432 protein-coding genes, 3 tRNA genes, 2 pseudogenes and 1 riboswitch (2 of these 438 cut by a window edge) are annotated in these 461,373 nt (G+C 50.3%); of the genes and pseudogenes, 198 read left to right on the forward strand and 239 right to left on the reverse strand.

The features are described 5' to 3' along the window. From IEX02_RS03870 to IEX02_RS03885, 4 genes are all read right to left on the reverse strand, one after another. A protein-coding gene (locus IEX02_RS03870; RefSeq protein ID WP_188690534.1) for a VOC family protein crosses the window boundary here: on the reverse strand, nt 1-104 show its beginning. It extends 349 nt beyond the left edge of the window; the window shows 104 of its 453 coding nt (coding positions 1-104); the start codon lies at nt 102-104; its stop codon lies off the left edge, out of view. A 17-nt stretch (nt 105-121) separates the two neighbouring features. After that, entirely contained in the window at nt 122-934 is an 813-nt protein-coding gene (locus IEX02_RS03875; RefSeq protein WP_188690537.1) for an aspartate dehydrogenase, read from the reverse strand. A 128-nt stretch (nt 935-1,062) separates the two neighbouring features. Then, nucleotides 1,063-2,355, reverse strand: a complete 1,293-nt coding sequence (locus IEX02_RS03880; RefSeq protein WP_188690540.1) for an MFS transporter — start codon at nt 2,353-2,355, stop codon at nt 1,063-1,065. A 150-nt stretch (nt 2,356-2,505) separates the two neighbouring features. Beyond that, the gene (locus IEX02_RS03885; RefSeq protein ID WP_188690545.1) at nt 2,506-4,809 is read right to left on the reverse strand and encodes a TonB-dependent receptor; all 2,304 of its coding nucleotides are present in this window, start codon (nt 4,807-4,809) and stop codon (nt 2,506-2,508) included. A gap of 446 nt (nt 4,810-5,255) precedes the next feature. Here IEX02_RS03885 and kynU point away from each other — a divergent pair, with 446 nt between their 5' ends. From kynU to IEX02_RS03915, 6 genes are all read left to right on the forward strand, one after another. Further along, the gene (gene kynU / locus IEX02_RS03890; protein WP_188690549.1) at nt 5,256-6,494 is read left to right on the forward strand and encodes a kynureninase; all 1,239 of its coding nucleotides are present in this window, start codon (nt 5,256-5,258) and stop codon (nt 6,492-6,494) included. A 65-nt stretch (nt 6,495-6,559) separates the two neighbouring features. Beyond that, the gene (locus IEX02_RS03895; RefSeq protein WP_188690552.1) at nt 6,560-7,945 is read left to right on the forward strand and encodes a sodium-dependent transporter; all 1,386 of its coding nucleotides are present in this window, start codon (nt 6,560-6,562) and stop codon (nt 7,943-7,945) included. Between the two features lie 13 nt (nt 7,946-7,958). Then, complete coding sequence (locus IEX02_RS03900) at nt 7,959-8,843, forward strand: acetaldehyde dehydrogenase (acetylating) (protein WP_188690555.1); 885 nt, start codon at nt 7,959-7,961, stop codon at nt 8,841-8,843. 10 nt (nt 8,844-8,853) lie between these two features. Continuing rightward, the gene (dmpG, locus tag IEX02_RS03905; protein WP_188690558.1) at nt 8,854-9,882 is read left to right on the forward strand and encodes a 4-hydroxy-2-oxovalerate aldolase; all 1,029 of its coding nucleotides are present in this window, start codon (nt 8,854-8,856) and stop codon (nt 9,880-9,882) included. 100 nt (nt 9,883-9,982) lie between these two features. After that, entirely contained in the window at nt 9,983-11,383 is a 1,401-nt protein-coding gene (locus IEX02_RS03910; RefSeq protein WP_188690560.1) for a winged helix-turn-helix domain-containing protein, read from the forward strand. A 112-nt stretch (nt 11,384-11,495) separates the two neighbouring features. Further along, on the forward strand, nt 11,496-12,725 hold the full coding sequence (locus tag IEX02_RS03915) for an outer membrane protein assembly factor BamB family protein (RefSeq protein ID WP_188690565.1): 1,230 nt from the start codon (nt 11,496-11,498) through the stop codon (nt 12,723-12,725). 76 nt (nt 12,726-12,801) lie between these two features. Here the strand turns inward: IEX02_RS03915 and IEX02_RS03920 are convergent, their stop codons facing one another. Then, nucleotides 12,802-12,951: a hypothetical protein gene (locus IEX02_RS03920; protein ID WP_188690567.1), complete on the reverse strand. Its 150-nt coding sequence runs from the start codon at nt 12,949-12,951 to the stop codon at nt 12,802-12,804. A 477-nt stretch (nt 12,952-13,428) separates the two neighbouring features. On the opposite strand from IEX02_RS03920, the gene IEX02_RS03925 reads away from it, so the two are divergent. After that, entirely contained in the window at nt 13,429-14,193 is a 765-nt protein-coding gene (locus IEX02_RS03925; RefSeq protein ID WP_188690570.1) for a substrate-binding periplasmic protein, read from the forward strand. 34 nt (nt 14,194-14,227) lie between these two features. Here the strand turns inward: IEX02_RS03925 and IEX02_RS03930 are convergent, their stop codons facing one another. After that, a complete protein-coding gene (locus IEX02_RS03930) occupies nt 14,228-15,052 on the reverse strand; it encodes a LysR family transcriptional regulator (protein WP_188690578.1) in 825 nt (274 codons plus the stop codon). Nucleotides 15,053-15,181: 129 nt separating this feature from the next. Between IEX02_RS03930 and IEX02_RS03935 the strand changes: the two genes are divergently transcribed. The 4 genes from IEX02_RS03935 to IEX02_RS03950 all read left to right on the forward strand — a co-directional run bounded on the left by IEX02_RS03935 (nt 15,182) and on the right by IEX02_RS03950 (nt 21,326). After that, nucleotides 15,182-16,366 (forward strand): acyl-CoA dehydrogenase, encoded by a 1,185-nt coding sequence (locus IEX02_RS03935; protein WP_188690581.1) that lies wholly within the window; start codon nt 15,182-15,184, stop codon nt 16,364-16,366. A 9-nt stretch (nt 16,367-16,375) separates the two neighbouring features. Then, nucleotides 16,376-18,601, forward strand: coding sequence for a dehydrogenase E1 component subunit alpha/beta (locus IEX02_RS03940; RefSeq protein WP_188690584.1), 2,226 nt, complete (start codon nt 16,376-16,378; stop codon nt 18,599-18,601). After that, nucleotides 18,601-19,641 carry an ACP S-malonyltransferase gene (locus IEX02_RS03945; RefSeq protein WP_188690588.1) on the forward strand — a complete coding sequence of 347 codons (1,041 nt, stop codon included), beginning with the start codon at nt 18,601-18,603 and terminating at the stop codon, nt 19,639-19,641. The genes IEX02_RS03940 and IEX02_RS03945 overlap by 1 nt, the downstream gene beginning before the upstream one ends. 143 nt (nt 19,642-19,784) lie before the next feature. After that, entirely contained in the window at nt 19,785-21,326 is a 1,542-nt protein-coding gene (locus IEX02_RS03950) for an amidase (protein ID WP_229702037.1), read from the forward strand. A gap of 73 nt (nt 21,327-21,399) precedes the next feature. On the opposite strand, the gene IEX02_RS03955 is transcribed toward IEX02_RS03950, so the two are convergent. The 12 genes from IEX02_RS03955 to IEX02_RS04010 all read right to left on the reverse strand — a co-directional run bounded on the left by IEX02_RS03955 (nt 21,400) and on the right by IEX02_RS04010 (nt 36,044). Further along, entirely contained in the window at nt 21,400-22,431 is a 1,032-nt protein-coding gene (locus tag IEX02_RS03955; protein ID WP_188690591.1) for a WD40/YVTN/BNR-like repeat-containing protein, read from the reverse strand. A gap of 16 nt (nt 22,432-22,447) precedes the next feature. Continuing rightward, complete coding sequence (locus IEX02_RS03960; RefSeq protein WP_188690594.1) at nt 22,448-23,503, reverse strand: peptidase M42; 1,056 nt, start codon at nt 23,501-23,503, stop codon at nt 22,448-22,450. 144 nt (nt 23,504-23,647) lie between these two features. After that, nucleotides 23,648-25,996, reverse strand: a complete 2,349-nt coding sequence (locus tag IEX02_RS03965) for a zinc-dependent metalloprotease (RefSeq protein WP_229702039.1) — start codon at nt 25,994-25,996, stop codon at nt 23,648-23,650. 168 nt (nt 25,997-26,164) lie between these two features. Further along, nucleotides 26,165-27,091, reverse strand: coding sequence for a chemotaxis protein (locus IEX02_RS03970; protein ID WP_188690596.1), 927 nt, complete (start codon nt 27,089-27,091; stop codon nt 26,165-26,167). Nucleotides 27,092-27,194: 103 nt separating this feature from the next. Further along, nucleotides 27,195-27,995, reverse strand: a complete 801-nt coding sequence (locus IEX02_RS03975; protein WP_188690599.1) for a DUF1338 domain-containing protein — start codon at nt 27,993-27,995, stop codon at nt 27,195-27,197. A gap of 236 nt (nt 27,996-28,231) precedes the next feature. Further along, a complete protein-coding gene (astD, locus tag IEX02_RS03980) occupies nt 28,232-29,701 on the reverse strand; it encodes a succinylglutamate-semialdehyde dehydrogenase (RefSeq protein ID WP_188690602.1) in 1,470 nt (489 codons plus the stop codon). A 2-nt stretch (nt 29,702-29,703) separates the two neighbouring features. Beyond that, entirely contained in the window at nt 29,704-30,732 is a 1,029-nt protein-coding gene (gene astA, locus IEX02_RS03985) for an arginine N-succinyltransferase (protein ID WP_188690604.1), read from the reverse strand. A gap of 148 nt (nt 30,733-30,880) precedes the next feature. Continuing rightward, nucleotides 30,881-32,086 carry an aspartate aminotransferase family protein gene (locus IEX02_RS03990; protein ID WP_188690606.1) on the reverse strand — a complete coding sequence of 402 codons (1,206 nt, stop codon included), beginning with the start codon at nt 32,084-32,086 and terminating at the stop codon, nt 30,881-30,883. 308 nt (nt 32,087-32,394) lie between these two features. Beyond that, nucleotides 32,395-33,555, reverse strand: a complete 1,161-nt coding sequence (locus IEX02_RS03995; RefSeq protein ID WP_188690608.1) for an HDOD domain-containing protein — start codon at nt 33,553-33,555, stop codon at nt 32,395-32,397. A gap of 81 nt (nt 33,556-33,636) precedes the next feature. Then, a complete protein-coding gene (locus IEX02_RS04000; RefSeq protein WP_188690611.1) occupies nt 33,637-34,545 on the reverse strand; it encodes a GGDEF domain-containing protein in 909 nt (302 codons plus the stop codon). 51 nt (nt 34,546-34,596) lie between these two features. Then, nucleotides 34,597-35,193, reverse strand: coding sequence for an anthranilate synthase component II (locus IEX02_RS04005; RefSeq protein WP_188690613.1), 597 nt, complete (start codon nt 35,191-35,193; stop codon nt 34,597-34,599). A gap of 167 nt (nt 35,194-35,360) precedes the next feature. Next, nucleotides 35,361-36,044, reverse strand: a complete 684-nt coding sequence (locus IEX02_RS04010; protein ID WP_188690615.1) for a hypothetical protein — start codon at nt 36,042-36,044, stop codon at nt 35,361-35,363. A 380-nt stretch (nt 36,045-36,424) separates the two neighbouring features. Here IEX02_RS04010 and IEX02_RS04015 point away from each other — a divergent pair, with 380 nt between their 5' ends. Further along, nucleotides 36,425-37,960: an alkaline phosphatase D family protein gene (locus tag IEX02_RS04015; protein ID WP_229702041.1), complete on the forward strand. Its 1,536-nt coding sequence runs from the start codon at nt 36,425-36,427 to the stop codon at nt 37,958-37,960. A gap of 25 nt (nt 37,961-37,985) precedes the next feature. Here IEX02_RS04015 and trpS read toward each other — a convergent pair whose 3' ends face one another. Both trpS and rpe read right to left on the reverse strand, forming a co-directional pair. Continuing rightward, nucleotides 37,986-38,996 (reverse strand): tryptophan--tRNA ligase, encoded by a 1,011-nt coding sequence (gene trpS / locus IEX02_RS04020; RefSeq protein ID WP_188690618.1) that lies wholly within the window; start codon nt 38,994-38,996, stop codon nt 37,986-37,988. A 42-nt stretch (nt 38,997-39,038) separates the two neighbouring features. Further along, nucleotides 39,039-39,716 carry a ribulose-phosphate 3-epimerase gene (gene rpe, locus IEX02_RS04025; protein ID WP_188690621.1) on the reverse strand — a complete coding sequence of 226 codons (678 nt, stop codon included), beginning with the start codon at nt 39,714-39,716 and terminating at the stop codon, nt 39,039-39,041. A 287-nt stretch (nt 39,717-40,003) separates the two neighbouring features. Between rpe and IEX02_RS04030 the strand changes: the two genes are divergently transcribed. The 3 genes from IEX02_RS04030 (at nt 40,004) to IEX02_RS04040 (ending at nt 41,362) form a co-directional block, all read left to right on the forward strand. Beyond that, the gene (locus tag IEX02_RS04030) at nt 40,004-40,684 is read left to right on the forward strand and encodes a TorF family putative porin (RefSeq protein ID WP_188690624.1); all 681 of its coding nucleotides are present in this window, start codon (nt 40,004-40,006) and stop codon (nt 40,682-40,684) included. Between the two features lie 172 nt (nt 40,685-40,856). Then, nucleotides 40,857-41,171, forward strand: coding sequence for a hypothetical protein (locus IEX02_RS04035; protein WP_188690627.1), 315 nt, complete (start codon nt 40,857-40,859; stop codon nt 41,169-41,171). After that, entirely contained in the window at nt 41,171-41,362 is a 192-nt protein-coding gene (locus IEX02_RS04040) for a DUF2970 domain-containing protein (RefSeq protein ID WP_188690629.1), read from the forward strand. Before IEX02_RS04035 ends, IEX02_RS04040 begins: the two co-directional genes overlap by 1 nt. Here the strand turns inward: IEX02_RS04040 and IEX02_RS04045 are convergent. From IEX02_RS04045 to pilM, 9 genes are all read right to left on the reverse strand, one after another. Further along, nucleotides 41,279-42,169, reverse strand: a complete 891-nt coding sequence (locus tag IEX02_RS04045; protein WP_188690633.1) for a Dam family site-specific DNA-(adenine-N6)-methyltransferase — start codon at nt 42,167-42,169, stop codon at nt 41,279-41,281. The genes IEX02_RS04040 and IEX02_RS04045 overlap by 84 nt on opposite strands. 65 nt (nt 42,170-42,234) lie before the next feature. Next, nucleotides 42,235-43,626: an SPOR domain-containing protein gene (locus tag IEX02_RS04050; protein WP_188690637.1), complete on the reverse strand. Its 1,392-nt coding sequence runs from the start codon at nt 43,624-43,626 to the stop codon at nt 42,235-42,237. A 20-nt stretch (nt 43,627-43,646) separates the two neighbouring features. Further along, nucleotides 43,647-44,714 (reverse strand): 3-dehydroquinate synthase, encoded by a 1,068-nt coding sequence (gene aroB / locus IEX02_RS04055; RefSeq protein WP_188690639.1) that lies wholly within the window; start codon nt 44,712-44,714, stop codon nt 43,647-43,649. A gap of 26 nt (nt 44,715-44,740) precedes the next feature. Further along, the gene (aroK, locus tag IEX02_RS04060) at nt 44,741-45,256 is read right to left on the reverse strand and encodes a shikimate kinase AroK (protein ID WP_188690642.1); all 516 of its coding nucleotides are present in this window, start codon (nt 45,254-45,256) and stop codon (nt 44,741-44,743) included. Nucleotides 45,257-45,473: 217 nt separating this feature from the next. Further along, a complete protein-coding gene (locus tag IEX02_RS04065; protein ID WP_188690645.1) occupies nt 45,474-47,234 on the reverse strand; it encodes a type IV pilus secretin PilQ in 1,761 nt (586 codons plus the stop codon). After that, nucleotides 47,227-47,766: a pilus assembly protein PilP gene (locus IEX02_RS04070; protein ID WP_188690648.1), complete on the reverse strand. Its 540-nt coding sequence runs from the start codon at nt 47,764-47,766 to the stop codon at nt 47,227-47,229. The genes IEX02_RS04065 and IEX02_RS04070 overlap by 8 nt, the downstream gene beginning before the upstream one ends. Beyond that, nucleotides 47,763-48,371, reverse strand: coding sequence for a type IV pilus inner membrane component PilO (locus IEX02_RS04075; RefSeq protein ID WP_188690651.1), 609 nt, complete (start codon nt 48,369-48,371; stop codon nt 47,763-47,765). Before IEX02_RS04075 ends, IEX02_RS04070 begins: the two co-directional genes overlap by 4 nt. Next, complete coding sequence (locus IEX02_RS04080) at nt 48,371-48,958, reverse strand: PilN domain-containing protein (protein WP_188690654.1); 588 nt, start codon at nt 48,956-48,958, stop codon at nt 48,371-48,373. The genes IEX02_RS04075 and IEX02_RS04080 overlap by 1 nt, the downstream gene beginning before the upstream one ends. Next, nucleotides 48,946-49,989, reverse strand: coding sequence for a type IV pilus assembly protein PilM (gene pilM / locus IEX02_RS04085; protein WP_188691788.1), 1,044 nt, complete (start codon nt 49,987-49,989; stop codon nt 48,946-48,948). Before pilM ends, IEX02_RS04080 begins: the two co-directional genes overlap by 13 nt. A 159-nt stretch (nt 49,990-50,148) precedes the next feature. Here pilM and IEX02_RS04090 point away from each other — a divergent pair, with 159 nt between their 5' ends. Continuing rightward, nucleotides 50,149-52,701 (forward strand): penicillin-binding protein 1A, encoded by a 2,553-nt coding sequence (locus IEX02_RS04090; protein WP_188690659.1) that lies wholly within the window; start codon nt 50,149-50,151, stop codon nt 52,699-52,701. Nucleotides 52,702-52,746: 45 nt separating this feature from the next. Here IEX02_RS04090 and argA read toward each other — a convergent pair whose 3' ends face one another. Genes argA through argC form a run of 6 tightly spaced genes read right to left on the reverse strand, consistent with a single transcriptional unit; the run spans nt 52,747 to nt 59,416 of the window. Beyond that, nucleotides 52,747-54,057, reverse strand: coding sequence for an amino-acid N-acetyltransferase (gene argA / locus IEX02_RS04095; RefSeq protein WP_188690662.1), 1,311 nt, complete (start codon nt 54,055-54,057; stop codon nt 52,747-52,749). A gap of 13 nt (nt 54,058-54,070) precedes the next feature. After that, complete coding sequence (gene argH / locus IEX02_RS04100; protein WP_188690665.1) at nt 54,071-55,456, reverse strand: argininosuccinate lyase; 1,386 nt, start codon at nt 55,454-55,456, stop codon at nt 54,071-54,073. Further along, on the reverse strand, nt 55,456-56,673 hold the full coding sequence (locus IEX02_RS04105) for an argininosuccinate synthase (protein WP_188690668.1): 1,218 nt from the start codon (nt 56,671-56,673) through the stop codon (nt 55,456-55,458). Before IEX02_RS04105 ends, argH begins: the two co-directional genes overlap by 1 nt. A gap of 10 nt (nt 56,674-56,683) precedes the next feature. After that, nucleotides 56,684-57,592, reverse strand: a complete 909-nt coding sequence (locus tag IEX02_RS04110; protein ID WP_188690671.1) for an ornithine carbamoyltransferase — start codon at nt 57,590-57,592, stop codon at nt 56,684-56,686. A gap of 31 nt (nt 57,593-57,623) precedes the next feature. Beyond that, nucleotides 57,624-58,394: an acetylglutamate kinase gene (argB, locus tag IEX02_RS04115; protein WP_188690674.1), complete on the reverse strand. Its 771-nt coding sequence runs from the start codon at nt 58,392-58,394 to the stop codon at nt 57,624-57,626. Continuing rightward, nucleotides 58,391-59,416 (reverse strand): N-acetyl-gamma-glutamyl-phosphate reductase, encoded by a 1,026-nt coding sequence (gene argC / locus IEX02_RS04120; RefSeq protein WP_188690677.1) that lies wholly within the window; start codon nt 59,414-59,416, stop codon nt 58,391-58,393. The genes argB and argC overlap by 4 nt, the downstream gene beginning before the upstream one ends. Before the next feature lie 228 nt (nt 59,417-59,644). On the opposite strand from argC, the gene argE reads away from it, so the two are divergent. From argE to IEX02_RS04135, 3 genes are read left to right on the forward strand one after another with little or no spacing between them, the layout of a single operon-like run. Beyond that, the gene (argE, locus tag IEX02_RS04125; protein WP_188690680.1) at nt 59,645-60,793 is read left to right on the forward strand and encodes an acetylornithine deacetylase; all 1,149 of its coding nucleotides are present in this window, start codon (nt 59,645-59,647) and stop codon (nt 60,791-60,793) included. A gap of 11 nt (nt 60,794-60,804) precedes the next feature. Next, nucleotides 60,805-61,485, forward strand: a complete 681-nt coding sequence (gene hxpB, locus IEX02_RS04130; protein WP_188690683.1) for a hexitol phosphatase HxpB — start codon at nt 60,805-60,807, stop codon at nt 61,483-61,485. A gap of 19 nt (nt 61,486-61,504) precedes the next feature. Further along, complete coding sequence (locus IEX02_RS04135) at nt 61,505-61,918, forward strand: methylglyoxal synthase (RefSeq protein ID WP_188690686.1); 414 nt, start codon at nt 61,505-61,507, stop codon at nt 61,916-61,918. Nucleotides 61,919-61,984: 66 nt separating this feature from the next. Here IEX02_RS04135 and IEX02_RS04140 read toward each other — a convergent pair whose 3' ends face one another. Continuing rightward, nucleotides 61,985-62,755, reverse strand: coding sequence for a Spy/CpxP family protein refolding chaperone (locus tag IEX02_RS04140; RefSeq protein ID WP_188690689.1), 771 nt, complete (start codon nt 62,753-62,755; stop codon nt 61,985-61,987). Between the two features lie 157 nt (nt 62,756-62,912). Here IEX02_RS04140 and IEX02_RS04145 point away from each other — a divergent pair, with 157 nt between their 5' ends. From IEX02_RS04145 to IEX02_RS04155, 3 genes are read left to right on the forward strand one after another with little or no spacing between them, the layout of a single operon-like run. Continuing rightward, a complete protein-coding gene (locus IEX02_RS04145) occupies nt 62,913-63,605 on the forward strand; it encodes a response regulator (RefSeq protein WP_188690692.1) in 693 nt (230 codons plus the stop codon). Then, on the forward strand, nt 63,602-64,999 hold the full coding sequence (locus IEX02_RS04150) for an ATP-binding protein (protein WP_188690694.1): 1,398 nt from the start codon (nt 63,602-63,604) through the stop codon (nt 64,997-64,999). The genes IEX02_RS04145 and IEX02_RS04150 overlap by 4 nt, the downstream gene beginning before the upstream one ends. After that, nucleotides 64,983-66,032, forward strand: coding sequence for an alpha/beta fold hydrolase (locus tag IEX02_RS04155; RefSeq protein ID WP_229702043.1), 1,050 nt, complete (start codon nt 64,983-64,985; stop codon nt 66,030-66,032). Before IEX02_RS04150 ends, IEX02_RS04155 begins: the two co-directional genes overlap by 17 nt. Here IEX02_RS04155 and IEX02_RS04160 read toward each other — a convergent pair. After that, nucleotides 65,992-66,921: a cation diffusion facilitator family transporter gene (locus tag IEX02_RS04160; protein ID WP_229702045.1), complete on the reverse strand. Its 930-nt coding sequence runs from the start codon at nt 66,919-66,921 to the stop codon at nt 65,992-65,994. The genes IEX02_RS04155 and IEX02_RS04160 overlap by 41 nt on opposite strands. A 113-nt stretch (nt 66,922-67,034) precedes the next feature. On the opposite strand from IEX02_RS04160, the gene trmL reads away from it, so the two are divergent. Continuing rightward, nucleotides 67,035-67,499, forward strand: a complete 465-nt coding sequence (gene trmL / locus IEX02_RS04165) for a tRNA (uridine(34)/cytosine(34)/5-carboxymethylaminomethyluridine(34)-2'-O)-methyltransferase TrmL (RefSeq protein ID WP_188691796.1) — start codon at nt 67,035-67,037, stop codon at nt 67,497-67,499. Between the two features lie 48 nt (nt 67,500-67,547). Here trmL and gpsA read toward each other — a convergent pair whose 3' ends face one another. The 4 genes from gpsA to IEX02_RS04185 are packed head-to-tail and all read right to left on the reverse strand — an operon-like array spanning nt 67,548 to nt 69,805. Then, complete coding sequence (gene gpsA / locus IEX02_RS04170) at nt 67,548-68,555, reverse strand: NAD(P)H-dependent glycerol-3-phosphate dehydrogenase (protein WP_188690696.1); 1,008 nt, start codon at nt 68,553-68,555, stop codon at nt 67,548-67,550. After that, entirely contained in the window at nt 68,555-69,061 is a 507-nt protein-coding gene (secB, locus tag IEX02_RS04175; RefSeq protein WP_188690698.1) for a protein-export chaperone SecB, read from the reverse strand. Before secB ends, gpsA begins: the two co-directional genes overlap by 1 nt. 24 nt (nt 69,062-69,085) lie before the next feature. Further along, complete coding sequence (gene grxC / locus IEX02_RS04180; protein ID WP_188690700.1) at nt 69,086-69,343, reverse strand: glutaredoxin 3; 258 nt, start codon at nt 69,341-69,343, stop codon at nt 69,086-69,088. Between the two features lie 36 nt (nt 69,344-69,379). After that, nucleotides 69,380-69,805 carry a rhodanese-like domain-containing protein gene (locus tag IEX02_RS04185; protein ID WP_188690702.1) on the reverse strand — a complete coding sequence of 142 codons (426 nt, stop codon included), beginning with the start codon at nt 69,803-69,805 and terminating at the stop codon, nt 69,380-69,382. Nucleotides 69,806-70,058: 253 nt separating this feature from the next. Between IEX02_RS04185 and gpmM the strand changes: the two genes are divergently transcribed. The 5 genes from gpmM (at nt 70,059) to IEX02_RS04210 (ending at nt 75,131) form a co-directional block, all read left to right on the forward strand. After that, nucleotides 70,059-71,594: a 2,3-bisphosphoglycerate-independent phosphoglycerate mutase gene (gene gpmM / locus IEX02_RS04190; RefSeq protein WP_188690704.1), complete on the forward strand. Its 1,536-nt coding sequence runs from the start codon at nt 70,059-70,061 to the stop codon at nt 71,592-71,594. After that, on the forward strand, nt 71,594-72,733 hold the full coding sequence (locus tag IEX02_RS04195; protein WP_229702047.1) for a murein hydrolase activator EnvC family protein: 1,140 nt from the start codon (nt 71,594-71,596) through the stop codon (nt 72,731-72,733). Before gpmM ends, IEX02_RS04195 begins: the two co-directional genes overlap by 1 nt. Nucleotides 72,734-73,095: 362 nt before the next feature. Beyond that, entirely contained in the window at nt 73,096-73,854 is a 759-nt protein-coding gene (locus tag IEX02_RS04200; RefSeq protein ID WP_229702048.1) for a divergent polysaccharide deacetylase family protein, read from the forward strand. Nucleotides 73,855-73,858: 4 nt separating this feature from the next. Continuing rightward, on the forward strand, nt 73,859-74,647 hold the full coding sequence (locus IEX02_RS04205) for an SDR family oxidoreductase (RefSeq protein ID WP_188690706.1): 789 nt from the start codon (nt 73,859-73,861) through the stop codon (nt 74,645-74,647). Between the two features lie 94 nt (nt 74,648-74,741). Next, the gene (locus IEX02_RS04210) at nt 74,742-75,131 is read left to right on the forward strand and encodes a MerC domain-containing protein (RefSeq protein WP_188691804.1); all 390 of its coding nucleotides are present in this window, start codon (nt 74,742-74,744) and stop codon (nt 75,129-75,131) included. Between the two features lie 7 nt (nt 75,132-75,138). Here the strand turns inward: IEX02_RS04210 and IEX02_RS04215 are convergent, their stop codons facing one another. From IEX02_RS04215 to asd, 3 genes are read right to left on the reverse strand one after another with little or no spacing between them, the layout of a single operon-like run. After that, on the reverse strand, nt 75,139-75,837 hold the full coding sequence (locus IEX02_RS04215) for a glycerophosphodiester phosphodiesterase (protein ID WP_188690708.1): 699 nt from the start codon (nt 75,835-75,837) through the stop codon (nt 75,139-75,141). Nucleotides 75,838-75,845: 8 nt separating this feature from the next. Then, nucleotides 75,846-76,724: a DMT family transporter gene (locus tag IEX02_RS04220; RefSeq protein WP_188690711.1), complete on the reverse strand. Its 879-nt coding sequence runs from the start codon at nt 76,722-76,724 to the stop codon at nt 75,846-75,848. Nucleotide 76,725: 1 nt separating this feature from the next. Then, a complete protein-coding gene (gene asd / locus IEX02_RS04225; protein WP_188690712.1) occupies nt 76,726-77,583 on the reverse strand; it encodes an archaetidylserine decarboxylase in 858 nt (285 codons plus the stop codon). 229 nt (nt 77,584-77,812) lie between these two features. Here asd and IEX02_RS04230 point away from each other — a divergent pair, with 229 nt between their 5' ends. Beyond that, nucleotides 77,813-79,639, forward strand: coding sequence for a bifunctional metallophosphatase/5'-nucleotidase (locus IEX02_RS04230; RefSeq protein ID WP_188690715.1), 1,827 nt, complete (start codon nt 77,813-77,815; stop codon nt 79,637-79,639). Between the two features lie 30 nt (nt 79,640-79,669). On the opposite strand, the gene rsgA is transcribed toward IEX02_RS04230, so the two are convergent. Further along, nucleotides 79,670-80,704 carry a small ribosomal subunit biogenesis GTPase RsgA gene (gene rsgA / locus IEX02_RS04235; RefSeq protein ID WP_188690718.1) on the reverse strand — a complete coding sequence of 345 codons (1,035 nt, stop codon included), beginning with the start codon at nt 80,702-80,704 and terminating at the stop codon, nt 79,670-79,672. Between the two features lie 94 nt (nt 80,705-80,798). Between rsgA and orn the strand changes: the two genes are divergently transcribed. The 8 genes from orn (at nt 80,799) to ilvN (ending at nt 86,714) form a co-directional block, all read left to right on the forward strand. Next, on the forward strand, nt 80,799-81,344 hold the full coding sequence (gene orn, locus IEX02_RS04240) for an oligoribonuclease (RefSeq protein WP_188690720.1): 546 nt from the start codon (nt 80,799-80,801) through the stop codon (nt 81,342-81,344). 133 nt (nt 81,345-81,477) lie between these two features. Then, nucleotides 81,478-81,553 (forward strand) — tRNA-Gly (locus IEX02_RS04245). Between the two features lie 36 nt (nt 81,554-81,589). Continuing rightward, nucleotides 81,590-81,665 (forward strand) — tRNA-Gly (locus IEX02_RS04250). A 117-nt stretch (nt 81,666-81,782) separates the two neighbouring features. Beyond that, nucleotides 81,783-82,277 (forward strand): DUF4442 domain-containing protein, encoded by a 495-nt coding sequence (locus IEX02_RS04255; RefSeq protein WP_188690723.1) that lies wholly within the window; start codon nt 81,783-81,785, stop codon nt 82,275-82,277. Nucleotides 82,278-82,398: 121 nt separating this feature from the next. Next, a complete protein-coding gene (gene nhaD, locus IEX02_RS04260) occupies nt 82,399-83,652 on the forward strand; it encodes a sodium:proton antiporter NhaD (RefSeq protein WP_188690726.1) in 1,254 nt (417 codons plus the stop codon). A gap of 160 nt (nt 83,653-83,812) precedes the next feature. Continuing rightward, nucleotides 83,813-84,181 carry a MaoP family protein gene (locus IEX02_RS04265; protein WP_188690730.1) on the forward strand — a complete coding sequence of 123 codons (369 nt, stop codon included), beginning with the start codon at nt 83,813-83,815 and terminating at the stop codon, nt 84,179-84,181. Between the two features lie 317 nt (nt 84,182-84,498). After that, nucleotides 84,499-86,217 carry an acetolactate synthase 3 large subunit gene (locus tag IEX02_RS04270; RefSeq protein WP_188690733.1) on the forward strand — a complete coding sequence of 573 codons (1,719 nt, stop codon included), beginning with the start codon at nt 84,499-84,501 and terminating at the stop codon, nt 86,215-86,217. Then, nucleotides 86,217-86,714, forward strand: a complete 498-nt coding sequence (gene ilvN, locus IEX02_RS04275; RefSeq protein ID WP_188690747.1) for an acetolactate synthase small subunit — start codon at nt 86,217-86,219, stop codon at nt 86,712-86,714. The genes IEX02_RS04270 and ilvN overlap by 1 nt, the downstream gene beginning before the upstream one ends. 52 nt (nt 86,715-86,766) lie before the next feature. On the opposite strand, the gene IEX02_RS04280 is transcribed toward ilvN, so the two are convergent. Further along, nucleotides 86,767-88,941 (reverse strand): methyl-accepting chemotaxis protein, encoded by a 2,175-nt coding sequence (locus tag IEX02_RS04280; RefSeq protein WP_188690751.1) that lies wholly within the window; start codon nt 88,939-88,941, stop codon nt 86,767-86,769. 308 nt (nt 88,942-89,249) lie between these two features. Between IEX02_RS04280 and IEX02_RS04285 the strand changes: the two genes are divergently transcribed. Next, on the forward strand, nt 89,250-90,560 hold the full coding sequence (locus IEX02_RS04285) for a DUF2252 family protein (RefSeq protein ID WP_229702049.1): 1,311 nt from the start codon (nt 89,250-89,252) through the stop codon (nt 90,558-90,560). Continuing rightward, nucleotides 90,557-92,419, forward strand: a complete 1,863-nt coding sequence (locus IEX02_RS04290; RefSeq protein WP_188690755.1) for an alkaline phosphatase D family protein — start codon at nt 90,557-90,559, stop codon at nt 92,417-92,419. The genes IEX02_RS04285 and IEX02_RS04290 overlap by 4 nt, the downstream gene beginning before the upstream one ends. A gap of 83 nt (nt 92,420-92,502) precedes the next feature. Here IEX02_RS04290 and IEX02_RS04295 read toward each other — a convergent pair whose 3' ends face one another. The 6 genes from IEX02_RS04295 to IEX02_RS04320 form a co-directional block, all read right to left on the reverse strand. Beyond that, complete coding sequence (locus tag IEX02_RS04295) at nt 92,503-93,987, reverse strand: serine hydrolase domain-containing protein (RefSeq protein WP_188690757.1); 1,485 nt, start codon at nt 93,985-93,987, stop codon at nt 92,503-92,505. Nucleotides 93,988-94,052: 65 nt separating this feature from the next. Then, nucleotides 94,053-94,352, reverse strand: coding sequence for a hypothetical protein (locus IEX02_RS04300; RefSeq protein ID WP_188690760.1), 300 nt, complete (start codon nt 94,350-94,352; stop codon nt 94,053-94,055). Then, nucleotides 94,349-94,891 (reverse strand): RNA polymerase sigma factor, encoded by a 543-nt coding sequence (locus IEX02_RS04305; RefSeq protein ID WP_188690763.1) that lies wholly within the window; start codon nt 94,889-94,891, stop codon nt 94,349-94,351. Before IEX02_RS04305 ends, IEX02_RS04300 begins: the two co-directional genes overlap by 4 nt. Beyond that, nucleotides 94,891-95,229 (reverse strand): DUF6249 domain-containing protein, encoded by a 339-nt coding sequence (locus IEX02_RS04310; protein WP_188690765.1) that lies wholly within the window; start codon nt 95,227-95,229, stop codon nt 94,891-94,893. The genes IEX02_RS04305 and IEX02_RS04310 overlap by 1 nt, the downstream gene beginning before the upstream one ends. A gap of 477 nt (nt 95,230-95,706) precedes the next feature. Next, a complete protein-coding gene (locus IEX02_RS04315; protein ID WP_188690768.1) occupies nt 95,707-96,735 on the reverse strand; it encodes a methionine synthase in 1,029 nt (342 codons plus the stop codon). A 26-nt stretch (nt 96,736-96,761) separates the two neighbouring features. Beyond that, nucleotides 96,762-97,739, reverse strand: coding sequence for a DUF1852 domain-containing protein (locus IEX02_RS04320; protein ID WP_188691807.1), 978 nt, complete (start codon nt 97,737-97,739; stop codon nt 96,762-96,764). A 213-nt stretch (nt 97,740-97,952) separates the two neighbouring features. Here IEX02_RS04320 and IEX02_RS04325 point away from each other — a divergent pair, with 213 nt between their 5' ends. Further along, complete coding sequence (locus IEX02_RS04325; protein ID WP_188691810.1) at nt 97,953-98,837, forward strand: LysR family transcriptional regulator; 885 nt, start codon at nt 97,953-97,955, stop codon at nt 98,835-98,837. A 34-nt stretch (nt 98,838-98,871) separates the two neighbouring features. Here IEX02_RS04325 and IEX02_RS04330 read toward each other — a convergent pair whose 3' ends face one another. The 3 genes from IEX02_RS04330 to IEX02_RS04340 form a co-directional block, all read right to left on the reverse strand. Continuing rightward, nucleotides 98,872-99,381 (reverse strand): GNAT family N-acetyltransferase, encoded by a 510-nt coding sequence (locus IEX02_RS04330; RefSeq protein ID WP_188690771.1) that lies wholly within the window; start codon nt 99,379-99,381, stop codon nt 98,872-98,874. A 36-nt stretch (nt 99,382-99,417) separates the two neighbouring features. After that, nucleotides 99,418-100,128 (reverse strand): SIMPL domain-containing protein, encoded by a 711-nt coding sequence (locus tag IEX02_RS04335; RefSeq protein WP_188690773.1) that lies wholly within the window; start codon nt 100,126-100,128, stop codon nt 99,418-99,420. Between the two features lie 98 nt (nt 100,129-100,226). Beyond that, nucleotides 100,227-100,910 carry an MOSC domain-containing protein gene (locus tag IEX02_RS04340; RefSeq protein ID WP_229702050.1) on the reverse strand — a complete coding sequence of 228 codons (684 nt, stop codon included), beginning with the start codon at nt 100,908-100,910 and terminating at the stop codon, nt 100,227-100,229. Nucleotides 100,911-101,196: 286 nt separating this feature from the next. Between IEX02_RS04340 and IEX02_RS04345 the strand changes: the two genes are divergently transcribed. From IEX02_RS04345 to IEX02_RS04355, 3 genes are read left to right on the forward strand one after another with little or no spacing between them, the layout of a single operon-like run. Beyond that, the gene (locus IEX02_RS04345; protein WP_188690775.1) at nt 101,197-101,874 is read left to right on the forward strand and encodes a CsgG/HfaB family protein; all 678 of its coding nucleotides are present in this window, start codon (nt 101,197-101,199) and stop codon (nt 101,872-101,874) included. A 4-nt stretch (nt 101,875-101,878) separates the two neighbouring features. Then, nucleotides 101,879-102,229 (forward strand): DUF4810 domain-containing protein, encoded by a 351-nt coding sequence (locus IEX02_RS04350; RefSeq protein WP_188690778.1) that lies wholly within the window; start codon nt 101,879-101,881, stop codon nt 102,227-102,229. Continuing rightward, nucleotides 102,226-102,900: a DUF799 domain-containing protein gene (locus IEX02_RS04355; protein ID WP_188690780.1), complete on the forward strand. Its 675-nt coding sequence runs from the start codon at nt 102,226-102,228 to the stop codon at nt 102,898-102,900. The genes IEX02_RS04350 and IEX02_RS04355 overlap by 4 nt, the downstream gene beginning before the upstream one ends. 61 nt (nt 102,901-102,961) lie before the next feature. Here the strand turns inward: IEX02_RS04355 and gorA are convergent, their stop codons facing one another. Next, nucleotides 102,962-104,311, reverse strand: coding sequence for a glutathione-disulfide reductase (gene gorA, locus IEX02_RS04360; protein ID WP_188690782.1), 1,350 nt, complete (start codon nt 104,309-104,311; stop codon nt 102,962-102,964). A 220-nt stretch (nt 104,312-104,531) separates the two neighbouring features. Between gorA and IEX02_RS04365 the strand changes: the two genes are divergently transcribed. The 4 genes from IEX02_RS04365 (at nt 104,532) to IEX02_RS04380 (ending at nt 108,484) form a co-directional block, all read left to right on the forward strand. Continuing rightward, the gene (locus IEX02_RS04365) at nt 104,532-104,990 is read left to right on the forward strand and encodes an Hsp20/alpha crystallin family protein (protein ID WP_188690784.1); all 459 of its coding nucleotides are present in this window, start codon (nt 104,532-104,534) and stop codon (nt 104,988-104,990) included. 112 nt (nt 104,991-105,102) lie between these two features. Then, on the forward strand, nt 105,103-107,127 hold the full coding sequence (gene prlC / locus IEX02_RS04370; protein ID WP_188690787.1) for an oligopeptidase A: 2,025 nt from the start codon (nt 105,103-105,105) through the stop codon (nt 107,125-107,127). A 99-nt stretch (nt 107,128-107,226) separates the two neighbouring features. Beyond that, nucleotides 107,227-107,925 carry a DNA-3-methyladenine glycosylase I gene (locus IEX02_RS04375; RefSeq protein WP_188690790.1) on the forward strand — a complete coding sequence of 233 codons (699 nt, stop codon included), beginning with the start codon at nt 107,227-107,229 and terminating at the stop codon, nt 107,923-107,925. A 55-nt stretch (nt 107,926-107,980) separates the two neighbouring features. Continuing rightward, nucleotides 107,981-108,484, forward strand: coding sequence for a hypothetical protein (locus IEX02_RS04380; protein WP_188690793.1), 504 nt, complete (start codon nt 107,981-107,983; stop codon nt 108,482-108,484). A gap of 141 nt (nt 108,485-108,625) precedes the next feature. Here IEX02_RS04380 and IEX02_RS04385 read toward each other — a convergent pair whose 3' ends face one another. From IEX02_RS04385 to IEX02_RS04495, 23 genes are read right to left on the reverse strand one after another with little or no spacing between them, the layout of a single operon-like run. Then, nucleotides 108,626-109,585, reverse strand: a complete 960-nt coding sequence (locus IEX02_RS04385) for a HEAT repeat domain-containing protein (RefSeq protein ID WP_188690796.1) — start codon at nt 109,583-109,585, stop codon at nt 108,626-108,628. 34 nt (nt 109,586-109,619) lie between these two features. Continuing rightward, entirely contained in the window at nt 109,620-110,051 is a 432-nt protein-coding gene (locus IEX02_RS04390; protein ID WP_188690800.1) for an excinuclease ABC subunit A, read from the reverse strand. A 2-nt stretch (nt 110,052-110,053) separates the two neighbouring features. Further along, entirely contained in the window at nt 110,054-110,824 is a 771-nt protein-coding gene (locus IEX02_RS04395) for a MipA/OmpV family protein (protein ID WP_188690803.1), read from the reverse strand. A 26-nt stretch (nt 110,825-110,850) separates the two neighbouring features. Then, on the reverse strand, nt 110,851-112,077 hold the full coding sequence (locus tag IEX02_RS04400) for a beta-ketoacyl-ACP synthase (RefSeq protein ID WP_188690806.1): 1,227 nt from the start codon (nt 112,075-112,077) through the stop codon (nt 110,851-110,853). Then, entirely contained in the window at nt 112,077-112,802 is a 726-nt protein-coding gene (locus IEX02_RS04405) for a 3-ketoacyl-ACP reductase FabG2 (RefSeq protein ID WP_188690809.1), read from the reverse strand. The genes IEX02_RS04400 and IEX02_RS04405 overlap by 1 nt, the downstream gene beginning before the upstream one ends. Next, nucleotides 112,795-113,259, reverse strand: a complete 465-nt coding sequence (locus tag IEX02_RS04410; RefSeq protein ID WP_188690813.1) for a hotdog family protein — start codon at nt 113,257-113,259, stop codon at nt 112,795-112,797. The genes IEX02_RS04405 and IEX02_RS04410 overlap by 8 nt, the downstream gene beginning before the upstream one ends. Nucleotides 113,260-113,263: 4 nt before the next feature. Then, the gene (locus IEX02_RS04415) at nt 113,264-114,421 is read right to left on the reverse strand and encodes a beta-ketoacyl-ACP synthase (protein WP_188690816.1); all 1,158 of its coding nucleotides are present in this window, start codon (nt 114,419-114,421) and stop codon (nt 113,264-113,266) included. Further along, nucleotides 114,414-114,965, reverse strand: a complete 552-nt coding sequence (locus tag IEX02_RS04420; protein WP_188690819.1) for a DUF3261 domain-containing protein — start codon at nt 114,963-114,965, stop codon at nt 114,414-114,416. The genes IEX02_RS04415 and IEX02_RS04420 overlap by 8 nt, the downstream gene beginning before the upstream one ends. Then, nucleotides 114,953-116,179: an NAD(P)/FAD-dependent oxidoreductase gene (locus tag IEX02_RS04425; protein ID WP_188690823.1), complete on the reverse strand. Its 1,227-nt coding sequence runs from the start codon at nt 116,177-116,179 to the stop codon at nt 114,953-114,955. Before IEX02_RS04425 ends, IEX02_RS04420 begins: the two co-directional genes overlap by 13 nt. Then, nucleotides 116,166-118,409, reverse strand: a complete 2,244-nt coding sequence (locus tag IEX02_RS04430) for an MMPL family transporter (RefSeq protein WP_188690827.1) — start codon at nt 118,407-118,409, stop codon at nt 116,166-116,168. Before IEX02_RS04430 ends, IEX02_RS04425 begins: the two co-directional genes overlap by 14 nt. After that, nucleotides 118,406-118,948, reverse strand: coding sequence for a LolA family protein (locus IEX02_RS04435; RefSeq protein ID WP_188690829.1), 543 nt, complete (start codon nt 118,946-118,948; stop codon nt 118,406-118,408). Before IEX02_RS04435 ends, IEX02_RS04430 begins: the two co-directional genes overlap by 4 nt. Beyond that, nucleotides 118,945-119,358 carry an acyl-CoA thioesterase gene (locus IEX02_RS04440; RefSeq protein ID WP_188690832.1) on the reverse strand — a complete coding sequence of 138 codons (414 nt, stop codon included), beginning with the start codon at nt 119,356-119,358 and terminating at the stop codon, nt 118,945-118,947. The genes IEX02_RS04435 and IEX02_RS04440 overlap by 4 nt, the downstream gene beginning before the upstream one ends. Next, nucleotides 119,351-120,895, reverse strand: a complete 1,545-nt coding sequence (locus IEX02_RS04445; RefSeq protein ID WP_188690835.1) for an HAL/PAL/TAL family ammonia-lyase — start codon at nt 120,893-120,895, stop codon at nt 119,351-119,353. The genes IEX02_RS04440 and IEX02_RS04445 overlap by 8 nt, the downstream gene beginning before the upstream one ends. Further along, entirely contained in the window at nt 120,892-121,848 is a 957-nt protein-coding gene (locus IEX02_RS04450; RefSeq protein WP_188690838.1) for a lysophospholipid acyltransferase family protein, read from the reverse strand. Before IEX02_RS04450 ends, IEX02_RS04445 begins: the two co-directional genes overlap by 4 nt. After that, nucleotides 121,845-122,576, reverse strand: coding sequence for a glycosyltransferase family 2 protein (locus IEX02_RS04455; protein WP_188690840.1), 732 nt, complete (start codon nt 122,574-122,576; stop codon nt 121,845-121,847). Before IEX02_RS04455 ends, IEX02_RS04450 begins: the two co-directional genes overlap by 4 nt. After that, nucleotides 122,573-122,926, reverse strand: a complete 354-nt coding sequence (locus tag IEX02_RS04460) for an ApeI family dehydratase (RefSeq protein WP_188690844.1) — start codon at nt 122,924-122,926, stop codon at nt 122,573-122,575. Before IEX02_RS04460 ends, IEX02_RS04455 begins: the two co-directional genes overlap by 4 nt. Continuing rightward, nucleotides 122,923-124,227 carry an AMP-binding protein gene (locus tag IEX02_RS04465; protein ID WP_188690847.1) on the reverse strand — a complete coding sequence of 435 codons (1,305 nt, stop codon included), beginning with the start codon at nt 124,225-124,227 and terminating at the stop codon, nt 122,923-122,925. Before IEX02_RS04465 ends, IEX02_RS04460 begins: the two co-directional genes overlap by 4 nt. Next, nucleotides 124,217-124,765 carry a COG4648 family protein gene (locus IEX02_RS04470; protein WP_229702051.1) on the reverse strand — a complete coding sequence of 183 codons (549 nt, stop codon included), beginning with the start codon at nt 124,763-124,765 and terminating at the stop codon, nt 124,217-124,219. Before IEX02_RS04470 ends, IEX02_RS04465 begins: the two co-directional genes overlap by 11 nt. 5 nt (nt 124,766-124,770) lie before the next feature. Then, entirely contained in the window at nt 124,771-125,019 is a 249-nt protein-coding gene (locus IEX02_RS04475; RefSeq protein ID WP_188691818.1) for an acyl carrier protein, read from the reverse strand. A gap of 15 nt (nt 125,020-125,034) precedes the next feature. Continuing rightward, nucleotides 125,035-125,292 carry a phosphopantetheine-binding protein gene (locus IEX02_RS04480; RefSeq protein WP_188690849.1) on the reverse strand — a complete coding sequence of 86 codons (258 nt, stop codon included), beginning with the start codon at nt 125,290-125,292 and terminating at the stop codon, nt 125,035-125,037. Then, nucleotides 125,264-126,049 carry a lysophospholipid acyltransferase family protein gene (locus tag IEX02_RS04485; protein ID WP_188690852.1) on the reverse strand — a complete coding sequence of 262 codons (786 nt, stop codon included), beginning with the start codon at nt 126,047-126,049 and terminating at the stop codon, nt 125,264-125,266. The genes IEX02_RS04480 and IEX02_RS04485 overlap by 29 nt, the downstream gene beginning before the upstream one ends. Beyond that, the gene (locus tag IEX02_RS04490; RefSeq protein WP_188690856.1) at nt 126,042-126,752 is read right to left on the reverse strand and encodes a beta-ketoacyl synthase chain length factor; all 711 of its coding nucleotides are present in this window, start codon (nt 126,750-126,752) and stop codon (nt 126,042-126,044) included. The genes IEX02_RS04485 and IEX02_RS04490 overlap by 8 nt, the downstream gene beginning before the upstream one ends. Nucleotides 126,753-126,756: 4 nt before the next feature. Next, nucleotides 126,757-127,140, reverse strand: a complete 384-nt coding sequence (locus tag IEX02_RS04495) for a hypothetical protein (protein ID WP_188690859.1) — start codon at nt 127,138-127,140, stop codon at nt 126,757-126,759. Nucleotides 127,141-128,127: 987 nt separating this feature from the next. On the opposite strand from IEX02_RS04495, the gene ubiE reads away from it, so the two are divergent. The 3 genes from ubiE to ubiB are packed head-to-tail and all read left to right on the forward strand — an operon-like array spanning nt 128,128 to nt 131,128. Next, on the forward strand, nt 128,128-128,886 hold the full coding sequence (ubiE, locus tag IEX02_RS04505) for a bifunctional demethylmenaquinone methyltransferase/2-methoxy-6-polyprenyl-1,4-benzoquinol methylase UbiE (RefSeq protein ID WP_188690865.1): 759 nt from the start codon (nt 128,128-128,130) through the stop codon (nt 128,884-128,886). Next, a complete protein-coding gene (locus IEX02_RS04510) occupies nt 128,886-129,503 on the forward strand; it encodes a ubiquinone biosynthesis accessory factor UbiJ (protein WP_188690868.1) in 618 nt (205 codons plus the stop codon). Before ubiE ends, IEX02_RS04510 begins: the two co-directional genes overlap by 1 nt. After that, a complete protein-coding gene (gene ubiB, locus IEX02_RS04515; protein WP_188690871.1) occupies nt 129,503-131,128 on the forward strand; it encodes a ubiquinone biosynthesis regulatory protein kinase UbiB in 1,626 nt (541 codons plus the stop codon). The genes IEX02_RS04510 and ubiB overlap by 1 nt, the downstream gene beginning before the upstream one ends. Before the next feature lie 48 nt (nt 131,129-131,176). On the opposite strand, the gene IEX02_RS04520 is transcribed toward ubiB, so the two are convergent. Beyond that, nucleotides 131,177-132,091, reverse strand: a complete 915-nt coding sequence (locus IEX02_RS04520; RefSeq protein ID WP_229702052.1) for a hypothetical protein — start codon at nt 132,089-132,091, stop codon at nt 131,177-131,179. Between the two features lie 143 nt (nt 132,092-132,234). On the opposite strand from IEX02_RS04520, the gene tatA reads away from it, so the two are divergent. From tatA to hemB, 7 genes are read left to right on the forward strand one after another with little or no spacing between them, the layout of a single operon-like run. Next, nucleotides 132,235-132,483 (forward strand): Sec-independent protein translocase subunit TatA, encoded by a 249-nt coding sequence (gene tatA, locus IEX02_RS04525; protein ID WP_188690874.1) that lies wholly within the window; start codon nt 132,235-132,237, stop codon nt 132,481-132,483. 2 nt (nt 132,484-132,485) lie between these two features. Then, nucleotides 132,486-132,785 (forward strand): Sec-independent protein translocase protein TatB, encoded by a 300-nt coding sequence (gene tatB, locus IEX02_RS04530; RefSeq protein WP_188690876.1) that lies wholly within the window; start codon nt 132,486-132,488, stop codon nt 132,783-132,785. After that, on the forward strand, nt 132,786-133,529 hold the full coding sequence (gene tatC, locus IEX02_RS04535; protein WP_188690879.1) for a twin-arginine translocase subunit TatC: 744 nt from the start codon (nt 132,786-132,788) through the stop codon (nt 133,527-133,529). Beyond that, a complete protein-coding gene (locus IEX02_RS04540) occupies nt 133,526-134,062 on the forward strand; it encodes a hypothetical protein (RefSeq protein WP_188690881.1) in 537 nt (178 codons plus the stop codon). The genes tatC and IEX02_RS04540 overlap by 4 nt, the downstream gene beginning before the upstream one ends. A gap of 2 nt (nt 134,063-134,064) precedes the next feature. Beyond that, nucleotides 134,065-134,859, forward strand: a complete 795-nt coding sequence (locus tag IEX02_RS04545; RefSeq protein ID WP_188690884.1) for a TatD family hydrolase — start codon at nt 134,065-134,067, stop codon at nt 134,857-134,859. Next, complete coding sequence (locus IEX02_RS04550; protein ID WP_188690887.1) at nt 134,846-136,726, forward strand: sensor domain-containing diguanylate cyclase; 1,881 nt, start codon at nt 134,846-134,848, stop codon at nt 136,724-136,726. The genes IEX02_RS04545 and IEX02_RS04550 overlap by 14 nt, the downstream gene beginning before the upstream one ends. Beyond that, nucleotides 136,719-137,711, forward strand: a complete 993-nt coding sequence (gene hemB / locus IEX02_RS04555) for a porphobilinogen synthase (protein WP_188690890.1) — start codon at nt 136,719-136,721, stop codon at nt 137,709-137,711. Before IEX02_RS04550 ends, hemB begins: the two co-directional genes overlap by 8 nt. Before the next feature lie 36 nt (nt 137,712-137,747). Here hemB and IEX02_RS04560 read toward each other — a convergent pair whose 3' ends face one another. The 3 genes from IEX02_RS04560 to IEX02_RS04570 all read right to left on the reverse strand — a co-directional run bounded on the left by IEX02_RS04560 (nt 137,748) and on the right by IEX02_RS04570 (nt 140,103). Continuing rightward, nucleotides 137,748-138,290: a hypothetical protein gene (locus tag IEX02_RS04560; RefSeq protein WP_188690893.1), complete on the reverse strand. Its 543-nt coding sequence runs from the start codon at nt 138,288-138,290 to the stop codon at nt 137,748-137,750. Nucleotides 138,291-138,392: 102 nt separating this feature from the next. Next, a complete protein-coding gene (locus IEX02_RS04565; protein WP_188690896.1) occupies nt 138,393-139,259 on the reverse strand; it encodes a TolB-like translocation protein in 867 nt (288 codons plus the stop codon). 1 nt (nt 139,260) lies between these two features. Next, the gene (locus IEX02_RS04570; RefSeq protein ID WP_188690899.1) at nt 139,261-140,103 is read right to left on the reverse strand and encodes an alpha/beta hydrolase; all 843 of its coding nucleotides are present in this window, start codon (nt 140,101-140,103) and stop codon (nt 139,261-139,263) included. 182 nt (nt 140,104-140,285) lie between these two features. Here IEX02_RS04570 and IEX02_RS04575 point away from each other — a divergent pair, with 182 nt between their 5' ends. Next, nucleotides 140,286-142,454: a winged helix-turn-helix domain-containing protein gene (locus IEX02_RS04575; protein WP_188690901.1), complete on the forward strand. Its 2,169-nt coding sequence runs from the start codon at nt 140,286-140,288 to the stop codon at nt 142,452-142,454. 72 nt (nt 142,455-142,526) lie between these two features. Here the strand turns inward: IEX02_RS04575 and IEX02_RS04580 are convergent, their stop codons facing one another. Together IEX02_RS04580 and rpmE are read right to left on the reverse strand one after the other, a co-directional pair. After that, a complete protein-coding gene (locus IEX02_RS04580) occupies nt 142,527-143,771 on the reverse strand; it encodes a malic enzyme-like NAD(P)-binding protein (protein WP_188690904.1) in 1,245 nt (414 codons plus the stop codon). A gap of 265 nt (nt 143,772-144,036) precedes the next feature. Beyond that, nucleotides 144,037-144,249, reverse strand: a complete 213-nt coding sequence (gene rpmE / locus IEX02_RS04585; RefSeq protein ID WP_188690907.1) for a 50S ribosomal protein L31 — start codon at nt 144,247-144,249, stop codon at nt 144,037-144,039. A gap of 186 nt (nt 144,250-144,435) precedes the next feature. On the opposite strand from rpmE, the gene priA reads away from it, so the two are divergent. The 3 genes from priA to IEX02_RS04600 all read left to right on the forward strand — a co-directional run bounded on the left by priA (nt 144,436) and on the right by IEX02_RS04600 (nt 148,269). Then, nucleotides 144,436-146,622: a primosomal protein N' gene (gene priA, locus IEX02_RS04590; protein ID WP_188690910.1), complete on the forward strand. Its 2,187-nt coding sequence runs from the start codon at nt 144,436-144,438 to the stop codon at nt 146,620-146,622. A gap of 116 nt (nt 146,623-146,738) precedes the next feature. Beyond that, nucleotides 146,739-147,272 (forward strand): SPOR domain-containing protein, encoded by a 534-nt coding sequence (locus IEX02_RS04595; protein WP_188690913.1) that lies wholly within the window; start codon nt 146,739-146,741, stop codon nt 147,270-147,272. Nucleotides 147,273-147,294: 22 nt separating this feature from the next. Further along, nucleotides 147,295-148,269, forward strand: coding sequence for a quinone oxidoreductase family protein (locus tag IEX02_RS04600; RefSeq protein WP_188690917.1), 975 nt, complete (start codon nt 147,295-147,297; stop codon nt 148,267-148,269). Nucleotides 148,270-148,289: 20 nt separating this feature from the next. On the opposite strand, the gene IEX02_RS04605 is transcribed toward IEX02_RS04600, so the two are convergent. From IEX02_RS04605 to chrA, 6 genes are all read right to left on the reverse strand, one after another. After that, nucleotides 148,290-149,918 (reverse strand): methyl-accepting chemotaxis protein, encoded by a 1,629-nt coding sequence (locus IEX02_RS04605; RefSeq protein WP_188690919.1) that lies wholly within the window; start codon nt 149,916-149,918, stop codon nt 148,290-148,292. A 122-nt stretch (nt 149,919-150,040) separates the two neighbouring features. Further along, on the reverse strand, nt 150,041-150,922 hold the full coding sequence (locus tag IEX02_RS04610) for a glycerophosphodiester phosphodiesterase family protein (RefSeq protein ID WP_188690923.1): 882 nt from the start codon (nt 150,920-150,922) through the stop codon (nt 150,041-150,043). 72 nt (nt 150,923-150,994) lie between these two features. Then, the gene (locus IEX02_RS04615; protein WP_229702053.1) at nt 150,995-151,741 is read right to left on the reverse strand and encodes a sulfite exporter TauE/SafE family protein; all 747 of its coding nucleotides are present in this window, start codon (nt 151,739-151,741) and stop codon (nt 150,995-150,997) included. A 2-nt stretch (nt 151,742-151,743) separates the two neighbouring features. Then, on the reverse strand, nt 151,744-152,442 hold the full coding sequence (locus IEX02_RS04620) for a pirin family protein (protein ID WP_188690925.1): 699 nt from the start codon (nt 152,440-152,442) through the stop codon (nt 151,744-151,746). Between the two features lie 89 nt (nt 152,443-152,531). Then, entirely contained in the window at nt 152,532-153,446 is a 915-nt protein-coding gene (locus tag IEX02_RS04625; protein ID WP_188690928.1) for a LysR family transcriptional regulator, read from the reverse strand. Between the two features lie 112 nt (nt 153,447-153,558). Further along, entirely contained in the window at nt 153,559-154,776 is a 1,218-nt protein-coding gene (gene chrA / locus IEX02_RS04630; RefSeq protein ID WP_229702054.1) for a chromate efflux transporter, read from the reverse strand. A 134-nt stretch (nt 154,777-154,910) separates the two neighbouring features. On the opposite strand from chrA, the gene IEX02_RS04635 reads away from it, so the two are divergent. Further along, complete coding sequence (locus tag IEX02_RS04635; protein WP_188690931.1) at nt 154,911-155,936, forward strand: zinc-binding dehydrogenase; 1,026 nt, start codon at nt 154,911-154,913, stop codon at nt 155,934-155,936. A gap of 32 nt (nt 155,937-155,968) precedes the next feature. Here IEX02_RS04635 and IEX02_RS04640 read toward each other — a convergent pair whose 3' ends face one another. From IEX02_RS04640 to IEX02_RS04705, 14 genes are all read right to left on the reverse strand, one after another. Next, nucleotides 155,969-156,361 (reverse strand): hypothetical protein, encoded by a 393-nt coding sequence (locus IEX02_RS04640; RefSeq protein ID WP_188690934.1) that lies wholly within the window; start codon nt 156,359-156,361, stop codon nt 155,969-155,971. 156 nt (nt 156,362-156,517) lie between these two features. Further along, nucleotides 156,518-157,348, reverse strand: coding sequence for a sulfurtransferase (locus tag IEX02_RS04645; RefSeq protein WP_188690937.1), 831 nt, complete (start codon nt 157,346-157,348; stop codon nt 156,518-156,520). A 13-nt stretch (nt 157,349-157,361) separates the two neighbouring features. After that, a complete protein-coding gene (locus IEX02_RS04650) occupies nt 157,362-158,102 on the reverse strand; it encodes an MliC family protein (protein ID WP_188690940.1) in 741 nt (246 codons plus the stop codon). A gap of 34 nt (nt 158,103-158,136) precedes the next feature. Next, nucleotides 158,137-158,535, reverse strand: coding sequence for a fosfomycin resistance glutathione transferase (gene fos / locus IEX02_RS04655; protein ID WP_188690943.1), 399 nt, complete (start codon nt 158,533-158,535; stop codon nt 158,137-158,139). A 62-nt stretch (nt 158,536-158,597) separates the two neighbouring features. Continuing rightward, on the reverse strand, nt 158,598-159,176 hold the full coding sequence (locus IEX02_RS04660) for an NAD(P)H-dependent oxidoreductase (protein WP_188690946.1): 579 nt from the start codon (nt 159,174-159,176) through the stop codon (nt 158,598-158,600). Nucleotides 159,177-159,221: 45 nt separating this feature from the next. Next, nucleotides 159,222-159,578 (reverse strand): MerR family transcriptional regulator, encoded by a 357-nt coding sequence (locus tag IEX02_RS04665; protein WP_188690949.1) that lies wholly within the window; start codon nt 159,576-159,578, stop codon nt 159,222-159,224. Between the two features lie 197 nt (nt 159,579-159,775). Continuing rightward, entirely contained in the window at nt 159,776-160,516 is a 741-nt protein-coding gene (locus IEX02_RS04670; protein WP_188690952.1) for a class I SAM-dependent methyltransferase, read from the reverse strand. Nucleotides 160,517-160,587: 71 nt separating this feature from the next. Further along, on the reverse strand, nt 160,588-161,004 hold the full coding sequence (locus tag IEX02_RS04675; protein ID WP_188690954.1) for a VOC family protein: 417 nt from the start codon (nt 161,002-161,004) through the stop codon (nt 160,588-160,590). A 6-nt stretch (nt 161,005-161,010) separates the two neighbouring features. Then, on the reverse strand, nt 161,011-162,906 hold the full coding sequence (locus IEX02_RS04680) for a propionyl-CoA synthetase (RefSeq protein ID WP_188690957.1): 1,896 nt from the start codon (nt 162,904-162,906) through the stop codon (nt 161,011-161,013). A 194-nt stretch (nt 162,907-163,100) separates the two neighbouring features. Next, nucleotides 163,101-163,550 carry an SRPBCC family protein gene (locus tag IEX02_RS04685; protein ID WP_188690960.1) on the reverse strand — a complete coding sequence of 150 codons (450 nt, stop codon included), beginning with the start codon at nt 163,548-163,550 and terminating at the stop codon, nt 163,101-163,103. A 61-nt stretch (nt 163,551-163,611) separates the two neighbouring features. Continuing rightward, on the reverse strand, nt 163,612-164,115 hold the full coding sequence (locus tag IEX02_RS04690) for a GNAT family N-acetyltransferase (RefSeq protein ID WP_188690963.1): 504 nt from the start codon (nt 164,113-164,115) through the stop codon (nt 163,612-163,614). Then, a complete protein-coding gene (locus IEX02_RS04695) occupies nt 164,112-164,717 on the reverse strand; it encodes a DUF998 domain-containing protein (protein WP_188690966.1) in 606 nt (201 codons plus the stop codon). Before IEX02_RS04695 ends, IEX02_RS04690 begins: the two co-directional genes overlap by 4 nt. 28 nt (nt 164,718-164,745) lie before the next feature. Further along, nucleotides 164,746-165,852 (reverse strand): serine hydrolase domain-containing protein, encoded by a 1,107-nt coding sequence (locus IEX02_RS04700; RefSeq protein WP_188690968.1) that lies wholly within the window; start codon nt 165,850-165,852, stop codon nt 164,746-164,748. A gap of 169 nt (nt 165,853-166,021) precedes the next feature. Continuing rightward, nucleotides 166,022-166,495: a thioesterase family protein gene (locus IEX02_RS04705; protein ID WP_188690970.1), complete on the reverse strand. Its 474-nt coding sequence runs from the start codon at nt 166,493-166,495 to the stop codon at nt 166,022-166,024. Nucleotides 166,496-166,625: 130 nt separating this feature from the next. On the opposite strand from IEX02_RS04705, the gene recQ reads away from it, so the two are divergent. After that, nucleotides 166,626-168,440 carry a DNA helicase RecQ gene (recQ, locus tag IEX02_RS04710; RefSeq protein ID WP_188690973.1) on the forward strand — a complete coding sequence of 605 codons (1,815 nt, stop codon included), beginning with the start codon at nt 166,626-166,628 and terminating at the stop codon, nt 168,438-168,440. Here recQ and IEX02_RS04715 read toward each other — a convergent pair. Next, the gene (locus IEX02_RS04715) at nt 168,418-168,759 is read right to left on the reverse strand and encodes a hypothetical protein (RefSeq protein WP_188690976.1); all 342 of its coding nucleotides are present in this window, start codon (nt 168,757-168,759) and stop codon (nt 168,418-168,420) included. The two genes, recQ and IEX02_RS04715, sit on opposite strands and share 23 nt — an antisense overlap. Beyond that, a complete protein-coding gene (locus tag IEX02_RS04720) occupies nt 168,759-169,064 on the reverse strand; it encodes a c-type cytochrome (protein WP_188690979.1) in 306 nt (101 codons plus the stop codon). The genes IEX02_RS04715 and IEX02_RS04720 overlap by 1 nt, the downstream gene beginning before the upstream one ends. 69 nt (nt 169,065-169,133) lie before the next feature. Between IEX02_RS04720 and IEX02_RS04725 the strand changes: the two genes are divergently transcribed. The 6 genes from IEX02_RS04725 (at nt 169,134) to IEX02_RS04750 (ending at nt 175,960) form a co-directional block, all read left to right on the forward strand. Beyond that, nucleotides 169,134-170,573 carry a protein adenylyltransferase SelO gene (locus IEX02_RS04725; protein WP_188690982.1) on the forward strand — a complete coding sequence of 480 codons (1,440 nt, stop codon included), beginning with the start codon at nt 169,134-169,136 and terminating at the stop codon, nt 170,571-170,573. Continuing rightward, nucleotides 170,561-170,887 (forward strand): DUF3630 family protein, encoded by a 327-nt coding sequence (locus IEX02_RS04730; protein WP_188690985.1) that lies wholly within the window; start codon nt 170,561-170,563, stop codon nt 170,885-170,887. Before IEX02_RS04725 ends, IEX02_RS04730 begins: the two co-directional genes overlap by 13 nt. Before the next feature lie 106 nt (nt 170,888-170,993). After that, complete coding sequence (locus IEX02_RS04735; protein ID WP_229702110.1) at nt 170,994-173,840, forward strand: EAL domain-containing protein; 2,847 nt, start codon at nt 170,994-170,996, stop codon at nt 173,838-173,840. Next, entirely contained in the window at nt 173,779-174,240 is a 462-nt protein-coding gene (locus IEX02_RS04740; RefSeq protein WP_188690989.1) for a hypothetical protein, read from the forward strand. Before IEX02_RS04735 ends, IEX02_RS04740 begins: the two co-directional genes overlap by 62 nt. Nucleotides 174,241-174,492: 252 nt before the next feature. Continuing rightward, nucleotides 174,493-175,110 (forward strand): GTP cyclohydrolase II, encoded by a 618-nt coding sequence (gene ribA / locus IEX02_RS04745; protein WP_188690992.1) that lies wholly within the window; start codon nt 174,493-174,495, stop codon nt 175,108-175,110. Between the two features lie 322 nt (nt 175,111-175,432). After that, nucleotides 175,433-175,960: a GAF domain-containing protein gene (locus IEX02_RS04750; RefSeq protein ID WP_188690995.1), complete on the forward strand. Its 528-nt coding sequence runs from the start codon at nt 175,433-175,435 to the stop codon at nt 175,958-175,960. Here the strand turns inward: IEX02_RS04750 and IEX02_RS04755 are convergent. Further along, entirely contained in the window at nt 175,957-176,829 is an 873-nt protein-coding gene (locus IEX02_RS04755) for an ATP-grasp domain-containing protein (protein WP_188690998.1), read from the reverse strand. The two genes, IEX02_RS04750 and IEX02_RS04755, sit on opposite strands and share 4 nt — an antisense overlap. 202 nt (nt 176,830-177,031) lie before the next feature. Here IEX02_RS04755 and IEX02_RS04760 point away from each other — a divergent pair, with 202 nt between their 5' ends. From IEX02_RS04760 to IEX02_RS04770, 3 genes are all read left to right on the forward strand, one after another. Then, nucleotides 177,032-178,543 carry a thymidine phosphorylase family protein gene (locus IEX02_RS04760; protein ID WP_188691001.1) on the forward strand — a complete coding sequence of 504 codons (1,512 nt, stop codon included), beginning with the start codon at nt 177,032-177,034 and terminating at the stop codon, nt 178,541-178,543. Then, nucleotides 178,540-179,448 carry a ribose-phosphate diphosphokinase gene (locus tag IEX02_RS04765; protein WP_188691004.1) on the forward strand — a complete coding sequence of 303 codons (909 nt, stop codon included), beginning with the start codon at nt 178,540-178,542 and terminating at the stop codon, nt 179,446-179,448. The genes IEX02_RS04760 and IEX02_RS04765 overlap by 4 nt, the downstream gene beginning before the upstream one ends. A gap of 75 nt (nt 179,449-179,523) precedes the next feature. Next, entirely contained in the window at nt 179,524-180,288 is a 765-nt protein-coding gene (locus IEX02_RS04770) for a substrate-binding periplasmic protein (protein ID WP_188691005.1), read from the forward strand. A gap of 3 nt (nt 180,289-180,291) precedes the next feature. Here IEX02_RS04770 and IEX02_RS04775 read toward each other — a convergent pair whose 3' ends face one another. The 3 genes from IEX02_RS04775 to IEX02_RS04785 all read right to left on the reverse strand — a co-directional run bounded on the left by IEX02_RS04775 (nt 180,292) and on the right by IEX02_RS04785 (nt 181,508). After that, a complete protein-coding gene (locus IEX02_RS04775) occupies nt 180,292-180,579 on the reverse strand; it encodes a Rho-binding antiterminator (protein WP_188691008.1) in 288 nt (95 codons plus the stop codon). Between the two features lie 374 nt (nt 180,580-180,953). Beyond that, nucleotides 180,954-181,220 (reverse strand): DUF2024 family protein, encoded by a 267-nt coding sequence (locus tag IEX02_RS04780; RefSeq protein ID WP_188691011.1) that lies wholly within the window; start codon nt 181,218-181,220, stop codon nt 180,954-180,956. Between the two features lie 51 nt (nt 181,221-181,271). After that, nucleotides 181,272-181,508: a thioredoxin family protein gene (locus IEX02_RS04785; RefSeq protein ID WP_188691014.1), complete on the reverse strand. Its 237-nt coding sequence runs from the start codon at nt 181,506-181,508 to the stop codon at nt 181,272-181,274. Between the two features lie 150 nt (nt 181,509-181,658). On the opposite strand from IEX02_RS04785, the gene IEX02_RS04790 reads away from it, so the two are divergent. The 6 genes and pseudogenes from IEX02_RS04790 to IEX02_RS04815 all read left to right on the forward strand — a co-directional run bounded on the left by IEX02_RS04790 (nt 181,659) and on the right by IEX02_RS04815 (nt 185,714). Further along, nucleotides 181,659-181,955 carry a winged helix-turn-helix transcriptional regulator gene (locus tag IEX02_RS04790; RefSeq protein ID WP_229702111.1) on the forward strand — a complete coding sequence of 99 codons (297 nt, stop codon included), beginning with the start codon at nt 181,659-181,661 and terminating at the stop codon, nt 181,953-181,955. Nucleotides 181,956-182,075: 120 nt separating this feature from the next. Next, a complete protein-coding gene (locus tag IEX02_RS04795; RefSeq protein ID WP_188691017.1) occupies nt 182,076-182,492 on the forward strand; it encodes a VOC family protein in 417 nt (138 codons plus the stop codon). An 11-nt stretch (nt 182,493-182,503) separates the two neighbouring features. Next, nucleotides 182,504-182,872: a VOC family protein gene (locus IEX02_RS04800; protein WP_188691018.1), complete on the forward strand. Its 369-nt coding sequence runs from the start codon at nt 182,504-182,506 to the stop codon at nt 182,870-182,872. A 574-nt stretch (nt 182,873-183,446) separates the two neighbouring features. Beyond that, the gene (locus IEX02_RS04805; RefSeq protein ID WP_188691021.1) at nt 183,447-184,046 is read left to right on the forward strand and encodes a hypothetical protein; all 600 of its coding nucleotides are present in this window, start codon (nt 183,447-183,449) and stop codon (nt 184,044-184,046) included. A 2-nt stretch (nt 184,047-184,048) separates the two neighbouring features. Next, entirely contained in the window at nt 184,049-184,402 is a 354-nt protein-coding gene (locus tag IEX02_RS04810; protein ID WP_188691023.1) for a hypothetical protein, read from the forward strand. 201 nt (nt 184,403-184,603) lie between these two features. Further along, nucleotides 184,604-185,714: pseudogene (locus tag IEX02_RS04815) on the forward strand (IS3 family transposase). On the opposite strand, the gene IEX02_RS04820 reads toward IEX02_RS04815, so the two are convergent. Next, nucleotides 185,704-187,305 (reverse strand): DUF8808 domain-containing protein, encoded by a 1,602-nt coding sequence (locus IEX02_RS04820; protein WP_229702055.1) that lies wholly within the window; start codon nt 187,303-187,305, stop codon nt 185,704-185,706. The pseudogene IEX02_RS04815 and the gene IEX02_RS04820 overlap by 11 nt on opposite strands. Nucleotides 187,306-187,309: 4 nt before the next feature. Beyond that, nucleotides 187,310-187,891, reverse strand: a complete 582-nt coding sequence (locus IEX02_RS04825; protein WP_188691026.1) for a class I SAM-dependent methyltransferase — start codon at nt 187,889-187,891, stop codon at nt 187,310-187,312. Nucleotides 187,892-188,003: 112 nt separating this feature from the next. Here IEX02_RS04825 and IEX02_RS04830 point away from each other — a divergent pair, with 112 nt between their 5' ends. From IEX02_RS04830 to IEX02_RS04865, 9 genes are all read left to right on the forward strand, one after another. Continuing rightward, nucleotides 188,004-188,771, forward strand: coding sequence for an NERD domain-containing protein (locus tag IEX02_RS04830; protein WP_229702056.1), 768 nt, complete (start codon nt 188,004-188,006; stop codon nt 188,769-188,771). A 114-nt stretch (nt 188,772-188,885) separates the two neighbouring features. Then, a complete protein-coding gene (locus IEX02_RS04835) occupies nt 188,886-189,452 on the forward strand; it encodes an ion channel (RefSeq protein WP_188691030.1) in 567 nt (188 codons plus the stop codon). 82 nt (nt 189,453-189,534) lie between these two features. Further along, on the forward strand, nt 189,535-190,413 hold the full coding sequence (locus tag IEX02_RS04840; protein WP_188691033.1) for a nuclease-related domain-containing protein: 879 nt from the start codon (nt 189,535-189,537) through the stop codon (nt 190,411-190,413). A gap of 148 nt (nt 190,414-190,561) precedes the next feature. Continuing rightward, nucleotides 190,562-191,533, forward strand: a complete 972-nt coding sequence (locus IEX02_RS04845; RefSeq protein WP_188691035.1) for a BAR domain-containing protein — start codon at nt 190,562-190,564, stop codon at nt 191,531-191,533. Next, nucleotides 191,530-191,907, forward strand: coding sequence for a hypothetical protein (locus IEX02_RS04850; RefSeq protein WP_188691038.1), 378 nt, complete (start codon nt 191,530-191,532; stop codon nt 191,905-191,907). Before IEX02_RS04845 ends, IEX02_RS04850 begins: the two co-directional genes overlap by 4 nt. 143 nt (nt 191,908-192,050) lie before the next feature. Further along, entirely contained in the window at nt 192,051-192,308 is a 258-nt protein-coding gene (locus tag IEX02_RS04855) for a type II toxin-antitoxin system Phd/YefM family antitoxin (RefSeq protein WP_022990189.1), read from the forward strand. After that, on the forward strand, nt 192,296-192,598 hold the full coding sequence (locus IEX02_RS04860; protein WP_188691041.1) for a type II toxin-antitoxin system RelE/ParE family toxin: 303 nt from the start codon (nt 192,296-192,298) through the stop codon (nt 192,596-192,598). Before IEX02_RS04855 ends, IEX02_RS04860 begins: the two co-directional genes overlap by 13 nt. A gap of 253 nt (nt 192,599-192,851) precedes the next feature. Continuing rightward, nucleotides 192,852-193,043: a hypothetical protein gene (locus IEX02_RS20330; protein ID WP_229702057.1), complete on the forward strand. Its 192-nt coding sequence runs from the start codon at nt 192,852-192,854 to the stop codon at nt 193,041-193,043. An 8-nt stretch (nt 193,044-193,051) separates the two neighbouring features. Beyond that, entirely contained in the window at nt 193,052-193,546 is a 495-nt protein-coding gene (locus IEX02_RS04865; RefSeq protein WP_229702058.1) for a tellurite resistance TerB family protein, read from the forward strand. Between the two features lie 58 nt (nt 193,547-193,604). Here the strand turns inward: IEX02_RS04865 and IEX02_RS04870 are convergent, their stop codons facing one another. Then, nucleotides 193,605-194,474, reverse strand: coding sequence for a TetR/AcrR family transcriptional regulator (locus IEX02_RS04870; RefSeq protein ID WP_188691044.1), 870 nt, complete (start codon nt 194,472-194,474; stop codon nt 193,605-193,607). Between the two features lie 111 nt (nt 194,475-194,585). On the opposite strand from IEX02_RS04870, the gene IEX02_RS04875 reads away from it, so the two are divergent. The 3 genes from IEX02_RS04875 (at nt 194,586) to IEX02_RS04885 (ending at nt 198,426) form a co-directional block, all read left to right on the forward strand. Continuing rightward, nucleotides 194,586-196,256 carry an ABC transporter ATP-binding protein gene (locus IEX02_RS04875; protein WP_188691045.1) on the forward strand — a complete coding sequence of 557 codons (1,671 nt, stop codon included), beginning with the start codon at nt 194,586-194,588 and terminating at the stop codon, nt 196,254-196,256. Nucleotides 196,257-196,340: 84 nt separating this feature from the next. After that, nucleotides 196,341-197,081 (forward strand): HNH endonuclease family protein, encoded by a 741-nt coding sequence (locus IEX02_RS04880; protein WP_188691048.1) that lies wholly within the window; start codon nt 196,341-196,343, stop codon nt 197,079-197,081. Nucleotides 197,082-197,190: 109 nt separating this feature from the next. Continuing rightward, a complete protein-coding gene (locus IEX02_RS04885) occupies nt 197,191-198,426 on the forward strand; it encodes a TIGR03862 family flavoprotein (protein WP_229702059.1) in 1,236 nt (411 codons plus the stop codon). Here the strand turns inward: IEX02_RS04885 and IEX02_RS04890 are convergent. The 9 genes from IEX02_RS04890 to IEX02_RS04930 form a co-directional block, all read right to left on the reverse strand. Next, nucleotides 198,423-199,010, reverse strand: coding sequence for a PqiC family protein (locus IEX02_RS04890; protein WP_188691050.1), 588 nt, complete (start codon nt 199,008-199,010; stop codon nt 198,423-198,425). The genes IEX02_RS04885 and IEX02_RS04890 overlap by 4 nt on opposite strands. Nucleotide 199,011: 1 nt before the next feature. Then, nucleotides 199,012-200,649 carry an intermembrane transport protein PqiB gene (pqiB, locus tag IEX02_RS04895; protein WP_188691053.1) on the reverse strand — a complete coding sequence of 546 codons (1,638 nt, stop codon included), beginning with the start codon at nt 200,647-200,649 and terminating at the stop codon, nt 199,012-199,014. After that, nucleotides 200,642-201,949 carry a paraquat-inducible protein A gene (locus IEX02_RS04900; RefSeq protein ID WP_188691055.1) on the reverse strand — a complete coding sequence of 436 codons (1,308 nt, stop codon included), beginning with the start codon at nt 201,947-201,949 and terminating at the stop codon, nt 200,642-200,644. The genes pqiB and IEX02_RS04900 overlap by 8 nt, the downstream gene beginning before the upstream one ends. 131 nt (nt 201,950-202,080) lie before the next feature. Then, nucleotides 202,081-203,553, reverse strand: a complete 1,473-nt coding sequence (locus IEX02_RS04905; protein ID WP_188691057.1) for an efflux transporter outer membrane subunit — start codon at nt 203,551-203,553, stop codon at nt 202,081-202,083. After that, the gene (locus IEX02_RS04910; RefSeq protein ID WP_188691060.1) at nt 203,546-206,632 is read right to left on the reverse strand and encodes an efflux RND transporter permease subunit; all 3,087 of its coding nucleotides are present in this window, start codon (nt 206,630-206,632) and stop codon (nt 203,546-203,548) included. Before IEX02_RS04910 ends, IEX02_RS04905 begins: the two co-directional genes overlap by 8 nt. After that, nucleotides 206,629-207,726 carry an efflux RND transporter periplasmic adaptor subunit gene (locus IEX02_RS04915; RefSeq protein ID WP_188691062.1) on the reverse strand — a complete coding sequence of 366 codons (1,098 nt, stop codon included), beginning with the start codon at nt 207,724-207,726 and terminating at the stop codon, nt 206,629-206,631. Before IEX02_RS04915 ends, IEX02_RS04910 begins: the two co-directional genes overlap by 4 nt. 104 nt (nt 207,727-207,830) lie before the next feature. Next, on the reverse strand, nt 207,831-208,712 hold the full coding sequence (locus IEX02_RS04920) for a LysR family transcriptional regulator (protein WP_188691064.1): 882 nt from the start codon (nt 208,710-208,712) through the stop codon (nt 207,831-207,833). A 25-nt stretch (nt 208,713-208,737) separates the two neighbouring features. Next, a complete protein-coding gene (locus IEX02_RS04925; protein WP_188691067.1) occupies nt 208,738-209,919 on the reverse strand; it encodes a BaiN/RdsA family NAD(P)/FAD-dependent oxidoreductase in 1,182 nt (393 codons plus the stop codon). A gap of 182 nt (nt 209,920-210,101) precedes the next feature. Continuing rightward, the gene (locus tag IEX02_RS04930) at nt 210,102-210,575 is read right to left on the reverse strand and encodes a peroxiredoxin (protein WP_188691070.1); all 474 of its coding nucleotides are present in this window, start codon (nt 210,573-210,575) and stop codon (nt 210,102-210,104) included. Between the two features lie 233 nt (nt 210,576-210,808). Here IEX02_RS04930 and IEX02_RS04935 point away from each other — a divergent pair, with 233 nt between their 5' ends. After that, entirely contained in the window at nt 210,809-211,723 is a 915-nt protein-coding gene (locus IEX02_RS04935) for a DMT family transporter (protein ID WP_188691073.1), read from the forward strand. A 17-nt stretch (nt 211,724-211,740) separates the two neighbouring features. On the opposite strand, the gene IEX02_RS04940 is transcribed toward IEX02_RS04935, so the two are convergent. From IEX02_RS04940 to gmk, 8 genes are all read right to left on the reverse strand, one after another. Next, on the reverse strand, nt 211,741-212,496 hold the full coding sequence (locus IEX02_RS04940; protein WP_188691078.1) for a class I SAM-dependent methyltransferase: 756 nt from the start codon (nt 212,494-212,496) through the stop codon (nt 211,741-211,743). Beyond that, nucleotides 212,496-214,574 carry an ATP-dependent DNA helicase RecG gene (gene recG / locus IEX02_RS04945; protein ID WP_188691080.1) on the reverse strand — a complete coding sequence of 693 codons (2,079 nt, stop codon included), beginning with the start codon at nt 214,572-214,574 and terminating at the stop codon, nt 212,496-212,498. The genes IEX02_RS04940 and recG overlap by 1 nt, the downstream gene beginning before the upstream one ends. 3 nt (nt 214,575-214,577) lie before the next feature. Continuing rightward, nucleotides 214,578-215,210: a peroxiredoxin-like family protein gene (locus tag IEX02_RS04950; protein ID WP_188691083.1), complete on the reverse strand. Its 633-nt coding sequence runs from the start codon at nt 215,208-215,210 to the stop codon at nt 214,578-214,580. Nucleotides 215,211-215,294: 84 nt separating this feature from the next. Continuing rightward, nucleotides 215,295-216,050 (reverse strand): tRNA (guanosine(18)-2'-O)-methyltransferase TrmH, encoded by a 756-nt coding sequence (gene trmH / locus IEX02_RS04955; RefSeq protein WP_188691085.1) that lies wholly within the window; start codon nt 216,048-216,050, stop codon nt 215,295-215,297. 9 nt (nt 216,051-216,059) lie between these two features. Further along, the gene (gene ridA / locus IEX02_RS04960; RefSeq protein ID WP_188691088.1) at nt 216,060-216,446 is read right to left on the reverse strand and encodes a deaminase RidA; all 387 of its coding nucleotides are present in this window, start codon (nt 216,444-216,446) and stop codon (nt 216,060-216,062) included. A 10-nt stretch (nt 216,447-216,456) separates the two neighbouring features. Then, entirely contained in the window at nt 216,457-218,580 is a 2,124-nt protein-coding gene (gene spoT, locus IEX02_RS04965) for a bifunctional GTP diphosphokinase/guanosine-3',5'-bis pyrophosphate 3'-pyrophosphohydrolase (RefSeq protein ID WP_188691091.1), read from the reverse strand. 124 nt (nt 218,581-218,704) lie between these two features. Continuing rightward, nucleotides 218,705-218,980, reverse strand: coding sequence for a DNA-directed RNA polymerase subunit omega (gene rpoZ / locus IEX02_RS04970; protein ID WP_188691093.1), 276 nt, complete (start codon nt 218,978-218,980; stop codon nt 218,705-218,707). A gap of 97 nt (nt 218,981-219,077) precedes the next feature. After that, nucleotides 219,078-219,710, reverse strand: coding sequence for a guanylate kinase (gene gmk / locus IEX02_RS04975; RefSeq protein ID WP_188691836.1), 633 nt, complete (start codon nt 219,708-219,710; stop codon nt 219,078-219,080). A gap of 104 nt (nt 219,711-219,814) precedes the next feature. On the opposite strand from gmk, the gene IEX02_RS04980 reads away from it, so the two are divergent. The 5 genes from IEX02_RS04980 to IEX02_RS05000 all read left to right on the forward strand — a co-directional run bounded on the left by IEX02_RS04980 (nt 219,815) and on the right by IEX02_RS05000 (nt 225,011). Beyond that, nucleotides 219,815-220,486, forward strand: a complete 672-nt coding sequence (locus IEX02_RS04980; protein ID WP_188691095.1) for an alpha/beta hydrolase — start codon at nt 219,815-219,817, stop codon at nt 220,484-220,486. Nucleotides 220,487-220,548: 62 nt separating this feature from the next. Further along, nucleotides 220,549-220,944 (forward strand): DUF2914 domain-containing protein, encoded by a 396-nt coding sequence (locus tag IEX02_RS04985; protein WP_188691097.1) that lies wholly within the window; start codon nt 220,549-220,551, stop codon nt 220,942-220,944. Between the two features lie 115 nt (nt 220,945-221,059). Beyond that, entirely contained in the window at nt 221,060-221,992 is a 933-nt protein-coding gene (hemC, locus tag IEX02_RS04990; RefSeq protein ID WP_188691101.1) for a hydroxymethylbilane synthase, read from the forward strand. After that, complete coding sequence (locus IEX02_RS04995) at nt 221,989-223,848, forward strand: uroporphyrinogen-III C-methyltransferase (protein ID WP_188691103.1); 1,860 nt, start codon at nt 221,989-221,991, stop codon at nt 223,846-223,848. The genes hemC and IEX02_RS04995 overlap by 4 nt, the downstream gene beginning before the upstream one ends. Next, nucleotides 223,845-225,011, forward strand: coding sequence for a heme biosynthesis HemY N-terminal domain-containing protein (locus IEX02_RS05000; RefSeq protein WP_188691106.1), 1,167 nt, complete (start codon nt 223,845-223,847; stop codon nt 225,009-225,011). The genes IEX02_RS04995 and IEX02_RS05000 overlap by 4 nt, the downstream gene beginning before the upstream one ends. Before the next feature lie 80 nt (nt 225,012-225,091). Here the strand turns inward: IEX02_RS05000 and IEX02_RS05005 are convergent, their stop codons facing one another. After that, nucleotides 225,092-226,000, reverse strand: a complete 909-nt coding sequence (locus IEX02_RS05005) for a LysR family transcriptional regulator (RefSeq protein ID WP_188691109.1) — start codon at nt 225,998-226,000, stop codon at nt 225,092-225,094. 69 nt (nt 226,001-226,069) lie between these two features. On the opposite strand from IEX02_RS05005, the gene IEX02_RS05010 reads away from it, so the two are divergent. Then, nucleotides 226,070-227,290: a multidrug effflux MFS transporter gene (locus IEX02_RS05010; protein WP_188691111.1), complete on the forward strand. Its 1,221-nt coding sequence runs from the start codon at nt 226,070-226,072 to the stop codon at nt 227,288-227,290. 88 nt (nt 227,291-227,378) lie between these two features. Continuing rightward, nucleotides 227,379-228,242 (forward strand): discoidin domain-containing protein, encoded by an 864-nt coding sequence (locus IEX02_RS05015; protein ID WP_188691115.1) that lies wholly within the window; start codon nt 227,379-227,381, stop codon nt 228,240-228,242. Between the two features lie 280 nt (nt 228,243-228,522). Here the strand turns inward: IEX02_RS05015 and IEX02_RS05020 are convergent, their stop codons facing one another. The 5 genes from IEX02_RS05020 to IEX02_RS05040 all read right to left on the reverse strand — a co-directional run bounded on the left by IEX02_RS05020 (nt 228,523) and on the right by IEX02_RS05040 (nt 236,351). Then, nucleotides 228,523-230,493, reverse strand: a complete 1,971-nt coding sequence (locus IEX02_RS05020) for a GGDEF domain-containing protein (RefSeq protein WP_188691118.1) — start codon at nt 230,491-230,493, stop codon at nt 228,523-228,525. A gap of 944 nt (nt 230,494-231,437) precedes the next feature. Further along, nucleotides 231,438-231,656: a hypothetical protein gene (locus tag IEX02_RS05025; protein WP_188691120.1), complete on the reverse strand. Its 219-nt coding sequence runs from the start codon at nt 231,654-231,656 to the stop codon at nt 231,438-231,440. Nucleotides 231,657-231,676: 20 nt separating this feature from the next. Next, on the reverse strand, nt 231,677-233,329 hold the full coding sequence (gene ltrA / locus IEX02_RS05030) for a group II intron reverse transcriptase/maturase (RefSeq protein ID WP_188691123.1): 1,653 nt from the start codon (nt 233,327-233,329) through the stop codon (nt 231,677-231,679). A gap of 1,052 nt (nt 233,330-234,381) precedes the next feature. Then, nucleotides 234,382-236,019, reverse strand: coding sequence for a chaperonin GroEL (groL, locus tag IEX02_RS05035; protein WP_188691126.1), 1,638 nt, complete (start codon nt 236,017-236,019; stop codon nt 234,382-234,384). Between the two features lie 38 nt (nt 236,020-236,057). Next, nucleotides 236,058-236,351, reverse strand: a complete 294-nt coding sequence (locus IEX02_RS05040; RefSeq protein WP_188691129.1) for a co-chaperone GroES — start codon at nt 236,349-236,351, stop codon at nt 236,058-236,060. 218 nt (nt 236,352-236,569) lie between these two features. Here IEX02_RS05040 and IEX02_RS05045 point away from each other — a divergent pair, with 218 nt between their 5' ends. Then, nucleotides 236,570-237,109, forward strand: coding sequence for a GNAT family N-acetyltransferase (locus IEX02_RS05045; protein ID WP_188691131.1), 540 nt, complete (start codon nt 236,570-236,572; stop codon nt 237,107-237,109). A 30-nt stretch (nt 237,110-237,139) separates the two neighbouring features. Here the strand turns inward: IEX02_RS05045 and ggt are convergent, their stop codons facing one another. Both ggt and IEX02_RS05055 read right to left on the reverse strand, forming a co-directional pair. Next, nucleotides 237,140-238,786, reverse strand: coding sequence for a gamma-glutamyltransferase (ggt, locus tag IEX02_RS05050; protein ID WP_229702060.1), 1,647 nt, complete (start codon nt 238,784-238,786; stop codon nt 237,140-237,142). Between the two features lie 94 nt (nt 238,787-238,880). Continuing rightward, nucleotides 238,881-239,336, reverse strand: coding sequence for an FxsA family protein (locus IEX02_RS05055; RefSeq protein ID WP_373284961.1), 456 nt, complete (start codon nt 239,334-239,336; stop codon nt 238,881-238,883). Between the two features lie 239 nt (nt 239,337-239,575). Here IEX02_RS05055 and cutA point away from each other — a divergent pair, with 239 nt between their 5' ends. From cutA to IEX02_RS05070, 3 genes are all read left to right on the forward strand, one after another. Further along, nucleotides 239,576-239,893 carry a divalent-cation tolerance protein CutA gene (cutA, locus tag IEX02_RS05060; RefSeq protein WP_188691137.1) on the forward strand — a complete coding sequence of 106 codons (318 nt, stop codon included), beginning with the start codon at nt 239,576-239,578 and terminating at the stop codon, nt 239,891-239,893. Next, complete coding sequence (locus IEX02_RS05065; RefSeq protein WP_188691140.1) at nt 239,890-241,656, forward strand: protein-disulfide reductase DsbD; 1,767 nt, start codon at nt 239,890-239,892, stop codon at nt 241,654-241,656. Before cutA ends, IEX02_RS05065 begins: the two co-directional genes overlap by 4 nt. A gap of 235 nt (nt 241,657-241,891) precedes the next feature. Then, nucleotides 241,892-243,322, forward strand: a complete 1,431-nt coding sequence (locus IEX02_RS05070) for a lytic polysaccharide monooxygenase (RefSeq protein WP_188691142.1) — start codon at nt 241,892-241,894, stop codon at nt 243,320-243,322. 51 nt (nt 243,323-243,373) lie between these two features. Here IEX02_RS05070 and IEX02_RS05075 read toward each other — a convergent pair whose 3' ends face one another. Then, on the reverse strand, nt 243,374-247,825 hold the full coding sequence (locus IEX02_RS05075; RefSeq protein ID WP_188691143.1) for an EAL domain-containing protein: 4,452 nt from the start codon (nt 247,823-247,825) through the stop codon (nt 243,374-243,376). A 408-nt stretch (nt 247,826-248,233) separates the two neighbouring features. Between IEX02_RS05075 and aroQ the strand changes: the two genes are divergently transcribed. The 4 genes from aroQ to IEX02_RS05095 all read left to right on the forward strand — a co-directional run bounded on the left by aroQ (nt 248,234) and on the right by IEX02_RS05095 (nt 251,832). Further along, nucleotides 248,234-248,677, forward strand: a complete 444-nt coding sequence (gene aroQ / locus IEX02_RS05080; protein WP_188691144.1) for a type II 3-dehydroquinate dehydratase — start codon at nt 248,234-248,236, stop codon at nt 248,675-248,677. Nucleotides 248,678-248,705: 28 nt separating this feature from the next. Further along, the gene (gene accB / locus IEX02_RS05085) at nt 248,706-249,161 is read left to right on the forward strand and encodes an acetyl-CoA carboxylase biotin carboxyl carrier protein (RefSeq protein WP_188691146.1); all 456 of its coding nucleotides are present in this window, start codon (nt 248,706-248,708) and stop codon (nt 249,159-249,161) included. A 14-nt stretch (nt 249,162-249,175) separates the two neighbouring features. Beyond that, complete coding sequence (gene accC, locus IEX02_RS05090) at nt 249,176-250,525, forward strand: acetyl-CoA carboxylase biotin carboxylase subunit (RefSeq protein WP_188691148.1); 1,350 nt, start codon at nt 249,176-249,178, stop codon at nt 250,523-250,525. Nucleotides 250,526-250,629: 104 nt separating this feature from the next. Next, the gene (locus tag IEX02_RS05095; RefSeq protein ID WP_188691150.1) at nt 250,630-251,832 is read left to right on the forward strand and encodes a methyltransferase; all 1,203 of its coding nucleotides are present in this window, start codon (nt 250,630-250,632) and stop codon (nt 251,830-251,832) included. Here IEX02_RS05095 and IEX02_RS05100 read toward each other — a convergent pair. Continuing rightward, complete coding sequence (locus IEX02_RS05100; RefSeq protein WP_188691151.1) at nt 251,807-252,562, reverse strand: substrate-binding periplasmic protein; 756 nt, start codon at nt 252,560-252,562, stop codon at nt 251,807-251,809. The genes IEX02_RS05095 and IEX02_RS05100 overlap by 26 nt on opposite strands. Before the next feature lie 135 nt (nt 252,563-252,697). Here IEX02_RS05100 and prmA point away from each other — a divergent pair, with 135 nt between their 5' ends. The 5 genes from prmA to purD all read left to right on the forward strand — a co-directional run bounded on the left by prmA (nt 252,698) and on the right by purD (nt 258,196). Further along, nucleotides 252,698-253,573, forward strand: coding sequence for a 50S ribosomal protein L11 methyltransferase (gene prmA, locus IEX02_RS05105; protein WP_188691153.1), 876 nt, complete (start codon nt 252,698-252,700; stop codon nt 253,571-253,573). A 226-nt stretch (nt 253,574-253,799) separates the two neighbouring features. Continuing rightward, nucleotides 253,800-254,804 (forward strand): tRNA dihydrouridine synthase DusB, encoded by a 1,005-nt coding sequence (gene dusB, locus IEX02_RS05110; protein ID WP_188691841.1) that lies wholly within the window; start codon nt 253,800-253,802, stop codon nt 254,802-254,804. A 21-nt stretch (nt 254,805-254,825) separates the two neighbouring features. Next, on the forward strand, nt 254,826-255,119 hold the full coding sequence (gene fis / locus IEX02_RS05115) for a DNA-binding transcriptional regulator Fis (RefSeq protein ID WP_102794436.1): 294 nt from the start codon (nt 254,826-254,828) through the stop codon (nt 255,117-255,119). A gap of 122 nt (nt 255,120-255,241) precedes the next feature. Then, a complete protein-coding gene (gene purH / locus IEX02_RS05120; RefSeq protein WP_188691155.1) occupies nt 255,242-256,831 on the forward strand; it encodes a bifunctional phosphoribosylaminoimidazolecarboxamide formyltransferase/IMP cyclohydrolase in 1,590 nt (529 codons plus the stop codon). 75 nt (nt 256,832-256,906) lie between these two features. Continuing rightward, nucleotides 256,907-258,196, forward strand: a complete 1,290-nt coding sequence (gene purD, locus IEX02_RS05125) for a phosphoribosylamine--glycine ligase (protein WP_188691156.1) — start codon at nt 256,907-256,909, stop codon at nt 258,194-258,196. Nucleotides 258,197-258,220: 24 nt separating this feature from the next. Here purD and IEX02_RS05130 read toward each other — a convergent pair whose 3' ends face one another. From IEX02_RS05130 to IEX02_RS05150, 5 genes are all read right to left on the reverse strand, one after another. Continuing rightward, on the reverse strand, nt 258,221-259,465 hold the full coding sequence (locus tag IEX02_RS05130; RefSeq protein WP_188691157.1) for an ATP-binding protein: 1,245 nt from the start codon (nt 259,463-259,465) through the stop codon (nt 258,221-258,223). 38 nt (nt 259,466-259,503) lie between these two features. Next, on the reverse strand, nt 259,504-260,199 hold the full coding sequence (locus IEX02_RS05135) for a response regulator (RefSeq protein ID WP_188691158.1): 696 nt from the start codon (nt 260,197-260,199) through the stop codon (nt 259,504-259,506). Next, nucleotides 260,199-260,573 carry a DUF3019 domain-containing protein gene (locus IEX02_RS05140; protein WP_188691159.1) on the reverse strand — a complete coding sequence of 125 codons (375 nt, stop codon included), beginning with the start codon at nt 260,571-260,573 and terminating at the stop codon, nt 260,199-260,201. The genes IEX02_RS05135 and IEX02_RS05140 overlap by 1 nt, the downstream gene beginning before the upstream one ends. Nucleotides 260,574-260,585: 12 nt before the next feature. After that, on the reverse strand, nt 260,586-261,428 hold the full coding sequence (locus IEX02_RS05145; protein ID WP_188691161.1) for a MipA/OmpV family protein: 843 nt from the start codon (nt 261,426-261,428) through the stop codon (nt 260,586-260,588). 317 nt (nt 261,429-261,745) lie between these two features. Then, entirely contained in the window at nt 261,746-261,967 is a 222-nt protein-coding gene (locus IEX02_RS05150; protein ID WP_188691162.1) for a hypothetical protein, read from the reverse strand. A 255-nt stretch (nt 261,968-262,222) separates the two neighbouring features. Here IEX02_RS05150 and IEX02_RS05155 point away from each other — a divergent pair, with 255 nt between their 5' ends. Beyond that, nucleotides 262,223-262,753: a DUF3016 domain-containing protein gene (locus IEX02_RS05155; RefSeq protein ID WP_188691165.1), complete on the forward strand. Its 531-nt coding sequence runs from the start codon at nt 262,223-262,225 to the stop codon at nt 262,751-262,753. A 44-nt stretch (nt 262,754-262,797) separates the two neighbouring features. Here IEX02_RS05155 and IEX02_RS05160 read toward each other — a convergent pair whose 3' ends face one another. Further along, nucleotides 262,798-263,133 carry a hypothetical protein gene (locus IEX02_RS05160; protein ID WP_188691168.1) on the reverse strand — a complete coding sequence of 112 codons (336 nt, stop codon included), beginning with the start codon at nt 263,131-263,133 and terminating at the stop codon, nt 262,798-262,800. Between the two features lie 111 nt (nt 263,134-263,244). After that, entirely contained in the window at nt 263,245-263,559 is a 315-nt protein-coding gene (locus tag IEX02_RS05165) for a hypothetical protein (protein WP_188691172.1), read from the reverse strand. A 112-nt stretch (nt 263,560-263,671) separates the two neighbouring features. On the opposite strand from IEX02_RS05165, the gene IEX02_RS05170 reads away from it, so the two are divergent. Further along, nucleotides 263,672-263,863: a hypothetical protein gene (locus IEX02_RS05170; RefSeq protein WP_188691174.1), complete on the forward strand. Its 192-nt coding sequence runs from the start codon at nt 263,672-263,674 to the stop codon at nt 263,861-263,863. A gap of 33 nt (nt 263,864-263,896) precedes the next feature. Here IEX02_RS05170 and epmB read toward each other — a convergent pair whose 3' ends face one another. After that, nucleotides 263,897-264,922 (reverse strand): EF-P beta-lysylation protein EpmB, encoded by a 1,026-nt coding sequence (gene epmB, locus IEX02_RS05175; protein WP_188691176.1) that lies wholly within the window; start codon nt 264,920-264,922, stop codon nt 263,897-263,899. Between the two features lie 30 nt (nt 264,923-264,952). Between epmB and efp the strand changes: the two genes are divergently transcribed. From efp to rep, 3 genes are all read left to right on the forward strand, one after another. Continuing rightward, nucleotides 264,953-265,522, forward strand: a complete 570-nt coding sequence (gene efp, locus IEX02_RS05180) for an elongation factor P (protein ID WP_188691179.1) — start codon at nt 264,953-264,955, stop codon at nt 265,520-265,522. Nucleotides 265,523-265,587: 65 nt separating this feature from the next. Continuing rightward, nucleotides 265,588-266,568 carry an elongation factor P--(R)-beta-lysine ligase gene (gene epmA / locus IEX02_RS05185; protein WP_188691182.1) on the forward strand — a complete coding sequence of 327 codons (981 nt, stop codon included), beginning with the start codon at nt 265,588-265,590 and terminating at the stop codon, nt 266,566-266,568. Between the two features lie 2 nt (nt 266,569-266,570). Then, nucleotides 266,571-268,583, forward strand: coding sequence for a DNA helicase Rep (gene rep / locus IEX02_RS05190; protein WP_188691185.1), 2,013 nt, complete (start codon nt 266,571-266,573; stop codon nt 268,581-268,583). Here rep and IEX02_RS05195 read toward each other — a convergent pair. Both IEX02_RS05195 and IEX02_RS05200 read right to left on the reverse strand, forming a co-directional pair. After that, nucleotides 268,573-271,191 carry a bifunctional diguanylate cyclase/phosphodiesterase gene (locus tag IEX02_RS05195; RefSeq protein ID WP_188691188.1) on the reverse strand — a complete coding sequence of 873 codons (2,619 nt, stop codon included), beginning with the start codon at nt 271,189-271,191 and terminating at the stop codon, nt 268,573-268,575. The genes rep and IEX02_RS05195 overlap by 11 nt on opposite strands. A 137-nt stretch (nt 271,192-271,328) precedes the next feature. Beyond that, nucleotides 271,329-271,727, reverse strand: coding sequence for a c-type cytochrome (locus IEX02_RS05200; protein ID WP_229702061.1), 399 nt, complete (start codon nt 271,725-271,727; stop codon nt 271,329-271,331). A 242-nt stretch (nt 271,728-271,969) separates the two neighbouring features. Here IEX02_RS05200 and IEX02_RS05205 point away from each other — a divergent pair. The 3 genes from IEX02_RS05205 (at nt 271,970) to IEX02_RS05215 (ending at nt 272,797) form a co-directional block, all read left to right on the forward strand. After that, nucleotides 271,970-272,044: transfer RNA gene (locus IEX02_RS05205), tRNA-Arg, on the forward strand. A gap of 356 nt (nt 272,045-272,400) precedes the next feature. Further along, nucleotides 272,401-272,577, forward strand: coding sequence for a DUF1328 domain-containing protein (locus IEX02_RS05210; protein WP_188691192.1), 177 nt, complete (start codon nt 272,401-272,403; stop codon nt 272,575-272,577). Between the two features lie 25 nt (nt 272,578-272,602). Further along, nucleotides 272,603-272,797, forward strand: coding sequence for a hypothetical protein (locus IEX02_RS05215; protein WP_188691194.1), 195 nt, complete (start codon nt 272,603-272,605; stop codon nt 272,795-272,797). A 95-nt stretch (nt 272,798-272,892) separates the two neighbouring features. On the opposite strand, the gene IEX02_RS05220 is transcribed toward IEX02_RS05215, so the two are convergent. The 5 genes from IEX02_RS05220 to IEX02_RS05240 form a co-directional block, all read right to left on the reverse strand. Beyond that, on the reverse strand, nt 272,893-277,938 hold the full coding sequence (locus IEX02_RS05220; protein ID WP_188691196.1) for a two-partner secretion domain-containing protein: 5,046 nt from the start codon (nt 277,936-277,938) through the stop codon (nt 272,893-272,895). A gap of 45 nt (nt 277,939-277,983) precedes the next feature. Continuing rightward, entirely contained in the window at nt 277,984-279,657 is a 1,674-nt protein-coding gene (locus IEX02_RS05225) for a ShlB/FhaC/HecB family hemolysin secretion/activation protein (protein WP_188691198.1), read from the reverse strand. Nucleotides 279,658-279,774: 117 nt separating this feature from the next. Next, nucleotides 279,775-280,746 (reverse strand): helix-turn-helix transcriptional regulator, encoded by a 972-nt coding sequence (locus IEX02_RS05230; RefSeq protein ID WP_188691199.1) that lies wholly within the window; start codon nt 280,744-280,746, stop codon nt 279,775-279,777. Between the two features lie 154 nt (nt 280,747-280,900). Further along, nucleotides 280,901-281,521 carry a class GN sortase gene (locus tag IEX02_RS05235; RefSeq protein ID WP_188691201.1) on the reverse strand — a complete coding sequence of 207 codons (621 nt, stop codon included), beginning with the start codon at nt 281,519-281,521 and terminating at the stop codon, nt 280,901-280,903. Continuing rightward, a complete protein-coding gene (locus tag IEX02_RS05240; RefSeq protein WP_188691203.1) occupies nt 281,509-283,467 on the reverse strand; it encodes a marine proteobacterial sortase target protein in 1,959 nt (652 codons plus the stop codon). Before IEX02_RS05240 ends, IEX02_RS05235 begins: the two co-directional genes overlap by 13 nt. Nucleotides 283,468-283,693: 226 nt before the next feature. On the opposite strand from IEX02_RS05240, the gene rarD reads away from it, so the two are divergent. Next, nucleotides 283,694-284,611 carry an EamA family transporter RarD gene (gene rarD / locus IEX02_RS05245; protein ID WP_188691206.1) on the forward strand — a complete coding sequence of 306 codons (918 nt, stop codon included), beginning with the start codon at nt 283,694-283,696 and terminating at the stop codon, nt 284,609-284,611. Nucleotides 284,612-284,672: 61 nt separating this feature from the next. On the opposite strand, the gene uvrD is transcribed toward rarD, so the two are convergent. After that, nucleotides 284,673-286,844: a DNA helicase II gene (gene uvrD, locus IEX02_RS05250; RefSeq protein WP_188691208.1), complete on the reverse strand. Its 2,172-nt coding sequence runs from the start codon at nt 286,842-286,844 to the stop codon at nt 284,673-284,675. A gap of 297 nt (nt 286,845-287,141) precedes the next feature. Here uvrD and IEX02_RS05255 point away from each other — a divergent pair, with 297 nt between their 5' ends. After that, nucleotides 287,142-287,744, forward strand: a complete 603-nt coding sequence (locus tag IEX02_RS05255; RefSeq protein WP_188691209.1) for a YkgJ family cysteine cluster protein — start codon at nt 287,142-287,144, stop codon at nt 287,742-287,744. Here the strand turns inward: IEX02_RS05255 and IEX02_RS05260 are convergent. The 6 genes from IEX02_RS05260 to lptM are packed head-to-tail and all read right to left on the reverse strand — an operon-like array spanning nt 287,741 to nt 292,308. Continuing rightward, nucleotides 287,741-288,457 (reverse strand): HAD-IA family hydrolase, encoded by a 717-nt coding sequence (locus IEX02_RS05260; protein ID WP_188691211.1) that lies wholly within the window; start codon nt 288,455-288,457, stop codon nt 287,741-287,743. The genes IEX02_RS05255 and IEX02_RS05260 overlap by 4 nt on opposite strands. Further along, complete coding sequence (gene xerC / locus IEX02_RS05265) at nt 288,454-289,347, reverse strand: tyrosine recombinase XerC (RefSeq protein WP_188691213.1); 894 nt, start codon at nt 289,345-289,347, stop codon at nt 288,454-288,456. Before xerC ends, IEX02_RS05260 begins: the two co-directional genes overlap by 4 nt. A 3-nt stretch (nt 289,348-289,350) precedes the next feature. After that, a complete protein-coding gene (locus tag IEX02_RS05270) occupies nt 289,351-290,040 on the reverse strand; it encodes a DUF484 family protein (RefSeq protein ID WP_188691215.1) in 690 nt (229 codons plus the stop codon). Then, the gene (dapF, locus tag IEX02_RS05275; protein WP_188691217.1) at nt 290,037-290,867 is read right to left on the reverse strand and encodes a diaminopimelate epimerase; all 831 of its coding nucleotides are present in this window, start codon (nt 290,865-290,867) and stop codon (nt 290,037-290,039) included. Before dapF ends, IEX02_RS05270 begins: the two co-directional genes overlap by 4 nt. A gap of 31 nt (nt 290,868-290,898) precedes the next feature. Continuing rightward, nucleotides 290,899-292,149 (reverse strand): diaminopimelate decarboxylase, encoded by a 1,251-nt coding sequence (lysA, locus tag IEX02_RS05280; RefSeq protein ID WP_188691218.1) that lies wholly within the window; start codon nt 292,147-292,149, stop codon nt 290,899-290,901. Continuing rightward, complete coding sequence (gene lptM / locus IEX02_RS05285) at nt 292,150-292,308, reverse strand: LPS translocon maturation chaperone LptM (protein ID WP_188691220.1); 159 nt, start codon at nt 292,306-292,308, stop codon at nt 292,150-292,152. Nucleotides 292,309-292,646: 338 nt separating this feature from the next. Here lptM and speA point away from each other — a divergent pair, with 338 nt between their 5' ends. Continuing rightward, on the forward strand, nt 292,647-294,566 hold the full coding sequence (speA, locus tag IEX02_RS05290; protein ID WP_188691222.1) for a biosynthetic arginine decarboxylase: 1,920 nt from the start codon (nt 292,647-292,649) through the stop codon (nt 294,564-294,566). A 7-nt stretch (nt 294,567-294,573) separates the two neighbouring features. On the opposite strand, the gene IEX02_RS05295 is transcribed toward speA, so the two are convergent. Continuing rightward, complete coding sequence (locus IEX02_RS05295) at nt 294,574-295,710, reverse strand: serine hydrolase domain-containing protein (protein WP_188691225.1); 1,137 nt, start codon at nt 295,708-295,710, stop codon at nt 294,574-294,576. 162 nt (nt 295,711-295,872) lie between these two features. On the opposite strand from IEX02_RS05295, the gene IEX02_RS05300 reads away from it, so the two are divergent. From IEX02_RS05300 to glmS, 5 genes are all read left to right on the forward strand, one after another. Beyond that, a complete protein-coding gene (locus tag IEX02_RS05300) occupies nt 295,873-297,219 on the forward strand; it encodes a DNA-3-methyladenine glycosylase 2 family protein (RefSeq protein WP_188691228.1) in 1,347 nt (448 codons plus the stop codon). After that, nucleotides 297,216-297,692, forward strand: coding sequence for a methylated-DNA--[protein]-cysteine S-methyltransferase (locus tag IEX02_RS05305; RefSeq protein WP_188691231.1), 477 nt, complete (start codon nt 297,216-297,218; stop codon nt 297,690-297,692). The genes IEX02_RS05300 and IEX02_RS05305 overlap by 4 nt, the downstream gene beginning before the upstream one ends. A gap of 130 nt (nt 297,693-297,822) precedes the next feature. Beyond that, on the forward strand, nt 297,823-299,181 hold the full coding sequence (glmU, locus tag IEX02_RS05310) for a bifunctional UDP-N-acetylglucosamine diphosphorylase/glucosamine-1-phosphate N-acetyltransferase GlmU (RefSeq protein ID WP_188691234.1): 1,359 nt from the start codon (nt 297,823-297,825) through the stop codon (nt 299,179-299,181). 195 nt (nt 299,182-299,376) lie between these two features. Continuing rightward, nucleotides 299,377-300,141: a DeoR/GlpR family DNA-binding transcription regulator gene (locus IEX02_RS05315; protein WP_188691236.1), complete on the forward strand. Its 765-nt coding sequence runs from the start codon at nt 299,377-299,379 to the stop codon at nt 300,139-300,141. 12 nt (nt 300,142-300,153) lie between these two features. Then, a complete protein-coding gene (gene glmS, locus IEX02_RS05320; protein ID WP_188691238.1) occupies nt 300,154-301,986 on the forward strand; it encodes a glutamine--fructose-6-phosphate transaminase (isomerizing) in 1,833 nt (610 codons plus the stop codon). Nucleotides 301,987-302,087: 101 nt separating this feature from the next. Here glmS and fabF read toward each other — a convergent pair whose 3' ends face one another. After that, on the reverse strand, nt 302,088-303,356 hold the full coding sequence (gene fabF, locus IEX02_RS05325; RefSeq protein ID WP_188691240.1) for a beta-ketoacyl-ACP synthase II: 1,269 nt from the start codon (nt 303,354-303,356) through the stop codon (nt 302,088-302,090). 90 nt (nt 303,357-303,446) lie between these two features. Between fabF and IEX02_RS05330 the strand changes: the two genes are divergently transcribed. Further along, nucleotides 303,447-304,082 (forward strand): TetR/AcrR family transcriptional regulator, encoded by a 636-nt coding sequence (locus IEX02_RS05330; RefSeq protein ID WP_188691242.1) that lies wholly within the window; start codon nt 303,447-303,449, stop codon nt 304,080-304,082. 27 nt (nt 304,083-304,109) lie between these two features. Here the strand turns inward: IEX02_RS05330 and IEX02_RS05335 are convergent, their stop codons facing one another. Beyond that, nucleotides 304,110-304,865, reverse strand: a complete 756-nt coding sequence (locus IEX02_RS05335) for a TrmH family RNA methyltransferase (protein ID WP_188691244.1) — start codon at nt 304,863-304,865, stop codon at nt 304,110-304,112. A 332-nt stretch (nt 304,866-305,197) separates the two neighbouring features. Between IEX02_RS05335 and rlmE the strand changes: the two genes are divergently transcribed. Then, nucleotides 305,198-305,818, forward strand: coding sequence for a 23S rRNA (uridine(2552)-2'-O)-methyltransferase RlmE (gene rlmE, locus IEX02_RS05340; protein ID WP_188691247.1), 621 nt, complete (start codon nt 305,198-305,200; stop codon nt 305,816-305,818). 59 nt (nt 305,819-305,877) lie between these two features. On the opposite strand, the gene ylqF is transcribed toward rlmE, so the two are convergent. After that, a complete protein-coding gene (ylqF, locus tag IEX02_RS05345) occupies nt 305,878-306,876 on the reverse strand; it encodes a ribosome biogenesis GTPase YlqF (protein WP_188691249.1) in 999 nt (332 codons plus the stop codon). Between the two features lie 186 nt (nt 306,877-307,062). On the opposite strand from ylqF, the gene leuA reads away from it, so the two are divergent. Next, complete coding sequence (gene leuA / locus IEX02_RS05350) at nt 307,063-308,724, forward strand: 2-isopropylmalate synthase (RefSeq protein WP_188691252.1); 1,662 nt, start codon at nt 307,063-307,065, stop codon at nt 308,722-308,724. Between the two features lie 5 nt (nt 308,725-308,729). On the opposite strand, the gene IEX02_RS05355 is transcribed toward leuA, so the two are convergent. The 3 genes and pseudogenes from IEX02_RS05355 to IEX02_RS05365 all read right to left on the reverse strand — a co-directional run bounded on the left by IEX02_RS05355 (nt 308,730) and on the right by IEX02_RS05365 (nt 311,604). After that, on the reverse strand, nt 308,730-309,485 hold the full coding sequence (locus IEX02_RS05355) for an AraC family transcriptional regulator (protein WP_188691253.1): 756 nt from the start codon (nt 309,483-309,485) through the stop codon (nt 308,730-308,732). Between the two features lie 62 nt (nt 309,486-309,547). Next, on the reverse strand, nt 309,548-310,666 hold the full coding sequence (locus IEX02_RS05360) for a M14 family metallopeptidase (protein WP_188691255.1): 1,119 nt from the start codon (nt 310,664-310,666) through the stop codon (nt 309,548-309,550). A gap of 110 nt (nt 310,667-310,776) precedes the next feature. Continuing rightward, a pseudogene (locus IEX02_RS05365) lies at nt 310,777-311,604 on the reverse strand (arylamine N-acetyltransferase family protein). 338 nt (nt 311,605-311,942) lie between these two features. Between IEX02_RS05365 and IEX02_RS05375 the strand changes: the two are divergent. Both IEX02_RS05375 and IEX02_RS05380 read left to right on the forward strand, forming a co-directional pair. Continuing rightward, nucleotides 311,943-313,097 (forward strand): efflux RND transporter periplasmic adaptor subunit, encoded by a 1,155-nt coding sequence (locus IEX02_RS05375; RefSeq protein WP_188691260.1) that lies wholly within the window; start codon nt 311,943-311,945, stop codon nt 313,095-313,097. A gap of 3 nt (nt 313,098-313,100) precedes the next feature. Beyond that, complete coding sequence (locus IEX02_RS05380) at nt 313,101-316,196, forward strand: efflux RND transporter permease subunit (RefSeq protein ID WP_188691263.1); 3,096 nt, start codon at nt 313,101-313,103, stop codon at nt 316,194-316,196. Nucleotides 316,197-316,220: 24 nt separating this feature from the next. Here IEX02_RS05380 and IEX02_RS05385 read toward each other — a convergent pair whose 3' ends face one another. Genes IEX02_RS05385 through IEX02_RS05400 form a run of 4 tightly spaced genes read right to left on the reverse strand, consistent with a single transcriptional unit; the run spans nt 316,221 to nt 321,550 of the window. Further along, a complete protein-coding gene (locus IEX02_RS05385) occupies nt 316,221-316,889 on the reverse strand; it encodes a TetR family transcriptional regulator (RefSeq protein WP_229702062.1) in 669 nt (222 codons plus the stop codon). Nucleotides 316,890-316,935: 46 nt separating this feature from the next. After that, nucleotides 316,936-317,142 carry a tautomerase family protein gene (locus IEX02_RS05390; protein WP_188691265.1) on the reverse strand — a complete coding sequence of 69 codons (207 nt, stop codon included), beginning with the start codon at nt 317,140-317,142 and terminating at the stop codon, nt 316,936-316,938. 22 nt (nt 317,143-317,164) lie between these two features. Further along, the gene (locus IEX02_RS05395; protein WP_188691268.1) at nt 317,165-320,338 is read right to left on the reverse strand and encodes an efflux RND transporter permease subunit; all 3,174 of its coding nucleotides are present in this window, start codon (nt 320,336-320,338) and stop codon (nt 317,165-317,167) included. Nucleotides 320,339-320,350: 12 nt separating this feature from the next. Continuing rightward, entirely contained in the window at nt 320,351-321,550 is a 1,200-nt protein-coding gene (locus IEX02_RS05400) for an efflux RND transporter periplasmic adaptor subunit (protein ID WP_188691270.1), read from the reverse strand. Between the two features lie 82 nt (nt 321,551-321,632). On the opposite strand from IEX02_RS05400, the gene IEX02_RS05405 reads away from it, so the two are divergent. After that, nucleotides 321,633-322,322 carry a TetR/AcrR family transcriptional regulator gene (locus IEX02_RS05405; RefSeq protein ID WP_229702063.1) on the forward strand — a complete coding sequence of 230 codons (690 nt, stop codon included), beginning with the start codon at nt 321,633-321,635 and terminating at the stop codon, nt 322,320-322,322. Here IEX02_RS05405 and IEX02_RS05410 read toward each other — a convergent pair. Further along, entirely contained in the window at nt 322,319-322,672 is a 354-nt protein-coding gene (locus IEX02_RS05410) for a hypothetical protein (RefSeq protein ID WP_188691273.1), read from the reverse strand. The two genes, IEX02_RS05405 and IEX02_RS05410, sit on opposite strands and share 4 nt — an antisense overlap. 431 nt (nt 322,673-323,103) lie before the next feature. On the opposite strand from IEX02_RS05410, the gene ccoG reads away from it, so the two are divergent. The 4 genes from ccoG to IEX02_RS05430 all read left to right on the forward strand — a co-directional run bounded on the left by ccoG (nt 323,104) and on the right by IEX02_RS05430 (nt 328,511). Next, a complete protein-coding gene (gene ccoG / locus IEX02_RS05415) occupies nt 323,104-324,525 on the forward strand; it encodes a cytochrome c oxidase accessory protein CcoG (protein WP_188691275.1) in 1,422 nt (473 codons plus the stop codon). 7 nt (nt 324,526-324,532) lie between these two features. Beyond that, nucleotides 324,533-325,504 carry a serine/threonine protein kinase gene (locus IEX02_RS05420; RefSeq protein WP_188691278.1) on the forward strand — a complete coding sequence of 324 codons (972 nt, stop codon included), beginning with the start codon at nt 324,533-324,535 and terminating at the stop codon, nt 325,502-325,504. Between the two features lie 67 nt (nt 325,505-325,571). Continuing rightward, a riboswitch (cobalamin riboswitch) is annotated at nt 325,572-325,762 on the forward strand. Nucleotides 325,763-325,817: 55 nt separating this feature from the next. Further along, nucleotides 325,818-327,737, forward strand: a complete 1,920-nt coding sequence (locus IEX02_RS05425) for a TonB-dependent receptor plug domain-containing protein (protein ID WP_188691281.1) — start codon at nt 325,818-325,820, stop codon at nt 327,735-327,737. A gap of 150 nt (nt 327,738-327,887) precedes the next feature. Further along, nucleotides 327,888-328,511, forward strand: coding sequence for a thiol:disulfide interchange protein DsbA/DsbL (locus IEX02_RS05430; protein WP_188691284.1), 624 nt, complete (start codon nt 327,888-327,890; stop codon nt 328,509-328,511). A 57-nt stretch (nt 328,512-328,568) separates the two neighbouring features. Here IEX02_RS05430 and fre read toward each other — a convergent pair whose 3' ends face one another. Both fre and ubiD read right to left on the reverse strand, forming a co-directional pair. Further along, nucleotides 328,569-329,267: an NAD(P)H-flavin reductase gene (gene fre / locus IEX02_RS05435; protein ID WP_188691286.1), complete on the reverse strand. Its 699-nt coding sequence runs from the start codon at nt 329,265-329,267 to the stop codon at nt 328,569-328,571. 6 nt (nt 329,268-329,273) lie between these two features. Then, a complete protein-coding gene (gene ubiD, locus IEX02_RS05440; protein ID WP_188691289.1) occupies nt 329,274-330,755 on the reverse strand; it encodes a 4-hydroxy-3-polyprenylbenzoate decarboxylase in 1,482 nt (493 codons plus the stop codon). 392 nt (nt 330,756-331,147) lie between these two features. Here ubiD and IEX02_RS05445 point away from each other — a divergent pair, with 392 nt between their 5' ends. The 3 genes from IEX02_RS05445 to ubiK all read left to right on the forward strand — a co-directional run bounded on the left by IEX02_RS05445 (nt 331,148) and on the right by ubiK (nt 332,095). Then, entirely contained in the window at nt 331,148-331,396 is a 249-nt protein-coding gene (locus IEX02_RS05445) for a TIGR02647 family protein (RefSeq protein WP_188691292.1), read from the forward strand. Between the two features lie 3 nt (nt 331,397-331,399). Continuing rightward, complete coding sequence (locus IEX02_RS05450; RefSeq protein WP_188691294.1) at nt 331,400-331,771, forward strand: DUF2750 domain-containing protein; 372 nt, start codon at nt 331,400-331,402, stop codon at nt 331,769-331,771. A gap of 69 nt (nt 331,772-331,840) precedes the next feature. Then, a complete protein-coding gene (gene ubiK, locus IEX02_RS05455) occupies nt 331,841-332,095 on the forward strand; it encodes a ubiquinone biosynthesis accessory factor UbiK (protein WP_188691297.1) in 255 nt (84 codons plus the stop codon). Between the two features lie 64 nt (nt 332,096-332,159). On the opposite strand, the gene IEX02_RS05460 is transcribed toward ubiK, so the two are convergent. Next, nucleotides 332,160-333,161 carry a GlxA family transcriptional regulator gene (locus tag IEX02_RS05460; protein WP_188691300.1) on the reverse strand — a complete coding sequence of 334 codons (1,002 nt, stop codon included), beginning with the start codon at nt 333,159-333,161 and terminating at the stop codon, nt 332,160-332,162. Nucleotides 333,162-333,311: 150 nt separating this feature from the next. Between IEX02_RS05460 and IEX02_RS05465 the strand changes: the two genes are divergently transcribed. Beyond that, entirely contained in the window at nt 333,312-333,485 is a 174-nt protein-coding gene (locus IEX02_RS05465) for a hypothetical protein (protein ID WP_188691302.1), read from the forward strand. 32 nt (nt 333,486-333,517) lie between these two features. Here IEX02_RS05465 and ilvA read toward each other — a convergent pair whose 3' ends face one another. The 4 genes from ilvA to ilvG all read right to left on the reverse strand — a co-directional run bounded on the left by ilvA (nt 333,518) and on the right by ilvG (nt 338,954). Next, the gene (gene ilvA / locus IEX02_RS05470; protein ID WP_188691305.1) at nt 333,518-335,065 is read right to left on the reverse strand and encodes a threonine ammonia-lyase, biosynthetic; all 1,548 of its coding nucleotides are present in this window, start codon (nt 335,063-335,065) and stop codon (nt 333,518-333,520) included. Beyond that, a complete protein-coding gene (ilvD, locus tag IEX02_RS05475; RefSeq protein WP_188691308.1) occupies nt 335,062-336,915 on the reverse strand; it encodes a dihydroxy-acid dehydratase in 1,854 nt (617 codons plus the stop codon). Before ilvD ends, ilvA begins: the two co-directional genes overlap by 4 nt. Before the next feature lie 105 nt (nt 336,916-337,020). Then, on the reverse strand, nt 337,021-337,305 hold the full coding sequence (gene ilvM / locus IEX02_RS05480) for an acetolactate synthase 2 small subunit (RefSeq protein WP_188691312.1): 285 nt from the start codon (nt 337,303-337,305) through the stop codon (nt 337,021-337,023). Next, on the reverse strand, nt 337,302-338,954 hold the full coding sequence (gene ilvG, locus IEX02_RS05485; RefSeq protein WP_188691315.1) for an acetolactate synthase 2 catalytic subunit: 1,653 nt from the start codon (nt 338,952-338,954) through the stop codon (nt 337,302-337,304). The genes ilvM and ilvG overlap by 4 nt, the downstream gene beginning before the upstream one ends. 355 nt (nt 338,955-339,309) lie before the next feature. On the opposite strand from ilvG, the gene IEX02_RS05490 reads away from it, so the two are divergent. The 3 genes from IEX02_RS05490 to IEX02_RS05500 all read left to right on the forward strand — a co-directional run bounded on the left by IEX02_RS05490 (nt 339,310) and on the right by IEX02_RS05500 (nt 343,606). Beyond that, nucleotides 339,310-339,924, forward strand: a complete 615-nt coding sequence (locus tag IEX02_RS05490) for a trimeric intracellular cation channel family protein (protein WP_188691318.1) — start codon at nt 339,310-339,312, stop codon at nt 339,922-339,924. Nucleotides 339,925-339,999: 75 nt separating this feature from the next. Further along, the gene (locus IEX02_RS05495; RefSeq protein ID WP_188691320.1) at nt 340,000-341,514 is read left to right on the forward strand and encodes a YifB family Mg chelatase-like AAA ATPase; all 1,515 of its coding nucleotides are present in this window, start codon (nt 340,000-340,002) and stop codon (nt 341,512-341,514) included. A 205-nt stretch (nt 341,515-341,719) separates the two neighbouring features. Next, on the forward strand, nt 341,720-343,606 hold the full coding sequence (locus IEX02_RS05500) for an SUMF1/EgtB/PvdO family nonheme iron enzyme (RefSeq protein WP_188691333.1): 1,887 nt from the start codon (nt 341,720-341,722) through the stop codon (nt 343,604-343,606). A 126-nt stretch (nt 343,607-343,732) separates the two neighbouring features. Here the strand turns inward: IEX02_RS05500 and IEX02_RS05505 are convergent, their stop codons facing one another. Continuing rightward, a complete protein-coding gene (locus IEX02_RS05505; RefSeq protein WP_229702112.1) occupies nt 343,733-344,584 on the reverse strand; it encodes an EamA family transporter in 852 nt (283 codons plus the stop codon). A gap of 83 nt (nt 344,585-344,667) precedes the next feature. Continuing rightward, entirely contained in the window at nt 344,668-345,525 is an 858-nt protein-coding gene (gene ilvY / locus IEX02_RS05510; RefSeq protein WP_188691340.1) for an HTH-type transcriptional activator IlvY, read from the reverse strand. A gap of 148 nt (nt 345,526-345,673) precedes the next feature. Here ilvY and ilvC point away from each other — a divergent pair, with 148 nt between their 5' ends. Both ilvC and IEX02_RS05520 read left to right on the forward strand, forming a co-directional pair. Then, a complete protein-coding gene (ilvC, locus tag IEX02_RS05515) occupies nt 345,674-347,158 on the forward strand; it encodes a ketol-acid reductoisomerase (RefSeq protein ID WP_188691343.1) in 1,485 nt (494 codons plus the stop codon). A gap of 218 nt (nt 347,159-347,376) precedes the next feature. Next, nucleotides 347,377-351,282, forward strand: coding sequence for a chitinase N-terminal domain-containing protein (locus IEX02_RS05520; RefSeq protein ID WP_188691344.1), 3,906 nt, complete (start codon nt 347,377-347,379; stop codon nt 351,280-351,282). A 64-nt stretch (nt 351,283-351,346) separates the two neighbouring features. Here the strand turns inward: IEX02_RS05520 and IEX02_RS05525 are convergent, their stop codons facing one another. The 4 genes from IEX02_RS05525 to IEX02_RS05540 form a co-directional block, all read right to left on the reverse strand. After that, on the reverse strand, nt 351,347-351,796 hold the full coding sequence (locus IEX02_RS05525; RefSeq protein WP_188691346.1) for a hypothetical protein: 450 nt from the start codon (nt 351,794-351,796) through the stop codon (nt 351,347-351,349). Nucleotides 351,797-352,036: 240 nt separating this feature from the next. Continuing rightward, the gene (locus IEX02_RS05530) at nt 352,037-352,840 is read right to left on the reverse strand and encodes an MOSC domain-containing protein (RefSeq protein WP_188691349.1); all 804 of its coding nucleotides are present in this window, start codon (nt 352,838-352,840) and stop codon (nt 352,037-352,039) included. 45 nt (nt 352,841-352,885) lie between these two features. Next, nucleotides 352,886-353,461 (reverse strand): hypothetical protein, encoded by a 576-nt coding sequence (locus IEX02_RS05535; RefSeq protein WP_188691350.1) that lies wholly within the window; start codon nt 353,459-353,461, stop codon nt 352,886-352,888. Beyond that, entirely contained in the window at nt 353,454-353,957 is a 504-nt protein-coding gene (locus IEX02_RS05540; protein ID WP_188691352.1) for an RNA polymerase sigma factor, read from the reverse strand. The genes IEX02_RS05535 and IEX02_RS05540 overlap by 8 nt, the downstream gene beginning before the upstream one ends. A 127-nt stretch (nt 353,958-354,084) precedes the next feature. On the opposite strand from IEX02_RS05540, the gene IEX02_RS05545 reads away from it, so the two are divergent. Further along, on the forward strand, nt 354,085-354,366 hold the full coding sequence (locus IEX02_RS05545) for a hypothetical protein (RefSeq protein ID WP_188691354.1): 282 nt from the start codon (nt 354,085-354,087) through the stop codon (nt 354,364-354,366). Between the two features lie 28 nt (nt 354,367-354,394). Here IEX02_RS05545 and IEX02_RS05550 read toward each other — a convergent pair whose 3' ends face one another. From IEX02_RS05550 to IEX02_RS05560, 3 genes are all read right to left on the reverse strand, one after another. After that, nucleotides 354,395-355,645: a glutamate-5-semialdehyde dehydrogenase gene (locus IEX02_RS05550; protein WP_188691356.1), complete on the reverse strand. Its 1,251-nt coding sequence runs from the start codon at nt 355,643-355,645 to the stop codon at nt 354,395-354,397. 67 nt (nt 355,646-355,712) lie between these two features. Next, a complete protein-coding gene (proB, locus tag IEX02_RS05555; protein ID WP_188691358.1) occupies nt 355,713-356,810 on the reverse strand; it encodes a glutamate 5-kinase in 1,098 nt (365 codons plus the stop codon). Nucleotides 356,811-356,938: 128 nt separating this feature from the next. Continuing rightward, nucleotides 356,939-358,153, reverse strand: a complete 1,215-nt coding sequence (locus IEX02_RS05560) for a sterol desaturase family protein (RefSeq protein ID WP_188691360.1) — start codon at nt 358,151-358,153, stop codon at nt 356,939-356,941. A gap of 310 nt (nt 358,154-358,463) precedes the next feature. Here IEX02_RS05560 and IEX02_RS05565 point away from each other — a divergent pair, with 310 nt between their 5' ends. Together IEX02_RS05565 and IEX02_RS05570 are read left to right on the forward strand one after the other, a co-directional pair. After that, nucleotides 358,464-359,309: a DUF3014 domain-containing protein gene (locus IEX02_RS05565; RefSeq protein ID WP_188691362.1), complete on the forward strand. Its 846-nt coding sequence runs from the start codon at nt 358,464-358,466 to the stop codon at nt 359,307-359,309. Between the two features lie 6 nt (nt 359,310-359,315). Beyond that, complete coding sequence (locus tag IEX02_RS05570) at nt 359,316-359,852, forward strand: DUF1285 domain-containing protein (protein ID WP_188691365.1); 537 nt, start codon at nt 359,316-359,318, stop codon at nt 359,850-359,852. A gap of 23 nt (nt 359,853-359,875) precedes the next feature. Here IEX02_RS05570 and IEX02_RS05575 read toward each other — a convergent pair whose 3' ends face one another. Continuing rightward, entirely contained in the window at nt 359,876-361,423 is a 1,548-nt protein-coding gene (locus IEX02_RS05575; RefSeq protein WP_188691368.1) for a methyl-accepting chemotaxis protein, read from the reverse strand. 320 nt (nt 361,424-361,743) lie between these two features. Between IEX02_RS05575 and IEX02_RS05580 the strand changes: the two genes are divergently transcribed. From IEX02_RS05580 to IEX02_RS05595, 4 genes are all read left to right on the forward strand, one after another. Further along, nucleotides 361,744-363,024 (forward strand): metal-dependent hydrolase family protein, encoded by a 1,281-nt coding sequence (locus tag IEX02_RS05580; RefSeq protein ID WP_188691371.1) that lies wholly within the window; start codon nt 361,744-361,746, stop codon nt 363,022-363,024. 161 nt (nt 363,025-363,185) lie between these two features. Next, entirely contained in the window at nt 363,186-364,124 is a 939-nt protein-coding gene (locus tag IEX02_RS05585; RefSeq protein WP_188691374.1) for a hypothetical protein, read from the forward strand. Nucleotides 364,125-364,243: 119 nt separating this feature from the next. Next, entirely contained in the window at nt 364,244-364,711 is a 468-nt protein-coding gene (locus IEX02_RS05590; RefSeq protein ID WP_188691849.1) for a Dps family protein, read from the forward strand. 102 nt (nt 364,712-364,813) lie between these two features. Then, a complete protein-coding gene (locus IEX02_RS05595) occupies nt 364,814-365,278 on the forward strand; it encodes a hypothetical protein (RefSeq protein ID WP_188691377.1) in 465 nt (154 codons plus the stop codon). 266 nt (nt 365,279-365,544) lie between these two features. On the opposite strand, the gene tusA is transcribed toward IEX02_RS05595, so the two are convergent. The 3 genes from tusA to rph are packed head-to-tail and all read right to left on the reverse strand — an operon-like array spanning nt 365,545 to nt 367,152. Next, on the reverse strand, nt 365,545-365,796 hold the full coding sequence (gene tusA / locus IEX02_RS05600; RefSeq protein ID WP_188691380.1) for a sulfurtransferase TusA: 252 nt from the start codon (nt 365,794-365,796) through the stop codon (nt 365,545-365,547). Beyond that, nucleotides 365,786-366,427 carry an orotate phosphoribosyltransferase gene (gene pyrE, locus IEX02_RS05605; RefSeq protein WP_188691383.1) on the reverse strand — a complete coding sequence of 214 codons (642 nt, stop codon included), beginning with the start codon at nt 366,425-366,427 and terminating at the stop codon, nt 365,786-365,788. The genes tusA and pyrE overlap by 11 nt, the downstream gene beginning before the upstream one ends. 11 nt (nt 366,428-366,438) lie before the next feature. Next, a complete protein-coding gene (gene rph / locus IEX02_RS05610) occupies nt 366,439-367,152 on the reverse strand; it encodes a ribonuclease PH (protein WP_188691851.1) in 714 nt (237 codons plus the stop codon). Nucleotides 367,153-367,348: 196 nt separating this feature from the next. Between rph and IEX02_RS05615 the strand changes: the two genes are divergently transcribed. From IEX02_RS05615 to IEX02_RS05625, 3 genes are all read left to right on the forward strand, one after another. Then, a complete protein-coding gene (locus IEX02_RS05615; RefSeq protein ID WP_188691385.1) occupies nt 367,349-368,212 on the forward strand; it encodes a YicC/YloC family endoribonuclease in 864 nt (287 codons plus the stop codon). 213 nt (nt 368,213-368,425) lie between these two features. Beyond that, on the forward strand, nt 368,426-368,707 hold the full coding sequence (locus tag IEX02_RS05620; RefSeq protein ID WP_188691388.1) for a helix-turn-helix domain-containing protein: 282 nt from the start codon (nt 368,426-368,428) through the stop codon (nt 368,705-368,707). 172 nt (nt 368,708-368,879) lie between these two features. Continuing rightward, nucleotides 368,880-369,560, forward strand: a complete 681-nt coding sequence (locus IEX02_RS05625; RefSeq protein WP_188691390.1) for a choice-of-anchor H family protein — start codon at nt 368,880-368,882, stop codon at nt 369,558-369,560. Nucleotides 369,561-369,576: 16 nt separating this feature from the next. Here the strand turns inward: IEX02_RS05625 and IEX02_RS05630 are convergent, their stop codons facing one another. Both IEX02_RS05630 and IEX02_RS05635 read right to left on the reverse strand, forming a co-directional pair. Further along, a complete protein-coding gene (locus IEX02_RS05630) occupies nt 369,577-370,020 on the reverse strand; it encodes a nuclear transport factor 2 family protein (RefSeq protein WP_229702066.1) in 444 nt (147 codons plus the stop codon). Between the two features lie 10 nt (nt 370,021-370,030). Then, nucleotides 370,031-370,378: an MGMT family protein gene (locus tag IEX02_RS05635; RefSeq protein ID WP_188691393.1), complete on the reverse strand. Its 348-nt coding sequence runs from the start codon at nt 370,376-370,378 to the stop codon at nt 370,031-370,033. Nucleotides 370,379-370,608: 230 nt separating this feature from the next. Between IEX02_RS05635 and tagH the strand changes: the two genes are divergently transcribed. From tagH to tagF, 6 genes are all read left to right on the forward strand, one after another. Continuing rightward, on the forward strand, nt 370,609-371,838 hold the full coding sequence (gene tagH / locus IEX02_RS05640; RefSeq protein ID WP_188691397.1) for a type VI secretion system-associated FHA domain protein TagH: 1,230 nt from the start codon (nt 370,609-370,611) through the stop codon (nt 371,836-371,838). 100 nt (nt 371,839-371,938) lie between these two features. Then, on the forward strand, nt 371,939-372,442 hold the full coding sequence (gene tssJ / locus IEX02_RS05645) for a type VI secretion system lipoprotein TssJ (RefSeq protein ID WP_188691400.1): 504 nt from the start codon (nt 371,939-371,941) through the stop codon (nt 372,440-372,442). A 28-nt stretch (nt 372,443-372,470) separates the two neighbouring features. Then, the gene (tssK, locus tag IEX02_RS05650; protein ID WP_188691416.1) at nt 372,471-373,793 is read left to right on the forward strand and encodes a type VI secretion system baseplate subunit TssK; all 1,323 of its coding nucleotides are present in this window, start codon (nt 372,471-372,473) and stop codon (nt 373,791-373,793) included. Nucleotides 373,794-373,795: 2 nt separating this feature from the next. Continuing rightward, on the forward strand, nt 373,796-375,157 hold the full coding sequence (gene tssL, locus IEX02_RS05655) for a type VI secretion system protein TssL, long form (RefSeq protein WP_188691418.1): 1,362 nt from the start codon (nt 373,796-373,798) through the stop codon (nt 375,155-375,157). 24 nt (nt 375,158-375,181) lie between these two features. Continuing rightward, the gene (gene tssM, locus IEX02_RS05660) at nt 375,182-378,739 is read left to right on the forward strand and encodes a type VI secretion system membrane subunit TssM (RefSeq protein ID WP_188691421.1); all 3,558 of its coding nucleotides are present in this window, start codon (nt 375,182-375,184) and stop codon (nt 378,737-378,739) included. 9 nt (nt 378,740-378,748) lie between these two features. Next, nucleotides 378,749-379,441, forward strand: coding sequence for a type VI secretion system-associated protein TagF (gene tagF, locus IEX02_RS05665; protein ID WP_188691423.1), 693 nt, complete (start codon nt 378,749-378,751; stop codon nt 379,439-379,441). Here the strand turns inward: tagF and IEX02_RS05670 are convergent. Next, nucleotides 379,438-379,722 carry a hypothetical protein gene (locus tag IEX02_RS05670; protein WP_188691426.1) on the reverse strand — a complete coding sequence of 95 codons (285 nt, stop codon included), beginning with the start codon at nt 379,720-379,722 and terminating at the stop codon, nt 379,438-379,440. The genes tagF and IEX02_RS05670 overlap by 4 nt on opposite strands. Before the next feature lie 348 nt (nt 379,723-380,070). On the opposite strand from IEX02_RS05670, the gene tssA reads away from it, so the two are divergent. The 19 genes from tssA (at nt 380,071) to IEX02_RS05765 (ending at nt 401,458) form a co-directional block, all read left to right on the forward strand. Continuing rightward, nucleotides 380,071-381,108: a type VI secretion system protein TssA gene (gene tssA, locus IEX02_RS05675; RefSeq protein WP_188691428.1), complete on the forward strand. Its 1,038-nt coding sequence runs from the start codon at nt 380,071-380,073 to the stop codon at nt 381,106-381,108. A gap of 35 nt (nt 381,109-381,143) precedes the next feature. Next, nucleotides 381,144-381,647 carry a type VI secretion system contractile sheath small subunit gene (gene tssB, locus IEX02_RS05680; RefSeq protein ID WP_188691441.1) on the forward strand — a complete coding sequence of 168 codons (504 nt, stop codon included), beginning with the start codon at nt 381,144-381,146 and terminating at the stop codon, nt 381,645-381,647. A 32-nt stretch (nt 381,648-381,679) separates the two neighbouring features. Beyond that, complete coding sequence (gene tssC, locus IEX02_RS05685) at nt 381,680-383,173, forward strand: type VI secretion system contractile sheath large subunit (protein ID WP_188691444.1); 1,494 nt, start codon at nt 381,680-381,682, stop codon at nt 383,171-383,173. A gap of 85 nt (nt 383,174-383,258) precedes the next feature. Beyond that, nucleotides 383,259-383,729, forward strand: a complete 471-nt coding sequence (locus tag IEX02_RS05690; protein ID WP_308422479.1) for an Hcp family type VI secretion system effector — start codon at nt 383,259-383,261, stop codon at nt 383,727-383,729. 70 nt (nt 383,730-383,799) lie between these two features. Beyond that, nucleotides 383,800-384,591 (forward strand): type VI secretion system accessory protein TagJ, encoded by a 792-nt coding sequence (locus tag IEX02_RS05695; protein ID WP_188691450.1) that lies wholly within the window; start codon nt 383,800-383,802, stop codon nt 384,589-384,591. Between the two features lie 23 nt (nt 384,592-384,614). Further along, nucleotides 384,615-385,145 carry a type VI secretion system baseplate subunit TssE gene (tssE, locus tag IEX02_RS05700; protein WP_188691453.1) on the forward strand — a complete coding sequence of 177 codons (531 nt, stop codon included), beginning with the start codon at nt 384,615-384,617 and terminating at the stop codon, nt 385,143-385,145. Nucleotide 385,146: 1 nt separating this feature from the next. Beyond that, a complete protein-coding gene (gene tssF / locus IEX02_RS05705; protein WP_188691456.1) occupies nt 385,147-387,024 on the forward strand; it encodes a type VI secretion system baseplate subunit TssF in 1,878 nt (625 codons plus the stop codon). After that, on the forward strand, nt 386,988-388,007 hold the full coding sequence (tssG, locus tag IEX02_RS05710; RefSeq protein ID WP_188691459.1) for a type VI secretion system baseplate subunit TssG: 1,020 nt from the start codon (nt 386,988-386,990) through the stop codon (nt 388,005-388,007). The genes tssF and tssG overlap by 37 nt, the downstream gene beginning before the upstream one ends. A gap of 21 nt (nt 388,008-388,028) precedes the next feature. Then, a complete protein-coding gene (gene tssH, locus IEX02_RS05715; protein WP_188691462.1) occupies nt 388,029-390,704 on the forward strand; it encodes a type VI secretion system ATPase TssH in 2,676 nt (891 codons plus the stop codon). Nucleotides 390,705-390,709: 5 nt separating this feature from the next. Beyond that, the gene (locus IEX02_RS05720; RefSeq protein WP_188691465.1) at nt 390,710-391,237 is read left to right on the forward strand and encodes a DUF6795 domain-containing protein; all 528 of its coding nucleotides are present in this window, start codon (nt 390,710-390,712) and stop codon (nt 391,235-391,237) included. Nucleotides 391,238-391,299: 62 nt separating this feature from the next. Continuing rightward, complete coding sequence (locus IEX02_RS05725) at nt 391,300-391,704, forward strand: DUF6795 domain-containing protein (RefSeq protein WP_188691469.1); 405 nt, start codon at nt 391,300-391,302, stop codon at nt 391,702-391,704. A gap of 181 nt (nt 391,705-391,885) precedes the next feature. Next, nucleotides 391,886-393,103 (forward strand): lipase family protein, encoded by a 1,218-nt coding sequence (locus tag IEX02_RS05730; RefSeq protein ID WP_188691470.1) that lies wholly within the window; start codon nt 391,886-391,888, stop codon nt 393,101-393,103. A 96-nt stretch (nt 393,104-393,199) separates the two neighbouring features. Continuing rightward, on the forward strand, nt 393,200-395,344 hold the full coding sequence (locus IEX02_RS05735) for a type VI secretion system Vgr family protein (protein WP_229702073.1): 2,145 nt from the start codon (nt 393,200-393,202) through the stop codon (nt 395,342-395,344). Between the two features lie 55 nt (nt 395,345-395,399). Further along, the gene (locus IEX02_RS05740) at nt 395,400-395,861 is read left to right on the forward strand and encodes a DUF6484 domain-containing protein (RefSeq protein WP_188691473.1); all 462 of its coding nucleotides are present in this window, start codon (nt 395,400-395,402) and stop codon (nt 395,859-395,861) included. An 11-nt stretch (nt 395,862-395,872) separates the two neighbouring features. Continuing rightward, entirely contained in the window at nt 395,873-396,973 is a 1,101-nt protein-coding gene (locus tag IEX02_RS05745) for a DUF2169 family type VI secretion system accessory protein (protein ID WP_188691476.1), read from the forward strand. Then, a complete protein-coding gene (locus IEX02_RS05750; protein WP_188691479.1) occupies nt 396,966-397,994 on the forward strand; it encodes a hypothetical protein in 1,029 nt (342 codons plus the stop codon). The genes IEX02_RS05745 and IEX02_RS05750 overlap by 8 nt, the downstream gene beginning before the upstream one ends. Next, a complete protein-coding gene (locus tag IEX02_RS05755; RefSeq protein ID WP_188691482.1) occupies nt 397,994-399,280 on the forward strand; it encodes a PAAR-like domain-containing protein in 1,287 nt (428 codons plus the stop codon). Before IEX02_RS05750 ends, IEX02_RS05755 begins: the two co-directional genes overlap by 1 nt. Nucleotides 399,281-399,293: 13 nt before the next feature. Further along, entirely contained in the window at nt 399,294-400,199 is a 906-nt protein-coding gene (locus IEX02_RS05760; protein ID WP_188691485.1) for a beta propeller repeat protein, read from the forward strand. A gap of 5 nt (nt 400,200-400,204) precedes the next feature. Continuing rightward, nucleotides 400,205-401,458 (forward strand): TIGR02270 family protein, encoded by a 1,254-nt coding sequence (locus IEX02_RS05765; protein WP_188691488.1) that lies wholly within the window; start codon nt 400,205-400,207, stop codon nt 401,456-401,458. 290 nt (nt 401,459-401,748) lie between these two features. On the opposite strand, the gene IEX02_RS05770 is transcribed toward IEX02_RS05765, so the two are convergent. Continuing rightward, a complete protein-coding gene (locus IEX02_RS05770) occupies nt 401,749-402,549 on the reverse strand; it encodes a PP2C family protein-serine/threonine phosphatase (RefSeq protein ID WP_188691491.1) in 801 nt (266 codons plus the stop codon). 210 nt (nt 402,550-402,759) lie between these two features. Between IEX02_RS05770 and IEX02_RS05775 the strand changes: the two genes are divergently transcribed. From IEX02_RS05775 to IEX02_RS05785, 3 genes are read left to right on the forward strand one after another with little or no spacing between them, the layout of a single operon-like run. Continuing rightward, complete coding sequence (locus tag IEX02_RS05775) at nt 402,760-404,706, forward strand: protein kinase domain-containing protein (protein WP_188691493.1); 1,947 nt, start codon at nt 402,760-402,762, stop codon at nt 404,704-404,706. After that, a complete protein-coding gene (locus IEX02_RS05780; RefSeq protein ID WP_188691496.1) occupies nt 404,696-405,679 on the forward strand; it encodes a polysaccharide deacetylase family protein in 984 nt (327 codons plus the stop codon). The genes IEX02_RS05775 and IEX02_RS05780 overlap by 11 nt, the downstream gene beginning before the upstream one ends. Before the next feature lie 6 nt (nt 405,680-405,685). After that, nucleotides 405,686-406,513 carry a tetratricopeptide repeat protein gene (locus IEX02_RS05785; RefSeq protein ID WP_188691499.1) on the forward strand — a complete coding sequence of 276 codons (828 nt, stop codon included), beginning with the start codon at nt 405,686-405,688 and terminating at the stop codon, nt 406,511-406,513. Between the two features lie 16 nt (nt 406,514-406,529). Here IEX02_RS05785 and IEX02_RS05790 read toward each other — a convergent pair whose 3' ends face one another. Continuing rightward, on the reverse strand, nt 406,530-407,690 hold the full coding sequence (locus tag IEX02_RS05790; RefSeq protein ID WP_188691502.1) for a LysM peptidoglycan-binding domain-containing protein: 1,161 nt from the start codon (nt 407,688-407,690) through the stop codon (nt 406,530-406,532). A gap of 175 nt (nt 407,691-407,865) precedes the next feature. Here IEX02_RS05790 and IEX02_RS05795 point away from each other — a divergent pair, with 175 nt between their 5' ends. Continuing rightward, on the forward strand, nt 407,866-408,444 hold the full coding sequence (locus IEX02_RS05795) for a tRNA-uridine aminocarboxypropyltransferase (protein ID WP_188691504.1): 579 nt from the start codon (nt 407,866-407,868) through the stop codon (nt 408,442-408,444). Here the strand turns inward: IEX02_RS05795 and IEX02_RS05800 are convergent. From IEX02_RS05800 to IEX02_RS05900, 21 genes are all read right to left on the reverse strand, one after another. After that, complete coding sequence (locus IEX02_RS05800) at nt 408,424-409,683, reverse strand: sensor histidine kinase (protein ID WP_188691506.1); 1,260 nt, start codon at nt 409,681-409,683, stop codon at nt 408,424-408,426. The genes IEX02_RS05795 and IEX02_RS05800 overlap by 21 nt on opposite strands. Beyond that, nucleotides 409,673-411,037 carry a sigma-54-dependent transcriptional regulator gene (locus tag IEX02_RS05805; RefSeq protein ID WP_188691509.1) on the reverse strand — a complete coding sequence of 455 codons (1,365 nt, stop codon included), beginning with the start codon at nt 411,035-411,037 and terminating at the stop codon, nt 409,673-409,675. Before IEX02_RS05805 ends, IEX02_RS05800 begins: the two co-directional genes overlap by 11 nt. Nucleotides 411,038-411,196: 159 nt before the next feature. Beyond that, nucleotides 411,197-413,662: an ABC transporter permease gene (locus tag IEX02_RS05810; protein ID WP_188691511.1), complete on the reverse strand. Its 2,466-nt coding sequence runs from the start codon at nt 413,660-413,662 to the stop codon at nt 411,197-411,199. Continuing rightward, on the reverse strand, nt 413,659-414,369 hold the full coding sequence (locus IEX02_RS05815) for an ABC transporter ATP-binding protein (protein ID WP_188691514.1): 711 nt from the start codon (nt 414,367-414,369) through the stop codon (nt 413,659-413,661). Before IEX02_RS05815 ends, IEX02_RS05810 begins: the two co-directional genes overlap by 4 nt. Before the next feature lie 4 nt (nt 414,370-414,373). Continuing rightward, complete coding sequence (locus tag IEX02_RS05820) at nt 414,374-415,618, reverse strand: efflux RND transporter periplasmic adaptor subunit (protein WP_188691516.1); 1,245 nt, start codon at nt 415,616-415,618, stop codon at nt 414,374-414,376. A gap of 228 nt (nt 415,619-415,846) precedes the next feature. After that, entirely contained in the window at nt 415,847-416,263 is a 417-nt protein-coding gene (locus IEX02_RS05825; protein WP_188691519.1) for a F0F1 ATP synthase subunit epsilon, read from the reverse strand. Between the two features lie 53 nt (nt 416,264-416,316). Next, on the reverse strand, nt 416,317-417,702 hold the full coding sequence (gene atpD, locus IEX02_RS05830) for a F0F1 ATP synthase subunit beta (protein ID WP_188691521.1): 1,386 nt from the start codon (nt 417,700-417,702) through the stop codon (nt 416,317-416,319). A 30-nt stretch (nt 417,703-417,732) separates the two neighbouring features. Continuing rightward, on the reverse strand, nt 417,733-418,593 hold the full coding sequence (gene atpG / locus IEX02_RS05835; protein WP_188691524.1) for a F0F1 ATP synthase subunit gamma: 861 nt from the start codon (nt 418,591-418,593) through the stop codon (nt 417,733-417,735). 50 nt (nt 418,594-418,643) lie between these two features. Next, nucleotides 418,644-420,185, reverse strand: a complete 1,542-nt coding sequence (atpA, locus tag IEX02_RS05840) for a F0F1 ATP synthase subunit alpha (protein ID WP_188691526.1) — start codon at nt 420,183-420,185, stop codon at nt 418,644-418,646. 12 nt (nt 420,186-420,197) lie between these two features. Continuing rightward, a complete protein-coding gene (gene atpH, locus IEX02_RS05845; protein ID WP_188691531.1) occupies nt 420,198-420,731 on the reverse strand; it encodes a F0F1 ATP synthase subunit delta in 534 nt (177 codons plus the stop codon). A gap of 9 nt (nt 420,732-420,740) precedes the next feature. Beyond that, complete coding sequence (gene atpF / locus IEX02_RS05850) at nt 420,741-421,211, reverse strand: F0F1 ATP synthase subunit B (RefSeq protein ID WP_188691534.1); 471 nt, start codon at nt 421,209-421,211, stop codon at nt 420,741-420,743. A gap of 53 nt (nt 421,212-421,264) precedes the next feature. Further along, nucleotides 421,265-421,498, reverse strand: coding sequence for a F0F1 ATP synthase subunit C (gene atpE, locus IEX02_RS05855; protein WP_188691538.1), 234 nt, complete (start codon nt 421,496-421,498; stop codon nt 421,265-421,267). Between the two features lie 42 nt (nt 421,499-421,540). Beyond that, a complete protein-coding gene (gene atpB / locus IEX02_RS05860) occupies nt 421,541-422,401 on the reverse strand; it encodes a F0F1 ATP synthase subunit A (protein WP_188691541.1) in 861 nt (286 codons plus the stop codon). A 16-nt stretch (nt 422,402-422,417) separates the two neighbouring features. Continuing rightward, complete coding sequence (locus tag IEX02_RS05865; protein WP_188691544.1) at nt 422,418-422,798, reverse strand: ATP synthase subunit I; 381 nt, start codon at nt 422,796-422,798, stop codon at nt 422,418-422,420. Nucleotides 422,799-422,926: 128 nt separating this feature from the next. Next, nucleotides 422,927-423,814 carry a ParB/RepB/Spo0J family partition protein gene (locus IEX02_RS05870; RefSeq protein WP_188691546.1) on the reverse strand — a complete coding sequence of 296 codons (888 nt, stop codon included), beginning with the start codon at nt 423,812-423,814 and terminating at the stop codon, nt 422,927-422,929. A gap of 48 nt (nt 423,815-423,862) precedes the next feature. Next, the gene (locus tag IEX02_RS05875) at nt 423,863-424,654 is read right to left on the reverse strand and encodes a ParA family protein (RefSeq protein ID WP_188691549.1); all 792 of its coding nucleotides are present in this window, start codon (nt 424,652-424,654) and stop codon (nt 423,863-423,865) included. A gap of 21 nt (nt 424,655-424,675) precedes the next feature. Further along, entirely contained in the window at nt 424,676-425,311 is a 636-nt protein-coding gene (gene rsmG / locus IEX02_RS05880; RefSeq protein ID WP_188691856.1) for a 16S rRNA (guanine(527)-N(7))-methyltransferase RsmG, read from the reverse strand. Between the two features lie 2 nt (nt 425,312-425,313). Continuing rightward, nucleotides 425,314-427,215 carry a tRNA uridine-5-carboxymethylaminomethyl(34) synthesis enzyme MnmG gene (gene mnmG, locus IEX02_RS05885; protein WP_188691550.1) on the reverse strand — a complete coding sequence of 634 codons (1,902 nt, stop codon included), beginning with the start codon at nt 427,213-427,215 and terminating at the stop codon, nt 425,314-425,316. A 543-nt stretch (nt 427,216-427,758) separates the two neighbouring features. Beyond that, nucleotides 427,759-428,580: an ATP-binding protein gene (locus IEX02_RS05890; protein ID WP_188691553.1), complete on the reverse strand. Its 822-nt coding sequence runs from the start codon at nt 428,578-428,580 to the stop codon at nt 427,759-427,761. Then, nucleotides 428,561-429,205 carry a DnaT-like ssDNA-binding domain-containing protein gene (locus IEX02_RS05895; protein WP_188691556.1) on the reverse strand — a complete coding sequence of 215 codons (645 nt, stop codon included), beginning with the start codon at nt 429,203-429,205 and terminating at the stop codon, nt 428,561-428,563. Before IEX02_RS05895 ends, IEX02_RS05890 begins: the two co-directional genes overlap by 20 nt. A 3-nt stretch (nt 429,206-429,208) precedes the next feature. Further along, nucleotides 429,209-429,667 (reverse strand): flavodoxin domain-containing protein, encoded by a 459-nt coding sequence (locus IEX02_RS05900; protein ID WP_188691559.1) that lies wholly within the window; start codon nt 429,665-429,667, stop codon nt 429,209-429,211. 162 nt (nt 429,668-429,829) lie between these two features. Here IEX02_RS05900 and IEX02_RS05905 point away from each other — a divergent pair, with 162 nt between their 5' ends. Together IEX02_RS05905 and IEX02_RS05910 are read left to right on the forward strand one after the other, a co-directional pair. After that, nucleotides 429,830-431,140, forward strand: coding sequence for a PP2C family protein-serine/threonine phosphatase (locus tag IEX02_RS05905; RefSeq protein ID WP_188691562.1), 1,311 nt, complete (start codon nt 429,830-429,832; stop codon nt 431,138-431,140). 68 nt (nt 431,141-431,208) lie between these two features. Continuing rightward, nucleotides 431,209-431,652, forward strand: coding sequence for an STAS domain-containing protein (locus IEX02_RS05910; RefSeq protein WP_188691564.1), 444 nt, complete (start codon nt 431,209-431,211; stop codon nt 431,650-431,652). A gap of 39 nt (nt 431,653-431,691) precedes the next feature. Here the strand turns inward: IEX02_RS05910 and IEX02_RS05915 are convergent, their stop codons facing one another. The 8 genes from IEX02_RS05915 to rpmH form a co-directional block, all read right to left on the reverse strand. Next, complete coding sequence (locus IEX02_RS05915; protein ID WP_188691567.1) at nt 431,692-432,264, reverse strand: TetR/AcrR family transcriptional regulator; 573 nt, start codon at nt 432,262-432,264, stop codon at nt 431,692-431,694. 13 nt (nt 432,265-432,277) lie between these two features. Beyond that, nucleotides 432,278-432,823: a carboxymuconolactone decarboxylase family protein gene (locus IEX02_RS05920; RefSeq protein WP_188691568.1), complete on the reverse strand. Its 546-nt coding sequence runs from the start codon at nt 432,821-432,823 to the stop codon at nt 432,278-432,280. A gap of 212 nt (nt 432,824-433,035) precedes the next feature. After that, on the reverse strand, nt 433,036-434,400 hold the full coding sequence (mnmE, locus tag IEX02_RS05925; RefSeq protein ID WP_188691570.1) for a tRNA uridine-5-carboxymethylaminomethyl(34) synthesis GTPase MnmE: 1,365 nt from the start codon (nt 434,398-434,400) through the stop codon (nt 433,036-433,038). Nucleotides 434,401-434,404: 4 nt separating this feature from the next. Beyond that, nucleotides 434,405-434,887: a YajQ family cyclic di-GMP-binding protein gene (locus tag IEX02_RS05930; RefSeq protein ID WP_188691572.1), complete on the reverse strand. Its 483-nt coding sequence runs from the start codon at nt 434,885-434,887 to the stop codon at nt 434,405-434,407. An 84-nt stretch (nt 434,888-434,971) separates the two neighbouring features. Further along, on the reverse strand, nt 434,972-436,603 hold the full coding sequence (yidC, locus tag IEX02_RS05935; protein ID WP_188691573.1) for a membrane protein insertase YidC: 1,632 nt from the start codon (nt 436,601-436,603) through the stop codon (nt 434,972-434,974). A 17-nt stretch (nt 436,604-436,620) separates the two neighbouring features. Beyond that, a complete protein-coding gene (gene yidD / locus IEX02_RS05940; RefSeq protein WP_188691575.1) occupies nt 436,621-436,860 on the reverse strand; it encodes a membrane protein insertion efficiency factor YidD in 240 nt (79 codons plus the stop codon). Then, nucleotides 436,815-437,183: a ribonuclease P protein component gene (gene rnpA / locus IEX02_RS05945; RefSeq protein WP_188691577.1), complete on the reverse strand. Its 369-nt coding sequence runs from the start codon at nt 437,181-437,183 to the stop codon at nt 436,815-436,817. Before rnpA ends, yidD begins: the two co-directional genes overlap by 46 nt. Nucleotides 437,184-437,197: 14 nt before the next feature. Next, a complete protein-coding gene (rpmH, locus tag IEX02_RS05950; protein WP_082633349.1) occupies nt 437,198-437,332 on the reverse strand; it encodes a 50S ribosomal protein L34 in 135 nt (44 codons plus the stop codon). Nucleotides 437,333-437,856: 524 nt separating this feature from the next. Between rpmH and dnaA the strand changes: the two genes are divergently transcribed. From dnaA to gyrB, 4 genes are read left to right on the forward strand one after another with little or no spacing between them, the layout of a single operon-like run. Further along, nucleotides 437,857-439,242, forward strand: coding sequence for a chromosomal replication initiator protein DnaA (gene dnaA, locus IEX02_RS05955; protein ID WP_188691578.1), 1,386 nt, complete (start codon nt 437,857-437,859; stop codon nt 439,240-439,242). Between the two features lie 19 nt (nt 439,243-439,261). Beyond that, complete coding sequence (dnaN, locus tag IEX02_RS05960) at nt 439,262-440,365, forward strand: DNA polymerase III subunit beta (protein ID WP_188691580.1); 1,104 nt, start codon at nt 439,262-439,264, stop codon at nt 440,363-440,365. A gap of 40 nt (nt 440,366-440,405) precedes the next feature. Then, nucleotides 440,406-441,491, forward strand: a complete 1,086-nt coding sequence (gene recF / locus IEX02_RS05965; protein ID WP_188691582.1) for a DNA replication/repair protein RecF — start codon at nt 440,406-440,408, stop codon at nt 441,489-441,491. Nucleotides 441,492-441,498: 7 nt separating this feature from the next. After that, nucleotides 441,499-443,916 carry a DNA topoisomerase (ATP-hydrolyzing) subunit B gene (gene gyrB / locus IEX02_RS05970; protein ID WP_188691585.1) on the forward strand — a complete coding sequence of 806 codons (2,418 nt, stop codon included), beginning with the start codon at nt 441,499-441,501 and terminating at the stop codon, nt 443,914-443,916. 56 nt (nt 443,917-443,972) lie between these two features. Here gyrB and IEX02_RS05975 read toward each other — a convergent pair whose 3' ends face one another. From IEX02_RS05975 to IEX02_RS06005, 7 genes are all read right to left on the reverse strand, one after another. Next, a complete protein-coding gene (locus tag IEX02_RS05975) occupies nt 443,973-444,413 on the reverse strand; it encodes an early set domain-containing protein (protein ID WP_188691588.1) in 441 nt (146 codons plus the stop codon). A 153-nt stretch (nt 444,414-444,566) separates the two neighbouring features. Further along, nucleotides 444,567-446,633: a glycine--tRNA ligase subunit beta gene (gene glyS / locus IEX02_RS05980; RefSeq protein ID WP_188691591.1), complete on the reverse strand. Its 2,067-nt coding sequence runs from the start codon at nt 446,631-446,633 to the stop codon at nt 444,567-444,569. Continuing rightward, entirely contained in the window at nt 446,633-447,544 is a 912-nt protein-coding gene (gene glyQ / locus IEX02_RS05985; RefSeq protein ID WP_188691592.1) for a glycine--tRNA ligase subunit alpha, read from the reverse strand. The genes glyS and glyQ overlap by 1 nt, the downstream gene beginning before the upstream one ends. 155 nt (nt 447,545-447,699) lie before the next feature. Continuing rightward, complete coding sequence (locus IEX02_RS05990; protein WP_188691595.1) at nt 447,700-448,143, reverse strand: DUF2489 domain-containing protein; 444 nt, start codon at nt 448,141-448,143, stop codon at nt 447,700-447,702. Next, a complete protein-coding gene (yihI, locus tag IEX02_RS05995) occupies nt 448,140-448,598 on the reverse strand; it encodes a Der GTPase-activating protein YihI (protein ID WP_188691598.1) in 459 nt (152 codons plus the stop codon). Before yihI ends, IEX02_RS05990 begins: the two co-directional genes overlap by 4 nt. Nucleotides 448,599-448,628: 30 nt before the next feature. Continuing rightward, complete coding sequence (locus tag IEX02_RS06000; protein WP_188691601.1) at nt 448,629-449,261, reverse strand: class I SAM-dependent methyltransferase; 633 nt, start codon at nt 449,259-449,261, stop codon at nt 448,629-448,631. Between the two features lie 440 nt (nt 449,262-449,701). Continuing rightward, entirely contained in the window at nt 449,702-450,319 is a 618-nt protein-coding gene (locus IEX02_RS06005; protein WP_188691604.1) for a c-type cytochrome, read from the reverse strand. 219 nt (nt 450,320-450,538) lie between these two features. On the opposite strand from IEX02_RS06005, the gene yihA reads away from it, so the two are divergent. Next, complete coding sequence (yihA, locus tag IEX02_RS06010) at nt 450,539-451,171, forward strand: ribosome biogenesis GTP-binding protein YihA/YsxC (protein WP_188691607.1); 633 nt, start codon at nt 450,539-450,541, stop codon at nt 451,169-451,171. A gap of 440 nt (nt 451,172-451,611) precedes the next feature. Here yihA and polA read toward each other — a convergent pair whose 3' ends face one another. Next, on the reverse strand, nt 451,612-454,356 hold the full coding sequence (gene polA / locus IEX02_RS06015) for a DNA polymerase I (RefSeq protein WP_188691609.1): 2,745 nt from the start codon (nt 454,354-454,356) through the stop codon (nt 451,612-451,614). 46 nt (nt 454,357-454,402) lie between these two features. Here polA and IEX02_RS06020 point away from each other — a divergent pair, with 46 nt between their 5' ends. The 3 genes from IEX02_RS06020 to IEX02_RS06030 all read left to right on the forward strand — a co-directional run bounded on the left by IEX02_RS06020 (nt 454,403) and on the right by IEX02_RS06030 (nt 456,046). Continuing rightward, nucleotides 454,403-454,564 (forward strand): hypothetical protein, encoded by a 162-nt coding sequence (locus IEX02_RS06020; protein WP_188691611.1) that lies wholly within the window; start codon nt 454,403-454,405, stop codon nt 454,562-454,564. A 191-nt stretch (nt 454,565-454,755) separates the two neighbouring features. Continuing rightward, nucleotides 454,756-455,409 carry an isoprenoid biosynthesis glyoxalase ElbB gene (elbB, locus tag IEX02_RS06025; RefSeq protein WP_188691612.1) on the forward strand — a complete coding sequence of 218 codons (654 nt, stop codon included), beginning with the start codon at nt 454,756-454,758 and terminating at the stop codon, nt 455,407-455,409. Between the two features lie 10 nt (nt 455,410-455,419). Further along, on the forward strand, nt 455,420-456,046 hold the full coding sequence (locus IEX02_RS06030) for a helix-turn-helix transcriptional regulator (RefSeq protein WP_229702077.1): 627 nt from the start codon (nt 455,420-455,422) through the stop codon (nt 456,044-456,046). Nucleotides 456,047-456,112: 66 nt separating this feature from the next. Here the strand turns inward: IEX02_RS06030 and IEX02_RS06035 are convergent, their stop codons facing one another. Next, nucleotides 456,113-457,489, reverse strand: coding sequence for a M16 family metallopeptidase (locus tag IEX02_RS06035; protein WP_229702078.1), 1,377 nt, complete (start codon nt 457,487-457,489; stop codon nt 456,113-456,115). Beyond that, nucleotides 457,473-458,807, reverse strand: coding sequence for a M16 family metallopeptidase (locus tag IEX02_RS06040; RefSeq protein ID WP_188691616.1), 1,335 nt, complete (start codon nt 458,805-458,807; stop codon nt 457,473-457,475). Before IEX02_RS06040 ends, IEX02_RS06035 begins: the two co-directional genes overlap by 17 nt. A 178-nt stretch (nt 458,808-458,985) precedes the next feature. Here IEX02_RS06040 and IEX02_RS06045 point away from each other — a divergent pair, with 178 nt between their 5' ends. The 3 genes from IEX02_RS06045 to IEX02_RS06055 all read left to right on the forward strand — a co-directional run. Continuing rightward, complete coding sequence (locus tag IEX02_RS06045) at nt 458,986-459,402, forward strand: hypothetical protein (RefSeq protein ID WP_188691618.1); 417 nt, start codon at nt 458,986-458,988, stop codon at nt 459,400-459,402. Nucleotides 459,403-459,409: 7 nt separating this feature from the next. Further along, entirely contained in the window at nt 459,410-460,861 is a 1,452-nt protein-coding gene (locus IEX02_RS06050) for a TrkH family potassium uptake protein (RefSeq protein ID WP_188691620.1), read from the forward strand. 156 nt (nt 460,862-461,017) lie between these two features. Next, nucleotides 461,018-461,373, forward strand: partial view of an EAL and HDOD domain-containing protein gene (locus IEX02_RS06055; RefSeq protein WP_188691621.1) — the 5' end (the start) only. The gene runs 892 nt beyond the window's last position; the window shows 356 of its 1,248 coding nt (coding positions 1-356); its start codon is at nt 461,018-461,020; its stop codon lies beyond the right edge, outside the window.

Consider the following 461,373-nt stretch of genomic DNA (forward strand, 5'->3'; position numbering starts at 1 on the left):
ACGCTCCAGCCTAAAACATTTTCAAAGAACTCCCGGCTTTTATCCGGATCATTGGACGCCATAGCCAGATGTTTAAGTTGAATAGGTTTTTCAGGTTTAGACATACATATTTCCTCTCAGATTAACTTCCGACCCGCAGAGCCGCGGTCAGCGATTCCAGCGCCGCCAGCACGCTAAGTGCGGTAATGCGACCCGTGCCGGGATTTTCCACTGTAGGTACGTTTTCAATGGTCATTTCAAAGCTGGCGCTGTCCGCATCAACTTTGATGGTATGGGTATTGCGGGTTTTGCCAGGGTCGGCCCAAATTTCCAATTGGGTTTGCTCGGCACCAAGCCCGGCCAATCCAAGGGACGCCGCCACGTTAACATTGGAAGGAAACTTCTCTGCACCTTCCCGGGCGCTGCCTTTAAATACCCGCAGAGGTTCTTCCAGGCCCAGCAATTGAATGTTGTTTTCCACAATAAACTTGGCTTTGGTCAGCGATGTGGGTGGCTTACGGGTCACCATAGTTACTGAATGAATAGTGCCTTTGGCCGCAGCACGCACCGCGTCAAGGCCAAGCAATGCGCCAGTCGCCAGCAGGATCTGAGCGCCATGACGCTGAGCCAATTCCACTACCTCGGGATGCTGTAATATAGCCGCGCCGCTGACCGTGACCAGGGTGCGCCCCTGGCACAAGGCGGGCTCAGCAATGTCCATAAAAGCGGCGGTAGGTGCACATTCCACTATCACATCCGCCAAATCGGCCAATGCTTTGGCACTCACTACTGGTACTGGCTGCGACAACCCGGCCATAGCCGCTTTGGCCTTATCCGGATTGCCAGAGGCAATAGCCACCAATTCAAGACCTGGCATGCCCTTATCCAGCGCCAGACCGACAACCTTGCCGATAGTGCCAAAACCGGCAATACCTACTTTTAATGTTTTTCTCATACTGGTTTCTACCACCCAATCAACACAGGTAAAGAATACATATTAAATATCATGTATACAATTACATTTTTTGGAACACATAAAACATTAATATGATAACGGCGGCTTAAATGCCGCCGTTTTCGCACCTATTTGGCCGGGCGTGAGGGTAATTGCGGATAGCGCCCCATCATCAGGATCAGCACACAACTGAGCAGCATCACCACCGACATGGCCCACAACACTTCGGTGTAGCGGCCCAGTGCGTCGTACGCCAGCCCCATAATTAAAGGTCCGACGCTGGCGCCAATTTTAAAACCGGAGTAGCCGTAGCCATAAATAGCGCCAAACGAGCGATGGCCAAAGTAACGGCTGGTAAAGTAAGCCATCACATCAAACTCAGCGCCTATGGCGATACCAATCAGTGCCGTGCAAAGTGCCGCCGACTGACCACTGGCTCCCATGGCAAAAGCGGCCAGGCCAATTACCGGTCCAAGCATAAAAAACACCACCACATAGGGAGCAAAGAACTTGTCCATCAGATAACCCGCCAACAAGCGACCACCAACAATGGAAATCCCCAGATAGGCAAAGGTCCCCACCGCTTCCTGTAAGTTCATCCCCCGGTCCATCATCATAGGTACCAGATGCACTAAAACGGTGGAGGTTGTCAGGCCGGTAATCACAAAAGATGCGACCATCAACCAGAAGGTGCGCTGCCCTAATGCTTCCTTGGCGGTAAAGCCAATCAGAGGTTTAGCGGCGCTTGAAGTGACAGCCTCAGTTTGCTGCTCAGCCACACCGTCTACCGCCAGGCCCATCTCGGCCGGCGTTTCCCGCACCAGAAATTTAGCAATTGGCAGCACCAACAACACAATGACCACACCAATGGCGATGTAGGCTTCACGCCAGCTGTAATGACTCATAAAGTAAGAGGCAATCAAGGGCACCAAGGTCGTACCCAGCCCCACACCGGACAAACCTATGCCCAGTGCCAAACCGCGCTTCTTATTAAACCAACTCACCAGCAAACGCGAATAGGTTAAAGGAGCGGTACCGGCACCCAGGATAGGGATCAGCACGCACATGGCATACAAATGCCAGATTGAAGGTGTCAGCAAGGACATGGCCGCGATGGTAAAGCCAAACAATAAGGTAGAAGGCACCAAAATGCGCTTCACCCCATATTTATCCACCAGGGTGCCCACATAGGGAAAAAACAGAATAGCGGTAATGCCAATCACGGTAGAGCCGAAAGAGATCTGGCCGCGACTCCAGCCAAAATCAGCTTCAAAGGCTTTGATAAAGGTGCCAAAGGACATGGCGATTACGCTGTAGCCAAAGGCCAGACCTATTATAGCGGCTAGCACTATCCACCAGCCGTAGTAGAGATTTTGCTTGGTACTCACGCCACTTTCGGCGCTTATGGTTTTTTCATTCATCTTGTTGCCTCCAGGTTAACAATTTGTGAATGCAAACCAAATTAATTGTATACATGATGATATGTCAAGAATACTTTAAAAGGTTTGGATGATCCGTCAGGTAAAAAGAAGCCGGGCCTAGCCCGGCTTAAACACGAGAATGCACAGTGCTTAGAATTGGTATGTGGCAGAAATACCGAAGGTGCGAGGCGCCTTGTAGGAGCTAAATACAGTGTTGTCCCAGGCCGCATAAACGGTAGTAGAGGCTATGTTCTGCTCGTCGGTAAGATTTTTAGCCCACAGCTGTACTCGCCAACTGTCATCCAAAGACGCCAGTTGCAAGCTGGCATTCACTGTGTATTCGGAGTCCACTTTAGTTAGCGGGTCATTTGAGTTATCAAAGAAATACTCATCCTGATATTGATAATCCAGGCGGGCCGCCCACAGTCCCAGATCTGACTCCCACTCGTAGGCAGCAGCCAGATTGAGAGTATGTTCCGGGGTACGGCGCATACGATTGCCGTTCAGATCATTGCCATCCACTTCAAAAGTGTCGGTAAACTCCGAGTCGATGTAACCATAAGCACCATTTAAGGTCAGGTTGTCGGTCAGCAGCGCGGTAAATTCCAGCTCGAGCCCTTGCGCTTCACCTGTACCGTTACGTACTTCCAGATCGGCTGGCGTATTGGGCCCTGTCTCTACCCACACTTGGCTTTGCAGATCGGTGTATTTGGTAAAGAACAACGCCCCGTTAAAGCGCAGACGGTCATTGAAAGCTTGAGACTTAAAGCCTAGTTCATGGTTTAAGGCAAACTCAGGAGCAAAAGAAGCCAAGGCTTCCTCAGCGCTTTCCGGTCCTTCACCATTAAAGCCCCCCGCCTTATAACCACGAGCCAGGGAGTAATAGAAGAACAGATCCTGGCTAGCCTTGTAGTCCACCACCAGACTAGGAGTCCAGGCGTCCCACGAGCCTTGAGTGCTGACATCATAACCTTCGACCCTGTTACCGTCTAAGTCACCGTGCATATTGTCCCAGTTATCAAAGCGACGACCACTGGCGACCGAGCGGAAGTCTTTTTCGTCTTCACTCCAACGTAAACCGGCAGTCACTCGCCAGGCGTCGGTGAGGTTATAGCTGGCCTGACCAAATACCGCGTAGCTGTCGGTGACGGCATAGGTACTGTTGTAAATCTTGCCGGTGGTTGTGCCCCAGGGCGTATGGAACCAATAGTTCACCATTTCGTGGCGGTCGATATCCTCGCGCATATAGTAAGCGCCCATCTGCCAGTCCAACTTGCCATGTACCCCAGCCAGGCGGAATTCCTGCGAGAACTGCGAGGACTGCTCTTCCTTGTGCTGGTACCACATATCGTCTACTTGCATGGCCGCCAGGGCATCATCATCGGCAACATTGTTGTTAGCCGGGTCACCCCAGGGGTCGAAGAACAGGCTGTCATCCACCATGCCGGCTGCGGCATTTTCATAAAAGCCGAAATCGTTATCTCGATATGCCGTAATAGAGGTAAATGTCATGCCATCCAGGTCATAGCGGATATTGGCACTCAATCCTTTGACTTCGGTATCTTCAAAGCCATCAAACTCGTTGTCTGCTTCTCGGGGATCAGCACTGACAAAGGCCGCATTGCGCCCTTCACTGTAACTGATATGTCGCACGGTAGGCACTGAGTCAGACTTGGAATAATCGGCACTTAGCAGGATTTCCAGATCATCGCTGGGATTGATCAGCAATTGACCACGTACGCTGTAGCGTTCCAGCGTATCCGCATCATTGCCGGTGTGGGTATTCTTGCCAAAGCCGTCACGATCTACCGCACTAAACGCCAGCTTGGCACCAACATTGTCAGACAATCCGCCAGTGACATAGCCACGGGCCTGTAGTAAGCCGTAGTTACCAGCGGTCAGCTCAACTTTACCCTCGGGATAGGCCATTGACGGCTTTTTGGTAATAAAGTTGATTGCCCCGCCCACCACGTTTTTGCCGTATAAGGTACCTTGGGGACCACGTAATACTTCCACACTGGCCAGGTCATATAGATCCATGGCGGCAGCCACACCGCGGGAGATATACACGCCGTCCACATAGATACCTATGGCAGCACCTGCACCGGCACTTTCAATATCACTGCCAATACCACGCATAAACAGCTCAGGCTCGGCAGCGTTATATACGTTCATCTGAAAACCCGGCACCCGCTCGGCGATACCGTTTAAGGCTTCAATACGGGAGTTGGCCAGTTGATCGCCGCTGAAGGCAGAGATGGCGATGGGGGTTTCCTGCAGGCTTTCCACCTTATGCCTGGCGGTAACCTGGATTACTTCAACACTTTTATTGCTCTGTCCTTGGGGAAGCGCGTCTTGGTCTTGTTCCTGCGCCAATGCCGATCCTGACATGGCCAATGCAATACCGACGGCCAGGGCACGACGGCGGGTTTGGGGTATTGAGGTTGACTTCATTGTTGCTAGCTCCTTCCCAATCAAGGATGTGATTATTCTTCGGGGACAATTCCCCTGAGCACTGAATTCACCCTAAGGGAGGGCCAGCTATAATAGAAATAGTTTGTTTTGACGTCGCTATAACACATTTAACATATCTGCAACAACATTGAGATTAAGTGCCTGCGCCTATCAGTACGCCACTTAGTCAAACGCTATCAGGTCACACAGAAAAACCTGACCGACCTGCAATTGTCTTAACGAGCACAGCAATCCTGGCCATACTGGGTTGGCACTATCCCCTGGCGCTATATCCCTCCTCCTTGTTCCAACCGCATTAGATATATAAATTACATTATAACCAGGCGATTTATTATTATTTTTAACAAAAGATACATCTACCTAACATGACATCATCCATTGAAGGCAGCACTGCTGGCTGTCTTGCAGAACAAGCAGGTAATTCAATGACCTATACAAAAGCGTTTTTTGAACAATTAGATAAACAAGATCCACTGGCCTCCTTTCAAGCCAAGTTTGCCCTGAATGCCGGTGAAATTTACCTGGACGGCAACTCCCTGGGGGCACGTCCCAAGGCGGCTTTGGCCCGCGCCCAACAGGTGGTGGAACAGGAATGGGGACAGGATTTAATCCGCAGTTGGAACAAACATCAGTGGTTTGAATTGCCCTATCGCATCGGCAATAAAATCGCCAGCCTGATTGGTGCACAGGACGGTGAAGTTGTCTGTACCGACGCCACCGGACTAAACTTATATAAGGCGGTATCCACTGCCCTGCAGCTTAATCCGTCGCGCAAAGTTGTGCTTATGGAAGGCAGTAACTTCCCCACCAACAACTATATGGTGCAGGGGCTGCTAAGCCAATTAGGTGACGACTACCAGGTTCGCTTTGTGGAAGAGGCGCAGTTACTGGAACAGATCGATGAGCAGGTTGCCGTGGTGTGCCTGACTCAGGTGCATTACAAAACCGGGCGGGTATTGGATATGCAGGCCATTACCGAGTACGCCCAGCAAAAAGGCTGCCTGGTGGTCTGGGATCTCTGCCACAGTGCAGGAGCGCTACCGGTTGACTTAAACGGCGCCAATGCTGACCTCGCGGTAGGCTGCACCTATAAATATCTGAATGGCGGCCCCGGTAGCCCGGCCTTTATTTTTGTCGCCAAACGCCATCACAACCGCGCCCAGCAACCACTAAGCGGCTGGTGGGGCCACAGCGCTCCCTTTGATTTTAAGCGTGACTATCAACCTGGTTTTGGTATCAGCCAAATGCTATCCGGTACACAGGCCATTCTCAGCCTGACAGTGGCAGAAGTGGGAATAGATCTGATGTGTGCAGCAGATATGCAGGCGCTGCGCAAGAAGTCCCAGGCGTTAACCCGCTACTTTATCGAGTTGCTCGATCAGGAATGCGGCCAATACGGTTTTGAACTGGTCAGCCCCCGAGACGATGAAAAACGTGGCAGCCAAGTGGCGCTTAGCCATGCACAGGGTTACCCCATTATGCAGGCCTTAATCGATGCGGGAGTGATAGGCGACTTCCGCGCACCGGATATCCTGCGATTCGGCTTCGCCCCCTTGTACAACAGCTATGTGGATATCTGGGAAGCGGTGCAACGCTTTAAGAGCATTATGGATAACGAGCACTGGCGTGAAGCGCAGTTTAATCAGCGCCATGCCGTTACCTAACAAGCCATAATTCGGCCCGCAACACCGTGGGCCACTCTACTTTTTCGTCAGTTTCAGGAGTTGTTATGAGCCAACGCCAGGCCCCTATGTGGTCATCTCATTTTGCTTTTTTGATGGCCTCCATCGGTACTGCGGTGGGCCTGGCCAATATCTGGCGTTTTCCTTACACCACGGGTACCAACGGCGGCGGCGCCTTTGTGCTGATTTATATTCTGGCCGCCCTGGTGATTGCCATGCCGGTGCTCATTGCCGAGCTTATGGTGGGGCGCCGGGGTAGAAGCAGCCCACCAGAGGCCATTGCTGCGGTCGCCAAAGAGTCTGGTGCCAGCCCCTGGTGGCGACATATGGGAAATCTTGGCGTATTAGGAGCCATGTTAGTGCTGTCGTTTTACGCCATTGTCGGAGGCTGGACACTCGCCTACGTACTTAAACTGGCCAGCGGCAGTATGCAAGGGATGGATCCTGGGGCGATTGCTGTGGTGTTTGACCAGTTACAATCCTCCCCCGGCTTAATGCTGTTCTGGCATTTGCTGTTTCTGGCGTTAGTGATCGGCATTTCCTCACTGGGCCTGGCAGGGGGCGTAGAGCGGGTAGTCAAATTGGTGATGCCCATGCTGTTTATTATGCTGTTGCTACTGGTGGGCTACGCCGCCTGGATTGGTGACTTTGCCCAGGCGCTGCGATTCTTATTTACCCCGGATTTTTCCAAAGTCACCGCCAATGTCGTGTTAGAGGCCGTCGGCCAGGCGTTTTTCTCCATCAGTGTCGGGCTTACCAACCTCATGGTGTACGGTGCTTATATGCAGCGTCAAACATCAATTCCACGTTCCTCAGTGGTGATAGTAGGCGCTGACACACTAGTCGCTTTACTGGCGGGTTTGGCCATTTTCCCGATTATTTTTGCCTTCGGTTTAAATCCCAGTGAGGGGCCGGGCCTGGTGTTTGTCTCCCTGCCCGTGGCCTTTGCACAAATGCCTGCCGGAGCCTTGTTAGGGGCATTGTTCTTCGTACTGCTGTTTTTCGCAGCCCTGACGTCAGCCATTTGCATGTTGGAAGTGCCGACCTCCTGGCTGATGAATAAAACCAGTTGGTCAAGACGCCAAGCCTGCTTGGTCGCTGGCAGTGTGGCCTGGGGACTGGGCGTCTTATCTGCGCTTTCCTTCAACCTGCTGGGGGATGTGCATCCACTAGGCTTTATCCCGCTGTTTGCAGATAAAACCTTCTTCACCCTGTTTGACTACTTCACGTCCAATATTGCCATGCCTTTGGGCGGCATCTTTGTGGTGTTGTTCGTCAGCTGGGCGCTGAAATCCCGCTTCACCGCCGATGAGCTGGGTTTTACCCAGCAGAGCCTGTGGTTCCGTTTATGGCTCTGGACCTCCAGGCTCATTGCGCCGGGCGCCTTATTGTTAGTGTTTATCAGCAAACTCAGCCCTACTTTCCATCTATAACCAAGAGGCCATTATGAGTCAGAAAATTAAAGCCGCCATTATTGGGCCGGGCAATATAGGTACTGATCTGCTCTATAAAGCACTGCGCAGCGAACAAATCGAGCCGGTGTTAATGATTGGTGTTGACCCAAACTCTGAAGGGCTTAAACGTGCCGCCGCACTGGGCTTGCAGATCTGCGCTGAAGGCGTACAGGGTGCGCTGGCGCAAGTCAGGCAATTGGGGGTTCAAATCGCCTTTGATGCCACGTCCGCTTATGCTCACAAAGGAAACTGTGAATTACTGACCCCTTTGGGCGTGACTATGGTGGACCTCACCCCAGCGGCTATTGGCCCATTTTGTGTTCCCCCCGTGAACCTCAATGCATTAAATCCAGCCCAATTGGATAACGTCAATATGGTCACTTGTGGCGGCCAGGCCACCATTCCCATGGTCTCCGCGGTCAGCCAGGTTCAGAAGGTCAGCTACGCTGAAATCATCGCCACGGTATCCAGCCGCTCGGTAGGCCCAGGTACCCGCCAAAACATCGACGAATTCACCCGCACCACCGCCAGTGCTGTGGAGTCCGTGGGCGGCGCAGATAAGGGCAAGGCCATTATTATTATCAATCCGGCCGAGCCACCACTGATTATGCGCGATACCGTGCATTGTCTATGCGCCGACACACCTGACCAACAAGCAATAACCCAATCCGTGCTGGCTATGCTGGAAAAAGTGCAGGCCTATGTGCCGGGATACCGGCTGAAAAACGGCCCGGTGTTTGACGGTAATAAAGTATCTATTTATCTGGAAGTGGAAGGTCGTGGAGATTTCCTGCCGCACTATGCTGGCAACCTCGACATTATGACAGCAGCAGCGCTGCACACCGCTGAGCTTATCGCCAAATACAAGCAGGCCTGAGGAGAACCGCATGAACCTGAAAGACAAATCCGTGATCCTGCATGACATGAGCTTGCGTGATGGTATGCATGCCAAGCGTCATCAAATATCCCTAGAACAAATGGTGAATATCGCCACGGGACTCGACGCCGCCGGTATGCCGCTCATTGAAGTCACCCATGGTGATGGGTTAGGCGGCGCGTCACTAAACTACGGCTTTCCGGCCCACAGTGACGAAGAATACCTTTCGGCGGTAATCCCTAAGATGCAACAGGCCAAGGTTTCAGCACTGCTATTGCCCGGTATTGGCACCGTTGACCACCTGCGTATGGCTAAGGACTTAGGCGTATCCAGCATTCGCGTAGCCACTCATTGCACCGAAGCAGATGTCTCTGAGCAGCACATTGGCCTGTCCGCCAAGCTTGGCTTGGATACCGTTGGCTTTTTAATGATGGCGCATATGGTCAGCGCCGAAAAGCTGCTGGAACAAGCCAAACTGATGGAAGCCTACGGCGCAAACTGCATTTACTGCACTGACTCGGCAGGTTATATGTTGCCCGATGAAGTCAGCCAGAAAATTGGCCTGCTCAGGGCTGAGCTTGGCAGCCACATAGAGATCGGTTTTCATGGTCACCATAACCTTGCCATGGGGGTTGCCAACTCACTGGCCGCCATTGAAGCCGGGGCTAAGCGTATTGATGGTTCAGTGGCAGGCTTAGGTGCAGGGGCTGGTAATACGCCTCTTGAAGTATTAGTGGCGGTGCTGGAACGCATGGGAGCAACACACGGTATCGATTTGTACAAAATCATGGACGTGGCCGAAGACCTGGTGGTGCCTATGATGGATCAGCCCATCCGGGTTGACCGTGACGCCCTGACCCTAGGTTATGCGGGTGTATATTCGTCATTTCTGCTGTTTGCCAAGCGAGCCGAAGCCCGCCATGGTGTGAGTGCCAGAGATATTCTGGTGGAACTGGGCAAACGCGGCACGGTCGGCGGGCAAGAGGATATGATAGAAGACCTGGCACTGGATATGGCCAGCCAAAGAAAGCTAAGCTGAGCTAAAATCTTGTATATTTTTTGTGATTTCTGCGGCCGGGTCTTTACCCCCGGCCGCTTTGTTTATCTAATGTGAGGTAAATTAATCCTACTTAAGCTTTATGCAGGACTTCAGACTGGGCGAATGGCAGGTGAGCCCCACGCAAAACAGCCTGACCCGGGAAGGAAAAACCAAGCAGCTTGAACATACCCCAATGCAGTTGCTGTTGTTCCTGACTCAACACCCTGGCGACACCCTCAGCAAAGACCTGTTGCTCGAACATATCTGGGCCGGAAAGGTCGTTACCGAAGAAGTACTGACAGTGGCGATTAGCCATGTCCGTAAAGCACTGGGCGATAGCGCTCGCACCCCTCGCTATATAAAGACAGTGCCGGGCAAAGGTTACTGCCTGATATGCACGCCCGAAGCGCTAAAAGACGCAACCTTTGTTTCTGCGAAGCCACTTTGGCACGTCCTCGCCCCTATAGTGTTAATCTTGGCTTTGTTCTGGTGGTTCTGGCCGACTTCCCTATCACAAACTGCAGCAAAGCAGACGCCGGCTTCAGCTGGGCAAGAGCTTTATAACCAGGGGCGTTTTCTGCTCTTTTCACAGCAAGAAAACCATTTACAGCGCGCCAACGCGCTATTTGAACAAGCTTTGCAACAGGATCCCCAACTGGCCAGCGCTCTGTGGGGCAAAGCTATGGTACTGATCATCCAGGCCGAGGAACTCCCCCGACAGCAGGGCGCTCCCCTACGTGACCAAGCCATTGCATTACTGGAACAGGCAGAGCTGTTTTCCCCCGACCATGCACCAGTGCAATTACAGTTGGGCTGGCATTACTTTACCCATCAATGGAATTTCCAATTGGCCAGACAAAAGTTTGAGCGTGCTATTGAACTAGCGCCGCACGAACCAATACATAACTTCCTTTATGCTCAGTACTTGATAGCCATGGGCGACAATGAAGCCGCCCTGAAGGCCACGCGTCGCTACATTGACCTTGCGCCGCAATATTATTCAGTGCCTGTTGTAGCTTGGATTTACAACACCGCCCGACGACCACAAGACGCCTTGGTGGAGCTGGAAAAAATTGCGGCGCTGACGACACCAGACCTCAACTTTCACCACTCAGCCATTAAAACCCTGGAAAACCTCGGTCATGATCAGCGGGCTTTCAATCATCTGCTTCAATCAATGCAACTGGCTGGCTTCAGTGACACACAGCTTACCAGCGTACAACAGCAGTTTAGGCAGGGAGAGCTGGCGGCGGTGTATTTGTGGTTAATAGAACAGGGCATCGGAGACAATCTCGGCCATTACAGCGCGCCTTTGGGCTACGCCCGCTATGCTATCAAAGCCAATGACACTGAACAGGCCATCCACTGGTTACAGAAAGCCGTGGCACAACGGCAGTTAGAAGTCCTGTGGCTGGCCGTAGATCCATACTATGACCCTTTAAGACTACACCCACAATTTCATCAAATTTTGCAGCAACTAAAACTCGACAAGATAAAATAATGAATTGATTTATAAGGAATTTAACCTTTATTTATATTTATTTACCGAGGTTTCAGGATTCTCATTCTCGCGGCTGGCAGTATGCCGCTCTTTGCGATAACCGGATCTCCTGATGAAATCACTTTACTGCCTGATTGCCATGGCATGGCTCAGCGCCTTTCCAGCCCAGGCCAAGCTGCTGTGGCAAATTCAAACCGATGATGGGGTATTCGCCTCCCCTGTTGTTCATAACGGTGTACTGTATCTGGCCAATGGCAACAAGCTAAGCGCCCTGAACCTCCAGGGCACATTACTCTGGCAACATCCCCTCTCGGCCCCCGCACGCAGCACGCCAGCTATTGCACACGACATGTTGCTATTGCAAACCGAACAAGGTCTGCTGGCCTTCTCCCTGACCGGTCAGCTCACCTGGCAGCACCTAAGCAAAGATGGGCCCAGGCTGGTAAATGGCGCGAACTGGGGATGGGGGAAGGGCGATTATGCAGAACCATGGAGCTGGTACCGCTCTTCGGTCACCCTTGACAAGGGAGTTGCCTATTATGGCAGCCAAACCGGCACTTATGCGGTACGTATCACAGATGGGCAGCAGCTTTGGTATCAAGATACCGGCATGACACACACCCAACCCGCAGTATCACAAGAGATAGTGGTCGTGGGTAGCTGGAACAACCATCTGTATGGTCTGAATGCACAAAATGGTGACATCCTCTGGCAATTTGAAAGTCCCTTACCTCAGGGTGAGCTGGGCGGATGGGACGGTTGGCAGGGCTTTAACCTAAATCCCGTCATCAGCGGCGACTATGTGTATGTTGGCAGCCGCAGCACTTGGTTCTTCAAGTTAGGTCTAAAGGATGGCCGTGAAGCCTGGAGTACCAAACATGCCAGCAGTTGGATTGGTTCAACAGCCTTAGTTCACAATGGTCAGGTTTACTATGGACTCTCTGACGGCCTGGCCCTGATAGGTCAACATACTCAGTCGGGCAACATTGAGCATTTCGTCCGCTCACCGCATTTGATCTTTGCTGCCCCTGTGGCAATAGGTGAACAGCTGTATTTTGCCACCTTATCCGGTGAGCTGTTTAGCTATCTGCCCGCTAGCGGTAAGCACCAGAGACTTTACCAAACCCAAAGCAGTCAGATGCATTATCAGAAACATGTTAAACCGCTAGGCGGTCCCAATTATCAGCCTTTGGATCCCAAGCTACCCATATACCAAGCCAGCCTTAAACAGGTCACAGAATTACTAGAGGATATGGACAGTATTGTCAGTCTCGGCACCGCTGATGGTGTGCTTTATCTTGGTCTGACAAATGGCCGGCTGTTGGCCTGGCGGCCTGAATGATCGGGTCGCCGGCAACGCGGTGTGTAGACTTAGGCTGTCTACACACCGGCACAATAGGGACGACTTAACGAATACATTACTTGAAGTTAACCATCTGTGCATAGCTCATGGTTCTGGCCATTTGTCCTAACCAATGCCATAAACGCGCTCTGCGAGAAGCCAGGGCTTTCTCACAAACCTGATTAGTCTCATGATTTACTGTAACTTTATCTGCAACAACTAACATAACCCGCACCCTCTTTGTGTTTCAACCCACCGATATTATTGAACAATTATCGAACGATGACGAACGACAAAATTTCAACGTTCGGATAAGTTTATCTAATGGATTTGCGATTATAAAAAAGCCGCTATTCTAAAGCGTCGGGCTGATACTTACCTTATCTCCACCGTCACGCGGCTATGACGGGAAAGGTGCTAACAGCCCCATTGAGGAGATAGCAAAGGACCATAGTGGTCGCTTAAAAGATATATTCATTCATACCTATGCAACAAAAATCACACAACTTTATCATATGCAGCGCTGTGGATTCCGCTATCCTGCATGAAAGCAAAACATGCGCTCTAGCCCTTTAAAAATCAGGCTTAAAGCAAATGTTGAGATAAAATAATAACTGACGGTTAAACGATAGGGGTCTGCAGGTTATGCATAGCGATAACATGGCATCAACTACACCGCTTTACTTATCTGCGGTGTAATCTGATGAAACGCGTGTTCATAGTCCTAGGCCTGCTTTCATCATCTGTTCACAGCGAGACATATTGTCATCACCCCATCCGCATCGTTTTTAGTGGTGACTGGTACCCCTATTTCTACCAAGACAAACAGGGTGATTACACCGGGCAGGATCTGGAATTGCTGCGTGAAAGCCTGGAAAACATGGGCTGCGAACTAAACATAGTGCAACTGCCAGAGCGTCGAATTACTGCCGACTTGCTAAGCGGACGTGTAGACGTCGCCATTGCGGCCTCGCTTACCGAAGCCCGGCAGCGGCAGTTTCTGCTTTCTGTTCCCTATCGCCAGCAAAGCACTGTATTAGTGTTTCGCACAGCAAACAAGAAAACCGCCGCCTTAGATACGGTCAGCGAATTGGTCCGGCAAAACAAATTAATTGCCCTCAACCGGGGCGGTTGGTTTGGTGCAGAAGTCGCTAGCATTCTGAAGTCAAAATGGGCCAGGCACTTGATACATGTGGAGACCTTTGCCTCACGACTTGAACTGTTGCGACGAGGGCGGGTAGATGCCTTTATTGATGATCGGGAAACCGTGCTGGCGAATATAAACAAGCTACATCTCAGCGATCTTTGCATCATTCCCAGGCCTGTTGACGTCGCCGAGCAGCATTATATGTTCAGTAAAATGAGACTGGACGATGACTTTCTCTCGGAATTTAACCGTCAGCTTTCCCGGTTACTGGACAACCAGGTGGATATTCCTGTTCCCGAGGCTAACGACCATCCACATTGAGTGTTTTCCCCATCACAGGAAGATGCATCAATGGTTAAGCATCTGGCCTCAAGAGTTGCCTTAGTACCTGCACCACCTCACTCTCACGGCGCCATGCCAGACCAATTTCCCGCTTCAACTGCAACTCAGGCAAAGGCTTAAACAACACATCATGTTGCTGTAACTCAGCATGCACCGGGATCAGGGCACACCCCACCCCAGCACTGACTAACCCGACCGCATATTCGATGGTTTGGATGCGGGCACGGATATCCAGGCTGACGGCAGATTCTCTCAGCAAGGCTTTGAGGCTATTCCAGGCATCGCAAGGGGTACGCTGAATAAAAGCAGCATCGGCCAAATCCGCAATGCAAACCCGCTCCAGCAAAGACAACGGATGGCCAACCGGCACAGCCAGTTGATATTCTTCTTGCCAAACCGGCAGAAACTGCTCACCGGGCAGCAGCAAGTCGCGCGTTATCAGACGGGCATCGCAGGCTTCTTCCGGCGGCACCAGGGTAAGCTCCAGACTGTCTCTTGCCGAGGTAAACTGCTTCAGCAAGGCGCTCATACGCGCGACCCCCAGGCCTTTAATCAAACCTAAACGAAAGGGTTCTTTAACCTGGCGACCACTAAACATGGCCTGAATGGCATCCGCCTGCCCTAACAACTGCTTGGCCAGTGGATACAACTGTTCAGCCGCATCGGTGGCGCGCACACCGCGGGCGTGACGAACAAATAGCGGCCGCCCCAGCTCATCTTCCAATTGCTTCAACGCCGCAGAAAGTGAAGGCTGGGCAATAAAGCGACTGCGTGAGGCGGCGCTAAAGCTCCCTTGTTCATAGACGGCGACAAAATGCCCCAACACCCGCAAGTCCATGTTTTCCCTCAGTAAAGCCCAAACTTAGATATAGTTACAGACTATAGCTATTAAAGATATTTGATACTATTTCTTTATCTAAATTAAGCCTATTATCGATCCGTTAACAACCAATTAGCAGGTGTATACATGTCTCGTCCCGCATTCAACTGGCAAGATCCTCTCGCCCTGGATTCCTTATTAAACGAAGAAGAACGCATGGTGCGCGACAGTGCCCATCAATACTGTCAGGAGCAGCTGCTGCCCCGGGTACTGGAAGCCAACCGCCAGGAAATCTTCCATCGCGAAATTATGAATGAACTGGGTGAGTTGGGCTTGCTGGGTGCCACCCTGCCCGAAGAATACGGCTGTGCGGGGGTGAACTATGTGACCTATGGCTTGATTGCCCGTGAAGTGGAGCGTGTCGACAGCGGTTATCGCAGCGCCATGAGCGTACAGTCTTCTTTGGTTATGCACCCTATCTATACTTATGGCACCGAAGCACAACGGCAAAAATACCTGCCTAAACTGGCCACTGGCGAATGGGTGGGCTGTTTTGGTCTGACCGAGCCGAACGCCGGTTCCGATCCTGGCTCTATGGCCAGCCGCGCAACGAAAGTGGATGGCGGTTATCGCCTGACCGGCACCAAAATGTGGATCACCAACTCCCCCATCGCCGATGTGTTCGTGGTGTGGGCCAAACTGGACGGTGAAATTAAGGGCTTTGTGCTGGAAAAAGGCATGGAAGGCCTGAGTGCGCCGAAGATTGAAGGCAAATTCTCCCTGCGCGCGTCCATCACCGGTGAAATCGTCATGGACAATGTGTTTGTGCCAGAAGACAACCTGTTACCTAATGTCAGTGGCTTAAAAGGCCCATTCGGTTGTTTAAACAAAGCGCGCTATGGCATTGCCTGGGGCGCGCTGGGCGCTGCCGAATTCTGCTGGCACGCCGCGCGACAGTACACGCTGGACCGTCAGCAATTTGGTCGCCCCCTGGCCGCCACCCAGTTAGTCCAGAAAAAACTGGCCGACATGCAAACCGAAATCAGTGTCGGCTTACTCGCCTGTTTGCAAGCAGGCCGGTTAATGGATCAAAACCTGCTGGCACCGGAAGCTATCTCGCTAATTAAGCGCAACTCCTGCGGCAAGGCATTAGATATCGCCCGCATTGCGCGGGATATGCACGGCGGCAACGGCATAGCCGATGAATTCCATGTTATCCGCCATGTGATGAACCTCGAAGCGGTGAATACCTATGAAGGCACCCACGACGTTCACGCCTTGATTCTGGGTCGCGCACAAACCGGGCTTCAGGCGTTTTCCTATACGCAGTAGGAGGTTGCTATGCTGGATCGCAACGCCATAGTCAGGCATAACCTGCTTAGATGGCTGGAAGAAGATAATCTGCCCCAACCGGTATTGGATGTATCTCTGGCCGAAGCGGGCCTGACCGATACCCAACTGGTGGATTTATTTGAAACGCAGGTCATGAGCCGCCATCTGGATTTACAATCCAGACAGATGCAAAAGCAAGGCAAGAGTTTCTACACCATCGGCAGTGCCGGACATGAAGGAAACGCGGCTATCGCCGCCGCCTTGCGTGTTGATGATATGGCATTTCTGCATTACCGCAGCGGCGCTTTTGCTATCCAGCGTAGCAAACAAAAACCCGGCTCTACGCCGCTTTACGATATGCTGCTGTCCTTTGCTGCCAGCAGCGAAGACCCCATTTCCGGTGGCAGGCATAAAGTGATTGGCAGCCATGAGCTGTTTATCCCGCCGCAAACCAGCACTATTGCATCACACTTACCCAAAGCCATGGGTACGGCCTACAGTGTTGCCCTGAACAAAAAATTAGGTACCGACGCCAAACTGCCGGATGACGCCGTGGTGGTATGTAGCTTCGGCGATGCCTCGGCCAACCATTCCACCGCACAAGGCGCCATTAATGCCGCCTGCTGGGCGGCATTTCAGTCCATTCCCATGCCGCTTATTTTTATCTGTGAAGACAATGGCATTGGTATCTCCACGGCCACGCCCCAAGGTTGGATCCACGCCAACTTTGCCAATCGTGCCGGACTGGAATACCGCTATTGCGACGGGCTGAATCTGCTGGATACCTATCGCACCGCCAAACAGGCGGCCGATTGGGTGCGTAAGCGCCGAAAGCCCTTGTTTTTGCATGTTCGCACCGTGCGCCTATTAGGCCATGCCGGCTCTGATTCAGAGTTTGCCTATCGCAGTCAGGCCGCCATCGAAGCCTCCGAACGCCAGGATCCTATCGCTCACAGTGCCAGTTTATTGCTAAGCAACAAGGTGATGACCGCCGAGCAAATTGCTACGTTGTACCTGCAAATGGAAAGCCGTGTTGTCCGTATCAGTGAGATGGCGGCTGCACGGCCGAAGCTGACCAATGCGACACAAATTAAGGCCTCTATTGTGCCGCCCAAGCTTGCACTGACCGAAGTGGTTGGTATCGATGAATCGCAGCGTGACAGCCTGTTTGCCCATGAAAAACACAATCTGGCTAAACCCCAACACTTAGCCAAGCTGATTAACTGGGCATTATTGGATTTAATGGCACAGCACAAAGAGATTGTGATGTGTGGTGAAGACATTGGTCGTAAAGGCGGCGTATATAATGTCACCGCCAAACTGTGTGACAAGTTTGGTCCATCACGGGTCATCAATACCTTGCTGGACGAACAGTCCATTCTGGGTATGGGCATAGGTATGGCGCACAACGGTCTGTTACCTATCCCGGAAATCCAGTTTCTGGCTTATGTACATAACGCCGAGGACCAAATTCGGGGCGAAGCCGCTACCTTGCCGTTTTTCTCTAATGGTCAGTATGCCAACCCTATGGTGATTCGCATTGCCGGACTGGCCTACCAAAAAGGTTTTGGCGGCCATTTTCACAATGACAACTCCTTTGCGGTATTTCGCGATATTCCCGGCTTGATTCTGGCTTGTCCTTCCAATGGTGCCGATGCCGTGGAAATGCTGCGCGAGTGTGTGCGCCTCGCTCGCGAGGAGCAGCGCCTGGTGGTGTTTCTGGAACCCATCGCCCTGTATATGAAAAAGGACCTGCACGAGGAGGGGGACAACCTGTGGTCATTCCCTTACGTGCCGCCCGCACAGGCCAAACCTATTGCCCTTGGCGAACCCGCCGTGCATGGCAATGGCAAAGATCTGTGTATTATCAGTTACGGTAACGGTTATTACCTTAGTCGTCAGGCCGAGAAGCAACTGGCTGAGCAAGGCATCCAAACCACACTTATTGATTTGCGTTGGTTAGCCCCCCTGAATCAAGACGCCATTTTGCAGCAGGTTGCCGGCCACCAGCAGGTACTGATAGTGGATGAATGCCGGCAAACCGCGTCCATCAGTGAAGCCCTGGTAACCATGCTGAGCGAAAATGCCAAGACATTAAGCAATATTCAGCGAGTCTGTGCCGAAGACTGCTTTATCCCTTTAGGTAGCGCCAGCTATGAAGTCCTGCCAAAAACTCAGGACATTGTTAATACCGCCCTTAGCATGCTTAACAAAACCATAAGAGAGGCAAGCTGATGACCAAACAAACTGCCGTGGTCATTTGCCCCGGCCGCGGCACCTACAACAAAGAAGAACTTGGCTATCTTGGTCGATATCACAGTGACAAACAGGCCATGCTGGAGGTGATTGACCAATACCGCCGTAGCCAGGGACAGCCAAGCATCACCGAACTGGACGCCATGTCTGCCTATAAGCTGCCCGTGCATACGGCTGGCGAAAATGCCTCAGCCCTGATTTACGCCTGTGCCCGTGGCGACTTTGCCGCCATAGACAGGGATAAATATGACATTGTGGCCGTTACCGGAAATTCCATGGGCTGGTATATCGCTCTGGCTATGGCCGAAGCACTTGATGAACAAGGTGCCATTGAACTGATCAACACTATGGGTTCGATGATGAGTGGCGGTGTGATTGGCGGCCAGATGATCTACCCCATCAGCGACGACAACTGGCATGAAGACAGCACGCAAAAAGTGCAAATCATGCAATGGATGGAAGAAGCTAATCAGCTGCCAGGCTGCGAAGTTTATCCTTCTATCTGGCTTGGCGGCTATCTGGTGCTTGGTGGCAACGAGGCTGGCCTTAAAGCCATGGAGCAGCGTTTACCCAGGTTGCAGGACCGTTACCCTATGCGCCTGTATAACCACGCGGCCTTTCATACGCCCTTGCTGGCGTCCGTTTCACAAAAGGCCTTCGAACAATTACCGGCCCATTTATTTAAACGGCCACAGTTACCTTTGATTGATGGTGAGGGGCGCATCTGGCAGCCCCATAGCACCGACACCGCGGCTTTGCATAGATACACGCTTGATACCCAGGTGGTGGCGCCTTATGACTACAGCAAAGCCATCGAAGTGGCGATTAAAGAGTTTGCCCCGGATAAGCTGATTATTCTCGGCCCTGGCGCCACCCTGGGAGGCGCAACAGCGCAAGTACTGATTAAACACCTGTGGCACAAGCTGCAAAACAAACAGGATTTTATCCAACAACAGCAACAGGAACCGCTGCTCCTGGCTATGGGCCTTGAGGGGCAGCGCCAAGGGGTAACGGGCTAACCAGAAGCCGGGCATTGACGTTGCCTGTCTTATAAAGCCATTCCGCCCGGTAGCAAGAATATCTCTGGCGGCGTAGTGTTAAATCGGGTTTACTCTATAGAACACGCTCTAAATCTAATAATTCAAACACTTAAGGAGCTACCGTGCGCTTTGTCAGCCTAATTACCGCGCTGGCGCTAACACTTAGTGCCTGCACCACCATGCCGCCTTCCTCGCATGATTTGTTTGAAGCCACCACCTCACAACTACAACAACAAATGACCGAAGGCCGACTGAGCTCCGAGCAATTGGTGCAATACTATCTGGCCCGTATCCAGCGCTTTGATGATCAGGGACCTGAGCTGAATGCCGTAATTAGTCTTGATCCCAGCGCTATTGCTCAGGCTAAAGCGCTGGATAAAGAACGCCAGGCAGGCAAACTGCGTGGCCCATTGCACGGCATTCCAGTGCTGCTGAAGGACAATATCGACAGTCTGGGCGTGGCCAATACCGGCGGTTCAGTACTCTTCAAGGATAACCTGCCCGTAGACGATGCGTTTTTGGTAAAAAAGCTACGCGATGCTGGCGTGATTATTCTGGGTAAAGCCAACCTTAGCGAATGGGCCAACTTTCGCTCCACCCGCTCTAGCTCAGGTTGGAGTGCCATGGGTGGACAAACCCGTAATCCTTACGACACCAGCGCCTCCACTTGTGGTTCCAGCTCAGGCTCAGGCGCGGCGGTTGCCGCTAATCTCACCACACTGGCGGTAGGCACGGAAACCGATGGTTCATTGGTGTGTCCCGGCGCTATAAATGGCATAGTCAGTATCAAACCTACGCTGGGCCTGGTTAGCCGCGATGGCATTATTCCTATAGCCCACAGCCAGGATACCGCCGGCCCCATGACGCGCACGTTACGAGATGCCGTGTTACTGCTGCAGGCCATGTCAGGGCAAGACCCAGGTGATGCAGCCAGTTACACGGATACCCGCGATTTTACTCAACACCTGACCAAGGACGGCTTACGCGGCAAACGCATCGGCGTAGTGCGCAGCCTGATGGGTTATCACCCTCTGCTGGATGGCGTTTTTGAGCAGCAGCTCGACCTATTACGTGCACAAGGTGCCACATTGGTTGATACCGAACTGGATGAGCAATGGGGAGATGACGAATTCACCATCTTGCTGCATGAGTTTAAACCGGATATGGCTGCCTATCTGGCCAGCACATCCTTACCTTACCGAAGCCTGAATGACCTGCTGGAAGCCAACCTTGCACACCAGGAACAAGAACTGGCGATATTCGGTCAAGAAATTTTTGCCATGGCGGTGGCCCGTAGTGACGAGCAACAAGCCGAATACCTTGAAGCACTGGCACGGGCTAAACAGCAGGCCGGTGCAGAGGGTATTGATGCGCTACTGGCTAAGGATAAGCTGGACTTGCTGATCGCCCCTACTGTCGGCCCCGCCTGGAAAACCGACCACATCAATGGCGACCACTATCTGGGAGCAGCCAGCTCCGCGGCAGCTGTGGCCGGCTATCCGCATATCACCATTCCCATGGGCTTTGTTGAAGTACCCGGCAGCCCGGCGCTGCCTGTGGGGATGAGCTTTTTCGGTACAGCAAAGTCAGAGCCCGTGCTGATCGAAGCGGCGTTTGGTTATGAACAAGCCAGCCAGAAACGACGTCCGCCAAAGCTACACTAAGGGTGAACAGGGCGTCTTGGGCGCCCTGTGTTATCAGCATTGATAAATACCATGCTGAAGCTGCGAAACACAATCAGGGGCGAGGCGCGAACTTGCTGATATCCAAGGTACCCACCCGACCATCATGGCCTGCGCCTAAAAAGCTTTGCTCATTCGCCGCCAGGGTATAAAAACCCTGTTCGGAAAATGCCTGCCAGCTCGCGCCATGATCATAGGAGATATCCGTGCCTGTCTTGCCGGTTGCCAAGCAAATCGCGTTAATGCAGGCCATCGCCGTGCGCAACCCTCGCTCACCGGCCTGAATAACCTTCGCCCCCTGCGCGGTGAGTTTTGCCAGGTTGGGATACTTACCCGGTCTATCCTGAAAGTCACCGCCCAGGACAAAAACCTCGTTCTTGCCATTCAGACCAATAGCGTAAGCGCCACCCGTTTGCCCTTGTCTATGTATCGGTAGCGCGATACGTTGCCAGCGCTCACCTGCATCATCAGAATGATAGGCCGATGCCGAAAAGCCACCGGTGGCGATCCAGACATTATTTTTATCCTGAATTTTCAGGGTATTACCGCTGGCCGCAAAAGCCGCTTCCTTGTCTAACATGACGGGTAACTGCTGCTTGGGAATACGCCGCCAGGTTTTGCCCCCATCCGAGGTTTTCATGACCACATAGAAACCATCTACCGGATCGCCCAATAGCAAGCCGTGCTCCTGATCCCAAAAATCGATGGAATTAAAAAAGCCCTCCGCCTGCTCATTCTGCAACCACAATTGCCAGTCTAATCCACCGTCTGTGCTACGGTACAAGCGTGAACTCTGACCTGGCCCCACCGTCATCGCCAGTACGCTGCCATCAGCAAATTGCTGCAAATCGCGAATATCCCCTTCGGCTTCAGAGGAAATAGCCACCGCTTGCCAGGTATCACCCGCATCCAGGCTTTTATAAACCTGTCCTTGGGTACCTGCTACCCATAACTGGCCAAAGTCCGCACTGCTGGCCCGAAGCGAAGGCGCTTCGGGTAGGCTTTGTACCTTCCAATCCAAGGCCGATACCTTTGCCGAGCAAAGCAGCGTCAAAACGGATAAGGCTAAAGTGGATAGTTTCAACATGGTTATTCCCTTATGCTTAATGTACTTCGGCGATGCGCTTTAACACGGTAAGAAACGCCTGACAGGATGCAATAGACGCGGTTTCTTCCATGGTGTGGTAGCCGGTAGTGGGAATTTGCAAAGTAGAGCCCGTGACTACCCCGTTAGAAGCGGCAATAATCCGTCCCATTTCGGTACTGCCGTAAGACTGAGGCGTCAGCCCTTGTGCCAGCAACTGGGCATTTTTCTGATCAATATATTCATCCTTGTAGCTGCAGGTATGACCATAAACTTCACAAATAGCCTGTAGCTGCTCGGTCAGCAACGCATCAAACTCGGCGTTGGCGTCTTTATGGCGCAATACCAGTTGCTGCTTGTCTGCTTCTTCACGATCCGGATAGGGGCTGGTATCCACCACAATAAGACGGTTGGTGCTACTGCCAAAGCGCCTGAACCACTCCAGCAAATAGCGCCAACTTTTACCGGCTTCTTCCTGAGCGGTGAAAAATGCCGTGCCTTGAAAGCCAAGACTAAACAAATGCACTAAAAAAGCAGCGGTCAACACGTTATCCAACTGGCCGCTGATGGTGTCCTCTTTGACGCTTAACCTATCAGCAAAGGCCACCGGCGTCCCGGCCACCAGATGCTCCATACCTTCGAGGGTAAAAATCAGGTTGTTGCGCCGCTCACACACATAGCTTTTAGCAATCCGGCCCTTACCCCGATAGGCACCGGACCAGGGTTCGTAGGCCATTACCGGCGTGGTGTCGAAACGGTCGACGATTTTATTGATCAGTTGCTCGGATACCGAATTACCCAACAAGTCTGAACGATTGCCCGCCACAAAAGCGGCATACTGAAATTCATTGGGGCCGGTGCAGATTAAACCATGTCTATCAATATGGGCGGAGAACATGGCCGAGAATGGCTTACTACCCTGCGCTACCAGCACACCTTCGTACCAGGTGACCTGCGCGCCCCGCTCTTCCAATTCTCGTTGTAATACTCTAAAAAAACTGTGCTCCGCCCCCACTACGCTGGGCTCACGGATCAGGGTTTTCAGTAAATCAAACACTTCATTTAATTCGGACATGGCAACTGTAGCATCAGAGCAAAATATGCTCTTAGCATACTGACAAATGCAAGAAGTCGCAGCAGATTCATGATATCCAGCAGCCAATAAAAGGCTGCCTTGTGGGAAATGATTTTAGGGGCCGGATTATGGCCCCAGGATTGCTTAGATAGGAGAGCCTGGTGGTAAGGCCAGCGGTGTAAACACCGGAGACCACGCTCCGCTATCCTCAAACTGTTCCCATTGCTGGGAAAGCAGGTTAAGACTCGAATCTTTGTCGTGCTTGTCCAGCCAGTCACCTAAACTCTGCATCTGCTGATATAAGATGGCCCTGGCCTCTGGAGACAATTCGGCGCTATTGAGGCTGTTCATCAACTGATAAAAGGTCACATGCCTGACCCTTTGCTGCAACAGCAACTCAGTGCCCTTATAGTTGCGATTCTTAACGGCCTTAGCCAGTAACCTATCCAGTGTTGTCTCGAGCTGCCCCTGACCGGCAAGACGATTGAGTCTTAAGGGATGCAAGAGCATCGACAGGGTATGATTAGCTGAGGCTTCGGCTGCACTGAGCGGATCAAACGCCAAACCAGTGCGGCCCTTAAAGCTTTCGCGCCCATCACTGTCGCCATAAGCTTTAGGTGGTATCAAAGCCAACAGGTCATCCGGCAAGGCCAAAAACTCCGGCGTCAAGGTTGTCAGCAACGACGCCAAGGCTTGCTGTTGTTTGTCGGCAGATACCCACTTAATGCCTTTAGGCTCGGCGTATTCGCCTTTTAGTTCATACTCATAAAATGCGCCGCCCAGCAGTTTGCTCACCGCTTCTACCTGATAACGGTGGAGTAAATAAATAGGTACCAGCGCTTCTTGCAAGCTCGATAAGGGTTGGCCCTTAGCAATATTGCTCAGACCAAAATTTGTCAGGGCAAAGCGGCGAACTTCAGCCAAACGGGTGAGTTCAGCAACAGGATCACCACCGTTATCCCATAAATGCCCGATGGCACTGACACCACCGGCGGGACGGGTATCGGCATCGGCCATATACTCCAGTCCATCCTTTTTGGCCTTAGTCACCAGCGCCGTTAGTTGTGCGTTGTTGTAGTCCCCATAGCCGTATTGGATAGCATAGTGGTCCCATTCACCTAAGCCTTCCCGATAGGCATTTTTCAGGCTGATCTGATTGTTCTGTAACTCAACCAAAGGATGGGGGTAATCCATCACCGAAGCCCGTCCATTGGCACTGGCGGCAAAGTTATGAATCAGGCCGATAGTATGCCCTACTTCATGGGCTGATAACTGACGGATACGCGCCAGGGCCATGGCTTTTTGTTTTTCAACATCGGCTTGCTCACCGCTGTATGGGCCGGTCAAGCCTGATGCAATCAAAAAGTCCTGACGAACACGTAGCGAGCCCAAAGTAACATGGCCTTTTAGAATCTCACCGGTTCTGGGGTCAGTGACACCCGCACCATAAGACCAACCGCGCGTAGCTCTGTGTACCCATTGGATGACGTTATATCGCACATCCATAGGATCGGCGTCGGCGGGCAGGTCTTTTACCTGAAACGCATCTTTGTAGCCAAGTTGCTCAAACGCCGTATTCCACCACATGGCGCCGTCATACAACGCGGTGCGAACCGGTTCCGGTACGCCTGGGTCAAGGTAATAAACAATAGGCGCCACGGCTTCACTCACGGCCGCATCAGGATTCTTCTTTTGCAGACGATGACGGGGTAACAAACGCTTCACCATGGGTTGATCGATAGCGGCGGCATAATCCATATATTCCACTTTCCAGTAACCGGAATAGGGATGGAAGTCACGTTGCTGGTAGCCCGCTTCCGGCAAAGCAATGAGTGAATGATGCAAATGCACGCTAATAGCATCGGGTTCAGGGGTAACCTGGCGCACAAACTCACCAGCCTTGCTGCCCGCGTATGTCACCAGCGCTTCCAACTCAGTATTAAGCGGAAACGCCTTAGAACGCTTGAGATAAACGCCACTGCGTTTGGCATCGGGTTTATAGGTGCCTTGTTTTTGTGCAGCAAGCCGCGGAGCAATCTGATGGATGTCACTGAGTAAGAAGGCCGTGTAGTCGACCAACCACTTGCCGGATTCACTGGCAACCACTGGCAGTCCCGCCAACACCGACGTGGCAAAGGCTTCGTCAATACTGGCTCGCTCAGCAACATTATGGCTGTCTGCCCGGTAGTAAGTATTTAACTGTTTAAGCAGCAGTTTATTACCGAACGGCTCAAATTGTACCAAGCGGGTCTCGCCCAACTGGCCTCTGTCCAAGCCAATATCATTTGATCCGATACCGCGCGGCAGTGAACTTTGAAAAATAAACGGCTGCTCTATCTTGTCCACCAGCAGGAACACTTTGTCCTCACTGGCCTGATAGTAGAAGTCAAAGTATCCCTGCCGTAGCTCCATCCCTTTAGTAAAGTCTTTAATACCGGCCGCATTAGCCAGCGGACTGAGTAACAGACACAGCCACCATCCCCATTTTGCCATCTTGCCCTCTGTATATTTTTATTTTCCAGGCACTTACCTTATCTCAGCCGAGATCAGGGTGAAACCATCAGATGGCCCAAATACTGACATTGACCGTTCAATAACCTGCCAAACAGCCCCAGACACAAAAAAGCCCACCTGGGTGGGCTGTTTTGTGTCGCAAATAGCTCAGGGTTCGGCCATCCACTTTCGCACAGCCGAGGCCAGTTCATCCGGGTGAAACTTAGCAATAAACTGATCAGCGCCCACTTTCTGCACCATGGCTTCGTTAAATACCCCGCTTAGGGAGGAATGCAGAACAATATGCACTTTTCGCAAATCAGGATGGTTTTTAACCGAAGTGGTAAGGGTATAGCCGTCCATTTCTGGCATTTCTATATCTGAGATCAGCAAAGGCACCTTTGAGGTGATATCTCCCCCCATTTCCTTGGCTTTTTCTTCCAGCCAATTCAGCGCCTGACGGCCATCGTTAACTAACTCTACATTCACACCAATAGAAGAAAGGGCACGCTTAACCTGATTGCGCGCCACAGATGAGTCATCGGCCACCAGCACGGTTAAAGCACTGAGATCAATATCTGTTACCTGCTTCTTCACATCTTCACTGACTTCTTCGTCTATGGGCGAAATCTCGGCAAACACCTTCTCGACATCGATCACCTGAACCAGCTTGTTGTCTACCTTAGTGACAGCCGTCAGATAATGGTTGGCACCGGCTCCTTTGGGAGGAGGCATTATCTGTTCCCAGTTGATATTAACAATACGGTCTACGCCCCCCACCAGGAAGCCTTGGGTAGTGCGGTTGTACTCGGTGACCAGCACAAAAGCGGTTTTCAAATTCTCTATGCGTTTACCACCCGTGGCCTCACTGAGATCAATTACGGTAATAGGCACACCGCGTAAATGCGCTATTCCCCGTACACAGGGACTGGCACCAGGCATCTCAGTGAGCTCAGGACACTGCAGCACTTCTCTGACTTTAAACACATTGATGCCAAAGGGCTGCTCGCCGATCAGCCTGAAAATCAACAATTCCAGTCTGTTCTGACCAACAATGTTGGTTCTTTGGTCCACCGACGCAATTAACTTGCTCATACACGCTCCGATTTGCCGCTTAAGCTAAACAATAGCAGGTACAAAGATAATACCAATAAAAAGCCCGCGTCAAAGCGGGCTTATTTATACGACCGAATGGGACTTACATACCCACGTTGGTGCTTTCGAAGATTTTGTCTGCAGACGCCGCCACAAAACCTGTGTACAACTTACCATCCGGCAAAGGGAAACGCTGAGCAAATTCATAGAAACAGCTTGGAATCACCAGGCTCTTGTCACTAAAGCGCACTTCCATCTTATCTGCCATGGTAGAAGACTGAGCCAGGTGAACCTCCGGTCCGCCTTTGATCTCGCCACCAGAGGTATTCAGTTCAAAACCTGCTTCTTTAAGCTTTTCATTCACGTCTGACAACATAGTGTAATGCTTCAGGTGGTTCAGGCTGACGGTAAAGTGGTTGGCACGGAAGCCCCAGGCTGATACCCAGGCAGCATATTCAGACTCATTCAGCAGAGTTTGATACTCTTCGCTGCTCACCTGCCAGTGGGTGCCGGAATACAAAAAGTTTTCCTTATTCACTGCATCAGCAGGAATGGCATCCACCATCTTTTGGATAATGGCCTGTACAGGGGCTGAAAATTCTTCGACCAACAATTCACTGATAAAAACCTTAGGTTTAGTGTCATCGGCATGCTCAAAGTGTTTGGCTTTGAGTTTCTTTTGCTCAAAGTTGTACTGCCCTTTCTCTTCATAGCCCAGAGCCAGGAAGTGCGCTGCCAATTTTTCCAGATTGACCTTGTCGATGTTAAAGGTACGAAAAGCGACGTGATCATTGATAAGTTCGTCACCGTCACCCAGCAATTGGTGAACTTTCAGGGCAGATGGAGTCATGGCAACATAGTCTTGCCACAGGTTAGCAAATAGGGTCTCAACGTTATTGTGCATGATGCTTCTTACTCAGTCCTAGTGGATTGAAAAATCGTAAATTCAATGCTTTGGCCAAATGGCCGGGCAGTGTTTCGCGGCGGCGTATTATACGGCAAACGCGAACAAAAAACAGGCAGAAACTAAGATTACTTGGCCAGTTTAGACGAACGGGCTCTACCCTGACTTGACTCAGATCAGGCGCAAGGCCCATAAAACAGTAAAGGCACCATATGGTGCCTTTACTATTGAGCGAGTTAGAAGGTCAAACCTGGATTCAGGGTTCCTGGCATTACCGACTGCTCCAGCTCAACGGAGGCAACCGGATAAGCGCAGTAATCCGCAGCATAGTAAGCACTGGCCCTGTGGTTACCACTTTCGCCAATACCACCAAATGGAGCAGCACTGCTTGCGCCGGTAATAGGGCGGTTCCAGTTAACAATCCCGGCACGAATGCGACGGAAGAAGTGCTGATACAACTCGGCATCATCAGACAGCAAACCGGCAGACAAACCAAATACCGTATTATTCGCCTGCTCAATGGCCTGATCAAAATCGCTGTAGCGAATTACTTTCAGCAAGGGGCCGAAGTGTTCTTCGTCCGGCAGTTGATCAATGATGGCGGTGACATCCAAAATACCCGGCGTGACAAAGCCAGACTCAGGGTCCAGGTGCTGCATTTCGACTAAGGACGTTGCCCCTAAGTTCAACAACTGTTGCTGCGCTGCCACCATTTGAGCCGCTGCCCGGGCAGAAATCATTGCGCCCATAAAGGGTTGAGGCTGGGCATCATAATCACCCACCTTAATCTGACGGGTCACATCTAACAGTCTGGCAAGAATGGCATCCCCCTTCGGCCCTTGTTCGATAAACAAGCGACGCGAGCAGGTGCAACGCTGGCCAGATGTCACAAAGGCCGACTGCACAATATCATGTACCGTGGCATCAATATCTGACACATCCTTAACCAGCAAGGGGTTATTACCGCCCATTTCCAGAGCCAGTATCTTGCCGGGATGCCCCCCAAACTGTTCATGCAGCAATTTGCCGGTGCGCGAGCTGCCGGTAAAGAACAGACCATCAATACCAGGATGGCTGGCTAATGCTTTGCCGGTTTCCACTTCCCCTTGCACCAGGTTAATCACGCCAGCAGGTAAACCGGCTTTCTCCCATAGTTCCAAGGTTTTCTGCGCGACCATTGGCGTCAGTTCGCTGGGTTTAAAGATCACCGTATTGCCAGCTAATAAGGCAGGCACAATATGACCATTAGGTAAGTGACCAGGGAAATTGTAAGGACCAAACACCGCAACCACACCATGGGGTTTATGGCGGATAAAAGCCCGCCCTTGCGGCATGGGATTTTCCACCGTTCCGGTACGCTCCTGATAAGCGCGCTCCGAAATTGCCACCTTACCTATCATGGCGGCTACCTCAGTAGCGGTTTCCCACAAGGGCTTGCCGGTTTCACGGGCAATCACCAGCGCCAGCTCGTCTTTATGTTCACCGAGCAATTCTGCAAAGCGTTTCACAAACGCCAAACGTTCGTCAAAACTAAACTCGGCCCAAGGCAAAAAGGCCTGACGGGCGGCCTTAACGGCCTGTTCAACCTGTTCAGCAGTCGCCGAACTGGCTTGCCAGATCACCTGCTTCTTCGCAGGGTCAACCGAAGTCATGGAATGGCCCTGGCCTTCCAGCCATTGGCCTGCAATAAATTGTGCTTTACTCATTCTTACCCCTTAAGCAACAAGGGCGCAAAACGCACCTGATCGCCTTCTTCAATTTGCAAGGCCGTCATAGCGGCCTGGGACAATATGGCCCGCTGTTCGTCTTTGCTAACCTGCAAAGGTACCAACACGGCGCGGAAGCCTTCTAGCTTGGTATTGATCACCATATGCAACTTAGCGCCATCCGGGTCGCCTGTGGCGGCAGCCAGCTTACGACTGATACGAGCGGTACGAATATGTTCTAAATCTGCTTCAACAGTAGGACCGGCGTCAAAGATATCGACATATCCACGATTGCGAAACCCCTCAGACTGCAACAATTGCAATGCAGGACGCGTCTTTTCATGTACTTTGCCAATAACCGCCTGTGCTTCCTTACTGAGTAGATTGACATAAATGGGATACTTGGGCATCAACTCGGCGATAAACACCTTTTGACCTATACCCGTCAGGTAATCCGCGGTGGGAAAATCCATTGAGAAAAAGTGTTCTTCCAGCCATTGCCAGAATGGAGAATTACCGTTCTCGTCTGAAACACCGCGCATTTCTGCGATGACAGTCTCAGCAAAGCGTTGCGCATGCTCCTTTAGAAATAAAAAACGGAACTTTGACAAGAACCGACCATTATTTCCTCTGCGCGCTTGTTCGCGCAAAAATAAGGTACAAATTTCGGTTACGCCGGTGTAGTCATTACATAAGGTGAGAATATCCACCAGATTGTAAATATCCAGCTCCCGGGAAGCATGTGCCACCTTACTCAGGTGGTAATGATAGAACGCGTCATCGCGTCCAACGGACGCCTGAATGCCACTGGTTCCAACTACTTGTCCGGTTTCACTGTCTTCCATCACGAACAGATAGCCTTGATCCCCCGGCAGGTCGATCTCTTTAACAAAGGATGACGCCGAACTGGCAATTTTATTGCGCAATAAGGTCTCATTAACCGGTAAGGAGGTAAAACCTATACCGGATTCCACGGCAATATCATGCAGTGACGCATAGTCACTGGCTTGGATTGGGCGAATCACCATCATAGTCGCTTACTCCGCTGTTTCTGAGGCGGTCTGTTAAAAAAGTGTTTGGAAGCCGGAAAACCGGCAAATAGAAACCGGCGCCAGACAGCGCGCCGGTCGGTCAATCTTGTTCATCAGGCGGGAAAGTCGCTCCCGCCTGATATGACCATTATCCCTGCACGACTTTCGCCACTGCGCGCTCAAAGCGTGCCAGGCCTTCCTGAATATCAGCATCAGGAATGATCAGAGAAGGGGCGAAACGTACTACATTGGCACCAGCCACCAGGCACATTAAGTGCTCGGCAACCGCTGCGACCAGGAAATCACGAGAGCGGCCCTGATACTTTTCGTTCAGCGCAGCCCCTAGCAACAGGCCCTTACCACGGATTTCACTGAATACGTCATACTTGGCGTTGATAGCATTCAGTCCATCACGGAATAACTGTTCTTTACGCTTCACACCGTCAAGCACTTCAGGGGTATTAACGATATCCAGTACAGCTTCTGCTACTGCACAAGCAAGTGGATTACCACCGTATGTGCTACCGTGAGTACCGACTTTCAGGCTGGCAGCAATGTCTTTGGTGGTCAGCATGGCACCAATAGGGAAACCACCGCCCAGCGCTTTGGCCGTGGTCAGAATATCCGGGGTCACACCCAGCCCCATATAGGCATAAAGTTCACCAGTACGGCCGACACCAGATTGCACTTCATCAAAAATCAGCAACGCATTGTGCTGGTTACATAACTCACGCACGCCTTGGATGAACTCTGGTGTGGGGCTGATAATACCGCCTTCACCTTGCAAGGGTTCAATCATCACGGCACAAGTCTTATCAGACATCAGAGCCTTCAAGCTATCCAGATCGTTGTAAGTGGCGTGATCAACAGCGGCAGGCTTAGGGCCGAAACCATCTGAGTAGGCAGGTTGCCCACCCACAGTCACTGTGAAGAAAGTACGACCATGGAAACCTTGTTTAAAGGCGATGATTTGCGTTTTATCTTCGCCATGATGCTCCAGAGCCCAACGACGTGCCAGTTTCAATGCGGCTTCATTGGCCTCTGCGCCCGAGTTAGCAAAATAAACACGCTCAGCAAAAGTGACGTCTGTTAGCTTCTTAGCCAGACGCAGAGCAGGCTCATTGGTGAATACATTGCTCAGATGCCAAAGCTTTTCACCTTGCTCTTTGAGGGCCGTTACCATGGCTGGATGACAGTGTCCCAGGGAATTAACCGCGATACCGCCTGCGAAATCCACATATTCGACACCTTCCTGGTCCCATACTCGGGAGCCTTCTCCACGCACAGGGATCATGGCCGCCGGGTTATAGTTAGGCGCCATAACGTCGTCGAATAATGCTCTGGTCACTTTCATTCTTTAATACCTCTTACTTTGCTGGTTAGAAGGGCAATGGCGAATAAATCTGCCGCCATTATTGCAGAACTGATTGTCGGTGTCTTCCCGTCAACCGGCCCGAAACACAATCACAATAAGGCTTCGGCCTAAGTTTGCAGGAATTCTGAATAACTATTTTTGGTAACCTGATGTGGAAGTCTACGCCGTTAGTTACCAATAGAGAACCAAGCCAACCATTCTAGCCTTGAAAGGTGGCCTGCATGAATATGTAAAAAAAAATTTTCCATATTTTGCCAACAGGCCAACAAGAACGGGGGGAATCAAGCTTAGTTTTCGTCGAATGTCAGATTAAGGTGACGTAAATCAGCGAGTTTGAGTGCAGACAGAGCACCAGGGGGCATCATTAACCCACGCAGAAAAGCCTTTGCTTCCTCAATATTTATCAGGCGAGCGCTTTTCAGCATACGATACTGGTTGTAACTGCGCCCCTGAACCAGTACCTGAGCCAGCGCAGACATCTCTTTTAATGGCTTGTCTTGTGCCACTTCCTGCATGGCAGACGCCATGCTCAGGCGTTGGAAGGCCATTTTATCCAGCAATAGGTAGCTGATATTCAGGGCCGATTTCGCCATCAAGTCCTGCAACGCAACACCCGATGGAACCACATCAGACAAGGCTGCGTGCTCTTCTTTCATCTTGGCTTCATGAGCCTCTCGCAAGGCATCCCGACGCACTTCTTCGAATAAGCGGAAATACAGCCGTGTCACCGCTATCTTGCCGACTTCATGAAACATCCCCAGGGTGAATGCAGCCTGTACATCCACACCGCTCAGCTCCGCAACTTTTTTACAGGACTGTGCGCTGCCCATAGCATGCTCCCACAGTCTTAACTTAATGTTCGGATAAGGGTCGGTGATTTGCGGTAACCAGCGCCGAAAAACCAGCGAGGGGATGACCAGCTTGAGGTTTTCCAGGCCCAGAAAACTCAGGGCCATACGCAGGCTTTCCACCGGAATAACTTTGCCTTGCTTGTCGGTACGCCTGTATTTGGGCATGTTGACCATTTTAATCAAATCTTGGACCAACCAGGGAATGGTAGCCACAAGGGGTTCGATTCGCCCAATAGATGCCGCCTTAACTGACATCAGGTCCAATACTTCGGCTAAATGAGGGGGAACCCCAATCAGTTTGCTATAAAGGAATTCAGTATCCTGCAACTGCTCAGCCAAACGATGACGCACTTCGTCATTCAACTGGCCCTGCAATTTATCGAGAAAATTTTGGTAATAGCGCTCGTTGAGTTTTTTATCCCGTTGGGCTTGTTTCTCCACCCTCAGTAATTGACGCCCATCCCGGTCTTGGTCAAGAAAATCCGGTAACTCAACATCCTTGTCTTCGGGCAAATCCTGCTTGGCTGTATCCAGGCCAATCAGCAGGCTGCGAAATCTGTTAGCTATCTGTTGAGAGACGTCTTGCTGGTCTGACATTAGGGTATTTTAAGATCCACGTATCTGGTGTTAAGAAAAAAACGCATCATATCGGAAAAGGGCGAAGGGGTTGAGTTAAATCTAGAGCAGCACAATACGTGCCTTACCCTGTTCTTTCGCCATGTACATTGCTTTATCGGCACGGGATCTGAGCCGGTCCACATCATCTTCAGGCAACACCGAAGTGAGCCCCATGCTGGCCGTCAAAGTCGGTAAATCATCAGGAGTAGCCGCCTTAATACAATGCATAATTCGCTGTGCAATCTGCTGTGCCGTGGCAAGTGACACCCCCACCAACAGCATCTCAAACTCTTCACCGCCACTGCGGCAAATCACATCCTCGCGCCGCGCATTTTGCCTAAGTACCTCACCGAGTATTTTCAGCACCCGGTCTCCGCTAGCATGGCCATGGTTGTCATTGATTGCCTTGAAGTCATCCAGATCCATGACCAGCAAACAACAAGCTTCCTGACGACGTGATAATAAATACCGCTGCAACGCCCCTTCAAAATAACGTCGGTTATGCACCCGGGTGAGTTTATCCAGAGTAGACAACCTATAGGTTAAAATGACCCACAAGGTCATTCCCACGGCCAGCACTATGGCGCCAAACAGAAAAAGTACATCTTCGGTTAAATCGAGCCAGTCTCCTGAAAACAACAACACTTGCTCAAGCCCATCCAGATAACGAGCCTGTTGCAACAGTAGCAGTCCAAACAGCACTGTTACTTTGATATGACGCTTAAGGTGTATCAGGCTGACCAGCAGGTACATAAAAGCGACCGCAACTACGGAAGCAAAGGCAAGCCCTGCGCCCAACCACTCAGCCCCGGCTTGCCATTGCCCCTGATTGAGCGCCCAACCGGTTAAAAAGGCAGACACCAGCACGTTGAGTAATAGCAAGAACCCCGTACCAATGAAGTAGGCACCACCAGCCCCACGGGACGGCAATACCCACAACCTCATATTGGAACCGGACTGTTGCTGCATGGACTAAGTTGCTTTCACCTTGGGAAGAAATCTAATACCACTAATAATGGCTCAGTTTTCATTTTTTTTGCCATAAGCCTGCAAAAAATTCTTCAAAATACAATGACCTGCTTCAGTCAGCACCGATTCGGGATGAAATTGCACGCCGCATACAGCTAGTGTTTGATGTTCAATCGCCATCGCGGTGCGTTGCCCATCCGACTCTTCCACCCAGGCCGTAACCTTAAATTCAGCGGGAATACTTGCCCAGTCAAGCACCAGGGAATGGTATCGGGTCGCAATAAACGGGCTGTCAATATTGTGAAAGAGCGACGAATTGGTATGCGCTACGCAGGAAGTTTTACCATGCATAACCTGTTGGGCTCTTACTACCTGTGCACCAAACACCTGCCCGATAGCCTGATGTCCCAGGCAAACCCCTAAAATAGGAAGCTTTCCAGCAAAATGCCGAATAGCCTGCAAACTGATCCCCGCTTCATGAGGTGTGCAAGGCCCAGGCGATATCACCAGATAATCCGCTGCCAGTCGCTCTATACCTGCGATATCAATCTGATCATTACGCACAACCACGACCTGTTGACCTAGCTCACGGAAGTAACGCGCCAGGTTATGAGTAAAAGAGTCGTAATTGTCGATCAGTAACAGCATATGGCCCGTTAGCAGGAATAAAACCGGGCACGGATAATAGCGAAACTCTATGGAGAACAGAACCCATTGCGAGTAGCTTGACTTATTCCTTGCTGGAAAAATGGAAAGTGAATGAAACAGCCCCACAGTCAGCTTTTCCACTCAGGCTTTGATGCAAAAAAGGGGGCCTAAAGTTCAATAGATTGAACCTTGTCAGAAATGGACAAAACAACCCTCATCTCATGTCGTCCATACAACACAACCGGCTGAAGAATGACTGTGGTCACTCTTTTATCGGTATTAATGGTATCGAGAATCCACGCGCTTGCATCAGTGTCTTTATCGTAATTAATCTCACCCATACAAACATCACCGCCACAATGAAATACATTTACCCCTCCACCTTCGGCGGAGGCACTGTTGGCTAGCTTTTTCTCCATATCTAATTGAAAGCTAATATCAGCTTCATTTTCAGCAGGTAGCTGCTGAGCCAAGGAAACAAAGTCGGGGTGGGCAAAAATCTGCTTTAACTGCTGAGGAGGAAAAACACCATGTTTACTTGTCTCATACAAAAAGGTGTCTAATAACGCTGTGTCATCATTAGTGGCAGTGCTCTGATCTTCAGTTTCACTATATTTTTTCATTTCTGAAGTAGGCGCATCATCTTCATCTATTTGGCTTCCAGAATAATGCGCAGGCTCTGAAAAACCCAAGTCCGTTACATCGCGACTCCCTGCATTTTGGGATTCTGCTTGCACTTCGCCCTGCATATGCAGATTAGTGACAACGCTTTTATCCGCATCGTCTTTTAGAACTAAAACTCCCCCAACAAAGCCAATGAGGAGTATTAGTAAGGTAATTTTTATCTTCATCAGGCACGTCCTTAAAATTTCAACAATGAGGTTGAGGAGAGCCACAATGCGATATTGACGGGGGAACCTTGGGCTTGCGAAGACATCAGCTCGCCACCTAAATAATGTTTCATATACTTTTCCTTAAGAGAACCAGGGTAACGCTTCCTTTAAACAATTATCCAAACTAATGACTCAGAGGAGCCAAAGTCAAGGGGGATACCATCAAGGTATAAACAAAGCGTTAGCCTCACAGTGACAAACTGAGTGCTAGAGATTTCAATACGCCCCTTGTCAGATAAAGCTTGGATGCTTATTCCAAACCCAACACAAACTGTTTCACCCATTTGCCATACTCCGGGGGTAGAATAGCCGTCACTAAAATGACTAAGGTGATGGTTTTGCAACGCAGAGATTTTCTTAAAATTGGTCTGGCGACAGCCGGAATCATAAGCAGTCCAGTGGTCTTTTCCCTGTCAGCTGACCCGCAGCGGCCCAGGCTGCTTACCGGAATCAGCGCCGGCGATGTGAGTTATGACGGCGCCGTTATTTGGGGGCGCACTGACAGACCCGCCTTGATGCAAGTGGAGGTAAGCGCCGATGAGACCTTTGCCACAGCAACCAAGTTTATTGGCGGTACGGCGCTGGCGCCTAATGATTTCAACGCAAAAACTCTGCTAAACGGTCTGTTGCCGGGACGCACCTGGTACTATAGGGTCAGCTTTGACAGCCTTGAAAAGCCAGGCGCCGTCAGTGATATCTGGCAGGGACAGTTTAAAACCGCCCCCATGGACAAGCGCGATGTAAGATTCTGCTGGTCAGGTGATACTGCCGGGCAGGGTTTTGGTATCGACACCCATCGCGGTGGTATGCAAACCTACGCCGCAATTCTCCGTCAGCAACCGGATTTCTTTGTCCATTGCGGTGATTTGATCTACGCCGATAATCCCATCGACGCAACTAAAAGTCTCGCCGATGGCAGTCAGTGGGTCAACCTGCAAACCGAGGGGGTCAGCAAAGTGGCGGAAACCCTGCAGGAGTTCCGCGAGCGCTACTACTATAACTACCTGGATGAGCATGTTTCAGCCTTTCACCGGCAGGTAGCCACTTTCCAGCAGTGGGATGACCATGAGGTACGCAACAACTGGTACCCCGGTGAAATCCTTGATGACAAACGCTATCAGCAGAAAAGCATTTCCCTGCTGTCAGAATACGCCCGTCGTGCCATGATGGAGTGCAATCCCATCCGTTTAAACGGCCAGGATGAGCGACAGATTTACCGCAAAATCAGCTACGGCCCACACCTTGATTTGTTTATGCTGGATATGCGCAGCTACCGGGCAGCCAACAGCCTTAACCGCCAAACAGAGGAAGGTCCGCAAACGGCATTTCTGGGCGAAAAGCAGTTGCATTGGCTGAAGCAAAACCTGTCTGCATCCAAGGCCACCTGGAAAATCATCGCCGCTGATATGCCCATTGGCTTAAAGGTGACAGACTGGGGCACAGACATCGCCGAAAACATGGCAAATATAGACGGGCCACCTTTGGGCAGAGAGTTAGAAATGGCTGGATTGCTCACCCATATCCGCCAGGGTGAGATTCAGAATGTGCATTTTATTACCGCCGACGTACACTACTGCGCGTCTCATTACTATGACCCAAGCAAGGCCCAATTTAAGGACTTTATTCCCTTCTGGGAGTTTGTCAGCGGCCCGTTGCATGCGGGCACTTTTGGTCCCAATCCGTTCGACAATACCTTTGGCCCGCAACTGGTGTTTAAAGGCATTCCCGAGGACCTTCAGCCTGGGGCCGAACCCTCACAGGGCTATCAGTTCTTTGGACAGATGCATATTAACGGCGAGGACGGCAAACTGACGGTGAGCCATTTCAACCGTGATGGCAAGCTACTGTGGGAAACCAGTTTGTCGCCGGCCTGATGGCCGCCGACAAACAGAGTGCACCTTATCGGCTGGGACGCGGGATAAAACCAACCTTCTCATATACTGCCGCCAGGGTCTTGGCCGCTCTGGCGCTGGCTTTTTCGGCCCCTTCCAACATAATACGATCAAGCTCAGCCTGATCATCGCGCAACTGATGGAAACGCTGCTGAATAGGTTCCAGCAGCGCAACCACGGCATCTGCAACATCGGTCTTCAGATGCCCATACATTTTACCTTCATACTCAGGCACCAATTCCTCAATGGACTTACCCGATGCGCCGCTTAACAAGGTCAGCAGGTTGGAAACACCGGCTTTTTCCTTAGGGTCGAAGTAAATGCGCGCCTGCTCATCAGAGTCAGTCACCGCCTTCTTAATCTTTTTGGCGACCTTCTTGGGATCTTCCAGCAAACCAACAAAGTTATTGGGATTATCGTCTGACTTGGACATCTTCTTGGCCGGATCCTGCAAACTCATAATGCGGGCACCAAACTCTGGGATGTAAGGCTCAGGCACCACAAAGGTATCGCCGTGCTGATTATTAAAGCGAATCGCCACATCCCTGGCCAATTCAAGATGCTGCTTCTGATCGTCTCCCACTGGCACCTGGTCAGCCTGATAAATCAAAATATCAGCTGCCATCAGGGTCGGGTAGGTAAACAGACCGGCATTGATATTAGTCACATTTTTAGCTGACTTGTCCTTGAACTGGGTCATGCGATTTAGTTCACCCATCTGGGTATAGCAGTTCAGTACCCAAGCTAGTTGGGCATGCTCAGGCACCTGAGACTGAATAAACAAGGTGCTCTGGTTAGGGTCAATACCGCAGGCCAGATATAACGCAAGTCCATCCAGAGTAGCATTACGTAATGCCAAGGGATCCTGACGTACCGTAATGGCATGCAGGTTCACCAGCATATATAAGCAGTCATAATCCTGCTGCATGCCTACCCACTGCTTAAGCGCACCCATATAGTTGCCAATGGTCAGTTGTCCGGACGGCTGGCAGCCGCTAAGTACTATGGGTTTACTCATAACAGAATTTCCTGGTGTGTTGGGAGGCTGTAAGACACAGCGTTACTTAATATTGGCTTTCGCCAGTTCCTGACGCATAGCGTCAATGACGCTGGCATAATCAGGCTGATTAAAAATGGCAGAGCCTGCCACAAACATATCTGCGCCCGCTTCAGCGATGGCGCGAATATTATCGACTTTTACGCCGCCGTCAATTTCGAGGCGGATTTCTCTGCCCGATGCCTTTATCCGTTCTTTAACTAAACGCAATTTATCCAGCGTCGCTGGAATAAAGGCTTGTCCGCCAAAGCCGGGGTTTACCGACATCAGTAGCACATAATCAAGCTTATCCAGCATATGATCCAAATAATGCAGTGGCGTAGCCGGATTCAATACCAGGCCGGCTTTACAGCCAGCCTGATGTATAAGTTGCACGCTACGATCCACATGCAAGGAGGCTTCCGGGTGAAAGCTAATCATACTGGCACCGGCATCGGCAAACATGCTGATCAGGTCATCCACCGGCTGCACCATCAGGTGCACATCTATATCGGCCTGCACCCCATAATTACGCAGTGCGCTGCAAATCATAGGTCCGAAGGTCAGATTAGGTACATAGTGATTATCCATCACGTCAAAGTGCACCACATCTGCACCGGCAGCGAGCACCTTATCCACTTCTTCCCCTAACCGGGCAAGATCCGCTGATAAAATAGAAGGGGCGATTAAATAGGGCTGCATGATGAGTCCGGGATAGGTTTGCTGAGGCGACTAAGATACAAAAAAAGTGACCGGCTTGCACCATCAGCGTCCTGTCGCACCTTAGTGGTGCAAAAAAGCAGCAACCTTGCTTACGACTTTCCTAAGGCCCCTCTCCTTCAGACATAAAGTAACAGAAAATAATCAAATAAATACAAAGCGTTAGCCAATTATTCGGCAATTAGCCAGAAGTTTACACAGGGCGGCATCATGTTTGCTCAGTTCTTCACCAGTACGAAAGTATTGAGATAAAAACTCGGAGAACACAGATGAAACTACCTAAGACTCTATCGCTGACCTTGTCTTTACTGGGCCTGTCCCTCGTTAGTCACACCAGCCTGGCAGACGTAAGCGCCAATATTGGCGTCACCAGCAACTATTTATGGCGGGGTGTTACCCAAAGTGCTGATGGTCCGTCTGTTTCAGGAGGGCTCGATTACAGTCACGAAAGCGGCTTCTATGCTGGCACCTGGCTAGGCTCCATTGACTGGGGCAACGGTAATGGCGTAGAGACAGACTGGTATGCAGGCTATAGCGGTGAGGCAGGTGATTTCGGCTACGACCTAGGCTATATCTACTATGCCTATCCGGAGGAGGAGTACGATGATTCTGACTTCGGTGAGGTTTATCTGAACGGCTCCTACGGCGATTTAGGCTTTGGCGTGGCTTACACTCTGAATAGTGATGCTGATGACGATGCACCTTTTGGTAAAGGTGACCTCTATTATCATGTTAGCTATAGCTTTGCTTTACCTCAGGATTACTCGCTCGGCCTGACCTATGGTTACTACAGTTTTGACATTGATGAATCCATGTATGGGGACTGGGATTACGGCCATGTGCAGTTAGATTTAAGTAAAGGTGACTTTACCTTCAGCGTTTCAAAGGCGGATGAAGAGTCCGGCGACGACGATACCAAGTTTATTGTGAGTTGGGGAACCAGCTTCTAAACCTGGCGTCAAAGGTCAGGTATTCCACTGGCCTGGGCATGTGGTTGCGAGCAAGGTGCTTGCTCGCAACTGTTCAAAAATGCGACAAATATACCGTTTTGTGCGGTCGGGCTGGTTGTTCAAACTTTCAACTGACGTATAATGTCAGGACGCCGATAGATTTGGATTTATCATGACCAGTAAAATCAGGACGATGTATTCAGCCGCAGCGGGGTTAGCATTGACTTTGCTGGTAGTGGCAATAGTGCCCGCCGCAGAGCAAGGCCAGCAGTTTGGTTACTGTAACTGTGATGCTGGTGTTGAACTGGATAACAGCCTGCCATTAAGCCACCCCGTAAATCGCTGTGCATCAGGACAAAAAAGCGCTGTTAGTTGGTTGTCGTGGTTAAAAGGCGGTAGCCAGTCCGTACAGTTCCACTTTCTCGATTTGCTGGAATTGCTATCCAGGCAAGTTGAACCCTCAAGCGAACAGCGCGCTGCCAGTTAATGAGTAGCCCCAGCTGGACACAGATTCTAAAGAGTGTGCTTGCCAGCGCCTTTGGCGTGCAAAGTGCCAAAAATCGCCAACAGGATTTTGAAAACAGCGCCTCGGTTCTACCCTATCTGGTTGTCGGTGTTTTCTTTGTCGCGCTGTTTGTTTTCGGCTTGGTTTTTCTGGTTAACTGGTTGGTGAAATAACGCCAGCAACTCATCCACCTTAGTACGCTTGTGGCCCTTCTGGCTGATATAGCGGCCAACCTTCAACTCAGATAAGTTAGCACCCTGATAAATATCGCGGGTCAGTTCCGTATCATGATTGCTGATCAGCACCGGAATATTGGCATTCTGCATAATATGTCGCGCTTTTTCGGCCAAACTACGCTGCTCATCCAAAGAGAAACCGTTAGTTGCATAGCTAGTGAAATTGGCGGTACGACTGATAGGTGCATAAGGTGGATCGCAGTAAATAACGTCCCCTTCACCCGCCATAGAAAACACATCGCTAAATGGTAAACAGGTGAAGGTTGCATACTGCGCCTTGTCGGCAAAGAAATACAACTCAGCTTCGGGAAAATACGGCTGTTTATAGCGCCCAAAGGGTACATTGAATTTGCCGGACAAGTTATAACGGCACAAGCCGTTGTAGCCGTGGCGATTCAAGTACAAAAACAGTAGCGACCTATGATAGGGATCCCGGCTTTGGTTAAACTCGTCACGCAAACGATAGTAAACATCAGACTGGTTATAGGCTGGCGTAAAGTAACGACGAGCATCACGAATATACTGCCCAGGACGGCTTTGCAGTTCCCGATAGAGATTAATCAAATCAGGGTTGATGTCATTCAGCAGATAATCAGAATACTGGGTATTGAGAAACACCGAACCCGCCCCGACGAAAGGCTCAATCAGTCGCTGCCCGGTGGGCAAACGACTGCGAATCTCATTAACCAAAGCGTATTTGCCGCCTGCCCACTTCAAAAAGGCGCGACACTTCTTATTATCCATTCGAGCCGAACGCTGCTATACAAAGGCAGGATTGTAACTGAAAGCGCCGTTTAATTGGATTAAATTTATTGCGCCTTTAGCAAGTCAATCTCGTTATGCACCTGCCTGACGGTCTTGGCAAAGGGGTTTTCTGACTGCACAGCAACGGGCAACGAATGAATATAAGTGCGTGCTTGCTCCAAGCTTTCAAATGACTGGTTACTCAGCACAACATGCCACGGGCCACCATAACGTCGCGTTTCATATCGCCAGGTCTGGCCTTCCATCTGGTTAGCCTGAATAAAACGCTGCAACAAGCTTGGATCGCTGGCGGCAGACAACTGCAAGACAAATGCTGTCGGCGGCAATGCCAATACTTCAGCTGCATTCCACAGTGAAGTCTCACTTAAGGCCGGCACCTGAGGCGCTTCAGGAAGGCTTTCGGTAGTGATCTCACTAGCCACGCTTGCAACAGTTTCGATATTTGCCTCTGATTCGCGTTCCCGGAGTTGCAGCTCTTGCGCCGGGGGCTGGATTTTCTCAGCCTGGCTCTGCCAGTCTGCCACTAATTCATCAGCGCTGTCGGCATCGGCTTGAGGCTGCTCTAGGCTGACTTGCACCGGAGACTCGCTGAGCAGGTCTGCTGGGGGCGGCAGCATTTGTTGTGCTTGAGGCTCGGGTAGCTCAACGCTTGGCGACACTGCGTCAGGTTCGACCTTTGCTGCCTCAACAGGCACTGTAGCTGGCACGTCAACCTGCGACTGAATATTTTTCGTCCAAAACGCATTGAGCTCTGCTTGATAAAACCAGCCTAGCACGCCACTGAAACTGCCTAAAAACACAAAGACAATAACCAGACGCAACATCATGCTGTACCGTTTCGGTAGGTCCTTTTGCTCAACCTGCTCTTGCCTGGCAGCCAACCTGGCATTAAAGGCCTGACGCTTCTGGGCAATCATGCGCTCTAACTCTGTGCCCGACAGCGCATCTTGTTCGGTAAAGTTATAATTTACCTGGATAGGTCTTGCCGGTCCGGGCAGTAAGGGAGTAATGCGCTCAACCCAAGGCAAACTGCCAAATAAAATCACACACAAAGGCTGCTCGTGCATCTTCTGCACCAGTTGCCAAAGCTCTCTCAGCAGCTCATCGGGTAACGCATCAGCAGCACTAATGCAGATCAGCATAGGCTGGGGATCGTTATCGAGTAATTTATCTAGGGTTTGGGATAAGGGACGACGAGGGTCAAGACTGATATTGCCGATGAGTTGATTAACCAAGGTTTGGCGATAAGAGGCGGCTTCTTTGCCAGTGCTGGCTTTGATATAGGCCAGATTCAGCTCGTCGCCCTGGCTGGCGAGAAACTCGCCAACAAAGACTTGCTGGTGTCCTTCCCCTTCACCAGCCACGAGGATAAGACCAGAAGCAAAGCTGGTCAGATGCGACAGTCGTCTATGTAAATCAACAAAGGCTTTTTGCACAAGGCGGTTCCCAACAAGGGCTACGCCAACACCTGTTGAAGCAGCCCGTCCTCAATATCATCTGTTACCACGGCACTACCGATACTGGTTGGGATCACGAAGCGAATTCGATTCGCCTGGACCTTTTTGTCATGGCGCATATGGCGCATGAAGGCCTCATAACCCATATCATCCGGGGCGCTTACCGGCAAATCAAACGCTACCAACAGTTCCCGAATGCGACAAAGATCTGACGCTGACAACCAGTTTTTGTGCTGTGCAACTTCAGAAGCAAGAACAATGCCTGCTGCCACCGCTTCACCGTGTAACCAGTTCCCATAACCCTGCTCCGCTTCAATGGCGTGACCAAAGGTGTGGCCAAGATTGAGCAATGCACGAAGACCGCTTTCGCGTTCATCTTTGGCAACAATCTCCGCTTTAATCTCGCAGCAGCGACTGATCACTTGCTGGAGTAGAGCTTGCTGCTTAGCTTTCAGACCTTCTTGATTGTCTTCTAACCAGCTAAAGAACGCAGCGTCGTAAATAACGCCATACTTGATGACCTCAGCCATGCCCGCAGCAAACTCACGCTTAGGTAAGCTGCATAGGGTCATCGTATCGATGATCACAGCTTGCGGCTGATAAAAGGCGCCGATCATATTCTTACCCAAGGGGTGATTCACGGCCGTTTTACCGCCCACCGAAGAGTCAACCTGGGATAGTAAGGTTGTGGGTACCTGAATAAAAGGAATGCCACGCTGGTAGCACGCGGCCACAAAGCCGGTTAAATCACCAATAACACCACCACCAAAAGCAATCAGGGTGGTATCACGGGCAGCCTGAATTTCCAGCAGTCTGCTGATCACAGACTCGAAACTTTGCAAAGACTTATACTGCTCACCATCAGGCAAGACTATGGTTTCAACTTGCAAGCCTTCGAGCAGTTCACGCATCAGGGCGCCATGCAATACGTCAACAACCTGATTGGTAATCACCACAACTTTTGCAGTGTTCAGGTGCTGGCGAAGTACATTAGGTTGACGCAACAGGTTGGCGTCGATGTAGATGGGGTAGCTACGCTCACCCAGTTCAACATTCAATTGGTTCATGAGCGTAGCCTCGCAAAATGTAGAAATTAGAGCCCGATCTTCTCGATAATTTGCGTTGCGACCGAGCGTGCACTCTGGTCGTCAGTCTGCACAACATAATCGGCCACTTCCTCATACAGCGGATTACGTTCCTCAGCCAGATTGCGCAGTACAACCTCAGGATCGTTATTTTGCAGCAGTGGGCGACGCTTATCACGCTGAGTACGCGCGACCTGCTTGTCGATAGTGGTTTGCAGGTAAACGACTATACCTCTGGCCGCCAGTCTGTTGCGGACATTCTTACTGATTACCGAACCACCGCCTGTTGCCAGTACAATGCCCTGCTTTTCAGTCAGATCATTAATGACGTCTTCTTCACGTTGACGGAAACCTTCTTCGCCTTCAATATCAAACACCCAGGCAATATCAGCACCGGTACGGCGTTCAATTTCCTGATCAGAATCGAAGAATTCCAAGTGAAGTTCATCTGCAAGATGCTTACCAATGGTGCTTTTGCCGGCACCCATAGGTCCAACTAGAAAGATATTACGTTTTTCAGCCATCTCTGTTTATGTCACACAACTAAAATTGAAAATGGATAAACTCAACCCCCGGTCGAATTTCAGGAGCGGGATTATCTCAGTTAAGCCGCTAGTTATGCAAGTTTTGATGGCCTTTTAATCCATTTCCCCTAAGCCGATGGCTTAAGCCTGCAAAATATCGGAAAACACGGTGGGTTAAAAAGAAGGGAAACGGGAAGGCACGCCTTCCCGTCAAAACTTAAAGCTCCTGGGTCATAATGCGCGGCGTTACAAAGATAAGTAGTTCGCGTTTTTCATTAAAATCCCGAGAGTTCTTAAACAAGTTACCCACCAGTGGCAAGTCTCCCAACAAGGGAACCTGACTGACTGCTTTAATCAGGTTTTGTTGAAAAATACCGCCCAATACCACAGTTTCGCCATTTTCAACCAACACCTGGGTTGAAATTTCCTGGGTATCAATGGCCACAGCCGGGCCGGTAGAGGTCTGCACTGTATCACCGCGGGTGTCCTGGGTGACCACCAGATCCAGAATAATACGATTATCCGGCGTGATATGTGGCGTCACTTTAAGACTCAACACGGCCTTTTTAAATTCAACAGAGGTTGCCCCGCTTGACGTTGCCTGCACATAAGGAATCTCGGTACCTTGCTCTATATAGGCCTCATGCTGATTGGCCACGGTAATACGAGGACTGGCGATAATTTCACCTTTATTTTCCTGCTCTAGGGCAGACAATTCCAAATCCAGAATAGTGCCATCGGCCAGCTTGGCGATGTGGAAACCAATACGTCCCGCGGATGTACCTGCAACAGGCAGGTTCACGTTCAAACGGTTAGCCAAGTCAGGAATAGTACCTCCGGCGATAGCTTCCGCTCCTTCGAGAGACCCGGACACGCCATCTGTATCTTGTTGATCACTAAAGCCCCAACGCACACCAAGTTGTTCATCCACATTGTCACGCACTGTCACCATGCGGGATTCAATCAATACCTGCTTAATCGGAATATCCAGTTGTTTCACCATGGCTTTGGCTTCTTCAACATATTCCTGACTATCACGAATTAACAAGGAATTAGTACGATTGTCCACGTTAACTGTGCCACGGGCGCTGAGAATACCGCCTTCGCCAGACTTGAGAATGGTCGCCATCTCAGCAGCTTTGGCATAATTAATCTGGATGGTTTCAGACTTTAATGGCGCCAAATCAGCAACCTGCTGTTGTGACTGCAAGCGCTGGGTCTCACGGGAAGCCAACTCTTCTGCCGGGGCTACCAGCAGAATATTCCCTTCCATACGCTTATCCAGGCCTTTAATTTTTAAGATCATCCCCAGCGCCTGATCCCAGGGCACATTGGCTAAGTTAATAGTCACGTTGCCTGTCACCGTATCTGTGGTGACCAGGTTAAAACCATTGATCTGAGCAATAACCTGCAACACCTGGCGAACCGGCACATCCTGAAAATCCAGCGATATGGGCGCACCGCTGTAATTAGGATCGACTTGCTTTTGCGCCACGGCAGCTTGCACAGGTTTATCCACCTCAACCACCAGTACGTTGCCATTTTTTTGATGGCGGAACTGCAAGTCGCCTTGCATGGCAAACACTACGCGGCTGCCTTTTTGCTGTTGGAAGGTTTCCAGCCACTCTACCGGCGTACCAAATTCGCTGACATCCAGTTTGTAAAGTAAGTCATCAGCCAGCTGTGTATCCGGCAACATCAGTTCCAGGCCGTCTTTACTTTTAGCCAGAGCAGCATTGAATTGGTCATTATCAAACTGCATCTGAATACGCGCACCGCCATTTTGATTGCGCGTAAAGTCCAGGGTTGTCATGGTATGGGGCAGGGTAACATTTGCCTGCGGATCAACCAGCTCGACATCTTGTGCCTGTGCGAGTTGAGATTTGACGCCCATCAGGCTAGCCAGAACAACCAACATATAAGGCAGCAGCCGATTACGTTTATTGAGTTTTTTGTTGAATATAAACCGCTCAGACATTCTTCTGTTCTCCTGCCGCTTGTGACACTGTTAGCGTGGCCTGTTTTTCCTGCCAGCATCCGGTGCCATCGGGCAGCATTTCTATAATGGATACCTTTCCGTCCCTGATGGAAGTAATACGCCCAAAAAACAGTCCGAGATGATCCCCGGCTTTTGCCTTATGTAACGTACCGTCGTTGGCCTGAATCAACGCCCAGGTCTGTTGCTGCCGGGTAAAGAATCCCTTGATCGACAGCGCATCTGTACCATATTGCTCCAGAGGTTGTTTGGCCCGGCTAAAATCCGGTTGCAAACAATTTGCTTTGGCCGTTTGTATCGTTTCCGCCGTAATACCAGACAAACGTTGGAAGGGGCTACGCTTATCAGCGACCTGATACTCAAAAGCCGGCGTTTTACTAAAGGTAGGATAAGGCTCGATGCTAATTTGAGTGCTCTGTTTAACTTGTACCACAAAGTCCTGCAAATCCTGCATATCGGATTGGCACCCCATCAGGGTCCCCGCCGCTATCAAGCCTAAAACATAACGCTTCATTTACCGCCCTCCCGAACATTAGTACTGGAGGTTCTGTATGTCTTCGCTTGTAAGCTGAGCTTGAGGCCGTCGCCTTCCTGATTCAAATCAAAATCATGCACGGTGACAATACGCGGTAAACCGGCAACATCGGCCAGAAACTGACCAAATTCATGATAACTGCCACTGACCTCCATCTGAATGGGAAGCTCGGTATAAAATTCCTTGGGAATTTCTTTCTGCCAGTTCAGCAGCTTGAAGTTCAGTCCAGCTGACGTCCCCACGAAAGTAATATCATCCAGCAACCCCGGAGTTTCATTGCTGGTTGGCAGAGACTTAAGCATTGAAGAGAAGTCCTGCTGAATTTTGGCCAACTGCTCTTCATAGGCCTGCAAATTAACAGCAATCCGATATTTGGCTTCAAAGGTTTGCTTCAATTCCGCTTCTTTTTGTTCGGCACTGGCCAACACCGGCAACTTGTCATTTACCAGCAGGTAGTAGCCCAGCACACTAACCAACACAGCCAAGACCAGCGCCACCAACGCTTTGACCTCAAATGGCCATATGGCCACCTGTTCAAAGTCCAGGTCGTTCATTTCCTTCAGTTTATTGAAATCAAATTTCATTATTTTTTCCCCTCGCTGGTACCGGCCGTCAGTATTTCCGGCGCGACACTGGGGCTGATATTGAAGGTCAGCTTGAACTCACTCACTGCATCCGATTTGCTGGTATCAGCTACAATCGAGGATAAATCGCCATTGGTAAAGACCTTGGACATTTCGAGGCGACGCATAAATTCCGACAGTCTGTTGTTGGACTCGCTAATCCCCATCACTTCCATACGATTGCCTTTACGACTCAGGGTACGAAATGCCACGCCCGGGGGAACGATTCTGGCCAGCTCATCCAGCACATGGGGAGCGGCGTTACGGTTAGCCTGCAATTGTTCGATCAGCGCCATACGCTGTTCAACCTGCTTTTTCTGCTCTTTGATGTCCTTAATTTTGGCAATTTGTGCATCTAACTGAGCAATCTGCTGGTTAAGAAAGTTGTTTCGCCCCTGTTGCGCTGCAATCATATTGTCAACGACAACACCAATACCCCAGAAGATAGCCAGGGCCAGCATGGCGACCAGGGCCAACATCACAAGGTAGTCTTTTTTGTGCTTCTGACGCTGAACTTCTCGCCAAGGCAGTAAATTTATATATGCCACGGTGTAAAGCTCCTGTGTGCCAAACCAACGGCAATCGCCAATTGTGGAGCCATGCGTTGTAACCCCTCTTCTGATTTATTGTTCTTAATTTGCATCGTACTGAACGGGTTGAAAACTGACACTTGCATTGACAGCTCTTGCTCCAATTCTGTGGCAATGCCAGGTAGATTTGCACCACCACCACAGATCAGCAATGTTTGAGGCGGTTTACGGCTGGTTGAAGACACATACATCTGCAAGGCGCGGCTAATCTGCTGTTGTAAGTTCGCCAGATACATTGCCCCATTTTGCTGGCGCCAGCCATCCGGCAGCGTATTGTCCATCAGTTGCTTTTCCGCTTCGACAAGATCCATGCCGTACACCAGGGCAAGGTCGCGCACCAGGCTATCCATACCAAACGCATGTTCCTTGCTATAGATAACCGTGTCATTTTCCACCACGGTCAGCAATAATTGACTGGCCCCGATATTGACGCAGCACAGTGGTACATCAGGCAGTTGCTCCGGGCCATAATTGAGTAGTGCGGTGCCAAGGGCATAACCTTCGACATCCATCACCTTGGGCTCAAATTCCAGCTCCCTTAGTAAAGTGACGCGGCTATCAATCATATCCTTATGGGCTGCACTCAATAACACATCCACTTTTCCCAAATGAACCTTGCTCTCTCCAAGCTCTTCGAAGTCCACATACACTTCGTCCAGGGGATAGGGGATCAGGCTGTCCGCTTCAATTTCAATTTGCGCTTCCAGTTCATGGTCCGCCTGGTCGGGGTCCATATACACCACTTTGGTAATTACAGAAGCACCGGACACGGCAGACGCGACGTTCTTACATTTGGTTTTCAGCGCCATTTTCACTTTTCGAATCGCATTGCTAACCGCATCAAAATCTTTTATCTCCCGGTCAACAAAGGCATTACCTACGATGGACTCACATGCGTGAGCGATGACTTGCACCTGTCCACCGGAACTGTTCAGCAACACACCCTTAACTGAGCGTGTGCCAATATCTAATCCCAACATGGCAGGCATTTTTTTGCTGAACAGATTCTCAAGCACGAAGGCTTCCTATTTTGTTAAACTATCTGAAAACCATTATTCACTAATTTTAATTAGTTAATGGTTCTAATAACGGTACATAGGTATAAAATATAAGCCATTTCTTTAGAAATGCTCTGATAACATAAATTTGTGAAGTATCTCAAACTCTTTATTCTGATTATTATTTGCTCGGCTGTACTGGGAACTATCTCTGTGATTTCCCTGTACTTTTACATTAAACCTGAGCTACCCAGTGTTGCCATCCTAAAGGATGTGCGGCTGCAAACGCCAATGAAAATTTATTCCCAGGACGGGTTGCTAATTTCCCAATACGGAGTGAAGCGACGCATACCTTTGGAATTAAATAACATACCTGATGGTCTGAAACAGGCCATACTTGCCACCGAAGATTCACGCTTTTATGAACACCCAGGGATCGATCCCATCGGGGTAATGCGTGCTTTTGTCAATTTGGTGGTCACAGGAGAAAAGGGTCAAGGTGCTAGTACTATCACCATGCAGTTGGCCAGAAACTTCTTTTTGAGCCCTGACAAGGCCTGGATGCGGAAAATAAAAGAAGCTTTCATTTCCTGGCATATAGAACAAGTGCTAACAAAGGATGAAATCCTGACGCTCTATTTAAATAAGATTGAGCTGGGACATCGTGCCTTTGGTGTTGGCGCCGCCGCGCAGGTTTACTTTGGCAAGGACATTGGCGATCTGAGCCTAGCTCAGCTAGCAACTATTGCAGGGTTATTTAAAGCCCCTTCCACCCTCAATCCTATCAGCAATCCACAGCGCTCACTGGAACGTCGGCGGGTTGTACTGGCCAGAATGCTGGACGAAGGATATATCAACAGGCAAGAGTTTGAGCAAGCGGCCAGCGAAGATATTCAAGCCAAAAAGCATGGCGCAGAGATTGAGTTGGATGCACCTTATCTGGCCGACATGATTTACGCAGAAATGGTAACCCGCTACGGTAAAGAGGAAGCTGAAACCGGCGGCTATCAAGTCTATGCCACCGTCACATCCAAGCTGCAGCGTTTGGCGCAGCAAGCCACTATCCGTAATCTGCACGATTATGATGAGCGCCATGGATTCAGGGGCCCGCTTCAGCAGTTATGGCAATTAGATGAAAACGGTGAGACAGAAGCTTGGAATGAATCGCAAATGCGTGAATTTCTTGCCGAACAACCCAGTTTCAAACCTCTGTTGCCCGCCATTGTCACTAGGGTAGAAGAACAGCAGATTCAGGTATTCACCCAGCAGGGTCAGTACCTGGATATTAACTGGGATGGTTTGGCCTGGGCGCGTCCTTACGTGTCAGACACCAGGCAGGGCGATGAACCCAAAGTAGCAGCCGATATTGTTACCGAAGGTGCGTTGGTGTGGGTTCGATTCAATGATGAAACCGACTTCTGGCAGTTATCGCAGTTTCCAGATGCCAGCGCAGCGTTTATTGCGTTGAACCCTGCCGATGGCGCAGTGCAAGCCATAGTCGGGGGCTACAGTTTCTATCAGAGTCAGTTTAACAGGGCGACACAGGCAAAACGCCAGGTCGGCTCCAATATCAAACCCTTTGTTTACTCGGCCGCCCTGGAGCATGGTTTTACCCTGGGCAGCATTATGAACGATGCTCCCATCAACCAGTGGGACAGAAAATCCGGTGTTGTCTGGCGTCCCAAAAACTCACCGGAAGTGTATGACGGCCCCATCCGTATGCGACTGGCGCTAGGTAGGTCTAAAAACGTGGTATCTGTGCGTTTGCTCCGTGGGGTGGGAATCGACAATATCATCCAGCATCTGGCCCGCTTTGGTTTCAATCCAGACGACATACCTCGTGACGAATCACTGGCCCTGGGTAGTTCATCGTTAACCCCCATGGAACTTGCAACAGGTTTTGCTGTTATCGCTAATGGCGGATATGCCGTAACGCCTTATATTATCGAGCGCATCGACAATGAGTTTGGTGAAACCTTGTGGCATGCCGACCCAGCAATTGCTCCGCCACTGAACGGCGAAGCACAAGAGCTGATGGCACAAGAATCGACAGAAGGGCTGACAGAGGATGCCAATGCAACGCAGCACTACGCACCATCGGTTATCTCCAAAGAGAACGCGTTTTTGACCCGTGAAATGATGACCACTGCTATCACTGGTGGTGGTAACTGGTCGAAGAAAACGTATTGGCAAGGCACGGGCTGGCGCGCAAATAATATGATGGATCGTGATGATTTGGCAGGTAAAACCGGTACCACCAACGATTCCAAAGATACTTGGTTCAGTGGTATAGGCGGCAACTTGGTGGCTACTGCCTGGGTGGGCTTTGATGATATGAGCCGCTCATTGGGACGCACCAGTCGCAACCAGTACCTAATCAACAAAAATCCGCAGAAGTTTAACTGGATGGGCAATGCCATGGTAGGTCCTGAGGACGGTGCCAGGGTAGCTCAGCCAGCCTGGATCCGTTTTATGCGCGAGGCCCTAGATGGCGTGCCCGAAAGTTATCCTCCCGTCCCTGAAGGGATAGTGACTGTGCGTATAGACCGCACTACAGGTAAACTCACTCAACGCACCGACCATACCGCCAGATTTGAGTACTTTATGAAAGGGACCGAGCCAACTCAGTATGTGGACGACGAAGAGTTTATCGACCCCTTCGAGCAAGATACGCCGGCACAAGAAACCGAAGATATCTTCTAGCCAATCACAAAAGAAAACGGGCGCTTAGCGCCCGTTTTTTGTCTGTTAGATAGACAGCATTAACACCTTAGAATTTCGCTGATAGTTGTAGAGGCGCTTTTTACCCTCTGGCAACTCTTCTACCCCTGAAGGCAGAAAACCCTGCTCACGGAACCAGTGCCCCGTTACTGTCGTCAGCACAAAAATACGACTCAGGCCCTGATCTTTGGCCTTTTCGATAATCGCATTCATCATTCGCTCACCGCGGTTCGAACCACGATAATCCTGATGAGTGACAACGCAAGCCAGCTCTCCCACCCCTTCACTGGCATAAGGGTACAAAGCTGCACAGGCGATAATCATGCCGTCCCGTTCAATAATGGTAAAACGGTCAATCTCGCTTTCCAGTAATTCACGGGAGCGCTTTACCAACACGCCTTTCTCTTCCAGCGGATTAATTAACTTGAGAATACCACCCACATCATCAATGGTGGCCTGACGAAGCTGCTCGTAATAATAATGAGATACTAAGGTACCCACCCCATCACGGGTGAACAATTCCTGCAGCAAAGCACCGTCCCGTTGATAGCTCACACAATGGCAACGACTTACGCCAGCATCCAGGCTTGCTGCCACCGCAGACAGAACATTGGCCGTACGCGCATCATGCTGACCATCCATCTGTTTTTGCAGAAGATTACGATCCAGGTTTCGAATCAAGGTGCCTTTTTCATCCATCAGGCCATCTTGCTCGGTAAACACGATAAGCTTGTCGGCCTTCATATGAATAGCGGCTTGCGTGGCGACATCTTCATGGGACAGGTTAAACACTTCACCGGTTGGCGAATAGCCCATCGGGCCAAGCAATACAATGGAGCCATCATTCAGATGGTCATTGATTCCAGATACATCGATACGACGCACCAGGCCGGTAAGTTCGTAATCAACCCCTTCTCGCACACCCATGGGCATAGCGACAACCAGGTTGCCCGAACATACCCGGATTTGCGAACCATGCATGGGAGAGTTAGCCAACCCCATGGTCAGCAAGGCCTCTACCTGAGAGCGCACCGAGCCTGCCGCATCTTTTACCGACTCTATAGTAACTTTGTCGGTAATACGCACATCATTATGAAAGCGCATAGGGCGGTTACGTAGCGCTTCCCGCTGGTCTATCTGCGGCCTGGCGCCATGCACCAATACTAAACGAACACCCAGGCTGTTAAGCAAGGCGATATCATTAATAATATTGGCAAAGTTAGCATCTTCTACCGCTTCACCACCAAACATCAGCACAAAAGTCTTACCCCGGTGCGAATTGATGTAAGGTGCCGATTGGCGGAACAGCTTCACATTATCGGATTCAGATAGCACCACGCCAGGCTCTCCTTTAACACTGTTCGTCAGCAATAGCCGCAAGCTCGCGCTTAAGCGCCATGAACACAGGATCCTTACCGGTTCCACCCAGAATATTACGCTTATCCACCAGGTACTCCAGTTGCAGTACCGGGTAAACATCTTCGCCGATCAAGGCAGAATGCTTCTGCATGTCTTCCAGGCTCAACTCTTCAATGGCTTTACCCTGGGCTAATGCCGCTAATACCACTTGGCCCGAAATATCATGGGCGGTACGGAAAGGAACCCCCTTACCCACCAGATAATCCGCCAGCTCGGTGGCATTGGCATAACCTTCACGCGCAGCTTGTGCGCAGCGGTCGCTGTTCAGCTCCACACTGTCTATAACTTCGCAGGCGATCATCAGACAGATGTGCCACTGGTTTACCGCATCAAAGGCACCTTCTTTGTCTTCCTGCATATCTTTATTGTAGGCCAGCGGCAAACCTTTCATGGTCACCAACAAGCCTTGCAGGCTGCCAAATACCCGACCGCACTTGCCACGAATCAGCTCCAGTGCATCAGGATTTTTCTTCTGAGGCATCAAGGAAGAACCGGAGGTGACATTGTCGCCCAGGCGTAAAAAGCCTGCTTCGCCGGAATTGAAGAAAATCATGTCCTCGGCCATACGCGACAAATGCATCATGCTGGTACTGGCGCAGAACAACAGTTCCAATACATAGTCACGATCAGACACCGCATCCAAACTATTCAGGCAAGGGCTATCAAAACCTAGCTGCTGTGCAATTTCCTGGCGGTCAATAGCATAAACGGTTCCAGCCAACGCACCACTGCCCAAAGGACACTGGTTCATTCTGACCAGCAGATCGCCCATGCGGCTGATATCCCGCTTAAACATTTCCACATAGGCCAAACACCAATGGGGATAGCGCACCGGCTGAGCGCGTTGCAAATGCGTATAACCAGGCAGAATCACATGCTGATGGCGTTCGGCAGATTTCACCAATGCGGCTTTAAGCTGGCGCAAGTCCTGCTGTAGCTGCTGACAATGCTCACGCACCCACAAACGAAAATCTGTGGCCACCTGGTCATTGCGGCTGCGACCGGTATGCAGCTTACGGCCAATATCACCCAGCTGTTCGGTGAGTGCGGCTTCTACGAAGCTGTGGATGTCTTCTTCATTGCTACCTGCAAAGTCCAATTCACCGGCTTCGGCCTTGGCTAGCAGGCCATTTAGGGCCTGCTCCAATTGCTGTTGCTCAGACTCTGTCAGTACCCCAGCCTTGGCAATAGCACGAGACCAAATAATAGAGCCACGAATATCCTGACTGGCAAGGTGCTGGTCAAACGGCAAGGAGTCGTTCACCTGTCTGAACATATCGCTGCTTCCGCCCTGGAAGCGTCCGCCCCACAAGGCCATCAGGCTTGTCCCTTATCTTTCAGTGCCTTAATGCGACTGGCCAGGCTGTACAGACGGATAAAGCCTTCGGCGTGGCTTTGGTCATACACATCATCCGCACCAAAAGTGGCGAAATCTTCGGAATACAGCGAGTTAGGTGAGCGACGCTGCACCACAGTGGCCTGCCCTTTGTAGAGCTTAACCACCACATCACCGGTAATCTGGTTAGCGAACGCTTGAGCACCCGCCAAAATAGAATCTTTCAGTGGCGTGAACCAACGACCGTCATATACCAGGTGCGAAAATTCCAGGCCCAGTTGCTCACGGAATTTCAAGGAGTCTTTATTCAGAACCAAATGCTCCAGGGCTTTGTAAGCCGCCATCAGGATAGTTCCTCCCGGCGTTTCATAGCAGCCGCGGGACTTCATACCAACCAGACGGTTTTCAACGATATCCAAACGACCCACACCATGAGCGGCACCCAGTTGGTTCAACCTTACCAACGCCTGATAAGGGCTGAGCTTTTCGTTATTAACCGATACCAGACGGCCTTGCTCGAAACCAAGCTGTACACGTTCAGCCTGATTAGGGGCATCTTCTGGATCTACCGTCATGGTCCACACTTGTTTGGTGGGTTCACACCAGGGGTTTTCCAGCTCACCGCCTTCATGGCTGATATGCCAGGCATTGGCATCACGGCTGTAAATTTTGGTCGCAGACGCCGTGGTCGGCACGTTGCGCTCTGCCAGGTAGGCCAACAGGTCTTCACGGGAATGCATATCCCACTCACGCCATGGGGCAATCACCTTAAGTTGCGGCGCTAAAGCTGCAAAGGCACCTTCAAAACGCACTTGGTCATTACCTTTACCGGTACAACCGTGACACAGTGCATCGGCACCGACTTTCAGCGCCACTTCCACCTGCGCCTTGGCAATAATAGGGCGGGCCATGGACGTACCCAGTAAATACTGGCCTTCGTATACCGCACCCGTCATCACTGTGGGGTAGATGTATTCGCCGACAAAACCTTCTTTCAGGTCAACAATATGGCATTCACTGGCACCGCTGCGGATGGCTTTTTCTTCCAGGCCTTGCAGTTCTTCATCACCCTGACCTACGTCGGCCGCGAAAGCGACCACTTCGCAGTCATAGTTTTCTTTCAGCCATGGAATGATGGCGGAGGTGTCCAAACCACCAGAATAGGCCAATACCACTTTGTTCACTTGAGACTTTGACATTCTGTTTTCCTTAGCCAAGCAGGCTGATTAAAATCGCATTCTGGGCGTGCATTCTGTTTTCCGCTTGTTGAAGCAGAAGCGAACACTCACCATCAATTAAGTCACTGGTTATTTCCAGATCCCGATGGGCGGGCTGGCAGTGCATAGCATAGCTAGCACCGCAACTGTCCATCAGGGTTTTGTTCAGTTGATAAGGTTGGAACTTATCTTTAATTTCCGCCAGCGGCGTTGTGTCACCCATAGATAACCAAGTGTCGGTATACAGGAACTGGCAGCCATCGGCCGCACTCAGGTCATGACTGGCACTGATCTTACCGCCACTGATTTGGGCCAGAGCGGCCGCTTGCTCGAGAATCTCTTGCTTCACTTCATGACCAACCGGGGTAATCACCCGCACATCGGCCCCAAGGATAGCCCCGACCAACAAAAGTGAATTGCTCACGTTATTGCCGTCGCCAATATAAGCCAGACGGCAGCTTTCCACCTCGCCCAGTACTTCCTTGATGGTAAGAAAATCAGCCAGCGCCTGACAAGGGTGATACAAGTCACAAAGTGCATTGATCACTGGCACTTTAGAGGCTTCAGCCATCTGTACCAGGGTATGATGACTATAAACCCGGGCTACGATAGCATCGGCCCAGCACGCCAGGTTGCCGCCCATATCGCGGGCATCTTCCCGGCCTGCCAATTTTCCGGCCTGGCTGTCCAGATACACCATGTGGCCACCCAACTTATTGATACCTATGTCAAAACTGACCCTGGTACGTAGTGAAGGCTTCTCAAACAGAGCAGCGACGGCTTTGCCGTCCAGCGCCTTACGATAGGCAGATGGATTTTGCTTAGTCTGTTGAGCCAGCTCCAGCAGGCTCAGTAGTTCTGCTTTGCTCCAATCAGCAAAAGTCAGCAGATCCTTTTTCATAGGTTGTTCCCCAGTTTCCCCTAAATGGGTTTCAGTCAGGATAAATACGCGTTCCGGCGGACTGATTGCCCGCCAGACGCAACAAAGATTCGGGTTGTTTCCAACTAGCGATAGTGACGGGTACGCCAATATCGCGTGCAGCACTCAGTGCCGCTTCAACTTTCACTGTCATACCATCACGGATAACACCAGCCTCAATAAGTTGCTGGATTTGTCCGGCGTTAAGTTCACTTAATAGCTGTTTGTCTGCATCCAGTACACCCGCCACATCAGATAGCAGGATCAATTCACCCTGTAATAGTTGGGCCATCACAGTCGCTGCCTGATCGGCATTGATATTGAGTAGCTGCCCGGACAAATCTGCCCCAATAGAGCTGACCACAGGCAGAAAATCCTGGCTAAGCAATAGCTTCAGCAGGGTGGCGTTAGCGGGTTCAACACTGCCTACCGCACCGTATTTGGCGTCCATTGGGGTACACTTCACCATACCGCCGTCGGTTAAGGCCAGTCCCACCGGATTCAAACCACTGGCAATGGCTTGCGCCACCAACTGTTTATTAGCCGTACCAGCCAAAGCGCCAACTATGTAAGGCATTTGCTCGGCACTGGTAACCCGTAAACCATCAATCTTGACGGTTTTGAGATTCAGAGCCACCATCCATTCTTCCACTATAGGACCGCCGCCATGCACCAGCAGTACCGGCCGGCTCTTTTGCAATTCTGCCAGCACATCCAACAGGGCCTTGGCTGCTTGTGCATCACCAATAAAGGCGCCGCCTACCTTGACGATTAAAGGCTTCATAGGGCTTTCTCCGCCAAACCTGATTCGGGAGCGAAACCAAAACGGATATTGGCGCATTGCAGAGCTTGTGCAGCCGCGCCTTTTAGCAGGTTATCAATAGCACTGGTAACCACCAGATGTCCTGAATTCTCGTCCAGCTTCCAGTGTAAATCGCAATAGCAGGTGCCTGCTACTTCGTCGATTTTCGGCCAACTGCTGCGAAGCCGTACCATAGGATTGCTCTGATAGGCTGAGGCATATGCATCACTGACCTGAGACGCCGTTACACCGGCTTTCACCTTGACGGTTACCGTAGCCAGGATGCCACGCTTGAAATTGCCCAAATGCGGCGTGAAGATCACCTGACGGCCCAGCTCGGCGGAAATTTCCGGCTGATGTCTGTGCCCAAGCACACCATAGGCTTGCAGACTCACTTCACAGAAACTGCTATTCAATGCGGCTTTGCGTCCGGCTCCGCTTACCCCGGATACAGCATTAATTACCGGCCACTGTTGTTCATCTAACAGTCCACAAACTTGCAGGGGTTTCAGCGCGGTCAGAGACGCCGTGGGGTAACACCCAGGCACAGCCACCAATTTAGCCTGACGAATCTTCTCCCCATGCCAGTCAGCCAAGCCATATACGGCGTCTTGCAATAGCGCGGGTTGTTCATGGGCAAAGCCATAAAAGCGCGCGAAGATGTCTTTGTCTTTGAGACGAAAAGCGCCGGACAAATCCATCACCACCGCCTTACCAGCGGTAAGTGTCGCCGCCCACTCATGACTTGCCTCATGCGGTGTAGCCAGGAATATCAGATCATATTCCGTCGCCAATTGAGTCAGTCTATCTTGCGACAATGGCTGCAAGGGCATATCAAGTAAACCGGTAAAGCGGCCATAAAGGTCGCTAAGCAGTTTACCGGCGTCCTGGCTGCCTTGTGAGACAAACAAAGCCGCGAGCTCAAATCCCGGATGTTTAGCAAGCAAGGCTGCCAGCTCTGCTCCGGTATATCCACTGGCACCAACAATACAGGTTTTCATCATGATAAGAATTTTCGAAGTGTTTAGGACAACAAGTGTAGCAAAATAAGGTTACAAGCCCGCGAAAGCGGGATAAGGACTAATATCGTCGCCTGGCGAGAAGTAACAAAGATGGCTGCAAATTTCGCTGCATTAAGGGATCTGGATGCACTAAAGTATGAATTGTGAGATACTTTGCCACCAAACACATATTTATTCAACAATTGTGCATATTTATTTTGTGAATTTATTATGAAAATGCCGCATTTCCTGGACGCCTACAAACAAATCATTGCGCACCCGACCATCAGCGCATTCGATGAAAAAATAGACCAGACCAACCTACCATTACTGCAAATGTTAGGCAGTTGGCTGGAAGATCTTGGCTTTCACATAAGTATTCAACCCGTGCCAAACGCCCGGCATAAGTTCAATTTACTGGCCCGTATCGGCAGTGGCGACGGTGGATTGTTGCTGGCCGGCCACTCAGACACCGTCCCCTTTGATGAGGGAAGATGGCAGTTTGATCCCTTCAATCTGACGGAAAAAGATAACAAGTTGTACGGCCTCGGCACCTGCGATATGAAAGGCTTCTTTGCCTTTATTTTGGAGGCGCTACGGGATATTCCGCTAAATAAGTTGAATAAGCCGCTATATATTCTGGCCACTGCCGATGAAGAAACCTCTATGGCCGGTGCCCGTTTTTTTGCCGAACAACAGTTAATCAAGCCTGATATGGCCATCATAGGTGAACCAACCGGGCTAAAACCCATCTGTAAGCACAAGGGCCATATGGCGCATACCCTGGATATCACAGGTAAAGCCGGCCATTCCAGCGATCCGGACAAGGGCGTCAATGCCATTGAGATCATGTACCAGGCGGTAGGTGAACTGATGAAGCTCAGAGATCAGTTAGCCGCGCAGTATGTGGATCCGGCTTTCAGTGTAGCCAAGACCACCATGAATCTGGGCCATATCCACGGCGGCGATGGTGAGAATCGTATCTGTGGTCATTGCCGGCTGAACTTTGACTTACGCGCTGTGCCTGGTCTGAGCGATGCTGAGGCTATTTCACGCATTGACCAGGCGCTGGCACCTGTATACGCCGCTTACCCTGACCGCGTAAGCCGCGCATTGATGTATGACACTGTGCCGTCTTTTGCCAGCCGGAATGAAACACAACTGCTGGATCTGGCCGAACAATTCACCGGTTTTAACGCCACAAGTGCTAACTACTGCACCGAAGCGCCTTTTATCAGTCAATTGGGGTGCGACACGCTAGTGTTAGGACCGGGCAGCATCGACCAGGCGCACCAGCCGGATGAATTTATTTCCCTGGATTACGTCAATCCAACCATTAATTTACTGCGCCATTTAATCGGCCAGGTCTGTTTGAAATAGTGGAGAGAAGATTGCAATTACAAGCAGTGATTTTTGATATGGATGGCTTGCTGATAGATTCAGAGCCATTATGGCGTCAGGCCGAGCAGGAAGTATTTGCCACAGTCGGTATTCGTCTGACCGAGTCTATGTGTTTTCAGACCACCGGCTTAAGTACCGAAGAAGTCGTGCAATATTGGTATAACGTCTTTAGTCTTGAGCGTCAGGATGCTCAAGAGGTTGCTCGCAGACTGGAAGATAGAGTCATAGAGTTGGTCCAGCGTAAGGGGCAAGCCTTACCCGGCGTGTATGATTTACTCAAACATTGCCAGAACCTGGGTTTGACTCTCGCGGTGGCATCGGGCTCTGTTAGCCGCTTGATAGAAGCGGTGCTGGATAAACTGCAACTGCGCGACTACATAGGTTTATACCACTCGGCAGAACATGAAGTGGCAGGCAAACCTAACCCAGCCGTGTATCTGACCACCTTGGATAAGTTGGCATTAGATGCCGCCCAGTGCGTCGCGTTTGAAGATTCGGCCCGTGGCGCCCAAGCCGCCAAAGCCGCCGGACTCTTTACTATTGCCGTACCGGAAGCTGGCCATAAAGACCCGGGTCAGTTTGCCATGGCCGATATTCTGCTCGACTCCCTGGAACAGGCGCTAGATTTACCGCAATTCCAATGGCCTAATAGCCATAAACTGGCTGGCTAACCCCTAACAGGACCTATTCATGCAAAAAACCTTGGCTCTGGTAGCCCATGATCACAAGAAAGCCGACCTGATAGGCTGGGCCAAACAACATAAAGCCGTGCTGGCCAGGCACAAACTGGTGGCCACCGGCACTACAGGTGGGCTGCTTTCTGATGCCTTGGGTTTACCTGTACATAAATTTAAAAGTGGCCCACTGGGCGGTGACCAGCAAATTGGCGCTTTGATTGCCGAAGGGACGCTGGATGCCCTGTTTTTCTTCTGGGACCCGCTTAATCCAGCCCCCCACGACCCGGATGTGAAAGCCCTGCTCAGGCTGTGCAGTGTATGGAATCTGCCGGTAGCCTGTAATGAAGCCACCGCGGATCTGATGATTACATCGCCCTTATTTGAAGACACCCAGCACGCACGCAAATTGCCCGACTACGGTAAGTAGTTAAGCTGGCTATCACAATAAAAAGGTCCATCAGACTAAATAGTCGGATGGACCTTCTTTATCCCACTACTGTCTTAACCGGCCTGGATGAGATCTGTCCTTACGTGCCTTATGGCGCTGTTTAAACTGCTCCAGCTTGGCTTGCTGCTCAGCCGTTAGCAGGTGATAAAAACCATGACGTTGTTTGAGTCCCTCCAGTGCAGCGGCCTGAAACTGTGACTGATATTGCTCATACAGGCTCGTCCACGCTTGCTCGGTTAAACCCCCTTGTTCAATCAGCGCCAACTGCTGCTCAGCAAAGCGCTCTCTAATATCCTGGTTTTTCTCACGACTCATCTTTGCTTGCGCCTGTAATTCGGACAAGGCTTGTTGCTGGGCTTCGTTTAAATCCAGTTTTCGCAACCAGCGGCCGTTAAATGGTGTACGCTCAGGTCGGTCAAACCCTTCTTCCTGCATCTCGGCCCATACTTCACGCTGCGACTCTGTCAGTAGATTCCACACCGCTTGATCCATCTGTGCACGGGCCCACATGGCGGCGCGGCGAGCGGTCATTTCTTCACTTAGTAGAGCTAATGCGGCTTGTTGATCCCAGTCTGCGGCTTCAATCACCGCCTGCTTCTGCTCACGCAGTAATTGGCCGTCTTGGCGAAATACCTGTCTGTCTTCCCGTCCTTGTTTGAACAAGGTGCGAATATCCTGGCGCTGCTGTGCGCTTAATTGCAGCTCATCAAACATCTTAAACATGGGGCCTCGAGGTGGCTCCTTGGCTTGTACCGCCGCGCTTAGGGACAAACCGATAGTCAGTGGTAATAGCAATTTCTTGGCGAAGGATCTCATAACAAACTCCTTGGTTGATTCGAGAACCAGTCTAGCCAGTGCAATGCAAAGTAACGCAAAGCCAGTGTAAAGCTTGTGTAAAGGTAGCGAAGGGCAACTTTGACAATTTGAACGTCAGGGGTAGCATCCAGTTTATAGCCATGAATAATGGATTCCCATGAACAAGTCCTTGTTACTGATTGACGACGACACCGAGCTGGCAGCCCTGCTGTGCGACTATCTTTCGCCACAGGGATATCAGCTGACATTGGCACATGATGGACGACAAGGGTTGGCGTTGGCCACCGGCGGTCAGCATTTTGACCTGATATTATTGGATGTGATGTTGCCTGAGCTGGATGGCTTTGAAGTACTTAAGCAGCTTCGCCAAACTCACCTCACACCAGTGCTGATGCTCACTGCCAAGGGAGATGACTTTGATCGTATCTTTGGTCTGGAGTTAGGGGCCGACGACTATCTACCTAAGCCATTTAACCCAAGGGAGCTGTCGGCACGTATCAAGGCGATTGTCCGGCGCATGGAGTTGTTGTCAGTCAACTGTCAGCAACAACAACTTCAGATCGACAAATTGCGTTTAGATCCCACAACTCAAAAAGCCTTTCTGGACGATGTCGAATTAGAGTTAACTGGTACCGAGTTTGGCATGCTGCATTTATTAATGGTCAATACTGCAAAGCTCGTCACCAAACAGGACTTAAGTGAAAAAGTACTAGGCCGTAAACTTAGTGCCTTCGATCGCAGTATTGATATGCATGTCAGTAACTTACGTCGAAAACTTGCCAGCATTGCTGATGAGGAACGTATCCGGACTATACGCGGGGCTGGCTATATGTTGGTAGAGATTCGATGAAGTCCAGATGGTGGCTGAAACTCAACCCCCTGAATAGCCTGTTCGGGCGTATTTTCTTATGGTTCTGGTTCACTGCCCTGATCATGATTATCGCCACCGGCTGGACATCCAGACAGTTAGCCGAACAACCCCGCTATTCCCCAGCCCAGGCTGAACAGGTGAAAAAGCTCCGCCATATTGGCACCAAACTGCAGGAGTTGGCAGAAAAGCGCAATATAGATGAAAACGGCTTGGCAAGATTGCTGCGAGGCGTGGGCATACGTAGCCGGGTGGGCCTGCTGTTGTTAAACCAACAAAATGACCACTTTATCCGCGGTTTTCCTGGCAATGAGCGTTTCAACATCCAGCCGTTTTTATCCTTAAAAGAACAAACCGGTATGATTCAGGTAGAAAGCTTGTTCTGGCAGTTTACCGGCCCATTGCCCATCACCCTGGGCAACCAACAGTACCTGCTATTCAGCGGTCGGCATCGCCCACCCGGTATGCTGGGGCAAATAAAAGAGCATCCTTACTTACTGGCCACTTTGGTATTGGGCTTAAGTGGTAGTTTGTGCATGCTGCTGGCCTGGTCATTCATTCGTCCCATAGGTCAGTTAAAACAAGCCACTCAGGCTATGGCCGCCGGCAACCTGCATAGTCGGGCCGATCAGGTAGCACACCGTCATGATGAGGTTGGCCAGTTAGGTCGCGAATTTAACCATATGGCCGAAAAGCTTCAGGCACTGGTAGATAGCCAGAAACGCATACTGGCTGATATTTCTCATGAGCTGCGTTCTCCCCTGGCCAGATTACAGGTCGCCATTGGCATTGCCCAACAGCGTGAGCAACAGGTAATTCCCGAATTAGCCCGCATTGAACATGAAGCCAATCGTATTGATACCATGCTGGAGCATGTGCTGACCCTGGCCAAGCTGGATGCCGGACAACAAAAATTAGCCATACAACGAGTCAGTCTGGAGGAATTACTCACGCCACTTTGTCAGGACATTCAATTTGAAGCCCAAGCCAAGCAACGGCAATTTGAGTGTAATTATCCCAAACAAACACTTCTTGATATCGATGCAAGGCTGATTAGCAGCGCACTGGAGAACGTGCTAAGAAATGCGCTGCGCTATAGTGTTGCCCGGGTAAGCCTGGACTGTATTCAGCAGGGTGAGCAATTACACATTCGCATCACAGATGACGGCCCCGGCCTGCCAGACAACGAGTTAGAAACGGTGTTCAAACCTTTTTATCGGGTATCCAGTGCCAGAAACCGGGAGTCTGGCGGTACCGGCTTAGGTTTGGCCATTGCCGCTGGCGCGCTTGCCTCTCATGGTGGCAGAATATGGGCAGAGAATCTGCCACAAGGTGGACTGCAAATCACCATGGAGCTTCATGTCCTTGAACCATAAACTGCTGCCTTTATGGATAAGCTTTCTGCTATCTTTAGGCTTTTGCTCTTCCCTGTCAGCTATGGATTATTACTTCTCCGACGAAAACCAGCTCGAGTCACATTACCCTACCCAAATCCAGGGGTTCTGGCATAACCAAGTCATAACTGGTGAGTTCAGTGGGGTGGCAGAGGTACCTATTGGATATGCCTATGTTCAACATCCACAAGCCATAGGCAGCATAGTGATCAGTAGCGGGCGGATTGAAGGCTATCTGAAATACAAGGAAGTACTGTTCGATTTATACCACAACCGCTACTCGGTATTTATTCTAGACCACCGCGGTCAGGGCTTATCCGGCCGCATGAGTGACAATCCTCATCAGGGCTATGTCCAAGATTATCAGCAATATGTTGATGATCTTAAAACATTTTACTCACAGATTGTGGTGCCCAACAGCCAGCATCAGCCACTGCTGTTAGGTCATTCCATGGGCGGCGCTATTGGCACCTTGTATCTCGCCACCTACCCTGATGATTTTGCCAAGGCAGCCTTCACTTCTCCCATGTATGGAATTAAAACGCCGTTACCCCTTTGGCTGGCCAAGGCACTGATTAACACCGGCCAGACCCTGAATCATTGGTTTGCGTCCGGACCTTGGTATTTCATTGGTCAGGGCGACTACCTGGCAGTGCCTTTCGCGCTGAATATGCTGACTAACAGCAAAAGCCGCTATCAGTTTTTTCGCCAGGAATATGAGCAGGAACCAAAACTACAGCTGGGGGGCGTCACCTTTGATTGGCTGGATGCCTCGATAACCGCCATGAACCGTATTGCCGAACAAGCCAACCAGATAGAAAGCCAGATATTGGTGCTACAAGCGGGTAACGATATGGTGGTGGAGAATCAGGCCCAGGATCATGTTTGTGCCCGACTCCCCCATTGCCAATTACAGGTCATTGCCAAGGCTAAACACGAGCTGCTAATGGAAGCTGACGACTACCGCCAGCCTGCTATGCGGACAATTCTGGACTTTTTTCAGTCACCGAAATAGGGTCCTGATGGATTAACACCTCAGCTTCGGGGATCGCATGCTTAACCTTAGCCTCCACCCAGTCACTGATATCATGGGCGTCCAGCAGACGCATATGATCGTCTAATTCCAAATGGAACTGAATAAATATGGTACGCCCCGCCTGACGAGTACGAATATCGTGGATACCGTGAACTTTAGGATGTGATAAGGCCAGATCTCTTATCTGATCGCTGAAACTCTCGGGTAACTCTTTGTCCATCAAGGCATTCGCCGATTCCTGCACTATGCTCTTTGCCCCCCACATCAGATAAAACGCAATGCCGATGGCAAACCAGGCATCCATGGATAAATAGCCCTGGGTCGTCAGCCACAATGACAGCAGCACTGCCAGATTCATCAATAAGTCTGATTTGTAGTGCAGGGAATCCGCCCGAATAGCCACCGATCTGGTACGTTTAATAGCCTGATGCTGCACCCATACCAGCACAATGGTCATCACCACGGTAAATATAGTGGCATATACAGCGAGCATTGGATGCTGTAAGGGAGCAGGGTTCTTCAGACGTTCAACACTGTGAAATACCAGCAGCAACGCTGAACCAAAGATAAATGCAGCCTGGGCCAGACCGGCCAAAGACTCGGCCTTGCCATGGCCGAAACGATGATCGTCATCGGCTGGCATCAGGGCGTAGCGAATCACAAAGAAATTAATTACCGAGGCGGCCACATCAAAAAATGAATCCGTCAGTGACGCTAACATCACCGCAGAGTCGGTTTGATACCATGCCCAGATCTTGACCAGAATCATGGAGAATGCCGCAAACAATGCAAAAGAACTGGCAAATTTCACCCAGAAACTATAGCTGTCCTTGGTTTCACTCTTAACTACCACACTGATCCTATTCACTTTTTACCACGCCAATGGCAGCAGTATACCCTTTCACCAATAGCGATGCACAGGCCAGGCAGCAGACCGGAGAAAATGCTATGCTAAGCCTCTTTTGGTCTTTGTCCCCAACTATGCTGGATATTCTGCTTTACCAACCCGAAATTCCGCCCAATACAGGCAATATCATACGTTTATGCGCCAATACGGGCTTCCGTCTGCATCTGATAGGTCCACTGGGCTTTGCCTGGGATGACAAGCGCCTGCGTCGCGCCGGTCTGGACTACCATGAATTTGCTGCGGTAGGCCAATATGACAGCCTGCAAGCCTGTCTGGAGACCGTCAAGCCTGGCCGACTTTTTGCCTGCACGACCAAAGGCAAGGCCAACTACAGCGAAGCCGGTTTTGTTAAAGGTGATGCGCTGTTGTTTGGGCCGGAGAGCCGTGGCTTACCCATGGATGTCATAGAAGCACTACCGCCAGCCCAGCGATTGCGTATTCCCATGCTGGCACAAAGCCGCAGCATGAACTTATCCAATGCAGTCGCAGTCATGGTGTTTGAAGCCTGGCGGCAGTTAGGATTTGAGGGGGCGGTGTAACCCCCTCGAGTAAAAACGCAGTCCGTTTGAGACTAGGGTTTTAGAAGCTCACTCAAACTTCTTTTCCCTACCTAACAACGCCAGTGCGGCCTCTTTAGGCGGTTTGCCCTCATACAATACCTGGTAGATCTGCTCGGTGATGGGCATCTCGACTCCCTGGCGCTGCGCCAGTAAATACACCTCACGGGTATTGCGATAGCCTTCCACCACCTGCCCAATACTATCCATGGCTTCCTGCACAGACATGCCCTTACCCAGCGCCAAACCAAAACGGCGGTTACGGGACTGGTTATCGGTGCAGGTCAGCACCAAATCGCCCAGTCCGGCCATGCCCATAAAGGTACTGACTTCTGCGCCTAATGCCGCTCCCAAACGGGTAAGTTCTGCCAACCCGCGGGTAATCAGAGCGGTGCGGGCATTAGCCCCGAAGCCGATACCGTCAGCCAGGCCCGCACCAATGGCAATCACGTTCTTTACCGCGCCGCCTAGTTGCACACCGATAAAGTCGGTGTTTTTGTAGACCCGCAATGACTTGCCGCAATGCAACATATCGGCGATATCATCAACAAACTGGTCATCTGTGGACGAAAGTGAAATAGCCGTAGGTAAACCGGCTGCCATCTCTTTGGCAAAGGTTGGCCCGGACAGCACGGCAAGCGAAATGTCCTCGCCCAGAATACGGCGCGCCACATCCTGTAGTAAGCAACCTGTATCAGGCTCCAAGCCCTTAGTGGCCCAGACGATACGATGTGCGTCCGTCAGTATGGGCTTGATTTGCTTGAGCAATTCGGCAAAACCATGGCTTGGCACCACCACCAGAATATTGAGGCTGGCCGCTACGGCCTTAGCTAAATCAGCTTCTACATGCAGCTGTTCAGGAAACGGCGCGTCCGGCAAGTAGCGACTATTGACCCTGTCCTGTGCCATGTGCGCCATTTGTTCGCCATCCCGTCCCCAAATCCAGGTCGGAAAACCATTTCTGGCAAAACAAAAAGCAAGGGCGGTGCCGTACGACCCCGCCCCCAGGACTGTCATGCTTTTCGCGTTAGCAGTCATTAGGCCTCTTGGCTTTGTGCTGCTTGCTGAGCCTGAGCTTCTTCGACACGCTTTTGCATATAAGCGGCGAAAATAGCGTCAAAGTTAACCGGTGCCAGGTTCAACTGAGGGAAAGTGCCACGGTTCACCAAGTTAGAGATACACTCACGGGCGTAAGGGAACAGGGTATTGGGGCAGAATGAGCCCAGAATATGCGCTTTCTGCTGGTCTGACATATCAGCGATAGTGAAAATACCTGCTTGCTGAACTTCAACCAAAAATGCAGTTTGCTCACCGGCATTGGCGGTGACGGTAACAGACAACACCACTTCATAGCTGTTGTCATCCAATTTGGTGCTGCGAGTATCCAGATCCATCTTCACTTCAGGTTTCCACTCTTGCTGGAACACTGCAGGTGAATTAGGTGATTCAAAAGAGATATCTTTGGTGTAGATACGCTGGATGGCAAATTGTGGTTGTGCCGCTTGCGCCTGATCCAAACCGTTTGCTTTTACTTCTTCTGTCATCTTCTTTCCTAAAAGTGTTTAGGCCTAAGCGGCCAGTAATTCGTCGAGCCGTCCCTGGGCATCCAGAAACAGCATGTCGTCACAACCACCGATATGGCGGTTATCGATGAAAATCTGCGGCACGGTATAACCGCCATTGGCCCGCTCTATCATAACATCGCGCAATTCGGGCTGCTGATCGATGGGATATTCCTGAAACGCTACCCCTTTACTGCTGAGCACCTGCTTGGCACGCACGCAATAAGGGCAATAAGCTTTGGTATAAATTTCCACTTTAGCCATGGCCAACCTCACAACAGCCGCGTTAAAACATCAGGGTTACTTAGCAACAGGCAAATTCGCACTTTGCCAAGCATTCATACCGCCTTTAAGCACAGACACCTGGCTAAAACCCGCCTTGAGCATTTGTGCTGCCGTGCGTTTCGCCGTCATGCCCATTGCACAGACAACAATAATGGGTTTGTCCTTACTGTTTTCAAGGGTGGAAAAGTCACCTTTGCTGACTTTTTCTGCCGGAACCTGCTTGGCACCCAGAATATGGCCTTTCTTGAATTCGTTCTGACTGCGAATGTCTATCACCACCGCATCTTGTTTGTTCATCAACATAGTCACTTCGTGAGTACCCAGCTCTTTTACCGGGGAAAGCTTGCTGCTGACCATGCTGTATACCAGCAACACCATCAGTGCAATCCAGGCACTGGACAGGAGATAATGGTTACCGATGAATTCGATAAACTGCTGCATAAAAGGTTCGCCTATAACAAAGGTGCGTAAAAAAATGACTGCAAAGTATATAGAAAATGACCGCAGAAAACAGTCCCTGCCGCTCCATAATCACCTAGACAGCGCTCTTCAAAAATATAAAAGAACGTTAGCTTATAACCTTATCAATTACATCAATTGGCAATAGCTATTGGCGTTGACGGTAAGCGTCCCTTACCATCTGGGCGGCAAACTGGTATAACATGCCGCCATATTCTCAAGTAGGAGTTCGATGATGAGTCAGAAAAAACATCCACTGGTGTTAATCATTCTTGATGGCTGGGGCTATCGTGAAGACAAGCAGGATAATGCTATTGCCCACGCCAACACACCTGTACTGGACAAGCTGACTCAAACCTACGCTAACACCTTAATTTCCGGCTCGGGTCTGGATGTGGGCTTGCCTGATGGTCAAATGGGTAACTCAGAGGTGGGTCACGTCAATCTGGGTGCAGGTCGTATTGTTTATCAGGACTTTACCCGCATCACCAAGGCGATCAAAGACGGTGAATTTGCCGCTAACCCCGTGCTGACAGACAACCTCGACAAGGCCATAAAAAACGGTAAAGCCGTACATATTATGGGACTCATGTCACCCGGCGGTGTACACAGCCATGACGAGCATATTCTGGCCATGATTGAGCTGGCAGCCAAACGTGGTGCCAAACACATCTATTTGCACGCCTTTTTGGATGGTCGCGATACACCGCCTCGCAGTGCCAAAGGGTCGCTGGAAAAAGCCGACAACTTGTTTACTCAATTAGGTGTAGGAAAAACAGCCAGCCTGGTTGGGCGCTATTTTGCGATGGATCGCGACAATCGCTGGGACAGAGTCCAGGCCGCCTATGACTTGCTGACTCAGGGTAAAGCCGAGTACCAAGCTCAGTCAGCTCTCGAAGGACTGGCCGCAGCGTACGAGCGTGATGAAAACGACGAATTCGTCAAACCCACAGTGATTGGCGAAACCGCCCCCATTCAGGACGGTGACGCTCTGTTCTTTATGAATTTCCGCGCCGACCGCGCCCGCCAGATAAGCCGCGCTTTTGTTGACGACGGATTCGATGGTTTCACGCGCGCCAAACGCCCAGCGTTAAGTGGTTTTGTGATGTTAACCCAGTATGCGGCAGACATTCACACCGATTGTGCTTATCCACCCGAAGCGTTACACAATGTGATGGGCGAGTGGCTGGCCAATCACGGCAAAACCCAACTGCGTATTTCAGAAACAGAAAAATACGCTCACGTGACCTTCTTCTACAGTGGCGGCCGTGAAGATTTATTTGAAGGGGAAGAACGAATTTTGGTGCCATCGCCCGATGTGGCCACTTACGATCTGCAACCCGAAATGAACTCAACCCTGCTCACCGACAAGTTGGTTGGGGCCATAGAGTCGGGCAAGTTTGATGTCATCATCTGTAACTATCCCAATGGCGACATGGTTGGCCATACTGGGGTATTTGAAGCCGCTGTTAAAGCCTGTGAAGCCGTCGATACCTGCATCGGCAGAGTGGTTGATGCGCTGCAAAAAGTCGGTGGTGAATGCCTGATTACCGCCGACCACGGGAACGCTGAGCAAATGGTTGACCATGATTCCGGTCAGGCCCATACCGCCCATACCAGCGATCCTGTGCCCTTTATCTACGTCGGTCGCGACGCTTCGGTTCGCAGTGGCGGTACCCTAAGTGATGTGGCGCCTACCATGCTGCATCTGATGGGCATGCCACAACCAGCCGAAATGACCGGCAAACCTATTGTCACCCTCAAGGATTAATGAGTAAGTTTCTGCTCATGAAGTTTACCAGGTCACTGCTGTGGCCTGGTTTGTTTTGCCTGCTCACCTGGCCCGCTCTTGGTCAGGACAATACTGATCTGCAACTCAAAGCCTTGCAGGAACAAATCAAACAGCGTCAGCAACAGCTGGATTTGCGCCTGGCCGACGCCAAAGAATTGGAAGCCGGTCTGCAAAAGGCAGAAAAGGATATTGCCGCTTTAGTCAAAGATGTTAAACGCACCCGTACCCGACTTGATAGCAATAAAGCCGAGCAGAACAAGCTGCAAAAAGAAGCCCAGCAACTGCAGACGAAAATCCGCCAACAAAAACAAGCGCTGAGTGCTCAGTTACGCAGCGCCTATATGACCGGACAGCACGACTTTACCAAGATGCTGCTCAATCAGGAAGATGCCGCCAAGCTTGAGCGTATGCTCAGTTACTACGGTTATTTGAACAAGGCCCGCCTGGCACAGATTCGTGACTTCACAGCAATGGTAAAAAGGCTGGATGTCGTGCGTTTGGAACTGGTCGATAAACAAACCGAGTTGGTCAAACTGGAAAAGGTTCAGGAGGCCCAGCGCCAATTGATGGCGTCTGAGCAAAACAAACGTGAGCGCACCTTGTCTGAGCTGGCCAAACGTATTGACACAGAAGCCGCACAGATTGAGCAGTTGCAGATTAACGAACAAAATCTTATCCAAGCTATTCAACGGGCCGCCGAACTTGCCGCAAGACAAAACCAGGCTTTGGCGGGTTTGGATAAGATGAAAGGTAAACTACTTCGCCCGGCCGAGGGACGCTTGCGCAACCTGTTTGGAAAACGTCGTCAGGGGCAAGTGCATTGGAAAGGGGTACTGTTCCAGGGTAATACCGGCGATTCAGTACGGGCGGTGCATCACGGCAAGATTTTGTTTGCGGACTGGTTGCGTGGCTTTGGACTGGTCACAGTAATAGACCATGGTGACGGCTATATGAGTCTATATGGATACAACCAAGCCTTGCTAAAAGGGGTAGGGGAATCCGTAGAGGCCGGGGAGGAAGTGGCACTGCTCGGCCAGACCGGCGGTCAAAGTAGCCCGGCTTTGTATTTTGAGCTTCGTCACAAAGGTCAGGCCATTAACCCGGTCAGCTGGTTCTAGAGCGTGTTGACCTTTTGAGTATGATTTTGCAGCAGTTTGTGGGCCCTTTATACAAGGCAGAGTGAACGTGATGTAGTTACTCTACATGAGTGAGTGATAACGCCGTAGAAAGGGCCCACAAGCGCTGCCCGAAGGGTTCAACCCAGCCCCTCCTGCTCGGTGTTGACGGGCTTTGACTTAGGCCCACTGGGCCTGCAACCCGGCGTCGTGACCAGAAGGGAGTGGATTTGAACAACATCTATACTCAAAAGGTCAACACGCTCTAATATTATAAAACGACATACCCAAGGCGGTTGCTATCCATCGGCAAAAGCTGGCATGCTAATCCAAATAAGCCAGAATCATAATAAGAAGCCGGCCGCTTGATCAGAATTATCAGTTTCCTTGTGCTGCTACTTAATGCTGCGCCCCTGTATGCGGGGCGTATCGTGCTGATTATTGACGATATGGGTTATCGCAAACAGGACAAGCAGGCCTTTACCTTACCTACAGAAGTCACTTTCGCGATTCTGCCCCATACCCCATACTCCAAGACGTACGCCAAAATGGCAGACTCACAGCAGCGTGATGTTATCCTGCATATGCCTATGGAAGCCCTGGCCGGTAATAAACTGGGGCCGGGTGCGCTCACCGCAGATATGCCAGACGATTCCATCCAGTTGCAATTAGCATCAGCATTGGACTCGGTACCCAACGCCATAGGTTTGAATAATCATATGGGCAGCAAACTAACCCAGCTCAGCCAACCGATGAATGCCACTATGGATTTCTTGCGCCATCGCCAACTGTTTTTTGTCGACAGCCGCACCACCAAATTCAGTAAAGCAGAGCAAATCGCCAGGCATCATGGGGTGATAAGCGCCCATCGGCATGTATTTCTCGATCATCTTCAGGATCCTAAGCATATCCAGGCACAATTTAACCGTTTGCTGCGCATTGCCAAAAAATCAGATTATGCGGTAGGTATAGGCCACCCTCATCAGGAAACCCTGGCGTTCTTAGCTGCCCAGCTTCCTCAGTTAGAAGCCCAGGGTATTGAACTGCTGCCCATTCGGGCCTTAATGCAAGAAAAACATTTAGTCCAAATCGAGCAAAACGACACAGCCCCTTTAACGGAGTAAAGTGATGCAGATTCAAGGTAAAGTAGTGTGGTTAACCGGCGCCTCCATGGGCATTGGCGAAGCGCTGGCCAAGACGCTGGATGCCGCTGGCGCCAAGCTGATTCTCAGTGCCAGGTCAGAAGATAAACTGCAGGCATTACTCAATTCGCTGAAGTATCCACAGCAACATAGGATAGTGCCTTTGGATTTGGCGGACGGCGAGAACATCAGCACAGTCGTTGCCAATACGCCCCTACCGGAAGGCTTGGACATCCTGATTAATAATGGCGGCATTTCGCAACGGGGGCTAGCAACCGACACCCCAGTGCCGGTGCAGCGCCAGGTCATGGAAGTTAACTATTTCGGCACCATCACGCTTACTCAAGCCTTGCTCCCGGCACTGCTGGCAAGCAAAGGCATGATCGTCAATATTGCCAGTGTGGCGGGCAAAGTCGGCGGCCAAAGCATGTCCGGCTATGCGGCGTCAAAGCACGCTCTGATTGGCTATATGGACTGTTTGCGCGCGGAAGAGGCCTCCAAGGGGCTGAAAGTCCTGAATGTTTGCCCCGGCTTTGTACAAACCAATATCTCTGTCCATGCCCTCACTGCCGAGGGAAAGCAGTATGGCAGGGTTGCCAAATCCATAGCCGAAGGGATCAGCCCGCAAGCCTGTGCAAGTGAGATCCTCCGCGCTATGCAGAAAAACAAGTTCGAAGTGGTCATAGGTAAAGGACTCAGCGCCTGGGCGCCAACCATAAAACGTTGGTTCCCGGTTTTCTTTACCCGCTTGAGCGCCAGAAAAAACATTCGCTGAACCAGCAACTTAGTCTGTTACCAAGGATTTCTCCTTGCCATATTTTTTGGATGTTATACTATAACGCCGTTGAAATACGGTGAATTATTGGACTATGGCGAACAAGCGCAACAACTTGTTGGATAAAATGGGGATATGGGCATCAAGCCTGTGTGCTCTGCATTGCCTATTACTGCCCGTACTTATTACATTATTACCTTTTATTGGGGCCAGCATCTTTGCTGGTGTTTGGTTCGAACGCATTATCCTGAGCGTTTCTCTTATCATTGGCTTCTGGGCATTATTGTCCGGCTTTTATCGCTACCACCGTCAGATTTATCCCATATACAGTCTGGCATTAGGTGGACTGATATACTGGAACAAGGATATTTTTGGCCATGATTATGAACCCTTCACCATTGCGGTGGGGGCTATGCTGATTATTGCTGCCCATATGGTGAACCTGAAGCTGTGCCAGAGCTGCCGTCAGTGTGACGACCACTAAGCAGGCGTTAGTCGGCTTGCTGTAACCACGCCAGTGCCCGGTCGGGCAGATTAGTAAAAATACCGTCCACCCCCCAGCTTTTGAGCCGTTGCATATCTTGCACTTCGTCTACTGTGTACACATAAACTTTTAAACCCCGCGCCTTGGCATCCTGCACGAACTCCAGGTTGGTAAACGCCACATCCGTATGTACAGACAGGGCATCCAATTCTTCGGCAAACGCAGCATAATGCAGCGGACAACTGGCCGTTAAAGCGCCGCGCGCCAGTTCAGGGCGTAAGCGGGCAAGTTGCGCCAGCAGTTGATGATCAAAGGAAGACAGCAGTAGCTGTTTATATTCAATACCAAGGGTGTCGCAAGCACTGTCGAGCTGCTTGAGAAAAAGCGCTACATCAGTGATACCTTTGAGTTCAATATTCAGTACACAGCGATTCCCCACCAGCGCCATCACCTCAAACAAGGTCGGTACCTGCTGGCCTTCCCCTGCATCCAACTGACGAATTTGCGCTTGTGTCATCTGGTCGAGACGGCCATGGCCATTGGTGGTGCGCTGCACCCAGGCATCGTGAATCACCCAGCATTGCCCGGCGGCCTGAATAACATCGAATTCAATCCCATGGGCGCCCATCTGCAATGCATACTGCATGGCTTTGAGAGTATTCTCCGGTGCGGCTTTACTGGCACCGCGATGGGCGAAAATCAACATATCAGATATCAGCTTTGTCCTTTGCTGGGATGCAGTTTATTGGCATTAATGGTTTCATAAATAGCTGCACTAATGACCATAATTCCCCCCACCAAAGTTTGCCAGCTGGGTTGCTCATTCAGTACCAAAATAGCTAACACCACCCCATACAAAGGCTGCATACAGGCCACCAGTGAAAAGGTTTTAGCGCGCAGATGAATCAAGGTATAGGCCACCAACGCATGGGGCGCGGCAGTGCAGATAGTGCCGAGGATCAGCAACATCAGATAAGTATGTTGGGATGCCTGGTAAAGCTCAGCCGATCCAAACCAACACAGACAAAGGACAATCACCAAAGTCTGGTAGGTCATAGCCTGAGCGCCGCCGTAGTGGGAAAAATACTTGCGATGCAAAAGATTACGTAAGGCATATAACAGGGCGGAAAACACCCCTACCGCGATCCCCAGGGTCACCTGGTTACCTAAAGAAGCCTCGGGCACAATCAGCCAGATCCCAGCCAGTACCACCACCGCACTGAGCACGTCCTGCCAAACCAACTTTATGCCCTCAAAGAAAGGCTCCAGCAACACAGTAATAACCGGAAAGGTAAACAGGGCGATCATCCCCACGGATACAGAGGAATACTGCATGGCGGCAAAGTAGGTCACCCAGTGCACGGCCATCAGCCCACCAAGCAACAAAGCGATGCCGATGTCCTGAGGTTTCTGGAAACGTAAACTTGCCCCGCTGACCCTGACCAGCAGCGCCAGCACAATAAAGGCAATGGCCGCTCTGCCTAAGGTGATGTCCAGCGCAGAGAGCGGAATAATGCGGGAAAACAGTGCGGTGGCACCCAGCAGTATCACCGCCAGGTGCAAAGACCACAGGCTTTTTTTAACCGGGTCCACGTCAGGATTTCAGCGTGGCGAATGGCTGACCTAAACGTGTCACGTCACCAGGCTGCATATTTTCAAGCTCCACCATACCCGGCTCGAAAACCGCCACTATGGTTGAGCCCAGTTTAAACAAGCCCATTTCTTCACCTTTTTTCAGAGCCACGGCATTGTTGCCCTGAGCAGGATATTGCCAGCGCTGCACTTGCTTACCTGTTGGCGGCGTAACCGTACCGGCCCACTTGGTTTCAATGCTCGCGACGATCGTTGCCCCAACCAGCACTAACGCCATTTTGCCATGTGGCGTATCAAAAAAGCTCACTACCCGCTCATTACGGGCAAATAAGCCGGGCACATGGGCCGTGGTCAGGGGGTTAACAGAGAATAACTCACCAGGCACATACACCATATCGGTCAGTTGTCCGTCCATTGGCATATGAATGCGGTGGTAGTCTCGGGGCGACAAATAAATAGTCGCAAACTTGCCGCCTTCAAAGGGTTTAGCCAGCTCGGCATCACCACCAAGTAATGTGGTCAGACTGTAATCATGGCCTTTGGCCTGAAAAATCCGATCGGCTTCAATATCTCCCAGTTGGCTGACAGTACCATCCACTGCATGGGCCAGCTTTTGCGGATCCTCGACGATTTCCCGTACCCCTTCTTTTAATGGACGGGTAAAGAATTCATTAAAGCTCTTATATTTTTCGGGGTTAGGTTGCTGTGCTTCCTCCATATCCACCTTAAACTGCTTGATAAACAGCTTAATAAGCCAGGTGGTGAGAAAGCCCGCCTGCGCGGCGGCCAACTTGCCCACCAGACGGGACAAGGCATGCTTGGGAAGCAGATACTGAAGGCTGACCTTGATTGGCTGCACGTTTTTCTTTCCTGATGAAAATAACCGCGAGGATTGTACCCCAACCACACCGACCAGTCGAAATACCAAAACGCTCTCAGTCAGAATTTCCAGGTTGGATCACTGTTCGGCACGTGAAATATTAAATACCAAAAACCTTAACTTAAGCTAAATAATTTATTCATGGATTCGCCATAGACTGCCAGGCGCTCAATAAACACGACACAGGCAACTACGGAGAATCTGCTAAATGAAACGAGTCCTTTGGTCCCTTCCTATTTTGGCCGGCATGATAGCTGGCTGCAATGATGATAATGACAACCTAGCGCCACTCCCCCAACCACCCAGCCATAAGGCTATTAACCTAAGCATACTGCACACTAATGATCACCATTCATACTTTGAAAGCCAGACCATGGATCTGGCATTGGACTATGACTCGCAGTTGGAAGGGAGCGAAAAGGTGCGGGTGCAACTAGGAGGCTTTTCTCGTATTGCCAGTGCCATTGAAGAATATCGCGATCCCAACACCCTGGTTCTGAACAGCGGTGAGTTAAACGGCACCTTGTATTTCAGCCTGTTTAAAGGCGAGGTTGATATACAGGTGTTCAACTACCTGGGCTTGGATGCCTATCAGTTGGGTAACCATGAATTCGATGAGGGAGACGCCCATCTGGCCGATTTAATCGATATGGCTAACTTCCCCATCATCGCGGGCAATGTACACCCCACAGCGCAAAGCCCGCTCTATGGCAAACCTATTCTGCCGCGAGTGATCAAAGAAATTGACGGTGAAAAAGTGGCCATTATTGGCGTACTGAAGGTAGAGAAGACCCGAGAGTCCTCTATGGTCAGCGAGTATGTCAGCTTCACCGACGAAGTGGACTCGGTTAAAGCACAAGTTAAAGAATTACAGGCCGAGGACATCAACAAGATTATTGTACTGAGCCATCTGGGTTATGAATTTGATCAACAACTGGCCAGCCAGGTCAATGGTATTGATCTGATCATCGGCGGTGATACTCATGATGTCCTCGACTCTAGCGGGGAACTGGCCGAAATGGGTATCGACGTGGATGGCGAATACCCTACCTTAGTCAACAATCCAGACGGCAAGCCAGTGTATATCGCACAGGCCTGGGAATATGCCAAGGGGCTGGGACGACTGAATGTGGAATTTGATGCCCAGGGCAATGTAAAGCACATTCAAGGCAACTTGGAACTCTTGGTGGCTGACCAGTTTCAGATTCAAAACGCAGATAAGCAATGGGTAGCCGCCGGGCAAACTCAGCAGCAAGCCATTAATCAGCGCATCGCTTCTTTAACCAGTATCCGTACCATAGCCCCTGACCCCGCCGTAGACGCTATTTTAGCCCCTTACAAGCAGGAGCTGGAGAGCTTTAAACAATCACAACTGGGTAATGTAACCGAAACCATGTCATTCACCCGCATACCCACCGCTTTTGCCGCCGGTGAACAACCTTCGGGCAGCTATGCTGCGCAGGTGGTTGCCGACGCCTTCCTGTACTATCTGCCCAAGGCAGATGTGGCCATTCAAAACGCCGGTGGGGTAAGGGCTGAACTGCATCAGGGCAAATTTACTGTTGCCGATGCTTATCAGATTCTGCCGTTTTCTAATACTGTGGTTACTGTGGATTTAACCGGCGCTGAAATTCTGCAAGTACTGAACGAAGCGCTTGAGTATGCCCAGGGAATCAGTGCCTCAACCGGCGCCTTTCCCTATTCTTCACATCTGCGCTATGACGTAGTGCTGAATGCCCCCGCTCAGCAGGGCATTAAGAATCTGGAAATCAAAGACAGAACAACCGGCCATTGGCATCCCATCGATCTGCAAGCCTTATATTCAGTAGCGACCAACTCATTTACCGCGCTGGGTAAGGATGGCTATCTGACCTTTGGTCAAGTACGGGAAGCGCGCCCCGAAGCCTTTGAGCAATCAGACGTGGTATATGCCGTCCCCTTGCTTGAATACTTCAGGGAAGTGTTACCCAATCAAACACTGCCCCCATTGAACTGGCAGGAATACAGCCTTAAGTCAGTCAGCATTGCGCCATAACGTAAAAGGGCTACCTTAGGGTAGCCCTTTTCAGCGTGGCGGTTTACTGTATGAGGGACGCTGATCTGCCATGCCAGCTAAAATCTTATGGTAACTGTCAAAGCGCTCACGGCTAATCTTTCCCTGTTGCACCGCCTCTTGAAGTAAGCAGCCAGGGTCATCGCCATGCTTACAATCACGAAACTTACAACCACCCAGAAAGTCGCGAAACTCACGAAAGCCCCAAATCAACTTGTCTTCGGGCAAATGCCACAGGGAAAACTCCCGCACCCCAGGCGAGTCAATCAAATTGCCGCCACCAGGGAAACGCAGCAATTTTGCCGCCGTGGTGGTATGTTGACCCAGTCCGGAATTATCAGACACATCACCAATCGCTTCTTCGGCTTCCGGCAACAGTTTGTTGACCAGACTGGACTTACCCACTCCCGACTGACCGACAAACACACTGGTTTTATCCTGCAACAACGCCGCCAGCTCATCGATACCTTCACCGCTTTTGCAACTGGCAAAACACAAACGGTAGCCAATATCAGCATACAATTTCAGTTGCTGCTCTACTTCAAGGCGCTGTGCATCATCCAACATATCGACTTTGTTGAGCAAGATGACAGGTTCGATCTGTACATCTTCGGCCGCCACCAGATAGCGGTCGATAATATTCAGTGACAAGCTTGGCAATACCGCACTGACCACAATGATCTGATCAATATTGGCCGCCACAGGTTTAATACCGTCGTAATAATCCGGCCTGGTAAGTACTGACTTACGTTCTTCCAGCGCCTCTACCACGCCGCTGACATTCAGGCTTTGATCTTTGCCCGGTCTGAACAACACTCTGTCACCACAGACTACGCCTTCTACATTACGGCGTATATGGCAGCGGTGTACTGTGCCACCTTCATCTTCCACATCAGCATGCTGACCAAAACGGCCAACCACCAAACCGGGTGTAGAGGGCAATAAGGTATCGTCACCAGGCCCCACTTCCTTACCGCTTAATCGCTTTTTAAGGTTGCTGGACACCTGGCGTTTCTGACGCTGTGTTAATTTGTTTCTCTTTGCCACTTGGGATGCGAATGCTTTACTATGACGGCCTATAACAGGACGCCAAGTGTACCTTGCAACCCGGTAAATACCAAAAAATTAAGGCAGACGAAACATGACGCAAAATGCTGATAACCTGGTGTGGATTGATATGGAAATGACAGGCTTAGATCCAGACCGGGAAAAGGTATTGGAAATCGCCACTATCGTCACCGACAGCCAGTTAAATGTGCTGGCCGAAGGGCCGGTCATCGCTATTCACCAGCCTGACGACGTACTGGATGGTATGGACGACTGGTGTACCCGCACCCACGGTAACAGTGGACTGACGCAGCGTTGTCGCGATAGCCAAGTGAGCGAACAACAAGCGGTAGCAATGACACTAGCGTTTTTAGCCGACTGGGTTCCCCAGGGTAAATCCCCCCTGTGTGGTAACAGCATTGGTCAGGACAGACGTTTTATGGTGCGTCATATGCCAGAGCTGGAAGCCTACTTCCATTATCGAAATGTGGATGTCAGCACCATCAAGGAATTGGTGCGCCGCTGGAAGCCTGAGCTGTTGAGCCAGTTTACCAAACAAGGTACACATCTGGCCCTAGATGATATTCGCGAGTCCATTGCCGAGTTGCAATTTTATCGCCAGCACGTTTTCAATATCTAAGGCACACCACAAAGCTGTTTATAAAACCACCGGTCAGGCGGGATTTTCAAAATAGTACTTGCGTCTGACCGGCATTTTTGTAAAATGCGCCTCCGCTTGAGGTCGTAAAGTTCGCCTCAGGCATATCAGGATTGCGGGAATAGCTCAGTTGGTAGAGCACAACCTTGCCAAGGTTGGGGTCGCGAGTTCGAGTCTCGTTTCCCGCTCCAAATTCTGATATCAACCGATACGTCGGTATCTTCCAAGCGGGAATAGCTCAGTTGGTAGAGCACAACCTTGCCAAGGTTGGGGTCGCGAGTTCGAGTCTCGTTTCCCGCTCCAAATTTTCTCCTGAATATCCATTATCCTTTTCGCTAGCCGTCCACCTCACGGCATAAAGTCATTGTTTCGGCCATCTAAATCTGGCAACGTAAAAACTGGTCTAACCAGGAGTGTTTTATGTCTGCCCCTAACCCACTGCGTCGTCTGATTGACAAAGCCAATGGTTATCCTCAGTGGCTGAGTAAACGCATTCTTACCTGGGCGTTTTGTCATAAGGTGAAACTGGCCGGTACTGCAGGATTGGAGATCCTAGAAACCGACGGGCGCACAGTAACTATGCGCCAGCGTAATTTGAAAAAAGCCCAGAATCATATTGGCAGTGTGCATGCCGCCGCCATGGCACTGCTGGCAGAATCGGCTACCGGCTTTATCTTTGGCGTTAACCTGCCCGGCGATAAACTGCCACTGATCAAATCCATGCAAATTCGCTATCTGACCCGGGCTCAGGGCGATATGCAAGCCGTGGCCCGTATTAGCGAAGAACAGATTCAAGCCATGCAAAACCAGGAGCGTGGTGACACTGTGATAGCCGTAACAGTCACAGACAGTACCGGCGCACAGACCATAGAATGCGAAATGCGTTGGGCCTGGGTAACGAAAAAGCCCCGCTAAACGGCTTGCCAGGCCAACAGCCAACAAGCCCTTTGCAATCTATTAACCAAATGGCTTATAGGCATTACTGGTCTGATGGTTTAGAATTCGCCGCCATCGCAAAGACACAAGGCAATTTCACATGAGCGGTGTGGAGATTTTGTTAATCGGGCTGGCAATCCTGGCCTTACTCGGCGTGGTCTTCGAAGAAGTTACCCACATCAGCAAAGCAAAAATCACCCTGTTTACCGGTACCCTGTCCTGGGTCATCCTTTATCTGACAGCCATGACCGACAGCGCCACCGAGTTGGTCAATCATCACCTAGAAGAAAATATCGCTGAAATTGCCAGTTTATGGCTGTTTTTGGTGGCAGCCATGACCTTTGTGGCCTATCTGAACAAAAAGCGCATGATTGAGAGCCTGATCAACAGGATGTTGCCAAGTAAACTCAGTGAGCGCAAATTACTCTTCATGACCGGCCTGTTTGCTTTCTTCTTTTCCTCTTTGGCCGATAACATCACCGCCACTCTGGTTTCTGTCGCCATGATACTGCCACTGGGATTACCCAAGGAAAAGGTCATTAAGTTTGCGGTGCTAGCAGTATTTGCGGTGAACTCCGGCGGCGTGGCGCTGATTACCGGTGATGTCACCACACTGATGATATTCCTGGACGGTAAAACCGAGATTCAGAATCTGCTGTGGCTGAGCTTACCGGCCTTGTGCTCAGTGATCTTGCTGGCGACCATGCTGAGTTTTGGTATGCAGGGACAAATTACCCTGACCCGCAAGCGTATTCCGGTTAACCGAGTGGATATGCTTATCGCGGCAATTTTCCTGGCCACCATTTTACTGACGATTCTGGGCAATATCGCCTTTCAGATTCCACCTGTGCTCAGCTTCCTATGCGGTTTGTCGGTGATGTTCCTGGTGGCGCATTTCCTGCGTAAGGATAACGACGAAGATCCCATTCTCGACTATATCCGCCGCATCGAGTTCGATACCTTGTTGTTCTTCCTCGGCATCCTGTTACTGGTGGGTATGCTTAAGCAGATTCATGTACTGGACGTGCTGATTAGAATCTACGACATCATGCCATTAGCCGCCGCCAACTATACACTTGGCGTCATGTCTTCCTTTATTGACAACGTGCCGTTAACCGCCGCGCTGCTAAAGGCTGACATTCATATGGCTCCCGGCGCCTGGCTAAGCTTGACCTATGCCGTGGGCGTAGGTGGTTCACTGCTAGTGATAGGTTCTGCGGCTGGTATTGTGGCCATGAGTAAAGTCCCCGGTCTGACCTTCGGACGCTTTGCCAAGTTTAGTCTGCCACTTATCATTGCCTATACCTTTGGCTACCTGTTGGTACATTATCTCGGCCAATTTCTGTTCGCTTAATAAAAAAAATCGCGAGACTGACAATTTTTTGTTGACAGCCTCGCATTTTGAAACTATCTAGTCCTTGGCAAAGGCCCATGTCCTATGGGCTACGCTGCCAATACCAATTCTATTGGTATCATTCCTGATGTTGATGACTTTTTAGTTGGGGATGCCCATCATGGCCAAACAAACGAAAGAACAGCTGTTAAAACGCCAATTTCTTGATCCGAAGAACTATCCGTATGGATTTTCTCGTTCCGGGGATTTTTCCATATCTGAGAGTCAGGCGCTAAGTCGCTATGGCTGTCTGATAGCCGCACTGGTTGATGGTTTTTTGGAACCTGAAAACGACGAGGATGAGGGCTTTCTGGCATCAGCCAGAGGAGAGCGTGAACCTCTGACGGTGGCTGAGCGCGCTTGGTGCAAGTACCAAAAGCGTATCAATCGCCCCAGGATGGGCAGCATCTATGGTTCCAAGTCTCGTGGTATGTCAGAGAGTGACGACATGGGCGAAGAATCAGACGTTGAAATCGAACTGGACGATTAATGGCGTTACGGATGTGTTAACCAAAGGTTAACACATCCTATTTCCCAGCAATTACCTCGCCTCAAATGAAATTTTCATCCTATTTTTTCCATATAACGGGATAGATATCTCGCTTTTCCTGTATTTACTGTTTCAACTCTTCTCCTCCTTGAGTATAGTTTTCACTCCCTCCTCTAATCGCTTGTCTGTTTGAAGGCTATTTCACTTCTGAAAGCTGATGTAGAGAGAGCAAGTTGGGGGAATCTAATAATCAATAAACCATATGCAACCCGGAACCCAAACCCCGTGGAAATGCCAGTAGCAATGGGAGAAAAGCAGTGGAGATGATGTCAGGCGCCGCCATGGTGGTCAGAGCGCTGAAAGATGTAGGCGTAAAGCACGTATTCGGTTACCCGGGTGGTGCGGTACTGGACATCTACGACGCCCTTTATGCGCAAGAAGATGTTCAACACGTATTAGTTCGGCATGAACAGGCAGCGGCCCATATGGCTGATGGTTATGCCAGAGCCACAGGCCAGACTGGCACGGTGCTGGTCACCTCAGGGCCAGGGGCAACCAATACCCTGACAGGTATTGCTACCGCTTATATGGATAGCATTCCTATGGTAATCCTCTCCGGTCAGGTGCCATCTGTGCACATCGGTGAAGACGCCTTTCAGGAAACCGACATGGTCGGATGCTCACGTCCTATCGTCAAACACAGCTTCCTGGTCAAGCGCGCAATCGACATTCCTGATGCCATTGCCAAGGCCTATTACATTGCCAATACTGGTCGTCCCGGTCCGGTGGTCGTGGATTTACCTAAAGATATTGTCAATATCCAGGAATCTCATCCTTACCAGTTCCCTGATAAAGTGCAAATGCGCTCTTATAACCCCACCATTAAGGGGCATATGGGGCAAATTAAGAAGGCACTGAAAGCACTGCTGGAAGCCAAACGCCCGGTTTTATATGTGGGTGGTGGTGCCATTGCCTGTGACGCCAGTAGCCTGGTGACTGAACTGGCAGAAAAGCTTCACTTACCTGTTACCAATACCCTGATGGGCCTGGGCGCCTTCCCTGGCGACCATGAGCAATGTATTGGCATGTTAGGTATGCACGGTACCCTGGAAGCCAACAAGACCATGCACAATGCCGATTGTATTCTGGCTCTGGGTGCACGTTTTGATGACAGGGTGACCAATAACGTCGATAAATTCTGTCCTCATGCCACTATTATTCATGTGGATATTGACCCAGCGTCGATTTCCAAAACCATCAATGCCCATATTCCGGTAGTGGGCTCGGTGAAAAGCGTCCTCACACAATTTTTCGAGCAGATGCATGAGATCAACGACACCGAGCGCAAAGAGCAGCTGGCCGATTGGTGGGAACAAATTGCGTCCTGGCGCACACGTAAGTGTCTGTCTTACGCAGGCAGTAATGAGCTAATTAAGCCTCAGCAAGTTATCGAGTCTTTATACCGGCACACCCAGGGCGACGCTTATGTCAGCTCTGACGTTGGCCAGCACCAGATGTTTGCCGCCTTGTATTATCCCTTTGCCAAACCCCGTCGCTGGATTAACTCCGGCGGCCTGGGCACTATGGGCTTTGGCCTGCCTGCCGCTATGGGCGTGCAGTTTGCTCACCCCGATGCGGTGGTCTGCTGCGTCACAGGTGACGGCAGTATTCAGATGAATATTCAGGAACTGTCTACCTGTATGCAATACGGCTTACCGGTAAAGGTTATCTCCCTGAACAACCGCGCGCTGGGCATGGTGCGTCAGTGGCAGGATATGATCTACAAAGGTCGCCATTCTCATTCTTATATGGACTCACTGCCTGACTTCGTCAAACTGGCGGAATCCTATGGCCATGTGGGTATCAAAGTCGAAAAGCCTGAAGAGCTGGAAGACGCCATGGCGCGCTGCTTTGCACTGAAAGACAAGCTGGTCTTTATGGATATCGCCGTTGATCAGAACGAGCACGTTTATCCCATGCAAATCAAATATGGTGCCATGGACGACATGAGACTGAGCAAGACGGAGCGCACCTGATGAGACGAATTATATCTGTATTAATGGAAAACGAACCTGGCGCACTGTCTCGTATTATCGGCCTGTTTTCCCAGCGGGGGTACAACGTAGATTCACTTTGCGTTGCCCCGATTGAAGATTCCAGCTTATCCAGGCTGACCATCACCACAGCCGGTGATGACAAAGTGATTGAGCAGATCACCAAGCAGGTCAATAAGCTGATTGACGTACTGAAGATCTCGGATTTAACCGACGGCCAGCACGTTGAGCGTGAGTTGATGCTGATTAAAGTGGGAACACGCAGCGACAGCGTGCGTGATGAGGTAAAACGCACTGTAGATATCTTCAGGGGCCAGGTAGTGGATATTACGCCACGCAATTACACCATTGAGGTAACAGGCACCAGCGACAAACTGGACGCCTTTATCCACACCATGAGTCAAACAGCTGAAATTGTTGAACTCTCTCGTACCGGTGTATGCGGCTTGTCGCGCGGTGAGAAATCCATGCGCCAATAAGGCGAACCACCAATAAAAAACCCCGCCAGCGAGCGGGGTTTTGTTTTTACTATCACTCGGTTTTAAGCCGATCTAATTGCTGCAGTAACTGCTGCACATTATCGGCAATATCACCGGCACTTTGCATGGATGAACCGGCCAGGTCAGCCACCTGACGGGTCGCATCGCCAATAGACACCATATTCTTGTTGATCTCTTCGCTTACGGCGCTCTGCTCTTCAGCGGCCGTAGCCATTTGCATAATACGATCGGAAATATGGGTAACCTCCGTCACAATATTGCTTAGGTCAGCAAAGGCCTCTTTCGATTTGTCTGCCGCCGAGGTAGCGCGAGTACTGTTTTCATCGATCACACCCACAGTAGTTTTAACTTCCTGTTGTAAACCGGCGATCACGTCGCTGATTTCTTTTACTGATTCAGCCGTTTTAGATGCCAGAGCGCGCACTTCATCGGCCACAACACTAAAGCCACGTCCATGGTCGCCGGCACGTGCGGCTTCGATGGCGGCATTCAGAGCCAGTAAGTTGGTTTGATCGGCGATAGCGCCAATGACATCCAGAATTTTACGAATATCGTTACTGCGCGATGCCACGGCAGATACTGCCTGGGCAGCCTGACCCATATCATCTGCCAACTTAGTCACTTCATCCACCGCAAAGGACAAGGTCTTCTCTGTGGTGTTAGCCGAGCCTCTGGCAGACTGAGCACTGTCGGCGGCATCATTGGCATGTTTGGCCACATCACTGGCGGTTGCCGACATTTCAGTAATGGCCGTGACCACGCTATCAATCTCTTGATGCTGACGATTTATCTGCGTGCTGGTGTCTTTGGCATAACCACTGGTTTGTTCAGCACTGCCCGCGACTTCGCGACTGGACGATTTCACCGATTGTAATAAACCTCGGATTTTCTCCTGGAACTGGTTAAAACCATCTGCCAGTTCAATCAGCTCTTTGTGTGTACTGACATGCAAGCTGTTGGTCAGGTCGCCTCCTTGTCCGGCCAGCTCGCTCATACGCTGGGCCACTAAACGCAATGGGCTGACAATAGTGCGGGTAAATATCCATACAATCACCAGTGCTGAACCCACCAATATGATGGCAATCAGCAATAACTGTCCCAGCAGGGCCGATACTTCATCCTGAATGGCGCCAGAGACTTTCCCAACCGCCGCCATGGCTGACTGATAGTCAACACCAATAATCAACTGCCACTGGGTTTGCGCCGTTTCAATATTGACCGGGCTGGCAACATACAAATAATTATCCAGTTTGAGCATTTCCCCAGAGGTCGCCAGCGCCACCAACTGCTTGGCTTGTTCAGCACTCACGACTTCCGAAAAGGGTCTGGCTAACTTATCGGCGTTGTTGCTGGCGGCCACCAGAAAACCATCCTGGCTGACCAGAAATACTTTAGCCTTACCGGCAAACAGCGAGGCTGCCAGAGAAGTCGCCCGTTGTTGAATAATAGGCAGGTTCATATCAGCCCCCACGACCCCTCTGAAGCGGCCCTGCGCAATCACAGGCACGGTCAGGCTGGTCATCAATTCTTCGTAGCCAGGCCGGATTTCATAGTTATAGGGGTTGGTGAGGCAAGGGCGCATTTTTTCCTTATTGCACAGATACCACTCGGCAGCGCGAAAGCCGAACTCGTCCAGCGTGGTATCGTGCTTTTCTGCAGCATCAATAATGGGCTCCTGATCGATACTCCCATCAGGCTCACGCACAAAATACACTTCCAATGTCCCCGTACCTGGAACGGAGTGACTCGCTCCGGCGCTATAGTCAGCATCGTTGTCATAAAAACCGCCGACTTCAAACTGTGCATACATGGACGAAGAGCCGCTGACACCCAAAGTGTACTTAACCAGATTTTCCACCTGACCACGACTAAAGGGCTGCTGGTCAGCGTTCTCAATGGTTTGGCTAATTTGTGTAGCAACCGCTTTGGGGTACTGGTAGATTTGTTCAATGCTGGCTGCCACCTGGCTGGCATGCATACCTGCCTGGGCGCGCAGCTCATCCGCCACACTGCTTTCCAATTCAGAAGACACTTGGGTCACAATAACGTCTTCGGTATCCGATAATGACCAGTGGCTATATAACAAGAAGGCCAGGGTCACCACCACCAGCAAGAAGCCGACGGTAAGCAGTAACTTAATCGCCAGTGACGCTTGTTTTAATGAAGAAGGGTGGAAGTTTGAAGGCTGGTTAGCGTTTTTATTCATAACGGGCCGCAACTTAGTTTTGCTCGAACCTAAGTGTGGCAGAGTTTCGCAACTGCGCAACCGCCGCCACACCGCGTGATTTCCATGGGTTTCCCCGTCCATTCACGAATGATGCAGTACATCAACCGGAATCGCTTTGCATCCCTGAGTAAGGTTATCGTCTGAATAAACAAAGATCGCAACAAAATTTCCATCAAGGGCGTGAAAACCTTCAGAAAAAGTGAATGCAAGAGGATGAGAGGCAAGCGGCGAATGTTGTATGCTTTTTAGTACCCACTTACGCCACTGGCTCAGGCCGGAGGACTATTGTGCAACGTATAGCGCTAATCAACACTGAGCTACAACGGGTAGATGGCAAGCTGGGCTTAGCCAAACACCGGAAAATGGCCGCAAATCCTTATATTTTTATGCGCGGTGCTGCCCAGCTCTTTTATGCCGATATCGCCAACGAGGTGCTGCGTCTCCCTGCCGCGCTATTGCAGCTACCGTTAACCACCGTCATGGGTGATTGCCACTTGGGAAACTTCGGTTTCCTCACCGAAGAAGGGTCACATGGTGATCAGGTGATTTTTTCTCCCAATGATTTTGACGATGCTTGTATCGGCCATGCGGTGTGGGATCTTTCCAGATTCAGCACCAGTTTGTTGTTATGTGCAGACTATTGTCAGGGGATATCTCAGGGCCGTTACGAGGGAGAGCCCCAAAACCTGGGTAAGCCAGCGATCAGCCAGGAGCTTGCTCAGCAAGCCATAGCCCTGTTTCTTGCCCAATACCTGCAGGTCTGCCGTGCCAGCATTGATGCGCCGGAGTCTCGTATGAAGGTACTCAATTTGTTTAGCAAACCTCATATACTGGCGAAAAAGCAGCGCAAAGCCGTAGCCCGAGCGGCTGGTGGTGAGCAATTCCTGAGCAAAAGCGCCCTGGCCAAGGTGGTGGATCTTACTCAGCATTCGCCCAGATTCCGCTATCTGCCGAAAAAATTCAGACCATTAACGGCCGAACAGGAAAAGGATTTACGTTGTACCTTCGCACCTTATATGGACGACAGTATTCTGGATGTGACCCGACGTTTGGATGCCGGCACCGGCTCGGCCAATATGCAGCGCTATTACTTGTTAGTTGGTCCCGAAGGAGAACTCGCGGCCAGTGACCTGCCCCTTTGTCATATAGTGGAAATCAAGAAACAGCGGGCCGCCGCCCCTTTACATTGGTTTGCCGACCTCAGCCCCGTGAACCGACTCAATGCTGCGCATCTGACTGCATCCTGTCAGCGACGCATGCAGCGCCGCCCGGATTTACTCTTAGATGAGGTGCTCTGGCAGGGTGAACACTATCTGGTTCGCTCCCGGCATCACGCCAGAGTGGGGGTCGCACCTGAGGATATTGGCCTGGGCAACAAAGCTATTAATGGCGGCTTTCTGGATTATGCCCGCGCTTGTGGACAGGCATTGGCACTGGCTCACTGCCGCGGTGATCGGCGCTCTGTGCGCTTTGAATCTGCCATGGTCACGCAGTTACCCCTGCATATGGAAGCACTGCAAAAAAGTGTAAGCAGTTATGCAAAGCTTCAGTTGAACGATTGCAACCTGTTGAAATCCTTGTTAGAAACCAAGGTGTGAACGAATCCTTACCCTTAATTCTGGCCGGTCCCATACTGCGGCATTGTGAACCGACCCAACTAACGTTGTGGCTGGCAACCAGTCGCGCCTGCACCTTTGACTTGCAACTTAGCGACAGCACCGGTGCGCCGTTTGCTGCCAAACCGACTCGGTATGAGCAAATCCAGGTCGGTGAACATTGTTACATCCAACTGTTGCATTTCAGTCTGGATACCGCCCTTCCCACTGACAGCTACCTGCACTACGATCTGTTGGATGACAACGGGCAGGGCCTAGGTAGCCAGATACCCGGGCTTTGTTATGCAGGTGACCAACAACCGGGCTTTATGCTCAAATCCCGGGTCGATAATCTGCTACATGGCTCCTGCCGCAAGCCCCATCACCCCAGCAGTGATGGCTTGCTGGAAGTGGATAAACTGCTGGCCGATAAACGCCGCGATACCGAACAGCGTCCGGCACTAATGCTGTTTTCCGGTGATCAGGTTTATGTAGATGATGTGGCGGGCCCAACGCTGTGGGCCATTCATCAGGTAATAGATAAGCTGGGGCTGTATACCGAAGAGTTTGCCGGTGCCACCGTCAGCACCAGCGAGGAACTCTATAACAGCCCTGACTGCTACTACCTTCGTGAACTACTGCTACCCAAAAACAAGGCCAATGAAAAACTGGTAGAACGCTTCTTCGGCGGGGCCAAAAAACCGATATTCACCTCAGCCGGAGCCCACAATCACCTTATCTGCCTGGCAGAGGTGATTGCCATGTATTTGTTGGTTTGGTCCGACACTTGCTGGCAGTGGGTGGATTTGGACGCAGGCCGCGCGCGTATTCCCGACAAGTTTAAACCTCGTTACGATAAAGAAAGCGAGGCAGTAAAAGAGTTTGTCCAAGGGCTGAGTGACGTTCGTCGCTGCCTGGCGCATATCCCCACTTATATGATCTTTGATGATCATGACATTACCGACGACTGGAATCTGACCCGTGGCTGGGAAGAATCGGCTTATGGCCACCCGTTCTCACGTCGGATTATCGGCAATGCCCTGATTGGCTACCTGCTTTGTCAAGGCTGGGGCAACAAACCCTTGTGCTTTGACCCTCTACTTGACGCTTTACATGCCAGTGTAAAGGCCGGTGAACTGGAGCAGCAGGACAGTCTTATCAACACCTTGCTGGACTGGCAGGATTGGCATTACAGTCTGACTACCGCACCTAAGATTATCGTACTGGATACCCGCACCCATAGATGGCGTTCGGAAAGCAGCCCCGCCAAACCATCTGGCCTGATGGACTGGGAGTCACTGTCAGATTTGCAGCAGGAACTCATCGGTGAACCGGCAGTAATACTGGTGTCACCGGCACCTATTTTCGGCGTAAAGCTGATTGAAGCAGTACAGCGTATTTTTACCTTTTTTGGTAAGGCTTTAATGGTGGATGCGGAAAACTGGATGGCCCATCCCGGTGCTGCCAATGTGATTTTGAATATTTTTCGCCATCATAAAACCCCACCGCATTTTGTCATCCTGTCCGGCGATGTGCATTACAGCTTTGTGTATGACATTACCCTGCGTTTTCGCAAACACAGCCCAAAGATATTGCAGGTTACCGCCAGCGGCATTAAGAATTGCTTCCCGGCAGGTTTGCTGCGCTGGTTTGACCGTATCAACCTATGGCTGTATGGCAGTCGCTCACCGCTCAACTTTTTAACCAAGCGCCGCCGAATGCTGATTAAACGCCGCCAGCCACAAGGCCAGCGTGGTGTACTCTACAACAGCAGTGGTATCGGCCAGGTGATCTTGCCAGATGAATATGAACATATTCAGGCACGGGTGATCAGTAAAGATAAGACGGTAGAGTTTACATAAGCCCTTAATAAGCCGTCTTGTCAGCTATCCATGTAGGCCATATCAGACCAAGGTGCCAGCACAATGGATTAGAGTCTGAAACATCAGGGTGACCTTACATATTCGATGCTGCCGTTTTTTATCATCCTCTTGCCGTGCTCGATAGCCAAACGGATATCTCGACGCAAAGGCCCCAGTGCAGCGGTAAACTGATTCTCTTCCCTTTGATATAAGGGCCCCTCTAACGCTCCCCAGCGTAGCCAGACAACCTGTTGTTTCTCGAATATCTCCATTGCTGGCCAGCCGTCGTTTGCCTGGTACTGCCCCACCCAAGTCGCCCATTCAGCGCTTACTCTGACTTGCCGAGAATAAGCAAGCAGTTTGGCATTCTCTTGTTCTACACTTTGATGAAGACGCCCTTTCTCAACATCAAAGCGCTGCTGAGCTGCCCCAGGACTTACCGTAAGATTGTAAATATAGTTAGCAGCCACATGGGGCAGTAAGAAACCACGCTCTTCATTATACACACTCACCACTGCAAGCTTTTCTATCGGCAGAAAGGAGACATGTAAACTAATCCCAGCATAGCTACCAAAGCGCGTTAATATGGGCTTGTCATGATAGTCGGCAATGTCCCAGGCTAAACTGTAGCCGCGGCGCTGATAGGTAAAGTAATGCTTGTCCTGAACTGTGGTTGCCTGATGCAAACTATCAAAAAAGTGAGCGCTATCAGAAAGGTGCTGGCTCTGCAGTAAATTGAACTGCAGCCACTTGGCCATATCTGCCAATGTCGACACCACACCACCCGCTGCGTGTAGCCTTATATTATCTTTATACAGGCCTTTACGAGCTAATTGACCATCACTGTCCAGCTCCACGCTTGGTAATATCCCCCCGGGCGGGTAATCACTCAAATTGGTGCTGGTATTGGTCATCCCAAGCGGGATAAAAATCTCCTCGCGCATTAACCTCTTCCAGGATTGTCCCGTTGCCTTTTCCATTGCCGCAGCCGCCAGAATGGGGCCAGTATTGGAGTAGCGGAATTTACCTGGGGCCGCGACAAGCATCTTGGAATTTAGCGCTGTGATCAGCTCTGACTCATCTTGATAACCAAGATAAGCGGTTTTGAAGCTGTGTTGGGTACTGGTAAAACCTGCGGTATGGTTTAGAAGTTGCGCGATACTTATCTCATCAACCGCCACACGCTTGTCCAGAATCAGGTCTGCCAGGTACTGACGCAGGGGTGCATTCAGCGAGAAACGCCCCTGCTCTTGTAACAACTGTGCCAGGGTACCGGTAAATGCCTTGGTATGTGATGCCAACAGAAATGGAGTAGAAATGCTTAAGCCATTGTCTTTCGGGCCAGCCCCGCGTTCATTGAGGCTGTAGGCGTAACGCAGGCCCTCGGTATCGATCACGGCAATCAGAAAGTCGCCCTTTAAACCATTGTCTGCATACAGCTTCTCTATTTGCTTTGGCAACTGACGCTCTATTCGCAGCAAAGTCTCTTTATCCAAAACGTCGGCATTGCCAACTTGCATCGACAAAGAAGTAAACACACTAAGTAGTACTTTAATAAGTAACTTCATATTAAGGCTCATGTTTCTAACTTAATTGATTAGAAACATGCGCCCCGGTTTTTAGATGCAAGTGGTCAGATTTTTTCTGATGGCAATAAGAACGCGCTGCATACCAAGGTAATTAATGTGGCGGTCAGCATATAGGGGGACTGTAGGACAAAGTCCTTCAACGGTACCCATATATTCTCGTCGGACAAGCATACCGTCACTAAGATAACCAAAAGTGCGGATAAGCACGCAGTCACCATCATGACCTTGCGTGACTGCCGACGGTGTTTCACCTGACTAAGCACTGCATCGGTGAAGCCCTCGTCATTGGGTTGTTCAGAATAGGCCAGAAGCTGTTGAAGATCCCGTTCTGATGACTCTTTCATGATACGCTCCGGGTAATCTGGTTTGCGTGTAACCAGGTTTCTACTTTCTTTTTGCCACGATTGATGTTGGATTTCACCGTGCCCAATGGCAGTTGGGTAATTTCCATAATCTCCTGATGACTCATACCGGCACTGTACGCCAGGGTAATACAGGTTCGCTCGGCTAGACCTAACCTGTTGATTAAACTCTCGACCAGCAGGTCTTTTTCGGCATTAGAAGCCACCATAGGCTCGATGATTGCGTCGGAATAAGGTACCTCATTGGCATAATGCGATTTTCGTTTCTCATTCAGGAAAGTGCGATAAGCGATGCTATGAAGCCAAGTGCCAAAACTCGCTTCGGACCGATAGCTAGCAATCTTGTGGTACAACGTTGTAAACACTTCCTGAGCGAGGTCATCGGCTAACGCCTGATCTCCGGAAGTCAGGCGCCGTAAAAATTGCCGAATAGCCTGCTGATACCTACGCACCAATGTTGCAAATGCATGGTGATCGTCTGCTAGCACCACCCTGGCAATCAGGGTCTTATCATCGATCATTAGTTAATGCGTGCTGCAATGCAAAAGGCCAATCCGGTAAATAAAGGAAACACACCAAACACCATACCCAGGGAAGCATTATTCACTACCGCACCGGCGGCCAGACAGGCAAGACCTAAGGCTATTAGTATCAGACCTTTACGCAAGTCTGTTTTCCAACCACTGGGGGTCGCCCCCATCTGTTGCAGCAATTCCACCGATAATTGTCCACCATTGCTCAAATGCTGCTGTAAGGTTTGATGAACCTGACCTTTATGCCGCGCAGAGAGTACTAAATTGGTCAATACAACAGCGGCAATACAAATCATCCCGGTAATAGGGATCCACAAATCTGACATAACTTCTCCTCACGCTTCAAATACCGGCAAAGCTCTCTAATAACATACATGCCCCTGGTCCATGACAAATAGAGAATACTCAGACTCTGCTTGCTGCGGACCGGTTAAATGCTAATCCACAGTAACCATATATTGATTAGACACACACCTGGGGTGATTTGGATGCAAGAAAAAACGCAATCTGCACTATGGTATTGAGCCAGTGAATCAAATGGCCATGCGGGCGGTGCGCCAAGAAGTGAATATGGTCAGGCAGTCGGACTGGCTTGGCTAGAGAACGACCCCAAAGCAGCATCAGCCCCTTCGGACGGTAAGATGCCAATCGCAATATCAAAAAATAGGATGTGTTAATTTGTGGGGTTGGTGATGTGTCATGTATGGTCAGCGTGGTGACCGGACTGTGGGCGTTAGCCAATTCAGCAGTCCACGCCATCCACACTGAATACCCCTCCCTGGGTAATGATTCGCGCGGCGTTTCTAGCCTAAAAGCTCCTTACGGACGATATCAGCGCCGGCACTTAATGCCTGCAACTTGCCTCTTGCCACAGTGCGCGGCAACGGAGCCATACCACAGTTAGTACAGGGATAGAGCTTGTCTGCATCAACAAACTGCAGCGCCTTGCGCAGCGTATTGGCCACCTCCTCTGCGCTTTCGATAACATCGCTTGCCACATCAATGGCGCCGACCATTACCTTTTTACCGCGAATAAGTTCCAGCAGATCCATAGGAACCCGTGAGTTATGGCACTCTAACGAGATAATATCGATCTTGGATTTTTGCAACTTAGGGAAGGCTTCTTCATATTGGCGCCACTCTGAGCCTAGTGTCTTCTTCCAATCCGTGTTGGCTTTAATGCCATAGCCATAACAAATATGCACCGCGGTTTCACATTTAAGCCCTTCAATGGCGCGTTCCAGTGTGGCAATGCCCCAGTCATTAACCTCATCAAAGAACACATTAAATGCCGGCTCATCAAACTGGATAATATCCACACCCGCCGCTTCTAATTCTTTGGCTTCCTGATTCAAGATTTTGGCAAATTCCCAGGCCAGTTTCTCGCGACTTTGATAGTGGTCATCATACAGCGTATCGATCATAGTCATAGGACCAGGCAACGCCCATTTAATAGGTTGCTTGGTTTGCTGGCGTAAAAATCTGGCATCTTCAACAAAAACAGACTTTGGCCGGGATACCGGGCCTACTACGGTCGGCACACTGGCATCATAGCGGTCACGGATTTTGACGGTTTTACGATTCTCAAAATCAACACCGCTTAAGTGCTCAATAAAGGTCGTCACAAAGTGTTGGCGGGTTTGCTCACCATCACTGACAATATCAATTCCTGCCTGCAGTTGTTCTTGCAACGCAATACGTAAGGCATCCTGTTTGCCATCAAGCAGTTCCTCACCCTGTAATTTCCAAGGTGACCAAAGTGTTTCAGGTTGAGCGAGCCAGGACGGTTTTGGCAGACTACCTGCGGTTGACGTGGGTAATAATTTTTTCATAATAACGGCTGTTCCACAGTAGTGAGTTAAAGTGCGTAATTAGCAGACCATTGCTCAAGAATGGTTTTGTATGGTTTGATGAAATACTCTTCGGTAAATTTCCCCTGCTTAATCGCTAACTTACTGCGCTCTTCCCGGTCATAAACAATTTGTGTTATTGAATGATCGGAATTCTTCAGGTTCGGTTGGTAACACTTTCCGGCAACCGCATTCGCATTATAAATTTCAGGTCGGTAGATTTTCTGAAAGGTTTCCATGGTGCTGATGGTGCTTATCAGCTCTAGATTGCTGTAATCATTAAGTAAGTCACCAAAGAAATAGAACGCCAAAGGGGCAACACTATTGGGCGGCATAAAGTAGCGAACCTGCAAACCCATCTTTTTGAAATATTGCTCGGTCAACGAGGACTCATTGGGCTGATATTCAAAGCCCAATACCGGATGCTGATTTTCAGTACGGTGATACGTTTTGTTATCTGACACACTTAAGCAAATAACAGGTGATTTTTTGAAATTCTGCCTGTAGGCGCCTGAATTAATAAAACACTTAAAGAGTTTTCCATGCAGCTCACCAAAATTATCGGGAATGCTAAAGGAGGCTTGTTCTTTATTATGCTCAAGCAGCAATACGCTAAAGTCGTAGTCACGCACATAAGACGAAAAATTATTCCCGACTATGCCTTCAATACGTTCATTGGTTTTGTGATCAATAATGTTGGTTTTCAAGACTTCGATAGACGGGAAGGTCTGACCGCCACCGTTAATATCCATATGCACAGAAACGATTTCCAGCTCAACAGAATAACGATCGCCTTTAGGGTTGTCCCAATGCGCCAGGGCATTAAAGCGGTTATCAATCATATTTAAGGCATTACGCAAATTCTGCTGACGGCTTTCACCTCTGGCCAAATTAGCAAAGTTAGTCGTAAGACGCGTATTGTCTGACGGGTGATAATTCTCGTCGAGACCAATGCTCTTAATAGTGAATGTAAAGTCATTATTCATTGTCATCTGGTATCCAATTTTCTGCGCTAAAGCCTGAAGTTATTCCTTACTCTTTGGTGTTTTCACCTACCAGCCCGACTACAAATTAACGGTAATCTTTTATAGAGCGAAGAGTAGAAGGTACTTTATACTTGCAACCTATCATGAATAAAAATGATATTATCTCATCATCCTATGAGCATTGATCATGCTTTCTTGTTGCGGGTGCACATTATGTTGGAACGTATTCACTTGGCTATCCTGTCGGCCATAGAAGAACAAGGCACCCTGACCCAGGCGGCCGAAACCTTGAACTTAACGCAGTCAGCGCTAAGTCACAGTATTAAAAAATTAGAGGGGCAGATTGGCACGCCCATTTGGGAAAAGCAGGGACGCAGCCTGCGCCTTACCTCAGCCGGTAGGCGCATACATGCACTCTCACGCAGACTGCTACCGCAATTTGAACATACCGAGCTATTGCTTAAACAGATTGCCAAAGGTGAAATGGGCTCCCTGCGTATAGGTATGGAGTGTCACCCTTGCTATCAATGGTTGCTTAAAGTGGTGGCGCCTTTCCTGGAACAATGGCCAGCCGTGGATGTTGACGTTAGGCAGGAATTTCAGTTTGGTGGTTTGCGGGCGCTATTTGATTATGAGATCGATATGCTGGTTACCCCCGACCCGTTATTTAAGCCCGAGCTGGAATATTTCCCGGTATTTGGTTACGAACATCGTTTGGTGGTTGCTAAATCCCACCCATTAGCAGAGCAACAATGGGTCAGCCCTCAGCAACTCAGTAATGAGGTACTGTTTACTTATCCGGTTGAACCTGAGCGCTTAGATATTTTTAGTCAGTTTCTTAACCCGGCTAAATGTAGCGTGCGCCAACATAAAGTTATAGAAACCACTGAGATCATGCTGCAAATGGTGGCCAGTGGTCGGGGCATTTGCGCCTTACCCGGCTGGCTGGTACAGGAATACGAGTCAAGCTTACCCATTACCAGCCTGCGCATTGGTAAGCAGGGGATTCAAAAAGACATCTATTTAGGAATACGCAAGGGAGATGAGCAGATTCCCTATGTGAGTGAATTTATTAACCTGGCAAAGAAAACGTCGTAAAAACACAACGCGGGGCAAGACTGCGGGGCGGAAATCAGCGCTCAGCGATACGCTGGTAAAGTACCAACGGCTCTGTCGCCCCCTCGTGCTCGTAAGGCCCCACCAACCTAAAACCTGCACTTTCCAACACCTTGATAGAAGCCTGATTGGTTGACAGGCAAAATGCCATCAAGGTTGAATGGCCTTGCTGCTGGGCATAAGCGACAACCGCTTTGACCGCCTCTTTAGCATACCCTGTCCCGCGAGCCTGCGGCAAAAAGGCATATCCCACATCCGGGTGTTCCAGGTTATCCCGCTTCAACAAACCGCACAAACCCAGTGGTAAACCACTTTCCCGTGCACAAACCTTGAGCATGCAATAGCCATGACGTTGATAGGTGGCGAGCGGACCATTGTGGATATAGTCTCGAGCATCATCCAGATTACGCACCCCTTTATCGCCGATATATTTCAGCCAATCCGGGTCATTCAATAAGGCCAGAATAAAAGCGCTGTCCTGGTCATCCAGCAAACTTAGCTTCAAACGTTGGGTTAATATTTGCATCAGGTGGTTTCATCGGGGAGATAGCTCCCCATCTTGTCAGTCCGACAAATAATACTCAATAGTGGAGACAACCCGGATAGTCTTGATATGCGGGTTATTTTTATCCCGGTTCTCAATACTAAACTGGCCCTGTGAGGCGCGACGTATTTTGCCCACCTGGCTTTGCGAGTCTTTGGCAAACTTTTCCGCCACCGCTCTGGCGTTGGTGGTGGCTTCCTGCACCATGGCTGGTTTTAGTTCATTGAGGCCGGTGAATTGATATTCGGTCATATGCTCATAGTTGTTGGCGCTGAACACCAGGCCTTGCTTGCCTAACTCGACAATATCCTGCATAGCATCTCGCACCAGTTCGATCTGCGGTGAATAGACAGTCACCACCTGCGTGGCCAGAAAACGAAACTCGGCTTTTTCACCGCCCCCCCATTGCTGGGCGGATTTATCCGTAACGGACGGCGCATTGATACTTACCGCATTTTCATCAATGCCCTTGAGAGTAAGATAAGCACGAATCTTCTCCACGTTCTTTTCCATATCCAGATAGAGCTGTTCCAAATCATTACTGGCCTCGGTAAAAGCGATGGGCCAGATAACCACATCCGCCAGCACTTCTCTTTCCGACAGCCCTTTGACCGTCACGGTTCGCTCATATTCTTTCACCTGAATAGCCGCATTGGCCAACAGATAACCTAACAGCACTAAACCTAAGAAAACCCCTAACGCCAGCAGGCTGTTTTGTTGTTTTTCCATCTCATATCCCTCTAATGTGTAGACTTCTATCCAAGCCTAATAGCAAATTCTGGCAATACTATGGCAACAATAAGATGAATCGGGTATGACTGTTGTAGTCAGTCTTCAATAAAACCGAACAGCCGCTTACTCCAATCCTCAACATAACCTTGTTCCAAGCGCTGCCGAGCTTTGCTTTTCCAGCTCTCTGACAACACATCACAAGCCACCAGTTGTTTCAGAAACTGCGGATTTAACGGATGATTAAAAAACTGCCAGGCCACCATACGCACAGTTAACTCAGGCCAGGGGCGCGTAAGCAAACTAACCTTATCTCCAGGGGCCACCCAACCAGGCTCCAACACACGCAGCAAATAGCCTGCCTTACCGGTAAGCTGTAACTGCAAGGCTAAATCTGGCACCCCAAACCGCAGATTGAGTTTAAAGCAGGGAGAGCGAGGCTGGCTTATCTGCACTTTCGCCTGACCAAGCTGAAACACATCGCCAATACAGACCTGCTCTTCAGCCATACCTGACAAACTGATATTTTCACCAAAAGCGCCGGGAACAAAATCAGGGTGATCGGGATATTGCTCTTGCCAGTAACTATAGTGTTCCAACGGATAAATATGCACGGCCCTATCCGGGCCACCGTGGTGCTTAGGATCGGCCTGCTCATCTGTTGAAAAACCATTCTCGCTGAGCAACAAAGGCTCTTCTTGCCGTTGTTTGCAAATAGCGCTGTGCACATTTTTAGTCAGCTTGTCTGCTTTACCCACAAATAGGTCTACTGTTGCGCTCATTGTCCCCCCTAGCCTCATACTTCCTTTATCCAACTGACAACCTGAGTGCCATGGCTGCAGAGTATTCTACACATTCCGGCTTAACTGATAAGAGCAACAAGGGGGGCAATCGAAAATACAATTTTTAACTTCTTGCTGCGTTACACTCTAATACACTATGGACTTAATGGCTTCGTTGCTGAGCCTGTCTGTATTGCTGGGGAAAAGCCAATCTAGAACGTACCCTAAGCTATCTATTCACTGCTAGTGTAAACTCGCTAGATATTAGATTATTGAGGTCCACATTATGACAACGAATTCAACCGTTAGACGGGCCACTTTGCTCCTTGCCATGGGCGTCGCCGTCCTTGTATCCGGGTGTGCCAGCGAATCATCACGGGTTGTAGAAGCCCCCAAAGTGAATAGCTACAACACCGCCTACCAAGGTGAAAAAAGTAAGATATCGGTGGGAAAATTTGCCAACAGATCCAGCTTTCAGAATGGGCTATTTGCTAATGGTATCGACAGATTAGGGTCTCAGGCAAAGACCACCCTTATCACCCATCTTCAGCAAACCAATAGATTCCGGGTACTTGATCGTGAAAACCTCGACGAGTTGGCACAAGAAGCTGACTTTTCAGGCCAGGAAAAATCCTTTTTAGGTGCCAACTTTGTGCTGACCGGCGACGTGACTGAGTTTGGGCGCAAAGAAGTGGGCGACAAGCAGCTTTTTGGACTGCTGGGTAAAGGCAAGTCACAGATAGCCTATGCCAAGGTCAACTTAAATATCGTTGACGTACAAACCTCTGAGGTTGTGTATTCCGTGCAAGGGGCAGGAGAATACAGCTTATCCAATCGTGAAGTGGTTGGCTTTGGCAGTACAGCCAGTTATGACGCAACACTGAATGGCAAGGTACTGGATCTGGCCATCCGCGAAGCGGTCAACAACTTGATCCTTGGTATTGAGAGTGGTGCCTGGAAGTAACGCTATGCGGCTGAAGTTACTAATATTAGCGCCAAGCTTGTTGCTAGGGGCGTGCAAAACCACCGAGCCGCTTTATTACTACGGCAGTTATCCGCAAGCAGTGTATCAGTACATTAGCGGCGAATCTTCCGTTAATGAACAAATCTTAAGTTTGCAGCAAACCCTGCATAGCGCAAAAAGCGAAGGCCTGCCCGTGGCACCCGGCATACACGCACATTTGGGTATGCTGTATATGCAGATTGGTGATGAAACCGCGGGCTATGAAAACCTGATAACAGAAAAAAACCTCTTCCCAGAGTCAGCTCATTACATCGATTTGCTACTGCAAAATAACAAAAGTGGGACGACAAGATGAAGAAACTGGTATTCGGCCTTTTAGCCAGTGCAGCTATGTTGGCAGGCTGCGCATCACCGTCTAACAGCCTTGACTATGCGGCATTTGAAAATGCCGCGCCCACTTCCATTTTGGTGCTGCCACCCATTAACAACAGCCCGGAAGTCATGGCACCCTATGGCCTGCTGGCACAGATTGCCGCCCCCATTGCCGAGTCCGGATACTATGTGTTTCCTGTGGCTCTGGTGTACAACACCTTTAAAGAAAACGGGCTGACCGTAGCCAATGATATTCATGCGGTTGACTATGCAACACTCAAAAGTGTGTTTGGTGCAGATACTGCTCTTTACGTCACAATAGAAGAGTACGGCACCTCTTACGTGGTGCTGTCCAGCGATACCGTTGTCAGCGCTTCGGCAATATTAGTGGACTTATCAACCGGAGAGCGGTTATGGACCGGCTCGGCCAGGGCCTCCAGCGCCGAGCAGCGCAGCAGCGATGATCAAAGTTTGGCCGTCATGTTAATAGGAGCGGCGGTAAACCAGATTGTGGAAACCCTAACAGATAAGGGCTTTGAAATTGCCGGTATCGCGGCTAACCGAATGCTGTCATCCGAGAGCTATAATGGCCTGCTGTATGGCCCTCGTTCACCCAAATACGGCCAGCCTGTGGTAAGTCAGCGCAAACAATGATAGTGCATTGCCAAACCTGGACGGAGCGCTTCTCCGCCCAGGTTTAATCGGCTTTGTAGGTTTAGCGCATGGTAACAAACTCTTCCGCACTGGTGGGGTGAATAGCCACACAGGCATCAAAATCAGCCTTGGTTGCCCCCATTTTGATAGCCACCGCAAAACCCTGCAGAATTTCATCCATACCCAGGCCGATTCCATGTAGTCCCACAACTTTCTCGTCCGGGCCTGCACAAATCAGTTTCATTCGGGTGATCTGACGGTGGCGGGTAACCGCCGTATACATGGCCCCAAAACCAGAGTTGTAAACCTTGATATTGTCACGGCCAAATTGCGCTTCGGCCTCAGACTCGGTCAAACCAATGGTGCCGATAGTGGGGTGGCTGAATACCACGGTAGGCACCAAATCGTAGTCCATATGGGCCTGTGCCTGGCCATTGAACAGACGCTCTGACAACAAACGCCCGGCCTTAACCGCAACAGGCGTAAGCTCAATGCGACCGGTATTATCACCTACCGCATAAATGCCCTCGGCGCTGGTGTTTTGGAACTTATCCACTTGGATATAGCCCTGTTGGTTAACCTCAACACCGGCCTTGTCCAAGTTTAACTTATCTGTTGCTGGCTCTCTGCCAATGGCCCAAATCAAACAATCTACCTGCAGGCTCTGACCATTTTTAAATGTTACGTCTAAAGCGCCATCACCGCGCTTGTCCACCCGCTGTATTTCGCTGTGTGTGTGCAGAGTCGGGCCATGCTCGGCCATGAGCTCAACCAATGTATCGCTTAGCATAGGGTCAAAACCACGTAATGGTTTCTCTTTTCGTACTGCCAGGTGCGTCTGCGTACCTAAGCCATGTAATACGCCCGCCAGTTCAACCGCGATATAACCTGCACCGACTACCAAGGCGCGTTTAGGCTGCTGACGCAAAGCAAAAAAGCCGTCCGAGTCGATACCATATTCCGCCCCTGGTACATCCGGCCAGCTTGGCCTGCCGCCTGTGGCAATCAGTATATGCTTGCCGCGGTAGTGCTCACCGTTCACCTCGACGGTGTTGGCATCCACAAACCGGCCAAAGCCTTCAATACGCGTGATGCCGTTATTCCCTAGCACTCTGTCATAAGAGCCATGGATACGTTCAATATAGGCCTCACGGCTGTCTACCAACGTCTTCCAATTGAACTCATTCAAGGTCAGATCAAAACCATAATCTGGCGCATAAAGCTTAATAGCCTCGGCGACTTGGGCACCAAACCACATGGCTTTTTTAGGTACACAACCTACATTCACGCAGGTTCCACCTATTTTGTTGGCTTCAATTAGCGCCACCTTAGCGCCATGACTAGCCGCGCGGTTGGCCGAGGCGATACCCCCACTGCCACCGCCTATACAGATATAGTCAAATTCTTGCATATGCTTTGCTCTTCTCCCAGATTCAGTGATTCTGCCAAATTGCCATTCAATTGTCAGAAATGAATAGACAGGCTAAACCGGTTTTGGCTTACAAAGTGGGTTAGGCTTGAGTGGTTAACAAGCAATTTGATCTCGCGCAAAAATCATGCACTTTTGACTTGATGAACCCTTCTGGCGCCCCTATTTTTTATCTGCAATGGCAAACAAACTGGAGGTGTATATGAGCTTTTTCCCAAGTCTTTTCGGCCACCAGAAACCTGAGGCAGTGACCTCACTGCGCAGCCGTTTAGATAACGTATTTGACGACTTTTTTAAGGACTGGCCACAAGCCGCTGATGCTAAGTGGCTAAGGCCTGCCGTCGATGTTGCTGAAACCAAAGAAGCACTGGAAGTCAAAGTTGATTTACCTGATATGAATCGGGAAGATATTCAGCTTGAATTACATGGCGACCAACTCTTGATCCAAGGTGAAAAGCAGTTCAAAAAAGAAGATAAGGATGACAAAGGCTACCACCTGATGGAACGCGCTTACGGTTCCTTCCGAAGGGTCATTCCATTGCCCTTTACCCTGAGTGACAGCAGTGAGGTGAAAGCCAGCTATGACAAAGGCGTACTGACCGTGTTGTTGCCAAAACCGGCAGGTGAACAAGTTAACAGCAAGCGCATCGACATTAAGTAAATGTGTAAAGCAAAGAAACAGGCGCTCCTCGCGCCTGTTTTTTTAGCTAGGGGCTTGAGTTCTGGTCAGCCAACCTTATCTTGTCAATATTCAATGCAGACAGGATCCTTCCATGAGCGACACGCTTTTACCGGTATTTTCAGCCATTAAACCCAGCGACATTCAGCCACGGGTCGAACAAGCCATTGCCCATTGTAAGGCCGAGATCGAGCGCTTAGTTACCCAGTCAACTTTCACCTGGGACAACCTGGTGGCGCCGCTGGATGAAGCGGACGATAAGCTGAGCCGTTATTGGTCGCCGGTATCCCATATGAACTCGGTGGTCAGCAATGATGAACTGCGCGAAGCCCATGATGCCTGTTTGCCACTTTTGTCTGATTACGGCACTTGGGTAGGTCAGCATGAAGGTCTGTACCGTGCTTATAAAGCCATTCGTGAAGGCGAGGAGTATCCTCAATTAACGGACGCGCAGCGCAAAGTCATTGATAACGCCCTGCGCGACTTTGAGTTATCCGGCATCGCCTTGCCCAAGGACAAACAGCAACGTTTTGCCGAAATTCAAAGCCGTTTGTCTGATTTATCCAGCAAATTCAGCAATAACCTGATGGATGCCACCCTGGGTTGGACCAAACATATTCAAAACCAGGACGAGCTCGCTGGCCTACCAGAGTCTGCCTTGGAAGCGGCGGCGCAGGCGGCCAAACAAAAAGATCTGCAAGGCTGGTTATTCACCCTGGATATTCCCAGCTACTTGCCTGTGATGATGTATGCTGATAACCGCGAACTGCGTGAAGAAATGTATCAGGCCTACAGCACCCGCGCCTCTGACCAGGGCCCTAATGCAGGTAAATGGGACAACAGCGCCATTATGGAAGAAACCCTGACCCTGCGTCAGGAACTCGCACAGTTGCTGGGTTTTGACACTTATGCCAAGCGTTCGCTGGCGACCAAAATGGCCGAGTCCACCGAGCAGGTTATCGGCTTTTTGGACGACTTGGCCACACGCTCCAAGCCCCAGGCGCAGGCCGACCTGGCCGAATTACGCGAATTTGCTCAGGAAGCCTATGGTGTCAACCATCTGCAAGCCTGGGATCTGGCCTATTACAGCGAAAAGCTCAAAGAAGACAGATACGCCATATCCGATGAACAATTGCGCCCTTATTTCCCCGAGCACAAAGTGGTCAGCGGCTTGTTTGAAGTAGTCAAACGTTTGTACGGTCTGCGTATTGCAAAGCGCGATGGTGTGGATGTCTGGCATCAAGATGTGCGCTTCTTTGATATCTTCGACAAGAACGACGAACTGCGCGGTAGCTTCTATCTGGATCTTTATGCCCGCGCCCACAAGCGTGGCGGCGCCTGGATGGATGTTTGTTTAGACAGACGCATGCTGGATGGCGGCGAAGTGCAAAACCCAGTGGCTTACCTGACTTGTAACTTCAATGGTCCGGTGGGGGATAAACCAGCGCTCTTTACCCATGACGAAGTCGTCACCTTATTCCATGAGTTCGGCCATGGTATTCACCATATGCTGACCAAAGTGGCAGCCAGCGGCGTTGCCGGAATCAACGGTGTGCCCTGGGATGCGGTAGAGCTGCCCAGCCAGTTTCTGGAAAACTGGTGCTGGGAAGAACAAGCCCTGAGCTTTATCTCCGGTCACTATCAAAGCGGCGAGCCATTGCCCAAGGAATTGCTGGATAAAATGCTGGCAGCCCGTAACTTCCAGTCTGCCATGCAGATGGTCAGGCAGTTGGAGTTCAGCCTGTTTGACTTCCATTTACACCAAGATTATCAGCCGGGACAAAGTGGTCAGGTGCAACAGGTACTGGACCGAGTGCGTCAGCAGGTGTCTGTGGTGATCCCGCCCAGTTTTAATCGCTTCCAGCACAGTTTCGGCCATATTTTTGCCGGTGGCTATGCGGCAGGCTACTACAGCTACAAGTGGGCAGAAGTACTGTCAGCCGATGCCTTCTCGCGTTTTGAAGAGGAAGGTATTTTTAACCCACGCACCGGCGAAGACTTCCTCACTCATATTCTGGAAATGGGTGGTAGCAAAGAGCCGATGGAACTGTTCGTGGCGTTTCGTGGCCGTGAGCCACAAGTAGATGCCTTGCTACGCCACAGCGGTATTGGTGACTAATCAGTTAAACCTGGTTGGCAGCTTGCTGGTTATCCGGCCTAGCTGCCAACTGTATACAGCTTATTAGTTCAACGCCTGTTCCTATTACTAGAGGCCCATATGGAATTTCAAGGTGAAACTTTCGCGGCACTGTATCAGCGCGCCTGCGAGCGAAAAGGCGGAGAGCAAGCCCTTGAGGCTATGTTGGGCAAGCCTAAGTCCGCTGATGAACTTAGAACAGTCGGTGATGATCGCTTCTTAGCTGAATTCAGCAAAAAGATCTTTCAATCCGGCTTTGTCTGGCGCGTGGTGGAGCAAAAATGGCCGGCCTTTGAGGAGTGCTTCTTCGGCTTTGATATCGACAAAGTTCTGCTGATGCCTGATGAAATGCTGGAGCGTAAAGCCGCCAATCCCGAGATCATCCGTAACTTCAACAAAGTGAAAACCATTCGCGACAACGCCCTGATGATAGATGCCGTGCGTAAGCAGCATGGCAGTTTTGGTAACTTTGTCGCCGACTGGCCGGGGGAAGATATTATCGGCCTGTGGGAATATCTGAAAAAACACGGCGCGCGTTTGGGCGGTAATACCGGCCCATATGCCCTGCGTTTTATAGGTAAAGACACCTTCCTGCTCAGCCAGGATGTAGAAAGCTACCTGCGTGCACACAAGCTTATCGACGGCGGTCTCACCAGTAAACGTAACCTGGCGATTATTCAGAACTACTTTAATCAGTTAGCAAAGCAAAGCGGCCGTTCGCTGCAGGAGCTTAGCCGGATTATTGCTTTTGGTGTGGGGGATAACAATCTGATAAGTTGAGACTAAATTGCCATTCTCTTCGTTTCTGAGTAACTTAGAAAAATAAGGAGATACTATGAAAGCAATTTACTTAATCATTTTGTTAGTCTTCACAGCATCCTGTGCAAACAAACAATCTGGCACTACACCTCCCCCAAACAGCAATCTAATCACTACAAACATTGTATTACAGCCAATTAAGATCACTGAAGCCGATTCATTAGAAAAGGTTAAAAAAGAATGCACTGTAATTGACACGCTGAATCACTCTCTGAAATCAAACTCAGAAGATTATAACTTGAATTTCATCATCAGTGATGATGTAAGCAATCCGCTTAACAAGGAATGGACCGTTGATATCAAAATAACTGAACTGGTCTCGCATCAATGGAAATTTATGTCTGTCCGACCTAGTTCTGTCGCGACTTTTGAAATTAGTTTGCACCGGCAAGGGGAAAGTTCTCGCAACGTAGTAAAAACTATTGGGTCGGGAGTTGCATTAGGGGCTTGTGATAGATTGGAAAAAATTGCAACTGCTGCTGGTATATTTACTAATAAGTGGATTTCCAAGCAAATCTAAAAATATTTGTATGAAGGGAGTTGGACTTGGCAGACGTCGATTTTCAAATTAAACGTCAGTTAATTTCCCTCATGAAAATCCTAATCAGTCGAAAAATAGGGCTTAAATACACTGCCAGACTGGTGTATTTAAGCCAGTCTATTATAGATAGAGATCAATAATTTCCGTACTCCAGAGTTCTTCTTTGGAGTCTTGACCTTCTAATTCCATCTTTTTAGCATGCAAAAAAGCCGTCGCTTCTTCCCCTCCGATATCACCAATAGACTTCAAAGCCATAGCGCGGTCTGTCCACGTTTTTGCAGACTTGGCTAAATCTTTCAGCAGTACAAGTGATGCCTGATCTTTGAGTATCCCTAGAGAGGAAATAGCTGCCATTCTGACGTACTCATCGTCAGACTTGGTTAGGTCTCGTAAATAAGTTGCGGCCTTAATATTGTTACTAAAACCCAGCTCATAAACATCCAGATAACTGAGTTCCTTATTTGCCTGATTAGACAGCCTAGCAATTAAGGCCGAAACTTCATTGTCCGACAGTTTAGCTGAATATAGGTTTGCACTTAATTTTGCAGAAAACTCTTTAATCAACAGTTCCAAAGGTTCGTTAAGTGTAGGATTGATAATTTCATCAAATGACCAAACTGGTACTTTTCCTCTTTTGATGAAAACCGCAACTCTCTCCTTTTGACCATTATTGACAATGTCAGCACTGAGCATAGTTAAGGTGATGAATGGAGTATAAGCATTGGTACGATGGTTCTTCATCACAAGCTTGTTAATATTCACATCTGCAATTTCAGACTCTGCAAGCTTAATATCTATGCCTCTTGCTTGAATTTCTCTGATGGTGTGGTCTTTCACAAACTGGATGGAATCAAATTGTTTTCCATCAAGAACAAGATCAGCTTTGAGTACACCTGTTGAAAAAGAGGAAGCCGACTCACGCTTATCCGAAAATGACAGTTCTAAAGATGACTTAGCATTGAATACTTGATAAGGCATATTAGATTGGCTCGGACTTTTCACTACATAGCTGGATGGTGCACATCCAACGGACAACAGTACAAAAGCGGAAATCGACAGTATCTTATTTATTTTTATCATTATACTTCCCTGATGGTTTCAATTGGAAAAGAGACTATAACTTAACTATGTCACCTTTCAACGCGACACCTGCGACAAAAGTACCAGCTCCGCATTCAAACTGTTCGGAACTGGCGTATTCCTGATGCTTGTAGTTAGACTTAATGTTAACCACGGCATTCATACCTTCCTTCCTGGCTCTTTCCTGCAGCACTTTTAATGCTGACAACAAGACCCATTCACAGGCTTCTTTATCCGACTTGTTAAAGGCATTGGTTTTGCGACTGGTGGTCACTTCGCCCCAGGTTTCCTTAATGGCGTTGTGTTGCTGACCAGCAAAATACACAGGAACATCCAGCAACACCTCCTTGGCTTTACTTGAAGACAAGAAAGGTTCCAGGTCAAATCTGACTCTGTCATCTCTGGCTTGCGCGGCAAAAGAGCTGGTCAGAGCCGCTACAGCGGCGATATAGGCAATCGTTTTCATGATTATCTTCCTCTTTGATTTGTCCATAACACCTTGGCCAGGGCGATACCGGCATTAACCTGGTGTTGTTCTTCCAATAATGGGCTGGCGATATTCTCACTGTGGGTGAGGTCAGAGTATTTAATATAAGCCCCCAACCACCAGTCTTTATGTCGCCAGGTTAATCCCAGGGAGACACCAGTGCCCAGCAGTCCTGACTTTGCTTGAAAAGCAGGTCGATCGGCCAGGTTATATTGGGGGGCTACGTCGTAGTAGTAACCTTGGTGTCGTCTGTCGGCGTAACTGACAATTCCCTGCGCAGTCAGCGCAAGCCGGCCAGGTAATACCTCAGTCTGTAGTTGTTTTTCCCAGGTCAGGGCCATATCCCCCACCCAGCCAACATTCTGCAGTTTCCAATCTGAAATCGCCATAGCCTTATGCAAACGCCAGCTTAACTGCCATTCGGGATGAAACTGATATTCCAGCTGTGGCCCGGCTCTGCCAACCCAGCCAAGCTCAGGCATTCCTTGGCGCCGTTCAGCCTTTTTCACCGGCAGGGCTCCTGAAGCCGTCAAGGACAATCGCCAATCCGCACTTTGCAGCAAGGTGCCGGTGACAGCTTCCTTATCCAGGGTTAGACGCTTATCACGGTAATAGATATAGGGGAAAGGCAGCACAAACTTATAGTCTTCGGAGGAGCCAGCATATTTCGGCAATTGCCCGGCCACAGCACCAACACCTAGTTCCAGCACATAGTCAGACTCAGTGCTGTTTGCCGCAACTGCCATAAACATTAAGCAAGCAGTCAACAGCCTACCCATCAGTTGGCCCAGCGACGGAAAATCAGCGAAGTATTAATACCACCAAAGGCAAAGTTGTTAGACATCACCCATTCCACATCTATATTGCGTCCACCCTGGCGAATATAATCCAGCTCGGCGCAACGCGGGTCGATGTTGTCCAGATTAATGGTGGGAGCAAACCAACCTTTATTCATCATCTGGATACTGGCCCAGGCTTCAATACCGCCACAGGCACCCAGGGTATGGCCCAAATAGCTTTTCAGTGAACTGATAGGCACAGCGCGTCCCAGCGCCTGAAGGGTGGCCACAGATTCGGCAATATCCCCGGCTTCGGTGGCGGTGCCATGGCCGTTCACATAGCCAATTTGAGCTCCATCAATACCGGCGTCGTCCAAAGCCAGTTGCATCGCCCGGCACATGGTCTCGCTGGTTGGCTGAGTAACATGCAAACCATCTGAGTTGGTGCCAAAACCCACCAGTTCCGCATAAATGCTCGCGCCTCTGGCTTTGGCATGCTCTAACTCTTCCAGAATCAGGGTGCCGGCCCCTTCACCAATGACCAGGCCGTCACGTTGAGCGTCATAAGGACGGGGGGTTAGTTCCGGGCTGTCATTACGGGTACTGGTGGCATACAAAGTATCAAACACCGCCGCCTCACTGACACAGAGTTCTTCAGCACCGCCAGCGATCATAACTTTCTGCTTACCGTATTTAATCGCCTCAAACGCATAACCTATGCCTTGGGAGGCTGAGGTACAGGCAGAGCTGGTGGTAATCACCCGGCCCTTGGCGGCATAGTAAACTGCCAGATTTACCGCCGTGGTATGTGCCATCATTTGAAGGTAACTGGTGGCCGTCACACCGCTCATATCGCCACAAGACAGCAGGTTACCAAAAGCCGGAATAGCTGAGGTAGAGCCAGTGGACGAGCCATAGGCAATGCCAGTGCTACCGTCACTTAGCACCGCATCGCCGAGCAAACCTGCTTGTTGCAAGGCTTGTTCGGTGGCGGCGGTGGCCATAAGTGATACGCGCCCCATGGCGCGAATTTTCTTACGCTGAAAATGTGCCGGGCGGGAAAACTCAACGGGTGCCGCCAGCTTAGTGGCCAGCTCGCCCACCCTCTGCCAGTCGGGCATCAGCTTCACGGCATTACGTTCCAGGCGCAGTGCCTGTTCAAAACCTTGCCAGTCATTACCCAGTGCCGTAATGGCCGACATACCAGTGACAACCACACGCTTCATCAGCTTAATCCACCATCTACGGCAAACACCTGGCGGGTGATATAGCCGGCATCATCACTAAACAAAAAATTCACCATGGCTGCTACTTCGTCCACCTTGCCCATGCGGCGCAAGGGAATATGCTGCATCAACTGCTCCTGAGGTAAATCTGCAACCATTTCGGTTTCGATAAGTCCAGGCGCCACAGCGTTACAGGTAATCTTGCGTTTGGCTAGCTCCAGCGCCAGCGACTTAGTGGCACCAATTAACCCCGCCTTGGATGCACTGTAATTTACCTGACCACGGTTACCCAACAGCCCAGACACCGAAGTAACTGTCACAATGCGGCCACCTTGTCTGGCCTGTACCATAGGCATAATCAGGGGGTGCAGCACATTATAAAAACCGTCCAGGTTGGTACGCAGCACCAGATCCCAGTCATCGCCAGACATGGCCGGAAAGGCATTGTCGCGGGTAATGCCGGCATTACAGACCACACCATAGAAAGCCCCTTGTTCGGCCACTTCCGCTTCTAACACGCTGGCGGTCTGCTGCCGGTCACAGGCATCAAATTGCAGCAATCTGGGCGCGGGAGCAAAGGCCGCAATCTCGCTTTGTACGCTTTGCACCTTTGACAGACTGCCCCGGTAATGTAAGCACACCTCAAACCCGGCCTTGGCTAGCCTGATAGCAATAGCACCACCCAGACCACCGCTGGCACCGGTGACCAGTACTCGTTTATTCATTTGTTTTTCCACTGGCTTCTCTCACATACTGACTGGCATTCTCAGGCTGAAATACATTAATTTTGGCCTGGGCCAATACCATCCCTGCGGCTTCAATGCGGCAATCAAATACCCCCAAACCGGATGCCTCCCTGTGTAACTGCTCAACACTGACCAACAGCTCGGTGCCATTGGCAAAATGGCTATGCAGACACTCGTACTTACGGCTGCCCAATAAAAAACCCACGCTGATGGGTTCACCCGCATCCCTGGCCTGCGCACCGGCAAATGCCGCGATAGTCTGCGCCATATACTCCATTCCCACATGGGCAGGTACGCCATTTAGTGCTGAGTCGAAAAAATTAACCTGAGGGTGAATACAGACCCTGCACTTAGCATGCTGCTCATCATACGCGACCATGGCATCTATCAATACCATAGGGGGTCTGTGAGGAATAAGATCTTCTATCTGATACATCGGCTCACTCTCTTGCCAACAACAGTGCAACGTTACTGCCGCCGAAGGCAAACGAATTGGATAAACAATAGTTAAGCGATTCAACCTGTATGATGCTTTGCAGCAGATTGATGGGCGCCAGTGTCGGGTCGCTTAGCCCGTTATGCTGGTTGGCCGGCAACCAGGCTTCAGCTTGGTTCATTAGCAGCCAACAGATACCCGCTTCAATTGCCCCCGCCGCACCCAAGGTATGACCGGTAAGCGCCTTGGTTGAACTGCAAGGCACTTGTGAGCAAAGCCGATTAACCGCCTTTGATTCCATCTCATCATTAAGCGGTGTACCTGTGCCATGCAGATTCAAATAGCCCAATGAGGATGCCACTATCCCGGCCATATCCAACGCTTTGTGCATAGCCTGATAGGCACCTGTGCCTTCTGGGTGCGGGGCAGAGATATGGTAAGCGTCGGCACTTTCGCCAAAACCGGCCAGACGAATCCCGTTGTTGCCTTTTTGCATCACAAACAAGGCAGCCCCCTCACCGATATTGATACCGTCCCGTGCTTTGCCGAACGGCTGACACACTCCCGCGGATACCGATTCCAGCGCGGCAAAACCATTTAGCGTTAGCTTACATAAGCTGTCTACGCCGCCGGTAATCACCACATCTGCCATATCAGCGTCGAGCAGCAGCCGGGCACTAATCAAGGCTTTAGCTGACGATGAGCAAGCAGTGGAAATACAATACGCAGGGCCGGTGGCCCCACTCAGGCTGGCGATAAAGCTTGCCGGTGCATGCATTTCCTGGGTGGTATAGTGGTAAGTAGCGGGTAAACGCCCTTCTGCATCCAGTTGCGCCAGCGCCTGCTCACCTTCGGCAATACCAGAGGTGCTGGTACCCAAAATAACCGCCAATCGATGCGGCGCACAGTTCAGCTTTTTAATCACTTCGGCAATTTGCTGATATGCCGCGAAAGCTAGTTGGTTATTGCGGCTTTGATACTCTACAGGGAAGTCTGTCATATCGGGCAAGGGGGAATTTACCGCCCCTACCATCACCTGGCGTTGCGGCAAAAGATCCTGGCGTGCAGACAGAAACTGACCTCCCCTGAGGCAGTTACTCAGCACGTCCTGACCGTTATTGCCCAGCGCACAGACTATGCCCAGGCTGACTAAACTACTCATGCAGTTGCCATTGCTCCAAAAGCCGAATCTCTATTTGATACTTGTCGCGTAAATGTACGAAGCGGCGAATATTGCCTTCACTGGTTAATCGAAACAAGCTTTCGTCCGCTAGCTTTACCACCCGCTCTGCACCAGCCTGCTCAAGCCGGGCTTCACCCAGCAAGCCCTTACTCACCAATGACACTGGCCAGGCGGACAGCTGGTAATAAGCCAGGATTTTGCCAATATCAAAGCCCGGCATAGGCAGATTTTGCTGGATTTGGTACCCCTGCTGCGCATGCCAACTCAAATCAAACAAACTCACGCCACTTGGCGCCAGGCCGCTCATTTGCAGACTATGGCCATCATACTCGGTTTGTAGCAGCAGGCTGTGTGAACCTTCGGCCGAAGTGACCTGCAACTGCTCCAGTCGTCCTTCACCAATCAGATTATCGGGCGGCGGTTGCAGGACATAGTTGGTATTGTCGGTTAACACCACATGCCGGGTCACTTGTCCCGCACAAGCGCATAAAGCCAATACCAGAAGGATTATTAGGCTGCGCATATCTGGGCCAGGGTATTGAGACGCCGCTTGGCGTCAGATACAAAAGGATTTTTGCCATCCCAGGCGTAGCCAGCTAGCACCGAACAAACCATGCGCTTAATCCCAGGATCGGGGGCTGGGTAAAAAATGATGTCCTGCAATCGGGTGTCATACCACCCCCCAACAAATTCCTTAAAGCAACCGATACCACTTCGCAGCGGGTCGCTGAATTCGGTTTGCCAGTCCACCGGCTGTCCTGCCAGCTGTTTTACCACCAAGGGCACGGCCAAATTGGCGGATTGCAATGCAATGGTCACGCCCGAGGAAAACACCGGGTCAAGGAACTCGCCAGCATTGCCAAGCAAGGCATAGCCGTCACCAAACAGCTGTCTGACATTGGCGGAATAACCCATAATAGTGCGCAACGGCTGCACCACTTCGGCATCAATCAACAATTGGTGCAGCTCAGGCGTTTGCTTGATGAAATGCCACAGCATCGCCTCATCGTCCAAGTCTCCGGCCTGCTGATAATGTTGCTCAAGACCCACTACTCCTAAACTACTGGTGCCATCAGAAAAGGGGATCAACCAAAACCAGATATCCTGCTTTTGCGAATGCACGGTAATCAGAATCTTATTGCGATCAAAATGCGCTGGGGCATGATCGCGCACATGAGTAAAGACCGCCTTACGCACCGGAAAGTCCGACGGACTTTCAAGGTCAAGTAATCTTGGCAATACCCGGCCGAAACCGCTGGCATCCAAAACAAAACGGCAGCTCAGCTGATACTGTTGTTGCTCGTTTAAATCATCTACCGTCAGGGTCATTGCCCCGGCTTGGCCACATACGTCCAGCAACTGGTGCCGATATCGAATCTGGGCACCTTTGTTGGCAGCACCATCAGCCAGCAACTTGTCAAACTCAGCACGTTTTACCTGAAAGGTGGTGCCCGGACCTTCGGAATATTTGTCACTGAAATCGAACACTGTGTATTGGCCGTCTTTCAAAAAGGCCGCGCCGTTTTTTAACTGAAAACCATGCTGATTAACTGCCTCTACCAATCCGGCCTTATCCAAAAAGGCCATGCTTTGTGGCAATAAGCTCTCACCTATGGAGAAACGCGGAAACTGTTCTTTTTCCAGCACAATGACCGACAGCCCCTGGTCTACCAACATTGCCGCTGCACAAGCGCCGGCTGGCCCCGCTCCAATTACCACGACATCACAAAGGTTCATTTATATTCCTTATCCAGGCTGCTGGTAACAGCCGACAAACCAGCCAGCCCAGGCTGAGCCCGACCAGCAACGTAAAACCAAATTGATAGATGGCCGGTGTCTGACTGAACACCATCATGCCAAATGCCAGCATGGAGGTTAGTGACGACATCAACAGCGCTTGCCTGACGTGACCGCTGTCCCCATGCTCAGTAATAAATACCAGGTAATCCACCAGCAAGGCGACTATCAGGACGCAGGCCAGTAAATTAAACAAGCTGGCATAGCCTAACCACCACTGCCCAATAATAAGCGCATTGCCGGTCACCAATGCACAGATGCCAACCATTAGTGCACCTCTTTTGACGCCATAACGCCAGGACAGCAATAGCCCCATACACAGCAAGGCCGCCAGCAAAAATTCCATCAGATACAGGCGTAACTGCTTAAGTGACGCGCTAATCAGTGCGGGTTCATCATGCAATTGCAGCGGGAAATCCAGTCTCTGATTGACCGCCTCAAGTTGCTGCTTATCCAATGACCCGGCAAAGCGCAGTACCCCTGTCCAATGATGGCCGTTATGCAACACCGGGGGGTAAGCGCGGCGCAGCGCTTCGGGTAACAAGGCCAGGGTCAGCACAGCATCCGGGGCATCCAGTAATTGCTGCAATGCGCCTTCCTGCCAGTATGAAGAGATATCATCAAGCTGCCCCTGCACCAGGCCTTCACGCAGCCAACTGGCATTTTGACTTTGTTGGGCCATGGAAGGCAGCCATTGGTCCAGCCCACTCAGTGCCTGAGGATCCAACCCCACCGCACTGAAGGCATGACGGATGGCGGCAAAACGTTGCAACAACTGCTCCTCATTGTCAGCTTCAACACTGAGTAATCGCGGGTATTGCGTATAACCACTCAGACTCGCAACCTGCTGCTCGTTTTGCAAAAGCCAAGCTGGTGAACTGTTAAATAAACGCACATCATCAGCAAAACGCAGTTGCCAAGCTCCGCTTATCGCGGCCAGTAGCATCAGCGCCAGCAATGACCGACAGGCAAGTGCTGAGCCGGGTTTGCTCTTTGCGGCTTGAGGTGGGAAGTGAAGAGGTAGCCAGGCCAGCAGCAACAAGGCCGTAAGCAGAGCAAACGCCAACCCGGCCGCCACAAAGACGCCAACTTGTTTAAGCAAGTCGATGGGCAATAGTGTCAGCAGTAAATAGCTAATGGCCGTGGTTACGGCACTGGTTAACAATGCCGGGGTAAGGTGCTTGACCAGGGCGCGTCCCCGCTCCCCGGTGTAGCGGGCCAAGCACAACAAATGATAGGCATAGTCCACCGCGATCCCTATCAGGCTTACGGCAAACACCAGGGCTAAAAGCTGAACCTGCTGAAAAACCAGCAACAGCGCTGCAAACCCTGCCAGCAGCGAGCTGCCAATCAAAACAGTTGTGAGCAACAACGGCTTGATGCGACGAAACATCAGCAGCGTTAGCAGCACTACACCCAGCAATGACATGCCACCGAATAGCTGCATTTCAAAACTGGCGCGACTGCTTGCCACAGCAGTATGAAACAGCATGCCACTGCGCAGCACCTGGGTATCAGCAGGCAAGCTAGTTAGCAACACGTCTAGTTGCTCCACTAACCACGGAGCTTGTTTTACGTTTAGTGCCTGCTCGTCCAGTTGCAGAAACAGGCCGTAATATCGCTGCTCACCTTGCAGGTACCAGTATTCACCGTCCTGGCGCCACTTTCCCTGCACCCGGGGAAACCAGTCGACTAGATTCAATAAAGGGGCAGAGCCAATAGTCAGTCCCACCAGAGGGTTACCTGGCTGACTTAACACAGTGAAATAACGCTCGACTATGTAATCGTAGTTATCATTAAGCCGGGCATGCTCTGCCTCAGCGGAAAGTAACGACAAAGGAAAGCGGCCAAAAACATTCACCAAGGTGGCGATATCCAACCCTTTGGATGGGTCCGTTGCACTGCCGCTAACCCCTTCCAACCCGGCGATTTTGTCCCGGAGTATGGGTAACGCCCTGGTCAGGGTCTGACTGTCGCTGTGACTGAGCAATAACAGTGCCTGTTGCTGATACTGACCGGCCACCTGCTGCATCAGGGGATCAACACTGCCAGATGGCAGCAACTGTCTGAGATCAGCGCGAAACTCAGTGCGTGGCAGTGTCAGGCTCAGGCTTACCAGCATCAGCAGTAAAACCACTCCCCAGCACATTGGCCAGCGCCAATTGTTCACTGCAAGGGCTCCGGCTCAGATTCAGGCATAGGTGCCAAGACGATACGGGCCTGGGTGCCGTTGGTTTCAAATAATCGAATCTGCTGCTGGGTGTCAGACAAGCGGCAAAGTTCAAACTGGCTGAACAAATCGCGCAAAAACGGCTGTTTGGGTGTCATAGTGACGCACTCTTGCTGCCAGGTCAGATCAAACACCTCTTGCCAGCTCTGTACATCACCGCTAAACAAAATCAGTAGCACCTGCGAAACCTGGCCATCACTGGTCAGCACCTGCGGGTTTCCTTGCGCATCCTCTTCCGCCACCCCTTGTTCGTCGATCAGCAGCTTATTATTCAGTGGCGCTTGGGTATGCCAAATCAGCTGTTTTCTGTCAGGATCGTAAGCAAACAACCCACGTGAAACAAAAGGACGTTTAAGCTGGGGCAACTGTTTTTCCTGCACAAAGGTGCCTTGCTGCAACGCTCCCAGCCATGTCGGTGCATCCTGAGGTTCGGCATTTAGTGAAAACGCAGCCAGCATCAGCAGTATTATGGATTTCATAAGGCCGCCAACTTATCCAACAGCACTTGTGGGCTGGCAAACTGCATCTCGCCGCTTTGCTTACATACCGCGACTTGAATAGTCGATGCTTTGGTCAGCTTCTTACCTGTAGCTTCATCACGAATCAGATAGGCAATCTTCAATCTGTTCTCATACTCAAGCAGATTTGCCTCAATGCGTATCTTATCTGTCATGCGGGCGGAACCCACGTACTTAATGTGCATGTCAACAATGGGCCAGACATAACCCGATGCTTCCATATCCGGATAGTCATAATTGAACTTACGTAACAGTTCACATCTGGCCAGTTCCAGATACTTTACGTAGTGCCCATGCCACACCACGTGCATGGCATCTACGTCGAAAAAGGGTACCTCGACCACCAGACTGGCACTTGGAAGACTATGCATACAATGTCCATGTTTGTTGCTGAATTTGAGTTATCAGGTCGCGAAGTTCATGCTCCAGCGGCCTGTCCTCAGTCAGTAGTGGGAACTGTGCGCCTATGGCATCGGCAAATTGGCGCACCGAGCTGGTTAGGGTCGTGTCGTCTAATTGCCCTTGAGCCTGACGTAACTTAAGCCCCTGCCAACTGGCCAGTAACACCGCAGCAGCCACTTGCTCGGTAAGCTGCAACACACGTAAACAGTCTCTGGCAGCAATAGTCCCCATACTAACCTTATCCTGATTGTGGCATTCAGTTGAACGTGAAAACACACTGGCTGGCATGGTTTGCTTTAAGGCCTCGGCGGTCCAGGCCGACACGCCAATCTGCACCGCTTTAAAGCCATGGTTAATGCTGGCCCGCTCGCCACTTGCCCCTGACAGGTTAGCTGGCAAGCCGTTGTTAAACTTAGTGTCCATCAACAAGGCCATTTGCCTGTCCATTAAATCGGCCAGGTTAGCCACACAGTTTTTCAGGGTATCCATGGCCAGGGCAATGTGGCCACCGTAGAAATGCCCGCCATGCAGCACATGCTCGCCTATCCCATCTATGATGGGATTGTCATTGGCGCTGTTCAGTTCATTTTCAATCAGGCCGCGAAGCCAGGGCAAGGTATCTTCCAACACGCCGATCACATGGGGCGCACAGCGGATGGAGTATCTGTCCTGCAAGCGCTTGGAATTGCGCGGATGCTCATGGTGATTGAGATCTTCACGAATACGCTGTGCTACCCGGTTCTGCCCCTGATGAGGCTTTACGCTAAACAAGATATCGTCGAAATGGTGGCTATTGCCTTTCAAAGCCAGACAACAGATGGCCGTAATACGGCTGCTCAGTTCGCTTAGGTAACTGGCGCGCTGAAAAGCAAGGCAGGCCAGGCCGGTCATCACCGCTGTGCCGTTCATAATGGCCAGGCCTTCTTTGGGGCGTAAGGTCAGCTTATTTAGGCCCGCCGCCTTGAGCGCTTGTTCGGCGTCTTGCAGCTCACCTTGCCACATTACCTTGCGCTCACCACAGAGCGTAGCCGCCAGATAAGACAGGGGGGTCAGGTCGCCACTGGCTCCCACCGAGCCTTCCTGTGGGATCTGTGGCACGATATCCAAATTAATAAAGGCGCTCAGTTGCCTAAGCAAAGCCCAGCTCACGCCCGAATAGCCCTGGGTTAACGAACAAAGGCGTGCCGCCATAATGGCGCGTCCTTGCTGCACAGAGAAATACTCCCCCAACCCACAACCGTGAAAACGGGTTAAATGCAGCGGCAACTCCGCGGCCAGATGAGAAGGAATACCGACAGTACAGGAGTCACCGTAACCTGTGGTTACCCCATAAATTTCGCCGTCTTCGCGAAGCAATTTATCCAAAAAGGCCACGCCGGCATCAATACGCTGGCAAAACCCGGCATCCTCACTTAATTCGACACCGGCGCCAGCGGCAATAGCGACCACCTGTTCAATACTGATACGCTCTGCACCGAACACCACTTGTGCTGCTTGTTTACTCATTTGCCGGATTGCCCCTTGTCCTGTGGCGATAACTGCCAGAAATCAAAAAAATTAAACCATTGCATGGGATATAGCTTCGCTACCTCGGCCAGACGCTGTGCGTAACGACCACACCAGAATACCAGTTGCTGCTGACGTTCTTTTCGCACCAGCGCCAACTTAGGTTCGGCAAAGTCTTCAAAAATGATTCTAAAACCTTCGCCATCACGCATACAGAAAAGCTGCAGCACTGGGCATTCCAGTAAACTGGCGAGTATCACTGGCCCCTGAGAGAACGCCGCAGGTTCGCCCAGAAAAGGCACATTACAGGTACGACCGGGATTATCGACTGGGGTGCGATCCCCCATAATCACTACGAACTCACCTTGCTCCACTCGCTCTTTGAGCATGATAGCGATGTCCGGCCCCAGTTGGGTGACCTGAATCAAGTTAAGCTCTACATCCTGATTCAGCGACTTTAGCAATTGGTTGAAAAACGGTGCGTGTGCAGTAAAGACTAAGACGTTAATGCGCACCGGATACTGGCTTTGCCCTAATGCACGACACACTTCCAGGTTGCCCAGATGCGAGCCGATAAACACGGCCCCTTGTTTTTGCGCCAGTAATCGTTCGAAACGGTCATAGCCTTCATAGCTGACCTGTTCGATACGGATGTTTCCCATCCATACGTCAATCTTATCCAGAATGGCCTGAGCAAAACTCAGAAAGTGCTTAAAACTCGCCCAGTTGCCGGGGTAGCTTGTTAACGCCGGGCTACCTTGCTGATACACCCGCCGCAGGAAGGCTTTGGAAGCCCGCCGAGCCTGACCGCCGGTGATAAAAAAATACAAAATAACCGGATAAACCACCAGGCTTAACACGCCGCGTCCAGCCAATCGGTACAGCCACAAACAGAATGCCAGCCCCCAGGCGCTGCCTCGTTCCTTGTGTTGATACCAGGGAGTGCGGGTCATAACGAGTACTTCCTGGCCAGTAACACCGGCAGTCGCACCAACATGCCGAAAAACAGCCGGGTGTGCAGCCAGGAAATCCGCACATTGTCTTTAAACGGCTGGAAATGCGACAACCCATCTTGAGGGTAATGCACAGGCGTGACAACAAAGTAGCTGGGTGTACCTAGCCAATAAAGCCGTACCAGAATCTCAATATCGAAATCCATACGTTTACCCAGGCGCTGTTTTCCCATCAGGCTTTGGCAAGCAGTCAGTGGATAAACCCGTAAGCCACACATGGCATCCTCAATAGCAAAAGACAGGGTTTCCACCCACACCCAAAAATGCGTGATGTAACGACCGTACTTACGCCCTTTGGGAATGCTGTCGTCATACTCGGGTTTGCCGCTTATAACCGCATTTGGATACTGTCTGGCTTTAGCCAGCAGTTCAGGGATGCTGGCCAGGTCGTGCTGGCCATCCGCGTCAACTTGCAGGGCATGGGTATAGCCCTGTCTAATCGCTTCTTGCATACCGGACATCACCGCGCCGCCTTTGCCCTGATTGTGCTCATGGCGCACCAGCGTAATGCGACTGTCCTGCGCCAACGCCCGCATGGCGGCTGACGCTTCTGGTCCACTGGCGTCATCCACCAGTATCACGGGCAGATGCAGGGCAAACAGCCGTTCGGTAATAGTCCCCAGCTTGGTATGGTGGTTATAGGAAGGGATCAGGGCACAGAGTTTCAAGCCGACACCTTAAACAAAATCCGCCCTGAAGCATGTTGCCCCTGGCTGGATTGATAGCTGAACAGACACTTGTCTGTGCTCTTACGTTGCAAGGCCAACTCAACCTGCATATTGGGCAACAGCAGCTGTTGGAACTTGAGTACTTCCAATTGCGCTACTGGCCAGTTTTGGGGGATGTGCAGATACTGGCGGGAAAATGCCACCGCCCAATCCACTTGCACTACGCCAGGCAACACCGGCATATCGGGAAAATGCCCTTGAAAATAATAGAGCTCAGGTTGCAGTCTTAACTGCAGGATGCAGCTGGAGTCACTACATTGTTGGCTGAGAATCTCGGGTAATATCGTCATTCAAATAGTTCCATCAGCGCCTGCTGGGTTATTTTTCCCTGGTTATTCATCGGCATCGTCGACACAAACCGCCACTTACGTGGGATCAACACCGCCTCATAATAACCCGCCAGATACGCTTTAAACGTGGCAATAAGTGCCAGGCGGTCATGCACTCCGGCTACTTGTACCACTGCTGCCAATTGCTCACGCACCCCCGGTAACAACAGGGTTTTCACTTGTTGGCACAAGGGGTGGCATAGCAAAGTCTTTTCCAATTCATCCAAGCTAAGGCGCTTTTCCTCCAGTTTGACTATCCGGTCCAATCGGCCAAGCAGGGCAAAACACTGATGGCTGGTTAGCCGCACTTTGTCATCCGTTGCCGTCCACTGCAAGGGATCTACCCAAGGGGATTTAAGCATCAGGCGACTATCCTCATCGATGGCAATCTCGATACCTGGCAGCGGCTGCCAGTCTGTCTGCGGAAACTGACGCCAGGCAATGCCCCCGGTTTCAGTGCTACCGTATACCTCAATAGGCGGGCGCTGCTGATTGGCATAGACATGGCTTGCCACCTCAGGCCCTAAAGGTCCGCCCGAACTGATTGTTAGAGCGGGCTGCGCACCTTTGATACACCACTGCTCACTTAACACTACCCGGTTTAAATAGGCAGGGCTGGAGACAAATAGCAGGGCTGGCTCTTCTTCCAGCAATTGCTCAAGCTGCTCTGGAAACTGAATCAAAGGGGCATGTACAGGCAAACGACAGCGAAGAGGTAGCAGCAACTTAAACAGTAAGCCATAAATATGCAGATGGCTGACACTGGCGGCCACCTTTGCAAAGCTTGTCACCGGCCACAGATCCGCTTGTGCTTCTACCTCCTGCCAAAGCTGGCCAAAGGTCTTATTTATTTGTTTGGGCTCACCACTACTGCCAGAAGTAAAAAACGCTATGGTGCTGTGCATACCAACACAAAGCCCAGCTCTCACACTTGCTTGCGTAAAAGATGGCCCCTGCCAACAAGGAATATCGGTCAAAAGCTCGGGCAGAATGGCAATGTCAAACTGCCCAGTGAGTTCGCGCAAGCGCTGCGGCTGACCATTTGCGGTCAACACCAAACTTTTACCCGCGCCTAGCAGCGCCAGAAACAGTAGGCTGAATCGTTCAAAGTCGGGCTCATATAATAGCCAAGTTTGCTGGGGAGCGGACTCGAACTGGGCTGTCAGTGCCGAAATCTGCCCATGCCAGTGGGCAGATTGCTCCGCACTGGTCTGCAACAGGCCGCTAAGCTCTGCGAGGGGGAAATTCACACTACTGACCATGCGCCTGCTTTACCTTACGTCGCACCAGATACTCACCTGCACCGAGCATCCCCATCAAACAATAGGCCAGAAAGCCATTGTAGAAAGTCCATACAGATAAGGATGAAAACAGACTGGTATACAATGCCACACTGCCATTCAACAGGAAGAAAATACACCACAGCTTGGTAACCTTACGGGTATAGGTGATGGCATGAGCGGGAAGATCAGGTTCTTTCAGTCTGGCCAATCGCTCAACCACCGGCGGTGGAAAGTACAACGAGCTTGTGAACCACACCAACAAAGCCAGATTCACCAGTACAGGATAGAGCCGCATGCCTAAATCCGAATCAGACAGAATGCTCTGACCAAAGAGTAAACTCAGCGCGCAGATACCAGTCCACAACCAACCACCCTTGATATGCCGACGCAATCCCCACAAACGCCATATAGCAAGGGGAAGTAAACACAGCGCAACCCAAATGGCTGAGCTGAATTGCATACCGGCATACAAAATAAACGGGTACAGAAATAACAGCAGGGTCAGTACCCAATTCACGGGGCTTACTCAGTCATCAATTGATAAACAGCATCCACCACATCACCCACAGTGCGGACTTGTTTAAAGGCCTCTGCTTCAATTTTCTTACCGCTGAACTCGCGCAATTTAACCACCAGATCCACAGCATCAATACTGTCCATATCCAGCTCTTCGTACAAATTCGCGCCCAATGAAATCTGCTCTTCAGGCAACTCGAATTCGTTAACCAGAATGTCCTTGAGGTGTTCGAATATTTCTATTTTTGTCATTATTTTTGCTCTTAAATATTAGCCGGCTGCAGAGATAAAGGCTGCTAGATTGGAAACCGAAGCAAAGTGTCGCTTGGTGTCCTGAGCATTGGCGTCAATGCTGACGTTATACTTCTTCTTGATGGCCAAGCCTAATTCCAGGGCATCGATGGAATCCAGCCCCAGTCCTTCAACAAACAGCGGTTCATCACTGTCGATATCCTCTACGCTGATATCTTCCAGATCCAAACACTCAATAATCAAAGCCTTAAGCTCGGCCTTCAGTGCTTCTGTCATTTTTCAACTCCTGAATGAACAGATTTTCTATGTCTTTGGTCAGTTTCCTCACCGCGCCGGTAACATTGTCACTCAGGTAAGGGTGCACATTATACGTGCCCGCCACGCGCAGCATAAAATCAACACGACGCGCAGGCACTTTGTACCAGGGCAACCCCTTGGTCAGGAAGGGTGGTTCTACACGCAGAAACACCAACTGAAAGTCTTTTGCCGTGCGAATCGCAATGTTCGCCGCACCTCGCACAAAATGGCACGGCTGACCTGGATAAGTGCGGGTGCCTTCGGGGAAAATAATTAGGTTGTTACCCTGTGATAATGAACGTTCACAGTCAGCCAATAACTCATCCACGTTATCGTTGCTGATGTAGCCTGTAGCCTTAATCACGCCCCGCATAAAGGGATTGCGCAGTAAACTGCTTTTCACCACACAATCGGCGTTGGGTATGAGCGAAATCAGCACCACCACATCAATCAACGACGGATGGTTGGCGATAACCACCTTCCCACTCAATGCACGCAACTTTTGTGCTTCTTCTAAGGATACCCGGATTACCCCAACCCAGCACATGACGGTGACAAAAAAGCCAAAGGTTTGCCTGACAATGGCACGACAATTGGCGCGCTTACGGGCTTGGTCCGAGTAAAACAAATTACATAGCGGAAACCATATCAAAGCCAAAAACAGCCCGCCCAATCCAAACAAGCTAAAGCAAAAGGCCGTGGCAAAAAAACGCCAGATGCGATTGAGATTAGCCATGTCGCACACTCCAACTATGTCTCTGTCCTTCAATCTCACAATTTGCGCCATCGACTAACCATTGGCGCAAAAAAGCCAATGAAAGGGGCCATGCATCAGATACGCTGGCACCAGTCGCTGCAAAGTAATCTAGCGAATAATCGCCGTTGGCAGTTATCTCCAGGGCAATAGCATGAGGTATCTGAAGTTCGTCGGCTTGCCTGTCATAAGGCGCAGGAAGCGGCATGTCTGCATAGACATAAAGCATGCGAGTCTGTTGTTGAGACTGCATTCTGAGCAGCGATTCAAGCAGACCGATGAAGAAACTGTCGCGGCCGGCACTGATCAAGGTTGTGGGTTGCTGATTGCCGGAATAAATTCCAAATTGGCCGGAAACGGCATTATGTACGGAAAGTGCAAAGGCAGTTGGCGACAATGGCTGTGCAATGCCAACATCATGCAGCAACTCCAACGTCTTAGGCAGATCACCATGGCGGCTGCAAAATACTGATGGTAATTGGGTATAGTCCGGAATCTGCTCGGCTCGACTAAGTGCCATTTTTGCCAGCGCACTCAATCTGCGTCTGTGCATTTTGGGCACAAACTCAACTTGAGGAAATTCACTGGTTGCTGGTAACGAGCTTCCTTCTGCCCATTCTCTCAGTTCTTGCTCAGAAGTGACTCCAGCCACCCAAGCAGACCAGTTTGCTATACCAAAATGCATAAAATCAGCGTCGAGACACTAATCGTTGGTCAATTTCCATCTCGAGCAACTTCACCCACTTGTTATAGTTGCGATGAATTTTCTCGCCCTTGTGATCTAGATTGAAACTATCCAAGTATCTAATTGAATAACCGGTTTTATCATAATCAACATTCACGCTGGCGTAATGTTTACGTACATTAATTTCAAGAATGATATGACCTGAATATTTTTCTTTAACAGCCCATCGTTTAAATGCAGCGGCGTCAAGAATAGCCTCTTCCATTTTTTCTAAGCTAGCATTAACCTGCAATTGCTTCCCAGATACGTTGTAAATGTATTGCGATGTACCACAGCCACTTAATAACACGAGCATGCATGCCAAGGCATAAAATTTTATACGTTTCACGAAGCACCCCTTGTGTCGCTAATGGACTGTAAAAAAATTGACCGGTGATTATAACAAATTGAACATTAATGCTGCACCAAGAAAATTGGACACCAGCCCAAATTGCTCCCCAGTACATCTACTAAAATTCACCACCGGGCCGCTCAACTCCTGGTTTTTACACGAGTTGGAACAAAATCATCGGACTAAATTATCACCAACCAAAGTGCCTGAATTTTTATTTAGCAGACTGTTTATTAAGGCGCTATATTTCCCTGACACTCCTACACTATGGCCACAATTGCAGGTTGCTTACTCCCAAGAGCTTTGTGCCACGGGTTTATTTCTGGCGGGAAGGGCATGCGCTCGATTTAGCTTATCGCACAGCGGGGGCTGGATAGCACTCGCCGACCACCACCAAGAAAAGGTCGCAGTAGATGTTCAAGGCCACGATCGCAGTCCAGCTTCACTAGCGCGCCTACGCTCGGCTTTACCTACGCAGGACAATCTACTTAGTTTGACAGATCCCCACAGATTCTATGATCTTTGGACACTAAAAGAAGCTTTTGCCAAGCTAACTGGCAATTCCATCATGCGCACTTACTCTCAACCCCACATTAGCATTTGGCAGCGCTGCTACGCACAACATATTCAACTGCCAGGGGCGACCTTGGCATTGGCTTCTAGCAGACCTTTGTCCAACTCTGAAAAGCCCCAATTGTGGCAGCTGCAATTTTCTGGACGAAGAATCTCGTTGCAACGCGCCACAACATTTGCTGGTCAGTAGACCTAGGATTTCCCCTCCCAAAAAACTTATGGGGCCTCCCCCTCCAATTGTTTACGGCTCTGATTAGGCAAGACACAAATTACGCTCAGGATACGTTGCCGTGGTAAAGGATAACTTAAGGTAAGCAGTGCAAATGCCATGCGCTGCCATGGCGGAATCTGGTATTCTTAGCCCATTCGCGTACACTGACGCGGCAAATTGCCCAGCCCACAGGACAGAGCATGAACCAGCAATCCGATTCCAATCAAACGCATTTCGGCTATAAGACGGTCGACAAGGACAACAAGGCCTCAATGGTGGCGGGAGTATTCCACTCTGTTGCGGCTAAATATGATTTGATGAATGACCTGCTATCCATGGGTATTCATCGCATCTGGAAGCGCTTCACCATTGATTGCAGTGGCGTTCGCGCTGGTCACAGGGTGTTGGATTTAGCTGGTGGCACTGGCGATTTAGCGGCCAAGTTTTCCCGCTTGGTGGGAGAAAAAGGTCAGGTAGTGCTGGCCGATATCAACGATTCCATGCTCAAGGTTGGTCGCGATAAATTGCGTGACAAAGGCATAGTCGGCAATGTCGACTATGTGCAGGCTAACGCCGAATGCCTGCCTTTTCCAGACAATCATTTTGACCTGATTACCATAGCCTTTGGTCTGCGTAACGTAACCGACAAAGACAAAGCCCTGGCATCTATGTTCAGGGTGCTGAAGCCCGGCGGCCGTTTGCTGGTGCTGGAGTTTTCCAAACCAGAGATAGAGGCGTTGAGTAAGGCCTACGATCTGTATTCTTTCCATGTGTTGCCCAAAGTGGGCCAACTGGTAGTAGGGGATGCCGAAAGCTATAAGTACCTGGCAGAGTCCATTCGCATGCACCCCGATCAGGACACCCTGAAAGGTATGATGGAAGAGGTTGGCTTTGAACAAGTCACTTACCACAACCTGACCGGTGGCATTGTCGCCCTGCATCGGGGATTTAAATTCTGATGCCCATGCCGCAGTTACTGGCCGGGGCCTTGGAGCTCGCCCTGAATAAAGTACTGGCGCTGGATCCACGCAGCCAGCTGCGTTTGGCCGCACTTGATGGCAAACGCATGCGTATCAAGCTTCAGGAGCTACCCTGGCCACTGACCTTTGCATTTTCATCACGCATTGATGTGCTGATGGATGAAGAGCAACAGGTAGACTGCGAGATGGCGCTGTCACTGTCACTGTCACATATAAATGAAATGCAAGATCCCGCCAATATCAGCGCCCTTATTCAGGATAAAAAGCTCAGCCTCAACGGTGATATGCATACCGCGCAAAGCTTTTCCGCCCTGATGAAAGAGCTGGATATAGATTGGGAAGAGCATTTGTCCCGTTATACCGGCGATGTCTTTGCCCATGAGTCGGTGCGTCTGTTGAAAAACCTGCACCAGCGAGCCAAAGGTCATTTTCAGCAGTTGGGGCAGATCATCAAAGACGGTGCTTTGCAGGAAAAGCAGCTTGCAGCGCATCCACTTGCGGTTGAAGACTTCAGCCAGGCGGTAAACCAACTCAGGGCCGATACCGCCCGCTTTGAAGCAAGACTTAATCAGCTAGAACAAAAGGCAAAGAGATAGTGCGCCTGACTCGCCTGTACACGATTCAAAAAACCTTATTGCAACATGGTCTGGATGAGCTGATCCCAGCCAAATGGCTGCCCTGGTACGCCAGGTTAGCCCGCAGCAGTGCTTTTTGGCTGAAAAACCAATACCCGGACAAGAACCGCGGCGAGCGCATTCGTCTGGCGCTGCAGTCCCTTGGCCCGGTGTTTATCAAATTCGGCCAGATGCTCTCTACCAGGCGTGACCTGCTGCCACCTGATATCGCCAATGAACTCACACTGCTGCAGGATAAGGTCCCCCCTTTTGACAGTGAGCGCGCACAGGACACCATCCGCAAAGCGCTGGGCGTAAATAGCCTGGATGAACTGTTCGAGCAGTTCGATCCTAAACCGCTGGCATCTGCTTCTATTGCCCAGGTACATACCGCCCTGCTAAAGCCCGACGGACAACGAGTTGTCGTTAAGGTTATTCGCCCGGATATTGAGAATACCATTCACGCCGATATCGAGCTGATGCAAACCCTGGCGCTGGCGGTACAGAAGTGGCTGCCAGACGGTAAGCGCCTGCGACCAGTAGAAGTAGTCAAAGAATACGAGCGCACAATTCTCGATGAATTGGATCTGTTGTTAGAGGCCTCCAACGGCATTCAACTTAGACGTAATTTTGAAGACTCTGATTCACTCTATATCCCGCATATCTACAGCGATCATTGCCGCAAGAATGTAATGGTGATGGAACGTATTCAGGGTATCCCGGTTGCAGATGTGGATGCGCTGATGGCGCAGGGCACCAATATGCAAAAACTGGCCGAACGCGGTGTAGAAGTATTCTTTACCCAAGTGTTCCGCGACAGCTTTTTCCACGCCGATATGCACCCCGGCAATATTTTTGTCAGTACCGAGAATCCACAGAACCCTAAATACATTGGCATTGATTTCGGCATAGTCGGTACCTTAAATCGCGAGGATAAACGCTATCTGGCAGAGAACTTTGTGGCGTTTTTTAACCGCGACTATCGCAAGGTAGCGGAGCTGCATGTGGACTCGGGTTGGGTGCCAGCAGACACCAATATCGATGAATTTGAGGTGGCGGTACGCACGGTATGTGAGCCCATCTTTCAAAAACCCCTGGCGGAAATCAGCTTTGGCATAGTCTTGCTACAACTGTTTAATACCGCGCGACGCTTTAATATGCAGGTGCAACCACAGCTAGTGTTGTTGCAAAAAACCCTACTGTATATAGAAGGATTAGGCCGTCAGCTTTACCCGCAATTGGATCTGTGGAAGACCGCCAAGCCGTTTTTGGAGAACTGGATGAAAGAGCAGATAGGGCTGAAGGCCATGCTCAGTAAGGTCAAAGCCAATCTGCCGTACTGGTCAGAGAAAATGCCGGAAGTACCGGATCTGCTGTTTGATACACTAAAACAGGTACGACAGTTACCCCAACAACAACAGCAATGGTTGGAAACCCTGCAACAACAACAGCATAAACAGCACCGCAGTCGCCGCTACCAATTACTCGGTGCAACACTGGTAATTGTGGCCGTATTACTCCCCCTGTATCCCATCAGCCATGCCTATGCTGCAGGGGTTGGTATTGCCGGCGGGCTATGCTGGCTGCGATCCTGGCTGATTCGCTAATTTTATTTAATTTGCCAAAGTCTGTGGGGCATGAACTGGCCCACAGACTTAACTGGAATGGCCAAAATAGCCTTCGACTCTTAAGGCCAGACCATAAGAGACTTTAAAGTCCTCATCCCGACGCCACAATAAGAACGGCTCCACCTCAAAGAACAGCCATTTTCTTAACGCATTTTTACGCCAGCGGGTGCTGACCAGGTATTCTTCAATACGATAATTGGGGCGGGTTCCCCCCTCCAGATATAAGCCATAAATCATGGCGGTTTTTTCATCCCACTGGCTGTATTTGTACCAACCGTGCTGCCAAATCCAGTCGTCCGTTTCATCCCGAAAATAAAAATGGTTGTCGAAACGAAACAGATCATTGCCGGCCAGTTGATGTTCATACTGGGCCATCAGGTGACTGCCAAATCTGTCCTGGGTGTAGTAGTACACCGACGCTTCCAGGTTGACGTTGTTGATATCAGATAAACCGAAGGTCTTGCGAATTCGGGATTTCACATAAGGTTGCAGCTTACGCCCGACACCAATGCGGTGTGATATATTCATATCGCCACTTTTCTTAGCCGTCCAGCGCAGCGCCATAGAGAACCGATTACGCCTGTCTATCGCATCATTACGGGCAGCTTTTACGCTGGCGGCATCTTCATCCTCATCGTAATCAGAAAAGATGAGATCGGTCTGATGCTTCATATTTGGCAAGCTCACCCTCACACGGAACCTGGTCTCAAACTCGTTTACAGCACGACTGCGCGGCTCCCACCCCAGACGAATACGAGCTTCACCGTGGGCTTTCTCGTTAAGTGGCATCGTTTCGTCAGCAAAAAATTCGTCAAACCACATGGCCGTGGCATCAATGGAGTCAGAAACATTGAGCTGTAAGTCATCCAGCCAGGGGTTATCCACTGGTGGATTTTGCTGCTCTTCAGCCACTCCAGACATAGCCCAAAAGGCCAAAACCATGAAAATCCATGGACCCTTCAAAGCTGCTCCTTTTATCAACTCATTAACATAAGCATGACCACTATATACCTAAGGATCAAATCCAGTGACCTTTTGTCCAACCTACGTATAATAGCGGCAAATGTGTTAAACGGGAGTAAAGCATGGGTGGCATTAGTATTTGGCAGTTATTGATTGTCTTCGCAATCATCGTATTGCTATTCGGCACCAAGAAATTGCGTACCCTGGGCAGCGATCTGGGTTCAGCGGTCAAAGGGTTTAAGAAAGCAGTAACCGACGAAAAAGCTGATGAGCAATCAGCTGAGCAAGACGCCGATTTTCCTCAACAAAAGATGGAAAACAAGGCAGAAAGCCAGTCTGCACCTCAAGCTGACAAACAACAGCAAAAATAATCATGTTCGATATCGGCTTTTGGGAATTATTGGTTATTGGCGTAGTCGCCCTGTTGGTGTTGGGCCCTGAACGTTTGCCTGGTGCTATTCGTTCTGCCAGTCGCACCATATCTGGCGTTCGTTCCATGGCCAGCAATTTCAAGCAGGAAGTAGAACAGCAGCTCAAAATGCAGGAGCTGCATGACAACCTGAAAAAAGCCGAGCAAAAGAGTCTTAAAGATCTTTCGCCCGAACTACAGGAATCGGTAGATACATTGCGTGAAGCAGCCGATTCGGTACAAAAACCTTATAAAAAAGAATAGATGTCTGACTCGCAAACCCTATTCAGCCATTTAGTGGAGCTACGCGGTCGGCTGTTAAAGGCCCTGCTGGCGGTACTTTTGGTATTTATCTGCCTGGCGTATTTTGCTCAGGATCTTTACCACCTATTGGCCACGCCACTGCTGAAGGTCATGCCAACCGGTGCGCAAATGATTGCAACCGATGTCGCATCCCCGTTCTTCGCGCCCTTTAAGCTGACCATGGTGCTGTCGTTTTTTATTGCCATCCCCGTGGTGCTTTATCAGGCTTGGGGATTTATCGCTCCTGGGCTATATCGCAATGAAAAACGTCTGATTGCTCCCTTACTGGTATGCAGCACTTTGTTGTTTTACGGTGGTATTGCCTTTGCTTATTACGTTGTGTTCCCGCTGGCCTTCGCGTTTTTTACCAGCGTGGCCCCCGAAGGGGTAACCATCAGTACTGACATCAACAGTTATTTAGACTTTGTTCTTAAGTTGTTTTTTGCCTTTGGCATGTCATTTCAGATCCCCGTCGCTATTATTTTGATGTGCTGGACAGGAATGACGACACCGGCCGCCTTGCGACAAAAGCGCCCTTATGTGATTGTTGGCGTGTTTATCGTTGGTATGCTGCTTACCCCACCCGATATCATTTCGCAGACCTTGCTGGCTGTGCCCATGTGGCTGCTGTTTGAAGTCGGCCTGCTGGCAGGTTCGCTGTATTATCGACCCGACCAAGAAACGGAACATCAGGATTCGCCATGAAAATAACAAAACTAATCATTGCGCTGCCACTTTGTTTGACTGTGATGAGCGGACAAGCACAAACCCTGGCATCGGCCATCCAATCTTGCGCTCAGGAAAAAGACAGCCTGAAAAGACTGGTCTGCTATGACAAAGTAGCCAAAGAAACCAATCAGTATAAAGATGGGGATACTGCATTTGCGCCAGCGTCAACCACGCCCCAGGTCAACCGCAAGGCAACAGCACCGGCATTAGTAAAGGCCGAACAGCATGCCGCGCCGGTAGTGGATGCCGAGCAGAACTTCGGTTTAGATGAGAGAAAGCGCCCTGAAAATGAAACCGATAAGATTCTGGTTTCGATACAAAACAAGGACAAGGACCCCCATGGCAAGTGGGTATTGACCATGACTAATGGCCAGATTTGGAAGCAGTCAGACTCAGGAAGCTACCGCTTACCCGATGCCCAGCTTTATATCGAGCGCGGTGTGCTCGGATCATTTTTCCTAGGTGCAGAAGGTATGAACCGCAAGATCAGGGTCAAGCGCATTAAATAAACATGGCCTGGTTTGATATTGGCGTCAATCTCACCAACAGCAGGTTTAGTGAAGACCTGGATCTGGTGGTGGAACGCGCCAAAACAAACCAGGTTGACCTACTGCTGATAACCGGTACCGATGTAGAGGACAGCCGGGCGGCGTTGCAACTTGCCAAGCAATACCAGCAATACAGTACTGCCGGAGTACACCCGCATTATGCGGGTGCAGTTGAACCAGGCTACCTGGAGGAACTGCGCCAGCTTGCCAGCCATGACAGGGTTCGTGCCCTTGGTGAATGTGGCCTGGACTTCAATCGAAATTTCTCCCCCAAAGAAGACCAATTAAGGGTATTTGAACAACAGCTAGAATTGGCCGTTGAATTGCAAAAGCCCGTGTTTTTGCATGAGCGAGATGCATTTCCCGAACAGATACAGCTGCTAAAGCAATACCGTGCACAACTCCCGGGGGGCGTAGCTCACTGCTTTACCGGGAATAGACTGCAAATGGAAGCTTATCTGGAGCTGGACTTACATATCGGCATTACCGGCTGGCTGTGTGACGAGCGACGGGCTCAGCCCTTGCGAGAGGCGGTATCGGTGTTACCCCCTGAGCGCGTGCTATTGGAAACAGACGCTCCCTACCTGGCGCCTCGCCATGTTCGTCCCAGAATTGAACGCTGCGAGCCTTGCCATTTACCTATTGTGGCCGAACAGTTGGCAACGCTGATGGAACTGCCGCTGGCAGCCCTGGCCAAGCACAGTCTGGCCAACAGCCTTGCGCTATTCGGGCTGGAGCAAACGCATGGCAACCCTTAGCGGCATTCAACTGCGCCGACGCTGGCTATGGCTATATGGCCTTATCGGACTGCTGGTGACCTTTATCACCGCACTCAAAGTGCTGGAAGTGGTTGCCACAACTCAGCCCAGTCAAAGTATCGGCAGGGGAACAGAATATCTTTTGGACTCACAGCATAGCCTGGAAATTGCAACCATACACCAGGACAGCACTCTGGCCTGGCAAACCGAACAAAGCAACCAACTCTCCTTTGGCATGCGCGATGCGACCTTATGGCTAAAAGTGCAGTTACCCAAGTTAGACTCGCGTGACCAATGGCTCCTGGAAGTTGACTATGCGCTGTTGGATGAATTGGAAGTGTGGTTTTTCGATGGCGACAAACTCCTGAGCGATTACGTCACCGGTGATATTTTGCCATTTCGCAGCCGGAATGTTAGTGCAGAAAAGTTTCTCTTTCCGGTGCCCTACAGTACTTCACCTTTAACCCTGATTATCCGGTCCAAAACCACCGGAGCTCTTAAGCTGCCGTTAAATTTGTGGAATACGGATCAATATCTGGTACATGCCGGTGAGCATAGCCTGTTGATGGGGGCGTTTTTCGGCCTATTGGCGGCGATGGCCTTAAGCAATTTCTTCTTTTTCGTCACCACCCGTTACGCCAACTTTCTGGTGTATTGCGGCTATGTTCTATTCCTTAGTTTGACACTACTGACACTGCACGGCATCGGCTATAAGTATTTCTGGCCCAACAACATCTGGTTGCAAGGGCACAGTGTGGTGCTATTCGCCAATGCCACCATGCTATTTGCGGTGTTTTTCACCCGTGAACTGCTGCAAGTAAAGTCCTATAGCCCCTTGATGGACAAAGGGCTGCTGCTTTGCGGCGGCTTGTATCTGACCGGTTTTGTTTTAAGTCTGATGCTGCCCTACTGGCTGATGATTAAGATCTTCTTAGTGGTTCTGATGGGCTCTGTGGTGTTTATCTGTAGTCTGGCCTTATGGCTTTCCAGTAAAGGTATTGCCATCGCCAAGCTCTATGCGCTGGCATGGTTTACCTTGCTTTTGAGCGGCCTGATTGCGAGCCTGGAAAACTTGGATTTTATCGACCTGAGCATCAGCTCCCATTACTTGCTGATGATAGGTGCCTTGATAGAAAGTATTTTACTGGCACTGGTTTTGGCTATTACCTACAACGAACAGCGAGAAGCCACCTTTATTGCCCAAGGCAGAGCTCTGGAGCAGGAGATACGCTCCAGAGAACATCAGAAAAAAGCCCAGGAGGAACTGGAATATAACGTTCAGGAGCGCACACTGGAGCTGGAAATTGCCCTGCGGGAATTGTCGGAGAAAAACGAGGAGCTTGAAGAGCGTAATACCCAGGATGCCCTGACAGGTATACGTAACAGACGCTATTTTGACAAAAAATACATTGCCGAGCTAAGACGTAGCCGCCGGGAGCAAACCGCTTTGAGCGTAGCGATGCTGGATATAGACCATTTTAAAAGCGTAAATGATAAATATGGTCACTTGATCGGCGATGAATGCATCAGAGCGGTGGCCAGGCTTATCCAGGACCATCTACGACGTCCTGCCGATGATGTCTGCCGTTACGGTGGAGAAGAGTTTGCCCTGCTGCTGCCCAACACCGATATTGAGGGGGCCGTGTTGTTACTTGAACAGATTCGGCAGGCTGTTGCTGCAACCCCTATTCAAACCCCCGCAGGTCCAATTCAATTGACCATTAGCGGCGGCATCGCCAGCAGCGTAGTTGCACAGGATGCCGACGAAATGCAATTACTGAGCCTGGCCGACCAGGCTTTGTATAAAGCTAAACAAGCAGGCAGAAACCAAATTTGCCACCATACCCAGGAGTCTTCCCATGTCTGATTTCCCGTTGGTCCGTCCCCGTCGTATTCGTAAGAACGACTTTACCCGCCAACTGATCGCCGAATCCCGCCTGGCTGTACAGGATCTGATTTACCCCATGTTTGTTGTGGAAGGTAAAAACCGCAGCGAAGACATCGCCTCTATGCCCGGCGTAGCAAGACTGTCTATCGATCTATTACTTAAAGAAGCAGAAGAGCTGGTCAAGCTAGGCATCCCTGCCATAGCCCTGTTTCCCGTTACCCCAGCCGAGCTGAAGTCTGAATGTGCCAGCGAGGCCTTTAACCCTGACGGACTAGCACAAAAGGCCATTCGCGCATTAAAAGAGTTTGTGCCAGAGCTTGGGGTTATTTCTGATGTTGCGCTCGATCCGTTCACTTCTCATGGTCAGGATGGCCTGATGGATGAAAACGGCTACATAGTGAATGACGAAACCTGTGAAATACTGGTGAAACAAGCCTTGTCCCATGCCGAGGCAGGTGCCGATATTGTGGCCCCCTCAGATATGATGGACGGACGCATCGGTCTTATTCGCAGCGAATTAGAACGCCAGGGTCACATTAACACCTGCATTATGGCCTATTCCGCCAAGTATGCGTCCAACTACTATGGCCCATTCCGTGATGCGGTCGGCTCTGCCGGTAACATTAAAGGCGGCAACAAAAAGAGTTACCAGATGGACCCCGCCAACAGCGATGAAGCCCTGCGTGAGATAGCCCAGGACCTTGCCGAAGGCGCCGATATGGTTATGGTAAAACCCGGCATGCCTTACCTGGACATTGTGCAGCGCTGCAAACAGGAATTCGCCGTACCCACCTTTGCCTATCAGGTCAGCGGCGAATATGCCATGCACAAAGCCGCCTTTGCCAATGGCTGGTTGAATGAAGAAGCCGTCATTATGGAATCACTGCTAGCCTTTAAACGAGCCGGTGCCGATGGTGTGCTTACCTACTTTGCCAAGCAGGCAGCGCAGATGCTGCAACGATAAAGTAGAGCGATCGTTCTAAACACTAAAAGGGCTGAGCTAATCAGCCCTTTTTGTTTTGCAGATAATGCTGTCTATCGGGCCACGAAACACCAGCCCTTCAAGTTCCGGCAAGCTGGTTTGCTGTACCACAAACACCATTTGGCCAGCATCATCCTTCCCATATTCAGCAGTAGCTTGCCTGACAAAAGTTAACACTCTCTCGTTATCCGCCGTAAACAAGTCGAGCTGGCAACTTTGCTCATCAATTTGCCATCGCCCGCGCAAACTGAAGCGAGAGTCCCGTTGATAGTCTGACAAATTCTGCGCTGATTTTTGCACTGCCCCCCTTAGCGGGTGCAATCTATGCAGGCTAAACACCTGCCAGGGCACAAAACGGGACGCCTCGCTGCTTGGATCTTCATAACCCAGTTCAAGATTTAGCTGATAACCAACCTCAGGCGATAAGGCAAGCCAATGCTCGGCTTTTATTGCCTGCTCAGCTAGCACCGGGCCAGGAAGTTCGGGCCCTGGTAGGTAGCGAAAACCACAGCCAGTCAGTGCCAACGTCATGACAAGAGCCACTATACGCAAAACTTCCATACCTCCCATTCCAAGGGCCGACGCAATTTCAAGCCATGCCGAACATCCTATACTGCCTCTTCACACCAGACTGGTACAAGCTTATATATTTAAGCCAACCACCTATTGGCTTGCCCTAAGTTCCTCAATAATTTGCGCACTGACCCAGTAAATATCCACATTTGCATTTTCGTCATCCATACCGCGATTAAACAGTATATATTTACCATCCGGCGTCACGCTGGCGTAGGCGTCCCACTTATCGGAATTAACCTTGTCGCCCATATTAATAGCCCGGCCCCAGCTACCATCTTGTTCGCGGAAACTGATATACAAGTCGGAGTCACCGTATCCGCCCTCACGCTCGCTGTCCCAGATAAGATAACTTTCATCGGCGGCGATAAAAGGGTGCGCAGTCCACTTACCGCTGTTGATTTGTGGCCCCATTGGGATAGGTTCCTGTCGTTGGCCGTTTTGAATGGCGGAGATACGGATCACTTCATTTTTATAGTCATCGAACACATAAGTGCCCTTGGCTGACGACGACAAACGCATAATGCCCCATTCCTCACGCTCGAACATGGGGCCTAAACTTCTGCGCTCTGACCACCCGCCATCAATACGCGCCTTATAGCCTTCAGCCATATGCATAACCTTACCGTCGGGTGAGAAGGATACTTCGCCGTCCCGGGTAAATTCGACAAATTTGCGCCAAACATGCTGTTGCTGGCGAAACCCAATCACGCTTGGACGGGTACGTTTGCCCCCTCTGATGGTGAAGTAAAACTCCTGCATACCAGGGGCAAAGACCCCTTCCAACTCCCAACCTTGTCTGGAGATAATGCCGGGCGCAAAAGGTTCTGCCACCATACCCGGCGGCGTCTGGCCCATATAAGGGCCCTCAAGAACTGGGAATTCTTCCTGGCTATAGGCCGGACAGATCATGGCCAAGCCAGAAAAAAGCAGCAAAAGAATACTAAGACGGTACATACTATTCACCTTTCTGTTGCAGTTTGGCCAGCCAGCTAATGGCCAGCACGGCCGTCATCGGCGAGGCGGTCTGATGGCTGCCATCCGGCACTTTGTGGGTGAGTGACAAGCTCTTGTCGTTTTTGCTGTGCAGAAGCTGGATCAGGCTGTCCACATGCTGACCGAGTTGTTGCTCTTCGCTGCCATAGCTAACAAATACATTGGCGTTAAAGGAGGTTGGAGTAGCGGGCAGGGCTTGGATTTGTGCCATTCGCCGCACAGAAGGGCTACCAAGCATATAGTTCTTAAAGGTATCGGGCTGCGACAGCAACACATAGGTGCCAAATAAGCCGCCCAGTGAATAGCCAAAATAGCTGCGATTGGCAGGTTCGGTTCGGTAGTGTTTTTCCACATAGGGAATCACGTCGTTACGGATAAAGTCCAGATACTGAGATGCCTGGCCAAACTGATACTTAGCCTGGCTCTGTGGGTTACTGGACGGGGCAAAGGAATAGTCCCGGAAGCGACTGGCATGCGCGCCTTCCTCTTCGATTAACTTTGCATCCAGGTCTTTTTGCCAGGAAATACCCACCAAAATGCTGTCTTCCATCTGAAAGAAAGTTAAGGCCGATAGCAGTTCCACATGCCATAAGGCATCAGTGAAGTAGATAACCGGATAAGCCTTGTCGGGATTTTCCGCATAGTTTTCGGGAAGTTTTATCAGCAGCTCATACTGACGCTCTGTGGCGCTGGCTGTAATGGGTATCACCTGAATCTGAGGTAACTCCAGAGGTTTGGCATAGGCGGTTGAACCAACCAAAATCAGTAGTAAGCAGGAAAGTATCCGCAAGTAGGTCGTTTTCATATTTTTTGCCTGTAACAATGGAGTAGGCAGACTAAAACGCGGCGCACAAAATGACCTGACAGGTCGATGAAATCTTGCTGACTTTTTGCTGACGTCAGCCCTCAGTACTACCTAAACACACTTGCTATGGTAGGATGGCACATGCATTTGTTTCTATTCATGTTTTTCAGGCAATTTCGGCAATGACCAAAGCGTATTGGGTAGGCAAGTTTCTGGTGGATTTGTCCAGAAACCAGATCAGCCACAACCAAAATATTCAAACCTTACCGCCCAAAGCATTACAGGTACTCACTTACCTGGCACAGAACAGTGGCCGGGTGGTGAGTCACGACGAACTACTGAACCAGGTGTGGGCCAATACTGTCGTCACCCCCAATACCTTACAGCGCAGTATCGCCCAGTTAAGGAAAGCCTTTGGTGAAACCAGCCATGCGTCAGCGCTGATAAAAACCCATGCCAAACAAGGTTACAGCCTGGAAGCCGAGGTACGCTGGTCAGCCGAGGAGAATATTGAAGCTGTTGCTGATTGCCAGGGGCAGCTATCTGAAGCAATCCCGGTTTCGCCCCTAGAAGCTACCACCCAAGCTATCCCCCAGCCCGAGATAACGCCGTCAAAACCTAAGGCAAGGCCAAAGCATAACAAGTGGTGGTGGTTTTCTGCGCTGGCTGCATTATTGCTCCTTGCCGTTGGCGTATTGCCCTTTGTACAACAGCAGGCTGAATTTCAGCTTGAAGACCTGCGCTATCTGACCGCCACCGACGATAAGGAATACGGCGCCAGATATTCCCCGGACGGCCAATATATTCTCTTTCACCGTTATTATGAGAAGGTTTGCACTAATCATATCTGGGCGAAAAATGCCGACACCATGCAGGAAGTGCAGCTTACCGCGCAGCGCGGCACTTACTCGGGTTATAACCTGTCTGCCGACGGTAAAAACCTGCTATTTGTACAAGAACAGGATTGCATTGACCCGGTTAACCAGCCCAGCTGCTTTAAGCTGATGAGCCTGGATTTTCAGGCGGCGCTAAGAGAGCCTCAGCAGGCCAAAGAATTACTGGATTGCCAGCATTCGGCGATTAGAAATCCGCTCTGGATAGACGAGCAGCATATTGCCCTGATGCAACGCGAGGATCGCAACTGGCGGCTGGTACGTTACTCCCTGGCCGATCACAGCAGTACCACGCTGTTTGAAAGCAAGGATAGCATTATGCTTGGCCTGGCCTGGTCAGCCAAACGCCAATTGTTTGCTGTCACCTCAGTAAAAAGTAGCGGTGGACAACGGCTCGACCTGCTGCTTGCCGATGGCACAGTGAAATCCAGCCACGACATCGTCTTTCCACCTGGGGCACCACGTTACAACAAGCTACTTCCCGAGTTTATGCCAGACAGCGAGGGGCTGCTTCTCACCTATAGGGGACAACTTTCTACCTTGTCTGAACAAGGCCAGATCCAGGAGCTGAATTTAGCGCTGGACGCCAATATTGGCAGCCCGGCATTTCATCCTGACGGCAATCGCCTGCTGGTTGTGTCCGGCCGTTATGACAGTGATGTCGCCAGGCTGGCGATTCCAGACCAAGCCCAAATTGATGAGCAAACACAGGACCTAGACGCCAGGGTGTTTGAGCGTTCAATCAACCTTGAAGATAAGGCTAAGTTTCGGCCCAATGGTCAGGGTATTGCGTTTGTGTCAAAACGCACCGGCAGCGAGCAAGTCTGGTTGCTGGAAAATCACGACGCCGCGCTGATAAGCAATTTTGCCAAAGGTACTATGCTCAGCAACTTGCTGTGGGGCAAAGACGGTCAGCAGCTGTTAGTGCAGGCGGATATGAGTCTCTACCTCTTATCGATGGATAAACAGCAGCGCCAGCTTGATTTTCCTCACCCCGTATTGGGGTTATATAACTGGAACCAAGATACCCAACAGCTCATTGCCAGAGTTTTGCTTAACGATATCAGTCGCTTAGTCAGCATTGATATGCATAGCATGGCGTTCCAGCAACTTAACAATAAACAGGTATTTTGGGCTGCCCAAAGCCCAAATGGCACACTGGTTTTTATGGATCATCTGCGCCAGTTTTGGCAACGCGGCAGCATTGAAGACAAACGGATTAATGCCCTGAATGATCAGGGCTCAAGCAAAGGCTTCGTAATGACCGACGAGCAGCTTTATGGCATCAACAAAAACAACCAGCTATGGTCCTATCATCTGCAATCCGGTGCCTTTAAAGTGCTGGGCAATGTTTCCCCGGATATCGAGTTACTAACAGATATTCAAGACAATGAGATACTGGCAACCCTACTAGTTGGAGAACGGCATGAGATTCTGGAGCTGACATTTAGCGATTGATACACAGCCATAACCTTAAGTGCCACATAAAAAACGCCGCAATTGCGGCGTTTTTCAGTTCTGTGTCTGGACTTATTCCATATAGCCTTCAGGCAAGGCCTCAAAAGGCGATACACCGGTATCAATAGCCGCCTGAGCAACCGCTTTGGCCACACGCTGGCACAAACGCGGATCCATGGGTTTGGGAATAATATACTGACGGCCAAATTTCAGTTCTTTCACATCCGCGGCTTTCAGCACAGATTCCGGAACAGGCTCACGGGCAATACTGCGAATGGCTTCCACCGCCGCCACTTTCATCTCATCATTAATGGTGGAAGCGCGCACATCCAATGCCCCACGGAAGATAAAGGGGAAGCACAGCACGTTGTTCACCTGATTCGGGTAATCAGAACGGCCAGTAGCCATAATCAGATCATCACGAGCGCCATGAGCCAATTCAGGCTTAATTTCAGGATCAGGGTTTGAACAAGCGAACACCACCGGATTGGGCGCCATCAGTTTTAACGCCTCTGGCGGCAGTACGTCTGGACCGGATACACCAACGAATACATCAGCATCCTGCATCACATCTTCCAGGGTGCGTTTATCGGTATTATTGGCAAACAATTGCTTATGCGGAGTCAGGTCATCACGACGAGTATGAATTACGCCTTTTCTGTCCAGCATGTAGATGCGCTCACGCTGGGCGCCGCACTTAATCAGTAACTCCATACAGGCCACTGCGGCTGCACCGGCTCCCATGCAAATGATAGTCACATCATGGATATGCTTACCTTGCACTTCCAGCGCATTAAGCATGCCTGCGGCCGTTACAATAGCAGTACCGTGTTGATCATCATGGAATACAGGTACGCGACAACGCTTAATCAATTCCTGTTCAATCTCAAAACACTCAGGTGCCTTGATATCTTCCAGGTTAATACCACCGAAGGTATCGGCAATATTGGCGACAGTATTGATAAATTCATCGGTGGTACGATGCTTCACTTCAATATCGATCGCATCCAGGCCAGCAAAACGTTTAAACAATAAGGCCTTACCTTCCATTACGGGCTTTGAAGCCAGGGGACCTAAATTCCCCAAGCCCAAAATAGCGGTACCGTTAGAAATAACCGCTACCAGGTTACCTTTAGCTGTGTACTTGTATGCATTGTCCGGGTCTGCTGCAATTTCCTTGACCGGTTCAGCCACACCTGGGCTGTAAGCTAGGGCCAGATCGCCGACACTTTCGGCGGGCTTAGTCAGTTCAATACTGATTTTTCCGGGGACGGGGCTGGCATGATAATCCAGTGCTCTTTGACGAAAGTCAGACATAGTTGCCTCTGAGTGAATCTGTATGGGTACAAGTAAGGAATATTATTATTATCAATCCCTGAACGCTGGCAGGAACGGGTGTGGAATCTATCACAACACCGGTATACAACATATCAGATCAGAGCGCGATTCGGCATAACCAAATCTATCTAGGGCATGTCTATCTTTTATATGCAACGCGACTTTCGTCTGTGTTATTAGAGAGACAGGATAATGGGCAACAAAAAAGGCGCCATCTGGCGCCTTCTCTTGCAATCTGCTGGACTTACTTCTTGCCCAATACGCCGAAACGCTTGTTGAAGCGATCTACACGGCCACCAGTATCAACGTTACGCTGTTTACCAGTGTAGAAAGGGTGACACTCTGAACATACGTCCAGGTTGATGTCTTTTTTCAGAGTAGAACGAATTGCAATTTTGTTTCCGCAAGAGCAGCTTGCAGTAATTTCCTGATACTCAGGATGGATACCTTGTTTCATGGGATTACCTCATCACAGGCCGTATCGCCACCCGATCCAAGATATCTGTTCTTGATCGGAACCATACGTTATTTACAAAAATGGCGGCTTGCCGCCGGGAGGCGCGCATATTAATGTATCCCCTCTGACGGTTCAAGCTTTTGTTCATTTTGTCACCATATTAACCGCCCTAATACCGAAACGGATATGACCCTAGGATTTGCCGAAATAGCCCTGCCCGTCCCCATGCGAGGCCACTTTGATTACCAGTTACCCGAGGGTTTACAGCCCCAAACCGGCGCCAGGGTATTAGTGCCGTTTGGACGCCGACAGATGGTCGGCATTGTGATCCGCTGTAAGTCGCATAGCAACATGCCTGCCGACAAGCTGCGGGCGGTAGAACAGTTATTAGACGACGAACCTGTTGTCAGTCCGCGCTTTTTGGACTGGCTGAACTGGGCCAGCCAATATTATCAGCACCCTATCGGTGACATTCTGTCTACTGCTTTGCCAGTCAACCTGCGCAAAGGCTTAGCACAGGGGGCCCCGCAAAAAGCCTGGCAGCTAACCGACAGTGGGCAGCAATATGATCCGCAGGATTTAAAACGCGCCGCCAAACAGCAAGCCTTATTAATGGCATTGCAATCCGGGCCGCAGCTGCATCAGTTTTTGTCGGAGCAATATTCGGCGGCTATTTTTCGTAGCCTGGAAGAAAAGGGGCTAATCGAAACCACTCATCTGGCCGTCGAAGCAGACCTAAACTGGCCACAGCGTATCAACCTTGCTGAGCATCCCAGACCAAACCTGGAACAATCCTTAGCCATCAGCGCCATTGCCCATCAAAACCATAGCTTCCGCTGTTTTCTGCTGGAGGGGGTAACAGGCTCGGGCAAAACCGAGGTGTATTTGCAAGCCATAGAGCCGTTGCTCAGACAAGGTAAGCAAGTACTGATTCTGGTGCCCGAAATCGGTCTGACCCCGCAAACCGTGCGCCGTTTTCAACTAAGGTTTGGTCTGGATGTGGGAATCTTGCACTCTGGGTTAACCGATAATGAACGTATGCAGGTATGGCGACAGGCCAGAAGTGGTGAACTAGGCATCATCATCGGCACTCGTTCGGCGATATTCACGCCTATGAAAAACCCCGGCATGCTGATTGTGGATGAAGAACACGACGGCTCTTACAAGCAGCAGGATGGTTGGCGTTATCATGCCCGGGATATGGCCGTGGTCAGGGCCAGATTGGAGAATATTCCCTTACTGCTGGGCAGTGCTACCCCTTCGCTGGAAAGCTTGAACAATGCCTTGACGGATAAATACCAGCATCTGTTGCTACGTAAGCGTGCAGGTCAGGCCAAGCCGGTGCAGCACCAGTTGTTGGATCTTAAGGGACAACAGCTTGAATATGGCTTGGCACTGGGCATGCGTCAGCGTATCCAGGCGCACCTGCAACAAGGCAATCAGGTGATGCTGTTTATTAACCGGCGTGGCTATGCACCAGCGCTGATCTGCCATCAGTGCGGCTTTGTTGAAGAATGTCGACGCTGTGACCGCAGCTATACCCTGCATCGCGGGATGAATAAGCTGCAGTGTCATCACTGCGGTGATGCCAAGCACATTCCCCATCGCTGTCAGCAATGCGGTGCATCGTCCATGCAACCCGTGGGATTAGGTACAGAACAGCTGGAACAAGGCATAGCCAGCCTGTTTCCCGGTTATCCCGCAGCACGTATAGACAGTGACTCGGCGCGGGGTAAACAAAAGCTCCACCAGCTACTCGAAGAGATCAACCAGGGCAACTATCAGTTGCTTATCGGCACACAGATTCTGGCCAAAGGTCACCACTTTCCTAATGTCTCTTTGGTGGTAATCCTGGATGTCGACGGGGCGCTGTTCAGTGCCGATTACCGGGCCGCGGAAAAGCTGGCGCAACTTATTACTCAGGTGGCCGGTCGTGCCGGCAGAGCACATATTCAAGGAGAGCTGTGGTTACAGACCCACCATCCATCCCATCCCTTGCTACAGGACTTGCTGAATAACGGCTATCAACATTTTGCCCGTCTGGCGTTGAAAGAACGGCGCTTCGCAGCCTTACCGCCTTTTAGTTATCAGGCCTTATTCCGCGCCGAATCTAACCACGCCGCGCAGGCCCATGATTTTCTCTTGCAGGTGCGCCAGCTACTCAACACCGGTCCTGATATGGCGGCCATTGGCCCCATCCCGGCCTTAATGGAAAAACGCCAGGGTCGCTACCGCATGCAATTATTGCTGCAGTCCAACCAACGAACAGGTATTCAGCAACAGCTCAACCGTTTAATGGCCCATATCGAAAAATTGCCCTTGGCTAATAAGGTTCGCTGGTCGCTGGATATGGATCCTCAGGACTTCACTTGATTTGCTTGTGTGCAGACAACAGGTAGAATCTGCCTAACGGGGCAGATCTTCCAACCATATTCTTATTAAAACAGCAGTGCACTGTCCCGCTGCATTTTATGGGTTTACGCTAACAAATGGCACATAAAGACTACGTTTCCCGCGGCAGAGCAAATAAAGCGCCGCCCCCAAAGCCCCCTTTACCTTGGTTACGAATCGTAATCACCTTAGCGCTATTTGCCGGCTTTGGTTATTTTTTATGGAACATTAACGGCAGTGCCAAACAGGAGAAGGCTGCCCACCCAGTTCAGATTAAAGAGCAGGAGCCCAAAGAAGCGCTGCCTAAGCCTCCGGAAGAAGAGTGGGAGTTTATAGAAGTGCTGCCGAATCAAACGGTGGAGGTTGAGGTACCTGTTGAAGAGGACGACGGAATTCGCTGGTTAGTGCAATGCGGCTCATTTCGTCAACAGCAACAAGCCGAAGAGATGCGGGCTAAAATTGCTTTCGCCGGTTTAGAATCTCAGGTAAGACCCAGTGATGGGGCAAAAGGCCGCTGGTACAGAGTACTTCTGGGTCCTTTTGATCGTAAACGTGAGGCGGAGAAAAGCCGTCATGCCATTCGCCGTACCGGTATTACCACCTGCCAGATTTGGCAATGGAACTTAGATTAATCCCCTTGCCAATGGAGCGCCCATGACACAGCAAATTCAAATCAGTCAGACCGGCGGACCGGATGTTATGCAACTGGTGAACCAGGATCCCGGCGCCCCCGGCCCGGGCGAAGTTCGTCTGCGCCAGCACGCCATAGGTTTGAATTACATTGATGTGTATTTTCGCACAGGCCTGTATCCACAGTCGTTACCCGGCGGCTTAGGGTTAGAAGGTGCTGGCGAGATTGAAGCAGTTGGCGAGGGCGTCGAATTTCTCAAACCAGGCGATAGGGTGGCTTATGCTGGTGGGCCTACCGGCGCCTATGCTCAAATCAGAGTCATGCCGGCGGCACCGCTGGTGAAAATCCCCGATGACATCAATTTTGAAACCGCCGCAGCCATCATGCTCAAGGGCCTGACGGTACAATATCTGCTGCGCCGCACCTTCCGAGTACAAACAGGGCAAACCATTCTATTTCATGCTGCTGCAGGTGGCGTGGGGCTGCTTGCCTGTCAATGGGCCAATGCCCTTGGTGTGCGTATGATAGGTACGGTGGGGGATGCGCATAAATCTGAGCTGGCTAAAGCCAACGGCTGTGCCGAAGTAATCAATTACAATAAGGAATCCTTTGTCGACCGGGTCAGAGAGCTGACCAATGGCGAAGGCGTGCCTGTGGTATACGACAGCGTGGGCAAAAGTACCTTCCAGGACTCCCTCGACTGCTTGTCACCTTTAGGCATGATGGTGTCTTTTGGCAATGCCTCAGGCGCCGTACCAGAGTTTGCATTAAGTGAGCTGACCCGACGCGGGTCTTTGTTTATCACTCGTCCCCGACTATTTGACTATGTAGCCAAACGTCAGGATCTGGAAAGCATGAGCCAGGAATTATTCGCCATGGTGCAGCAGGGTAAACTACAACCCCTGATCGGCCAGCGCTACGCCTTAGCAGACGCAGCTCAAGCACATAAAGATCTGGAAGCCAGGAAACTGACCGGCTCAGCGATATTGCTGCCCTGACAGTGGGGCAGCTAATCCGTTTACACCCTGAACTGACTGACCAATCTCGACAACCCCTGACTCAGATCTGTCAGGGCCTGGGCAGCCTGATCACAGTCTTCAATTCCCCTCGCCGTCTGCTGAACCAGGCCATTGATATTATGGACGTTTTTATCCACTTCCAGAGCAACAGCACTTTGTTCTTCAGCGGCGGTCGCTATTTGCGAGTTCATCTCTGAGATCAAGCCAATGGCGTGGTTAATCTGATCCAGCGCGTCCTTCACCTCATCAGACAAACTAACCGTGCTGTTAGCCTGCTCCAGGCTCTGTTGCACCGAGCTGGTCATCTTATCGGTGTCTTGCTGAAGATTATTGATAATCACCGCAATTTCACGGGTGGAATCCTGAGTCTGCTGGGCCAGAGTGCGCACTTCATCCGCCACCACAGAGAATCCCCGACCTTGTTCACCGGCGCGCGCTGCCTCTATGGCGGCATTCAAGGCCAGTAAGTTGGTTTGATCCGCAATATTGTTAATAATTCCCAGCGCTTTGCTGATATCAACAACCGCCGCCGCCAGGGCTTTTGCCACTTCAGCACTTTGCTGCACGTTCAAACTCAGTTGCTGAATACTGCCCCGGGAGCGCTCAACCACCTGATTGCCCTGATTGGTCAACTGCTCGGCCTGCAAGGCGGAATGATTGGCCTGTTCTGCATTGCCTGCCACCTGTGAAACCGCCGCACTCATTTCGGTAATGGCCGTAGCCACCTGGTCGGTTTCCATTAACTGCTGCTGACTCTCAGTGCGGATCTCTTCCGTAGCCCCGGTTAATTGACGGGCAGAGTCGGCCAATGAGGTGGCTGAATCTGCCACTTCCTTCACCAAGTCACGAATCTTACCCACAAACTGATTGAAATAGTCCGACAGCCTGGATAACTCATCCTGGCCTTCTACGGTGAGATTAACGGTCAGGTCCCCCTTACCCTGGGCAATGTCCTTCATGGCCCCCACCACGCTGTTCAAAGGAGTTAACACACTGCGGGAAACCAGATAAATCAGCGCTGCCAGCAACACGACGATGACCAGCGCCATCTCCAGCATTTTAATCGCGGCAGACCAGAAGGTATCCGCAACATCATCAATGTAAATGCCGGTACCAACTATCCAGCCCCAGGGCTGATAGAGCTTTACAAAGGTAATTTTAGGCACAGGCTCAGACTGCCCCGGTTTAGGCCAGTTGTACTGTACTGTGTGAGTGCCATCGTCACGCACGCCCTCTACCATATCGCGAAATAAGCGATTGCCTTCCTTGTCTTCGAAGCCATCAACACTGGTGCCATCCAGGTCAGGACGAAAGGGATGCATCAGCATGGTCGCTTCACGATCAATGACAAAATAATAGTCATCGTCCTTGTAACGCATGCCCTTTAAGATTCCTAAGGCCATACGTTGCGCTTCCTCCATAGTGATTTCGCCGTTTTCCGCCCTGGCACGGTAGTTGTCCAACATGCCCTCAATGGACTCCGCCAAGAACCGGGTGGTCAGACGCTTTTCTTCCAGAATAGTGCTGTTCAATCCACTTAATATCAGCAAACACAAGGCCAGCTGCCCCACTATGGCAACCACCAAAATACTCCATAGACGCTGACGAATGCTCAAACGATTCAACATGCATAGCCCCTCTTGCAGAGCGCGCCGACGGAGTTTGACGGTGTCGGCATGTTCTTATTAAGTTAGTAGAAACAAGAGCATAGCCGCTTTTTATAAAGCTTGCGCAGTACTACAACTAAAGACTAATTATTTTTTACTTCACGCTGGATAAGCGTCAGTACCCGATCTGGAAAATCACTGATCAAGCCATCTACCTGATAGGTCTTAAATCTTGCCATCTTGTCAGGATCATTGATGGTCCAGACCTGAATCCTGACACCCCGTTGATGCAAAGCCTTCACCAGAGAGGGAGAAACAACCCGGATTCCGGCCCAATACTCGGGTACTTGCACAGCCTGTCCACGCACAGGGAACAGATGTGACAGACCAATCTTCTCCAACAACACATACCAGGTTATCTCGCTTTTGGTCATCGCGGTCGCCACAGTAGGACAACCACGCCGAAATGCCAGCAAGGCGCTGGTATGAAAAGACGTTACCAGCACCTTGTCCTGCATTTGATAGTTTTGAATAAGATGACACAGCAATTGACTGACCTGGCGATTGTCGGGTTTGATTTCCAACATATAGCGGGCATCAGGCAAGGCGTTGAAGACATCTTTTAACGCAGGGATCTGTACTTGCTGATCACGATAAGGAAATTGCCCTTCCTGCCGATGATGATAGCCCGCATCCAATGCCTGCAACTGGCTCCAGGTCATATCCTGAATACGTCCCTGGCCATTGGTGGTTGAGTCTACGGTGTCGTCATGGCGGGCCACCAATTGTTTGTCCCAACTGGCATGAATATCCATCTCAATGACATCGGCCCCCAATTGCCAGGCATGCAGCGCGGCTTCAAGGGTATTCTTGGGTTTCAGGCCCTGCCCCGCACCATGGGCAATCACTTCAAACCCCTGGCCCTGATAATAAGGATGTGGCGCTATCTGATTAACCATAGGGGCCATAGAGAGTCCCGCCCATACCAGTACAACACCGAATACCCATTGCAGCAAATTGAACATCAGAATCAATTGGTTAAGTAATGAACACCCATCTTACGTCCGGAAAGGATAACCGTGAACCCGGTCAGGCAGTCAAAAGGTCTGCCACACTAATTTTATTCCCATTAGCAATAGCAACCCATGTAACACCCCCATAAAAACCTTATGATTCAAACGCGTGCGTAACCAGATTCCCCATCGGTTACCCAACCAGGTGAGGGGAAAGAACAGCAGGGCCAAACCAACCAAGTGCCAATCCAGCACCCCGTAAAATACAAAGGGAATTAATTTTGCGACATTCATACCGGCATATAGAACAGCGGTTGTCGCCACTAAGGTTGCAGAAGGTAAGGCCAGAGACAACATATGCATCATTAGTGGAGGGCCGCCAGCATGCAGCAGGGTGCTGCTTAACCCCGATGCTGACGCCAAAACAAGCGCAGCTGGACGCGTTGCCAGCCAGGCGCCCTGCAAGCGCCGGCCAAGCAGATAACGCAGTGCAAACAGGCAACTCAGTACACCAATAACAGCTTGCAACCCTAGGGTAGGAAGGTGTCCAAGCAACAGACTGCCCAGCAACAAGCCCACTGCCATTCCTGGCAGTAACATTTTCAGCCGGGTGGCATCCCACTGTCGCCAATAGCTTTTCAAACTGAATATATCGGCCAGCAGCAAAAGCGGTAACATCAACCCCAAGGCTTGCTGAGGTGGCAGCACTAACAAAAGAAGGGGCACAGAGAACACACCCAATGCCCCGGCAAAGCCAGACTTGGAGATCCCGGTCAGTACCACGACCAGCGCAATCACGCCAAGACTGAACGGCTCCAGTTCCATTAGCATGCTCAGCCAGCCTCACCCGGCAAATCAAACCACAGGGCCTGCATATCGGTTTTGGCCTGTGCAACCAGTGTATTACTGTGCAGCAGGCCTACGCCATCCCCCGCCTGCAACAGCTGCTCGGCGCTTTTCGCCTGACCACTCAGCATATGCAGATAACCGCTACGGGCACCCACTTGAAGCGCTATAGTTTCACCGGCCTTCATTTCAAGGCGTGATAAGCAGACATCCTGGCGTATAGACAGCGTTCCATCACGACCATCGGGTGTCACTAACGCCGTCAGCTTAGCATTCTGCTCTATGGTGGCCTGTTGATAACCGGGCTTCACTCCCCGCACATTGGGCTGGATCCAGATTTGCAAAAAATGCACAGTGTCGGTCGCAGAAGCATTGTATTCCGAATGCATAATACCGCTACCAGCGCTCATCAGCTGCACATCACCGGCCGGAATAACAAACTCATTGCCGGTACTGTCTTTATGCTGCAAAGCCCCTTCCAGCACATAGGAGATAATTTCCATATCCCGGTGACCATGGGTATCAAAGCCAGCACCTCCGCGCACTCGGTCATCATTGATGACCCGCAGCGCAGAAACGCCCATATGTTTGGCATCATAGTAATGGCCAAACGAGAAGGTATGGCGGCTATCCAGCCAGCCAAAGTTGGCCCGACCACGACTATCAGCCAGTCTAATGTAATCCATGTTATTTCCTCAGTTCGACGTTCACATGGACTCACTATAGAAACGAATTTAAAGAACTTAAATCAGATAAAAATTAAAGAAACATTCTATTAATTAGAATCACTCAGTTGCTCTGCGGTCAGCAGACTCTCTGACTGATAACGTACTTCACCAATAAAGGTGCGTGCCGCTGGCCCCAGACGATCACCATCAGCAAAGCACAAATAAAGTTGTGCGGTACGTTTCACCCCTTGCGTCAAGGGCAAGGGCTTGAGCAAGCCGGATTGTAATTCCTGTTCAATAGCGGGCACCGGCAACCAGGCGTAGCCAAACCCCTGGCTGATCATATCAATAGAGGTACGCACGTGGCTCACTGTCCAACGCTGATCAGCCCCCAGCCACCCCACATCTTTGCCTGAGTTGCTGGCGGAATCCCTGACCACGATTTGCCGGTGGGATTTTAAGTCTTCATAACTCAGGGCCTGTGTTTGCTGGTGTAATGCGTGCTGTGGACTGGCAACGGCCAGAAACTCTATTTGACAGAATTCTTCGTTAAACCCGTTAGCCAGCGGCACCGGGGAAAGCGCAATATCAACGCGGGCCTTTTCCAATAGCTCTTGTGCACCGCTGAGCACAGTTTCCATCAGCTCAATACGCAGCAGTGGGAACTGCGCAGATACCGTATCCAACACCCGGTATAACAGATTTTGCGGAAAGACTTCGTCTACTGCGATTTTCAACTGGGTTTCCGTGCCCGCGCCCAAACCTGTTGCCACGGCTTCGAGCTTTGCCGCCTCATCAAGTAAGTAGTTGGCCCGGCGCAGCATCAATTCACCAGCCTGGGTCAATCCGACCTTACGTCCCTTCACCTGCAATAACTTAATGCCTAACGAGTCTTCCAACTTCTGTACCGCGTGGTGAATGGTTGACTGACTTTTATGGATAGCATCACCGGCCTGGCTGAAACCACCGTGCTCCACCACCGCACGAAACATACGCCATTGCCCCAATGTTGTTTTCAGCATTCATAGCCCCTTAGCGCTATCATGCAGATAACGCCTTAAAATTCGCTTTAACTATAAATTCTAAGGGATTTTTACTAAATTGGTTCAGAAATATCGAATAACTATGGTGAATTTACCCCGCCAGCCAACCTAAACCCGCCAGCACCGCACAAGGTAACACCAACCAGGCCGCAGACAGTCTGACAAACTGCAACAAAGCAAAAGCCAGCAGAGCTAATAAGGCGTCCTGCATGGATTGTATGCTCGCACCAAGCAAGGGGTTGATCAGCACCGCTAACAGCATCCCCACCACGGCAGCATTAGCGCCCAACAGCCCCTGACGGGCCAGATGATGTTTTCTCAGCGTCGACCAGAATGGCAAGGTGCCTATGACCAGCAGGCAACCGGGTAAAAAAATCCCAACCAGAGCTATCATGGCAGCCAGCCAACCCGATGATGTCAGCGGCGATGAAGCACCAACAAAAGCCGCAAAAGTAAACAGCGGACCCGGTACAGCCTGCGCTGCACCATAACCGGCCAGGAAGGTATCCGGGCTTATCTGTTGTAGCACTAATTCGGCCTGCAGGAGCGGTAACACCACATGCCCACCACCGAAAACCAGCGCCCCAGCCCGGTAAACGCTGTCAAACAATGATAATAACGGAACCTTGAACTGCTCAGCCAGGAGCGGCAGGGTCAGCAGCAGCGCCATACAAAGCAGCAGCATCACCCCACCTAAGGTTTTACTCAGGGGTACATTCAGTTCGATATTTTGCGCCCCGCCCATTGCAGGTTTGCCCCACCAAAGCGCTGACACTGCAGCAACCACAATGACCAACAGTTGCATGCCACTGCCGGGCCAGAGCAGCAGTAAAAAACAGGCAACCAGTGCAACAACACGACGAATAACGTCGGGGCATAACGACCTCCCCATAGACAATACCGCATGGGCCACCACAGCAACTGCCAGTACTTTGAGTCCGTGCAGCCAGTCCCATCCCAACAACTGCCCCAGGTCTTGCAGATGCAAGGCAAACAAGGTCAGTAGCAGCGCCGAGGGTAAGGTAAAGCCCAGCCAGGCCAGTAAGGCACCTCGCATTCCTCCCTTCAGCAAGCCAATAGCCATACCCACCTGACTGCTGGCTGGTCCGGGTAAAAACTGACAAAGGGCGATAAGCTCCGCATAAGCCGACTCAGACAGCCATCTGCGTTTGTCGACAAACTCCGTGCGAAAGAACCCCAGATGGGCAACAGGGCCACCGAAGGATGTCAGCCCCAGGCGTAAAAACACCCAGAACAATGTCCACATTGAAATGCCGGCAAGCGATTGCTGATAGGAAGATGCGTTCACAGTGGGTGGTCCAGAGCAGCAAGGCTGCCTACTATAAATGGCCCCACCCTGACGAACAACAGGCGTTCAACCTTTGACCCGCACAGGACTTAGCCGCTACTCTGCCTATGATAAAAACAACAACAGGATCCACTATGTCTGACGCTAACCTTGGCTTTGCCCTTAAACTGCTGGACGATACTCAGGCCCCTTTCCATCAGCGTTTATATTTGCACGAGAAGCCCATCCCCACACCGCAGAAAGGCCAGGTATTGGTCAAAATGCTGGCTTCACCGGTAAATCCTTCAGATTTAGTGTACTTACGGGGCCAATATGGATTGCCGCCTCAGGCTAATTCTTATGCGGGATTTGAAGGCTGCGGACTGGTTGTCAAAGCGAATGCCGGATTGTATGGAAAATGGTTGGTCGGTAAACGTGTAGCCCTTTCTGCACAGCCAGGGCAGGACGGTTTATGGGCAAAATATGCCTGCACACTGGCCAGTTATTGTCTGCCGCTGCGCGACAGTATCAGCAACGCGCAGGGAGCGACCCTGATAGTGAATCCGTTAACATCCATTTGTTTGATTGAACGCGCCATACAACTTGGGGCCCGCGCTATTGTCATCAATGCCGCAGCCAGTCAGGTAGGCAAGGGGCTGATCCGTTACGCGCAGACAAAGGGAATCAAAACCATCGCCACAGTGCGCAGCCAGTCCAATCTGGAGGTTTTACATGAGTTGGGCGCCGATCACACCTTACTCACTCTTGATCCTGACTTTAGTCAGCAACTTAAGGTTGCGGTGGAGACCTGTGGGGCCTCTGTTTTAATGGACGCCGTGGCAGACCAGGACACTGCCCGCTTACTCAAGCAAATGCCTGGCGGCAGCACGGCCATTATTTATGGCCGACTGGAAGAGAGTCAGGATCCCCTGGGAGGCAAATTTAGTGTGGCGGATGTGATTTTTCGCGACATGCGCATTGAGGGTTTCTGGCTGGCTCGCACCCTGAAAAAGGCCCCCATCTGGCGGGTCATCGGTCTCAGTCGCAAAGTACAACAGCTATTCAATGACGGTACCTTTAACACAGATATCTATGCACAGACCGGCTTTGATGATTTTGTAGCGGCGCTTGAGCACTACGCAGAACACAAAAGCGACGGCAAGGTCATTCTCGCCCCATAAGCCCAGCCGTCGGCTTCTGCATTATGGTGGCGTCAGGGCAGACGCTGCCAAACCTCTTGTTCAACCAGCTCACCGTCCTGCCAACGGCTTTTCTTCCACAGTTCGCCATCCAGTGTGTAGTCAAACTGATATTTGCCATCTGCCGGCACTGCATAGGAGGTATGCACAGGCCGCTCGGTGTAGGTTTTTTCGTTCGCTTCAAAGTCGCCGGCACCGGCTGCCCAGAACTTACCGTCTGCCATGGTAATAAAGCTGAAATGCTTGTCTGACACGACTTTGATCGCGCTCAGCTTCAAGCCTTCATAGTCAACCTTTTGCCCTTGCTCATTCACGTAAAAGCCCGACATAAGCTGCCAGCTGCCTTTCAGCGAATGGGCCATGGTGCTACTCACCATTAACGAACAAAACAAAATCAAATACTTCATTTAAATTGTCTCCTTGTGCCGGTAGTCAAATCAGAATGTCCGCATAAAGCAGAGATCCATGTCACTCACATTGGTATGTAATAGACAAGATGTTCCAGCGTAACAATTTAATCAATATTAATTTGTTATTAATTAACAAAAGGAGTTCTGTTCGCCTTATGCGATAGGCAAATCAGGGCGTGCACCCCATTCCGTCCAGGAGCCGTCGTACAGCGTCAGGTTGCGATGTCCGCAAGCATAAGCTGCCATCAGTAGTACACAGGCTGTCACACCAGAACCACAGCTGCACACCAGCTGTTTTTCCTGGCTGAGTCCAAGCGCTTCAAATTGTGCCTGCAATTGCGGCACAGGTAACAGACAGCCCTGCGTCTGCAACTGCGTAAAAGGTAAATTTGCAGAATCAGGAATATGGCCTGAGCGCAGACCCGCCCTGGGTTCCGGCTGGGTACCAGCAAAACGACCAGCGCTGCGCGCATCCAACACCAGATAATCAGGCTGTCCGGCGACCGCCAGCAACTGCTCGGCGCTCATCAGCGCCTTATCCTGTAACTGAGCTTGATAAACCTGCGGGGCTGTAGCAGGGGCATGCTTATCGGCCAAGGGCCGCCCCTCGGCTTGCCATTTGGGTAAACCGCCATCCAACACATAAACCTGTTCATGCCCCATGCATTTAAACATCCACCAGGCTCGGGGGGCGGAGTACAGGCCCTGATTGTCATACACCACAATCAGGCTGTCGTTACTGATACCCAGGGCACCCACCAAGTGGGCAAATAACTTCGCATCCGGCATGGTGTGAGGTAATGGGGAATCTGGCTCGCAAACCACCTTATCAATATCAAAGCGGCGCGCTCCTTCAATACAACGCAGATCCGGACTCGGTTCCTGGCCAGGCAAAGGCATACTGGCATCCAATAACACCAGATTCGGCGTGGCCTTATTGGCAGCCAGCCAATCTGTACTGACCATGACCTGATTATGCTGCATGGTTACTCCAGAGTTATGGCTGCGGTTCACCGCGGTTATCTACCGGGTTTATGACAAAATCAACCTGCAATGGCCCCCCCTGTGTAAGCACCTTACACAGGTTATCCGGGCTGTGCTGGCACATCCCCATGTGGGTACGACGCTGACCATCCAATACAAACAAGGTCAGGTAATAACCTTGTTGTGGATCCAACTTAATGTTCTGGCCCAACACAAAGTCCTGCTGCGTCACAAATTCCTGCACATGGCTAAAATCTTCAATCACCAGGCTATCTACCCGCTGGGCGGCTTTATCTGCAATGCGCGGATCGTACTTAAACAAAACCAGTTCCAGGCGACGCCCGTCAAAGGAACCCACGGATTTAGGAATCACAAACTCACCCACAACCTGAGCGGCAACCGGATTTACCACCATAGAGACTTCTTTACAGTTCTCCAGGTTCTCACCTTTTGCATTCAGTAGCATAGCCTCACTGCCCGGCCCGCTGCCTTTGGTCCACCAGATCAGACCTTCTCCCTGATATTTTGCGCCGCTGGCGCTGACCGTTAGGTTAAGAGGATGAATGCGTTGCTTGTATCTGATGCTGGCAGTCTGCTCTGTGGTATAGGCGGCCTCGACCAACTCACCACTGTCGCAGTGATATGAAACCGAAGGTAAGAAATCCTGTTCAGCCACGGAAGGGGCCGTTTTATCAGCCTGGCTACAAGCAAATAACAAGGGGCTAACAAGCAGCCAAGTAAATTTGTTACGCATGGTTTACTCCTTGAGTCAGATAGAGCTCAATCTATCACAGCCAACGTAAAGCGTCATAGGGATGCTGCCGTAAGCTTTGCAGACGGCTGGCTAAATCCCCCACGTGGGCTTCCAGTTTATGGCCATCAGGATCCAGAAAGTACAGCGAATCGCCCTCGCTGCGATTCTCCTTCCATTGGACAACCCCAGCTTCCATCATCCGCCGGAAAAAGTCAGCAAAGTCAGATTTTTCCAGGCTGAATGCCAGATGGGTGTAATCCGCTGCCGGGACAGGGGTATCCAGTGACAAACAAAGCCACAGTTCTCCCAGGCTTAAATAAGCGCCCCGCTGCCAAGTTACATGGCCTGTAAAGCCAAGTAGTCCGATATAAAAATCGACCGAGCGCTGCACATCGGCAACGGCCAGCGTAATATGATTGAGTCCTTTAAGCATAACCAAAAGCCTGTTCACTAAGAGCACTTACGCTAACTCGGTGACCATGCGTTAGCAACGCTTCACTTGCCCTGCTCACCGTGCAATTTGGCCTGCGTCAGCCAATCTGCTTTTTGTACTTCACTGGCACTGATCATCGGGCCAAGCATTTGTTGCCTGAGAGTCTGAATACCACAAAATGCTAAGGTGGTTATTTTTAATTGTTTCATCGCCGGTGCGCCCTGCCACCAGCGAAAATACCAAGGCGGGGTATCCATAGTCAGTATCAGGCTGGCGGTTTTACCCCTCAGCAGTTTTTGCTGCATGGTCATGCCTTTTTCATAACGAAACGCAAAACCGGGTAAAAAAGTGCGGTCAAATAGACCTTTAAACTTAGCGGGCAATCCACCCCACCACACAGGACTATAAACCACCAAATGTTCCGCCCAGCTAAGCTGCTGTTGGAAATGTTCCAGACAGTCTTCCAGCGGTTGCACCTGCGCATAGCCTTGGCTTAAATCCGGGTTAAACGTCATGGCAGACAACAAACATAACTGCACATCATGGTCTTTGGATGCCCCTGCCTGATAAGACATGGCTAAAGATTCACTGAAACTACCGGCTTTGGGACTACCACTAATAACCAGAATTCGCTTTTTCACACTGACTCCTTTGATAAAACAAAGGCGCAGTCTAGCGTCTCCCCTTTAGGGCAGAGTCAATGGACAGTGACCAATTTCCTCACAGCAGGCATCCAATTGTTTGATACGCGCCTGAGTTTGCATAATCTGGGCTTCCATTTCAGCGCGGATCTCAAACAAAAATTGACGTATGCCCTGCCAATCCAAGACACCACTGTTATATCGCATCGCAGGCTGCAAACGAGCCAGGCTGATCCCCAGCTGTCTGGCTTCCCGAATCAACAATAAGGCGTCGATATGTGACTGCTCATACACCCGGTATGTGCCCTGACGCTTGGGCGGCGTAATCAGCCCTTTTTCTTCATACAACCTTATGGCCTTAATCGTCAGGCCGGTCAGGGCGGCGACTTTACCTATATACATAACGTGCAACCTTGCCCGGCGTTATCTGCGCTAGGATTCTCAGCCAGTGCCAAAGGCATGATGGGAGTCAAAGACACAACAAGCACTTTCGTTCCTTAATCTGATAAAGGTTCTGCGTCTGCATTATGCGCAAATCTTTCCTCACAAAGAATACTCTTTCTTGATCCACCAATTTGCTTAGGTTCTGCCGATAGGTTCTAGAGACTACGACTGGACTGAAAACAAACCACAGGTTGATGCTCAATAAAGGTATCCCAGTAGCCGGGCAGGTAATCAGCCTGGGCGCTGGGTGACACCTGTGGCTCCAGCCATAGTAAGTCGGTGAGTCCGGCCAGAGAAAAGGCCTGTTCGTGAGTTTGGCGACTTAAGTGGTAGTTGGTGACAGTGATCATCTCATCACCAGGCAGAAAAAAGCGATAACTGAACGGCATGCCTTCCTCAACGGCCGCAGGGTCGCGGGTGAAACCATAAGGCCGCATACTCAGCAGCTCACCGCTGTAGTCCGGATTACTGTTAATTCCGATAAAACGTCCACCTGGCCGCAAATGCCTGGCCACAATTTGACACATGCGGCTGAGATCCTGCGCCGACTGTGCATAGTTAAGCAGATAACTGGCAAACACCAGGTCGAACTGCTGAGACAATTGCAGGTCGCGCACATCACAGCGGATAAAATCAATGCCCAGTGGTCGCTTCATTTCCTGCTGTTGCGCCAGGTTGATCATGGCCGACGAGATATCTACCCCCACCACTTTCTTCGCCCCACGATAGCGCAGCATACGGGTATGAAATCCTTCACCACAAGCAAGATCCAGTACACTTTGGCCGCTCAGATCGCCCACCAATTCGGATAACATAAACATTTCAATATGCTGCCGCCAGGGTTGCAACTTGGCGCGGCGATATTCTTCGGCTATACCGTCGTAGTCTGTGGTCATAATGGCAACGGCGGTCCCATCCCTGTCAGCGACAAGCTATGAGTATGTTGGGCGAATAGCGGATAGGCAAATTACCCGGCAGGAAAAGCCGGGCCTTTTAGCTCAATAATATTGTTGTCTGGATCCTTAAAGTACAAGGACAAGCCCTGACCTTCAGCGCCAAAATTCAGGCTGGCTGGCCCAAGTGGGGTTATTCCAAAAGCTGCCAAATGGGCCACCAGCCCGGCTTCATCAAAGGGCTCAATACGCAAACAGAAATGGTCAACATTATGCCCTTCGACGCCGGGCCCCCGACCACCTTGCTGTCCTAGCTTGCCAACCAGACTAATCAGATCAATCAGAGACGAGCCGGCGCGTAGATGAACCAGCCCCAGATGGGCTTGTCGTTTCACTACTTCACAGCCCAGAACCTGCTGATAAAAGTGGACACTGCGCTCCAGGTCCACCACCCGCAGGACCAGATGATCAATGGCTTGGATGTTAACCATCAAAGCTCAGGAAGCCTTTACCACACCCTGCGACTGCATCAGGGACTCAATTTCAGACAAACTGGCCGGATCATCAATAGTGGAGGGTACTGCATACTCCTGCCCATCGGCTATCTGGCGCAGTAGCTTGCGCAAAATCTTACCGGAACGGGTTTTAGGTAAACGCTGCACCACCACCGCCCGTTGGAAACAGGCAATGGGGCCAATCTCGCTGCGCACCATAGCCACCAGCTCTTCTTGCAAACGGGACTCCTCTATCTCTACCCCGTCTTTGAGTAACACCAGACCAATAGGCACCTGCCCTTTTAGCTCATCATGGATACCAATCACGCTGCATTCGGCCACCGCGGCGTGAGCAGCCAGAATTTCTTCCATCTCACCGGTGGAAAGCCGGTGCCCGGCCACGTTAATCACATCGTCGGTACGCCCCATAATAAACACGTATCCGTCCTTATCTTTGTAACCACCGTCGCCGGAACAGTAGTAACCCGGGTAGTCCCGCAAATAGCCGGCCTGAAAACGTTCATGATTGCCCCAGATGGTCGGTAAACACCCTGGCGGCAGCGGCAGCTTAATGGCAATCGCCCCTTGCTGACCATCCGGCATGGGTTGACCATTACCGTCCAGCACCTGAACATCAAATCCGGGCACCGGCAACGTAGAAGAACCAGGTTTAGGCGGCATATCTTCAATACCGGTTGGATTGGCACAGATGGCCCACCCCGTTTCGGTTTGCCACCAATGGTCAATCACGGGTTTGCCGGTATGTTTCACCACCCAGTCATAAGTGGGCGGGTCAAGGCGTTCACCGGCCATAAAAATGGCGCGCAGCTTACCTATATTGTAGCGTTCAAGCTTGGTTGCCTCCGGGTCTTCCTTCTTAATGGCCCTAAAGGCCGTAGGCGCAGCAAACAGGACTTTCACCCCATACTCCTGCACCACCCGCCAAAACGCACCGGCATCCGGCGTGCGCACAGGTTTACCTTCATACAATAGGGTAGTGCAACCAGCCAACAACGGTCCGTACACTATGTAGGAATGTCCCACTACCCAACCCACATCGGAGGCCGCCCAAAACACTTCCCCCGGCTGCATGTTGTAAATAGATTGCATGGAATAGTTCAAGGCGACCGCATGGCCACCATTGTCTCTGACAACCCCCTTGGGTTTACCTGTGGTTCCCGAGGTATACAGAATATAGAGTGGATCGGTTCCGGCCACTGGCACACAATCTGCGGGCGTTGCTTTGGCCATAGCCTCGTGCCAATCCAGATCCCGCTCTGAGCTTAATTGTACCGGTGCCTGTTCGCGCTCCAGAATAATGCAACGCAGCGGTTTATAACTGGAACGTTCAATGGCGGCATCCAGCATCGGCTTGTATTCAATGACCTTATTCACCTCGATACCACAAGACGCAGACACCACCACCTTAGGTTCAGCATCTTCAATGCGCAGCGCCAGTTCGTGAGGGGCAAAACCGCCAAACACCACGGAATGAATAGCCCCTAACCTGGCAACTGCCAACATAGCAACCAAAGCCTCTGGCACCATTGGCATGTAGATCACTACCCGGTCGCCTTTTTCCACTCCTTGCGCCTTAAGCACGCCAGCAAATAAGGCGACTTGCTTGAGCAAGCTGGCGTAGCTGATCTGCTTTTTCTGATTACTGACCGGAGAGTCATAGATGATGGCGGTTTGCTCGCCACGGCCTTGTTCCACATGCCAGTCGAGGGCCATATACGCGGTATTCATCTGGCCATCAGCGAACCAGCGCTGCATGCCGTTTGCATCCGTGCTGAGAATAGTCTGAGGCTGACGAAACCAGGGCAGTTCAGCAGCTTTTTCTTGCCAAAAGGCTTCAGGTTCGCGGATAGCGCGTTGATATTCACTTTGGTATGACATGTTCGCTTCACCTTGTTGCAGGGTTGGCCTTTTTAGTAAGGCTCTAAGCTGAGTGATAGGGCTCAGCCTTGAATATTTATTATGCAACTGTAGACAAAACATGCAGGTTTTGGCATTAGACTTAAGGATAACCCGCCATATTGTCGACAATCATCCACTACAACCTGGTTTACCGGCGAATAAAATCAACACTGTTACTGCTCGGGCACCACGGCCTCAACCAACAACGCCAGTAAGCTCAGGGACTCCTGCCAGCCAGCATAGCAAAGCTCGGCCGGAATAGCCTCAGGCACGCCTTCCTGCACTATGGTTAATTCGGTACCGCATAACACCGGCTTAAACGCAATGCTCACCTGCATCTGGCCGGCCAAATTAGGATCGTCAAACTGGTCGCTGTAGCGAATCAGGCGCCCCGGCTCAAGGGCCAGGTAGCGACCTCCGAATGCATGACACTGACCTGTAGAAAAGTTACTGAATGACATCTTATACCCCCCTCCCACCCGGGCATCCATTTCCTGAATCTGTCCGGTAAAGCCATGAGGAGGTAGCCACTTAAGCATGGCAGCAGGGTCGATAAAGGCACGATAGGCCTTCTCGGGCGAGGTACGCAGTATGCGATGAAGACGAATAGTCTGACCTGACATAGCAATCTCCTGTTGAAGTTAACAGCATAGAATATAGTTACGCTATGTAGTCGAACTTCAATTATAGGTTTCGACAGCCCAGAGGTATTTCGCTTTCCAACCTTAGCAGCCTATCCACCGAGTGCTGATAAATCCGGGTTTTGGCACCGAATAACGAATAGCCGTCGGCCAGGCGCTGCCAGCCAAACTTTTCGTATAACCCCTGATGATCTGTGGTCAGGTAGAGTTGCTCAAACCCCATCGCCCCGGCTTGCTTAGCCGCATGGACAAAAATACCTTGGCTAAGCCGCTGGCCCCGTTCAGATTCCTCTATAAACAGGCAAGCCAGCCAGGGCCATAAGTCACAGCGACTGATAAAGTCATTGGTAATCAGTCCGTAGCATCCCACCGCTTGCTGACCTTTCAACAACAAAAAGAACTTAGGTAACTGTTTCACCCCGGCGGAATGTGCGATGGCATCCAGATAAAAGCCGTGATTATGGCTGTTACCCCATTTGCTGTGAAAATAGTCTGCCGCGGCGTCCACGCCGTATTCAGTGGCATCCATAATCTGGTAGTCCATCATCCCAACCAAAGCAATAAGGACAAAACCGCTAACCACAGTAGCTGCGCACCATAACTTAAGCGCTGATGCAGACCCGGGTTAGTTCTGGCCTTGTAGGCCCTGCCAAGGGTCAGACTAAAAAGCAGCGTGGCAACAAGGCAAGCCAGGGAGAACCACTGAAACCCGGCAGGAAGGTAAGTATTGTCTGGAAGGGTAAAAACTAACGCCGGCGCAATCAGCAAGCTCAGCAGCATCACCATACCGGCCCAGGAATGAATCTGGCAATGCCGGCTTGGCGTTGCGGTATAAGCATCGAAGTCCATAGGAAAATACCCGGCCACCCAGGTCGCCACACCATGCAGGATAATCAGACCACCCATCCACTGTAATCCAGTGGGCGCATCAGGTAAGGCAAGCAGCGCATAACCAAACAGGCAGAACAGCAGCCCCAGCGGGTAATTATTAATCTTTGGCGACAGCTTCTGGGTAGGGCTACCGGTGGCCCCCAGTTCACTACAAAACTGTCGGCTGTGGTTATAACCAGGGTAGCGGCTGGCGGCGATTGTAACCCCAATCACCATCCAGATAGTTGCCAGCAGGCCAGTGAGAATCAGTACATCCATATACCTACTCCATAAAAGGTATGACAGGTTAGATCAGCAGAGGTAACAGCACATTGCGGCTAATCCTGTGATGGGTGGCATTGGCGTATTTCGCCGAATAGCCATTAAACATCAGAACCAACAACAAGTCTCGCTCCGGCACATATTGCACCAGGGCAGTGTAGCCATAATCGGTACTGCCCCCCATTTGCCAGATAGACATACCGCTGCTGCCGCTGATTGCCCAGTTTCCCAGGGTCCATTTCTTATTCACCGGTTGGAACACCAAGCCGGTAAGCTCAGAAGAAAGTTGTCCGCCTCCCTGCAAGGCCTGAAACCAGCGCTGTAAGTCATCTACGCTCGAGACCATGCCGCCTGAACCGATCAATGCCCAGGTTAGCGGTTTGGCAAACGTCGTCTGGCCGCTGTCCTTTCCACCATAGCCTTTGGCGACATACTGAGTATCCAGCGCCTGGTCCGCATAAAAACGGGTTTTGTTAAGTTGCAGGGGAGCAAGCAGTTGCTGCTGTACATAATCGCGAAAATCCATCCCGGAAACCCGTTCAACAATGGCGGCCAATAAGGTGTAGGCAGCATTGGAGTAGGTAATATCGGTACCCGGCTGACTCAGCAGCGGCAAACTAAGAATACGTCGCTCGGCCTCGTCTCTGTCTATCGGCTCAAAATCAGACGTATTGTGAAAATTGTCCAAGCCACTTTGATGGGCTAAGAGTTGTTCAATATTGATGTCACGTTTATCAGCCGGTGCATTGGGATAAAACTCAACAAGGCGGCTGCTCAGAGATAATTTACCTTGCACATGCAGTTGCAAAACCGCCGCTGCGGTAAAGGTTTTGGCAATAGAGCCCATGTCATACAGATTCTGGCTGTCATTATGCTTGTGTAAGGCGCGGTCTGCATCGCCGTAACCACATTCAAACAGCAATTGCTGATGCTGAACAACACGCACCATACCGTCAAACGTGCCCTGAATATGCTCACTGGTCAGTGCTTGATCCAGTCGCTTGGCCTGCTCTGTGGGGGTGGGGCAAAAGGGGCGTGGCGTGCGCTGGGCACTTTGCTGAGATGGCGGACTGCTACAGGCGACCAGTGTTAACAATAAAACCAGGCTAACACCGCCAAGCAACCACTTCATCAGACTCTCCTTCGCAATTTAGGGTGTTCCGTTTACATGACGAAACATAAGGGCTGCAGGTTTGCGCAGCGCGTGGGCACAGTATCTCCGCGTTTGCACAGTGATGCAATTTGATCTAGTCCAGCACCAGGAGTGGCACGACCAGAGGCCGTGAATATTTTCCCGTTCTTTATCCCACCATATAGGTGCCTGTGCCGAACGCGATATGCTCTCCCTGCTCGTTATGCAGTTCCATTCGACAAACGGCTACCCGACTTCCCTTGCGGATCACATTGGCGGTAGCGATAAATTCACTGCCCTTACCAGGGCGCAGATAGTCCACCCGCATATCAATAGTGCCGATGCGCGCCAATTGCTGCTGAAACTGGGCCAGGGTTAGTTGTGGCATATCCCTCACCACATGCAGGATAGCCATCAGCCCACCAACAGTATCCAGTACCGCGGCGGTTACCCCACCATGCAGTATTTTCTGGATTGGATTGCCCATTAAACCATCATGCCAGGGCAGCCGAACTTCCACGCCGTCACCATCGAACTGGCTGATTTGCAGCCCCAGCAATTGATTAAACGGCATATGTTCGCGGAACACGCCAGCCACGTATTCGGCTAATTGTTTGCTATCTAAAACCCCTTGCGTATGCACAATTCAACCCTCTGGTTTGACCTGTTAGCATCATAACAGGCTTTTCCCTCGCCAATGCAAGCCATTGTCGTCATGAATTGTCGGCAACTTTGGGGTAGACTAGCCGCCCTGTTTTCCAGCTGCTTTGCCCATGTCCGACGTTTTGGCCACTACTCCAGTTCAGTCCAGCCCACAAAGTGTGTTGCGGGATACGTTTGGCTACGACAGCTTCAGACCCGGTCAGGAGCAGGTCATCCAGGCCTGCCTGGATGGACGTGACAGTCTGGTGCTCATGCCTACCGGCGGCGGAAAATCGCTGTGTTATCAGGTGCCAGCATTGCTACTACCTGGGCTCACTCTGGTGGTGTCACCGCTGATTTCCCTGATGAAAGACCAGGTCGATGCGTTGCATGCCTCAGGCGTCAGTGCCGCCTATCTGACCTCGGCCCTGTCCCGCCCGGAACAATTGCAGGTATTGGCCGGCGTGCAGGACGGTAAATACAAATTGCTCTACGTAGCACCTGAACGGTTAGTGCAGCCCGAATTTATTCAGCGCCTGCAACATATCCAAATCAGTCTGTTTGCCATTGACGAAGCACATTGTGTATCCCATTGGGGCCATGATTTTCGCCAGGACTATATGGCGCTGGGGCAACTTAAGCATTTCTTCCCCCATGTGCCTATGATGGGGCTAACCGCCACCGCCGATCCGGCCACCCGTGTGGATATTCTGCAACAATTACGTTTGCAGCAGCCCATGGTCTATCAGGGCAGTTTTGACCGCCCCAACATCCGCTACACCCAGTTGCAAAAGTACAAACCCCTGGAACAACTGGAAAGCTACATAAAAAGCCAGGAAGGCAGCGGCATTATCTACTGCAACAGCAGGAAGAAAGTGGAAGATGTGGCCTTTAAACTGGCTAATCGCGGAATCAATTGCGCGGGTTATCACGCCGGTATGGAAGCGGACATTCGCGATATTACCCAGCGCAATTTTCTCAAAGACAATATCGATGTGATTGTTGCCACCGTGGCCTTTGGCATGGGTATTAACAAGCCCAACGTGCGCTATGTGATACACCATGACCTGCCCAGGACCATTGAATCCTATTATCAGGAAACCGGCCGTGCCGGGCGTGACGGCAGCCCGGCCGAAGCCTTGCTGCTGTTTGATGAAAAAGACGTGGCCCGTATCCGTGAATGGATCAGCCTGACCGACAATCCCCATCGCCAGGAAGTCGAACTGCAACGCTTTGCCGCCATGGAAGCCTTTGCCGAAGCACAAACCTGCCGACGCCAAGTCTTGCTCAATTACTTTGGCGAATACAATGCCTCGGCCTGCGGCAACTGCGATATTTGTCTGGACCCACCCAAAGCCTTCGACGGCACGGTAGCGGCCCAAAAAGTACTGTCCTGTGTCTACCGGCTCAATCAGTCCGCCGCCAGCCAATATTTGATTGACGTGCTACGCGGTAAAAAGCTCAAGCGCATTATCGACAGCGGTCACGACCAGCTCAGTACCTATGGAATAGGCAAAGACGAAAGTGACGCCTGGTGGCACAACCTGATTAACCAGTTGATTCATCAAGGGCTTATTCGGGTGGACATCACCCAGCATGCGGTGCTGAAGTTAAACGAAGCGGCCCGGGCGGTGCTTAAAGGAGAATTAGCCGTGAGTCTGGCCGTGCCGAGAATGAACCTGAATCTGGGTAAGAAAGCCAAGCTGGATAACCGCAATTACGATCGTGCCTTGTTTGCCAAACTGAAGAAACTGCGTAAAACCATTGCCGAGGAAGATGAAGTGCCACCTTTTGTGGTGTTCTCGGATATGACCTTATCCCATATGGCGGAGATTCTGCCAACCAGCAAACGAGAAATGCTCAATGTCAGTGGCGTCGGCCAAACCAAACTGGCTCGCTATGGGGATGCCTTTTTGAACCTTATTAGCGAACATCTGGCCGGCTAGGGTCGTCGCCCTCTAACAGCTTACGTACCCGCTCGGCAAAGGCCGGAAGCGGCCGCAAAGGGTCTATCCAACCTAAGCAATGCTCCGGCATCGGCAATTGTAAGTGCCCATAGCCAATTTTCACCATGCTGGCAGGCATTCTGCTCAACACACTTTGTCTTGCCAATAACAGGGCAAAGGGGCGACTCATTAGCAGTGACAGCGCCTGTTCAACACAGCTGCGCGGCTCCACCTCGTAGCCCCCGGTGCATTGCAGCACCAGGGCCAGCTCCCTCTGTAATAATGCATCCGGCTCAATCAGCAGGATACGCAGGGGCATTATTTACCCGCCGGATCCAAACTGGCGTAGAAAGCAGCCAGATTGGCAATATCATCGTCAGACAATGGTTTAGCCATAGGCGACATCACCATGTTCTTACGCTCACCATCCCTGAAAGCCTTCATTTGCAGCACCAGGTACTGTTCTTTCTGACCGGCCAAATTCGGATACATTGGGATTTGTGAAATTCCGTTCGCACCATGACAGGCCGCGCACGTAGCGGATTTGGCTTTGCCCGCAGCGACATCACCAGCCATCGCAGGCATCGCAGCACATAAGGCAAGGAATACAGCGAGTTTTTTCATATTTACTCCGGATTGTGTAGTTACAAGGTTACAATAGCCCATCTTTTTTATTTTCTATACGGCGCGCCTGTGTATTTGGCTCACACTTATGCTCAAACATTAGCCGACCTGGGTAGCAAGGTCAGCGTTCAGCCACCACAGAATGCAAGATTGGTGCATGTTAACCAATCCCTGTTGGCAGACCTTGATCTGGATCCTCAGTTTTTTGTGCAGCAGCAGTTATTTAACGAGCTATTCAGCGAAAACGGGCGTTTAAACCAGCATGCCATGGCGCAAAAGTACGGTGGCCACCAGTTTGGCCAGTGGAACCCGCAATTGGGAGATGGGCGCGGCCTGCTGCTTGGCGAAACCCGGGACAAGCAGGGCAAACCGGTCGATTTGCATTTGAAAGGCGCAGGGCAAACCCCTTACTCACGCTTTGGTGACGGCCGCGCAGTGCTGCGCTCAACCTTGCGCGAATATCTGGTGGGCGAAGCCATGCACCATCTCGGTATTCCCAGCTCCCGCTCTCTGTGCCTCATAAGCAGTGACGAACCTGTGATGCGCGAGCGCCAGGAAACCGCAGCCATGATGATCCGCACCTGTCAGAGCCACATACGCTTCGGCCATTTTGAGTATTTCTTTCACAGCGGCCAAAGTGACAAGCTACAGCGCTTATTTGATTATTGCTTCAACCAGCATTTCCCGCATCTGGCCGATACAGAAGACCGTTACTACCGTCTGCTAGAGCAGATAGTAATAGACACCGCGGAGCTTATCGCTAAGTGGCAAGCCGCTGGGTTTGCCCATGGGGTAATGAATACCGACAATATGTCTATCCACGGCATCAGCTTTGACTTTGGCCCCTATGCCTTTTTGGATGATTTTCAGCAGGACTATATCTGCAATCATTCCGACCACCAGGGCCGCTATGCCTTTGACCGCCAGCCAGGCATTGGGCTGTGGAACCTCAATGCCCTGGCTCATGCCTTTAGCAGCCATTTAAGCCTTGAAGAAATCAAACAAGCCTTAGGTCAGTACGAACCCAGATTGCTCAGCCATTACTTTACCCTGATGGCAGCCAAGCTAGGCCTGCAAGATGCCACCGAACAAGACGAAGCGCTGATCAGTGACTGGCTGAACCTGCTGGCCCGCGAACGGCGGGATTATCATGTAAGTTTCCGGCTGCTGAGTCATTTCCAGCCAGCGCAGCCCAATCCGCTGCTGGATCATTTTGTCGACCGCAATCAGGCCAAAGCCTGGCTCGACAGATACACCCAGCGCCTCAACCAACAAAGCGGCTCCCACGCCCAGCGGCATCAGCAGATGCTGGCCGTAAACCCTAATTACGTACTGCGTAATTACCTGGCCCAGCAAGCCATTGAACAGGCTGAGCAGGGGGATTTCAGCGAGTTTGAGCGCCTGTTTACGCTGCTAAGCCGCCCATTTGACGAACAACCGGCCAATGCACAATACGCCAAACCGCCACCGGATTGGGGCAAGAGTATGGAGATATCATGCAGCAGCTAAGCGGGATTCACTTTGTCATTGCAGACCCGTGCCTGAACCTGCAGGGTGTAGCAGATTTTTCCGACACCGGTATACAACACCTATCAGCCCAGCTGGCTACCACCTTGAACGCCCGTATGCTGGAGTTGGAGTGGGGTGCCGACCGCTGGCAGCGCCGTTTTGAACTGGATGGCCGACCCTACTTATTGTGTATGGAATCCTTATGCGAGGCGGTATGGATAGAAGCCCTGAAAGAGAGTGATTTTCCTTATTTGATCAGTCAGTTAAGACTGGTCGGTGCAGAGCTGACTGAAGGCAACCACTCAGCGTTTTAAGCACAATGTTATACAGGCATTAAAAATCAGGGCTTTTAAGCGCAGCCAAAGACTTTATACTGGCAACAGGACGCCATAACAATAATCAAAGCTGACGTTGAAATCTGTGCCTTTACTACTGCTGCTTGGGTACCTGTTAATCGGCCTGACGATGCCCTGCCAGGCCAAGCCGCTGCTGCTAGACTCCTCTTTCACACACCAGGAACTACGAGGCCAGGTTGAGTACTTGCGCGCCGAAAAGTACGCCCAGTTGTCTGATGTGCAATCGGCCCCCGACTGGCACACCGACCTGGATATCAGCCCGCTAGCCCCCAATCAAAGCCTGTGGGGTCGATTCAGCGTAGTGCAACAAGCCGGCAGTCACTCCCGCTTTGCCTTTGTTATCGCCAACCCCACCCTGGATGAAGTGGATCTGTATTTACTGGATGACAGAGGACGGATTCGCCGCTCGCTGATGATGGGCGCCATGCGGCCTTTCAATGCGCGGGAACTCAACCACAGACACTTCCTTATTCGTCTGGAAATGACGCCGGGAGAGCAACTGGATATCTACTTCCGGGTAGCTGACAAGGGGCCTCTGGTATTCCCCATCGACCTCTGGCGGGATGAAATACTGATCGCCGAAGAACAGCTCAACCTGGCCAAAATTGGCATGATAGGTGGCGCACTGGCGATACTGGCGTTTTACTATCTGATCACCTACGTGTTACTGCGCAGCCCGGTTCGGTTCTGGTTTTCCATGGCCAGCTTCAGCTTCCTGTTGCTGTTCCTCAACGTGGAAGGACTGTTGGTGCAAATTGTACCGGCGCTTTCCAGCTATATCTCAATACTGACCCTAAGTTTGGTGGCCCTGGCACTCTTTAATGCCGCTAAGGTGTCGCATTTGATGCTGCGTGGCGTACCGCTTTACTGGCGCTACGTGTCCTATAGTGCCTCTTATTTGCTGCTGCTCAGTGCCTTTGTTCTGGACGACTACTGGCAAATTGTTACCGCCATTGGTCTGGCCGGAGCTACACTGGTTGTGCAACTGGGTTTGTCCTGGCGTTATAGCGATCGCAAAGACGGACGCCCCAATCGGCTGTATGCCATAGGGTGGTCCACCATCAGTTTGATTGCCTTGTTGCAGTCGGCCTGTTATGTCAGCGGAATCTTGTTAGGCAGCACGTTCAGCCTGTATATGACACTATTGATGCTGCTGGGTATCTTATTGATCGCCCTGGCAGTAGAAACCCACCAGCAAGCACAAGTGTTGTCCCGCTATGAGCGCCAAAGCAACACTATTAGTGACCTGCGCCGCTTCTACGAGTTGTTCCGCAATTCCGCCGAAGGCTTATATACCTCCACCTTGAGTGGCAAGCTGATTACCACCAACCCGGCCATGTGCAAGCTGTTCGGTTATGACAATGAGCAACAGATGCTCAAGGAATGCAGCAATACCTCACAGTTTTATGCCAACCAAACCGACCGCCTGACCCTGGTTGAAGAACTGGTTAAACAAGGGGTGGTAATGGGCCGTGAAATACGCGGTGTGCGACGCGATGGCAGCCCGTTCTGGTTCTCTATCTCGGTGCAGCTTCGTCATGAACATCACGAAGACTATCTGTTCGGCACCATTTTCGACATTACCGAACGCAAAGAGTCCAGCATGAGCCTGGAGTATATGGCCACCCATGATCCGCTGACCGGTGTATACAACCGTCGCGAGTTCGAGCAGCGCCTGCGTAGCGGTCTGAATCAGGCCAGAGACGCCGAACAAGAACTGACCTTGCTCTATATGGATTTGGACCAGTTTAAGGTGGTTAATGACACTTGTGGGCACAAGGCCGGCGATATATTAATCAAGCAATTGTCTCAACAGCTCAATCAGGTGGTGGAAGGTCGCGGTATTCTGGCCCGTCTGGGCGGCGATGAATTTGGCGTGCTGCTGGAAAGCGAACAAGCCAGTGAAGAAAACGCCTACCTGCTGGCCAATAAGCTGCTGAATGTGGTGCAGCAGTTCCGTTTTGTCTGGGATAACCGCATCTTCACGCTAGGTATCAGCATTGGCTTAGTCCCCTACCATAAGGCCATTCATTCACCGGAACAGCTGCTCAGTATGGCCGACTCGGCTTGTTACATGGCCAAGGAGCAGGGCCGAAACCAAGTACATATCTACTCCAAGCAGGATGACAAAATTCAGCGTTATGAAACCGAGTTGCATTGGGTATCGCTGATTAATAAAGCCCTGCAGGAAGACAGGTTTGTGCTGTACTACCAGCACTACCACCCCTTAAATAAGATGTCCCACGGCCATCATTATGAAATCCTGCTGCGTATGCAAGGAGACGACGAGACTCAGATAGTCACCCCGGATGTCTTCCTAACCGCGGCAGAACATTACAATCTGACTGCCCAAATTGACCGCTGGGTGGTAGAACACTATTTCCGTTGGCTGGCCGACAACCCTCAGCACAAAGACAACCTGGTGCGCGCCAACATTAACCTCAGCGGCCACTCGCTGGGGGATAAGGAATTGCGCCTGTTTGTACTCAATGCCTTTGAAAAATACGGTATTCCCTATAACAAGATCTGCTTTGAAATCACCGAAAGCATGGCGATTATCAAAATGGACGAGACCCTGCAGTTTATTAAGACCTTCCATCAGTTGGGTTGCACTTTTGCCCTGGACGATTTCGGCAGCGGCTTCTCTTCCTACGGCTACCTGAAAAGCTTACCGGTCAACTACGTGAAGATTGACGGCGGCTTTGTGAAGGACCTGCTGGTCGACCCGGTGGATATGGCCATGGTCAGCTCAATAAAAGACGTGGCTAAGGCCATGGGCATGAAGACCGTGGCGGAATTTGTCGAGAGCAAAGAAATCATGGTTGAGTTGGGTAAAATGGGGGTCGATTATGCCCAAGGTTACGGCGTTGCCAGACCTGCGCCTCTTCATGACTTTACCCCTCTGGCGTAAACAACTTTTTCTCACCACCAAGAACACGAAGAAAAACAATACCTTTCAAAGGCTTGATGGCTTTCTTGATCCCTTCGTGCTTTTCGCGCCCTTCTTGTTGATTGGGTTTTTATTTCTCACCACGAAGCGCACCGAGAGCACGAAGAAAAACAATACCTTTCAAAGGCTTGATGGCTTTCTTTATCCCTTCGTGCTTTTCGCGCCCTTCTTGTTGATTGGGTTTTTATTTCTCACCACGAAGTACGCCGAGAGCACGAAGAAAAACAATATCTTACAAGGGTTTGGGGCTTTTTTACCCCTTCGTGCTTTTCGTGTCCTTCTTGTTGATTGGGTTTTTATTTCTCACCACGAAGTACGCCGAGAGCACGAAGAAAAACAATATCTTTCAATGGCGTGGTAGTTATAACCCGTTGTGCTTAATAGTGTCCCGCAAGCAGCCTTTAAGTACGGGCTCACAGCGCCGCAGCGGTGAATAAGATTTGGCAGCATAGCGAGGCGTATTTTCCACAGTTCAACTTATTAGATTAACCAATTCACTTTTTTGATTTTCCATTCAGCGCCAATGTCGTTATATTGTGCGTCCCTTGACGGCCCCTCCTGCCAGGCAGAGCCGATCCTGTACTAAACTCGAGAAAACAACCAAGTTCAGATCATGACCAACGCGGATTCGCCTTTCGAATACATCAGCAGTGCCAAACTCCCTACCCGTTTTGGCCAGTTCACTATCCATGGCTTTGTAGAAGTCGCCACGGATCAGGAGCATGTAGCCCTGTCTTATGGCGAATGGCAGGACGATGAGGTCGTGCCGATCCGCATCCATTCAGAATGTCTGACCGGCGATGCCCTGTTCAGCACCCGTTGCGATTGTGGCTTCCAGTTGGAAAAAGCGCTGCAGAATATTGTCGAACATGGCAAAGGCGTCATTCTGTATTTGCGCCAGGAAGGCCGTGGTATTGGCTTGCTGAATAAAATTCGCGCCTATCATCTGCAAGACAACGGCATGGATACCGTAGAAGCCAACGAACACCTGGGTTTTGATGCCGACTTACGCGATTATCGTATTTGTCGCTTTATGTTGGATCATCTGCATATCCACAAGGTGCAATTGATGACCAATAATCCGCGTAAAATAAAAGCGCTAACAGATCTGGGCATTGAGGTAGTAGGGCGCACCCCAATAGATCACGGTATCACCGACGACAACAAAGGCTACATTCGTACCAAGACGCAAAAGCTTGGTCATGAGTTTGACCCCCATCTGCTGAAATAATCTGACCTTTCTTGTAGGGGCTGTTTTTCTCTCAAGTAGAGATATTGTTCAAATCCAGCCCCCCTTCTGGTCACGACGCCGGGCTGTGAGCCTAAGTCAAAGCCCGGTAACACCGAGCAGAAGGGCTGAGTTTAACTCTTTGCTCGCGCTTGCGGGCTCGTTCTACGACATTATTATTCATTCATGTAGAACAACTACACCAGATTCACTCTGCCTTGTATCAAGAGCCAAAAACTGCTGCAAAATCATACTCAAAAGAGTATCCCCCTAACCACTTTCACTACTATGATTTAGCTTAGAGCTAAACCAGATTGCAGTATTGATGATGCCAACGCTATCTACCGACTCAATGTCAGCACTGACCAAAGAGCAATTGCTCACCATTATTGATGCCCAAACTGACATTATTGGGCGCAGCCTCAGCCTTACTGAGGTAATGCAAAAAATGGCGGTCCTGGCAGAACAACTAACCTTTGCTTCCGGAGCGGTAGTGGAAATTCTCGATGGTGAGGAGATGGTCTACCGGGCAGCCACCGGCAAAGCCAAAGACCGCCTCGGTATGCGTTTGCACAAGGATAAAAGTCTGTCGGGTTTGTGCATTAAGGAAAACCGGGTATTGAACTGCCAGGACGCCTTGCATGACCCCAGAGTAGACAAGGATGCCTGTCAGAAGGTGGGGCTGAGTTCCATGTTGGTGGTACCTTTGGGTTACCAACAAAATACCGTAGGGGTGATCAAAGTATTCTCTACTGCAACCGCTGCCTTCGATGACGTAGACACCCTGATACTGAGCTTGGCAGCGCAGGTGATCAGCGCCGCCATTCACGCCTCATTAGGCAAACAGCCTTAGTTTCCCGTGCCGTATTTCGCCACAAAGGCATTCACAAAACGTTGCGGCGACTTAGCATCCATATTGAAGTACAACGACGGCTCGATTAGCTCTAGTTCCATAACCGCAAAGCCATTTGGCGTGCGAATAAAATCCAGTCGGGCATACAAGGGCTCATCCGGGAGAGCCTTTAAGGTGCGCTTGGCTAAATCCAGCAACTCTGGTTCTGGCAAAATGGACACCAACTTACCGCCATGCTCTTCCTGCACTCTGAAATCCCCACTGGCGGGGCGCTTAACAATACAATGGCTATATTGCTGGCCAAAAAAGAACAGTGAATACTCACCTTCATCCACAATATTTTGTATAAAGGGTTGTAGCATATGAGGACGGCCCTTGAAGCACGCCGCCAGGTGATCTTGCTGGTGCTGGATATCAGCCGCACGCAACCGGTATGTGTCATCGGCATTAGCGCTGACCAGGGGCTTGATAATCAATTCATTACACTCAAAGTGGCGCAGCGCGGCCAGACAGTCCGCAAGATTAAAATCCTCTTGCCACAAAGTCGGCACTATAGGTATGTGTCGGGCCTGGATATCCCGCAGATAGCCCTTATTGATATTCCAACGAACCAAAGGCAAAGAATTGGCAAGCAAGGCACCGGACTGTTCAATGCGCGTAAGACAAGCTAAAAAAGCCTCGGGGGCTTGCTGGTAGTCCCAAGGGCTGCGGATAACCACCACATCAAAACGCCCCCAATCTGCTTCGGGGTCGCGCCAGGATAAGGTTTCAACCTGCCAGCCCTGCTCGGCCATAGGGGCAAACAGCAATTCATCATAAACAAAATAGCCATCCAGGCTGTCCATACTCAAAAAGGCGCAGGTTTTCATAAGGCTTTACTGATTAAAGTGACAGCGGCACTATAGCCGCCAATCATTCCACAGAACAAGATGTTGGCCTTGCACGGCATAACAGTGAAAAGAAGCAATGATTCCCTCTTGATTGGGATCAACCAGCTTCTATGCTGACTGTATTACCCTGTCAGCAAGGCTAAATTCAGGCTTGCCCCTGGGCAGCTCAAAGGGAAACAAAATGGAAACGGTACATACCCTCAATGCGGTAAAAATGGGCATAGATACCCACCAGGAGCCCGTTGTGTACATGCGCGAAGATTGTCACGTATGTAAGGCCGAAGGCTTTACCGCCAGCAGCCGGGTGTTAGTCACCCATGGTAGTTATATGATGGTAGCCACCCTGAACGTGGTGGAACAACAGGTTCTGGAACCCGGTACTGTGGGCTTATCGAATATTGCCGTACAGCGCCTGCGAGCCAAAGACGGTGATAATCTGTGTATAGGTCACGCCCCTTTGCTGCAATCCATGAGTGCGGTACGCAAAAAGGTTTTTGGCCACGCTCTGAGCGATGACGAAATGCAGGATATAGTCGAAGACATCGCTGCCCACCGTTACAGCGATATTGAGATTGCCAGCTTTCTCAGTGTATGTGCCGGCAGTCGCTTAAACCTGGACGAAATTGTCAGCCTGACCCAAGCCATGGTCAGGTGTGGTAAGAGTTTAACCTGGCCAGGCGAATCGCTGATTTTCGACAAACACTGTATTGGTGGCATTCCCGGCAACCGCACTACGCCTATAGTGGTGTCTATTGCCAGCGCGGCTGGCCTGACGATTCCCAAAACCTCATCCAGGGCTATCACCTCACCGGCCGGTACCGCTGATACTATGGAAGTGTTAACCAAGGTTGATCTGCAATTAGTCGATATTCAGCGTGTTGTGGCACAAACCGGTGCCTGCCTGGCTTGGGGCGGCGCGGTCAACCTCAGCCCGGCCGATGATTTACTGATCCGTATTGAGCGCGCACTCGACTTAGACGGTGAAGGGCAATTGATAGCCTCTGTGCTGTCCAAAAAGATAGCCGCCGGTTCTACCCACGTGATCATTGATATTCCGGTGGGCGACACCGCCAAGGTTCGTACCCGCCAGCAGGCAGACCGCCTGTCAGCCCTGTTTACCCAAGTAGGTGAAGCCTGCGGCATTTATGTGCGCTGCGTAATCACCGACGGTAGCCGTCCGATTGGCCGCGGCATTGGTCCGGTAGAAGAGGCCCGTGATTTACTGGCCGTATTGCAAGGGCACTCCGATGCCCCCCGCGATCTACGCCATCGCTCCTTGCTGCTCGCCTCCCATATGCTGGATTTAGCGCAAAATTGCGGGCCGGAGGCGGCTTTACTGCAAGCCACAGATATTCTTGAATCCGGTCGGGCCTGGGCCCAGTTCAAACTGATAGTCGAGGCTCAGGGCGGTCTGCAGAGCTTACCCAGCGCGCCTTTTGAGCACTTGCAAATCAGTCAGCGTAACGGTGTACTCGTCAGCATTGATAATCGCCGTCTGGCACGGCTGGCTAAACTGGCTGGCGCCCCCTTTGATAAAGCAGCCGGGCTGCGCCTGCATGCCGAAGTAGGGGACCGCCTGACATTACATCAACCTTTATTTACTCTGTATTGTGACAGCCTTGGCGAACAGGAATACGCCATGGAGTATTATCACAACAACCAGGATATGTTCTGCATCGAGGAACCCGCATGAGTTTGAGTCGTCCATTGGTGTTATTCAGCCCCGCCCCACACCCCTTGCAATTACCGCTGTGCAAACAGTTGGGCGCAGAACAAGGGCAGTTGGAAAGCCGCTTGTTTCCGGATGGCGAGTCTTACCTGCGCATTCTGAGCGAGGTGAAAGACAAAGATGTGCTGGTTCTGATTGACCTGGTGCATCCCAATGATAAGTATCTGCCGCTGATCTTCCTGCTCGATACGTTGAAGGAATTCGGTGCGGCCTCGGTGGGTATCCTGGCCCCCTATCTAAGTTATATGCGCCAGGACATTCGTTTCCATGACGGCGAAGCCATTACCTCAAAAATCTTCGCCGCCGCCTTATCAAAGCACATGGATTATCTGGTCACCGTTGACCCTCATTTACATCGTTATCATAGCCTGGATCAGATATACACCGTACCCAGCCGGGTGGTGCAGGGTGCGCCAGCCCTGGCAAACTGGTTGAAGGGCAGAGAAAACCTGCTGTTGGTAGGGCCGGATGCAGAAAGTGAGCAATGGGTTGCCGGCATTGCCGAGCTCTGTGGTCACCCCTTTGTGATTGGAGAAAAGCAGCGCCACGGCGACCGCGATGTGGAAATTACCTTGCCAGGACTGAGCGCGCATCAACACCGCACCGCGGTGATTATTGATGATGTCATCTCCAGCGGCCAAACCATACTGCAATGCATGCAGGCGTTAAATCAGGGTGGCGTCGCCCAGCAGGAGTGCGCCGCCGTACATGGGATTTTTGCCGAAGGTGCCGCCCAAATGCTGCTGGACGCGGGTTTGCAAGCGCTGGCCACCAGTAACAGCATTACGCATTTCTCCAATGCCATTGATTTGAGCCCCTTGCTACTCGAACCAATCCGGCAATGTCTGGACAAAGTTAGTAAACCGTAGCCGCAAACAACCAATGCTCACACCACTACTGATTGTGATAGGCTGGGCCCATACCAGTGGCAGGGAATGCTTAAGATGCGCTTAGCAATATTAGTTATATTATCAACCGTTGCCTTTGCCAGCGCCGGTCGGGAGCAGTTGCTGGCCTGTCTGGATGAATTCCCACCCTATCAGGTTCTGAGCGAGCCCCCTATTGGTGAGCACGTTTCTGCCTTGAGACAACTGGGCACTGAACTGGCACTGGAGGTTGAGTTTGTCACCGAGCCTAACTTCAACCATTGCCTGAAGCGGCTGCAGCAAGGTTCCGCCGATGTCATTGCCGGCATTCTGGATCGCGAGGAGCGCCGCGACTATCTGCATCTGTTGCCCATGCGCCATGACACTGCGTATATTTTTGCCACCCGCCCGGACGCCGCGCCTATCAATAGCTATGAAGATCTACACGACCGGTTAATCGGCGTGACCGAAAAGGTCTATTACTTTGAGCAGTTTGATCAGGATGAGAGCCTGCAAAAAGTCGCCCTTAACGATGTGCATCTCACCTACAAGCTGTTGCTGGCTGGGCGCGTGGACACAGTGATCAGCAGCCTGGAAAACCTCACCGCCATCTATGCCAGTGACCCGGAGCTAAAGGACAAAATTCTTATTCAGCCTTTTACCCATGAATTAAATCGTGTGGTGTATTTTGGTTTTTCTAAACATTCTATCCATGCCGCCCGGCTGGAGCAGATTCGCCCCAAGGTAGAGGCGGCTTTTGCGGCAGGCAGGTTTGAAGCTGCTATACATCAGTTTGCTGCCGACCACCCGCAGTATTATCAGGTTAAGCCACACAAAAAGTAGCGGCTAATCCAGCGAACAGGCACCGCTACCCACTTCAATCTCAGTAAAGTAACGGTTTGCCGTCAGCGCCTTAATGCTGCGCACCTGATTCAGTTCCACTTCAAACTGCCCTTGCTCACCTTGCAGAACTAACCACTCTCGCCCTGCCTGTGTGCGGGTAGTTATGGCCTTACCCTGGTTTTGCTGGCCGTCCAGCATCCGTAGTTCCAGCTCGTAAGCATATAGGCAGGCCACTTCGATATAGTCATGCACGGCGCAGTCGATAATCTTGCTAGTCGGGTTTTTCATCATTTTATCCAACCTTTTACGCCCACCACCAAAAAAAGAAAAAACTTATGGAATCAATACCTTTCAAAGACTTGACGGCTTTCTTGATCCCTTCGTACTTTTCGTGTCCTTCTTGTTGATTGGTTTTTTATTTCTCACCACGAAGTCCACCGAGAACACGAAGAAAAACAATATATTTCAAAGACTTGATGGCTTTCTTGATCCCTTCGTGTATTTCGAGTTTATTGAGTTTTGTTTTTCACCACGAAGTACACCAAGAGCACGAAGAAAAACAATATCTTTCAAAGGCTTGATGGCTTTTTTGACCCCTTGGTGTATTTCGTGCTCTTCGTGTTTAGTAACGCCCTGCCCAACTCGGCCTTCGCAAGAGCTGCCATTTACTCGCCTGACGGGCAGCCTTGCATAGGGATAATAGCAAAGCCTTGTTGTTCAATACTGGACCGTACCGCGGCATTGGCCATTTCAGCATGGCAAAAATCGCAACGCTGCTGACTTATCTCGGCCTCGCTCACACCGATATCGCGTAGATAAGCGTCGGCAAATTGTGCCGCCTGGTGGCGGGCTTGTTCAGTCACCAGCACATCAAAATGATAATACTCACCGCTTTTTGTATTCACATGGGTATCGTAAACCAGAACTTGCATGTCTATTCCTTAATCAGATTAAGGCGGCAACCTCGGTCGCCGCCATGACCACTAACGCAAATCGCTCAGTGCTGCACCAAAATTGATATGAAACACCTGACCGTCTACGACCAACGCAGGCACAGACTTAACACCCAGCTTATCGGCTTCAGCCACGCGCTGTGGCTGGTCGCCAAAGTGTACAATCTCGACATTAAAACGACTGGGATCCAAAGCGGCTGCCAGGCTTTGTTCGGCATCAACACATACCGGGCAACCGGCGTGATAGAAAACTGCATTGCTTTTCATGATAATCTCCTGTGGGTTAAAAGCATGGCTATTACACCCCCGCAGCATCCGTAAAAATAGCAGGCACAAACTGGTAAGCCAGGTACCAAATGGAGCATCTTTTTGATTAATAAAGAGAAAAAAATTCAAACAAATATGACGGTGCATGCCATGGTGGAAAGCATTGTGGGCTGTAAATGGTCGTTAACCGTGCTTAGTTTGATTCGGCAGGGTATTAATCGCCCCGGCGCCATGCAGCGTGAAGTGGAAGGCCTGACCACCAAAGTGCTGAACGAACGGCTGGTTAAACTGACCCGCTTTGGCATTGTGAAAAAGCATATCTATCCTGAAAGTCCCCCAAGAGTGGAGTATCAATTCACCGACTTTGGTCAGCACTTCTTACAGATTATCGATAGCATTGAAAAGGTCCAGGCCGAGCTGGCAGACCCTTCGCTAAGCAGCAAGTAACAGCCGGAGCGCTAATCGTCAGGGCCGAATGTCTTAATAGGTTTTTCCCTTAGTCCCAACACTTTACCTCAACCATGCTTGAGGTTTTATCCTGCCTGCAAATTGAAAGGAGGATAAAACATGATGCATTTAGAACACTTAAATCTGGTCGTGCGGGATATAGATAAGGCGCTGGCCTTCTATGGCGCCGCCTTCCCCCATTGGCAGGTACGCGGCGGTGGCCGTCAGAACTGGTACGGCACCGAGCGCAACTGGCTGCACTTTGGTGATGATTATCACTACCTAGCCCTCAACGACAGCGGTACAGGCGAAAATCGCGACCTCAGTAGCAATCAGGTAGGCCTGGCCCATTTTGCCTTTGTGACCGATAACCTCGATGCCCTGATTAGCCGTATGCATGCCGCCGGCTTTGAGCCCAGCAAAGGCGCGCAAAGCACCTATCGCAGTAATGCCTATTTTATTGATGCCGACGGCTTCGAAGTGGAATTTGTGCAATACCACAGCGATCTGCCCAGCCAGCGCAATCACTACGAATAAGGACAAGCACCATGAACCTGAACCAAATTACCCTGCCTGTGAACGATATGCAGGCCGCCGCTAATTTCCACCTGCAACTGGGCATGACACAAATAGTTGATACCCCGCACTACGCGCGCTTTAGCTGCCCCAAAGGCGACAGCACCTTCTCGCTGGCCCTGCAGGCCGAGGCGGTGCAAAACCAATCGGTGATCTACTTTGAATCCGACAATCTGGACGAACAGGTAAGCGAACTGCAAAGCAAAGGCATCAACTTCGACCAGGCACCACAGGATATGCCCTACCTATGGCGAGAAGCCATACTCCACGATCCGGCAGGCAATAAAATCAAACTCTTCCATGCGGGAGAGAATCGCCTGAATCCGCCCTGGCGGGTGTAGTTCTGACCTCGGTCAGACTCCTGTTGGAATCAATGCCAACCCACAGTAGCAAGCACAGTGACAAGGCAGGGCCTCTCGCAGTGACGCTATGGCGCTGAGAAAAGCTCGTAGATCGGAAATGGCACCTTATCTGCTCTGTGTTCTCTGCGCCTCTGTGGTTATTTGTATTTTGAACTAATACGTCAGGCTGAGGGAGATTAGGCCTGATTCAGTAGCGGCCAAACTGTCTGACTGTGATGAGCCGAATAAGCCGATTATTCGGCTCATGGCTTGGTGTTACAGAAGCGATACTCTCCACCTGATTTCTCCGCACTCAGAAATGAAGAAATAATATTATAAAACAACACCTTGAACCATGATAAACATGAAAAACAGGTGAATTTCTGACAAGGTTCCGCCCATTCCAGCTTGAGCCGAATATGGCTTTTGTTCCCACAGATTCAGAAAGTAGTCAGAAAAATATCTGTTTCACCACAGAGCAAACGTTTTACTGGCTGGCTAATCAAATTTGACATTTCAATAGCCGTTGCCAAAACTTTAACTTTATGGATGAAAGTTTGAATGGAATCCTCACATGAGTACAATCCCTCCACTCCAGAAGTTAAACGATCATGATCGTAATGAGCTGAAACGTAAATGTCACAATCAACTTAATTGGTCTGACGGTGGTCACTGGGTCGGAGTTGGGCATAAACCCAACTGTTTTATAAATGAACAAATAAGTAGTCGTTTAACACACACCATAAAGTTTCCAACGGATCAATCTGCGAACAGATGGAATACCGACTGGGAGACAAGCATTAGGTATGCAGGACATCTAGGTACTGCTGCTCTAACCACAGCAGTGGGGTTAGCGACTGGGGGTGTCGCCGGAATTGCTGTAGGTACACTTGCCGCCATTTTTAAAGACGAACTTCAGGCAAAGATTCCATACCCCAAAATGTACCGTGGTTGGTCTTATCAAGTTGAATTTGTTCATCAGTTTAAGTGGTCGCCTCATCCATGGGGACAAAGAGAACTAATTCAAACCATCTCATCTAAATCTATCAATCATGAGGATAAAGTTGTCGCTGAAGCAAAATCGGCCAGACGTTACAAACTTGACGAGTTGCCGGAAGATATTGCAAGACTGTTAGCGACAGCCAAATCCACAAGTTCAGTTTCGGAGTTCTGACCATGATTGCAAAAACAGGCTACTTTCTAATCGCAGTATTGCAGCTGCTCATACTTGGCGCTTGTTCTGCCACAGAAGCGAATATCATTGGTGAATGGAAACTGCAGTCGGTGACATACGCAGATGGCTCAGTCAATAACTTGGACGACGGCAACCAGGTCATTATTCATGAGAATGAGATTATCGAGCAAATCAAAGGGCATGGCCGCCGCAGCTACCCATACACTCGCAAGGGCTTAGTACTGATGCTCGAGCCAGCGGGTGAGCAAGTTGAATGGCAGATTCTGAAGGCCGAAGCTAACGCAATGGAAATACTCACCCCAATCGGCACCTACAATCTGCACCGTATTCAGTAAGCATCAATCACCATTTCACTGCCTGGTATCGAGGGATAACACCCTCAAAAACTCTGTGTTCTCCGTGCCTCTGTGGTTATCTACCATTTTGTTCAGATCATATTCACCGCAGAGCCGCAGAGGGCACTGACCAGCCCCCAACAAAGAGATCCACAATGTTGATGAATTTGGGCAAGATATAACCCTTGAGAGGGACTTGCCATGAAATCAAAACGCTTTTCTGTAGAGCAGATTGTATCGGCGATAAAACAGCACGAAGCCGGTCTCCCTATAGCCGAAATATCACGCAAATTGGGCATTGCGGAAGGCACGTTCTATGCCTGGAAGAAAAAGTATTCTGGGCTTGAGTCCGATCAGGTTCGCGAATTGAAGCAGCTTCGAGAAGAAAACGAAAAGCTTAAGCGGATTGTTGCTGACCTTACGTTGGACAAAGTTATGTTGCAGGATCTCAATGCCCGAAAGTGGTAAGCGTGTCGCAGCGCCGTAAAGCGGCACGCCATTTGATGTGTCTTTATCATGTGAGTGAGCGTCGAGCATGTCGATTGACTGGATTAAGTCGTACAGCTTGTCGTTACCGACCCCGCCGAGAGCCCCAGGAAGCTCTCAGGCAGCGTATTGTTGATATTGCCTCAGCCCGCGTCCGTTATGGTTACAGGCGTATTCATGTGATGCTCAAGCGAGAAGGAATTCACGTAAATAAGAAGCGAGTCCATCGCTTGTATTGCATTGAAGGTCTTCAGTTACGGTCGAAGCGCCCCAGGCGCAATGTCAGTGGAGCCATCGTAAACGAGATTACATTGCTAGTAGTCAGCCAAATGAGTCTTGGGCAATGGATTTCGTTTGCGATCAATTAACAACCGGAAGTAAGTTTCGGATTTTGACAGTTGTGGATACCTTTACACGAGAATGCCTGGCCGCAGATATCGGCGCCCGGTTGCGCTCAGAGGATGTGGTTAGGACACTCACCAAGCTTTGCCGTCTTCGAGGTGCGCCAAAACGCATCCATTGCGACAACGGTAGCGAATTTGCAGGACAGATGACGGATTTGTGGGCTTACACAAACAAAGTAACCCTCGCATTCTCAAGGCCAGGAAAACCAACAGATAACGCATTTATTGAGTCCCTGAATGGAAGCTTTCGGGATGAATGTTTGAACTGTCACTGGTTCGAGTCACTACATGATGCTAAGTTGAAAATTGAAGCTTGGAGAAATGACTACAACAAGAGTCGACCTCACCAAGCGCTAAATAACTTGTCGCCCTTGCAGTTCGCGGCATCCATTGAAAACCAGCCAGCTCATTTCATCGGATGAGTGGGTCTAATAATGGGGGCCGGTCATTTATTGGAAATCTCATCAATGTCATGGTGTTAAATTCGGGGGAAAGGTCAACCGCTTTTAAACGGGCGCGCATGCTTTCTGTGGCGGCGAGGTCGGGGTAATCAGGGTTATTGGCATGCAGCAGATAACTGCCATCAGAGGTTTTTCGTATCACCCGCAGCAGATATTGGCTATTACCGGTTTCATCCTGCCGTTCTATAGCCAGGGTTTGGCCGGTAATAGAACCGGCATGTTCGGGAGTAATCCATTCCAGTAACAGCAAATCGCTATCTTCAACAGCCTGCTTACCGCCGTTCATGGAATTGCCACTGGCCCTGGCCAGAAAATGACGCTCGGGCTCAAGCTGGCCGCTATAACCTTCAACCTGTTGCATCTCTACTTCATCAGCACGACCAGTCTTAAAATGGCCACAGGCAATTTTAAGGTTGGGGAAATAGGGTAAAAGATGCTCCGGCGGAATATCTTTGGATATCGATGGTCGCACAGACTGTAACTCAACCACCTCCGCCAGGGTTGGTTGCTTGCTTTCGGTTACCCCAGTATCCTGCACTTCCACAAAGGTGTCTTTAGCCAACCACAACTTGGCGCCAGTGCTGCTAGCCACACTGTATGCCCATTTGCTGACGGCCAACGACTTTTGTACATCGCAGTAGAAGTAATTTCCTAACTCGCTGGCCAAGGTATGGGCATGCACTACCAGATTCTGTTCCTGCCAGTTGTGCCTGTGTGGTATGGCGGCCAGATGATCGCGTTTGCTGTTATTACAAGCGGCATGAGCAGCAACAAAGTTATGCCCCAGATCGGTGGAATAACGGGCAAAAGGAATAAAATGGTCAACCGCCACTTCACTACGCATAGGCTTGCGGCAATAAAAACAGATGTTTCGCTGAATCTCTACCAGCACCGGTTTTGCCTTTATCAGAGTATTGCGGTCAACGCCGAACAGGAAATCCTGTAGCTGACTCTGCGGGCCAATTAAATGCTGATTGAATTTAATACTCTGGATTTTCTGCAACCAGGCGTTTCTGGCCAGATACACCACCAAATCATAAAAACGTCTGAAACAATGCGCGATTCCGGCATTTAGCCGGATATACTTCTCACCCTTTTGGTGTGGGTATAAAAAGCATTCATCCTGTTTGGACAAAATTTGCAACCGCCACAACGGCCCTTCTTTCAGGGTGTTCAATGTGGCCCGGTAAATCTCTGGCCACCTCTCGCTGCCTTTGAGTTGACGAATATTGCGTATGCCCTGGGTTTGGCAGTCATACAACAAGCTAATCACTTTCGACTGATTGCCGGTATTTTGCCGTAGCAACGCATCTGCGCCCTGCTGTCCGGCGGAGAAAGGTACGGCATGATGCCAGTACAGCACCAGAAACTTGTCCACCAGTTCGTCTAGCATAATCACGCATTCACTGGACTCGTCTTGTAATGGGTGCTCAATACAAATGTCGGCAAGCGCATGTAGCAAGGCATACTTGTACGTGGCGACAAAATCCCCCTCTACCAGCAAGCGCTGAATATAGGCAATAAAGGCAAGCTGCTGTTCCATGGCTGTCATAGTGTTACTTCATCTGCTCAAGGATGGCGTTCAGCCATTTTTCCTGATCTCTGCCCGGTCTGCGATCTTGCGTTATCCAGCATTCGCGAATACTAACAGGCGTTTGTTGCAGCAAATCCGCCAGACCCGTTTCGGTTAAATCAGTAAAACGCCGGTCACCGCGCAGCACTTCGCCTTCACCATATTTAAACGAGCAATATATCAGCCCGTTTTCAGTCAACTGCGCAGCCAAATGGATAAAGGTGTCAGACAAGTCGGCCAGAGGCACATGCAATAACGACGCACAGGCCCAAACAGCATCAACAGGAGAATCCGCATGGAAATCCATAAAGCGGCAGTGCCGCACATTCAGCCCGGTATATTCCCGCGCCAATGCCACCAACTCAGCAGACGCATCAAAAGCCGACACCATAAAACCCTGCTCAGCAAAATACCGCGCATCCCGCCCAGAACCACAGCCTGCATCCACTATATGGCCACCCGGCCTAAGCATCGGCAAAACCCGCTCATACAAAGGCCGCATATCCACCGCCTGGGTATCTTGAAAAAACTGCGTAGCGTTCTCTTGGTAGTAATCTGATGGCATTTTTTATTGGAAAAATCCCGTATGGTCAGTACATTAGCAGATAAAGGTGTTAGTTTGCAGCTTGTGATTTAAGACGACCGTACAGAGATTTAAGTACACAGGGAGTGTCAGCATGGAGCAGCTTCTAAGCGAAGCCGTCAAGATGATGTGGTGGCTGGTACCCATTGCATTGCTCGCCGGATTCATAAAGTCTCCCTGGTTTAAAGGGTGGTTTGGTGAAGCATTGGTGAAACTCTTTGCCAAATTCAGGCTACCGACAGATGTCTATCACCCTATTCACAACGTTACCCTACCAACGGTCGATGGTACGACCCAGATTGACCATATTTTTGTATCACGCTTCGGCGTCTTCGTAGTTGAAACCAAAAATGTCAAAGGCTGGATATACGGTAACGAACGCCAAGCCCAGTGGACCCAAAAGATCTTCAAACAATCCTTTAAGTTTCAAAACCCGCTGCACCAGAACTTTAAGCATGTGAAAACACTGGAGCAACTAATGGAGCTGCCTTCTGAGGTAATACATTCAGTGGTAGTTTTTACAGGAGACTGCACTTTTAAAACCGCGATGCCAGCTAATGTTACACAAGCAGGCAGTTACACCTCATACATCAAGTCTTTCAAAACGAATGTTCTATCCGACACTGATGTTCAGCGCATAGTCGACCGAGTCATTTCCACAAAGCTGGATGCCACATGGCAAACCCATCGACAACATGTTCGACATCTTCAATCACGCAACGACCCATCTTCAAATAGAAAATGCCCTAGATGCGGGAGTGAAATGGTGCTCCGCACTTCGTCTAAAGGCAAAAATGTGGGTAATCAGTTTTGGGGCTGTTCGGCATTTCCCAAATGTAGGATGGTGCGGAATGCCCGCTAACTAGCCGTGCAACTTTTTAATCGAGAGAATTCGTACATATTACACCACAATAGGAATTTATTTCTGGTAAAAACTAGCACTTAAATTAAAAATAATATGGAGGTTACATAAAGTATGAAAGTTATTATTGTAAGATCATTGAAATTCTTCGATGAATATTATGGATATTTTATTTTCTCTAGTACAATTGCATCTTTATCATCCATATGGTTTTGGGCAAATAATCTTGAATTAATATTCAACACAACTGTCTTAATATCATTCATACTAATTTATCCAGGAATTTTCTTTGCAACCACAAGGAAAGTAAAAAACTTTGATAGAATAACGATCTCAATCAAGGGGATATTCATACTTTACCTAGAAGTTATTGTCGCTTTCTCAGGAATTTACATCTGGCTAACCATATTCTCAGAAAATCAGGCATTTCATGGTTTAGAAAACACTGAAATAATATCAATAACTAAGGATTCCTTTATTTTCAAAGACTATATAAAGGAATTAATACCATTTGTCATTGATGTAATTCACTTTTCGATTGTAACTGCAACAACTCTTGGATATGGAGATGTCTACCCTAAATCATCCTTGGCAAAAATAGTTGTCGATATGCAGGTTTTATCTTCTTTAGCAATTGCAATTTTTGGTGCAGGAAAATACTTCGACCCTAAGAAAATATAACAATATAACTTCGATTCAATAATATTATGAAAGGTATGCTCACAGAGAACTTTATAATTATCCCATCACAGGAATAGTTACCATGTCAGATTTTTTGTCAATCGTAATTAGTGTTAGCGTCGTGATTGCGGCAATGAGTGCCACGCTAGTTCCCATGTATATCTTGATTAGACAACGTGAGAAAAAACTGCGACTTCCAATAGACAAAGAACAGCTCCTACGACTGCCTGGTTATGGCTTACAAGAAGAATTAAGAGATAAGCAATTTGCGATACTCGGCTATCTGGTACTTGGCTTGTATGCGGTGCTTAGCCCATTTGCTTTCACCTCGATTAAAACCCATATCAATACAGGTACCTTTCCTTACTTGTTAAGTATTACAGCTTTAGGTTGCTTGATCTTCGTCGCATTCAAAACTGTTCAGAATTTCAATCAACTGACCAAGCTAAGGCTTGGCCATGCCGCAGAACTAGCCGCCGCAGGAGAGCTGATGCTTCTCCAAGCGCAAGGCTATCAAATTTTTCATGATATTCAGGCGGATAAGTTTAATATCGATCACTTGGCTATTGGCCCTAACGGCGTATTTGCTATAGAAACCAAAGGCAGACATAAACGCACCGAAGACAGCAAGGAAAACCATAAAATGGCGTTTAAAGACGGCAAGTTAGTATTCCCGTCTTGGACAGAAGCAGACCCGATAGATCAGGCGCTTCGCCAAGCTAAGTGGGTAACGCAATGGCTATCAAAAGCCAGCGGAGTGAAAATCACCGCAGTACCTGTGCTGGTTTTCCCTGGTTGGTTTATCAATCTGCAATCCCGCCCACCTTTCCCTATTCTCAACCATAAGCAGTTGGCAACCGCCTTGCCGCGCTCGGGTAATACCCAACTAAGCCAAGAGCAAATCAATGCTATTTGCTACCAAGTCGCCCAACGTTCGGTGCAGGGACCACCAACTAAGTAGCCTATATCGAACGCCCTCATCGTGGTCAGCTCATTAGTTTTTTTCCAAGTTGAATGCAATAGGGCCATTCCTTGTAACCCCACAAACCCTTGACTACTATTTCACCAACAGGAGTACCCTCAGCCCCAGACGATAAAAGGACTTTATCATGAGCGAAATTCTTCTTTGCAATCGTTCACTAACCCCACAAGCGCTGTTGTTTCAATGTGGAATCAACATTGAGCAGATCTCTACTGCTAGCTGCGCTAGGCCCGATGTGATGGCGGCCAATATGCCGTATTTGCTTAACGCAGATGAACCCAGTCGCAGTATTCTCAATCAGCTTGCTGCCAAACCTGTTGCTGAAGAACTGACTAAGCTTTCACTGGCTTTGGGTGGCGACAATGTGGTCGCCCTCGCAGACGTAACGGCTAAGCTGCATGAATACAATATTGGGCTGATCGGTGCCTCAACCAGTGTTTATGCTGAGCGTGTTGGGGGCTTTGCCAAGTCTGTACAAACTTATCAAAACGCGGTGATGGAGTTTCGCCAGGCTATTGAAACCAAATCGCCTTTACGCGCGGCGTTAAAACAAAAAGCCCATATCGCCTACCAGGCTATGCAGCGGCAATTCGGCAATGAACTAAAAGTCGTGAATGCTCAGGTGCGATCGAGACGGGGTACGCCACTGAGCAACCCCAAACGGGCAACAGATATCGCCACAAGCAGCCGCACTGTGGCTAAGCTAGATGTAATGAGCCAAGTGCAAGCTAACAACCTTGTAAAACTAACCAAACACGCCAAAGTACTAGGTAATGGACTAGCTGTAATCGACTTTGGAACCCGTGTAGGTAATGTACATAATAGCTATCGCTCGGGCGGCCATTGGGAGCGTGAGTTGTTTATTGAATCAACCAGTTTCGCCGCAAGTGCCAGTGCCGGAATAATTGCAGTAAACGCAGGAGGTGCGGCCCTAAGTTTATTAATGGTTGCAACACCAGTCGGTTGGGTTGGCCTAATCATTGGCGGTCTTGTGGTTGCGGGATCCGCTGCTGCTTTATCTATTGAAGTCAACAATGCGGTAAAGGAAAGCAGCGGAACTTGGTACGATAAAATTTTGGCCGCAATAGGTGCTAAATGACTTTGTTCTCACAGCTATTGGGTATTGGAATGCTCTTTGTTTTCTTTGCCCTGATTCTTTACGTAGTGTTCGGCCAGATAACGGTCAAAAAGTTAAGAAAAAATCCGGAAACTAAGGAGAGTCTGGGGATCGAGTTTGCCAGTGGCTGGGATATCTTAAACGTTGCCCAGGCTTTAGCCCTACCGAAAAGCTGGTGCAGGAAACTCGAAAGCAGCCCATTATCGGGCTTATATGCTAAGTCAGAATTACTAAGACAAAACACCTCCAGTTTCGATAAAGCACTGGCGTTTATATTTTACTGGCTGTTCACCATATCTGGTTTTTTTATGATCTTACTTGTTGTCTTAAATTCAATCGGTGTTTTCCCAGAATAAAGGCGTTGGAAGCTAAACTTTTCGCCATTCCAGCTGCGATAGGTTTTCTCCCATATATTCTGTACGTGCTATTCGGCCAATGTGATTGCCTCTTCCGCAAAGTGACACTATAGTATCACTCTCGATTTCGTTCAGGGTGAGCCATGAAAGTTGAACTGGTTACAAATCTTAAGCGCCAAGCCACAAAAATCTTGGCAGACCTGCATCTGTCCAAGGAGCCGGTACTGATAACAGAACATGGCCAACCGTCCGCTTATCTTGTTGATGTGCAGGATTACGAGTTCATGCAGCGCCGACTTGAGCTGCTAGAGGGGCTCTCACGAGGAGAGCGTGCTGTACTTGAGGGAAGAACGTACAGTCAAAGTGAGGCCAGAGAGAAAATGAGTAAATGGCTGAAGTAATCTGGACTGAGCCTGCTCTTCAAGAATTAAATGCGATTGCAGAGTATATCGCTCTGGACAATCCTGCCGCAGCAAGCCAACTGGTAAAAGAGGTTTTCGATAAAACCAACCGGTTGGAAAGCTTTCCCCAATCAGGACGGATTCCTCCAGAACTCCCTAATTCGGTATACAGGGAGGTAGTGGTTCCACCCTGTCGCATTTTGTATCGTGTGGATGAAAGTTGGGTTCTCATCATCTATGTCATGCGGGAGGAGCGGCAACTTCGTGCGTACATGCTTGAAAACAGCTAAACAGTAGCGTCACTCGGATACCATTGTCTGAGCTTCGCGGCTCTCAACACATGGCCGGGCGTTAATCTCCTTAGTCAACATCCTGTCTTTTTAACGCTTTTTTGTAAGCTTCGTGGTGAGAGTCTTTTAGCAACAAAACGCACAACCAGTTGTCTTATCCCCTAACAATTTTGCCCTGCGGCTTGGCTTTTACCCTGAGGTAAATAACGATACCCTCGAAGTCAGGCCAATCAGGTATTTACAAGGAGAGGCGATGAATACGTTGAAATTGCTGGATCAGTTATTGAAGTCAGGTAGTTCCCAAAACGCTGGCGGACAACAGGCGTCATCCACTGGCGGCTCGCCGTTATCGGGTTTATCCCAAATGCTGTCGGGTAAAGGCGGTGCAGCGCTGGGTGGCGGTGCATTGGGGTTGTTGCTGGGCAGTAAAAAGGTCGCAAATTAGGTGGCAAAGTGCTGACCTACGGCGGGTTAGCCGCCCTTGGCGTGGTGGCCTATAAAGCCTATGGCAACTGGCAGAAAAACCAGCAAGGGGTGGCACAACATGAACCGCAAACCATTGACCGTTTGCCGCCCCCGCAAGCCGAGCAACATGGCCGGGCGATTCTGGCGGCGGTGATTGCCGCGGCGAAAGCCGATGGCCATATTGATGATCGTGAACGCGAACTTATCGACCAGGAAGTGGCCAAGTTTACCCGTGATCAGGCCTTTATTCAGTGGGTGGATGCGCAAATCAAAGCGCCCTTGGACCCTGCTCAAATAGCGGCGCTGGCCAGCTCAGAAGAACTGGCCGCGGAAATGTACCTGGCCAGCGTGCTGGTGGTAGATGAAGAAAGCTACATGGAACGCAGTTATTTAGAAGAACTGGTGCGCCAGTTACGTTTGTCTCCCAGTCTGGTGGACGAACTTAAGCGCCAGGCCCGCGAAGCCGAGCAACTTTGTCAGTAATAGCAAAGCCAAATCAGTTTATAAGTGGGCTGTATTCAGCAGCCCACAAACATTCCCTTTAAATCAGCGCCACATCCAACAGTTCAGCCAGCTTGGCCCGCTCGTCAGCAAGTTCCAAATAAGGCCTAAGGTTAGCGATAAGCGCGCGCAACAAGGTGGTATTGGGTGGTTCAGCGGCCATTTGCTGTTCAATTAAATCCAGCGTTTGACTAACCAAGGATTGTTCTTCACCGTCCAGACTCACACATTTACTGCGCATTTGGGTGAGTAATCTTTTCAACTGCGTGTCCTTGCCACCCGGTACCGCTTCCAGCACAAAACTACTTTCATCCAACACAGGCGGCCTATTCTCTTCCAGCAGCCCAATAAGTGTCCAACGTGCCGAGCGAGCAATAAATGCGGCACAATTGAAGTGCGAGTACGCCATATTATCCAGCAAAATCAGCATGGCAAATTCCTGGATCTGACCATTGATCATCGTCAGCAAATCATAGCGCCAGGGTGTACATTCTTGCCCCAGTGCCCTTTCCAATATCGCTAACTGAACCTGGTAAATATCGGTGCGACAATCCTGTACTACTTGCAGTAAGCCATTTTCCATGACCATTGAGTCATCTGTCATCCAGGCCTGCTGAAATGCGCGCTCTTCTTCCACCTGACAAAGTTGTTTAACAACAAAGGCTTCCAGTAGCGCCAAACCCTTGATTTCACTGTTATTCAGCAGCTGCTCTGCCTCTTGCTGGCTGCGCTCGAAGGACTGAATAAACAAGGCCCGCACAATCTCAGCTTTGTTTTTGAAATAGGAATACACCGAGCCTTTTGCAATGCCGGCTGCGTCAGCAATCTGGGCAATAGTTGTGCCTTTAATCCCCTGTTCGACAAAGAGTTTGTCCGCCACTTGCAGAATCAGGGTGCGCTTATCAGTCATAGTCTGTCCTCCGAGAGGCAATCTAACACAATGCCATTGACCATCAAGTCATTTGACAATGACCAAATGGTCAATTAGTCTTTTGACCATAAAGTCAAAAAGAGGTTAACTATGCCTGACTCAATGCCGAAATCTGTATTGGGCTTTTCCCGCCCTTACCTGCCAAGCAAGCGCGCTTTTTCAGGCCTTATGGCACTTACACTGTTAGCTACATTGTTTGAATTAGGCATTCCTTTGATTGCCCGCGAGCTAATTGACCGTTTAAGCATTGGCCGCATTGACCAATTAGTCATGACCATTTTAGCGATAGCGGTCATTGTCGCCGCCGTGGCAGAATATTTTGCTGCAGTGCATGCCAGCAAGATGGGGCTGAGTACAGTACAAAGGCTACGCTTTCGCCTGATTGGCCATCTGGTCAACGTGCAAACTATCAAGTTACATGACCAGCATAGTAGCGAACTGGCTGCCCAGGTGATGACCGATACCGATGAACTAAAAGATATTTTCAGCAGTGATCTGGCGGCTCTAATTGGTGGTGTATTGTCTTTTGTTGCCGTCATTGCGTTGCTGCTGTGGATGAAATGGCGGCTAACCCTGGTGCTACTCGGTTGCCTGTTGATTGGGGCTCTGTTAATTACTCCTATCGCTTTGTCCATGTCGTCGCTGAACAAACAAATACTGCAACAGCATGCCGAGCTGACTCGCCAGTGCACTGAGTGGTTTCGCCATCATGAACTGGTCAAAGTCTATGGCGCAACCCCACAGGTCGAAGAGCAGGCTCAGGCCGCTCTGGATCGTTATTACCAGCTTGCCCTTCGAGAAGCGCGAGCGCTGGCGTTGATCGGCCCCATCAGCAATATGATGCTAATGACCAGCATGATTGCACTGATAGCGACCTCGGCCTATTGGATTGCCGAAGGTACGCTAAGCATGGGCACTTTTACCGCCTTCTTACTCTACTTGTTCGGCCTGACATTTCCGCTCATCGGTATGGGCATGTTCTTTGCCAACTACCAAAAGGCAAATGGTGCAGCCGAACGTTTGCATGCCCTGGCCAACTTACCCACAGAAAATGTGCAGCCAGGCTCAGCGGCTTCACGTATCCGCACCCTGCGCGTCGAGGAGGCCGGGCTGCAGTTGGGCGAGCAACAAATACTGCAGAATCTGACCTTGCCGGATATGCAAAGAGGGCTAGTACTGGTTAGCGGTGCAAGCGGCAGCGGTAAAACCAGTTTGCTGCGTACCTTACTGGGTTTGTATCCTCTCACCCATGGCCAGATTTATATTAACAACCAGCCGCTTAGCCTTACACAACTAGGAAGCTGGCGACACCGTATGGCTTGGGTTGAACAGGAGCCGGCATTATTCCAGGCGACGGTACGCGACAACTTATGTTTGGGAAAAACACAGGTTGATGACGCCGAGGTAATACAGGTGCTGCATAAGGTGGGGCTGGCTGCCTGGCTGGAACGCATTGGTGGTAATTTGGATATGCTGATAACAGAGCAGAACCACCAACTGTCTGGCGGCGAGAAACAGCGATTTGCCCTGGCCAGAGCCTTAGTTCGCCCATTTGACATGCTGTTACTGGATGAGCCCACCTCAGCGCTTGATACAAAAAATGCTCAGCAAATGATGAGCACCCTTACTGACCTGGCCCAGGATAAGCTGGTGTTGATGATAAGCCATGATCACTCGTTGTTTAGCCATGCGGACCAGATTGTGCAGCTTGAAAACGACAAACTGGTAAGTATTCAGCCTAAGCACGCCCATTCGGCCTAACCAATGCCCCGAGCAGTCGCCGCTTGGTTGCGGCGGCAAGCTCGGGTAGTATGCGCAGCAAAATCTAAAAAAGTGCGCTAAAAATTGAAGCAGTTCAGTCGTTTATTGCTGGGGCTCTGGCTGGTTTGTGGTGTGGTTTGGGCAAACCAACCGGTAAAACTATCCAGTTCCGGCCTATGTCATACCTCCGAAAGCCGGTTCTACCAACGTACCAAAAATTTCACCGCCTACACCGACCTTAAGGCCTGCCTTGCTGCCGGGGGCGAGCTTCCTGCTTCGGCCACTGTCAGTCAGGCAAAAGCGGATGATAGTGGGCAAGATTATGATCGCAGTGACTGGCCACATTGGGTGGACAGCGATGGTGACTGCCAAAATACCCGGGCCGAGGCCTTAATTGCCGCCTCACAAATCGAAGTGAATTTTGATGACGGCGAAACCTGCCGGGTCATAATGGGTACCTGGTTGGATCCCTTCTCCGGTGAGGTGCTGTCGTCGGCTGGCGATATCGATGTGGATCATATCGTGCCGCTGAAGTGGGCCAATGCCCATGGCGGTGCTAGCTGGCATCGTGATATGAAACGCCAGTTCGCCAATGATATGGATAATCTGTTGGCGGTCAGCAACAGCCTTAACCGCGCCAAAGGGGCCCAAGGGCCGGATCAATGGCTACCGCCCAATCAGGCGTATCAGTGCGAATATATTCAGCGCTTTGACGGCATAGTGCAAAAGTACCAGCTTGTGTATCAGGCCAGCGAACAAGCCTTTATCCAGGCACAACTGACCAACTGTTCACAGCGTGCGCCAGCAAAAGCCGTTGCGCCTTAAGTATCAATATCTGCCATACCAGCGCGGACATTCACCCCAAGCAATGCGATAATTCCGCGCGAATCAATGTACAGGCGGCCCAAGCCGCCTGAATCAGCGGGCGTTATTAGTGCAAAGCAAACAACAGGTAATTATTGTAGGAGCCGGGCCAGCCGGTTTGATGGCAGCCGAACAGCTTAGCTTGGCCGGCTATCAAGTACGGGTTTACGACGCCAAGCCCAGCGCCTGTCGCAAGTTTCTGCTGGCCGGCACCAGCGGCATGAACATCACCCATTCCGAGCCTTATGGCGAGTTTATTCAGCGTTACTACGACAAAGCTGCCTGGCTGGACGGTGCGTTGCGCCAGTTTGATGCCGATGCCCTGCGTAATTGGTGCCAGGGACTGGGAGTCAGCACTTTTGTTGGCAGCTCCGGGCGGGTATTTACCGAACAAATGAAAGCCGCGCCTTTAGTACGTAACTGGCTTAAACGTTTACGTGCTGCCGGGGTGGAGTTTTATATGCGCCATCGTTTGGTGGCCATACAAGGTACCCGCCTGGAACTTGATCACAATGGAGAAACCATTCGCACCCAGGCCGATGCAGTCTTGCTGGCGCTGGGCGGTGCCAGCTGGCCCAAGCTGGGATCCGACGGTTTATGGCAGTCCATGCTGGCTGAGCAACAGATTGAGCAGGCCCCGCTGCGCGCCGCCAATTGCGGCATGCTATGTGACTGGAGTGAGCATCTTAAACAACAGCATGCCGGCAGCCCGCTGAAAAATGTGCGGTTTAAGGTACAAGCTAATGGTCAACGCATAGAAAAACACGGTGAGTGCGTAATAAGCCAAACCGGCATGGAAGGCAGCCTGGTATACGCCTTTTCCCGTTACCTGCGCGAGCAGTTGGAAGAGTGTGGTCAGGCGCAACTGCATATAGACCTGCTACCCGATCAAAACCTGGCCCAGCTTAGCCAAAAGCTCGCCAAAAAACGCAGTAAAGAGTCCTTTGCCAAATACCTGAAGCGCAGCGCTGGTCTAAGCGGGGTAAAGGCAGCCTTGTTATATGAATGCCAGCCTCACCCGCAGCAGCTAGAACCCGCGCAACTGGCGGCTTGTATTAAAGCCCTGCCGGTGCAGTTTTATGCCACCAAGCCGGTAGACGAGGCGATTTCCAGCGCCGGCGGAGTGTGCCAGCACAGTGTGGATGCAAAGCTGATGCTGAACAACCTGCCCGGGGTATTCTGCGCTGGAGAAATGCTGGATTGGGAAGCCCCCACCGGCGGCTATCTGCTAACCGCCTGTTTTGCCACCGGCCACTTAGCCGCACAAGGAATAGCGCGGTATCTGTCAGGCGACCCAACCACTTAAACAGTTAAAGGCGCAACGACCTGGGCTATCTGATCGGCCAGCGTTTCAATACATGCCGAAAGCGCCACAACCAGGGCAGGGTAGCCATCGGCCTGCAATGACTCGCTGATATAAAAGGCCACAGGTTGGGTGGCTGGTTTATCCACGCCGCTAAGCACCCATTCACCGGCCAATACCGCTTTACCCCGGTAATCCCCATAAAACTCGTTGATCTTAACACTTAGCCGAGGGGCGGCATTGGTCGCACCACGCAGGGTTGTCGCCGATGTGACCTCAACCGGCAGAGCCTGACCATTAAGCTCCTGCATCAACTTGCGGGAAAACTGTATGCGCACATCCTCCTCCCAAACATGCTGTTGCGCTTCCACCAGGCTATGGTTGGCCTTTTGATAAACAATCCCCAGGCCAGCCATGGGCAATGGCATCTTTGGCAGCTCTACCACCAGCCCAGTAGCCATTTTGCCCGCCGTATCCGGCGCAACATTACTGAGCAGGGAATAACTGGTAATGGGCATAGGCGGGCTACTACAGGCCCCCAGTAAAGACAAAATAGCCAACAATAATAGTAAAAGCAGTCTTTTCATCTTAATCACCTTGCTTTGGCAGCGGATCTTGCTGACCGCTATAGCCGAATATCAGCGCATTGGGCTGCTCATTTAACTTACGAAGCAAGGACTGCAGGTCTTTTGTCGCCTGATTCATCTGCGCCATTGTGCTTTCTGAGTGCTGATACAAAGCAGAGTCAGGTGAAAATCCGCCCAGGGTATCGCGCAAGCTCATCAGGGTTTGCTGCAATTCGGCCGGCAAACTTTGCGCAGCAGGACTAGCCAAGGTGTCATTTAACTGCTGCGCCACTTGCGAGAAGCTGTCAGCCGCACCTTGTGCGCTTTCCATGGTGCGGGTAAAGGCATTCAGCGCTGTGTCCAAAGGCAGGGCGTTGGCTTTTTTCACCAACTCACTGACCTGCTTTTGGATCTCACCTACACCACCGGCGGTGGTTGGAAACACCGGATAGCCGGTGTATTGAGCCTGCTGATAAGCCTCGTCATCCTGAAAACTGATATCGATAAACAGTGCCCCGGTCAACAGATTGCCGGTCGACAACGTTCCGCGCAGGCCGGCGGCAAATTCGCTCTCAAACATGCCGGCCAGGGCGTCCAGTGAGGTAGCGGTTTCATTGTCAAAAATCCGCCCCAGATCAATTTTTACCAGCACCGGGATTTGCTTTTGGTTGAAGCCGCCTTCCGATTGCAACAGCCCCAAAGGTACCTTACTGACAGAGCCAATCTTAATGCCCCGATATTCAACCGGCGCCCCCGGCGCCAACCCCCTTACCGACTCATCAAATAGCATCACATAGTCCAGGCTCTTTTCGAACAACTGCTCCTGCACTTGTGCCAGGCTGTCATACAAGGGGTAATGGTTGACCGAAGCACCATGAGCTGATGTGGCAACACCGTCCGGTACCCGGAAGCTGACACCGCCACTGATTAAGGTTTCCAGCGAGCCGATATTGACATCCACCCCCGCCGACGACAGGGTCATATCAATACCTGAGGTCAGCCAGAATCTGGACTCGGGCTTCAACAAACTGTCGTAGGGCTCAAAAATAAACAAGCCATACTCGGCCTTGCGGACCTCAGTATTAAAGCTGACCTTCTCCACCCGGCCCACGGTAAAACCTTCATAAAGCACCGGATCACCAACTTTTAGCTTGCCGGCTTCGGCATGGGTCAGGCTAACGCGTTTACCAGCCGCCAGCGCCGATATGGGCGGCACGTCATGCACCACAAACTCACTTTTAGTTTGTGCGCTTTTGCCCGGTTGCAGCTCAATGTAAGCACCGGACAGCAAGGTATCCAAGCCGGATACTCCTTCGGTACCGATGCGGGGCTTCACCACCCACAATTGGGCATCTTCGCTGAGCATACGCGCTGCTTCGGGGGTCATTTTGGCAGTGGCGACAATGGCATCGTAATGTTCACTCAGCGCAATATCGCTAATCACTCCCAGTTTAACGTTACGTGCTTTTATCGCGGTTTTCCCTACCTCTATTCCTTCCGCGGTTGTTAAGTGCAGAGTGACAGTCGGCCCCTGGCTCTGGCTGTAGCTAAATAGCATCCAGCCGCCCAGCAAGACGGCGATAAAAGGGATCAGCCATACCCAGGACAGGCTGCGTAGCGGCTTGATCTTGGCTTGTGGCAAAGAGGATTGTTCAGGCATGGTGATTCTCAGTAACAAAAGAAGTAGAAGGCGCAGCAACCGGCTGGGTCTGCCGCCATAGAGATTTTGGGTCAAAAATATTGGCCGAGATCATTGTCAGGATCACAACCAGGGCAAAATACAATGCTGCCGGACCGGGGCTGATAGCCATGACTTCATTTAGCTGGATCAGGGCCACCAGCAGGGCAACGACAAAGATATCGATCATTGACCAGCGGCCAATAAACTCGGTGATACGGTACAAAGTGGTGTTCTTGAACGAGGCTGCCGCAGAGGGCGTTCTGGCATGCTGGGCATGCCAATAAACAGTGCACAGGGCCAGAATCTTTGCGATGGGAATAATCACACTGACCAGAAAGATCACTGCCGCCACCGGATAAGACCCCAGTTTCCACAACAAGGCCACACCACTGATGATAGTAGAGGCTTCGGTCTGGCCCATACTGGTGGTATTCATCATCGGCAGCAGATTGGCCGGCAGGTAAAGCAGCGCCGCCGTCATCAACAAGGCCCAGGCGGTTTGCAACTTTTTGTCCGTGTTGGCATTTTTAATCCGAGTGCCACAGCGCACGCAAGCTTGCTGATCACCACGCTTTATATTCACCTGAGAACATACGTGGCAGCCCACCGCCTGAGATGCCGACACATCGGCAACAGAGGCATCAATCGCTACCCTGTCCACCAGCTTATCCCACAACCACACATAGTCCACCAGGCTTAGAAACTTCACCAGCAGTAAGGTATAAAGACAGAATGTCCAGAATGACCAACCAAAGCCCACCTCGGCCAGGGCCATAATTTTCACCAGCGCCACCAGTATGCCGATCAGAAATACATCCACCATCAACCAGGGCTGGATATGTGACAGAAAACGGCACAAGCGCCGATACAGGGCCACCGACACCCCTGCGGGTTTCAACCTGGCAGCCAAATACAGCGCCATCAGGCTGAAAACATACACCACCGGCAGTACCACCACGGACAGCACCAGTAGCACAGACAAAAAACTGTGCTGAAACACATGCATCCCAAACGCGGTATCCAGCAGACTGATTTCCTGCGTTAAGCCTTGCGCGTTAAACGACATAAAAGGAAACAGCAGGCTTAGCAGCAGGCACACCAAACAAGCCACGCCATAGGCCCAAACCTGTTGCGTAGGCGAATGGGTAACAGTCAGTAGCCCATGGTCGCAGCGTGGGCAATGGGCTTTGCCCTTACCGGCTAACTGGGGCATACGCAGAACCAAGCCACATTCCTCGCAGCTAAGCAGGTGTTGGTTTGGCTGATGATGACTCAACATCGGCTACCTCTTATTATGTCCGCGCCCCGGTTAAGGGCCGCCGATGCCATGTCCACACTGGGACTGACGCCAATAGACAAGGTGGAGAAAACGTCCCCCGCCTTCTGACGGGGGCCATCGAATCAGCGCGATTAAGGCGCCGGCACAGGAGTGACTGACCAGTTGCCACCCAACGCCTTATGCAGCAGCACAACATTAGTGGCAGTGTTCAAACGCGCCACCACTTCGGCGTCTTGCAGTTGGTTTTTCTGGCGCTGGGCATCTAATACCGCCAGGTGATTAACCAATCCGGCCCGATACAGTGCAGTGGCTTTATCCACCGCGCTTTGCGCCTGGTTATTGGCTTCGGTCATATGCTGGTGGTACTGCTGACCGTTGGCGTAGGCCTTCAGGGCCGTTTCCACTTCATTGATGGCGGCATTGACGGTGTTCTGATAGTTCAGTACCGCTTCGTTAAAACCAGCTTGTTGCATTTTCAGCAGCGCCTCGGTCCGGCCCCCATCAAACAAATTCCAACTGAAGCCCGCACCCAATACCCAGGAACTGGAATCTGCTTCAAACAAGTCACCAAAGTCACCCGCTACCAAGCTAGGTGCGCCGGTCAGAAAGAAGCTGGGGTACTGGCTGGCAATGGCCGCGCCGACTTGCTGGTTTTGCGCCGCCACAGTGCGCTCGGCCATGGCGATATCCGGGCGACGGGTCAGCAGTTCTGAGGGTAAACCGGTAGGCACCAGCGCATTCATGGCCGGCAGGGGCAAGGGTGAAAAGCGCCCTTGAGTTTGAGCAATATTCTCTCCCAGTAAAATGGCCAGACGATTCAGGTGTACGCTTTTAGCTGTTTCCAACATGGGTAAACTTGAGCGGGTGGTCGCCAGCGCCGCTTTGGCGTTTGCTACATCCAGCTCGGAGCCGTAACCATGTCGGGTCAGGGACTCCACCAGTTGCAGGGTTTGCTGCTGTTCCTGAATATTCACCCGCGCAATGGCAATGCGCTCTTCTGCCCCCCGGTATTGCAGATAGTTATTGATCACCTCGGCAGTAATCAGCGTATTGGTGGCATTTTTCATAATATTTGCCTGCTCCACCCCAATACTGGCGGCTTGGCTTAAGCTGTCGATGCGACCAAATAAATCCAGCTCCCAGCTGGCGTTCAGCCCCAGGGTAAAATCCTGCTGGTCTTTGCTCATCAGGCTCAGCTTGCCGCCACCGAGCATATCGGGCAGCGCCACACCGCTGACCACCTTGCCCATCATGGCCTCGTTTTGACTCAGACGAATATCGGCATAGCCACCGCTAACAGACAAGCTGGGCACTTTGAAAGAGGCCACCGACTGTTGATAAGCCTGAGCAGACTGAATCCGCTCACTGGCGATTTTCAGGGTGATATTCTGTTGCTGCGCCGCCTCTACCAGTTGGTTCAGCTCAGCATCCTCAAAGCTTGTCCACCAAGACTGACTGAAGGTGCTGCTTTGCTCAGTACCTTGTGCGCCGCTATGCATATAAACATCTGCCATGGCGACCTCAGGTAGCTGGTAATTGGGGGCCATAGAGCACCCGCTCAGCAACATTAAGCCGGCCAGGGCGGTGAGATTAAATTTACCCATGAGTTATCTCCTCTTTGATCCCGTGGTTTTGTGCGGATTGCTCCTGTTTGGCGTCTTTGGCAAAGAACAAGCAGTACAGGGCCGGCATAATGAAGAGTGAAAGCACTGAAGCTGCCGTCAGACCGCCAATAATAGTGGCCGCCATCTGATCAAAGAGTTTGTCGCTCAGCAGTGGGATCATGCCAAGGGCCGTGGTCAATGCCGCCATGGAAATGGCCATAGTGCGGTTAACGGTTGCCTCTTTAACGGCCTCTGCAATAGTGCGACCGTTTTTACGTTCCAGCTCAATCTGATCCATCAGTACGATGCCGTTTTTGATGATCATGCCGGATAAGCAAATCATCCCGACAATGCCCATAAAGCCAAAGGGTTTGTCCAGCAGCAGCAAGCTCCAGGTAATACCGATCCCGGCCAATGGCAGCGTAATAAAGATAATGATGGGCTGACGATACGCATTAAACATGGCCACCAGAATAATCAGCATCAAGATGGTGGCTTTAGGGTTTTGCTCCATCAAATCATCAATAGAACGCTTCTCGTCGTAATACTCGCCACCCCAGTGCATGCTGTACCCGGCTGGTAGCGCGATAGCCTCCAACTCAGGGGCCAACTGTTTACGCACATTGGCCACGGTGTCACCAGAAACACCTGCCTGAGCGGTTACCGCAGGCAAGCGGTTACGACGCCAGATACGGCTTTGCTCACCTTTGATCTCAAAATCATCCACGACTTGCCCAAGAGGCACGCTATGGTTACCCAACAAAGAACGCACCGAGATATTGTCCAGTTGCGCCAGCGAGGTATTGGCGGTGTGCAGTTTAATTGGGATCAGGTCGTCGTTTTGACGCAGGGTACCTATCTGCTGCCCTTCGGTGGCCCGGTTAATGGCCTGGGCAATATCCATACGGCTAACGCCGGCCAGACGAGCGGCTTCCTGATTAATTACCGGCACCAGCACTTTGCTTTCCTGACGCCAGTCATCACGCACATACTTGGTATGCGGGTTGGCACGCATCACCTCTTGTGCCTGGGCAGACAACTGCTTCAGCACTTTAGGATCGGCGCCCTCAAAACGTACCTCAATACTGAACTTGTCTTTGGTGGCCAGCTTTAAGTCTCTAAAGCGTGGTTCCGCATGGGGAAAGGTTTCTGCCAGCCATTGGTCGCCACGTGCTACCAACGGGGCAATATCGTCAAAACTGCGGGTATTGATCAGGATTTGTCCGTAACTGGGATCCAGCGGCTCGGGTTCCACAGTGACCGAGAAGCGCGGAGCACTTTCGCCAATATGGCTTGAAATACTGGCCACCTCGGGTTGGTTGAGCAACCAACGCTCCACTTGCTGCATATCCTCGGAAACATTTTCGATACGCCCGCCGTTAGGCAGCCAGTAGTCCAAGAATACTATGGGACGGTCGGAGCTGGGCATAAAGTTTACGCTCATCAACGGCGCCGCCAATGCGGTAACCAAAATCAGCGGGGCCACCATCAGAATGGCTTTTTTGGGGTTATCTACCGTCCAGTGCACCGCGTTACGATACAGAGTAGCGGCCTTACCCGGCGCTTTCTCGGCGTCCTCAGGGTTGGCGGGAATAAAGGCCCAGCACATCAGCGGCGTGATAACCATGGCCACAATCCAGGACAACAACAACGAGCTGCACAGCACTTGTACGATAGAGAGGGAGAATTCCGCCGAATCGGTCTGTGAAAACAATACCGGCGCGGTTCCCATGGCGGCAATAACGGTCGCGCCTAACAAGGGCCAGGCCATTTCCTGAATAGACTGAGCCACAGCGTCGGCACGGGCGATACCTTTGCGGACTTTGGCAATAAACAGGTCAACTATCACTATGGCATTGTCCACCAGCATACCCAGCGCCAGGATGAAGGAGCCCAGCGACACACGTTGCAGATCGACATTGGTCATATTCATATAGACCAGGGTAAAGAGGATAGTCAGCAGCAAACTGAAACCAACAATCACGGCGCTGCGCCAGCCCATAAAGATCAGCAGTACCGCTACGACAATCACAATACTTTCAATCAAATTAGCAACGAAGTTATTGATGGACTTCACCACCTCTTCGGGCTGATACGCCACAATGCCGACGCCCGCGCCGGTGGGAAGCTGCGCTTCAAAGTCGTTGAGCACGGCTTTAAGCTCATCGCCAATACTGACCACGTTAATGCCGGATTCCGGGCTGACCGCCAGGGTAATGGCCTGTTGGCCGTTAAAGCGGCTTTCGGTAAAGGCCGGCGTCTGATAGCCCAGATAAACCTCGGCCACATCCCCTAAGCGCACTGTACCTGCCCCTTGCTCCACGCCGTTCAGTCCGGTTTGGATCAGGAGGTTTTTAATATCGTCGATATGGCGGTACTGACCGCTTTGCTCAACCCGCAGATTTTCCATCCCCAGATCGAAGTCTCCGGCACTTACCGGCATATTCTGGCTGTTTAATTGCTCAATCAGCTGTGCCAGCGAAATATGGCTTTCGGCCAGGCGCTCATCTGAGATATCAATGTTGACCACTTGCTCGCGCACACCATGCAACTGCACTTTCTTTACGCCGTCCACGGCCTTGATACGGCGCTGTAGTTCACGGGCGTAATCTTTCAGATCATGCATGGGAATGTCGTCGCCATAGACAGAAAACAGCATGCCGTACACTTCGGAGAACTCATCCTGTACTACGCTGATCTGCGCCTGCGGCGGCAGTTCCAACTTCACATCCTGCACCTTACGGCGCAATAAATCCCACTGCTGTGGCAACTCTTCGGAGCTGTATTTCTCCTTTAGATCGACAAAAATCATCGAGCTGCCTGGTCGGGACAAGGAGCGCAATTTCCACAATGCCCCCATTTCCTGGATCTTGGTTTCCACTTTATCGGTCACCAGCAGTTCCACTTCTTTGGCGGTGGCACCGGGGTAAGAAGTAACGATGACGGCACTTTTTACCGTAAAGGTAGGGTCTTCCAGTTTGCCGAGGTCAAAATAGGAATACACACCGGCAATCATGCAGATCACGGTGAAAAAGGTGATAAAGGTCTTCTGCCTGAGCACAAAGGTGGACAAATTCATGACTTGGCCCCAACTTCACGCAGATGATTCAGGGTTTGACCTTCGCTGATAAAGGCACTGCCAGCGGTGACAATATAATCACCCATGCTGAGGTGACCACTGACACACAAGCTGTCCTGGCGCTGGTTCACTACCGTCACCGGTGTATGCCAGGCTTGCCCGGAGGCCACTTTTACCACCTGTGGCTGGCCAGCATGACTTTTTACCGCGCTGGCCGGCAAGCAGAAGGTAGGGCTTTGACTGGCAATACTCACCGACACATTTACCGCTTTACCTGGGAACAAAGACTCAGCATTCCCCTGCAATGCAAAGGTCACCGGGTAAGTGCGCTTTAACGCGTCCGGCAAGGTAGCAATGGCAGTGCTGACCGCCTTAACCGGCTGTGACTGCTGGAACCACTCTACACTGGCCTGCATGCCCGTATGAATAAGCGCTATCTGCTTGTCGGGTACATCCACCACCGCTTCCAGTTGGGCGGGCTGATGAATAGATAAAATCGGTGTATGGGGGGAGGTTTGCTCATATTCGTCGGCATAACGCTGACCAATCACACCATCAAAAGGGGCCTTAAGCTGACTGTAGGCCAGGGCATCCTGGGCCTTCTTAAGGGATTGCTGCAACATTTTCACCCCTGCCAGCGCCCGGGACTCAGCGCTGCTGGCGCGGTCCAGGTTAATGTCGGCAATGGCGCCATCGGCACTGGCCCGGTTGGTTCTTTGTAACTCTATAGCCGCCAGTTTGTGGGCCGCTTTGGCTTCCTCAAGACGGGCACTGAGTTCATTTACGTCCACCTGAAAATCATGGGGGTCCAAGCTGGCGATAATCTGGCCGGCTTTAACCTGCTCACCTTCCTTGACCAAAATCTTGTCGATGGTGCCCGGCACACGAAACGCCACATCAGCAGTTTGATGAGACTGTATGACACCACTAAAACGCAAGGTTTGCAGATTATCCTGCGCGGTTAGCTGAATAACATTGACCGGTCGGCTGTGGTTAAGCGGTAAGTCGGCGGTGGCATCTGCGCCGCAGCCTGCCAGTAAAATACTGAGTGCCAGTGTGGAGACACAGGTTTTAATCGGGAAAGTTGAGCGCATAGTGCAACCTTAATCATGTGAAATCATAAGGCGGCATTATAAAAAAATTACTAATTGGGATAATTAAGCAAAAAACACAAACACTGTCTCACTTTTCGTGACAATCATTGAATCTTTGCGACTTCTTCCAGCACGTAGTCGATAAACAAGCGGGCGGCATACGACAAGCCCTTACGGCTGGGATACACCAGCCATAAGTCATCCAGGGTCATTTCGTACTCGGGTAATAAATCAATAATTTCGCCGGTTTGCACAAAAGGTTTAGCCATCACCTCCGGCAATACGCCTATCCCGTCGCCCTGAAAGACCGCATGACGAATATAGTAAGAACTGTTGGCAATCAGACGACTGTCGACTTTTACACTGCCTTTGTTAAACACCCAGTTGTTCTCCAGGCGGCCATCGGTCCAGCGTAGCATCAGCAAAAAATGCTGTTGCAGATCCTCCAGTTTCTGCGGTCGTCCGTGTTTTTCCACATAACCCCGACTGGCATACATTTTACGTTTAAAGGGCGTAATTGGGCGGGCGATAAAGGAGCTGTCATCAATACTGCCAATATGCACACAGGCGTCTAGCCCGTAATTTAAGATGTCGTGATAGCCCATGCCGCTCAGATGCGTTTCCAGGCGAATATTGGGGTACTTTTGCAAGAAGCTTTGCAGTATTTCGTGGATCAGTATGTCGGACTCATTCAGCAAACCAATTTTGATCTTGCCGCTGGGGCTGTGGCTATGTGTGCGAATGGCTTCGTGGGCCTGGTCCAACTGCGGAATAATGTTCTGCAAACTTTGGTAATACTCCAGCCCCGTGGGCGTCAAGGTCAGCCGGCGGGTGGTGCGGGTTAGCAGTTTTACATTTAATTGCTGCTCAAGCTCATTCACTCTTCTGCTGACATTGGAGCGCGGCAGATTCAGCGCATCAGCGGCACTGGAGAAGCCCCCCAATTCCACCACCAGCATAAAGAGTTTTAAGTCATCAATTTTCATACTGTCGCCCAAGCGTTCATTTGCTTTACACCACCTGGCCAGCCACCCAGCCGCTGCTCCAGGCCCATTGGAAGTTGTAACCGCCCAACCAGCCGGTAACGTCCATAACTTCGCCGATAAAGTACAAACCCGGCACTTTTCTGGCTTCCATGGTTTTGGACGACAGCTCGTTGGTATCCACGCCCCCTAAGGTCACTTCGGCGGTGCGGTAGCCTTCGGTGCCGTTGGGTTTCAGTGCCCATTCTTCAAAGGCTACGGCCACCTGCTCAAGCTGTTTACCCTGATATTGCTTAAGTGGCTTATTGCTGAGCTGAAAATACTCAATGGCCACCTGCACGAAACGTTTAGGATAGAGCTTGGCCAGGGCGGTACTGAGCTGCGCATCAGGATGGGCGGTTTGTTCTGCTTGCAGCCACTCATGCAGGTTTTGCTGCGGCGATAAATTAAATTGCACCGCCTGACCGGGGTGCCAGAAAGACGAGATCTGTAGCACCGCCGGACCTGACAGACCGCGGTGGGTAAACAGAATATTTTCCCTGAAACTGGTGTTTTCCACCTCCGCAGTGGAGTCCAAAGAGATACCACTCAGCTCGGCCAGCACCTGTTTATCCTGGTCATGCAGGGTAAAAGGTACCAGGCCTGCACGGGTGGGCAACACCTTTAAACCGAACTGCTCTGCCACCTTATAACCAAAAGGGCTGGCCCCCAGCTTGGGCATGGACAAACCGCCGGTGGCAATCACCAGCGACTGACAAGCAAACTCACCCTGACTGGTCTGTAGTACAAAGCCCTGCTCGGTTTTATCTATTTGCCCCACCTCAACAGGGTGACGCACTTGTACGTTGGCCTTGTCGCATTCGCGCATCAGCAGATTGAGGATATCTTTGGCTGAGTCATCGCAGAATAACTGGCCCAGGGTTTTCTCGTGGTAGGCAATACCATACTCGGCCACCAGGGCGATAAAATCCCACTGGGTATACTGACTTAAGGCTGACTTACAAAAATGCGGATTGGCCGACAGGTAGTTTTCTGCCGAGGCATACATATTGGTGAAGTTACAACGCCCACCGCCGGACATTAAAATCTTGCCGCCGATGCGTTTGGCATGATCCAGCACCATCACCGAGCGGCCACGCTGACCGGCCTGCGCCGCACAAAACAACCCGGCCGCACCGGCACCGATGACAATCACATCCAGCTTCAACAAAGCAGTTCTCCAGCCCGCAGGCATAAGCGCAAAAACCGCGCGAGTATAGCGAATTTGCGCCTGTGTTGCGTAGCAAAAATCCCCTGAGACTGGCCGATATCAGCTGGCCTCCTTGCTCCGCAAACAACAGCAAAACATCTGCCAATTAAAAGAAAGGGCGCTTAATGCGCCCTTTGCCAAGATTAAAGCTGTTCGAGCATCGTTTGGGCATCACTCACTTCAAACATGCCTGGTGCTTCCAGATTAAGTTTTTCTACCACACCGTCGACCACTAGCATGGAATAACGCTGGGAGCGCACACCACCAAAGGCGCCGGTGTCTTTGTCCAGACCCAGGGCTTTAGTAAAGCTGGCGTCGCCGTCACCTAACATCAACAATTCCTCAGCGTTCTGGCTTTTACCCCAGGCTTCCATCACAAAGGCATCGTTCACTGATACACAAATAATGCTGTCGACACCTTTGGCCTGTAGCTTATCGGCCAGCGCCACATAGCCCGGCAGGTGAGAATTGGAACAGGTAGGCGTAAAAGCACCCGGCACCGCAAAAAGTATCACTTTCTTGCCGTTAAACAGCTCGCTGTTACCAAGCTGTTTAGTTTCGCCATTTGCGCGTAAGCTCAGGCTGACCTGAGGTAGAGATTGACCTTGTTGAATCATTGCAGTTCCTGACAGATAAAGGTGAGCAGAGTATTTATCAAGTTGTCGCCAAGATCACCTAGTAAGATATCAGCCTGCTATAAGAATTCGATATAAGAACACCATATCACCTGCAGGCTATAGCCATTTATCCTCTATAACCCGGCACTTATGGCGTTCCCATAAAATAGACATTTCATACAAAATGCGAAATAGGTAAGCTGCCTGCCTCTTCCTCAAACGCCCAGGCGTCCATGCAAGTTCGGGAACCCTGGTTATGGCTGATGGCCATGACCTGTATTTTCTTCTGGGGTGGCAACTTTAATGCCGCCGAAGCGTTAGCAGGCGAGGTGTCGGCCCTGACTGCCGCGGCCGAGCGCTTTCTGATTGCCGCCATAATTCTGCTAGCACTGAGATTAGGGCAAGGCAAGCGGGAGTCTGCGCTGAGTCAGCATCAGATTGTGTGGCTTGTTGTGCTGGGTGTCATCGGCGTGTTTGGTTTTAACTACGCATTTTTTCTTGGTTTACAACAAACCTCGGCACTCAATGGTGCCCTGATTATGGCAGCCAGCCCGCTGGTAACCAATATCCTTTCGGCCTGGCTACTGAAAACCAGAATCACTTTGCTCAACGCCCTTGGGATAATGATTGGCCTGGTAGGGGTCAGCCTGGTGATCACCGGAAATGAGTGGCAAAACCTACGTATCGCGCCCGGCGATCTGTATATGGTGCTGGCTTGTCTATGTATGTGCAGTTTTACTGTGCTAAGTAAAAAGCATGCCGCCCACGTTCCGCCTATGCAGTTAACCCGTTGGACCATAGTGGTAGGCACAGGGCTGCTTTGTCTGTTCGCTTTATTGATTGAACAGCCATTACAGCAGCTGCCGACTATCAGCCTGAAGAGCCATATTTTGCTAATTTACATGGGCGTATTCGGCACTTTTGTGGCCTATGCATGCTGGATGAAAGCCTTGCAGGGTATCGCCCCCGGCCGCTTGTCTCTGTGTTTTAACTTTGTACCGATTTTCACCCTGCTAATAGGCTTAGCGACGGGCCATTATCCTAACGCGGCTCAGCTATTGGGCATGTTGCTGGTGATTAGCGGTGTGTTACTGGGGAGTGGTTTGATTAAAAAGCGCGCCGCTGTGGTTCGCCAGCCTGCCAACTAAACAGCCATCAGAGCAGATTAACGCAGATAAATATCGAAGCGGTTGGCCTTGCCCTGCATCTCCAAAGAAGGTTTTTGATTGTTCAGATATGGCGCACCGGACGGGCGCTTCACCACCACGCGCTTTTTAGCCAAACACAGAGCTGGCGCCAGCAGCGCATCGGCGTCAAGGTCCGGCCCGAGCAGCAACTGGAATAAACGCATTTCCTTTTTCACCAGGGCAGCTTTTTTCCGGTGCGGGAACATAGGATCCAGATACACCACATCAGGCACCTCAGCTTGCCAGGCACTTAAGGTATCCAACGCCGAGGCCGGTAACAATTTTAACCGCTGTGGCAACCACTGGCTAAGCTCAGGGTCATTGGCCGCGCGCTGCAGGCCATCGTCCAGTAGCGCCGCCACCGCATTAACCCGCTCCAGCATAGTTACCTGACACCCAAGGCTGGCCAGAATAAAGGCATCACGACCCAGGCCAGCGGTGGCATCCAGCACTTGCGGTCTAAACCCAGGTTTAATACCCACAGCTTTGGCCACGGCTTCATTTTTACCGCCACCATGCTGACGTCGCCAGGCCATGGCGTCACTGGCAAAATCCACCTGCACCGTACCCATTTTTAGATCGTCCAGGGTTTTTAGGTGCAAACCCTGCGCATCCAGCCACAGCACCAAACCACTGTCTGCCTGCTCGGCAAAATCAAGCTGCCAGCGCTCGGCCAGCAATTTGGCCTGGGCAACAAATTCCGGCTCGGCGGCAAGAATGGAAATAACCGTCATCAGGCGTGTCCGTAGTCTTCCCGGTGCGCCAACCAGCGATTAATAATCGCCTGGGCCTTGGCCGGGTAATGCTGCCAAAGTTGATTGGCCAGCTGTTGAACCTGGGGGATCAGATGCGCATCACGCACCAGATCGGCAATTTTCAGGTCGGCCAGGCCAGTTTGCTTGGTGCCAAGCAGTTCACCCGGTCCGCGTATTTCCAGGTCGCGCTGGGCAATATAAAACCCATCGTTGCTTTCACGCAGTACCGCCAGGCGCTTACTGGCAGTTTTCGACAAGGGCGATTGGTACATCAATACACAATGGCTTTCCACCGAGCCGCGCCCCACCCGACCGCGCAGCTGGTGCAATTGCGCCAGCCCCAATCGCTCTGGGTTTTCGATAATCATCAAACTGGCATTGGGCACATCCACCCCCACTTCAATCACTGTGGTGGCCACCAGCAAGTCCAGCTCGCCGTCTTTAAAGGCCTGCATCACTGCCTGTTTCTCGGCGGCTTTCAGGCGGCCATGCACCAGCGCCACCCGCAGTTCAGGCAAGGCCATGGCTAAGGCCTGGGCGGTATCTTCGGCGGCCTGACATTGCAAGACCTCCGATTCTTCAATCAAAGTACAGACCCAATACACCTGACGGCCTTCGGTTTGACAGGCCTGACGCACCCGGTATACCACTTCATCACGGCGGCTGTCCGGGATCACCACGGTTTTCACCGGCGTGCGCCCTGGTGGCAACTCGTCGATAACCGAAGTATCCAAATCGGCGTAGGCAGTCATGGCCAAAGTACGGGGAATGGGGGTGGCGGTCATAATCAACTGATGCGGCGCCATCCCCTGGTGCTGGCCTTTTTCCCGCAATGCCAGGCGCTGATGTACGCCGAATCTGTGCTGCTCGTCGATAATCACTAAGGCAAGATGATGGAAATTCACGCTTTGCTGGAAAATCGCATGGGTGCCCACCAACATTTTAATCTCGCCACTTTGCAAACGTTCCAGCTGCGCTTCACGGGCTTTACCTTTCAACTTGCCAGCCAGCCAGCCCACTTCAATGCCCAAAGGCTCAAGCCACTGGCGGAAGTTATTGGCGTGCTGCTCGGCCAAAAGTTCGGTGGGTGCCATCAGCGCTACCTGATAGCCATTGCCTATAGCGGTTAACGCCGCCAAGGCCGCCACCAGGGTTTTACCCGAGCCAACATCCCCTTGCACCAGACGCATCATGGGGCAGGGCTTGAGTAAGTCGTGCTGAATTTCTTCCACTACCCGGCGCTGTGCGTTGGTAGGCGAAAAAGGCAAGCTGCCGAGAAACTGCTCCAGCAAGGCAAAATCCGGTTTAAGCGACAACGCCAGCTGGCTATCGCTGTTCTGCCTGAGCTTAAGGACGCTAAGGTGGTGGGCTAGTAACTCTTCCAGAATCAGCCGCTGCTGGGCCGGATGTTCGCCGTTTTCCAGCAGCGCCAGACTGACATCAGGGCCGGGCCGGTGTACCAGCATCAGGGCCTGTTCCAGGCTGATTTGATTATTGTACATACCATCAGGCAGCAGCTCTGCCAGGCCGCCTTTTTGTAACAAGGCCAGGGCCTGGTCAGTAAGGCTGCGCAAACTTAGCTGCTTAAGCCCTTCGGTAGTGGGATAAATCGGTGTGTAAGCGTCTTCAACCGGCTGGTCAAGGCTGTCGTCACGCTGCACCCGGTATTCCGGATGCATCATTTCCAGACCGTATTTGCCGCGTCTGACCTCGCCAAAACAACGAATGCTCAGACCGGGTTTAAGGGCTTCACGCTGGGCCGCGTTAAAATGAAAGAACCTCAGGGTCAGGCTGCCACTGGCGTCTTTAACCCTGACCGTGAGCATGCGCTTTTTACCAAACTGAATATCGCTGGACTGGATCTCGGCCTCTATGCTGGCGTGGATCTGCGGCATCAAATCCGCAATAGCATAAATACGGGTGCGGTCTTCGTAGCGCAGCGGCAAATGAAACAGCAAATCCTGCACTGTCACTAAGCCAAGCTTTTCCAGCCTTTCCGCGACCTTGCTCCCTACCCCTTTAAGTTCGGTTACTTTCCGATATGCCAGTGACTGCATCCATCATGATTTTATCGCCAGTTTGGCGGCATGATACATCAACTGCGGGTCGACTCGTACCTTGTAGTTAGGATTCACATACTGAAATTGAATTAACCCGTCTTTATCCAGCACATAAGCCGCTGGTACAGGCAACACAATGCGATCACTGCCAGGTAGGGTGGGGAAGGTATTGCCTTTCCAATCGCGATACTTTGCCGCAATCTCATCCGGCAGATAAAACGCCAGCCCAAAGGCACGAATAGCCTCAAGATTGGGGTCAGACAACAGCTTGACCTGATAGTCAGTATCAAATTTTTGCTCGTTTAGGCGTTCGGGTGAATCCGGCGACACCGCCAGCAACTGATAACCCAGGGCGGTAAACTGTTTCTCCACCGGCTGAAAACCCGCTAACTGGGCATTGCAATAAGGGCACCAGCCACCACGATAAAACAGCAGCACTGTTGGCTTGCTGGCCACCAGCTCTCGCAGGTTTACCGCTTCACCTTGGGCGGTTTTAAGGGTGACATCTGGGATCTGCTGACCATTTAGAAGTGGGGTGACATTCTCGGGGCTGTCAGCCACTTGACTGCGATCAAGAGCATATAAGGGACTGGCAAGCAGCAGCAGAATAAGGGCCAAAGGTCGAATCAACATAATGGAGGGTTCCGTTTTTAACTAAGACCCTCAATTGACCTTGGATGGGGCGGCTTTCTTTCAAAAGCCGTATTGAATGCGGTTTTAGCCAGCCTGACCAGACTCAGCCATTTTACGTTGCCAGCCGGTGCGAATGCTGATCTCTTCTTCCAGTTCCACCCGACCATCCTGCTGCATCACCTGCCACCACTGCTCATCAGCCTGAATCTGCCCTTCATCGTCAATATGCGGGTAGTCCAGTCCTTTTAAGCGGCTCATATAGGCCAGCTTGGGATAGCCGCCTTCAAATAGAATGCGCTGACATTCCGTTTCGTCCAGTCGGGGCTGTTCAAACATACCGGCCTGCTGACGCTGACGCTGTGCTTCATAAAGGATAAGTGAGCCGGCCACTGAGACATTCAGTGACTGCACCATACCCAGCATAGGGATAATGATTTCCTGATCTGCCGCAGCGATGGCTTCATCACTGGCCCCGGTGCGTTCCTGACCAAAGAGTATGGCGGTTGGTTTGGTGTAATCCACCTCACGAAAATCCACGGCTTTGTCAGACAGATGGGTGACCAGTACCTGCATCCCCTGGCCTTTAAAATGCGCCAGAGCATCAGCCGTGGTTTTGTGTGAGTGCAACTTTAACCAGTTTTGGCTACCCACCGCCGTACCTCGCCGGATCTGATGCTTAGTGGCCCAGATAGCGTGCAGGTGGTGAACACCGGTGGCGTCGCAGTTTCTCATCATGGCCGCCAGATTATGCGGCTTGTGAACCTTCTCCAGGCACACGGCCAGGTCAGGTTGGCGCAGCCCCAGCATATGGCGGATGCGCCGATAACGATTCGGAGTCACAGGCCTGCCTTACTCCGGCAGTTCCATTACGCCGTCGATTTCGATCTGTGAGCCTTTGGGCAGTTCTTTTACGCCAATGGCGGCACGGGCAGGATAGGGCTGCTTAAAGTACTGGCTCATGATCTCGTTAACCTTGGCAAAGTTTGACAGGTCAATCAGGAAAATATTGACCTTGGTCAGATCGTTAGTGCTACCGCCAGCGGCTTCACACACGGCCTTCACGTTTTCAAACACCTGACGTGCCTGGGCTTCAAAATCCTCGGAAACCATTTCCATGGTTTCAGGTACCAGTGGAATCTGGCCTGACAGGTAAACGGTAGTGCCAGATTTAACCGCCTGGCTGTAAGTACCAATAGCTTTGGGGGCCCGGTCTGTGTGAATAACGGACTTAGACATAAAAACTTCCTTAGGAATTTTGTTTTGATTGGCTATGACGAGAGACTTTTTGCACTTCCGGCATGGTGCGAATTTTACGCATGATATTTGCCAGATGGATGCGGTTGCTTGTCGTAAGCTCCAAATCAATATAGTAAATGTTACTTTCTTTTTCTTCTGTCTGCAGGCTGATGACATCGGCATCGGCTGCAGCAATGGCATTGGTTAGTTTTGCCAGGGTCCCCTGACGGTTGACCAGTTCAACCCGAACCGATGCCTTAAATTCACCCTGGGCATCTGCTTCCCAGTTCATTGGCAACACCCTGTGGGGTTCTTCCTTCGCCAGTTTGCGAATGTTACGGCACCCGCTCTGGTGAATCACCATGCCCCTGCCTGGGCTGAGGATGGCGATAATATCGTCCCCTGGGATGGGATGGCAACAACGGCCGTAACTCACCAACAAACCTTCGGTGCCTTTAATTGCGACTTTACTGCGGCTGCGGTCTGTGGCCTCCGGGTCGTTATCACCCAGTAAACGGCGCGCCACAATAGCCGACAACTCGTTACCCAGACCAATATCTGCCAGTAGTGAATAGAAATTATCGTGCTTAGTTTCTTTCACTACTCTGTCGATATCCGCCTCGGGAATATCATCTAGTTTCACGCTACCCAGGGCATGGCGCAGTAGCCGGCCGCCCATGTTAATGGCCTCTTCGGAGCGCTGCTTCTTAAGATACTGACGAATATAAGAACGGGCCTTGGCACTCACCACAAAGTTCAGCCAACTGGCATTAGGCTTGGCGCGCGGCGAGGTAATAATCTCCACCGACTGGCCATTTTCCAGCGGTCGGTTTAACGAGTAATTGCGTCTGTCTACCCGCACACCTACACAGGAGTTACCAATATCGGAATGCACCGCGTAGGCAAAATCCACCGCTGTGGCACCCATGGGCAATTCGATAATGCGACCGTCTGGGGTAAACACATAGATCTCTTCAGGGAACAGATCGGTTTTAACATTCTCGATAAATTCTACCGAGGAACTGGCACTGTGTTGCAGTTCCAGCAACGACTGCATCCATTTTCTGGCCCTGACTTGGGCAGTGGTGCCACGGGTATCCCCCGGCTCTTTATACAACCAGTGGGCGGCTACGCCTTTGTCGGCCATATGATCCATTTCCAGGGTACGGATCTGGATTTCCACCGGAATACCATGCGGGCCCACCAGCGAGGTATGCAACGACTGGTAGCCATTGGTACGGGGAATGGCAATATAATCTTTAAAGCGCCCTTCTATGGGCTTATACAACCCGTGCATTGAGCCTAAAGCCCGATAGCAGCTGTCGATGCTTTCCACGATCAGGCGGAAGGCATAAATGTCCATTACCTCATTGAACAACAACTCTTTGTTCTTCATCTTGCGGTATATGGAATAAAGGTGCTTTTCACGACCTTTGACTTCAGCGTACAGGCCACTTTCCTGCAGACGGGATTCAATCTCGCCCTGGGTGTTTTCGATAATTTCTTTGCGGTTGCCGCGCGCTTGTTTAACCGCCGACTTCAAGGCACGGTAACGCATCGGATACATGGCCTGAAAACCAAGATCTTCCAACTCGTTTTTAATATCGTGAATACCCAGTCGGTGGGCGATTGGCGCGTAAATTTCCAGGGTTTCCAGGGCAATACGGCGGCGTTTATCCGGACGCAATGAACCCAGGGTGCGCATATTGTGAGTGCGATCGGCCAGCTTAATCAGTATGACCCGAATGTCCTGAGTCATGGCCATAAGCATTTTGCGGAAATTCTCGGCCTGGGCTTCTTTTTTGCTGCGAAACTGGATCTTATCCAGCTTACTTACCCCTTCCACCAGATCGGCCACCGCCTCACCAAAGTGCTCAATAAGATCCGGTTTGGAAATGGGGGTATCTTCGATGGTGTCGTGCAATAACGCCGACATCAGGGTTTCGTGATCCAAGCGCATATCGGCCAGGATACCGGCAACCGCCACAGGGTGGGTGATATAAGGGTCGCCACTTGAGCGCATTTGCCCATCGTGCGCGTCCCGCGCGACCACGTAGGCGCGCTGTATATCTGACACCTGCTCAACAGGCAGATACTCGGAGACTTTTAGCTTCAGTCCTTCAAACAGATACACGTTGTTTCAAATCAGCTGCAGGGTTTGTGAATAGAATACGGAGATTTTGGCGTGAAGCCAATGACGGAACGTCAATCGGGGCAATAGACCCTGACGATTAACGTTCCCTCAGAAAGGATTAACCTTATTGCTGGCCAGACAGGATATTAGCAACAGAGGCGAATTCTGCACGCTCCTGCTCTTCCTGAACGCGCATTTCGTCGGCGTCCATGCTGTCAGCAGTGACCAGGCCTTTTTCGATTTCGCGCAGAGCGACAACGGTAGGCTTGTCATTTTCCCATTCAACTTTGGCGTCTCTGCCTTCAGTGGCCAGTTGGCGCGCACGACGGGCGGCGACCAGCACCAGGTCAAAACGATTGCCAATCTGTTCTACTGCATCTTCTACGGTTACACGGGCCATTAAACACTCCGTCAGGCATGATTCGAAAAAGGTCGCGTAGTTTACCGATATTCGCGACCAATGAAAAGGTTAAAGCTTAAACAATAGGGCTTATTGTTCAGTCTTCTTTCAATAACTCAGCAAACAAGTCCGCATGACGAATGGCTTGCTTGGGTTGTTGTAAACGCTGACTGATGACCAAGGCTTCAATTTCACCCAGTGCGCGATCAAAATCATCGTTCACCACCACATAGTCAAACTCATTGTAGTGAGAGATTTCAGCCCTGGCTTTATTCATACGATCAGCAATGACGGCCTCGCTATCCTGACCACGGGATTGCAGGCGGCGCAACAATTCGGCACGCGACGGCGGCGCAATAAACACCGTAATGGTTTGCGGCATCAGAGCCTTAACTTGGCGGGCGCCCTGCCAGTCGATATCCAGAAACACATCAATGCCGCGCTCCAGAGTGTCAGCAATGGCTTGCTTGGATGTGCCGTAGTAATTACCAAACACCTCGGCCCATTCAAAAAACGCGTCCTGCTTAATCAGTTGTTCAAATTCACTCTTAGCCACAAAATGATAATGCACAGCATCTTGTTCTCCCGGTCTGGGTTGGCGGGTGGTATGAGAAACAGACACTTGCATTGAGCGGTCCTGATGACGTTCAAGCAGCGCCTTGATTAAGCTGGATTTGCCGGCACCGGAGGGGGCGGCAAGAATAAACAGGTTTCCAGAAGCCATGGGCAGATAAAAACTCGTGAGGCTACAAAAAAGCAATGTTAGCATAAGTTTTTGCACCCATATCAAACCAATAACCGCAATAAGCGGACCCCACCGTCAAGGAGTACAAAATGAGTTCGACCCTGCCATACGTAGAAGTTAATCCCAAAGGCAAGGCTGATGCTGTGGTTATCTGGCTGCATGGACTAGGGGACTCAGGCAACGGCTTCGCACCTATCGTGCCAGAACTCAAGCTGCCAGACAGTTTGAATGTTCGTTTTTTGTTTCCTCATGCCCCCGTGCGGGCCGTAACAATAAACAACGGTATGCAAATGCGCGCCTGGTATGACATTAAGTCACTGGATTTCGAAAACCGCGCGGATGTTGACGGTGTTACCGAATCGATGGCCCTGGTCAGGGCATTGGTTGAAGAACAAATCGAAAACGGCATTCCCTCCGAACGCATTCTGTTGGCCGGCTTTTCTCAGGGTGGGGTTATTGCTTACCACCTTGGCCTGCGCTTTGAACATAAACTGGCCGGCATCCTGGCGTTGTCCACCTACATGTGCCAACCAGAAAAACTGGCTGAACAGCGCCATGAAGCTAACCAGAACACCCCAATATTGGTCGCGCACGGACTGTATGACGAAGTGGTGCCCTGCGCCTTAGGCAAGGCAGCATTTAATGCTGTAGAGAGTCTGGGGTACCCGGTCACATGGCGCGATTACCCCATGCAACACAATGTCTGCCTGGAAGAGATCCAAGAGATCGGCCAATGGTTGCAAAAACGCCTGGCAGCATAACTGGTTAGCGCCGCCGCCCTGTCCTACACTGAGTGCCACACCTTTAGTGATAGGACTCAGTCATGCGTTATGCCCTTCTATTAATCCTGGCACTAAGCATCAGTTTTAGTGCCAGGGCACTTATTGAACAAAGCCAGTTCACAAGCAACGTCACCGCCAGACAGCCGGTAGACGACCTCGGTAGTGAAGTATTCGGCAAAACAAACGAAGTAACACAGATTTATTTTTATACCCTGGTCACAGATATGGCCGGTCAGCAACTTACCCACAAATGGTTGCATGAGGGTGAGCTGATGGCCGAAGTGACCCTGAATATTGGCAGCGATTATTGGCGAACCTGGTCAAGTAAGCGCTTGCTACCATCCTGGAATGGAAACTGGCAAGTGCAGGTTTGGCAGGGCGAAACCTTACTGACCAGCAAGGACTTTGTGTTTACTTTGGCGCAGCCGGATTACTAGTTCTGCAGCAAACTGGACAGCATTGATCCGCATCAGTGCCAAAGCTGCGACGCCAATGCTATCATCAGGCCATTGAGTAGATGGCGCCAAGGCGTCCGTGTAGTAAAGGCAGATCATGACATCCAGAGTTATTCGCATCGCAACCCGTAAAAGTGCCTTGGCCATGTGGCAGGCAGAGTTTGTTCAGGCTGCACTCCAGCAAGCGCATCCCGGTCTGCAGGTTGAACTGCTGCCGATGACCACCCAGGGCGATGTCATTTTAGATACGCCACTGGCAAAGATTGGCGGCAAAGGCTTGTTTATCAAAGAACTGGAAGTGGCCATGCAGGAAGGCAGAGCCGATATTGCCGTGCATTCCATGAAAGATGTACCGGTGGAATTCCCTGACGGTTTCGGACTACACGCCATCTGTGAACGCGAAAATCCCTTCGATGCGTTTGTATCTAATCACATCAGCCACCTGGATGCCTTGCCACACGGCGCCATTGTAGGTACATCAAGCCTGCGTCGGCAGTGTCAGTTAAAGGCGCGCCGCCCCGATATTCAGGTTCGCGATCTGCGGGGCAATGTTAATACCCGCCTGGCCAAACTGGATGCCGGTGACTATGACGCCATTATTCTGGCCTGTGCCGGTTTAATCCGCCTGGGCATGGAAGACCGTATACGTCATCGTATTGATGCCGCTCAGTCACTACCCGCCGTGGGACAAGGTGCCGTTGGCATTGAATGTCGCAATGATGACAGCGAGCTGATAGCCCTGCTGGCGCCCCTGAACCATGCTGATACCGCCACCCGGGTGCAGGCCGAGCGCGCTATGAATGCTACGTTGCAGGGGGGATGCCAGGTGCCCATTGGCAGTTTTGCCGAACTAGATGGCGACCAACTCTGGTTGCGTGGTTTAGTCGGGGCAGTGGATGGCTCAAAGATTATTCAGGGAGAAGTGCGCGGCATGCGCCAGGATGCCGAAAAGCTGGGCAATACCCTGGCTGAAAGCTTACTGACGCGTGGGGCACGTGAAATATTACAGGCGCTATATCAACACTCATGAAGAAATTTTTACTGCTGCGACCGGAAGGAAAATGTCAGGTCAGCACTAAGGTACTAAACCAGGCCGGGTTGCCCACAGTCGGCTATCCGCTGATGGCTATCACTCCTGATGAGCAAGGGCTCTCAACCTTTGCTGACACCTTGATGGCTCTCCCGGCCCAAAGCAAAGTGATATTTACCAGTACCTCGGCGGCGGAACTGGCCGTGCAAAGCATGCAAAAACAAGCTTGGCCAAGCCAGCTAAGCTATTTTGCGGTTGGCCAGGCAACCGCCAGCCGGCTACAGGATATCGGTGTACAAGCGCAATACCCGGAGCAGGAAGATTCTGAGGGACTGCTGGATTTAGCCGAACTTAAGCTGGTGAACAGCCAGAGCGTATTATTGGTTAAGGGCAAAGGCGGCCGCGAGTTGATTAGCCAAACGCTTACCGAACGTGGTGCCGACGTCCACCCATTGATTATTTATCAGCGCCAGATCGTGGCTAAGCCGACACCAACCGACACTTGGCAAACCGGCGAAATACAATGCATTATGGCTACCAGTGGTGAACTGCTGGAGGCAGCGTTTGCTACCCTGGACAATGACTGGCTGCGCCATACTCCCTGGATTCTTATCAACGCCAGGCTACTAGACAAAGCCAAAGGGCTGGGTATCCAGCAAGTCATTCTTAGTCACAATGCCTCGGATGCGGCGCTGATTAAAGCCGCCAGACAGTTTATGGAGCAAAATGCCATGGCCGACGCCCCGGTAGAACAAACAGAAACCACAAGCGAGCCCGTCACTAAGGCCCATCAAGCAGACAAGGTTGCCGCGAAAACACGGGGCAATGGCGTGTTGTGGCTGCTCACCTTGGTTAACTTCCTGTTGGTGGTCGGCATTGCTGGCGGCGGTTATTGGTGGTGGCAGCAACAACAAGCACTCACTCAGCAACAGCAATCACAGTGGCAGGACATCCAGCAAAGAGTAAACAGCCAGGAACAAACGCTGGTTAACAAACTGGATAGTGCCTTGCAAGCATCAGCACAGCAGCGTCAGCAAAGCCTGCAAGCCAGTCAGGAAAAATTGCAATTAGTTGAACAGCAAGTGCAGAGCAATCTCCAGGCCCTGCGTGATATGAATGGCAGACGCCCCAGCGACTGGTTACTGGCCGAGGCCGACTATCTGGTGCGTATGGCCGGTCGCAAACTGTGGCTGGAACAAGACGTGAATACTGCCTTACTGCTGTTGGCTGATGCAGACCAGCGTCTGGCCGATTTAGCTGACCCTAGCTTGTTGCCCATCAGACAATTGCTGGCCAATGATATGCAAAGTGTACGACAACTGGACACCCAGACCCCCACCAAAGTCAGCCTTGAACTAGGTGCCTTAATGGCAGGTCTCGACACCCTGCCGATGGATATGGTGGTGTTACCTGAAAGCAGCGATGAAGACCCAACCAATCAGGCACTAAGTGAGAATGTCAGCGACTGGCAAGCCAATCTTAAACGCAGCTGGCGTGCGCTGGTAGATGATTTTATTACCGTGCGTAGACGCAACGGGGAAACCAAGCCGCTATTAAGCGACAAGCAGCAATGGTTGGTCAGGGAACAGCTACGTCACTATTTAATGCTGGCCCAGCAAGCCGTGTTCAACAACGACAATGCCAACTATCGCCAGTCATTGGAACAAGCCCAGTCGTTGTTAACTTTTTATTACGCCATGCAAGACAGTCGAGTCAGTGCTTTTGCGAATAACCTGCACAGCTTACTGCAAACCGATATAGCAGTGCAGCTACCAGGGCGCTTGCAGGCAGCACAGCCGCTTGAGCAAATACTGGCTGAGCGGGTCGCCGGCGCATTTAAGGATAGCCAATCATGATTCGTATGGCGCTGCTGGTCAGCATTCTGCTTATCGGTCTGATTGCCGGCCCAATGTTGGTGGGGCAAAAAGGCTATGTGTTGATCGCACTGGATAACTGGACCATTGAAATGACAGTTATCTCGCTGGGATTAATGATACTGGCCGCCATCGTCGGTTTTTTATTACTGGAGTGGCTGGTTAAACGCCTGCTGACGTTGTTAACCGGCTCGCGCCGCTGGCTGGGCGGCTGGGGGGAGAGAAAGCGCCAGAAAGCCTTCACCCGCGGTTTGGTGGCATTGGAAGAAGCCAATTATCAGGAAGCGGAAAAGCAACTTAGCAAGGTGGATAGCGCCGCCTTTAACGGTTTGGATCTGCTGGCGTCTGCCCAAGCGGCTGCTAAGCGCAAGCAATGGGACAAGGCCCGCACTTTATGGGAACAAGCGCGCCAATATCCGGCGGCAGAGCTGGCCGCCACCCTGCATCTAGTTAAGCTGGAAATACAGCAGCAGCAGCCGCACGTTGCTTTAGGCTTGCTGGAAGCCTTGTCTGAAAAACATCAACAGCACCCAAGAGTTGCCCTGTTGTGGGCCAAAGCTCTGGCCCATGCAGGCCGTTGGCATGAGCTGCAGGACAGGCTAAAAGGCTGGAAAAAGACCCTGGGACTGGAAAAATACGACTTCTGGATGCGCCAGGCGGCGCAGGGCGTGTTCGCCGAAATTGCCAGTAAAGAAGGGGCTAACCAGCTGAAACAGAACTGGCAGGGGCTGCCAAGGGCTAAACGACAGGATCCGGCACACCAGGCGGCTTATGCCGAACAGTTGATGGAGCAGGGCATGCATCAGGACGCCGAACAAGTGTTAGTGGAAGGGCAAAAGCATGGCCCCCATCCCCTTTTATTGCCACTGTTCAAAAAGCTGCGTAGCAGTAACCCACTCGCCGCTATGCGTAAACTGGAAGAGTGGCTGAAACGGGATGAGCAAAATGCCGACCTACTCTCTGCCCTCGGCCATCTTGCCAAACAAGGTAACGATTTACCCCTGGCTGAAAAGGCGCTCACTAAGGCACTGAGCCTGCGCTCCAATCAGGATGACTTACTGGCCCTGGCTGAAATTAAAGAAGCTCAACAGGACAACAGTCAGGCATTGGCCTTGTACAAACAGAGTTTACAGGCCGGGAGCTAACTTCCCGGCAAGTTCTGCAGCTTTATGCTGTCATTGGAGTGACAGTAAAGAAAGGCCTTAGTCCTGTACTAAGGCCGAACTTATTGTGTAGCAGAGCGCTCCAACAAGACTCGCCTTACCCACTGATGCAAAGCGCTGTGATGCAATCTGTGATGCCAATACAAATACACCTTCATAGGTTCGATGTTGAAGGGCAAGGGCAGAATTTTGATAGGGTAACGGGTAGCCAGATACTGAGCAAAACTCTCCGGCAAGGTAAAAATCAGCGGCGAGCCTTTGAGCAAAGGCGGAATCTGGCTAAAGGTCGGTAGCCTCAGGGTTACATTTCTGGCCTGACGAATATTTGCCAGCGCCGAGTCCACCCTGCCAATCAGGTTCTCGGCCACATTAAACACCCCATGTTTATGTGACAGATAGGTCACAAGATCGAAGTTCTGTGAGTTTAACCTGCTGTTTTCCTCCACTACCGCAACAAAAGTATCGGTTCTCAGCACCTGTCGATGCAGGCCGCTGCGACTGTTATCCAGCGGCGTAATGGCAAAATCCAGTTCCGCCGAAATTAACCGGTCGCAAGAGTCTGGACTTTGCGGTCGGAATGACAACACCAGGTTAGGGGCCTGCATCTGCATATCGCGAATATTATCGGCCAGTAACAATACATCCATATCGGTACTGGCGATACGAATGGTTTGTGTAGCACTGGCAGCTGAGAATCCCTGCGAGCGGCCTAATTGTTTAATCGCGGGGAGTAATTCATTGAGCTGCAACTCTATCTCCATCGCCTTAGGTGTCAGCTGATAGTCATTGCCGGCACGCACCAGTAAGTCATCGTTAAACTGACTGCGCAGTTTGGCCAGAATCCGACTCATGGCAGATTGGCTGAGATTACATTTCTGCGCCGCCCTGCTGACATGCTTTTCTCTTAGCAGTGCATTAAGAGCGGGTAGCAAGTTAAGGTCTATCATGCCCAACCTATCAATTATTTGCATATCACCTATACAGATTATGCATTGGAAGCATGAAGATGTCTGCTCTAAAATACAGGCTCGGAGGAATTCATGCAGAGATCATCATCTAAGTCCTTCAGCTGGGTAATCCTGCTGCTGGCATCTATCACAGCCGTTACTCCCCTGGCCATCGATATGTACTTACCGGCCTTTGGTGACATCGCCCAAACCTTTGACACTGACATATCCCTGGTTCAGGTATCTTTGAGTACCTATCTGGCCGGTTTTGCCTTCTCTATGCTGATATGCGGCCCCATCGCCGATATTGTCGGGCGACGCCCTCTGGCTATCTGGGGCTTAAGCGGTTTTGTGGCGGCCAGTATCGGCTTATGTTTCAGCAGTAGCCTGGAAATGTTCTGGCTGTTACGCACTGTGCAGGCCCTGGCAGGCGGTGCAGCCGCCGTGGTGGTACCAGGTATCGTCCGCCACCTTTATGGCAACAACACTGCCAAGGGGATGTCGTATGTATCCATGATTATGATGATCGCGCCTTTGCTGGCCCCCAGTATCGGCAGCCTGATTATGCATTGGTTTGACTGGCGGGCTATTTTCGCGGTGCTGGCCTTCTACGCCTTTGTGCTGTTATTACCCTCAGTGAAATGGCTACCGGAAGTGGGAACCCGTCAACGTAATGGTTCCTGGGGTAAGTTGTTCTTTGCCAGTTATCTGGAGGTGCTGAGTAACCGCCAGGCACAGCCCTACATTGCTACCTCAATGTTTGCCTCCTTTGCATTCTTTTCCTATCTGACAGCCGTTCCTGTGGTGTATATGGAAGTATTTGGGGTATCAAAAGAAATGTTCGGCATCTTGTTTGCCACCAATGTCATTGCCTTGATTGCCTGTAACTTTATTAACAGTCGCTTTGTTGGTCGTGTCGGGGCCAAACGTATGCTGACCGGTGCCCTTTGCCTGGCAGGGATATCTGCCATTTCCTTGGTAACCGTCAATGTGCTGGGACTGGGGTTATACGCTACCGTGGCCAGCATTGTGCCGCTGATGGCTGGGCTGAGCCTCACCGCGGTCAACTCCGACGCGTTGATTCTGATTGCTTTCCCACATCATACCGGCACGGCAACGGCAGTGATTGGCACCCTGCGCTTTGGCAGTGGCGCCTTAACCGGGCCGCTGTTGGCCATGTTCCATACCGGTACCGCGTTGCCCTTTGCACTGCTGATGCTGGGTGCGGTTATCGCGGCTATTTTCGTTAATGCCCTGACTTTAATTCATCAGCGTCGCCAGGAAAGACTCCAGACCAGCCTGGCTGCTGAGTAACGTCTACCCACGCCAAAATTCTGTCATTCCTTTTAGGTACGAAACTTGCTCCTACAAAACTGGAGTGAGAACCACATAAGGAATCATCATGAAAGCATTGGTCACGGCATTAGCGCTGCTGCCCTCATTGGTCTATGCGCAAGACCAAAGCGACAAAGAGTTTGTCGGTAAGGTTAACAACCTTCGCATTGCCAAAAGCGGCAGCGTGCTGCTGGGCGTCAAGCAAGACGAGGAAGATCCCATTGTCTGTCGGGAAGGTGATTGGCCAATAGGCTTTGACCTTAGCGAGACATACGGCCAAAACTGGCTGGACTTCCTAATGTTAGCCAGAAACACCAACCAGACAGTACGTTTGGGTTACACACCCGCCCATGGCGAGCTTTGCCAGTTGCAATATGTCGCGGCCATGCAGGGCGATGGGTTTGGCGACATCGGAGACGAGGGCGACAAACTGGTGGAAACCGGCGCCTTGGGTAACGTTGCACTGATCAACTCAAATGGGCTTACAGAAAACAGCTATAAGGCCAGCGGTCACTATAGCGCAGATGTGGCCGCGGCTGCCTTTGACGGTCACACCTTCTATGAGCAAATCAACGACGATGCCGGCGAGCGTATCAACCGCGGTTTATGGCTGATAAAAAGAGACGCCGACACACCCAACTGGTTACAAGTGGACTTTGGCCAGAAGGTTAAAATTGCCGGATTGCGCATAGTGCTTAATCAGAAGTCCACCGACTTAGGTCGTGGCCCGCGGGATATTACCCTGCAGGTGTCCAACGACGGTGACAGCTTCGCTGACCATCAGTCTTTCCGCCTATCACGGGTAGCGGATCAAACCGGCAGTCTGGAGTCTGCCGTGGCGGCTCGCTACTTCCGGCTAAAAGTGCACAACAATTACGGTGATGCCAGTTTCATCGAAATTGATGAACTGGAGCTGTTCCAGAAGCAGTGACAAAGCGACGACTGTTGACTATAGCGGATAGATGTCACGTTGAAAGAGGGTGGTGAGCTGCAAGGCCACCAGCCCACACTTGCCAATGAAACCGCTTTGCCTGTTGTGCTTTTTCAGCGGCCGGGTATTTGCCCGGCCCGCTATCCTGGTTGCCTATCACCACTCTGTGCGCTGCAAGTATTGTGCATGGTAGCGCTTCAGGGATGGTTCTGGACTTTCTGCAACCACTGCTGACCCAATAGGGTATTGAATCGTTGCCTGCCTCCCGCCAACCAAGCCACTAAGTAGCCTGCAGACTGACCACGCAATTTCGTCCCTGCGCTTTCGCCGCATAGAGCAGTTCATCGGCTTTGCTGCAAAGTGCGGTAAAATCCTGCTCAGAGGGATTTGAGGTCAACACCCCAAAGCTGGAGGTAATATGGATAGTGGTACCGTTCTCCAACTCCAGGGCAGCGCCGGCAACCTTGGCCCGCAAATTTTCTGCAATACGCAAACCCGATTCATAGCCGGTGTTCGGTAGCATGACCATAAACTCTTCTCCGCCCACCCTAGCCACCACATCGCTGCTACGTACATGAGAACGGAATATCTCCGCAACCTGCGTCAGGACCCTGTCGCCGGTTTCATGACCGTAGGTGTCATTAATATTCTTGAAGTAATCAATATCCGCCAGGATAAGGGTAAAGGAAGCTTGTCCGGCTTGGGCTAATGCGTCGCCAACAATTTTACCAGTTTGCTCCCCATCCCACTCGGCTTGTTCATGCTTACCCGCACCTTGAGAGCGCTCTGTTTTCCAGAAATCCGCCACTCTGGCCAGATTGCCTGCCAGCTGTCTGGACATCAGCAGCCGGCCTTCTTTACTGAAATTTCTGTGGTACCACTCGGTCAGATACCGCCGGTTGTATAGCCCGGTCAAGGTGTCGGTTCTGGCCAGACGCCCCCACTTAACCCTGGAACGGTATATCCATAACGATACCAGCAATAAACTGACCACTCCCAAGGATAACCACACCATAGCTTGTGCCATATTAGATACTGTGTGCTGAGCTTCTTCAATTTCCATACGCTGCAGAACATTTTTCCAATTCAGATTATGGTTTTCATACTCCAGTCGCTCCAAGTCAAACAAGACCTGCTGCCTTGTCATATCCTGCAGGTGTTCCTGGCTGTTTAACCGCACATATTGCTGATGATAAGTTCTGAAGTTCTCAAATGCCTTTTGATAATCTCCCTGCTCCGCATAGACCTCGGCGGCCAATTTAATTAGCTCTACTTGGGTACGGTAATTTGACGCGGCATTGACAATATCCGGGAGCGTCTTATCCAGGTAGGTAATTAGCTCAGGTAAGGCATTTCTGTCTAATAAACTGCGGGCTTTTAGCAACTGAAATTTGGCAATATAAAAAGGCAGTTTTTCCCTGTGCTGAAGCTCTTCGGCCGATTGCATATGCTGCTGCATTAAATGTTGTTGTCCAAGCTCCTGATAAAGACCGGCCAACAATAGATTTATTCGAAAACGATAGCGCCCATCTCCCAACACCCTGGCTAATTTCAGGGCAGACTGATAAGCAACAATGGCCTGCTCTTTTTGCAGCTGCTTTTCATGCAGTTCGGCAATATCCAGTTGCGCCAGCATTTGACTAAACGACATCTTGCGCGTTTCGAAAAAGCGCTGCGCTTCTTGCAACATAATCTGGGAGCGCTCAAAGCCATTAAGTTTCAGTAACAGCTGACCTAAGGCAAAAGCGGCCCTGCCAGTAACATCATCATGTCCCGAGGCTTCCGCCGCCTCTAACGAAGACATCAGAGCGGCGTAAGAGCTCTTTAACGCTCCCTGATTATTCAAATGAATACCCTTGGTTAACAGGGCCTCGGCTTCCACCAATAAGTCACCATTGGCTTGGGCCACTTTTAAAATGTCATCAAGCTGTCTGGCGGCATCTTCGGATTGGCCCGTATACAAAAGGGCCTGAATCACTTTAAGGTTAAGTTGCAAGGCTTCAGAGCTGTCTTTAGCCGCTATGGCCAAACCTTGCTCTGCGGCTGCCTGACTTTTGGAATAATCCTGCAATAAGAAGCTGATAGTGGCTTTAGCCAGATAATAGCGAACCAACAGTCCTTCGGGTTGATTGACCACCAACTGCTCTTCTTCCATTTGCGCCAATTCCGCATTGGCTTTCTCAGGCAAGGCATAAACTAATTTTTCTACGCCGGACAGGCGGCTTTCAAACCCCAGATGGGGATTGGCCATGGCATATACGTGTAATGAACAACATAGCCATAAAGAAAATAACGTGGCAGCTCTCATAGGTGATATTCAATCCAAAACCAGGATACTTTTATTAGAGAATTATTTAAGCCCGGCGAAGGGGGTATATATATTACATCAACATCAGACAGGAATGGATTATTATCAATACAAGAATTTTACCCGCTTAAAATATTCCTTATGGGTTTACGAAATATTCTTTTTTAATCATAACGTTATTGAATTAGTCAAAAAATAGTAATTGCGCTAATTAAATATAAAAACAGAGACTCGGTGATTAAATGCAATTTAGCGGATCTCTTGAACCATAAAAAAACCCGGCAAATAAGCCGGGTTTTTTAACGGTTAAAGCTATGGAAGCTTTAAGCGGTTTTTTGTCGGGTAAGGAACAGCCATTACTGGCTGCCCCTCCCCTAAGAACCGTGCATGCGAGTTTCCCCGCACACGGCTCAAGCCTTTATAAGTCAGTACCTAGATGCTGACCGACGACTAATTGACCAATTTCGGACTCTTGTCCTCTTCAACCTCCACAAGGGAGCGTTTAAAGAGAACATAGAAGCCAAAAACCACAGCCAATAACATCAACTGACTAACAATCAGTGGTGCCATAGTTTGTACTAGCTCCTACTAGTTCCAACTCGAAAAGTACATTTCCGTGAATATCCCTACCAGTAAGACCATCCATCTCCCCCACAAAATCAGTTGGAATGCTAATCGTATAGATTTCATCCACATCAATTCTGTAAAGCAGATTGTTACTAGTCGTTATGATGAGCTCATCTCCATTGATGTGCCCAATCATCACCCCATCCTTTAGGACTGTGTAAGTATTGCCTTCCTTGAACATATTACCCCCATAACTAGCCTTCTGAAATGGATGAGCAAAAGTCAGCCGAATCAGATTCTAGGTATAGTCTAAGGATGGCCTAGTCACTATGCACTTCTTGGATAGTGAACGAGAAATTGTCTTTGCGGCGCCTAATAGTCATGCCCTCTAGGGAGTAACCCGCAGAAAAAGCATCGCTATCCAAATCTAGAGCGGGATCAATATCATGATACCCGACCCATATACGATTTTGGATTGTACCCGCTTCCTTCTGCCCAGCCTTAACAAAGTACTTTTTTCTTTTGTCCACTAATTCCATGTTTCACCCCTGTTTTTGTTTCAACCTAACACGTGCAACTGCCTATGACAATTGGGATGCAACAACACCAGATTGCTCAGTTTGTCGCTGCCACCTTTCACCCTTTCGACAATATGATGGATATTCCATCCTGTTTCCTTGGTGATCAGGTAGTGACACATAACACAGCGTTTCCGCTGCCTGAGCCAAAGCGTTAGCAACTTGTTCCTACCGTGCATTGAGTCTTTCCAAGCTCGCTCTAGGCGCTGCTCAAAGTATTCCTCGAATTCGGGCAGGTACGGATTTGCCTCCGCTTTCATCTTAATATGTCGCTTAATCGGCGTATCCATGGTGTAAGTCAGACGGGAAAAATTACCTTTTCCCAACTCACCGGAAAACACCCAGTTGCGGTTGCCCATCGACTTAAAGTACTTGCCTTTAATCCAACGGTAGCCACGGTTTTTATGCCGTCGTCTGCACCACTTCCAGAGCATCGTCCACATCCGGTAGTCCACATAGTTAAAGGTCTCTTTAGCTACCACATGACGATGATAATTAGCCCAGCCCTTTAATATAGGGTTGAGCATCATTATCAGGTTGCCAGCTGTAGCTGTTTTGTTACCTGTCACTATGCCCTTTAACTTACCCAGCACATTGCGTAGGTTTTTACGGCTTGGCTTAATTAAAAGCTTGCCGTTGTAGCTGCGCAAATTCTGACCAAGAAAGTCAAAGCCCTCAGAAACGTGGGTGATCAATGTTTTCTCCTGCGACAATTTTAACCCTCGCTCAGCCATAAAGACTTCAACGAGCGGTTTGACTTGCTCTTCCAGTAACTCTCTCGAGATTCCTGTGATGATAAAGTCATCCGCATATCGCACGTAGTTAACCTTTGTCTTGTAGCTGGCTTTGGTGTTTTTCTTCCCAAACTGAGATTCAAGCACCGTTTCCAAGCCATCAAGCGCCATATTGGCTAGCACTGGAGATATGATCCCGCCTTGCGGCGTCCCCGCCTCCGTTGGGTATAAGCCACCGGATTCCATAAATCCTGCCTTCAGCCATTTTCTGAGCACTTGTTTATCCAACGGAATGTTGGCAAGTAACCAGTCATGGCTGATGTTGTCGAAGCACCCTTTAATATCGCCCTCCAAAATCCATTTGGCTGAACTCTTCCTGCTGATATTCACAAAGCATTGCTCTATGGCATCAGCGGTTGAACGCATTGGGCGAAACCCATAGCTGTTGCGGTCGGCGGTGGTTTCCGACACAGGCTCTAGTGCTAACAGGTATAACGCCTGCATGGCCCTGTCGAGCATGGTTGGTATCCCCAAAGGACGGCGTTTGCCGTTGGCCTTGGGAATGTAAACTCGCCTCAGCGGTTTGGGCTTATAGCCCTTCCGCTTCATCCGCACTATGGCATTCCATTTACTTTCAGGGGTGCCCCACAACTCCCCATCGACACCGGGCGTTGCTTTGCCACGATTTTCCGTTACCCGTTTAACCGCCAATGCCTTGGCAGCAAACGAGCGCACCAACATACGTTGCAAGGCTTTCACCTTGCGCCACTGTTGCTGCTTAGTCGCCTTCGCGATCCGCACCTGTAGCCCTCGCACCTGCCGCTGAACCAAATACCAGTTGATGGTATGCCAGCCTGTTGGCGGGTGGGAGAATGCAGGTACTGACATTGTCGTACACATCTTGCTTTCCTCCTTTACCGAAATGGAGAAAAGCCCACCCCGAAAGGGGATAGCTAATCCCCATTGGGTTGGTTTTAAGATGGCTTTACAAGCCTTAACACGATTAAAGACCAGTCTGAATTTTGCACCCTTTCGGGTCAGGGCAAAGTTTGAACCCCTATCCAAACCATTACAGTCCGGCATTCGCTTGGTCAGACATCCTTTACCCGCTTATCCAACAGCGCTCCTTACAGATCGCCTGCCTGTGTTACTGTTATCAGCAATCAGGCGAATAATCGGGCTTACCGAGTTCCGTTGCAGTTACACGAACAACTTAGGTTCTGTCTATCTACCGGTGGTCATAAGACGGCGTAATCCCAGATGTAAAAGGATTAACCGACCACATACCTTTTGGTCAGAGCGTAACAACAATATTTCGCTCATTGCGGTTGACGGTATTTATCAACAGTTCACTTACGTTAACCAGTATTGCCCAGCCTAGCCCCCCAGCCAGCGTATTGTTCGCTAGCTACACCCATCCTCACGGATTAAAGGCACCGCTTACGCAGAGGTACATTGTCAGGAAGCTTCGCACCATGCCGTTGCCAGCATCGCACTATCCCTAGGCTACTGTTAGCCGTATAACAGGTCTCACTAGCCTTTTGCTAAAGCAGAAGGTTGAGACAATAACTACAACAGCTTACGCCGGAGATCGCTCCAGCAGCTGAACTAACCGTATGGTCTTGTCGAGTACGACAAGCAGAAATGAGCATCCTCGAAGGTCAAAATTGCCGGCAGGCCAAGGCCGCCGTTCTTTTTCCCTTTCGCACAAAAGACTAAGCTTCTAGATACTTACGTGTTGAAGGCAGCGTGAACACGCGCCTGTTTTCTTTAAGCTGATCGACAATAACGATCAGGCGAACATTCCAAAAGGAATGCCGTTGATCGGATTGTGCGATCCGACCAACGGATTTCGACTACTAGTTTTGCAGGTGGGTAGTAGATACCAATCAAGTTAGTACCTACTATGGACATAGCCTGCTAGGTTAGCGACCTACGCGACTCTCGTCGCACTACATCATACCGCCCATGCCACCCATACCGCCCATATCAGGCATAGCAGGTGCATCTTCTTTAGGCAGCTCAGCTACCATGGCTTCGGTCGTGATCATCAGGCTGGCAACAGACGCTGCGAATTGCAGCGCACTGCGGGTTACCTTAGTTGGATCCAGGATACCCATCTCCAGCATGTCACCGTAAGTGTCATTACCGGCGTTGTAACCGAAGTTACCTTCACCACCTTTCACTTTGTTCACTACAACAGAAGCTTCGGCACCGGCGTTGGTAGAAATTTGACGCAGAGGTGCTTCCATGGCGCGCAGGGCCAGCTTGATACCATGAGTCTGGTCTTCGTTGTCGCCCGTCAGTTCGCCCACTTTGGCAGCGGCACGTACCAGAGCAACACCACCACCAGGTACCACGCCTTCTTCAACAGCAGCACGAGTAGCGTGCAGCGCGTCTTCAACACGGGCTTTCTTCTCTTTCATTTCGACTTCGGTGGCAGCACCGACTTTGATTACCGCAACACCGCCAGCCAGTTTGGCCAGACGCTCTTGCAGCTTCTCTTTGTCGTAGTCAGAGGTAGACTCTTCAACCTGGGCACGGATTTGACCACAGCGAGCTTCGATAGCTGCTTGCTCACCGGCACCATCAACGATAGTGGTGTTGTCTTTGTTGATAACTACACGCTTAGCAGTACCCAGATCTTCCAGACTGGCTTTTTCCAGATCCAGACCAATCTCTTCAGAGATTACTGTACCACCAGTCAGTACGGCGATGTCTTGCAGCATGGCTTTACGACGGTCACCGAAACCAGGGGCCTTAACCGCAGCCACTTTCACGATACCGCGCATGTTGTTCACAACCAAAGTCGCCAGGGCTTCGCCTTCTACGTCTTCTGCAATGATCAGCAGCGGCTTGGAAGACTTGGCTACACCTTCCAGAACGGGCAGCAGTTCACGAATGTTGGATACTTTTTTGTCAACCAGCAGGATGAAAGGGCTGTCCAGCTCAACAGTACCGGTTTCGGCTTTGTTGATGAAGTAAGGAGACAGGTAACCACGGTCGAACTGCATACCTTCAACCACGTCCAGCTCGTTATGCAGCGCCTGACCTTCTTCTACGGTGATAACACCCTCTTTGCCCACTTTGTCCATGGCATCGGCAATGATCTTACCGATTTCTTCGTCAGAGTTAGCAGAGATAGTACCTACCTGGGCAATAGCTTTGCCGTCGGCACAAGGTACAGACAGGGCTTTAAGCTCTTCAACGGCTACGGCAACGGCTTTGTCGATACCGCGCTTCAGATCCATAGGGTTCATGCCCGCAGCAACAGACTTCAGACCTTCGGTTACGATGGCCTGGGCCAGTACGGTAGCAGTAGTCGTACCGTCACCCGCTTCGTCATTGGCTTTGGAAGCAACTTCCTTAACCATTTGCGCGCCCATGTTCTCGAACTTGTCTTCCAGCTCGATTTCTTTGGCTACGGAAACACCATCTTTAGTGATGGTAGGTGCACCGAAAGACTTTTCCAGTACTACGTTACGGCCTTTAGGACCCAGGGTAACTTTAACGGCATTGGCCAGAATATTTACGCCTTTGAGCATCTTTGTGCGGGCGTCATCACCAAAACGAACTTCTTTAGCTGCCATGTGTTTATTCCTCTAAATTCAGTTAATTCAAATGTCGATTAGGCTTCAACTACAGCCAGGATGTCGCTCTCACTCATGATCAGCACTTCCTCACCGTCGACTTTTTGGGTCTTCACGCCATAACCGTCGTTGAAAATCACGATATCGCCAACTTTAACGTCCAACGCTTTAACATCACCGTTATCCAGGATGCGGCCATTACCCACAGCAACGACTTCGCCACGGGTTGATTTTTCGGCAGCAGAACCAGTCAGAACGATGCCTCCAGCAGACTTGCTTTCTTGCTCTTGGCGCTTAACGATAACGCGATCGTGTAAAGGACGGATTTTCATGCTCAAATCTCCTGAAAATTTCCAATCAAGGATGTTAAGTCCCGATTTCTCGGGGAAATTGTAACGAGCCGGTACATTCCAGCTCGTCTAAAACTTGTCTGCCAGCCTATTTGGGGGGCCGCCTAATCAATCTCAAGAGCAAAACATAAAAAATTGTGAATTTTTTTGTATTAACGCACAGTAATCAGCCTAACCATTTAACTTGCGTGAAGGTTCTTATGTCAGCGAGCTTGCAAAGTGCCAGGCTATTTTTGCGCCTAATGCAGCCCGAGGATGCGCCGGCCATCTTCGCCTATCGCCAGTTACCTGAGGTTACCCGTTTTCAGGGCTGGGTACCTGTCAATGAACAGGAAGTGGCCGATTATGCCCGCCAGTTACAAAGCCAACCAGACAGCCTGACGACGCTCTGGCAGCAATGGGTTTTTATCGCGGTTCAAACGAACGAAGTCCTGGGTGACCTCGCCTTCAAGTTGGACGAAAGCAGACAACAAGCAGAACTGGGAGTTGCCCTGGCACCCAAGCACCAGGGAAAAGGTTTTGCCACCGAGGCACTCAGACAACTGATAAGTTACCTTTTTCGGGAATTAAGGCTACACCGCATCCATGTCTCCATTGATCCGCTCAATCACAGATCCATCGCCCTGTTTGACCGCCTGGGATTTCGCCGGGAAGGCCTGCTTAAACAGTCACTCTGGTTTAAGCAGCAGTGGTGTGATGATTTATTAATGGCTGTTCTGGCTGAGGAATGGCAAGCCTAGAGACAAAGAAGGCGGGTTACCCCGCCTTGCTCAAAATACGATGGACTTGCCACGGCCACTGGTTTCCGACGCGGCCTCTAGAACCCCCGAACTGTTTCGACTGATCACCTGCAAATCACCAAAGCGCTGATTATTCAGACTGTACCCCATGCTGGTGAGCTTGGCCTGCACTTCGTCACTCAAGCCGGTATGGTGACGAATCACATCTTTTGGCAGCAACTGATGATGCACTCTGGGCGCATCCACCAACTGCTGTGCAGACATATCGTACAGTACCCTATTGAGAATTGACTGAAATACCGAGCTAATAATAGTTGTACCGCCAGGCGAGCCAGTCACCATTTCAACCTTGTCGCCTTTAAGTAGGATGGTGGGTGTCATGGATGACAACATACGTTTTTGCGGCGCAATTTCGTTCGCTTCCTTCCCTACCGCACCAAAGAAATTAGGCACACCGGGTTTGGCACTGAAATCATCCATTTCATTGTTCAGCAAAAAGCCAGCCCCTTCGACCACCACGCCACTGCCAAAACTCAGGTTAATGGTCGTGGTGGTAGAGACGGCATTCCCCCACTTATCCACCACCGAATAGTGGGTGGTATCTTCGCTTTCCTTTAAACCGGGTTTTACTTCTTCAGTAACAGAGATAGCGGCAGGGTTTACCTGTTTAGCGCGCTTGGCGATATAGGCATCTGCCAGTAAGGGCGCTATAGGCACCTGATAAAAATCCGGATCGCCCATATACTCAGCCCGGTCGGCAAACCCCAGCTTGGCAAGTTCAGCCAACAAGTGAATATATTGCGCCGAGTTATGCCCCAAGCCTTTAAACTGCTCGGCCAGTACCGCTTGCATCTTAAGCATTTGCACTAATACCAGACCACCAGAGCTGGGAGGCGGCGCAGATAACACCTGATAGCCTTGCCAGTCAGCACTGATAGGCTGTCGCCATACCGCCTGGTACTTGGCCATATCTTGCATATTGATCAAACCACCCCGTTGGCGCATAAAGTCCACCAACAGTTGCGCGGTTTTACCCTGATAAAAGTCCTTGGGTCCTTCACTAGCGATACGCTTAAGGGTGGCTGCCAATTCCGGCTGTTTGAATAATTTGTCTGACTGCATGCCAGCAAAATACTGATCAAAGTTTCTGCCGTGGCGCGCTTCTTTTACCTTTTTGACATAGTTTTGGGTGTAACGAACCAATTTCTCATGCGGTAAAAAGCCCTGCTCGGCTAAGCGTATCGCCGGTGCCAGCAATTCTTGCCAAGGCTTGCTGCCATATTTTTGATGGGCTTCCCACATGCCCATGACTGAGCCTGGTACACCAGAAGCCAGAATACCGTATAGGGGCTTTTCGGTGACGACATTGCCCTGTTCATCCAGGTACATATCTTTGTGCGCACGCAAAGGGGCCTTTTCACGATAGTCGACAAAGTCTGTTTTGCCATCCTGGCGGATCAGCATAAAGCCCCCACCACCTATATTCCCGGCTTCGGGCAAGGTAACAGCTAACACAAAACCTGCCGTCACTGCAGCATCGACGGCATTACCGCCACTATTTAAGACGGCTGCCGCAGCATCCGCGCTGTAGCTGTCCGGCATAGCAACAGCGGCTTGCTCATTGGCCTGTACGGCAACACCGAAACAAACCAACAACAGGAGGAAAAATTGACGCACTAGGGGACTCCTCTTATATACCAAACCGCTAACTTAGCGAGGTGGGATAGGCTTGTCCAGGCAAGTGGTCGGGGGATATGGGCGGTTTAGCGGCTTAACGGGGTAACCTGGGATCTTTTCCTTTGTCATCCCGACGTACTTCAAATTCCCCTTCGAAAACATCACCTTGCCCATCGCCGCTTGAGCGAGACTGATAATAGTAGCCAGAAGCTTGCACCGATGGGCTGGCTACCACCATACGTTTCATCAGCCAGCGGGCGATAAAAGGGCGACTGATAGGCATCACCAATAACAAACCCAGTGCATCGGTCACAAACCCAGGCGTGAGCAGCAAGACACCGGCAATAGCCAACATCAAGCCTTCGAGCATTTCCTGACCAGGCGACAGACCCGCCGCCATTTTTTGACGCGCCTGCATAAGCGTCGTCACACCTTGCTGGCGAACCAAAGCGGCCCCCACGGCGGCGGTCAGTATGACCAAGCCAATGGTTGACCAACCACCAATTTGTTCACCCACTTCGATCAGTACGGCAATTTCCACAATGGGCATCAACACAAAAAGCAAAAACAAGAGTTTTCCCACGGGGCATCCTCAATAGGTCAAAGTGGTATTATAGTTTGGGCGCAAGGCAGCAAATACAAGATCGCCCGGCCTGGACAATCACAGCATACACCCGCCTTAGCTGGGTAATAACCGGTGAAATAAGGGGCAGGCGGGGTTGGATGAAACAGGTATATCAATGTTACAAAGTGTAATAATGAAAGTCTTCCATCTTTTGCAGGGTCTTTATGTCTGAATTTTGTCTGGTACTTTGCACCTGCCCTGACATGGACAGCGCCAGGCGAATTGCTCAGTGTGCCGTTGAGCAACGCCTGGCAGCCTGTGTCAATATCATTCCCGGCTTGGAATCGGTATATCAATGGCAAGGCAAAGTGCAAACCGATAACGAAGTGCAACTGGTGTCGAAAACATACAAGCCTAAGCTGGAAGCACTCTATACACTGGTGTCAGGACTGCATCCCTATGACGAGCCTGAGTGGCTGGTTTTAGATATTACTGGTGGCAGTCCCACCTATTTGGATTGGATTAAAAGTAGTACGACATGATTAAGACATTTTTGCATAGTATTTGGTTGATTCTGATATTGGGATTTACCCCCACTGCAAATGCGCAAGATCCACTTACCGATCTGTTTGCTGACCAACCCACCTTCTTACCTGTAGATGAAGCCTTCAAGTTCGATTTTCATCAGGAGGGCAATGAACTGGTTTTGAGTTGGCAGATTGCCGATGACTATTACCTGTATAAAAAACAGTTTAAGACCGTTGTTAAAGATGCCACCTTAGGTGAACCCCAGTTTCCTCCTTCAGATCAAAAAGAAGATGAGTATTTTGGCTTATCGGAGGTATTTCACCATCAGGTAGACATTCGCTATCCCATCCTTCAGGCCGATAAAGACGCGGTGGTTAAAATAAGCTTCCAGGGCTGTGCCGACGCAGGTTTGTGCTACCCAGCCACAGTCAAAGTAGTCTACCTTGAAGCCGTAACCGGCGACAGCCAGGGCACATCAGCTCAAGAAAATCGTTCCGAGCAGTTTGAGCTGGCCGACCTGCTATCCAGCGATCAGAGTCTGGCCATCACCCTGGCGCTCTTTGTTTTACTGGGCGCCGGTCTGGCATTAACCCCTTGTGTGTTCCCTATGTACCCCATTTTGTCCGGTATTATTCTCGGCCAGGGCAAACAAGTGCGCACCTCTAAGGCCTTCAGTCTGAGCTTTGTCTATGTGCAAGGTATGGCCATTACCTATTCAATCCTGGGCTTAATTGTAGCCTCAGCAGGGGTGCAGTTTCAGGCTGCACTGCAACATCCGGCTATTCTGATTACCCTGATTGTGGTGTTTGTGTTACTCGCCCTGGTGATGTTTGGCCTGTGGGAGCTACAACTCCCCTCAGCGTGGCAGGAAAAGCTTAACAACCTGAGTAATCAACAAAAAGGCGGCAACTATTTCGGTGTCTTCCTGATGGGTGCCATATCCGGCTTGGTCGCTTCTCCCTGCACCACTGCACCTTTGACCGGTATATTATTATTTGTAGCCCAAAGTGGCGACCTGGTACTCGGCTTCAGCGCCCTATACGCGCTGAGCATAGGTATGGGTATTCCGCTCATCTTGTTTGGCATCACTGGGGGTAAACTGCTGCCCAAGGCTGGCAACTGGATGAATGTCGTGAAAGTGACCTTCGGCTTTATGATGCTGGCCGTGGCGCTACTGTTTATAGAACGCATGACGGAGAACCTGTGGACCAATCTGGCCTGGGCAGTGTTGGGCCTGGCAACCTTCAGTTATTGGCAAGTTATGAACCAGAATACCCCCACCAGCTTCTTCAAAGGGTTAAGGGGTTTGCTGATTTTCCTGGGTCTGTTTGCTTCCGCATTTTATGCTTACCAAAGCCTGGGATTAAAGACCCCAACAGCCTCCATTCAAAGTGACACCGCCTCGACCCATGGCGTTGATTTTGTCAGGGTAAAAGATTTGCAGGATTTTCAGGTCAAACTGGCCGACGCCAATGCACAGGGCAAGTCCGTAATGATTGACTTATACGCTGACTGGTGTGTTGCCTGTAAGGAATTTGAGAAATACACCTTCCCGGACCCGGCGGTGCAAAAGGCCCTTGGCAATACGGTATTAATGCAGATTGACCTGACCGACAATACCCCTCAAAGCCTGGCATTTCAGGAAGAGTTTCATGTGTTGGGACTGCCCACCATATTGTTCTTTGATACTCAGGGACAAGAAGTCGCCAACGGCAGAGTCACCGGCTTTATGAAAGCGGATGCTTTTGCCGCCCACCTGGGCAGATTGCCTCTTTAACCTACCCTACAGGCTGGTTCATCACCAGCCTGTATTCCATACCCGCCTAAATAACAACCACAAATAAGCTATAACCATTTAATTAGTCAATTTGATATACAAATGCTTTAATGGATGCTGGGAAAGCCAGGTAAGGCGAAAATCAGTTGCACGTCTGTCCTGGTTGTTGCCGCTCAGTCAAAGATACGCGGCATATAAAACAGCGGATTCTTCCGCATAGCATCAGGAGAGCGCAATGAAGTCAGTATATAAAACCTTACTACCACTGACGGTATTATTAGGAGCCACGGGTATGAGTCACCTTGCCTCGGCCCACGGCTATATGCAGGTCCCTAAGGCCAGGCAGGTATTTTGTGAAGAGCAGGGTGGCTACTGGTGGCCTCAGGACGGGTCAAATATTCCTAACGCAGCCTGTCGTGCTGCTTATCTGCAAACCGGTTCCTTCCAGTTTGTGCAGGCCATCGAGTTCTCGGTCAATGTGGCTGACTACTATAACCAAGCCGCAGTGGAAGCCGCCGTTCCCAATGGCAGTTTGTGCAGTGCCGGCGACCCGCAAAAACAGGGCATCAATGTGCCGTCCACGCATTGGCAACGCAGTCAGGTGGTACCCAATGCCAATAATGAGCTGAATGTACGCTTTTATGCCAGCACCCCTCATAATCCCAGCTTCTGGAAGTTTTATCTCAGCAAACCCAGCTATGACGGCGCTACCCAGGCGTTAAACTGGGCCGATCTGGATCATATTCAGGATGTAGGCAATGTCAGTGTAATTCTGGCACCTGATGGTAAGCGCTACTACGATATGACGGTTTCCATCCCAGCCAATCGCAGCGGAGACGCCATTCTTTATACCAGATGGCAGCGTGAAGATGTGGCCGGTGAGGGTTTCTACAACTGCAGCGACATCACCATAGTGCGAGACGGCACCCCACCCGCACAATGGCATGCGGTAAGTTACTTCGTCCGTCAGGGCCAGGATGCCAATCCCGGCGATACCATATGGGCCAGACTTTTTGACGCTAACGGTCAGGAGTTAATCAGCGAATTGCTGCCCGTTACCAGTCAGAATAGCCAGAGTTGGCAGGCAGATCTGGCGTCGACGCTGAATATGAACCATGGTCTGGACATACAGATAGGGGTACAAGGTCAAAACGGGGCGATTCAGTTTGATAACCAGAACCTGCTGAGTAACCAGGTTTTCGCCGCACAATCTTCCTATAGCTTTGCCTTGAGTATTCAGCCGCCCCAGGGAAACACAGCCCCGGTGGTGCATTCGCCGGGTAACTTACAGTTAGCCGAAGGGCAAAGTACGACGGTCAGTGTACATGCCTATGACGATCAGCAGGATCCACTGACTTTCACCTGGCAGGTTCCGACGCCACTGAGCTACACGGGTTCCGACGCAAATATCACCTTAAGTGCCGGGCAGGTTAACCAGGATAGCACAGTGACTGTCGGTCTCGTTGTCTCGGATGGCCAGCTCAGCACTAACGTCAGCTTTGATGTGACAGTGCAAGACAGCACGACTACCGTGCCAGCCTGGCAAGCCAGCGATGTCTATGTAAAGGATGACCTTGTCAGCTATCAGGGGGTTATCTATCGGGCAAAATGGTGGACACAGGGCGAGCAGCCCGGCAGTGCGGATGTGTGGGAAAGCCAGCCTTAGGAGGCGTAATATATTTCCCCTTTACAGAAACAGGTCAGGGCCTGGCCTGTTTTACAAGTTAACCGCCAAACTCTCCCGCCAGTCCGTATTCAACAGCATTGGCACTTGCTGTGCTGGCACTGGCCGGGAGAACAAATAACCTTGTAACAAATAGCAGCCATGCTCTCTGAAGAAGGTCAGTTGCTGCATGGTTTCAATACCTTCGGCAATACACTTCATCTGTAAGCTTTCAGCCATCAACAAGGTAGTTTTGATAATGGCCTCATCATTGCCGTCCAGCCCAATGTCCTGCACAAAACTCTTATCTATTTTTATCTTTTCAATGGGAAAGGCTTTCAGGTACTTGAGCGATGAGTACCCAGTACCGAAATCATCCAGTGCAAAACGGATACCCGCTTCATGTAACCTGTCCATACAGTCCTGCACCTTGGCATAATCTTCCATCAGCGCGCTCTCTGTAATTTCCAGTTTCAAAGCGTTCACCGGCAACTTGTATTTAACCAACAGGCCTAACAGATCTGCCACACTCAGTCCCTGCTCAAGGTGCTTAGCGGACAGGTTTACCGTTAAGTAAGGCTGCTTACCTGATTCATACCAGGTCGATAGATCGGCTAACCCACGCTCCAGTGCCTGCCAGGTAATGGCTTCAATTAACCCCAACTCCTCGCAGACAGGAATAAACTCAGCGGGCGATCTCACCCCACTGGAGGTTTGCCAGCGCAGCAACAGCTCCAAGCCAACGGTCTCGCCCGTTTCTATATTCACCAAGGGCTGGTAGTAATTAATAAATTCGTCTTTTTTAAACGCAGCCTTAAGCTGATTCTCTAACAACAAACGCTGCTGAGCCTGCTGATTCATTTGCGCCGAGTAAAACTGATAACGATTCCGCCCCAAAGCTTTAGCATGATACATAGCGATATCTGCTGCCTTCATTAACTCTGCAGGGGTATTACTGTCAGCAGGATAAAGTGAGATACCAACACTGGCCGATACACTGACCTGATTATTGCCAATTTGTATGGGCTGCTCGACCCGCTCAATAATCTTGGTTGCTAAATGGCGCAAATCATCAGATTCATGAAAATCTTCAATAATCACTAAGAATTCATCACCACCCAAACGACCAACAGTATCATCCACTCTCAGACACTGTGTGAGGCGCTGTGTTACCTCCAGCAACAACTTATCGCCGGCCTCATGACCCAATGAATCATTTACCTGCTTGAATTTATCCAAATCGATGAAAAATACTGCCACCTGACTGGAACGGCGGATTCCATGGGCGATAGCCTGACGAATGCGATCCAAGAGTAAAGAACGATTAGGCAAGCCGGTCAGACTGTCGTAATTAGCCAGCCGCTGCAGTTGCTGCTGAGCTTCTTTTTGTTCACTGATATCGGTCATGTTCATAATAAAATGCCCAATATCCGTACTGTTATCCGTAGACACCGCATAAATGCTGACCATCAGGTGGTGCAGCTTTTTGTCAGCCCCCAGCACATCCTGTTCACCCCGCCAACGCTCATTAACCTTCATCTTCGACAAAATACGCCGGAAGAAAAGCAACTGCTGCGTGCTAAAACTGGATTCAATCTGTCTGGGCAGGGCCTTGTCAGGGTCAATCCCCAAGGCTTCACAAATAGCCTGGTTAGCGGCAATAGGCCATTGCTGCTCATCCAGGATCAACACCCAATCTCGGGTATGACGAAATGCTTCCCCAAACAGGCGAACTTTCTCGGCACTGGCGCGGCTTTCGGTGATGTTGGTAAAGGTTCCGCTAACCCGGGTAATGCGGCCATCTTCACGTTGCACAACCCGCCCCATATCACGATACCACTGCCAGTTGCCGCTATCGGTGCGCAGTCGATACGCCAAGTCGAAGCCGTCCAGTTCGCCTTGCACAAAGCGCATCCATTCTTTCTCGTACAGCCGCCGCTCCTGCACATGAATCAATTCAAAATAGTGTTCCGGGGTAATAACCACGGCGCTTTGGTGGTAACCCAGTTCGTCTACCAAGCGCGGCTGGTACATATGGTCGGTGTCAGCCTGCCAATCCCAGACTCCGCTGTCGCTACCTTTTAGTGCCAGTTGCAAGCGCCTTTCACTTTCCAACACTTCCTGGTGCGCCTTGAACAGTTGAGTGGCCTGGCGGCTGCGGAACTGAAACCAGACACCCGAGCCAATTAACAGCACCAGCGCATAAAAGGCATAAGCGTAATTACTCGCCCAAGGCGGACTTCTCACATCAATACTGAGCTGTGCCGGCGGGCTAAGCTTCCCGGAGATAGGGTCGACAGCCTGTACACTCAACACATAATGACCAGGCTTAAACTGTGGGACAAAGAACTCAGCATCGCTAATGGGCGGATAGTCAATATTGGTATCACCGGACAAACTGAACTTGTATTGGGTCTGCGCCAGATTGGAGTAATCTAAGGTGGTCACCCCAACTTGCAAACCCAGATCATCCGGCTCTAGAGTTACTGCATGTTCATTGAAGATCTGACCCGACGCCGCCACTGTCCTATTCAGTAAAGACAGTTCACTGATCATGACTTTCAGCGTGTCAGAAGGAGTCGGTTGTAAATGTTCAGGGGAAAACAGGGTGATGCCTTTAACAGAACCGTACACTAACCTACCATCGGTGAGCTTAAGCGCCGCGCCAGCATTGAACTCCATAGTCGATAGACCACTTTGATGGGTATAGTTTTGGATATGCTGGGTGTCAGTATTTAATACCATCAACCCGGCATGGGAACTCATCCATAAGTTGCCCTGGCTATCCAACTGCAGCCCATAAACAGCATCTGAGGCAAGTTTATTGTTGGCATTGTACTGGTAACGGGGCTTGAAGCCGTCGGCTTCTACACCTATCAAACCCAACCCCGAATATGCCACCCACAATATACCGGCCCCGTCCAACGCCACACTATTGGGAGTGAGATAACGCGCGGTGTCCGGCTGCTTAAAATCATGAATGGGAAACAACTCCCCATTGTCGCGGTTCATGCCCCATAATGCCCCCGCCATACTAATAAGCAGGACATTCGGCTGACCAGGCATACTGCCAATAAAGCCAGCTGAGCGGGCTGCATCCAGTTGCGAAGACACTTCATCCAAACGTGTCAGACGGGCCGAATCGGGGACATAGTGGTAAAACCCTTCGCCGTTGGTAAACCAAATATCCCCCAGCTCATCCATAAAGCTTCCCCACAAATCCTTCATCAACAGCGGATTGGACAAATCCGGCGCTGATACACTTCGGGTCACAGGGTCAAAAATTTTCAAGCCATTGGGTAAGGCTAGCCACAAACGCCCTTGCGTGGCAGGGTAAATACCGAGAATGCTGTTTTCCCAGGAGTATTCGTCATTTTCCGGCCAGATTGCCTCGATCTCTCCGCTATCATCCTGATAACGGCTCAACCCATGCTCGGTGCCAATCCAAAAATTGTTACCGCTGTCTGCTGCCAGTGTCCATACCAGATCATGATTCAACTGCTGACCATAACGGCTGCTGCGGTGTATGTTGCGAAAGGCCAACGAGGACACAGACCAGCGAAATGCACCGTCGCTATTAGTGCCCAACCATAAGTTGCCATGCTTGTCCTGCTCCAGCTCGCGGATATTGTCGTCAGATACTTCAAATCTACCGTCGGATAACTTGAGCCAACTGGTTAGCTCAGTACTTTTGGGATGGTATGAATACAGCCCTTTGTCCGTTCCCAGTAACATGGCGTCACCATAGAACTTAATTTGCCATATATTTATTTTGGGAATTAACAGCTCGACCTGAAATTGCTTGGAAGTGGATAAGGCATTATCCACCGCAAACAGACCTTCCACCGTGCCAACCCACAAACGATCATCTTCATCTAAATACAGTTGTTTTACATTGTTGCGTTCAACACTGATATTGTCGGGGTCTAACTCCAGACGAAGGGTTTGCTGCGTTTGATGATCAACCCGGAACAAACCGTCGCTGGTGCCAACAAAAAGAAAGTCCTTATGCTGTAATAACACCCGGTTTAAATGCTGAGAGGCTTGCTGTGATTCGGTAAGCGAAAACACCAGGTGTTGCTGATGAGTCTGGCTGTCTACCCGCACCACCTCGGTAGTGAACGCTACCCACAAATAATCCTCGTCCTCACCATCCAGCAGGTATTCCACCGACTGGGATTGTTCAAGACCATAAGGAAAAGTGCGAGTTAATATCTGTTGGAAGTCGCCGGTATGAGGAACTAAGCGCAGCAGTCCTTCCTCAGCGGTCCCCACCCAAAGGTTGTCCTGCTTATCTTGCATCAGCCGGTAAACCGGGCTTTCGTCCAGCACGCCACCGGCTGGGCTAACCCGTCGTACACGATAACCGTCGAAACGATTAAGACCATTCTCAGTGGCTAGCCAGACAAAGCCGTTTGTATCGATAAGTAAGTCGTTGACCGTTGTTTGTGACAATCCTTCCTCAACCGACAACCGCTGCAACTTGGGTTTCTCTACCAATGGCACCGTCGCACTGCCAGCGGGCAAAGATAACAGGCAACATATAGAAATAATGACATTGATTAGAGAATTTCGGCTCAAGAGATTTAGCGACCACCAAGTAACAAAACACATCGAGTCTATCAGCTTAACACCTTGTAACAAATCAACTTTGCTCGGTTTATATACAAAAATGCCGGGTAACGGCCCGGATCAAGTGAGACTGGAACCATGAGCAAGCCTCACTCCACTATAAACTCGCAGCAAACTTCGCTGATAAGACCAGTATTTTGCTGAGATTTGACGCTCTATCACTATAATGTGTTCAAATAGCGCAGTGATAGAGTGTTTTTTAATCACACCTTAATTATTACACTCGAATTTTTGCAAAAAATAGTTAAACATAGAGTTTTAGCCACAAATGGGCGCACATTCGTGAACTTTTTACTGATTAATGGTCCAAACCTGAACTTGCTAGGCAGACGGGAACCTCATATTTACGGCAGTCAACGCCTTGAGGACATAGTGTCTGAATTAAAAGAACAGGCAGATACAGCCGGTGTTCGTTTACAACATCTGCAATCTAACGCCGAACATGAGCTGATTGATGCCATTCATCAAGCTATGGCGTCTGTGGACTTTATCATTATTAATCCGGGTGCGTTCACCCACACCAGTGTGGCACTTCGCGACGCCTTACTGGGGGTAAATATTCCTTTTATAGAAGTGCATTTATCTAATGTACATGCCCGCGAGCCATTCCGCCGTCATTCCTACCTGTCCGATGTGGCCAAAGGTGTGATCTGCGGATTTGGTGCCCAGGGATATGAATTTGCGTTACAGGCAGGCATTAAATACTGCCAGGAACATTCTGTATAACCGCCTACAAAACAAGAGAGACCTGACGATGGATATTCGAAAAATAAAGAAACTAATTGAACTGGTTGAAGAGTCCGGTATCGCTGAACTGGAAATTACCGAAGGCGAAGAGTCCGTGCGTATTCATCGCGGTAGCTCGGCCATGGCAGCACCGGTACATTATAGTGCCCCGGTACACATGGCAGCACCAGCACCTGCTCCAGTGGCCGCCGCCCCAGCCGCAGCGCCAGCAGCCGAAGCAGAGCCAGCAGGTCATATCCTTCGCTCGCCAATGGTAGGCACTTTCTATCGTGCCTCTTCGCCAGGCGCCAAAAACTTCGTCGAAGTAGGTAGCCAGGTCAAAGTGGGCGATACCCTGTGTATCGTTGAAGCCATGAAGATGATGAACCAGATCGAAGCAGACAAAGCCGGTGTTATCAAACAAATCCTGGTAGACAACCAGGAACCGGTTGAATTTGATCAACCTCTGTTCGTCATTGAATAAGCGGGCGCAAGCAGATGCTGGATAAAGTACTGATAGCCAACCGGGGCGAAATTGCATTGCGCGTACTGCGCGCCTGCAAAGAACTCGGTATCAAAACCGTGGCGGTGCATTCCACCGCTGACCGTAACCTTAAACATGTGCTGCTGGCCGACGAGTCAATTTGTATCGGTAGCCCAGCCGCCACACAAAGTTACCTGAATATCCCGGCCATTATCGCCGCTGCGGAAGTGACAAACTCCATCGCTATTCACCCTGGCTATGGTTTTCTGTCTGAAAACGCTGACTTTGCCGAGCAAGTGGAAAAAAGTGGCTTTGTATTCATCGGTCCTAAAGCCGACACCATCCGTCTGATGGGCGACAAGGTCTCTGCCATTTCTGCCATGAAGAAAGCCGGCGTACCTTGTGTACCAGGTTCTGATGGCCCGGTGGGCGATGATGAAGCCAAGAACAAAGCCATTGCCAAGCGTATCGGCTACCCGATTATCGTTAAAGCCGCCGGTGGTGGTGGTGGTCGTGGTATGCGGGTAGTACGCAGCGAAGCCGAACTGCAATCCGCCATTGCCATGACAAAGAGCGAAGCGGGTGCCGCCTTCGGTAACGATATGGTGTACATGGAGAAGTTCCTGGAGAATCCTCGTCACGTGGAAATTCAGGTGCTAGCAGACGGGCAGGGCAATGCCATTCACTTAGGTGAACGTGATTGCTCCATGCAACGCCGTCACCAGAAAGTGGTAGAAGAAGCACCAGCACCAGGTATCACCGCTGAAATGCGTGAAAAGATTGGTGATCGCTGCCGCCGCGCTTGTATCGAAATTGGCTACCGCGGTGCAGGAACCTTCGAGTTCCTGTATGAAAACGGTGAGTTCTACTTTATTGAAATGAACACCCGTATTCAGGTGGAACACCCGGTATCAGAAATGATCACCGGCGTTGATTTGATCAAAGAGCAATTGCGTATTGCTGCTGGCCAACCCTTAGCCATTGAGCAATCGCAAATTCAAATCCGTGGTCACGCCATTGAATGTCGGATTAACGCTGAGGACCCTGAACGTTTTATTCCGTCACCGGGTAAAATCGATATGTTCCACCCTCCAGGTGGCCTGGGCGTTCGCTGGGATTCACATATCTATGCCGGTTACAGCGTACCGCCGAACTACGATTCTATGATTGGCAAGCTAATCACTTATGGTGAGAACCGTGATGTGGCCATTGCTCGTATGCGTCATGCGCTTAACGAACTGGTCATCGACGGCATCAAAACCAACGTGCCGCTGCAACAAAAGATCATGGCCGATGAAAACTTCAGAAACGGTGGTACCAATATCCACTATCTGGAAAAGAAACTCGGTATGCAAAAAGGCTGATTATTCAGCCTATTGAGCCGACGCTATGGCGAGCATGGGTCGGCTTCTAATCTGGGCGCTTCGGCGCCTTTTTTATTGGCTGTCTCTGCCGCAAGCAGATAAAATTGCTTTTTTCTCCTGACATTTCCCTCATGCTAGCTGCCACTTTCCTCGATCAGGATCATTATCTGTGCGAATTTCGCCCTTTCTGGCAGTTTGTTCCTTTTGCCGAAGCAGATTATCCGTGGCGACAAAGCCACCCAAGGCTTGCGCAGTGGCTCGATGGGTTGAGTGACCATCAAGTCGCTATCTGGCAGGATGACCCCGAACAGGCGCATGCAGCCTGTGCAGTATATTTGCCGCAGTTAAAACACCCACTCGCCATAGCCAAACATTATCAGCAGACAGCTGCACCTTTTTGGCTGAAAAACGCGATTAAAGGTAGAAAATGGCAGCAAATCAGCGCGTTTTCCGCGCTCATCTCGCCGTTACCAACGTCTATTCTGGAGTGGTGCGCCGGTAAGGGACATTTAGGCCGACTATTGGCCTGGCAAGCCAACCATGAAGTGACATCACTGGAATGGCAAGCCGAACTGTGCCAGCAAGGACAACAAAGTGCTGACAAACTAGGCCTGTCCCAGCAATTTTTCTGTACTGATGTGCTAAAACAAGCGACCGCAGATTACCTGCAGCAAGAACAACAAGTTGTGGCATTGCATGCATGTGGGCAACTACATATCAATATGCTTCAGGATGCGGTGGCAAGCAGGGTGCAAAGTATAAGGCTGTGCCCCTGCTGTTATCAGCTGATTGCCCAGGCTGAATACCAGCCCATGAGCCGACAGGCAGCACAGAGTGCTTTGCGGTTAAGTCGCCAGGATCTTCGCCTGGCAGTGCAGGAAACCGTGACCGCCCACCAACGAGAGCGAGACAAGCGCCAGACCGAAAAACGCTACAGGCAAATGTTCGATATCTGGCAGCGTAGCCATAGTGGTAAAGATGAATACCTGGCCGTACCTTCGGCGCCGGACAGTCTATTTCGTCAGCCACCGCTGTTTTTTTGTCAATGGGCCGCGGAGCAAAAAGGCTTGCAGTTCAACGCAGAACATCAACTGGATGCCTTGCAACAGGCCGCCGAGCAGAGAGTTCGCAGGCTGGAACGTATGGAGTTAATACAACATCTATTCAGGCGAACGCTAGAGCACTGGCTGGTATTGGATCGAGCGCTGTATATGGAAGAACAAGGCTATAACGTCACCCTGGTAGAGTTCTGTGACCGGGAAGTGACCCCAAGAAACCTGGCTATTCTGGCTGATCTACAGCCCTAATCGGCTGAGGCTGCCAAATATCATATCGGTTCAGCAGTGTGCGGTATTTATCCGAACGTCGATACTCGGCCAGGGCTTTGTCAAAGTCACGCAATAAGGCTTTATCCTTGAATCCCACCCGATAATCTGTGGCAGGAAACAACCAATGAACGTCCACTAGCGACAGAGCATCTTCACTGATGCTACGGGCAACATGCCGGAAGATATTAATATCCATCACAACGATATCAACTCGTCCTTCCATTAACATCTTTACCTGCTTTGTTTGATCCGGTAACTCGGTATACAACTTACTGGCCGCTGCATGGGCGGCAAATTCTTCGCCCAACACTATGGCAGCATTCTGAAAGGCAACCACACTGTAGCCCTGCATATCTGCCACCCGCTCTAAATGCACCCTTCCAACCTTAAGGCTAATAGCAGCATTGCGATAAGTAACATAAACCGCGCTGAGCTGTTCTTTAGCGACCGGCAAACGCTCGGTCATATTCAACACTAAATCAACCTGACCATGATTTAGCATCCCGGCCGAGCGACCAAAGGGCACATAGACCGGATTGACCTTGTGACCCAAATCCTTCAACACGGCGCGAATTAAATCCAGTTCAAAACCCTTATCCTGGTCGGCAATAACATAGGGAGGCTTGGTCCAGCCCACGGCCATCATGAGTGACTTACCCTGAGCGGTAAAACTCCACAACAAGCACCCCAGAATGACTATCTCTCGCATGCAAATCACGCCTATCGATGTTTTCACTTCAACAGGTTAAGACAGGATCCTTTGGCGATCCAGCTTCCTCCATTTATACTTCTGCACACTTTGCAACTGACGCCTCCTTCCGCGTCCCCGAATGTCGAGAGCACCATGGCCTGGATCCAACTTCGCATTAATACTCCCCCCCAAGCAGCCGAAGCACTGGGGGAACGCTTGTCTGACTGGGGGGCTCAGGCGGTCACTTTTGTGGATGCCAAAGACACACCTTGGTATGAGCCTAAACCCGGCGAAGTGCAGTTATGGCCGGACACGCAGGTAGTGGGTCTGTTTGATGCCGAAGATGACCTCACCCCTTTGCTGCTGGAATTGAAAAGCCAACTTCCACCTGATGCGCTGATAAAACTTGACCCGCTGGAGGACAAGGATTGGGAGCGGGAATGGATGGACAACTTTCATCCTATGCAGTTTGGCACCCGCTTATGGATTTGCCCAAGCTGGCGCGAGGTACCGGATGCCAATGCCGTCAATGTTATGCTGGATCCCGGCTTAGCTTTCGGCACCGGGACACACCCCACCACGGCATTATGTTTACGCTGGCTTGATGGCTTACCTCTGAGCGAGAGCCTGGTGGTAGATTTTGGTTGTGGCTCCGGCATTTTGGGTATCGCCGCGCTGAAACTGGGTGCCAAGCGCGTTGTAGGTATTGATATTGATCCCCAGGCTATTCAGGCCAGCCAGGACAATGCTAATCGCAATCAGGTAGGTGAACAGATTGAGCTATACCTGCCACAAAACCAGCCGGCACTTAAAGCAGATGTGGTGGTAGCCAATATTCTTGCTGGTCCGCTGCGTGAATTGCGTGAAGTCATCACAGCTTACTGCCGTCCGGGCGGTAAATTGGCCTTGTCAGGGATCCTCAAAGAACAAGCCGAAGATATTCGTCAGCTTTACAGTGAGGATTTTGATATGGATGACATAGCCATCGAGGGGGACTGGGCCAGAGTCAGCGGAACTCGCCACCCCTAGTCCGCACCAATTTGGTGCAAATCGAACAGAACGCGTTCAGCCTGACAGGGCGCTCGCCAGCGCCCGTCCTGCTTGATACGTGCCGCATAACAGGTTTTTGCCTGTCAAGTCACAAATGGCAAAAAAACTGACATTTTGTTTAATTTCTAGCCTTTTCATCATGACAAAAAAACCGTAAACTTAGCGCCCTTTTGGACAGGGTGGATATTTTTTGCACAGCGGTGTTATGCAGATTGGTCCTTACAAACTAGAGAATAATCTGATCCTGGCGCCTATGGCTGGTGTAACCGACCGTCCTTTCCGGCAATTGTGCAAACGCATGGGAGCTGGTTTGGTGGTGTCAGAAATGCTGTTATCCAACCCCGATGTATGGAAGTCAGACAAGTCCAAGCACCGGATGAACCATGAAGGGGAGTCAGGTGTCAGGTCAGTACAGATTGCAGGTGCTGACCCAGAGTTGATGGCGGCTACGGCAATCCATAACGTCGAAACCGGTGCCCAGATCATTGATATCAATATGGGGTGTCCGGCCAAAAAGGTAAATAAAAAAATGGCGGGGTCAGCCCTGCTCCAATATCCGGATCTGGTTAGGGATATCGTTCGCGCAGTTGTAAATGCGGTCGATGTGCCAGTGACGTTGAAAATCCGTACCGGATGGGACACGGATAACCGTAATGGAGTAGAGATCGCCAAAATCGCCGCAGGCGAAGGTATTCAGTCTCTCGCAGTACATGGCAGGACCAGAGCCTGTATGTACAAAGGAGAGGCCGAATACGACACCATAAGGGCAATCAAGCAGGCAGTGTCTATTCCCGTGGTAGCAAACGGGGATATCACCAGCCCGGAAAAAGCCAGCCAGGTGCTGACAATGACCGGTGCAGATGCCGTGATGATTGGTCGGGGAGCCCAGGGACGTCCCTGGATCTTCAGAGAAATTGCGCATTATCTGAAAACAGGTGAGCTGTTAGCACCACCTCCGTTAGCTGAAGTCAGGCAGGTAATGCTCGAACATGTCAGCAACGTACACCAGTTTTATGGTGAGTTTTCAGGCGCGCGTATCGCCCGCAAGCATGTGGGATGGTATCTGGCGGAACATGACCTGGATCGTCGGTTTCGTAGTAACTTTAATGCCATTGAAGAAGCGTCAGCGCAACTTGAAGCATTAAATCAGTATTTTGAACAGTTGATGGAATCGGAGTCTACCTCCGTTTCTGTCGCCGAGTATCATTAACCTAAGAGCAAAGATAGTATTATGTTCGATCAAAACGTAACTTCTCCCTTTACCACAACGGTAACGACTCCTTCTCAAACTCAGGCTCAGAAGCCACTGCGCGACTCCGTCAAGCAAGCCGTCAACAAATACTTGAAACAGCTGGACAACACTAACATCGAGAACCTGTATGAACTGGTTCTGGCCGAAGTTGAAGCGCCGTTACTGGAAGAAATCATGACTTTCACCCGCGGCAACCAAACCCGCGCTGCCATCATGATGGGTATCAACCGTGGCACACTGCGTAAGAAACTGAAGCAGTACGGTATGAACTAAGGCCTGCTGGCCGCCGCTGAAAAGAGCACCTGATGGTGCTCTTTTCTTTAATTAGGCCGGCATCTAGACTATGCCAGGCCAACTTCATGTTCTTCTATCCTTCATCCCAAGAGGACTTCTTGATGGAAAATGCAAAACCCATCCGTCGCGCCCTGTTGAGCGTGTCAGACAAAACCGGCATCGTTGAATTCGCACAGGCCCTGGTGGCCATGGATATCGAACTGCTCTCAACCGGCGGCACCGCCAAGTTGCTGGCCAATGCCGGTCTGAATGTGACAGAGGTGTCAGACTACACCGGGCATCCTGAAATTATGGACGGCCGGGTTAAGACGCTGCACCCGAAAGTGCATGGCGGCATCCTGGGACGCCGCGGTCAGGATGAAGGCGTCATGGAACAACATGATATCCAACCTATTGATATGGTAGTGGTTAACCTCTACCCCTTTGCCAATACTGTTGCCAATGATGACTGCACTTTGGAAGATGCCATCGAGAATATCGATATTGGTGGGCCGACCATGGTGCGCGCCGCAGCGAAGAACCACAACGATGTGGCAATCATTGTAAATGCCCACGACTACGCCCGCGTGCTGGAAGAAATGCAGCAAAACAGTGGCAGTCTGACCCAGGCCACCCGTTTTGATCTGGCCATTGCCGCCTTTGAACACACGGCTCAGTATGACGGCATGATTGCCAATTATTTTGGTGCTATGGTGCCTTCACACGGTGAACCTTCCAGCGAAGGATCGCCATTCCCACGCACCTTAAACATGCAATTTATCAAACAGCAGGATCTGCGTTACGGTGAAAACAGCCACCAATCGGCTGCTTTCTATGTAGAAAGCGATGTACAAGAAGCATCAGTCGCAACCGCCCGTCAGTTGCAAGGCAAAGAACTGTCTTACAACAACATCGCCGACACCGATGCTGCCCTGGAATGTGTGAAAGAATTTAACGAGCCAGCCTGCGTTATCGTTAAGCACGCCAATCCATGTGGCGTGGCGCTGGGCAGCGATATTCTGGAAGCCTATAACCGCGCTTATCAAACCGATCCGACATCAGCTTTTGGTGGCATTATCGCTTTCAACCAGGAGCTGGATGGTAAAACGGCTCAGGCCATTATCGACCGTCAGTTTGTTGAAGTGATCATTGCCCCTAGCGTCTCGGCTGAGGCCGTTAAGATAGTCAGCGCCAAGCAAAACGTGCGTTTACTGGAATGCGGTGACTGGCAAGGTCAGTTGACCGAAGAGTTTGACCTGAAACGCGTAAATGGTGGTTTGTTAGTACAAGACCGTGACTTTGGCATGGTAGACCTGGAAGACCTCAAAGTTGTTTCCAAGCGCCAGCCCAGCGAGCAAGAACTCAAAGACCTGCTGTTTGCCTGGAAAGTAGCCAAGTACGTGAAGTCCAACGCTATCGTTTACACCAAAGACAGCATGACCATTGGTGTGGGCGCAGGCCAGATGAGCCGTGTCTACTCTGCCAAAATTGCCGGTATCAAAGCAGCGGATGAAAACTTGCAGGTTGCAGGATCCGTCATGGCATCCGATGCATTCTTTCCCTTCCGTGACGGCATAGATGCTGCCGCGGCAGCCGGTATTAAAGCAGTCATCCAGCCTGGTGGCTCGATGCGCGACGAAGAAGTGATTGCCGCCGCCGACGAACATGGTATGACCATGGTATTTACTGGCATGCGTCACTTCCGCCACTAACAGGTTTTCAGGCACAATGCAGGACTGGAAAATTGGCCTACTGGTTCACCAACCAGTCCTGCAAGGGAGAACAGAATGAAAGTATTGATTATTGGCGGCGGTGGCCGTGAACATGCGCTAGCTTGGAAGGCGGCACAATCTGAACAAGTCAGTCAGGTTTTTGTCGCACCAGGTAATGCCGGTACCGAGCTGGAACCGGGTATGCAGAATGTGGCCATTGGTGCGGAAAATATTGGTGGTTTACTGGCGTTTGCTCAGCAGGAAAAAATCGACCTGACCATAGTTGGCCCGGAAGCACCGCTGGTATTAGGCGTAGTTGACAAGTTCCAGGCCGCTGGCCTGCGTATCTTCGGCCCCAGCCAGGCGGCCGCGCAGTTGGAAGGCTCCAAGGCTTTTACCAAGGATTTTCTGGCCCGTCACAATATTCCCACTGCGGCCTACCAAACCTTTACCGAAATTGCCCCTGCACTGGCGTACCTTAAACAGCAAGGTGCCCCTATTGTCGTCAAAGCCGATGGCCTGGCCGCCGGTAAAGGCGTGATTGTCGCCATGACCGAGCAGGAAGCCGAAGACGCCATTCGCGATATGCTGGCCGGTAATGCCTTTGGTGATGCGGGCAGCCGCGTCGTCATTGAAGAGTTTCTGGACGGCGAAGAAGCCAGCTTTATTGTGATGGTTGACGGTAAAAATGTGCTGTCCTTTGCCACCAGCCAGGACCATAAACGGGTTGGCGACGGTGACCAGGGTCCTAACACGGGCGGTATGGGTGCCTACTCTCCTGCGCCGGTTGTGACAGCAGAGATCCACCAGCGCATCCTGGATCAGGTCATTTACCCCACAGTAGAAGGTATGGCCTCAGAAGGAAATCCTTACGTTGGCTTTCTGTATGCCGGGTTAATGATCACGGCAGATGGCACGCCCAAGGTCATCGAATACAACTGCCGCTTTGGTGATCCGGAAACCCAGCCCATTATGCTGCGTCTCCAATCCGATTTGGTTAGTCTGTGTGACGCTGCGTTGGACAGCAAACTGGATAGCACTGAGATTGCCTTTGACAACCGCGCCGCAGTAGGTGTGGTACTGGCCGCTAAAGGGTATCCGAGTGATTATCCTAAAGGCGATGTAATCAGCGGTCTGGGCCAAGGTGAAAGTGCCAGTGCCAAGGTGTTTCACGCCGGTACCAAAATGCAGGACGGTCAGGTAGTCACTAACGGTGGCCGCGTGTTATGCGCAACCGCCCTGGGTGAAACAGTCAGCGAAGCACAGCAGAATGCCTATAAGCTGGTTGAAAAAATCAGTTGGAACGGTATGTTCTGCCGCAAAGACATAGCCTGGCGCGCCATCGCGCGGGAGCAAGGCGAATAAGTCATGGATTACTGAAAAGGCCCGTTACGGGCCTTTTTTATTGGGCTTGGGATAACAAAGGACAAAACGAGCACCACCCAGCGGCGAACCCTCGACGTGGCAACTACCTTCATGCCATTGTTGAATACGGCTGACAATGGCTAATCCCAGCCCAGCGCCACCGCGTTTTCTGTCACGCCCACTGTCGGGTCTGAAAAAAGGCTCAAATATACGTTGTCTATCGGCCTCACCAACGCCAAAGCCGTCATCATCAATCAATATACGAACCTGAAGGTCGTCCTCTTCAATACCCACCTGAATCTTGCGCTTTGCATAACGCATGGCATTTTGCAGGATATTCTGTAGCGCCCTTTGCACAAAGTGACCGTCAGCCAATAATTCGCAATCTTTTAATGCCAGCTCCAGTTGGATGTGTGGCGGACAGTTTACTTGCATACGCTTGACGACACCCTCAATCAGCTCAGCCAGGGGCAAGAGCGAATAATCCATTTCCGGTGCCACACTCTCCATGCTGGCGTAATCAAGCATTTCCTGTACTAAGCGCTCCAACTCTTCCACATCCCGGCTCATAGCCTGCCAGGGAGCCGTCCCAGGCGGGGGTTCAACCGCGAGGGCAAACTTAAGCCGGGACAATGGAGTACGGAATTCATGGGCCACCGCGCCAGTTAACTCGCGCTGGTTTTGCAAAAGCTGTTTAATTTGATCACTAAGTTGATTAAAAGACTGCACAATACCAGACAGCGCAGACGCAGAACCAACCGACAGCTCGGGTAATGAACCATCCTGGCGTAAGGAATTAGATGCGTCCTTCAAACGTGACAGATCCCGCCATAAAGGCCAAATCCACAAAGACAATAAGATAGCCAGTAAGCCAAAGAATAAACCGCTGTAAAGCCAAACGTTCAGCGTGGGGCGGCCACCAGGATGGTAGATTTGCAATAAATCTCCCTGAGCGTTCAGCACATACAACTGCTGGCCAACATTTTTATCATATAAAACAATAGGTTGGCCTTTCCTGAGTTGGGCAGCCATATCGGCTGGCCAGGCGATACTGTCCATATCCAACAGATCGGCCGTCAAGCCAAACGACTGAAGATGGGAGTTAAGTTGTTCAGGTTCATGCAGATGAGCAGCGACAAAACCGGCGGTCGCTGCTACCCAGGGATCCAACTGGCTGTCCGTTTCCAGAAATACCTTATCCAGAACAGCGGCTAAACCTACCAGTGAGAGAACAATAAACAGATAAAGGCTGACAAAGAGTCTGCCCATTTAGTTAAATCCGTGCAGTCAAAGCAATGAGATACATATCAGTCCCAGGCATCGGCAACAAAAAAGAAGCCTTTGCCCCAGATGGTTTTAATACGTTGGGGGTTCTGCTGATTGTCCCGCAGCTTTTTGCGCAACCTTGAGATCCGCACATCGGCCGAACGGTCCAAACCATCATATTCCCGACCGATTAGGTCACGATAGATTCTTTCCCTATCAACCAATTGAGAGGCATTTTCCGCCAGCATCCACAATAAATCGAACTCATGACTGGTCAGGGGAATTTGCTCATCAGCCAACAGCACCTGGCGGGATGCACTATCAATGCTTAAGCTGCCAAACTTCAGCTTACTGGACTGCGGCTGATTAACCGCCGGTTTAACACGCCGCAGCAAAGCATGAATTCGCGCTAGCAAAACACGAGGTTCAACAGGTTTAATAACGTAGTCGTCTGCGCCCAGTTCCAACCCCAGCACCTGATCGTAATTGGTGTCCCTGGCGGTTAAAAACAGAATGGGGCCATTGAAGCTATTACGCAGCGAACGGCATAACATAAAGCCGTCTTCACCGGGCAACATTACATCCAACAGAATAATATCAGGTTGCTGTTTACGTACTTCCTGCAACAGGCCCGAACCATCGGCAAACTGTACTACGTCTAATTGCTGATTTCGCAAAAAATCAGCCGTCAACTGACTCAATCGCTCATCATCTTCTACCAGAAATACCTTTGCCATCAGAACAGACTCCAGGGTTTACGTACTCGCTGACGAAGCGCGCTTTGCGCCTTCACTTCCAGCGTCTCGGTCAGTATATCTTGGTCTTCGTGCCGCATACTCAATACTGTCGTTTCACTGTAGCTCAACGACAATTGCATATGCTTAGCGGGCACCTGCCAGCATTGCAGTTGTTGGTCACTAAAAAATAAACAGGCATGGGGGGGCAGCTCACCCCAGATTTCGATGCTCAACTCCAACTGGCAGGCATCGCCCATCTTTTCAACCACACATACATTAGGTTTGATACGCCAACCCACATCCTGTGCCACAGCAGCAAACGACCAGCTCTGAACGGCCAGTAAAACTAGCCCCCCGAAAACTGGCAACTTCACGCTTTTTTCCACTCAGAAATGGTAGGCCACACCAACAAAAAGTCCTCGAATCTTATTTTCTGCCAGCAATGGGCTGTCCGTCATTCCCTTGTGCAGCTTGGTCCAGTTCATACTGGCAAGCAACAACCAGTTCTCTGCCAAAGGTTTGGTTACCTGCAACATCAGTGACGGGTACCAACCAGAGCGTCCTTCATAATAAAGGGAGGTATCTACGCCGTCACGATCATCCAAACCGTAATAATAATCCACCAGCCGTGCACTTTTCCAAATCAGGCCGGGAGTAACACTCCAGCGCCACGCTCCAATATGGCCTGAATAACTGTAGTTCAACTCGGCTTGTCCACCATTATGCACACCGCTGACGTCCGTCACTGTACTGACTTGCAATTCAGCATTTTCAAACCGCCAATGAAGACGTACACCGCCATTCACCGCCCAGTGACGGGTAGCAACATCGTCTTTGGATACCGCGCGTCTAACCTCGGCAGATGGACCAATCATGCTGTTGGTAAGCGCCAAATTGGAAAATATGTTGGCAGGATGCCAAAAAGCAAAGTTAGCGGCTTCTTTATTGATGTTAACGAAAACCTCTGCCGCCCAGTCTGAATGCGCAGCAAGCTGATAGCCCAGCTCATCATTGTCGAGGTAAAAACGTTCGCCGTACCAGGCAATATCGGGTAAGACCACCAAGGGAATATTGTCACCATCGACCAAGGGGTTAGTTCTCACCCCAGCGCCAATGGCCACGCCAATTTGCCATTGGTGTGTATCAATGCAGTCTTGTTCACAGGCAACAGCTTGACCACCGACCAATAACAGGCCAGTTAGCAGCATACCGATCAATACCCGCAGCATGGTTACCACAACTCCCAAAATATAGACGGACAAGAGTAGCAAAGGCGGAAGTCCGACTCACTCTGCAATTACAAATTTTCACAAATGCTGGCAAATTTGATCTGATGTCACCAGGCTGTACACGTAGCATGCCCTGTCGGTTTATGGAAAGGAAGCCTGTAGTTGCCGACATAGTGCAAGAGCAGGTTTAAGCAATCAAGCCTGTGTTGTGGTTGGCCGGTATCCCCGGCCTTTTTTATGTTCAGGATGAACGGTATGCCATGGATTCATGGATGAATAGGAATGGCGATGTTCAGGATGAACGGTATGCCATGGATTCATGGATGAATAGGAATGGCGATGTTCAGGATGAACGGGACGAAAAACTGCTCCTGCGTTTTCGTCACTTCCGCCATCCCTGACAGTCGGACGAAAAACCGCTCCTGCGTTTTCGTCACTTCCGCCATCCCTGACAGTCGGACGAAAAACTGCTCCTGCGTTTTCGTCACTTCCGCCATCCCTGACAGTCGGACGAAAAACTGCTCCTGCGTTTTCGTCACTTCCGCCATCCCTGGCGGTCGCTTACCCGTGAGTTCATGGATGGGTGCCCTAAAAGGCACTCGTACAGACACATCTTCACTAATTTCATACTTATCCTCATATTACCCCTCAGACAACAAGTACCGGCTAATCGACTAAGCTTTTGAAATCCTTTAGCTATAATGCTCTTATCTTTTGCTTTGGTTCAGCCAAAATTCAGTTGAAGCATGTAGACTGACACATATAACCCCCTATGTTTATGCAGAGGTAAGAGTATGAAAAATGTTACCCGCTCCTTAATGATGGCTGCCGTGCTGCTTGGTGTTAGCGGTACCTCCTGGGCAAAGGCTGACGTTGAAATAAATTGGCAGGATCCTGAACGTTATACTGACGTACGTCCGGCCAATGAATCCCGAGTTAAGTTCAGGGAGCGTACCTTTGCTGATATACAAAAGTACCTGGAAAAACTGGCTGAAAAGCTGCCCGACGGACACAAATTACAGCTAAACGTCACCAACCTTGACCTGGCAGGACAAGTGTGGCCCGGCAGTTTTGTTGGCCTAAACAGTCCTTCGGATGTACGTCTGATTAAACGAATAGACATTCCTCGCATGAAGTTTGACTACAAATTGCTGGATGCCAGTGACCAGGTAGTAAAAGGCGAAGAAGTTGATCTGAAAGATATGAGTTTCCAGGACAGAGTTAACCCGCTGTTCAACAGTGAATCTCTGCGTTATGAAAAGAATATGCTGAGAGATTGGTTTAACGATACTTTCGCTGACTTACTGCCGAAAAAAGAAGACTAAGTGTCAAAAAGCCAGGGCCACCCTGGCTTTTTTTATGGGCTCGCTTACAACATTTTTTCAATGGAGCGATACAGTTCTGTCGCCTTGTCCGCACTTAGGTTATTACTTTGGGCAGAAGGGCCAACACTGCTGGAAACCCGCACATATTCGTTGCTGAATTGCGCTTCAGCTTCCTGTTTTTCGGACTGGCGTGACTGACGGCTGCCTTGTTGGCTTTGCAGATTCTGTTCCGTCTGTTGCAATATCTTCGCCTGCGGGGACAACTCTACCTTAAGCTCAGAGCCCACACCAAATGCCACAGGCGCATTACTTACCTCAGCTTTAACGGGTTGCTGACGAAATGTTGAATTCAATGATGTGTTGGTTGTCACCACGTCCATCACAACCTCCCCTTTTTCGACCTCAAGGTTTAGTACCATCTCAAGGCTAAGTATGCACCAAGGAGGTCAAAAAACAACCTGGCAAGACATGCCGTCGCAGCTGCGCAGAGGCTACTTCTTCACACTGTCCTTCAAACCGGAGAGCGTGCTGAACAACTGCTCCATTTTTTTTACCACCATGGCAAGCTGCTGTTCAAATGATGGGCTGTCGGACTGAGCCTCAAGGGCCACAATATCCTTGGCCAGTTCTTCAACATAAGGACCAAATCTCTTGCTTTGCACCTGAAACCCAGCGTCGTCAGGGAAGATCTGCTGGAACTTTCCTTGTCCTTGTTGTTGCAGACGCGCCAGTGTCTGATCTGCGTCCAAGGCTCTTCTGTACAGGAGCTGCATATTGTCTTTTAGTTTGTCGATGATAGATTGCATGAAAAAATTCGCCGTTTTAATTAAAGATACCCTAAAGCCGGCCGATAAGGTGTCGAAGGTCGGCAATTCTGCCCACTTTTAAATTCACTCTCAAGCTGTAAGAGGAACAGGTATGGAACTACAAGGTGCTTCAACCTCTGGAATGTCCGACGTGTCGGCAACACTTCGCTCTGCAAAACTTGCTAAAAGTCAGCAAGAACAAGAGGGCAAGGCCGCACTTCAGTTGCTGGACTCAGCATCTGACGTACCCAAAGCTTCTTCGGCAAATCCGTCGTTGGGATCGACAATCGATACCTTCGCCTGATTAGCAGCCCGGTTTAAGCCAGGCTTGCCTGTGCTAGGGTTGAAGATGTAAGTCAATGGGCGTCTTGCCGGGTTGGTTACCAATTTCTCTTACGAGTTTGGGCACCAGATACCCCGGCAGGCGCTTTATCACACCCGCCATCAGTTCTCGCGCCTCTTGCTCGTGCAAATCATAATGAGCCGCTCCTTGCACTTTATCCAGTACATGCAAATAGTACGGCATAATACCAGCGGCAAAAATGGCCTCACTTAATGCCACCTGCGCCTGCACACTGTCATTCACGCCTTTGAGCAGCACCCCTTGATTTAACAAGGTAACCCCGGCATCCCGCAATGGTTGCAGCGCTTGCGTTAACTCTTCATCCACTTCGTTGGCATGGTTGATATGCAGCACCATTACCGGCTGTAAACGGGTGCCTGCAAACCAATCCAGCAATTCGTCGGTAATCCTGCTCGGAATAACCACCGGCAAACGGGTATGAATACGTAATCTACGCACATGGGGAATCGCAGCAATTTCTGCACTCAACCAAGCCAGAAAATCATCTTTGGCCATCAAGGGGTCACCACCGGAATAAATCACTTCGTCAATCTGCTGATCGGCGCGAATATAGTCCAGAGCCTGCTCCCATCCCTCCTTGGAAGGCGAATTATCTGCATAAGGAAAGTGTCGTCTGAAACAATAACGGCAATTAACCGCACAGCCGCCACGAATAATCATCAGCACCCGGCTTTGATATTTATGTAACAAGCCCGGCACGGCGCTTTGTTGTTCCTCTAAGGGATCTTCACTATATCCCTTAACGCTCGTTAGCTCCTGTTCCAGGGTCATAACCTGGCGCAGCAAGGGGTCATTGGCATCCCCTTTACGCATCCGGCGCACAAATGGCCGCGGGACCATTAACGGAAACTGTTTTCTGGCAGCAAAGCCCGCCATGAATGGCGCCAGGGGCAAATCTAATGCTTCGAGCAGTTTGGCCGGATCACGATAGGCTTGAGCCAATTCTTTTTGCCAGGAAGTCTCTACAGCGGTGAGAATTTTAGGTATCATCTGCGCCAAGAATGTGCTCACAAAAGTAACGAGGAAAAGATGGCATTTTACAGCACAAACGAATTCAAAGCTGGACTAAAAATCATGCTCGACGGTGAGCCTTGTAACGTCCTCGAGAACGAGTATGTCAAACCAGGTAAAGGGCAGGCCTTTAACCGGGTTAAAATCCGTAAGCTGATTTCTGGCAAGGTGCTGGAAAAGACCTTCAAGTCCGGTGACACGGTAGAAGGTGCCGATGTATTGGATATCAGCCTGTCTTATCTGTACACAGACGGTGAATTCTGGCACTTCATGAACAACGAGACTTTCGAACAGATCGCTGCGGACAAAGCCGCTGTGGGCGATAACGTGAAGTGGTTGGTGGAAAATGATCCTTGTACAATCACGCTGTGGAATGGTTCCCCCATTACAGTGACGCCACCAAACTTTGTTGAGCTGGAGATCACCGAAACCGATCCAGGTCTTAAAGGGGATACCGCAGGTACAGGCGGTAAGCCAGCCACCTGTAGCACTGGCGCAGTAATACGTGTTCCTTTGTTTGTACAAACCGGCGAAGTAATCAAAGTAGACACCCGCAGTGGCGAATACGTTTCCCGGGCTCAGAAGTAAGTTGTAAACTATCTCTGAAAGCCCACATTTGGTGGGCTTTTTTATTTATCACGAGCAAGTCCATCATGACGTCCCATTCCGCCTTCTGGCAACCTACCGCCAGCATTGAAGTTCTGCAAAAGCGCGCATTATTGATGCGCAAAGTCCGCGACTTTTTCGCTAAGCGCCAGGTATGGGAAGTCGAGACGCCTAACCTATCCAGCGCCACAGTTACAGACGAACATCTGCAGGGCTTCAGTACCGAGTTTGTTGGCCCAGGCGCAGCCCTGGGAAGGACCATGTACCTGCAAACCTCGCCGGAATATGCCATGAAGCGTTTGCTCGCTGCAGGCAGTGGTGCCATCTTTCAAATCTGCAAAGCCTATCGCAATGAAGAAGCCGGGCGCTGGCATAACCCCGAATTTACAATGCTGGAGTGGTATAGACCCGGTTTTGATCACGTGGCGCTGATGCAAGAATTGGATGAGCTGGTGCAATATATATGTGGCACAGAACCAGCGCAGCGTATGAGTTACCAGCAGGCGTGCATACAACACCTGCAGCTCGATCCTTTGTCCTGTAGTCTGGACACCCTGCGGGAGGCCGCCACTCAACTTGGACATGGGGACCTTGCAGCAAAAGAAGAAGATCGTGACACCTTATTGCAACTGTTGTTTTGCGATGGCGTGGAACCTCATATAGGCCAAATTCGCCCCTGTTTTATCTTTGATTTTCCCGCCAGCCAGGCGGCGTTGGCAAAACTGAACCCCGACGATAATAGGGTTGCCCAACGCTTCGAGCTGTATTTTCGCCAACTGGAGTTAGCTAACGGTTTTCACGAGTTAGATGATGCGGATGAACAGTTAGCCAGGTTTGAGCACGATAACCTAAAACGCCGCCAGCAGGGCAAAGCCGAAAAGCCTATCGACCCTTACCTGCTGGGTGCACTGCAAGCCGGTTTACCGGCCTGCGCCGGAGTGGCAGTGGGACTGGACAGATTGTTTATGCTGGCATTAGATAAACCAAAAATTCGCGATGTCCTCAGCTTTGATATAGGAAACGCCTGAGCATGAAACTGAATGAAGCCCAGGATCAAGCGGTAAAATTTATCTCTGGCCCCTGTCTGGTATTAGCCGGGGCCGGAAGTGGTAAAACCCGGGTCATCACCAACAAAATCGCTTACCTGGTGCGAGAATGTGATGTGCCTGCCAGAGGGATCGCCGCAGTAACCTTTACCAACAAGGCAGCCCGTGAAATGAAAGAGCGGGTAGCGCAAACTTTGGGTAAGCAGGAAGCCAGGGGCTTGAAAGTGTCCACCTTCCACACCCTGGGGCTGAACATCATCAAGTCCGAAGTCAAAGCCCTGGGACTAAAAGCTGGATTTTCCTTGTTTGATGACAAAGACAGTCTGGCCTTACTTAAAGATCTGACTCAGGATGAGTGGGATGGAGATAAAGAACAGTTAGTCTTATTACAAAGCTGTATTTCCAATTGGAAAAATGACTTACTGCTTCCTGAGCAGTTGCAGCGCGCAGCCACCTCACCTGGCGAGAAAGAATTTGCCCAATATTATCTACGCTACCAACAGCATCTTAAAGCCTACAATGCGCTGGATTTTGACGATCTTATTTTGATGCCGACTCTGTTACTTAAACAGAATGAAAACGTGCGACAAAAGTGGCAGAACAAGATTCGCTACCTGTTAGTGGACGAATACCAGGACACCAACACCAGCCAGTATGAGCTGGTGAAACTGCTAGTAGGCGAGCGTGCCCGCTTTACCGTGGTCGGTGACGACGATCAGTCCATCTATTCCTGGCGCGGTGCCAAGCCGCAAAATCTGGTCTTACTGCAAACCGATTTCCCCAGACTGCGGGTAATCAAGCTGGAGCAAAACTACCGTTCATCCGGGCGCATCCTGCATAACGCCAATATTCTTATCCAGAACAATCCCCACGTTTTCGAGAAAAAGCTGTTCTCCGAGTTGGGTTATGGCGAGCCGCTGAAAATACTGCAAGCCAAGAACGAAGAGCACGAGGCCGAACGGGTCGTGGCTGAACTGATGGCGCATAAGTTTATGAACGGCACAGAGTTTAAAGACTATGCAATCTTGTATCGTGGTAACCACCAGTCTCGTCTCTTTGAAAAGACCCTGACCACCAACCGTATCCCCTATAAAATCAGTGGAGGCACATCCTTCTTCGCCAAGGCCGAAATTAAAGACATCATGGCGTATTTACGCCTATTGGTGAATCAGGATGACGATAACGCCTTGCTACGGGTCATCAACGTACCACCCAGAGGGATTGGCCGCGCCACCCTGGAAAAACTGGGAAACTTTGCCAACGAGCTGCACGAATCCCTGTTCAGTGCCGCTTGCCATGCCCAACTGCACAACGTGCTACCGGGTAAGGCACTGATAGCCGTGCAGAACTTCAGCCGCTGGTTGGTAGAGCTATCGGATCAAGCGACTCGAAGCGATGCAGGTCAAGCTATTCGTGACATGATCAAAAGCATGCACTATGAAGAATATCTGTATGAGTCCAGTGCCAGCCCCAAAGCGGCGGAATGGGCCATGGGCAATATTAGTACGTTGTTTGGTTGGGTCACTAATATGCTGGAAGGGAATGACCTTGATCCACCTATGACGCTGCAGGAAGTCGTTAACCGATTAATTCTCAGAGATATGATGGAGCGCGGTGAAGACAGCGAAGACGCTGATCAGGTACAACTGATGACACTACATGCTTCCAAGGGGCTGGAATTTCCCTATGTGTTTATGGTGGGTATGGAGGAAGGTCTGCTGCCTCACCAAAGCAGCATCGATGAGGATAATATCGAGGAAGAGCGCCGCTTGGCTTATGTGGGTATTACTCGCGCCCAACGGGAGCTGTTTTTCACCCTGGCCAAAGAGCGCCGTCAATATGGTGAAGTGATTAACCCCGAACCCAGTCGTTTTCTGTACGAGTTGCCACAGGATGATCTGATTTGGGAGCACAAAAAGCAAAAAGACAGTGCCGATGTGAGGCAGAAAAAGGGCGAAATTGGCATTGCCAATCTACGCAACTTACTTAAGCGTTGATGGCCTTAAATGGTAAGCTGGTCAATTGGTCCATGCGCTGCGAGCCCACCACAAAGCTGCCCTGACCATACTGACAGCCTATCTCGCGCAGTGCATCGTACTGCGCCTGATTTTCAATGCCTTCGGCTATCAGTTTAAAACCAAGATGCTCGGCAATGCTAATCACCGACTGGATCATCTTCAGATTTTTATCCGAACGGGGTAGTGACTTAACAAATCTGTGATCAATTTTGACGTAATCAAAAGGATAAGAATACAAGTAGGCCAACGATGCTAACCCGCTGCCAAAGTTATCTAATACCAGAGTGACACCGGCCTTCTTGAGCTTTTTCAATGCGGGCAAAATATGCGCGGAACGTTTATTCAAATCGTTTTCGTCAAATTCCAGTACCAACTGAGAAGGCGAAATACCCGCCGCTTCCACTTGCTCCAGCATTTGATTAACCAGCTTGGTTTGCAACAAGTGGTTAATGCTCAAATTCAAGGCAATATAGGCCGTGTGACCCACGCCGTTTTGCATCTGCTTTAAACAGCGGCAAGCCCGTTCCAACATGAAATTATCCATTTCAATGGTCAGACCGCTATGTTCTGCCACCTGCCAGAATTGCTCTCGCTTCACTTTGCCAAGGGTCGGGTGTTGCCAGCGAATATAGCATTCCAGATACACCCATTCCTGGTTATCCAGATTCACGGCAGGCTGACAATAACACTCAAACAAACCTTCTTTGAGCATATGGCGGAACTCACTTTCCAGCTCCAGCTCTTCCAGCAGGCGTTCGCGCATGCTGCTGTCAAAACTCATAAATCGACCACGTCCCAATGCCTTGGCCTGATACATTGCCGCATCGGCGTCCCGAATGACTTCCTCGGCTTTCTTGTACCACTTCTGAATAAAAGCAATGCCGATACTGGCGCCGGAATACATTTCCTTGTCATCCAAAACAAACGGCTTGGCCAGCAGTTCAATAATGCGGGCAGCAACCTCTTCGGCATCCTCTTCCTGCTCCAGGCTATCCAGCAGGATCACAAACTCGTCGCCGCCCAATCGCGCCAGCAAATCATGACCACGGATGCATTGTGCCAGGCGCTTGGATACCTCGATTAAGAACATATCGCCGGCATGGTGGCCAATGGTGTCGTTTATCAGCTTAAACCTGTCCAAATCAATAAACAGCACGGCAAAATTGTGTTCCGGATGGCGCTTTTTATTGGCCACAGCCAATTCCAACCTGTTGGTAAACATCACGCGGTTGGGTAAGTCGGTTAAAGCATCGTGGTGAGCGTCATGAATCAGCCTAAGCTCAATTTCTTTACGTTCTTCGATCTGCTTCTTTAAATGCTGATTGGTTTTATACAGCTCATCGGTACGCTCTCTTACCTTTTCTGCCAGTTGCTGATTGATGGCCTGCATCGCATCTGCCACTCGCTTGCGCTCCATGGCCACCGCAATATGGTGGGAAACAAATCTCAGCAATTCCAGATCTTTAAAGGTGTAGCCTTTACTTTTTTCGTAGGTTTGTACGGCGATGACGCCAGAGATTTCACCGTCTACCACCAGCGGAGAGCCAAGCCAGCTGGTTTCTCTGTCCAACATCCGCTCGCTAATATCTTTATCCAGTTGTCCTTGTTCAGACAACAGGATAGAACGCTCAGCATTAATCAGCTCCGCTTGGCCGGTGGTCAGCACAAACTCCGTCAAGCCTTTACCCAAAGGGCGGGGGGCAACCCCCTGATCCAATTCATCACTAAAATACGGAAAACTCAGCGTACTTTTGGCGCGATCCAAAATAGCAATGTAACAGTTTGGCGCACTCAGCAGTCTGGCCAGAATGTCATGCAAATTGGAATAAAAATCCTGCATATCGCCTTCAACATTGGCGGACAGTTCTGAAATTTCAAACAAGGCCTGTTGCAGAGACTCAATCTTTTGTCGTTCCTGAATTTCATCCTGCAACTCTTCGTTCATATGCCGCAACTGGCGAGTGCGCTCACGAATAGTTTTTTCGGTTAGTTCGCGGTTCTTCACCCTGTCCAGGGCATTAACAATATGCTGAGAAACGAAGGCCAGTAATTCTTTATCACGCTCTTGATAACGAATTGAGTCATCATAACTTTGTACCACCATGGCCCCTATGGTCTGTGAGCCACGACGCAGCGGTACACCAACCCAATCCACCGGCATAGTACCAATGCCCTGAATCCCGGTCGCTTGCATCTGTTCCTGCAGGTTTTCTTTGGTGAGGTACAGAGGATTGCCGGTTGTCAGTATGTAGCCGGTAAAGCCATGTTTTATCTCTGAAAAAGGCACTTCCCGTTCAAGAGATTCATCAAACTCATCCACCACATAGACAAACTCAACCATATCTGATGAAGAATGATGCAAAGCAACAAAGAAATTCGCCGCATCCATCATGCCGCTGATAATGTTATGGATGGCAGGATAAAGACGGGATAGTTCGCTAACTGAATTGGCAAGCTCAGAAATATCAAACAGGGCCTTTTGCAAAGCTTCTGCCTGTTTATATTTTTCAGTTAATTGCTGAAGTTCAGGCACCAGAGCGCGTAGCTCTTCAATGCTCATTAATTCAGCGAGTTTTTCAGGTGCCATGTTGCCTTTGTTATGCGAATTGCTTGTAAGTTTTATAGTTAATCGGTCGCTAACCGAGCAAAAATAACGCAATTCAAACAAAAAGACCACCAAAATGGTGGTCTTAGTATTTGGCAACGAGGCCGTCGATAGGGCTTTTACAGGCCTTCGATCATATGTTCAATAGCTGCCTTGATCTCGTCGTCGGAACAATTTCCACAGGTACCACGGGGAGGCATAGCGTTAAAGCCTTCGATAGCATGCTTTAACATGGTGTCCATACCCTGAGCAATTCGGTCACCCCAAGCAGCGGCATCACCAGTCTTAGGAGCACCCATTACGCCCGTACCGTGGCAAGCAAAGCAGGAAGCTTTGAATACATCAGCGCCAGAACGAGGGCCAGAAGCGCCGGCAGTTTGCGCTTGAGCGCCTGCTACATGAATTTGTCCAACAGGTTTGATGCGATCCTTGATAGCATCACGAGACATGTCATCAGCCTGGCCGGCAAACACGCCCAGCAGACCCACACTCAATACCAGCAAAGCTTTATATTTCACAACCTACTCCCGCACCAATCTGATCTTTAGAATTCGTTTGTCACGACTTTGGGCACAGATTATAACGGTTAATCAGTGCCCGACAACCATTTATCCACTATTAGTGGGGTCTTTGTGGTCATTTATTTGGCAGCCAGGCGGACAACCCCCCGGATCACAGAGAGCACATACCAACCGTACCGGCAGGATTGATTTCACACCACTATTAAGGCATAGTACGCGGCCTCCAGACATCCCGTCTTGCTCTCGTGGTGAAATGGATATCACGTGGCCCTCCGGAGGCCAAGTTATAGGTTCGATCCCTATCGAGAGCGCCATATTCTCTGCAAACTTTCGTATTACATGCCACATTAAACATGTGGATGCCATAGCGCAGCGAACGCGCCAAAAGGCATAGGATAATGAATAACCCAAGTGCCAGTCTCGGGATGCCCAAAGCCGGTATGCATGGCTTTTATCTTATGCAGTGCAAACCTTACAGAACAACTTGTAATAATTACCCACCCGCTCTCTATTCATTCCAAACACAGTACCGCCACTCAAGAAAATCTCATTAATAAACAAATGGTTATGCAACAACCAAAAGCGGCATAGATGTCGCATCAGATAACTTACCAAGCCACTTGCCCCGGCCAAATTGCAAACCGGGTCACCATTTCATAAAGGAGGAAATATGTTGGGTTGGGCCTTTACATTTTTTGTTATTGCTTTAGTGGCCGCGTTGTTGGGGTTTACCGGGATCGCTGGTGCCGCTACCGGTATCGCAAAAATTATTTTCTTTGCCTTTGTCGTACTGCTGGTGATTTCACTGATAGCAGGCGCACTAAGAGGCAGAGCGCCACGCATTTAATATCAAGATTCGCAAGGAGACGAAAATGAAATATATAAAATCTGTATTTACCAGCTTGTTTTTGCTGATGGGTGTTTTCACGCTGGCGGCCTGTGAGCCAGGCCCAGCCGAACGTACTGGTGAAAAAATCGATGAGACTATTGAAGATGTTGGCAACAAGTTAGAAGACACTTGTGAAGAAGCCAAAGAAAAAGCGGGTATGAAAGACGATGACTGTTAGCAGTCAGGGGTTATCCGGCCGGAGCTTGGCTCCGGCCGCCGTTATTTTTCCCTGCTAACTACGCAGGAAAACCACACAACTTAGTCGCTTCAGCATTATTTTGGCGACGCCGTTTCAGTTGCCAGACTTTGTTTATTTCCCTGCGCCATTTTAGCAACCATACGCAGTGGCTGCTCTGTCACATGCAAGGCCAACTCCTCAGACGGAGGCAACATAAGTTGCCTGGGCTTAGGTGGCTGACTAACCAGCGCGCCCAGATAGTCAGCGGTGATAGCAATGCCATCAATATTGGCCGTTACCTGGCCTGGCAACACCAACCTGTAATTGGCCGCGTCCGCCCCTACCAGTTGGCCATTCACCAACACCACTTTATCCTTGCCTACCACGGCATCTGTGAAATTACCGCTCACCCTAAGTGTCACATCATCACCCGCCAGCACGCCGTCCAGCCCACCATAAGTCGTAGCCAATACCGTGCCGTCATACAGCTTGTCATCGGCGGTCACCCAGCCCTGAATCTCCCGCTGCTCAATAGTCCCCGCGGCATCGGCCAGAGTGAGTCGATAGTTGGCGCCGCCGTTGCCATCCTCAATGTGATAGCCATCCTGTACCGCCAGCCTTTGTTCACCCGCCGAATCACCGGCAAATAACTGCGACAACCCGCTAATGCTGTCTCCTTGCATTAAGCCGGAAACCTCCACCACGCCTTGTGAGTCGGTGTTGCCGTCGTAGATTTTGGTATCCGACGTCGCGGACAGGAGCAGACTGGCCTGCTCTATGGTTAGCAGACCGTCAATAAAGGTCAGGTCATAGTTATCCGCACTGCCGCTTAAACTATGGGTATAGGTTCCAGCATTGCGACCACTGCCGCCGCTGCTGCCGATATCCAGCACCGAGGCATCCTCACCGGCCACCAGGCCGCTCACGCTAAAACCATCAATACTTTGCAGCTGACCGTTATAGGTAACGCTGCCGCTATTGGCAGTCACCGTAGCCTGGGCTTTATTGATGGTTAAGCTGCCGTCAATAAAGGTCAGGTCGTAGTTGGCACTGCTGCCGCCACTTAGGCTATGAGTATAAGTGCCGGCATTCAGCCCGCTGCCGCCGCTGCTGCTGATAGTGCCGAGCACCGAGGCATCCTCACCGCCCACCAGGCCGCTCACGCTAAAGCCATCAATACTTTGCATCTGACCGTTATAGGTAACACTGCCGCTATTAGCGGTCACCGTGGCCAGAGCTTTATTGATGGTCAGTGTACCGTTATGAGTCATCAGATCATAACCTTGCTGAGTGGAGTACATACCCTGCAAGCCCAATTGATAGGTGCCTGCATTAGTACCACCACCAGCCACTTCACCCAACACCAGGTTGGCATCGTAGGGGCCGCTGGCAGTCCAGCCCCCAGCGCCGGTCTGATACTGGCCGTTATAAGTCACTGTGGTATTGCCCGCCGTCAGGGTTAGCGGGGTTAGAAAATTACGTAATAGCGGCGTGCTATGCCCTGCATAAATACGCCAGATACTGCCGCTGCCGCCCTCAGCATCGATATTGGCACCCCAATCAGCAAAGGTGCTGAGCTGGGTAAGTTCTGCCCAGGTTTTAGGCGTACCATCAATTCCTGTCGACGTAAGCGGGTTACCGGCGCTATCTGTAGATGCATAGAAGCTATTAGATACGAAGCCAAAGTCATAGAACCCTATCAGATTAGTCTGATTGCCATTTACAATGACCGTTGTATAGCTATGGCTGATACTTCCACCATTTAATTGGCCTACAAGCCCTCCGGACATCCCCCCCGAGACAGTGCCCGATGCATAGCTATGGTGAATATCCCCTTCAATTATCCCAACCAGCCCTCCACCTATAGAAGAGGTGACATCAATATTGGCATAGCTTTGCACCAACTCGCCACCAAGCAAGCCGACAATGCCACCGCCCATGTTACCGGCCGTAACTTTGCCCGTTACATAGACAGTACTGATATTTCCATAGGTCCGCCCCGCAATCCCGCCAACAAGTGAGGCTCCCGCAATATCCACATTAGTCAGGCCAATATTACGGATGGTGCTGCCATTGCTGTTATAGCTGAACAGGCCAACGTTATTAGTGCTGCCACGGTTGATGGTCAGGCCATCAATCGCATAACCCATGCCATCCAGGCTACCGGTAAAGCGGTTGGCAGAGCTACCAATAGGGATAAAACCCGCCCCGCTATGCCAGCCGGCGGTGGCACTGGCATCTATGGCATTACCCAACAGGTAATAGCCTGACAGGTTTTGCTGTATGGCCTGCAACTGGTTAACATCTTGAATCACCTGATACAGCACCGGGCGGTTAGTAGCGCTGATCGTGCCACTTGGCAGGTCATTTTTATTAAATACCTGGTTATCAGCCAGGCCAAGCAGGTAGGGGGTGCTCTGATTATCGGCGTTACCCCAGATACCGCTAAAATCAAAACCCGCGAGGTTACTGGCATTAAACATCTGTTCGGTGGTCAGCGCTGCGGCGCCCGCAGTGCTGCCATTCCCCACACCAACAGACTGACCGCTGGTTTCGCTATTCCAGTAGCTGTCGGTAATAACAGAAGCATGCTGCCCAACCAAACCACCTAAATCTGTGCCAAAACTACTAACCTGTCCACTGGCATAGCTTTGCGTGATACTGGCCAAACTGGATCCCACTAACCCCCCGACATCATTGCCGCCATGCACGTTGCCCGTGGCATAGCTTTGTGAAATGTTGCCTGCGCTGCTGCCAGCCAGCCCCCCGGCGCGGTTACCACCGCTCACATTACCCGAAGCAAAACTCTGGCTGATATTGACATTACTATAACCAACCAAACCGCCGCCATCATCCAACCCTGGATTATTCACGTTACCGGTCGCGTAGCTTTGGCTAATCAACCCACTATGCGCCGCTCCCACCAAGCCACCTGTATATGAACGCCCCTCAACATGTCCCGTGGCATAGCTTAAGGTAATGGCGCCGCGACTTTCCCCCACCAGGCCGCCAGTCTTGCTCTCACCTCTGACATTGCCAGAGGCGTGGCTACTGCTGATATCTCCCGTTATGCTACCTGCCAGTCCCCCCACGTTGTTCGCTCCGCTAGTCATAACATCACCTGTGGCATAACTGCTGACAATATTTCCGGTTATACTGCCTACCAGCCCGCCTACATCAGAATAGTCGCCACTAACGCTAGCAGTGGAGAAGCTGTGGTTAATCTGGCCCGTCATCGTGCCAACCAGACCACCGGTCACATTATATGAGTCCAGGGTACCGGCCATCGAACTATGGCTAATCTGGCCGGCAAAGATGCCTGCCAGCCCGCCACCATAACCACTGGTAACAACCACATCCCCCTGCACTGAGCTATTGGTAATCCTGGCATTATTGACAGCTTGCCCGACCAAAGAGCCAACATTCACCCTCCCTTTAACAAAGCTATTGGTCATATGCAGATTGCTGATTGCACTACCAGATATCGCCCCAAATAAGCCAACGTAGTTAGTGCTGCCACGGTTGATGGTCAGGCCATCAATCGCATAACCCATGCCATCCAGGCTACCGGTAAACTTGGTCGTCCAACTACCAATGGGCATAAAACCCGCGCCGCCAGCCCAGTTCACCGTACTGCTGGCATCAATAGCGTTAGCCAGGGCAAAGTGCTGACCAAGCAGTGATTGAGAGGCCATCCCCTGCACACCAAAAATATCCGTCAGTAAATACGGCGTTGCCTGACTACCGTCACCACCTAAGGCACGTAAAAAGCTGGCACTACTGGTATTCAGGTAAAAAACATCCGCTTCAAAGCCCGGCAAACTGGCCGCCACTTGGCTAAAGGCACCGTTTAACAAGGCGAAGTTGCCCACATTAATGGCACCTGCGGCGCTGATTTGATTCTGCGCATCCAGGCGCAGCCCGCCATTGCTGGCACTGATGGCCTGATTAATATGAATATTGTTATGCGCCCGCAGCTCCAGGTCCGTCGCTGCCGTCCAATTGAGCGCCGCATTGACATAAATATCCCCGGCCTCACCACCCGTCGCGACGGTTTGCAGCGTTACATTGGTGCTGCCCAGGTTGCTCATCAGGGTATCGGCACCGATGCCGCTGGCGGTCTGGGTGGCGCCGCCCGGGGTAATGTAAAAATCAGTGGGGTCAATCAGCCATTCACCTGCGCTGCCATTAGGCGCCAGGGTCTTCACCTGTGTGCCCTCGGCAATTTGTACATAGGCACCGGAGGTATCAATAAAGCCACCATCTCCTTGCGCCGGTGCGGAGGCATCAAGGGTACCGGCCACTTTGACCGTTCCACCGTTAAACCCGCCTTTCAGCACTATCTTGCCACTGTGGTTTTCCAGGCTGTGGGCTTCTATCACGCCGGTGTTATTCACCACGGTTTGCAGCAGCGCCTGGCTGGCATGGGCGGTCATCAGTACCTGCCCGCCGTGGGCACGGATTAACTGGTGGTTTTCAACCAGGGCATCCACTGTGCTTTCATCGACACTGACGCTCAGCAAGCCATCACCAGCAAAGTCCAGGGTAATCTGCTCACCGGCCGCCAATGCCACATTGCCCTGATTGGCCTGAATCAGCCCTTCATTGCTGACATAGCCGCCCAATAGCGCTACCGTGCCGTTATCGGCCTGAAGACTGCCGCGATTGATTAGCGCCGCCGGGCGCTCTCCCTCAGCCCCAAAGCGATATTGGCCGCCAAGAAAATCAGCATCGCTAAGGCTTAAGGTGGAGGCTACCAAAGCGCCCACATTAACCGACGCGCCCTCGCCAAACAGTATGCCGTTGGGGTTAACCAAAAAGACCTGGCCGTTGGCCGTGAGCTGGCCGTAAATATGCGATGGGTCGTGGCCAATCACCCGATTTAAGGCCACCGCCTGGCTTCCCGGCTGAATAAAGTTCACGCTGTGGTCCTGGCCAATGGAAAACTGCTGCCAGTGGGTAATCAACTTGTCGCTTTGCTGATGTATGGTCAGGGTATTGCCCTGGTAGTGCAGGGCGCCATCACCGGCCACCACTTGCCCGCCGCTGGGTAAGTCAGAGGCCTGCACGCAGGTTACCGTTAGCGCGGCGGCCACTGCCATCGCCGAACGGGAAAGCAAGAATCTGGGATGGTTGTTCATCAGGTACCTCTGTTATCTATGCAACCTAAACACACGGCCAGGCAATTAAAAACGCCGCTGAACTAAGCCCCAGACATACATATCCTGGGGATCATCATCACTAACCGGCATTTCATCACCCAGCGCCCGGGCCAGGTTTATGGATACCTGCCAGTCTGCGCTGGGTTGCCAATAAGCCCCCACACCCGCGGCTTTGAGGCTGCGCTGATTACCCAGCCCAGGAACAGGGTCTTTGTTGTAGCGGATGCCACCGGCATCCACAAAGGCCGCCAGTTGCCAGTCAGGATTAAGGCGGTAACGCAGCTCTGCGCTGGCCAACCAGCCCTCATCACCGGCAGCCTCGCCTTGGGGAAAGGCACGCACGCCGTAAGCACCGCCCAGACTAAGCTTTTCACTGGCATCGAGATTCTTGTCGGCAAGTTGGCCGCGTAGATTCAGTTGCAGACTTAAACGTCGGCTAAGGGCTTGTTGGCGCAGCAGCACCAACGCAACTTTGTTGTAGCTACCGGCGGTGTTTAGCAGATCGGCGGCCTGGGCATAGGGGCTTAATAGCGTCAGTTGACCATGGCTGAGACTCAACCGGTAACTGTTGGCACTGTCACCCCACCAGCTGTCGCGCCAATAGCCACTGAGTATGTCGAAAACCAGGCTGTTCAGACGCTTTTCGCTAACCAGACCCATCTGCTCATCGGTCAGCTCGCGGTAGCGCCATTCCAACCAGCTGCTCAGACCCCAACTGCGTTGCTGCCACCAACTGTGGCTGACAAAGGCGCTGGCACTGGTGGCCCGGCCTTGGCTGTCCAAGGCTTTGAAGGCTTTGCCCAGACGGTACTGCAACCAGGAAAACTGGGCGCCGACACGGGTATTCCAGGGCCCTACCGGCAGCTCATAGCCACTGCTAACAAACAACTGACCTTCATCGCTGACCAGCGCCTGAAATTGTATGGCATCGGCACCGCCGAACGGGTTAGCCATCAACAGGCCGAGATTTAGTCGGTGTGCGCCGTTGTAGGTATTGCCATAGTTGTCCAGGGACATAGTGCCTTGCAGCCAGGGGGCTTCTTGCACAAACAAATCCAGATAGCTGGTACCCAGCTCATCACCGGCCGACAACCTTGAACCCACCTGGGTACCGGGCAGGGCATCGATATTCATTAGCGCGTTCTCTAACGGCCCAACGCGGATGCCGTCCCCCTCTTCCAGGCCGCGCATGGCACGGCGGATAACCTGCTCATCCGCGCTGCTGTCATTATGTAAGCGCACTTTGTCAAAACGCCCTTCCAATACCTGGATCAGCAGGGTTTCGTCGCTGATCTCCTGCGCTGGCAACAAGGCCCTGGCCAACAGCCAGCCTTGTTCGCGGTAAAACAAACTGATGCGTTCAGCCGCCGCATATAGCTGCGTCAGGGTAAGAGGCTGGCCGAGCAAATCCTGCAACTGTGCAGATAGCTGTTCCTGGCTGAATGCCGAGTTGCCGGTAAATTTAAAGGCCTTGAGGGTCACGCTCAGCTGGCCATCGTCCTGCACTGGTGTATTGGCCAGTGTAATACTCGACAAAGCCTGAGGCGGTTCGGGTGGCGCTTGCACCCGCAGAGGTTGCAGATCTCGCAGGGCACTGCCAGCGCTATTGGCCTGGTCGGCAACAGCCTGACCTTGTACTGCCATACAAGCTAACAACAGCATTGCCCGACGATTTAAAACTACAAGCCGCTTGGACATATTTCTCACCCGATTGTGCTATACACCTTTTCTCGGGCGGAACGTTATCAGGCTAGATGATTGACGGCCTCCACTGAGCGCCACACCACAAACACAAAATCAGCAGCAACTGGGTCTTCAAGAAGTGCATTCCACTACCGCCAGCTCACGCACTTGGGTTGGCGTAAGCGCAAAATGCCGTTTAAAGGCGCGGTAAAACCAGGATAAATTGTTAAAGCCGGCATCGTAGGCAATATCCGCCACCGAGCGGTTCAGGTGAACAGGGTTACGTAGCCGGTCAAACACCCGCTGTAGTCTCAGCCCCAGCAGGTAGTCGGTAAAGCTACCGCCTTCCCGTTCAAACATAGCGCGTACATAACCCGGAGAAATACCATGCCGTTTGGCCACCCAACTTAGCGACAGATCACCTCGCCAGGCATGGGCCATCAAATCTGCTTTCACAGCCTTCATACGCGCTTCGCGCAAACCGCGCTGACGGGCCAACATTTCCCTGTCTCTGTTAGTGCCCACCGCCAGGGTCGCCAAATCCAGCAGGCGGTTGGCGTCTTCCATTATGCTGTTATCGGAATGTTCATCGCCTTGGGTGAGTGCCACAGCGCATTGCACCAGGTGGTTAAAAGGTTCCTGCGACAGCAGCGGTGATCGACTGGTGCGTTCAATTTCAGCCACCAGCGGCCCTAACAGAGCGCGTGAAAAGCTGATATTCAGAATATGGGTTCTGGTTCCGTTAAATCTGATTTCACCTGGCCTGTCATTAAAACCAAAGCAGCCAGAGCCTGGGGCACATTCAACTTCACCCAGCCCTTCCATGGTGGTGCTCCAGTTGTGCTTGCCAGCTGGATTAAGCAACAGCGAAAAGTCATCGTTACCATCCTGCAACTGTCTGGATTGCCTGCGCACCACCAGCGGCGAACATTCAACTAGGGCAATTGATATGCCAGGCAACAAACGAATTCGGGTCTCAATATGTGGCACTTGGCCACGGGGAATGGTGGCATCAATATTGGCGATGGCGGCATAGATATCCTGCGAGACCTCAAGCCTCTCAGCCAGCGGATAATCTTGGGTTGAAAACTTGATAAAGGCCATCGCTTACTCCCACAGCCGGGTAACACCAAGCTCTGTTTGGCACCTTTCGCAGATTTAACAATTTTGAAACACCACTATGATCACCTAACCCCCATCCAGATTCAAGCAAACTTTGACATAAAGTTCTGATAAAATAACAGCTTAGCAAGCCCTGCTAAAAACTCAGAGAAAGGCCAGTCAACAGTGCGAGGTTATACTCCGACACCGGCTTTGCCGCCACCAGCCAGCGCCATCTGGTATCGGTAGCCAGGGCGTTAAAGGGATAGCAGGTTGATAGATATAAACCCGGGCGCGTCATAAAGCCGCTATCGTCCTGATCAACCACTTGGATATCCGAAACCTGGAAGTGCCGCCAGAGGCCATCCTGGGTTTGCATGGCAAAGCGCTCACCCACCTGTACATGCTGTAAAAAGGCAAAATGGGTGTCGTTATGTCCGGCAATCAGCACACTTTGCTCCCGACTGTTATTCAGCGCACCAGACGCCAGTAAGTGACCAGGACCAAAGGCCAGATTGCGCCCCGAGGCCCCAGACAGCACGGTAAGCTTTTGCTGGTGCGCGGGAAATTTTAGTTGTGCCACCACATGGGTATCAGCATAGAACCAGGGGCGCACCTGCCTCTGCGGTTCAGCCAGAGCCTGTTGCCAAGCGTCTTCGATTAAATGATTGGCCAGCCTTGCCTTGGCCTGCACATAGCCACCTGAGGCCATCAGTGCCAGGCCCAACGCCAACAAGGCATAGCAAAACAGCGCACGGCCACTGCTTAGCGGATCCATCGCAAACCTCCAACCCCACATACCAGCAATATCAGTCCAAACAGCAGATCCAAATGGCTGGCACCGCCGGTTTGCGGCAGGCTTAACGGGCCGCTGTCTGGCAAGGCATTGGCTACTTGTGCATCACGGGCGGCAGGCGTGACCCCAGGGGTGTCATCCACCGCCACAAAGGCCGTAAAGGGGCTGAGCAGTTGAAAGGCCAAGGCCAGTTCCTGCACTTGTTGTTTAACCTGTTCCTGTGGATGGTACAGCAGCAGGGACTTGATTTGCTGACGCGCCCACAACCTGGCAATACTGTCGCCCTGATTATGCTCGGTGGACGTCAGATTAACCTGCAGTGGCCCGAGTGAGGTTTGGCCTTGTACGCTGACAGGGGCATCGGTCGAAGGCAGTTTTACAGCCACCATTAGGGGCTGACCAAAATACAAATCCGGCAAGGGGTTGGGCCAAAATGCCAGTGCCTGGCCGGCACTACTGAGTGACAGGTCGGCAATCGCCGGATGCTGCAATGCGTCAAACAAGTGTTGCATCTTGTCTTGCACTTCATGGTTGTTGCCAATAAAAGTGTAGGCGCCGCGCCCGGTATCGGCGGCACGAGTCATGAACAGGCTGTTGGGCGCGCTACCAATGCCGACAGTAAATAAGCGGCTGTCACCCAACTGTGCCTTAATCTGGGCAAACAGGGCCGCTTCATTGCTGACACTACCATCGGTTAAGAACACCACTTGGCGCACTCTGTCCGAATGCTGCTGACCGTCCAGCACGGCATCCAGCGCCTGAGCTATTTCTGTGCCACCATCGGCCTCCAGGCTGTGTACAAAACCGCGAGCCAAGGCCAGATTGGCAGGATTCACCGCCAGGCTTTGTAAACTCAGAAAATTAAGTCGGTTGTCAAAACCGATAATGTTAAAGCTGTCCTGCTTAGCCAGCAGCGTCAGGCCATGCAAGAGCGCCCGCTTTGCCTGATCCATCGACTTGCCATGCATAGAGCCGGAGGTATCAATCACAAACACCGTCTCGCGCGGCAAACTGGCCGTGGCGGTAAAACTGTCGGCCGGCGGTACCAGCATCACCAGGCCATAGTTCTCACCCTGACTGGTTTGCTGTGTTATCAGTGCCGCCTGCGCTTCACTGCTTAGTCTGGGGCGAAAGCTCAGCACGATGTCCTTATTAAGCATCCTATCGTTAAGCGCCAACTGATAATGGCCCAAAGCGGGATTATCCAGGCTGAACTCATACTCACCGGCACTGACCTCGGCCAGCTCCATGCCCAGTTGCATATCCAGAGTCAGATTCAGCTTGGCGTCGTCTACCGCTTGCCTGGCAACCACAGGGCTGAATAAGGGCGCCAGCCAGCCACTTGGCTGTTGCTGCTCTGAAGTGTGGCTTTGTTCCTGCGCTAATTGCATCACCATAGGGTGATAACGGGGCGTGATAGTGGTAGGAAAACGAATGGAAAACACCCCATCGGCGTAGTTCAGGGTTTCCTGATAACTGAGCTCAACAGAGACCATCTGACCGGGTTCAATATTGGCCACATCGGTCACAAACATATTGGCTCGTTGCTGACGCACCAGGGCGGCTTTTTTCCCCTCGGCCTTGGCTTGCTGGTAGGTACGCTCGGCCTCAGCTTTTTTGTCGATAACACCGCGGATGCGCCGCTCTCCCAGCTTAAGTGTCATGGCATACACTGCGCTTTCATCCGGCAACGGAAATACATAACGGCCATTGACCGCAAACGGGTTGTCGTTACGAAAGTGCTGCACCACCTTGACCTGATTTATCAAGCCAACCGCCTGCATCTTCACTTCCGTATTCAGCATCAAACCCGGCGCCACCGCCAGCCCTTGTTGATTGTATAGTTCCAGCTTGGCCGTTTGTGCCCAGGTTGCCGTTGCGCCAAAGCAACTTGCCAGCACTAAGATGCTGCGTAGTAAAACCCCCATTTGCTTTCTCCATTTCGATTGCCATTAATACTCAAATTTCAGCAAAGGCTTATGGCGAAAATGGCGGACAATAGGGGCAATCCGCTGAACAATAGTGGCAAAATTGTGGCAAGGACGTAAACCGCGGCCAGACGGATCGGATGACAGCGATTCCAGCGCAGTGAGGTTTGCCTCGGGCTGCAGAATGGCGGAAAATAACCTGCCATTCTCCCAGCCAAGATACCCGATGACTGACCGTTCCGCACAAACCGGTGTGCTGCTAGCTATTGCTGCTTACACCATGTGGGGCATAGCCCCCATGTACTTCAAGCTGCTGCTTGACGTACCGGCCACCGATATATTGCTGCACCGTATTGTTTGGTCCATGTTGATCCTGCTGGTGTTGGTATTGGCATTAGGGCAATTACCTAAAGTACGGCAGGCCATGGGCAACCCCAAGGTGATGAAAATTCTGCTGATATCGGGGTTGTTGCTGGGTGGTAACTGGCTGCTGTTTATCTGGGCGATTAATAACGACCATCTGCTGGATGCCAGCCTGGGGTATTACATTAACCCGCTGTTAAATGTGGCACTGGGGCGAATTTTTCTCGGTGAACGGCTACGTAAATTGCAAAAGTACGCGGTGGCGCTGGCATTATCCGGCGTGGTGATTCTGGTGGTGTCTTTTGGTCAGGTACCCTGGATAGCCCTGGCACTGGCGGGCAGCTTTGGTATTTATGGACTGCTACGCAAACAGGTGGCGGTAGACTCGCTGCCCGGCCTGATGCTGGAAACCCTGCTGATGATGCCCTTTGCTATCGCTTATTGGATTTGGTTAGCCAGCCCGGCCAGTAATATGTTCGCCAACAGCTGGGATCTGAACAGCATACTGATCTGTGCCGGTATCGTCACCACCGCGCCGCTGCTGTGTTTTACCGCCGCAGCCAGACGTATTATGTACTCCACCTTGGGCTTTTTTCAGTACATTGGGCCAAGCATTATGTTTGTGCTGGCGGTGTTTTTGTATAACGAACCCTTGCACCAGGAAAGGCTGATCACCTTTGCCCTGGTCTGGGCCGGCCTGGCATTATTCAGCTTTGATTCTTACCGGCACTTTCGCAATAACCGTAAAGCCATGAAGCAAAAGCTGGTAAGCCAGGAATAAGCCAATTTGGCAATACGCCGGTGTTAAGCCAGGAATAAGCCAATTTGGCAATACGCCGGTGTTAAGCCGGCGTGAGTCTGGCGTAGGCCAATACCAACCATTTGCTGCCTACATCGCTGAAATTCACCTGCACCCTGGCGTGTTCGCCCGAGCCTTCGTAATTCAGCACCGTGCCTTCGCCAAATTTAGGATGCAGCACCCGCTGCCCCAATTGAAAGCCAGTGCTTTCAAAGGCCATATGTGAGGTGGCCGGGGTAAAACGGTTTTGTACCGGCCGGGATACCTGAGTGGCACGCAGGCGGATTTCCTCAATACAATCGGATGGGATCTCACGTATAAAGCGCGACGGTGTATGGTACTTGTCCTGACCGTACAAGCGGCGGCTTTCCGCATAGGTGATATACAGCTTCTGCATGGCGCGGGTCATACCCACGTAGCAAAGCCGACGCTCTTCTTCCAAACGCCCTGGCTCTTCATTGCTCATCTGACTGGGGAACATGCCTTCTTCCACCCCGGCAATCACCACCAGTGGAAATTCCAGGCCCTTGGCACTATGCATGGTCATCATCTGCACCGCATCCTGATGGCTGTCAGCCTGGGTTTCCCCCGCTTCCAACGAGGCATGAGCCAAAAAGGCCGATAGCGGCGTCATACCTTCGGCTTCATCCGGAGCGACAAATTGTTTACAGGCCGTTACCAGTTCTTCCAGGTTCTCTATGCGGGCCTGGGCCTTTTCGCCTTTTTCGGCCTGATACATAGCGTACAAACCCGAGGCTTTAATAGCTAAGTCGGCCTGCTGCTCCAGTGCCAGACCGGGCAGATCTTCCTGTAGCTTAAGCACCAAATCCACAAAGCCCTGCAAGGCATTAGCTGCGCGGCCGGATAAACGCTTTTCCCGCAGCATCAGTAAGGCCGCCAGCCACATGGACTGCTCGGTGGCCTTTGCCACTTCTCGTACCTGCTCCAAAGTTCGCTCACCTATGCCACGGGCTGGGGTATTTACCACCCGCTCAAACGCCGCATCATCCAGTGGCTGATTGGCCATACGCAAATAGCCCAGGGCATCTTTGATTTCCTGACGCTCGAAGAATCGCAAGCCGCCATAAATACGATACGCCAGACCTTCGTGCAGCATGCCTTCTTCCAGCACCCGCGACTGGGCGTTATTACGGTAAAGTACCGCGCAGTCACTTAAGGCGCCGCCTTTCTCCTGCCAACTGCGAATTTGCGACACAATAAAACGGGCTTCATCCAGCTCATTAAAACCGGCATACAGGGAAATGGGTTCCCCTTCGCTGCCTTCGGTCCAGAGTTCTTTCCCCAGACGGCCGCTGTTATTTTCGATCACAGTGTTGGCGGCTTTGAGGATCTTGCCGGTAGAGCGGTAGTTCTGCTCAAGTCGAATGGTGGTGGCACCGTCAAAGTCGCGCAGAAAATGCTGAATATTATCCACGTTGGCGCCGCGCCAGCCGTAGATAGACTGGTCATCATCACCCACAATCATCATGTTGTTGGTAGGGCAGGCCAGCAGGCGCAACCAGGCGTATTGGATGTTGTTAGTATCCTGAAACTCGTCCACCAGAATGGCGCGAAAACGCTGCTGGTAATGTTGCAGAATACGCGGATGGTTCACCCACAGCTCATGCGCGCGCAGCAGCAGTTCGGCGAAATCAATTAAACCAGCCCGGTCACAGGTATCCTGATAAACCTGATAAATCTCGCGCATTTGGGTTTGCGACGGGTCACCATGAGTTTCAATATGCTGAGGACGCAAACCTTCGTCTTTATTGCCGTTGATATACCACTGAATAGATTTAGGCGACCAATGCTTCTCGTCCAGATTCATGCTTTTCAATACCCGGCGGATCAAACGATGTTGATCGTCTGAGTCCAGGATCTGAAAGTTTTCCGGTAAAGCGGCTTCCTGATAATGCGTGCGCAATAACCTGTGCGCCAAGCCATGGAAGGTACCAATCCACATGCCCTGTAAAGAGGAACGCATCAGGCTCTCTACCCGCGAACGCATCTCTCTGGCGGCTTTATTGGTAAAGGTCACCGCCAGAATGCCAAAGGGCGAAATCCCTTCTACATCCATCAGCCAGGCCATACGATGCACCAGCACCCGGGTTTTACCACTGCCGGCCCCAGCGAGCACCAGCATATCACTAGGTGGCGCGGCCACCGCCTGGCGTTGTTTATCATTCAGGGAGTCGAGTAGGGCTGATACATCCATCGGGTTTAGCTGGCAGTTGAGTAATGAAGGCAGTATATCAGTTGCACTGTATTTTTATACATTCATTTGCCCTAATTGGCGGACCGCAAGTCACTTGCTTTGGCAGCTGTTGATGCTGATTTGAGCCCAGCCCTTGAGTAGGAATATTTTTGCTCCCCCATTGTGGAAATATCCGACTCCGGATTAGAATCCGCCGTTGGCCCTTAATACCCTTAAAGGGTAATACTGCAGCGCCCTTGCTGTAGTAAAGCTGCCCACCTTTTTTGATTGTTACTGTCATTTTTTTGCGGAGTCTATATGCAAAGACTGCGGGATTTATCGCGTCTTGTTGAGGCTGTGTATGGCGAACTCGATCATACCTTTGGCACTTATCAACAAAACTCCGGGCTGACCTGTCGGCCAGGCTGCGGCGCGTGCTGCAATAATCCGGAGATTGACGCCACGGCCCTGGAAATGTTGCCGCTGGCACTGGAAATATACGATCAAGGCAGAGCCGAGCAAGTTCTGCAGGAACTCGAGGCCTATTCTGGCTTTGCTTGTTTTCATTATGTGCGTCACTCACTGGATGGCGTGCAAGGCCAATGCGGCGTATACCAACAGCGCCCAGCGATTTGTCGGATGTTCGGTGCTGCCGGTGTTAAAGACAAACAGGCAGGCATGCGGCTATCCGTATGCCGCACCATCAAAGCAGATAGAACAGCAGAATATCAGCAAACCCTCATCACCATGCTATCCGCCCCAGCCCCCGGTATAGCGGCCGGCAAAGACAGGGTAAGAAGTTTGGACTATGAACTGGGCAAACAGGATCTGCCGATAAATCAGGCCTTGAAAATGGCACTGGAGAGAGTGTTATTTATGGCCTATTACAGCGACTTTGAACAAAGCGAAGACGTGGCTTAAACCAGTTGCAGTAACTCGCTCAACTCATGCAACTGCACATGGGGCAACAACAGGCCTGGCTCTTGCGTAAGTTGCATGTTGCGATTGGCAGCATACCAGGCAGCCTGATAACCCGCTTGCAACGCACCAAGCACATCATTGTAGAGGTTATCACCTATATGCAGGATATCCTGTGGTGCCAAGTCCAATTGCCTGGCCGCCAGGTTAAACATAGCAGCGTGGGGTTTCATGGGCTGGCTCAGGCTGGCATGCAAGCTAAAGCGGAAATACTCAGCAATGCCAATCTTCTGCAAGTCCACATTGCCGTTTGTAATCGCCACCAAAGGCAGTTTTTCAGCCAGCCTGGCAAGTAAAGAACATATGTTCTTATCCACTTTAAACTGACTACGGCTGTCATAAAAATACTCAAAGGTGCTATCAATGGCGTGCTCCAGAGCCACACCCTGATAGCCACAGTGCAGCAACCCGCGACGTAAAACGACGCGTCGCAACTCGCCCATATCGTTGTGCAGCGCAGGCCGTTCAAACAACGCCAGCCTTTTAATTTCGTGCCAGAAGGCAAGATCTGTAGACTGGGTGGCAGCATAGTGCAGGTGCAAAAAATCCAACATGGCTTGCTCGGCTTTTTGTAAAACCGGTTTGTTGTTGTAGAGGGTGTCGTCCAGGTCAAAGGTGAGGGCGAGCGGACGATGATAAGCGCGGTAAAAGATCATTTATTCTTCTTTGCTCTTGGATGAGCACCATCATATACCTGGGCAAGATGCTGAAAGTCTAAATGGGTATAAACCTGAGTAGTAGACAAATTGGCATGACCCAGCAGTTCCTGTACGCCACGCAGATCACCACTTGACTCCAGCAGGTGGGTAGCAAAGGAATGGCGCAGTTTATGTGGGTGTACTGGCTGTACCATTCCCTGACGTTGCGCCCACAGGCCCATGCGCTTAGCGATTTGCCGGGAGGTAATACGTTGGCGCTGCATACTGACAAACAACGCGGTTTCGTCGGGTGGTGCCAACTGACCACGGACATTAAGCCAGGCATCCAGGCTTTGTCTGGCTTGCTTGCCTATAGGTAATTGACGTTGCTTGCTGCCCTTACCTAACACTCGCAGCTCTCGCTCTCTGACATCCAGCAGGTTCAAGCCGGTTAGTTCAGCCAAGCGCAAACCGCATCCATACGTCAGTTCCAGCATGGCTTTATCGCGAATGGCAAGAATGTCATCACCAGGCTCAAATTCCAATAACCCCGCCATTTCATCCACATGCAATTGCTTTGGCAAGGGACGGCCGCGCTTCGGCGCTTGCACACCGGTTGCGGGATTAAGTGGCAACACCCGCATCTGCACTAAATACTGACAAAAAGTACGCAAGGCAGATAAACGTAAAGCAATGGAGCTGGCACTTAAGCGCGCTAAACGCGCCTTGTTTAAAACACTGCGCACATGCTCGGTTTGTAGCTGTGACCAGTCTTGAATAGGTAATAATTGCGCTACCTGACGCAACTGACGCTGGTAATTGTCCAGGGTTTTAGGGGACAAGTTTCGTTCGTAACGAAGATGGGCCAGAAATGCCTCCAGCCGCTGTTCCAGGGCTGGCTCAAGCATTATTTAATACTCCGCCAGCTGCGGAACAACCAGGGTAAGAAACTTCTGCAGTTGCGTAATCAGTAAGGTATCCATACCTGGGTGAAAGTGATGTCCTTCATCGCTGCCGATGGCCAGCAGGCCCATCTCTCCGCGTTCACCAAGTAACATCATGGCCACAGATTCGATACGCTTTTCCCCAAACAACAAGGCTTGCTCCTGCTGACTTAGGCGGCCCAGATAATAAATGCCACTGGTAAAACGCTTATCCAGCAACAAACGCTTGCTGGTTTCGGGCAGATCATCATCAAAACCAAAGAGTTTCAGCGACAAGGCGTGCAGTTCAAGTTGATGTAACAATACCTGTTCAAGGGTGGCTCGCACTTCAAACAGGCTCTTACAACTAAACAGGCGCAGATTCAGGTCGGCATAAATGCGATAAATGCGCTCATTCTGCTTAGCAACCGACATCAATTCATTAATTTGGTGCTGCAACTGCCGCACCTTAAGGCGCAGTTGCTCGGCCTGGCGCTCAACCAGAGACACCGTGCCTTTCTGTTGATGAGGAATGCGTAAGGCGTCGAGAACGTTTGGATAAAACAGGAAAAAATCCGGATTCGCCAACAAATAATCCCTGACCTGCTCTTGGGTCAGAGAATCATTGTCACTCACCAATGAGGCGGTGTGTTTTTCCTGTCTCGACATATCGCTCATAAACTGATGCTTCCATCAAACACGTGCTCGGCCGGTCCGGTCATTTTTACCACCTTATCCCGACCTTGCCAGCGAATATTCAGGGTGCCGCCGGGCAAATCCACCCGCACTTCGCTTTCCAGTTTGCCCCATAACTGCCCGACCACAACTGCCGCGCAAGCACCGCTACCACAGGCCAGCGTCTCACCGCTGCCGCGCTCGAACACACGTAATTTGATGTGTTTAGGTGAAAGGATTTGCATGAAGCCGATATTGGCCCCTTCTGGAAATCTTTCATGTTGTACCAGCAAAGGCCCTAAGGTTTCAACTGGTGCCGTGTCAATATCTGGTACTTCCAGCACACAATGGGGGTTGCCCATGGACACCGCCCCGCAGAATACCGTGTGATCTTCGGCACGAATAATATAGGTGGCCTCTTCCTTATTGGCCTTAAGTGGGATCTGGGCAGGTTCAAACTGTGGCTTGCCCATATTCACCGTGACCTGGCCGTCTTTTTCCAGGTACAAAACCATACGGCCTGCACGGGTTCCCACCACGATTTTATTACGGTTGGTCAGGCCTTTTAACTTCACAAAACGCGCGAAGCAGCGGGCACCATTACCGCATTGAGAAACTTCCGAGCCATCAGCATTAAAAATGCGATAGTGGAAGTCCTGATCGGGGTCGTAGGGGGGTTCAACCATCAACAGTTGGTCAAAGCCGATACCGAAATTTCGATCCGCCAGTTGTTGAATCCTGTCCTTGGTAAAATACACATTCTGGGTCACGTTATCTATGACCATAAAGTCATTTCCCAGACCATGCATTTTTGAAAAGTGAATCTGCATCGGCACCACAGCTTTGTCCAATTGCCTTATATTACGGAAGTTTATACTCGCCTTTGTAGAGGTCTGCGAGCTTTTCTCGCTCTCGGATCAGGTGCATCTTGTCACCATCCACCAAAACCTCTGCCGGGCGACAGCGACTGTTGTAATTAGACGCCATGGCAAACCCGTAAGCGCCGGCACTGCGCACAGCGATTAAATCGCCTTCGGCCAGACCTAATTCCCGATCTTTACCGAGAAAGTCACCGGTTTCACATACCGGGCCAACCACATCATACAGGGCCTTTTCACGATCTTGTGATCTGTCCACCTCAACAATATCCATCCAGGCTGAATACAAGGCTGGTCTGAGCAGGTCATTCATGGCCGCATCTACCAGTGCAAAATTTTTCTGCGCGCCTCTTTTCAGAAACTCCACCTTACTGACCAGAATACCGGCATTGGCCATAATGGCGCGTCCCGGCTCGAAAATCAGCGGCAGATTAGGGCGGTCTTGCATACGACTGACAACGGCTTGCACATAAGTGTGTGGATCGGGTGGTGTCTCATCTTTATAGGTTACGCCCAGCCCTCCACCTACATCCAGGTGCTCAATTTCAATGCCGATAGCAGACAGTTCGTCCACCAACTCCAACAACCTGTCCAAGGCATCAACAAAAGGCGCTGTTTCGGTAAGCTGGGAACCGATGTGGCAGTCCATGCCGACAATCTTAATGTTTGCCATGGCGGCCGCCTCGCGGTACACAGCAACCGCCTGCTCACGCTCAATGCCAAATTTGTTGGCTTTTAGGCCGGTAGAAATATAGGGGTGGGTTTTGGCATCCACATCCGGGTTCACCCGCAATGAAACTGGCGCTATTTTGCCCAGCTCACCGGCCACCTTGTTGATCCTCACCAGCTCGGACGGAGACTCTACGTTGAAGCACTTAATGCCCTGATTGAGGGCATAAGCAATTTCTTGCTCGGTTTTACCCACACCGGAAAACACCACTTTGCCGGGGTCGCCGCCCGCTTCCAGCACACGGGTTAATTCGCCACCAGAGACAATGTCAAATCCCGACCCCAAACGTGCCAGCAGATTAAGAATACCGATATTAGAATTGGCTTTTACCGCATAACAAATCAGATGCGGATGGTCACCCACCGCGGTATCAAAGGCATGCCAATGTCTTTCGATAGTGGCGCGAGAGTAGATATAACAAGGGGTACCGTACTGTTCGACGATATCGGCAACAGCGACATTCTCAGCGTGCAGCCGCTGATTCTGGTAGGAAAAGAAATCCATCTAATTCTGCTCTTGTGGTTTGCTGCTTGATTGGGAGCTGCTTTGGGCCTCTGGATCTTTGTTATCCGGCGCCTGGTCGGGCAGATACAATGCGCCGTTCTTCCCGCACGCGGTCAGCAACAGTACCATAAATCCCACCACGAATTTCAGCTTCTTCACACACAGTCTCATTACTATACATAGGGCCTGCTATGATGGCATTGCCGGTAAAAAAAGCAAAGACCACCGTTGCAGATTCACGATAAGCCACCGCAATCTGCATTCAGGCAGTAAATTTATGTTTCTGTGTATAAAAATCCTGGGGTTCTGCATAAAAGCCCATTTATACTATGCGACGTTAGACAACAGAGATTTTCTTCCGCTGCTGAGATTACAAAAAGTGGTATGGAATCAGTTCAGCATCTGACACTTTGCGCCATAAATTTTCAGGCGCACTCGCATGGAACCCACAGCGGTTTCAACCCTGTTTTTCTTATCGACCAAAGGGAGACTATACCTTGGCAGATTGGACTATTGACGATGCAGAGCGTCTCTATCGCGTAAAGCGTTGGGGCGGCGGGTATTTTGAAATTGGTGATAACGGTAACCTGCACATTACGCCGGTACCGGGCAATCCCCAAGTTCGAATAGATTTCAAAAGCGTCATTGAAGAAATGAAGCAAGAGGGAATCCAATTCCCCGTTGTGGTGCGATTCCACGACATTCTTCGTTCTCAAGTTGCGGAGTTAAATCAAACCTTCCGCAATCAGATAGAAGAAGCCGAGTATCAAGGCAAATACATGGGCGTGTATCCGGTTAAAGTTAACCAGATGCGCGAAGTGGTTGAAGAGATCGTCGATGCCGGCGCTCCCTTTGACTACGGACTGGAAGCTGGCTCCAAGGCCGAATTACTGACGGTACTGGCCTTCAACACCAATGAATCCGCCCTGACAATTCTGAACGGCTACAAAGACGAAGAGTTTATGCGCCTGGCGTTGCTTGGCCGTAAACTGGGTCGCAAGATCATAGTAGTGGTTGAGAAATACTCCGAGCTGCTGTCTTTGGTGCGCATTTCCAAAGAGTTGGAGATTGATCCCATTATCGGCCTACGCTCCAAAATGACGGTAAAAGGTCGCGGTAAGTGGGAAAGCTCAGGGGGCGACCGAGCCAAGTTCGGCCTGACCATTGCCGAAATCATCAATGCTGCCCGCTATCTTGAGCAGCAAGGTCTGGCGCATACCCTGAAGCTGCTGCATTTCCATATCGGTTCTCAGTTAGTGGATATTCGCTCGGTGAAGGATGCCGTGGCCGAAGGTGGCCGTATTTATGCTGAGCTGCGCAAAATGGGCGTGGACCTGGAATTTGTTGATGTGGGCGGCGGCCTGGGGATTGATTACGATGGTACCCAATCCACCAGCGACTCCTCGCGTAACTACAGCATGCAGGAATACGTTGCCGATGTAGTGTACGGCATGAAAGAAGTGTGCGATCTGGAAGGTGTGCCACACCCTAACCTGGTCAGCGAAAGTGGCCGTGCCATTACTGCACACCACAGCTGTGTGGTGGCGCAAATCGTCGGCGAAATCAAAAACAGTACAGTGCAGTTTGATACCTCAGAGGAAGAAGACGAGCATGTGTTTGTGCGCAACATGCGCGGCCTGGTGAGCTCACTGGAAGAGGATGGCGACAATCTGCAGGAGATCTTCAATGATGCCTCGCAGTGGAAGGAACAAGCCATTGATGCCTTCAAACTGCGGGTGATTTCGCTGTCTGAGCTGGCCAAAATAGAAACTTTCTATTGGCAGTTGATGACCTATCTGCACAGAAAGATCAAAGAAGTGGAGTTTGTGCCGGAAGAGCTGCAAGAGTTACAGTACGACTTGTCGTCCCAGTATCTGTGTAACTTCTCGGTATTTCAGTCGGCTGCGGATACCTGGGCCATTGATCAGGTACTGCCGGTTGTGCCGCTGATCCGCATGAATGAGAAGCCAACGGTAAACTGTTCATTGGTGGATATTACTTGTGACAGCGACGGCAAGATTGACCAGTTCGTGGGTGAAAACGGTGTCGCCGATGTACTACCCATCCATCCGCTTAAGCCGGGTGAAGATTACTTTATTGGTTTGTTCCTGACCGGTGCTTACCAGGACGTAATGGGGGATATGCACAACCTGTTCGGTCGCTTAAACGAAGTTCATATCTTCAGTGATGATGACGATCCGGAAGACTTCTATATTGAAGAAGTGGTCACGGGTTCATCGGTCAGCAATGTGTTGTCTATTATGCAATACAATCCTTCGGCCATGGCCCAGGACGTGAAACGCATCATCGACAAGCATGTGGCAGCCGGCAGCATTAAGCCCCGCGAAGGGGTGAAATGGACAGACTTCTATGAAGACTGTCTGCATGGCTACACTTACCTAAAGACCAGCAAGTAATACTCTCTCAGGGCGCGGCCTGCGCCCTGATTTTCATCTGCTCGAAGAAATCTGCCCAGAAGTTCACGGTGATCTCATTCATCAGATTGGACTCGGCATTCATTAAAAACACCATGGCTGTGTTGTACTTGGGCGCAAAGCCAATATCTGCCCGATAGCCTTTTACCCAACCGCTATGATGAACTAACAATTCGCCGTCAAATTCATAGACTCGCCATCCCAGACCATAATGGGCCTCTTTAAGATGCTCGCGCCAGTGGCGCCGACGTAACTCTTTACGGGTGCGTACTTTTGGGGTGACCAGTTGATCAATGGCATGACTGGATAATAAGTGCGGGTACTGCCCCAACATCAGCTTTGCCCATTGACCCATATCGCGAATACTGGCATTCACCCCAGCGGCTGGCGCAAACCGATAGTAATCTTCACTAACACTCACTGTATGCCAGCGATTTTTTGCCAGCAGCACATGGGGTTTGGCCCAGTTTTCATCGCGCATCAGCGCCTGCCGGCCAACGCCGGAGCGCGACATACCAAGGGGCATCAAAAGATTTTCTTGTAATAGCTGAGCATAATTTTGCTGCAGACTGTTGTTTAGACCTTCCTCAACCACGGCGAACAAGGCATTTTGGTAGGTGTAGCAATTACCTGGCGCACAAATTGGCTTTAGCCCCGCCAATTCGTTGAGTACACGCTTAACCGGATAATCGGCCTCGATGAGATTGTCATAAGCATTAGGCATATAACCGCTGGACTGGCTGAGAATGTGACCCAGGGTCATTTTATTAGCCAGCTCGGGTTTAAATGGGACATCCGGGGCCAGCTTGGATACCGGTTGATCCCAGCTCAGCTTGCCTTGCTCCACTAACTTAGCGGCCAATACCGAGGTAAAGGTTTTGGATACCGAGGCCAACCTGAAAATGGTGTCCTGATCAACGCTCTGCTTACCTTTTCTCTCGGTTTTGCCTTGCACAAAAACCTGATCAGGCTGTCCCGTCGATACCACCACAAAGGCATAGCCGGGAACGGCTTTCTGCCGCGCCGCCTTTTTTACTTCATCGGCAAACGCACCTAGCCAGTTATCCTGAGCGTTGCTGGTCGGGCTGACAGTGCAAAAAAACAGCAGCCAAAAAAGATACTTCATTCTGTTTATTCTATCTCAATCGCAAACCAGGCAGTCCCGGTTGTTACAACTATCGGGTGATTCTATCATCTGAATAACAAATTTGGATTGAGTTCCGTTTTCATCGCATCTTTTCACCCAGACTCGTTACAATTGTTGCCAGTGTATTGATGATGCCAGTGTATGAATCAGCAACAATATCAGCAAGCCAGACTATCCCGTGACAGGCGCTTTGACGGCCGTTTTTTTGTGGCGGTAAAGACTACGGGTATCTTCTGCCGGCCTATCTGCCCGGCCGTTGCTCCCAAAGAACAAAATGTTGAATATTATCTCCTCGCCGAGCAAGCCATGCAGGCAGGCTTCCGTCCCTGCCTGCGTTGCAGGCCGGACAGCTCTCCGCAATCCTGGGCCTGGAAAGGCGTAGATACCAGCGTTGAAAGGGCGCTAAGGTTATTGGCTGACCATCCTGAATTAAGCCTAAGCCAGATAGCCGACAAGCTAGGTATGACAGATCGTTATCTGCGTAAATTATTTCAGCAGCGCATAGGTATGGCCCCCAAACGCTACCAATTATTCAAACAATTATTACAAGCCAAACAGCTGTTACATCAAACTCATCTGAGCGTAGAGCAAGTGGCACTGGCCTGCGGTTTTCAGTCTGCCCGGCGCTTGCAAGAGAATTTTCGCCAGCACCTGCACTTAAGCCCGGGACAAATCCGTCACCACGCCAATGCAGGACAACCTATGCAAATACAACTGAGTTTTCGGCCACCTTATCACTGGCCCATGTTACGCGACTTTCTCGCTCAGCGGGCTATAGCTGATATGGAGTGGGTTACCCAGAACAGCTACGCCAGAGTCTTCAGCTACGGGGGGGGCCAGGGATATTTTTGTGCCGAATACCAAGCCGATAAACACTGCTTTAATGTCGGTTTGGAGCTGGATGATCTCAGCCTGCTTACTGGGGTACTGACCCATATTCGCCGGGTACTGGACCTAGACGCAGACACCGGGTTGATTGGCGAACGATTGCGTCAGGCCGGTGTATGCCCCGAGCAGCAAGTTGAAGGTCTACGTCTGCCCGGAGTTTGGTCTCCGTTCGAGGCCGGTTGCCGGGCCATATTAGGTCAGCAGGTCTCGGTTAAGGCGGCTATCGGCCAGGTTAGCCTGCTGGTCAATCAGCTCGGCGGGCAAGGCGAGAAGGGCAGGTATTTTCCCACTCCCGAGGCGATTGCCCATGCCGACTTATCCTTTTTGAAGATGCCGGCGAGCAGACGCGATACCTTGCGTCGCTTTGCCGAATACTGGGCCACTTTTGGTGAACCACAAGAGCCAGATGATTTGCTGACACTCAAAGGAATCGGCCCCTGGACGGTTAACTATATGAAACTCAGAGGCTATTCCAACCCGGATATCTGGCTGGATACCGATCTGGTGATAAAAAAACAGCTGCAACAGCAGCAGGTTGACGCCGAGCGTGTGTCTCCCTGGCGCAGCTACCTAACCTTTCAACTATGGAGCCAGGCATGAATGTTCAATATTGCTACCTGCAAAGCCCGATAGGCCTGGTAGAAATCAGTGCGGTTACTCAAGGCATCAGAGCGATTAAATTTGTTGAGAAGCGCGGCTTTGAGGCGCAGCAAACTCCGCTGTTAAACCTGGCCACCGAACAACTCGCGGGGTATTTTGACGGCCAAAGGCAAGTTTTCGACCTGCCTTTGGCAGCGCAGGGTACGTCCTTCCAACAGCAGGTGTGGAACGCTTTGCTCAGCATCCCCTTTGGTCAGACCGCCAGCTACCTGGATATTGCCAGAAAGATTGGAAACCCAGCAGCAGTCAGAGCGGTGGGCGCAGCTAACGGTAAAAATCCCCTGTCGGTCGTGGTGCCCTGTCACAGAATTATCGGCAGCAACGGTACGCTGACAGGTTATGCCGGAGGATTGGAGCGCAAAGCCTGGCTGCTGCAACACGAGCAACTTCAACCAAGCTTAGGTGACTGGTGAGTTCTTGTTATCGCCGTGCATCCTGAGCGGATATTGTTAACCATCAGGCCCAAGGTTATAAAACAGCCCACTGGCACAAATCTCATCCTTAGTTAGAATAGCAGCCAAACAGGATCTAAAAGGAAACAACATGGCATTTTCTGTGGTTATTCTCGCAGCGGGCAAGGGAACCCGTATGAAATCCTCGTTACCTAAGGTATTGCACCCTATCGCAGGCAAGCCCATGGTTCAGCATATTATTGATACCGTGAACGGCCTGGGCGCCCAGAATATTCATCTGGTGTATGGCCATGGCGGTGAACAACTGCAGCAAGCGCTGGCCCACAATGAGCTCAACTGGTGTCTGCAAGCAGAACAATTAGGCACTGGGCACGCGGTTCAGCAAGCCGTTCCCGCTCTTCAAGACGATGAGAACGTATTGATTCTGGTCGGTGATGCCCCCTTGATCAAAACGCAGACCCTGCGCCAACTCTTAGATGTAAAACAGCACTGCGATCTGGCACTGCTGACCGTGGAATTGGACGATCCAACTGGGATGGGCCGGATTATCCGCAACGGTGATCAAGTGGTTGCCATTGTTGAGCACAAAGATGCCAGCGAACAGCAGCGCCAAATCCGCGAAATTAATACCGGCATGATGATCATGAAAGGTACCGACCTGAAACGCTGGTTGGCCAACCTGAATAACGATAATGCCCAGGGCGAATTTTATCTGACCGATGTGATCGCCATGGCGGCCGCAGAAGGTAAACAAATCCGCGCCGCGCATCCGCAAACCGCCACCGAAGTCGAAGGCATCAACAATCGCAAGCAACTGGCAGCCATAGAACGGGCTTATCAGGCTGAACAGGCCGAACGTCTGATGATGGACGGGGTGAGCCTGCTGGATCCTGCGCGTTTTGACCTGCGTGGTGAGCTGAGTTGTGGGCAGGATGTTAGCATTGACGTAAATGTTATCGTGCAGGGCAAGGTGCAGATTGGCAATAATGTCCAGATTGGCGCGAACTGCATACTGATCGACTGTGAAATAGGTGACAACTCGGTTATCGAAGCCAACAGTATCGTGGAACAGGCAAAGGTTGGGGTTAATTGTCAGGTGGGTCCCTATGCCAGATTGCGCCCTGGTGCGGTACTGCATGAAAAAGCCAAAGTCGGCAATTTTGTTGAAATGAAAAAATCCACCCTGGGTAAAGGTTCGAAAGCCAACCATCTTACCTATTTGGGTGACAGCGATGTGGGCGAGGGCGTGAACATTGGCGCTGGTACTATTACCTGTAACTATGACGGCGTGAACAAGTTCAAGACCATCATTAAAGACGGTGCCTTTATCGGCTCCAACAGTGCACTTGTAGCCCCTGCGGTCATTGGCACGAATGCCACGGTAGGAGCGGGCTCCATCATCACGCAAGAAGTTCCGGATGAGCAACTGGCCGTTGCCCGAGCCAAACAACGTAACATCAGCGGCTGGAAACGCCCGGTTAAAAACTGAATCTTCCAACCACTGACGACAGCTAAGGGCCCGGCTTAATGCCGGGCTTTTTATTGCCTGTCGTTATTCAAGCTATGTTAGCCAAGCTTTACACAGCAACAGACATAATAACCCTTAGCCATCACATTTTTTGCTTGCATCGAACAAATAATCAACTACCATAAGTTTCGTTGTGAAACTTTTAATTTCGATTTGATGTATAAACGAAACACTCAGCTACGTCGCCGCGCCATTGTTGACCGCCTGATGTCACAGGGGGAAGTAACAGTTGAAGCCCTGACTAAAGCATTCAGCACCTCTGAAGTGACTATCCGTAAAGATCTTACCGAGCTTGAGCGCAATGGTCTGCTGGTACGTAAATATGGCGGTGCCATGTTGTTACCCCAGGATACCCACGAATTGGAAGAGGAGCTTTCGGTTCGAAAGGTATCTATTGCCAAAGCCGCCAGTCAGCTTATTCGTGATCATAATCGCATTATTATCGACAGTGGCAGCACCACCTCGGCATTACTGCCCGAGCTAAACCATAAGCGGGGCTTGGTGGTAATGACCAATGCCTTGCATGTGGCCAGCAGTCTGCTGGAGCTGGAAAACGAGCCCACGGTTTTAATGACAGGCGGTACCTGGGATACCCAGTCCCATTCATTTCAGGGTCAAATGGCCGAACAGATGCTCAGAGCCTATAACTTTGATCAGGCTTTTTTAGGGGCAGCGGGGCTGGACCTGGAAAAAGGCAGTACAACGTTTAATGAATTAACCCAGCTATCCAAAGTGATGGCGGAAGTGGCTCAGCAGGTCATCGTACTGGCAGAGTCAGAAAAATTACAACGCAAAATCCCTAACCTGGAGCTGCCCTGGTCCATGATTTCGGTGTTAGTGACCGACGATCAGATGCCAGCAGAGGCCAAACGACAGATAGAACAAAAAGGCGTGACAGTGATCTGCGCCGCAAGCGAATAACGGAGAAAGACCATGTGTGGAATAGTAGGTGCCATTGCGGAGCGCAACGTTGTCAGCATCTTGCTGGAAGGCTTAAAGCGACTGGAATACCGCGGCTATGACTCGGCAGGCGTTGCCGTATTAGACGCCCAGGGCCAATTACAGCGCGTACGCCGTACCGGTAAGGTGCAGGAATTGGCTGATGCACTGGCAGATAACCCAATCAAAGGCAGTACCGGCATTGCCCATACCCGTTGGGCCACCCACGGTGGTGTTACCGAAGCCAATGCGCACCCGCACTTTTCCACCGCTCGCGTTGCCGTTGTACACAACGGTATTATCGAGAATTATCAAAGCTTACGTGAACAATTACGTGCCGAAGGTTTCCACTTTAGCTCGGATACCGACACCGAAACCATTGCACATCAAGTCGAACTGGAACTAAAAAGCACCGATAGCCTGCTCACAGCCGTGCAGCGCGCGGTGAAGAAATTTCACGGCGCTTACGGTACTGTCGTCATAGATCAGCAAAATCCCGACAGCATGGTGGTGGCCCGTTCAGGCAGCCCCTTGGTCATAGGTCTGGGCATTGATGAAAACTTTATTGCCTCTGATCAGCTCGCACTACTGCCGGTTACCCGCCGTTTTATCTTCCTCGAAGAAGGAGATGTGGCGCGCATTAGCCGTACCGAAGTGCATATCTTTGATCAAGACGGTAATGAAGTGCTGCGCCCCGTGCATGATTCAGAAATTGAGCATGATGCCGGAGACAAAGGTGGCTACCGTCACTATATGCTTAAGGAAATCCACGAGCAGCCCACGGTTGTGCGTAACACCCTGCAGGACCGCCTGACACAAAGCGGTGTTGATCCGCGTATCTTTGGTGCTCTGGCGCCAGACCTGTTGGCAAAAGTTAAACACGTGCAGATTATCGCCTGCGGCACCAGCTACCACTCGGGTATGACAGCCCGTTATTGGCTGGAACAATACGCCAACGTATCCTGTAATGTCGAGATTGCCTCTGAGTTCCGCTATCGCAAATCCTTTGTACATCCCAACAGCCTGCTGGTAACCATTTCCCAGTCTGGGGAAACTGCGGATACCCTAGCTGCACTGCGTTTGGGTAAAGAACTGGGTTATATGGCCAGCCTGACCATCTGTAACGTGCCGGGCTCCTCACTGGTACGCGAGTCCGATCTGGCCTTTATGACACTGGCCGGTGCAGAAATTGGTGTGGCCTCCACCAAGGCCTTTACTACCCAGCTAACTGGTCTGCTGATGCTGACCCTGGCCCTGGGCCAATTTAATGGTATGGCAGACAACGACCAGCAAAAAATAGTCGGCGCCTTGCACAGCCTCCCCGCTAAGTTGGAAGAAACTCTGGCACTGACCGGCAATATCGAAAAGCTGGCCGAAGAGTTTGCCGACAAGCATCACAGCCTATTCCTAGGTCGTGGCGATCAATATCCCATTGCGATGGAAGGGGCCCTTAAGCTTAAAGAGATTTCTTACATCCATGCCGAGGCTTATGCCTCTGGTGAGTTAAAGCACGGCCCGCTGGCACTAATCGATGACGAAATGCCGGTCATAGTCGTGGCACCCAATAACGAGCTGCTGGAAAAGCTTAAATCCAATGTGGAAGAAGTACGCGCCCGCGGCGGCATTATGTACGTGTTTGCCGACAAAGATGCGCGCTTTGAAAGCGACGCCACCATGCGGGTAATCAACCTGCCCCATGTGGACAGCGTAATCGCCCCCATAGTTTATACCCTGCCGCTACAGCTACTGAGCTACTATGTGGCTATTATCAAGGGCACCGACGTGGATCAGCCGCGCAACCTGGCTAAGTCGGTTACAGTGGAATAAGTTTCCAACCAAGAGTATTGGGGCCTTCGGGCCCCTTTTTTTATTGTGTGTAATCCCAGCAATATTTTAGTCGCAGTGCAGAATCGCAGAGATACAGGCGCTTACTGTAAACTACTGACAATCAGTGCCGCATTCACTCCACCGAAGCCGAAGCCATTGCAAAGAGCATGTCGAATATCAACCTGACGAGCCATTAAGGGAACAAAATCCAAACTCTCCATTCCCTCGTCAACCTCATGCAGGTTAAGTGTAGGCGGCAACTCACCATGCATCACGGCGAGAGCAGAGAATATGCTTTCCACTCCCCCCGCCGCGCCCAGTAAATGCCCGGTAGCAGATTTAGTAGAAGATATTGGTACCTGGGCCAGAGAAGCACCAAAAACATTGCGTAATGCCGCTACTTCCGCCCGGTCACCAACCGGGGTAGAGGTGGCATGGGCATTGATATAGCCAATATCAGCGCTACTGAGGTTAGCCATATTTAATGCCGTCTCCATCGCCATTGCAGCACCTGAGCCATCATCCGGTCCGGCGGTAATATGATGGGCATCAGCACTAGTACCATAACCACTGACTACAGCTAATGGTGTTGCACCGCGCTGCAGAGCATGCTCCAGGGTTTCGATAACCAACAAGCCGGCACCTTCACCCATGACAAAACCGTTGCGCTCCTTATCAAAAGGTCTGGATGCCTGAGTCGGCTGGTCGGTTTGCAAAGACAACGCCTTGAGGGCGTTAAAGCTAGCCAGTGACAAAGGGTCAATACAAGCTTCTGCGCCCCCAACAATCGCCACCTTCGCTTCACCACTGCGAATCAGTCGCATACCATCACCAATAGCCTGAACTCCCGCAGCACATGCCGTAACAGGGCAACCCAATGGCCCTTTAAAGCCATAACGAATGGATATATTGCCAGCGGCCAGGTTTGCCAGAAAAGCTGGCACGGTAAAGGGGGAAAGCCTTTTATATCCGCGCTGCTCCAAGGTATTCTGCGCCTCAGTTATGGTGGTAAAGCCACCTATGCCCGAGGCGACTATGGTCGCGGTGGCTCGTTTATCCTGCTCTGTTTCAGGAAACCAACCAGCCTGCAACAAAGCTTCTTGTGCGGCTGCCATGGCGTAAAGGGTAAAGCGATCGAGTTTTTTCAGATCCTTTTTATCCACCACCCTAAGAGGGTCAAAGCCTGCCTCACTGTCTTCCTCTATCCTAGGGACCACACCGCCTATCCGCACGGGGACATCGCCCAGTTCAATATGTGATAAGGTCCTGATTCCGGATTGCCCGGCAATCAGTCTTTGCCAGTTAGCCTTGACCCCGTTAGCCAACGGACTGATCATGCCCATGCCAGTGATCACAATAGGTGAATGCATAAAAACTCCTGATATATTGCCAATGCAAGCACCCTAAACACTGGCAATATATGATCAAGATAATAATCTGCCACCGGCAGAGGAGATATCATGCCCTACAGCAAAGACCATAAGCATCAGTCACGTCGCAGTATTTTGCAGGCGGCTCGTGATTTGTTTTGCCTGCATGGGTTTAATCGGGTTTCCATTAATCAAATTATGCGTCGGGCAAAGATGACTCATGGCGCCTTTTATAATCACTTTAAATCCAAGGAAGAACTGTATAGCGCTGCGTTTGTAGATAGCCTGAAGGCCAGTCGCACGGCAAGATTGGTGAAAGGCCCACTGTCTATTCAAAATCTGGTGGTACTGGCAACCAGTTATTGGAACCTACAAGAAACTCCGTCCCAAGAACTGCCAGGACCAGAGACTATTCTATTTAACGAAATCAGCAGTGATAACAACCAGATACAGGTTCTGTTTAGTCAGGCTTACAGCAGCCTGATAAGAATGCTGGAAATCCGAATCAAAGCGTTGAATAAGTTACAAAAACAAAATTACCAGATCGAGCCACAACAAGTCGCAAACAGAGCCAGAGCTGTTGCGGTATCCCTGGTTGGCGCAGTTACCATTTCAAGAGCCATTTCAGATTCTGATGAGCGTTGCAATTTACTCCAGGCAGCGCAGGAACAAATTCTGTTTTTATTGGGAGTAAACCGTAATGTACTTAGAAACGAGGACTTGTAGAAAGTACAGGCAGTCGTCCAAACGCACTCATCCCATATTTGCCATAGAAAGCTGATAAGCGCAGATCCCCACCGAACTGGCTAAATTCAGTGAATCAATGCTGCCGCTGCCGGCAATAGTAAAGGCTTCGGCGTGAAAGGCCTTCAGCGCTTCTGAAGGTACACCGCGGGCTTCGTTACCAAACAAGTAGCAATGGTAGTCGGCAAAGGCTGGGCTATTCACCTTGTCGCCATCTAAATCCAGATAAGCAAAGCGGCTGAAACGTTGCGACAGGTCTGTAAGCTCCACATCCAATTCAATGGGCAGGTGGAAAATTGCCCCCATACTGGCGCGCACCACTTTGGAGTTAAAAGGGTCGACGCTATTTGGACTAAGCAATAAACGAAACTGCCCGAACCAGGCCAGAGTGCGGATAATAGTGCCCAGATTGCCCGGGTCCTGCACTTCATGCAGATAGATACAACGTTCGCCTTGTTGCAACGGGGTTGCTTGGGTGCTTAAGTCGGGCAAAGGTACACAGGCAATCATGCCTTGCGGCGTTTTAGTATCGCTAAGCTGGGCCATTTGTTTGTCATTCAGCACTACAGGCTGAAAATTCGCCCCCAACTGGCTGGCCCAATCCTGATGGGCTGCCGTGATATAGAGCGTGACCTGGCTCTGTTCTGACCTGGCTTTAAGGGCCTTTTGCAGCTCCAAAATCAAATGCTCACCTTCTACCAGATAATGGCCGAACTGGGTGCGGTACTTTTTCTGATGCAGCTTTTTAACGTCGTCTAGTTTCATATTTATCTGCCTGTCAGGCCTTATACTCGGTATGTCACAGAATTCCAGGAGGAAACCTACGCCCTTCAAGTTTACTCCTCACCCAGCTCAAGGTTGTAAGCGCTCCGATGAACATGGAGGCTATCACCCCTTCGTGCTTTTCGTGGTCAGCAGACTCTGATACTCCCACTATCACCACCAAGCCTTCAGTTCGAGAAGCCGAACTGCATAGCCTTTTTGCTTAGTGCTGGTTGTGGTGGGCCGTATTTCAGCTTCATCACCGCCGGATTTTGCAATTCAGGGGCGCAAGCTTACAATATGCGCCGTTTTAGCGACAGCAGCAGACTTATCTTATGGCCAAATCAAAAACCAGCAAAAAGTGGATGGACGAACACGTCAACGATCCCTATGTGAAAAAAGCCCAGATCGACGGCTATCGTTCACGTGCCAGCTATAAGCTGTTGGAGATAAACGAAAAAGACAAGCTGTTCCGCCCTGGCAGTGTGGTGATGGACTTAGGTTCTGCGCCTGGCGGCTGGTCACAGATAGTCGCCCCTATCGTAGGCGACAGCGGGCGGGTTATCGCCTCGGATATTTTGCCCATGGACGGTATTGTCGGCGTCACTTTTATTCAGGGCGACTTTACCGACGAAGCCGTTTACGAGGAAATCCTCAATTCCCTTAACGGCGCCCAGGTGGATACCGTGGTTTCTGATATGGCCCCCAATATGAGCGGGGTGAATACCACCGACCAGTATGCATCCATGTATTTGGTGGAGCTGGCGCTGGATATGGCCCGCAATGTGTTAAAGCCCGGTGGCAGCTTCTGTGCCAAGGTATTCCAGGGCGTGGGGTACGAAGAGTACGTGAAAGATGTACGCAGCTCTTTCGACAAGGTGATTGTGCGTAAACCGGCCGCATCCCGGCCACGCTCCCGCGAAGTTTATCTGGTAGGTAAAGGTTTTAAGGGCTAACCCCAGACTAAACACGAAGGGTGTTTGATCTAACAAGCAACCCTTCGTAGCCCAGGCTTTTAGCGCTTTCTCATCCGCTTGCTTTGTTCTTCGCGCTTCTCGGTGCGCTTTTCCTTACGGTCATGCTTGTCCGGCGTTAGCGAACCTTCCTTGAAGCGCTGTTTTCGCTTAGCCTTATCAGCGGCTTTTTTGGCGGCCGCCTGCTCCATTTCTACCTTCTCCTGCACCAGCATGTCTGGGGTTTCCAGGCTGATACGGCCCAACTTGCCGGATTGCAGTTCATTAAGCAGTACTTCACAGATCTTATGCAGGTTAACCCGGCCACCGGCCATTATGGCGCCACGTTTTTTGGCCGCCGCTTCCAGAAACGCCAGTTCGGTATCCGGTAACTCTTCAAGCTTAAAGCGCTCTTTCATCAGCTGTGGATAAGCTTTAATCAGATAGTCAGCAGCATAAAAGCCCACATCGTCATATTCCATTGCGGTATTTTTTACCGCGCCGGAGGCGGCCAAGCGGTAAATAGAGTTGGGGTTTTCAGGTTTTGGCCACAGCACGCCCGGAGTGTCAAACAGCACTATGCCACTGCCCAGATTAATCCGCTGCTGCGCCTTAGTAACCGCCGGTTCGTTGCCGGTTTTGGCAATAGTACGTTCGGCCAGAATATTGATCAGGGTGGATTTTCCCACGTTGGGAATACCGGTAATCATGGCATTAATGGCTTTTACCGACGCATCCTTTTGCGCGCAGATAGTGCGGATCAACTGTATGATCTGCTTAGTCTCGCCGGGCTTGTCACTGGAAGTGGTGATGGTGGTAACACCACGCTCACTCTCTAAATGTGCCTGCCACTGTGCGGTAATCTCAGGATCAGCCAGGTCATACTTATTGAGAATTTTAAGGCAGGGTTTGTCACCCCGGATCCTGGCTATTTCAGGATTTTCACTGGAGTAGGGAATACGGGCATCCAGGACCTCAATCAGGATATCAACCTGACGCAAAGACTCCTTTATCTCTTTCAGGGCCTTATGCATATGCCCGGGAAACCAATGTAAAGCCACTTAAGCCGTCCTCAAAATATCAATTACCGGCATTCTACTTTATCTGAGCTATTTGTTTAGGTTTCTCTTCATAGCCAGGCTAACGCACAGCTTGTCCGTTTTGCGACGATAGGTGTCCGTTACCCGTGCGAAGTTGAGTCTCAGGCTTGTCAGAATGGCAACATTATTCACCAACGCAGACCCAAAATGCTTAGCAACCCTTCTGACAAATACCGCCCTTATCCACCAGTTGCTCTGGAGCATCGCCAGTGGCCTTCCCGGCAATTCACCCAGGCACCACGCTGGTGCTCCACCGACCTGCGCGACGGTAACCAGGCACTGGTCAACCCAATGGACACCGACACCAAACGCAACATGTTTAAAAAGCTGGTGGCCATGGGCTTTAAAGAGATCGAGGTGGCTTTCCCTTCCGCCTCGCAAACCGACTTTGACTTTGTCAGAAGCTTGATTGAGCAGCAGTTGATTCCCGATCATGTGTGGATCCAGGTGATTACCCAGTCCAGGCCAGATCTGATTGAACGCACCCTGGCCTCGCTACAAGGAGCCAAGCAAGCCATAGTGCATCTTTACAATGCCACCGCCCCGCTGTTTCGCGACTGGGTCTTTGGCCAAGACAAAGACGCCACCATAGAATTGGCTGTACGCGGCGTAAAACAAATCAAGTCTTTGTGTCAGGCCAACCCAGGCACCGACTGGGTACTGGAATATTCGCCGGAAACCTTCTGCTTTACCGAGATGGAATTTGCTCTGCAGATTTGTCAGGCGGTATATGAAGCTTGGCAACCCTGCGCCAAACGCCCGCTCATCCTTAATTTGCCGGCCACCGTTGAGGTAAATAGCCCCAATGTTTATGCCGACCAAATTGAATGGTTTATCCGTCATTTTCCTGCCTGCCCGCATACCACCATCAGCGTACACCCTCATAATGATCGTGGCACCGGCGTCGCCGCCGCCGAGCTAGCCTTACTGGCCGGAGCGCAGCGCGTTGAAGGCTGCTTATTTGGCAATGGAGAGCGAACCGGCAATGTTGATTTGGTTACCCTGGCCATGAACTTCTACACCCAGGGCATTCATCCGGGCCTGGACTTTTCCAATATGCAGGAAGTCGTGGAATGGGTAGAAGACTGTATAAAGTTACCAGTGCATCCGCGTCATCCTTACGCTGGTGAATTGGTATTTACCGCCTTCTCCGGCTCGCATCAGGATGCCATTAAAAAGGGCTTTGCCAAAAACGCCGGGCAATCCCACTGGCAGATTCCCTATCTGCCCTTAGACCCGGCCGATGTAGGCGCCAGTTATGAAGCAGTGATAAGAGTGAACAGCCAATCGGGCAAAAGCGGCGCTGCCTGGTTGTTGCAACAAAACCATGGCTTGCAGTTGCCCCGAAATTTACAAATCCACTTTAGTCAGCAAGTGCAGCATCATACCGAGCAAAGCGGAGCAGAGATGCCGCAATCCGCCCTGTGGAGCTTATTCAGACACTGCTATGGGCTGACCTCACCACAGAAACTCGCCTTGCTGCACTACCAGAGTTTTTCCATTCCCACAGGCCAAGGGGTCAAAGCCAGTGTTGGTTTGAACAATCAAACTCTGGAGTTGGAGGGACGCGGCAATGGCTTGCTCAGCGCCATGGCCCAGGCGATAAACAAGGCTTTCAAACTGCAAATAGACATTTGTGATTATCACGAACACACCCTCGGCCATCAGAGCAACAGCCGGGCTGTCGCCTATTTGGAATGTCTGACTGCCAAGGGTAAAACCTTTGGTGTTGGTATTGATACCGACACCAGCCGAGCGGCACTACAAGCCTTGTTAAATGTTGTCGCGACTTGCCTCGCCCCGGAATAATACCTTTATAAACCAAGGTACTCGCTAGGTGACACTCCCAGATGGCGGCGGAACATACTGCTGTAGGCACTGGGGCTGTCATAACCTACCAACAGGGCCACATCTACTATGTTGTGGCCCATCGCCAGGGCTTCTAGGCTTTCCAGTAGTCGCTTACGTCTTAGCCATTCGATAAAACTCAACCCCGTTTCACGCTGGAACTGACGGGACAGGGTACGGGTACTGACCCCTAAGCGGCTCGCCGCAAGGGCTAAGTCCCAAGGTGCAGCCAGGCTTCTATGCACCTCACCACAAAGCGTAAGCAAACACTCACTTTCTGGCATGGGCAAATTAAGAGGGATGATAGGTAGCTCCCTGAGTTCATCCAGGATCAGCTCCATTAACCGTTCTTCACGGCCTCCAGGCAAGTAGTCCGGCGCAACTTCAAGCCCACTCAGGATCAGTTCGCGCAATAGAGGGCTAATAGAAATGACCCGGCAATCTGCTGCCAGATCGGCACGGGCTAAGGGATCAACAAATAAAGTACGCAGTTTGACGGCCCCGCGCATTTTCAAACTATGCTCGGTAAAAGCCGGCACCCAGACACCACGGCCAGGGGGAATAACCCATAGGCCCTGAGCGGTGGATACCCTTATAACACCTTGTACTGCCTGGATTAGTTGCGCACAGGCATGCTGATGCCTGGGCTCAGCATGGCCGTGTTGGTAGTCTTTGGCATAGATCCGTAACGCGCGCTCCGGTACATTCTGGGCGTATAGCAATGTCGATCCTTACTCTTTTGTGCTTTACCGCAAACAAACCGACTGCTAACGCCCACCGAGCGTCAGGGCAAGGTCTTCAGCACATCCATCAGTTGCTGAGCAGCCGCGCGGGCCACATTCGCAATATCCTGCCGATCGGTATTGTCACCCACTTCATAGGTCACGGCATGTACCCCATAGGTATCAGCAATATACTGCTTAAACACCCCTCTGTCTTTGTTATGACCAGGCTTAATGTTGACCGGATAAGGTTTGATGGCTTCTGCCAATTGGGCCAGCCAATTATCCACCAATTCAGGTGGAGTCAGGCCATAATCTGTCGGCATGGTATAGAACACATCACGATGGGTGGAATGAAAATCCAGCGCAAAGCGAATCTTGCCGCCATCGGCCAGGATTTTTTGCAGATAACTGTGAACCGCCTGGGTTTCAGGTTGCGCGCGGCTGAACCAATCGCGGTTTAGATCCACCCCACCCACATTATGTCGCCAGTTCCCGGCGTGCACGCCGTCTGGATTCATATTCGGTACCAGCAGTACATTAAAACGCTTACGCAGTGCCATCGCCTGCGCAGATTCCTCCATGACTTCATCAACAAAGTGCGTCATGGCCATAGCGCCGGTAATCTCTGGTGGATGCTGACGGCCTATCATAATCAGCCAATCCTGGCTGTCGGCGCGAGAAATCAGCCCTTCGATGGGTTTGCCTTGCACAGATTGCCCCAACACTATCGACTCCAATCCTTTCGCCTCTAGCTGCTGTTGCCATTGCTGGTAGTCCTCATCATCCATAATTTCCTGCCCCGCCAGCCACAGTGTGCCCTTTGGTAACGCCAATTGGATATGCATACTGCTACCATCAATTTGATAGTCCACCGGTTGCCAGTGCTGCTTGTCCACACTGACCTTAGGCAGATAGCGGGGTTTGCCGTGTTCAACCAGCAGTTCCAATTCAATCTGCTGTGCCTGGCTGCTTTCCAGCCTTAAGGCATACCAAGGGCTGGGGTTAATCGGCAGATTTTCAGGTTTGAGGGTCAAGCGATAGTGGCCTGCGGCTGAAACCTCGCAGGTATTAAATCGTCCCATGGCAAAGTTCTTATGGATACTCAGCTTGTCAGACTGGCATTGGTCAGCAATAGCCAGATTGCTGACCAATGCCAGCAGTAGTAGCGCATACTTCATGGGCACTCTCTCACTAAAAAGGTTCCTGCCACCTTAGCCAAGAACGATCCCTTGCGCTTATTCAATAAAATCGGCTACTCATGCCCTAAAGCCATCCTCTGAGCCAGCCTTTATCCCGTCTTGCAATTAATGTCGTCAAAAATTGCCATCAGCGCGCTATGCAAGGCCACTGGAGCCTTGATGTTAAAGTGCGTACGCAAACAAGTGATCACTTGTTCTGGGTCGGTCAGGGCTATCACATCCAGCAACTCACCGCCAAGATACCGCTTAAACTCGTGGTTACGCAGAGTATAACGATATTGGCCTACGATTCGGGCCGCCACCAAATTGCGTACAAACACTGAGTCGGGATGAGTGGACACATACCAGTTAAATACTTTGTAATCCGCATCCTGCTTGGGCTCCAGGTTGAACTGATACAAGGTCTGCCAGCCACGGCTTTGCTCAAAGGCCAACTCGTAGTAACCCTGCTCTTCGGTGATTTTGTAATTACCATGAGGGGTGACTTGCACGTCGCGACTATCCAAACGCAAAGGCGCGGAAGGTGTAGTTACGCCAAAGCCCACATCCACTAGATACTTCACTTCAGACAACGTCACAACTAGCAACATATGCGAGGCCGGGGTCTGCACTTTTGGTGGCACTCCCCACCTGACCCTAGCGGCCAGCCCCATAACCTCGAAGCCCAGAGACACTAATACATCGCGAAACAGAGTATTCTACTCATAACAATAACCACCACGGCCTTCGACGACCAGCTTGTCCAGCACGCTGTCCGCAGATAGATCGACTGACAGTGACAAGTAGGCATTGAGATTCTCAAATGGAATACTTTGCGTGTGCCCGGCGACCAGGCCAGACAAGGTTGGCAAGTTCGCTGTCAAGGCGTCCCGATAGCCGATACGTTGTAAATAGCGCGAAAGTTCAAGTTCAGTCATTGGGATCCTCTCTTAGTTGATTCCCCAACAGGCTAAAACCTCAATCTAAGCTGAGGTCAAACGAAAAACCCCTTTATCAGTCACATATTCATCTTTGCTTACATTTTCTGCTAATCATGATGGGGCATTCTTCCATCGCCCGAATGATAAAAAAATAATCTTATTTATCAGCAAATTAATTCTCATTACAGGTGAAAGACTGTCAACAAAATCAAACAAAAAACCGATGACTTGTCTAAGTTAGAAGCTTATCTTCATTGCTTACATACATCCCTGTATGTATATTCGCGCCCCTATGCTGCCAAAAGTGTCAGTAAACTAACTTTGAGGTATCGAATATGCAGAGCAAACTAAGGTGGGTGCTGACTGGCATTGCGGCGGTCGCGATGGTGGGTTGCGAAAAGCCCCAGGCCCCAGGAATGGCACCAGGCGTGCCGGAAGTAGAAGTGGTAACCCTGAAGCCTCAGGCGATAGACCTTGCTACAGAATTACCAGGGCGTACCGTAGACTTCCGCCAGGCTGAAATCCGCCCCCAGGTCAGTGGTATTTTGCAAAAACGTCTGTTTGAAGAAGGACAGATGGTTGAAGCTGGTCAAGTACTGTATCAAATCGACCCCGCACCTTATCAAGCCACGCTTAGCAGCGCAGAAGCCTCACTGGCTAAAGCCAAAGCGGTATTACGCAATGCGCAGTTAAAGGCCAAGCGGATTAAAGAACTGCTTGCCACTAAGGCCGTCAGTACTCAGGACTATGATGACGCCCTGGCTGCTGAATTACAGGCAAAGGCGGAACTTGCCAGCGCCGAAGCGAGTTTGCTAAGCGCGCAAATTAATCTCGATTACACCCAGATTAAGGCTCCTATCAGTGGCCAGATTGGTCGCTCTTCTGTGACCGAAGGCGCGCTGCTAACTGCGAACCAGGCCCAAGGGCTGGCCACGATTCGTCAACTGGATCCAATCTATGTGGATTTAACCCAGTCCAGCACAGAGATGCTTAAACTCAAGCGCCAGTTGCAACAAGGTGCGCTAACCGCGGTGCAGGAAACCGCAGTGACGCTCAAGCTCGATGATGGCAGCATGTACCAGCATCAGGGCAAATTGCAGTTTTCTGAAGTCAATGTTGACCCCAGTACCGGCATGGTCACTATCCGTGCGGTATTCCCTAATGAGCATGGCGAATTGCTGCCAGGTATGTTTGTACGCGCCAAGGTTCAGTTGGGCGTAGAGCCACAGGGCCTGTTAATCCCACAAAAAGCGCTGATTCGCACCCCCAAAGCCCAAGCGTCAGTCATGCTGGTCAATGCGCAAAATCAGGTTGAAGCTCGCATCATCGAGGTGAGCCGGGCCATCGGCCAATATTGGTTAGCCGAATCCGGTATCCAGGCTGGCGACAAAATTATTGTTTCGGGCTTGCAGAAAGTTCGCCCCGGCGCCCCTGTAAAAGTGCTTGAGCATGCAGCAACTCAGGGCGAAACGGCTACCGCAGGAGAGTAATTAATGGCAAATTTCTTTATCAACAGGCCGATCTTTGCCTGGGTAATTGCCATCGTCATTATGCTGATGGGGTTACTCTCCATTAAGCAGTTGCCGGTTGAGCAATACCCTAAGATCGCACCGCCCGCGGTAACCATCAACGCCAGTTATCCTGGTGCATCGGCTAAAACCGCCGAAGACGCAGTGACGCAGGTTATTGAGCAGTCAATGAATGGCCTGGACAACCTGATGTATATGTCCGCGCAAAGCGATTCTGTGGGCAACGTGACCGTTACCCTGACCTTCGAGACAGGTACCGACCCGGATATTGCGCAGGTTCAGGTACAGAACAAACTGCAACGTGCTATTCCATTGCTTCCTCAGGAAGTGCAGCAACAGGGGGTTTCTGTTGCTAAGTCAAACGGCAGCTTCCTGATGGTCATCGGCTTTATCTCCGAAGACGGCAGCATGAAGCGTGATGATATAGCCGATTTCGTGGTGTCCAACGTAAAAGACCCGGTCAGCCGTACCCCTGGAGTAGGTAACGTCACTGTCTTCGGCAGCCAATACGCCATGCGCGTCTGGCTGGATGCCAACAAACTCAACCAGTACAAGCTCACGCCCACCGATGTAACAGCGGCTATCCGCGTGCAGAACAACCAGGTGACGGCCGGTCAGCTAGGTGGCGCCCCCGCGTTACCCGGTCAGCAATTTAATGCTGCGATTCTGGCCCAAAGCCGCCTGAGCAGCCCCGAAGAATTCGGCGACATTCTGCTGCGTGTTAATGCCGACGGTTCTCAGGTAAAACTGCGGGATGTAGCTAAAGTCGAGCTGGGTGGTGAGAACTACTCGGTCATTGGTCGTTACAATGGCATGGAAGCCACGGGTATTGCGATTGAGATGGCTACCGGTGCCAACGCGCTGGATACCGCCGAAGCAGTCAGGGCCACCCTGGATCAGCTTAAGCCCTATTTCCCCAATGGGCTGAAAATAGAAATACCCTATGACACGACCCCCTTCGTAGAGATCTCTATCAGCTCTGTGGTACAGACGCTATTCGAAGCCATTATTCTGGTGTTCGTTGTGATGTATCTGTTCCTGCAAAACCTACGGGCCACGCTTATCCCGACTCTGGCGGTACCTGTGGTATTGCTGGGCACCTTTGCCATTATGACGGCACTGGGTTTCTCCATTAACACCCTCACCATGTTTGGTATGGTACTGGCCATAGGTCTGCTGGTAGATGACGCCATAGTCGTAGTGGAAAACGTTGAACGGGTCATGAGCGAAGAAGGCTTATCCCCGGTAGAAGCCACCCGTAAGTCTATGGGCCAGATCACTGGCGCCCTGATAGGTATCGGCCTGGTGTTGTCAGCCGTGTTTGTGCCAATGGCCTTTATGGGCGGCGCAACCGGGGTAATCTATCAGCAGTTCTCCATAACCATAGTGTCAGCCATGGTCTTGTCGGTGCTGGTCGCATTGATCTTCACCCCGGCATTGTGTGCCACCATGTTAAAGCCAATTACGGGTGACCATCACGCTAAAGGCGGCTTCTTCGGAGCCTTTAACCGTGGCTTTGATCGCTCCAACCAAAGTTACCAACGTATGGTGGGGGGGATGCTAAACCGTCCTACACGCTCTATGTTGGTATATGCGGCCATCGTGGTGATTATGGGTGTGATGTTTATGCGCCTGCCGTCTTCTTTCCTACCGGAAGAAGACCAGGGTATCTTCCTGACCATGGTGCAACTGCCCACCGGAGCAAGCCAGGAGCGTACCGAAGAAGTGCTGAAAAAGGTCTCTGAATATTATCATCAGGAAGACTCGGTACGTTCGGTCTTTACCGTGTCAGGCTTCAGCTTTGCCGGTCGAGGTCAGAACGTTGGTTTAGCCTTTGTGCGCTTGAACGATTGGGATGAGCGTGACAGTAGCCAAAGCGTGCAAGCCACCATAGGTCGGGCAATGGGGTACTTCTCCACCATCAAAGAGGCCCAGATTTTTGCCTTTAACCTGCCGCCTATTGTTGAACTAGGCAGTGCCAGCGGCTTTAACTTATTCCTGCAGGATCGCGGCGCACTTGGCCACGAAGCCTTGTTGCAAGCCAGAAACCAACTGCTGGGCATGGCCGCTCAACAGCCTGATTTGGTTGCCGTGCGTCCTAACGGTATGGAAGATGCGCCGCAGCTGCAAATCGATGTGGACCAGTTAAAAGCGCAGGCGCTGGGTATTTCCTTGTCTGAAGTCAACCAGACTCTGTCCATAGGTTGGGGTTCCACTTATGTAAACGACTTTGTGGATCGTGGCCGGGTGAAAAAAGTCTATGTGCAGGCAGATGCTCAATTCAGGATGACACCAGAAGACCTTCAGCACTGGTATGTACGTAACAATGAAGGAGAAATGGTGTCCTTCTCCTCCTTTGCCACCAGCCGCTGGGTTTACGGACCACAACGTCTAGAGCGTTACAACGGTGTATCTGCCATGGAAATTCAGGGCGAAGCCGCCCCCGGCTTCAGCTCAGGTGACGCCATGGCCAAGATGGAACATCTGATCGGTGAGCTACCCAAAGGCATCGACTTTGAGTGGACCGCCACCTCGTATCAGGAAAAACTGTCCGGGTCGCAAGCACCTGCACTGTATGCACTTTCGGTGTTGGTGGTGTTCCTGTGTCTGGCCGCGCTGTATGAGAGCTGGGCCATTCCCTTCTCGGTAATTATGGTGGTTCCCCTGGGTATTATCGGTGCCTTGAGTGCGGCATTCCTGATGGGTCTGCAAAATGACGTGTACTTCCAGGTAGGTCTGTTGACCACCATGGGGCTGGCGTCGAAAAACGCCATCTTGATTGTAGAGTTTGCCCGGGAACTGCAAGGTCAGGGTATGGCATTGATGAAAGCCATACTGGAGGCGGTACGCCTGCGTTTGCGTCCGATCATTATGACGTCACTGGCCTTCTCTTTGGGCGTATTGCCACTGGCAATCAGTAGCGGAGCAGGCTCAGCTAGCCGTAATGCCATAGGTATGGGGGTATTAGGCGGTATGATGTCGGCCACCTTCCTGGCCATCTTCCTGGTACCGGTTTTCTATCTGGTTGTGCAGAAGCTGTTCGTTAAAAAGAAGGCATAAAAGCCACAAACTAAAAAGCCGGACTCAGTCCGGCTTTTTTAATCCTAGCAATAATCCATCAATCAGTTCCGCAGCATGGTTTGCCAAATCACATTGCTCAGGATGCAGCAAATATTTGGCAATCAGCCCCCCCAGATAAGCATTTAAGGCACTGGCTGCCAATGCAGGCGTAATAGCAGGATTCAACAGGCCGACCTTAGCGGCACGGGTGAAGGCACGCTGCATAGTGTCATGTACTTCGTTATTCAGATGCTCTTGCTGACGTACTGCCGGGTTAAGCTCGTCGATATATTCACAGCGATGAAACACTATCGTCAGTACGCGCCGATGCTGCTCACTCTGTCCGACAATTTCCAGGGAGCGGATCATCACATCGCGAATACGCAGAAAGGGATCTGTTTCAGTGGAATGGTCGAGTTCAGAAAGCATCTGCCGAAAAGGCAGCCGGATGCGCTCCAACATGGCATTGAACAAATCCGCCTTGTCGGTAAAGTGCCAATAAATCGCCCCTCGGGTCACGCCAGCGGCGCGAGCGATTTTCTCCAGCGTGGTGCGTGACACACCCTGTTCATAGAATAGCTGCTCCGCCGCATCCAGGATTGTGCAGCGGGTCGCTTCGGCATCGGCCTTGGTACGCCTTACCATGGTACTGGTCTCTGTATTATTCTTGTTTTGTAAGGTGAATAATACCATATCTGCTCCCTGAAAAGGCAAATGACAGACCAATCCTTGACCTGAATCAGTCCTCTGCTTGCTGGCGCTTCCAGTCGTCGGTGAGCAGGCCAGCATAACCCCAGTCCTGCTCTTCAACTTCCTGAATCACTATATGAGTATGTTCGGGTTTCTTACCCAGTACTCTGGCTAAAGACGCAGTAAAGTCTTTAACCAGTTCGGCTTTCTGCTCGCGGGTTGCCCCTTTAGTGATCTGCACATTGATATAGGGCATTGGGCATCCTTTTGGGGTTGGCTTAAGCCAACCCTTCATCTGTGTCCACGTGTTCGGCTTTATGGCGTTCGGCAATCTCATCTGACAAAGCCTGACGACTGCGCTTCTCGGTTAACTTCCGTTCGGTTAACCAGAAGAAGAACAGCGGCAGGAAGAACACCGCCAGGAAAGTGGCCGCCAGCATGCCGCCCATGACCCCAGTACCCACACTGTGTCTGGCGCCAGCACCGGCGCCTGAGCTGAACGCTAACGGTACTACGCCGAGAATAAAGGCCAATGAGGTCATAATGATAGGTCTGAACCTCAAACGAGCCGCCTCAAGTGCAGCAGTCGCCGCACTCCAGCCCTGCTGATGTTTCATCAGCGCATACTCGACAATCAGAATGGCGTTTTTCCCGGCCAAGCCCAACAAGGTAACCAAACCAATCTGGAAATACACATCATTGGTCAAACCGGCTACCCACACCGCTACCAGCGCGCCAAAGGTGCCAAAGGGCAGGGCCAACATTACCGACAAAGGCAATGACCAGCGCTCATAAAGCGCAGCCAAAATCAGGAACACCATAATAGCGGCCATTCCCAACGCCAATCCTGTGGTACCCGAGCTACGCTTTTCCTGGAAGGCGGAACCCGTCCAGTCATAGCTGATATCCGGCGGCAACACCTGCGCCGCGATACGCTCGATCTCTGCAATGGCCTGACCGGAACTGTAGCCAGGGGCAGGATTCCCCATCAGCTTCACAGCTGGCAAGTTGTTGTAGCGATCTAAGCTGTCAGGACCGGTACTGTACTCAATATTGGCAAAGGCGGAGATAGGCACCATCTCGCCTTGGCTACTACGCACATAAATGCGACCAATATCTTCTGGTGACATACGAAAATCTGCATCGGCTGACATCAGTACCTGCCAGGCCCGGCCAAACTTGTTGAAATCATTGACGTAATACGTACCCAGAGTTCCCGCCAGCGCATTAAAGGCCCCATCAATGGGCACGCCCATGGCATGGGCCTGCTCACGATCCACATCAATCTTTAGCTGTGGCGTGTTAGGTCGCCACAGGGTTTGTACCCCGGCCAGTATCGGACTTTGCTGGGCAGCCCCCTGCATGGCTTGCATGGCTTGCACCAGTTTTTCTGTACCACCGTCGCCGCGATTTTGCAGATAGAACTCAAAACCGCCGGTATTGCTTAGGCCAAAGATGGGAGGCGGGTTAAAGGCCAACACCAAAGCTTCCTTGATATGGACGGTTTTCATAAACAGCTCACCCACCAGCTCTGGCGTGGTGATATCCCGTTCATCCCAATGCTTCTGGGTAACAAAGAGCGTAGCCGCACTGTTTTTATAGCCACCGCCAATAAAATCGAAGCCGGTAAAAGCCACCACATTCGCATTGGCTGAATTTGACTGCACCGCTGCTACAACTTCGGCCACCACTTCTTCAGTACGCTGCAAAGAGGCACCGTCTGGCAGGTAAATAGCGGAAATATAGAAACCCTGATCTTCATCTGGAATCAGCGAGCCCGGAGTGGTTTTCCACATACCGCCGGTAATGGCGATCATACCCACCACCAACGTTAATCCCAGCAAGCCTCGACGCAGAAAAAAGCTCACCGCGCCAACATATCGGTTGGTCACGCGATGAAACCAGTCATTAAACCACTGGAAGAAACCGGCGGTTTTCTTGTGTTCGGCACGCAAAATTAACACACACAGAGCGGGGGTCATGGTCAGTGCTACAACACCGGATAAGGACACCGAGATAGAAATAGTGATGGCAAACTGACGGAACAGCTCACCGGTTAAGCCGCCGAGGAAGGCGATAGGCACGAACACACTGCAAAGTACCAATACGATGGCGACCACCGGCCCACTTACCTCATGCATGGCTTTAATTGCCGCATCCCTGGCATTGAGATGCTCTTCATGCATGATACGTTCGACGTTTTCCAGTACCACGATAGCGTCGTCCACCACTATCCCTATGGACAGCACCATACCAAATAAGGTCAGGGTATTGATGGAGTAACCCAGCAGATACAAACCGGCAAAGGTACCCAACAACGACACTGGCACCGCCAGGGTTGGGATCAAGGTGGCCCGCCAGTTTTGCAGGAACAGGAACACCACCAGGAACACCAGGATCATGGCTTCTACCAGGGTCTTAAGCACCTCACGGATGGACACTTCCACAAAGCGGGTCGTATCGTAAGGCACAGCATGCTCTAAGCCAGCGGGAAAGCGACTTTTAAGCGCCGCCACGGTTTCATTAACTTCCTTGGCCACATCCAGCGCATTGGCCCCTGGCTGCAAAAAGATCCCCACCAGTACGGCATCTTTGCCATTAATACGACCGGCGAAATCATAGTCTTTCGAGCCCAGTTCAACCCGCGCCACATCTTTAAGGCGCAGCGCACTACCGTCAGGGTTAGAACGAATAAGGATTTGCTCAAACTCTTCCGCTGAACTCAAACGGCCCTGGGCAGTCACACTATAAACCAGCTCTTGCGGGGAACTGGAGGTTGGGGTTGAGCCAATTCGACCCGCGGCATATTGCGAGTTCTGCTCGCGAATAGCCCCGGCAATTTCCTCAACCGTAACCCCCAACTGGCTCATCACATCGGGCCGCAACCAAATGCGCATGGCGTAATCTTTGGCGCCAAATATCTGCACATTGGTGGTACCCGGTATACGTTTGATCTGATCAAGAATGTTCAAGGTCACATAGTTGGATGTCCACAACGAATCACGGCTGCTATCGGGCGAGTAAAACGCATGTACCTGCAGGAAACTGGAGGAGCCTTTTTCTACCACCACACCCTGGCGACGTGTTTCTTCCGGCAATCTGGCTTCCACCTGCTTGATACGGTTGTTTACGTTAACCGCCGCCTGATCCGGATCTGTGCCTATCTCAAAGGTCACCATAATAGTAGTCACGCCTGAGCTGGTAGAGGTGGAAGACATATACATCATGCCTTCTACGCCGGTAATGGCATTCTCAATCGGCGTCGCCACTGTCTGCTCAAGCACTTCGGCCGACGCACCGGGATAAACCGCCATGACCTGTACAACAGGGGGCGAAATTTCGGGATACTGGGCAATAGGTAAGCTGCGCATGGCCGCGAGTCCGGCCAAGACCACAAAAATAGAGATGACGAAGGCAAAAATTGGCCTATCGATAAAGTAACGAGAAAACATGCTAACTCCCTGTTACTGAGCAGAAGATGAAGGCTGTCCGGCCAACACCACCGGCATACCAGGGAAGAAAATATGCGCCATACCCTCCACAATCACCTGGTCGCCACCCTTCAAACCCTTATGTACCACCCAGCCATTTTCGATACCCTGTGGCGTCTGAAGGCGTACCCATTCCCCCACTTCAACTGGCGCAGGCTGCGCAATATTGCCTTGTTCACCCTTGGCAAACAGGTAGACATATTTACCAGTACCGCTATCTAATACGGCACGCTGAGGCACCACAAAGGCGTTGTCGCGACTGGCGCCTTCCAGTACTACACGCACAAACTGCCCTGGGCGAAGCTTAAAATCAGGGTTGGGCACAATGGCCTGCAGTTCGGACGTACCTGTCATGGTATTAATCCGTACATCGCGGAAATTAACCTCACCTATATGCTCATAGAAAGAACCATCCTGCAGCTTGATTCTCGTCTGCCAATGGCCATCCTGAGGCAAGGTTAACTTGCCACTCTCCACATCCTTGCGCATGGCTAATTGTTCTCTTTCTGATAAACCAAACCGAATGCGGATAGGATCTAACTGGGTAACTTGTGTTAGCAGTACATCCGGGCCTGGCACATAAGTCCCTTCGGATACCTGCTCACGGCCAGCGATACCGTTCACCGGCGATTCCACTTTGGCATATTCCAGACTGAGCTTGGCATCCTGCAACCGGGCTTCTGCGGCTTTCACATCCGCCAGGGCAACTTCTTCAGCCGAGATAGCATTGTCCAGGTCCTGCTGAGAAACACTGTTTTGCTTGCGCAGCGGCGTCAGGCGCTTCACGTCACGACGAGCACTTTCCAAACGTGCTTTGGTGGCCAACAGGTCGGCTTGGGTGCGCGCCACCTCGACATCAAAAGGCTTCAGATCCAAGGTAAACAAAGACTGGCCTTGCTCTACTTTGTCACCCTCTTCAAAATTCCGTGACTCGATGATGCCAGCTACCCGGGCTCGAATTTCCACCTCTTTAGAACCGGATAAGGTCGCGGGCAACTCAATAGCAAAAGGTACCGTTTGCGCTTGCATAGTACGTACCTCTACCGCTGCGGGCTGCATTGCCCCCATACCTTCGGCGGCAGGAGGTTGCTGCCCACAAGCAAAAAGCAAGGTGGTCAGAGATACCGCACCCAGTTTGGCGTGCAGAGAAAAATTCCTTTTGTATTTACCCATTGGAGCACCGATAGTAGAGAGTCTGAAGCGAATAACCTTAAATTGCTTAAGGCCATGTGATAATAACAACTGAGATAATAACTTGGATAAAGTACACGATCTCGTATACTTTAGCTACGGCTTTATTCGTTTCAAAATGTATCGGCAATTGCTGACCGAGGAGTTAAGTTTGGGTCGAAGTGATGAGAAGCACAATGATATTTTATGTGCTGCCATTCGGGAGTTTTGTGAAAAGGGCATGATGGCAACCACCATGGAAGCCATTGCCAGTCGTGCTTGTGTATCCAAACGTACACTGTACAAACATTATCCATGTAAAGAGGATCTGCTAGACGCGGTAGTCAGTCTGTTACTGGAACGTGTTGAACCCTTACAAAAGATGACATTTGATCCACAGCGTCCTATTGCTGAGCAACTTAAAGAACTCAGTCATAAAGTCTTGTCTCTGGTATGCGATGAGCACTATCTGCGTTTAAGTAAGATAGTGATTATTGAGTCGATGCGCTCAGAGAAAGAAGCCATTCGCCTGAATCAGAAGTTCAGCGATTGTGAGAAAGACATGCATAACTGGTTTATCCAGGCAGGCAAAGCCGGGGCACTTGGCAACTTGGAGCCAGGACTCGCCGCGGCGATGTTTTACGGCGCCATCAAAGAAATGGCCTTTTGGGATCAGGCCATTTGCTGGAAGCCGTTGCTAAATGAGCAGGAAGCAGGGCGTCTTATCAAGCAAACCTGCGACTTTTTCCTTACCGCAATTCAATCAAAGGGCTAGTCGAAGCTAGTCCTCCCTATCTCAGAACATAAGTAAAGCAGGGTAGCCCCATACACAAAGGGGTTCTTGTCTTTATTAATACAATAATAAAGTTGGAAATGCTCCATCTTGGTACGACTGGAGAGCATGTCCATAACGTAGTCTTTTTGATAATCGTTCATCGCCGCGATATTCGGACGCACCCTGTCACGTAGCGCGGCTAACTCCTGACGCTCTGCCGTTTGTGCAATTTCAGTCATCCAGTTTGACAGGCTTTCTTGAATATCTCCCAACCAATACTGCACAAAAGACGAGCGCAATACGACCACCAGTAAAGCAATTTCCAAAATAATGATAAAGGTGCGTTTCATTGTGCTACATCAATAGTCAAGTACGTTGAAAATCATACCTTATAGACAGGCAAAGTCCCATATGACTTGCTTATCCGCCGGAATAACTAGCAATAAGTATTCATTACTATTCTTAAGATCAACTTAACGGCCAGAGCAAACCAATGGATAGGAAAAGGCGATAGGTAATCTGTACTACTTTCCAACCCATTGAGGCTTAACGTTATTTTAACAAAAGCAGGGGAGAATCTGGTTTATTCTGAGGTAGATAACCTTGCGCCATGATAAATAAAATTTATAATTTTCAGAAATTTTTGAAACTTCAAAAATAAACAAAGAGTGGCTTAGTAACGCTTAACTTATATGCTTAACAAACAATAAGGTGGCGCTACCCTATACAAAATAAGGGAACAGTTAGATTCCTCAATGTGCATTACCAGAGACCAGGACCCATGAGTGAACGAATCCCCGTAAAAGATGTAACTCCCGTAAAAATTCATCAGCCAGCAGAGCAGGAAAGCGCAGATGCGTCGCGCAAGCGAATTTACGTGCGAGCCGTACAAGGCCCTCTGGAAACCTTTAGACGCTATTTTGGTTTCTTCTTTCTAGCCTTATTTGTGGCATTGCCCTGGATTCGATATGACGGCCACCAAGCCATCCTGCTGGATATCGGCGAGCAACGTTTCACCATTTTCGCCCTGACACTCTGGCCGCAAGATCTGACGATACTTGCCTGGATTTTTATTATCGGCGCCTTTGCGCTGTTTTTTGTCACCACCTTTGCCGGACGGGTCTGGTGCGGCTTCCTCTGCCCACAAACAACCTGGACTTATATGTATGTTTGGTTTGAGGAAAAAATCGAAGGTAGCCGACACCAGCGTATGAAGCTGGATGCGCGTCCCCTGGACTTTGACAAATTCTGGCGAAAAAGCCTAAAGCACTTATGCTGGCTTATTATCGCTCTGCTTACCGCCCTTACCTTTGTGGGCTATTTCACCCCAATTGACAGCTTATTCATTGACTTCTTCACCCTGCAAAACAGTTTCTGGGTTGGTCTGTGGGTATGGTTCTTCGCCTTCTGTACATACGGCAACGCAGGTTGGATGCGGGAAATTATGTGTACCCATATCTGCCCCTACGCCCGTTTCCAGTCGGTGATGTTCGACAAAGACACCTTCACCGTTACCTATGATGAAGGTCGTGGTGAAAAGCGCGGCCCGCGTGGTCGCAAAGTCAGCCGCGAAGCCCTGGCAGCCGAGGGGGTGGGTGACTGTATTGACTGCAACCTCTGTGTCCAGGTTTGTCCCACTGGCATAGACATTCGTAACGGCCTGCAATACGAGTGTATTAACTGTGGCGCCTGCGTGGACGCTTGTAACGGCGTAATGGACAAAATGGGTTACCCCAAAGGGCTGATCAGCTACACCACTGAACACAAGATGAAAGGCGGACATACCCATATTGTGCGTCCCAAACTGGTGGGATATGCCGTGGTGCTGATGGTCATGATCGCCTTCCTGGCCCTGGATTTGTTCACCCGGGTGCCATTGGACGTAGATATTATCCGCGACCGCAACCAGCTTTATCGTGAAACCAACGACGGTCTGGTGGAAAACGTTTATACACTGAAAATTCTCAACAAATCACAACAGGATGCCCGCTACATTCTGTCAGTAGAAGGTCTGGAAGGGCATCGACTGACCGGCAATCGCGAGTTCCTGGTGCACGGCGGTGAGGTATATGTAGAACCCATCAGCGTGGCCATTGACCCTTATAAATTGGAAAGTAGCATTGTTGAAATTCACATTAAGGTACAATCACTGGATGATGAAGAAGTGAGTGTGGTCGCACCGACCAAATTCCTGTACCGATAGGAACCTAATGTCCGATTTCAGCTTCCATAGTCTAACCCCGGATCTGATCCTGGATGCCATTGAAAGCACTGGCATCCGGGTGGATTCAGGCCTGCTGGCCCTGAACAGCTACGAGAACCGGGTTTACCAGTTCATGGATGAACAACGCACACGCTACGTTGCCAAGTTCTACCGCCCCAATCGCTGGACCAGTGAGCAAATTCAGGAAGAGCATGACTTTGCTGAAGAATTGCTGGAGCAGGAAATTCCCATTGCTGCACCACTGAAGTTAAATGGCCAAACCTTGCACCATGATCAAGGCTACAGTTTTGCCTTGTTTCCTTCAGTAGGTGGGCGCCAGTTTGAGGTAGACAACCTGGATCAACTGGAATGGATGGGACGTTTTATCGGCCGCTTACATGGTGTCGCGCAATCTCGTCCCTTTGCATCGCGCCCCGGCATCGACACCCAAAGCTTCCTGTTCGAACCCCGCAAAGAACTGCAACATAGCAAGCTGGTGCCTGAGTCACTGAAAACGCCCTTATTCACTATTATGGATATGGTAATAGACAAAGCTGCCGGTCTTTATCGCCCAGCTAGCCAGATTCGTCTGCACGGTGATTGCCACCCCGGCAACATCCTATGGCGAGATGGTCCCACCTTTGTGGATCTGGACGATTGCCGCATGGGCCCGGCAATTCAGGATCTGTGGATGATGCTGTCAGGAGATCGTCCCCAGCAACTATTACAATTAGATACCCTAGTAGGCGCTTATGAAGAATTCAGCGACTTTGACCATAAGCAACTGGCGTTAATAGAACCTCTGCGTGCCATGCGTATGGTGCACTATATGGCCTGGCTAAGTCGTCGTTGGGAAGATCCGGCCTTTCCGCAGGCTTTCCCTTGGTTTGCCACCGACAAATACTGGGAACAGCAGGTATTAGCGCTAAAAGAGCAATATTCGGCGCTGCAGGAACCACCACTATCCTTGCTTCCCTAGACAAATCACATTGCTGTGGGCCCACGAAACCAGTTGATTCCAACTGGTTTTTTTATAGCTTTACTTTATAATCTCGCTCGATTGGGGTGCCTTCTGTAATAACAAAAGGTGAAACGGGAAGTCATCTGACGCTGCCCCCGCAACGGTACGCAAGTCTCAGAATCATCATGCCACTGTAGAGTTTTACTATGGGAAGGCGATTCTGCTGCCACTTTGGCACTTGCCAGCCCGGAGACCGGCCTCAATACAAACACGACCTTTTGGTCACCAGGATTCACGCGCTCGGGTGGAGCGCCAACCTAGGCACATACCTATGCAATTCAAACACACAACACTAGGGTTGGCGGTGTTCGCCAGCCTGTTCGGCACTTCTGCGGCCTTCGCGCAGGATGATATTGAAACCATCAGCGTTATTGGCGCACGCCAGCCGATAGAACTGTCACGTTTAAGCGCGTCGGTTTCCGTTATTGACCGTGCAGAAATTGAAAACTCCGGCGCTATCAGCTTGTCCGATCTACTACGCGGTCTGCCCGGTGTCAGCATCAGCCAGGATGGCGTTAAAGGGTCACAAACCCAGGTTCGTTTGCGTGGCAGTGAAGCCAACCATGTATTGGTATTGGTAGATGGTGTTGAGATTAACAATCTCAACGACGGCGCAGTTAACTTTGCCCATGTTAATCTGGACAATGTTGAGCAAATCGAGCTATTGCGCGGCCCTCAAAGCGCCTTGTGGGGCAGTGGTGCGGTAGGCGGGGTATTAGCTATCACTACTCGTCAAGGCACCCAACAAACTAAAGGTGGCGCTCGTGTTGAAGTGGGCGAAGACAGTAGCGCCAAGGTAGCCGCCAACGTCAGCGGCGCCGCCAATGCTTTTACCTATGCCTTATCTGCCAGCCACTTTTCTACCGCTGGTCAGAATATCTCTGCCCAAGGCAACGAGCGCGATGGCTACAGAAACAACGAGCTTTCAGCAAAACTGACATGGAATATTTCCGAGTATTCGAAATTACTCACGCAGATTAGACATCAGGATACCTACAATGAATTCGATGGCAGCGACCAAAACACCGGCCTGCCTGCGGACGCCGACTATTATAGTGACAGTCTGGCCTCAAGCGGAATGATTGAGTGGCATTACCAGCCTGTAGACAGCATCTGGCAACAACGTATTGGCTTTCACTTTAACAAAAATGAAATTGTTACAGTGGATAGCTTTGGCGGAGAGAATAACAGCAACAGGCAAAAATGGTTTTGGCAGAACGATTTCAACTATGCCAACGATAGCAGAGCTTCATTAGCTGTAGAGCACGTGGAAGAAGAGTTTAACCAAAAAGGAACTGCCTTCTCTGCCGCATACGACCCCAATCAACATCAGGAAAATGACATTACCTCACTGGTGGCCGACATTGCGCATAAGGCCTCAGACAGCCTTAGCCTTAATGCCAGTGTAAGGCACGACAACAGTGACAATTTTGACAATGCCCTTAGCTATCGCGCGGGAGCCAGTTTTCTTTTCTGGCAAAGCGCAAAACTTTACGCCAGTCTGGGTAAAGCAGTAAAAAATCCAACCTTTATTGAAAGGTTTGGATTTTATCCTGGCAGCTTTGTCGGCAACCCCAGCTTGATTCCAGAAGAATCCAAAAGCTTAGAGCTTGGCATAGAATTGCCCATATTCAGTGACTGGCATACCGGTGTTAATCTATTCCATTCCAAGCTAAAGAATGAGATAGATGGTAATGCTGAGTTGCCAAACTATGTCTATACCGCCGTCAACAAAGATACAAAGAGCAACCAAGATGGCATTGAATGGAGTCTGTCCGGCAGCCTTGCAGACCTGTCCATCGACCTAAGCTACAGCTATCTGGATGCCAGCGAAGAGGTTAACCAGACAGCTAATCAGCCTCCCAAAGAGCAGATTGAAGTGCGCCGCGCTCGCCATCAGGCCAACCTGACCCTGAATTATGGCTTTTGGGAAAACAAAGCCAACATCTATGTCCAGGCCAATTATCAGGGCACCAGAGTTGACAACTTCTTCTCACCCATTGATTACAAGTCTGTGCCGGTTAGCCTGAGTGCAGCCACCATAGTCAATGCATCACTGACCTTCAGACCAGACCAACACTGGACTTTTGCACTGCGTGCCGAGAACCTCTTCGATCATGACTATGAAGAAGTGGTCGGCTACCAGCGCCAAGGCCGCACGGCTTATCTTAGTGCCGGCTATCAGTTCTAAGTCACAGGGGCGGTAACGCCCCTTTTTTATACGCAGTGAAAATGAACCATACCTGACTGGTCAGTATGCACGACAAGGAGGCGGTCGGCATTTGCATAAAGCTGTGGTAACCTTTTTGCCGTTTCCTAATTCCAACAAGAGATTGTGCCAATGAAAAAGCTTTTCAGCCTGCTGATGCTAGCCTTTTTGCTCCCTCTGCAAGCCTGTGCTCAGGAAGTGTATAAAGAAGGTGAGCACTATGAAGTGATTAACGACAAAGCCACCGAAAAAGCCGAGATCCTGGAGTTCTTCTCCTTCTGGTGTCCTGCCTGTAATGCCTTTGAGCCTCTAGTGGCACAAATGAAGCAGAAGATGGGTGACGACGTAAAGTTTGAAAAAGTACATGTAAACTTTATGGGCTTTGCGTCAAAAGACACGCAGGAAGATGCCACCAAAGCTATGATGATTGGCCGTGCACTTAAACGTGAAGATGCCCTTAACAAAGCCATATTTAATTACATTCATGTACAGCGCTCTCCTGTCACGTCCCTGAAAGACCTGGAGAACATCTTCATTATCAACGGCGTGGAAGCGGCAGAGTTTGAGAAAATGGGTTCCAGCTTTGGCGTTAACAGCCTGGTTGCCAAAAACAACAAGACCATTGACCAGTACCGCAAACATGTTACTGGCGTGCCGAGCTTTATTGTTAACGGTAAATACAAGGCCAAGTTTGTCCGCGGTATGAGTGCCGATGAAATGGTTGACCTGGTAGTCTGGCTTACCAAACAAAAGTAAAAAATTAAGGGACCATATTGGTCCCTTAATTATACGGGCGCTGTCAGCCAGCGCCGGTTAAATAAATTCGTAAGCATCACCAAACAAATTATCCAACAACAGCCCTTGCTGATGGAAAGCATCCCTGGCCACACCGGCCATTTCAAAACGCCCCGCCACATAGACCTGATAAGGCTCCAGGCTGATAAAGTCTTCCAACACCGCCTGGTGCACAAGCCCGGAACGTCCTTGCCAACCATCGTGTGGATTTTCCAATACCGGCACCACAGTGAGCTTGGCATGCTGAGCGGCGAGCTTCTGTAGCACGTCCAGCGCGTACATGTCTTCCTGGGTTTTAGTGCCCCAATACAAAAATACCGGCTCACGCAGCGGCGCCGCTAATAGGGTTTGCAAAATACTCCAGGTGTAAGAAAAGCCCGTTCCACCCGCCATCAAAATAGTGGGCTTAGGCTCCGCATCACGCAGTTGCGCTTTACCGTGCGGGCCATCCAGCAGGATCTTGCCACCTTGCTGCACCTTTTCAATCACCTGCATCGCCCAGGGATTGTGTTCAGACGCCCCCACATGCAGCTCGATAACACCGTTGTCCTGCGCACCATTGGCGATAGAGAACGGGCGTTTATCGGTCTCTCCCATCACCACCCGGACATACTGTCCGGCCTTAAAGGATACAGGCTGTGTTGGTTCAAGTAGGATTCGCCACACAAAAGGTGTGAGGGATTCTAACTGCTTAATTTTGCATTCAAATTCAGACATTTCTCATCAATCTTGTGGTGTATTGCCAAGTCCCAGCTCATCCCAGAGACTATCAATTCTCTGTTTAACGGCCGGATCCATCACTATGGGACGTCCCCATTCTCTATCGGTCTCTCCAGGCCACTTATTGGTGGCATCCATGCCCATCTTGGACCCCAGACCGGATACCGGTGAGGCAAAATCCAGATAGTCGATGGGCGTATTCTCAATCAGCGTAGTATCACGGGCCGGATCCATCCTGGTGGTAATGGCCCAAATAACGTCATTCCAATCCCTGGCATTGACATCGTCATCACAAATAATGACAAACTTGGTATACATAAACTGGCGCAAGAAGGACCACACCCCCAACATCACCCGCTTAGCATGACCAGGATACTGCTTCTTCATGGTCACCACTGCCATACGGTAGGAACACCCCTCCGGCGGCAGGTAAAAATCGACAATTTCGGGGAACTGCTTTTGCAGTATCGGCACAAACACTTCATTCAGTGCCACCCCAAGGATAGCCGGCTCATCGGGTGGACGACCGGTATAGGTGGAATGATAGATAGGGTTTTTACGGTGCGTGATATGCGTCACAGTAAAGACCGGGAAGTCATCCACCTCATTGTAATAACCGGTATGGTCACCATAAGGGCCCTCCGGCGCGGTTTCATTTGGAGAAATATAGCCTTCCAGCACAATTTCAGCACTGGCCGGTACCTGCAGATCATTGCTGATACACTTCACCACTTCGGTTTTGTCACCACGTAGCAGACCAGCAAACGCATATTCGGAAAGGGTATCTGGTACCGGGGTCACCGCACCCAGTATGGTGGCAGGATCCGCACCTAAAGCGACGGCGACCGGGAAGTTCTCCCCCGGATGCTGCTCACACCATTCCCGGAAATCCAGCGCGCCACCGCGATGCGACAACCAGCGCATAATGACTTTATTGGGGCCAAGCAATTGCTGACGGTAAATGCCCAGATTCTGGCGCTTTTTATGGGGTCCACGGGTCACGGTAAGACCCCAGGTGATCAAAGGCGCGGCATCTTCAGGCCAGCAGGTCTGAATAGGGATTTGGGTAAGGTCCACCTGATCACCGCTCAGCACCACTTCCTGACAAGGCGCCTTGCTTACCTCCTTGGCCGGCATATTCAGCACTTGCTTAAACACCGGCAACTTATCCCAAAGCTCCTTAAAACCTTTTGGCGGATCCGGTTCTTTTAGGTACGCCAGCAGTTTGCCCACTTCTCGCAGGTTTTCTACCGACTCCTGTCCCATCCCCATCGCCACCCGCTTGGGCGTACCAAACAAATTGGCTAGCACCGGCATAGTAAAGCCTTTAGGATTTTCAAACAGGATAGCCGGACCGCCGGCTCGCAAGGTACGGTCTGCGATCTCGGTCATCTCCAGCACCGGGTCAATCTCCATGCTAATGCGCTTGAGTTCACCGGCTTTTTCAAGCTGTTCGATAAAATCTCGTAAGTCTTTGTATTTCATGTGCTTGAACTAAATTTGAATTGCCAGCCATTATACCTGAGATACATACGAGAATCCTGCTATGGCGGCTTATCTTTCTTTTCCAGGGGTTGTACGCTGTTTATACTTGCTCACAAGGGACTTCTTGTAGTGCCAACCCCTGGCTTATTAAGGGCAACCGATGGGCCAATACCACTTAAACGCACATAAAACACGCAGATAGAATAGCAAGGTGACGGCCACAGCGAAAAACACTTGCGCCCTCTCAACCAGACGCCCAATATGATTAGTAGCGTCAGGCCGTAAAGGCGGGTCTATCATAGATAGATTCCGGCAGGCCAGGGGATTCGACCACCATGTGGCGGTCAGAATAACAAGGCGCTCATTTTGCACCGGCCATTTGGGAGATTGCCATGCCTTTTACCCACCCTATGCTAGAAGAAATCAACCTGCTTCTTAAATTCCCGCTCGACAGCCTCAGACAAGGCCTGAAGATTCACCACGACGCCGACCCGGCCATAGTGGATGCAGCCAAGCGACTATTTGAGAAAGGGATTATCGATCAGGTAGACGGCGGTTACCTGACCGACCTTGGCCACGACTTGCACGAGCATGCGCAAATCCTGGCCTCTGCGTTATCTGCTTCATCAGCCGAGGAGTAAGCCATGTGCGCACAAGTAAATTCAGACAGTAAATATGACATTCTGGCGAAAAGCCCAGAGCAACGTAACAGCTACCTGCTGACACGTTTGCAGGAAACGCACGAAATATGGACGCTAGTTGACGACGATGGTGCGATGATTCTGACCACAGATGAAGAAGATTGCATCCCCATCTGGCCCGACGCCGCCTTTGCCAAAGATTGGATTAACGGTGACTGGTCACATTGCAAACCGCATAAAATCTCTTTGCAGGATTGGCAACACAAATGGTTGCCGGGTTTGGAAGACGACGAAATTCAGATCGTGTCTTTTCCGGTACCAGGTGAAGACGGGTTGGTTTTAGCTCCCTGGGAAATGGCCGAAGAACTGGCCTAAACTATCAGACTTGAACCCGGCCTGTGGCTGGGTTCTAATTCCCCCAACCAAATCCGTCAGGATCAACTTATGTTAGACCCAAAGAAGATTGAAGAAATAGCCAAGCAGATTTCTGACTCCATTCCACCAGGTGTGAAGTCCGTGGCAGAAGGTGCGGAAGCAAAAGTGAAGCAAGTGCTGCAATCCCAACTGAGCAAGCTGGACTTTGTCAGTCGCGAAGAGTTTGATGTGCAAACTCAGGTTTTAGTGCGTACCCGAGAAAAGCTCACCGCCATGGAAGAGCGCTTGGCAGAACTGGAAAAACAGCTACGCGATCAGGCGTAAGCCCATTGTGACAAAGGCCGTCATCACGGCCCCTGTCACAGATTTACCCGCTTTGGTTACTGAACTAAGCAATAATCCTGGGCTGATAACTAAATCTTTGCCTATATGCTTTAGGCGTGAGTTGCGTAAGGTTGCTGAACAACTTACGAAACGATGCCGGGTCACCATAACCCACCTTTTCGATAATACGCTCCACCGGCAGATCTGTCCCTTCCAGCAATTGTTTGGCCTTTTCCACCCGGATTTGTTGCAGGTAAGCTAGCGGTGTTTCCCCGCAGGCGGCCTTGAAACGGCGTATCAGGGTACGCTTAGTCACCGCAAACTGCTCACAAATGTCATCCAAACCGATACTTTGCGCATAATGCTGCTGCATCCACTGCTGCACCCGCTCAATCAGGCTGTCGTTATGACCAATGACAAAGCGCGGATCCATAAAGGTTTGCTGTGATAAACGATGTCGGTCAAGCAACAGAACTTTAGACAGCTGGCTGGCAAAGGGGTAACCACACAAACGCTCCAGCAGGGCTAAGCAAACATGTGTAAACGAGGTAGTGGCGCCGCCGGTCAGCACATGTTCGTCACTCACCACCAATTCATCCATACGTAGCTGTACACGGGGGTAACGACCGGCAAACACCTCTTTTAACCACCAACAAGTGGTTGCCTGACGTCCATCTAAGATGCCTGCCTCAGCCATTGCAAAGGTACCACTGCAGTGACTGGCAACCAGGCCGCCCATTGCCGAGGCATGATGCAACAGTGCAAACATAGGCTCGGCTTGCTGCAAATAAGCGCTCAGACCCGGTTTGTCGTAGGTATAAGCTGCCACGGCAATCATCACGTCGGCCTTCTCCAACGCCTGAATAGGATTGGCTGGCAAAATAAAGCCGTTGGAGCATTGAATCTGCTCCCCTGTGGTGGCGTAAAACTGCGTATCAAACAACGGAAACTCGTCATTTGGATTGATATAGCGCCACAAGGTGTTGGCATAATCAAAGAAATCCCTGACGCCCATCAAATGTGAGCCCACCGCATTGTCTGTTGCCAGCACCGCTATCTTCTTCACACCCGCCTCCAAAATGTCACTTTTGACATCTTTTTTATCATTATTGCCACTAACCTTGGTATTGGCAAGTCACTACACTGACCTGGTGAAATCAAGCGGCTAAAAACCGCGTTGGCCGATCAATAGGGGAGATAGAGAATGAGCTGCCATATGAAACACAAATCCTGGCTGGTACTACCAACCTTGCTCATGGCCTGGGGAGTGATGCTGTGGATCCAATGGAGCAGCGAACTGCCAATGGCCATCAACTTGATAGGTATCCCATTGTTAATGCTGTTGCTAGGCTTACTGGCCGGGCTTGCAATGGAGGGGGAAGACAACTAAAAGTTGCCGCCCCCTATGGAACAACGGCGCGTTTAGAATACGCCGTTTAAATCAGATAAGAAGAATCGATAGGCCGGGTTATCCGTTTGCTCCTGGAAGCTATAGCCCAGTTGCGTCACATGCTGATCGAATTCAGCGCGCGAGCCTTGTGGAATATCAAACCCCACCAGCACCAGACCTTCTGCCGCACCGTGGTTGCGATAATGGAACAAGGTAATATTCCAGCGCTCCCCCAAGGTATCCAGAAACTTCATTAACGCCCCAGGATGTTCAGGGAACTCAAAGGAAAATACATGCTCATTCAGCAAACTGGGAGGGCGTCCTCCCACCATATAACGTACATGCAATTTGGCCAACTCATTGTCTGACAGATCAAACAGCTGATAGCCTTCTTTATGCAACAGAGTGCTGATACGTTCAAACTCGGCCCGGCCTTCCCTCAGCTTCAAGCCAACAAAGATATGCGCTTCTTTATCGCTGGCAAAACGGTAGTTGAACTCTGTGATTGCCCGGCCGCCCAGCAATCGGCAAAAATGCCTGAATGCTCCGGCTCGTTCGGGGATCTTCACCGCAAACACAGCCTCTTTCTGTTCGCCAAGTTCACAACGCTCCGACACATAACGCAAGGTATGGAAGTTGATGTTGGCACCACACAAGATGCCGCCCAACTTATGCCCTTGCAAGCCATGTTGCTGAACATACTTGCGGATACCCGCCACAGACAACGCGCCGGCAGGCTCTGCGATGACACGGGTATCATCAAAGATATCCTTAATGGCGGCACAGATTTCGTCACTGCTGACGGTGATGACCTCATCTATATACTTCTGACACAGACGGAAGGTTTCACTACCAATCAGCTTCACTGCCACCCCGTCGGCAAAAATGCCCACACTGGCCAGTTCTGTGGGATGTCCAGCTTCCAGCGCGGCTTTCAGGCAGGCTGACTCTTCAGATTCCACAGCAACAATTTTCAGTTCAGGTTTTAGCTGTTTAAGATAAACCGCAATACCCGCCGCCAGACCACCGCCACCAACGGCAATAAACAGCGTATCCAGGTGGGGATTTTGTTCCAGCAGCTCCCGGCCGATAGTGCCTTGCCCGGCGATAACATCTGCATCGTCAAAAGGCGGTATAAAGGTATACCCATGCAATTCGGCCAGCCGGCTGGCTTCCGCTTTAGCGGCATCAAAGCTGGTGCCATGCAGCACCACCTCAGCGTACTCACCACCAAAAGTGCGTACCGCTTCCACTTTGATATCCGGGGTAGTTTCCGGCATCACAATAATGGCGCGGATCTTTTTAATACGCGCCGAATACGCCACGCCCTGGGCATGATTGCCGGCCGAAGCGGCAATGACCCCGGCCTGTTTTTGTTGTTCGGTCAGTTGGCAAATGCGATTGTAGGCGCCGCGCAACTTAAATGACTTCACTGGCTGCTGGTCTTCCCGCTTCAGCCAGATATCGTTACCTAACGCCGTGGACAGCTTGTCCAGATGCACTAAATCACTTTTCACTGCCACATCATAAACAGGTGAAAGGAGGATTTTCTTCAGATAGTCGCCTTCCGAGACTGTCATCCTTTGCCCTCCAGCAGGGCGCGGTCACGCACCGCTCCTTTATCCGCACTGGTGGCCAACATGGCGTAAGTTTTTAATGCCAACGACACTTCACGCTGACGATTGACAGGCTGCCAGGGCTTATCAGCTTGGTTCATTTGTTCGCGGCGCGCAGCCAGCTCAGCATCACTGACTTGTAATTGAATGCTGCGGTTGGGAATATCAATAGCTATGATATCGCCAGGTTGCACCAGTCCAATGACGCCACCGGCGGCCGCTTCCGGAGAAACGTGACCTATAGACAAGCCAGAAGTACCGCCAGAAAAGCGCCCATCGGTGATCAGGGCACAGGCTTTGCCCAGCCCTTTGGACTTCAGATAAGAGGTGGGATAAAGCATTTCCTGCATACCCGGACCACCCTTAGGCCCTTCGTAACGAATAATCACCACCTCACCGGCTTTCACTTCGTCACTCAAAATGCCGCTGACCGCCGCATCCTGGCTTTCATATATACGCGCAGGCCCGGTAAAGCACAGATTATCCTCATCCACCCCTGCGGTTTTAACGATACAGCCGTCTTCGGCCAAATTACCAAACAGCACCGCCAAGCCACCTTCCTGACTGAAGGCATGTTCCATATCGCGAATACAGCCTTGCTGTCTGTCCGTATCCAGGCTGGGATAACGGCAGTCCTGACTAAAAGCCTTAGTGGTGCGAATACCAGCAGGGCCCGCTTTAAAGAAGGTGTGCGCAGCGTCATTGTTCGCATTTGTTACATCCCACTGCCCTATGACATCACCAATACTGCCGCCCAAAACATGGGGGCTATCAGGGTTAAGCAGGCCACCTCGGTTCAGTTCGGCCAGGATTCCCAACACGCCACCGGCACGGTGTACGTCTTCCATATGGTATTGTTGCGTGGCAGGCGCCACCTTACATAAATGCGGCACTTTACGGGATAAACGATCGATATCCGTCATAGTAAAGTCCAGCTCGGCCTCTTGTGCGGCCGCCAATAAATGCAAGATAGTGTTTGTGGACCCGCCCATGGCGATATCCAGCGCCATAGCATTTTCAAAGGCAGCACGACCTGCAATAGCACGCGGCAGAGCAGATGCATCATTGTCCTGGTAATAGCGCTTACACAGTTCCACGACAACCTGACCGGCTTGCTTAAACAGACCTTCGCGATCCGCATGGGTCGCCAGCATCGAACCGTTACCTGGCAACGACAATCCCAACGCCTCGGTTAAGCAGTTCATGGAGTTAGCGGTAAACATACCTGAACAAGAGCCACAAGTAGGGCAGGCTGAACGCTCTATGGCTTCGCTGTCGGCATCAGACACATTAGGGTTAGCAGCCGCCACCATGGCATCAACCAGATCCAGGTGAATGATTTTGTCGGAGAGCTTGGTTTTGCCCGCTTCCATGGGGCCACCAGAGACAAACACCACGGGAATATTCAGACGCAGCGCTGCCATCAGCATTCCCGGCGTAATCTTGTCACAGTTAGAAATACACACCAGCGCATCGGCGCAGTGGGCATTGACCATATACTCTACCGAGTCGGCGATCAGCTCACGGGAAGGCAGACTGTACAACATACCGCCATGCCCCATGGCAATACCGTCATCCACCGCAATGGTGTTAAATTCCTTAGCCACCGCGCCAGCTTCTTCAATACTACGCGCCACCAACTGGCCCATATCTTTCAAATGCACATGGCCGGGCACAAACTGGGTAAAGGAGTTGGCCACAGCAATAATAGGCTTGCCAAAATCCGCCTCCGTCATGCCTGTGGCACGCCATAAGGCGCGGGCACCGGCCATGTTGCGGCCCTGGGTGGTGGTTGCTGAACGTAATTTTGGCATGGTAAAAAACCCTTATTGTCTGAATTGTCGGGGCTAAGTGCCCCATTATCTAAATCTCTGTCCGTTACTCTGCGGGCTGCATTGCCTGCCCAGTTTAACGTTTTTCTAAGCCGTTTTCGGTAAAGGTTGCGCCTGTGTCGATTGCTGTTCACCGCTTTGCACTAACTGGGCCTGACACTCCAGTGAAGCCAAATCATACAACTTATTCAATTGGCTGGTTAACATGCTAATGGGGTGCTTGCCAGATACCAGCATTGACACTTTCATCTGCTTGGATGCCGGTTGCATCTGCATGCTATCGACCCGAAAGCCACGGTAACGGGTCGTTTGCAGCACGCGTTCCAATACCGCAGGTTGATCCGTTAACAACATCTCCAATTGATAGTTCATTTTGGTTGCTCCCACATTTGATGGTTGGCGGTATTAGGTGGCACGATGGGCCACACGTTATCTTTGTGATCTAACTGCACATGCAGCAGGTAAGGGCCCGGATATGCCAGCATTTTGCGCAATGCTTCACCCACCTGGCTACGGCATTGGATCACATCACTTTGAATATCAAAGGCAGCTGCCAGGCGGCTGAATTCCGGGTTGTCTGACAAGTCGGTTTCGCTGTAGCGCTCTTCATGGAACAGTTCCTGCCACTGCTTCACCATGCCAAGACGCTGATTATCAAGAATCAGAATTTTCACTGGCATCTGATAGCGACGCAGGGTACCCAACTCCTGTACATTCATCATAAAAGAGCCATCACCGCAAACGGCCACCACCTGGGTATCGGGATTGGCCACCTGCGCGCCAATAGCTGCCGGCAAACCAAACCCCATAGTGCCCAGTCCGCCGCTGCTCAAATGACAGCTTGGCTGGGAAAAGCGCATATGCTGAGCCACCCACATCTGGTGTTGACCCACATCGCAACTGACAATGGCATCATTGGCAGACATATCGCTCAATTGTCTGAGCAATTGCGGGGCATCAATCTGACCAGGGCTGTTATCTACAGCATAAGGAAAGGCTTTGCTGACCTTCAGGTCACTCACCCATTCACGCCATGATGGATTAACGGTATCGGTGCCTAGCAGAGGTAAAATGGTTTTTAAGTCACCCAACAGACTGACATCAGCACGACGACGTTTGTGAATTTCGGCTGGGTCGATATCAAGGTGAATCAACTTAGCATGGGGAGCAAACTCATCCAGTTTGCCCGTTACCCTGTCATCTAGCCTGGCACCAATGGCAATTAACAAATCACACTGTTGTACGCTCAGGTTAGCGGCAGCCAGACCATGCATCCCCAGCATTCCCAAGTACAAGGGATGCTCAGATTCCGCACTCCCTAAACCTTTGAGGGTGCATACCTGCGGCAGATCCGTGCGCTGAATCAGGTCACGTAACTCGTCTACGGCATTTGCCATGCCAACACCGCCCCCAATGTACAGGACGGGACGCTCGCTGCTGGCAATTAGCTGATTGGCTGCCTGTAAATCCTGCATCGAATACTCGGGCATCTGATAGTCCGAGACAGCTTGGGGAGTAGCGGGCACCAGGCCGGTCAGAATATCTTTAGGAATATCCACCAACACCGGACCGGGGCGTCCTTCCTGGGCAATGTGAAAGGCTTTTTGCAGGCAAGGCACCAAATCCTCAGCTGTCATCACCTGCATACTGTGTTTACAGATACTTAATGACAAACCCAATACATCCACTTCCTGGAACGCATCAGAGCCCATTGCCGGGCGCGCTACCTGGCCGGTAATCATCACTAAAGGTACCGAGTCCAATTTGGCATCTGCCAGACTGGTCAACAGGTTAGTGGCGCCCGGGCCTGAAGTCGCAATACATACGCCGACTCTATTGGTAGACCGCGCATAACCTATAGCGGCAAACGCAGCACCTTGCTCATGACGGCAGAGGTAATGCTGCACAGGTGAGTCAAGAAGGGCGTCATACAGCGGCATAATGGCTCCGCCGGGATAGCCGAAAACTTTGTCTACACCTTGTTCTGTCAGGAACTCCAAGATGGCTTGTGCGCCTTTCATCTTCGCTCTCACTCTTTTTCAGCGCCCATAAAACAAAAAACCCCCCGGGCTTTCGCGCGGGGGGTGTTTCGTGTAACTGGACTTATTTCAGACCAAACGCTTCCCCCGCGGAGATAATAATCACCACGACCACTACGACAGTAAGAAGAAGGTTTGCGAAAAGGTTCATATAAGGCTGTTTGCCCACTAAATATCAAGTTACGTCACTGCTATTAGAAATAGCACGGCGGTTGAAGCCAGATCAAGCAATAATTTTTCTCAAAATCCATTTTTATAAAACAAGTCTTTCTCTCCCTTGTTATTTTTACCCTCACCGCATTAGAGTATGGGGCAATTCTGACGATGGAAAAGTGGCATGAGCCATTGGTTACACTGGATTGATTTACTGGGTGTGGCAGTCTTTGCCATCTCTGGCACATTGATGGCCTATCGTAAGCATATGGATGGCTTTGGCGTGATAGTGCTGGCATCGGTCACCGCGATCGGCGGTGGTACCTTGCGCGATATGATTTTGGATCTCCCGGTGTTTTGGGTGCAGCAGCCGGATTTTCTGTATGCCATTTTAATTGCGGCCATGGTGACCATTTTTTGGCTGCGTATTACCCATAAATTTCCCTACCAAACCCTACTGGTGGCAGATGCCCTGGGCATCGCATTTTTTAATATCATGGGTATGCAAAAAGCCTTGGATCAAGGCACCGGTGCTTTTATCGCCATTGTTATGGGGACCATGACAGGTGTCTTTGGTGGCTTAATTCGGGACGTAATCTGCCGGGAAATTCCTCTGGTTTTAAAAGGTGAACTTTATGCCACAACCTGTATCGTGGGTGGCATTTTGTATGTGTCGGCACTGGCGTTAGGCATTTCTGATTTGCCGGCAATGGCGCTAGGCATGCTGGCCACCTTACTACTCAGGCTGGGGGCAATACGCTGGCATTGGCAATTACCGGTTTTTCAGGGCAGTCACTGACTCCCCAGGACTCGTCATACTGGCGTTCCCAGCCTGCTGAACTAGGCTTTGACATGTGCAGCCAGGGAAGACCACATGTCACTAGCCATAGTCCATACTCGCGCCAGCGTAGGTATAGAAGCGCCCCCAATCAGGGTGGAAGTGCACTTGGCCAATGGACTGCCTGCGTTCAATATCGTCGGCTTACCAGAAGCCTCTGTCAGAGAATCCCGCGACCGGGTTCGCAGCGCATTGATCAACTCGGGGTTCGAATTCCCTGCCAGACGCATTACGGTTAACCTCGCTCCAGCGGATCTCCCCAAGGAAGGCGGACGTTTTGACCTACCGATCGCCATAGGAATTATTGCCGCCTGTGGCCAAATTGCCGCTCAGGCGCTGGATAAATATGAATTGGCAGGTGAACTGGCACTATCAGGGGAACTGGCCCCCATCAGTGGCGCCTTGCCTTTTGCCCATGCTTGCCATAAAGCCAAGCAAGCCCTGATTATTCCCCAACAAAACGCATCTGAAGCCAGCTTAATTAATGGCATCACGCTCTTTGCCGCTCCCGCGTTACTGCAGGTTTTTCATCATCTTTGTGGTCAGCAAAGCTTACTGCCTTATAGCGGTGTCATTCCATCACAAGTCAGCAGCCAGTCTTTGGATATGCAGGATGTGATTGGCCAGACAACCGCCAAACGAGCGCTTGAGATCGCGGCGGCTGGCGCGCACAACCTGCTGTTCACCGGGCCGCCAGGGACAGGCAAAACCATGCTGGCCAATCGACTGGTGGATATTCTTCCCCCCATGTCCGACGACGAAGCTCTGGAAACCGCCACCATCCATTCCATTACCGGCAAACCGGTCGAACCGGCACATTGGCGACAGCGCCCGTTTCGCCATCCGCATCATACGGCATCGGCTATCGCCCTGGCTGGCGGAGGCAGCATTCCCCGCCCCGGCGAAATATCCCTGGCTCATAACGGTGTGCTGTTTCTTGATGAGCTACCTGAATTTGATCGCAAAGTATTGGATGTACTGAGAGAGCCTCTCGAATCAGGCTATGTATGTATTTCCAGAGCAGCACAACAGGCCAGGTTTCCTGCCAGGTTCCAACTGGTGGCAGCGATGAACCCCAGCCCAACAGGCAGCGTCGAGGATAAACGCAGTACACCGGACCAGGTTCTGCGTTATCTGAACCGCTTGTCGGGCCCGTTTCTGGACCGAATCGATTTACAAGTCGATGTACCGCGCTTACCTAAAGGGAGTCTCAGCAACCCACAACAGGCTAGGGGTGAGAGCAGCCAGATTATACGCCAGCGGGTTCTCTGTGCCCGGGCTAGACAGTACGAACGGCGGGGTAAAGCCAATGCGGAACTCAGTGGTAAGGACATCAGCATAGATTGCGCACTGGCAAACTCGGATCAATATTTCTTGGAAAACGCCTGTGAACGCCTGGGCTTGTCTGTGCGTAGCTATCACAGGTTACTGCGGGTAGCCCGAACCATTGCAGATTTACAGGCAGAGGCATTGATTAGCCGAGAACATCTGGCCGAAGCCCTGCAATACCGGGCCTTTGACCGCTTAATGGCACAATTGCTGGCTCAATAAGTATGAAACTAGACATTGGTCTGCAACAACAAGGAATTAACACTTATGACACTTGCGCTTTACTTGACAAGTCAATAGCATAAGGCGTGTTGCGGCTTTTTCGCTCACGTCTAACCGACTGGCGATTAAGCAGTAGTACAACGCCATTTGATAACCATAAAAACAATAGCAGTTTGCCAGCTGGCGACCCGTTTGGAATGGAATAATGAAGCGAATAGCACACCTTGCTCTAGCAATAGCACTGGTTTACCCAACCAGTCTGCTTGCAGCGGAAAATGCCTCGGTTGAGGCCATCCAACAGCAAATTCAAGCCAACCAAAGCGAATACGACAGCTACCATCGGACGCTGGAAGGTGAAATAGCCAAAGCCGCACAGTTTGAGCGTGATCTTGCGTCCATGCGCACCAACGGAAAAGCATTGGAGCATAACCGGCAGGTTAAGCTGAACGAGATGAATGTTCAGTATGAGCGCACTATTGAAGACCCCAGTATAGATATTAACGAGGCCAGGGAAGCCTATCTGTCAGCGGTTCGCGCGCACAAAGAAAACAAAGACGCGATTACGGCCAAGTACAATGAATGGCAAAGCAAGCTGTTGGATGTAGAGCAACTGCGCCTATCCAAACACAGCTTGTTAAACAAAATTGAAAGCCTGAAAGAAAAACTCAATAACGCCCGGGTTGATCGTTTATTCCGTGAATTTAACCGCCAGGATCAGGTTACGGTCAATCATGAGATAACCTGTGATCGCAACGAGACCATAGGCAAATGTTCCGAGCGCGGTAAGTTCCTGGCCAAGCAAAAAGCCTCTAAGCGCTTTTTGGATCAGTTGTATGACGGTCTGACAGAAGCTCCCGCTGCTAAGCAACACCGCCCATACTCTGAGGCCTATGTGTTATTGCTTCGCAGTGACGTAACTCAGGATGGCTTCAGCGGTGCCGGTAACTATGCGGTGCAGATGAATGTAGAACTGAAGGGTAACCTGAAGCGTACCGAAGGCTGTCAGTTATTGGGTCTGGACAAACGCTATTGTGTCGCAGAGCGTGCGCAGCAAGACATGGCCAAAGTGGTTACTGTTCCTAAAGCATCTGATGGCAGCGCGCCAATCGATGAGTCGGTTATGTACGAGCTGACCGTGCGTTCCAACGTGTATGACGATGAAGTCTATATTGATGGCGTCAGCTACGGTTCAACACGATTACAGATTATGTTGCCAGCCGGCCCTCATGACCTGGAAGTGGTCAAACGCGGCTACGAAACCTTCCGCCAGAATATCCAGTTGAAGGAAAGCACCACCATCAAAGTGGAGATGAAACGGGCCCAGTTTGCTTTCAACAAAGGGGAAAAAGTTCAGGATATCCTTAACGGCGATATCCCTGGCCCACAGCTGGTTGTGGTACCTGCGGGCACCTTCCGCATGGGTGATATTAACGGCAGTGGCTTGGAAAACGAGCGGCCGGTTGAAACCAAAACCCTGAACAACTCCTTTGGTATCGGCGAGTTCGAAGTCACAGTGGCAGACTTCCGCCGCTTTGTGGAAGAAACCAGTTATGTTACCGATGCCGAGAAAGACAGGGGCTGCGCTTTCTATGAGCAAGGCGCACCGGTATGGCAGGCCCAGTTGAACTGGCGCACTCCCGGCTATGCCAACACCGACAATCACCCTGTAGTTTGTATCAGCCAGCGCGATGCAACAGCTTATGCGAATTGGTTAAGTGAAGCCAGCGGCAACAAATACCGCCTGCCCACCGAAGTCGAATGGGAATACGCCGCCCGTGGCGGCAAAGAAAATGACTATTGGTGGGGTAACAGCGTGGGCACAGGTAATGCCAACTGTGGTTGGTGTGGTAGTCAGTGGTCAAATATCAGTGCCGCGCCTGTGGCCTCTTTTGACCGCAACAGTTACGGCCTGTTTGATACCGCTGGCAACGTATGGGAATGGACAGTCTCCAACGCCTCAAGCAATGGCTCAGTAGTGCGTGGTGGTGCCTGGAACTTTGCGCCTCGTCTGGCAAGAGTATCAACCCGTATGGAGCTGGACCCCAGTTTTCGCGCCAATTACATCGGCATGCGCGTCGTCAGAGAACGCTAAGTATCGCTGCTCTAGAAAAACCGGCTCACGCCGGTTTTTTTATGTCCAGGGATGGACGGTATGTCGACGTTGTCAGGAACATTCGTCGACTATGTCCAAGGATGGACGGGCAAGCACTGTCTGGCTTTAACTCCAAACAACACAGATGGCGGCAACCACAATCAACAGCAGACCCAGTTTATCGGCTTTTGCGAGCTTTTCACGGAACAGCCAGGCAGAGATCATCAAGCTAAACAGCACCTCAACCTGTCCCAGGGTTTTAACCAGGGCGACAGACTCCAGGCTCATGGCGGTAAACCAACCAATGGAACCAAGACAACTGCAAAAGCTGATCAGCAGGGTCAATCTGGGTCGATGCCACAAGGCTGTCAAGGTGGCGGCATCTTTGACCAACAGCCAGCCGATCATCAACACGGATTGAAGAACAATAACCAACAAAAGCACCCAGGCCGCTCCGTGGGGGAAAGGTAATCCCAAGGCTAGACTGGCTTCTCTGACCCAAAGCGAAGTCAGCGCGAAGGCCAGGCCACTGCCTAAGCCCAATCCCAGCGTTTGCCATGACCATCCATGCACAGCACGGATGCCGCTAAGCAAAAACACAGCGAGACCGCCAAGTAGCACACCAAGCCAGCCCAACCAGTCGAGAGAAACGGCATAGAATGCAACACCAAGGGCCGCGGCCAGAATCGCTTCGCTTTTAGCCAGCCCCACCCCGATGGCGTAATTACGTAACTGAAACAACCTAACCATCAGCGCGGTGGCCAGAATCTGCATCAGCGCGGCTCCCAAAATATACCAGGCGAAAGCCAGGTTGGGCTGAGGGAGCTCCACAGGTTTCCACCAATAAAGTCCCAGCAAGTAGATTGCCGCTAACGGACTGGCATAGAGAAAACGCGCTAATGTCACCCCACTGGCAGCCACTTCATGACTCAGTTGTTTTTGAAAGGCGTTACGCCAAGCCTGCATAAACGCGGCCATTAAGGTAAAGGGGATCCAAAGCACGTAAAATTTACCCTTGATGAAAAAGACGCCAGATAATAACAGCCTGCGTCACTAAAGCGTCAGATTTGTTCCAGCAGGGCCCTGATCAGCGGGTCGGTAGCGCGCTCCTTCAGGCAGCACAATCCCAACCGGAAGGGTTCAATATCGCCCAGTGCAATAATAGCTATCTTGTCGGCCAGAATAGACTGCTCAACAACAGGACGGGGCACTATGCCTATTCCGCAGCCCAGCGCCACCATGCTGACAATAGCTTCATGGCCCCCCACAGTGGCATACACATTAGGGCGAATGCCATGCTCAGCCAGCCAATGGTGCACGATACGTTTTGACGGCCCCGAATCCGGCAACACCATAGACACCCCGCGCCAATCCACTTGCTCCAATTGCGTAAGTCGCATGGAGGCGGGGCAAATCATCACCAAGGGGAGGGTATCCAGATGATGAAAGGCCAACTCTGGCGGGAAATCCGGTGCATCAACAGCAATGGCCATATCCGCCTTACCTGTTAACACCTTGTCGGTGGAAACACCGGGATCGCCGGTCGTCAGCTTGATTTCCACCTGTGGATACAAGTGCCGGAAGCGTTCCAGCAGGGCGGGAAGATGGCTGTAACTAGCGGTAACAGAGCAAAACAAACTAAGCTCACCGGCGATCTCCTGACTGTGACGCTGAATCTCACTTTTTACCTGCTGCCACCCCGCCAGCGTTTGCTGGCTAAATTCCAACAGCCGGCTGCCCGCCGCCGTTAATTTAACCTTGCGGTTATCCCTTACAAACAGCGCCGCTCCGCACTCCTCCTCGAGGCGCTGTATAGCACGGCTTAAGGTAGAAGGACTGACATACAAGGCCTCGGCGGTCTTGCCAAAATGCAGACTGTTGGCCAGGTGCTGAAAAAGTTGCAGGCTACGGACATCCATCATTATTGCAGAATATGAAACACAGGCTTGCAAATATATCATTTTATTCAACAAGAGCCATGGCCTATTCTCTATTCAACACAAGTACGTCACTGGCTTGTAAGAAGAAGTTTATTGGTCGCCCGGATGGGGGGCCACGGAGAAATTTATGGCAAATTATTTTAACTCCCTGAATTTTAGACAGCAGCTGGATCAGCTGGGTCAATGCCGTTTCATGGATCGTCAGGAATTCACTGACGGCTGTGAATTCCTAAAAGGCAAAAAAATTGTCATCGTTGGCTGTGGTGCGCAAGGCCTGAACCAAGGTCTGAACATGCGCGACTCCGGTTTGGATGTCGCTTACGCACTGCGTCAATCCGCCATCGATGAAAAACGTGATTCATGGCAGCGTGCGACCTCCAACGGTTTTGAGGTCGGCACTTATCAGCAGCTTATTCCCAACGCGGATCTGGTCTATAACCTGACGCCCGATAAGCAACACGCAAATGTTATCGAAGCGGTCATGCCGCTGATGAAGCAAGGTGCAGCCCTGTCTTATTCTCACGGTTTCAATATTGTTGAAGAAGGCCAGCAAATTCGCAGCGACATTACGGTTGTGATGTGTGCACCCAAGTGTCCTGGTACCGAAGTACGTGAAGAATATAAGCGTGGTTTCGGTGTACCTACCCTGATTGCTGTTCACCCTGAAAATGATCCACAAGGTCTGGGTCTGGATATTGCCAAAGCCCTGGCTTCTGCCACAGGTGGTGACAGAGCTGGCGTACTGCACTCCTCTTTTGTTGCCGAAGTAAAGTCTGACCTGATGGGCGAGCAAACCATCCTGTGTGGTATGCAACAAAGTGCCGCCATCTTAGGCTTTGAAAAAATGGTAGCCGATGGCGAAGATCCAGCTTACGCCGCAGCACTGCTCCAATTTGGCCTGGAAGCCATCACCGAAGCATTAAAGATCGGTGGTGTGACCAACATGATGGACAGATTGTCCAACCCGGCCAAAATTGAAGCCTTTGAACTGTCCGAGCAACTGAAAGATTTACTGCGTCCTCTGTTTGAAAAGCATCAGGACGATATCCTTAGCGGTGAATTTTCTCGCACTATGATGCAGGATTGGGCCAATGGTGATGCCAATCTGCTGAAGTGGCGCGAAGAAACCGGCCGCAGTGGTTTTGAGCAAGCTCCTGTGTATCAGGGCAAGATCGATGAGCAAGAGTTCTTCGACAAAGGCATCTTCCTGGTAGCCATGATCAAGGCCGGTGTTGAGTTAGCATTCGAAGTTATGGTTGAGTCCGGCATGTTGCCTGAGTCGGCTTACTACGAATCGCTGCATGAAACCCCGCTTATCGCTAACACTATTGCCCGTAAGCGTCTGTACGAAATGAACGTCGTTATTTCGGACACGGCAGAATACGGCAACTACCTGTTTGCCAACGCAGCCATTCCACTGCTGGCCGAGAAGTTTATGCCAAGCTTAAGTGCGGAATTGCTAGGAAAAGGGTTATCCAGCCAATCTAACAGCGTGGATAACAAAACTCTGGTTGCTGTTAATCAGGCCATCAGAGACCACCATGTTGAGTTGGTAGGTGAAGAGTTACGTGGCTACATGACTGATATGAAGGCCATTGTCGCAGCGAACTAAATTCTCCAGTTTCTGTCGTTAGGTGCTAACCAAGCCCTTTGCCCGGTCAATTTGGCCGGGCTTTTTTTATTCCCCTCGAATACTTCATATGTGAAAATATTGTAAAAACATTTAATCCATTAAATTGACTAATCGTTGTGCGTTTCCTACGTTTGTTGTGCTCTGCTGGTTGTAATGTCACCAGCGCCTCGACAACAACAAACATAGGACAAGGAACGATGAGACGAGGATTTCTTCCGGCATACCTGCTGAACACAGTGGGCGTGCTTACCGCCTCCAGTCTGCTTGCGGCACCGGGTACGCCAAATATCGCCTGGCTGGAAACGAACTACGCAGCCCCAGCCCAGTACACTATTCAATGGGATATGTGGTGGGGTAACAACGGGGATACCTGGTATCTGCTGGAAAATGGGGCCGTTATCCATACCGGGGCATTAACGCCCAACGGCCAGAATGCACAAAGTGGGCAATTACAGATAAATAAGTCCTCTGGCGGCAATTTCACCTACCAGATAAAACTTTGTGATACCTCAGTAACGCCTGAATCCTGCAGCCAAAGTAATACCACCAACATCAGCGTATCCGGCAGTGCAACCAATCAACCTCCGGTCGTCAATGCAGGTAACGACCAAAATATCCAACTCGGCAATGCCGCCAACTTAAGTGGTAACGTGCAGGATGATGGCCTATCTTCACCCCTGACTATCAGCTGGGTCAGCCAATCTGGTCCAGGCACAGTTAGCTTTGCTGATGCAACCGCCCAAAACACGACCGCCACCTTCAGTGCAATGGGTACTTATGTATTGAGATTGACCGCAAGCGACGGCGAATTCAGTGCTTTTGATGATGTGCAAGTGGTGGTATCTGATATTGCCTTGAATCAACCTCCCGTGGCCAATGCCGGGGCTGACACCAATGCCACGTTGAACACGGCCTTGTCATTAACTGGTAGCTATCAGGATGATGGTAAAAGCGGTCCGATTATTGAGACCTGGAGCATGATATCCGGCCCCGGCAATGTCACGTTCAGCAACCCTAATACTGCTAACACCCAAGCAACGTTTGATGCTGTTGGCGGCTACATATTGGCCTATACAGTAAACGATGGTGAATTTAGCCATAGCGACCATGTCAATGTGACCGTCGCCGACGCATCAGTCCCTGAAGCCCCCGCCGCCCCAGCCATTGCCTGGATGCCTACAGAGGCTGATTTAGTTAATGGCAGCTTGGATATCACCGTGAGCTGGAATATGCCCTGGGGTAAAAACGGCAATCAATGGCGACTGCAGCAAAACGGCACACAAGTGCATAGTGCGCCACTTACGGCCAACGGTAACAGCGCACAGTCCGGTCAGCACACTGTCACTGTAACCCAAGCAGGCAGTTATAGCTTTGTGGTTGCACTTTGCAATCTGTCTGGCAGCCAGGAAGCCTGTACCAACAGCGCGCCGGCCACAGTGAATGTGAGTGGTGGTGGCACGCCAATAGCCAGCTGTGGCCCAGGCACTGCGGCCGGGCTATGCCTGCCATATCGCGCCGATCAGGTTGATCTGTTTGTCAAAGGCTGGCCGAATACTCTGGCCATGGGCACAGTAGTCGATAATGATCCTGCCGATAATGCCGCACTGGCTGCATCAAAGGTGAATGCCATTTACCAATATGCCGGTGACGGTATACGCGGTCAGTTACTGACACCAGATGCCACTCGTCAGACGATTTCTCAGGCCAGGCAAGTCGGTAACGAGGTGCGGCCGGTGTTAGTTGCCACAACCGCCAATGCCAGTATCGGTGCCGATTTGGGTTCAGAGGACATTCTGACTTACGCGAATTTGGTGGGCCATTACCGCAACCTCATTCGCCAAGCCGCACAAATGCAGTTGGCTAAAGATGCCAATCATCCTTATCCAGCCACCTTGTTACTAAACAGTGAGTTATTGGGTCAGTGGTTTGAAGCACGAAACGACTTTACTACCCTATTTGGCAGTCAGGGCAATTGGACGCCAGTGCAGGTTGTACAAGCGATTCAAGAAGCCATTAGCCTTGACAGCGGCTACCAGTTGCAAGACAGCAGCGGCAGTCTACAAAGCCTGGGCAGCTTGTATAACCTCAGTAGTCTGCAAACGGAAGCCGCCAGCTTACTCAGCGACGATCTGAAAGGTTGGATCCAATCCCAGCACTTTATCCTCAAGCGCTTCAGCCCGGATGTACCTTTTGCCTGGATAGTTAATCTGGAGGGGCCAGCCAATGCGGCAGCTCTGCGTGCAGCGTATTCTGGCATGCAAGCAGTATGGAATGGCGCGGCAGAGCCGATGGCCGCTTTTATCCACGAACTGGGGTTATTTGATAACGCAAACCTGCGACCCGACTTCCTGGCTTTTGATAAAGGCAATGATGACGGCTTCTCGCCCAGCGGAAAAATTTATCATAGCTTTGGTCCGCGCCAGTGGGAAAACTACCTTAACTATGTTCGTCAAATCAGCGACTACTTTGCCGTGCCTGCCATGCTGTGGCAGTTACCCGGAGGTCACCTGGCCACCAACAATGAAAACATCGGCAACTATGATCTGGTTAATCACTCTGCCAGTGCGGGCAGCTACTTTATGGGCGACAAAAACATCGGCACTAATTTGTCGGCCATCCGTCCGGCCGTGCTTAACATCGCACTGGATGCCAATACCTATGAGAATGCCAGCAGCGTTAGCACCTTGCTGGGGCAGGAAAGCAACCATGACTGGGGCGTCAGTCGCCTGCGACATGCCGCCTTTGCCAACGTATTCGCCATCCTCTGGGGCAGCCCCACCAGCACCGCAGTCGTGCCACTAGGGACCAACAACGACAATAACTGGCTAAAAGATAAGATCATTGCTTATCAAAATAACGGCGGTGTACCGCTTTATCACATTGCCGGACCAGCCAGTTCCACACCGTTAACCGCCATTCCCGCCTTGAATACCGAATTACAGAGCATAGAGTCGGTGATCAACAACGAGGTATTTCTATATCAGACCCCCTCTAACGCTTGGATCCCCTCAACTGTTTACAAATGGGGCGACTTTCTTTCGGCACTAAATGCCATGCACAATCAAGGGGTAGGGGATGTGAAATTCTGGCTTATCGACGATACAGCCAATGAGGCCACCAACATCCTTTATGCCAAGGTCGCCATTGCCGCTTTTCTGGCGCAAAGTATGAAGGAAACCATCCAGTACAATGCCTGTGACGAAAACAACTGGTCAATCAACACCGGCGACCCGGTGAACTACCCCTTGTCTTCATCCTGTGGGCAACTACAGCAAAACTACTCGGATTATGGCGTCAATCCCGCTACGGGCAATGATTATCCTTATTCCTGTCCGGTTAATATGAAGATGGAGATGACCGCTGTCACTCATGCCAAATGGTACGGTGCACCAGCCCCACTGTTTGTAGCACCGGATGCGGTGCTGGAGGAACAGGGGCTACTGGTTAACGGCCACGTAGGTAAATGGAACTACTCATCAGATTGCAGCGGACAAACCGGAACCGCCGACCTGAGCAAGCAGGCGTGGCTGCGCGATGAATGCAAAGTCTACGATGAGCAAAAAGCGGGCAAGTTCATCTGGGACGGTAGCGCTGGCAAATCCGTGGAGGGTTGCGGCTGGTGGGGTCGCGGGGTAATTCAAACCACGGGCCGCTTTAACTTCGGTAAGCTCAACCATTTTCTGGGTCGCAGCCATGTGGATCCCGAATTGGTGGGCCAGGTGGTGGAAGGTATGCAGGTCGTAGCGGCTCCCAGCAACCCGTTATACGGTGATATGGATCTTTGCCAGAATCCTGAGCTGGTCTGCAGTACTCAGGAGCACAAAGAAATTAAATGGATTGCCGGCCTGTTTTATTGGATGAATGAAGTGCAGGGCTATGACAATAGCGGTGGTCCTTATGCTGGCTGGAACTACCATCAGGAGCTGAAAGCCTATGTCGCGGGTGGCCTGCAAGGCAGCACCTTTATCGATGATATCTCCGGCATCGTTAACCGCGGCTGCCCAGACACCACCTGCCCCATCAGTGGCCCAGTGGATGGCCTGGCGGATAGAAAAGATAATTTCTTTAAAGTACTACGTGCCATGGGATTAAATCCCCAATAGCTAAAGCATAAAAACATCCCCAGCGCTCGCCGGGGATGTTTTCTCAGCGTTTAGCTAGCAGCCACTATTTCAGCATAATCTCCCGAAGCCGGTAGTCACCGGTGATTTGACGAACATCAGGGTAGGTTTTGGCAATTTTACGGCTGTTTTTATTGCGTTCTTCCCCCCATTTTTTCATAAACTCTTCGTAACGCTTCTTAGATGGCTCAAGATCCATCCCGGATTTAAAGGTCACCACCAGCATCAAGTTGAAATCACCACTTTGCGGTAACTCGCTGCTGTAGATATGGAAATCTTCAAGGTGGCCAAGGGACTTGGCTAACCGATTGGCCGCAACCCAGGTATCTCGTAAACCTTCCAGATAGTAGTCCAGCATATTGGCGTCTACTTTCACCGTTGTCACTAAGGTGACCTGCTCGCTGATATCGTAGTCTTTATACACTTCAACCTGAGCTGAAGCCTGGGCAGACAAGACCAGAAGGCCTATGCCAGCAATGACGTTGAGAGTTTTCATAATGAATTGCCTTGTTGTTTGACAGATTGAGGGTGCCCATTCGTCCTTTGCAAGGCTGGAACAAAATAGCGGTATGCATAATGAGCAGGAATCTAAGTCTTAGCCGAGCACGGCCCAGTCAGCAAATAGCTCACTGCCTGTGATGAGATAATAAGGTGGAAACCAATCTTGACGAGTGATTCAATCGCGGGAGAGGCGCCACACTCAGTGTGGCGATTGGCTGATGCAAAATAGTCCGGTTTATTTTTTATCGGCTTGCAACACCTCGACCGGCATACCCACTTCCAGCCGACCTTCATTAACAGGAATAAGATTCATACCAAAGTTGATCTTACCCGACCTGTCCTTGCGAAAGGTGCCAAGGGTCTTGAGCGGCTCCTGATCACCCAAAAACTCTCCGGTACGGGGATCTCTGGTGGTAAACACGCAGCGACTGCAAGGCGAGTCCAGCTTAAACTCCACCTCACCAATACGGATGCGTTGCCAGCTATCCTCAGCAAAAGCTAACGTGTCCTCTACCACTAGGTTGGGCCTAAACTGGGCCATCTGATGCACCAGAGGTGAACGACGATTCAATTCTTGCAGTGAAGCTTGGGAAATCAACAACAGCGGAAACCCATCCGCAAAACTCACGTCAACGTCCGCTTTGGCACTGAACCTGGGGGTATGTTCGCCGCAGTAAAGTAGCTGGCATTCACGCCCCAGCAAAAGGCTGAACCAACGATTGGCCGCTTCAGTAGTGGCAAAGGCTTCAAACTGATCCTTCCATACCTGTGTCGCCACCGGTGTCATTGCACAGTCCGAATAACGGACAAACAAGGCAGGCATGTCGGCATGACACACCATCAGGCCATCGCGGCGCAGCACAGCAGACACTTGAATTAGCCTTGGCAGGGCACGCCCCGTTAACATCCGCCCTTTGCTGTCCGCCAGCATAAAACGACGGTCGAAGCTCAGACCAGGGCGCTCAACCCAGGAATGAGAAAGTGCGATACCCTGAGTGGATTTAATCGGATAAATATAAATATCGGCTAACCTGGCCATATGTAAGCTATTCCCTGAATTATCTCTCACCAGTGCAAACTGTGCTCACAGTGCGCTCTGTTCAATATTGTCCAACCATTCGAGCTGCTGGCGCGCTTTTTTCAGTTGGCGTATTGTCCACCACCAACCAAGCGCACAGGCACCGCCGACCCATAAAGAAATACGCAACAGCCTTACCTGAAACGTCTCCCAGGCAGGTTGTTCCTGGTACCAGGTCACCAGCAACAACAAGGCGACACTCAAGATGACCAGCACCATTCCCCACTGAGTAAATCGGGCCAGACGGATATTGTTCAGGCTTTGTTGTCGCAGTGTTAGCAGGTGTTCATGTAAATTCTCTCGGCAGCGAAATAACGACAGACGTCGCAACCAGGTATTCCATGCCGCCGCTCCCAAGGTAAGCACAAAAATGATAACGACCCACAGCCGCATCAATTCCTTCTCGGGCAAGAAGTAAAAAAATACCACGCCAACAAAAACAACAGACAACCAGTCAAGCACCACATAAATCCATTGCTTGAAACGGTCTTTTCGCCATTTTGCTTTCAAATCGGCCAGGTCGGGTAAATCAACCTGCTGGCTTTGCCAGTTCTGCTGTAAAGGATCGCGATTATCACTCATGGTTCAATTCCTTACTCAGAGTCTGACGAGCTCTATTTAAGATCATTCCCGCATTGGCGGTACTGATACCGCAAACCTCTGCAATCTCCTGGTAACTCAAGCCTTCCATAAACAAAGTTACAACCTGGCGGCTTTGCAAAGGCAATTTACGCACGGCAAACAGCAACGCCTGCTGCTGATTATGACGCATCAACTTATCCTCCGGGGCAGTACGGTCATCAGCCAGGCTTTGTATACAGACATCTTCCCGGCCTTTATGCCGCATCTGGGTGGCGACGTGACTCACACTGCGATTGTGAGCGATTCTGAGCACGTAGGTTTTCTCGCTGCTCTGACCACGAAAGCTTGCCATGGCCTGCCACACGGCCAGATAGATTTCCTGAAGCAACTCCTTGCGTAACTCGGTATTGGCTTCATAACTGGCAGCCACACGGCTGAGCATTGGCCCGTGGTCTTTAATCAGCGTTTCAAATTCCAGAGTTTGTCCTGATGGCATTGAGGGTAAAGGCGTCAGTATCACGCAATAACACTGAATTAAAAAGTGTCGAAATACTTTGTTATAAAAATCGCCACATCATGACTAATAAATTGACATCTTTGCATAACCCAAAGGAACCTGAATCATGACAACAACTATGTTTATCTTGCTGTTTGTTGGACTACTGGCAATGACCCTGCTCGGTTACTGGCTGGATCATCGACATGGCTGGAACCTAATGGCCTGGCTGGGCGGCGAGGCATCTTCGCCTTTTCAGACACAAGAAAGAAAAACGCTGCAAAGTGGGGAAGATAAGGAAAAAGATGAAAAAATCCAGCAGTTACAGGAACGAATTCAGATACTGGAGCGCATTGTCACTGAACCTGCCTATGAGCTGAATCAAGAGCTAAATAAGCTTAAAAGATAGATAATAGGAGGGCTTAGCCCTCCCATTATTACTGGCGAATGTGTCCGTCACCCAATACCACAAACTTTTCTGTGGTCAGTGACTCAACCCCCATAGGGCCATAAGCATGCAGCTTGCTGGTTGAGATACCAATCTCAGCGCCCAATCCCAACTCACCACCATCGGAAAAGCGCGATGAAGCATTGGCCATGACCACCGCAGAATTAACATCACGAATAAACCGCTGAGCAGTAGAATAATCCTGCGTCGCGATCACCTCGGTATGGCCCGAACTGTGCTGCTCCAGATGCGCAATGGCCTGCGTATAATCATCAACGACCCTAACTGCGATTTCCAAGGCCAGATATTCCGTGTCCCAGTCAGCCTCAGTGGCTGGTTCTGCGTCATGGAAATACCCGATGCTCTTTTCGCAGGCATGCACACGTACCTTACGCTCGGCAAACATGGCCGCCGCCATCGGCAAGAAGCTTGGCGCAACATCTTTATGCACCAGCAAAGTCTCCAGAGCATTACACACGCCAGTGCGCTGGGTTTTCCCATTGGTCAGCAAACCTAACGCCTTAACTTCATCGGCAGCTTTGTCCACATATAAGTGACAAACCCCTTTGAAGTGCTGTATTACGGGGATGCGGCTGTTTTCAGAAACAAAACGGATCAGACCTTCGCCACCACGGGGAATAACCAGATCGATAAACTGATTCAGAGTGAGTAACTCGTTCATAATGGCGCGATCAGGATCGGGAATCACCACCACCGCATTCGGATCCACATCGTGCATACTCAATGCCTGATGTATACATTCGGCCAGCGCCAAATTGGAGTACAGGGCTTCCTTACCGCCGCGCAATATAACGGCATTACCGGCTTTAAAGCAAAGTACTGCAGCGTCTATGGTCACATTCGGTCGCGATTCATAGATCATGGCAATCACCCCAAGAGGAATGCGCATTTTCCCGACATCTATGCCACTGGGTTGGCGCCGAATATCGCGAATACTGCCCACGGGATCATCCTGTGAAGCCACCTGGCGCACCGCATCGGCGATAGCCGCCAGCGATGTTTCATTCAACGCCAGTCTGTCTAACATGGCATCAGACAAGCCGGCCTCTTTACCTTGCGCCAAATCTTTTTGGTTGGCAGCCAGAATTTGCTCAGACATGCTCACCAGGTTACCCGCAATACTGCACAATACGGCGTTTTTCTGTTGGGCAGATAGCTTGGCCAATTGACGCGAAGCGACGCGGGCCTTTTGGGCCATGTCGCGAATGGAAAAACTCATGATATCTCCTGTTTAACCGGCCCAGCCAACAGGCTGGACGGTATCGATTCTATTGCAATTGTGAGATTTAAAGCAGTGCCAAATCGTCGCGATGTACTACAGCATCACCGGAGGAGTATCCCATAACACTCTCAAAGTCATCGCTGTGCATGCCTTTAATCACATTCAGTTCTGCCGCGCTATACAGACTGACGCCCTTAGCAAAAGGTACGCCCTGATGACAAATTTCCACCGCCTCGCCGGGCATAAAATCGCCTTCAACATTGGCAATACCAATAGGTAAGAGTGAAGCCCCTGTGTCCATCAGTGCCTCTCTGGCCCCCTGATCAACATCAATACGACCAGTCGCAATCAGGGTATGTTTAAGCCACTGCGCTTTGGCAGAATCGGGGGTCTTAGTGGGTACAAAACGCGTACCGGGGATACGACCATCGAGCAGTGCATCGAAGACCTCGCCCTTACCACCATTTACGATCAGGGTCTGAATGCCACTCTCTGAGCATTTATCGGCAGCTTCGATCTTAGTACGCATGCCGCCAGTGCCGACTTTTGTCCCCGGGCCGCCAGCCAACGCATAAATGCTGCCATCAATCTGTTCAACCGAGGGAATCAATTCGGCAGACGGATTTAATCTCGGATCAGCATCATAAAGCCCATCTATATCTGAACAGATGATCAAGGTATCGGCCTCTGCCACCATAGCGGTGTAGGCCGCCAGGTTGTCATTATCACCCACCTTCAATACATCTACCGCCACAGTGTCGTTTTCATTAACGATAGGCAAGACATTATTGTTCAACAGTTCACGTAGGGTGTTCTTAATATTGAGATACCGGGCTCTGTCGTGAAAATCATCGTACGTCAGCAACACCTGGGCACAGGGAAAATCAAAGAAACGAGACCAGTTTGCCATCATCTGGGTTTGCCCCACGGCGGCCATGGCCTGCTTCTCGGCGATGGATGGGTGGGCATTATGTGAAATGGCACTGCGTCCGGCAGCAACACTGCCCGACGAAACAATTAACACTTGTTTACCCTGTTCACGGCTTTCGGTAATAAATCTGGCGATGGCCAACAAGTACTTGGCACTGCACTGATGACCGTCCGGCGATATCAGTGCGCTACCAACTTTGATGACAGCCCGCTGCCAGTTAAATTCAGTCATTTATCCTCCAACATTGAAATCCATATACTAGGATACTGATGTAATTAGGATAAACAAGTTCGCTTGGTTATAAGCTAATAGGGCAGCGTAAAGCCGCGACTTTACGCTGCAACAAAATCAAACCCGACTTATTCTAGTGCAGGCTGTGCAGCTTCAAGTTTTACACTCGCCAGGATAACCAGGCTGACAAGAGAGCCAGCAACCAACAAAATACCTAGCCAGTTGGGTATAGCGAAGACGAAAACAGCAACCAACACTGAGAGGTTTTTGCTCAATTCCAGCCAGCGTGCCACCCACTTTTGCTCCATCAAGGCCCCCACACTGAATGTGGAAAAGAGAACAAAAAGCATCAATCCCCATTGTTGCCAGACAACTAGCTCATCACTAAACAGCATAAGCATCAGTGCAATAAGAATGGTCAAACCGTGTTGAATCAGGCTGTACCACTTTGTCGAGGTGGAGATTGGCGGATCGTACTTTTCAAAACGACTCAGATCCGCCTTGGCCATGGGGTACTTTGCTTCCACATCTGCCGGGCGCCAGCCGGTGCGTTTAAACCAAATCATAAACTTGTCCTGCCAGCGGGAAGCGTGCCAACAATCATGGAGCAGTTGACTGTATAGGTGCACATTGGCCCACAAGGGATTCCAACTACGTAGGGCCTTTCGGATCCCGAATAGCGGCGGCTCATCATCAAGTTCTTCCTGAAAGGAACCAAACAATCTATCCCACACAATGAACACGCCACCATAGTTGCGATCGATGTACAGCTGATTTTGAGCATGATGGACCCTGTGATTAGATGGGGTCACAAAAATCCACTCCAGCCATCCCAGCTTTGGTACATGCCTGGTGTGCACCCAGAACTGGTAGATGAGGTTGAGGGAACCGACGGTAATCATCATCTCCGGCGTAATACCCAATACCGCCATCGGTAAATAAAAAATCCAACTGACCAGACCGGTACTGCTCTGTCGAAGGGCAGTGGTGAGGTTATATTCTTCACTAGAGTGATGCACCACGTGGGCGGCCCAGAGAACGTTAACTTCGTGGCCCAGCCTGTGATTCCAATAGTAAAAAAAATCGTAAAGTACAAAGGCCAGTAACCAGACCCAAAGACTGTCAGGCAAGGTCAGCCAAGCGATATGCTCATATACCAGCGCATAAACCGTAAAGGGAATGAGCTTATGTACGACACCAGTTACTCTGCTAAGCACACCGGCACTGAGACTGTTGATGGCATCGTTAACTCGATAATATTGTGTATGACGAAGCCGTTCAGCTACCAACTCCAGGCCGATCAGCAGGAAAAAAAACGGAATAGCCCACAATACATAGCTCATTGATATCCTCCGGCGGCCCCATCAAATGTTAACCATTGGTTAAATTCAACTTATCCGACCAGTCTATTCCTGCTTACTCATCCTGTCCAGCAGCTAAACTCACCACTCAAGTTTGTGTAAATTTCATTAACAATAATCGCCAGCCAAGCTAAGACACAGCCCAGGCCGTTAAAAATGAAACCAATACGGGTTTCTTCAGTCGATATAGATATGGGTTGAAATCCATATTTCCTGAGGAGTATGAGGATGCAATCCCGTTATCAATTGAGTACCTTATACTAAGCAATCCAGCAAAGAAGGTGGACCTTGTATGACTGAAACCGAATCAACAAAGAAGAATTCCCTACTTCCCCATGCTTTGATCGGCGGTGTCTTGTTGATCATTCTGCTGGCTGTATTTTTTTGGCAGTCAGAAGAACAGACGCCGGTTGAACAACCTCAGCCCTTGCCGGAACCGCTTAACGTTCAGGAGGAGCCTGAGCAAATACCCGAGCCTCTGCCCGAACCAGAAGTCATGGAACCAGAGCTACCGGTGGAACAGCCAGAGCAGGAACCGGTGCCCGAGCCGTTGCCTCCAGAGCCTTTGGATATAAGTGACGGTGCTGTTAAAACCGCGCTGCTTGAAACCGGCAGCTACGAAACCCTGGCCAGGTTTATTGTCGATGACGACTTACTCAGACGTTTTGTGGTGTTCAGTGCCAATCTGTCAGATAACGAACTGGCAGCCAGTCATAGAGTTCTGCAACCACCGCAGCAAGAGTTTCGCGTATATCGTCAGGCAGGCAAGGAATGGATCGACACCGCCAGTTACAAGCGCTACACCCCTTATGTAGAAGCGCTGGAAAGCATGGATACGCAGCAGCTGATTGCATTGTACGAGGTCTATAAGCCCACAATCGCGGAAATTTTTGCCGAAGTAGGCGATGGTCGCAGCGACTTTAATGATGTACTGGATGAGGCCATCAATCACCTGCTGGATACTCCTGAGGTACCCATTCCTGTAGAGGTAAGCACTGACAGCGTCATGTACAAATACACCGATGAGCGTTTGGAGTCCTTGTCTGCGCCACAAAAGCAGTTGCTGAGAACCGGACCTGAGAATATGCGGCTGATTAAAGCAAAACTCAGAGAGATTCGCGACGCTCTGGCCAACTGACAACAGATGAACCTAGAGCATTTGCAGTCAACACTGGCGCAGCATAATCCTAGGCTGCCGCCGGTGGAAGACTGGAATCCAGACTACTGTGGCGAACTCGAACTGGAGATTCGTCATGACGGTAGCTGGCACCACCAAAATTCACCCATTAGCAGAAAATCGCTGATCATGCTTTTTGCCAAGGTATTAAAGCGGGAAAACGATCGTTACTACTTGGTCACTCCGGTGGAAAAGCTAGGCATTCAGGTGGCTGACGTCCCTTTTTTGGTAACCAACTGGCAACAACAGGGGGAATACCTGTTGTTTTCCACCAATATGGATGAACAATATCTGGTGGGTGAGCAACACCCAGTGCACTTGATGAAAGATAAGGTAACCGGTGATCTGCTGCCATACATGTTAGTACGCAGAAATCTGTATGCCAGACTACATCAAAATGTGTTCTATCAACTGGCAGAGCAGGGAAAGCCGGGGAAGGTAAATGGAAGTAGCCACTTGCTATTAAGCAGTGGCACCTACCAATTCAGTTTGGGGCCGCTGTAAGCCAGACAGCCCCTATCACAGAGTTATTTGTGGCTAAAGGTTCGCACCATAGCCGCAATACCATCAATGTTGCCGCGCAAGGTGGAAGAGCTTCGCTCCATGGACAAGGCAACCTGTGCATTATCATCCGCCACCTCAGTAATCTTGCCAATGTTGCGACTAATCTCTTCACAGACCTTGCCCTGTTGCTCTGACGCTGTAGCAATCTGAGTAGAGTAGTCCGCTATCACTGACATCATTTGGTAAATTTCTTCGATTGCTTTGGCCGAGTAACTTGCATCGTCCACACACTCCATGGCTTGCTCGCGGCTTTTCTCCATGCTGACGACCCATTGTTGCAGCGTATGGCGCATGGTTTTCAGACTGTTATGGATATTGGCTGTAGACGCCTGTGTGCGGGTAGACAAGGCCCGGACTTCATCTGCCACTACAGAAAAACCCCGGCCACTTTCGCCCGCTCTGGCTGCCTCAATAGCAGCATTCAGGGCCAACAGGTTGGTTTGTTCAGCGATAGCTTCAATTTCGCCCATAACATTCGCCACCTTATCGGCCTCGACAACCAACTGGTTCGCCGATGCTGCCGCTTGCTCAACCACCGACGCCAGACCGCTTACTTTATCCTGACTGTGCTGCACACTTTCCCGCGCATCACCACATTGCTGGCTGGCTTCTCGTACTTTTTCGGAAGTGTCCACCGTGTTACGGGCAATCTCCTGACTGGTGGCCGCCATCTGTGTAATAGCCGCCGCGATTTGCTGCACTTCAAACTTCTGCTGCTCTAATCCACTGGCGGTGGTATGCGCCGCACTGGCGGTTTCACTGGCAACCCCTGACAACCCCCTCGCTGAGTCTTGCATGCGACCTAATACGGTGCGCAAACGCGCTCTCATCAATCCCAAATGAAAATCCACATAACTCTGGGTACCTTTGCCACTGTAGATAAAACGACACACACTGTCGTACTGGGACTTTAACTGAAGGGCGGTTTTCGGCACACTGATAAGCTCGCCACGATACAACCAAGCCAAAATAGCCAGCAAGGCAGGCACGGTTACCCCGGCAACCCAACCGCCGGTCCAAAAACATAAGGCGGTAGCAATAATGGTAAAAACGGCGCTCAGCAATGTTTTCTGCCCGCTACCCATTTCCCAGGCCCGGAACTTTCCTGCCCGGATCTGTGCATAAGCCTGTTCGGCTCTGGCAACAAGCTCCCGCTCTGGCTTCACTCTGACGGACTGATAACCAACCTTCTCGGCACCTTCAAAAATGGGGGTAACATAGGCATCGACCCAGTAGTAACGCCCATCTTTACAGCGATTCTTCACCATACCACGCCAGGCTTGCCCCTTTTTCAGGCTTGCCCACAAATCGGCAAAAGCTTCCTTTGGCATATCAGGATGCCTGACCAGGTTATGGTTTTTACCTACCAGCTCATCCAACTCATAACCAGCAACATGGCAAAAGGCTCTGTTTGCATAAGTGATAACGCCACGTAAGTCGGTCGTCGACACCAACTCCTCATCAGCCTGGTACAAGACCTCTTCATTTATGAGTGTTTGTTCACGACGCATCTAAATATCCTTTCGCCAACAATAAATAAAAGTATGAACAATAACGTTCAGAACTGCCCATATTATCAAAAATTTTTTATAGACCAGTCATTTAGTATGAAAATGCAGAAATAACATACGCAATATGTCGTTAAGCAGTTATTTTTGCCACTTGGCCGTATTTTTGTATATCCATGTATACCGAATTGGAAACCCTAGCCTAACAGCGTTAACACTTTGGCTAACTACTGGCATTAATTTTTCACTTTCTTCTATCCTTTGCCGTTCACCGGGAACTGCTCTATTGTGTTTCGATAACAAGTGCAACAAAGGGAACGATAATGAAAATAAAACATCTCTGTCTGCTCAGCCTAACCTGTTTAGCTGGGCAGAGCATCGCAGCCACTTACATTCACACCGGTCAACTGATATCGGCAGCAGATACTAAAGTCTTGAAAAAGATGACTGTTATCGTCGACGGAAACAAAATCCTTGATGTCAAAAGCGGTTATCTGCAACCAGGCGAAAATGACCAGTTGATCGATATGCGCAGTGGCACTCTGATGCCAGGGCTTATGGATATGCATACCCATTTAAGCTCTCAGCAAGGCCCCGGGTCTTATATGGAGCGCTTTACCTTAAATGAGGCTGACTATGCGTTAAAGGGCGTCGACTTTGCCCGCAAAACACTACGGGCAGGCTTTACAACGGTGCGCAACCTAGGGGACGGTTACAATGAGACAGTTGCACTGCGTAATGCCATTAATAACGGCATTATTCAGGGACCACGTATTTACACCTCAGCGAAATCTATCGCCACAACAGGCGGCCATGCGGATCCAAGCAACGGCAGAGCCAAACAATTAATGGGTGACCCAGGCCCAGCTGACGGTGTGGTAAATGGTGAGGCAGAGGCTAGAAAAGCGGTACGTCAACGCTACAAAGACGGGGCTGACCTGATAAAGATCACAGCCACGGGCGGTGTACTTAGCGTAGCCAAAAGCGGTCAGAATCCCCAGTTTATGCAAGATGAACTAGAAGCCATAGTGGCAACAGCCAAAGACTACGGCATGAAGGTTGCGGTGCATGCACACGGCAAAGAGGGCATGAAGCGGGCCATTCAAGCCGGCGTTAACTCCATTGAGCACGGCACCTATATGGATGCCGAAGTGATCAAGTTAATGAAAAAACACGGCACTTATTACGTGCCAACGGTAATGGCCGGTGAATGGGTAGCAGAAAAGGCCAAGATCGACGGCTTCTTTCCCGCCTTGGTCAGACCCAAGGCCGCGGCCATTGGTCCTTTGATGCAGGACACCTTCTCACGGGCATACAAAGCCGGCGTTAAAATCGCCTTTGGCACCGACTCTGGCGTCTCAGCTCATGGCGACAATGGCCGAGAGTTTGCTTTGATGGTCGAAGCAGGCATGCCAGCAGTGGAGGCAATTCGTTCTGCCACATTCCACGGCGCTGAATTACTCGGTATTTCCGACCAAGTGGGTACAGTGGAAAGCGGTAAACTGGCTGATTTAGTTGGTGTTCAAGGCGATCCCTTGCAAGACATCTCCCTGCTGTCCCACATTAGCTTTGTGATGAAAGACGGCGAAATAGTGAAGCAATGATCAAACTGCAGGACAAGGATGTCTTGCCTGACTTGCAAAATATCCATAGGCAATTTCCACGTCGCCTCGTACAATCAGTTTTCTGTTTTCAGCGGGTTATGACTTTGCGCACAAACATACTAGCGTGGCTGCTGATTTGTCTATGCGGGTGTTCTCTTGCTGTGCAAGAACCCGAATTACCCAGTGCGACCGAGATAAACTTACCTGCTGTCGGCATATTCCCCCAACAGCCAGATAACGAGTTAAGCGACTGGTGCCGTCAACAAGCAGAATCTTGTCATATGACGCCGACTCATCTAATCGGCATAGCCCAACAACTGCAAGATTCCGGAGGCTTTCCGCTAGTCTCTGAGCACCCCGGCGCCGACTATGAATTTCTGCTCGCCCGTGCGCGAAATGATAACCATATATTCATTCATGTGCTTCTTGCCTGGCAAGGGCTTCCCCTGCACACCTACAAGTACCAATTCGAGACTGCGCAGACCCCCTTCCTTGACGTTGCGCTCACTAAGGCATTGTTAAAAGACGTAAAGCAAGATAACGCCTTTAGCGCAAGCTATCTGGCAAAAGCCCTGGATGCAGACAACTACACCGCAGACTTATGGGCCCCAGCTCAAATTGCGGGTTTCCATCTTAGCCACAAGCGGGTCTACAACGACCCCTTCCAAGGATCTGCATTAACTTACAAGAACCCGGATTTTAATAGCGACAAAATAGAAGTAAGTATTTACCCCATACCTGCCAGCGACCTATCGAACCGCGCCGCGCTAATAGCGGAGGAAACGAATAAGCTGAGGGATAATTTGTTCGAGTTCGCCAGACAACACCAATTGCCGCCGTTGACGATGACCGCAGATACCTCAATCAATTGGACACAGCAAGGTCTCGATTTTCAAGGTTATTATCTCGATGCCAGCATCATTAGTGCGGATTCTGAGCCCTTTTACGCCGCTTACTTCTTTTTTATTCAGCAAGACAAGATAGTTAAATTTACCACCACTTTTCCCTCTGATATCGCAGTGAACTTTGTAAAACAAGCGCTGCCGCAGATGCAAATCCCCGAGGAGTCTGCGTTTATGGCCCGCTTAAGGAGACCATAGTGCTATACCGGAAAAACCGATTAGTCCGATATAGTCCTTACTCTTGAACTCTCAGCATTTAACCCCAATGCTATGTAGAAGCTGTTTATCTTTTTCCTACACTAACTCGGAGAATTATGATGAGTAACATTGATATAGGGATTACGACTCAAGACCGACAGGATATCGCCACAGGGCTAAAACGTTTGCTGGCAGACTCCTACACTCTCTACCTCCAAACACACAATTTTCATTGGAATGTGACTGGACCACAGTTTCGAGAATTGCACTTGATGTTTGAGGAACATTACACCGAGTTGGCCGTCGCGGTAGATGACATCGCGGAACGTATTCGCACCCTCGGTGTCGTGGCGCCAGGCACCTATAAAGCCTTTGCATCACTCAGTTCCATAGAGGAAGTAGAAGATGTTCCCGCTGCTGCAGATATGGTCAAAATTCTCAATAAGAGCCATGAGCAAGTGGTAAAAACCTGCCGTGAAGTATTGAAGCTGGCACAAGAGGGGAATGATGAGTCCACTGCAGCCTTAGTATCCGATCGTATGCGCATTCACGAAAAAACTGCCTGGATGCTGCGAGCCATGCAATAACCCGATGGCGGCAGAGAGATCTGCCGCCCAACGACACGGTTGATAATAATTCTCATTTAAACTATTTTATGGATAGTCTTTTAGATATTCATGGAATAGCCTATGCCTTCACATTTCCTTTGCAACTACCACCGCGCCTGGCTGGCAACGAATCCCCAAGCCGCCTTAACGCATCTACAGCAATGCATACACAGCGCTTCCATGTTGAGACAGACCGAGCAATGGCACAGGGCACTCCCCTACATAGGTAGTGCGTTTGAGGCGGCCTCGCTATTATTGGGCAGCATAGACATCGATACCCAACTCGCCGCCACAGAGTTGACGTCGTCGGCACTACTGCTAGCCGACAACTACTACAGAATGGGCCGTTTTCGCCATGGTCGCGAGATCATTAAGCAAGCCATCACTCTGTTAGTTGAAACCCAGCAACGCACTGATGTGGGTGGCAGTGCTCGTCTGTCAGGCTGCATAAGCCTATTACATAAAAAACTGACTGAATTTTTGCATATGGAAAGACAACGAACAGCCTCCGGCTCACTGTTTCAGCGGGCAGCTATGGTTCACTGACGCTCAGCCTTGGCTCTCATTCAATCATAAGCAATCAGTAAGGAGGATAAGTATGGTGAGTCATCAGGAAGACTTTTTGAATTTAAGGATCCGTATGGATACGCTGGCCAAGCTCATCAGTCACCATCAACTACATATTGAAGACTTGCGCTGCAGTGACAGCCATTCAGCAGCATTGCTCAGGCGCCTCTTGCTTGAGTGCGCCCTATGCAATGTAAGTACAAACTAACAAGAATGCTATCGCTGGATAAGAACGACACCGCTATTTATTGTGCGGAGCCTTTCTTAATTAGATAACGATAGGGGGTCTGCGTGGTATCAGCCTTCAAAAGCTGATGATCCAAAAAGCGGCAAAAACTGGGTATATCGCGTGTGGTAGCCGGGTCATCTGCCGTCACCAAGATAGTTTGCCCGTCTTGCATTTTGCGGATAGCCAAACGAACCATCATTACCGGCTCAGGACAGCGTAACCCCAGCGTATCCAGTTCCTCATCAGCCTTATCGAAATCAAATTCCATAAGCCTGGCGATACTCTTGGATTTGCTGTAAATGCTCAGCCATATCCGGCTTATCCTGCAGGTAGTGGATAAGGTCAGCGAGGCTAACGATTGAAACGACTTTCGTAGCAAAGTCGCGCTCCACTTCCTGAATAGCCGACAGCTCACCCTGGCCTTTTTCCTGGCGATCCAGCGCGATCAGTACCCCGGCCAGCGTTGCGCCATTTGCCTGAATGATCTGCATTGACTCACGAATTGCCGTGCCAGCGGTTATCACATCGTCCACCAACATCACTTTGCCCTGCAGAGGGCTTCCCACCAGGTTTCCACCTTCACCGTGGTCTTTGGCTTCCTTACGATTGAAACAGTAAGGCTTGTCTATGTCATATTTGTCAGCCAGGGCAACCGCCGTAGTGGTGGCAATAGGAATACCCTTGTAGGCGGGCCCAAAAAGGAGATCATACTCCACCTTGGCATTTACCAGAGCAGCGGCATAAAACTGACCTAGCTTGGCCAGGTCTCTGCCGGTATTAAATAATCCTGCATTAAAGAAATACGGACTGGTGCGTCCAGACTTCAGTTTGAACTGACCAAACTTGAGTACCTGCCTGGCCAACGCGAATTCTATAAAGGCTTTTTGGTAATCCTGCATCTTGTTCAACCTCAGTTCAAAGCCGCGCGCTGAACATCAAAGATCTCGCGCAACCCATGTTTGGCAAGTTCCATCATTTCTTGCATTTCTTCAAAGCTGAAAGGAGCCTCTTCTGCCGTTCCCTGCACCTCAATAAGCTGACCCGTTTCGGTCATCACTACGTTCATATCGGTTTCCGCTGCCGCATCTTCCGTATATTCCAGATCGGCAATAGGGGTGCCTTTAAAAACGCCCACCGAGACTGCAGCAATCATGTATTTCATGGGGTTAGCCTTAATTAACCCTTTCGCACGCATCCAGGTCAGTGCGTCAGCAAGCGCAACACAGGCACCGGTGATAGATGCAGTTCTGGTACCGCCGTCGGCCTGAATCACATCGCAATCCAACAGAATGGTGTTCTCACCAAGCATGCTCAGATCTACTGCTGCACGCAATGAACGTGCAATCAGTCGCTGAATCTCCAGTGTACGACCACCTTGCTTACCACGTGCAGCTTCACGGTCACTGCGCGTATGAGTGGAGCGTGGCAACATGCTGTACTCAGCAGTAATCCACCCCTTACCCTGACCTTTCATAAAGCGGGGAACTCCCTCTTCTACAGAAGCAGTACAAATAACCTTGGTATTGCCAAACTCAATCAGCACAGAGCCTTCTGCATGGCAGGTAAATTGTCTGGTGATGGTAATAGGACGGATTTGGTTGGCCGTTCTGCCGCTTGGACGCATGTTGATTTCCTCTGACGGGCTGGATTGGCCGGCATTATAGCCCAATGACAACATGACATCTGCATAAAATACACAACCAGTCGAGACAGAAAGACAACCAATAGTCGATGCAGACTCAAGCGCACCTTGTTACACCGGTTCTGCATAATTTCCAGTTGGGGTATACTGCCCTCAACTAAACGTTCAGGATAAACACATGATATACAGTATGACGGCCTTCGCCCGGATTGAGCACAAGGCACAATGGGGTAATGCCGTATGGGAAATACGTTCGGTCAACCAACGTTATCTTGAAAGCTATTTTCGTCTGCCTGAACAGTTTCGAAGCTTAGAGCCTTTGCTGCGTGAGAGATTTCGTAAGTCTCTACAGCGTGGGAAAGTCGAGTGTTCTTTGCGTTTTACCGCCAACGATGCAGCAGTAGGCAAAGTTACCCTGAATGAATCTCTGGCCAGACAGTTAATGGAAGCGGCCGATTGGGTGCAGTCACACGGCCAATCAACCGGAGTGAATCCGTTTGATGTTTTACGCTGGCCAGGTGTCATCAGTGCAGAAGAAACGGATATGGATGCTATCCAGGGTGAGCTGCTTGGTGCTTTTGATAAAAGCCTGGAAGAATTATTACGCTCCCGAGCCGCCGAAGGGGACAACTTACGCGCCCTGATAGAACAGCGCCTGGATGCAATAGAAGGTGAAGTCAGTACCATACGCGGTGCAATGCCCGCAGTACTCGAGTGGCAGCGAGAGCGTATTAGCAACAAATTTGAAGAGGCCAAAATTGAGCTGGAAGCCAGCCGCTTTGAGCAAGAGATGATTCTGTTAGCTCAGCGTTTGGACGTTGCCGAAGAGCTGGATAGATTAAATTCTCACATCAGCGAGACGCGCAAAATATTGCACAAAGGGGGCGCTTGTGGACGACGCCTGGATTTTATGATGCAAGAGTTTAACCGCGAATCGAACACCTTGGCATCAAAATCGATCAATGCCGACATTACCCAATCAGCGGTGGAACTCAAGGTGCTGATTGAGCAGATGCGTGAGCAGATCCAAAACATCGAATGATGTAATGTGCAATTTATCTCTCATTATTATCTAACAGACACTTCGCTGTTGAACAATAACGGGGCGGTTGGTTTGTGACCCTAAGCGATTGCGAACCAGCCTAACGCTAAGAAAAAACGAGAAATATTTTGCACACAAATTCTACTGAGCATTATCAATAGCAATGCTCAGTTTAAGTAGACAACGATAATTTCAAAGCACAATTTCACATCAATGAAAGAGAAAATAATTGCACAACATGAGCAGCAGGAAATCATCCAAGAATTACTCGCTGCATATCAACGACAAGAATTGAGTGCAGGGCAAATCCTTAAAATTTTGCGAAAAGATATTATGGAAATGAGTCAAACAGACTATGCGAAGATGATAGGCATAAGCCGCCGAACATTGTCTGATCTTGAACAAGATTTAGGCAGCCCAACCTTCCATGTATTTAATGCTGCGTTTCAACCTTTTGGCCTGCAAGCGGGGTTAGTTAGGTCATTTGAAGGATAGACAGGTAAAACAAAGCGACAGAGCCACGATCATCTATTCCAAAGTCTGCACAAATAGCAAGCGCTCACTTTTTAGCCAAAACCAATACTGCTTCAGCTTTCATTAAGGCAAATTCAGGTCAAATTCACCCGAACTCAACCACAGTACCAATACAACTGATGGAGAATTCAAAATGAAAGTTGTCCCCTTTCTTATCTTATTATTGTTTAGCTTACCTGGTCAGGCTGATCCAACATGGAGAGCGAGTTCCCAGGAATCTCAGCTCAATGAGGCCCGCTCAGCCAGCACCAAGTCTAGTCTGAAAAGCGACAAAAATTCCCCGGCGCGGATGCTGTCACTTCGCCCCCAACATGCAGATAGCAGTGACTTTTGGATCTATGATGCCTGGATAGCCTTGCTCAGTGATCCCGACGCCGATGGCTACTATAGTGAGTTTACCCTCTCTTTTGATGCAGACAGTGTCTATACACAAGTTCCGGTCTACGCCCGACTTTATCTGGGCAGCGGCGAAACCTTTCGCGAGTACCATACAACTTCAGAATTTATCGTCCATGGCGAAAGCAGCGACGATTATCTGGAAGTCACCACAACCCTGCTGGAAGGCTTCAGAGCCAATGACTATGAACTCCTGATAGAACTGTACGATGGAGATACTGACGAATTAGTCGCTGTCTACGACAGTTACGATGATGAAGATCTGCTCTACCTGCCATTAGAAAGCAGGGAATATGAGCAGCAAGTGGTTATCGTTGAAGAGGTTCATGCAGGATCAACCAGTCTCTATGCAGCCTTGATGCTTCTGGCTCTTGCACTCTGGCGTTCAATAACCACTAAATCAAGAAACACGCCCTAGGCGCGATATGAACAAGTTACTGTTCAGGCTTCATATGGGTGGCTTGCCAATTAACCACACGCCATTGGTTATCCCGCTTCACTAAGGTGCCACTATTGAGATAATAGTGGCGCTGACTTGCCGACTCGCCCACCAAACGGAAAGCAATGATGGCAACATCATCAAAAAGCTTTATCTGCAACTCCTCTGCCGTATAACGCATCCTTTGTTCGCCAGCCGCCGGCGCTGAACTCAAAGACGCCATCAAGGTCGCTTTGCCAAAGCGCTTTCCGCTCGAACTGGTGTAAATCAAATCCTCAGCCCAAAATCTATCATGCATTTTCACATCATTGACCGTCGCGCCCGCCAAGAACTGATTTAACAGGTTTTCGATATGCTCGGCGTCGCTGCTTTCTTCTGCGGTGGCCGACAGCGCAATCAAAAACAACCCCATGCCTATAAACTTCACTAGTCCACTCATTTTCAGATCCTTAAAACGCCAATCCAAACAATAACTCAGCCAGATCGGGTTGCCATTGATAGTCCACCAAACGAACGCGGTACTTCAACACCACAATATCTTCACTCTGCAAACGTCCCTTTTGTTCCTCAGCCGTCTCAGAGCCCACAGGAAAAGCAATGTGTCCATTTGAACGTAGTACTCGATGCCAGGGGAGTTGCATGTGCTTTGGTGCCGCCTGAAGCGCTTTACCCACCATACGTGCACGACCGGGTAAGCCAGCAAGATCAGCAATCTGACCGTAGCTAGCAACCCGGCCTACAGGGATTAACTTTACCGTATGCCATATGCGCAGGTAAGGCTCAGTTGCTGCTGGCATATCAACGGCTTTGTGGTCACTTTGCATGCTCAATGTATTAACGCTATCTATCTGTTTTTATTTGTTAAAGCCTATTCCTTCACCTATTGTTTAGTGGTGAAAAATCAACCTGTCGGGAAACAGGCTGTTCATCATGCCCGCCGAACGTTGTGCTGCCAAGGGTTATTCACGCACACAACCGCAAGTGAGCATAAGGTGCAAATGTCACGCATGGAATTTAGTAGTGGAGAATGACCTTGGCATTAAGACTGGAAATTATCAGTTACCAGAAAGAGAGTGCTGCTCAGCCTTCAAGCATGGAGTTGCAAGGCAATACACTCAGTATCGGCCGGGACAAGAGCAACGACTGGTGTCTGGCGGATCCGGACCGCATTTTGTCTAAATCACATTGCCGAATAGAAGCACAGCCCCAAGGTTTTCTGCTGTTTGATATGAGCACCAATGGCGTTTACCTGAATCAAGCTCCTCAGCCTATCGGCAAGGGCAACTCGGTAAAACTTAGCCACGGTGACAGATTTCGCATCAGCGACTACGACATCAAAGTCAGCAGTGAGGATTCTCCGGTAACCGACCGCTCCGATGACTACGAACAGGCAATGTCACCACCGCCTCCCCTGGTGCAAGCAAACGATGCAAGTACGGACTGGCATAACTTACTCACGCCAAGCCAAGTGAAACCGGTTGAACACGCACAGAGCGAGGTGGAAATGCCGGTTATGACGCAGACTCATTATGATGCACCGGATATTGGCGTTAGCATCCCGGAAGATTGGAGCTCGCAGTCAGAGACTGCCGCTCCACCGCAGCTTCCTGAGTCCAGCATGCCCGTTGAGCCAAAACAGCCAACGGCCGCACAGCCCACCTCCAGCCAAGCAGACTTACTGAGCGTATTTCTCAGCGGCGCCGGTTTGCCAAACGAGCAGAGACTTGCCGTTGCGCCAGAGCAATTAATGCATGAGTTGGGCAGCCTGTTCCGCTGCATGACCGAAGGAATGATTGGAGTGCTGGCTGCCAGGGGAGATATCAAAGGTGAGTTTAGGTTGGCACAAACCATGATAAAGCCTACCGACAATAACCCACTGAAGTTTTCCCTCAATGTGGAGGAGGCCATGTTGTCTTTGCTCGCCAAACGAGGTGAAGGCTATATGAACGCACAACGGGCCTTTGAAGAAGCGTTCGATGACTTAAAAGCCCATCAGGTCGCCATGCTGGCAGGGATGCAACATGCCCTGCAGTCATTATTGAACACTTTTGACCCCCAGAGAATTGAACAGGCAAACCCGGCCTCGGGCGGGATGTCAAAACTTCTTGGTCAGCGCAAGTCAGCCTATTGGGACAATTACATCCTGCTCTATAAAACCCTTTGCCGGGACGGCGAGCAGGACGCGCAAAATCTGTTTGGTCGGGACTTTGCCAAAGCCTATGAGCAACAAATCAAAAATCAAAAACAACGCGGCTGAAAATATCCCCGCACATTCACGGAAATTCAACTATAAGTAAAGGCATTACGTTTAAAAAACAAGCAAATAGCGTACTCCAACAACACACCAGGAGGGAAGGATGTCAGGAGTCGGAGAAAAGCGTTTTACGCTGGTTAATCGCTGGGTTGTCCCGCTCTTATTAACCATGTCATTGCTGGGCTGTGGGTCCAGCACTATGGTCAAGGATGTATTTTCGGTGGTCACCAAAGCTGACTTTACTATGGTGGCATCCACCGATGTAAATCCAGATATCAACGGTCGCCCTTCACCCATTCTGGTCAGGCTCTACGAACTCAGATCCCCTGGCGCATTCAACAGCGCGGACTTTTTTTCGTTGTATGACAAGGCTACAGGTGAGCTAGGTAACGATTATATCCGCCACGACGATATGGAATTAAAGCCAGGCCAGGAATATCAAAAGGACATCATTTTTGATGAGAGTACCCGCTATATCGGGTTAATTGCCGCTTACCGCGACATCGACAACGCCGTTTGGAAACGCGTAGTAGAGCTTCCGCCGGATTCAAATTCAGAAATACGGGTTGTATTAGGTAGCAACGCATTGCAATTAACCATTGAGTAGCAAGCTGCTCACAGTATGTGGTGACGGGATGACATCCAATAACAGAGTTTCGTGGTCCGAAGGTATGTTCCTCAGACCACAACATTTTCAGCAACAAGACCGATTTTGGCACGAGCAACTGCGCAATATTGCACAGGGCATACAAGGGTACTTTTGGGGGTTCAATGCCTTGGTGTTGGATAAAGAGCTGCTAAAGGTAGGTAAGTTGTCATTCAAGAAGTGCCAGGGTGTACTGCCGGATGGCTTGAGCTTTGATTTAGACGGCGCCATGCCGGTGCTGGATCTGCCGGAAGGCAGCCGTGATCTCACCGTCTACCTCAGCCTACCGGTCTCAACCCAATCAGGGCAGGAGTTCAGCAACGAAAATGCGCATAGTCATGTGCGCTACCATGCTTATGTCGAGGTAGTTAAAGACTGCGCAGATGCGGCCGGACAAGATGCCGAGATTGAGTTAGCTAAGCCGCGCTTTAGTCTGTCCATTTCAAATCAGCAGCAAGATGCCTTCCAGACTCTGGCGGTGGCAAAAGTGTTGGAAGTTGGCGCCGATCGCAATATCCATCTTGATGAGGATTTTATCCCTCCCACTATAGATATTAATAGTCAGCCAAATCTTCATGCCTTCGTTGTGGAACTGGAATCCATGCTCCATCAACGAGCCGAAAGCCTGGCGGCCAGAGTATCCGGCGCAGGAAGAAGCAGCACCGAAATTGCCGACTTTCTACTACTACAAGCTATCAATCGCATCGAGCCCTTAATACACCATTTATTGCACCAACCCTGCATTCATCCACTGCAGCTTTATCAGCAGTTATTACAAACCGCAGGGGAGCTGGCGACCTTCACAAACCGGAGCCGACGACCTGACAACTATCCGGCGTACAGGCAAGATGCCTTGAAAGAGAGCTTCCTGCCTATTATGACCAGTCTCAGACTGGCCATGAGCGCCGTCTTGGAACAGGCAGCCACTCAAATTGAACTGAGTCAGCCCAATCAATATGGCATTCGCACCGGCGCAATCGGCAATCAAGACATGCTGCGCAAAGCCATGTTTGTTTTCGCTGTACAGGCAGAAGTGCCTGATGATCGTTTAAGACAGGGTCTGCCAGGCCAGATGAAAGTAGGCTCAGTGGAAAAAATCGCACAACTGATCAATAAGTCGCTCCCTGGGGTCACTATCAGTCCACTTCCTGCGGCTCCCAGACAAATTCCCTACCAGGCAGGCACGACATACTTTCAGTTGGATAAAACCACTAGCGCCTGGCAAGACATTGAATCGACCGGCAACTTGGCTCTGCATGTTGCCGGACAATATCCTGGCCTGGACATCAGTTTCTGGGCAATTAGGCAATAACTATGGTTAACGACGATCTCGACCGCACGCTTATTATGCCGTCGCCAGGCAGGCGCCGCACAGTAACGGAGGAGCCAGGCCACCAGCAGCCTGCCGCCGCCCCAGTTCAACCCCAACAGCCAGCCCCCGCTCAGATAACAGAGCAGAATGCACCTAATGTCACCATGTTGGGTACATCCGGCAGCCACATCCTGCTGAACGCTGCCACCATGATATTTTCCCTGGCCAGACAACTGCGCAACACACTGCAGCACAGTGACACTCAGGGGCTCTTGAATCACATTACCAGCCTGATGTGCAACTATGAGAAAACCTGCATCGGGCAAGGGGTAGCACCTGACACCGCCCTTGAGGCACGGTACATCCTATGTGCTTTTATTGACGAAATCGTCCTCAATACCCCTTGGGGACATGCCAGTCATTGGAGTCAAAACAGCCTGCTAAGCTCCTTGCACAACGACACCAGGGGTGGGGAACGTTTTTTTCAAATTCTAGCCAGTCGTTCGGAAAATCCAGGGGCTAATCAAGCTATTTTGGAGCTGATGTACCACTGTTTGAGCTTGGGGTTTCAGGGCAAGTTTGCCGTTCAACAAAATGGTCAGGCCGCACTTCAGCAAATTAGAACCGGCTTGTATCAGACACTTCGACAGGTCAAGCCACTACCTGAACCCGAGTTATCTGCCCAATGGCAAGGCGTACAGGACGGCCGTCCCGCCATCGCCAAACTGGTTCCCTGGTGGGTGGTGCTCTCTCTCTTATCGGGCATTTTGGTAATAACCTACATAGGCTTTTATTTCTCAATCAATGAAGCCTCGGACAACGCCTTTACGCAAATAGGCCAATTAGGGAGGGAGATTCCACAGCTAGCAGAGACGGGGGATAACGTTCCGGTATTAATGGAACCGCTGGATACGGCATTGGATCCCAACACCTTGCTACAAACCCTGCAATCCAGCCTAAGCGCGGAAATAGCCGCACACCAATTAAGCCTGTCAAAAGAACCCACAGGCGTGAAGATCACTGTGCATAACAAAGGGCTTTTCGCATCTGGTAATGCCCAAGTCTCACCTGCTTACCATCGGGTCTTCAGCCAACTGGCCAATGCACTAAGAGACCTGCCCGGGCCGATTTTGGTATCGGGCCATTCTGACAGTCAGAAAATCCGTACCTTGCGTTACCCCTCCAACTGGCATCTGTCCGATGAACGTGCCAGAGCGGTAGTAACTGCGCTGGTTAACCAAGGTATGCAACAAGAACGCCTGGTTGCACAAGGCAAAGCAGATACCGAACCGGTTGCGGACAACAGCACGCCACAAGGCAGGGAACAGAACCGCCGTGTGGAGATCTTGATACGCACCTATTGAATGACGTAGGAAACGACAATGGGAATGCTGAAGAAACTCTTTTCCTGGTTAACCAACAAATGGGTGCTATCCATTTTAGGCTTACTAATTTTATGCCTGGTGATCTGGTACGTAGGTCAAATATTAGCATTTGGCAGTTGGATGCCGCTGGCAGATGACGGTATCCGTGGATTGTTTATCTTATTGGTAATCGCCATCTGGCTGGTGATCCAACTCGTCAAAGTCGTTCGTCAGAAGAAAGCCAACCAGCAGGTTATTCAAGGTTTGTCAGCCACTAGCCAGCAAGACAACCACAGCGAAGTATCCCTGCTACAAGAACGCTTTCAACAGGCGATGCAAACTCTGAAAAAATCCCGCCTGGGAGGCAGCGGCAGTCGTAAATATCTGTATCAACTTCCCTGGTACGTCATTATTGGTCCCCCCGGAGCAGGCAAAACAACAGCGCTGAAAAACTCTGGCTTACGTTTTCCACTGCAAGAAGGGTTTGGTGCCGACCCCGTCAAAGGCATAGGTGGCACCCGAAATTGCGACTGGTGGTTTACCAACGAAGCCGTGCTGCTGGACACAGCCGGTCGCTATACCACACAGGATAGTGATCAATCTGCCGATAAAGAGGCCTGGCAAGGTTTTCTCGGGCTACTGAAAAAACACCGCCGACGTCGCCCCCTAGACGGCGTAATAGTGGCCTTTAGCCTGGTAGATCTGATCTCGCAGAATGCCGAAACCCGTCAACTCCATGCCCGAGCCGTTCGCCGGCGCCTCAAGGAGCTGAGCGATAGCCTCAAGGTACAAGTGCCCGTATATGTCATTTTTACCAAGACAGATCTGCTGGACGGCTTTACCGCTTACTTCGATGACTTGGGCAAAGTGGAAAGAGAGCAGGTCTGGGGTATGACCTTCCCCTTAAGCGTCTCGGAAAATCCATCGCAGTTTATTCACACTTTTGAGCAAGGCTATGACCAGTTGGTTAGCAGGCTGGCGGACGGCATGTTATCCCGTCTGGACGCGGAACATGACATACAGCGACGTGCAGCCTTGCATGGTTTCCCTGAGCAAATGGCGTCACTTAAACAATCACTGCGAGATTTTATCGGTGAGATTTTTGCGCCCAATGTATACGACGACAAGCCTATGCTAAGAGGGGTTTATTTCTCCAGTGGCACCCAGGAAGGCAGCCCCATAGACAGACTGATTGGGGCAGTGTCACGAGCATTCGGACTTAGCCGTCAAGCCACGCCAGCATACAGCGGGCCGGGACGCAGTTATTTTCTGACCCGGCTGATGAAAGAGGTTATCTTCAAAGAGGCCGGCCTGGTGATCAATACCGGCTTCTGGGCGAAAAATCGTGGCAAATTAGAACGGGCTGGCTACATCGGTGCCGCGGTTGTCACGCTTTCTATCATGGTCGGCTGGTATTGGAGCTATCAACAAAACCTCGATTACATTCAGCAGGTGGAAGCACAGGTCAGTCAGTATCAGGACGTTGCAGGCAACCTGGTTGACAGTCGTGGCGACATTAACCAGATATTGCCCTATCTCAACCTGCTGAGAACCATACCAGGAGGCTATGCAGACAAGGACAACAGTCCACCTTTTTCAATGGGGCTTGGCCTGTATCAGGGGGATAAAATTGGCCCCATTGCTATCGATGCCTACCAACGTGCACTCAATACCGTACTGCTTCCTCGGGTCGTGGCACGCCTGGAACAACAGTTACAAGAGAACAACCGCGTTGAGCAAAGCGACCTTTTGTATGCTGCACTAAAAGTGTATCTGATGATTGGCAATCCAGGCCGGTACGATAAACGGGAAGTCGGCATTTGGATAACCACGGACTGGGCCAATCAGTTCCCCGGCGTCAACAACAGTGAGCCGCGGGAACAACTGATAGAACACCTGCACGCTCTGGTCGATACAGAACTTCCTCAGGTCAGATTGCAGGGATTACTGGTAGAGCAGGTGCGCAAAACACTGAGCAAGCAGAGTCTGGCAGAGCGGGTTTATGGGCAAGTCAAGCGCAGCCCGCAAGCAACCTCTCTTTCCTCCTGGAGGATGATAGACAATATCGGTGCCGATGCCGCCCATTATTTTCGCTTTCGTAGCGATGCGCCCATGAACAAAGGACTGCCTGGCTTTTTCACCTTAACCGGCTACAAAGATGTGCTGCTTGAACAAGGCCCCATGTTGACCAGCCAGGCTGCCAGGGAAACCTGGGTAGTGCGGGAAGATAAACGCGAAGCACTGTCAGCAGAAGAGATAGAAGGGCTGTTTCAGGATGTCAGCAAACTGTACTTTTCCGAATATGTGCGCACCTGGAATCTGTATCTGCAGGATATTGATATTGCGCGCTTCAACTCTTTTGCCGATGGCGCGCAAAAAGTCAAAGATCTGTCTGCGGAAATGTCCCCCATTCGTAGCCTACTGGCCCATGTGGGAAAACAAACCACCTTGGTTTCTTCATCAGCAGACTTGATTGATGCCGCAGGCAAAACCGACCGATTAGGCAGTATTAGCCACCGTGTTTCGTCCTTGCTGTCCAAAGCATCAGAAGCCCAGGCGCTCAACGCCAATAAAGACCCAGCGGCCCTGGTCGACCGTCAGTTTGCCCGCCTGCACGAAATTCTTAAAGAGCGAGATGAGGTACAAGCCCCCATTAAGGCGACATTATCGAATTTGAATGAGCTTTTTATCGCCCTGAGCACAGTGGAAGCAACGATTAACTCAGCCGCTATGGGGATCAGCACCAACGATGCCAGCTCCGCGCTGCAAGGGGTCATCAGACGCATTCAATTAGAAGCCAGTCGGCAGCCAGAGCCTCTCAAGCAATGGCTGTACAGTCTGGTCAGAGAGAGCAATATGGTGTTTGTCCGTGATGCCAGGCAACGCTTTAATCAGGTTTGGCAAGCCTCGGTCGCTAACTTCTGCCGCCAGGCCATAGACAGTCGCTACCCTATCGCCCCCAACAGCCCGGACGATATTAATATCAGTGACTTCAGCCGCTACTTTGGTCCTTCGGGCTTGCTGGATACCTTTTTCAATCGTTATCTGGCTGGCTTTATAGACACCAGCGTCAAACCCTGGGCGTTGATCGAAAATGCCGGGGCCAAACTGGAGGTGCCGGACAAGGTTGTGCGCTATTTTGAGCGGGCCGCAGAAGTGCGCCAAACCTTCTTTATGGGCGGCGCCAATCAGCCTTACTTCAGCTTTCAGATCTCGCCACTGCAATTGGATGCCTCTGCCAGCCAGAGCCTGATTGAAATGGGTGATCAGCGATTAGTCTACCAACATGGTCCCACCCGGTTGACCCAAATGGTCTGGCCGCCAACAGGGGGGATGGAACGCTCAAGGTTCTCGATTCGAACCCTGGCAGGTTCCAGTACAGGTATAGCGACAGACGGTCCTTGGGCTTGGTTCAGGCTAATAGACAAAGGGGAGAGTCAAGCCACATCAAGCCGAGATAGATTTCGGGTCAATTTCCACAGTGATGGCCTGAAAGCCAGTTATGAGATCAAGGCAGGTAGTGTCATCAACCCCTTTAATAAGCAAGTGATGCGCAGTTTGGGCTGCCTGGATAATCTGTAAGGAACAAAGATGCTGATACAAAAACCGGGCTTCTATGGAAAATTGCCGGGTAAGGGTGACTTTATCAGGCGCCACCTGTCTAACGAGCTGGTTTCAAGCTTGGATCAATGGCAACAAGCAGCCATGGAGTATAGTCAAGCGGTATTGGCAGATGCCTGGCTACGCCATTATCTGGTTAGTCCTATCTGGCGTTTCGTGCTCTCTCCAGGGTTACTGGATGCCCAGCCCATTGCCGGCGTTATGATGCCCAGTGTCGATAGCGTTGGCAGACATTTCCCCCTGACTCTCGCCCAGCCCTTATCCCCGGACACCAACCTACTCAGCTTTAGTTTCCAGGCTGACAACTGGTTTGAGCGAATGGAAGACATCGCACTTTATGCGCTATCGTCTGAATTTGATATGTTGGCTTTTGAACAGCAGTTGGAAGCGATACCAGCCCCGAACCTGACTCCCCCAGGCACACCGCTGCCGCAAAGTGAGATAAGACGAGGCTGGAAGCTGGATACACTAAGCGGAGCTCAACTGGTGGAAACAAGCTTAGCAATGGAAATGCAGAGTCAACTGGTCGCTCAGTATTCACGTTTCAGTTTATGGTGGAGTCTGGGCTCAGAAGACATCGAGCCCACTTTTTTGCTGTATCAGGGAATGCCTCCGCCGGAGGCGTTTAGCGCCTTTATTAGCGGACGCTGGCCATCAAGCTAGCTGGCCGGCACATACTTCAGTGCCGCTTCATCTTTATCGGAATACACATAGCAGCCAGCCCAGGCGCCAGACATGGTAATTGCCACCGGGATAGGGGCACCACGGCTGAACTTTACCTTACCAAAGGCAATTAAAGAGGTTTCACGGATTTGGTGCTCCTCGATATAAGCCTTCCACTTATCCTTATCGGTGCGCTCAACCAGGCAACCACTGTCTGCAGCCAGTTTTAACTTGCCCACCAATACATGGTAGTCAACCTCAACTATTGAAGGTTGTCCCATATTACCTCCCATCAGCTTGTATCCTTGGTTATTTACTCTAACCCATTAGTTGAATTTTTAGAAAGTCTGCATTTCCCTGACTTTCAAAGCCTATTCCCATAGCAATGGGACATAAACAAAAAGTAATTCTTTACATTTCTGCCAAGTAAATAGGTTTTTTTAACAAATTTCAGCCAATTTCTTGCTGAAACTCATTTGCTGAACCAATATTTCTTTTGCTGACCAAATCGGATGGAGTCATTTGGTCTTTGTTATTTAACAGATTTTACCACTGTTAGATTGTTGGGATTGTGGCCTAAGCCCTGATGTCTGTCCAACAGTTAAGATGGAATTTTAACCAGTAGCACTATGACAGACGTAAACATTAATCAGTATCTTACCCCTATTTCAGATGAAACCCCTGCCGGGGACAATTTGGAATATGAACAACTGTTCACCGAGCTCGAGCGTCAGGCCAAGGGTAAACCGGAACAAAGTTTGGGCGATGCCAAAGTGGATGCTGAGCCACCGGACTGGCGCAGTGTTAAAACTAATGCCCTGCATTTACTGGACAGAAGTCGTGATCTGCGGCTGGCCATATTTCTTTGCCGGGCTTTGCTCAATTTGCATGGACTGGCGGGCTTTAAGCAAGGCCTTGAACTAACACAAGGCATGCTCAGGGAATTCTGGCCCACTTTACACCCGCAACTGGATCCTGACGACGATAACGACCCGGTACTGCGCATCAACACCTTGCTGACACTCTGTGACAGGGAGGCCACCTTATCCAGTCTGCAAAGGGCCTCACTGGCCAGCTCAAGAATATTTGGCGATATAGGATTACGTCAGGTGCAAATTGCCAAAGGTCTGCTCAGTGATGACGGAGATGGTGAAGGGCCCGACTTGGCTGCCATATCAGCCACCTTTATGGATTGTCCAATAGACGATCTTCGCCAGACAGCTAATGACCTCAAGAGCTGCATTGACGCCATTGACAGCGTAGATGCCTTTCTTGGTGATACCCTTGGTGTCAGCCAAGCGCCAGACCTCTCTCCCTTAAAGGCCTCATTGACCGACGCTGAAGCCATAGTCAACGAATATCTGGCTCGTCGGGGACAAGATACGGAACAAAGTGCGGAGGACCCCGCCGATGCTCCCCAACCACAGGCTCCCAGCATGAATGGCGAGATTAACAGCCGGGAAGATGCCACCCGGCAGATGGACCGCATTATTGAGTATTTCCGCAAACACGAACCCTCCAGTCCAGTACCGTTATTGCTGCAAAGAGCCAAACGTTTAGCCACCCTGGATTTTTTGGAAATACTCCGGGATATGGCACCTGAAGGATTACAACAAGCCAGGAATGTCGGGGGATTGGACAAATCTGGCCTAGATGAAGATTCCTGACTATGTTTAAACATCAACCGTAAGGAGTACAAAAAATGGCCAAGGCAAGCAGTCAGAAATTTATCGCCAGAAACAGGGCACCCAGAGTACAAATTGAGTACGACGTCGAACTATATGGCGCCGAAAAGAAGATCCAATTGCCCTTTGTTATGGGTGTGATGGCCGATCTATCAGGAAAACCAAGCGAGGCCTTGCCGCCGGTTGCTGAGCGTAAAGCGCTGGAAATAGACGTAGATAATTTTGACGACCGCCTCAAGGCTATCAAACCCAGAGTCGCATTCCAGGTTCCAAACACCCTAACGGGTGAAGGCAACCTGAGCATAGATATCAGCTTTGACAGTATGGATGATTTTTCCCCTGCAGCGGTGGCCCGAAAAGTGGACGGGCTCAAACAGTTGCTTGAAGCAAGAACACAGCTGTCGAACCTGATTACATACATGGATGGTAAGACAGGGGCCGAAGAGCTCATTGGCAAAATCATGAATGATTCGGCGCTGCTGCAGTCTTTGCTGGCCGAGAAGAAGCCGGCCGGCGAATAAAGTAGCAACGAAATAATGGAGTACTAGTCATCATGTCCGAAGTGAAAAGCGAAGCGCAACAAGAAGTAGCTGAAAAAATTGAAGCCAGTGATTTTCAATCATTACTGCAAAAGGAATTTAAGCCCAAGTCTGATCGCTCAAAAGAGGCCGTAGAAACCGCGGTTCAGACACTGGCAGAACAGTTGCTGAAAGATACCGCCGTCATCTCCTCTGATGTCATTGGCACCATTCAGGCCTTAATAGCGGAAATAGACCAAAAACTGTCAGACCAGGTGAATCTGATTCTGCATCACGAAGACTTTCAGAAGTTGGAGGGCACCTGGCGCGGGCTGCATTACATGGTTAACAACACCGAAACCGACGAGATGCTCAAGATTCGGGTGATGAATATTACCAAGAACGAACTGGGTAAAACGCTGAAAAAATTCAAAGGCACGGCCTGGGATCAAAGCCCCATCTTCAAAAAAGTTTACGAAGAAGAATACGGTCAGTTTGGTGGCGAACCTTACGGATGCTTAGTCGGCGACTACTACTTCAGCCATAGTCCACAAGACGTTGAATTACTTGGTGAGATGGCGCAAGTTTCAGCAGCTTGTCATGCGCCCTTTATCACCGCGGCCGACCCCTATCTACTGCAAATGGACTCCTGGCAGGAACTAAGTAACCCCCGGGATCTAACCAAAATCTTCCAAACCCCGGAGTACGCCGCCTGGCGTTCACTCAGAGAATCCGAAGATTCACGTTATTTGGGTTTAACCATGCCCCGTTTTCTGGCCCGTCTCCCCTATGGGGCGAAAACCGATCCGGTGGAGGAGTTCGACTTCGAAGAAGACACCGAAGGTGCCGATCACTATAAATATACTTGGGCCAACTCGGCCTATGCCATGGCAGTGAATATTAACCGTTCCTTTAAAATGTACGGTTGGTGTTCCCGTATCCGAGGTATCGAGTCCGGTGGCGCCGTAGAAGCATTGCCCACGCATACCTTCCCAACCGATGACGGTGGCGTGGATATGAAGTGCCCCACCGAAATTGCCATTAGTGACCGGCGCGAAGCGGAACTCGCCAAGAATGGCTTTATGCCGCTGATTCACAAGAAAAACTCCGACTTCGCCGCCTTTATCGGCGCACAGTCACTGCAAAAACCCTTTGAATATGACGATCCAGATGCCACGGCCAATGCCAACCTTGCCTCTCGCTTACCTTACCTGTTTGCCAGTTGCCGGTTTGCCCATTACCTCAAATGCATCGTCAGGGACAAAATCGGCTCCTTTAAAGAGCGAGAAAGCATGCAGAAATGGCTGCAGAACTGGATCATGAATTATGTGGATGGCGACCCCGCCAACTCCACCGAGGAAACCAAGGCCAGAAAACCGCTGGCTGCTGCAGAAGTGGTAGTGGAAGAGGTGGAAGGAAACCCTGGCTACTACACTTCTAAATTTTTCTTGAGACCGCACTACCAGTTGGAAGGGTTAACGGTCTCGCTTAGGTTGGTATCACGCCTGCCGTCTGCAAAGAGTGCTTGATATCGGATTATTGTGACGTAAGAAACCAGAGCAATCCTGCTCACCATGGAAATGAAACTAGAGGAGAGTCGTCATGGCAGTTGATATGTTCATTAAAATTGAAGGTATCGAGGGAGAATCAAAGGACAAGGCCCATAGTAAGGAAATAGACGTACTTGCCTGGAGTTGGGGAATGTCACAGTCAGGTAGTATGCATATTGGCGGTGGCGGTGGCGCCGGTAAAGTCAGTGTGCAGGACTTGTCATTTACTCATTGGTTTGACAAATCATCTAACAACCTCATGCTCTACTGTGCCAACGGTAAGCATATTCCCACCGCAACTTTAGTGGTCAGAAAAGCCGGTGAGAATCCTCTTGAGTACATCACGATCACCATGACAGATGTACTGGTGACCTCGGTCAGTACGGGAGGAAGCGGTGGTGAAGACAGACTGACCGAGAATGTCAGCCTGAACTTTGCCAAAGTGAAGGTGGAATACAAGGAACAGTCCAAAGACGGCTCTGGTGTTGCCGGTCCGGAATTCGGCTGGAACATCGAAGAAAACGTAGCCGCCTAACCAGCGTGGATACCGGGCTTAGGTTATCTCAACGGGCCCGGTTTACTCCTACAACAATGGATTTTTCCCGATGTCTAATGCCGAACAATGCCTCAAGCAAGGCGATCTGCCTGCGGCACTCAGCGAATTGCAAGCCGCCATTAAACAGCAACCCGCCAACCTTGAGCTACGCGTATTTTTGTTCCAGCTTTTGGCATTGATGGGCGAATGGAATCGCGCCCTGTCACAACTTGACGTGCTTAAGAATCTGGACGACGCCAATCTGGCTATGTACCACACCTATAAGCCGGCACTGTTTGCCGAAGTGATGCGTAGTGACGTGTTCACCGGGCGGCGATCTCCTTTGTTATTTGGCCAACCCGAACCTTGGATGGCGCTTTGCATTCAAGCACTGAATGCCTCCGCGCAGCAACAATATGCGCAAGCCGAAGCACTCAGAAGCGAGGCATTCGAGCTAGCTCCGGCTTCCTCGGGTCAGGTAGACGGACAGAGTTTTGCCTGGATAGCCGATGCCGACAGCCGTATCGGGCCTTTTTTAGAAGCCATAGTTCAAGGCACCTATTACTGGATCCCCTTTAGCCGCATTCAACGTATCGACCTGCAAGCACCGGAAGATTTGCGAGATTTGGTGTGGTTGCCAGTGCATCTGACCTGGACAAACGGTGGTCAGGATGTTGCCTTGTTGCCATGCCGTTATCCGGGTTCTCAGAGCAGTGAAGATGCGCAAATCCAAATGGCACGCAAAACCCAGTGGCAGGAGAATGGCAATGAATATCAAGGTGAGGGTCAACGCATCTTTGCAACAGATGCTGACGAATATCCCTTGTTGTCCATTCGCCAGATAACCCTCAACAACGCTTAGTAGCCCAAAGCGAGACAAGGAAGATGGCCGAGCTTTTTCAACAGCATAAATTGCAACCATCCTTATTGGATCGGCTGACCGATGACGTATTGCTGCAACAAACGCCCCAGGGAGAGTCACATCAGGCTTCCGACAACATAGAAAAGTTTTTCATCAGCGCACGAAAGTTGCGGGAGGTGGTAATTCGCGATCTATCCTGGTTATTGAATTCGGTGAACCTTGAAACTGTAGAGGATCTGACGCCTTATCCTTATGTTGCGCAGTCGGTAGTGAATTATGGCGTACCTGAATTAACCGGCAGCATCGTCTCGCAATTGGAGCCTTCTCAACTGCAGAAAAAGCTGCACCGCATCATCCTATGTTATGAGCCGAGAATTCTGCCAGCTACCCTTCAGGTCAGGGTAAAAAAAACCGGCCAGATGTCCAGAAACGCCCTGCGCTTTGAAATTGAGTGTGATATTTGGGGCCAACCTGTGCCAGAGCACCTGAGCGTCCAATCTGAGCTGGATTTAGATACCGGCGCCGTTACCTTGCATAAGCAAAAAGCGGGTTGATATGGATCCGCTCTTTCTCAAACATTATGAACGGGAACTGCAATTTATTCGCGAGATGGGGGCGGAGTATGCCACTGAGTTCCCACGTATAGCAGGACGTTTAGGGATAGAGGGCGTGGAAACCTCAGACCCTTATGTCGAAAGGCTGTATGAAGGTTTTGCATTTTTGGCTGCCCGTTTACATATGCGCATTGATGCAGAGTATCCCAGGTTTACCCAAAACCTGATGAACATTCTCTACCCGCAATATCTGGCACCAACCCCATCCCTGGCCATAGTACAAATTACCCCGGAGCCCCAGGCCAGCCTCGAACAAGGTTGTCTTATCCCTCGGGATACCGCGCTAAAAGGGAATCGCAGAGAAGGGGATCAAAGCGCCTGCGAATACCGCAGTTGTCACGATGTTACCCTATGGCCGGTCGCCATTAGCGAAGCCAGTTACTTCACCAATATGGCGCTGATAAAAGACATGCCGCTGGCGGGCTATAAACCCAAAGCCGGGCTTAAATTAACCTTTCAAAGCACAGACGAACAACCGTTACCCCAGGGTTTTCTGGACCATATCAAACTCTACCTGGCTGGTCATAACCACTTGGCCGTGCGTTTGTATGAACAACTTTTCGCAAACACTTGCGCAATACTGGCCTGTTCGCCGTCTCCCGATGAAAACTGGTTGGAGATCTTTACGCCGCAACACTTGCAGCAAGGCAGCCTGGACAATCAAAAGGGTATGTTTCCTGAGGATCCTCGCAGCTTTTCAGGCTATCGTTTGCTGCGTGAGTATTTTGCCTTTGCCGACCATTTGCTATTTGCCGATTTCACGACGCTAGGTAAGAAACTCAAAGGTTACCAAAGCAAAACCTTACAATTGATTGTGCTGTTTGACCGCCCGGATCCGGAATTAGAACAGCGCGTATCAGCGGAGGACTTTGCCTTATTCTGCACACCCGTAATTAATCTCTTTCCTAAACGCTCCGACCGTATTCACCTGAGTACCCGAGACGAAGAGTATCACCTGGTAGTAGATCGCACCCGCCCCCTGGATTTCGAAGTGTTTCAGATCAACAAGGTGAAAGGGTATGGCGATCAGGCAGACGACCAAAAGGAATTTCTGCCGTTTTATGCCTGTTATGACCTGACCGATTTTCCCGAGCATTCCGCCTTTTATACTTTCCGCCAGGAAAGACGACGTTTATCCACCCACCAACGCAGGCACGGCCCTCGCTCTAATTATATAGGCAGCGAGACTTTTGTTTCCTTGGTAAATGGCAGAGAAGCCCAGGAAAACGGGGGCTTTAAACAGTTGGAAGTCCACACATTGTGCACTAACCGTGACCTCCCCATTCATATGCCGGTAGGTAAGGGCAGCACCGACTTTACCCTGGATGTCAGTGCCCCTGTGGTCAGCATTCGCTGCATAAAAGGCCCCACTAAACCTAGACCCTCTCTGGCCCATGAGCAGGGTGAGTCGGCCTGGCGACTGATCAATCAGTTATCACTCAATTATTTGTCACTAACCGACCAGGACAACAAGCAAGGCGCGGCGGCACTGCGCAGCATTCTGAAACTCTATGGTGACCAGCAAGATCCGGTAATCAGCAAACAAATAGACGGCTTACGTTCGATTCAGACCCGGCAAGTCACCAGGCGTAAACCAGGCGGCGGGCCTATTGCCTTTATCAATGGCCTGGAGATCACCCTGACCTTTGACGAAAGCGCCTTCTCAGGGGCCAGCTGCTTCCTGCTTGGGGCCGTTTTAGAACGTTTTTTTGCACTTTATGTATCGATTAATTCCTTTACCCAAACCCTGGTCACAACTCAGGAACGTGGAGAGATTGCCAGATGGCCCATAAGAGCGGGACAACGTCAGGTTATCTGACGCTCTACCGACAATTACAACAAGAACCCTTTAAGTTCGGGTTCTATTCCGCCCTGCGCAGAATAGAAAGGCTGGCGGATGGCGATCTGCAGCTTGGTAAAACCGCCCGGCCCAAAGACGATCCCATCCGCTTAGGCCAAACACCCTCTATGCTGTTCGCCCCCTCCACGCTATCGGAATTTATCAGCTCAGGGCGGCACAAACCCAAGCTAGATGTGTTGTTTTTTGGTTTGTACGGACCCAATGGACCACTGCCCCTGCATCTGACGGAATATGTCCGGGATCGCTTGCGCAATCACGCCGACCACAGCATGGCTCGCTTCTGCGATATTTTTCATCACCGGTTTTTATCGTTTTTCTATCGTAGCTGGGCCGACGCCCAACCTACAGTCAATCTGGACAGACCCCAAACCGACAGGTTTGTGATGCGGGTTGGGAGCTTGATGGGTATTGGCATTCCAGAATGTCGTGCCAGAGACAGCTTACCTGACTTCGCCAAACTGCATATGGCAGCCAGAATGGCCCAGCGTAATAAGAACGCCGAAGGCTTGTGCGCCATGATCAACCATTATTTCGGCCTTGCAGTAACCCTCGAATCCTTTGTCGGTCAATGGCTCAGCATAGACACCAGCGAACAGCTTTGCTTGGGCCGCAATGCCGAGTCAGGCCAGTTAGGCATTACCAGTAATTTAGGCAGCAGGGTATGGCAATGCCAGGGCAAATTCAGATTAATCCTGGGGCCCATGTCATTGTCGAAATACCAGACGTTTCTGCCTGGCGGCAAGAATTTATGCAGGCTGAAAGACCTGGTTAGACATTATTTGAACGATGAACTGGACTGGGATATCAGGCTTATTCTGGCGCAAGAGGAAGCACAAGGCGTCAGATTGGGACAGTCTGGCTCACTGGGCTGGACAACTTGGGTACTTGCCAATATGCCCAAAGAAGACCTACAAGACCTTGTTCTGGCAGGGCAAGCGTAGATAAATAATGGGAGAACAATCATGTCCGAGATAAGCCGCTCCACCCTGTTTGGCAAACTAAACAAGCTTTCTTACAAAGCCATTGAGGGCGCTACCGTATTTTGCAAAATGCGCGGCAATCCCTATGTGGAGCTGGTGCACTGGATTCAGCAGATTCTGCAACTCCAGGACTCAGATCTGCATCGCATTATCAAGTATTTTGAACTTAACCCTGCCACTCTTGCTCGCGACATTACCGAGGCACTGGATACCTTACCCCGCGGCTCTACTTCCATTACCGACTTATCCGCACACCTGGAAGAAGCCGTAGAACGTGCCTGGGTATATGGCAGTTTGATGTTTAACGAGGCCCAAATTCGCACCGGCTACCTGATGGTAGGGGCGGTAAAAACCCGCTCCTTGATGAATAACCTAAAAGCCATCAGCGGCGAGTTTGCCAAGATCGATGCAGAAAATCTGACCAACCGTTTCGCCGGTATAGTGCAAGGCTCCCCCGAAACCGGCCAAACCGCTACTGATGGCTTCTCGGCTGCAGCCCCAGGTGAAGCCAGCGGCGCTATGGCACCAGCTCAAATGGGCAAGAATGAGGCCCTGCAACGTTTTACCGTTAATTTAACCGCCCAGGCGGCAAGCACAGACATGGATCCCATTGTTGGCCGCGATGAAGAGATCCGTCAGATTGTGGATATTCTGATGCGTCGTCGGCAAAACAATCCCATTCTGACCGGCGAAGCCGGAGTAGGTAAAACCGCCGTGGTGGAAGGTTTTGCCCAGCGGATTGCGGCAGGTGATGTACCTCCGCCGCTAAAAGATGTGGAACTCAGAGTACTGGATGTGGGCCTTTTACAGGCAGGTGCCAGTATGAAAGGGGAATTTGAAGAACGCCTGAAGCAAGTTATCGAAGAAGTACAGTCATCGGAAAAGCCGATTATTTTATTTATCGACGAGGCCCACACCTTAGTGGGCGCAGGCGGTGCAGCGGGTACCGGAGATGCTGCCAACCTGCTTAAACCGGCCCTGGCACGCGGCACCTTGCGCACTATTGCAGCCACCACCTGGGCCGAATACAAAAAGCATATTGAAAAAGATCCCGCCTTAACCCGCCGTTTCCAGGTAGTTCAAGTTCCCGAGCCAGACGAAGACAAAGCTATTCTGATGATGCGTGGCGTGGCCAGCAAGCTCGAGCAACATCACAAAGTACAATTATTGGATGAAGCCATTGAGGCCGCCGTCAAGCTGTCGCATCGCTATATACCGGCCCGGCAACTGCCCGATAAGTCAGTAAGCTTGCTGGATACCGCCTGCGCCAGGGTGGCTATCAGCCAGCATGCCGTGCCAGCTCAGGTGGAAGACACCCGCCGTCGCATTGATGCGCTACAGGTGGAACTGGCGATCCTGGAACGGGAGTCAGCCATGGGCAGCGAACATCAGCTTCGCTGCGACAAGCTCAATGACGCGCTAAAGGGTGAACAAAGCTTATTAAGTGAGCTGGAGCAAAAATGGCAGGACGAAAAGCAACTTGTGGATCAAATCCTGTCGCTCAGAGCCAGGATCCGTGCAGCACGAGGCGAAGTAGATAGTGAAATTAATGCGCCAGAACAGCCGGAAGACGTAGCTACTCTGTTGAATGAGCTTAAAGCCTTGCAGAAGGAACTCTCGCAGATGCAGGGCGAATCGCCCTTAATTCTCCCCACCGTCGACGAACAAGCTGTAGCGGCCGTGGTACAGGACTGGACCGGCATTCCGGTCGGGCGGATGGTCAAAGATGAAATCACCACGATTCTAAAGCTCGCCGATACTTTGGAGCAGCGCATTATTGGTCAGCGTCATGCACTGGAGATGATCGCCAAACGTATCCAAACCTCAAGAGCCAGACTGGATAACCCGAACAAACCTATTGGCGTATTTATGCTGGCGGGTACCTCGGGCGTAGGTAAAACCGAAACCGCTTTAGCACTGGCGGAGGCGCTATACGGCGGCGAGCATAATGTTATCACCATCAATATGAGCGAGTACCAGGAAGCCCATACGGTATCCAGCCTTAAAGGCGCTCCTCCGGGTTATGTGGGTTATGGTGAGGGTGGGGTATTAACCGAAGCCGTCAGGCGTAAACCCTACAGCGTGGTGTTGCTCGACGAAGTCGAAAAAGCCCATCCCGATGTGCATGAAATTTTCTTCCAGGTGTTTGACAAAGGCTGGATGGAAGATGGTGAGGGCAGGGTTATCGATTTTAAAAACACCCTGATCTTACTTACCACCAATGCCGGTACTGAGCTAATCAGCAGCCTGTGTGCCGACCCTGAGCTTATGCCTGAGCCGGACGGCATTGCTAGTGCGCTGCGGGAGCCATTACTCAAAGTGTTTCCCCCGGCCTTACTCGGCAGGCTGGTAGTGATTCCTTATTACCCGCTAAACGATGACATGATCGCCGCCATTATCCGTCTGCAACTGGGCCGTATAGAGGAACGTATCCGCCAGAATTACGACATTCCTTTTACCTACGACGATGAGGTCATTGCCTTGATTGGCAAACGTTGTACCGAGCTTGAAAGCGGCGGCCGTATGGTAGACGCCATACTGACCAACAGCATCCTACCCACCATATCAGAGGTCTTTCTAAATAATATGCTGGCAGGTAAGGCAGCGCAGAAAGTCCATTTGAAAGTGGAAGATGGGGATTTTAAATATGAGATATAAAAGATATGGAAATCATAACCGAGATTAAGATATTTCTGGGCTTTATGCATGATGCATTAGGGCAGGTGCTTGAAACCAGCTTCCCATACTTACTTACCTTCATCGCTTTAGCATTTATAATAATTGGTTTTGTCTGCTTATTTAGCAAAATTGAAGGAACGGTACTATTTGACAACAAGCCCCTAAGAAACATCACCGTTACCAGAAAAGTTGACTGGAACATACCTAAAAAAACATACATTGATTCGACTAAAACTGATGAAAATGGGAAATTCAAATTTGGAACACTTTATCGTTTTCTCCCAATACCATTAAATGGTCTATTACACCCATTAATAAGGCAGGAAATTAATATAAGTTTCAACCAGAAAGATTATTGCGTATGGAGCCACACTAAAAGCAACTATGACAAAGGAAAAGAGACTGGGACAAACCCAATAAAAATGGAAATAGATTTTGGAATAAACAATAAATATCAAGGTAAAAATAAGTATGGAGAAATTTACTACGGAATAGGGAAGCTTGTAAAGTGAAAAAAAATACACTTATTCCACTAGTGATCTTATTGTCATTTTTTTCTAAAGGAGTCAACTCCATGGGTTTATTTTCAAAATCAATGTTTACTGAAGTTGAAGGTGTTGTACTACTAAATGGCGAGCCTGTAGAAGGGGCGGAGGTAATAAGTAGTTATGATTGGTCGGCAAAAGATGAGAAGAAAAGTAAAACAGTAACAACAGATAAGAATGGAAGGTTTTTTTTTGAAGAATGGAAAAGCCAGTCAATTTTATCTTTAGTTTTTCCTATGCAACCAGTAATTTCTCAAAAAATAATAATTCGTTTTAAAGGCGAGGAATATACTGCCTGGAGAAATATAAAGAACACTTATGGGACAGGAGATGAGGTAGGAAAGGCTCCTATAAGAATAGAGTGCGACTTAGAATCCGAATTTAAAGAACAGATTGAAGGTGGTTATTATGGAATATGCAAAATAGCTGATTAGCTTATAAATAGGAGGACATATGAAAATCATTACACCTTCTGAAAGCGCAGAACTTGCAGATAGCATTTATAGTTTTTCTAAAGCTCTAAACGAAAATAAATTTCAGACAGGGAAAGCCAACTTAAAAACAGCTTTAAGTGGTTTAAATAAAGATGAAAGATTATTTATCTTAAATCCGTTGATGAAACGTGGGTTTAAACCAATAGAATCTTTCTCTGCAATTACAGGATATGGAAGAGGGACATCCGCTACTTTTGGTTGCATAGCCGAGGGGTTTGATTCCAAAGTAGAAAACTATAAAGGTGAGACATTAATTGCTATTAAAGGGACCGCATCAAGACAAGATGCAGCAACTGACCTACAAACCCTACCAACAAACTTTAATGGCCATATGACCCATCGCGGCTTTGTGCAAACGTTCCGCTCCTTTGAACATCATATTGACCGCTATCTGGATTGGCATTCACCCAGTAAGATTCATCTGGTTGGTCATAGCCTGGGCGGCGCCCTGGCCACCCTTACCGCTTATCATATCGCCAAGCGGGACAGCGCCAAAACCTGCCAAATTAAGCTTTATACCTTTGGTGCTCCAAGAGTGGGCTTTACTTCTTTTAACCAGGAAGTGGATAAACTGATTGGCAAGCAAAATATTTACCGGGTTTACCACGATGCCGATCTGGTCAGTATGGTACCTATGTTCCCCTTTTTACATGTGTACTCATCAGACTTTGCCGATGGTTATCATCTGAATTGGATTACCGGGCGCATATCGGTAATGGCTCATTTTATGAATAACTACATATCCACTGTTAGGGGTATGGAATGGGGAAATTTAAAGGGCAGTATTTCCGATTTAGATACTGTGAAATTTCTTGAGGGAGGAATAAGTACAGGCGTACTGGCAGGCGCATTAGGAGTAGCTATGTACTCGGCCCCGGTACTCACCATGATCGCCTTTGCCCTGCAGTATATTTTAAAGCGCACGCATAAACTGGGAATAGGCCGGCAACTGCCTTCCTATGCCACCACACTGGATGCCGTTGCCTGGCTGTTATATCAGGGCGCTATGGCCCTAAAAGAGATCTCTGTTTGGGTACAACGCTTGCTGAATAAAATCCTCTCCGTAGTGGGATGGCAGCCATTCCCGGGGCAAAGCCTTACAGTGGTATTTATTCGCTGGGTACTGGGTTTGCTCTCTTCTTTTGTATCCAGAATGGCCAGGCAAGCACTGGAAGCCAGTCAGATGCAAATGCAGATAGCCTTGCCCATGCCCAGAACTATGTGGCAGGCACCGGATGGTCACCCAACGCCAAATGGGCTAAGGCCAAGGCAAAACGCCTACCGTATTCCAGGCCCCAATACGCGCCTGGGCGGCACAAGAGGGCCGCTGGCATTGTAAACAAGACAAACAGGAAAGTTGTTCAGGCCCTAACTACACTTAATGAATTTGAGCGGGTTTGACAGGTTCTAGCGAGCCGCGAACAGGAGAAACCTTGTGGCAGGGAAAAGACAGGTATCCATAACCACCCCCTTGGGTGATGAACTGTTGCTGGTATCTATGAGTGGCCATGAAGCCTTGGGTCAACTCTTCAGGTATGAGGTTACCCTCTATGCAAAAAAAGAGGACATTAAAGCCACCGATCTGGTTGGCCAGAAGGCCACCATTCAGTTGGAGTTGGAGAACCAGCAGTACCGCTATTTCAATGGTTTTATTACCCGCTTTTCCCAACAAGGCAGAGCCACCGAAGGCTATGCCCAATACAGTGCCGAAATACACCCTTGGCTATGGTTTTTAAACCGCACTGCCGATTGCCGTATTTTTCAGGAGATGACAGTACCGGATATTCTCAAGCAGGTATTCGCCGACAACGGCTTTACCGACTATGAGCTAAAGCTTTCACGTAGCTACCGTACCTGGGAATACTGCGTACAGTATCGCGAATCGGATATGTTGTTTGTGATGCGCCTGATGGAAAACGAAGGTATCTACTTCTACTTCAGTCATGAAAAAGACAAGCACAAGCTGATACTGGCCGATGCTGCCAACGCCCATAAGCCTCTCCCTGGTAAGTCGGCTATTGCTTATCATTTAGTTGGACTGTTTCAGCGCAAAGAAGACAGCAGCATTGCCAATTGGAGCAGCAGTTGTGAAGTGCAAACCGGTCGCTATGCCAGCACCGATTACGATTTCAAAAAACCCAAAAGTGACCTGTCCACCAGCCGCGCCATACCCCGCTCGCATGCCCTGGCTGATGCTGAGTATTTTGATTACCCCGGCGAATATACCGAGTCGGCCGATGGTGATAACTACACCCTCACCCGCATTGAGGAGCAACAGGTCAAATTTGAACAACATAGTGGCGAGACCGACGCCCGGAATATGACCTGCGGTGGATTATTTACCCTAAGCGAACACCCCAGGGCCGATCGCAATCAGGAGTACCTGGTGCTTAGTTGTGACTATGAACTTAATGCCAATCACTATGGTTCCGGTGGTGGTGGCGAGCAGCCGTTCCAGTGCAACTTTGTGGTAATGGACAGCAAGACCCCTTACCGACCGGCACGCAATGCACCAAAACCCTTAGTACAAGGGCCGCAAACCGCGGTAGTAGTAGGCCCCCCCGGCGAAGAGATCTACCCAGATAAATATGGGCGTATCAAAGTGCAGTTTTTCTGGGACAGATACGGTACCTCAAACGAGAACAGCTCCTGTTGGATTCGGGTGGCGCAGACCTGGTCCGGTAAAGCCTGGGGCGCACAAATTATTCCCCGCATCGGCCACGAAGTGATAGTCGATTTTCTTGAAGGTGACCCAGACCGACCTCTGGTGGTGGGTAGCGTATATAACGCCGATAACATGCCGCCTTACAGCCTGCCAGCGAACAAAACTCAATCGGGCATTAAAACCCGCAGTTCCCCCGGTGGCAGTGCCAGCAACTTCAACGAAATCCGCATGGAAGACAAAAAGGGCAGTGAAGAGCTGTATATCCAGGCGGAAAAAGACGAAAGCATCTTGGTCAAAAACAATAAGACCGAGACGGTGGGCGTAGATGAAACAATCGATATAGGTAACGACCGCAAAGACACCATTGGCAATGATGAGACTATCTCGGTTGGAAATAACCGCACCGAGAGTGTCGGCAACGATGAAACCATCAGTATTGGCAACAACCGTACCGAAACCGTCGCCAGCAATGAAACCATCAGCATTGGTGCCAACCGCAGCAGGGATGTGGCAGCCAACGAATCCGTCAGCATTGGCCAGTCCAGAACCCATACCGTGGCCATTAACGAGGCCATTGCCATAGGTGCCGCACAGGAAGTCATCATTGGTGGTGCGCAGGCGGTGGAAATTGGCGCAGTGCAGAATGTTGATGTCGGCCTGAATCAACTGGTGAGCGTCGGCAATAATCGCTCTGTCGATGTGGGCGATAATGACAGCCTCAACGTAGGCAAGAACCTGGTTATCGATGTAGGCGATGCCATTACTATCAAATGCGGCAAGGCCAGCATTTCCATGAAGAAAGACGGCACCATCAGTATTTCCGGCAAGGATATTAGCGTTAAAGGCAGCGGTGCTATCGACGTTAAAGCCAGCAAAGACATGGTGCTTAAGGGTAAGAAAATTCTGCAAAACTAAGCGGCCACAAGCAGTCTCAGGGCCAGGATGAAACAATGAGATGTAGGAGTCGACGATGTTGGAACAGGCGAATAAAGTACAAAACAAACGGCCTACGGACGTGACCGTGGGCGCACTGGTAGGCTTTAGTGCACAAGGCCATCCGCTGGTGGTGTTTGCCGGCAACCCAAGCCAACAAGGCTTGGAAGCCAAAAGTACAGTGCAACTGGAAACGGATGATATCGGCTGCCATTTGGCTCTGTTATTTGAAAACGGTGATGCGAATAAGCCGCTGATCATTGGCCGCATTGTCTCCCCCCAGCCAGCCCGTAAAGAAAAAACAGATAGTCAGAGCCTGAACGTAAAAATGGACGGCGACACGCTCTGTCTGCGTGCCGATCAGCAGATTGAACTGAAATGCGGCAAAGCCAGCATCACCCTGACCAAGGCTGGCAAGGTATTAATTCGAGGCGCTTATATCCTTAGTCGCTCTAGTGGTGCCAACCGAATTAAAGGTGGCGCAATTCAGCTTAACTGAGCAGGGAAATCATGGAACTGATTAACGCAACCGCCATGCAGGCCGCGTATACCCAGGGAATGGATAAATCAGGCCGTGAGAGCCTGGTGGTGGTAATTAAAGGTACCTTTAAACTACCGTTGGATGGCAGTCCCCCCGTACTGCAGGAACAACAAGTGCCGCTGGTTGAAGCCGATGTTTACCTAGACGAACCTGGCTTATCAGCCTGTCTGTATGAATCAGACTTCGCCCCATACAAGCCCCGCTGCGATGTACTGTTAAATGGCTCAGCCTATGCCCCGAATGGACAACCGGTTAAAGAGCTAGATACTCGCATAAAGGTGGCAGGTATAGATAAGACTGTACGCGTGGTGGGTAATCGTCTCTGGTATGCGGATGCCGGGAGTATTGGCAGAACCTTCGCCGAGCCCTTTAACGTTATGCCCATTCACTACGGCCGAGCGTTTGGCGGAATAGACGACTTTACTCAGGATGAGAATAAGCGCGACGCTTATATGGATAACCCGGTTGGCCGGGGTTTTCATCGATTCCTTCAAGACAAACTGATACACCACACGCCATTACCCAATACCGAAGAACCCGGTCAACCAATAAAGAAACCCGATGGCCAGTATCATCCCATGGCCTACGGCACACTAGGAAGAGGCTGGCCACAGCGAGCTAAATTCGCCGGCACTTACGACCAGCACTGGATAGATAAGGTTTTTCCTTTCCTACCGGATGATTTTGACGAGCAGTATTTCCAGGCGGCACCAATGGACCAGCAATGCAGCCACCTGCAAGGAGGAGAGTGGGTAGAGCTACATAACCTCACGCCCACCAGCCTGACACGTTTTCAGCTACCCGCTATTGACCTTCCCGTAGTGTTTTTTAAAAAGCGTGATGAGGATCAACACGCTCGTGCCGTCATAGACACCTTGCTGATTGAACCGGATATGGGGCGTTTTAGCCTAGTATGGCGAGTCAGCGAGCCCTTAAAACGCAATATGTTTGAGATCCCACAGGTATTGGTGGGCAAAATGTCTAAAGCCTGGTGGCGGGCCAGAACCTTGGGCAAAACCTACTATCCCGGCCTGCATAAAATCCGCAGCACGGAGGCTGAGCATGAGTGACAGACCACTGGCTGTTGTCGCCACCGGCATGGTGACAGGTGTGGGCCTGGATACGTTAAGCAGTTGCGCCGCCATTCGCGCCGCCATTGACAATTTTCAGGAAACGCGTTTTTTGGACAAAGGCGGAGAGTGGCTACTGGGCTGTGAAGTTCCTTTAGCGTCGCCAATACGAGGAACCGATAAATTGGCACATATGCTCGCCATGGTCATTCTTGAGTGTAGCGAATCGCAGGAACTCTCAATTGAAGATACTCCTGTCATCATCTGCCTCGCAGACATAGACCGGCCTGGTACGCCGCCTAACCAAGGCAACAGAGTCTACTTTAAAGCCGAACAGCTGCTAGAAACTAAATTACACCCTGATTCCGCAGTCATTAAGGCTGGCAATATTGGCGCCATCGCCGCACTAAAAAAAGCCAGAGATATGTTATATCAGGATGGGTATCAACATGTCATTGTTGTAGGCGTGGACAGCCTGCTGAATATGCAGTTTTTGCGACATATGGAAGACCAAGACAGGTTACTTACCAGTGAGTATTCGGATGGATTTATACCAGGAGAAGCGGCTGCGGCATTATTGTTAGAGCGTGCTGTTTCTGCTACTCCTCAACTGCAACTCACGGGATTGGGATTTGGCACCGATCTCGCCATACTCGACTCGGAATTGCCACAAAAAGCTGAAGGGCTAACCATTGCCGCGACTGAGGCGCTCACGGATGCAAATCTTGTAATGGATGACATGGATTTTCGCATCGCAGATATATCGGGCGACTCGTATAGTTTTAAAGACGCCGCATTACTCTCTGCTCGCTTGTTGCGCACACGTAAGCAACAGTTTCCTCTTTGGCACCCAACAGACTGTATCGGCGAAGTAGGGGCTGCCATTGGGCCGGTATGTATTGCTTATCTCTATAGTGCATTTCATAAAGGATTCAGCGCAGGGCAGAACGTACTGATGCACCTTTCCAATGATGATGGACAACGTGCAGCAGCAATACTTCAATTCAGGAGTCACACCTGATGAGCAATCAAGTTTTTGCAAACGGCAGAGAAGTAGCCTGTAAAGCGGGAGCAGGGAAAGTCAATGCGGCATTTCCTGATGTTTGTTTCACTCCACCAGATAAAGTGCCGCCAACCCCTCCAGGCGTCCCTATCCCCTACCCACTATTTAGTCAGGCCAAAGACACCACGAAAGGCACTAAGAAGGTGTCGGTCAGTGGCAAAGAGGTAATGAAAAGAGATGCATCTAACTTCAAAACCTGCAAGGGGGATGAAGCAGGCAAAACGGCCAAAAAAGGTCTTATTACTAGCAAGTTAACGGGGAAAGTGTATTTCAACAGTTGGTCTATGAACATTAAAGCCGAAGGTAAGAATGTTGTTCGTCATTTGGATACAACGACCAGCAATCACGCTTCTTTTCCGGGCAATGAAGGTGTCCCTTGGCCTTATTTGGATAGTCAGCATGTGGGCAAAGATGGGGCATGCGAGAAAGATGCCGCAGCAGAAAAGGAGGCATGTTCAGATTTCACCCCTCACGGAGATGATGACCTATGTGAGTCACTCAAGCCATTGCCATATACCCCTGGAACAAGATACCAAAAAAGCGGCAAACCATCCGGCTCAAAATCCAGTGATCAGGCCCACTCATTGTCAAAGCATCACGCCGCTGACAAATGCATGAATGCCAGACGCTGCTTTCTTATGCCCTACAAGCCCAAAGCCGGCATGATGGGTTGTTGCTCCCCCCAAACGGGTCACCATTTAATAGAAGCCTCTTCCTTGTTTGATACCGGCAGAGGGGGCTCCAACAGCAAGCCGTTGGCAGGCGTAAATACCGGGACTGTAAGCTATAACGAGGACGATGCTCCCTGTATCTGTGCAGAAGGCATAAATCAAAACACGGGCACTCACGGACTGATGCATACATTTCAAAGCCAAGAGTCAATGAAGATGCCACAGGGTACGCTGCCTTTAAAAAACGGCGGGGCCGTTTCAGGGCATAGAGTTCAAACTTACAAACAAGGCAAAGAGAACGCAAATAAGGCCCGAAAGAAGGCTTTCCCAGCGTCATTTTGTGACGACAAGTGCATTGATAAACAGCTGGATAACTACCACCAGCAATGCGGTATATCAGACGACACCAAAATCAAAGCTGTTGTTGAAGGACAGACCTCTCCCGAGGACGTTGTCAGAGCCTCAGAGCGTTCCCAAGAATTGGCTAATGAGGCCTGGGATTCCTATATGGCTGAAAACGTTGCCGAAGGTATGGCTGAATTGGCCAATTTACGCGGTATTCCGCCGTTCTAAGGATATTTAGTTTATGAGTACTTTCTTTTCTTCCATAGGGCATATTAGTGACGGCGCACTAGGTCGTAATGGCCGATTGATGTTTTGCCTGCTAGATAAAAAATTATTAGCAGAACAAGTAGAACATTCCATCCTCTATTTATGGGATAACGCCAAACTGGGCAAACCAGTTAACTTGCCCTGGACATCCGCAGCCCTATGTCATCCGGGATGGCCCAACATTGAATTTGTGGCGGTAGGTAAACATGGAAAAATTGCATGCCTATCATCTGATGGCAGTTGCCAGGAAATTGACTTGAAGGAGCGATTCCCTGCTGAGGTTGACTACCTCATCAGGGCTGCCAAAGTTATAGCCGGAGCAATTTATATCGTAGGCACTGCGCATAAAATGTTTCGGCTCACGAGTAGCCTAGATGTAGAGAATCTTTCGGTTCCAGAACCACAACGCGCCCTATGTGGATACTCTACCGGATTTGAAGCTGTAGACGGTTTTGATGAAAACGAGATATATGCCGTGGGGTGGGAAGGTGAAATATGGCTATTTAATGGCAACTCTTGGGTTCAAATGGATAGCCCTACCAATCTAATTAATACAAGTGTGTTATGTGCGGCAGATTCTCAGGTCTATATTGTCGGGCAAATGGGCAACATGCTCATTGGCCGACGGGATCAATGGCATATTGTAGCTACAGAGGTTGATGCTGACCTGTGGGATATTGCCTACTTCGACGGACATATCTACTGCTGTTCAATGAAGCAGCTTTTTATGCTTAATGGCGAGCTTCTGGACCCAGTATCATTAGCGCCAGTCTTTCCAACCACATTCGCTAAATTGCATTCTGTAGGCCATGCCATGTTATCCGTCGGTATGGACGATATGGTGCTGCTCGCTGCGGGTAAAGTACTGAAGATAATCTGACTATTATGCATTCACAAGCCACCCACGTTATTCAAACTCTGGTTGATAGACATATGGAGGATGCCGCCTTTCTATGGCTGCAACGAGACTCTGCGACCTATGAGCCACACTATGATCTTGATGATTTAGTTGAATTAGAAGAACAGCTGGAAGCCCATCTAGATGGGTTAAAAGTTGCCGCAGAGAAAGGCGCACAGCTGATTCCGTCTCTCTTGCAATGTGGTGAGCCGGGGGAATGCTTTGTTGCCGGTTGGTTGAGCATAGCCCTAGAGGATGGGAAATCACTCAGCGCCCTCATGGATCTTTGTGTCAACAACGCTGAGAACCATAAAGCTGCCATTTCAGGATTTGCTTGGGATGAAGAAAACGTGGCATTAACAGATAGGCTGCTCAGCACTAATGCAACCGATTATCTGCAATTGGGAGTACGCGTTTTTGCCTTGCAACGAAAAGATCCGCAACAAGCCCTGCAAAGTGCGCTAAATAGTGCTAATGAGCTGGCGCCTATATTACGCGTTATTGGCGAATTAGGTAGACAGGATTTACTCGCAGACTTGCGGTCTTACTTTACTCATCAAGCTTCGGATATTGTTTTCACTGCTAACTGGTCAGCTGCGTTATTGGGAGATTGGTCTGCCATTGGTAACCTAACTCAATTAACTGTGCAAAATACGCCTGATGCTAAGCAAGCCATTAAGCTGGTGGCCAGAAAACTTAGCCATATTGAGCTTAAAAACTTACTGGAGAGGTTATTAGAAAGCACTGACACAACAAGAATAGCCATACAGGGAATGGGTTATAGCGGTGATCCATTCTGGCTACCGGTTATCATGAAACACATGGATGACTTAGTGCAGGCCCGTGTAGCAGGCGAAGCGTTCTCGCTGATCACCGGACTGGATTTGGCGTATCAGGATATGGATACAGACTGGCCTGAAGGTGTTGAAAGCGGTCCCAATGAAGATCCTATGGATGACAGGGTAGAACTGGATGCCGATCTCAACCTGCCTTGGCCAGATCCAGCAAAAGTACAAGCATGGTGGCAGGCTAATACGTCCCATTTTACACCCGGCCAGCGCTACTTGTGCGGAAAACCCATTAATAAAACCCAATGCTACCAGGTGTTAAAAAACGGCTACCAAAGACAACGCCATGCCGCTGCGCTGGAACTGGCGTTAATGGGAGAGCCTTATTTTAATGTTTGTGCCCCGGCTAAGCAGCAAAAGGCATTGTTGGAACAAATAGCTGATGCTGATTAATTACCTACCTTGGGTGTTTTTTCTACTGGGCGTACTATTTGCCCTATTCTGGCTGAGGGAAAAACTGTCAGGTCATACGAGCATAAAAGCCAGTAACAGATTGAAGTTGGCGGCCGCTTTTTTGATCGTAGCCTCCGTGCTTTTTTACCCATTCAGCTAAAAAGTGAACAATGCCAGGGTGGTTTTCAGACAGGTATTCGCTCCACTGGGCAAGACTCCATTCCACCCAAACCGTCTGACATTCCCCGACCTCGCAGGCAATAGAACAAGCTGTCGTTAAACAAAACAACCTAACGGCGTAAAGGCAAGGTATCATCCAAGGGCAGGGTATCTCTCAATCGGCCGGTTTGTTCTAATTCCGGTACCCCTTGTGTCACATCCACCATCACCAAGGTGATGTTATCCCTGGCATGGCGTTGCAACGCGGTCTGCATCATATCTTCAGCCAGGTCAGGCAGAGCATTTTGTTGCATCAGATCGGCAATTTCGGGATCCGTCATCACCTTATTCAAACCATCGGTACAAAGTAAATAACGATCACCGGCAAAACGCTCGAAGCTCAGCAGGTCTATTTCAAGCTCAGGGCTGGCACCAATGGCGCGGGTAATCACATTCGCAGCAGGATGCACCGCCGCTTCTTCACTGGTCAGCAGGCCCGCCTGCACCATTTCCTCAACCTGGCTGTGATCCCGGGTTAACTGTTTAAGTTGCCCATTACGCAGTCGATAAATTCTGCTGTCACCCGCCCACAAGCAATGCACCAAATCATCGGCAAACAACAAAATAGCCACCGTGCTGCCGATGACATTGGAGTCTGGCAGGCGCTGCGCAAGGTTAATCAAATTCTGGTTAACCAATATTAATCGCTCTTCTATCTGCCCTGTACTTAACGGGTAATCCTGCACCGACAGCAACGATTGCAGATAATCGACAATCATGGTGCTGGCCGTATCGCCTTTCTGATGGCCTCCCATACCATCAGCCACACACCAAAGCCCTACGTCAGGGGCATCCAGATAACTATCCTCATTAATTTTTCTTACATTACCAACATGGGTTTTCGCAACAGACGTCCAGGCATTTCTATTCATTAGATTCAACTTGTCGAAAATCCGCGAAGCCACCTTCCCTGACAACCGGACATATTTTTATCGGTTTGCTTATATTTAAGTACACAAGTCAGTTATTTGCCTCTGATTTCACCAAGCAAAACACACAGATAAACCAGATTGAGTTGAATTTACCGCATATCACGACTAAACATTTTAGACTCGTGGCTGTAAGCAAAAGGAATATTGTCGGTGACAGATATCTTAGGTAAAACCATTGATCGCTACGAAATCAAGGAAGCCATAGGCGAAGGTGCCATGGCCATGGTGTACCGTGCTTTCGATCCGGAGATAAATCGCTCCGTAGCATTCAAGGTACTGAAGCAGGATTTCTGTGTAGATCAGGAATACTTGGCGCGCTTTATGCGCGAAGCCAAGGCGGCAGGGGCCCTGTCTCATCCCAATATAGTGACGGTTTATGATGTCGGTAAGGTCGAGGACGCTCCCTACATCATGATGGAGTTGCTGAGCGGCAAGGATCTGGGAGAAGTACTAAAGGAGAAAAGCAAAATGCCCCTGGCCGATACGCTGAAAGTCGGTATTCAGTTGGCAAACGCCTTGAATTACGCACATCAGATGGGCGTAGTGCATAGGGATATCAAACCCGACAATATCATTGTTATGCCGGATGGGGTGTCAATAAAAGTAGCCGACTTTGGCATTGCCAGAATGGGCGAGAATGAAGAAGCCATGAAAACCCAGGTCGGCTCCGTGCTCGGCACACCTCGCTATATGTCCCCCGAACAGGCACTGGCTCAGGACGTGGATGGTCGCTCAGACTTATTCTCTGTGGGAGTTATTCTGTACGAAATGCTCTCGGGAGTAAAAGCCTTCGATGCTTCTAATATCGGCACACTGATGACCCAGATCACTCAGATGCAACCCGCACCGCTGAAAAAACATTGTCCGGATATTCCAGCCGGGGTGCAGCAAATCGTTAATAAGCTACTGAACAAATCACCGGCCAAGCGCTATCAAAACGGTGCCATGCTGGCGGATGCGCTGAAAAAAGAACTGGCCGCACTGCACGAACAGGAGAAAGAGCAGAAAAAGCATAAATATTTGCCCCTTAAGGTTCGCTGGGCGCTGTCCATGGGTGCTATCGTCGGCTTAGTGTTACTTATCAGTATCAATATTGTCTTTAACATTCAGTCCAGAGCGTTAACCAATCAGGCCATAGACTCTGGCTCATCCTTTGCAAAATTTATCGCCATTGAAACTGTTGTCCCTTTACTCAGTGAAGACTGGATCACCCTGGAAACCTTTATCAATGATGCCAGCAGCCGGGAAACCTTTGCCTATCTGATCGTCATGGACAGGTTTGGGGTAATTAGAGGGGCCAGCGACACCAGCCTGGTGGGCCAACAATATGTCAGCAGTGACCAGGCAGAATTTGTCGCTGAGCGAAGTGGGGTGCGCGTTGCCAGTGAAACCCTGAATAATGATGAGAACGTCTTCAGCATATCCACTCCGGTACTATTTCAGGACACCGAGGTGGGCCAAATTGTTCTCGGTCTGTCTCAACGCAGCCTGGAAGAAGTTAAGAGCATAACTGGCGGATTAATGTTTGCATTAGCCCTGGTGACCATTTCGTCCGTTGTGCTGATGCTATTTATTTTCGGTGCTCTGGTAGCTCGCCCTTTCAGAGTCCTGAATGAGGCACTGCAAAGCGTAGGCAAAGGCGACTTTGATCATCGTATCTCGTTAACCAGAAACGACGAGATAGGAGAGCTGTTTGAGAACTTCAACAAAATGAATGCTTCCCTGCAAGCTGCCGCCCTTAAAGACGGTTCGCCATCGGAGGCACCAGCCACCGATTTAGCACAGGAGAAATCCACCACTGATAGACCTTCAACGCCGGTGGAATCGGTGGAATCGGTGGAATCGGTGGAATCGGTGGAATCGGTGGAATCGGTGGAATCGGTGGAATCGGTGGAATCGGCAACAAGCATTAAGCCGCCGCAAAGTCAGTCAAGCAAAACACCGAGAAAGCCATCGACGCGCAAGAAGAAAACCCAGCCAGCCGATGCGTTGGATGAGACAAGGGTGGTTTCTTCCCCTCAACCTTCGGAGTCAGAATCAGACAAGGATAAAACCGTTATCACGACGACACGTATGCTAAAAACCCATGAAAATTAACATATTGTTCAGTCTTGTTTGTTGTCTGGTTGTAGCAAGCTGCTCTATCAGCAACCGGGCGCTGGTGGCACAGAATACCAACTTCTGGCTGGTGGAAGCCGGATCTGACGACAGCTTTGCCCAGATTGCCAAAGATTATCTCGGGGACCCAGCATTGGCCTCAATGCTAATTAGATATAACCCTGGCATTCAAGCTAAGGCGGGAGAAGTCATAGCCGTGCCTAAGGACAATCTTAACCCTTCTGCTGTCTATGCCTCAGGTATCCAGGTTGTTCCAATTCTTTGCTATCACCAGTTCACCAGTAAGAAACGAAGTCTGAATAGCATGATGGTCACCCGCAATGATTTTGCGCGGCAGATGGCCTACCTGAAAGACAATGGCTATCAGGTGATCCCGCTAAGCGACGTAGGCCCCTTCCTACAAGGTAAAAAGCCGCTTCCAGATAAATCTGTGGTTATTACCGTTGACGACGGTTATGCGAGCTTTTATCAAATCGCTTATCCCATTCTCAAACAATATGGCTATCCCTCCACGCTGTTTGTGTATACGGACTTTGTCGGTATTGGCCGTGCACTTAGCTGGCAACAAATTGAAGAGCTTAACAATGACCCATTGATTGCCATACAGTCCCACTCAAAAAGCCATGCTAACCTGGCCAAAGCAACGGGGTCAGAGAGTGACAATGACTATCTTGCGAGGCTGGCAGAAGAAGTAGACAAGCCGGACAAAATTCTGCGCAAGAAAACCCAACACCCCATCGAATACTTTGCTTATCCCTATGGCAACAGCAGCCCCGAACTCATCAAAATATTACAACAAAGAGATTACAGAATGGCATTAACCGTACGCAGAGGCAGCAACCCCAGCTATTCCTCCCCCTACTTACTCAGACGCACCATGATATACGGGCAGGACAACTTAAAAAGCTTCAGTAACAAGCTGGATGTCTTCCATCAGTTGAATTTGCAGTAACTGTTTATGAAGAATCCCCTGCAGCAGGTGTTAGTGTACTTGGTGGTAATGTCGCTGTGCGGCTGCGTCACCCGTTCTGATAAAATTTTTTCGATGTCTGACCGCAAGCAGCAGGCCATAAAGTTAGAGAAAAGAAAGCATTTGGCTGATGCCTTATGGCAATGGCAGATTATCTCTGCTGCCAGCCCTGAAGATAAAGACGCACAGCAGGCCATCACCAGGCTAGAACGTCAAATAGACACTCAGCTTGTTAAGCTACAAGGCCAAGTTAAAAAGCAGAACAGCCCCGAACAGCAGCGCCTTTTACATCTGAAAATACTGGCTCTGCAACCTGCTAATCAGCAAGCCATAGCAGCCCTGAGACAACTAGAGTGGGGGGCGGCCGACCAGGCGGCCAGCGACAAGAGTGCCAGTATGGCTAACTGGCAGCGAAAGCCTGCCACACCAACATCAGATAAAGCTCAAAAATCGTCCGCAGCCACGTCTTCTCCCTCCTTGGCATCGGCCTCTCAACTGACACAGATAAATAAACTGTTGGATTCGGCCGAACATAGACTGCGTGAGCAACAATGGGAACAAGCAGGTGAACTTCTGCTACAGGCGTCAGATTTGAGCCAGCCAAACACATCTGGACGCTTGCTGGCGATGAAAAAACAGCTCTCGCAACAATATTACTCACAAGGTATGCGAGTATTAACCTCCAATCTTGAACAGGCTATAGATGACTTACAAACAAGTCTGTGGTTTGACCCAGATAATATAAAGGCCCGCATACAGCTATCCCGGGCCAGTACCATGAAGCAGAATTTAGAGGAAATTCGCAATCCTAAATAAGCATTGGAATGTGAGGCTAATTTTTGATTTTTTCTAATCTTTCCTTTAACTCCAGCGCTTGCGCCAGATAGAGCTTGGCACTGTTATGATCTGGGTCGACTTCAAGCACTTGTTCCCATTTATTAATAGCCTGATCTAATTCCTGACGACGAAATGCCGACGACGCTTCCCGATGATACTGGTCAGCGATTTCCTTTTGCAGGATCAACATCTCTTCCATGGCCTCGCTATTTTGTGGGTGTAACTCGGAAGCCTGCTTAAAATCCCGGAAGGCCTGCATCTTGTTGCCATTTAACAAATTAAGGCCAGCAGCTTCTGCGTAACTGCTCGAGGCCGTCTGTTTGTCGGTCTCAACCAATTGTTTACCATACCCTTCCAGCGCAATCAGAGCGATGTCCCTGGCCTCATCTGTCAAACTCCCCAGAGACTTAAGTGAGTGATACTGCTCAACTGCCGCGGCAAAATCTTGCTGCTGGGTATAGCTGATCATTGTTTGCATCAACGAAGCCGCACTGGGAGGGGCTGCGTCTTCAACGGGTAAGGGGTCGGGGGTCACAACAGGTTCATCAACCTTGTCCTCAATAACATGCTCTTCCACATTGGCAGGGGGTGCAGCAGTATCCACCAGGTCAACAGGCGGGTCCTCTTCAATCACAGGTTTACTGGGCTGACTTAGGGCAAACTTAGCCTCCGGCGTCAGGGGAATTTTTATCGTTTGACCTATGTTAACTTTGCTGGGACTAATGATCTGGTTGTACTTTGCCAGAGCATAAAACTTCAGTGGTGAATTTAAGTATTTACCGGCTAAGGTGGACAGGCTTTCGCCGGAGGATAAAGTGACTTCAAAGTACTCCGAAGGAAAATAACTTTGTGCTGATGAGTCGATTTGTTTAAGCAACTCCCTGGCACTGGAGCTATTAGGAATGTTAAGCAAATAGGCGTTCAACTCGGCCCGCGCCTCTGGCGCTTCACCTTGTTCGAGATGCTCCAGCGCTTTACTGAAACGCTCTCGTGGAGATAACCCGGGCTGCGCCTTCACCACCACCTGAGGTTGATTGGTTTGAGGTTGCTCAGACTTATCAGAAAAAAACTTATCTGTGGCCTTACAGCCCACTAACGCGACAAACAATACTGCGGCCAGTAACGGCCTTAAACTCATATCCCTTACTTTAAGCATGTGCTACACCCGCCTGTAGAAGACTTCTTGTGCAATGCGTTACAGCTTAGCTCCGCATACCCTGCTGTGTTCATCATCCTGAACAAAGACTATAGCATAGTCGGTTTTGTCCAAAAGCCCACTTGTAAGAAAGGTTAAGTTACACTGTCTGTCTTGTTTGTTTTGCCAGTCACCTATGTCATCACGTTCATATTGCCCAAAGTGCGAATACCCACAATCTGTGTGCCTATGCGCCTATGTGCAAAAACAGCATAATCGCACTAAGGTCGTGATACTGCAGCACCCCTCAGAAGTCAAAGTGGCGAAGAGCACAGTGAGGTTACTTGCCATGACACTAAACAAGCTAGATATTTATGTTGGCGAGTCAGCGGGTGACTTTACTCAAGTGAGGGAATTATGTGAGGCGAATCCCGGGCAGGTGGGTGTGCTATATCCTTCGGCGCATAGCCAACCACTGGAAGGGCAAAGCACGCCTCGCCTGCAAGCGCTGGCTACCCTAGTGGTTCTGGATGGAACCTGGCGCAAGGCGAACAAAATCTGGCATTGTAACCCCTGGTTGCACACCTTATCAGGCTGGCACTTCGCTATGCCACCTAGCAGCCACTACCAACGAGTGGCTAAACGTCCGGACAGTTTGTCTACATTAGAGGCCGTCGCTTACGGTTTACATACCCTGGAAAATTTACCCCCTGAGCCAATGCTGGCACTTTTACATCAACGTCAGCAATTTCTATCAGGGCAACGGCCAGATTAACTCCACCCTGGCCCCACGGGGAGACTGATTAGTAATACGTAAACGCCCGCCATGTTTACTGATGATCACATTGACCAATGCCAAGCCAATACCAGACCCGCCAGCTTTGGTGGTATATAACGGGGTTAGGGCATTGTCCAGATTGGCAAATCCAGGCCCATTGTCGTCTACCAGCAAGTGCTGAAAGTTATTCTGACTGAATAATCGTATTGTGACTTTACGTTCCCCTGAAGGGGCCGCTTCCAGGGCATTTTTGACTAAATTGATTAACGCCTGCCCCAGCAATTGCGCATCACCAAAACAGCGATCATCCCCCATGATGGTAAGGTCATCATCAGCCTGGAGTAACCCCTGACATTGCTCCAACAGGCTAGACAACGAAAACCAGGCCGGGGTAGGGACTGGCATTTGCGATACGCTGGCAAAACGGTGCACAAAGTCCAGTAGCGCATCGGCCCGTTGCTGGATGCGACTTAACACCTTGCGCACTTGCTCTTCCTGCCAATCCGTGCTGCTGAGCAAGGTATCAGCCATGGACGACATAGGGGTCAGAGAATTGCGCAGTTCATGACTTAATACCCTGACCATGTTAGTTTGAATAGCCAGCTCAGCCTGCTGCAGTGATAAGCTGATATCAAAGGCCGTAAACAACCAATACTGCTTACCCAAAAGTTCATATCGAATAGACTGAGTTTGCCAGCCTTTATGCAGTAACGGGTGACTAAGCCCCCGTGAGGTCATTGCAAAACCTAAATCCTCATAGCTACTGCCAATTAATCGTGGGATACCTGGTAACGCCGTACTAGCGGGATTAGCATAGAGCAGTCGCCCTTCATCACTAAATACACAAACCGGCTGCAACCAGTTACTGAACAGCATTTCGATCAATAATGTCAGGCTTTGTTGTTGATGCTGATGTGTCAGTTGCCCGGCCGCCAGTTTATCAATGTCGATCCGCAACTGCTCTGCTAATGCCGACCGGGAAAGGAGTCTTGGAGTAACGGTATCTTCCCCGTTATATAAGCTTTGCGCATAACTGCTAAGCTGCATCCAGGGCAAGCTCAGCTGCTGCCAAAATTTAAACGTTATCCATCCCATGGGATACAGCAATAAAAACACTAAGGTCAGTATCGCCAACAGGCTCCACTCCCATTGCCAAGCTAATGCCACCAGCAGCCCTAACACCGCGAGCTGCATACTGATCAGCAAGGCGAGGAGACGAACTTCTCTAGTCTTCATCCGGACCAAAGTCCTGCTTGTCCAAGTTAAATTTCTCCATTCGCCTGTACAAGGCCATACGAGAAATTCCCAACGCCTGGGCAGCTTTGCTGATATGACCTTGGTAGTGGAGCAGGGCGGCTTCCACCAGCTCAGCTTCCACTTCCTCCAGCGGACGCAGACCAACCTGTTGCTTGCTTGATGAACCCGCCAGCATAAGCTGCGACGACTGAATCATGCCATCGCGGCAAATCAACACTGAACGCTCAATCACATGACTCAGCTCGCGGATATTGCCAGGCCAGTAATGCTCCCTCAAACGCTGCATAGCGTCATTGGATAGCTGAACCTGGCCTTTGTTATATTTGGCCGAAAATGCCTGCAAGAAATGTTCTGCCAAGGGCGGGATATCTTCTTGTCTGTCACGCAGTGGCGGCAGTTCTATGACAAAAGTATTGAGTCGAAACAATAAATCTTGTCGGAACTTGCCCTCTGCAACACTGGTGTTCAAATCAGCGTTAGTGGCACTGATAACCCTGACATTGGTAGAGCGGGTCTGGCTGGTACCCAGAATCTCATATTCTCCTGTCTCTAAAACCCGCAGCAACTTTGGCTGAACATCAAGCGGCAGGGTACCGACCTCGTCCATAAACAGCGTACCACCATTTGCTAGTTCAAAACGTCCGGTACGCGCCTCTCTGGCATCGGTAAATGCACCTTTGGCATGACCAAACAACTCACTTTCAAACAGGGTAGCCGGCACGGCACCCATATTCATGGTGACAAATGGCGTATCGCTGCGATGAGACATTTGGTAAATACGTTTAGCCAGTTGCGACTTGCCTGTACCGTTTTCCCCCAATATCAGGATATTGGCATCGGTTGGCGCGAGTTGCTCCAGCATAAGCTCCAGTTCCTGCATAAGCGGAGAAACGGCTATCCAGCCTTGGTTTGTTGTTTTAGCAGGTGTCGCTGGTATCGCATCAGCGATTCTTTCTCCCTGCAATTGCTGCTGAATAATCTGCAACAAACGGGACTTATCCCAGGGCTTTTCAATAAAATCCACCGCACCGCTTTTCATGCCCCGCACCGCTAGCTCAACACTCCCCCAGGCGGTCATCAGAATGACCTTCAGCCCTTGTTTAACCAGAGAGCTCAGGTATTCCAGACCTTCCTCACCGCTGGTGGTATCGCGATGGAAGTTCATGTCAAGCAACACAACGTCAGGCCTGTGACGGCTAGTCTGCACTGCAATTTCTCGACCATCAGCCGCTTCCACAACACGATAACCTTCTTTGCTTAACAGCAAATTGAGGGCAAGGCGGATATCTTCATCATCGTCGGCCACTAAAATCAGGCCCAAATCCCGATGCATAATAATTTCCTGGTTATGACATGCCCAGATAACCAGGCACTTAGGTCAGTTAGATAACGGATGGAATTCTAAAGAATCCCTAAGATTAATTCAGCCCGCATGCTATCGGGCTGTAATTTGTAGCCAGACTCGTCCCCCAAAGGGCATAAGCCTGGGTTTTCATAATTCTCTAAGCACTTTCATGGGATCGGATTGAATCGTCCGCCAACTGGGAATGACAACAGAGACCAACATCGCCACTGCCAATACCAGTGCCACAATAATACTGACAGGCCAAGCAAAAGCTGGCAGTTGCTCAACCTGACTGGCCATATATTGATAGCCGCAGACAGAAGCAACAAAGCCCAATACCAACCCCAGTGATAACATCAGACTGGCGTCTTTTAGCAATAGTCTGAGCAGGCCCAGTTGTTTAGCACCCGTGGCCATTCGCACTGCCATTTCGTAGCGTTTCTGAGCGGCTGTCATTTGACTCAATCCTGATACACCGATAACGGCCAGGATCAGCGTCAATATTGCCACGCTCAACACTACGTACATATTCAACCTGGTACTTTGTGTCATATCGCGCCAACGCTGCTGTATAGAATCGACACTGACATTCTCCAGGCGTGCGTCCAGACCAGTTAATAAAGGGGTAAGGGACTCTTCGCTGAGTGTTTCGCCCTCTGGCATGACAACCACCATTGACAGACGGCTCCCCGCACGTTGACGAAAGTTGTACAAAGTGGGCAGGTTTAAATTCATATCTATTCCCAAAACCGGCACTATGCTTCCCACTACACCGACTACCGTGGCCACATCGTCAGGATCCTGACCCAGTTTGAGTTGTTTGCCCACTATGTCCTGCCAACCTTGAGATCCGAAACGCTCAACAGCTAAACGCTTATCCACGACTATATTATTGGTGGTTTGATCGTCTTCCCGTAAGTTGCGCCCAGCCAGTAACTCAATACCAAACTCGGTAAATATCCCTTCCGACCAGGAAGCAATGATCACCGTACGAGTTTCCTGTGTATCCGGGTCCGGATAGGCATTAATTTCGACATTCACCCGTAAAGGTAAATGCGCCACATTGATAACCCGCCCTTCCAACGCCTCGAGACGCTCGGCCATGTTCTTCCGTAACAGATAGAGTTCACTGCCGACATAAGCTTCATAACTGTCCAGACTTTGTTGCCATTGCTCGTCCTTATATTCCAATGCCACCTCGAACGCATTCGGCAGATCAAAGCCCAGATCACGATAGACATTATCAAAGCTCTGTTTAGCGCTGATCAGTGAAGCGGTTAACAGCAAGCAGGCCAGCACCAACTGAAATACCATCAACACACGACCCAGACCTTGATTGTGCTGAGAGGGGGTACCTTTACCACTGCTGTTCAGGCTATCAGTCAGCGCCACCCTGTCTACATGCAGTAAGGCAACAAAGGAAAACAGTGCGTTGACGATAAAGACAATACCAATGCCAATTAGCACACTATTGCTGTCTAATTTGATATGTTCAAGCAAGGGTAAACTGTCCTCTGCTAACAGGGGGAGCAGCCTGATCAGCCAACTGGCCGACAGCAAACCAAGCAAGGTGGCAAAAACAAACATGGGCAGGTTTTCAACAAAGATCAGATTCCTTAGTCGCTGTACCGGCGCCCCCATACAAAGTTGGATAGAGAATTCTTTATTACGCCCCTGATAATGGGCAATAAACATATTGAATAAATTCAGACAGGCCATCACCAACAAGCTGAACATGGCGATTAACAACGCCAACACCAGCATACGACTGTCGCCCATAAACGCGTCGCGTACCGGCTGGATCTCAGCAGTTAATTGTTTCGACATTAGAAAATCCCTGGCTCGTTCATTGGTAACTTCGGATTCAACGTAGCGACTAAACCAACTAACCAAAGCTTGTTCTGACGGCAGGATGTCAGCGGCGCCTCTGACAAAGGTCAAGCCTCTCGCTCCCAAATCAAGCCCTTCAGGTTGTGTCAGAGCCTGCTGCAGGTCGCCAAATAACCATACTTGTTGATAGCCATCCCTGGAGACATTGCCAAAATCGACACTTTTTAGATCGGCCAACACGCCCAATACTGGTCGCTCCTCTCCGCCGATACGCAAAGTGGCATGCAGGGCATTCTCACGCTCAGCGAAGGCTGAATTCCATAGCGATTTGGAAATCCAGACGCCTTGCTCTGCACCTTCGGCTTGGCTGGTTTGTCCCAGGATCAAATCTAACCCCAGCAGCTCAGGTGTACCCATAGCCGAGACTAAACGAGTTACCCCATACTGCCGGGCATTGATTTCCACATTGCCACCGCCTACCTGAATCTGCCCCCAACTCAGTTCAGGGCTGAAGGACTCGCTTAGATGGGCCACTCGGCGTAACTCACTCAAAAACGGCACGGTAATATCATCTGAAATCTCCAGCGTTACGCCAACGCTGTAAAGATTAGTCTCATCACGGATGTCAGGCAGTGGCTGAATAAGTAAGGTGTTGGCTATGGCTACAACAGTTAATACCGAGGCGAGAGTAAGTCCGAGCGTTGAAATCAGCGGCAGACTTAAGCGTGGCTGATTAAACAAGCGCACAAAACCTTGTTTCACAGCCCCCAGATAGAGACTCATGCGACCTCCTTATCTGCCTGATGTTTAATCTGTTGTTCGGCCACAACTTTTCCATCCAGCAGCTGAATCTGACGATGAGCCAGACCACTGTAGCGGCTGTCATGAGTAACCATGACGATAGTGGCACCCTGTTTATTCAGCTCCAGCAACAATTGCATTACCGCATCACCATTTTTGGTATCCAGGTTTCCCGTCGGCTCGTCGACCAGAATAAGGTCTGGACGGCCCACTAAAGCGCGCGCTATGGCTACCCGCTGCTGCTGCCCACCTGATATCTGATTAGGGCGATATGACATTCTGTGTTCCATCCCCACCTTTTCCAGTGCTTCAACGACAGCGGCTTTAATAGTCGCTTTATGCTCGCCACGATGTTCCAGTGGTAATGCCACATTTTCAAAAACCGTCAGACTATCGATAAGGTTAAATGACTGAAAAACATAACCAATATGTTGATTTCGTACTGCGGTACGCTGATCAACCTTCAGACCACGGGTGTCTATACCAGCTATCTCATAAGTTCCCTCTGACGCGCTATCCAATAAGCCCATGATGGTCAGCAGAGTGGATTTACCACAACCAGATGGCCCGGTAATCGCCACAAATTCACCTTCATTTACACTCAGGCTGATACCGCGAAGGGCGTGAGTATCAATTTGCTGGCCAAGGTAAGATTTATGAATGTCGTGCATTGAAACAATGGTTTTCATCTGGTTATCCTTTATCGTCAATCTGAATTTTTTGGTAGGCGGCCCACTGCTGTGGCATCTGAGCAATAATCTGTTCATTCGCTCTTATGCCTGACAGCACCTGCAACCGTCCCTGACTGATATCCCCCAGTTCGATAGTGCGCTGTTCCGCTTTCCCATCCTGAGTCATCACAAAACGCTGTAGCTGGCTTCTTGGCCTAAGCCCTGGGGCTTGATTCACATACAGTGCATGGTCAATCGCCTGTAAAAAGATGTGTCCCGTCACCGACAAAGCAGGGCGGGCATCGGCTGGTAGTACCCCCGTCAAACTCACTTCGGCCAATACCGTGCCGTTAGTCACAATGGACTCCACACGATTTATCTGACCACGGACCTCGCCCTTGCGTGTGTTAATCAATACATCGGCACCCAGCTGAATTTGATCGGCCTGATGCTGAGGCACACGCAGTCTGGCCAACAACTTACTGTCGCTTCCCACCTTACCCAGCGAGGCGCCTTGGGGCACATTCTGACCAAGCTCTACATCCAGGCTTTGCAGCGTACCTTCAATACCCGCCCTGATTTGCAAATCTTCCAGTTGTCGGTTTAGCAACGCCACCCTTTGTTCTTGCTGTTGTACCTCTATCTGACGCTGAGTTAACTGCAACGCCTGCATTTCGGTAAATTTGGTTAACTTTTGCTTCTCAAAGTCCAACCGGCGGCGCTGCAATTTTGCATCTAACTCTGCACGCTTAATGTCCAGGCTCGCAGATACGCCGCGTTCCTCGAGCTCAATCAGCACCGACAACTCCAATTCGGCTTCTTCCAAGGCAGCGGCGATATCCGCTACTTGACCTTCAAAATCAAGCCTGGCGCTGCTTTGCTCCAACCCAAAAGAAGCCAGAGCCGCTTGCTGGCGAAGCAGTTCCCCTTGCTGGTGGCTGACTTCTTGCTCTAACTCTGGGTTAGCCAGCATCAAGATAGGGGTGTCTGCTTTAACACTGGCTCCTGGGCGATGATAAATGGCCGCAACCTTGCCCATAGTCTGAGAGGTTAACAATCTCTCTTCAGCCGAAAAAAACTCCCCAAAGGCCTGACTGTATAGCTTCATATGGCCCTCTTGCACCGCCAGCAGGTCTATATCCTGGCTCGAAACACTGAGTACGTCTTCCTGGCTCAAACTCAACACAGCGCCTCCCAGGAGCACGCTGGCGACGACCGTCAGGTACCATGTTTTGCGGGACTTTTTCTTATCTAGATTGATTTGCACGCCGCCACTCCACGTCATTGTTGCACGTGGAACATAATGAAAATTGCATGCCAAACTAAATAAACCATAATTTTCATATAGTTAATTAAGTTCCAGCATGCTAACTAAGGGGGATAATGTTCGATACCAAGCGATGATGTTCGTTTTCGAACAATGCAGGTATTTATGCCGACAGGCATAAAAAAACCCGTCATAAGACGGGTTTTTAGTCGGCTTCCTGACGGAAACTTATTTGCGCATATTCTTAATCAGTCGCAACTGCGCAATGGCTTCTGCCAATTCTGCCGCCGCTTCAGCGTAATTAAGATCGCTACTTGGGTTGGCAATATGCTCTTCAGCACGGCGCTTAGCCTCTAAGGCAGCCTGTTCGTCCAGATCTGCGGCTCGAACAGCTACGTCGGCTAACACTGTGACATTGTCAGGCTGAACTTCTAATACGCCACCGGCGATATAAATCAACTCTTCATGCCCATGCTGTTTAACCAGCCGCACCATACCAGGCTTAAGGGTAGTCAGTAGCGGAGCGTGACCAGGGCAAATACCCAGCTCACCTTCGCTGCCCGTCACCTGAATGGTTTCAACGCGTCCGGAGAAGATCTTGTCTTCAGCGCTCACCACTTCGAGATGTACAGTCATAGCAGCCATTTCACCTCCTTACGGATAACTAATGTACCGCCGAACCAGCCGGCGGCACGCCCTTACATGCCTTTGGCTTTCTCGATGGCTTCCTCAATGGAACCCACCATGTAGAAGGCTTGCTCTGGCAGGTGGTCATACTCACCTTCCAAAATGCCTTTAAAGCCACTGATGGTGTCTTTCAGTGCAACATACTTACCAGGAGAACCGGTAAATACTTCAGCAACGAAGAACGGCTGGGACAGGAAGCGCTGAATCTTACGTGCGCGGCTGACCACTTGCTTATCTTCTTCTGACAGCTCATCCATACCCAGAATGGCAATGATGTCTTTCAGCTCTTTATAACGCTGCAGTACTGACTGTACACCACGTGCAGTGTCATAGTGCTCCTGACCGATAACCAGCGGATCCAACTGACGAGAAGTGGAATCCAGTGGGTCAACCGCAGGGTAGATACCCAAAGCAGCGATATCACGGCTCAGTACTACTGTCGCATCCAAGTGAGCGAAGGTAGTGGCTGGAGAAGGGTCAGTCAGGTCATCCGCAGGTACGTATACGGCCTGGATAGAGGTGATAGAGCCAGTCTTAGTTGAAGTGATACGCTCCTGCAGTACACCCATCTCTTCTGCCAGGGTAGGCTGATAACCTACAGCAGAAGGCATACGACCCAGAAGTGCTGATACTTCGGTACCGGCCAGGGTGTAACGGTAGATGTTATCTACGAAGAACAGTACGTCACGACCTTCATCACGGAATTTTTCCGCCATGGTCAGACCGGTCAGAGCTACGCGCAAACGGTTACCCGGTGGCTCGTTCATCTGGCCGTATACCAGAGATACTTTGTCCAATACGTTGGAGTCATTCATCTCGTGATAGAAGTCGTTACCTTCACGGGTACGCTCACCAACACCGGCGAATACAGAGTAACCACTGTGCTCGATAGCGATGTTACGGATCAGTTCCATCATGTTTACGGTTTTACCTACACCGGCACCACCGAACAGACCAACTTTACCACCCTTGGCGAAAGGGCATACCAGGTCGATTACCTTGATGCCGGTTTCCAGAAGTTCAACCGCGCTGGATTGATCTTCATAGCTTGGCGCTTCACGGTGGATAGACCATTTCTCTTCCTCACCGATAGGACCTGCCTCATCGATAGGATTACCCAGTACATCCATGATCCGGCCCAGCGTAGCTTTACCTACAGGCACGGAAATAGGTGCACCAGTGTTTTCTACTTGCAGGCCACGACGCAAACCGTCAGTGGTACCCAAAGCGATAGTACGGACCACGCCGCCACCGAGCTGCTGCTGAACTTCCAGCGTCAACCCGCTCAAGTCACCAGAGGTAACTTTCAGTGCGTCGTAAACCTTTGGCACCCCGGACTGTGGAAATTCAATATCCACAACGGCACCGATTATCTGGACGACCTTACCTTGACTCATAATTTGTCCTCTTGATTTTTAAACCTTTGCCTACACAGCCGCGGCGCCGCTAACGATTTCGCTGATTTCCTGCGTAATCGCTGCCTGACGGGCCTTGTTGTAGATCAGTTGTAGTTCGTCAATCAGGCTGCCCGCGTTATCTGTCGCGGCTTTCATTGCAACCATTCGCGCTGCCTGCTCAGAGGCGGCGTTTTCAACTACACCCTGATATACCTGAGATTCCACATAGCGAACCAACAACATATCCAAAATTGGCTTTGGATCCGGCTCGTACAGGTAATCCCAACGGTGCTTGTATGCTTTGTCGTCAGACTTGGGCAAAGGTAGCAATTGACTGATCACAGGGGCCTGCGTCATGGTATTTACAAAGTTGTTGTATACCAGATACAGACGATCGATCTCACCTTTGTCAAAGGCGCTAAGCATGACCTTAACCAGGCCAATCACGTCTTTAACACTAGGCGCATCACCGATTCCCGATTCCGCTGCCATTACCTTACCGCCAAAACGGTTGAAAAAGCCGCAGGCTTTAGAGCCAAGTGCAGCAAAATGCACTTGTGCACCTTTTTGCTGCCACTCTTTAGCATCTTTCACTACCGCCTTGAATTCGTTGGTGTTCAAGCCACCACACAAACCACGGTCGGTAGAGATAACGATGTAACCTACGGCCTTGACATCACGCTCTTCCAAATAGGGATGACGGTATTCAAGGTTAGCGTTGGCAAGGTGACCAATCACGCTTCGCATGTTGTCAGCGTATGGACGGCTGGAAGCCATACGGTCTTGCGCCTTCTTCATTTTGGAGGCGGCAACCATTTCCATAGCGCTGGTGATCTTCTGAGTATTCTTGATACTCCCGATCTTACCTTTTATCTCTTTACCACCGGCCATGACACTCTCCCGATTACTCAACGATGGATGCGCCTAAGCGCATCCAGTTATTACCAAGTCTGCGTATCCTTGAACTTGCTTAACGCTTCTTTCAAGGTTGCTTCGATCTCGTCGTTGTAGTTACCCGTGCTATTGATAGTGTTCATGAGCTCGGCGTATTCGCTACCCATAAAGGCATGCAGAGCAGCTTCAAAGTCCAGGACTTTATTCAGCTCAACATCTTTCAGATAGCCTTTTTCAACGGCAAACAGAGACACAGCCATTTTCGCTACGTTCAGCGGGCTGTATTGCTTCTGCTTCATCAGTTCGGTTACACGCTCACCGTGCTCCAACTGGGCACGCGTTGCGTCATCCAGATCAGAGGCAAACTGAGAGAAGGCCGCCAATTCACGATACTGAGCCAGCGCCAGACGGATACCGCCACCCAGCTTCTTAACGATCTTGGTCTGCGCTGCACCACCTACACGAGAAACCGAGATACCGGCGTTAACAGCAGGACGAATACCAGCGTTAAACAGGTTGGTTTCCAGGAAGATCTGACCATCTGTAATAGAGATTACGTTGGTCGGTACGAATGCAGATACGTCACCAGCTTGAGTTTCAATGATAGGCAGAGCGGTCAATGAACCTGTCTTACCTTTCACTTCACCCTTAGTGAAGTTCTCTACGTACACGGCGTTAACACGTGCAGCACGCTCCAGCAAACGGGAGTGCAGATAGAAAACGTCACCAGGATAAGCTTCACGGCCTGGCGGACGACGCAGCAACAAAGAGATCTGACGATAAGCAACGGCCTGCTTAGACAGGTCATCGTAAATAATCAGGGCATCTTCGCCACGGTCACGGAAGTATTCACCCATAGTACAACCGGCAAAAGGTGCCAGGTACTGCAGAGCGGCTGATTCAGATGCAGAGGCAGCAACCACGATAGTGTGTTCCATTGCACCATGCTCTTCCAGCTTACGTACCACGTTGGCAATAGTAGAAGCCTTCTGGCCTACAGCAACGTAAACACACTTAATACCCGTGCCTTTCTGGTTGATGATGGCATCAACGGCTAGCGCGGTTTTACCGGTCTGACGGTCACCGATGATCAGCTCACGCTGACCACGACCAACAGGGATCATGGCATCGATAGACTTGTAACCAATCTGAACAGGTTGATCAACCGACTGACGCTCGATTACGCCAGGGGCTATTTTTTCAACAGGTTCAAAACCATCAGCATCGATAGCACCTTTACCGTCGATAGGCGCACCTAGCGTGTTAACAACACGACCCAACAGGGCACGGCCAACAGGTACTTCCAAGATACGACCGGTAGATTTAACTTTTACGCCTTCCTGCAGGTCAGCGTAAGGGCCCATCACTACCGCACCAACGGAATCACGTTCCAGGTTCAGGGCGATAGCATAGCGATTACCAGGAAGCTCGATCATTTCGCCTTGCATTACGTCTGCAAGGCCATGAATGCGGATAATACCGTCGGTAACGCCAACGATAGTACCTTCATTACGTGCTTCACTTACTACATCAAACTGCTCAATTCGCTTTTTGATCAGTTCTGCAATTTCAGTGGAATTCAGTTGCATACTCTTTCCCCGTTATGCTTGTAACGCGTCTGCGAGACGGTTCAATTTGCTTCTGATGGAACCATCGATAACAGTATCGCCGGCTTTAATAACCACGCCGGCAACTAATGCAGGATCCACGTTACAATTCAGCTTAACTTTTCGTGCAAGACGCTTTTCAAGCGACGCGCTGAGCGTGGCGATTTTTTCCTGACTCAGTTCAGTAGCAGAAGTAATCTGTACAGAGACTTCCTTCTCGTACTCAGCTCTGAGTTGAGCGAAAAATTCCAACACCTCAGGCAACGCCTTGAGACGACCATTTTCAGCCATCACCTTGATGAGATTTTGCGCCGGTTGGTCTAACTCTTCCTGACAAACCTTAATAAAGATTTCAGAAAGCTGGTTAGCTGCCATTGCACTGCTCAGCAGTTGCTTCACAGTCTCATCGTTGGCGACCGCAGCGGCAAATGACAGCATTTGCTGCCATTTGTCTACAGCCTGATTTTCGACTGCAAAATTGAATGCGGCTCTTGCATAAGGGCGAGCAATATTTGTCAGTTCAGACATAAGCCCCCCTTAAAGTTCAGCGACCAGTTTTTCAACAATATCGCTGTGCGCTTGTGCATCAATTTCGCGAGCCAGGATCCGCTCAGCACCCAATACTGCCAGAGTAGAAACTTGCTTACGCAGCTCTTCTTTGGCACGGTTGCGCTCAGCTTCAACTTCTACCTGACCAGCTGAGATAATTTTGTCACGCTCTTCGTGTGCACGCTGAGTTTCGCTTTCAACGATACTCCCGGCACGACGTTTGGCCTGCTCGATAATTTCTGCAGCTTGCTGTTTGGCTTCAATCAACTGCTCTTTGGCTTTTTCCTGAGCCAGGTGCAGATCTTTTTCGGCGCGATCAGACGCAGCCAAGCCATCAGCAATTTTCTTTTGACGCTCTTCGATGGCCGACATAATCGGCGGCCACACGAACTTCATGCAGAACAGCACGAATACGGCAAAAGCGATAAGTTCTCCGAGTAGAGTGGCGTTAAGATTCACGACCGCTCCTCCTTAGTTGACAGTTGTTCGTGTAAATAGCCAGCCAGGTCACTTTAGATCGCGAACAACATGTACATGGCGATACCTACACCGATCATGGCTACCGCATCGATCAGGCCGGCCAGGATGAACATTTTCACCTGCAGGGAAGGAGCCAACTCAGGCTGACGAGCACAAGCTTCCAGGAACTTGCCACCCATATTACCAAAACCCAGTGCAGTACCGATGGCACCGAAACCAATCAACAGAGCGACAGCGATAAGTTTAATTGCAACTGCGATTTCCATTTTTTTCTCCAATTATCAAAGGTTAAGTTTAAGTTATCGAAATTAGTGATTGTCAGAACTGGCCATGCTTAGATAAACAATGGTCAGCATCATAAATACAAACGCTTGTAGAACAATGACCAGTATATGGAATACCGCCCACACAAAATGCAGGGGCAACTGCAGCAAACCAATTGCACCGATCAAAATAAAGATCATTTCCCCCGCATACAGGTTACCGAACAGACGCAAAGCCAGAGAGAAAGGCTTAGCTATCAGGGCAATAAGCTCCAGCAGCAGGTTAAAAGGGATCAGGATAATCTGTAACACTGTGTTATTCGTGCTGAACGGGTGCAGTGTCAGTTCCTTGATAAAGCCACTGACACCTTTAATACGGATGCTGTAGCCGATCATCAGCAGAAACACGCCCAGCGCCAGCGCGGCTGTCATATTGATATCTGTGGTAGGTACAATCTTCATGTAGACTTTTTCAGCCGGTACATTGAATACGGTCTCACCTACCACGCCAGCAAAAGCAGGAAGGAAGTCAACCGGTACCAAGTCCATCAAGTTCATCAGGAACACCCAGATAAAAATAGTCAGGGCAAGTGGGGCAATCAGCTTGCTCTTGCCATGATAGGTGTCCTTGACATTGCTGGCGACGAAGTCGATCACAATCTCAACGAAGCATTGAAACTTTCCAGGTACTCCGGAAGTCGCCTTTTTGGCGGTACTTCGGAACAACCATAAGAAGATTAAACCCAGTCCGATAGACCAAGCCAGAGTATCAATATGCCATGTCCAGAACCCAGCCTCACTACATGCCTTATTAAAGCTGACCCCAGCTTCGGTGGTACAAACTTTGGCATTAGTAAGGTGGTGCTGAATATGGCTGGATAAGGTAAGTTCTTCACCTGCAGCCATGTTTCATCCTAATTGTTTAAAGTTTAAAGAAAAACGGTGCTGTCCACTGTGCCAGCAGGGTAATAACAAACCCTGCTATAAATGCGCCTGGTTGTAAAGATGGCTGGGAAAGAACCAGCGCACACAACACAATGGTTAAAATAATTTTTATCGTATGCCCTCCTAACAAGAGAGCTTTTGCGCGTTCAACCCCATCCGACGCCAGATGCCGGAATGCCAGATACGCAAATACTAAATTGGGGACCACGGCTACCAAACCTCCCTTAAGCAGGGACTTAGCGGTTAATTCACCCCACAGCATGTAACTTAGCAAGGCAAGTAGCACAGCTACCATGGCCTGAAATCCAATCGCTAAATATGCTGATTTCCTAATTTCTCTGGCGGACCAATCAGCCACTGTGATATCCCCTGTGGGCTAGTGTGTCAGGGCCCAAAAAAACCTGCGGAAGTATACTGGTTTACCTTCAATTTGCAACTACAAGCCGAGGTATGCGGCTAAAGTCGATAGTCGCTAAATTGGCGAAATCAATCGGTTTCGTTTTTTAAGCGAACGAGGATACCATCTAACTCATCGAGGCTGGTGTAACTGATGACCAGCTTACCTTTGCCTTTACGGTTATGGTTAATGGAAACGGCGGCGCCAAGGTTCTCAGCCAAGAGGTTTTCCAGGCGCTTAATATCCGGATCGGCCTGCTTCGGCGCTTTAACCGGCTCGGGCTCTAACAGTTTACGCACTAGTTTTTCAGCATCACGCACTGTCATGCCTTTACCCACTACAGTACGGGCTGCGTCAACCTGTTGCTCTCCTTCAAGGCTGAGCAGAGCACGAGCATGGCCCATCTCAATATCACCGTATTCAAGCAACAATTTAACGTCGTCGTTAAGATTGTTTAGGCGTAACAGGTTGGTAACACTAGCGCGGGATTTACCCACAGCATCCGCCACTTCCTGATGGGTCAGCTCAAATTCATTGAGCAAACGCTGCAGCGCCTGAGCTTCTTCCATGGCATTAAGGTCTTCACGCTGAATATTCTCTATCAGCGCAATAGCAACGGCCGCTTCATCTGGCACGTCTTTAACCAAGCACGGAATCTCAGCCAGTTGTGCCATCTGCGAAGCGCGCCAGCGGCGCTCACCGGCGATAATTTCGTACTTTTGTTCTGCCACTTTGCGAACAACAATGGGCTGAATAATGCCTTGCGAACGGATCGACGAAGCAAGATCTTCCAAGGCTTCAGGTGACATATCCTTGCGGGGCTGATATTTGCCGGGCTGCAAAAACTCTATGGGTAACTTTTGCAATTCACCACTTTTTTCGAGCTGTTCTAGGTCGCTTTCCTGTTTGACATGCTGGTTACTGGTAGCCAGTAACGCATCAAGGCCTCGGCCTAGTCCTCGTTTCTTGCTCGACATGGGATCCTCAAAAGTTCTTGGTTTGCTCTGTCGGCGAATTCTAACGGATTAACCGGCTTTGGCTACAGTGGATTCTCTGTCGCGTCGCCGTAAAATTTCGCCAGCCAATGCCAGATAGGCTTTGGCACCAGCAGAAGATTTTTCATAATACATGGCAGGTGCACCAAAACTCGGCGCTTCTGCCAAACGCACATTGCGGGGAATAACAGTACGGTACACCTGCTCACCGAAGTGGCGTTTTAACTGCTCTGACACATCATTCGCCAAACGGTTACGTGGGTCATACATGGTACGTAGCACACCCTCGATTTTCAGATCCGGATTCACCACAGAGGCCAGTTTGCGAATAGTATCCATCAGTGCCGTTAGCCCTTCCAACGCGTAGTATTCGCATTGCATGGGAACCAATACTGAATCTGCCGCCGCCATGGCATTGACCGTAAGTTGGTTTAGGGAAGGGGGACAATCGATGAAAATATAATCGTAATAGTCGCGGACCGGCTTGAGGGCATTACGCAATCTGACTTCACGAGCAAATTGTTCCATCAGCTTAATTTCAGCCGCAGTCACATCACCATTGGCAGCAATCAGATGATACTTACCGGACGTTTCTTTGATTATGACGTCATCAATCGGCTTTTCTTCAATCAACAACTCATAGCATGTTGCGTCGACATCAAACTTGTCGACGCCACTGCCCATGGTCGCATTACCCTGCGGATCAAGGTCAATCAATAATACCTTACGCCGGGTTGCCGCCATGGATGCGGCAACATTCACCGCAGTGGTCGTTTTGCCTACACCGCCCTTTTGATTTGCAATGGCAATAACCTTACCCAAGACAGTCTTCCCCACGTTCAGTTAGATTTTCTGGATCTTGACCAGATGTCTCTGTGCATCCAGACCAGGTACATCCAGCTTGACGACCTCGCAGACCTTAAAGTTCGCGGGAATTTCGTCCATTTCTTCGGCTGGAAACTGGCCCTTGAGGGCCAAAAAAGTCCCTTGAGAATCTACCAGATGCTGGCACCAGTGCAACATATCTTTTATGGATGCGAAAGCACGGCTCAGCACACCGTCATAGGGTACATGCTGATGAAACTCTTCCACACGACTTTGAACCGCCTGAACATTAGGCAAACCAAGTTCATGGGTAACCTGTTTGATAAAGCGTATGCGTTTGCCCAAACTGTCTAGCAGCACAAACTGGGTATCTGGCAACATGATGGCTAGAGGGATACCGGGTAAACCAGGTCCTGTACCTACATCGATATAGTGTCGGCCGGTCAGGTGCGGTGTAATCACGATGGAATCGACAATATGCTTGATCAGCATTTCTTTGGGATCCCGCACCGAAGTCAGGTTATAGGCCTTGTTCCATTTATCCATCAACTGAACAAAAGCCACTAATTTTTCAACTTTTGCTTGCTCAACAGACAAGCCCATCTTGACCAGATAGGCCTGTAAACAGGTCAATAATTCACTATCAATTTGCATCATCAGGCAGATTCTTTATCCATTTTTTTCAACAATCCCTGCTTTTTCAAATGTACCAGTAGCAAGGAAATAGCCGCAGGTGTGATCCCAGAGATCCTAGATGCCTTACCAACAGTTTCCGGTCGAGCAGACTCAAGCTTGGCTACCACTTCGTTGGATAAACCAGAAATAACGGAGTAATCCAGATCAATGGGCAACAGAGTATTCTCGTTGCGCTGCGTACGCTCGATTTCATCTTTCTGACGTTCTATGTAGCCAGCGTACTTAATTTGAATTTCTACTTGTTCCGCAGCCTGAGGATCCTCTAGACCCGGACCAAGATCGCTGATTTTCATCAACTCGGCGTAAGTTACTTCCGGGCGGCGAACCAGTTCTTCCAGAGAATGTTCTCTGGACACTGGATTTTTCAGCTTAAGATTTAGCGCTTCCACGGCGGCGTGACCAGGATGTATCCACTGGCTACGCAGACGCTGCCTTTCCGTCTCTATCGCTTCCACCTTGGTGTTAAAAGCAGCCCAACGAACATCATCCACCAGCCCCAATTCGCGGCCTTTGGCGGTTAATCGTAAATCCGCATTGTCTTCACGCAGTAATAATCGATACTCGGCACGACTGGTAAACATACGGTAGGGTTCCTGGGTTCCCATAGTCGCCAGATCATCGATCAAAACACCTACATAGGCTTCATCACGACGGGGTGTCCAGCATTCTTTGCCCTGAACCTGTAGTGCCGCATTCATGCCAGCAATAAGTCCTTGTGCGCCCGCTTCTTCATAGCCCGTAGTACCGTTAATTTGCCCGGCAAAGAACAAACCTCGAATATACTTAGTTTCCAGTGACTGCTTGAGATCCCGGGGATCAAAAAAGTCATATTCAATAGCGTAACCGGGGCGAACAATATGAGCGTTCTCAAACCCCTTAATGGAGCGTACAAGCTGCCATTGAACATCAAAAGGTAAACTGGTGGAAATACCATTGGGGTAAATCTCAATGCTATTTAACCCCTCTGGTTCAACAAAGATCTGGTGAGACGTCTTATCCGCAAATCGTACGATTTTATCTTCAATGGACGGGCAATATCTCGGCCCAATACCCTCAATAACTCCAGCGTACATAGGTGATTGATGCAGGTTTTCACGAATGATCTCATGGGTTCGCTCATTGGTATGAGTGATATAGCAAGGGATCTGTCTGGGGTGATCCTGGATCTTACCCAAATAGGAAAATACCGGCAGTGGATCATCGCCAGGTTGTTCCTGCATAGCTGAAAAGTCTAAGGTTCTGGCATCTAAGCGCGCAGGCGTGCCTGTTTTTAAACGGCCAACTCTGAATGGTAAGGCTCTCAAACGTTGTGCTAATGCATTAGACGGCGGATCCCCGGCCCTGCCTCCCTGATAGTTCTGCAAACCAATATGGATAATACCGCCCAAAAATGTGCCTACAGTCAGCACTACGGCGTTAGCCTGGAATTTCAGTCCCATCTGAGTAACTACGCCAGTGACTTGATCGTTCTCAACGATCAGATCTTCACAAGATTGTTGGAACAAGGTCAGATTAGGTTGTTGTTCTAGTATGTTGCGAATAGCCGCCTTGTACAGGCTACGGTCAGCCTGAGCTCTGGTTGCGCGTACCGCAGGCCCCTTACTTGAATTCAGTGTTCTGAATTGGATCCCGCCAAGATCCGCAGCCAATGCCATGGCACCGCCTAAGGCATCGATCTCTTTAACCAGGTGGCCTTTACCAATTCCACCAATCGCAGGATTACATGACATCTGTCCCAGCGTATCGATGTTATGGGTCAGTAACAGGGTTTTCATACCCATTCTGGCTGATGCTAATGCCGCTTCTGTGCCTGCATGACCACCACCTATGACGATCACATCAAACTTTTCTGTGTAAAACATCTTTCACTCTGACCTGCCAAAATTGGGGGTGCATATTCTATAGATTTTCCTGCCTAAACGGAACGATTAAAATTCGAGCAAGGGATCGGTGTGATCCACTGATCCGGATAAGAAAAGAAAGGATCTATTCTGATCTCTTTATTTATTTTTATTATATTTAGTGTGGCAGGATCCTTTGGATAAGCGATTTTTAATCTTATTAATCAACAGTATAGGCTTATAGTTTAGGTGTGGGTAATCCTTGATCTATCCTGTATAAGCTGGGATCAAAATGCGATCTTATCCACAGCTGGTTTTATGGCTAAAGTTATTCTTGCATTGATCAAAGGTTGATCACAGTTAACCTATGGATCTTATCCACAATCCCTTTATTCCTGTGCCTTCTCTGTGAATAAACTATGAGTTGATCCTGAGTAAGATCCTTAGATCTGTGTCTGGAAAAGGCTGATCGGGCGATCTGATCTTGGGCGGGGAGATCTGGGGATAATGATCTAAAGGGGCAAATGTGCTGACGACAATTTTTTTAGCCGTCAGCACAATTCGCTATCTAACTTGGTTAGGAACATAGCCTGATGTGGTTTTTTTACTGGGTGAGGCAAAATCATCTGTCACCGTTTTACGTCTGCTGGGACCACTGAATCGGACTTTATAGGTGTCATATTCCTTAATAGATTCGAAACAGTAAGGCCCTAAAGCCTGTTCAAGCCCATTTAGGTCGTGGTTAGTGATCAATATGCAGTTCTTATTCTGGCTATGACGTTGGCGCAGCAGCGTTCCTAGCCAACTTTGGGTGCTTTTCTTTAATACAGTCTCATTTACACAGACTTCATCAAGAATCAGCAGATCCACTGACATTAGTTCGTGGGTGATCTCTCTGAACTTTTGCCCAATGTCGTCCTTGGCCGAGTAGTCATATGAAAAATAGCGCATTTCCAGCAGGCTGGTTAGCTGTCTGTACAATACGGATATCTCATAGCGATCAATAAGTTCATGGGCTATTGCACCGGCAATATGCGATTTTCCCCGGCCATAGTCACCATAAAACACCATCATATGTGAGCCGCTGGCTCGCCAACTGGGATCGCTGTGAGCGGCAATAAAAGACTGTGCGATACTGACGGCTTCAGTAACATCCGGACTATCCTGAATCAGGTTGTCAAAGGTCCATTTAGGATTCAAATCTGAACGTCCGTGAATTTGCTCAATGCGCTTGCGTTTAGCGTCTGACTGCTGCTGACGCACTTCGAAATTAGCTTGCTGCTCATATTCTTTGCGAAGCTGCGCATAATCTTTTACTTGCTCTACCGGTTTGGGCTTTCCCAGGGTACGGCCGAGTTGTTCAATTTTATCCTTTAGGCTTTGCACTGTATTTCTCCACCAGTTTCTTGGCGTTTTCATCTGCTGCCACACCCGCAGTGGCTGTGACAAACTGTTGCCCGATTTTATGTCTACTACCTGGTGTCAGGCGTGACTTTTTCAATTGTAGAACGAATCGCTGAGTCCATTGAAATTGGGTTAGGTTGACTTCCGGACGACTTAACCAATAAGCGATAAATTCACCAATGTCTTCATCTGAGTACTGGTTGTCCAACAATCCGACCAATTGACTCAAGTCTTCAAACAACCTTTGATTTGGTCGCCACTCCACTGACATGCTTTGCCAGTGCATATGCAAGGTTTGATACTGTGTTTGTGAGGCGGCGATTAGCGGTAACAGCAGTTGTTGGCCGTTTAAGCTACGACTGCTAATGCACTCATTCTGGCTATCTACCAAACCAGCATCCGCCAGTTCCCGCAGCAGCTGGTTGATATGCCTGCCCAGGCTGAGTATTGGCTGTTTACTGTTTAGTAGGGCTAATAACTTTCTATAGTTCAGAGGGTTAGTTAATCCTGACGCCTTATCCGCATCAGGTCGCAAGCCCAGACAATAAAGCACCCTGGCTTCGTTGCTCAGTGCTCCATTAAGTGCAATTAGTTCGGATTGGTTCAATTGTTACCTCTGCAGCCAGGATTGAATCTTGTTGCGAATATGATCCGATTCAAACCAGGCAATCACTTCATCTTCCGGTACAGGATGTTGTAATACATCAACCAATATGGGTTCTGCCAGAAGCTCTGCATTTGTTTTATCCATGTCTTTTTGCATCTGCTTAGCGCCTTCGCAGAAGGTATCGTAGCTACTGTCGCCCAATCCAACCAGAAGATAGCTAAGATGAGGGAAATGCTGCTCTTCAAGCTGCTTAGAAAACGGCTTTATATTGTCTGGTAGTTCACCTGCTCCATGGGTTGAGGTGCAGATAAGCCAGAGGGCAGTGCGATCTAAGTCAGCTATGTCTGGCTTTAAATGCAGCTGGTTGGGAATACCCATTTCCTGCAATTTTTCACAAATGGCATCCGCCACGTACTCCGTTGCACCCAACATGGAACCGACCAGTATTTCTATTTTTTGCATTGCTAAATGTGCTGACATCCCGAATGTCGGCAGTATATCAAGTTGTCGACAAATTGGCCTAGATTGCTTTTATGCCGGACTGTGGTTGACTATGTTTATAGCTATAGTGAAGTGAACAGCGTAGTTTATTTGTACAAGTGCTTTGTGAGATTTGAGTTGCCAATGAGTCAAACCACTTACAATGAGGAAAGGTTGCTGTTTTGTAACGAAGACGAAGCTGTGCAAACCGGCCAGAATGACAAAACGCCCTGGAAAGTGTTGATCGTTGATGATGACGATGAAGTCCACATACTGACACGATTAGTGTTGCGAGATTTGGTCTTCGAACAGCGACCGCTACTATTATTGAGCGCTAAAAGTGCAGCCGAAGCACGCAAAGTACTCACCAAAGAGCAGGATATTGCCTTGGTGTTGTTGGATGTGGTGATGGAGTCTGATGATGCTGGCTTACAGTTGGTTAAGTTTATACGGCGTGACCTCAGAAATGATGATGTGCGCATTATTTTGCGCACGGGCCAACCTGGTCATGCGCCAGAACAGCAAGTTATCCTGCAATACGATATTAACGATTATAAAGAGAAGACTGAGCTGACCGTTCAGAAGTTATTTACCGCGGTAATTGCTTCCCTTCGTACTTACATGTACATCGAAAAAGTAACTCAGTTGAACCAGCAGCTTGAGCAAAAAGTGACCTTTCGGACTCAGGAACTTGAACAGGCCAACGCTAAGTTGGAGCAATCCCTAAAGATTTTGCAAGATGGAGAGAAGGCGGGGAGGCAGGTTCAGTTTAAGTTGCTGCCAGACAAGGAACTCACCATAGAGCGGGTAAGTTTTTCGCATTTATTGATGCCGTCAGAAATTATGAGCGGTGACTTTGTTGATTATTTTGCCGTTAATGAGCGTTATATGGGGTTTTACCTCGCTGATGTGGCGGGACATGGTGTGTCTTCGGCCTTTGTTACGATTTATCTCAAACGCTTTATAACAACTCTGCAAGAACAATATCGCCGTGGTGAACAAAGCGCTTTGTTAGATCCCGCTGCCGTGCTTTCAATGTTGAATCAAGCATTAATCGCTGATGATATTGGTAAGCATATCGCGATCTTTTACGCTGTGATTGATTTGCAATCTAACCAACTTTGCTACGCCAATGCAGGTATATTCCCATGGCCAGTGCTAATTCAAAATGGTCAGGCACAGTTGATAGAGACAAAAGGCACACCCGTGGGGTTATTTGATTTTACCCAGTATCAGACAAGCTACTGTCCGTTGGCCGACAAATTCAGGCTCTATATATGTTCTGACGGTATACTCGACATACTACAAGAGGTTAGCCTGGAGGAAAAAATGCATAGTTTAATAGCCTGTTTGCAGCATGCACCCGATGATATGCAAGGCTTAGCCGAGCATTTAAGTATCAGGTCATCAAGCCATTTGTCTGACGATTTGACGGTATTAAGTGTGTTTCGTTAAGCAAAACTTGATTCGGAGGTTTTATGAGGGACGAACAGGTTTTTTTTGCTAATCATGCGGGATTATGTGTGTTTAAGTTTGTTGGTGAGCTGAGACATACTTCGGTAGAGGGCATGGACGGATTTATCCGTCATTTATTTACACATTCCACATGTTCGCGAGTCGCCGCTGACCTAACGGAAACTGAGTATATGGACAGTACCTGCCTGGGACTACTTGCGATGCTAGCCAGGGTCAGCATTAGCCATAACAAAGGCAAACCAAGCTTGTTCTGTACAAATGCCAATATGTTGCTGTTGCTGAAAAGCATGTGCTTAGATCAGGTTTTTCATTTTGTAGAAGCTCGCATCGAAGATGTGCCGATGCGCGGAGTGAGTGAAGCGGCAAATCCTGATGCACAGGCTGAGATGATTTATCAGGCGCACAAGGAGTTGAGCGCGCTGAGTGAAGAAAATAGAAAATTGTTTCAGCCAGTAGTTGAGTTGATGGAGAAGGAGCGGGAAGGTAAGTAATTGCTACTTCGCCGGACAGCATAAGCCTGGCCCCAGGCATTAAGCTGTCAGTTCGTTTTTAAGTAATCTTTCTATGGTCAGACGGGCCTGATGCGGTGTTGAAGGGCCTTCCGCTAACATATCTGCTACGGCTTCCAAAGCGCCGTAAATTGCCGCTAGTCTAACCTTATCCAAGGCAATGGACGGTGAAATAAAAGGCTTAAAAACGCTGATCAAAGCCTGACAAAAAAAGTGGCGAATTTCGCGATGAATATCACGATATTCAGGGTAGGCCATCAAGGCAAAAATCACTTCGTTGTATTCACGCCCATTCTGTTCAAGACAATCTAAATAGGCATCGGTGAATAGGGTAACAGCTTGTTCAAAGTTAGTAGCTTGTTGCTGTATTTTTATATTCATGGCATCCACAAATCGCTTATCACAACGTTTGTATAGGGCATGAAGTAAACTTTGTCGGCTTGCAAAGTGTTTGTAGGTAATAGGCTTAGTTACACCAGCCTGGTGGGCTAATGTGATGAGTGTCAGGGCTTCCGTGCCCTTTTCTCGTATGATTTTTGCCGCCACATCCAACAGTTGTTCGTGGCGGGCTTCCTTAGTCAATCGAGACGTCAAATGGGATCTCCGTTTAGTATTCAGCTATCGCAACTTTTGGAAAATCAATTTTCGTTTGCACTATGTTGTTAACCCAGTTGCTAAAGGTGTTCAATGTAACCCAGGCGGCAATTTGAATGAGTTGTTGTTCTGATAATCCTGCTTCGTATGCGGCTTTTTTATCCTGCGTATCCAGATGGCCCTGTTTCTCCATCATTTGCTCAACCAATGTGAGTATTGCCTGTTCTTGCGCTGAATCTGCCTTGCCTAATTGCGCCTGTTGACAGGCTTCGGCACTGATTCCAGCGCGCTTAGCGGAAAAAGTGTGTCCACTTACACAGTAATGGCATCCATTGTAGTTAGCAACTTTGAGTGCTATCAGTTCACGTTGGCGTTCATTAAGTGCTCCGTGGGTTTCTACGGCTGTTACAAAATCAAGATAGCCGCGCAGTGAGCCTCCATCAATGCCCAGTGCAGCAAAGAAGTTGGGTACCATCCCATATTGTTCTTTGAAGCCTTTTAAAATGGGGGCTGCAAGGTCGTCTGCTGTCTCAATAGTTGCCAGGTTAAGTTCAAACATTTTAGATGCTCCAGTAGATGGGGTGAGCGTTGAATAAGGTTGGATACACTGAGCCGGAGGGAGTAGAACCGGTTCAGCTCATAGACGTTTATATGTCATGTTACCAAAGGTAACTTGAGGGGTAGTATACTAATGGTAACTTTGTTGTCAACAGAGATCCCAAACCAATGAGCACAGCTGATGTGCTCATTGCATGAATTGAAGAAAGGGGGTTATTTACCTATACAGAAAGAGCTGAAGATGCGTCCTAATAGATCATCTGAGCTAAATTCACCGGTGATTTCGTTCAGGTGTTGCTGCACTAAACGGAGTTCTTCAGCCAAGAGTTCACCAGCCATACAACTAACGAGCTGCTCGAAACCTATATCAAGATGTTCAGCGGCTTTTTCCAGTGCATCCAAATGACGTCGTCGGGCGATAAACTGTCCTTCAGTGCTGGCTTCAAAGCCCATGCAGTCCTTCAGATGTTGCGCGAGTAAGTCTATTCCTTTTGCCTGACTGGCACTGAGGCGAATTAAGGTATTGCTTTGGTTTTCTATTTTTTCAACGGCTTCGCCTGATAAGTCCACCTTATTGCGGATTAAGGTCACTTTTGTGCCTTTGGGCAGCCGTTCGATAAAGTCAGGCCAAATGACCTTAGGATCGGTTTCGCTGGTTTTAGTGCTGTCGACCATCATTAGCACCCGGTCGGCCTGAGCAATTTCCTGCCAGGCGCGCTGAATACCGATCTGCTCTACTTTGTCGTCGCTGTCCCGTAGACCAGCAGTATCGATAATATGCAAAGGCATACCATCGATATGTATATGCTCTTTTAAAACGTCACGGGTGGTGCCGGCAATATCGGTAACAATTGCGGCTTCCCGGCCGGCTAAGGCGTTCAGCAGACTGGATTTTCCAGAATTGGGGCGGCCGGCGATAACCACCCGCATACCTTCCCGTAGTATGCTTCCCTGGTGAGCTTGCGCGCGTATCGTTTGCAGTTGCTGAATGATGTCTTGCAGGTCACTTTGCACCTTACCATCTGACAAAAAGTCGACTTCCTCATCAGGAAAATCAATGGCAGCCTCTACATAGATTCGCAAATGAATTACCTGTTCAACCAAATGATGAACCTGCTTGGAAAACTCCCCTTGCAAAGAGCGGACGGCGGAAAGGGCGGCTTGTTCTGAACTGGCATCAATCAAATCCGCTATGGCTTCGGCCTGGGCGAGATCCATCTTGTCATTCAGAAAAGCACGCTCACTGAACTCCCCTGGTCGAGCTATTTGCACGCCATCTACGGCCAGAATGTGGCGAATAAGCATGTCCATAACTACCTGACCACCGTGTCCCTGAAGTTCCAGTATGTCTTCACCGGTAAAGGAATTCGGGGCTTTAAAAAACAAGGCTATACCCTGATCGAGCGGGTTTCCCTGTTCATCATAAAACGGCAGATATTCGGCTAGTCGAGGCTTGGGAACCTTGCCCAGTAAGCGCTGTGCGACTTGCTGGGCCTGTTCACCAGACACTCTGATAATGCCAACACTACCCCGCCCAGGGGCGGTAGCCTGGGCAACAATGGTCGGTTGTTTGGTCATGTAATTAATCGCGGAAGTTAGTGAACTGGAATGGTTGACCAAGATCAGCAGCTTTAACCAGTGCAATAGCTTCTTGCAGGTCGTCTCGTTTCTTGCCGGTGACGCGAACCTGGTCACCTTGAATGGAGCTTTGTACCTTAACCTTGCTTTCTTTGATCAGCTTGCTGATCTTTTTCGCCATGTCTTGCTCAATACCCTGGCGAAATACCAATATCTGCTTGTGGGTTTTACCGCTGCGCTCGATACCTTTTTGCTCTATGCAGGCAGTACTTACACCGCGTTTGGCACATTTAGAACGCAGAATTTCCTGCATTTGTTGAAGCTGGAACTCCGCTTCCGCAACCAGTGTTACCTGATTCTCTTTTTGTTCAAAACTGGCTTCAATGCCGCGAAAATCAAATCGTGTATCCAGTTCGCGAATGGCGTTGTCTACAGCGTTTTTCACTTCAACCAGATCAACTTCAGAGACAATGTCAAAAGATGGCATGTCGATTCCTCTAGGGTGATGAATAGGGGTATTTTACCCAACAGCTAAAGAAAAGGCCCGTTAAACGGGCCTCTGAATTTGTGTTTAGTGGGCTTTGATGCCGCGTTTTTCCATGGATGCGTAAATCATCTTAGCCTGAATAAGGGTGATCACGTTGCTTATCAACCAGTACAGTACCAGACCAGCAGGGAACCACAGGAAGAACACACTCATCATGACCGGCATCCATTGCATAATCTTTTGCTGCATCGGATCCTGAATGGTCATAGGCTGCAGTTTCTGTAACAGGAACATACTGGCACCTGTTAGCACTGGTAGCACAAAGTAAGGGTCTTTAACCGACAAGTCGGTAATCCACAGGAAGAAGTCAGCATGACGTAGCTCAACACTTTCCAGGAATACCCAGTACAGAGCCAGGAAGATAGGCATTTGTAGTAGGAGAGGGAAACAGCCACCCATGGGATTAACTTTTTCCTTCTTATACATCTCCATCATGGCCTGAGACATCTTCTGACGGTCTTCGCCGTACCGCTCTTTGAGCGCTTGCATTTTCGGTTGTAAGGCACGCAGTTTTGCCATGGATTCGTACTGGGCTTTGGTCAGTGGATACATCGCACCTTTAACTATTATGGTGATGATGATAATTGCCAGACCCCAGTTGCCTACCAGGCCGTGGATAAATTGCAGCAACCAGAATAAGGGCTGCGAGAGCCACCACAGAATGCCGTAATCTACGGTTAGGTCGAGACCCCTGGCAAGCTGTACCAGGTCGTCTTGATCTTTGGGACCGGTATATAATGTGCTGCCAAGCTGAAGTGTTTCACCAGGGGCAACGGACTTCAGGCTGCCTTTAAAACCTATGCTGGCATACTCATTGTTCAAAATACGGCTATACAGGGTATTTTGTTCATCTTGTGGTGGAACCCAGGCCGATACGAAATAATGTTGAAGCATGGCAACCCAGCCGCCCTGCGTATTTTCATTCAGCTTCTCGTCTTCGATATCGTCAAAGGCATGCTTTTCATAGCGTTCTTCAGCAGTTGAATAGGCTGCACCACGGTAGGTCGGCATAAACATGCTGCTTTCCGGTCCCGCCAGTGATTGCTTTAACTGTGCATATTGTTGCACATGAATAGTTGATCCAGAGTTGTTCTGAACACTGTATTCAACCCGTAGGTCATGCTTACCTTTAGAGAAAATAAACGTTTTGGTAATCAGAACGCCATTGGCGCTTTGATAGGTAAGGGGGACGCTAAGACTATCTTCACTCAACTGATATTCGGTAGCTTGTGCCGTATAGACTGGCCGTCCTTTAGATGACGAATCAGGGCCATCGGGACCTATCAAACCACTTTGTGCAATGTATTGATGTCCTGGGTCAGATGCCAGTAAGGTAAAGCTCTCACTTGAACCTTGTGTAACTGGAAAATCCACCAGTTTGGCTGAGACTACATCGCCACCTTGTGTGTTTATTTGCACATCCAGGCTATCAGTCAAGACGTGGATTAACTTGCCCTGAGTTTCGACTGATGCGGTTAGATGCTGGGTATCAGCAACGGGAACATCATCCGACACCGGACTACTTACGTTAGCGGTACTGTCAGCAACCTCGGCGGTTTGAACTGGCGGTTGGCCATAATCCAGTTGCCACTGTTGCCACAATAAAAAGCTGACCAAGGCCAGGCCAATGAGAAGAAAGCTTCTTTGGGATTCCATAACTGACTACTTTTATCTTATGTTTTCGGTGGGACGGGATCGTCTCCCCCCGGATGTAAAGGGTGGCATTTTAATATGCGTTTGATGCTTAACCAACAACCAATCACTACACCATGGCTTTTAATTGCTCCGGCAGCATATTCCGAACAAGTCGGGTTGAATCGACACCTCGGTCCCAAAAGCGGTGAAATCCACCTTTGGTAAAGTCGAATTAGCCAGATACTGGCTGATTGCAACGCTGTTTGAGCTTTTTCCATAACCTACTCAAGAGTTCATACAACTGTTGATTGGTCAATTGATCCAACCCGGACTTGCCGACTAACACTATATCAGCACAAGGCAGATCATGTTGGTTTAGTCGAAAACTTTCTCGAATTACGCGTTTTAGGCGATTTCGGTCGTGGGCTTTTTTGACTCGTTTTTTAGCGAGTGTAATACCTAATCTGGGATGGGATAAGCCATTAAGTCTGGCGAGAGCAGTTAATTGCGGAGATACAGCGGGCGTTGCTTGCTGGAATACATTCTCGAAATGGGTGGGAGTAAGTAACCTTAACTCCCGAGAAAATTGATTTTCACCCACTTCGATAAATGCAATTAGGCTGATAAACGAGCACGGCCTTTTGCACGACGACTAGCTAGAACCTTGCGGCCATTTTTTGTCGCCATGCGGGCACGAAAACCGTGTGAACGTTTACGCTTTAAATTACTTGGTTGAAATGTTCTTTTCATAACCTAGTCCGCCGCTTCAATAACTGATGTTGACACTTCAAGCACGGGGTTGTGCTCAAAAGGACGCCGAATTTTAGAGATCTATACGGGGCATGTCAATGTAATTTGCAGCCTGCTGTCGCTTTTGTATACCTGTCTTTATGCTGATGTGTTAATAACCTGAGTGATTCTCGTTGGTTTATCCACAGAAAAGCGACATCTTCTGACTATATACTTAATAAATTGCGGGCTTTTTATTCACTTATTGCTTTTTGATATATACGGGAGACGATATGTCGATATTATTTTTAATGAAAATAATATCTTTAAAAACAGTAGGGTAGGTCGTTTTTTTCAAGAGGAAGCGAATAGGGTTAAGATCGATCTTGAACATGTGGATAAATTTAAGCAATAATTCACAGCCTTAGTCAAAGCAGGTCAGTTCACCTTACACATGATAAAGGTGTTCGTTTTCTGTTCGCATTTATCAGTTTCGTCTTATTGAGCTGGCGACTTCCATCGGTTCCGGCAGGAGTGCCTTATTAATGTCATTATGGGAAGAATGTCTCAGGCGGTTACAGCAGGAGTTGCCAACCCAGCAATTCAGCATGTGGATTCGTCCGCTTCAAGCCCACTACGACAATTCAACGCTAACTTTATTTGCCCCTAATCGTTTTGTTCTTGATTGGGTACGTGACAAGTATATTTCGCGAATATCTGAGTTGTTTGAAGAGATCTGTGCGCCTGACAAGGCGCCTGCACTGCATTTTGATGTGGGAGTTGCTAATACTGTTCCAAGTGTTTCTGCACCTATGCAGTCTGTTGCTGCGCCAGTCAGCACATTCTCTGCACCTCCCCCTATAGCTCAACCTCCCGCTAGTGGGATGCCTCAGCAAGTCAGGGTAGAGCACAAGAGTAATATCAACTTAACTTATACCTTTGATAATTTTGTTGAGGGTAAGTCAAACCAGTTAGCCAGAGCGGCGGCCAGTCAGGTCGCTGACAACCCAGGTGGTGCATACAACCCGTTATTTATATATGGTGGAACGGGTTTAGGTAAGACTCACCTTCTGCACGCAGTAGGCAACGGACTGATGGCAAAGAACAAAGATGCCAAAGTTGTTTACATGCACTCCGAGCGTTTTGTTCAGGACATGGTTAAGGCGTTGCAGAATAACGCGATAGAAGAGTTTAAGCGTTATTATCGGTCTGTAGATGCATTACTCATCGATGATATTCAGTTTTTCGCTAAGAAGGACCGCTCACAGGAAGAGTTTTTCCATACCTTTAATGCGTTATTAGAAGGTAATCAGCAAATTATCCTGACTTCAGATCGATACCCCAAAGAAATCGATGGGGTTGAGGATCGTTTGAAGTCTCGTTTTGGCTGGGGATTAACTATAGCCATCGAACCGCCGGAGCTTGAAACTCGTGTGGCGATATTGATGAGAAAGGCAGTAGAAAATCGGATTCATTTACCTGATGAAGTGGCTTTCTTTATCGCCAAACGATTACGTTCCAATGTGCGTGAATTGGAAGGCGCGTTAAATAGAGTTATCGCCAACGCTAACTTTACTGGGCGTCCGATCACCATAGATTTTGTCCGTGAAGCGTTAAGAGATCTATTAGCCTTACAGGAAAAACTGGTTACTATAGATAACATTCAGAAAACGGTTGCCGAATATTACAAAATTAAGGTGGCCGATATCCTCTCCAAACGGAGAAGTCGCAGCGTAGCCAGGCCACGGCAAGTTGCTATGGCTTTAGCGAAAGAATTGACTAATCACAGTTTGCCCGAGATTGGCGATGCATTTGGTGGCAGAGACCACACTACTGTGTTGCACGCTTGCCGGAAAATTGGGCAATTGCGTGAAGAGAGTCATGATATAAAAGAAGACTATCAGAATTTGATTCGAACCCTGTCGTCCTAAAAACTACAACGAGTCGCTCATGAAATTTACTATAAGTAGGGAAAACTTCTTACAACCTCTGCAATTGGTTGCTGGAGCCGTTGAACGTCGACACACTTTACCCATTTTATCTAACGTGTTGATTAAAGTTAGTGAGGGTACACTATGGCTAACAGGCACGGATTTAGAGGTTGAGCTAATATCTAATGTTACTTTGGCTGGTCAATGTGAAGACGGTGAAATTACCGTGCCTGCCAAGAAGTTGTTAGATATCGTAAAAGGCTTTTCCGATGTAGGCGACGTTGAGTTTGTGGTTGAAGGTAATAAGGCGTTGCTGAAGTCGGGACGTGGTAGATATTCATTGTCTACGCTTCCGGCCAGTGAATATCCAAACCTTGAGGATTGGCAGGGAGAGATTGAATTTGAAATTTCTCAGTCACAGCTGAAGCGGCTGATAGACAGTACTCATTTCTCGATGGCTCAACAAGATGTGCGTTACTACCTAAATGGTATGTCACTCGAAACAGAGGATGGCATTATTCGCACTGTTGCCACTGATGGACATAGATTGGCATTATGCAGAACGCCTTATGAAGGCACACCTTTGCCCGACCGTCAGGTCATTATTCCCAGGAAGGGTGTGATGGAAATATCACGCCTTATCGAGAATGATGATAAATCTCTGAAGGTACAAATCGGCGCCAATCACATTCGCATATTCTCTACCGACTTTATTTTTACCAGCAAGCTGGTAGATGGCAGATTTCCTGATTATAGAAGGGTTCTGCCCAAGGATGGAGACAAGCGCGTAGAGGCAAGCAAAGAAACGCTGAAGCAGGCGTTTTCTCGCGCCTCTATTCTCTCAAACGAAAAGTTTAGAGGAGTGAGGCTGAACCTGGCATCTGGTGAGTTGAAGATTACCGCCAACAACCCTGAACAGGAAGAAGCCGAAGAAATTGTTGATGTACAGTATCAAGGTGACAGCCTGGAAATTGGTTTTAATGTTGCTTATCTAATCGATGTGTTGAATGCGCTGGGTTCAGAGAATGTATGCATTAGCATGTCCGATTCAAACAGCAGCGCGCTAATCGAAGATGCGGCAGATGACTCTGCGCTTTATGTCATTATGCCGATGAGGTTATAACCCTGCCCATCTTTTTGGCCTTAACAGGCTTACAATTAAAATGAAGCTGGAGCGTCTCCAAATCCAGCAGTTTAGGAATTTGCAGAATGTTTCGCTTGTTCCGGCTGCTGGGTTAAACGTTATCTACGGCGTAAATGGAAGCGGTAAATCTTCATTACTGGAAGCTATCCATTATCTCGGTTTTGGCCGTTCTTTTCGCAGCGCTCGCCATCAACATGTCATTCAGCATGACACGGACTCATTTACGGTGTTTTGCAAAACCTTGGATGAAGCGTCAACAAAATCCGCAGCAATAGGATACCAGCGACTCCGAAGCGGGGAGTCCATCATCAAGGTTAACGGAGAGCAGCTAAGCCGCACTTCGGATTTGGTTAAGTTGTTACCGGTTCAGATCTTTACGCCTATTAGCTCGGAAGTGATTCATGGAGCGCCGAATTTACGGCGACGCTTTTTGGATTGGGGATTGTTCCACGTGGAACAATCTTTTCTCGCATTAAACGGACGTTACCAACAGATTTTGGCACACAGAAATGCTTTGCTGAGAAAGGGCTCTTTCAATAGCCAAGGGGCGTTTTGGGATGAGTCCTTAGCTGACAGCGGGGAACAGGTAGATAAGCTCAGAGAGAGCTATTTGGAAAGGCTGCTCCCGTATATATATACAAATCTAAGCCATTTTCTACCTGAGTTTTCCTTCGAAATTTCGTATCATAGCGGGTGGGATAGGTCTAAGTCTCTGGCTGAAGTATTAAAGCAAAATATGCCTAGAGATCTTAAGTATGGCTTCACATCCCAAGGACCACATAAAGCTGATCTGCGAGTGAAAGCTGATGGCATCGCTGCGCAGGAAGTGCTCTCTCGAGGGCAGGCTCGAATGTTGATGGCAGCGCTGTTGCTTTCGCAGTCTCAGTATTTACTGCAAGAGAAACAAAAGGGCTGTGTGTTCTTGTTGGATGATATTGGTGCTGAGTTAGATGCGGTAAAGCGAGAAGCTTTTATCAAAGAGTTACTGAAGTCTTCTGCACAGATCTTTGTCACAGCTGTTGAAAAACAGCATGTGGACTTTGTTGAAGATTATAAAGATAAAAAAATGTTTCACGTGGAACATGGCCAGGTGAAAGAGGAGTAGAAGGTAAATGTCTGAAAACAACTATGATTCGTCAAGTATCAAAGTATTAAAAGGCCTGGATGCTGTCAGAAAAAGACCTGGAATGTATATCGGTGATACTGATGACGGCACCGGTCTTCACCATATGGTGTTTGAGGTTGTAGACAACTCCATTGACGAAGCCTTGGCTGGGTACTGTTCTGAAATTCGCATCACTATCCATACTGATGGTTCTGTGTCAGTTAAAGATAATGGTCGCGGAATACCAACAGAAATTCACCCAGAAGAGGGGGTTTCTGCTGCCGAGGTTATTCTTACCGTTCTTCACGCCGGTGGTAAGTTTGACGACAACTCCTATAAAGTATCCGGTGGTCTGCACGGGGTAGGTGTTTCGGTCGTTAACGCACTCTCTGAAAAATTACAGTTGCGTATTCGTCGCGGTGGCAAGATTCATGAGCAGGAGTATCAGCATGGCGTTCCGCAAGCGCCTCTTGCGCCCGTTGGTGAGACCGAAGAGAAAGGTACCGCTATTCGTTTTTGGCCAAGCCCACAAACATTTTCAGATACTGTTTTTCACTATGACATCCTGGCCAAGCGCTTAAGAGAGCTGTCATTCCTGAACTCCGGTGTATCTATTCATCTTATAGACGAGCGTGACGGTAAGTCTGATCACTTCTGCTATGAAGGCGGTATTAACGCATTCGTACAGTTCCTGAACCAAAATAAGACCCCTGTGCATCAGAAAGCCTTTCACTTCTCAACGGAGCGAGAGGATGGAATCAGTGTTGAAGTAGCGATGCAGTGGAACGATGGCTTCCAGGAAAACATCTATTGCTTCACCAACAATATTCCGCAACGGGATGGTGGTACCCACCTTGCGGGTTTTAGAGGGGCATTAACTCGTACCCTGAATAACTTTATGGAAGCCGAAGGGCTTAACAAAAAGTCTAAAACTAATGCCAGCGGTGACGATGCTAGGGAAGGGCTGACAGCGGTTGTTTCGGTGAAGGTACCTGATCCCAAATTCTCATCTCAGACAAAGGATAAATTGGTTTCTTCGGAAGTTAAACCTGCAGTAGAGACGACCATGGGTGAGAAGCTCCAGGAGTTTTTACTGGAGAATCCTGCTGATGCAAAAATCATCGCAGGCAAGATTATTGATGCTGCTCGCGCCCGGGAAGCGGCTAGAAAAGCAAGAGAGATGACTCGCCGTAAAGGCGCCCTTGATTTAGCCGGTTTACCAGGAAAATTGGCTGACTGTCAGGAAAAAGATCCAGCATTATCTGAACTCTACATAGTGGAGGGAGATTCCGCCGGGGGCTCTGCCAAGCAGGGGCGGAATCGTAAAAACCAAGCTATTTTGCCATTGAAAGGTAAGATTCTTAACGTTGAAAAAGCACGTTTTGACAAGATGCTTTCTTCGCAAGAAGTAGCCACTCTGATTACTGCATTGGGCTGTGGCATTGGTAGGGATGAGTATGATCCAGAGAAATTACGTTACCACAGTATCATCATCATGACGGATGCTGATGTTGACGGTTCTCATATTCGTACTTTACTGCTGACATTCTTCTATCGTCAAATGCCAGAAATCATCGAGCGAGGCTACGTTTATATTGCACAGCCGCCGCTTTATAAAATGAAGAAAGGCAAACAAGAGCAGTATATTAAAGATGATCCGGCTTTGACCGCTTATCTGACGACTATGGCTCTGGATAATGCGTCTCTGTATGTCAATGAGAATGCGCCGGCTATTTCGGGTGTTGCACTTGAAACTTTAGTTAAGCAGTATCAAACCACGATGAGCATGATCGACAGAATCAGCCGTATCATGCCCAAGGCGTTGCTGATGCGTTTGGTTTATGCCGACATCCTGAGCTTGCAAGATCTGTCAGACCAAACCAAGTTGGCCGAAGTAGGGCAGAAGCTGGTTAAAGAGCTGGAAGAGTTTGAGAGTGATGGTGCTTTATATCGTTTTGAGGTACGTGAAGATCGGGAGCGCTCGAATTGGTACGTGGTGGTGATTATGCGTCAACACGGTATTGATACCGAGTATCGCTTAGATCATGATTTTATTGACTCAACCGAGTACAAACGTATCCGCGAACTCAATGAAGCGATCAACGGTATTATCGAAGAGGGTGGTTATGTAGCCAGAGGCGAGAAGACCCATAAAGTCGATAGCTTCGCGCAAGCCTTGGAATGGCTGCTGGCTGAATCAAAACGCGGTATTTATATTCAGCGATACAAAGGATTGGGAGAGATGAATCCCACTCAGTTGTGGGAGACGACCATGGATCCTGAAAGCCGTCGTATGTTGCAGGTGACCATTGAGGATGCTATTGCTGCAGACCAGCTCTTTACATGCTTAATGGGAGATCAGGTCGAACCACGCCGCGCATTTATTGAAGAAAATGCGCTTAGGGTAGCGAATCTGGACGTGTAGCAATGAAAAAGCCGGCAATCGCCGGCTTTTTTAATAAAATCAAAATGTTATATCGCCTATTTAGTCTTTTTGTCGATGGTGACAAGGGGATGACCAGAGTGAGAAAAGTCGATATAAAACTCGTAGAGGCCGGTCTCGCTGGGCGTGAACTTAAAATTATTGTTGGTGGTATCGCAGCTCGCACGGACAGCTTTACCCAGTTGGACATGCTCATCACTGTCTTTTTGCAAATAACCGCAGTTAGAACCTTCTGACCATTGCGCGTCAGCTATTCTGAAATCATACGGCTGGCCATCGGCAATCAATTCCGCCTCACCTCTGAAAAGCGTTTCTGAAAGACGTTGCATCTTGTAATTCTCATCGGCTTCCCACCAAGTGAATACGCCTCTCAAATACAGGTCTTGGATTTGCTCTGGCTCTGGCAGACTGGGGCGAGTAGCACAGGCTGACAATGTCGATAGTAGTAGGGCGATGGTGAGCGCTCTAGGCATGGCCATTCTACGGTTCCTCAATATTTCTTGTAGGGCTTCTAATTGCGCATAGTTATAACAAATCATCCGTGGCAAAGCGAATAACGCCGACGCTGAAATTGTGCCTTACTAATAAAAAAGCCCACCGGAAGGTGGGCCTTAAAAACAAAGTCAATGCATTCAGTTAAGAATCGAAATATCTGCCACGCCCATAAATAAAGTACGCAATTCATTCAGCAATGCCAGACGATTCGATCTGACGGCAGGATCCTCATCCATTACCATCACCTCATCAAAGAACTTGTCTATGCTTTCTCGCAAGGTTGCCAGGGTCACCAGAGTTTGCTTGTAATCCAGCCTTTGCATACTCTGCTGAATCTGTCCTTTAACCGATTCAAGCTGGGTAAGCAGAGCCTGTTCTGAGCTCTCTTTTAACAAGGCTGCGTCCACTTTTTCCTGTAGCGGCTCTTCTACCTTAGCCAGGATATTGGCAACGCGTTTATTCGCAGCTGCAAGCGCCTGTGCGGCTTCCAATGTCTTAAAGTGTTGCACGGCTTTGATGCGGGCATCAAAATCGGCTGGACGCGATGGACGGCGTGCTAGAACGGATTGGATAACGTCGACATCTACGCCTTGCTCTTGATACCAGGCACGGAAGCGCCCCTGTACAAACTCAAAGACCTGTTCTGCCGCATCAGCATTGGTGAGCTTATCGCCAAACAGTGTGACTGATGCATCGATTAATGGCTGAAGATCTAAAGGTAAGGTCTTCTCTACCACTATGCGTAATAAACCTATTGCCGCTCTTCGCAGTGCAAAAGGATCTTTGTCACCCTTGGGGGCCTGACCTATGCCAAAAATCCCAACCAGAGTATCTAGCTTATCTGCTATGGCTACCGAGCAACTGATGGGGGATGTCGGGAGCTGGTCGCCTGAATATCTGGGCATGTACTGCTCGTTCAATGCCAGTGCTACTTCTTCGTCTTCACCATCCAGACGAGCGTAGTGCATTCCCATAACGCCTTGTACATCAGGGAATTCCATAACCATGTTGGACATTAAATCGGTTTTAGACAGCAAGCCGGCGCGTTGCGCTTGTTGCTTATTTGCGCCCAATGATTCAGCTACGATGGCCGCCAGTGCAGCTATGCGCTCGGACTTATCTTTCAGCGTGCCTAACTGCTTTTGGAACAACACTGTGTCGAGACTTGCCAGACGATCTTCCAGACGTTGCTTTTTGTCGGTAGTGAAGAAAAATTCGGCATCGGCCAAGCGTGGGCGGATGACCTTTTCGTTACCTTGAATAATCTGCACAGGATCCTTGCTTTCGATATTAGTTACAAAAGCAAAGCGTGGCAAAAGTGCGCCCGTTTGACTAAAGAGGGGGAAGTACTTTTGGTCACCCTTCATCGTATAAATAAGGGCTTCTTTGGGGACTTGCAGAAAACTTTCCTCGAAGGAGGCGGTAAGTACCACTGGCCATTCTACCAGCGCGGTGACTTCTTCCAGTAAGCTTTCTTCTGGTTCTATCTTGGCATTTTCAGTGGCTGCAGCGTTGGCCAGTCCCCGTCTTATCACTTCTTTTCGCTCGCCAAAATCCGCTAATACATGGGCGCCACGCAGCAGTGCCAGATAATTATCAGCATGATCTAGGGTCAGCGGAGCGGGGTGATGAAACCTGTGTCCTGAAAGGGTGGTTGAGGAGCTAATGCCCAGCACCTCTCCATCAATCAGCTCGTTTCCGAACATCATGCAGACATTATGGACAGGGCGGATAAACTCAGTGGACTTGGCACCCCAGCGCATGGGTTTAGGAATAGGCAGTGCTTTCAGGGCCTGATTAACCATACCGGCCAAAATGGCGGGCAAGCTTTCGCCTTTTACATTAGCCATGTGCAGAAGCCACTCACCCTTATCGGTGGATAAACGTTGGGCGTCGCTAATGTCTATTCCCAGTCCTTTTGCCCAGCCGAGTGCTGCGCGGGTAGGCTGACCTTCGGCATCAAATGCAGCGCTGACAGCAGGGCCTCGTTTTTCGATCACTTTGTCGGCTTGCTGATAAGCTAACGCTTTAACATAAACCGCCAGGCGTCTGGGGGAGGCAAACCAAACTATGTCCTGTTTAGACAATTCAGCTTGCTGAAGCTGCTTATCCATTTCCTGCGCGAAGGACTCTGCCAGCTTGGTTAACGCCTTAGGGGGCAACTCTTCTGTGCCAATTTCAATCAGTAAGTTTTCCTGGCGCATTAGTTGCTCTCCTTCTGCTTGCACATTGGGAAACCGAGGGCCTCCCGGGACTCGTAGTAGCGCTGAGCACATGCCTTAGCCAGGGTTCGAACTCGTAGGATGTAACGTTGACGCTCTGTTACTGAAATGGCGTGACGGGCATCCAGCAAGTTAAAGGCGTGAGACGCTTTCATAACTTGCTCATAAGCGGGCAGGGCCAAGCCCTTTTCAATAAGAAACTGGCTATCTTTTTCACACTGATCAAAAGTTCGGAACAGCGCGTCTACATCGGCATATTCGAAGTTATAAGTGGATTGCTCTACTTCATTTTGATGGAACACATCACCATAAGTAACCCGACCCATTGGGCCGTCGGTCCATACCAAATCATAAATGCTATCAACGCCCTGAATATACATGGCCAGTCGTTCCAGACCATAAGTGATCTCACCGGTTACCGGTGCGCACTCGATACCGCCAACCTGCTGGAAATAGGTAAACTGGGTCACTTCCATGCCGTTAAGCCAAACTTCCCAGCCCAGTCCCCAGGCACCTAGCGTAGGGGATTCCCAGTTGTCTTCGACAAAACGAATGTCGTGAACCAGCGGATCAAAACCCAACTCTCTTAACGAGCCCAGATACAACTCCTGAATGTTATCCGGGGAGGGTTTCAACATAACTTGAAACTGGTAATAGTGTTGTAGTCGGTTTGGGTTCTCACCATAGCGACCATCAGTGGGTCTGCGGCAGGGTTGAACATAGGCACTACTGATTGGCTCTGGGCCAATAGAGCGAAGAAACGTCATGGGGTGGAAGGTGCCTGCGCCTACTTCCATGTCGAGGGGTTGGATAATCACACAGCCCTGACGTGCCCAGTAATCCTGCAGGGCTAGAATCAGTCCCTGGAAAGTCTTGATATCGAACTTTTGCATAAGATCCGGTGTTTTGCTGGTTTACTTTGAAAAATGCTGCCAAGTATACCTTTTGAGCGGCTTGGAAAGTAGGCTAAATTCAGGGGATAAAGTGACAGACTTGCAGAATGAGAAGGCGGGTTGTCAAAAAAGGGGCGGGCGCCCCTTAATCGAATTCAAAAGCTTTTTAGTACTTGAATTTCTTTGAGGATTTGAGACTCCAGTTCGGCTTCATGCTCTTCCCGTTCCAACTGCATGCGACGCCTTTCGAGTTTGGGCAGATCGCTATAGGCCTTGTGCGTTGGCATATGTTTAATGCGCCCATAGAGCTCATGTAAAGCCGGGAACCGCAAGGTATGATCGGCCTCCTGGTCAAAATTTTCCAGTAAAACACAAAGCCTGATGCTGCCCTCTGACAAGCCACACTGTTGCTGATCTAGTGCCTGGGCAATGGTTTGTATACTCTGACGAAGATAGTCTTCGCGCTGCTGGTTGGCTGCCTGCTGCTGTTGATTCTGCCGTTTTAACAGGAATAGCAGACGGCCGGCGTAAAATGCCAGTCCGGCAATAATCAGCAGAGCGACAACCAGTATGGCAGTGAGCAGGGGAGTAACGGTCATTTCTTAAACTGGTCCAGGTTGATTTTCTCAAACTTGTCAAACAGGTCGCTGTCTTCTTCTTGCTCGGCTTCAGGCTCGATGCCCATTAACTTGCAGAGTTCCTGGTGGCGCGCTAGCTTGCTGTCAACATACCTTTGTTCTTCAGCAGAGAGTTTTTGACCTGAGTCTAAACGATCCATCAGGGTATCCAGACGGGTATCTTGCTCGATAGATTTCAGCTCAGCAGCGGGGGAAAAAAACTTGGCCTTAGGCTGTGCAGCGGCTTTTTCGACCACCAAAGGGATGGCTTTCTTACTCCCCAGCCTGGGGTCTTGTGGGGCCTTTGCCACCTGTTCTGCTTTCTTAGAGGCGACATTATTGCGAGTGCCGGCCGGCTTACCCGTGTGGCGTTTAGGTTTTTTGTCTTGCTCTGGTTGCTGTTTTTTAGCTTTGTGGATATATGGCTGCTTGGGCATGAAAAATTACTCTGATTGAATGCGCTTATTTTACACCTTGTCTCGGTACAAAAACACCACATCGGGACCGGCAATCTCCAGTCGAAGTGAATAATGTGCTGCTACCCAGCTAAATGTAGCTTCGCTAAAAAAACATACATGGGTTTGGTCATTTTTGTAATGCCAGTTAGCGAAACGCTCTTTGTTCATTACCCGCTTTGTCATGATGCCGAGTACCGCGCAGGGGTTCATCAGACCTAGCCAATGCTCAAATACTTTCCCGGGCTGGTAAAAGTGCTCTATGGCTTCGGTACAGCAAACAAAATCGAATGTCCCTGCGGGGAGGGCGGGTTGATAAAATGGGTCATAGCCTACAGTAGGAAAGCCTGACGTGCTTAGCATCTCGGCAAGCACGGGAGCCGGGCCACAACCGTAGTCCAATCCCTTTGAGCCTGGCGATAAACGCTGCTTTAGTGGCTCGGCAAAGCGCGACAAGAAACGTATATAGCCAGCATCGGTGTGGCTATTTTGGTGTAGGTCGTAGATGGCTTTTTCTGCTTCGGGAGAGAGTCGCTGCTGTGCATTGACGAATACCAACTGACAGCGATTACATTGCCAGTAGTCTCTTACCTTATCTCGATGATAATGACTGATAACGGTATGGCTGCAAAGGGGACAATGCATAAGGGCTGGACACAAAAAGAAAAGGCGATAGTCTACCTATCGCCTTTCGTATAACCAAGTGCCAGATGACACTTCTCCCGTTTTATCGTTCATCCTGAACGGTGCAGACAGCCTTATCATACGCTTCTCTTATTTTTCTTATTTACGAAGCTTTTTGTTATTGGTCTTCCTGACGCTTTATTGGTTCTTCCATAGAATTTCCAAGAGCGAGTTAAAACGCTAAGAACAACGTATGGCTTTCCCTTCCTGGGTGCACGGTAGTCCTTGTTGTTGATGCGAAAGAATACAGGATAAAAAATATTTTACAACTTTTTTACAATGGTTTTTTTAACAAGTTCGAGACAAATTTGTCGTTAGCGTAAAGCAGGGTAAACACCGGCCTAATCTCAGATATAAAAAAACCGACCCTTAGGAGTCGGTTTTTTCGGGGCTGAACCTGATTAGTACAGGCCGCCTACATATTTTGACAGCAGTTCAATATCTGCATCAGTCAGACGCATAGCCACGTCACGCATCATGCCGTTGGGGTCATTCACACGTTTACCGGCGCGGAAATCCTCTAACTGCTTTTTCACATAAGTCGCGTGTTGGCCGCTGATATCCGGGAACTTCGCTAAGCCCATGCCATCGCCACGAGGACCGTGACAAGCCGCACATGCAGCGATACCGCGGTTCATATCACCACCCATAAACAACTTAGCACCGGCTTCAATTACATCTTCTGGTGTGCTACCGGCATTGGCTTTTTGCGATGAGTAGTAAGCGGCCATGTCTTCGATATCCTGGTCAGACAGAGGCGCTGCCATTCCTGACATCACAGGATCATAGCGGCCCTGCTCACCGTTAGTTTGAGCACCCAGGCGCAATTCCTGCAGTTGCTTGACGATATAGCTGGCGTGTTGGCCTGCGATACTTGGATACATATCAACCGCACTATTGCCATCTGCACCATGACAGGCGGCGCAAGTAGTTGACTTCGCCTTGCCTGCTTCTGCATCGCCGGCGGCAAATGCAGGAGCTGTCATTGTCAGGCAAAGCATCAGGAAGATTTTTTTCATAGTAATTCTCGTTGAGCTTTTTATGGGCTGGCTACTGGTCTTGCCGTATTTTACACATTTAATCCCGCAAAAAAATATATTCCCAAGGATTTGTAGGGTTTTAGCAACTTCATGGTCGCTCGGCGGGGGACAATGATATACTGCTGGCCTAAATAATGTCGGTATTATTCCGATGTAAACGCTTATTTTTGGGGCCAAATCGGCCTGTCGGGAGACAATGTGAGTCATTACAGCCATGCAAAATTTGTATTAAGTGCCCCGGATATCAGGCATCTGGGAGCGGATCAGGGCGTAGAAGTGGCGTTCGCCGGCCGTTCTAATGCTGGCAAGTCCAGCGCATTAAACCGTATCACTCGCCAAAAAGGTTTAGCTCGTACCAGTAAGACGCCTGGTCGCACGCAGTTGATCAACGTTTTTGAGTTGGATACCGAGCGCCGCCTGATTGACTTACCTGGTTACGGCTTTGCGCAGGTACCGGTTGAAATGAAGAAAAAATGGCAGCGTGCCCTGGGGGAGTATCTACAGCAGCGTAAAAGTCTTAAAGGTCTTGTTGTGTTGATGGACATTCGTCATCCCTTTAAAGATTTGGATCAGGAACTAATTCATTGGGCGGTGAAGAGCAATTTGCCTGTGTTGGCGTTATTAACTAAGGCCGATAAGCTGAAGTCTGGTCAACGCAAAGCACAGTTGCTGATGGCTAGGGAAGCAAGCCTGGCATTTTGTGGAGATGTTACCGTGCATGCTTTTTCTTCACTCACTGGTGTGGGCCTGGAAAGTGTTGAACAAGTGCTTAATCAGTGGTTTGGATTACCTGGAAAACAAGCCCCTACCGAAATTTCTCCCGCTTCCTGATCTTCGTTTTCAATCTGCAAAAAAAAGCCCCATCCAAAAGGACGGGGCCAGACACAAACTCAGGGACACACATAAACCGTATATTCAGACGGCATTGTTTTTGAAAAGTTCAGAAGAAAATTGATCTTTTTATAAAAAAGCGTTGGCGTGTGTTTTGACGCTTCGATAAAGGGGCTTTAGACATCGCCGCTCCAGTTCGTCTATGAACCCACGACATACGACCACCAGGGAGGGCGGAAGTGACGAAAACGCAGGAGCTGTTTTTCGTCCCGTTCATCCTGAACATAAAAAAAGCCCCGGCATAGCCGGGGCCTAAAGCAAAGGTCTGAAAGATAGAACATCTTACCTCTGTACCCTACAGGTCGAATAATAACCACGTTTCGGATAAAAGCAAGATCTTTTTGTAATTTAATTACATTTGGTGGAGTTGCGCATTTTCCCTAATGGGCCTCTTCCCAGTTGTCCCCGCTGCCAGCTTCCACGACTAGCGGTACGTTAAGGCTCGCCGCCTCTTCCATTAGTTTGACGATTTTTTGCCTGTTTTCTTCCAGTTTCTGTTCTTTTATTTCAAATACCAGTTCGTCGTGTACTTGCATAATCATGCGTACATCATCGGTCGGCTGCTGACTTATCCATTTGTCTACCTCCAGCATGGCCTTTTTGATGATATCTGCGGCCGTACCCTGCATGGGAGCGTTAATGGCTGCTCGTTCTGCGCCTTTGCGTCGAGCAGCATTGCTGGACTTAATTTCTGGTAGATAAAGCCGGCGACCAAATACCGTGCTGACGTAGCCCTGTTCTTTGGCATGCTCACGGGTGGCTTCCATATATTTCAATACGCCTGGATAGCGCTCGAAATATAAATCCATATAGCTCTGCGCTTCGTTGCGAGGAATGTCCAACTGCTGTGACAGACCAAAGGCCGACATGCCATAGATCAGTCCGAAATTGATGGCTTTGGCGCTGCGTCTCTGATCTGCTGTTACTTCTTCTAAAGGCACGCCGAAGACCTCGGCAGCTGTAGCACGGTGAATGTCTTTGCCTTGAGCAAACGCCGTTAACAGCCCATTGTCGGCAGATAAGTGCGCCATAATTCTCAATTCGATTTGTGAATAGTCAGCTGCCACGATTTTGTAGCCAGGCGACGCAACAAAAGCCTGTCTGACCCGGCGTCCTTCTTCTGTTCTGATTGGAATATTTTGTAAGTTAGGGTCGGTGGATGACAGCCTGCCTGTCGCCGCAACGGCTTGATGGTAGGATGTGTGTACCCGCCCGGTACGATGATTGATCATCTTGGGCAGTTTATCTGTATAGGTGTTCTTTAACTTACTTAACCCACGGTATTCCATTAACAGCTTAGGCAACGGGTACTGATGGGCGAGCACTTGCAGTACCTCCTCTGAGGTGGATGGCACGCCTTTGGGCGTTTTCTTAATTACCGGCAGATTCATTTTCTCAAAAAGAATTTCCTGTAATTGTTTGGGAGAGCCTAGGTTAAATTCGCAGCCAGCGAGTTCATGCACTTGTTTTTCCAGTTCAACAATTCGGCTGGCAAGTTGTTGGCTTTGGTGCTTGAGTTTTTGGCTGTCTATCAGCACACCTTGTACTTCCATTTTGGAAAGGACGCTGGCCAGTGGTACTTCGATGTCTTGTAAGATCGCTTTAAGTTCGGGAACTTGCTCCAGCTCGGGCCACATTGTTTGGTGCAGTCTGAGCGTGATATCGGCGTCTTCAGCCGCATAGTGCGCTGCTTGTTCCAGCGGAATCTGGTTAAAGGTGAGCTGTTTGGCACCTTTACCGGCAATATCTTCAAAGTGGACAGTGTTATGGCCTAGCAGGCGCTCCGCCAAGCTGTCCATATCATGGCGTCCTGCTACGCTGTTATTTACATAGGATTCCAGCATGGTATCAAAGGCAATGCCTTGTAAATTGATGCCATGATTGGCTAATACATTCTTGTCGTACTTTATATGCTGTCCGACTTTCAAGCATTGGGGATCTTCCAGCAGCGGCTTCAGTTGCGCTAATACCCAGGTCCGATCTAGCTGCTCAGGTGCATCAACATAATCATGCCCAATCGGTAGGTAGGCTGCTTCGCCGGGGGCAACAGCAAAACAGAAACCCACCAGTTCTGCTTCCATATAATTCAGACTGGTGGTTTCTGTATCTAATGCGATTAGTGGTGCTGCTTTTAGCTTGTCCAGCCAGCGGGCAAAGTGTGTCTCATCCAGAATGGTTTCATATTGATCCGAACTAATATCAGCCGCCTTTGCTGAAGGGGTAGTTGCTTTGCCTGCCGGTGCATCATGAGCCAGTTCTTCTAACCAGCGTTTAAACTCCATCTCTGCAAACAAGCTTGCCAATTGTTGTTTATCGGCTTGTCCTGGTGTTAGCTCCTCTGGCCTTAAGGGTAATGGAACATCGGTTTTTATCGTGGCTAATTGGTACGACAGCTTGGCTTGTGTTTCATATTCTTGCATCTTAGCTGCCATGGTCTTGGCACCACGAAACTCAAGCTGAGCAATGTCATTCAAGTTGGAATAGATGTCGTCTATTCCCCCTAGTCCTTGCAACATAGCCAGCGCGCTCTTATCCCCAACACCAGGGACGCCTGGAATATTGTCGACCTTGTCACCTTTAAGCGCCAATAAGTCAATAATCAGCTCGGGGGGAACGCCAAACTTCTCCACTACGCCGGCAGGATCAAGCAGGGTATTGGTCATGGTATTGATCAGTGACACATTTTCATCAACCAACTGAGCCATGTCCTTATCACCTGTGCTGATAAGCGTTGGGATCCCGGCTTCACTGGCTTGTTTGGCCAAGGTGCCGATAACATCATCGGCTTCCACGCCTTCGATCACTATGATGGGAAGCCCCATGGCCTTAATGATCTCGTGAATCGGCTCAATCTGAATCCTCAGATCATCCGGCATAGGCGGGCGGTGGGCCTTATACTCCGGATAAATGTCATCTCGGAAGGTCTTACCTTTGGCATCAAATACAACAGCCATATGAGTAGGGTGAAACTGCTTGATCAAGCTGCGAAGCATATTGATCACGCCATAAACGGCGTTGGTAGGCTGACCTTTGGAATTAGACAGATCCCTGATGGCGTGAAACGCCCTGAACAAATAAGAAGATCCATCCACTAGGATCAGGGGGTAAGCAGGTTGTGTTGACATGTTTAGGCGCTCTGGCTTGCGAATGCCGGTAAGGATGCCACAAGCGATGGCATTCAGCCATGCATTGCTTTATCCACAGTCTTTGTATGTTGTGGATAAGTTTGTTGATGAAGTTTTCTATTGCGCAGGCGTGAACATTGCCCGAAAAGCGGCAAATGCTCAAAAGTCTTTAAAATACTGGCTTGCTATTAAAACAGGGGACATCTAGACCTGTTGTTATTCTTATAATCCTTTGTGGATAACGCGCGGAGACAGAATTTACACTTGGCCCCGGCGGAACGCTACTCTACCATACCCCAGAGTGAAGAAAAGCCCTGATTGGTTAATTTTTAGATTGATTGGCTATGTGTTTTTTAACCAAATTGCATAAGCGAGTCTCCTTGCGCTCTGGAGCAGAAAATGAACAAAGTTGCCGTGATATTAAGTGGCTGTGGTGTATTTGATGGAGCTGAAATCCACGAATCTGTGCTGACGTTGCTAGCATTAAGTCAGCGTGGGATTGCATATCAATGCTTTGCCCCTGATATGCCGCAATTACATGTGGTGAATCATCTGACTGGTGATGTGATGGAAGCTGAGCAGCGCAATGTCCTGGTGGAATCGGCCAGAATTGCTCGTGGAGAAGTGTTGCCAGTGTCAGCCTTGGTTGCTAGTGACTATGATGCATTATTGGTCCCTGGCGGTTTTGGTGCTGCCAAGAATCTATCTGACTTTGCCCTGGCGGGCGCAGACTGCCAGGTGCAAGCAGAAGTGTTGCGGGGGTGCCGTGAATTTGCCGAGTTGGGTAAGCCGGCTGGCTATATGTGTATTGCGCCAGCTGTGGCGGCTCGTGTTTATCCTGAAGGTGTAAGGCTGACCATAGGCAACGACAAGGGCACCGCTGACGCTATTCGTGCCATGGGAGCTGAACACGTGGATTGTGACGTTGAAAACGTCGTTGTCGATGAAGGCCATAAGTTGGTAACCACACCTGCCTATATGTTAGCCAATAATATCGCCGAGGCCGCGCAGGGGATCAGTAAGTTGGTTGACACCCTATTATCGTTTCGATGAGGAGTGTGAGTTGCAGAGTCGTGCCGATAAGATCTTGTACTTGCTGAAGCATAGAGGGGAAATGACCGCTCAGGAGCTTGCTGAAGCTTTACAGATAACGGCTATGGGGGCAAGACAGCATCTATTGCAGTTGGCTGGCGATGAACTGGTTTCTCATTCTTTTCAGCCTGCTCAAGTGGGGCGGCCCAAACAATATTGGCATTTGACTGAGTCAGCGCAGCGGCGCTTTGCCGATATGCATGGTCAACTTAGTGTGCACTTGCTTGAGTCGGTTCGTGCAGAGTTTGGTGAAGTGGGGCTGCAACAGGTTATTGCCCGACGGGAAGCCACCATGCGCCAGGATTATCTGGCGAAAATGAATGGTTTGGCAGATTTGACAGACAAGCTGGATTGCTTATGTCAGATACGTAATCGCGAAGGCTATATGGCCAGCTGGTATGAAGAGTCCGGCGTAGGGTATTGGTTCATTGAAAACCACTGCCCGATTTGCGCCGCTGCGACTTGTTGTGACGGTTTTTGTCAATCAGAGTTGGCATTGTTCCAAATCTGCATAGGTGACGAGCATCATGTGCAGCGCCGGGAGCATATACTGGATGGGGCGAGGCGCTGCGCTTATCTGATTACTAGACGGAACTAGTGCAGCGGCCTTCTCATTGATGCTTGCTAGATAGGTCTCCGTATTGCTACGGAGACTTACAGACTATTATTCGCTGTCCTGAATGTTGACCAGCTCTAGCTGACCATATTCTTTCATCCAATCCCGAATACTTTCAGCCCGACCAACAACAACAAATTGCAGGTTGTGGTTAGGAAAGTAGCGTTCAATAAGCGTTTGACTCTTCTCTACCGTCAACGCGTTGACCCGTTTTGAAAAGCCGTTGATAAAACCTTCATCAAAGCCATAAACAAACATATCTGACATCAGAGCGGCGAGCTGGGCCGAGGTTTCGTAGTTGGGAGGAAATTGGCCCTTTACATAGGCCTTGGCCGATTCCAGCGTGGATTGATCAATGCCTTGTTGCCATAATTTTTGATAGGTCTGTAAGGCCAGGTCAATGGCTTGCTTGGTGGTATCGGTTTTCGTAAAGGTGGAAATATAGAAACTGCCACCCTGCTGGTGGGATTCAAAGCGGCTACGGGCGCCATAAGTTAAGCCAGAGTTAACCCGTAATTCGTCATTTAACCAAGAGGTAAAGCGTCCCCCTAAGATGGTGTTTATAACATTGACGGCGACATAGTCCGGATTACTCATTGCCATGCCCGGCCCGCCAATCATAAAGGTGCTCTCTACCGCATCAGGTTTGTCTACCAACAGGACTTGGGCTTGCTTGGGTGATGCCGGCGTTACCAGTTGTGCACGAGCCGGAGCATTGCCTTGCCAGTCTGCAAATAGCTTGTTCAGCTCACTTTTAAGCTGTTTGGTGTCAAAATCGCCGGCGACTATCAGCGCGGTGTTATCGGGTGTGTACCTGCGCTGATGAAAGGCTGTCACATCCGCCAGTGTGATATCTGCGACCGAGGCGCGAGAACCGTCAATCTCGCTTGCATAGGGATGTCCTTTGAATAGCTGCGTATTGAAGTAATCCCTAATAACGGCTTTGGGGCTTTCGGTTTTCTGTTGCAGGTTGGCTAAGTAGCGCTGCTTGTGTCCGGCAAACTCCTGGCTGTCAAATGCTGGGGTCAGCAGACTGTCTTTTACCCATTTCAGTACCTGGCTCAGATCTTTACTGGCCATGGAGGCTGACAAACTAGAGTATTCCAGCTCGGCATCGGCGTTCAGTTGTGCGCCAATGAAGTCCAGTTTGGCTTCCAGCTCGGCACGGGGGAGTTGCTGGGTACCGAGTATCAGGTTGGCTGCAGTCAGTTTAGCCAGCCCCGCCTTGTTGTCGTCTATAGCCCCGGCCTTAACCGTCACCACCAGGTCGACAAGCGGGACCTCATGCTGCTCCATCAAATACAAGGTCAGGCCGTTTTGCAGTGTTACCTTTTCATAATCAGGCAAACTGAAATCTGCAGCCGAGCTACTCAGGCTGACACAAACCAGGCTAATACAGCTGATTAGCTTATAAATCTTGTTCATGGCTGTCCTCCTGAGCATCCAGAATACCAACGGTGCGATTGGCTTTTTTAAGATATTGGCGGGCGACACGTTGAATGTCGGTTACGTTAAGAGCCTCCAGTTTGGTTGGGGCGTCAAACAGGGCTCGATAGTCACCAAAGTACATCTCGTAAGTGCCCAATGTATTGGCTTTACCGTTGATGGTGGCCATCTCCCGATAAAAGTCTACGAGGCGACGGTTTTTAACTTTTTGCAGCTCCTGTTCCGTAATGCCGTCTTTCTTTATCGCCTGTAGCTGGGCGATGATGCCTTTTTCCAATTGTTCGGCGCTTTTACCCGGACTGGCAACCGCGTAGATATAAAACAAATTGGGGTCTATGGACTCGGGAAAGTAGGCGAAGAGATCGCTGGCAAGCTGCTGAGAAAAGACCAAACTGCTTTGCAATCTTGAGCTATTACCTGTAGCCAGAATATCGGCTAGAACGGACAGCGCATAGTAGTCTTCATGTCGTGAGTTGGGGACGTGAAATGCCATCATTAGATTTGGACTGGATACCGAGGCTTTGTGCAAATAAACCCGGCGTTCACCTTTTTGCGGTGGCTCAATAGTATGTACTTCACGCGGCGGGGTTTGTGCTGGTATGGCGGCAAAATGTTTTGTCGCCGCTTTCTTTACTTCTTCCACTGTGACATCACCAGCGACAACCATTACGGCATTATTGGGGGCATAGTATGTTTTGTGGAATTGCACTAGGTCTTGCAAAGACCAGTTTTCTATATCAGATTCATGGCCGATCACTGACCAACTGTAAGGGTGAGCGCGAAATGCACTGCCTTTCACTTCTTCCCAGATGGCGCGAAAGTTTGAGTTTTCCAGCCCCGTAGAGCGCTCTGAAATGACTACGCCTCGTTCACTTTCCACCATTTGCGGGTCAATGGCTAAGTGTTCGATTCGGTCTGCTTCAAGTTCGAAAATTAAATCCAACTGTTCGGCCGGAAACCAGTTGGTGTAAACGGTCAGATTTTCCGTGGTATAGGCATTGTTGCTGCCGCCTGCGGCTTCCATGGTACGGTCAAATTCCTTGGGGCCGTATTTTTTCGCTCCATTGAACATCATATGTTCAAAGAAATGTGACAGGCCGGTGATACCCGGATATTCGTTACGTGACCCTACTCGCCAGAACAAGTAAGAGTTTGCGTTAGGTATTGAGTGGTCTTCCAGCACTAAAAACTTCATGCCGTTTTCCAGGCTGAACGTCTGTACGTTATCCGTGACCGGACTGGCCAGAACTGGCACGGCAATGGCTGCCAACAGACTCCATATTGCTATTTTTTTCATCCTATTCTCCGTAGGGTAGGGATCTGGCTAGTGTATGTGTGTCTGAATAGTTGCACCAGTTGTGCCTTGTAAGAAACTTTTTCACTTGTCGCCGGGTAAGGGAACTGAAATTGGGGCTTTTGATTTGATCTCAGTCGGTCAATAATTGGGTATTGATCATGAAACCAATCAACTCCTTATGTATCGGCGTGTTTACTTGGTGGGTTTTCGGCCTCATCTACAGGGGGAAATACGTGAAACGGCCTTGAATTTGGCGTTGCCGTTGCATTTCTTCCATGCTCTGCAGGACAATGCTGAATCCGGCCAGATGCAGATTGATAATATCTTAGGGGAGCGCTTACGGCAGAGCATCAATAGTTTTCTGCTAAGCAGTGCGGACTGGGTTGTCTTTGCATTGGGGAGCGAAGCCGATACTCGGCAATTAGCAAGCGATGTAACTCTTGCTATGGCACAGGGCAAGGACATTGTGTTTTTGCATGATGCTAAATTAGGTGCGCCGCCAGCCTGTCTGGAGCAAATTGCCTGTTATGTGGCGGATGATTATCTGCAGCTCTTGAAGTACTTAGAGCAGCACTCAGCGAAGGTAACTAGCTAAGGAAAATATGCAGTACCGTACAATAATTAGGATTCTCGGCCTGCTGGTTGCCTTGTTCAGCGTTACCATGATTCCGCCTGCGGTGGTTTCTCTGATTTACGCCGATGGTGGGGGATTACCCTTTATGCTGGCGTTCTTCCTGTGTTTGGTCACAGGTATTCTCGCTTGGTATCCCAATAGAGCCCATCGTAATGAACTGCGAGCAAAGGAAGGCTTTCTGATTGTCGCTTTGTTCTGGACGGTACTGGCCAGTTTTGGTGCTTTGCCTTTCTTATTGCTTGAACAGCCACAGATGTCTGTGACCGATGCATTTTTTGAGGCTTTTTCTGGATTAACCACCACTGGGGCAACTGTCATTGAGGGGATTGATTATCTGCCCAAGGCCGTACAATTCTATCGTCAGCAATTACAGTGGCTTGGTGGCATGGGAATCATTGTTCTGGCCGTGGCCATTCTGCCGATATTAGGGGTAGGGGGAATGCAGCTTTATCGTGCTGAAATTCCCGGTCCGGTCAAAGATTCTAAGATGACGCCCAGAATTGCCGACACGGCGAAGCATCTATGGTTTATCTACCTGGGATTGACCATTGCCTGTATGGTGGCGTATTGGGCGGCTGGGATGAATTGGTTTGACGCTATTTGCCATGCATTCTCCACTGTTGCCATTGGTGGCTTTTCTAATTATGACGCGAGTTTAGGTCATTTCGACAGCCCGGCCATCAACCTGGTTTGTGTGGCGTTCCTGTGGGTATCTGCACTTAACTTTGCGTTGCACTACAACGCCTTTAGCAATCGTAGCTTAAAAGCCTATTGGCATGACCCGGAACTACGGGCGTTTTTCCTGATTCAATTTGTGCTGGTGGCTATTTGTTTCGTCACATTGACAGCCCATAATTGGTATGCAGATGTAGAAACTGCGCTGGATCAGGCCTTGTTTCACGCTGTTTCGATCAGTTCTACTGCGGGATTTGCCACAGACAGTTTTGCAGACTGGCCGGTCTTTTTGCCAATTTTACTTATCTTCGCCAGCTTTATCGGTGGCTGTGCCAGTTCAACCGGTGGTGGCTTGAAGGTAGTACGTGTGCTGCTGCTATTTTTGCAGGGCAGAAGAGAGGTCGACCGCTTAATTCACCCTAAAGCGATTTATTCGGTAAAGCTGGGGGATCGGGCGTTGCCAGACCGGGTGGTTGAAGCAGTGTGGGGCTTCTTCTCGGCCTACACCCTGGTTTTTTTAATTATTATGATAGCGTTAGTTGCCACCGGCATGGACAATATCACCGCCTTCTCTGCAACGGCGGCCTGCCTGAATAACCTGGGACCTGGGTTAGGGGCTGTAGCGGCCAATTTCGCCGATGTCACTGATGCAGGGAAGTGGTGGTTGGTATTAGCCATGTTGTTTGGGCGTTTGGAGGTCTTCTCTTTATTGGTACTGTTTTCGCCGACGTTTTGGCGAAGCTGACAGGGTTTTAACAGTATCCTAAGGACAGAGCATGCCAGCGACTGAGTGGAAACGCTGGTTTTATCACCGCTATCTGATAGAGTCTGATTGTTTACATTTTTCATACAAACGGGCTCAATGGACCAACCAAGAAACGGAGCCTCTGGGGGTTAACTTATGTTTGCTTATATAGCCCGCCATCCCATTCTGGACAGTGACCGGAATGTCTATGCCTATGAATTGCTGTTCAGAGATGGCAGAAAGAACTGCTTCCCTGATATTCGTCCGGATGAAGCCACGTCCAAGATATTGACCGGCAGCCATTTGACGCTGGGTTTGGAAGATATTGCTTGTCATAAAACTTCTTTTATTAACTTCCACAAAGAAACCCTATTACATGGTTTCCCCAGTATGTTGGATCCCGAATCTGTGGTGGTGGAAATTGTTGAGACGGTGCCCACTGATAGCAGTATGGTGGCGGCGTGTAAGCAGATTAAAGATATGGGCTACAAGTTGGCGTTGGACGACCATAA

It is taken from the genome of Bowmanella pacifica (assembly GCF_014645355.1).
GTDB lineage: Bacteria > Pseudomonadota > Gammaproteobacteria > Enterobacterales > Alteromonadaceae > Bowmanella > Bowmanella pacifica.

What these genes read in the sequence shown, in the direction of transcription:
- IEX02_RS03875 (WP_188690537.1), bottom strand. Translation starts at nt 934, where the DNA reads ATGAGAAAAACATTAAAAGTAGGTATTGCCGGTTTTGGCACTATCGGC.
- IEX02_RS03880 (WP_188690540.1), bottom strand. Translation starts at nt 2,355, where the DNA reads ATGAATGAAAAAACCATAAGCGCCGAAAGTGGCGTGAGTACCAAGCAA.
- IEX02_RS03885 (WP_188690545.1), bottom strand. Translation starts at nt 4,809, where the DNA reads ATGAAGTCAACCTCAATACCCCAAACCCGCCGTCGTGCCCTGGCCGTC.
- kynU (WP_188690549.1), top strand. Translation starts at nt 5,256, where the DNA reads ATGACCTATACAAAAGCGTTTTTTGAACAATTAGATAAACAAGATCCA.
- IEX02_RS03895 (WP_188690552.1), top strand. Translation starts at nt 6,560, where the DNA reads ATGAGCCAACGCCAGGCCCCTATGTGGTCATCTCATTTTGCTTTTTTG.
- IEX02_RS03900 (WP_188690555.1), top strand. Translation starts at nt 7,959, where the DNA reads ATGAGTCAGAAAATTAAAGCCGCCATTATTGGGCCGGGCAATATAGGT.
- dmpG (WP_188690558.1), top strand. Translation starts at nt 8,854, where the DNA reads ATGAACCTGAAAGACAAATCCGTGATCCTGCATGACATGAGCTTGCGT.
- IEX02_RS03910 (WP_188690560.1), top strand. Translation starts at nt 9,983, where the DNA reads ATGCAGGACTTCAGACTGGGCGAATGGCAGGTGAGCCCCACGCAAAAC.
- IEX02_RS03915 (WP_188690565.1), top strand. Translation starts at nt 11,496, where the DNA reads ATGAAATCACTTTACTGCCTGATTGCCATGGCATGGCTCAGCGCCTTT.
- IEX02_RS03920 (WP_188690567.1), bottom strand. Translation starts at nt 12,951, where the DNA reads ATGTTAGTTGTTGCAGATAAAGTTACAGTAAATCATGAGACTAATCAG.
- IEX02_RS03925 (WP_188690570.1), top strand. Translation starts at nt 13,429, where the DNA reads ATGAAACGCGTGTTCATAGTCCTAGGCCTGCTTTCATCATCTGTTCAC.
- IEX02_RS03930 (WP_188690578.1), bottom strand. Translation starts at nt 15,052, where the DNA reads ATGGACTTGCGGGTGTTGGGGCATTTTGTCGCCGTCTATGAACAAGGG.
- IEX02_RS03935 (WP_188690581.1), top strand. Translation starts at nt 15,182, where the DNA reads ATGTCTCGTCCCGCATTCAACTGGCAAGATCCTCTCGCCCTGGATTCC.
- IEX02_RS03940 (WP_188690584.1), top strand. Translation starts at nt 16,376, where the DNA reads ATGCTGGATCGCAACGCCATAGTCAGGCATAACCTGCTTAGATGGCTG.
- IEX02_RS03945 (WP_188690588.1), top strand. Translation starts at nt 18,601, where the DNA reads ATGACCAAACAAACTGCCGTGGTCATTTGCCCCGGCCGCGGCACCTAC.
- IEX02_RS03955 (WP_188690591.1), bottom strand. Translation starts at nt 22,431, where the DNA reads ATGTTGAAACTATCCACTTTAGCCTTATCCGTTTTGACGCTGCTTTGC.
- IEX02_RS03960 (WP_188690594.1), bottom strand. Translation starts at nt 23,503, where the DNA reads ATGTCCGAATTAAATGAAGTGTTTGATTTACTGAAAACCCTGATCCGT.
- IEX02_RS03965 (WP_229702039.1), bottom strand. Translation starts at nt 25,996, where the DNA reads ATGGCAAAATGGGGATGGTGGCTGTGTCTGTTACTCAGTCCGCTGGCT.
- IEX02_RS03970 (WP_188690596.1), bottom strand. Translation starts at nt 27,091, where the DNA reads ATGAGCAAGTTAATTGCGTCGGTGGACCAAAGAACCAACATTGTTGGT.
- IEX02_RS03975 (WP_188690599.1), bottom strand. Translation starts at nt 27,995, where the DNA reads ATGCACAATAACGTTGAGACCCTATTTGCTAACCTGTGGCAAGACTAT.
- astD (WP_188690602.1), bottom strand. Translation starts at nt 29,701, where the DNA reads ATGAGTAAAGCACAATTTATTGCAGGCCAATGGCTGGAAGGCCAGGGC.
- astA (WP_188690604.1), bottom strand. Translation starts at nt 30,732, where the DNA reads ATGATGGTGATTCGCCCAATCCAAGCCAGTGACTATGCGTCACTGCAT.
- IEX02_RS03990 (WP_188690606.1), bottom strand. Translation starts at nt 32,086, where the DNA reads ATGAAAGTGACCAGAGCATTATTCGACGACGTTATGGCGCCTAACTAT.
- IEX02_RS03995 (WP_188690608.1), bottom strand. Translation starts at nt 33,555, where the DNA reads ATGTCAGACCAGCAAGACGTCTCTCAACAGATAGCTAACAGATTTCGC.
- IEX02_RS04000 (WP_188690611.1), bottom strand. Translation starts at nt 34,545, where the DNA reads ATGCAGCAACAGTCCGGTTCCAATATGAGGTTGTGGGTATTGCCGTCC.
- IEX02_RS04005 (WP_188690613.1), bottom strand. Translation starts at nt 35,193, where the DNA reads ATGCTGTTACTGATCGACAATTACGACTCTTTTACTCATAACCTGGCG.
- IEX02_RS04010 (WP_188690615.1), bottom strand. Translation starts at nt 36,044, where the DNA reads ATGAAGATAAAAATTACCTTACTAATACTCCTCATTGGCTTTGTTGGG.
- trpS (WP_188690618.1), bottom strand. Translation starts at nt 38,996, where the DNA reads ATGAGTAAACCCATAGTACTTAGCGGCTGCCAGCCGTCCGGACAACTG.
- rpe (WP_188690621.1), bottom strand. Translation starts at nt 39,716, where the DNA reads ATGCAGCCCTATTTAATCGCCCCTTCTATTTTATCAGCGGATCTTGCC.
- IEX02_RS04030 (WP_188690624.1), top strand. Translation starts at nt 40,004, where the DNA reads ATGAAACTACCTAAGACTCTATCGCTGACCTTGTCTTTACTGGGCCTG.
- IEX02_RS04035 (WP_188690627.1), top strand. Translation starts at nt 40,857, where the DNA reads ATGACCAGTAAAATCAGGACGATGTATTCAGCCGCAGCGGGGTTAGCA.
- IEX02_RS04040 (WP_188690629.1), top strand. Translation starts at nt 41,171, where the DNA reads ATGAGTAGCCCCAGCTGGACACAGATTCTAAAGAGTGTGCTTGCCAGC.
- IEX02_RS04045 (WP_188690633.1), bottom strand. Translation starts at nt 42,169, where the DNA reads ATGGATAATAAGAAGTGTCGCGCCTTTTTGAAGTGGGCAGGCGGCAAA.
- aroB (WP_188690639.1), bottom strand. Translation starts at nt 44,714, where the DNA reads ATGAACCAATTGAATGTTGAACTGGGTGAGCGTAGCTACCCCATCTAC.
- aroK (WP_188690642.1), bottom strand. Translation starts at nt 45,256, where the DNA reads ATGGCTGAAAAACGTAATATCTTTCTAGTTGGACCTATGGGTGCCGGC.
- IEX02_RS04065 (WP_188690645.1), bottom strand. Translation starts at nt 47,234, where the DNA reads ATGTCTGAGCGGTTTATATTCAACAAAAAACTCAATAAACGTAATCGG.
- IEX02_RS04070 (WP_188690648.1), bottom strand. Translation starts at nt 47,766, where the DNA reads ATGAAGCGTTATGTTTTAGGCTTGATAGCGGCGGGGACCCTGATGGGG.
- IEX02_RS04075 (WP_188690651.1), bottom strand. Translation starts at nt 48,371, where the DNA reads ATGAAATTTGATTTCAATAAACTGAAGGAAATGAACGACCTGGACTTT.
- pilM (WP_188691788.1), bottom strand. Translation starts at nt 49,989, where the DNA reads ATGCCTGCCATGTTGGGATTAGATATTGGCACACGCTCAGTTAAGGGT.
- argH (WP_188690665.1), bottom strand. Translation starts at nt 55,456, where the DNA reads ATGGCCTTGTGGGGCGGACGCTTCCAGGGCGGAAGCAGCGATATGTTC.
- IEX02_RS04105 (WP_188690668.1), bottom strand. Translation starts at nt 56,673, where the DNA reads ATGTCAAAGTCTCAAGTGAACAAAGTGGTATTGGCCTATTCTGGTGGT.
- IEX02_RS04110 (WP_188690671.1), bottom strand. Translation starts at nt 57,592, where the DNA reads ATGAAAAAGGATCTGCTGACTTTTGCTGATTGGAGCAAAGCAGAACTA.
- argB (WP_188690674.1), bottom strand. Translation starts at nt 58,394, where the DNA reads ATGAAGCCTTTAATCGTCAAGGTAGGCGGCGCCTTTATTGGTGATGCA.
- argC (WP_188690677.1), bottom strand. Translation starts at nt 59,416, where the DNA reads ATGATGAAAACCTGTATTGTTGGTGCCAGTGGATATACCGGAGCAGAG.
- argE (WP_188690680.1), top strand. Translation starts at nt 59,645, where the DNA reads ATGAAAATGCCGCATTTCCTGGACGCCTACAAACAAATCATTGCGCAC.
- IEX02_RS04135 (WP_188690686.1), top strand. Translation starts at nt 61,505, where the DNA reads ATGCAAAAAACCTTGGCTCTGGTAGCCCATGATCACAAGAAAGCCGAC.
- IEX02_RS04140 (WP_188690689.1), bottom strand. Translation starts at nt 62,755, where the DNA reads ATGAGATCCTTCGCCAAGAAATTGCTATTACCACTGACTATCGGTTTG.
- IEX02_RS04145 (WP_188690692.1), top strand. Translation starts at nt 62,913, where the DNA reads ATGAACAAGTCCTTGTTACTGATTGACGACGACACCGAGCTGGCAGCC.
- IEX02_RS04150 (WP_188690694.1), top strand. Translation starts at nt 63,602, where the DNA reads ATGAAGTCCAGATGGTGGCTGAAACTCAACCCCCTGAATAGCCTGTTC.
- IEX02_RS04155 (WP_229702043.1), top strand. Translation starts at nt 64,983, where the DNA reads ATGTCCTTGAACCATAAACTGCTGCCTTTATGGATAAGCTTTCTGCTA.
- trmL (WP_188691796.1), top strand. Translation starts at nt 67,035, where the DNA reads ATGCTGGATATTCTGCTTTACCAACCCGAAATTCCGCCCAATACAGGC.
- gpsA (WP_188690696.1), bottom strand. Translation starts at nt 68,555, where the DNA reads ATGACTGCTAACGCGAAAAGCATGACAGTCCTGGGGGCGGGGTCGTAC.
- secB (WP_188690698.1), bottom strand. Translation starts at nt 69,061, where the DNA reads ATGACAGAAGAAGTAAAAGCAAACGGTTTGGATCAGGCGCAAGCGGCA.
- grxC (WP_188690700.1), bottom strand. Translation starts at nt 69,343, where the DNA reads ATGGCTAAAGTGGAAATTTATACCAAAGCTTATTGCCCTTATTGCGTG.
- IEX02_RS04185 (WP_188690702.1), bottom strand. Translation starts at nt 69,805, where the DNA reads ATGCAGCAGTTTATCGAATTCATCGGTAACCATTATCTCCTGTCCAGT.
- gpmM (WP_188690704.1), top strand. Translation starts at nt 70,059, where the DNA reads ATGAGTCAGAAAAAACATCCACTGGTGTTAATCATTCTTGATGGCTGG.
- IEX02_RS04195 (WP_229702047.1), top strand. Translation starts at nt 71,594, where the DNA reads ATGAGTAAGTTTCTGCTCATGAAGTTTACCAGGTCACTGCTGTGGCCT.
- IEX02_RS04205 (WP_188690706.1), top strand. Translation starts at nt 73,859, where the DNA reads ATGCAGATTCAAGGTAAAGTAGTGTGGTTAACCGGCGCCTCCATGGGC.
- IEX02_RS04210 (WP_188691804.1), top strand. Translation starts at nt 74,742, where the DNA reads ATGGCGAACAAGCGCAACAACTTGTTGGATAAAATGGGGATATGGGCA.
- IEX02_RS04215 (WP_188690708.1), bottom strand. Translation starts at nt 75,837, where the DNA reads ATGTTGATTTTCGCCCATCGCGGTGCCAGTAAAGCCGCACCGGAGAAT.
- IEX02_RS04230 (WP_188690715.1), top strand. Translation starts at nt 77,813, where the DNA reads ATGAAACGAGTCCTTTGGTCCCTTCCTATTTTGGCCGGCATGATAGCT.
- orn (WP_188690720.1), top strand. Translation starts at nt 80,799, where the DNA reads ATGACGCAAAATGCTGATAACCTGGTGTGGATTGATATGGAAATGACA.
- IEX02_RS04255 (WP_188690723.1), top strand. Translation starts at nt 81,783, where the DNA reads ATGTCTGCCCCTAACCCACTGCGTCGTCTGATTGACAAAGCCAATGGT.
- nhaD (WP_188690726.1), top strand. Translation starts at nt 82,399, where the DNA reads ATGAGCGGTGTGGAGATTTTGTTAATCGGGCTGGCAATCCTGGCCTTA.
- IEX02_RS04265 (WP_188690730.1), top strand. Translation starts at nt 83,813, where the DNA reads ATGGCCAAACAAACGAAAGAACAGCTGTTAAAACGCCAATTTCTTGAT.
- ilvN (WP_188690747.1), top strand. Translation starts at nt 86,217, where the DNA reads ATGAGACGAATTATATCTGTATTAATGGAAAACGAACCTGGCGCACTG.
- IEX02_RS04280 (WP_188690751.1), bottom strand. Translation starts at nt 88,941, where the DNA reads ATGAATAAAAACGCTAACCAGCCTTCAAACTTCCACCCTTCTTCATTA.
- IEX02_RS04295 (WP_188690757.1), bottom strand. Translation starts at nt 93,987, where the DNA reads ATGAAGTTACTTATTAAAGTACTACTTAGTGTGTTTACTTCTTTGTCG.
- IEX02_RS04300 (WP_188690760.1), bottom strand. Translation starts at nt 94,352, where the DNA reads ATGAAAGAGTCATCAGAACGGGATCTTCAACAGCTTCTGGCCTATTCT.
- IEX02_RS04305 (WP_188690763.1), bottom strand. Translation starts at nt 94,891, where the DNA reads ATGATCGATGATAAGACCCTGATTGCCAGGGTGGTGCTAGCAGACGAT.
- IEX02_RS04310 (WP_188690765.1), bottom strand. Translation starts at nt 95,229, where the DNA reads ATGTCAGATTTGTGGATCCCTATTACCGGGATGATTTGTATTGCCGCT.
- IEX02_RS04315 (WP_188690768.1), bottom strand. Translation starts at nt 96,735, where the DNA reads ATGAAAAAATTATTACCCACGTCAACCGCAGGTAGTCTGCCAAAACCG.
- IEX02_RS04320 (WP_188691807.1), bottom strand. Translation starts at nt 97,739, where the DNA reads ATGAATAATGACTTTACATTCACTATTAAGAGCATTGGTCTCGACGAG.
- IEX02_RS04325 (WP_188691810.1), top strand. Translation starts at nt 97,953, where the DNA reads ATGTTGGAACGTATTCACTTGGCTATCCTGTCGGCCATAGAAGAACAA.
- IEX02_RS04330 (WP_188690771.1), bottom strand. Translation starts at nt 99,381, where the DNA reads ATGCAAATATTAACCCAACGTTTGAAGCTAAGTTTGCTGGATGACCAG.
- IEX02_RS04335 (WP_188690773.1), bottom strand. Translation starts at nt 100,128, where the DNA reads ATGGAAAAACAACAAAACAGCCTGCTGGCGTTAGGGGTTTTCTTAGGT.
- IEX02_RS04340 (WP_229702050.1), bottom strand. Translation starts at nt 100,910, where the DNA reads ATGAGCGCAACAGTAGACCTATTTGTGGGTAAAGCAGACAAGCTGACT.
- IEX02_RS04345 (WP_188690775.1), top strand. Translation starts at nt 101,197, where the DNA reads ATGACAACGAATTCAACCGTTAGACGGGCCACTTTGCTCCTTGCCATG.
- IEX02_RS04350 (WP_188690778.1), top strand. Translation starts at nt 101,879, where the DNA reads ATGCGGCTGAAGTTACTAATATTAGCGCCAAGCTTGTTGCTAGGGGCG.
- IEX02_RS04355 (WP_188690780.1), top strand. Translation starts at nt 102,226, where the DNA reads ATGAAGAAACTGGTATTCGGCCTTTTAGCCAGTGCAGCTATGTTGGCA.
- gorA (WP_188690782.1), bottom strand. Translation starts at nt 104,311, where the DNA reads ATGCAAGAATTTGACTATATCTGTATAGGCGGTGGCAGTGGGGGTATC.
- IEX02_RS04365 (WP_188690784.1), top strand. Translation starts at nt 104,532, where the DNA reads ATGAGCTTTTTCCCAAGTCTTTTCGGCCACCAGAAACCTGAGGCAGTG.
- prlC (WP_188690787.1), top strand. Translation starts at nt 105,103, where the DNA reads ATGAGCGACACGCTTTTACCGGTATTTTCAGCCATTAAACCCAGCGAC.
- IEX02_RS04375 (WP_188690790.1), top strand. Translation starts at nt 107,227, where the DNA reads ATGGAATTTCAAGGTGAAACTTTCGCGGCACTGTATCAGCGCGCCTGC.
- IEX02_RS04380 (WP_188690793.1), top strand. Translation starts at nt 107,981, where the DNA reads ATGAAAGCAATTTACTTAATCATTTTGTTAGTCTTCACAGCATCCTGT.
- IEX02_RS04385 (WP_188690796.1), bottom strand. Translation starts at nt 109,585, where the DNA reads ATGATAAAAATAAATAAGATACTGTCGATTTCCGCTTTTGTACTGTTG.
- IEX02_RS04390 (WP_188690800.1), bottom strand. Translation starts at nt 110,051, where the DNA reads ATGAAAACGATTGCCTATATCGCCGCTGTAGCGGCTCTGACCAGCTCT.
- IEX02_RS04395 (WP_188690803.1), bottom strand. Translation starts at nt 110,824, where the DNA reads ATGTTTATGGCAGTTGCGGCAAACAGCACTGAGTCTGACTATGTGCTG.
- IEX02_RS04400 (WP_188690806.1), bottom strand. Translation starts at nt 112,077, where the DNA reads ATGAAGCGTGTGGTTGTCACTGGTATGTCGGCCATTACGGCACTGGGT.
- IEX02_RS04405 (WP_188690809.1), bottom strand. Translation starts at nt 112,802, where the DNA reads ATGAATAAACGAGTACTGGTCACCGGTGCCAGCGGTGGTCTGGGTGGT.
- IEX02_RS04410 (WP_188690813.1), bottom strand. Translation starts at nt 113,259, where the DNA reads ATGTATCAGATAGAAGATCTTATTCCTCACAGACCCCCTATGGTATTG.
- IEX02_RS04415 (WP_188690816.1), bottom strand. Translation starts at nt 114,421, where the DNA reads ATGAGTAGTTTAGTCAGCCTGGGCATAGTCTGTGCGCTGGGCAATAAC.
- IEX02_RS04420 (WP_188690819.1), bottom strand. Translation starts at nt 114,965, where the DNA reads ATGCGCAGCCTAATAATCCTTCTGGTATTGGCTTTATGCGCTTGTGCG.
- IEX02_RS04425 (WP_188690823.1), bottom strand. Translation starts at nt 116,179, where the DNA reads ATGAACCTTTGTGATGTCGTGGTAATTGGAGCGGGGCCAGCCGGCGCT.
- IEX02_RS04435 (WP_188690829.1), bottom strand. Translation starts at nt 118,948, where the DNA reads ATGAAATCCATAATACTGCTGATGCTGGCTGCGTTTTCACTAAATGCC.
- IEX02_RS04440 (WP_188690832.1), bottom strand. Translation starts at nt 119,358, where the DNA reads ATGCATAGTCTTCCAAGTGCCAGTCTGGTGGTCGAGGTACCCTTTTTC.
- IEX02_RS04445 (WP_188690835.1), bottom strand. Translation starts at nt 120,895, where the DNA reads ATGAGTAAACAAGCAGCACAAGTGGTGTTCGGTGCAGAGCGTATCAGT.
- IEX02_RS04450 (WP_188690838.1), bottom strand. Translation starts at nt 121,848, where the DNA reads ATGACCCGCACTCCCTGGTATCAACACAAGGAACGAGGCAGCGCCTGG.
- IEX02_RS04460 (WP_188690844.1), bottom strand. Translation starts at nt 122,926, where the DNA reads ATGACGATATTACCCGAGATTCTCAGCCAACAATGTAGTGACTCCAGC.
- IEX02_RS04465 (WP_188690847.1), bottom strand. Translation starts at nt 124,227, where the DNA reads ATGGTCAGTAGTGTGAATTTCCCCCTCGCAGAGCTTAGCGGCCTGTTG.
- IEX02_RS04480 (WP_188690849.1), bottom strand. Translation starts at nt 125,292, where the DNA reads ATGACAGAAGCACTGAAGGCCGAGCTTAAGGCTTTGATTATTGAGTGT.
- IEX02_RS04485 (WP_188690852.1), bottom strand. Translation starts at nt 126,049, where the DNA reads ATGGCTAATCTCAATCGCATCTGGCGTTTTTTTGCCACGGCCTTTTGC.
- IEX02_RS04490 (WP_188690856.1), bottom strand. Translation starts at nt 126,752, where the DNA reads ATGCATTTTGGTATAGCAAACTGGTCTGCTTGGGTGGCTGGAGTCACT.
- ubiE (WP_188690865.1), top strand. Translation starts at nt 128,128, where the DNA reads ATGAACCAGCAATCCGATTCCAATCAAACGCATTTCGGCTATAAGACG.
- IEX02_RS04510 (WP_188690868.1), top strand. Translation starts at nt 128,886, where the DNA reads ATGCCCATGCCGCAGTTACTGGCCGGGGCCTTGGAGCTCGCCCTGAAT.
- IEX02_RS04520 (WP_229702052.1), bottom strand. Translation starts at nt 132,091, where the DNA reads ATGGTTTTGGCCTTTTGGGCTATGTCTGGAGTGGCTGAAGAGCAGCAA.
- tatA (WP_188690874.1), top strand. Translation starts at nt 132,235, where the DNA reads ATGGGTGGCATTAGTATTTGGCAGTTATTGATTGTCTTCGCAATCATC.
- tatB (WP_188690876.1), top strand. Translation starts at nt 132,486, where the DNA reads ATGTTCGATATCGGCTTTTGGGAATTATTGGTTATTGGCGTAGTCGCC.
- tatC (WP_188690879.1), top strand. Translation starts at nt 132,786, where the DNA reads ATGTCTGACTCGCAAACCCTATTCAGCCATTTAGTGGAGCTACGCGGT.
- IEX02_RS04540 (WP_188690881.1), top strand. Translation starts at nt 133,526, where the DNA reads ATGAAAATAACAAAACTAATCATTGCGCTGCCACTTTGTTTGACTGTG.
- IEX02_RS04545 (WP_188690884.1), top strand. Translation starts at nt 134,065, where the DNA reads ATGGCCTGGTTTGATATTGGCGTCAATCTCACCAACAGCAGGTTTAGT.
- IEX02_RS04550 (WP_188690887.1), top strand. Translation starts at nt 134,846, where the DNA reads ATGGCAACCCTTAGCGGCATTCAACTGCGCCGACGCTGGCTATGGCTA.
- hemB (WP_188690890.1), top strand. Translation starts at nt 136,719, where the DNA reads ATGTCTGATTTCCCGTTGGTCCGTCCCCGTCGTATTCGTAAGAACGAC.
- IEX02_RS04560 (WP_188690893.1), bottom strand. Translation starts at nt 138,290, where the DNA reads ATGGAAGTTTTGCGTATAGTGGCTCTTGTCATGACGTTGGCACTGACT.
- IEX02_RS04565 (WP_188690896.1), bottom strand. Translation starts at nt 139,259, where the DNA reads ATGTACCGTCTTAGTATTCTTTTGCTGCTTTTTTCTGGCTTGGCCATG.
- IEX02_RS04570 (WP_188690899.1), bottom strand. Translation starts at nt 140,103, where the DNA reads ATGAAAACGACCTACTTGCGGATACTTTCCTGCTTACTACTGATTTTG.
- IEX02_RS04575 (WP_188690901.1), top strand. Translation starts at nt 140,286, where the DNA reads ATGACCAAAGCGTATTGGGTAGGCAAGTTTCTGGTGGATTTGTCCAGA.
- IEX02_RS04580 (WP_188690904.1), bottom strand. Translation starts at nt 143,771, where the DNA reads ATGTCTGACTTTCGTCAAAGAGCACTGGATTATCATGCCAGCCCCGTC.
- rpmE (WP_188690907.1), bottom strand. Translation starts at nt 144,249, where the DNA reads ATGAAACAAGGTATCCATCCTGAGTATCAGGAAATTACTGCAAGCTGC.
- priA (WP_188690910.1), top strand. Translation starts at nt 144,436, where the DNA reads ATGACCCTAGGATTTGCCGAAATAGCCCTGCCCGTCCCCATGCGAGGC.
- IEX02_RS04595 (WP_188690913.1), top strand. Translation starts at nt 146,739, where the DNA reads ATGGCACATAAAGACTACGTTTCCCGCGGCAGAGCAAATAAAGCGCCG.
- IEX02_RS04600 (WP_188690917.1), top strand. Translation starts at nt 147,295, where the DNA reads ATGACACAGCAAATTCAAATCAGTCAGACCGGCGGACCGGATGTTATG.
- IEX02_RS04605 (WP_188690919.1), bottom strand. Translation starts at nt 149,918, where the DNA reads ATGTTGAATCGTTTGAGCATTCGTCAGCGTCTATGGAGTATTTTGGTG.
- IEX02_RS04610 (WP_188690923.1), bottom strand. Translation starts at nt 150,922, where the DNA reads ATGTTCAATTTGCTGCAATGGGTATTCGGTGTTGTACTGGTATGGGCG.
- IEX02_RS04615 (WP_229702053.1), bottom strand. Translation starts at nt 151,741, where the DNA reads ATGCTAATGGAACTGGAGCCGTTCAGTCTTGGCGTGATTGCGCTGGTC.
- IEX02_RS04620 (WP_188690925.1), bottom strand. Translation starts at nt 152,442, where the DNA reads ATGGATTACATTAGACTGGCTGATAGTCGTGGTCGGGCCAACTTTGGC.
- IEX02_RS04625 (WP_188690928.1), bottom strand. Translation starts at nt 153,446, where the DNA reads ATGCTGAAAACAACATTGGGGCAATGGCGTATGTTTCGTGCGGTGGTG.
- IEX02_RS04635 (WP_188690931.1), top strand. Translation starts at nt 154,911, where the DNA reads ATGTCTGACGCTAACCTTGGCTTTGCCCTTAAACTGCTGGACGATACT.
- IEX02_RS04640 (WP_188690934.1), bottom strand. Translation starts at nt 156,361, where the DNA reads ATGAAGTATTTGATTTTGTTTTGTTCGTTAATGGTGAGTAGCACCATG.
- IEX02_RS04645 (WP_188690937.1), bottom strand. Translation starts at nt 157,348, where the DNA reads ATGCAGCATAATCAGGTCATGGTCAGTACAGATTGGCTGGCTGCCAAT.
- IEX02_RS04650 (WP_188690940.1), bottom strand. Translation starts at nt 158,102, where the DNA reads ATGCGTAACAAATTTACTTGGCTGCTTGTTAGCCCCTTGTTATTTGCT.
- fos (WP_188690943.1), bottom strand. Translation starts at nt 158,535, where the DNA reads ATGCTTAAAGGACTCAATCATATTACGCTGGCCGTTGCCGATGTGCAG.
- IEX02_RS04665 (WP_188690949.1), bottom strand. Translation starts at nt 159,578, where the DNA reads ATGTATATAGGTAAAGTCGCCGCCCTGACCGGCCTGACGATTAAGGCC.
- IEX02_RS04670 (WP_188690952.1), bottom strand. Translation starts at nt 160,516, where the DNA reads ATGACCACAGACTACGACGGTATAGCCGAAGAATATCGCCGCGCCAAG.
- IEX02_RS04675 (WP_188690954.1), bottom strand. Translation starts at nt 161,004, where the DNA reads ATGGTTAACATCCAAGCCATTGATCATCTGGTCCTGCGGGTGGTGGAC.
- IEX02_RS04680 (WP_188690957.1), bottom strand. Translation starts at nt 162,906, where the DNA reads ATGTCATACCAAAGTGAATATCAACGCGCTATCCGCGAACCTGAAGCC.
- IEX02_RS04685 (WP_188690960.1), bottom strand. Translation starts at nt 163,550, where the DNA reads ATGTCAGGTCAGACTATTCGTCTTCATCGCATACTGCGTACCTCGCCC.
- IEX02_RS04690 (WP_188690963.1), bottom strand. Translation starts at nt 164,115, where the DNA reads ATGATGGACTACCAGATTATGGATGCCACTGAATACGGCGTGGACGCC.
- IEX02_RS04695 (WP_188690966.1), bottom strand. Translation starts at nt 164,717, where the DNA reads ATGGATGTACTGATTCTCACTGGCCTGCTGGCAACTATCTGGATGGTG.
- IEX02_RS04700 (WP_188690968.1), bottom strand. Translation starts at nt 165,852, where the DNA reads ATGAAGTGGTTGCTTGGCGGTGTTAGCCTGGTTTTATTGTTAACACTG.
- recQ (WP_188690973.1), top strand. Translation starts at nt 166,626, where the DNA reads ATGTCCGACGTTTTGGCCACTACTCCAGTTCAGTCCAGCCCACAAAGT.
- IEX02_RS04715 (WP_188690976.1), bottom strand. Translation starts at nt 168,759, where the DNA reads ATGCCCCTGCGTATCCTGCTGATTGAGCCGGATGCATTATTACAGAGG.
- IEX02_RS04720 (WP_188690979.1), bottom strand. Translation starts at nt 169,064, where the DNA reads ATGAAAAAACTCGCTGTATTCCTTGCCTTATGTGCTGCGATGCCTGCG.
- IEX02_RS04730 (WP_188690985.1), top strand. Translation starts at nt 170,561, where the DNA reads ATGCAGCAGCTAAGCGGGATTCACTTTGTCATTGCAGACCCGTGCCTG.
- IEX02_RS04740 (WP_188690989.1), top strand. Translation starts at nt 173,779, where the DNA reads ATGCCCAAGGTTACGGCGTTGCCAGACCTGCGCCTCTTCATGACTTTA.
- ribA (WP_188690992.1), top strand. Translation starts at nt 174,493, where the DNA reads ATGACCAACGCGGATTCGCCTTTCGAATACATCAGCAGTGCCAAACTC.
- IEX02_RS04750 (WP_188690995.1), top strand. Translation starts at nt 175,433, where the DNA reads ATGATGCCAACGCTATCTACCGACTCAATGTCAGCACTGACCAAAGAG.
- IEX02_RS04755 (WP_188690998.1), bottom strand. Translation starts at nt 176,829, where the DNA reads ATGAAAACCTGCGCCTTTTTGAGTATGGACAGCCTGGATGGCTATTTT.
- IEX02_RS04760 (WP_188691001.1), top strand. Translation starts at nt 177,032, where the DNA reads ATGGAAACGGTACATACCCTCAATGCGGTAAAAATGGGCATAGATACC.
- IEX02_RS04765 (WP_188691004.1), top strand. Translation starts at nt 178,540, where the DNA reads ATGAGTTTGAGTCGTCCATTGGTGTTATTCAGCCCCGCCCCACACCCC.
- IEX02_RS04770 (WP_188691005.1), top strand. Translation starts at nt 179,524, where the DNA reads ATGCGCTTAGCAATATTAGTTATATTATCAACCGTTGCCTTTGCCAGC.
- IEX02_RS04775 (WP_188691008.1), bottom strand. Translation starts at nt 180,579, where the DNA reads ATGATGAAAAACCCGACTAGCAAGATTATCGACTGCGCCGTGCATGAC.
- IEX02_RS04780 (WP_188691011.1), bottom strand. Translation starts at nt 181,220, where the DNA reads ATGCAAGTTCTGGTTTACGATACCCATGTGAATACAAAAAGCGGTGAG.
- IEX02_RS04785 (WP_188691014.1), bottom strand. Translation starts at nt 181,508, where the DNA reads ATGAAAAGCAATGCAGTTTTCTATCACGCCGGTTGCCCGGTATGTGTT.
- IEX02_RS04790 (WP_229702111.1), top strand. Translation starts at nt 181,659, where the DNA reads ATGGTGGAAAGCATTGTGGGCTGTAAATGGTCGTTAACCGTGCTTAGT.
- IEX02_RS04795 (WP_188691017.1), top strand. Translation starts at nt 182,076, where the DNA reads ATGATGCATTTAGAACACTTAAATCTGGTCGTGCGGGATATAGATAAG.
- IEX02_RS04800 (WP_188691018.1), top strand. Translation starts at nt 182,504, where the DNA reads ATGAACCTGAACCAAATTACCCTGCCTGTGAACGATATGCAGGCCGCC.
- IEX02_RS04805 (WP_188691021.1), top strand. Translation starts at nt 183,447, where the DNA reads ATGAGTACAATCCCTCCACTCCAGAAGTTAAACGATCATGATCGTAAT.
- IEX02_RS04810 (WP_188691023.1), top strand. Translation starts at nt 184,049, where the DNA reads ATGATTGCAAAAACAGGCTACTTTCTAATCGCAGTATTGCAGCTGCTC.
- IEX02_RS04820 (WP_229702055.1), bottom strand. Translation starts at nt 187,305, where the DNA reads ATGACAGCCATGGAACAGCAGCTTGCCTTTATTGCCTATATTCAGCGC.
- IEX02_RS04825 (WP_188691026.1), bottom strand. Translation starts at nt 187,891, where the DNA reads ATGCCATCAGATTACTACCAAGAGAACGCTACGCAGTTTTTTCAAGAT.
- IEX02_RS04830 (WP_229702056.1), top strand. Translation starts at nt 188,004, where the DNA reads ATGGAGCAGCTTCTAAGCGAAGCCGTCAAGATGATGTGGTGGCTGGTA.
- IEX02_RS04835 (WP_188691030.1), top strand. Translation starts at nt 188,886, where the DNA reads ATGAAAGTTATTATTGTAAGATCATTGAAATTCTTCGATGAATATTAT.
- IEX02_RS04840 (WP_188691033.1), top strand. Translation starts at nt 189,535, where the DNA reads ATGTCAGATTTTTTGTCAATCGTAATTAGTGTTAGCGTCGTGATTGCG.
- IEX02_RS04845 (WP_188691035.1), top strand. Translation starts at nt 190,562, where the DNA reads ATGAGCGAAATTCTTCTTTGCAATCGTTCACTAACCCCACAAGCGCTG.
- IEX02_RS04850 (WP_188691038.1), top strand. Translation starts at nt 191,530, where the DNA reads ATGACTTTGTTCTCACAGCTATTGGGTATTGGAATGCTCTTTGTTTTC.
- IEX02_RS04855 (WP_022990189.1), top strand. Translation starts at nt 192,051, where the DNA reads ATGAAAGTTGAACTGGTTACAAATCTTAAGCGCCAAGCCACAAAAATC.
- IEX02_RS04860 (WP_188691041.1), top strand. Translation starts at nt 192,296, where the DNA reads ATGGCTGAAGTAATCTGGACTGAGCCTGCTCTTCAAGAATTAAATGCG.
- IEX02_RS20330 (WP_229702057.1), top strand. Translation starts at nt 192,852, where the DNA reads ATGAATACGTTGAAATTGCTGGATCAGTTATTGAAGTCAGGTAGTTCC.
- IEX02_RS04870 (WP_188691044.1), bottom strand. Translation starts at nt 194,474, where the DNA reads ATGACTGATAAGCGCACCCTGATTCTGCAAGTGGCGGACAAACTCTTT.
- IEX02_RS04875 (WP_188691045.1), top strand. Translation starts at nt 194,586, where the DNA reads ATGCCTGACTCAATGCCGAAATCTGTATTGGGCTTTTCCCGCCCTTAC.
- IEX02_RS04890 (WP_188691050.1), bottom strand. Translation starts at nt 199,010, where the DNA reads ATGAAAAGACTGCTTTTACTATTATTGTTGGCTATTTTGTCTTTACTG.
- pqiB (WP_188691053.1), bottom strand. Translation starts at nt 200,649, where the DNA reads ATGCCTGAACAATCCTCTTTGCCACAAGCCAAGATCAAGCCGCTACGC.
- IEX02_RS04900 (WP_188691055.1), bottom strand. Translation starts at nt 201,949, where the DNA reads ATGTTGAGTCATCATCAGCCAAACCAACACCTGCTTAGCTGCGAGGAA.
- IEX02_RS04905 (WP_188691057.1), bottom strand. Translation starts at nt 203,553, where the DNA reads ATGGGTAAATTTAATCTCACCGCCCTGGCCGGCTTAATGTTGCTGAGC.
- IEX02_RS04910 (WP_188691060.1), bottom strand. Translation starts at nt 206,632, where the DNA reads ATGAATTTGTCCACCTTTGTGCTCAGGCAGAAGACCTTTATCACCTTT.
- IEX02_RS04915 (WP_188691062.1), bottom strand. Translation starts at nt 207,726, where the DNA reads ATGCGCTCAACTTTCCCGATTAAAACCTGTGTCTCCACACTGGCACTC.
- IEX02_RS04920 (WP_188691064.1), bottom strand. Translation starts at nt 208,712, where the DNA reads ATGAAAATTGATGACTTAAAACTCTTTATGCTGGTGGTGGAATTGGGG.
- IEX02_RS04930 (WP_188691070.1), bottom strand. Translation starts at nt 210,575, where the DNA reads ATGATTCAACAAGGTCAATCTCTACCTCAGGTCAGCCTGAGCTTACGC.
- IEX02_RS04935 (WP_188691073.1), top strand. Translation starts at nt 210,809, where the DNA reads ATGCAAGTTCGGGAACCCTGGTTATGGCTGATGGCCATGACCTGTATT.
- IEX02_RS04940 (WP_188691078.1), bottom strand. Translation starts at nt 212,496, where the DNA reads ATGACGGTTATTTCCATTCTTGCCGCCGAGCCGGAATTTGTTGCCCAG.
- recG (WP_188691080.1), bottom strand. Translation starts at nt 214,574, where the DNA reads ATGCAGTCACTGGCATATCGGAAAGTAACCGAACTTAAAGGGGTAGGG.
- IEX02_RS04950 (WP_188691083.1), bottom strand. Translation starts at nt 215,210, where the DNA reads ATGTTGATTCGACCTTTGGCCCTTATTCTGCTGCTGCTTGCCAGTCCC.
- ridA (WP_188691088.1), bottom strand. Translation starts at nt 216,446, where the DNA reads ATGTCTAAGTCCGTTATTCACACAGACCGGGCCCCCAAAGCTATTGGT.
- rpoZ (WP_188691093.1), bottom strand. Translation starts at nt 218,980, where the DNA reads ATGGCCCGTGTAACCGTAGAAGATGCAGTAGAACAGATTGGCAATCGT.
- IEX02_RS04980 (WP_188691095.1), top strand. Translation starts at nt 219,815, where the DNA reads ATGAGTTCGACCCTGCCATACGTAGAAGTTAATCCCAAAGGCAAGGCT.
- IEX02_RS04985 (WP_188691097.1), top strand. Translation starts at nt 220,549, where the DNA reads ATGCGTTATGCCCTTCTATTAATCCTGGCACTAAGCATCAGTTTTAGT.
- hemC (WP_188691101.1), top strand. Translation starts at nt 221,060, where the DNA reads ATGACATCCAGAGTTATTCGCATCGCAACCCGTAAAAGTGCCTTGGCC.
- IEX02_RS04995 (WP_188691103.1), top strand. Translation starts at nt 221,989, where the DNA reads ATGAAGAAATTTTTACTGCTGCGACCGGAAGGAAAATGTCAGGTCAGC.
- IEX02_RS05000 (WP_188691106.1), top strand. Translation starts at nt 223,845, where the DNA reads ATGATTCGTATGGCGCTGCTGGTCAGCATTCTGCTTATCGGTCTGATT.
- IEX02_RS05005 (WP_188691109.1), bottom strand. Translation starts at nt 226,000, where the DNA reads ATGCAAATAATTGATAGGTTGGGCATGATAGACCTTAACTTGCTACCC.
- IEX02_RS05010 (WP_188691111.1), top strand. Translation starts at nt 226,070, where the DNA reads ATGCAGAGATCATCATCTAAGTCCTTCAGCTGGGTAATCCTGCTGCTG.
- IEX02_RS05015 (WP_188691115.1), top strand. Translation starts at nt 227,379, where the DNA reads ATGAAAGCATTGGTCACGGCATTAGCGCTGCTGCCCTCATTGGTCTAT.
- IEX02_RS05020 (WP_188691118.1), bottom strand. Translation starts at nt 230,493, where the DNA reads ATGGCCAATCCCCATCTGGGGTTTGAAAGCCGCCTGTCCGGCGTAGAA.
- IEX02_RS05025 (WP_188691120.1), bottom strand. Translation starts at nt 231,656, where the DNA reads ATGGAATTAGTGGACAAAAGAAAAAAGTACTTTGTTAAGGCTGGGCAG.
- ltrA (WP_188691123.1), bottom strand. Translation starts at nt 233,329, where the DNA reads ATGTGTACGACAATGTCAGTACCTGCATTCTCCCACCCGCCAACAGGC.
- groL (WP_188691126.1), bottom strand. Translation starts at nt 236,019, where the DNA reads ATGGCAGCTAAAGAAGTTCGTTTTGGTGATGACGCCCGCACAAAGATG.
- IEX02_RS05040 (WP_188691129.1), bottom strand. Translation starts at nt 236,351, where the DNA reads ATGAAAATCCGTCCTTTACACGATCGCGTTATCGTTAAGCGCCAAGAG.
- IEX02_RS05045 (WP_188691131.1), top strand. Translation starts at nt 236,570, where the DNA reads ATGTCAGCGAGCTTGCAAAGTGCCAGGCTATTTTTGCGCCTAATGCAG.
- IEX02_RS05055 (WP_373284961.1), bottom strand. Translation starts at nt 239,336, where the DNA reads ATGCCCATTGTGGAAATTGCCGTACTGATCGAAGTGGGTGAACAAATT.
- cutA (WP_188691137.1), top strand. Translation starts at nt 239,576, where the DNA reads ATGTCTGAATTTTGTCTGGTACTTTGCACCTGCCCTGACATGGACAGC.
- IEX02_RS05065 (WP_188691140.1), top strand. Translation starts at nt 239,890, where the DNA reads ATGATTAAGACATTTTTGCATAGTATTTGGTTGATTCTGATATTGGGA.
- IEX02_RS05070 (WP_188691142.1), top strand. Translation starts at nt 241,892, where the DNA reads ATGAAGTCAGTATATAAAACCTTACTACCACTGACGGTATTATTAGGA.
- accB (WP_188691146.1), top strand. Translation starts at nt 248,706, where the DNA reads ATGGATATTCGAAAAATAAAGAAACTAATTGAACTGGTTGAAGAGTCC.
- accC (WP_188691148.1), top strand. Translation starts at nt 249,176, where the DNA reads ATGCTGGATAAAGTACTGATAGCCAACCGGGGCGAAATTGCATTGCGC.
- IEX02_RS05100 (WP_188691151.1), bottom strand. Translation starts at nt 252,562, where the DNA reads ATGCGAGAGATAGTCATTCTGGGGTGCTTGTTGTGGAGTTTTACCGCT.
- prmA (WP_188691153.1), top strand. Translation starts at nt 252,698, where the DNA reads ATGGCCTGGATCCAACTTCGCATTAATACTCCCCCCCAAGCAGCCGAA.
- dusB (WP_188691841.1), top strand. Translation starts at nt 253,800, where the DNA reads ATGCAGATTGGTCCTTACAAACTAGAGAATAATCTGATCCTGGCGCCT.
- fis (WP_102794436.1), top strand. Translation starts at nt 254,826, where the DNA reads ATGTTCGATCAAAACGTAACTTCTCCCTTTACCACAACGGTAACGACT.
- purH (WP_188691155.1), top strand. Translation starts at nt 255,242, where the DNA reads ATGGAAAATGCAAAACCCATCCGTCGCGCCCTGTTGAGCGTGTCAGAC.
- purD (WP_188691156.1), top strand. Translation starts at nt 256,907, where the DNA reads ATGAAAGTATTGATTATTGGCGGCGGTGGCCGTGAACATGCGCTAGCT.
- IEX02_RS05130 (WP_188691157.1), bottom strand. Translation starts at nt 259,465, where the DNA reads ATGGGCAGACTCTTTGTCAGCCTTTATCTGTTTATTGTTCTCTCACTG.
- IEX02_RS05135 (WP_188691158.1), bottom strand. Translation starts at nt 260,199, where the DNA reads ATGGCAAAGGTATTTCTGGTAGAAGATGATGAGCGATTGAGTCAGTTG.
- IEX02_RS05145 (WP_188691161.1), bottom strand. Translation starts at nt 261,428, where the DNA reads ATGCTGCGGGTATTGATCGGTATGCTGCTAACTGGCCTGTTATTGGTC.
- IEX02_RS05155 (WP_188691165.1), top strand. Translation starts at nt 262,223, where the DNA reads ATGAAAAATGTTACCCGCTCCTTAATGATGGCTGCCGTGCTGCTTGGT.
- IEX02_RS05160 (WP_188691168.1), bottom strand. Translation starts at nt 263,133, where the DNA reads ATGGACGTGGTGACAACCAACACATCATTGAATTCAACATTTCGTCAG.
- IEX02_RS05165 (WP_188691172.1), bottom strand. Translation starts at nt 263,559, where the DNA reads ATGCAATCTATCATCGACAAACTAAAAGACAATATGCAGCTCCTGTAC.
- IEX02_RS05170 (WP_188691174.1), top strand. Translation starts at nt 263,672, where the DNA reads ATGGAACTACAAGGTGCTTCAACCTCTGGAATGTCCGACGTGTCGGCA.
- efp (WP_188691179.1), top strand. Translation starts at nt 264,953, where the DNA reads ATGGCATTTTACAGCACAAACGAATTCAAAGCTGGACTAAAAATCATG.
- epmA (WP_188691182.1), top strand. Translation starts at nt 265,588, where the DNA reads ATGACGTCCCATTCCGCCTTCTGGCAACCTACCGCCAGCATTGAAGTT.
- rep (WP_188691185.1), top strand. Translation starts at nt 266,571, where the DNA reads ATGAAACTGAATGAAGCCCAGGATCAAGCGGTAAAATTTATCTCTGGC.
- IEX02_RS05195 (WP_188691188.1), bottom strand. Translation starts at nt 271,191, where the DNA reads ATGGCACCTGAAAAACTCGCTGAATTAATGAGCATTGAAGAGCTACGC.
- IEX02_RS05210 (WP_188691192.1), top strand. Translation starts at nt 272,401, where the DNA reads ATGTTGGGTTGGGCCTTTACATTTTTTGTTATTGCTTTAGTGGCCGCG.
- IEX02_RS05215 (WP_188691194.1), top strand. Translation starts at nt 272,603, where the DNA reads ATGAAATATATAAAATCTGTATTTACCAGCTTGTTTTTGCTGATGGGT.
- IEX02_RS05220 (WP_188691196.1), bottom strand. Translation starts at nt 277,938, where the DNA reads ATGAACAACCATCCCAGATTCTTGCTTTCCCGTTCGGCGATGGCAGTG.
- IEX02_RS05225 (WP_188691198.1), bottom strand. Translation starts at nt 279,657, where the DNA reads ATGTCCAAGCGGCTTGTAGTTTTAAATCGTCGGGCAATGCTGTTGTTA.
- IEX02_RS05230 (WP_188691199.1), bottom strand. Translation starts at nt 280,746, where the DNA reads ATGGCCTTTATCAAGTTTTCAACCCAAGATTATCCGCTGGCTGAGAGG.
- IEX02_RS05235 (WP_188691201.1), bottom strand. Translation starts at nt 281,521, where the DNA reads ATGGATCCGCTAAGCAGTGGCCGTGCGCTGTTTTGCTATGCCTTGTTG.
- IEX02_RS05240 (WP_188691203.1), bottom strand. Translation starts at nt 283,467, where the DNA reads ATGGGGGTTTTACTACGCAGCATCTTAGTGCTGGCAAGTTGCTTTGGC.
- rarD (WP_188691206.1), top strand. Translation starts at nt 283,694, where the DNA reads ATGACTGACCGTTCCGCACAAACCGGTGTGCTGCTAGCTATTGCTGCT.
- uvrD (WP_188691208.1), bottom strand. Translation starts at nt 286,844, where the DNA reads ATGGATGTATCAGCCCTACTCGACTCCCTGAATGATAAACAACGCCAG.
- IEX02_RS05255 (WP_188691209.1), top strand. Translation starts at nt 287,142, where the DNA reads ATGCAAAGACTGCGGGATTTATCGCGTCTTGTTGAGGCTGTGTATGGC.
- IEX02_RS05260 (WP_188691211.1), bottom strand. Translation starts at nt 288,457, where the DNA reads ATGATCTTTTACCGCGCTTATCATCGTCCGCTCGCCCTCACCTTTGAC.
- xerC (WP_188691213.1), bottom strand. Translation starts at nt 289,347, where the DNA reads ATGCTTGAGCCAGCCCTGGAACAGCGGCTGGAGGCATTTCTGGCCCAT.
- IEX02_RS05270 (WP_188691215.1), bottom strand. Translation starts at nt 290,040, where the DNA reads ATGAGCGATATGTCGAGACAGGAAAAACACACCGCCTCATTGGTGAGT.
- dapF (WP_188691217.1), bottom strand. Translation starts at nt 290,867, where the DNA reads ATGCAGATTCACTTTTCAAAAATGCATGGTCTGGGAAATGACTTTATG.
- lysA (WP_188691218.1), bottom strand. Translation starts at nt 292,149, where the DNA reads ATGGATTTCTTTTCCTACCAGAATCAGCGGCTGCACGCTGAGAATGTC.
- IEX02_RS05295 (WP_188691225.1), bottom strand. Translation starts at nt 295,710, where the DNA reads ATGAAGTATCTTTTTTGGCTGCTGTTTTTTTGCACTGTCAGCCCGACC.
- IEX02_RS05300 (WP_188691228.1), top strand. Translation starts at nt 295,873, where the DNA reads ATGAATCAGCAACAATATCAGCAAGCCAGACTATCCCGTGACAGGCGC.
- IEX02_RS05305 (WP_188691231.1), top strand. Translation starts at nt 297,216, where the DNA reads ATGAATGTTCAATATTGCTACCTGCAAAGCCCGATAGGCCTGGTAGAA.
- glmU (WP_188691234.1), top strand. Translation starts at nt 297,823, where the DNA reads ATGGCATTTTCTGTGGTTATTCTCGCAGCGGGCAAGGGAACCCGTATG.
- IEX02_RS05315 (WP_188691236.1), top strand. Translation starts at nt 299,377, where the DNA reads ATGTATAAACGAAACACTCAGCTACGTCGCCGCGCCATTGTTGACCGC.
- glmS (WP_188691238.1), top strand. Translation starts at nt 300,154, where the DNA reads ATGTGTGGAATAGTAGGTGCCATTGCGGAGCGCAACGTTGTCAGCATC.
- fabF (WP_188691240.1), bottom strand. Translation starts at nt 303,356, where the DNA reads ATGCATTCACCTATTGTGATCACTGGCATGGGCATGATCAGTCCGTTG.
- IEX02_RS05330 (WP_188691242.1), top strand. Translation starts at nt 303,447, where the DNA reads ATGCCCTACAGCAAAGACCATAAGCATCAGTCACGTCGCAGTATTTTG.
- IEX02_RS05335 (WP_188691244.1), bottom strand. Translation starts at nt 304,865, where the DNA reads ATGAAACTAGACGACGTTAAAAAGCTGCATCAGAAAAAGTACCGCACC.
- rlmE (WP_188691247.1), top strand. Translation starts at nt 305,198, where the DNA reads ATGGCCAAATCAAAAACCAGCAAAAAGTGGATGGACGAACACGTCAAC.
- leuA (WP_188691252.1), top strand. Translation starts at nt 307,063, where the DNA reads ATGCTTAGCAACCCTTCTGACAAATACCGCCCTTATCCACCAGTTGCT.
- IEX02_RS05360 (WP_188691255.1), bottom strand. Translation starts at nt 310,666, where the DNA reads ATGAAGTATGCGCTACTACTGCTGGCATTGGTCAGCAATCTGGCTATT.
- IEX02_RS05375 (WP_188691260.1), top strand. Translation starts at nt 311,943, where the DNA reads ATGCAGAGCAAACTAAGGTGGGTGCTGACTGGCATTGCGGCGGTCGCG.
- IEX02_RS05380 (WP_188691263.1), top strand. Translation starts at nt 313,101, where the DNA reads ATGGCAAATTTCTTTATCAACAGGCCGATCTTTGCCTGGGTAATTGCC.
- IEX02_RS05385 (WP_229702062.1), bottom strand. Translation starts at nt 316,889, where the DNA reads ATGGTATTATTCACCTTACAAAACAAGAATAATACAGAGACCAGTACC.
- IEX02_RS05390 (WP_188691265.1), bottom strand. Translation starts at nt 317,142, where the DNA reads ATGCCCTATATCAATGTGCAGATCACTAAAGGGGCAACCCGCGAGCAG.
- IEX02_RS05395 (WP_188691268.1), bottom strand. Translation starts at nt 320,338, where the DNA reads ATGTTTTCTCGTTACTTTATCGATAGGCCAATTTTTGCCTTCGTCATC.
- IEX02_RS05400 (WP_188691270.1), bottom strand. Translation starts at nt 321,550, where the DNA reads ATGGGTAAATACAAAAGGAATTTTTCTCTGCACGCCAAACTGGGTGCG.
- IEX02_RS05410 (WP_188691273.1), bottom strand. Translation starts at nt 322,672, where the DNA reads ATGAAACGCACCTTTATCATTATTTTGGAAATTGCTTTACTGGTGGTC.
- ccoG (WP_188691275.1), top strand. Translation starts at nt 323,104, where the DNA reads ATGAGTGAACGAATCCCCGTAAAAGATGTAACTCCCGTAAAAATTCAT.
- IEX02_RS05420 (WP_188691278.1), top strand. Translation starts at nt 324,533, where the DNA reads ATGTCCGATTTCAGCTTCCATAGTCTAACCCCGGATCTGATCCTGGAT.
- IEX02_RS05425 (WP_188691281.1), top strand. Translation starts at nt 325,818, where the DNA reads ATGCAATTCAAACACACAACACTAGGGTTGGCGGTGTTCGCCAGCCTG.
- IEX02_RS05430 (WP_188691284.1), top strand. Translation starts at nt 327,888, where the DNA reads ATGAAAAAGCTTTTCAGCCTGCTGATGCTAGCCTTTTTGCTCCCTCTG.
- fre (WP_188691286.1), bottom strand. Translation starts at nt 329,267, where the DNA reads ATGTCTGAATTTGAATGCAAAATTAAGCAGTTAGAATCCCTCACACCT.
- ubiD (WP_188691289.1), bottom strand. Translation starts at nt 330,755, where the DNA reads ATGAAATACAAAGACTTACGAGATTTTATCGAACAGCTTGAAAAAGCC.
- IEX02_RS05445 (WP_188691292.1), top strand. Translation starts at nt 331,148, where the DNA reads ATGCCTTTTACCCACCCTATGCTAGAAGAAATCAACCTGCTTCTTAAA.
- IEX02_RS05450 (WP_188691294.1), top strand. Translation starts at nt 331,400, where the DNA reads ATGTGCGCACAAGTAAATTCAGACAGTAAATATGACATTCTGGCGAAA.
- ubiK (WP_188691297.1), top strand. Translation starts at nt 331,841, where the DNA reads ATGTTAGACCCAAAGAAGATTGAAGAAATAGCCAAGCAGATTTCTGAC.
- IEX02_RS05465 (WP_188691302.1), top strand. Translation starts at nt 333,312, where the DNA reads ATGAAACACAAATCCTGGCTGGTACTACCAACCTTGCTCATGGCCTGG.
- ilvA (WP_188691305.1), bottom strand. Translation starts at nt 335,065, where the DNA reads ATGACAGTCTCGGAAGGCGACTATCTGAAGAAAATCCTCCTTTCACCT.
- ilvD (WP_188691308.1), bottom strand. Translation starts at nt 336,915, where the DNA reads ATGCCAAAATTACGTTCAGCAACCACCACCCAGGGCCGCAACATGGCC.
- ilvM (WP_188691312.1), bottom strand. Translation starts at nt 337,305, where the DNA reads ATGAACTATCAATTGGAGATGTTGTTAACGGATCAACCTGCGGTATTG.
- ilvG (WP_188691315.1), bottom strand. Translation starts at nt 338,954, where the DNA reads ATGAAAGGCGCACAAGCCATCTTGGAGTTCCTGACAGAACAAGGTGTA.
- IEX02_RS05490 (WP_188691318.1), top strand. Translation starts at nt 339,310, where the DNA reads ATGAGCCATTGGTTACACTGGATTGATTTACTGGGTGTGGCAGTCTTT.
- IEX02_RS05495 (WP_188691320.1), top strand. Translation starts at nt 340,000, where the DNA reads ATGTCACTAGCCATAGTCCATACTCGCGCCAGCGTAGGTATAGAAGCG.
- IEX02_RS05500 (WP_188691333.1), top strand. Translation starts at nt 341,720, where the DNA reads ATGAAGCGAATAGCACACCTTGCTCTAGCAATAGCACTGGTTTACCCA.
- IEX02_RS05505 (WP_229702112.1), bottom strand. Translation starts at nt 344,584, where the DNA reads ATGGCCGCGTTTATGCAGGCTTGGCGTAACGCCTTTCAAAAACAACTG.
- ilvY (WP_188691340.1), bottom strand. Translation starts at nt 345,525, where the DNA reads ATGGATGTCCGTAGCCTGCAACTTTTTCAGCACCTGGCCAACAGTCTG.
- ilvC (WP_188691343.1), top strand. Translation starts at nt 345,674, where the DNA reads ATGGCAAATTATTTTAACTCCCTGAATTTTAGACAGCAGCTGGATCAG.
- IEX02_RS05520 (WP_188691344.1), top strand. Translation starts at nt 347,377, where the DNA reads ATGAGACGAGGATTTCTTCCGGCATACCTGCTGAACACAGTGGGCGTG.
- IEX02_RS05525 (WP_188691346.1), bottom strand. Translation starts at nt 351,796, where the DNA reads ATGAAAACTCTCAACGTCATTGCTGGCATAGGCCTTCTGGTCTTGTCT.
- IEX02_RS05530 (WP_188691349.1), bottom strand. Translation starts at nt 352,840, where the DNA reads ATGGCCAGGTTAGCCGATATTTATATTTATCCGATTAAATCCACTCAG.
- IEX02_RS05535 (WP_188691350.1), bottom strand. Translation starts at nt 353,461, where the DNA reads ATGAGTGATAATCGCGATCCTTTACAGCAGAACTGGCAAAGCCAGCAG.
- IEX02_RS05540 (WP_188691352.1), bottom strand. Translation starts at nt 353,957, where the DNA reads ATGCCATCAGGACAAACTCTGGAATTTGAAACGCTGATTAAAGACCAC.
- IEX02_RS05545 (WP_188691354.1), top strand. Translation starts at nt 354,085, where the DNA reads ATGACAACAACTATGTTTATCTTGCTGTTTGTTGGACTACTGGCAATG.
- IEX02_RS05550 (WP_188691356.1), bottom strand. Translation starts at nt 355,645, where the DNA reads ATGAGTTTTTCCATTCGCGACATGGCCCAAAAGGCCCGCGTCGCTTCG.
- proB (WP_188691358.1), bottom strand. Translation starts at nt 356,810, where the DNA reads ATGACTGAATTTAACTGGCAGCGGGCTGTCATCAAAGTTGGTAGCGCA.
- IEX02_RS05560 (WP_188691360.1), bottom strand. Translation starts at nt 358,153, where the DNA reads ATGAGCTATGTATTGTGGGCTATTCCGTTTTTTTTCCTGCTGATCGGC.
- IEX02_RS05565 (WP_188691362.1), top strand. Translation starts at nt 358,464, where the DNA reads ATGACTGAAACCGAATCAACAAAGAAGAATTCCCTACTTCCCCATGCT.
- IEX02_RS05570 (WP_188691365.1), top strand. Translation starts at nt 359,316, where the DNA reads ATGAACCTAGAGCATTTGCAGTCAACACTGGCGCAGCATAATCCTAGG.
- IEX02_RS05575 (WP_188691368.1), bottom strand. Translation starts at nt 361,423, where the DNA reads ATGCGTCGTGAACAAACACTCATAAATGAAGAGGTCTTGTACCAGGCT.
- IEX02_RS05580 (WP_188691371.1), top strand. Translation starts at nt 361,744, where the DNA reads ATGAAAATAAAACATCTCTGTCTGCTCAGCCTAACCTGTTTAGCTGGG.
- IEX02_RS05590 (WP_188691849.1), top strand. Translation starts at nt 364,244, where the DNA reads ATGAGTAACATTGATATAGGGATTACGACTCAAGACCGACAGGATATC.
- IEX02_RS05595 (WP_188691377.1), top strand. Translation starts at nt 364,814, where the DNA reads ATGCCTTCACATTTCCTTTGCAACTACCACCGCGCCTGGCTGGCAACG.
- tusA (WP_188691380.1), bottom strand. Translation starts at nt 365,796, where the DNA reads ATGGAATTTGATTTCGATAAGGCTGATGAGGAACTGGATACGCTGGGG.
- pyrE (WP_188691383.1), bottom strand. Translation starts at nt 366,427, where the DNA reads ATGCAGGATTACCAAAAAGCCTTTATAGAATTCGCGTTGGCCAGGCAG.
- rph (WP_188691851.1), bottom strand. Translation starts at nt 367,152, where the DNA reads ATGCGTCCAAGCGGCAGAACGGCCAACCAAATCCGTCCTATTACCATC.
- IEX02_RS05615 (WP_188691385.1), top strand. Translation starts at nt 367,349, where the DNA reads ATGATATACAGTATGACGGCCTTCGCCCGGATTGAGCACAAGGCACAA.
- IEX02_RS05620 (WP_188691388.1), top strand. Translation starts at nt 368,426, where the DNA reads ATGAAAGAGAAAATAATTGCACAACATGAGCAGCAGGAAATCATCCAA.
- IEX02_RS05625 (WP_188691390.1), top strand. Translation starts at nt 368,880, where the DNA reads ATGAAAGTTGTCCCCTTTCTTATCTTATTATTGTTTAGCTTACCTGGT.
- IEX02_RS05630 (WP_229702066.1), bottom strand. Translation starts at nt 370,020, where the DNA reads ATGAGTGGACTAGTGAAGTTTATAGGCATGGGGTTGTTTTTGATTGCG.
- IEX02_RS05635 (WP_188691393.1), bottom strand. Translation starts at nt 370,378, where the DNA reads ATGCCAGCAGCAACTGAGCCTTACCTGCGCATATGGCATACGGTAAAG.
- tagH (WP_188691397.1), top strand. Translation starts at nt 370,609, where the DNA reads ATGACCTTGGCATTAAGACTGGAAATTATCAGTTACCAGAAAGAGAGT.
- tssJ (WP_188691400.1), top strand. Translation starts at nt 371,939, where the DNA reads ATGTCAGGAGTCGGAGAAAAGCGTTTTACGCTGGTTAATCGCTGGGTT.
- tssK (WP_188691416.1), top strand. Translation starts at nt 372,471, where the DNA reads ATGACATCCAATAACAGAGTTTCGTGGTCCGAAGGTATGTTCCTCAGA.
- tssL (WP_188691418.1), top strand. Translation starts at nt 373,796, where the DNA reads ATGGTTAACGACGATCTCGACCGCACGCTTATTATGCCGTCGCCAGGC.
- tssM (WP_188691421.1), top strand. Translation starts at nt 375,182, where the DNA reads ATGCTGAAGAAACTCTTTTCCTGGTTAACCAACAAATGGGTGCTATCC.
- tagF (WP_188691423.1), top strand. Translation starts at nt 378,749, where the DNA reads ATGCTGATACAAAAACCGGGCTTCTATGGAAAATTGCCGGGTAAGGGT.
- IEX02_RS05670 (WP_188691426.1), bottom strand. Translation starts at nt 379,722, where the DNA reads ATGGGACAACCTTCAATAGTTGAGGTTGACTACCATGTATTGGTGGGC.
- tssA (WP_188691428.1), top strand. Translation starts at nt 380,071, where the DNA reads ATGACAGACGTAAACATTAATCAGTATCTTACCCCTATTTCAGATGAA.
- tssB (WP_188691441.1), top strand. Translation starts at nt 381,144, where the DNA reads ATGGCCAAGGCAAGCAGTCAGAAATTTATCGCCAGAAACAGGGCACCC.
- tssC (WP_188691444.1), top strand. Translation starts at nt 381,680, where the DNA reads ATGTCCGAAGTGAAAAGCGAAGCGCAACAAGAAGTAGCTGAAAAAATT.
- IEX02_RS05690 (WP_308422479.1), top strand. Translation starts at nt 383,259, where the DNA reads ATGTTCATTAAAATTGAAGGTATCGAGGGAGAATCAAAGGACAAGGCC.
- IEX02_RS05695 (WP_188691450.1), top strand. Translation starts at nt 383,800, where the DNA reads ATGTCTAATGCCGAACAATGCCTCAAGCAAGGCGATCTGCCTGCGGCA.
- tssE (WP_188691453.1), top strand. Translation starts at nt 384,615, where the DNA reads ATGGCCGAGCTTTTTCAACAGCATAAATTGCAACCATCCTTATTGGAT.
- tssF (WP_188691456.1), top strand. Translation starts at nt 385,147, where the DNA reads ATGGATCCGCTCTTTCTCAAACATTATGAACGGGAACTGCAATTTATT.
- tssG (WP_188691459.1), top strand. Translation starts at nt 386,988, where the DNA reads ATGGCCCATAAGAGCGGGACAACGTCAGGTTATCTGACGCTCTACCGA.
- tssH (WP_188691462.1), top strand. Translation starts at nt 388,029, where the DNA reads ATGTCCGAGATAAGCCGCTCCACCCTGTTTGGCAAACTAAACAAGCTT.
- IEX02_RS05720 (WP_188691465.1), top strand. Translation starts at nt 390,710, where the DNA reads ATGGAAATCATAACCGAGATTAAGATATTTCTGGGCTTTATGCATGAT.
- IEX02_RS05725 (WP_188691469.1), top strand. Translation starts at nt 391,300, where the DNA reads ATGGGTTTATTTTCAAAATCAATGTTTACTGAAGTTGAAGGTGTTGTA.
- IEX02_RS05730 (WP_188691470.1), top strand. Translation starts at nt 391,886, where the DNA reads ATGAAACGTGGGTTTAAACCAATAGAATCTTTCTCTGCAATTACAGGA.
- IEX02_RS05740 (WP_188691473.1), top strand. Translation starts at nt 395,400, where the DNA reads ATGTTGGAACAGGCGAATAAAGTACAAAACAAACGGCCTACGGACGTG.
- IEX02_RS05745 (WP_188691476.1), top strand. Translation starts at nt 395,873, where the DNA reads ATGGAACTGATTAACGCAACCGCCATGCAGGCCGCGTATACCCAGGGA.
- IEX02_RS05750 (WP_188691479.1), top strand. Translation starts at nt 396,966, where the DNA reads ATGAGTGACAGACCACTGGCTGTTGTCGCCACCGGCATGGTGACAGGT.
- IEX02_RS05755 (WP_188691482.1), top strand. Translation starts at nt 397,994, where the DNA reads ATGAGCAATCAAGTTTTTGCAAACGGCAGAGAAGTAGCCTGTAAAGCG.
- IEX02_RS05760 (WP_188691485.1), top strand. Translation starts at nt 399,294, where the DNA reads ATGAGTACTTTCTTTTCTTCCATAGGGCATATTAGTGACGGCGCACTA.
- IEX02_RS05765 (WP_188691488.1), top strand. Translation starts at nt 400,205, where the DNA reads ATGCATTCACAAGCCACCCACGTTATTCAAACTCTGGTTGATAGACAT.
- IEX02_RS05770 (WP_188691491.1), bottom strand. Translation starts at nt 402,549, where the DNA reads ATGAATAGAAATGCCTGGACGTCTGTTGCGAAAACCCATGTTGGTAAT.
- IEX02_RS05780 (WP_188691496.1), top strand. Translation starts at nt 404,696, where the DNA reads ATGAAAATTAACATATTGTTCAGTCTTGTTTGTTGTCTGGTTGTAGCA.
- IEX02_RS05785 (WP_188691499.1), top strand. Translation starts at nt 405,686, where the DNA reads ATGAAGAATCCCCTGCAGCAGGTGTTAGTGTACTTGGTGGTAATGTCG.
- IEX02_RS05790 (WP_188691502.1), bottom strand. Translation starts at nt 407,690, where the DNA reads ATGCTTAAAGTAAGGGATATGAGTTTAAGGCCGTTACTGGCCGCAGTA.
- IEX02_RS05795 (WP_188691504.1), top strand. Translation starts at nt 407,866, where the DNA reads ATGTCATCACGTTCATATTGCCCAAAGTGCGAATACCCACAATCTGTG.
- IEX02_RS05800 (WP_188691506.1), bottom strand. Translation starts at nt 409,683, where the DNA reads ATGAAGACTAGAGAAGTTCGTCTCCTCGCCTTGCTGATCAGTATGCAG.
- IEX02_RS05805 (WP_188691509.1), bottom strand. Translation starts at nt 411,037, where the DNA reads ATGCATCGGGATTTGGGCCTGATTTTAGTGGCCGACGATGATGAAGAT.
- IEX02_RS05810 (WP_188691511.1), bottom strand. Translation starts at nt 413,662, where the DNA reads ATGAGTCTCTATCTGGGGGCTGTGAAACAAGGTTTTGTGCGCTTGTTT.
- IEX02_RS05815 (WP_188691514.1), bottom strand. Translation starts at nt 414,369, where the DNA reads ATGAAAACCATTGTTTCAATGCACGACATTCATAAATCTTACCTTGGC.
- IEX02_RS05825 (WP_188691519.1), bottom strand. Translation starts at nt 416,263, where the DNA reads ATGGCTGCTATGACTGTACATCTCGAAGTGGTGAGCGCTGAAGACAAG.
- atpD (WP_188691521.1), bottom strand. Translation starts at nt 417,702, where the DNA reads ATGAGTCAAGGTAAGGTCGTCCAGATAATCGGTGCCGTTGTGGATATT.
- atpG (WP_188691524.1), bottom strand. Translation starts at nt 418,593, where the DNA reads ATGGCCGGTGGTAAAGAGATAAAAGGTAAGATCGGGAGTATCAAGAAT.
- atpA (WP_188691526.1), bottom strand. Translation starts at nt 420,185, where the DNA reads ATGCAACTGAATTCCACTGAAATTGCAGAACTGATCAAAAAGCGAATT.
- atpH (WP_188691531.1), bottom strand. Translation starts at nt 420,731, where the DNA reads ATGTCTGAACTGACAAATATTGCTCGCCCTTATGCAAGAGCCGCATTC.
- atpE (WP_188691538.1), bottom strand. Translation starts at nt 421,498, where the DNA reads ATGGAAATCGCAGTTGCAATTAAACTTATCGCTGTCGCTCTGTTGATT.
- atpB (WP_188691541.1), bottom strand. Translation starts at nt 422,401, where the DNA reads ATGGCTGCAGGTGAAGAACTTACCTTATCCAGCCATATTCAGCACCAC.
- IEX02_RS05870 (WP_188691546.1), bottom strand. Translation starts at nt 423,814, where the DNA reads ATGTCGAGCAAGAAACGAGGACTAGGCCGAGGCCTTGATGCGTTACTG.
- rsmG (WP_188691856.1), bottom strand. Translation starts at nt 425,311, where the DNA reads ATGCAAATTGATAGTGAATTATTGACCTGTTTACAGGCCTATCTGGTC.
- mnmG (WP_188691550.1), bottom strand. Translation starts at nt 427,215, where the DNA reads ATGTTTTACACAGAAAAGTTTGATGTGATCGTCATAGGTGGTGGTCAT.
- IEX02_RS05900 (WP_188691559.1), bottom strand. Translation starts at nt 429,667, where the DNA reads ATGCAAAAAATAGAAATACTGGTCGGTTCCATGTTGGGTGCAACGGAG.
- IEX02_RS05905 (WP_188691562.1), top strand. Translation starts at nt 429,830, where the DNA reads ATGAGTCAAACCACTTACAATGAGGAAAGGTTGCTGTTTTGTAACGAA.
- IEX02_RS05920 (WP_188691568.1), bottom strand. Translation starts at nt 432,823, where the DNA reads ATGTTTGAACTTAACCTGGCAACTATTGAGACAGCAGACGACCTTGCA.
- mnmE (WP_188691570.1), bottom strand. Translation starts at nt 434,400, where the DNA reads ATGACCAAACAACCGACCATTGTTGCCCAGGCTACCGCCCCTGGGCGG.
- IEX02_RS05930 (WP_188691572.1), bottom strand. Translation starts at nt 434,887, where the DNA reads ATGCCATCTTTTGACATTGTCTCTGAAGTTGATCTGGTTGAAGTGAAA.
- yidC (WP_188691573.1), bottom strand. Translation starts at nt 436,603, where the DNA reads ATGGAATCCCAAAGAAGCTTTCTTCTCATTGGCCTGGCCTTGGTCAGC.
- yidD (WP_188691575.1), bottom strand. Translation starts at nt 436,860, where the DNA reads ATGGAAAAAGCTCAAACAGCGTTGCAATCAGCCAGTATCTGGCTAATT.
- rpmH (WP_082633349.1), bottom strand. Translation starts at nt 437,332, where the DNA reads ATGAAAAGAACATTTCAACCAAGTAATTTAAAGCGTAAACGTTCACAC.
- dnaA (WP_188691578.1), top strand. Translation starts at nt 437,857, where the DNA reads ATGTCATTATGGGAAGAATGTCTCAGGCGGTTACAGCAGGAGTTGCCA.
- dnaN (WP_188691580.1), top strand. Translation starts at nt 439,262, where the DNA reads ATGAAATTTACTATAAGTAGGGAAAACTTCTTACAACCTCTGCAATTG.
- recF (WP_188691582.1), top strand. Translation starts at nt 440,406, where the DNA reads ATGAAGCTGGAGCGTCTCCAAATCCAGCAGTTTAGGAATTTGCAGAAT.
- gyrB (WP_188691585.1), top strand. Translation starts at nt 441,499, where the DNA reads ATGTCTGAAAACAACTATGATTCGTCAAGTATCAAAGTATTAAAAGGC.
- IEX02_RS05975 (WP_188691588.1), bottom strand. Translation starts at nt 444,413, where the DNA reads ATGGCCATGCCTAGAGCGCTCACCATCGCCCTACTACTATCGACATTG.
- glyS (WP_188691591.1), bottom strand. Translation starts at nt 446,633, where the DNA reads ATGCGCCAGGAAAACTTACTGATTGAAATTGGCACAGAAGAGTTGCCC.
- glyQ (WP_188691592.1), bottom strand. Translation starts at nt 447,544, where the DNA reads ATGCAAAAGTTCGATATCAAGACTTTCCAGGGACTGATTCTAGCCCTG.
- IEX02_RS05990 (WP_188691595.1), bottom strand. Translation starts at nt 448,143, where the DNA reads ATGACCGTTACTCCCCTGCTCACTGCCATACTGGTTGTCGCTCTGCTG.
- yihI (WP_188691598.1), bottom strand. Translation starts at nt 448,598, where the DNA reads ATGCCCAAGCAGCCATATATCCACAAAGCTAAAAAACAGCAACCAGAG.
- IEX02_RS06000 (WP_188691601.1), bottom strand. Translation starts at nt 449,261, where the DNA reads ATGCATTGTCCCCTTTGCAGCCATACCGTTATCAGTCATTATCATCGA.
- IEX02_RS06005 (WP_188691604.1), bottom strand. Translation starts at nt 450,319, where the DNA reads ATGAAAAAAATCTTCCTGATGCTTTGCCTGACAATGACAGCTCCTGCA.
- polA (WP_188691609.1), bottom strand. Translation starts at nt 454,356, where the DNA reads ATGTCAACACAACCTGCTTACCCCCTGATCCTAGTGGATGGATCTTCT.
- IEX02_RS06020 (WP_188691611.1), top strand. Translation starts at nt 454,403, where the DNA reads ATGGCATTCAGCCATGCATTGCTTTATCCACAGTCTTTGTATGTTGTG.
- elbB (WP_188691612.1), top strand. Translation starts at nt 454,756, where the DNA reads ATGAACAAAGTTGCCGTGATATTAAGTGGCTGTGGTGTATTTGATGGA.
- IEX02_RS06035 (WP_229702078.1), bottom strand. Translation starts at nt 457,489, where the DNA reads ATGAACAAGATTTATAAGCTAATCAGCTGTATTAGCCTGGTTTGTGTC.
- IEX02_RS06040 (WP_188691616.1), bottom strand. Translation starts at nt 458,807, where the DNA reads ATGAAAAAAATAGCAATATGGAGTCTGTTGGCAGCCATTGCCGTGCCA.
- IEX02_RS06045 (WP_188691618.1), top strand. Translation starts at nt 458,986, where the DNA reads ATGTATCGGCGTGTTTACTTGGTGGGTTTTCGGCCTCATCTACAGGGG.
- IEX02_RS06050 (WP_188691620.1), top strand. Translation starts at nt 459,410, where the DNA reads ATGCAGTACCGTACAATAATTAGGATTCTCGGCCTGCTGGTTGCCTTG.